This window comes from Bacillus cereus group sp. Sample62 (genome assembly GCF_036851315.1).
GTDB lineage: Bacteria > Bacillota > Bacilli > Bacillales > Bacillaceae_G > Bacillus_A > Bacillus_A wiedmannii.
On the sequence record NZ_JAFLPK010000001.1, the window covers coordinates 1,846,958 to 2,308,330 of the forward strand.

Genomic DNA, 461,373 nt, shown 5'->3' on the forward strand with positions numbered 1-461,373 from the left:
TTGTTGATATAGGAATTGTTATTTTGCCTAATAAAGAGATGGAGATTGTCCCATTAACGAAGGGGAAAATGGTTGCTATCTTAAGAGAGGATCATCCTCTTTGTAAGAAGGATTCTATTGCAATTAGTGATTTAGAGAATGAGCCGATCATATTATGTAAGGGTGGATACGAACCACCCATTATTGATATGTTTAAACAAGCAAACGTACCACTTCGGGCTGAGTATGTAATATCAACCGTTACTACAGCTTTAAACATGATTCAAGAAGGGCTAGGTATTGCAATATTAGCCGAATTATCTTTAACGAATTTACCACAGAATGTGCAAACGAGAGAATTGGAACCACAAGTATGGAGAGAAATTGCTTTAGCTGTTCCTTCATTAAAGGATTCCTCAATCGCTGTGCAGCTATTTATTGAAGAATTTCAAGCGCTATTTGCAGAATAAAAAGAGGTGTCTCATATATCATAATGGGACACTTTTTTTATTTGTTTATAAAAAATCTATGAAAAGGATTGACTTATCTTTTTGTTGTAACTATAATGATTACATCGAGGTGGTGATCACGATGAAAATTAGTAGCCGCTTTTCTATAGCTGTTCATATTTTATCTATTTTGAAAAACAATCCATCTTCACTTTGTACTTCAGACTATATAGCTGAAAGTGTAAACACAAATCCAGTAGTCATTCGTAAAATTATGTCGTACTTGAAACAAGCTGGTTTTGTATATGTAAATCGCGGTCCAGGTGGTGCGGGATTATTAAAGGATTTACATGAAATCACATTGTTAGATGTATACCATGCAGTAAATGTAGTCGAAGAAGACAAACTATTTCATATTCACGAGCAACCAAATCCAGATTGTCCAATCGGAGCAAATATTCAAGCGGTGTTAGAAGTTATATTAATACAAGCGCAATCCGCGATGGAAGAAGTTTTGAGAAATATTACGATGGGGAATTTGTTTGAAACTTTGCAAGAAAAAATGAATGCTTAAATCATATTTTATATTTTTTTATTATTAATGTAACTGATTTGATTACAACTATAAAGGTAAGGTGTAAAAGTATGACTGTAAAAATGAAAGTATACTCAGATTTTATATGTCCATTTTGTTTTTTAGCAAAAGGTCCATTAGATGAAGTAGCGCAAGAGAAAGATGTAGAAATTGAATGGATGCCATTTGAATTACGTCCAAGTCCATATTCAAAAATAGATCCATGGAATGAGCCAGAAAAATTAGGCTCATGGGATGCTTTTATTCTTCCAACTGCGAAGAAGTTAGGAATCGATATGCGTTTGCCACGTGTTTCTCCGCATCCATATACACATTTAGCTTTCGAAGGGTGTCAATTTGCGAAAGAACGTGGACTAGGAAATGAGTATCATCACCGCGTATTCACAGCATTTTTCCAAGAAGAGCAAAACATTGAAGATATTGATGTTTTAACAAAATTAGCGGTAGAAGTAGGTCTTCCTGAAGCTGAATTTAAAGATGCGTTAGTAACTCGTAAATATAAAGAAAAGCATCAAGAAGCAATTCAGCATGCATATGATGAAGCGAATATTATGGCTGTTCCAACTGTCATGATTGGAGATGAAGTCATTCAAGGGCTTGCTAGTAAAGAAACGCTACAAAGAGTCATTGATAAAGAAATTGAAAAGGATAAAACAAATTCATTTGAAGGTATGCAATGTAATACAGATGGATATTGCTAAATCGCTTGTTATGAAATAACAAAATAAATTATAAAACAAATATTTGGAGGAATTAAAATGTCAGCAACTACAACAAACTTAAAAGAAGCAATCGTGAACCGTCGTTCTATCCGTAAAGTAACAAAAAACGATGCAATTACGAAAGAAAGAATTGAAGAAGTATTACAAACAGCTTTACACGCACCAACATCTTTCAATATGCAAAGTGGCCGCATGGTTGTATTAATGGATGGAGAGCATGAAAAGTTTTGGGATATTGTTAAAGAAACACTAAGAGCCCGTGTACCAGCAGAAAACTTTGAAGCGACTGTAGAAAGATTAAAAGGTTTCCATACAGGTGTTGGGACTGTGTTATTCTTTGAAGATCAAGCGACAGTAGAAAAAATGCAAGAAAATGCACCATTATATAAAGATCAGTTCCCATTCTGGTCTCATCAAGGAAATGCAATGTTACAACATACAGTATGGATGTTATTATCAGCTGAAGGAATTGGCGCATCATTACAACATTACAATCCAATCGTAGATGCTGAAGTGAAAGAAACTTGGAACATTCCAGCAGAATGGAGCTTAGTAGGACAAATGCCATTTGGTGAGCCAAATGAACAACCAGGAGAAAGAACATTCTTACCTACTGAAGATGTAGTGAAATTTTATTAAGAAATTTAATATATAAAGAGTTAAATAAAAGGAGAGTACATATTAGCTACATATGTACTCTCCTTTCGTATGTCATGTTAAACTCTTATTGCAAGAACGATTTTCTTCATATGGATTGAAGTTTTCCCTTACAATTAAAAATCTATTATTTTTATGTTTTTGAAATGACAGTAAACATCCCTGTCATATTTGGTGAGTAATCTTTAAAGTCAAATTTTTCATAGAATGATTCTTTACCTTGTGATGCAAATAAACCGACAAACGCCTTATCAGGAGCATTTTCATGTAAATATGCAACTAAACGATGCATGATTTCTTTCCCAATACCATGTTTCTGATAATCCGGATGAACCACTATATCTTGAATATAGAAATAGATAGCTCCATCACCAACAATTCTCCCCATGCCAATCATTTGTTCATTATCTTTCACTATGATGCAGTGAATAGAATTCTTCAGTGAAGTATCCGCTACTTCAAAATTCATATAATTAGTCCATCCAACAGAATCACACAAGTATTTGTACTCTTCTAATGTTGGAATGTTATGTTTAAACTCATATGTTTTCAAAATGTAACCTCCAAGTTCTTAAATACAACAAGTATATACATTCGACATTTTTTTATCTTTTCCTCTTATGTAACTGAATCCCTTTTGGCTATTGAATTTCGTACAGTTTCCTTATTTGTATTAATTTAAAAGAGTTTAGGGGAAAAATATAAGAAATAATGCAATAGAAAGGGAAGTGGAACAATGAATGATGATAAAAAATATACAGTAGTAGGTACTGATGTTGAAGAAGTAAAACGTCTAAATACAAATTCAGGATTAACATATAATCAGGTGAAAGAATTATTAGCGAAGCAAATGCAAAAAAAGAAGTAATGAAATTGAAATTCTTCATTTTTTCATGTAGCATTTCAATTAGAGAGAGTTACAAGGATAACTCTCTTTTTCAATACAATTTAGCAACTTTTAGAGTGGAGGTAACAACATGAAAAAGTGGGTAAAGATAACGTTGTCGATCGCTGGAGGTATTGTCCTATTGTCATGTGCCGGAGGGTATTACTTGTATAAAAATTATTTTCCAAAGGAACCGGAGCGTATCGTATATGATAAAGATAGAGTATTAAAACCGATACATAATCAGTTGAAAGGCATTAATATAGAAAATGTAAAGATAAAAGAAAAAGAAGTCGTAAATGCGACTGTAGATGAGCTTCAAAAAATGATTGATGATGGGAAATTATCATATGAAGAAATAACGAGTATTTATCTTTTTAGAATACAAGAACATGACCAAAATGGAATATCATTAAATGCTGTTACAGAGATTAATCCAAATGCAATGGAAGAAGCGCGAAAGTTAGATAAAGAAAGATCTTTCAATAAGAAGTCGAACTTATACGGCATGCCAGTTATCGTAAAAGATAATGTACAAACGGAAAAGGTGATGCCGACAAGTGCGGGCACGTATGTGTTAAAAGATTGGATTGCAGATGAAGATGCGACGATCGTGAAGAAGTTGAAAGAAGAAGGTGCTTTCGTTTTAGGAAAAGCGAATATGTCTGAGTGGGCAAATTATTTATCCTTTACAATGCCTAGCGGATATAGCGGGAAAAAAGGACAAAATTTGAATCCATACGGTCCAATTACTTTTGATACATCGGGATCAAGTTCAGGATCTGCGACAGTAGTTGCGGCAGATTTTGCACCACTTGCAATCGGGACGGAAACGACTGGATCAATTGTAGCACCCGCGACGCAGCAATCAGTAGTTGGATTACGTCCATCACTAGGTATGGTGAGTAGATCAGGCATTATTCCATTAGCTGAAACACTTGATACAGCAGGGCCGATGGCAAGAACAGTGGGGGATGCGGCAACGTTATTTAACATAATGGTAAGTTATGATGAAAAAGATACTATGACAGAAAAAATGAAAGATAAAGAAAGAATTGATTATACGAAGGATTTATCAATAGACGGATTGAAAGGGAAAAAAGTAGGGGTTCTTTTTTCAATAGATCGACAAGATGATAATAGAAAAGAAGTAGCAGAAAAGATTAGAAAAGACCTTCAAGACGCAGGTGCGATATTGACTGATGATATTCAGTTAAACGATGGGGGAGTAGACAACCTACAAACATTAGAATATGAGTTCAAACATAATGTTAACGATTATCTTGCACAGCAAAAAAATGTACCGGTAAAATCGTTAGAAGAGATTATAGCGTTTAATAAAAATGATGGTAATAGACGAATAAAGTATGGACAAACATTAATCGAGGGATCTGAAAAATCTACTATAACGAAAGATGAGTTTGAAAAAATAGTGCGATCGAGTCAAGAAAATGCAAGAAAAGAGCTAGATAGATATTTAGTAGAAAAAGGTTTGGATGCTTTAGTTATGATTAACAACGAAGAAGTTCTTCTATCAGCTGTAGCTGGCTATCCAGAATTAGCGGTGCCAGCAGGATATGATAACAATGGAGAGCCAATAGGTGCAGTATTTGTCGGGAAGCAATTCGGTGAAAAGGAACTGTTCAATATTGGATATGCGTATGAGCAGCAGTCTAAAAATAGAAAATCACCAAAACTGTAAAAAGGTAAACGAAAAATAGAGCTCCACTGAAATATGTTGGTGGGCTAATATGAAAAGAATCTAACAATATAAAAAGAAAAAAAGGATTCTTCTCAATTAGTAAGAAAGATTGTCTATAGAAGTTCATAAAATGTAATATATTCAATTTCCATCCATTGAAGGGGGAGGTTAAATCTTAATGAATGAAGTGAAAAATTTCTTTCGAAGTAGAGGGTTCCAACGGTTTCTCGTTTTAATAATAGTAGCGCTTGTATTATATGGATTAAAAAGTATGATCAATTTAATATTAATTACGTTCATACTGACATTTTTAATGGATCGGTTTCAACGTTTTATTTCAAAGAAATTGAAAGTGAATCGGAAAATTGTTATCGCATGTTTGTATATAATATTAGTTACTTTTATCGGCACAACATTATATAAATATTTACCTGTGCTAACGATACAAATTTCCCAATTGATTTATCAGTTTAGGTTGTTTTTTCAAAATCCACCTGATAATGAGATCATTAAATATGCGCTTTCAACAATTAATGGGATGGAAGTATCAAAATATATAGAACAAGGTGTAGATGTCATATATCAATCGATTGCAAATATAGGAAAAGTCAGTTTGCAAATACTACTTTCTCTTATTTTAAGTTTATTTTTCTTGTTAGAAAAAGAACGCATCATATCATTTACTTCGAAATTTAAAGATAGTAGTCTGAAGGTTTTTTATGAGGAGATTGCTTATTTTGGTGAAAGGTTTGCAAGATCGTTCGGTAAAGTAATTGAAGCACAGTTTTTAATTGCGGTTGTCAATTGCGTACTCACTGTAATTGCACTTGTGATTTTAGGATTTCCACAGCTTCTTGTATTGGCCGTCATGGTCTTTCTACTCGGTTTGATTCCAGTTGCTGGTGTTATCATTTCCTTGTTTCCACTTTGTATTATTGCTTATAACGTAGGCGGAGTAATGTACGTTGTATACATACTTGTGTTCATTACAGTAATCCATGCTCTTGAAAGCTACTTTTTAAATCCGAAGTTTATGTCTGCGAAAACGAATTTGCCAATCTTTTATACATTTATGATTCTCATCTTTTCAGAGCATTTCCTTGGAATATGGGGGCTTATTATCGGGATACCAATCTTTATCTTTTTATTAGATGTACTTGATGTAAACAATGAGGAACAGTTTAAAAAGTAGGAAATGATAGAAAATAACTCATGTTTTCAAGGAACAATCAAAAAAAGCAATCCAAAATAAATTGGATTGCTTTTTTGAATAAACGATTAAAGAACTGGAGCCATTGTTTCTTTCAATACTTGAACAGAGTGATCGAATTTTAATTCTTCTTCTTCACTTAATTCCACTTCTAAAATTTCACGAACACCGCCGCGATTTAAAACAGCAGGTACGCCGATATAAACATCCTTTTGACCGTATTGACCTTCTAAGTAAGCTGATACTGTTAATACGCTATTTTCGTCGTTTAAAATCGCCTTTGTAACACGTAGAAGTGACATACCGATACCATAGTAAGTTGCACCTTTTCGCTCAATAATATGGTAAGCTGCATCACGAACGTTTATGAAGATTTTGTCTAAATCTTCTTGTGTGTATGTGTTGTCTCTATCAAGAAGCGTTTGTAGTTTTTGAATACCGACTGATACGTGACTCCAAACAGGAAGTTCCGTATCACCATGTTCTCCGATAATATAAGCATGAATGTTGTGTGGACCAATATCGAAATACTCACCTAACATATAGCGGAAACGAGCAGAATCAAGAGTTGTACCAGAACCGATTACGCGTTCTTTTGGTAAACCAGATTCTTTCCAAGTTACGTAAGTTAAAATATCGACAGGGTTAGTTGCGATTAAGAAGATACCATCAAATCCGCTATCCATAATACTACGAACGATTTGTTTAAAGATTTTCGCGTTTTTCTCAACTAAGTCTAAACGTGTTTCGCCTGGTTTTTGTGGTAATCCAGCCGTAATGACTACAAGATCAGCGTCTTTACAATCTTCGTAGCTACCTTTCCATACTCTAGTTGGAGCTGGTGCAAAAGGAACAGCATGACTTAAATCCATCGCTTCTCCTTCAGCTTTTGCCTCGTTTACATCAACTAAAACAAATTCTTCAGCTACAGCTTGGTTAATCATGCAGTAAGCATAACTACATCCAACTGCGCCTGTCCCTACTAATACAACACGGTTAATACCTTTTTTCATTTCAAAATTCCTCGCAATTTCATTAATTTTATTATGTAAGATAATACGTCTTACTTCTATAGAGTCATATCTAGTTTATTACATTTTATAAAAGATATTCAAGTAATTGAAAATGTATCCGTGCAATTCTTTGCACGAAACATAGGAAGTGAGTGAACCGAATATAATGCAATAAAATCCTTTATCGAAGGGGAAAAGGGCATGATGCAGCCATTAACGATGGAAAGAATGCTCCATATTATTAATGTGGGGCTCGTTAAAACGAATAATCCAAAGCAGATTATTATCGCTGGCGCAGGAATTTCAGGATTAGTTGCAGCATCGTTATTGAAAGAAGCAGGGCATAACATAACAATTTTAGAAGCGAATAATCGAATAGGCGGAAGGATATATACAATTCGTGAACCATTTAGTTCTGGTTTATATTTTAATGCAGGACCAATGAGAATTCCTGAAACACACGGGTTAACTTTAGCTTACATTCGTAAATTTAAATTGCCGTTAAATCTTTTTGTAAATAAAACCGCTTCAGATATTATTTATACGAATAATATTAAAACGAGATTGAGCGTGTTTGAAAAAAATCCAAGTATACTTGGATATCCCATTGTAGAGAACGAAAAAGGAAAAACGGCAGAAGAGTTAATGTTAGTAGTATTAGAACCAATACTTAATTTTATAAAAAAAGATCCTAATAAAAACTGGATCATCGTTGAAAAAAAGTATAAAACATATTCGCTCGGATCATTTTTAAGCGAGTATTATTCAGATGGAGCAATAGATATGATTGGGGTACTTCTAGATATGGAAGCATATATGGGAATGTCTTTAATTGAAGTATTACGTGAAATGATCTTTTTTACTTCAACGACAAAATATTATGAGATAACGGGCGGAATGGATACATTACCAAATTCATTTTTACCGGAGTTAAAAGATAATATTTTTATGTCGTATAAAGTAGAAAAAATTATACAGGAAGATAGTAAAGTGATGATGCAAGTAACAAATGAACAAACGTTACATCCATTTATGGTAACAGGCGACATTGCTATTATCACAATTCCATTTTCAGCGTTACGATTTGTAGAAGTTCAGCCATATCATTTATTCTCTTATTTTAAAAGACGGGCAATTCGTGAATTAAACTATATAGCTTCGACTAAAATTGCGATAGAGTTTAAAAGTAGATTTTGGGAAAGAGTGGGGCAGCGTGGCGGTAAATCTATTACAGATTTACCTATACGATTTACATATTATCCGAGTTATGGCATTCATACACCAGGGGCGGCTATCGTTTTAGCGAGTTATACGTGGGCAGATGAGGCGTTAACGTGGGATAGTCTCCCGCAAAGAGATCGTATACGTTACGCATTAAAAAATTTAGCGGAAATATACGGCGACATTGTCTATAGTGAGTTTGTTACTGGAACATCTTTTAGCTGGAGCCAAAATCCGTATTCTTGCGGTGCATTTACGGCTTTCGAACCAGGTCAAGAGTTAGAGTTATTTCCGTATATTACGCCGCCAGCTGGCAAAGTACACTTTGCAGGAGAGCATACGACATTAACACATGGATGGATGCAAGGAGCAATAGAGTCTGGAATTCGAGTTGCTTATGAAGTAAACGAACAGTGAAGATATATTTACAAATCACTATTCTTTTAATAAAATGATTAATATAAATCGTAATTATTACGCTTTGAATACGTTTGAAATAAAGAAATGGATGGTCGATCAAATGAAAAAAGTAGAAATTCATATATTAGGTGGCTTTTTAGGAAGTGGTAAATCAACATTATTACAAAATTTATTGTTAGCGGAGAAAAAGAAGAATAGAAAAGTTGCAGTATTAATGAATGAAATTGGTGAATACTCGGTAGATACAGATATTATTGGAAAAGAGAATGTTTTAAGAGAACTTCTGAAAGGATGTATTTGTTGTACGCTAAAAGAAGAGCTTGAAATACAATTACACTCGTTATATCAGCAAGAAAGACCAGATGTCATTTATATAGAAACGACAGGTGTTGCACATCCAATTGAAGTGTTAGATGCGTGTGTATCACCAATTTTAGCACCTTTTCTAGAAGTGAAATCAATTGTCGTCGTGTTAGATGCAGTAAGGTGGTTAAACCGAAGTGTATTAAGTGCAAACGTTCAGCAATTATTGCATGAGCAACTGAAGTTTGGTAGCCATATTTTAATTAATAAATCAGATTTACTAACAGATGTGGATAAGAACAAAGTAATTGAAGAAGTGAAAGAAATAAATAATCATGCGAAATGGTTTGAAACAAAATATTGTAATATATCTTTAGAGGACATAGAAGAAGCTGAATTTACGAATGATGGGGAACATGAGACACTACATGTCAAACAGCATTTACATATACAAACGATGACATATCAATTTACGAAATCGATTGATCAAGACAAATTATATGAATGGCTTTCGAATGTACCAGATAGTATTTATCGCGTAAAAGGATTTGTGAAATTCCATGGAGATAAATACCCGCACCTATTCCAATATTCATTTGGGGTACCGACTTTACTGGAACAAGATTTCGGTTTCCCGACGAACTTGGTAGTAATAGGAGAAGGGCTAGATAAGAAACAATTGGCTGAAGGGTTAGAGAAAGTAGAACTTAATTCTAATTAAGATGAAAGAGAGCTGCCCATAGGTCGGTGAAACCGACTTATGGGCAGCCTTTTATTTTTTATGAATAAGCATATAGATATTTGTATTCATTTTAAATAGTCACTCTTTTAGTATTTTCGTTTTCCAAGAGAAACACTTATACTAGTACTAGAGTCTCTTCTAAATTCAATTTTGCGACCATCTAATTCTATTGTTCGAGAGCTTGCAGTAGGATTTTTAATTAAACTATACAGATAATCTGCTTTAGTTGGTAGTAGTGTGTTTAGAATTTTTTTCACCGGCTCGTTTAATACAGAATCATCACTATGAATAGACATTCTATATGCGCTGTCATCATAGGGAGAAAAATTAAAATACATAATGCCATCATATGTTTTACCAGTTTTAGTGAATACATAATTATAATCGGTTTTTAAAAATCCAGAATCAATCAGTATATTCTCAATTTCTTTGTACTTATCCTCATCTTTTGCAGGAATAGAATCAGGAACAAAATAAGGGTTTACATTAATTGCTTTATACATAAACGTTGCAAATTGTTCTCTTGTTACATTCATTTCTCCGCCATATTGATAGTTTCCAATTCCTTTTGTAATGCCATTACTATACAATGAACGAACAGAGTCTGTTGCCCAAAAATTATTTGGAACATCATAGAAAAGGTCGTTTGTTTTTACAGGTAGATGAAACGCTTTTTGTAAGATAACAGCCATTTCATATCGAGTTAATGTATCATCAGGTCTAAACTTGTCAGTGCTATTGTCCCCTGTCATGATTCCTTTTTGAGCAACTGCTTTAATATTGTTTTCAAACATATGCCCATGAATATCAGAGAAATGTTTAATTGTAGATCCGGTATTTTCTAGTTTTAAGTATCTTGAAATAATCGCAGCTACTTGCCCACGAGTTACATTGTCCCCAAATCCAAATTTTCCGTTACCATAACCATTCATGACCTTTTGTTCAGTTAAATGGTCAATCGAATCTTCAGACCAATGCCCTTTTGGTACATCGATGAAACGTTCCGTTTGTGCATGAGCATTCGTTGCGCCGAATAATGTGGCGGTAATTAAGCCTGTTGCAAGTACATGTTTAAAATTCATTATGATTCCTCCTAAGTATATAAAACAATATTTTCTCACTCATATCCGTTGCTTTTAAGCAATAATCACTTATCTATTATATTAGCATATTTTGTTTTTGTAAAATATGGATTTACTTTCGTAATATAGCTTAAATATATATGGTGTTATAAGGGGGAGGGCGAGAGTGAAGGAAGTGTAAAAACAATAAGCAGGAAAGTAACTTTCTTTCAAATGTCTACTATAAGGGATCATATCAAAATACAGAAATCATTTTCTTTTTACTTAACGCCCTTTAAAAGGGACTATTTCATTATGAATTTTACTAATTAACTTCTAGTTTTATTTCTTTCCTCGTCATACCACCACGAGTTTTTTAAACGATCCTTCAGCATCTTTTAGCAACCTCTTTTTTGTATGTAGAAAAATACTTGCATATTTAATTTACGACTTAAATGTGCAAAAAGGAGAAAGGATAGCTATTTTATCACAAAATAGCTTGGAATATATTGTACTTTTGTTTGCTATAGCAAAGGTAGAATGTATTGCTGTTCCATTGAATATACGGTTAACAGAAAATGAACTTATATTTCAGTTAAAAGATAGTGGAACTACAGTTTTATTTGTAGAGGAAACATTTTAAAATATGGCACTGTCAATGTATAAGGTATCGTACGTACAAAGAGTAATTACGATTAAAAGTTTAAAAGAAATAGAAGATAGAAAAAGTGAAAATTTTGAAGAAATCAATGAAAGCGCATCTTTTATTATATGTTATACATCAGGGACAACAGGGAAATCGAAAGGAGCCGTACTTACACAAGAAAATATGTTTTGGAATGCGCTTAACAATACATTTGCGATTGACTTAACTATTCACGACCGCTCTATTGTATTATTACCTTTATTTCATATTGGTGGGATTGGTTTATTCGCATTTCAAACTTTATTTGCAGGTGGCGTAATCATTATTCCAAGAAAATTTGAGCCAACTACAGCTCTTTCCATGATAGAAAAACATAAAGTGACTGTAGTGATGGGAGTACCTACAATTCATCAAGCGTTAATTAATTGCGCAAAGTTTGAAACTACAAATTTACAATCAGTTCGCTGGTTTTATAACGGTGGTGCTCCATGTCCAGAAGAGTTGATGAGAGCATTTATAGATAGAGGATTTTTATTTGGGCAAGGCTTTGGCATGACTGAAACATCACCAACCGTATTTATGCTTTCAGAAGAAGATGCAAGACGTAAAGTAGGCTCAATTGGAAAACCAGTTCTGTTTTGTGATTATGTACTTATTGATGAAAACAAAAGTAAAGTTGAGGTTGGTGAAGTTGGAGAGTTACTTATAAGAGGACCGAATGTAATGAAAGAGTATTGGAATCGGCCAGGTGTAACAAAAGAAACGATTCAAGATGGTTGGTTATATACGGGAGATTTAGCTAAAGTTGATGAAGATGGTTTTGTATACATTGTCGGTAGAAAAAAAGAAATGATAATTTCCGGTGGTGAAAATATTTATCCACTTGAAGTAGAGCAAGTCATTAATAAGCTTTCGGACGTATATGAGGTAGCTGTCGTTGGTAGGCAACATGTAAAGTGGGGAGAGATTCCAATTGCCTTTGTTGTGAAAAAGAGTAGGAGTGTATTAACTGAAAAGGAAGTCATAGTATGAAAGAACGTCTAGACCGGGTTTCAATCTCTAATTTTGAGAAGGTTATTCGGGAGGCGTTAAGAAAAAGTGGATTTACTCCTAAAGATATTAAAGTATTGTTACCACTGCATACAAAACGTTCTATGTTAATAAAATTGATACAGGGACTAGGGCTAGCAGAAGAACAAGTTGTATATTTAGATCATTATGGACATATGTCAGCGCTTGATCCTTGCATTGGTCTTCACTTTGCAAATGAACAGGGAAAATTACAGGCCGGAGATATTGCAGTAGTAGTTAGTGCCGGGACTGGGTATACGTGGGCAGCGACTGTAATTAGGTGGTGAAAAATACTAGATGAATATATGGTAAATGGAGGTATTTGGAAAGAGGCGGCGAATGTAAAGGTACTTCATTAAATTTTTCAAACAGATTTGTTTGTATGATTCAAAGGAAAAGTCATAATTACGGATGGGTAACTTTGGCGTGTTTGACTCTATCAGAAAGTAAAGTATGGGGAGGATCACAATGTCGATGAAAAAACGTAAATGGCTAAGAACGGTGGCTACTGGTTGTGTTTTAGGTTCGTTATTAATAACGGCAGCTTGTTCAGGAAAGAAAACAAGTACAGAGGATGAAAAGACGATTAAGGTAGGGGTTCTTGCTTCATTAACAGGTCCATTAGAATCATATGGAAAACAAACAGTGAACGGATTTGAATTAGGGTTAGACTATGCAACGGGTGGAACTGGGAAAGTGGAAGGGAAGAAGATTAAGTTTGTTGTAGAAGATACGGAAACAAAAGCAGAGGTGGCGGTTAAAAAAGCTACGAAGTTATTAGAAGAAGAGAAAGTCGATTTTTTAGTCGGATCGTCTAGTTCAAGTGATACATTAGCGGTATTACCACTAGCTGAAGAATATGAAAAAATAATGGTTGTTGAACCGGCAGTTGCTGATAGTATTACCGGAAAGAACTGGAATAAATATATTTTTAGAACAGGAAGAAGTTCTTCGCAAGATGCGATTGCAGGAGCAGCGGCAATTGCAAAAAAGGATGTAAAGATTGCGACGTTTGCCCCGGATAATGCATTTGGCCGTGAAGGGATTGCAGCGTTTAAAGCTGGAGCGAAGAAATTAGGTGCGAATATTGTAAACGAGCAATATGCTGATATAAATTCGACTGACTTCACTGCAAATATTCAAAATATCATTAGCTCAAAACCGGATTATTTATTTATCGTTTGGGCAGGGGCAAATTCACCTTGGAAACAGTTGAAAGATATGAATGTGGAAGCGCAAGGTATTAAAATTTCTACCGGTGCACCAGATATACCGGCATTAAAAACGATGGATGCGTTAGTAGGAATGCAAGGGTTTTCGGTATATTATCATACACTCCCGAAAAATAAGGTGAATGATTGGTTAGTGGAAGAACATAAAAAACGATTTAATGGTGCGGTGCCAGATTTATTTACAGCAGGTGGAATGTCAGCGGCAATTTCTATTGTAGAAGCTTTAAAGAAATCAAAAGGGGATACAGATGTAGATACACTGATTAAGAAAATGGAAGGAATGGAATTTGATACACCGAAAGGAAAGATGAAGTTTAGAGAAAAGGATCACCAAGCGATGCAAACACTGTATTCTATCACATTGAAAAAGCAAGATGGTGTTGATTATCCGGTGCCAGTATTAGAGCGAGAATTGACGATGAAAGAGACAGAACCACCAGTTCAAAATAAATAGACTGAATTTTCTGTTGTTTTTGTATAAAGAGGGGATACCCTCTTTATACGTATTTCTTTCATACTTAAAGTTTTAAAGGGAGGGATTTCGTGACACATTTGCTTGAAACGAAAAATCTTAGCGTATCTTTTGGCGAGCATCATGTTATTAAGGATGTGAATTTGACAGTACAAAAAGGAAAGCTCATTTCCATTATTGGACCAAATGGTGCAGGAAAGACAACGTTATTTAATTTACTAAGTGGGCAAATTTCTCCAACAAAAGGTGAAGTGTATTTTAAAGGACAAGAGATTACAAATTTATCAATTTCAGATCGAACTCGATTAGGAATTGGTCGTTCTTTTCAACTTACCAATATATTCCCAGAGTTAACGGTACTTGAAAATGTTCGATTAAGTGTTCAATCATTCGTGCAAGATTACTATAGTTTTTTTCCGAGTTCGGCAAAATTTAAGCAACAAGTGGGAGAGGCGAGACGTTTCTTAAAAACAGTCTTACTTCACGAGAAAGAACATGTATTAGCGAAAGATTTAGCGCATGGAGAAAAACGAAAGTTAGAGCTTGCGATGTTACTAGCTTTAAAAACGGATGTGTTATTACTGGATGAGCCGACGGCAGGTATATCAGTTGAGGAAGTACCGGCTATTTTACAAGTGATTGAAAATATTAAGAAACATCCAGAGAGTACAATTGTACTAATTGAACACAAAATGGATATGGTACTAGGTTTGTCAGACCATCTTATCGTTTTATTCCATGGAGAGCTATTGGCTGAAGGTTTGCCCGAAGAGATTATGAAAGATGAGCGTGTACAAAGTGCTTATTTAGGGGGATTATATAGTGGCACTATTACAAGTGAATAATATAGAGACGTATTTAGATCAGTTTCATATTTTACAAGGGGTATCTCTTGCTGTTGAGAAAGGAACGATTACTGTACTGTTTGGAAGAAATGGGGCAGGGAAGACTACGACATTACGTTCGGTTATGGGGTTTCACCATATCGCACATGGTGAAATTTATTATGATCGTACACAAGTAAATGGATTATCTACACATTTAATTTCAAGGAAAGGAATAGGGTATGTACCAGAAAATCAAGGTATTTTTCACGATCTGACAGTAGAAGAAACATTCGCTCTTGCTAGGGGGAAGGGCGAAGAAGCGGAAGAGAAAATCGAGTGGATGCTTGAATTATTTCCGGATTTAAAGCAGTTTTGGCACAAAAAAAGCGGACTATTAAGCGGAGGACAAAAGCAAATGCTAGCAATTTCAAGAGCATTTATTAATAGTGATGGTTTATTACTTATTGATGAGCCGAGTAAAGGCTTGTCCCCTATTATGATAGAAAAATTAATGATAGCCATTTTAAAAATGAAGGAGAAAACAACAGTTTTACTCGTTGAACAAAACTTTATGATGGCTAGTCAAATTGGCGATTACTTTTATATTATGGATAACGGAAGAATTGTTCATAACGGTTTTATGCATGAATTAAAAGAGGATAAGGAAAAGTGTCACAAATATTTAGGAATCTCTTAACATGAATCCGGGGTGAGAAGGATGGATGTGTTAATCAATTTATTTGTAAATGGGATTTCAACAGGGATGCTCATTTTTTTATTAGCATCAGGTCTTTCACTTATTTTCGGTTTAATGAGCGTTCTAAACTTCGCACATGGTGGTTTATTTGCCTGGGGAGCGTTTACAGGTGTTTGGTTATTTAATATGACAGGTAGTTATGCATTAGCTTTAATTGGCGCAATTGCTATGGGGATGTTTCTTGGATTCATTTTAGAAAGATTTCTTATTAGACCGGTATATGGAAATCATGTTCGCCAGCTTCTTGTGACGCTTGGAGGAATGCTTGTACTTAGTGAATGTATTAAAGTATTTTGGGGGCCAAATCCAATTGGTGCTAAATTACCGTTATGGTTACAAGGTAGTTATACATTTGAAGGCGTTATATTAATTAAATATCGTCTATTCGTTATTTTAATTGGGATCATCATTTACATTGCCTTACTATTATTGCTCAAAAAAACAAGGATAGGTCTAATGATCCGCGCAGGTGTAACGGATAAAGAAATGGTTCAAGCGCTCGGTATTAACGTAAAAGCGATATTTTCTTTCGTCTTTTTATTAGGAGCAGGGATGGCAGCGTTGGGAGGCTTCTTATTAGCACCGTATTCAGGCGTTATTTTCGCCGAGATGGGTATGCAGTATGCGATTTTAGCTTTCATAGTAGTAATCATTGGAGGATTAGGAAGCGTACAAGGTTCAGCAATCGCATCTTTAATTGTCGGATTAGCGGGTGCTTTTACAGCGTATTTTATACCGGATTTATCACTTGCAATCAATATGTTAATGTTACTATTTTTCTTAATAGTGAAGCCAAATGGACTTGTTAGTGAAAAGGGGTGAAATGGTGAACAGCACATCAAATCGAATTAAAGTATACTTCGGAGTATGTATGCTCATTTGTTTAAGTGTATTTCCATTCGTAAATGATTCGCGGAGCTTGTTAATTTTGTTCACTCAAATCTTCATCTTTGCTATTTTTGCAATGAGTTTTGATGTATTGCTAGGATATACAGGAATTGTATCATTCGGCCATTGTATGTTCTTTGGAATAGGAGCGTATGGCGTAGCAATTTTATTTGATCGGCAAGGAGTATCCATAACGAACTTTTTAATAGGGATAATAGCTGCAATTATCATTTCAGCAATTGTTAGTTATATAATTGGTTTGCTTTCGTTACGGCTGAAAAGTCATTTTTATGCAATGTTAACACTTGCAATTTCACAGTTGTTTTTCGTACTTGCTGAAAAATGGCGTGGACTCACTCACGGAGGGGACGGTTTTACATTTGGTGTACCAGATATATTCCGTGATCGTCTTACCTTTTATTATGTAACACTTATATGTTTAATTGTCATTTTTATTCTGTTACGTCTTTTCACAAAATCTTCTATTGGAAAAGTATTAAAAGCAATTTCACAAAATGAGCAACGTGTGGAAGCACTAGGATATAAAGTTCTTCATTATAAAATTATTGCTAGTATTGTTGCAGGAGTAGTTGCTACAATTAGCGGTGGTTTATTTGTTATCACACTACGCTTTGTTAATACGACTGTATTTTCAATTGAAATGACATTAAATGCATTATTGATGACGATGATTGGCGGAGTTGGAACGTTAATTGGAGCGATTGCTGGAGCTGGAATTATTGAATCACTGAAATATTATTTATCAGAACTAGCCACAGCGTATCCGATTTTTGAACGATGGACAATTATTCTTGGTTTATTGTACATTATCGTCTTGTTAGTTTTTCCGAAAGGATTAGTTGGCACGATTAAGAGACTGAAGAATGTGAAACAGAGTAAGAAGGAGAACAGTGCAGAAGTGGAGCAAAATGTGTGAAAAATCAATTGCATAGAATATGAAAATCCCTCTTTTAGATTCGTAAAGGAGGGATTTTTATTGGTGAATGTAATTAGTTTATAGCTATTCTATTAATCAAATAGTTCATCAGGGATTTGTTTTAAAGAGTGTTGATTTGTAAAAAAATGAACAGCTAATTTCTCAATTGGAACATTTTCAATTGGTACCAATTTATCATTTCTAATCGGCAAAAAGGCTATTCCTTTTCCGTCCTGAATAAACTCTTCCATAAGCGAATAAGAATCTAATTGTTGAAGCTGACGCTGAGATAAATTATTTTCTTTTAAAAATTGTATTGTCTTATTTCTAAAAGGGCACCTTTTGTCATTACTAACGAAGAAGAGTTCCTTCGAATAGTCAATGGTACGTGTTTCTTTCGTTTTTAATAAGCCTACAGAAATTGAAGTAGTAAATACTTTTTTAAAAGCTGCGTCGGGATCATCCTCATAAGTAATGACCATATCAACTTTTTGTTGATGCAGTAATTTTTGCAAATGACTGCTATTTTCTACGTATATTTGATAATCCCTTAAATTTTCTTTAATACGCTTACTTAAATAATTAGTCAAAATAGATTGTGACGTCGCTATTACATAAGAAGAACTACTCGTTTTAATTTTATCTTTCGCTTCTTCTACTAGAGTTAATATTTGATTCGTGTAGTCTAATAAAATATCACCAGAAGGTAACAAGGATACTCCTTTGTTATCTCTATGTAGTAAGGGCGTTTCTAATTCTTGTTCTAATTTTTTGATTCGCTCAGTTACGTTCGGTTGAACATATCCTAACTCTTTCGCAGCTTTACTAATAGAACCTTCGCTGGCTACAGTTTTGAATATAATAAGGTCATTAATTTCCATGTATCTCAGCTCCTTATACGGTATCATTATAAATGATATCAAACATAATTTATACCTATTTTACGTTAGGCAATCACCGGTTTATCATTGTGTATATAAGATAGAAAGTGAGTGATAAACATGATTGGAATGCAATATAAGGTCATTTTGCCAAAGGATTATGACATGGAGATTATTAGGGAAAGGGTAAAGGATAATGGGCATAAAACGGATGGTTTTCAAGAGTTAAATTTTAAAGCGTATTTAATAAATGAGGCAGGTAAGGACGGGAATTTCTATAACTGTTATGCCCCTTTATATATTTGGAATGGCCATGAAGGAATGAATAAATTTATATTTGAAGGGTATTACGATAATATTTTACAATCTTTTGGATGGCAACAAATAAATATAGGTGTTCCATTAGTTGTTAATTTAAGTGATGATTTTAAAAAAAGTAAATATGTTGTTGAATATGTAGGGAGCATTTCTCAAAGTAATTCATTGAGGGAGACTCAATTAAAAACTATGAATGAATATGTACAAAATATAGAAAAGTGTTTAGGAAATGTAATGATTTATAATCCAGATAAATGGAGGTATAGTCAGTTTAATTTTTATGAAGAAAAGCCTGAAATGGTAACAAATAAAGGTGTTACAGTATATGAGATTTTGCACATTTCACGATGAAAACTTGTTGAAGTTAAATTAGGAAAAAGGAATGAAAATGTATGCCTTTTGTGAACGTTTATTATCATGAAAATATATTAAATAAAGAAGAGTTGAAAAAGATAGGTGAATGTATTCATCTGTCATTAATTGAACATTTTAACATCCTTGAAAATGATTTTTTTCAAATGTTTTTACCTTATCAACAAAATCACTTTTTATATAATCCATATTATTTATTAGAAAGAGGAGAAAAGAGAACAGAGAATATGATTTATGTTTCTATTACATGCGGACCGGGAAGAACGATAAAACAGAAAATGAATCTATATCAGTCGATACCCTTGAAGATTTCTGAATGTTCTGGTATAAAAAGTGCAGATATTTTTACTACGCTAAATGAGACATCTACTGAAAATTGGTCATTTGGTCAAGGATTGGCACAATTGGTAAAAGTGAAGGCTGAGTGAAATGATGATTGAATCCATTGAATATTGTATTCAAAAGAAAATGAGAGAAATGGCACCTGCATTTTCTCATTATAGTGAAGAGATATTGTTCGAGGAAGTGTGGCGGGATGACACTTTAACATTAAGAGAAAGAAGTTTATGTACAGTGTCGGTATTAATCAGTCTTGGTCATACAGAACAATTACCATTTCATTTGCAGTTGGCCAAAAGCGGTAGCAGCTTTAAATATAGCAATGAATGAAATGGAAAGTTAAGAATAAAGATAAGAAAGAATTCATATTTAAGTGAATTCTTTCTTATCTTTATTTATGCAATACTCTAATGAGATTATTTTTCACTTTTTCTCTTGCTTTTTTATCACTTGCGTAGTAAAGTGATAGTAAGATTCACGATAGGAAGTGATCAAACATGCGTGATAATACGATAGGATCATTAATATGGTTACGTTTAATACGATTTACGAACCAAAGTAATCAGATGTCAAATGAGTTTTTAAAACGTTTTGATTTAACGACAGCTCAATTTGATGTGCTTTTGCAAATACGTACGTATCAGCCACTAACACAAATGGAGTTAGCTGAGAAGGTTACTGTTACACAAGGTGGCATTTCTCGAATGTTAACTCGTCTTGAAAAAGAAGGATATATTGTGCGAAAACAAGACTGGAAAACGAAAACAATTAGTCTTACAGAGCAAGGGGAAGCAGCTTTAGAGAGAGCATTGCCAGAGCAACTTGCATTTCAATCATCGTTTTTTGATGATGTATTAAATGAAGAAGAGCAGAAAATATTATACGAGCTAATGACGAAAGTTCATAAGCATAGCGAAAAAAAAGAATTGCCGCAAGAGTAATTTTTTTTACACTATCAATTGACTAATCAAGTGAAAAATAATTGAAGAATATGAATACGACTGAATTAAAGGAGAGAGCAACTATGAAAAAATACCGTATGGATACAAGTAAAGGAATAGAGTTTGGATTATATTCAATTGGGGATCATGTTTTAAATCCACATAACGGAGAGAAAATTAGTGCAGAACAAAGAATTCATGAATTAATTGAAACAGCAAAGTTAGCGGATGAATCTGGACTTGATGTATTTGCTGTCGGTGAAAGTCATCAAACGCATTTTACAACGCAAGCTCATACAGTTATTTTAGGAGCTATTGCACAAGCTACGAAAAATATAAAAATTGCAAGTTCAGCAACGATAGTAAGTACATCTGATCCGGTACGAGTGTATGAGGATTTTGCTACAATTGACTTGATTTCTAATGGACGTGCAGAAATCGTGGCTGGTCGTGGATCTCGTATTGGGGGATATAGTTTACTTGGTTATGACGTGAATGATTATGAAGAGTTATTTGAAGAGAAGATGGATCTTTTATTAAAAATTAATAAAGAGGAACATGTAACATGGAACGGACAGTTCAGAGCGCCTCTTGCACATGCATCGGTTATTCCGAGAGCTAAAAATAATAACTTACCAATTTGGCGTGCTGTTGGTGGCCCGCCAGCTAGTGCGATTAAAGCAGGACGTGCGGGTGTACCAATGATGATAACAACACTAGGTGGTCCAGCTATTAACTTTAAAGGATCAGTAGATGCTTACCGTGAGGCAGCGGCGCAAAGTGGATTTAATCCAGCAAGTTTGCCAGTTGCAACAACGAGTTTATTTTATACAGCAAAAAATTCACAAGATGCGTTTAGTGAATACTATCCTCATATTAATGCTGGTATGCTTACACTGCGTGGTGGTGGGTATCCGAAGCAACAATTTACAAATGCAGTAGATTACCGTGACGCATTAATGGTTGGTAGCCCGCAACAAATTATTGAAAAAATGCTTTACCAATATGAGTTGTTTGGACAACAACGTTTTATGGCACAAATTGATTTTGGTGGTGTACCACTTAATAAAATTGAGAAAAACATCGAATTAATTGCGACTGAAATATTACCGGCTGTTAGAAAACATACAGCAAAATAATTTGAAAAATACCGAGAGTCTAATCGATTCTCGGTATTTTTTTTATGTATGAATTTTGTTTGAAAAAATGACAAAAAAATGAATTTTTAGTCTAGAAAAAGGGAGGGTATTTTCTATTTTTGAATAACATTATTTTGTGTTTGAATTTTAGAAATGTATTTTTCTCTTGACAAAAAAATAACTGATTTCTTCATTGGTAAAGAGGACATTTTTTCGTGAAAAAGTCAAGCGTATGTAGAGAAAAATGATTTTTTTATTGATACGAAAGTAAGTCTTATATTAAAAAAATACATTTTATTAATGAGAAAAATCTAATTCAAAAAAATGACAAAAGACATATTTCAGACAAAATGATGTCAATAATACGTCAAAAATCAGCTGAATTTACTATGCAGGTATATTATACAATTCGATTAACGGATAAAACACTACTGAAATAGTGAAAAGGTAAATTTTATGAGAAAGTTCTTTTGTAATGATCTTGAAAACTGAAAATTTATATTTTCTAAAAGTACATAAACAAATTTATCTTTCTATATTTCTAAGATTTGAGTTGTTTTATACATACAACTCAATTGAAATTACGATATAAAAAATTATGAAGGAAGTGATTGTAGTATGGAAACGCTCGAATTGGCACGAATACAATTCGCATCAACAACGATTTTCCATTACTTTTTTGTTCCGCTGTCTATTGGTTTAGCTTTTATCATTGCGTTAATGCAAACGTTATATGTGGTAAAGGGACAAGAAATTTATAAGAAGATGACGAAGTTTTGGACACAAATATTCCTAGTTAACTTTGCGGTAGGGGTAGTAACTGGTATTTTACAAGAATTCCAGTTTGGCATGAACTGGTCAACATATTCACGTTTCGTAGGTGATGTGTTTGGTCCATCACTTGCAATTGAAGGCTTATTAGCATTTTTCATAGAGTCTACATTCCTAGGTTTATGGGTATTCGGTGAGGATAAATTACCGAAGCGAATTCACTTGTTATGTATTTGGCTCCTTTCAATTGGAACAATGTTATCAGCGTTTTGGATTTTAACTGCAAGTGCATTTATGCAATCGCCAGTAGGATATGAAATGGCAGCAGATGGACGTGCACAAATGAATGATTTCTTAGCGATTATTCAAAACCCACAATTATGGGTACAATTCCCGCATACAATTACAGCGGCGATTGCAACTGGTGCCTTCTTTATTGCAGGTGTGAGTGCATGGAAAATAACGAAAGCTCAAGAAACTGAAGTGTTTAAAAAATCGTTCCGCATTTCTATCATTGTTGGAACACTTACAACTGCGCTAGTATTATTCTTCGGTCATGCGCAAGCACAACAATTAATTAAGACACATCCAATGAAAATGGCAGCAGCTGAAGCGTTATGGAATACGAGTGAGGATCCAGCGCCATTTACAGTATTTGCGAAAATTGATGCAGAGAAGCAAGAAAATTCGTTTGAAATTCAAATCCCTTATATGCTAAGTCTTTTATCATTTGATAAATTTAGCGGTCAAGTAGAAGGGATGAATCAAATTCAAAAACAATATGAAGAAAAATATGGGCCTGGAGATTATATACCGCCAGTACACACTATGTTCTGGAGTTTTAGAGCGATGGTAATGAGTGGAACATTTATGCTTCTTCTAGGAGCGTACGGATGGTTCTTATCAAGAAAAGATCGTTTAGCTGAAAAAACTTGGTATTTAAAATTAATGGTGTATGCAATTGCACTACCGTTTATCGGTAATACAGTAGGATGGATTATGACTGAAATGGGACGTCAGCCTTGGGTAGTTTTCGGTGTTATGAAAACGGAAGATGCTGTATCTCCAAATGTTACGTTCGGAGAAGTATTATTCTCTTTAGTTTCGTTCACATCACTATATTTAATTATAGGTGGAATTACTATTTACTTATTCGTTCGTGTCATTAAAGGACATGAGAATAAGAAAACGAAACAGGATTCTCAAAGCCATGATCCATTTGATAAGGAGGATGAGTATGTTATCTCTTAATGAGTTGTGGTTTATCATTATTGCAATTTTATTCGTAGGCTTCTTTGTACTTGAAGGTTTCGATTTCGGTGTAGGTATAGTTTCAAGGTTTTTAGGGGAAAACGATTTAGAGAAAAGAATATATTTAAATACAATTGGTCCATTTTGGCACGCGAATGAAGTATGGCTTGTTTGTGCTGGTGGAGCTATGTTCGCAGCATTCCCGCACTGGTATGCAACTTTATTTAGCGGGTTTTACATTCCGTTTGTATTTATGCTTCTTGCTTTAATTATAAGAGGAGTTTCCTTTAAATTCCGTGCGAAAATAGATAATCATAAATGGAAAGGTTTTTGGGATTGGGGTATGTTTTTAGGAAGTTTACTACCACCTATCCTTTGGGGAGTTGCAATTGCTAACTTTATGGTAGGTATTCCAATTGATGAAACGAAAAATGCTGTAGGTGGATTCTTACCATTACTTCATCCATTTGCATTACTTGGAGGAGTTATGTTCCTTCTTTTATGTATTGTTCACGGTTTGCAATTCCTTACTATCCGTACAACTGGTAAGTTAAGAGAACGTGCACGTATTGCTGCAATGAAAATTGCACCACTTGCAATTATAGCACTCCTTATTTTTGCCGGTGTAGGGTTATGGAAAACAGATATTTTCACTGGTCATGGTACAGAGTGGATTATGGTTCCGATTGGAGCTTTTGTAGCATTATGTGCGTCAACATTATTAAATAAAAGAAGAAGAGATGGTTGGGCTTTCGTTATGACGAGTTTAACAATCATTTTACTAAGTGCGAGTGTGTTTGCCGGCATGTTCCCACGTGTCTTAATTAGCTCGTTAGGGTCAATATACGATTTAACAATTTATAATGCAGCATCAGGAGATTATGCACTAAAACTGATGACGTATTTTTCAATTGCTATATTGCCATTTGTTTTGGGAAGTCAAATATGGAGTTTCTATGTGTTTAGACAACCTGTTAAGTCAGATAAAGATTTGGAGTACTAATGAAAAGAAAAAGAGGACTTCCGTCGTATCCTGGTAGCCGAGTTTTATATGTAGTGTTAACAATCATTAGCATTTTAGAAGCTATAAGTATTATTGCGCAAACAGTGTTTTTAGCACGGGCTATTACGTTTTTATTTCAAGGAGAAACTGTGCAATCTGTGTTAAATGAAACGGTTTATTTTGGGATCACGTTTGCAGTACGTCATATGCTAGTGCGAATATCGCAAATATTAGTGGAACGTTTCGCTGAAAAAACAGGATCGCTACTGAGAAAACAATTGATAGAGGCGTATTTCACATTAGGTCCACGTTATGTTCAAACTGCTGGAACTGGTCATCTGGTTACCTTATCGATAGAAGGTATTGAGAAGTTTAAAACATATATAGAATTAACAATTCCTAAAATGATTAGAAGTAGTATCGTACCGGGACTAATTGTACTATATGTTTTTACGCTAGATATTGAGTCTGGAATCATTTTAGTTGTAACGATTCCTATCGTGATTATATTTATGATCCTACTAGGATTAGCAGCGCAAAAGATGGCGGATAGTCAGTATGAGTCGTATCGTGTACTTTCTAATCATTTTGTAGATACGTTAAAAGGATTAGAAACATTAAAGTATTTAGGTAAAAGTAAACAGCACGAAGGAAAGATTGAAAAAGTAAGTAAAAGATATAGAAAAGCAACGATGCGTACTTTGCGAGTTGCTTTTCTTTCTTCTTTTGCATTAGATTTCTTTACGAGTTTATCAATCGCATTTGTGGCGGTCGGATTAGGGATACGTTTAATAGATGGGACAATTGTACTATTGCCAGCCCTTACGATTTTAATTTTAGCTCCGGAATATTTCTTGCCGATTAAACAAGTTGGAGCGAATTATCATGCTACGTTAGATGGACAACTTGCAATGGAGCAAATAGAAGAGATTTTACAGCAACAAAAAGAAATAGGAACGAAAGAATCAAATGTAGATCTAATATGGAATTCCTCTAGTAACTTGAAATTACAAGATGTAAAAGTAAAGAATGATGAATCGGAAAAATCTATATTAGAGGGAATTGATTTTACTTGGAAAGGTACCGGTGCTATAGGTGTAATTGGTGAAAGTGGGGCAGGGAAATCGACGTTAATTGACGTATTAGCAGGATTTTTAACTCCTTCGGGTGGAAAGCTGATAGTAAATGGTGTGAAAATTGACGGGTCTACTCGAGAAGATTGGCAAAAGAATATTGCTTACATTCCGCAGCATCCTTACATTTTCCCGCTTTCATTAAAAGATAACATTTGTTTCTATGAAACAAATACAACTGATGCAGAAGTGGAAAGAGTTATTAATGAAGTTGGTCTTCGTTCACTCATTACATCGCTTCCGAACGGGATGTATGAAAGAATTGGAGAAGGTGGACGTATGCTTAGTGGCGGGCAAGAACAACGTGTCGCTATGGCGCGTGCTCTTTTAAGTAAAAAGCCAATTATTCTATTAGACGAGCCTACAGCACATCTTGATATTGAAACTGAATTTGAAATAAAGCAAGCGATGTTACGTCTGTTTGAAGGTAAGTTAGTATTTCTTGCAACACATCGTCTTCACTGGATGAAACAGATGGATCATATTCTTATTTTAAATAAAGGGGAAATGATAGAAAGCGGAACGTATGAAGAACTTTTAAAGAATGAGGCATTACATTTTCACAGGAAAGAGAGGGGATAGAGATGAGTAACTGGATTAAACCTTATATACAGCAAAATAAAGGTAGAATGACTTTAACTATTTTCCTTGGTCTTCTTGGAGTTAGTTCAGGTGCGATGTTACTTTTCATTTCAGGTTATTTAATCTCTAAATCTGCTCTTAGACCAGAAAATGTAATGGCTGTATATGTTCCTATCGTTGCAACACGTGCGTTTAGTATAGGACAAGCGGTATTTCATTATTTAGAGCGTTTAGTTGGACACGATGTCGTACTACGCATATTAGAAAAGATGAGAACGAAACTATACAGAATAGTAGAACCGCAGGCTTTATTTTTCCGTTCACGATTTCAAACGGGCGATATGTTAGGCATATTATCCGAAGATATAGAGCATTTGCAAAACCTATATTTACGTACAATATTTCCTAGTCTATTAGCATTAGTTGTATATAGCATATTCGTACTTGTTATCGGTGCATTTGACGTAGTATTTGCACTTATTGCAGCATGTATGTTGGCTATTATCGTCTTTCTGCTTCCGTTTGTATCATTACTTTTAATGAAGCAACATCATGTCACTTTAAAACAAGGAAGAAGCCGTTTGTATCAACAATTAACAGACGCTGTTTTTGGGTTATCTGATTGGCAAGCAAGTGGTAGAAAAGATGAATTCATTGATAAGTATGTAGAGCAAAATGCTCAGTTGTTAAAAACGGAAAAAAGAATGAAGCGCTGGAATCATATTCGAGACAGTATCATTCAATTAGTAGTGGGGATTGTAGTTATTTCAATGATCATATGGACTGGAAATGAGGCGGCAAGTGAACAGATTGCACCTACCGTTATTGCGGCTTTCGTCTTAATGACGTTATCAGTCACAAACGCGCTTATTCCTCTTTCAGATGCTATCGATCGAATTCCATCATATGTAGAATCTGCTCATCGTCTAAATAAAGTAGAAGCTAATGATGTTTTACAGGATGAAAAGGAATTACATGAGGATAAAGATCATGTTGCATCAAAACATATAGACATTGAATTAAATAATGTATCATATAGTTACCCAGATAGTAATGACTTTGTATTGAAAGAAGTATCACTGCAAATAAAGGCAGGAAAGAAAATCGCCATTTTAGGAAGAAGTGGAACAGGAAAATCTACTTTGTTAAAATTGTTAGCAGGTGCGCTAAGCCCGTTACAGGGTGAAGTTTTATTGAATAGTGAACATGCTCATACGAATCTTTTATCAAAATATATTTCTGTATTGAATCAAAAGCCGCATTTATTTGATACGACAATTGGAAATAATGTGCGAATCGGTAAACCAGAGGCTACGGATGAAGAGATATGGACAGCTTTAGAGAAAGCACAATTAGCTTCGCATATAGCTTCTCTTCCAGATGGATTGCAAACAAAAATGCATGAAATGGGAAAAAGGTTTTCTGGCGGGGAAAGGCAACGAGTTGCTTTTGCTAGAACGCTCATGCAAGAAGCTCCAATTATTGTCCTTGATGAACCTACGATCGGCTTAGATCCAAAGACAGAATTATCTTTAATAGAAACAATGTTTTCTGCAACGGAAGAAAAGACAGTAATTTGGATTACGCACCATCTTGTTGGAATTGAACATGTAGATGAAGTTATATTCCTTGATCGTGGTCAAATTGTGATGCAAGGTAGTCATGAACAACTTCTGAAAGAAAACGAGAAGTATCGTATGCTTTATGAGTTAGATAAAGGAATATAGTTTGAATAAGTAATAATTGTAAAATAGCTACGCCTAATGGTGCAGCTATTTTTGTTTTGAAATGAATATTAATGATGGATTGCAGATGTATATGATCGTTACGAATGAAAAATGAATTTCATATTATACATATAATGGAGGGGGATATACATGAAGGAGCAGTATAAAATTATTGTTTTAAGTGATGAAGTATCAGGGGAAAGGATTCAAAATGCATTAGACAAAAATAAATGTAAAATAATAGTTCATGTTGTAGACGTTTCAACTATTATTCGTATAGAAAATTCTTTTCAATATATAGTCATTTGGAGAGTGGACGCAGAAAAACTTACAAATGAATTGATAAACAAGGGCGTGCAAAGTAAAAAAATTATTAATTTAACAAAATACATGTATGAATGGAGGCATAAATTAATTTCTATATATCAAATAAATCCGGATCTTATGTTTTTATACATGTCTATGAAAAAAGTAAAGAGTGATCCCACGTATGAATTGTTTGCTACCGGTTTGTCTTATCCGTATTGTGGCATAAGTACGGAGCTCCTCTCAAAAAAGTCAATAAAATTAACACTTCCATCGCAAGATCTATACTATGATTATTTAATAGCGTCACAACTTCTATCAAACGATCATTCATTTCAATATTGTTTGATAGGAATAGCCTATTTCTCTTTTTACTTTGACATGTCGTTATCATCTGAAGCATATAGAATTCACAAAGTATATTATCCATTGTTTCAAGACGGTCATCATACTGTAGTTCATTCTCCTCTACCCACTGATGGATTCTCACATCTAGATACTCCGAAACCACTTTTTTCTATTTTTAATTTGCATTTTGAATATATTTTATTAGACGAACTAAAAGATGAATCATTGATACTACCTTGGATAAATGCTGAATGGAATACTACTCCCCTTCATATTCCTTTTGAAGAACATGGGAAAATGAGAGCAGCTTCGCATGCTAAATTGTCATATCCTCATACTTTAGTTGAAAATAAAACGATTTTCAAAAAATATTTAGAACTACTGTTAAAACATGATATAAAACCACTAATTGTTGTATTCCCTGTTACTTCACATTATTTCAATTGTAGTAGTAAGAAATTAAAAGAAGATTTTTATAAAGTTATAAATGATTTTCAAAGTCAATATTCTTTTCGGATTATAGATCTATTTGATTCACCATTATTTTGTGATGATGATTTTTATGATAGTGATCATATGAATAAAAAAGGTGCAAATAAAATGTCCGCGTTATTAAATATGTTTATTTAGGAACGAAAAGTATGATATTTTGTTTCATGTTTGCATAAAAGTATATAGGCTCCATACAGTTAAAATAATGTGATTTTCGTGTCGCGTATATAAATAATATGCGAAGAGGTGAGAGAGTAAAATGAGAACTCGTATTGAAAGAACTGAAGAGGTGGTAGATCAACTTCCATTGGTAAGTGTTTTAATTCCTACGTATAATCGTCCTCGCTACTTTGAAGAGGCATTATGTAGTGTGTTAGAACAAACGTACCCTAATATAGAAATTATAGTTGGAGATGATAGCACGAATGACGAAACAGAAAAGGTGTTACAAAAATACTTATGTGATCATTCAAATATTATTTATATAAAAAACAGGTCAACTCTCGGACAATTTGAAAATGCTCTAATGTTATTTAATGAAGCGAACGGTGAGTATGTAAATTTTTTAATGGATGATGATTTATTTCATGTGAATAAAATTGAAAAAATGATGAAGTATTTTTTCAATGATCTAGATAATGAAATTAAGCTTGTAACATCTCATCGTCAAGTAATTGATGATAAAGGAGAAGAATTACGCCATATTTATTCAACTGTTCGTTTATTTGAAGAGGATATGATTATAGAGGGAACAGAATTAGGGAATAGGGTAATTGTCGATCAAAAAAATTATATTGGAGAACCGACAACAGTTTTATTTCGTAAAAATGATTTACAAGAACCGTATGGGATTTTTGATAAGAGGAGGTATCTATGTAACGTAGATATAGCTTCATGGTTATCTTTATTAAGTAAAGGAAAAGCAGTATATATAGCAGAGACACTTAGTTACTTTCGATTACATCAAGATCAACAGTTAAATGAATCTAATAAAATGATGGATGGATTAGAAGATTTTTCACATAGTATTATAGCAGGAGAAAAATATGGTTTCTTATCCACCGAAAAAGAATTAGACAAAGCGATAACAAATTTTCTAGATTATGCAAGAAGGATAGTTCCATCATCGATATTATATACATTAGACTATTATCAAAAAATTAAAGAAAAGAAAATAAACATAGAAAAGAAAAAACAACATATAAATAATAATTCTCTTTTACCGAAAGTAAGTATACTGATTCCTGCGTATAATAGACCTTATTACTTGGAATTGGCACTCAATAGCGCTCTGAATCAAACATATGAAAATATTGAAATTGTTATTTCTGACGACAGTACAAATAATGAAGTCAATGCTATGATTCAACCGTATTTACGTGAATATGAGTGTATTACATATGTTAAAAATGAAACGCCGCTAGTTGCTGAAAACTTTAATAAGTGTATAGAACTTGCGAACGGAGAGTATATAAATTTTTTATTAGATGATGATTTATTTCATCATGAAAAGATCGAGAAAATGATGGAATACTTTTTGAAGTTAGAAAATATTTCATTTGTGACGTCATATCGTGAACTAATTGATGAGAATGGAGAGATATTACCATCCTCAACATTGAATATGAAAATTGCGAAAGAAACTACACTTTTTGAAGGAAAAGAATTAGGGAATTACATATTAAAAAACTTAAAAAATATAGTTGGTGAGCCGACAACTGTTCTGTTTAATCGAGATTTGTTTGAAGGGAAGTTTGGGTATTTTAAAGGGAAGGCGTATTCTGCTATTAACGATATTGCAACATGGCTAGATATGATGAGGAAAGGAAAAGTAGTTTATATACAAGAACCTCTCAGTTATTTTAGACAACATAGTGGACAAAATCAAAAACAAATGCACTTTATATTAATGACAATTGAAGAATGGATTGAATTAATTATAGATGCGTATAATAGTGGATTTTTAAGTTCTGAAAGAGATTATAAAGAGAGTTTATCTTATTGTTTAGAAAATGCGGGATTTATAGTTAAGGATGCAGTAAGAAATGGTGAACTAGATCAAATTTATAATGAAAAGATAGAAAAAGGGTTAAACAAGCTAGTTGCTCATATGTTTGAGAAAGAATGTTGTTATTGTCAATATTGCAATCAACAATTTGGAAAATTTTCCCCGTGGCCAGCACATTATGATTTTCCGAAATATAAATTTGAGATGTGGAATAAAGATACAGGGATATGTCCAGTTTGTAGTTCGATGGATCGTGAAAGATTGTATCGTGCATACATTGAAACAGAAACGGACTTGTTAAGTAGAAAGTATACTATGCTTCATATTGCACCTGAAGCGAAGTTAAGAGATTGGTTTAACGAGTATGAAAATATTACGTATGTATGTGGGGATTTAGAACCAAAGGATCCACTAATGAAGGAAATTGATGTTACAAGAATTACATATGATAGTAATACTTTTGATGTAATTTTATGTAGCCATGTATTAGAACATGTTCCTGATGATGATAAAGCAATGCGAGAGTTATATAGAGTTTTGAAGCCAAATGGATGGGGGATTATTCAAGTACCTATCGTAATGAATGTAGATTCTATTATAGAGAATGAATTAATTGTAACACCACAATTGCGGAAATTAGCTTTTGGTCAAGAAGATCATGTGAGAATTTATAATCAATCAGGATTCATTCAACGATTAATAAATGCGGGATTTAAGGTGGAATTATATAATGTAGCTGAAAAACAAGGAATGAAAAGTGCTAGGAAATTTGGACTATCTGAAACAGATATGCTCTATATTGTCCGAAAATGATAGGAAGGAATAAATGGATATGGAGAATATTCCTTTTTTACGTGCTTCAACTGTACCTGTAATTGAGTATTTGGAAGAATTAAAGGAAATTGATACATCTCACATATATACGAATTATGGACCTATAAATCAACGTTTTGAGGAAACAATTATGTCGGAATTTTTTCAGAACAGGGGAGCTGTTACAACAGTAGCAAACGCAACGTTAGGGTTAATGGCGGCTATTCAACTTAAGAAAAGAAGAAAAGGAAAGTATGCCCTCATGCCTAGTTTTACATTCCCTGCGACTCCATTAGCGGCTATTTGGTGTGGATTGGAACCTTATTTTATTGATATTTCAATAGAGGATTGGTATATGGATAAAACAGTACTTTTGGATAAAATTGAAGAATTAAAAGAAGAGGTTGCGATTGTTGTCCCGTACGCCACTTTTGGATCATGGATGAACTTAGAAGAATATGAAGAATTAGAGAAGAAGGGTGTTCCGGTTGTCGTAGATGCGGCACCGGGATTCGGATTAATAAATGAAAGTATGCATTACGGTCAGGATTTTAGTGGAATGATTGTATATAGTTTTCATGCAACAAAGCCTTTCGGAATTGGTGAAGGAGGGCTTATATATAGTAAAAACGAAGAAGATATACAACGTATTAAAAGAATGGGGAATTTCGGATTTGATAAAAATCGTGAATGTACGATGATGGGGTTTAATTGTAAAATGTCTGAATATGCAGCCGCTATTGGGATTGCAACTATGAAAAAATGGGATCAAAAATTAAAAGAACGCACCCGTATTTCTGAATGGTATAAACAGTTGTTACAAAATACTGGGTTAATGAAAAAAGGGTGGCAAGTCCAAAAGACAGAAGTAGTTATTCAACAATTTATGCCTATTCTTTGTCCAGAAGAAGTTCACAACATACAAGTAATAGAAGAACTGAAAAAACAGAAAATAGAAGCTAGATTATACTTTTCACCATCTTGCCACCAACAAGTACTTTTTAGAAACTATAAGTCTACAGATTTAACAAAAACGAATAAAATAGCAAAACGAATAGTAAGTTTACCTTTATGGGAAGGAATGACGAAAGAAATAGTAGAACAAATTGTAAGCTGTTTAGGGCAGAAGGTGGTTTGGGCAGATGAATAGTTTTTATAGTCTAGAAGAACTAAAGAAAATTGGGTTTTTGTCTGTTGGGAAAAATGTATTGATTAGTAAAAAAGCAAGTATATATAATCCGGGTGTTATATCGGTTGGTAATAATGTAAGAATTGATGATTTTTGCATTTTAAGTGGTAAAATCACAATTGGAAGTTATTCGCATATATCAGCGTATACAGCGTTATATGGAGGGGAAGTTGGGATTGAAATGCATGACTTTGCAAATATCTCAGCTAAAACAATAGTATATGCAGTAATTGATGATTTCAGTGGAAATACTTTAATGGGGCCAACTGTCCCGAGTCAATATAGGAATGTGAAAACAGAAAAAGTTGTTTTAAAAAAACATGCGATTATTGGTGCTAATTCTATTATTTTTCCAAATGTAACTATTGGAGAAGGCACGGCAGTCGGTGCGATGAGTATGGTAAAAGAGAGTTTAGATGATTGGTATATTTATGCGGGAGTTCCCGTAAGAAAAGTAAAACCTCGTCAAAAAAAGATGCTAGAGTTAGAAATTGATTTTTTAAAAAGCATTCATTCTTAAAAAAAGAATGAATGCTTTTTATTTTTATCCCGCTATTTGCCGGGCAGTAAAACCTCACCTCAAAATTCAGCGAAAGCAAAAAAGTTAGGTTGGGGCCTCGCTGCCAGTAAAAAACCGATTGGTGAGGGCTGATTAAAGTTTCACTTTATGATAAAGCAGAATGTATCTTAATTTATTATGTTTTAAATTTTGCTGACCAAGGCAATACTGAGCCATAGTGAATGTAAAGTTGGAGGGCGAGTGTATATGTTTGAAGAGGATGGAATTGTTTTAATTATGGAGCCTGCTGATGAAAGAAACTTGAGGAGATTTATTTTTTCAGTACCAAAGTCAGTGTATGAAAAGAAGGGGCTTACATTACACTATGGAGCAGCTATCGGACAAGGATATATGGATATAATTGAAGATATTATTAGCGTACATATAGAAATAGATGTTGTAACGATAATAGGGCATGTGAGAGGTTAAATAGATATTTGAAAAAGGTTGTAGGTGATTTAGCTAGAAGTTATGATAAAGAAGATTACAGACAAGTATAATGAAGAAGGGAGTCTAAAATGAAAATCAAATCAATTTTATTAGTATGTATAGTTTCAATTGGTTTAATGGGGTGTTCACTAGTAGAACAAGGAAAGAACTCCATAGATTATGCTCAAAAAGCGACAGACTATGTAAATGAAATAAGTGTATTTGCAAATGATGCACCAGCATTAGCTGAAAAGGCTGTTAATGATAGCGAGGCTCGAAAAGAATTAGAAACGAAGCTTAGTGAAATTAAACAAGATATACCCGCTTTCAATGAATTAGCACCACCTGATGTAGCAAAGGATCTTCATCAGCAAATCGTCGGATATAATGAAAAGTTAAATACATTAATTGATACGGCAATGACGAAGATAGAAGAAGGAAAAGTGGATGTAGAGCAATTTAAAAACTCTGAGCTTATGCAGACGATAGATCAAGTTCGTGATTTGAAAGAGAAGGTTCAAAATTTAGGACAATAATAAAAAAGCTCCGTTTGTGATGAACGGAGCTTTTTTATGTTTTCTAATGGAAAGTTTATAATATTTTCTTCCTATAATATAGGCGTTTTTTATATCTTCCATTTTTCTAAAATATGTATTGTTTTATTGGTTACATCCATGTTCACTTGAACACCTATCGGCATAGTGATCATCGGGTGGGTATGACAACAATCAAAGTCAGCTAATAAAGGAATGCTTTGGTTTTGCAGTACTTCTAATAATATTTCGTACGGTTTGCGCTTTGTACCACAATCATCAAATTGCTCATGTTTTCCAAGAAGTATACCTGAAACTTTATCAAATACACCGTTAATTTTAAGGAATGAAAAGCTTCTTTCAATAGTAGCTGCATCTTTTGAACTATCCTCAATAAATAGAATATCGCCTTCTTGAATACATGGCATATAAGAGCTGCCCCAAATTCCTTGTATTGTATTTAAGTTTCCGCCAATAACACGTCCAGTAGCTTGTCCATTTGTTACAGAAATCCAATTATTTGGTCTAAGTTCTTTTTCTTTCGTTTTCTCTTCCCAATTAATAAATTCATCTGACCAAAATAATGGTTGTTTTATGTTGTAAGGAAGAGGCGGATCGTTTTGTAATGTTTCTGAGAAATATTTGTATGTGTCATCTACAAAAGGCTCAAATTCTCCAAAGGAGGGGACGAGTGCCGGACCGTAAAATGTAGGGATTCCTGTTTTAGCATAAATCCCTAGCAATAAAGCTGTTGCATCTGAATAGCCAATCATTATTTTAGGGTTATTTTGAAAAGCTTCATAATCAATATAAGGTAATAATGAATTAGAATTCATACCGCCAATTGTTGACATAATACAAGATACATTAGGATTCCTTATTAAAGCATTCAGTTCCTCGGCACGCTCTTGTATACTGCCAGAGCGATAATAATCATATCGACCTGTTAGTGAACCTTCTAATATGTGAAATCCTTTCTGTTGTAAATAAGATTTCGCTCGTTCAAATCTTTTAGGAGAAGTGTAGGTTGCTGGTGAAGAGGGCGAATAAATGCCGATTGTGTCTCCGTATTTTAATGTCTTTGGAAGTAGCATCGTAACAATCCTTTCTATTAAGTAGTTAAATTACGACAATATAACATTAAATATTCTTATATTTCGATATTTTAATTGTAACATAAATGTATTATATGAATAAATATGCTTTTTGCCTTGACGATATAAAGTAATTATTGTTATGGTTAAACGTGAGTGTATAAAAGGTTTGCTAAAGGAGTTTTGAAATGAAGCGGTTAAAATGGGGAAGGCTGACGATCCTAGTAGTCATTATTTTAGGGATATGTTGGTTCTTATTCCAAGGAACTCAAAAGAGTACAACAAATATAGAGGGACAACCTTTACAGGTGGCAGAACTACCTAAAACAGAATTAGCTGAAAAAGTAGTGCCACCAAAGTACATACCACCGGAAATTGATGCAAAAGCAGCTATGATTATCGATGCGAGTAATGGAGATATTATTTATCAACATAATGAAAATGAAGCTTTTGCGCCAGCAAGTATGTCTAAGATGATGACAGCGTACCTTCTATTAGAAAATGTACATAATGGGAAAGTTCGCTGGGAAGATCCGGTGAAAATGAGTGCGAAAGCGGCACAAACAGAGGGTGCGAGAATCCCAGTCCAAGTGAATGACACATTAACTGTTAAAGATTTGTACCATGCATTAATGATTGAATCGGCAAATAATTCGGCTGTAGCTTTAGCAGAACATATGGAAAAAACAGAGAAAGATTTCGTTCAACTTATGAATGAAAAAGCAAAGCAGTTAAAAATGTCGGATTATGCTAAATTCGCAAATGCATCAGGACTACAAGAACCTGATGGAAGTGAGACGAAGATGACAGCTGCTGATGTAGCAAACTTGGCGTATCATCTAATAAAAGACTATCCAGAAATATTAGAAGTGACTCACTTACGTCAAAGTCAGTTAGCATTTAATAATATTAATGTTATAAGTACAAATGATATGTTAAACAAAAATAATAAAGCTTTATATATAGAAGGAATAGACGGATTAAAAACAGGATTCACAGATAGCGCAGGGTATTGTTTTACGGGTACAGCAAAACAAGGTGATACTCGTATTATTACAGTTGTAATGGGAACGAAAGGTAAAACGAAGCGTTTTACAGAGACGAATAAGTTAATGTCTTATGCATTTGGTTTAGTTAATTAAGTAAAATACTGAGTTAGATCATCATATAAAAAAGGTAATTTGTTGTTACTCATTATAGGTAACAATAAATTGCCTTTTTATTTTTAATATTAGGAAGTAAAAAGGTGAAAAATGGGAGTGTTATTATTTGAGTTTATTATTGATTGTTGATAGTATAAAGTTAGAAACTTATTAATGATAAGTTTTAAGAGGCAGAACATGATGTATACATATGAAAAAGCCTCAAATGAAAATTGGAGGGAATTATGATGGCAAAAGATTTTTACTCAGCAATTGAAGACAGAAGATCTATTTACGCGATTAGTAAAGAGCAAGTAGTTTCTGATGAAAAAATTCAAGAAGTGATTTATCATGCTGTAAAACATACACCTTCAGCTTTTAACTCTCAGAGCGCCCGCGTTGTCGTCTTGCTAGGAGAACAACATGATAAGTTATGGGATATTACGAAAGAAACGTTACGAAAAATTGTACCTGAAAATAACTTTGCATCTACTGAAGAAAAAATGAATGCATTTAAAAGTGGTTATGGAACGGTTTTATACTTTGAAGACAGTCAAGTAGTGGAAGAATTGCAAGAAAACTTTGCATTATACAAAGAGAACTTTCCAATTTGGTCTCAGCAATCCTCAGGAATGTTACAATTTGCAATTTGGACAGCTTTAGAAATTGAAGGATTTGGTGCTACATTGCAGCATTACAATCCATTAATTGATGAAGAAGTGAGAAAAGAATGGGAAGTTCCAGAAAGCTGGAAACTTACTGCGCAAATGCCGTTTGGTAAACCGGTGGTAACTGCAGGTGAAAAAGAATACCAACCTTTAGAAAATCGTGTGAAAATTTATAAATAATGCGAGATAAAAGGTGAACAGGGATACACCCTGTTCACCTTTTATAAGTAATAAGGATTTTTTTGATAGGAATTTTTCATTTGATCTTTTAATTCGTTTTTACGTGTTTCAATAGTTGATATTTTTTGTACGGTAATAATTGAAACGAATTGAAAAAAAGCATAGTACAATTCTATATTTTTATTTATAGGATCATCTATTATGTTTTTCATAAATATACCTCCTTTTTTAATCCCATTATTTGCGGGCAATAAGACTTCCATCTCAAAATTCAATGTACCGCCCTGTAAAAGTTCGATAGGTTTCAGTGTAGGGTAAATAAAATTTGTATTGGTTAAAATACCACTATATATATGATAATATAAATATCCTATAAATACCATAGTTAGTGAAAAGTGGGTAGTGGTGTGTGTGTTTTCGCCAAATTAGAACAGAATTTTTGAAGTTAAATCTTACAAATCGTCAAATCTTTTATAAGTGATAGATAGTATCAAAAAAAGTTTTCTGAAAATATTATACTATTGATAAAAAAAGCATTTTTTGTCATGATAAGAGTATGCTTTATGTAAGGGACTTTACTAGAAAATACATTCTTTGCATTGGATTAGATGAATAGAGTTTTTCAAAGTGGATAGAAAATGTATATTAAGATAATGAATGAAATGTCGAATTTTCAATGAAATACATAAGAGAATTGAAAAAAGCATTGCAAAAACAATAAGTTTAATGGTAAAGTTCACATGAAGTTCACACGGAATTCACTTCATTCATTTAAAATGAACTCTGTGTGAAAAATAAAACTCTTGTTAAAAAATGGAACTTAATGAATATTTTACTTTAATAATATTGTAAAGTATTAAGTTTATAAGTTTTTTAAAGAGGATAGTAGGGAAAGGAAGTAAAGACAACTTATGAAAAAAGTAATTGCAGGTTTAGCAGCAGCTTCTGTAGTGGGTGTTGCAGTTCCAGGTATGGATTCTGCTCAGGCTCAAGTTTCAAATGAGGCGCTAAAAGAAATTAATGGACAAACTCAAACTCAAACGACTGTAACTGAAACAAAAAAGGTAGAAACAACTTCTGAATTAAAATACACGGTAACAGCTGATGTATTAAATGTACGTTCAGGTGCTGGTACAGGACATAACGTTATTTCTAAAGTGAAATCAGGTCAAGTACTACAAGTAATTGGACAAGAAAACGGTTGGTTCAAAGTAACTGTAAACGGTCAAACTGGTTATGTAAGTGGTGACTTCGTAACGACTGGTGGTAAAACAGGAACTACTGTTCAACAAGGAACTGGTACTTACACAGTAAACGTTTCTTCACTAAACGTACGTACAGGCCCAAGTACATCTCATACAGTATTAGGCTCTGTAAATAAAGGTAAAACAGTACAAGTTGTTGGAGAAGTACAAGATTGGTTTAAAATCAACTTCAATGGTGGAACTGGATACGTAAGCAAAGACTTCGTAACAAAAGGTGGTTCTGCTGTATCTAACGAAACAAAACAACCAACTACAAACAACAATACTACTACAGTTCAAACTGGTGGTTCTTATGTTGTTAACACTGGTGCTTTAAAAGTACGTACAGGCCCAGCTACATACAACGCTGTAATCGGTGGCGTAACAAACGGTAAAGTATTAAACGTTACTGGCGCTGAAAATGGTTGGTACAAAATTAACCATAACGGCCGTACAGGTTACGTAAGTGCAGACTTCGTTAAGTTTGTAAAAGGCGGAGTAAACAACGTTACAAATAACAATAACAATAACGTTCAACAACCAGGTAAAGACGTACAAAAACCAACAACAGGTGGAGATACATCTTCAATCGCTGGATTCGCTAGATCTTTAAATGGTTCACCATACAGAACTGCTGGTACAACACCTGCTGGTTTTGACTGCAGTGGATTCATTCACTACGTATTAAATCAAACTGGTAATAAAGGCGCTCGTCAAACAGTTGCTGGATACTGGAGCTCTAAAACAAAAACTAGCAATCCACAACCAGGTGATTTAGTATACTTCCAAAATACTTATAAATCAGGTCCTTCTCACATGGGCGTTTACTTAGGAAACGGTCAGTTCATTAGTGCAGAAACTGATGCAACTGGTGTACGTATTAGTTCTGTAAGTAACTCTTACTGGAGCAAGCACATGTTAGGTTACACAAAAGCATACTAAGAAAAAGTAGTTTATATACTTTTCGTATAGAGAAAAGGCTTTCCAGGGAAACTTGGGAAGCCTTTTTATAGTTGAATAAATTGGGAATGTAGTAGTTTTTACTGTAACTTCCCATTTAAAAATCGAGCGTATAGGTCATGGAAGTAGTTCGGGCGAAATAAGTTTGCTGCATGTCCTGCAAGCGGTATTTCTTTATATAAAACGTTAGGAAGAATGGATTTCAAATCAAAAAGACAAGATTTATAGAGATGATCATGTTCACCCATTACCCATAGAATAGGGTGGGGAAGTGATTTTAATTTAGATTTTAAATCGAATTCTAAACGATGCCGTAATGATTGGGCAATAATTGATGAATGTAATTGCAATCCGAAACGGTAATAAATATTTCTTGAAATGACTGCGAACGGATTTGCCTTTAGCATGCCACTTGGGAAAATGGTATTTGCGTATTGAGAGAGCCATTTAGAGTAATCGTCTCCTCGCTTCTCCCAGAACTTTTGAAATACGTTATATAAAAGGGATGGATTATTATAATGTCCACCAATGTGACAAATGCTCAATACTTTTTCTGGATGCATTTGTGCAAAAATTGTAGAGATATAACAGCCGTAACTTAGAGCGCAAATATGAGCTTTTTGAATGCCTTCTTTTTCATATAAATTCAATAATTGATCTACGAGGCGCTGTAATGAAAATTCGATATCTGCACCTTTATCATCGCCATGACCTAATAAGTCGTAAGTTATAATGTTATAGGTGGCTGAAAATCGTTTATGCTCTTTTTTGAAGGCACGACGATTGCCGACTAAGCCATGAATAAAAATGATTGTTTCCTTTTCGGAATGTATATTTGTTTGCAAAAAGGATACTCCTTTCAATAACGGGAGATTTATACAGTATTGTAAATTAGTTATCTATAATTCACATAGAGTAATATTAAGTACCAGGTAATAATATCAGATATTTATATCTGTTGTAAAGATGTGTTTGTATGTATATTTTGTAAAAACAGAAAAAGTGTGTTTACATTCAGTTTACATTTGTATTGTATTCTATTTTTAGAAAGAACAGTTTGGTTGAACAAGAGGAGATGAACAAAAATGGAAGTTAGAAATGAGATGGAGAAAAAAGGAAGCTGGAGGCAGTTTTTACGCCTTATTCAAGATACAAATCCTCCAAAGGGGATTCTTGCTTTTGCGTTATTAATGAGTTTACTTTCTACTGGAGCAAGTTTATTTATACCGATGTTAACGAAGGGCTTAGTAGATAATTTTTCAATTTCGTCAATTAGTACAGGACAAATTGTTGGGCTAATTGCATTCTTTATTATGCAAACTATAGCCGCGGGATTGTCTATATATTTACTAAATTATATAGGACAGAAGATTGTAGCTGGACTGAGAGAACGTTTGTGGAAAAAGGTGCTTATTTTACCGGTAACTTATTATGATCAAAATAGAACAGGCGATACAATTAGCCGTATGACAAATGATACAGGAGTTGTGAAAACATTAATTTCTGAGCATTTGTCAAATTTATTAACAGGCGGTATTTCAATTGTTGGATCATTAATTGTATTATTTGTTTTAGATTGGAAAATGACACTTTTACTTTTAACGGTTATTCCGTTATCAGTACTCATCTTAGTTCCACTTGGACGAAAAATGTATAAGATTTCAAAAGCACTTCAAGATGAAACGGCTTCTTTTACTAGTGTATTAACACAAGTATTATCAGAAATTCGTTTAGTGAAATCTTCGAACACAGAAAAAAAGGAATATGAAACTGGAAATAAAGGTATTGAAAAGCTATTACAATTTGGCTTGAAAGAGGGAAAAGTGCAAGCGTTAATTTCACCAGTTATGTCGTTTGTTTTAATGGCATTACTTGTTATTATCGTAGGGTATGGTGGAATGCGAGTTTCTAGCGGTGCATTAACAACAGGAGAACTAGTAGCATTTATTTTATATTTAGTTCAAATTATAATGCCGATGAGTCAATTATCTATGTTCTTTACACAATTCCAAAAGGCAATTGGTGCAACGGAAAGAATTAATACAATTTTAGAATATGAAGTAGAAGATCATGAAACTGGTGTGAAAGTCACAAATGCTAAGCAACCAATCGTTCTTGAAAATGTACATTTCGAGTATAACGAAGAAGAGAAAGTTTTAAAGAATATTGATTTCACAATTGAATCAGGAAAAGTAACAGCAATTGTAGGACCAAGTGGTAGCGGGAAAACGACGTTATTCTCACTATTAGAACGTTTTTACGAGCCAACTAGCGGTGCCATTAAATTAGGAAAAGACTCAATTACGAGTTATTCATTGCAATCATGGCGACGTCAAATTGGTTACGTTTCACAAGATAGTCCGTTAATTGATGGGACAATTCGCGATAATATTTGCTACGGTGTTGAGGGTGAAGTGACAGATGAAGAAATTGAAAAAGTAGCAGCGATGGCATATGTTGATGCATTTATTCATGATTTGCCAAACGGATACGCAACAGAAGTTGGAGAACGTGGTGTGAAGCTTTCAGGAGGGCAAAGACAACGAATTGCGATTGCTCGAGCGTTACTTCGAAATCCACAAATTCTTATGTTAGATGAAGCAACTTCAAGTTTAGATAGTAAATCAGAGTCTGTCGTTCAAAAAGCATTAAATAACTTAATGAAAGGCAGAACAACGTTAGTTATTGCACATAGGCTTTCTACTGTTGTAGATGCAGATAAAATTATCTTTATAGAAAAAGGGAATCTTACAGGAAGCGGTACACATGATGAATTATTACAGACACATGATATGTATCGTGAATTTGCAACGCAACAATTGAAAATTAAAGAGGGCGCATTATAAAATGAATCATCAGTGGGGTTTTTACTCCACTAATGATTCATTTTTAAAAGTTTTATAAAGGATGCGAATTAGAAAGGAATTGGTTTCTTTGATACTTAACATTTTAATAGTGGACGACGATCCGCATATTAGAGAACTTGTTTCTGTATTTTTAGAACGAGAAGGTTTTCAAACATATGAGGCAATTGATGGACTAGATGCACTTCAGAAAATAGATGAAGTAAAAGTTGATATGGTTGTTCTTGATATCATGATGCCAAATATGGATGGATTTGATGTATGTTTTGAATTAAGGAAGTACTATGATATTCCGATTTTGATGCTAACTGCTAAAGGGGAAACGTCTCAAAAAGTAAAAGGATTTCACCTTGGCACGGATGATTATCTTGTAAAACCATTTGATCCTATAGAACTAGTAGTGAGAGTTAAGGCGTTATTGAAACGTTACCAAATTACAGTGTCGCAATCGATTCAAATTGGGAATGTACTGTTAAATCGTAAAACATTTGAAGTTACAGCTGGAGAACAAACAGTCACATTACCGCTAAAAGAATTTGAATTGCTCTTTACTTTAGGTTCTAAAGCAGGAAGAACTTGTTCGAGAGAGCAGTTAATTGAAGATGTATGGGGATATGATTTTGAAGGGAATGAACGTACACTAGACGTTCATATTAATCGACTACGTGAGAAGTTTCAAGAAGAGAAGTCGAAGTTTAGTATTAAAACGATAAGAGGATTAGGGTATCGCTTAGAGGTAAGTAAATGAGGAAAAGAAAACGAATGAGTAAGTTGAAGATGTTGAAAGTAACGGGAGCGGTATTAGCGCTTTTTTCTTTTCTCACTATAATTTGGTCTATCGCATTTTATGTAGCAACTAGTATATTGAATGCTTTTGAAGTAAACGTATCGTCGTTTGTTGCCTTTCTAATTAGTGATATGGTCGGTTTTATATTTATTGTTCTTATCTGGACATTGATTGGGATATTAATGAGACCAAAACGAGAGGCAATGATTTGGACTATTATTGAACCGATACAAAAAATTGCAAAAGGAGACTTCTCCGTAAAAATACGAAATGAAGAAAAGTATGATGGAGAAATTGGTGTACTCGTAAAAAGTATAAATGATATGACAGATGAACTGAATGCGATGGAGAAAATGCGCCAGGAATTTGTATCGAATGTTTCTCATGAAATACAGTCACCTTTAACTTCTATAAAAGGATTTGCTAGAGCACTACAAGATAACAATCTTTCCGAGGAAAAACGAAAGCATTATCTTACTATTATTGAAACGGAAACGACGAGATTATCTAAACTAAGCCAAAATTTACTGAAACTAACTCTTTTAGAGTCGGAAGAGTATACACCAGAAAGAGTGACTTATCGATTAGATCAACAGTTAAAGCAAACTGTGTTAAATAGTGAACCGCTCTGGGCTGAAAAAGAAATTGAATTAGACCTTGATTTAGAAAAAGTGCATATAACTGCGGATCAAGAAAGTATGAGTCAAGTGTGGATTAATTTAATTCATAATAGTATTAAATTTACGCCAAGTCGTGGCACAATTACAATTCAGTTACAAGAATATGAGAAATTCGTAGAAATACGTATTCGTGACACTGGAATTGGTATATCTGAAGAACAGAAACAACATATTTTTGAGCGTTTTTATAAAGCGGACTCTTCACGAAATCGTACTTATGGAGGAAGTGGATTAGGTTTAGCTATCGTAAAAAAGGTACTCGACCTTCATCAAGGAAAAATAAAAGTCGAGAGTGAAGAGGGGAATGGAACAGAATTTATTGTTTGTATTCCTAAATATGAAGAAAAGTAGTGTTAGGAGGAAAATCTTCTAACACTATTTTTCTTTAAAAATACATTCCCCGTTACTGCAACTATATTGATAAGCTTTTCCTTCGTTATTCATACGGTATGAATAATGTGATTTTTTATCTTTCTTAAAGTCAACATATGCTTCTGCACCGTTTTTATCATTATCGATATCAATGAATTGAACGTAGCGTATAGAATAATCTTTCTTTTCACTTAAACCTCTTTTTTGCAAGTTTGTATGAATACCGTCTACTAACTCGTCAAACAATGACCAGTTTAAATTAAGACTTTCAAATGACTCAGTATGTCTTCCTAAAATGCCGTTGTCTTATATTATTTTCTTATTATTATCGTATATATAAGAGTATGTAAAATAAGGTTCGTCTTTATATACGACCTCTGCATAATAGCCGATATTATAAATGGGAGTATATTTTCCGGTTATGCTTTGTATTTCTTTTTGCTTATAGCCTTTTATAGTATAGAGATAGTCGCTAGTATCTTTTTCTATTACTTTATAATGTAGTGGATTACCAAATATAAAGTACATAGCCAAAAATATGATACATAGTCCGACTGCAGTTAGTGATAAGAACCATTTTTTTCTTTTCATACACATACACTCTCCTATGCGGGATTTATTTTTATTTTACTTGAATTATGGCAAAAACATGAGACTTATAAAGTGAAACTTTAATCAGTGGGGGTTTTGTTCATCCCCCACCTAACTTCTTTGCTTCCACTGAATTTTGAGGTGGGGGTCTTACTGCCCGTTAATGCGGGATAAATAAAAACTTTCCATAGTTACCTATAAGTAACCTACGCACATGAAAGTGCATCATTGCCTTTTTACATAAACATAGATACAATTTTAATATAATACATAACTGAGATGATTAAGGAGTGTTATACTTGGCAGAATTATTACAAGGCAAAAATGCTTTAATTACAGGAGCAGGTAGAGGAATTGGTCGCGCTGTAGCGATCGCGTTAGCGAAAGAGGGCGTAAATGTAGGTCTTTTAGCTCGTTCAGAAGAAAACTTAAAAGCTGTAGCGAAAGAAGTGGAAGCAGAAGGCGTAAAAGCTGTTATTGCGACTGCTGATGTATCTTCATACGAAGAAGTGACTACTGCGATTGAGACGTTAAAAAACGGTTTAGGATCTATCGATATTTTAATTAATAACGCTGGTATTTCTAAGTTCGGTAAGTTTTTAGAATTAGACGTTGCTGATTGGGAAAAAATCATTCAAGTAAACTTAATGGGTGTATATTATGCAACTCGTGCAGCTTTACCAAGTATGATTGAACAACAATCTGGTGATATTATTAACATTTCATCTACAGCAGGACAAAAAGGTGCACCTGTGACAAGTGCATACAGTGCTTCTAAATTTGGTGTTCTTGGCTTAACAGAATCGTTAGCGATGGAAGTTCGCAAACATAACATTCGTGTAACAGCTTTAACTCCAAGTACAGTAGCAACGGATATGGCTGTAGATTTAGGATTAACTGACGGAAACCCAGATAAAGTAATGCAAGCAGAAGATATTGCAGAGTTTATCGTAGCGCAGCTGAAATTAAATAAACGTACATTTATTAAATCAGCAGGACTTTGGTCTACTAATCCGTAAGGGATAAATTTATAAATAAAAGAAGGGATATTTATTCTGTAATGGAGTAGATGTCCCTTCTTTATTTTTGTTTACGAGACAGAACTTTCTGTATAATAATATGTGAATAGTAGAAAAGTATTGAAAGGGATGGTATTTACATGAGTACGATTGAGAAATGGATGGCTGTTGATCAATATGTGAGTGATGTATTAATACCAAAAGATTCTACATTAGAAGAAGTACTTCAAGCAAACGCTGCAGCTAATTTACCAGCACATGATGTATCGCCAACGCAAGGGAAGTTTTTGCAACTATTAGTACAAATACAAGGAGCTCGAAACATTTTGGAAATTGGTACTCTAGGCGGATATAGCACGATATGGCTTGCAAGGGGATTGCCATTGGGAGGCAGAGTTGTTACATTGGAGGCAAGTGAAAAGCATGCTGAAATTGCACGTATCAATATTGAGCGCGCTAATTTGAAAGATAGAGTTGAAATACGATTAGGATTAGCGTTAGATTCTTTAAAACAAATAGAAAATGAGAAGTATGAACCATTTGATTTTATTTTCATAGATGCTGATAAACAAAATAACCCTGCTTATTTTGAAGGGGCACTGAAACTATCACGTCCTGGTACTGTAATTATTGGGGATAACGTAGTACGTGAAGGAGAAGTTATTGACAATACGAGTAACGATCCTCGCATACAAGGGATACGTCGCTTCTATGAATTAATAGCTGCAGAGCCACGTGTAAGTGCTACTGCGCTTCAAACTGTCGGAAGTAAAGGGTACGATGGGTTTGTAATGGCAGTCGTAAAAGAGTGATACGGTTCGAAAGTCTATTACACTTATAGTAGAGTTTAGGGGAGTGAGAGATAATGAATGAAGCAGCGCAACAATACTGGACGGAGTATTGGAAAGATGCTGAGATACCAAAATCGGTGAGTGCGTGGAAATTTGGTGATACCCCAAATCGTCTTGCTAAGCAAGTAGTTGACGGAACGAAAACCGCAACTTGTTCTGCATATCTCTTCTATGAATTAAAGAATGTACCGTTACCAACTACAGAGGACTACTCTGTTATTTTGGATCACGATGAAAATCCGGTAGCAATTGTAAAAACGATTGAAGTAACAATAGTACCTATGAATGAAATTACAGAAGAATTTGCAATTGCTGAAGGGGATGAAAGCTATAAAAGTTGGAAGGAGATCCATGAAAGATATTTCAGAAGTAAATTGAATGAAGTGGGTCATGATTTTTCTGATGATATATTGCTTGTATGTGAACGATTTAGAAGAATAGATATAAAAAAATAGGAGGATAGAAAATGAAAAAGATGTTTCAAAAATTATAACATGTATCGTGTACAACACAGCTAGCTCGTGGACCTCCAACACGTATAAAAATATAAGCTTATATAAAAATTGGAGGTTAGGAATAGATGAGAACTGAAAAAGACATGCTAAACTTAATTATGAATACAGCAAAAGAGGATGAAAGAATTCGAGCTGTCATTATGAATGGATCACGTGTAAATCCACATGTGAAAAAAGATTGTTTTCAAGACTATGATATTATGTATGTTGTAAATGATATACAATCTTTTACGTCTAATCATAATTGGATTCATAGATTTGGAGAAATAATGATTGTACAAATGCCGGAAGAAATGTCATTAGTTCCAGCAGATGAAGACGGGAAATTTCCGTATTTAATGCAGTTTATGGATGGGAACCGAATTGATTTAACGTTAGTTCCCGTTGATTTGATACATACATTCGTTGGGCAAGATAGTTTAAGTAAACTGCTTCTTGATAAAGATAATTGTATTGACGAATTTCCACCAGCAAGCGATAGGGACTACTTAATAAAAAAGCCTACAGAAAAAGAGTTTTTAGATTGCTGTAATGAAATTTGGTGGTGTAGTACGAATGTGGCAAAAGGACTATGGAGAGAAGAACTTTCTTATGCGAAAGGAATACTTGATGGCCCGGTGCGAGATATGTTTATCGTAATGTTAGAATGGCATATTGGTATGAGAACAGACTTTACAGTTAATGCAGGGAAGTTTGGAAAGCTTTTCGAGCAATACATTGAAAAAGATATGTGGGAGCAATTTAAACGGACCTATTCGAATGCTGAATATGAAAACATATGGGAGTCATTTTTTGTAATGGGCGATTTATTTAGAAAAGTTGCGAACGAAATTGCTAACACATATGGGTATCAATACCCGCAAGGTGATGATGACAGAGTGACAAGCTATTTAAAACATGTAAAAGCTTTGCCGAAAGATAGTGCATCGATTTATTAATTGTATAAAGCAGTAAGACTGTCCTAATTATGGACAGTCTTATTTTTGTTCATGAATAATAATTTCTCTAACAAAGTGCAGATGAATCACATATGAAATTTTAGGGAGGTTTTTATCATGTGTTATTTTTATTCGTCAGAAATGTTTGCCCCATATCAATGGAGACTAGAACGAGATGTTTCGTACGCCTATATGCCATATCACTCATTTTATTATGGAGACTATATAAGCTCATTGCCATACGCATATATCCCTCAAAACTATACAGTACAAATGAAAACATATGAGCGTGGATCGTGGACACCATTTTCGTGGGTCGAAAAATATGCGTACGCATTTTCAGGACCGTACAATAAAGCGGAAGTAGCCCTTACATTTGATGATGGACCAGATTTAGAATTTACGCCGAAAATTTTAGATAAGTTAAAACAATATAATGTGAAGGCGACTTTCTTCTTGCTTGGTGAAAACGCAGAAAAGTATCCGAATGTAGTAAAACGTATTGCGAATGAAGGGCATGTAATTGGCAATCATACGTATAGCCATCCAAATTTAGCGAAAGTAAATGATGTTGAGTACCGTAATCAAATTATGAAAACGGAAGAAATATTAAATCGTTTAGCTGGTTATGCACCGAAATTTATTCGTCCGCCATACGGTGAAATACTTGAAAATCAATTGAAGTGGGCAACAGAGCAAAATTTTATGATTGTACAATGGAGTGTTGATACGGTTGATTGGAAAGGAGTAAGCGCTGATACGATTACCAATAATGTGTTAGGGAATTCATTTCCTGGCAGTGTTATACTTCAGCATTCAACACCAGGTGGGCATTTGCAAGGATCAGTAGAGGCGCTAGACAAAATTATTCCGCAGTTAAAAAAGAAAGGGGCACGCTTTGTAACGCTGCCAAGTATGTTCCAAACATCGAAAGAGAGAAAATAAACTGGAATTTAAATCAGTCGGGTATTGTCAATCATCCACTATAAAGAATAGGACTCCCAAGTGCTTTAAAATGGGAGTCCTATTTTATTCATAAACTATTATTTTTTAGTAATTCTTTTCCTTGTTCTACAACAAATTCATAGTATGCAAGATCATACGGATAAATATCTTCAAATGTTATTGTTATCGGTGTATTGCTTAAAACAGAAATAGCCGTAAAAGATGAAATCTCTCTTTTTAATAGTTGTAGAAAAGAAGTTGCATGTATTTTCATCACATCGTCTACTTCTTCACCTGGTGCGAATGGAAGTGAATTGATGACATTGTGAAAATACATATGACAAAACTCGCGATCTGTAAGATTTGAAATTTCATAATCTATTTGAAAGATTCCTTTATATGCTAAATCAATCGTTTGGAAAGAAAGCCCTAATTCTTCTTCAATTTCACGAAGGCCACCAATTTGTACATCTTCATCATGCATAATATGTCCGGCTGAAGTAATATCCCATATACCCGGAGCTTCTTTTTTATTTTTAGAGCGTAATTGGAAATATAAGAACATATCTTCATCATCTTTTTCTACAAACCAACAATGAAATGTTTCGTGCCAATCACCGTCACGATGCACTTCATCACGCAATTTCTTCCCAAGTGTATTTCTTTCAGGATCAAATATTGTTAGCCACTCTGTCATTTAAATTCCCCTTTCTGCCAATTATATTATACAATATTTGTATTGAATTTTGGGAAAATAAAGAAAAATGGAGTGGTTAATAGTGGGGATAGAGAGTAAAGAAATAAAATCGATTATTTCAACAGAGGAAGAATTACGGAAAATATTAGGGCAACCAAGTGAGCGAGCGTTAAAGAAAGTTATTTCATCATTAGACCACCATTGCGTAGATTTTCTGTCTAAATCTCCTTTTCTAGTATTGTCTACTGCAAATAAATTAGGAGAGTGTGATGCTTCGCCGAGAGGAGACGCACCTGGATTTGTATTCGTATTAAATAATAATAAAATTATTATTCCAGAAAGACCAGGTAACCGTCGTATAGATTCCATTTTGAACATTATTTCAAATCCATACGTAGGGTTACTCTTTTTTATTCCAGGCCTTGGGGAGACGCTCCGGATAAACGGCCGAGCGTATATTACAAACGACGAAGAGATATTGCAAGAAATGCAGGCGAATGGACGCAATCCGTTACTTGGAATTGTCGTTGAAATAGAAGAGTGTTATATTCATTGTGCAAAAGCTTTTATCCGATCTAAGATGTGGGATCCAGAATCTTGGTTACATAAAAAAGAGTTACCTTCAGCAGCAAAAATGTTGCTGGAGCATGCGAAAGTAAATGCTTCAGAAGAAGATGTTGCACGTTCTTTAGAAGAAAGTTATACGAAAAGATTGTATTGAAAAACTTTAGTAATATATTTTTAAAGGCGGATTTCTAATCGTTTTGGAATGGGATATTTATATATGAACTGTTGATTTACAAACTGGAGAAATAATAAAATAGGTAAATCGAGAGGCAGTTGCATAATGTTATTGTGAAATATAATAAAATAGTATCTTGAAAATAGTTAGTAAAAATAGGCTTGCTTTTTAAAAAGTTGATAACTATAATAAGTTAACAAATAGACATGAACGAAAAGTAACGATAAGGACATGAAATCATTTTTACGGTTTACAGAGAGGGAAGTCAAGGGTGTGAGCTTCCTAACACGAGAAATGGTTTTACCACCTTTGAACTTCAATAGTGAATGAGTAATCTAGTAATTATTGACGGAATCAGCCGTTATCTGAACTTGAGCAATCTAGGGAGAAATACGTCTAGATTGGAACAAGGGTGGAACCACGAAAAAACACATTCGTCCCTTTCCTAGGGATGAGTGTGTTTTTTTATGGAATTAGAGATTGAAGATTAAAAATAATTAAAAAATAGTATTGATTTTGTTGTTTATGCGAGTATAATGAATTAACAAATAAACATGAGCGAAAAAGTAACGATAAGGACACGGAATCATTTTTACGGTTTACAGAGAGGGAAGCCAAGGGTGTGAGCTTCCTAACACGAGAAATGATTTTACCACCTTTGAACTTCAATAGTGAACGAGTAATCTAGTAATTATTGACGGAATCAGCCGTTATCTGAACTTGAGCAATCTAGGGAGAAATACGTCTAGATTGGAACAAGGGTGGAACCACGAAAACACATTCGTCCCTTTCCTAGGGATGGGTGTGTTTTTTTATTACTTTGAAAGGAGGTGCAGTAACATGAAACGATTTGTACGTACGGAAATAACCACCACCTGCATGATTAAAAAACAGAGCAAGGTGATTGATAGAGATAAAAAATAAAATTGTAGGAGGAGATTAGAAAATGAATAACGTTATTAATGTTGGGGTGTTAGGCTTAGGTACGGTCGGTAGTGGTGTTGTCCATATTTTGAAAGAACATTATAAAAAAATTGCACTTGATACAGGGTATGAAGTGAAGGTAAAGACAGTCGTTGTACGTGACTTGAAAAAAGAACGTGATGTTTGCATTGATGGAATCGTAGTAACAAGTCATGTCGATGAAGTTCTAAATGATCCAAATATTGATATTGTAGTAGAGGTAATGGGCGGAATTGAAGAAGCAAAGCAACATATTGTTAAGGCTTTACGAAATAAAAAACATGTCGTAACAGCAAATAAAGATTTAATGGCTGTATACGGTGCGGAACTTCTCCACCTGGCGAACGAAAATGATTGTGATCTATGTTATGAAGCAAGTGTAGCGGGCGGTATTCCGGTGTTAAGGGGATTAACAGATGGATTAGCTTCAGATCAAATTGAAAAAATAATGGGAATTGTAAATGGCACAACAAATTATATGTTAACAAAGATGAGTCAAAAGGGATGGTCGTATGAAGAGGCTTTACAAGAAGCCCAAAAATTAGGTTTTGCAGAATCGGATCCAACAGCGGATGTAGATGGGCTAGATGCGGCGAGAAAGGTAGCCATTCTTGCAAACTTAGGTTTTTCGATGAATGTTTCTTTAGATGATGTACAAGTAAGAGGGATTCGAAAGATCGAAAAAGAAGATCTACAAATGGCTGAAAAGTTAGGGTTTACTATGAAATTAATTGGGAAAGCAGAGAAACAAGGATCAGCCATTCATTTAAGTGTAGAACCGACACTTTTACCAAGCCATCATCCATTATCGAATGTAAATAATGAATTTAATGCAGTATATGTTCACGGTCAAGCGGTAGGAGAAGTAATGTTTTACGGCCCTGGAGCTGGGAAGTTACCGACTGGTTCTGCTGTAGTAAGTGATATTATTTCAATCGTTAAAAGTATGAATCAAGTTCCGAAAAATAAAAGTGCGTTAAAAGAACCAGAACCGTATGAATTACAAGGAGATGAAGAAGTCGTTTCGAAATATTTCTTACGTATTTCATTACGAGATGAACCTGGGATGTTACAAAAAATAACAGAATGTTTCGTTAATTATTCCGTAAGTTTAAAAGAAGTTATTCAATTACCTTTAAATCGTGAACTTGCAGAAGTCGTTGTTGTGACACATCAAACTTCAAAGTATCAATTCGAACGAGTACTAGGAGCGATAGAAAATGTCGCAAGTGAAATAAACAGTTATTACATTATTGAGGAGGAAAAACAATATGTATAAAGGATTATTAAAACAGTATGCTTCTTATTTACCGGTGAATGAAAATACACCTGATGTGAGCTTAATGGAAGGAAACACACCGCTTATTCCGTTATTAAATATATCAAAACAATTAGGAATTCAGTTATACGGTAAGTATGAAGGAGCGAATCCGACAGGTTCTTTTAAAGATCGTGGTATGGTAATGGCTGTTGCGAAGGCGAAAGAAGAAGGTTCGGAGGCAATTATTTGTGCATCAACAGGTAATACTTCGGCATCGGCCGCAGCATACGCGGCACGCCTTGGAATGAAATGTATAATCGTAATCCCTGAAGGAAAGATTGCACATGGAAAATTAGCGCAAGCAGTCGCCTATGGAGCTGAAATCATTTCAATAGAAGGAAATTTTGATGATGCACTTAAGGCTGTAAGAAATATTGCTGCGGAAGAGCCGATTACATTAGTAAACTCAGTGAATCCTTATCGAATTGAAGGGCAAAAGACAGCAGCATTTGAAATTTGTGACCAGTTGCAAAGTGCACCAGATGTTTTAGCGATTCCTGTTGGGAATGCCGGAAATATTACAGCATACTGGAAAGGTTTCTGTGAATATGAGAAAGAAAAAGGCTATAAGAAGCCAAGAATTCACGGATTTGAAGCAGAAGGAGCGGCAGCAATTGTAAAAGGACATGTCATTGAAGAACCTGAAACAATTGCAACAGCGATTCGTATCGGTAACCCCGCAAGTTGGTCATATGCAGTAGAGGCTGCTGAACAGTCTCACGGTGAAATAGATATGGTATCAGATGAAGAAATTTTACATGCGTATAGATTATTAGCAAAAACGGAAGGGGTTTTCGCTGAGCCGGGATCAAATGCTTCATTAGCAGGTGTAATTAAACATGTTCAATCTGGAAAAATCAAAAAAGGAGAGACAGTTGTTGCAGTTTTAACTGGAAACGGCTTGAAAGATCCTGATATCGCAATTTCTTCTAATACATTAGACATTGCAAGTGTTTCAAATAATATAGAACAAATTAAAGAACATATTAAAGGGGTGATTATGTCGTGATACCATTAAGTATTCGTGTTCCTGCTAGTACAGCGAATGTTGGACCTGGATTTGATTCAGTAGGAATAGCTTTATCATTATATTTAGATGTAGTGGTAAAAGAAAAAGCTGATAGATGGCAAGTAATCCATTCCTTTGAAGAATCAATTCCGACAGATGATAAAAATTTAATCGTTAGCACGGCATGTAAAGTATGTCCTTCTTTATCACCTCATATAATAGAAGTTACTAGTAATATCCCGCTTACAAGAGGACTAGGAAGTAGTGCATCAGCAATTGTAGCAGGGATAGAGCTTGCGAATCAACTTGGCAACTTAAACTTAACGACTGATCAAAAAGTTCAAATTGCAACAAATTTTGAAGGGCATCCAGATAATGTTGCGGCTTCTATATTAGGAGGAACTGTAATCGGAGCACTTGATGGAAAGAATGTTTCGGTTGTAAGAATTGAAAGTAAGGAATTAGGTGTAATTTCTCTTATTCCAAATGAAGAGTTAAATACAGAGGAAAGCCGATCTGTATTACCAGATGTGTTTCCGTTTCATGAAGCAGTTAAGGCTAGTGCAATCAGCAACGTATTAGTAGCTGCGTTTTGTCAAAAGAAGTGGGAAGTTGTAGGTGAAATGATGGAAAGAGATCATTTTCACGAGCCGTATCGTTTAGAACTCGTACCGCTATTACCATCAATTCGTAAATGTGCAAAAGAGTTTGGAGCATACGGCACAGCGCTTAGTGGTGCAGGTCCATCCATTTTTATATTGACGCCATATGATAAACGTCAAGAAATTGCTGAGCAATTAGCGAGAGTATTTACGTCTATGAAAGTGTGTGAGCTAGAAATCGATCATAGAGGCATTATTGTAAATAAAGAAGAACATATAGGGATAAAAAAAAGCTAGCATTGCTAGCTTTTTTTGTTGTAAATATCTTTTCAGTGGGCATATAAAAGAAAAGTAATAATGTATAATTTAGTAAAGCGTGTATTCATTTGGAGGCGATCGTATGAGGAAAGAGTCACCAGAAGAAAAAAGAGAACGTATAAGGCAAAGTGAATTGAAAAATAATCCTACCGGTTCTTTACATGATGGATTAAACAGAGCTGAATCAGGTAGTCCAGTTGATATGACAGGTGGTATGAATTGGAAAGGTACAGCGCTCGTAATTTTAGTGCTAGTTTTAGGCTATATTATATACACTTCTTTTTTTAGTTAAGAAATGCACGTTAAAGTTATGAATTATTTGCTTTTATAAGTAGTGAGGATGAAAAAACACGGTTATTGTACTACATATATTTTAAGAAGGTTAAAGTTGTCCATACACACTTATTTATAATACTCAAAATAGAGCTAGTGTTATGCTAGTTCTATTTTTTTGCCACATTCCTGTAACAAAGCCCCTGTATATTCAGTGGTGGAGGTGCAGAAGATGAAAAAAATGATAGCAATATGTCTTCTTACAACGATGTCATTTTCGACTTTAGTCGGGTGTGATGTAAAAGGTAACAAGGCTGTACAAGAGTCTAAAGTTAAGAAAGCGACGTATAAAGAGTTTACTTACGATGTAAATCCAGAGACTTTCATGTTAACTGTAGAACATGATGGTGTAAAGGAACAGGCGTCACAGCCGTTACCGAAAATGAAGGTGTCGAATGTAAAAAAAGACACGGATCGCACATCTTGGGAATATCCAGATCAAAAAGTAAAAGTGAATCTAGAAAAGAAAAAAGATCACTTAAATATTGAAGTGGAATCGACTGGTGCAGAAAGCTTTACGTGGCCGAAAGCACAAGCTGAAAACTATACACTTCCGTTATGGGAAGGTAAGAAAATTCCGAGTAATGATGAAAATTGGAAGAAGTTTTTAAAGGATGATGCATATTCATTTGCTGAATCATTTTCTATGAAGTTTTTTGCGTTAAATGGTTCGAAATATTCCATTGTATATATTGCGAACAATATGTTTAATAATGAATTGAAATTTCATTCGGATCCGAAAATAGGATTTGATTTTATACATGAATTCCCGAGCATAAATAAAAATAAAACATATGGATTTCAATTATATGTGACAAATAATGATGCAGTGAGTATTGCTAAACTGTATAAGGATAATATTGCTGGAAAAGGTGAATTTAAAACATTACAAGAAAAGGCTAGAAAAAATAAAGAGATTGAAAAACTTTATGGTGCGGCTCATTTTTATTTTTGGAATCAAAATGGTTTGTCTGACAGTAACATAAATTGGCCTAAAATAAGAGAGCAAATAAATAGTCCTGTGTTTAGTCATATAAAAGGGCTTATTCAAAAGAATAGTTCGGAGCCTGGAGAACTGAGTGTGTTTGAGCAAGTAAGTAAACAAGATTTCATTGATAAGTACCAAAAAAATGTTATTTTGCGTTATATAAATGAAGTATTATCAATGAAGGAATTGTATAAAAAGGATATTTTCCAAAATGTTGATCAGAACGCTAGTGAGTTATTAAACAAAGGGGTAGATCACTTATCGAAGATGGAGTTATATAACTTAAATAAGCATGTATTAAAGTCGGCGCTCGGTGATGCGGTTGAAGAAGTAAGTAAATGGGGTAACGCAGATGGAACGGATATTATAAAGGAAATGAAAGCAGCAGGAATAGACAATGCATGGATTGGGCTACCGAATTGGGAACAAGGGTATATGCAGCCTGATTTCGTGACAGAAGCTAAGAAAATAGGATATTTAGTTGGTCCGTATGATTCTTATCATTCTATTCACGAAAAAGCAGATAAAAATTGGAATACAGCTTCTTTTCAGGATCCATCGCTATATGAAGAGGCAACTGTGACGAAGAAAAATGGAGAAAAAGTGCAAGGATTTTTAGGTAGAGGGCGAAAGTTAAATCCAACTTTATCTCTTCCTAGTGTAAAAGAGCGAATGAACGATATATTACAAAATGGACCTAAATATAATTCATGGTTTATTGATTGTGATGCAACAGGTGAAATTTATGATGATTATTCGGCCAAACATATAACGACACAAGAACAAGATTTAAAAGCAAGGTTGCAACGAATGGACTATATTGCGCAAGAAAAAGGTATGGTAGTTGGCTCAGAAGGCGGAAATGACTTTGCAAGTAGCACGATTGCATTTGCTCACGGTATTGAAACACCGGTTATTAAATGGGACGATGAAGATATGAGGAAAAATAAAACAAGTCCGTATTATGTAGGGGGATATTGGTCACCGAATCAAAATGTTCCAGAAAAATATGCAAAACAAGTACCGTTAAAAGAAGAATATAAACAAGTATATTTAAATCCAGTATATTCGGTACCGTTATATAAATTAGTATACAACGATTCTGTAATTACAACGCATCACTGGGAATGGGGAAGTTTGAAAGTAAAAGATGAGGTAGGAAACCGTATGTTATACGAATTATTGTATAATGTTCCTCCGTTGTACCATTTAGATGAAGTAGAGTGGAATAAGCATAAACAAGAAATTACGCAGCATCTGAAAGTTTGGAATGAAGTTCATGAAAAGGCAGTAAAAGAAGAAATGACGAACTTTGCATATTTGTCAGATGATAAATTAGTTCAATCTGCTTCTTATGGAAAAGATATTAAAATTATTGTGAATTTCTCGAATGAAGAGATAGAAATAGAAAAGACGAAAATAAAAGCAAAAGCCGCTTTCATTTATAATCATGGGAAGAAAACAATGTATACACCGCTTGAGAAAAAATAATATGAACTATACATTATTATATTCATACAGATTACATTACTAATTTCTCTCTTTGTTATCCACTATTTTCCATGTGGAAATCGAACAATTCGAGATAAATAAATTTATAAAACTATATTTTCGAATGTTACGAAGTGCTAAATATTTGAAGTTGGAAAATAGTGACTTGCCAAAAATAAGCACGAGAGTATAATGTGAAATGGAATACATATTGGATTCATCATGTAACCTTACAAAAATGTAAGGTGTTTGAAAGGAAATTCAATATGAAGAATACTAGACATACATTATACTAGGGAAAGAGAAAGAGAGGCGAATGAAGATGAGCTCTGAATTAGAACAAAATACGAGAAGCAATAAAAAACGTTCTAAAAGAAGGTCAATAAAATGGTTCATTTTAATTCCATTTTTCCTACTTATTTTTGGAGGAGTAGGATATGGATCATTAATATATAATAAAGCAAAAGCTGTTGTAAGTGATGCGTATGCACAAATTGATAAATCATCAAAACGTGATAAAGAAGTTGAGCCTTTAAAGGATAACATCTCTATTTTAATTATGGGTGTAGATGGTAGTGAAATGCGAAAAAGTCAATATGGTGAAGCTGTTCGCACAGATGCACTTTTATTAGCAACAATTAATAAAGATGATAAATCAGTTAAATTAGTAAGTATTCCGCGTGATTCACGTGTATATATTCCATCTAGAAAGAAATTAGATAAAATTACACACGCACATGTATTTGGTGGTGTTGAAAGTACACGAGATACAGTGGAAAGATTTTTAAATGTTCCTGTTGATTATTATGTGAAGTTTAACTTTGAATCATTCGTACAAATTGTCGATTCACTTGGTGGTATTGATATTGATGTACCTGTTACTTTCACAGAGCAAGATAGTAAAGACCAAGCGGGTATGATTCATTTAGAAAAAGGCTTCCAACATTTAAATGGAGAACAAGCACTTGCACTTGCAAGAACGCGTAAAATTGATAGTGACGCAATGCGTGGACAAAGACAACAACTTGTAATAGAAGCAATTGCAAAAAAAGCGATGTCTGTGCAATCAATTAGCAAAATGGGTTCTTTACTTGATGCGGTTGATAAAAATATGAAAACGAACTTAACTTTCGATGATATGCTTGCGATTACAAAAAATATGGCAGGATCTAATTTAGAAATGGAAAAAATGCAAATAGAAGGTACGGATAAACGTATCGGAGGTATTTATTATTACATTCCAAACGAAAAAAATGTAAAAGATATTTCGAAAAAATTAAATGATCATCTAGGTGTAACACCAAAACCAGTTCGAAACGAATAATAAAAAAAGATTGGCTTTCGCCAATCTTTTTTTATCGGAATGGATTTGTAACTTTTCTGTAACGATTTTTTATTTTATAAAAATTATACTCATATGTATGAGAATATTGGAGAAGCAAAAAGTAAAGAAAAATAGTGAAAATCTGTAATAAGGAAAGATATCATATGCAGAAATGGATAGGCATTATGGGAATCATTTTTATGTTGACTGGATGTAAGATGTCTGAAGCTCCAACAAGTTTAATGGGTGCTCCTGCCAATGAAAAATGGATTAATGAACTAAAAGAGCAAATAGATAAAGATTTGCCTGTTAATTATCGATTGCTTACTCCAATGTCTAATAAAGATAAACAAATGATTTGGTCAATGGATTTTAAACAAGATAATAAGAAAGAAGCCATCTTATTTTATAAATTACCGAATGAAGATCATAGCGTATATTTAGCTGTCTATGAAGAAGTTGGAAATGGATGGAAAGTAAAGTCCACGCATAGATTTGATGGTGGAGATGTGGATATCGTTGAAGTCGGTGATTTTACAGGGAACGGGAAGCGAGAGTTATTAATCGGAATTTCTGTAAGTCGTGAATCGTTAGAGCATGTTATGTATGTTTTTTCGGAAGAAAATGAAGATATGAAGGAAATATATAATCGAAGTTATACGAAGTTATTCATAGAGGATCTAAATAAAAATGGACTGAAAGATATAAGCCTTGTTACGTATGAAAAAGATGAGAAGTTGACAGTTGAGTTTATGGAACAATTTAAAACTTTGTCTGAAGCATCATTCGATCCATTTATAAATAGCATTCAAAGAATACAAATGGGGCGTATTTCTAAATCACTAAAGGCTGTTGTAATTGATGCAGGAGTTGGCGCCCATTCAGGGATAACATATGTAGCAAAATTTGATAAGGGTCATTATGAGCCACTACCTATAGATGGGAAAGAAGATTTATTCAATGATTATGTAGTCGAAAGCAAAGATATAAATGAAGACGGCATTATTGAATTTGTTCGTACAGTGCGTCCAAAAGGTTGGGAAGAAGTATCATACGGAGAGAGTACGATGTTTGAACGTTATATTCAGTGGAGTGAAGATGGAATTAAACCGATGGAAGAAAGATATATAAATATAGAGAAAGGTTATTTTGTCAAAATCCCACAAGCGTTAATTGGAAAAATAACTGTTCCAGTTCAGCAAGAGGCATCAGATGTTCAAAAATTTATAGATACTACGACAAATGAACTATGGCTTGAAGTTCATATATTTAAACGGAAAGAATGGTTCAAAATAAAAGGATACGAGGCAGCAGTTAAAACCGCTTCTCACGTATATGCTGTACCGCAACAGCCACATTTTGAAAAAGTGAAAGCATATGTAAAACCGCTAGCGGATTATCAACAAGAGTAGGGAGGTGGAAATTATGCCAACAATTTTAGTTTTAGAAGATGAAATGCCTATTCGTAGTTTTATCGTCTTGAATTTGAAACGTGCTGGATTTTGTGTGTTAGAAGCTAGTACGGGAGAAGAGGCGTTACAGATTTTATGTGAACATACTGTTGATGTAGCATTGCTTGATGTAATGTTACCAGGAATTGATGGTTTTCAAGTTTGTAAATCCATCCGGGAAGAAAATAAAAAAATAGGTATTATTATGTTAACCGCACGCGTACAAAATGAAGATAAAGTACAAGGACTAGGAATTGGTGCAGATGATTACATCGCAAAGCCGTTTAGTCCAGTGGAATTAACTGCACGTATACAATCGTTACTAAGAAGAATAGAAGTACATGATGAAAAAGCGAATACGATCATATCTGGCCCGTTTTCGTTAAATGTCATAGAAGAAAGATTATATAAAAGTGGAAAATTAGTTGATTTAACCCCTACAGAGTATATGATATTACAGTATTTAATGAATCAGGCTTCAAAGCCGGTTTCACGTGATGAAATTTTAAATATGATTTGGGGAACGAATTACGTAGGTGAGACGAAAGTAGTAGATGTAAATATGAGGCGGTTACGTCAAAAGATAGAATGTAATCCATCAGAACCTGAATTTATTCTTACTGTGTGGGGAAAAGGATATGTGTGGAAGGAAAGTATAAGATGAAAAGAAAAGTGACTTTATATTTTATGACGGTCATTATACTTATGCTTGTATTATTTGAAGTCGTATTTTCAGCCTCCATTTATCGATATTATTATAATGGTATTGTGCAATATGTAGAATCTCATGCGAAGACAAGTACACGATTTTTCTCTGAATACAATTCCCTATACTTTATTCGTTTGCAAGAATACAGCGGGGATATAATTGAGAGCTTTCAGTTAGAAGGAACTGAATTACAATTAATTGATCGACATGGTACGATTATACAGTCGTCAAGTGGACAAAAGGTAGAAGGTAAAGTAGTTATTCCGTATTCGTTACTAGAAGGAGAGATGTACCATCAAGTGACTGCTACGAAAGACGATGTGAAACAATTGGAAGTGATTAGTCCACTTATTCATCAAGGACAAACGATCGGTGTTTTGAAATATACAACTGTTTTAACGAATGTAAATGCAAAGATTATTGAAATTATTATGTTTACTATTTCAGTTGGAATTGTCATTTCTGGTATCGTATTCTTAATTAGTAGACGATTAGCGAATTCGTTTGTTAAACCTATCGAATCTATTATTCATGCTTCTTCACAAATTGCAGAAGGTACATTAAAGGAGAAAATTAAAGAGGATTATCCAGGTGAATTAGGTGAGTTAGCATATAGTTTAAATCATATGTCTAATAAAATAGAAAAAGCGGAACAGATGAAAAATGAATTCATTGCTTCTATTTCTCATGAAATACGAACGCCTTTAACTGGAATTAAAGGTTGGAGTGAGACGTTAAAAACGGTAGATTATTTAACAGAAGAAGAGATAAAGCAAGGCATGGGGATTATTTCAGGTGAGACAGACCGTTTGATTCATTTAGTAGAAGAATTGCTAGATTTTTCAAGATTACAATCAAATCATTTTAATTTATATAAACAAAATGTGCAAATGTACGATATACTAGAGGAGACGATTTGGCAATTAACTCCTAACGCTGAAGAGAAACAAATTCAATTTATTAATACGATAGAAAGAATTGAATTGATGGGAGATCGAAATAGGCTAAAGCAAATTTTCTTGAATATCGTTCAAAATGCTATTAAATATTCACATGAAAAAGGTACAATTCACATTGAAGCGACTAAAAATGAAGGACAAGCAGTGATAAAGGTGAAGGACGAAGGGATTGGAATTGCTAAAGAGCATTTATCATATATAGAACAGCCATTTTACCAGATTAATAACAATGCTACAGGTGCAGGTCTTGGTTTAGCTATCGTAAAAAAAATGGTAGAGCTTCATGGAGGTACACTTAGTTTTATAAGTAAAGAAGGAATAGGAACAACGATTTTGATAAAACTCCCATTATAATACATATATAGGTCTGTTTATATAGTGTAATACAATAAATAGATGTATAATTATATTGGGTGATTTATATATAAGATTAATAGGGAGAGGAATTCGATAGAATGGAAAAAGCTTTTAAAATTAAACGAGTAGTAGTCGTTTTAATAGCGATTGCAGCAGTAGCTATTGGGTATTTCATGTTTCAATCCATTACTTCACCAGCAAAGGCTGTTGCAAAACAAGAAAACGTAGTACAGCTTGCAAGTGAACAACCGAAAGTAGAAATGAATAAAACGGCACCAAGTCGTTTTAATGGAAAAGAAAGAAAAGTTGCTTATCTTACATTTGATGATGGCCCAGGGAAATATACGGCTGAATTGTTAAATATGTTAAAACAGCATGATGCGAAGGCGACTTTCTTTTTAATTGGAGCGAATGTAAAAGAATTTCCGGATTTAGTGAAACGTGAAAATGCAGAGGGTCATTATGTAGGTATGCATAGTATGACACATAATTTTGCGAAGTTATATAAAAATGGCGAGTATGTAAATGAAATGAAAGAAGATCAAAGCTTAATCGCAAATATTATTGGAAAATCACCTAAATTAACACGTCCACCATACGGTTCGATGCCTGGATTAAATGAAGGTCTTCGAAATAAAGTGGTAGAGGGCGGTTTTAAAGTATGGGATTGGACAATTGATTCATTAGATTGGAAATATAACAAAATGCAAGTTGATGCAGCGGCAGCACAAATTGCTCAAAACGTAATAACACATGCAACAAAACCACAGGAAGTTATTTTAATGCATGACATTCACCCACAATCAGTTGCTGCTGTGCCAGCAATTTTAAAAGGGTTAAAAGAAAAGGGTTATGAGTTTGAAGCTTATCATGAAGAGAGTCACTTCCCAGTGAATTTCTGGCATGATAACCGTATGTAATGGAGGAATGAACGTTGAAGTATGGAAAAGTAGCAGTAGTTGGAGCACTATCAGTAGGACTATTAACAGGTTGTTTCGGTGAAAAACCAGAAGAAAATCTATATACAGCTTTTGAAACAGCAGCGACACAAGAAAAATCATTAGTTGATGAAGCGAAGAAGTTAGAGAAATTAGAGAATGAAGGTCAAGAACTATATTCTCAAATTTTACAAGAAGGTAAAGATCATAATGACGCTGTTATGAAGAAGATAGAGCAAGCTACTGCGAATGTAGATGACCGTGAAAAAGTATTAAAAACTGAGAAAGAGATGCTAGAAAAAGCTCAGAAAGAAACAAAATCTGTTCAAGGAAATATAGAGAAGCTTGAAGATAAGAAGTTACAAAAACAAGCGAAAGCAGTAGAAGAGTCGTATAAAAAACGTTATGATGCATTCCAAAAAATGAATGAAAATTATACGAAGGCGTTAGCGACTGAAAAAGAACTGTATGAAAAATTAAAAGTAAAAGAAACGAAATTAAAAGAGATTGGTGAAAAAGTTAAGGCTGTTAATGAATTAACTGTGGAAGCACAAAAATCAAAAGAGCAATTTAACAATTTTACAAAAGAGTATAATGACAGTAAATTAGCATTCTACAAAGATGCAGAGATTAAGATTAAAGATCAGAAATAAAGAAGAATCTTAAGCATAATAAAAAGCCGGAGAAACATCGTTACAAATGTTTTTTCGGCTTTTTACGTTAAATGAATAGAAAAGACTGGAATTGATATCATAAAAGAGTTATAGTGAATTATTCCAAGGGAAACATTGTAAAGTAAGGAGAATGGAAATATGTCATATGAATTTTTACTCAAATTAGGTTTAGCACTCTTTTTAGGATTATTCATCGGGATAGATAGGCAGCTAAAGAATAAACCGCTTGGTGTGAAAACAAGTATGGTTATTTCTGTAGCAAGTTGTTTAATTACGATGGTTTCAATTGAAGCCGTACATGTATATTCTGTTCCAGGGCATACAAATATGGATCCAATGCGTCTAGCTGCTCAAATTGTGAGTGGGATTGGTTTTCTTGGGGCAGGTGTTATTTTACGAAGAAGTAATGATGTTATTTCTGGATTAACGACAGCTTCTATGGTGTGGGCTGCTTCAGCTTTAGGTATAGCAATTGGGGCGGGCTTTTATTTACAAGCGACGGTTGCTATGATATTAATTATTTTAGCAATTAACGTACTTCCACAACTTGTGAAAATTGCAGGTCCGTATTCATTAAGACAAAAGGATTTATCTATAAAAATTACTGTAAAAGAGCATCATGAGTTAGATGGTATATTTAAGCAAATTAAAAATTTAGGTATGCATGTGAAACGAGTGAAAATTAAAGATATAGATAGTGGAGCATTTCAACAACTGGAAATGGTTATTTTAGCTCCAGAAGATTTATATACAACAGAGTTGTATAGTTCCCTGAAAGAGATTGATCGTGTTGTTTCAGTTGAAGTGGAAAGTAGATAATTGTGATAAAAAAGAGTGAATTTACTTCACTCTTTTTTATTTGGATTTTTAAGGAAATAAATTGATATAATGATGAATAACAAGGGGGAGAAATGATGGAAATACATATTAGAAGAGCGATAAAAGATGATATACGAGGTATAGCAAAGGTGCATGTTGATAGCTGGAAAACAACGTATAAAGGGATATTTGCTGACGAATTTTTAGAGAATATAACATATGAGCAACGAGAAAAACAATGGGAAAACATTTTTCAACAAGTAGATAAATACCAATATAGATTTGTAGCAGAGACGTCAGATGAAACAATAATCGGATTCATTGACGGGGGAGTGGAAAGAAGTGGTGCATATAATTGTGATGGGGAATTATATGCAATCTACCTTTTACAAGAGTACCAAGGAATGAAAATAGGACAAAAGTTATTTCAAGCTCTATTATCAGAATGTATAAATAATGATATGCAATCACTTTTAGTATGGGTTGTTACGAATAACCCTTCTAAAAACTTTTATGAAAAATTTAATCCAGAAAAAATTGATACAAAATTTTTAGAGCGAGTACAGGTAGAAGAGACAGCCTATTGTTGGAGGGATATAAATAATATTATTATGTAAACTTATTCTTTGAAAGAGGTATGCCAATTAAGGTATATCTCTTTTGTTTAACTATTTTGGATGGATTACTAATGAAAAATAGTAAGTATGTAGTTTGAAATTGAGTATTTTTTTTCGTGAATTTTTAACTAGATTAAAGAAAAGATAGAAAACAAGAAAAATTAAATTAGATAAAAAAATTCTGAAATATACTATTGAATTGAATATTATTATCAATTAGAATCATAATTGATAACGATATTCAATTGTTGTTTATTATATAAAATTTCGATAGCTTTAATATAAAGAGGAGGAACAACATGCAGCATGCGAAACAAATCGCAGAACATGCAACATTACAAAGTTTTTTAAACTGTTATTTAAGGGAAACAGGGAGTGGAGAATGGATTACAGAGGATGAAAAAATGAAAAGTATCTTCAGTAATACGTTGAATAGAGATATAGTCCCCACATATTTATATTGTCGGCTATCGGCGCAGAACGTTACTTTGTATGGAGAAGTTATATATAAATCAGCAACAGATCGCCATTTGTTTGGAGAACAATTTTATTATCAAATGGGAGAAAATAAGAATGTTATAAAAGCAGATTACGTTACAGTTATTACATTCTTAATAAAAGAGATGTCTATCAACTACGGAGAAGGGACGAATCCTGCTGAACTTATGCTTCGAGTTATTCGTAGTTGTCAAAATATTGAAGAATTTACAAAGGAGAGAATAGAAGATACATCTGCATTATACGGTTTCCATACATCCTTTATAGAAGCGGAGCAATCTTTATTATTTGGACATTTAACTCATCCAACCCCAAAGAGTAGACAAGGTATTTTGGAATGGAAAAGCGCGATGTATTCTCCAGAATTAAAAGGAGAATGTCAGCTTCATTATTTTAGGGCACATAAAAGTATAGTAAATGAAAAATCATTATTGTTAGATTCTACAACAGTAATTCTAAAAGAAGAGTTACGTAATGATGAGATGGTTTGTAAAGAATTTATATCGAAGTATTGTAATGAAGATGAATATTCATTACTTCCAATTCATCCGCTTCAGGCAGAATGGCTATTACACCAATCATACGTACAGGATTGGATAGATCAAGGAGTACTTGAATATATTGGTCCTGTCGGTAAGTATTATATGGCAACATCATCACTTAGGACGTTATATCATCCCCAATCAAAATATATGCTTAAGTTTTCATTTCCAGTAAAAGTAACAAATTCAATGCGTATTAATAAATTGAAGGAACTAGAGAGTGGTCTTGAAGGAAAGGAAATGCTAAATACAGCAATTGGTGAAGTGTTAGAGAAGTTTCCAGGTTTTGATTTTATTTGTGATCCAGCATTTATTACATTAAATTACGGGGCAAAAGAATCTGGATTTGAAGTAATTATACGAGAGAATCCTTTTTATGGTGAACATGCCAATAACGCTACTTTAATTGCTGGATTAGTGCAAGATGCTATACCTGGGGAACGTACTCGTTTATCAAATATTATTCATCGACTAGCAGATTTAGAAGGTAGAAGCTGTGAAGAAGTAAGTTTAGATTGGTTTAGACGATATATGAATATTTCTTTAAAGCCGATGGTATGGATGTACTTATGTTATGGTGTTGGATTAGAAGCTCATCAGCAAAATAGCGTTGTTCAGCTAAAGGATGGTTATCCGGTCAAATATTATTTCCGTGATAATCAAGGGTTTTATTTCTGTAATTCAATGAAAGAGATGCTTAATAATGAGTTGGCTGGCATTGGAGAACGTACTGGAAATTTATATGACGATTATATTGTAGATGAGAGATTTCGTTACTACTTAATTTTCAATCATATGTTTGGACTCGTTAATGGATTTGGCACAGCAGGATTAATTAAGGAGGAAATTCTTCTCTCGGAATTAAGATCTGTACTTGAATTGTTCCTTCCGTATAACCGTGAACCTTCTACCTTTTTAAGAGAATTGTTAGAAGAGGATAAGTTGGCATGTAAAGCAAATTTATTAACGAGATTTTTCGATGTCGATGAGTTAAGTAATCCTTTAGAACAAGCAATTTACGTACAGGTACAGAATCCGCTCGTTAGAGAAGTGGCTGTCCGTTCATAAGTAACGTTAAAATTTCACGTAATACAAATAATGGTATTTTTCATAAGGTGGAGGAGTTATGAGAGTGGACATGTATCATACGAGGATATTGAAAGCGCTTGAATCAGAAGATTACATTTCAGTACGAAGAAGAGTGTTACGTCAATTAGTAGAGTCGTTAATTTATGAGGGGATTATTACACCAATTCGCATAGAAAACGAAGAACAAATTCTTTTTCTTATACAAGGACTTGATGAGGACAACAAAAGTGTCACGTATGAATGTTACGGAAGAGAACGAATGACATTTGGACGTATCTCTTTAGATTCATTAGTAATAAGAGTTCAAGAGGAAAAACAAGAAATACAATCAGTTTCGCAATTTTTAGAAGAAGTTTTTCGGATTGTTAACGTGGAAAAAACGAAATTAGATTCTTTTATTCATGAATTAGAACAAACGATATTTAAAGACACGATTGCACAATATGAAAGACATAATAAGGTGAAATATACCCAAAAATCGTACGATGACTTTGAAAGCCATTTAATAGATGGTCATCCATATCATCCTGGCTATAAAGCACGCATTGGATTTCAATATCGTGACAATTTTCAATATGGATATGAATTTATGAGGCCAATAAAACTCATATGGATTGCAGCTCATAAGAAATATGCGATTGTAGGTTATGAAAATGAAATGATCTATGACAATATTTTAAAAGGTGAGATAGGCGCGCATACATTAGAAACGTTTATGGAACGAATTCACAGTGCGGGATGTAATCCAAAACAGTACGTGTTTATACCTGTTCATCCTTGGCAGTGGGAGAATTTCATCATTCCAAATTACGCTGATCATATACAGGATAAAAATATAATTTATTTAGGACAATCAGCGGATGATTATTACGCGCAACAATCGATGAGGACGTTGAGAAATGTTACGAATCCAAAGAGACCATATGTAAAGTTATCGCTGAACATACTTAACACTTCAACACTCCGTACGCTGAAACCATATTCAGTTGTGAGTGCACCAGCTATATCGAATTGGTTAAGTGATGTCGTAAGTCAGGATTCTTATTTAAGGGATGAATCGCGTATTATTTTGTTAAAGGAATTTTCGAGTGTAACGTATGATACGAATAAGAAAGCCACATATGGTTCATTAGGATGCATTTGGCGTGAAAGCGTTCATAAATATTTAGATGAACAAGAGGATGCGGTTCCCTTTAACGGCTTATATGCAAAAGAGAAAGACGGGACACCAGTTATTGATGCATGGTTAAACAAATATGGGATTGAAAATTGGCTACGATTACTGATTCAAAAAGCAATCATACCAGTTATACATCTTGTTGTAGAGCATGGAATCGCATTAGAATCACACGGACAAAATATGATTTTAGTTCATAAAGAAGGGCTACCTGTCCGTATTGCATTAAAGGATTTCCATGAAGGACTTGAGTTTTATCGTCCATTCTTAACAGAAATGAATAAATGTCCAGACTTTACTAAAATGCATAAAACGTATGTGAATGGAAAAATGAATGATTTCTTTGAAATGAATCGTATTGAATGTTTACAAGAGATGGTATTAGATGCACTGTTCTTATTTAATGTAGGAGAATTAGCTTTCGTACTTGCAGACGAATATGATTGGAAAGAAGAAATTTTTTGGGTGATAGTCGTCGAAGAAATTGAAAATCATTTTAGAAAATATCCACACTTGAAAGATAGATTTGAAAGTATTCAGCTATACACTCCTACATTCTATGCTGAGCAATTAACGAAGCGACGATTATATATGGATGTGGAATCGCTTGTTCATGAAGTTCCAAATCCATTGTATAGAGCAAGCCAACTTATGAAACAAAAATCAGTTGTTACAGGGGGAAATTATGCTAATCGTTAATAAACAAGAGTATAGCAAAAGTGATTTTGATTTGAGATTACAAGTTTATGAGGAAATGGAACAATTTCAAAAAGCAGCAGGAAATAGATTCGCGCTTTGTCTGAAAGATCCATTCGATATTATTACGCTTGTGTTTTTCTTAAAAGAAAAGAAATCATCAGTATTGCTTATACATGAAGATACGCCAAAAGAAACGGCTATTGAAATGGCAAAGCGTGCAAATTGTATCGGGATATTATATGGAGAATATCCCGATTTTACGAAATTACAAGTAGTGAACGCTTTACTAGAAGAGCCTTCTTTATTGCAATATAGTTCTGGAACTACGGGAGAACCAAAACTGATTCGTAGAGCATGGACGGAAGTGGATACAGAAATTACTGCTTATAATGAAGCTTTAAACTGTGAAGAGGATGAAGTGCCGATCGTTATGGCTCCTGTTTCACATTCATACGGATTAATATGTGGTACGTTATCTGCAATTACGCGGGGAAGCAAACCTATCATCATTACGAATAAAAATCCTAAATTCGCATTAAATATAGTTCGCAATACAGAAAAACATATCATTTATGCAGTACCGCTTATGTTACATATTATGGGGAGTTTCCCACAAGGAACGTTTCAGTTTCATAAAATTATGACATCCGGAGCACCTTTACCAGAAGTATTATTTTATAAACTAAAAGAAATGACAACATATATGATGCAGCAATACGGTTGTTCTGAAGCAGGTTGTATTAGTATATGTCATGATATGAAAAGCCATTTAGATTTAGGTAATCCACTACCTCATGCGAGTATAAGTATAGGTTCAGATGAAAATATGCCCGAAGAAATCGTAGTGAAAATGAAAGATAAGGAAATTTTCACGAAAGATTTGGGGTATAAATCTGAGCATGGTCTTCATTTTATGGGGCGCATGGATGATGTGATTAACGTTTCAGGATTAAAAGTCTTTCCGATAGAGGTAGAAGAAACAATGCTTCGACTAGAAGGCGTTCAAGAGGCAATTGTATATCGAGGGAAACATCCTGTGATGGGCGAAGTTGTTAAAGCGAAAGTAATCTCTCATGTTGATCCAGTACGAATAAGAGAATGGTGTATGCAGCATTTACCATCTTATAAAGTTCCGCATGAGATTGAAAGTGTAACTGAAATTCCGAAAAATAAAACTGGAAAAGTAAGTAGAAAATTACTAGAGATGGGAGAGGTTACAACATGAGACGTGAAACATTAAAAAATGAAGTGTTGAAAATTATGACAGAAAAAATGGAGCTAAAAAATGTAACGCATTTAGAAGAAACGATGCGTTTAAACCAAGATTTATATATAGATTCGGTAATGATGTTACAACTCATAGTCTACATAGAAATGGATGTAAAGCTATGCGTTCCAGAGGATGAGGTAGACCCAAAAGCATTTCTTACTGTAGGATCTTTGCTTGATTTTATGGAGGAGTTACAGCCGGTATAAGAAGTAAATGTGAATAATTAACCTTTAGGAAAGTGGATGAGAATATGACTTCAATTAAAGTTCACTGTTTAGTGAGTTGTTTTTGTGAAATTATAAAAAGGCGTAGCGATATAGATTTCCGTCCATTTTATTTTGGATTATGGGACGGAGATTTTGATATAACAGAAGGCGGCATTATCTCGTATCACTCCGAAAATATTAATCATGATAATTATTTATTATGGTATGAAAAATTGTACGGTATGAAAGTGAACGAATGGTATGATCATGCAAAAGATAAAGATAGCAATGTAGAAACGTTTTTACAATTAGTAGAAAACAAGCCAGAAAATCGCTATGTCATTGTAATGGTTGATATGTCTCTATTGCCAGAGAGGGAAAATAAATTCCATCAAAAACCGTTTCCGCATTATTTAATGATATCGAAGACAGAGAAAGAAGAAGAATGGTTCATGCTAGATCCTGATTTTCGCTGGGAAGGGAATATGGAAAGAGAAAAAGTGCTTCACTCTGTTCAAGATAACCCATTTGGTGGAGGGTATTTCATTGATGTAGAAGAAGTTCAGGAGCCAACAGAAGAAATGGTAGCGAGTTATTTCATAGAAACTTTCAAAAGAAATGGCAATGAACTGACTATGGAATTGAAAAATTTAATTATAAAAATGGCAAATGAAGAAGAAGGTTATTCGCTTTCGGGTCTTGTAGCGGCAGTGAAGCAAATACCAGTACTTGCAATTCGTAAATATAGTTATGAACATGCCTTTGCATACTTCCGTGAAACGTTGCAATATTCGGAGCAAGAGTTTGATTATTGGTGTGATCGGGTAGAGGATATTGTACAAGGATTTACAAATGTACAGTATCGAGCAATTAAAATGGCAATGACGAATAATAAAGGCATGTTATTATCAATTGTTGAAAAGTTGGATGAAATGAATGCAATTGAACTGCAAATTAAGGCTGAATTAGAGAGACAGTTTTTATCATGGAAAGAAATGAAAACAAACCAGTCTATATTAGCGTTTTAAAAACCTAACTGAATTTAAGATAAGGGAGTTCAAACCTATGAAATATTCATTATGTACTATTTCCTTTCGTCATCAATTAATTTCATTTACTGATATTGTTCAATTTGCATATGAAAACGGTTTTGAAGGAATTGAATTGTGGGGGACTCATGCACAAAATTTGTATATGCAAGAGTATGAAACGACAGAACGAGAATTGAATTGTTTAAAGGATAAAAACTTGGAAATTACGATGATAAGTGATTACTTAGACATATCATTATCGGCAGATTTTGAAAAAACGATAGAGAAATGTGAACAACTTGCAATATTAGCTAATTGGTTTAAAACAAACAAAATTCGTACGTTTGCTGGACAAAAAGGTAGCGAAGATTTCTCGGAACAGGAGAGAAAAGAGTATGTGAATCGTATTCGCATGATTTGTGAAGTATTTGCTCAGCATAATATGTATGTACTTTTAGAAACACATCCAAATACGTTAACGGATACGCTGCCTTCTACTTTGGAATTATTAGGAGAAGTAGATCATCCGAATTTGAAAATAAACCTTGATTTTCTTCATATATGGGAGTCTGGTGCAGATCCAATAGACAGCTTCCATCGACTAAAGCCGTGGATACAACATTACCATTTTAAGAATATATCGTCAGCAGATTATTTGCATGTGTTTGAACCAAATAATGTATATGCAGCAGCGGGAAGTCGAATTGGTATGGTTCCATTATTTGAAGGGGTGGTAAATTATGATGAGATTATTCAGGAAGTGAGAGATACTGACCATTTTGCTTCACTCGAATGGTTTGGACATCATGCGAAAGATATATTAAAAGAAGAAATGAAAGTATTAACAAATAGAAATTTAGAAGTAGTAACTTCTTAATATAAAATGATGTAAGAGTCTCTCATTGTAGAGACTCTTTTTTTAAAAATATAAATAACCAAAAATTACCATGTATTTAAATTAAAATTTAACACAATTTATATATAAATAAGGAGGTGATTGGTAATGGCTAGAAATCGTAATTCTAATCAATTAGCATCACATGGAGCACAAGCAGCTTTAGATCAAATGAAATATGAAATTGCACAAGAATTTGGTGTACAACTTGGAGCTGACACTTCTTCACGTGCAAACGGTTCTGTAGGCGGTGAAATTACAAAACGTCTAGTAGCGATGGCAGAACAACAACTTGGTGGCGGATATACTCGCTAATTGTAGAAGGTTATAGGAGAAAGGAAGGATTCTTCCTTTCTTTTTTTTTTCAATTAATTGGTATGAATATATTGCGAACTGGATTCAAAGAATAGAAATAATACTATATTTTCCCCAATTTCTTTTGTTGTAAATGGGAATTAGTAAAGATGTAATAGCCCTGGTGGAATGAAAAATTACGTTCCAGCGGGGCTATTATATGGTCAGAAATATACGATGAAAGGGTTCCGAAGCCAACATGTTAAAAAAAGAAAACTGTTGTTTAATTGCGCTTGCATCAGTTCCACTTGTTATGACATTAGGGAATTCAATGCTCATTCCAATCCTACCGACTATCGAAAAGAAATTACATATTTCATCGTTTCAAGTATCCATGATTATTACAATTTACTCTATTGTAGCCATTTTACTTATACCGATTGCTGGTTATTTATCAGATAGATGGGGACGAAAGATGATAATGGTTCCGAGTTTGCTGATTGCGGCTATAGGAGGAGCGATAACTGGTTGGGTATCATGGAAAGTTGATAATCCCTACACTTGGATATTGATCGGTAGAGCGATTCAAGGTATTGGTGCTGCTGGTGCAATGCCAGTTGTTATACCGTGTGTTGGTGATTTATACAAAGATGAAAAACAAGTTAGTACAGGTTTAGGAATTATTGAAACATCCAATACATTTGGAAAAGTGCTGAGCCCTATTTTAGGATCTGCTCTTGCTGCCATTGTATGGTTCTTACCATTTTGGGCAATTCCAGTTTTATGCATAGTATCAATTGTTTTATTACTTGTTCTAGTGAAGGCAAAGAAACAAGAAGGAGAAGTGCCACCACTTAAAGAGTTTATAAAATCTATTATCTCTACGTTTCGAGAAAAGGGAAGATGGTTAATTGCCATTTTTGTATTAGGTGCAATTATTATGCTTATTTTATTTGGAATTCTCTTTTATTTGTCGACGATACTGGAATCAAAGTATGACATACATGGTATATGGAAAGGTTGTGTACTTGCTATCCCGTTACTTGTATTGTCACTTAGTTCATATATGGCGGGTAAAAAAATTGGAGATAATCAAAATGTAATGAAGAAGTGTATTTATATTGGTTTTTTAATGGCAGCTGCATCAGTCATCATTCCTTTATTTATAAAAGGGATTTATTTACTACTTCTTTGTCTCATTATTATGGGGATAGGAATTGGTATGGCACTCCCATGTTTAGACGCCCTAATTACACAAGGAATTGAAAAGGAGCAAAGGGGGACAGTTACGTCATTTTATAGTTCCATGCGATTTATTGGTGTAGCAGCTGGACCACCTCTATACTCTTTTTTCATGAAAGGTGCTGACCATGAAGTGTTTTATGTAACAAGTATTTTCGCTGGTATCGGTGCTGTTATAGCAATGATTTGGATTAAACCAGAAAAAGATGCAAAGACGGTAAAACAGAAAACGGAACCTACTTCATAATTTGTAAGAGAATTGCATGGTGTTTTAAGGAACATGCAATTCTCTTTCGTTTATTAAGAATACATAACTTGTTTTAACATATAAAGCGCGACACCCCAAATGATGAGACCCGAAAACTTGTTTAATAATACGATTGTCTTTCCAGTTGAGTCCATTCTTTTTAGAAATTTCCCTGCTAAGGCTAAGCTTATAAACCAAATCCAAGAAACGATAATAGTTGCAAGTGTGAAAGCCCATTTTTCACTTCCTATGTATTGAATAGAATTTGTTCCGATTACACCGATTGTATCTAAAATTGCATGTGGATTTAATAACGAAACCGATGCAGCGAAAAGGATTTGCTTTTTTAATGGCATGCTGTTTTCTTGTTTTATATCGTTGGAAGGGTTACTTCTCCAAATAACAAAGCCCATATATAGGAGAAAGAAAAATCCAATTATATATAACGTGTTAGTTAGCCAAGAAAAAGTAAGGAGTACAAGGGAGACACCCTGCACCGCAATCAATATGAGTAACGTATCACATATAGAGGCAGTTAATACTACAGGGGCTGCCCTCCAAATGTTTGGTTGGCTCGCACCTTGGTTAAAGACGAAAACATTTTGGACACCTAATGGAATGATAAGACCAAATGCAAGAATGATACCATGAATAATCGCTTCACTCATCATATTACCTCCTATTTTAATTCAGTATGATAGTGTATATTGTATAGAAGAAATGAAAATTTGTATCCATCCATATGGTTGGAGAGGTTACCAACCAAAAAGAATATAAGGTGATATGATGGAAAGATTCGTTTGGAAACCAAATATGTCTCTAGCGACTCCTCTGTATAAACAAATAGAAACGTATATAAAAGAAAGAATCGTTAATGGAGAATGGACTGTTGGAACGAAATTACCTTCACAAAGAGATTTGGCACATACATTCGGTGTGAACCGGAGTACAATTGTAATGGCTTTCGATGAACTAGTGGCAAAGGGATACATTGAAGGGAATGGCAGGAAAGGAACAATTGTTGTAAATAATAATGAGAATGCTTCAACGTACGCGCCTCCGCCTAATTGGCAGTCTTATGTAGAAACAGGACTTCATTATCCGAATTTGCCTGCTATTCAAGAGATTAATCAAGCTGAATTTTATCCGCATGTAATTCGTTTAGGAACCGGGGAGCTCGCGCCAAGTCTTTTACCTGAAAAAAAGATGAAAGGGATTATGAATAAGCTTTTATCATCAAAGGTGACACTTGGCTATGAAGAGCCGAAAGGAAGTCTCTCTTTAAGGGAAAAGATTGCGGACTATTTAAAAGGACATGGTATAGATGTAACTCCTGATTCTATACTAATTGTTTCAGGAGCTATTCAAGCGTTGCAACTTATTTCTATGGGGCTTCTTCCAAAAGGGGCATCCATCTTATTAGAAAAACCATCTTATTTATATTCTCTTAATGTTTTTCAATCAGCAGGAATGCGTTTAATTGGTATACCAATGAATGAGCACGGTTTACATGCATCATATATTACAAAATATAAGAAGCAATTTAATGCATCTATTTTATATACAATCCCGTCTTTTCATAATCCGACGAACTTTAGTATGAATGCGAAGAAACGAATAGAAGTGATGGAAATATGTAACGAAATTGGTTTGCCAATTATAGAAGACGCGGTGTACCAAGACTTATGGTTTGATGAGCCTGTTTCAAAGCCTTTAAAAGCATATGATAAAAACGGAATTGTACTACATATTGGGAGTATGTCTAAAGTCATTAGTCCAGGATTAAGAATTGGATGGATTGTTGGATCTGAGCCAGTCATTCAAAGATTGGCAGACATAAAAATGCAAACAGATTATGGTTCAAGTTCTATATCCCAGCAAATTGCAGCGGAATGGTTTGCAGATGGATTGTATGATGAACATTTACAGTTTGTAAGAACTAAGTTGAAAAAACGTAGAGATTTTATGTTGCAAATGTTAGAGAAATATTGTCGTGATATAGCAACATGGTATGAACCGACAGGTGGTTTTTATATTTGGTTACATATGAATGTACCCGTTTCGAACCGTAGCTTATTCGACAAAGCTTTGAAAGAAAAGATTTTATTAAATCCAGGTACTTTGTATGATAGAAGTGCAAACCAATTTTTGCGTCTATCCTATTCATACGCAACGTTAGAAGAAATTGAAATAGGTATCAAAAAACTTGCACAACTAATGAAAAAGTAAGAGGAGAAAATAATGAAACAATACGTAATTTGCCAAATTATCAATGGAAAAAAATATTTAGCTGCTTATGCGGAGTCGAAGCAGGATGCAATTGAAAAAGCAGAATTGTTAGGATTACGAACGGGAAATCGATACACAGTTATTACTGCGGAAGAAGCTGAAGGGTTAACGTATCCTTAAGCAACGAATAATAATGATACAGCAGGAAGTAAATAAGCCTAGTAATCTATGATATTACTAGGCTTATTTTTTTTGAAAGCGTTACGTGTTCTCGTATGAAAAATAATAGTATTATGAGTCAAGTTGACGGAAATACCGATTTGTTTTTCGATCCTGATTTCCGTTTCTATAGTCATCAATATATTGTCTGAAGTTCCAAGATTGTAAAAACTTATTTGCGGCGTTATAACCAGAATTGTAAAGCCACTCTTTTTCTTCCTTTGTTAACTCAAAGTTTGTACTTGTAATGGATCCTGTTGGAATTGTAATCGTTCTTGCTTTTGATTCCTTATCTAAATGACGTAAATCATGGGCTTGCATCATCGTTTTAAAAAGTCCTTTGAACATGGAGATAGGCTCGTTATAATGGGCAGGGTCAGCTTGAATCTCATCTTTTACGAAATGAAATCCAAATGTTGGCCAGCGAGGAGAGGAAGGTGAGTCGAAAATCCAAATAGGGTAATTGCTTAAAATCCCTCCATCAACCATATAACAAGGTTGCTTCCATTTAGGGGTTCTCCATTTTACCGGTTCAAAGAAGAAGGGGATTGTACTACTCATTCTTACAGCTTTAGCAATAGAGAAGCGATAATTTAAAAATCCGTAGTTTGGTAAGTCATCAGGAAAGATAACCATTTTACCATTACTTATATCAGAAGCGATAATTTTAAGCTTATTTAAATCAGGTAAATCTGTAAATAAGTGAACTCCTTTTTTGCGAAGTAATTCTTCAATCCATTCTTCTATAAATATATTAGAGTAAATACCAAGAGTAGTCCATGCGCTTAATCCTTTTCCGATTAAGGGGATTCTGTCAATAAAGGTTCTCTTCGTAAATTTATTATAATCGATATCAGTTATAATCGTTTTTAACTCTGAACAAGAATATCCTGCTGCTAGGAGCGCAGCGATAATGGAACCAGCTGATGTTCCAGCTACACGTTCCCATTCATAGCCTTTTTCAGCTAACGCGCAAATTGCCCCTACATGTGCAATCCCGCGTACACCGCCTCCTTCAAAAACACCATCAATCTTCATCAATCTCATACTTCCTTTCGAATAAAAGATTTGAAAATGGCAAAGAAGCACGTATTGTACGTGCTTCTTTACAATAGTTTTTAAATTTACTAGCAGCCTACAAAGCCGCCCCAACAGCTAGCTCCAATGATGATTAGAAGGATAAATAAAACGATTAATAAAGCGAAACCTCCATAACCACATCCACCACAACTACCGCCGTAACCGTAACCGCTGCAACTATATCCGTAACCCATGTGGAATTCCTCCTTAAATTAAAAATAAAAATGAACGAGGGGAAAATGTACTGGAAGAAATAATGAACTATCGTGTTTGTAGGAACAATGTATACTATGCTTTTTTTAACTTGTTCGCGTATGGAGGAAGAGCCCGTTTTTTTGGAGGCTTGTTGTTTTTACAAAGAATGGAGTATAATTTTTGTGCGATGATACAAATAAGTATGTAAATATAAGGAGAATTTATGAATAAACAAATTGAAGTATTAATTGATAAATATGGGCTGACACATTTAAAAGAAGAACTTATTAATACTGTATTTCCTTGTGTAAAAGTTGTGCCAAAGCAGGAGGAAACAGTTGCGGTAGGTAGTTCGAAAATGGGAGGAGTTCCTGACTTGCCAGCTACATTTGAATACCCGATGCACAAAGGAAATCCATTACAGTTTATCGCTCAATTTAATTTAAATGATTTACAAAATGTTGGTATGGATCACAATCTTCCTAAGACAGGGATGTTATATTTTTTCAGCATTGAAAATTACTTTGAAGAAGATGTGAATCCAACTGAAGCGGGGCGTGTACTTTATTATGAAGTTCCTGTAGAGCAATTACGAAGGGCAGATGAATTGCAAACAAATTATAACCAGTGTGCAACTACTTTTGAACTGACATATAAATTGCCAGAGCTTTTCATTGAAGATGAGACTGATTCAGACCGTTTCTTACAATTACTTGAAGAACTAATCCCAGACAACTACGATAACCATCAAATGTTTGGTGAGCCATTCTCTGTACAAGAGGAAGTATTATATGAGACAGGAGAATATATGGGGATAGACCCGCAGCAAATGACGCTTTTATTCCAAATCGATTCAGATACTAAAAATTGTAATATGATGTGGGGAGATTTAGGAATGCTTTATTTCTGTATTGGAAATGAAGACTTAAAAAATCGACGTTTTGAAAATACGTGTTGTGTATTACAAACTTGTTAATGAAAAAGGTTGTTCTTGTAAAAAGAACAACCTTTTTACAATGTTAAATATGCATAATCTCATATGACCTATACGAAAAAGTATTGTATACTCTGAAACTATACGATACTTTTTCGTATAGTTATAGAATGTAAGGAGTGACGAGATGAGAAAGACAAGTAAGTATGTGACAGCTACCCTACTTTGTTCAACTATAGTAATGGGAGGCTTACACGCGTCAACGGTATCTTATGCAGCTACGAATCCGTCTGTAGCGACAACACAATCAGATGCAAAGCTATTAGATGATTTCCGAAAAGAATTAAAAAAACAGGTTGATAATCGAGAAGAAAATATTACAATCACATATAAAACGAAAGATAGAAATGCTAGAAATGTTATGGACCAATTGTATGGCGAGTTTAATAAAATTGTAGATGCAGATGAGTATGTAAAATATAATGTAGCGTCTACTAAATATTCTATTAAAGGGTTACCAGGAAACTATACGTTTACACTGCAAGTGAAATACCGTGAATCAAAAGAGCAAACACAATATGTAAAATCCCAGGCAAAAGCAATTATCGGTTCAATTGTAAAACCAGGGATGGATGAGCATGAGAAAGTAAAAGCTATTCACGATTATGTTGTGAAACATGTATCTTATGATACGTCTTATAAAGCGTATACAGCATATGAAGCATTAGCGAATCGTTCTGCCGTTTGCCAAGGCTATACGTTATTAACGTATGAGTTGTTAAAAGAAGCAGGTATTCAAAATCATATTGTAACAGGCACAGGGAATGGACAAGCTCATGCATGGAATTTAGTAAACATTGAAAACAAATGGTACCACATTGATACGACATTCGATGATCCAGTACCAGATAAAGCTGGGCGTGTAACATATTCATATTTTAATATGTCTGACGAGCAATTAAGTAAAGATCATGAATGGGATCGCAGTAAATATCCAGCAGCAACTACAAGTTACTTTGGTGAATTAACAAATAAAATAGAAGCGGGTAGTTCAAAAACTGCTGCATATGAACAAATGTTAAAAGAAACAAACTTAAAATACTTATCTGCACAATACGGGGCAGACAATTACAGTGAATTTAAGCAAAAATTACAGCAACAATTCGCTTCTAAGCCAGAAAAGGTAGAAGTACGATATAAGCAATCTATGGATGGAACGATGCAAGATATAAAGAAAGTGTTAAATGAAATAAATTGGCCAAAAGGTGCGAAACGTGTATCTTATGAAGTAGCACCATATAGTGCAATGGCAGATTATTCATTAGCGACAATTACATTTACTTATTAATTAAGAAGAGCATCTTGGAAAGGTGCTCTTTTTCTTATGTATCACTTTAAAAAACAGAATTGTGTGATAAAATATAAAAAAGGAAGGATGTGGAATATGAATGGATTTGTTCGAAAGTAATATTTTTACATTGATATATACTTGTTTAGTAATCGGACTTATCGTTTTGTTTTTCCTATCCTTTACTTTGTTTGTTAGAAGGTTATTACAAAATAGCGCTGCAAAAAAACAACATGTAATTAATATGAATAAGAAGCTAGATCGAATGATTGAATTGCTTGAAAAAGATAAGAAATAGTGATAGAAGATGTATGAAAAGGGGAAGAGGATGGCTAATTATATAAAAGAATTACGTGAAAAAGTAGGGCACGACTGTGTTCTTATAAACTTTGCGGGTGGTTGTGTGTTAAATGAATCTGGCGAAGTATTACTGCAAAAAAGAGGTGATTTTAATGCTTGGGGATTTCCTGGCGGTGCAATGGAAATTGGAGAATCTGCCGCAGAAACCGCGATTCGAGAAATAAAAGAAGAAACAGGTTATGACGTGGAAATAAATGAGCTTATCGGGGTGTATACAAAATATTTTCAAGCATATCCAAATGGAGATAATGCCCAGTCAATTTTAATATTCTTTTCATGCTCAATTGCCGGTGGAGAGCAAAAAGTAGACGGTGATGAAACGTTGGAATTGAAGTTTTTCCCGCTAAACAAAATGCCACCATTGTTTAATCAACAACATGAGGATTGTTTACAGGACTTACTAGAGAAAAGAGTAGGGGTGTATCGTTAACATAAAAAAGAAGCTAATGAGGTTAGCTTCTTTTTTATATAATTTATTTCCACCAATCATCAAACATTGATGCTGGAACTTGTCTTTTATGTTCGCTCACTGTGTAACGTTTTTCAATTTTTTCTGCAACGTCAGTTGGAACTGCTTTACCTTCTAAATAATCATCTAGTTGATCATACGAAATACCTAACTCCGTTTCATCAGCTTGACCTGGTTTTTCATCTAATAAATCAGCTGTTGGCATTTTTAAGTAAAGTCGCTCGTCTGCACCTAATTCTTGTAATAGAGCGCGTCCTTGGCGTTTCGTTAATCCCGTTAATGGTAATAGGTCTGCACCACCATCTCCGAATTTTGTAAAGAATCCTGTAACAGCTTCTGCCGCGTGATCTGTTCCGATAACAAGTAGACCTTTTTGTCCACCAATTGCATATTGTGTAACCATACGGATACGTGCTTTCACGTTACCTTTATTGAAATCTGTTAATGATTCACCTAATAAGTTTTCGTATTGATTTGAGAAAGCATCAACTGTTGAAGCGATATCAAATGCAACAGATTGATCAGCTTGAATAAATTGTAATGCTAATTGTGCATCATCTTCGTCTTTTTGCACTTTATAAGGAAGGCGCACGGCGATAAACGTTGCGTTACCACCTTCATTACGAATTTCCTCCACTGCAAGCTGAGCTAAACGTCCAGCTAATGTAGAGTCTTGTCCGCCACTAATTCCAAGTACAAATCCTTTCGCACCTGTTTTTTTTACATAATCTTTTAAGAAATCGACACGTTTACGGATTTCTGCTTTCGGATCAATTACAGGCTGAACATGTAATGCTTTCATAATCTGTTTTTGTAATGTCATTATGTTTCCTCCTATTCATATTAAAGCAGTAATTAAGTTTATATGTATATTGGTACATACTTCTATCCTTTATTATTTCGCAAAACTAGCGAATATACAATAGGATGCGTGTATGAATATGAATGTAGTCATTATAATGAAACTGCTTCGTTTAAGCAATTTTTTTGAAACCTTTCAATAATGTAAGGTTTTTGTCATTTGAATCGATGGAAGGTATTTCCGTATTTTACTAATATAAAAACATAGTTAGTAGAAGGGCGGAGAAGTAATATGAATATTAGAGAACTCGCATACCGGAATGTAACGCGAAATAGACGAACATACTCAGCATATTTTTTAAGTAGTGCATTTGCTATTATGGCCTTTTTTGTGTATTCATTTTTTGCGTTTCATCCGGCATTAAGTGCTGGAGAACTGGGGCAATACGTGTTCGTAAGTATGTCTTTTGCACAGTCCATTATTTACTTATTTACATTTTTCTTTATTTTATATTCGATGGGAATGTTTTTAAAAACGAGAAAGCGTGAATTAGGAATTTTAATGATGTTAGGTATGACGAAATATCAATTAAAGCGTCTTATCTTCTTTGAAAATATTATGATTGGGATAGGGGCAATTATTTTTGGAATACTTGCAGGAATGCTATTTTCCGGAATGTTAATATTTGTAGCTCCGATGATATTAAAATTAGATATTTCCTTAGCTTATTACATACCAATGAAAGCCATTGTTGTAACGAGTATTATGTTTTTCGTATTATTTATGATCATTTCATTGTTTAGTGCAGGAATGATTCGGAAAAATAAAATTATGAAATTGTTTAGAGGATCAGCAGAAGCGAAGCCGGAACCGAAAGCTTCCATTATTTCTTCTATATTAGCAGTCATATTGCTTAGTGCGGGATATGCAGGAGCGCTTCTGTCACACGGCGCAATGGTATTTGTCATGATGATTCCTGTTACAACGGTAGTCATTATTGGTACGTATTTGCTGTACAAGCAGTTGAGTGTCTTTATTATTAGACTATGTAAAAAAAGTAAACGTTTCTATTGGACACAGACAAATATTGTTACGTTATCAGATTTAGCTTACCGTATGAGAGACAACGCCAGAATGTTCTTTATTGTAACTATTATTTCAACTGTAGCATTTTCAGCAATAGGTACATTAGTTGGTTTCGCATCAATGACGAAAGAAATTATGGAAAGACCAATTGCGTTTCATTACCACTCCAAGCAAGGAAATGGTAATGAATCACAGCATTTGAAGATGATTGATGAAGGCTTAAAGAAGCATAGTATAACAGCGTCTAAAGCTACTATTTCAACGAAAAGGGCAGAGGAGCAGTCTTTAAGAAGTGCTATTTTCATAAAAGAATCAGATTATAAGGAGTATGCGAAGTTAACAGGAGAACCATTTCAAACTGTAGCAAATAAAGAAGCTTTATTTTTATCAGTCGATATACCAGGCCCACCGATGAAAGAAAGAAAAGAAATTACTTTACCACATTTGAATGAATCTTTAAAAGTGAAAAAAGTTAATACTTCTTCATTAAGTAAAATACTTAGAGGTAACGTTTATGTAATCTCTAAAAATCAATATGATGCATTACAAGATGGATTTAAAGAGGAAAAAGATTATGTGTACAAAACAGAGGAAACGAAAGATGAAATTGAAGTTGGTAAAGAACTTACGCATCAGATAAAGACTTACGAAGAACATGCAACGTTTAGTGCAGAAGAGTACGAACAAAACCAAAGTTTACAAATCGCAGGACCAATTTTATTTGTAGGTTTCTTTATTGGTATAGTATTTTTCGTATGTGCAGGAAGCTTCCTTTACTTCCGTTTGTTTTCTGATTTAGAGGATGATACTCGTTTGTTTGAAATGATTAGAAAAGTAGGTTTAACGAGCGGAGAATTATCGAAAGTAGTTACAATTCGATTAGCACTATTATTCTTCGTTCCAATAGGTGTTGCAACATTACACGGGGCAGTAGCGTTAACTGCACTGGGACAGATGTTTGAGTACTCATTATTTAAAGAAAATGCGATTGTATTAAGTGTTTTCGTAGGAATTCAAGTTGTATATTTCTTATTGATACGATCTCGTTATTTAAAACAATTGAAAGAGAGATTACGTATTCTTTAAATGTTTATTTTTAACTTGAGTACAAAATTTTCTAAAAAGATACAAGTATTACCAAAAAGTGATAAAATGGAAAGAGCGAGGTGGAAAAATTAATAGAAAGTAAGGGGGGAGTAATATGAAAGCAACAGGAATTATTCGAAAAGTAGACGAATTAGGACGAATTGTTATTCCTAAAGAGTTACGAGAAGTATTAGGAATACAAATCAAATCACCACTTGAAATTTTCGTAGAAGAAGATAAAGTCATTTTACAAAAATATCAACCTTACAATGCTTGTCAAATAACAGGTGATGTTTCAAATCAAAACATATCATTAGCAAATGGAAACATTACTGTTAGTATAGATGGAGCGAAATATTTAATAAAAGAAATAGAGAAGTTTTTAAATAAGAGTGAGGCTTAGTCTTAATTTATTTTATTTTTAAAATTTCATATCATTCTTTAAAAACTATGAAAGGACCATTAAATTGGTCCTTTTATTTTTGTTATTGGTTGTACCAATTGGATTTTTGGTGAATAAAAATTATGAGATAAATAAAAAGAGTAGTATAAAATTAGTAAGCTATATTGAGAAATATTTTTAAGGAAGGAAAACGAAACGAATAAAACGAATGTTACATTTAAACCTTTTCAAAAGTGGTCTGAAATGAAAATAATTTATTTTCAGGAGGGATTACGATGAATAGTAGTACAGCGAATAAACAAAAAGGTATACAATTGATTCCTTTTACAGTAAATAAGGTGGTTGAACAAGTAAATGAAATTCCACCAGGTGTACAACTCATTCATGCTCCGCAAGTATGGGAAAAGAGTGCGAAAGGAAAAGATATTGTTGTTGCCGTATTAGATACAGGTTGTGATGTGAATCATATAGATTTAAAGGATCGCATTATCGGTGGAAGAAATTTCACGAAAGATTACGAAGGGGATCCAAATATTTATCTTGATAATAACGGACACGGTACTCATGTAGCGGGGACAATTGCAGCGACTGAAAATGGTGTCGGTGTTTTAGGAGTCGCACCACTTGCTAAAATGTTAGTGCTAAAGGTTTTAGCGGGAGATGGTTCTGGAAGTTATGAGCAAATTATTGAGGCGATTCATTATGCTGTAAATTGGAGAGGACCTAATAAAGAAAGAGTTAGGGTCATTTCAATGTCACTTGGTGGCCCGCAAGACGTTCCAGAATTACATGAAGCAATACAAAATGCGGTAAGGCAAGATGTTCTCGTCGTATGTGCTGCTGGAAATAATGGAGATTGTAATGATAACACGGAGGAACTGGACTTCCCAGGTGCGTACTCAGAAGTAATTGAAGTCGGTGCTGTCAATTTAGAACGGAAAATCGCATGTTTTAGTAATTCGAATCAAGAAATTGATTTAGTGGCGCCAGGTGATGAAATATTATCTACGTATCCCGAAGGAAAATATGCAGTATTAAGTGGAACTTCTATGGCGACACCGCATATCGCTGGAGCGCTAGCATTGCTCATTAAGCAGTGTGAGAGAGAATATGGTAGAAAATTATCAGAGCCAGAAATATATGCACAACTTATTAAAAGAACTGTACCTTTAGGATATGAACGTACGTCTGAAGGGAATGGTTTAATAGATTTATTAAAAGAATAGTAAATACTAAAAAACATCTCATAAGAATATGAGATGTTTTTTTAATATGGTTCTATCGCATATACCGGGGAATCTAGTATTTAATTCTACTTCAGAAAAAACAACTATATCTGTTTTTTCTGAAGTAGAAGCTATGCATATAATTAAAAATTAAATTTACGAGACAATTTTGTCCGAAATTAGAAGAAATGCATCCATTACATATTACGAATACGTTGTTCGGTAGCGATATCGAAAAAGTGTGCTTTCGCTAAACTAAAAGCTAATGGAAGTGTATCGTTAGCTTTAATCTCGGAACGAGCATTAATTCGTGCAACAAAGTTTTGATTCGAAAGTTTTCCATGAATCATCGTTTCAGCACCTAATAATTCAGCAACTTCTACTGTAATTTCGACTGTGGATTCAGGCGAAGATTGAAGAACAATTGGTTCATCATGAATGTCTTCAGGACGAATGCCGAGTATGATTTTTTGTCCATTATATCCTTTTTGCTTTAACGTTTTTAGTTGGCCATCTGGTACTTTGAAGCGAATATTTTCTATATAGAAATAGTTCTCTTGTAATGTCCCGGTAAAGAAATTCATAGCGGGAGAACCAATGAATCCACCGACAAATATGTTTTCAGGAGTATCATATACTTCTTTTGGAGTACCAACTTGCTGGATGAGCCCATCTTTCATAACAACAAGGCGTGATGCCATTGTCATAGCTTCTGTTTGATCATGTGTTACATATATAGTGGTCGTATTTAAACGACGATGCAGTTTGGAGATTTCTGAACGCATACTGACGCGTAATTTTGCGTCTAAATTCGATAGAGGCTCGTCCATTAAAAATACTTTTGCGTCACGGACGATAGCTCTTCCTAGCGCAACCCGTTGGCGTTGCCCACCTGATAATGCCTTCGGTTTTCGTTGTAAGTAATCTTCAAGCCCTAATATTTTCGATGCCTCCGTTACTCGGTGATTAATTTCATCTTTTGGAAGTTTGCGTAGTTTTAAGCCAAACGCGATATTATCATAAACAGTCATATGCGGGTATAGTGCGTAATTTTGAAATACCATCGCAATGTTGCGATCTTTTGGAGCGACATCATTCATACGCTCTCCATCAATATAAAACGAACCATCAGAAATGTCTTCTAGACCTGCAATCATACGTAAAGTTGTTGATTTCCCGCATCCAGAAGGACCGACAAATACGATAAACTCTTTATCTTCAATATGTAAATTAAAGTCAGAAACAGCAGTGGTTTTATTATCGTAAACTTTAAAAATATGATCTAATACTAGTTCGGTCATAAATATTCACTCCTTTTTGTAATTGATTGAATTATAAGATTTTTATAACCGTAAGTAAATCGGCATTGTGCACAAAAGAATGAGAGGCTTTTATGCAAGTTTACAGATGTAAGAAACGAGAAAGCACCTGTAGGATGTACTTTCATCTATAGATATGGGATGAAAGTATTACTTTTTCGTAGAAAAATATGTAAAAAGAGTTTCCAAGTCATAAAACAATGATGGTATGAGAAAATGAATGTTTTATCATCTTTCATGAGAGCTTCACGAGATATCTAAAGAAAGAAACGCCATATAAACTGCTACTGCACCTTCAAAAGTTTTTATATTAATTCCTGTTTTTTCAATGAATTTATCAATTCGATACTGCAAAGTATTACGATGTAAATATAATTGTTTCGCTGCAAGAGATACATTTAAGTTACATTGGAAGAATACTTTAACGCTATCTATTAGTTCTTTATCATTCGAAATGTGTGCCAATAATTGACTCGTGTACTTTTTTCTTTCTTCTTTTGATAATGAGATCATTAATTGATAAGGGAGCAGTTGTTCAATGTGTGTAATTTTTTTGGATAAATAGGGAGAAAGAACAGAAAATAATTTTCGCTCCCATTGATACAGATAAGCAAATTCAGTTGTTTGCGTATAGCGTCTGCCAATAAAGAAGGATAGGGATATAAAAAAATCTGTTTCTAGTGTATCAAGGGCTGCTCGCAATATAGAATCAGGTACATTTTCTTCTAATATGAGGACACCGGCTTGCGAAGTTTCCCATATCATTGTAGTAGTAAAAGAAAACATGGACTGTAAAGCATCTTGAAATTCTTCTCTCTCTATTATGGGTTGTGTTGTGAAAAAGTGTAAAAAACGAACTGATAGTATAGAAATGTTATTATTTTTGTATAATGCTTCATGCCATGATTTTTCTTTTTTTGTTTTATAAAATGTATCAGTATGAATGGGCGTTAAGATGGATGAAAGCAATTGATGCTCTCTTTGATGTAATCGGATTTTTCGAATCCCGACTTTGTTTCCTTCAACTAAAAACCAGCTATAATCTTCAGACAACACAGCTGCATTGATTTTGATATCCTCACCATAGTATGTTTTTAATTGTTGAATCATAGGAACATTCTCCTTTCTAAATTAATAGTACCAATATAGTAAAGAAGTATAGATTCATTGTGATTATCTTTAAAATTTCGCGCTAGAATCTGGTTTGTTTTTGCTAGAATTGATAGTGTTTCTGTATTGTGAAGGAGATAGATTCGTTTCTCGTTTAAATGATTGTGCAAAGAATGATTGGGAAGAAAAACCGGTAATGGTTGAAATATTAGAAATCGAATAGTTGGTAGTTTCTAATAAAATTTTGCTTTCTCTAATACGAGTTTGAATTAAGTATTCAATAGGCGAAACACCAACGAATTTCCTGAAGGAATGAGATAAATAATATTTATTAATATGACTGATCCTTGCTAATGTATCCAGACTTATATTTTCGTGAAAATGCTGTTTAATATAGTTTTTAATAAATTCAATATCTTTATTGATTTTTTGAGTAGATGTTTTTTCTACATTAAAAGATTTTTTTCTCATCATTTTAAGTAGTAAAATTTCCAGAATATTTTGTATAATTAAATCGTAATCTTCTTGATGATTTTCCACTTCCTCAATTAATTGCTGAAGGTAGAAGAGGAAGTTCTTTTGATCCTGTTTATAGTTGTGAATAGTGACTTGACTAGGATTTTCTATGGATGAAAAGGACAAACCTTGAATACCAAGTGCGATGTATTCGAGAGGGTGATTCGTATCAGACTTTTCTGTGTGCTCGATATTTGGGTTGATGATAATCAAATTGTGCTCTTGGACGGGGATTTCTTCTTTGTAAAAGATAAAAGTTCCTTTGCCCTTGGTAATATACAATAGCTCTGTAAAGTGATGCGCATGAATGGTACTATGCCAATCTTTATCGTATTTTGATTTTGTTATATAAAGAAGCTTTACTGGAAGATGGTTTCGTTGAATTTGTGGAATCTCATATACTTCATTGGACAAATGAATCCCTCCTTCGTAGACTTTTTATCTATGTTATAAAGATTTTAGTGGGATATTCAGTAAAAAGCAAGATATCTAAAAAACAGAACAAGATGTTTATTGTGAAAGCGTTGTCTATTTTGTATTCTTTAATTATGAAAGACAGATTAGGAGATGGGGGTAAGATAAAGATGAAAAAAAAGTTATTGTTGTCTGGAATGACAGCTTTGTTATCTCTTAGTTTAATAGCATGTCAGAGTAATACTACAAAAGTTGATAATTCTAGTAAAAAACAAGTCCTTCATGTGGCAGCACTTGAATCGGCTTATGGTAAAGAGATGTGGGCCAAAGTGATTGAAGCATATGAAGCTGCTAATCCAAAAGTTGATGTTAAGTTGACGGTGGACAAAAATCTAGAGGATGTCATAGGCTCGAATATGAAAGCGGGAAACTATCCAGATGTTGTGTTGTTGGCAACTGGGAGAAAACAGGCGCTTACAGAAACATTGATTAAAGATAAAGCTTTAGAAGACATTACAGATGTTTTAGATAGGAACGTTTATGGTGAAGAGGTTAAAGTAAAAGATAAGTTGATACCGGGGCTTACTGGTACATTGGCCACTAATCCTTATAACGATGACAAAACTTACATGGCGCCGATGTTCTATAGTCCAACTGGATTATTTTATAATGCTAGTTTATTAAAGGAAAAAGGTTGGGAAGTACCAAAAACTTGGGACGAAATGTGGGTTTTGGGAGATAAGGCGAAAGCAGAAGGGATCTCATTATTTACTTATCCTACTACTGGTTATTTTGATACATTTTTCTATACTTTACTATTAGGGATGGGGGGACCGGAGTTTTACAATAAAGCTATGAAATATGAAAATGGTATTTGGGAAACTCCTGAAGTAACTAAAATTTTTGAAATTTTCGGAAAATTAGCAAAATATACAGAGCCGACAACTGTTGCGAATGCCAATGACAAAGACTATAAGAAAAATCAACAATTGATTCTCGATAATAAGGCGTTGTTCATGCCAAATGGTACATGGGTTGTTGGTGAAATGGGAGAAGCACCTCGATCGAAAGGTTTTGAATGGAGCATGATGACTTTACCAAGCTTTGATGCTAACAGTGACCGTTATGCGTTTACTTATTTTGAACAAATGTGGATTCCTTCTGCAGCTAAAAATAAACAAGCTGCTAAAGATTTCTTGACGTTTGTTTATTCGGATAAAGCCGTTGAAAAATTTGCAGAATCCAGTGCGATACAGCCTATCAAAGGCATTTCTAGTAAACTGACAGGTAGTAATAAATTATTCTATGGTATCTATGATAATGGAGCGAAAGTGGGGACAGGTGGATTTGCCGCAACGAAAGCCGTTGAAGGTGTTAGCATGGCAGATACATTATTCAGAACGATAGACAGTGTTATGTCTGGTGATAAAAAAGTGGAAGATTGGCAAAAATCCGTTGAAAAAACGAGTGACCAATTACGGTCTGCATTAAAATAAAATAGTTTTTTAGTTTTCACTACGTACAATGGTGAATCGCTAGTCTCACCATTGTACTTATTAACTGAGGTGATGGCATGAATAAGACAACCGAAAAAAGAATTTTTATTTTTGTTTGTACTGCACCCGCACTAATCCTGTTAGCCATTTTTATGATTGTTCCTACGATTGAGGTATTCAGGATGTCCTTATATAAATGGGGAGGGTTTTCTAATAATAAAGTATTTGTTGGATTAGAAAACTTCAAGATTTTATGGAATGATATGAATTTCTTTCGATCTCTCCAAAACAGTATCGTATTAATTGTTATTGTTACACTTATCACGATGGTGATGGCAATCTTGTTTGCCACTTTGTTAACGAGAGAAAAAATAAAAGGTAAAAGTTTCTTTCAAATTATTTTTTATCTCCCTAATATTTTATCCGTTGTAGTTATCGCGGGAATATTTTCTGCAGTTTATGATCCGACTACAGGATTGTTAAATAATATACTTGCTTTATTTAACCTTGAAAACCTTCAAAAGATGTGGCTCGGTAATCAAAAGATTGCCATTTACAGCATTGGCGGGGCACTCATTTGGCAAGCGATTGGTTATTATATGGTCATGTATATGGCGGCAATGGCAAGTATTCCGGAAAGTTTTTATGAAGCATCTGCTTTGGAAGGTGCTGGACGGGTCAGACAATTTTTTAGTATTACGTTACCGTTAATTTGGAATAACATTCGGACGACGTTAACTTTCTTCGTTATTAGTACGATTAATTTAAGTTTTCTACTCGTTCAAGCGATGACTGGCGGGGGACCTGACGGATCGACGGAAGTGTTTTTAAGCTACATGTATAAGCAGGCTTACACTAATTCTTCTTACGGTTACGGTATGGCTATTGGGGTGGTCATTTTCCTATTCTCATTCGCATTATCTGCAATTATAAGCGGTGTCACTAAAAGGGAAGTGTTGGAGTATTAAGGAGGTCCAAAATGATGGAAACACAAAAAAAGATGACTACAGAAACAGCTTATCGAGATCCAAAAATGATGGAAACCGAAAAAGAAATGATTGTAGAAGCAGCTTATAAAGCCCCAAAAATAGTTAAGCCCCAAAAAGGTATGACTACAGAAGTAATATATCGTTGTTTTATATATGTAGCACTGATTACGTTAGCAATTTCTATTATTATTCCTGTTGCATGGGTTTTCATAGCATCAGTGAAGCAAAATTCGGAATTTTACGGAAGTCCTTGGGCCATACCGAAAAGTTTCTATTTTCAAAACTTTATCGATGCTTTTCAAAAAGCAAACATGGGTACCTATATGTTGAATTCAGTCATGGTAACTACATTGGCTCTGCTCATTTTATTGATTGTGGCCTTACCGGCAGCCTATGTGTTGGCAAGGTATACCTTTAGAGGAAGCAAGTTAATAAATACTTTTTTTAAAGCTGGATTGTTCATCAATGTGAACTACATTGTTGTTCCAATTTTCTTGATGTTATTGAACGGAGATACCTTTTTAAGAGGCCAACTGGGTGATGGATTTCTACTAGACAATTTATTTGTTTTAGCATTGGTATATGCCGCGACGGCGTTACCATTTACCATTTACTTGCTGTCTAGTTTTTTTCAATCGCTTCCATCTACATATGAGGAAGCGGCATTGGTCGATGGTGCCGGATATTTTAAAACAATGATTTCAGTCATGATTCCGATAGCTCGTCCAAGTATTATTGCCGTCATTTTATTTAATTTTCTTGCCTTTTGGAACGAATACATTATTGCCTTAACGTTAATCCCAGGACCGAATAAAACGTTACCTGTTGGGTTAATGAACTTGATGGCAGCCCAAAAATCTGCTGCGAACTATGGTCAAATGTATGCAGGAATGGTTCTTGTCATGCTACCAACTTTGATTTTATACATTATTGTTCAAAAAAAATTAACACAAGGAATGTCCCTTGGTGGTTTAAAGGATTAAAGGAGGATTTACATGAAAAAGAAAAAAGGCCGTGTTACTTTACCGAGTGAAGAAAATTTTCTTAAGGAAACAAAAGAATTGATGGAACGATGGGGTGCGGATGCGATTCGCGATAGTGATGGAACGAAACTAGATGATGATATTAAACAATTGGATGCAAAAATTTATACGACTTATTTTGTTGCTCGGGCTCATAATGAGTTCGCAGAGAAGCACATGGATGAATGCCAGCAACTTTATTTAATGAGCTTATTCAATACTGCGCTTACTGACACCCTTGAAATTGATTTTATGAAAGGCTACTTTGAGGAACAATTAAAGCCGGATTACGTTCACAATCCTAAAAAATACTGGGAGGTTATTGACCGGACAACCGGAGAAGTTGTTGACGATAATGATTGGGAAGTAAATGAAGAGCAAAATCGTGTTTTGATTACGAAGGCGATTCCTTGGCATGAATATACGGTTTCATTCCTAGTCTATGCGATTTGGGATCCAACCCAAATGTACAATCATATTACTAATAACTGGGGAGATAAGCCGCATGATATTCCTTTTGATGTGAGGCAACCACATTCCAATGAATTTATGAAAACCTATTTAAAACAATGGCTGACAGAAAATCCAGATACAGATGTTGTTAGGTTTACAACGTTTTTCTATCATTTTACCCTTGTGTTTAATAATCTTGGCAAAGAGAAATTTGTTGATTGGTTCGGTTATGGTGCTAGTGTTTCAGTTGCTGCTTTGGATGCTTTTCAAAAAGAAAAGGGCTATCGCTTAAGGCCAGAGGACATTGTTGATCAAGGCTATTATAATACTGCATTTCGAATTCCAACTCCTGCTTTTTTAGATTATATAGATTTTGTTCATAAGTTCGTTGCTGAAGAAGCAAAGAAACTTGTGGATATTGTCCATGAAAGTGGAAAAGAAGCAATGATGTTCCTTGGTGATAACTGGATCGGTACAGAACCATATGGGAAATACTTTGAAAATATCGGATTGGACGCAGTTGTAGGCAGTGTGGGCGGTGGAGCCACATTACGTATGATTGCAGATATACCACATGTTCGTTACACAGAAGGGCGATTCTTACCTTATTTCTTCCCAGATACTTTTTACGAAGGTAATAACCCGACGATTGAAGCGAATGAAAACTGGTTAACGGCGCGAAGAGCTTTACTACGGAACCCTGTTGATCGTATCGGCTATGGCGGTTATTTAAGTCTAGCTTATCAATTCCCAGAATTTATCGCCTACATTGAAAAAGTTACCGAGGAATTTCGTGAAATTCATGACACGATTAAAGGTGTTCAACCATACAACGGTCTTAAAGTTGCAATTTTGAATTCTTGGGGAAAGTTGAGAACTTGGCAAACACATATGGTCGCTCACGCTCTATGGTATAAACAAATTTATTCTTATTTAGGTGTTTTGGAATCATTGAGTGGGGCTGCTGTAGAAGTTTCATTCATTAGTTTTGATGATGTCATTAACGAGGGGATACCTGAGGATATTGACGTTATCATTAATGCTGGTGATGTAGGTACAGCTTTTTCAGGAGGGGCTAATTGGATTAATGAAAAATTAGTCACTACAATTAGGGCCTGGATGTATAACGGCGGAGGTTTCATAGGTATTGGTGAACCGACAGCCTATCAGCATGAAGGACATTATTTTCAATTGGCGAACGTCTTAGGTGTTGACAAAGAATTAGGATTTAGCTTATCAACAGATAAATATTTTATTAACCCTGTTGAAAATCACTTTATTTCTGCTGACAGCACCCAATTTGATTTTGGTGAAGGAATGAAAAATATTTATGCGTTATCAGATAAAACCGAAATAATAGAATATTCAAATGGAGAAGTCCATCTTTCTAGTCATCCGTTCGGAGAAGGCAGAGCTGTCTATATAGCAGGGCTACCATACAGCGAAGAAAATACTCGTCTGCTGATGCGCGCTTTATACTATGCTGCCCATAAAGAAGGAGAGTTTCAAAAGTATCATGCGAGCAACATTTATTGTGAAGTACATGCATATCCATCTATTCAAAAAATGGCGATTGTTAACAACTCGATGATCGAACAAATGACAGTTGTATATGATGGACAAGGAAACAGAAAAGAAGTGACGTTGGCACCTAGTGAAATCAGGTGGGAGGATGCTTCAAATGAAGGCTAGCGCTTTATTCATTATTAAAATTGTTGTGTTTATCGTATGTCTGTCTTTGATTATCATCTACCAAAAGACAGCTGGAAAATTCGAACTAGGTATGATGTTGATTGGATTAGCTGGTCTCTTAGGGCTACTTTATGACTACAATCGGAAATACGTATAAATCAACCAGGGCAAGTGGATTGATCAAGGAATCGCATATATATGTTTAACGATAACAATTATAAAACATTACTCAATACTTCAAATACAAACCTAGGGGTGCGGACAAATGAAAAAGGCAGTCGGCATTGATATTGGGGGAACGAAGATTGCAGCGGGAATCATTTCGGATACAGGCGAACTGCTTGAACGTTCGGAAATAAAAAGTGATCCTTCAGACCGGGAAAAAATGTTTGGTAGAGTTGTAGAAGCCGTGGAACAAGTTCTCAGAAAATCATCGATTTCCATCGCTAATATCGAGGGTATTGGCGTTGGGGTACCGGGAAAAGTGGATTACGAGAAAGGAATTGCCGTTTTTCAAAATAATTTACCTTGGAGACAGTTTCCTATTTCAGTCCGTTTGCAGGAACAATTTGGTATCCAGCGAATCATGATTGACAATGATGTCTATATGGCGGCTTATGCCGAATGGAAAGCAGCGCATGTAAAAAGGAATGAAACCTTTGTCTACGTGACTATAAGTACGGGAATATCTTGTTCTATCATTCATAACGGCTCATTTTTTAGGGGAGCAGGATTTGCTGGAGAACTAGGCTTGATCCCTGTCCTCTCGAAGGGGATCAATGAACGATTAGAAAAAATCGCTGCTGGGCCAGGGATTCAAAGAATAGCCGAAAGGGACTTACAGGTAGATACTATTTTAACAAAGGATGTTTTTGCTGGTTATATAAACGAGGTACCGGAATATCAGTTCATCATCAACGAAGTAACCGACTACTTAACTCAAGGACTTTATACGATTTCCTCCTTATTAGATCCGCACAAAATGGTTTTTGGCGGTAGTGTCATTGTGAAAAATCCATTTCTACTGAAGTTGATTAAAGCGAAGCTGAAAATGTATCAGCTTCCTGAGCAACAACATCTTTTGGAGCAGATGAGTATTAGTACATTGGCACAAAATAATGGAGTTACTGGTGCAGGATTACGAGTGTTTGAAGGTATGTAATGAGGTGGCGCCGATCTTCTTTTATGAAGAGAATGATGGCAAATAGGTAGAGGAGTGGACGAATATGTTTACATTAAGTCAAGAAAACTTAGTTTCGTTAGGTGCATCGATAACAACAGCGGAAATAAAACGGCAGCCTGATTTATGGGCTGAAACCTTTGCTTTGTATATGGAGAAAAGCGAGGGGATTGAAGAGTTTTTACAAAAAATAGTAATGAAACACAATCGGGTTCGAGTTATTTTTACGGGCGCTGGAACGTCTGCCTATGTCGGTGATACAGTCACCCCTTATTTAATAGAAAAAGTCGATGAACAACAGTGGGAAGTAATAAGTATTCCGACAACCACGTTAGTTTCAAATCCTTATCAATTCTTCAAAAAGGATTATCCAACTTTACTCGTTTCATTTGCTAGAAGCGGGAACAGTCCGGAAAGTGTTGCTGCCGTACAATTAGCTGAGCAAATAGTAACGGATTTGTATCAAATAACGATTACTTGTGCGAAAGACGGTAAATTAGCCAAACGGTCCGTGAATAATGAAAAAAATTTATTGCTATTGATGCCTGAAAAATCGAATGACCAAGGATTTGCCATGACAGGAAGTTATACTTGCATGGCGTTAACGGCATTACTTGTTTTTGATTCTATATCGAATGAAGAAAAATCAAAGATAGTGAAAAAAATTCATAAAATGGGTGAAAGTGTCATTCAAAGCGAAGACGTCATCAAAGAGATAGTAGATTTTGATTTTGACCGAATTATTTACTTAGGTTCTGGTAGTTTAGAAGGTTTAGCGAAAGAATCACAATTAAAAATATTAGAACTGACAGCTGGAAAAATTGTTACCGCATTTGATTCACCACTCGGATTCCGACACGGTCCAAAATCATTTGTAAACGAAAAATCATTAGTTTTCGTGTTTGTTTCTAACCATCCTTATACACGTCAATATGATTTAGATATGTTAAAAGAAATGCAGCAAGACGACATTGCCAGTTATATTTGTGCCATCGAGGTTGATGGAGAAATTAATTATGCTGGGAACAGATTTGCATTCGGCAGCGAGGCTCAGTCTGTACCGGATGCTTACTTAGCATTACCTTTTGTCATGATTGGGCAAACAGTCTCACTGTTAGCTTCCGTGAAAGTAGGCAATACACCGGATACACCTTCACCGACAGGAACAGTGAACCGTGTCGTTAAAGGTGTTACCATCTACGAATATGAGTAACTAGGATAGGAGAAATATACATGTCTATTTTTATTTTTGCAGATAAGTTTTTTCTTGATGAGATGGTCACAGGGCCTGGATTTTTAGAAATAAAAGACGGAAAATTCGGTGTTTTTTCAGAAAACAAACCAGAGGAAACGACAGACATTATTGAGTATAGAGGACATTGGATCGCTCCTGGCCTAGTAGACACACATATTCATGGATTTAGAAATCACGACATTATGGACAATAGTTTTGGAGGACTGGACCAAATTTCGGTAGGACTCCTTTCTTGCGGCGTTACATCCTTTTTACCGACAACTTTAACATCCTCAATAGAATCGTTAAATAACGTCGTTGAAATGATTGGTGCCAATTACACGAAAGTGCAAGGTGCAAAAATTAAAGGAATCTTTTTAGAAGGACCGTTTTTTACTGAAAAGCATAAAGGAGCACAAAACACGAAATATTTTTGTGACCCATCAATTCATATGTTGAAAGTTTGGCAGAAATTATCAAATAATGCTATTAAAAAAATCGCGATTGCACCTGAAAGGAAAGGGGCAGCAGAATTTATTGAATATGCTGTAGGAGAAGGGATTGCCGTGGCGTTGGCCCATAGTGACGCAACTTATGAAGAAGCAAAGCAAGCGGTTGAAAAAGGAGCTTCCATTTTTATTCATACTTTCAATGGAATGAGCCCACTACACCATCGTGAGCCGGGGATGGTCGGTGCGGCCATGAATCTAAAAGGTGTTTATGCCGAAATCATATGTGATGGACATCATGTTCATCCTGTTGCCTCAAATATTTTAATGAATGTCCGCGGCAGAGAAAAGGTTGTAATGGTTTCTGATTGTATGATGGCTGGAGGTATGCCGGAAGGAACTTATCAACTAGGTGAGTTTCCGGTGAAAGTAAAAGATGAGATGGCTCGTTTGGAAAGCGGAAGTTTAGCCGGGAGCATTTTGCAATTAAAAGATGCTGTCAAAAATGTCGTCGAGTGGGGAATTGCCTCGCCCGAGGAAGCAATTTACATGGCGAGTACGGCACCAGCAAAAAGTGTTCAGCTTGATGGCGAATGCGGGAAGATTGCCGAGGGATATGCTGCTGACTTTATTGTGATGACGCCAGCGATGGATGTAATTGCTACCTATCTTGATGGAGTATGCCGTTTTCAAGCTTAAACAATTTTCTGAAAGAGGGAGTCCAATGATTTTATCTGTCACCATGAATCCATCGGTCGATATTTCCTATCCGATTCATGAATTAAAGTTAGATGTAGTTAACCGTGTGGAAACGGTTTATAAAACTGCTGGTGGAAAAGGTTTGAATGTTGCACGAGTAATTGCTCAAATGGATGAGGTTGTCCTAGCGACAGGTGTGCTTGGTGGTACGATTGGTGAATACATTATTCAAGAATTAAATAAAGTCAATATTCCAAATGAATTTTTAAAAATCAAAAAAGAATCAAGAAATTGTATTGCTATTCTTCATGAAGGGATGCAAACAGAGATTTTAGAATCTGGGCCAACATTATCTAAAGAAGAGGGAACTGATTTTTTAGAAAAATTCGAATATCTACTTACAACAGCTTCACTTGTGACAATTTCGGGTAGTTTGCCGAAAGGGTTACCAACTAACTTTTATTATCAAATGCTAGAAATCTGTCATAAAAATAGAATTCCAGTAATTATGGATTCGTCAGGGGAATCTTTAAAACAAGCGATGGTGCATAAAGAAAAACCGTTTGTCATTAAACCAAATACAGCGGAATTATCTCAGCTGTTGGGCATAAACATGCGAGCGGGGAGCATAGATCTGAAGCAAGCATTAAATCATGAACTATTTACTGGAATTGAGTGGATTATCGTGTCCATGGGTAGTGAAGGTGCATTTGTTAAGCACGGTGAGGACTATTACAGAGTTACGATTCCGAGAGTAGAAGTGGTCAATCCTGTAGGATCAGGTGATGCAACAGTTGCAGGGTTAGCTGTGGCACTACATCAACATCAAACAGTCGAGACTGTTCTTAAAACGGCGATGACTACAGGAATGTTAAATACGATGGAAGCTGGAACTGGTTATATTAATGTGAATAAGTTTAAACAATACTTTGATCTCGTTAAAGTTGAAAAAATAGATTGATAGAGGAGAATGTTGATGCTAGAACTAACCAAAAATAAATTGGAAGCTCTAAAACGGTTATCTGCTGAAAATGGCATAATTGGTGCATTGGCTATTGATCAACGCGGTTCATTGAAAAAAATGATTGCGTCTGGCGGTGCAAGTCATGTTGGAGATGAGGGTATTATCCGTTTCAAAGAATTAGTTTCTGAGGAGTTAACACCATTTGCTACAGCGATTCTGTTGGACCCTGAATACGGTCTGCCAGCGGCTAAGGTCCGTGATAAAGAATCGGGCTTAATCGTAGCGTATGAAAAAACTGGATACGATGCGTCAGAAGTAGGACGGTTGCCGGATTTATTACCAGAATGGTCAGTGAAACGATTAAGAGAAGCAGGTGCCGACGCTATTAAATTTTTACTCTACTATGATGTCAATGAAGATGAAAGAATTAATAACTATAAACATGTCTATATGGAACGTATCGGATCTGAGTGTGCAGCTGAAGACATACCATTTTTCTTAGAGATTGTTACTTATGATGCTGAAAGTGATAATGTGAAAAATAAAGCATACGCAAAAATAAAGCCGTATAAAGTGATTGAGGCCATGAAGGAGTTCTCGAAACCACAATATAAAGTAGATGTATTAAAAGTAGAAGTTCCAGTAGATATGAACTATGTGGAAGGATATACAGAAGATGAATTTGTTTACAGTAAAGAAAAGGCAGCTTCCTATTTTAAAGCACAAAGTGAAGCAACCGAGTTGCCATTTATATTTCTGAGTGCAGGAGTAAGCGCAAAATTATTTCAAGAAACATTAAAATTTGCTAAAGACTCCGGTTCTACCTTTAACGGAGTGTTATGTGGTCGGGCAACTTGGAAAGACGGTGTTATACCGTTTGCTATAGGCGGTGAACAAGCAGGTCGTGATTGGTTAAAAGATATTGGTAAAAGGAATACTGAAGAACTGAATCTCGTATTGAAAGAGACAGCTAATTCATGGTTTGCTAAAGTAAAAGTAACAGCTGAGCTTCAAAGTTAGTACAATATCTGTTCTTCCATATGTCCTTCATTTCTTGAAGGAAGATTTGCACCAGAACTGCTTTTTAATTGGAATGAAGAAAAATGAGTAGACATTCGTCTGCTCATTTTTTATTTGCGTCCAGTATAGCCACAAATTCTAGAGTGAAAGCTCAGAACAGTTAAGGGAGCAGTGATCATGACTAAAGGGAGGAAGAGCAATCGTTACATGTGAATAAACCGAAGAATATTAATTATCGTATAAAATCCAATCGATTGAATGTAGTAAAATTCAATAAAGAACATACTTAAAAAGGTAACAATACCCTTATTTTGTAAGCGTTTTAAAAAGACAATATAACTAAAAAAAGAAACAATATCTTTATTGAGTCGGCACTTGAAAAAAACTATTCTAAACATAGGTGAAAGCGGTACCTTTCAGGTTTTGGTATATTTTAAAAATGAATGTGCAGGTATTGTTTTTAACTAAAACTTAAATTTCAAAGGGGGAGAAGAATTGGAGAGTAAGCATTTCAAGAGAGCTTTTAATACCCTTCTTGCACTTGTGCTAATTGTGCCGACATTTTTAGTTAGCATGATGGTGCCATTACATGTAGGAGCAAATGTGTCTAATCCATGGGTTACAATTTCATCTGGAGGAAACGAAATCAATGCAATAATAGAACAAAATGGGAAGTCCTATGTAAGGCTTGGAGCAGGTGCCGGAAATGATAATGGGGCTAAAGCTGCAATTTTTCAAGAACAAAATAAAATCGCTAAAGAATCGGGAACGATGGCGTATACCTTTACTCCAGAAACCAGTGGAGAAGATACTAGATTTGGTTTCTATCCTCACTATATTGACAATAATAACTTCGTTTTTGTAGGCTACGACTCACTTGGATGGTTCTATGAATACAAATATCAAGGAAAAGGTGATTGGTTAAAAACGAGACCGAATGTTTCACTTCCAGAGGCTGGGACCTCACATTCCATTAAAATTGATTATAACGCAACCACTTTGAATGTTACATTAGATGGAAAAGATTTATTTGGACCGGTTACTTTACCTAATGATGTAAATAACCTCCTTACAGGTAAGGAAGCAGTTAAACTTGGTGCTTTTGGAGATAAAAAAAGTCAAGTTCTCATTGAATTAGGAGCTGCACCTGGAGATGGAGGCACGGATCCAGGAGATGAAAAACTTGTCGACATTACGGATAATAAACTAGAAGAAGGCGACTTTAAAATTATCTCAGGCGATGGAAAAGTTACTTATAATGAAGATGGTTCAGCAACTTTCGGTGTTACATCTACCCAAAAGAATCGAATTGTCTATAACCAAATGAAAGCGATTAAAAATGGTGTTTTTGAAGCGGATGTTACTACTAATACTGATAAGATGAATCGCTTTGGATTAATCTATCGTGTTCAAAATGCATCTGCATACACTTATGTGGGAACAGGGGATACGAACGACCAGTATTTTGGTGAAACATTTGGGCCTATAAACAATTGGACGTCGATGACTTCAAATGTACCGTTAAAAGCAAAACAAACATACCATTTACGTTTAGTATTCATGGACGATGTTGCAACGTTATACATTGATGGTAAAAAGGTAGATTCTTGGACTTTAACAGGTGGTGTAGATCAAGCGGGGGGACTTGGGTTTGAAAAAAGCCGAGGAGCTGCCGATATTACGATTTCTAATGTCAAAATCAAGGAATATAGTGCACCAAAACCTCCAGATACCACGCCAGTAGAAGATACATTAAAGTCAAAGTATATGGATGTCACTATTGACCAAGTATTCCCGCGGGTTGTGAAATACAAAGTTGGCGATAAAGTAATGAATGGACAAGAATCGCCTGTTTACGGATTGAAAGTAAATGGTGCACTATACTATCCTAAAGTAAGCTTTGAAAAGTTAAGCGATAGTGAAGTGCTATATACATTAAAAGTTGTAGATGAAATTAAAAATCTTGATGCTGTATTTAAAGTATCTTTGAAAGTAAATGATAATAAAGTTATTTATAGTTTCGATGAAATTAAAAATAATGGTAGTGCAAAAATTGAAACAGTTGAGTTTGCTAATATGAACGTTATCTCAGTAAATTCGGAGCAAAAAGGTGCAAAAGCTAAATTAACGAATATTAGTACTGACGTTAGGAAATCAGGAGATGTGGATGTAAGCGTAGATTCTTCCATGGGAGAAATAGGTACATCTACTAAAAATTATACTGCATTTTTGTCAACTGACGAATTGAGTGCGGGTGTATGGTCCAGTTCAGAAGTGGATGGCTATAAAAACTTAGTTGCAAATCGATATGTAAATAAAAATGGTTCTAAGGCAATGGGGATAGGTTCTAGTGCACTATATTACCAAAGAGATTTTATGTCAGAACCACAAAAAAATAAACCAACTATTAAAATAGCTATCGCTAAAGATTTAAATACTGATAATAAGACAGATTGGCAAGATGCGGCGATTGCATACCGTGATATTATGCAAGACATTAAAGGATATCAAGATGTAAACAATAATGTTGGAATGCGTATTGCAATGAATTTCGGATCACAAGCACAACAACCATTCTTAAAAACAGCAGATAATATTAAAAAGGTTGCTCTTGCTACAGATGAATTGGGGCAGGCTGTTTTATTAAAAGGATATGCAAACGAAGGACATGACAGTGGTCATCCGGATTACGGTAATGTAGGTGAGCGTATGGGTGGCGTGCAAGATTTGGATACGCTTATTAAAGAGGGGCATAAGTATAATACCCAATTTGGTGTCCATATCAATGCGCAGGAAGTTTATCCTGAAGCGAAAGCTTTCAACAATGATTTTATTGATCGTCCCAATTCTTTAGGATGGGGATGGCTAGATCAATCTTATACAATTAATAAATTAAAAGATTTGTATACTGGAGCGCGTGCGAAAAGACTAGATGAATTGAAAGCTGCTGTTTCAAATCTTGACTTTATTTATTTAGATGTATGGTATCAAAATCAATGGGAATCAAATAGAATAGCAGATCAATTTAAAGATAGGGGCTGGAGACTAACAACGGAATTTGGTGGTTCTATGGCCAATTATTCAACGTGGCAACACTGGGCTACCGATAAAAACTACGGTGGACCGGAAAGCAAAGGTATCAACTCAGAAGTACTACGCTTTATTAGCAATCACCAAAGAGATTCTTGGGTGTTGAATTGGCCTGAAGTAGGAGGAACTGCTGATCATCCATTGCTTGGTGGATTTGAATTAGCTGGTTTCGAAGGGTGGCAATCTGATAAGAATTTTGATAATTTTATTCGCATGACATTTGATACAAATTTACCTACTAAATTCTTACAAAAATATTATGTAACGAATTGGACAGCTGTAGAAGGAGATAAAAGCAAGACAAACTTAGAAAAGGAAATAAAATTGAAAGACCCAAGTAATGGGGATGTTGTCGATGTAACTAGAAAAGACAATTCTAGGGAACGTGTTATTACACTGAATGGAAACGTTGTACTTGATGGACACACTTATTTAATTCCTTGGGTGAAACAAGATTTTAAAAATCCAACTTCTAATTCTGAAAAACTATATCATTGGAATTTGGAAGGTGGTACAACTACTTGGACACTTCCAGATGAATATAAAGATGCATCTAGTGTATATGTATACAAACTGACAGATCGTGGTAGAGCAGATATGAAAGAAGTCAAGGTCGTAAATAATAAGGTAACTTTGACAGCTAGTGCGGCAACTCCTTATGTTGTTGTACCAAAAAGAGATAAAGGTTTGGAAATTCTTGATTATGATTGGAGCAAAGGTGCTCATATATATGACACGGGATTCAATACAGGAAAAGTAAGTGCATATACAACTATTGAGGGGGATAACAAAGCTGTAAGTGCCGTCAGAACAAATCAAACTGGAAGCAACCGTAATGTAAGTAGTGGAGATTACTACTTGAATATTGATAGTCCATCGAAAGATACAACTGTTTCCCGTGTTCTTACTGGTTTGGAACCAGGTAAAGAATATGTAGCAGAGGTGTATGTTGAAAACAATAGTGATGTAAAGGCCGGAATTACAGTAACAGGTGGGAAAGAAGACGTTAACAATTACACACTTCGCAGCCTGCAAAAGAACTATGTTAAGGCAGATTCACATGCCTCAAATGATGGATACAATAGCAAAATGCAAATCATGCAAGTGAGCTTTACAGCTGTAACTAATAAAGCTAAATTAACTCTCAGTCGTGATTCTGGAAAAGGAAACACAAAATTTGATGATATTCGGATCGTTCAAAAGTCCTTAAAAAATCATGTCTCACCGACGGAATTTAAACAAGATTTTGAAACGGTGGTACAAGGAATTTACCCATTCGTTATTGGTAACACAGAAGGGGTAGAAGACAACAGAATTCATTTGTCTGAATTGCATGCTCCATATACGCAAAAAGGATGGGCAGGCAAAAAATTAGTCGATGATGTATTAGGTGGGAATTGGTCCGTTAAAGTGAACACTGGAAACAAAGGTTTGCTGTACCGTACTATTCCTCAAAATTATCGTTTCGAACCAGGTGTAACTTATAAAGTATCATTTGACTACCAAACAACAGCAAATGCATTCCGCTTTATTTCAGGGGATCAAGAAATTGATGTTCGAGATATTGCGAGTGTAAAGGGATTGAGTGTGAATAACACTCTTACTGCATCTACTGATACAAAAACAGCAGAGTTTACTGTGACAGGTTCTGAGAACGGTCAAACTTATGTTGGAATTTTCAGTGATGGAACGAATTTAAACGGGGATACTGGAGCAGGTACGTTTATTTTAGATAATTTACGTATTGAAAAAAGGTGACTACAGGGGAGAGACACAGAGTTGAAAATCTTGAATTAAGATAAAGGTAGTTTTATAGTTCGTGTAATATCGTGAATGAAAAGAGGTTGACCGAAAGATAGCTGAGTAGCTATATGGTTAACCTCTTTTTGGTATAAGTATGTCACCACAAACAAATTACGGACAGAAAGGAACGATTCTCTTATGTTTATAAAGTATAAAAAAATAAGTTGTCTCCAAAAGCTCTTTTTTAATGACCTTTTGAGACAACCTCTTCAATATAAAGCAACTGATTCTATTTATTTGACTCTACTTCAATAACTAGATTATCAAGCATAATATCTTTATAACCGTTAAAGTTAGCTTGTGATCCGTTCACACCGTTAGTATTAGCTGCCTTATTAGTGGAATAAATGCCAAACCAGCTTTGCCCCGATTTATCTCCTGTTAAAGTAAAGGAATATGTGCCAGCTTTTGCGTTCTTATCACTGCTTGCGGTTGATTTTAATTCCTCCTTAGTTAATACTCCTTTTTCTTCAAATGGAGCATTACCTGTAACCACTGCATACGTTCCATCACTACCTGCTTCATAATCAAAAGTAATTTTATACGTTACTCCTGGTTTAAATGTGAAGTTTTGAGGGATAGTTTGGTACACAAGAGCATCACCTTCCGTTAATCCATTCGTTTTAAGTGACCATTTACCTGCGATAACATCACTTACTATTTTTTGGTTCCAACCTCTTTGTGTATATGGTGCATGTAATTCAGACAGGTGTGTTCTATTATCTTCTACGCCTTCAATATTACCAATTACAAACGGATAGATGCCTTGTACAACATTTTCAAAGTCTTGTACAAATTTATTATTGCTTACTTGGTTTTCGGCATTACTTTCCACGATGCGAATATCATCAAAGTAACTTGCACCATTTCCACCATCTCTAGATAAATCAATAGTTACATCTGATATTTTTTTCCCAGTTTCAAAAAACACATACATATTTTGGAAGTAACTTGTTCCATCCACAGTTGAAGTCATTTGACCATCAGCTTTTGCTTGCTCAGAGCCAAGTGTATTATGTGCGTATGCTCTTACATAGTTTTTAGCGATAGATTTACCAGTACTATTTGTATACTCTTTGTCGTTAGAAGTAATCGTTATGCTTGCTTGTGCTTCACTTCGGTTGTCTATACCAACATATGCAGCATACTTTGTATTAGGTTTTAGGTCTGTTAATTTTTGAGTAACATTTACTTTCTTTTTATTATTGGAGATTGTTAGCATATTATTATTACCTTCACTCTTCGTAATCTTAACTGCTTTTGAGTCTCCTTTGATTTTCCAATCTTTTAGGGAATTGCTGTTAAATCCAGCATCTATAAGATGCATTCCTTCACTCCATTTAACATCTTTATTGGATTTTGGCCCTTTATAAATTACATATGCAGTAGATTTTTTTGCATCTAATGTGATTTTTCCATTTTCAATTTTAACATTTTTCATATTCTCTTTACCTAATTCTGTTAACTCATACACTTTAACGGTACCTTGCCAACCAGTTGGAACAGTCCACGTTGTTTTTCCACCGTTTGTGTTCCAGTGATATAATTTTTCATTCTCTGCTGATAATTTTTTGCCATTTTGATCCCAAGACCATGGAAATAAATACTTTTCGTCACCAGGTTTACCTTCAAATATTTGTTTACCATTTAATGTCATAGTTCTTGTTCGATAGCCATCTTTATCATTTGCAAAATCATTTGATTTTCTTTCAATTGTAAGTGTATTTTCACTAGATTCGTCCTTTAATACTGACCTCATACCTGGTACCCAGTTGTAAGTTTGTTGTTTATCATCTTTCATTTCAACTGCTTTACCATTTTCCCACTGAGTAACTTTATAATGTTGAATGAATTTGGTTGGAATATTTACCGCAAATAAGTTATCAATATACGCTTTGTAGTCACTTCTACCTTGCCAACCTTCAAAGTCTTTCATACTGTACCCACCTAATAATGGAGCATCTGCGTCGCCTCCATATTTAGGATAGTTACCAATCCATGCATCTTTTTGATGGTTTTTAATGAAACGAGTGATGGTACTATTAATACCTTTTAGGGTATATCCACCATAAGTTAAATCGGCTGCCCAGTGTTGGAATGTGGAATCATACTCGTTCGCATATCCCCACTCACTGCCTAAGCGCCAACCTAAACTGTTTATTTCTTTACTTAATTGACGGCTCGGCCATGTACTATTATCACCTGACTGTCCATTACCCCAAACGTCTACATAAATAAAATCTAAATTATTCTTTTTGCCACCAAGAGCATCATATAAATCTTTGAATCGTTGTGCTCTGCCATTTCTTAAATCATAATCAGCATTAATGTTTATTCCTTGATCAATCCAGTTCCAACCATACTTATAAGTTCCATCTGGATTTTTTAATAAACGATCTTCTTGGAAATATTTTGACTCTGGATAAGTTTCACTTGCATTCACATGAACACCAAAGGTTGCCCCATATTCTTTACCCTTTGTTAGCAATGTTTTCATGTCCTTTGCACCGCCAATTCGGGTTCCAATGTCAGCATAATTTAAATGACCAGAATCATGACCTTCACTACCATAACCTTTCAGTAGAATAGATTGTCCTAGTCCATCAGTATTTAAATGAAACTTTTTCACTCCGTCTAAAGCCATTAAGAAAGGATTTTGGGCTTGACTGCCAAAGTTCATGTTAACACGGTAACCAACTAAGTCTGGAACTTTTTCTGCCCCTAGAGGTTCGTTCATAATTTTCCTATAAGCAATTGCTCCGTCTTGCCAGTTTATCTTTTTATCATCATTAGCGTCAGTAGTAATGATCACCTTCACAGACGGCATTTCATCTACCTTATTAACTGTCCCATCCTTTAGCTCTAGAGTGCCATCTTCTTTACGATGTTCTTCTGACTTTTGATACGTCCAGAAGGTACTACTTAGACCGATTGTTTTTTTTCCTGCACTATTAGTCGTAGCATTTGCCATAATTCTTTGAGCATCAGTCTTTGCAGCATAAGAATCTGGAGCCAATTTTTTTACTAAACTATTCTCCGTATTAGACCATATACTTGCACTTAATTCATCAGTAGAAAGAAAAGCATACATATATCCTTTTTGCTCTTCATCTTTCATAATTAAATTTTCATCAACATTTACCTGTCTGTCACCATTAATACGAGTATTTGTTGACATCTGTACGCCATCTAGCACTGCATCCTTTTGACTGTTATTTACAGAAATTAAATTATGATTTGGGATTTCAATAGTTTTTACGATTTTGTTGTCGATGATCTTTGTAATATTGAATTCTAATATATTCTCTTTAACAACCAACTCAGCGGTAATAACCGCAGATATATTGTTATTCGTATCTATTAACGTCATCTCATATACAACTTTATCTGATAAAACTTTTGCTTTTACTTTTGGTTTTACTGCTACGTCATTAATAAGGAGTGTATCTAATGTCTCAGTCTGTCCGTAAAAAGTTTTTCCTGCTCCATTTCCAGATTTTAAATCATATTGAATGACTCTTGGAAAATTCACATCAACGAGAACGTTCATTTGATTAGATGAAATAACCGCATTTGGGCTCCTAGAAATGATTTGATTTTCAGCTTGTTTAGTATCCGTGGTTTCCTCAGCTTGGATTAGGGAACCATTTGTAAAACAAATAGAACCTACGACACAACCCGACACAAGTGTTGCAATTGTCCTCCTGAACTTCTTTTTTGACTTTTTCATATGTACCCCCTCGTTTCCATTTTGGTACTTTTGATATTGATGGTTTTTCACAGGTATAGATCACTTTATGTCCTTTTAAACTTAATATTTTAATAGAATGTGAAGCTTGTATAGTAGTTGAGAATCTATTAAAAACAGAAGTAATTCCCAGTGTCTATCTGTACCCATAGATTACTTTTTATGAAACGCTTACACAAGAGAGATATTGCTCTGTTTTTTAGAAATATTGTTTTTTGTAGTGTTGAAAATAAGATAAATAAAAAATAATCCTGGCTTATCGAGTTAGGGAATCCGTCTTATTTTATTTGAGAAGCTCATTAAAAATTGAACGGCGGCGATACCGGAGCAGATACGTTTATTATTAAAGGGCTAGCTTCAGGGGGAGGGACACAGAGGTAAGGATCAGGGTTTAAGTTAAAGGTAGTTTTATAGCCTATGCCTCATTGTGTTCATTAAATCGTTCTTCAAAAAATGTACCTTTTTATGTTTTTAGTGAGATGTTAAAAGTGAAAAGCAAGATGTCTAAAAAATACGACAAGATGTTGATTGTAGAAGTGTTTTTACGTACGTATAATGTAACAAAATGGCTTACTAAACGGGCGATTCAAGTATGCTAATAGCTTCTTCGGAGAAAGAAAAACGTATATTAGAATGGTGGTTATCCTATACGTCTGTTCATAAAATGATAAAAGGTACATAGAACTAGCATCGTAACAACATAAACCGCTAAAAGGTTAGAGGAGGTATATACTGATGATATATCAAGCTATCCAGCAGTTAATTGATCGTGCTATTGAAGTTCAATTGATTGAAAAAGAAGATGAAATATATACAAGGAATCAAATCCTTTCCTTACTTCGTTTAGATGACTTTGTAGTGGAAGCGTCAGCGCCCGCAAAGAAAGCAATTTCGGAGTTATTGGAAGAGTTAATTGAATATGCTTGTATGCATAAAGCCATTGAGGCAGTAATGGACGAGAAGGAGATTTTAGCAGGTGTAATTATGGATGTATTTATGTCTAAACCGTCCGTTATCAATTCTCTATTTTATGAAAAATACGAACAAAACCCGAAGGCTGCAACAAATTACTTCTATGAATTAAGTAAAAACAGCAACTATATCCAAATGAAGCAAATTGCCAAAAATATAAATTATAAAGTACATACGGAATATGGACCCATTGATATTACAATTAATTTATCAAAACCGGAAAAAGACCCGAAACAAATTGCTAGAGAGAGAGTATTGGAAAGTACAAATTATCCAAAATGTTTACTCTGTATTGAGAATGAAGGATATAGAGGCAGAATCGGACATCCAGCACGCTCGAATCATCGTATGATTCGTATGAATCTTACAGATGAAAGCTGGTTTCTACAGTATTCTCCGTATATTTACTTCAATGAACACTGCATTGTATTGTCTTCAGAACACCGTGATATGAAAATTGACCGTCAAACATTTTTACGTTTGTTAAAATTTGTAGAAAAATTCCCGCATTATTTCCTTGGTTCGAATGCAGATTTGCCAATTGTAGGAGGATCTATTTTAACACATGACCATTATCAAGGTGGAAATTATGAATTTGCTATGGCAAATGCATCAAATGACTTTATTTTTGAACTCACTAACTTTCCAGAAATGCAATGTTCTATTATTAAATGGCCTATGTCAGTTATTCGCTTAAGAAGTAACGACATAGAACAAATAGTAAATGCAGGTGAGTACATATTAGAGAGGTGGAAGGGATATAGTGATCCATCCGTTAATATATTTGCATTTACGAATGATGTTCCACATCATACGATTACGCCGATTGCCCGCTACCGGAATAATATGTACGAATTGGATCTTGTTTTGCGAAACAATCGTACAAGTGAAGAACATCCGCTAGGTATTTTTCACCCTCATGCGGAAATACAACATATTAAAAAAGAAAATATCGGTCTAATTGAAGTAATGGGGTTAGCTGTACTACCTGCGCGTTTAAAAACAGAACTTCAGGAAGTGGAAAAATTCTTACTTAACATTCCAAGTGATATTTCAACGTCGCATATACGATGGGCAGAAAAATTAAAAATCAAATATGACAATCGGATACATGAACAAAATGTACAGGAGATTATAAGAGAAGAAGTGGGACGGAAATTTATACAGGCGCTTGAAGATGCTGGTGTTTTTAAGCGAGATGACGAAGGGATATCGGCATTTAAACGTTTTATTCAGAGGTTAAATAAGGAATGAACTTAGTAGTGATGGTGATTACAAAATGACCTAATTATATGATAAGGGAGGTAATAATATGAAGGAGTGTGAGCATAAGCAACTACAGGAATTGAAACAGATAGGCGGCCCTATATTAATGATGTGTATAAAATGTAATCAAATAATTAAAGCGTCCAAAGGATCCAGTACAAAAATAAAGTGAAAAAGAATGAAGCGTATATATTTCTAGTGTGTGATGAACAAAATCCACACTGAGTAAAGTTTCACTTTATAAAAAGAATAGAAAAAATAAAAAACATCCCATATTCATATGAGATGTTTTTTAGTATGGTTCTGTCGCATGTAATACGACGTCTAATAAACCGGGAAATCTAGCATGTAAGTCATCTTCACGAATTGAAATGAAGCGCTGTGTTCCTTCAAGGCGTGTATACATAACACCGGATTCACGTAAAACTTTGAAATGGTGAGATAAAGTTGATTTCGCAATTGGAATGTTTAACGCACCACAAGATTGTTCGTTTTTCTCTAATAGCATAGTTACAATTTGTAAACGAATTTGATCGCTAAGTGCGTATAAGACAGAAGAGAATTGAATTTCTTCTCGGTTTGGATGATAGAGAGTACGCATTTTTTTCACCTGCTTGTATAAGTTAATATAGTTTGCACTATAACATATAAAGTGGTATATTTCTATTGTTCGAATATATTCGAACAATAGAAATATAGGGGGAGAAAAAATGAAGTATACAAAATTACAAAAGGCAGGACTAAATATTTCGAAGTTGGGGCTAGGAACAAACGCTGTAGGGGGGCATAATTTATATGCTGATGTGAATGAGGAAGAAGGAAAACGATTAATAGAAGAAGCTATCCAGCAAGGGATTACATTTTTTGATACAGCAGATTCATACGGTTTCGGTAGATCAGAGGAATTAGTAGGAGAAGTATTAAAAGAAAAACGCCACGAAGTTGTACTTGCTACAAAAGGTGGAATACAGCCGTTATTAAATGGAGAGGTTTATATTAATAATGAGCCAAGCTATTTAAGAAATGCTGTGGAAAATAGCTTAAGAAGATTACAAACTGATTATATTGATTTATATTATTTACATTTTACAAATCCAGAAACAAGTTACATAGATTCAATTGGTGAGCTTAATCGCCTGAAAGAAGAAGGTAAAATTCGTGCAATTGGAATATCTAACGTAAACGTAGAGCAATTAAAAGAAGCGAATCAGCACGGACAAATAGATGTTGTACAATCACCGTATAATATGTTGGATCGTGCTGTTGGGGAAGAACTTTTGCCATATTGTATAGAATCAGGTATTTCATTTATTCCATACGGACCCCTTGCCTTTGGGATACTAGGAGGAAAATATACAGAAGATTTTAAATTGAGCGAAGGAGATTGGCGTCAAAGTGTAAATCTATTTGAAGAAAATACATATAAGAGTAACTTTAAAAAAGTTGAAAAGTTAAAAGGCTTAGCTAAAGAAAAAAATATTGAAGTATCGCATTTAGCTTTAGCGTGGTTATTAAACAAAAAAGGAATTGATACTGTTATTCCTGGTGGGAAACGAGCGGAGCAAATAAGAGAAAGTGTCAGAGCGGTGGAAGTTTCATTGAATGAAAAGGTGATGAAAGAGATTGAATCTATTTTAGAAGATTAGTTGAGAAGAGGGATAATTCCCTCTTTTTGTATAAAAGGAGAAGATTTAAATGAAAAGAGTACTAGCTGTATTCTTTACGATCATGTTTATGATAGGTACAGATACTTTCTTAATTTCACCACTTTTACCGACATTACAACAGGTGTATCATGTTTCAACTGAGCTATCAGGATGGATGGTGAGTTCATATGCTTTAGGATACGCTGGATTTGCGCTTATCGCTGGTCCTATATCAGATGGCATAAACAGAAAAAAAGTGATGGTAATAGGAATGAGTTTTTTTGCGTTAAGTACGTTTTTATGTGGAATGGCACCGAGTTTTCTATGGATGCTAACATTTAGATTTTTAGCAGGTGTAAGTGCAGCTTTTGTATCTCCACAAGTGTGGGCATCTATTCCGCTCCTTATAGAGAAGGAGGAAATTGTAAAGGCAATTGGAATTGCAACAGCAGGGTTAGCAATCTCTCAAATTTTAGGGTTGCCAGTTGGATCGTATTTGGCAATGATACACTATACAACACCATTCTTCGTCATTGGTATATTATCAACACTACTTGTCATTCTTATCTATGTAGTATTACCAGAAATACAACCGGTTCATATAGGTGGAAGTAAAACAAACATCTTAAAGCGCTATAAACAATTACTTACAGATTCAAAGGTTTCGATTTCTTATTTTGCATATTTTGTTTTTCAAACTGGTAATTTTGCTGCATTTTCATTTTTTGGTGTATGGCTGTCCATTCAATTTGGCTTACAGGTTCATGAAATAGGAACAGCTATGCTCGTATTAGGATTAGGAAATTTAACAGGGAATATTTTTGGCCCTAGAATCGTAAATAAAATTGGTTATAATCTTTCTTTTTATGGTGGAATTGTATTTACAGCAGTGCTATATGTATTACTTCCTCATGTAAAAAACATTATATTGGTGGAGTTATTGTTCTTTGTTTTATTTTTCGTGACAGGAATTTTGTTTGTATTGATGATGAGGCACTTACAAAACATGTCTAGTGTAGCAAGAGGAACAGGAGCCGCGCTTGCAAATGCTTCTATGTATATTGGTCAAATGATTGGAGCGGCAATAGCAGGAATGTTATTTGTAGCATCTCATAATTTTATACTTATAGGTAGTTTTACTGCGTTACTATATGTAGTAGCTTTATTTCTGTTTAGAAGAAGTGAAAAGCTTACTGAGAATAGTGAAACGGGAAGTGCATCATAGAGCTTGTATAAATATTTCGTAAATCAGAATGAATAAGAGTGTGAATACATGAATGTGCTTTTTATTACAGTGGTTACTTAAAGTATAGAAATAGTAGAAGAAATGTATTGTAACAAAGTTATGAGGATTCCAAAAATAAAAAATCCCTATAAAGATAGGGATTTATATATCGGCATATAGTTCCTTGGAAAAGGATATACCTAGTTTAGCATATCGGACTACTTATATTTGTGAAATAGATGTGAAAGTAATGTGAAAAATACTGAAAGAAAAAACTATTTAAATAGAGGATAATTTAGATTAGGATATGGATTTTACATAAATGCGGTGTTATATTTCTACTTATCTGTTAATAATTACATGTTTTAATATTATTGGGGATAAAAGGGAGAGATTTAACGTATTATCCGAAAGAAGTCTCCTTCCTCAGGCGTGTGAAAGACGATAGTCTAGCGGCAGGTGGGAGATGAATTTCGGTTTGGCGTAGCCAAACATTTGGTTTTCCTATTTATTTCGCCTTTGATATAATTATTCTTATAAGAGGTAAAGTTTGGTATAACAATGAAAGTAGATAATAATTTTGTAGTGTTCAGGTTGTGTGATTACCGTCATAGCTTATGGGAAATGAAGCGGAAAATGGGGTGAATGGATATGGAAAAGCAGAATAAGGCTTACAAATTTCGTCTGTATCCAACAGAAGAACAAGCACATCTCATACGTAAAACATTCGGCTGCGTACGATTTGTATATAATAAAATGCTGGCTGAACGAAAAGAAGCATATGAAAAACACAAAGCGAATAAGGAAGAACTGAAGAAACAAAAATTCCCTACTCCTGCGAAATACAAAGTGGAGTATGAATGGTTGAAAGAAGTCGATTCCTTAGCGTTGGCCAACGCGCAATTAAATTTGCAAACTGCGTATAAGAATTTTTTTAGTGGTCAAAATGATTTTCCAACATTCAAAAGCAAAAAGAGTAGAAAATCCTATACAACGAATCGAGTAAATGGAAATATTATGTTATTTCATGGTTATATCAAATTACCGAAATTGAAAATGGTGAAACTGAAGCAACATAGAGAAATACCACCAAACCATATCATCAAATCGTGTACGATTTCGATGACATCAACTGGTAAGTATTACGTGTCTATTTTGACCGAATATGAAAAAGAAATCACGCCAAAAAAAGTAGAACGTGTAGTTGGATTAGACTTCGCAATGGCTGAATTATACGTGAGTAGCGAAGATGAGAAAGCCAATTATCCTCGCTTTTATCGTCAGATGTTAGAGAAATTAGCGAAGGCACAACGAGTATTAGCAAGACGTGTGAAAGGTTCAGAGCGCTGGAAGAAACAACGCATTCGTGTAGCGAAATTGCATGAAAAGGTCGCCAATCAACGTAAAAATTTTCTTCATCATAAGTCTAAAGAATTAGCTACGAGTTTTGACGTTGTAGCAATCGAAGATTTACATATGAAAGGAATGTCACGAGCATTTAGATTTGGTAAGAGTGTAGCGGATAATGGTTGGGGGATGTTCACGACATTTTTAGCATATAAGCTACAAGAACAAGGAAAACAGCTTGTGAAAATAGATAAATGGTTTCCTTCTACAAAGATGTGTAGTAATTGTGGAAATAAAAAAGAAATGCCATTATGTGAACGCATGTATGCGTGTTTGTGTGGACTCACAATTGGCCGTGATTATAATGCAGCGATCAATATCAAAAAGGAAGCCATTCGCTTATTAGTGTTGGCATAAATAGTAACAAAATAACCTTTGGAACAAGGGAGTTAGCTCGGCTGTCCTAGGACAAATTCGTTAGCTATCAAAAGTAGCGATGAACCGAGAAGCCCCCGCTTCAAGTAGGCTCGTAAGAGATACTAAGTGGTGGGTAGTTCACATGCAATGGTATTTGAAAGCTCTAAAGAATTATGGGAATTTTAGTGGTAGAGCTACGCGAAAAGAGTACTGGACTTTTAGTTTATCGAATATCGTAATTTTTTGGTTACTGTTATTTTTATCATCATTTTCAGAGGTGTTAGTTGCTATTATTGCGTTGCTATTTATGTTAGTAATGATTATACCAAGTTTTTCGGTTGGTGCACGACGATTGCATGATATTGGGAAAACAGGATGGTGGCAACTATTAAATTTTGTACCGTTTGGTAGCGTTGTTTTACTTGTATTTTTTATCATTGAAAGTGAAGAAAATGACAATCAATACGGACCAAATCCGCATTCAGATTTAAAAGAAGCGATTTAATAAACTTATATAGATTATTGCATTACAAGTTCAATTATTTTACCTATTATTAGGTGGATCTCTAGGCCTATATGACTTTTGAAACTGTAAAAATGGGAAGAATAAAGGCAGAGAGAATATAGTATGGGAAGAAGATAAATTTCTAAATAAAAAGCACTGTTTTAGCTAATGTAACTAAAACAGTGCTTTTCTCTTTGATTGAACAGTTGCTGCATTTTCATCATGTATGCCTGCATCTTTAATAATTCGTTGTTTTGCTTTATTTAATAGATGGTCTACTGCTTCACCAAAATAATTAGCTTCGCTTTTTGTGCGGGCTTCTCGTAAACATTTATAGTTTTCTAGCAGTTCCTCTTTTTCAGTGTTTGTTAAGAAATCTTCTATTTTCTTTTTTGTCATACGAAACACCCTTTCTTCTGACAAACGACGCAATAGAAAATATTTATTGTTTATTATAGCAATAATTTTTAAAGAAAGTATAGACTAACGTCGTAATAATTTGTCAATTTCTTGAATCTTCTCATCAGCTTTCCCAATTTGTGTATTTTTAGCCTGCTCACCACCAAGCGCTTGGTGCAGTAAGAAAGTCTGACCGGAAATAGCTGTCACAATGGATACTTTTATAATTTCTTTTATTAAGGTGACATCGAATAGAACGAGTCCAAGAAGTGCAGCTAAGCTACCAGTGAAAATATCAGTCAAAAACCCAAAGTGAAAAAAAGTTTTCAAACGGCGTGGAAGCAATAACTTGCCTTGGTTATTGATAAGATGGGAAACGAAACCAGTAATGCCACCAACGAGAACAGCAGTTAGCCATTGATACATTTCCATCGAATCCACTCCTTTTAGTGAATAAGATTCGATTCTTTTATATTGATTCCTTTTAATATTTCATAGAAGCATATTGAGAAAGTTTGTTTAGGTTTATTACGTATTCAATATAATTATAACAGAAAAATCTGATATCTTTCAGTCTATTATATGAAGTGGTTATTCCTTAATATGAATGTAGAAAGGGGTGCGTGATATGAATATAGATTATCGAATAAGAAGTGTAGATGGTTATACAAAAAATATAGGGGAATTAGTAAGCATGCTGGAGCATACGAGGGCTGTAACATTACAGGAAATAAACGATCTATCTGTTGAGCAATTAGATTTCATTATGACGAGTGGAGGGAATTCCATCGGAGCGTTACTAAAGCATATAGCAGCTATAGAAAAAGCCCATCAACTTATTTCATTTCAAGAGCGCGACTTTACAAAAGAAGAATTAGAAATATGGGAAGACGCACTGTATTTAGGGAAAGCGGGGAGAACAATCCGTGGTAATGAAATACAGTATTATGTACAACTTCTACAAAGTGTTCGAGAAGAATCTCTGAAGTATTTGAATGAACAAGATGATGAATGGCTTATGTCAGAAAGAAAGTGGCCTAACGGTGTAGTGTATAACCAACACTATCTGTGGTTTCATGTGCTAGAAGATGAGGTTAGTCACCGTGGACAAATTAGAATGATGAAAAATAAAATATTTGAAAATTGCGTTAAATAAGGTAGCTTTTTAAATGAATATTCCATATAATGAGAGTAATTAAAATGAGAACGGAGTGATGTATTATGGCGAAGATAACGTATATAAATAATAAACCAAATACAAAGGTGGATGGAAAGGGCGAGACTGTATAAGTGAGCGCACGATCCTTCCGCTTAGCTCAAACTAGGGAGGATATCAATTTGAATCAAAATATTTTAAAATCATTCGGCTGGGATTCTTTTTTTGAAGAACAAGCTGTAGAGAACTTTGAAGTAGGGCGTATTATACTTGAGCATAAACATATATATCGAATTATTTGTAATGATGGTGAATATATGGCAGAGCTGTCTGGAAAGTTTCGGCATGAAGCAGTAACGAAGGGAGATTATCCAGCAGTTGGTGATTGGGTGTATATAAAGAAAATAGAGAATGAAAAGAAAGCAATTATTCATCGTATTTTTCAAAGAAGAAGCTCTTTTTCTAGACAAGAGGCTGGTAATCGAACGGAAGAACAAGTAATAGCAGCAAATGTAGATTATCTATTTTTAGTAAATGCGCTTAACCATGATTTTAACGTAAGAAGAATAGAACGTTATTTACTATTAGCGTATGAAAGTGGTGCAATGCCTGTTATTGTTTTAACAAAGAGTAGCTTATGTGAAGACGTGGAACAGAAAATTGTAGAAACGGAAGCTGTGGCAATTGGTGTTCCGATCTTCGTCGTTGATAGTTTAGAGCAAACTGGTATTGAATCGTTGCAGCAATTTGTTTCTTTAGGAAAAACAATTGCTTTAGTCGGGTCATCGGGGGTTGGAAAATCCACTTTGTTAAATGCGCTAATAGGACTTGAAGTAGCAAAAACGGGAGATATTCGTGAGGAAGATAGTAAAGGAAGGCATACGACAACTCATCGTGAATTGTTCCGATTACCGAGTGGTGGTTTAGTTATTGATACTCCGGGTATGAGGGAGCTGCAGCTTTGGGAAGGAAGCGATGCAATTCAAACAACATTTTCTGATATTGAAGAATTAGCAAAAACGTGCCGTTTTAGGGATTGTAAACATGAAAATGAGCCAGGGTGCGCAGTGCATAATGCAATTGATAACGGAATTATTACGATAAATCGTTTGCAAAGCTATAAAAAATTACAAAGAGAACTGGCGTATTTTATGAGAAAACAAGATGCTATTCTTGCGAGAGCTGAGCGTGATAAGTGGAAAAAGATTTCTAAACAGCATAAAAAAATATGAAAAGCCAAAGGGTGGTTCCCTTTGGCTTTTTTTGCATTTGTAAATTTTATAATAATATTATTCAAATATATAGACAAAGGGAATTTAATTGTTTAAACTTTACAAAGTATTCATCGTAATAGATTATGAAAATAATAATTTAGGGATGGGAAATGTTTACAACTCGCTAGATTTAACTTTTGAAATTGAAAAGCAGGAGGTTTGTAATGGGTAGACTATTAAATTGGTTTCGTGATATGAAAGTAGCAAAAAAGTTATTAATTTCATTTTTTGTAATTTTAATTGCGGCTGGCTCTATTATCGGAGGCATGTCTTATCAAACAGCTAAAAAGAATTTTGAATCACAAATTACGAGCAGTGCTCACGACAATATAAAAATACTGGATAATTTAATCAATCAAATGATTGATGCGAAATTTAATGACGTGAATAATTTTGCACGGGTGATTCAAGGTAATATGTATCAAGGGGATAATCAAGATGAATTAAGAAAAATGCTATCTCAATATATCAATTTGAATAAAGATGTTGAACAAGTATATGTTGCTGGGAATGATAAGAAATTTGTGCAAGAACCAAATATACAAATGGCAGCAGACTATAATCCAACAGATCGTTCTTGGTATAAAGATGCAGTGGCAAAACAAGGTGGTATTGTCATTACTGAGCCGTATAAGGCGAAAGGAAATGGACATATTGTCGTAACGATTGCAAAACAAACAGAAGATAAAAATGGTGTTGTAGCAATAGATTTAAGCTTAGATAATTTATTAAAGACAACAAAGTTAATTAATATTGGTAAAAAAGGATATGCTTTCATTTTAGATGAGAAACAAAAAATAATTGCGCACCCTCAAGAAAAATCAGGAGAAAAGGCATCTGATGCTTGGGCGAAGAAAATTTATGAAGATAACCATGGTGCTTTTTCATATATGTATGATGGCAGCGAAAAACAAATGGTATTTGCTACAAATGTAAAAACAGGTTGGAAAATCGGTGGAACGATGTACTCAAATGAAATAATTGAAGCTGCGCAGCCTGTATTTTATAATATGTTAATTGTTATGTTTATTTCATTAGTTATAGGCGGAGCACTTATTTATTTTGTGACACTTTCTATAACGAAGCCATTAAAAAGATTAGTTGCCACTTCTAAAGAAATAAGTGAGGGAGATTTAACGCAAACAATCGAGATTCATTCTAATGATGAAATTGGCCAACTTGCAAAAGGATTCAATGAGATGACAGATGCATTGCGAACGTTAATTGGAAGAATTAATACTTCGGCTGGACATGTTGCAGCAGCATCAGAAGAGCTAACGGCAAGTGTAAGACAAGCGAGTGAAGCGACTGAGCAAATTACAATGGTGATGGATGAAATATCGAGCGGGGCAACAACGCAAACAACGAGCGTAGAAAATGGTGCAATGTTATTATTTGATGTAACAGAAGGAATTCAGCATGTAGCAAATAGTTCATCATCAATTAGTACGGCTTCTGCTCATACTCGTGAAAAAGCAGAAGATGGCGGGAAACTAGTAGGAAAAACAGTAAATCAAATGCAGTCTATTGCAGAATCTGTTTCACAATCAGATGAAGTTATACAGTTGCTAAATAATAAATCAAAACAAATTGGTGACATACTAGAAGTCATTCAAAATATTGCAGATCAAACGAATCTTCTAGCTTTGAATGCGGCAATTGAAGCTGCAAGAGCAGGAGAGCACGGAAGAGGATTTGCAATTGTTGCAGATGAAGTACGTAAATTGGCGGAGAAGTCTAGTGTATCTTCTAGTGAAATTAGTAAATTAATATGTGAAATACAAGATGACATGAGTAAGACGGTAAAATCTATGGGGCATGTAAATGAAGAAGTTCAATCTGGACTTGTTATTGCGAATGAAACGAAGCAAAACTTTACTGAGATTTTACTATCTACAAATGAAATTGCAGATCAGATTAAAACGATGGTTGAAACGGCTAATGGGATGTCAAAAGGTGCAAATGAAGTATCTATTTCAGTAGGTCAAATTGCAATGACAGCACAGAACAATGCGACGAGTACTCAAAACGTTGCAGCATCAGCAGAAGAACAACTAGCGTCCATTGAGGAGATTAGTTCGGCGGCGGGTACATTATCTCAAATGGCTGAAGAGTTACAAGGGTTAATTGAAAGATTTAAAGTGTAACAGTGGACAGACTATCTCCAAAATAGCAGTATGCTATTGGAGTAGTCTGTTTTTATTATGTAAAATGAAATGAGATTGAGAGTATTTTTATAATATTTAAAGGTATATGTTGTATAATATTTGTCGAAAAATAAAGGTATTTGTTTACTTTGTGTATAATTATAATCGTATAAAATGCAAATAAAGGAGATTACTATGGGAGTTTATTGGGGTACCAAAAGACATTCTTGGCTTAGTTATGTCTCATTTTGGTTAAGTATTTCATTTTTTATTGTCTTTTTAATTGAAGTGTTTATTTTAAAAACACTTTCGAATAGCTCGGTGCAAATTGTTAAATATTTTTATTTTATACTTGTACCAGTAAACATCTTTCTTAGTTTAAAGTTAGTCTTTAAGAAGAATGAAAAGAAAGCATTACCTATTTTTAGTTTCATTGTATCATTATTATTTACAATTTTAATACTTGTATTAGCGTTAACAGCTACGGGGAAATTCTTTTAAGGGGAGTGATAAAAGTCACTCTTCTTTTTTTGTTAGTGTAAGGAAATACTAAGCGGAGGATGGACAAAGAGTGCATTTACTTATGTTTGATATGATTGGAAAGCGTTAGAAGCATATTAAGAAATACAATGAGAGACAATTCATATAGTAATGAAGAAAATCAGTTGTTTTATATGCAGTTATGGAGCAAATGAATACGGTAAGAACAGTGATATATGGTACAATACATATGGATAGTGATAGAGATAAAGGGTATATAAAATACTCATCGTTTTTTAGTAAGAGAGGGGTTATCTTATGCTATACGAGGATTTGATGACATTATTTCAAGCAGCTCCGAAAGAAGAAGGTAGAGGCGGCTGGAAATATATAATCCAGGAACGAAATGATAAATATGAAATTGTTGATGAAATGTTGAAAAATCAAATGAGTGTTGAATTGTATTTTAATGAATATGATGAGGTGAAAATCACTTTATATAAAGATGGAATGCCTATTTCTATTATGCAAAGAATTGCGATTGCAAAAGTTGAATTAGACGAAGATGAAGAAGGGATTCAATTCGTTTTAGAACGCATGCCTAGTCGGATGATTCGCTTGCAATTAAAGCCATATTTAGCAATCGAAATGGGGCCGTACTGGGAAGTATGCGATGATTGTGAATGAACATAAAAGAAGCATCCAATAACATGGATGCTTCTTTTATGTTTTTTGAAGTTGTTTAAAAGCAATAATTGGCAGTAAAATGATGCTGAACCATCCAATTATAGGATATAGAATGTGGAGTAATTCACTGTAACCAATGTAACTAAAGCAATAACTAATTAGTAAAATGAAGAAAATAATATTGTTACTTTTCCATCCGGTGATGGATTGCATTTGTTTTGTCATTCCGAACACATTACCAACTAAAGTTGTGAACACTTCACCGAAAATGATAAGAACAAAGAAAAAGTGAAAAGTTGCATTGAATTTTCTTATGACTTCAGCCATTGGAATATTATATTGATAAAATTGATCGACTGATAAAATAGCTAAATGGCTACATAATAAAATTAAAGAAAGTCCTGCGCCGCCTAAAATACCGCCCCATAAAATGGCCTTTCGATCTTTTACTTCACTGGCTAACGGGACGAGAACGCTTTGGGCGAGAGAAAGATTTAAGGCGACATATGTAATAGGACTAGTAATCCACTTCATATTCCAGCTTTCTGCAGGAATAGTGTCACTAATAGGAGTTGTACCGTGAAAAAAAGTTGTAATAGCAAGTCCGATAATAAAAATCATCATAATAGGTACGACAAGTGTATTAACTTCAAAAACCCCTTGTAACCCGCGACTACCTATAATGAGACAGGCGATCAGTATAATGAAAATACCAAGTTGTCTTGGTAAACGAAGTTGCTCTTCAAATACCGCCCCAGCTCCTGATAACATAACGCTCGTTACACCAAATAATACGAGTAATAATAGTGTGTTTACAACATTGCCAAATACATCTCCAAATAAATATTTGTTGAATTCTTGCGCTGAAAATGCACCAATTTGTGATGAAAGTAACATCATCTTTGTGCCAAGCCAAATAAAAAAAAATCCACTTACACATATGCCAATTGTTCCATATAATCCGTTCACTGTAAAAAATTCAACAATTTCTCGTCCAGTAGCAAATCCAGCTCCAACGACTGTTCCAATATAAGTAGCAGCAACTTTCTTTGCTACTTGCCATTGTTGATTGTCCATGTTATCCCTCTTTCTACTACGATGAGCTTGATTTACTATTATGCATATGTATGAGCTTGGACAATTAGACGTATGAAGTGTTTGAAAACATACATGAATTAAAAGATATTAGGGAAGCATTAAAGGTGTTAAAACTTTGTTACATATGAGCCAATCGTTCGAAAGGGTAGGAAATGTATGGTAACATGTAACTAGGTTATTAAAAGATAAACATTATGAAATGATAAGAGGAGTGGATTGTATGAGTACGAAAACAAATGTTGTTGAAGTATTAAACAAGCAGGTAGCAAACTGGAATGTGTTATATGTGAAACTACATAATTATCACTGGTATGTGACAGGACCACACTTCTTTACGTTACATGAGAAATTTGAAGAGTTTTACAATGAAGCTGGAACAAATATTGATGAATTAGCAGAACGTATTTTAGCGTTGGAAGGTAAACCGCTAGCGACAATGAAAGAATATCTTGCAACATCTAGTGTGAGTGAAGGGACAAGCAAGGAATCTGCAGAAGAAATGGTGCAAACATTAGTGAATGATTACTCTGCACTTATTCAAGAATTAAAAGAAGGTATGGAAGTTGCTGGCGAAGCTGGCGATGAAACATCAGCAGACATGTTGTTAGCGATTCATACAACATTAGAACAACATGTATGGATGCTAAGTGCGTTCTTAAAATAAATATAAGTATATTAAGAAAAAAGTCATTGAAAAATTCGTTCAATGGCTTTTTTGTCATTTTTCAGTTTTCTTTTATGCTATAATATAGTAAAAAGGAGGCGATGCAATGTTTCGCTTTTTCAGAACTGGAAAAGAAGAGCGTGAAATTACGAAAGATGAATTAGAACAAGCGATGGCTAAGTTTCTAGAAACGAATGCTAATATTGTTTATACAGTATTAGTAAATGATGATTATACAGTAAATTATGATTTGTTAAAGCCGTATTTACTTGCATTTCCAACAAATAGTTTTCTTATTACGAAGGAAACGCTTGAGGTATTTGAACATACAGAAGAAAATCTAAACCTAGTTAAAGAAATTGATATCGTACAAAAAGCAGTAGATCAGTACGTAACAGAAAAAGAAATGTTTCCACTTGTTGAAGGTAGTGAAGAGCGTCTTATATGCGGGATAAAATTAGGACCATATTTGAAGCGTATATTAAAAAGAGACTTATATATTTCAGAAAAACATTATTTAGTTTCAAGTAAACCGGACAGAAAAAAACAAAAGAGTGGGTAGATGTATTGAGAACAACAATAAATATATTGTTGTCTTTTTTTGCTTTCGAAAATATTGATTTTTCTGTTTATTAAACTTTATAATAAACTTATTGGACGAAGAGAAGTAATGATTAAGTATTGTTAGTGTGAGTTATATACAGTGATTACAGAATGGTATAAAGGTTTGAGAAATAAATATTATAAAAGATTACGGGGGAATGGGTGTATGAAAAATAGTATGACTTACATTCAATTATTAAATGAAACGTTACATCGTTACGCAAATAAAGGGAGTTTAGAAGCGTACGCTTATATAATGAAGCATGCTAAAGGTGTAGTGGGGAATAAAGCGCAAATATATAATTTTAAATATGCGCTAGCGAGTGCAGCGGGGCTTGAAGAAGAAGCGTTACAGTTAATGAAGGAAGCTATTATAGACAATGGATTTTGGTACGGAAATGAGTATTTAATTTCGGACGATGATTTAAAACCACTACATAAATTTGAAGAGTTTCATAAAATGGTTCAATTATGTAAAGAAAGAGAAGAATTAGCAAAGAAAACAGAACGAGCAGACGTGAAATATTTAGACAGCAATAAAGAAGGAAAACTATTTATTGCAATGCACGGGGATCAAGAAAATATAGAAATAATAGAACCATATTGGAAATCTGTTTTGACACAAGATTATACGTTAGCTTTACCACAATCTTCGCAAATTCAGTTTTCAGATGGATTTGTTTGGGACGATATACATAGAGGGAAAGAGGAATTAAAAGAGCATTACGTTACGTTTATAGAAAAGCATACAGTAGAAAGTGTAATAATTGGTGGTTTTTCTGCTGGCGCAAGAGTAGCTCTATATACAATTTTACAAAAAGATATAGCTGTGGATGGGTTTATTTTTATGGCACCGTGGCTTCCAGAGATTGAAGAATGGAATGAGTTATTGGAAGTGCTACAAGATAAAAAGATAAAGGGATATATTGTGTGCGGGGATCAAGATGAAGATTGTTTTGAATGTACGCAGCAATTTGTACAATTATTAAGAGATAAGAATATAGAACATGAGTTTAAAGTTGTACCCAGTTTAAATCATGATTATCCTAAGGATTTTGATGAACTATTAAAAGAAGCTATTGAATATATAGACGACAAAAATAATAAGTAGTAAAAAAGGGAGATGCATCATAATTGATGTATCTCCCTTTTGTCATTATAAATGAAAAGCATTTGCTAGTAAGCGATAAGAATTCAATTTATCTTCAAATCGATGAGTAATTGTAACAATCATAAATTCATCAGTATTGTACGCTTTGCTTAAGTTTACGATTTGTTCTTTCACAGAAGATGGATCACCGACGATCATACGTTGACGATTTTCTTTTATACGGAATAAATCATAAGCGCTGTATGAATAATTTTGTGCAGTTTCGATAGAAGGAGTACCAGTTGTACGCTTTCCGTGTTCTAGTAATAAGATTGATAAATCTAAACTAGAAGCAATTTTTTCCGCCTCTTCATTTGTTTCTCCGCAAATAACAAAAATAGAGACGATTGATTTTGGTTTATCTCCTAAATAAGAAGGTTGGAACTGTTCCTGATAAGCCTTCATTACTTCAGGGCCACCGTATCCGTTAATGAACTGTGCGAATGCAAAAGAAGCACCTTGTTTTGCGGCAATCATTGCGCTCTCTCCGCTAGAACCGAGCATCCACATCTCGGGAGATGTTGGAATGACAGGAGTAGCCTTTAAATTTGCATAATGATGGTTTTCTGGTACTTGATCATGTAAGTACATTGCAACATCTGCAATTTGTTCTGGATATTGATCAAGTGAGACCATTTTTCCTTCTTGTAGTGCGCGAGTTGCAATGGGCATACCACCAGGTGCTCTGCCAACACCAAGGTCAATACGATTTGGATAAAGCGCTTCTAAAACGCGGAAATTCTCAGCAACTTTATAAGGGCTATAGTGCGGTAACATAACACCACCTGAACCAACTCTCATACGATCCGTTTTTGCTGCAATATGAGAAATAAGTATTTCAGGACTTGAACCAGCAAGGCTGATGGAATTATGATGCTCAGATACCCAAAAACGTGTGAATCCTAATTTTTCAACTTCTTGTGCAAGCGTAACTGTATGTGAAAAAGCTTGGGCTGCTGTACTACCTTCTGAAATAGGTGATTGGTCTAATACACTTAATTTGATCATAGAATATACCTCTCAATCTTAATGTACATCCTATTATATATTTACTTACGAAAAATGCGTAATAAAATGCTCAAAATAAAAAGTGGATAAATTCTATATTTACTTTTAACGAGAAAATCCTCGTTCATAATGATTCATTTCGACTAAATTTAATATATATTCGTAGTTATCAATCTCAAGTTGTAGTTGTTCACGCTCTTTTTTAGATAGTTGTTTACTACTAAGTTTGTTGCATAGTTGTTGTTTCTTTCCTTCTAAATACTTCTTTGTAGCGTTGTAGTCGTATGTTTGTTTCATTTTCAACCACTCCTTCTTTACCGTTGCTATATTATACGTAGCGTGATGAGGTGTGAAAGCTAACTCTTATGTACTTTTAGTGAATATTCCACTTGCTATGTTGTTATGTTTATAGGAATTTATGAATAAAATGCACTAAACCACTAATGCCCATTTTATGAAGTAAGGGGTGGAATTGTGCAGAAAAATATAATGTATAACACTGAGATGGATGAAGTGTTGAAAGTTATAAATAAAGGATTAAAGAAGACGACGAACCCGAAGCGAGTTATCGTAGTAGGCGCAGGCATGGCTGGGTTGGTTTCGGCATCTTTATTAAAAGATGCAGGACATGAAGTGAAAATTTTTGAAGCAAACAACCGGGTAGGTGGCCGCATAGAAACAGTTAGAATGGAAGATACCGGATTATATTTAGATGTAGGAGCAATGAGAATTCCGTATTCGCACACATTAACGATGGCATATATAAGAAAATTTGGGCTACAGGTGAGCCCATTTATTAATAGGAATGAGACTGATATCATTTTCGTAAATGGCCGGAAAACGACATTAAAACAATACGAAAAAGATCCAAGTATATTAAAGTATCCTGTAGAAATGAATGAGGTCGGGAAAACGTCTGAGGAGCTATTATTGCTAGCGGTACAGCCCATTATAAATTTTATAAAAAAGAACCCAGAGAAAAATTGGGATGTTGTAGTAAAGGATTTTGGGAGGTACTCTACAGGACAATTTTTAAAGTATCATCCTTATCAATATAATACTTACTTTTCACCAGTAACGATTGAGATGATCGGTGTTCTATTAGATTTAGAAGGTTTTTTAGAAAGGTCATTTGTTGAGACGTTACGCTTTTTATATATTATGCAAGAGGAGAGTGGATTTTGTGAAATTGTAGGAGGAAATGATAGATTACCAAAGTCCTTTTTACCACAATTTGAAGGAAATATTATATATAATCAAAAATTAATGAAGCTACATCAGCATGATAACGGTGTGACAGCTTTTTATCGAAACGAGGAAACTTTTGAATATAGTAGTATTACAGGGGATTTAGTTATTATTACAATTCCATTTTCGACAATGCGCTTTGTCGAAGTAGATCCATTTGATTCTATATCTCATGAAAAATGGAAAGCAATTCGTGAATTGCATTATATGCCAGCAACGAAAATAGGAATTCAATTTAAAAGTCGATTTTGGGAAGAACAAGGACAATTAGGTGGCAGAATTATAACGGATTTGCCAATTCGTTATGCCTATTATCCAAGTCACGGAATTGGAGAGAAAGGATCCGCTATGATGTTAGGCAGCTATACATGGTCTTATGATGCGTTGTTATGGGATGGGTTATCAAAGGGAGATCGTATTTATTACACACTACAAAATTTAGCGACAATATTAGGCGATCAAGTATATGATGAGTTCATGTCTGGCATATCAAAAAGTTGGACATTGGATCCATATGCACTTGGAGGGTTTGCACTATTTCAGGCAGGGCAAGAATCTGAGCTACAACCAGCGATTATAAAACCAGAGGGGAGATTATACTTTGCAGGTGATCATACAACGTTATATCACGGATGGATACAAGGTGCAATTGAATCTGGAGTTCGTGTAGCGGTAGAGGTGAATGAGTAAAATGTGTAAAATTCAGAAATTTCTTTACTGTATGGTTTGAGATGGATATTATTATATATAAAAGAATTAAAAGGAGTGTTGAAAGTGAATCCGTTATTATTCGATTTTCCTTCTGAATTTTATACTGATAGGCTATTTATTCGAATGCCGAAACCGGGTGACGGTAAATCTGTGTACGATGCAATTCAAGCTTCTATGAAAGAATTAAAACCTTGGATGGTTTTTGCACAAAAAGAGCAAACAGAGGAAGAAGTAGAAGTGAGCATTAGAAAATCGCATATTCAATTTTTGCAGCGTGAGGATTTAAGATTACTAGTTTTTTCGAAAGAAACAGGTGAATTTATTGCATCAGCTGGATTGCATCGTATTAATTGGGATATACCTCAATTTGAAATTGGGTATTGGATTGATTCAAGGTTTAGTGGAAAGGGTTATATGCTAGAGGCTGCAAAAGGTATAATGGAGTTTGCTTTTTCTGAGCTGAAAGCAAACCGCGTAGAAATTCGATGCGATTCTTTAAATAAGAAGAGTAGAGCGATACCTGAGAAATTAGGATTTAAGTTAGAAGGTACATTGGAAAGTGCGAGTGTAGCGGTAGATGGAAATGGATTAAGGGATATGTGTGTATTTGCCATGACTAGAAATACATATGAAAAAGAAGAGCTGTAAAGAAACGGCTCTTCTTTTTGTGTATTATGGTACAGGATGTCCATTAGAGCTTTCGAAAATTGTAAACCATTGTTGACGATCTAAATCAACTTTTGTAGCAAGAGCGGCTGTTTTAACACGATCTAATTTACCAGATCCAACGATTGGCATCATGTTAGCTGGATGAGCAAGCAGCCATGCATACATAACTGTATCGATGCTTGTAACACCTAGTTCAGTAGCAACCTTCTGTAAAGTTTCACGTAAACGTACAGCACGTTCTGATTGACCAGTAAAGATTTCTCCGCCAGCAAGAGGTGACCAAATCATAGGATTGATTCGCTTTTCTTGGCATAAATCAATTGTCCCTTTTTCGAAATGTTCAAGCTGCATCGCAGATACTTCAATTTGATTTGTAATGAGCGGAAAATCTAAATAAGAACTTAACATATTAAACTGTGAAGGTAAAAAGTTAGATACACCGAAGTGACGGACTTTTCCTTCTTGCTTTAAGCGTGAGAAAGCTTCTGCTACTTCATTTGGATCCATAAATGGATCAGGGCGATGAATGAGCAGTACATCAATATAATCTGTATGTAAGTTTTGTAATGAGTCTTCCGCGCTTTTTATTATATGTTCAGCACTCGTATTGTAGTGCGCAACATATCGCTCTGGAAATTTTGGTGATGGGGGAGCGATTCCACATTTTGTGATAATTTGCATGTCTTCGCGTAAGGAAGGCTTGAGTTGTAATGCTTCTCCAAATAATCCTTCACACGTATATCCGCCATAAATATCAGCATGATCGAAAGTAGTAATTCCCATATCCATACAAGTTTCCATAAAAGAAAGTAACTCTTGCTTTGGCATATTCCATTCTGCTAAACGCCAAAAACCTTGAATAATACGAGAAAATTCTAGTGTTTCGGCCATTTGAACTCGTTCCATTATAAGTACCTCCTTGATGAATGAATCATTTTTTGAAAAGGCTTTCTTGCTACATATTATTATATAGTTACAGTGTCGTACATACAATAAATATGTTTTGCTACAAAAACGATTTTCTCTATATGCTATAATGTAAAAACATATAGCTATAAGGAGATGTACGAAATGATTCCAGTAACAATATTAACTGGTTTTCTTGGATCAGGGAAAACGACATTATTAAATCGCATTTTATCAGAAAATCACGGTCATAAATTAGCAGTGATTGTAAATGAAATAGGGCAAATTGGTATTGATAATCAGCTGATTATGAATGTCGAAGAAGAGATTATGGAGATGACGAATGGATGTTTATGTTGTACTGTACGTGAAGATTTACTAGTCGCTTTAAAACAATTACTGGACGTAAAAGCGGAAGGTAAAATGGAATTTGATGGATTAGTAATTGAAACGACTGGTCTTGCAAATCCAGGTCCAATTATTCAAACATTCTTTTTAGATCCTGTGATTCAATCTGCATACCAAATTAACGGCGTTGTAACAGTAGTAGATAGTTATCATATACATAAACATTTTGAAAAAGGACTAGAAGCAAAGGAACAAATTGCATTTGCTGATGTCGTTTTAGTAAATAAATTAGATTTAGTGGATGAAAGTGAAAAGGAAAATCTATTGCAGGAACTGCAAGGTATTAATCCAACTGCACAGTTAATCGAGGCGACTAACTGTGATGTAGATATTCCATCGTTACTACAAATTCAAACGTTTAAAACGAAAGATACGTTACAAATTTATCCTCATAAAGAGCATAATCATCTAGAAGGGGTAAAGTCGTTTGTACTACGCGAAGAGCGACCGTTAGATTTACAAAAACTAAATGAGTGGATGTCAGCTGTCGTTCAAGAGCTAGGGGAGTATTTATATCGCTACAAAGGAATTTTATCGATTGATGGAGTAGATAAACGTATCGTTTTCCAAGGTGTGCATACACTGTTTGCTGCATCATATGATAGAGAGTGGCAAGAGGGCGAAGAACGAGTAAGTGAAGTTGTGTTTATCGGAAAAGATATTAATAAAGAATGGTTCCAAGAACATTTCGGGGAGTGTGTGAAATAAGTCTGCATATATTGCAGGCTTATTTTTTTGACTTAACTAAGTATTTTGTAGAAAAATGCTAGATTGCAAAAAACGAAGGATAATAAAAAGCCTGTTTTCACAGGCTTGTATGTTCATCTAATAGTAACTCCATTACAACACCTACAACTGGACCTTCGTCATCAATATCACCATTTAAACGGAAACCAAATGACTCGTATAATCCCATTGCGAGTTTGTTGTCTGGATGTAAACTTAAATAAATTATTTTACATTCAAATTTATCTTGTAAGAATTGAATGAGTATGCGAAGGAAACGTTTTGCATATCCTTTTCCTTGATATTGCTCGTCAATCATAAAGCGATCTAACCACACACTTTTACGTTTTTCCCAATACCATCCATACATTGCGTATCCTACAAGTGTTTCTCCATCATATAAACCTACTGACGTTCCGTTTCCCTCATATAATGATTCTGCTAGAGAAAACGCATTGCTTTCAATAAATTGCTGCTGGTCTTTTGCGACGTTTAAAGCAGCTACCGAACGCCAATTTTTTTCTGTTACTTCACAAATGTGAAGAGTCATAATTCCAACTCACCTTCTAAATTAATATAGCTTAAAAGCTAATATGGATAATTTTACTTGTTATTTTGGTCAAGTCAAGCAGAAACACATAAAAAAGAAGAGGTTGCTCAAAAGTAGCTGAATAGCTACTTTTGAGCAACCTCTTTAATGTTTATGCTTCACTATGCTAATAAGAGCATCTCCATTGGTGAGCTCAATATTTTTATTCACTGCACATTGCGCTCGTTGAAGGGGCACTTGGTTTTGTATCGTCTGTTGTATGTAATATCCTACAGGAGAAATCTTGCCAAGGGGTGTAAAAAAGATGGAGAATGCAAGCTCAATTTTCGTTTACCGACTCTTACTGCATCAGAAGTAGTGGTAGATCAATCTAGATTAGAGAAACTGCAATTTATTCGAGGAAGATATATATGAAGGAAAACGCCACCATACTGCAAGTTCTGTATATTGACGACAAGGTCAAGTGGAAACATCTAAAAGAATATGAGATGGATAAACATGAACATACAGAATCACATGAACATCAACCATTGTGTGGTGATGCTCGCTACGATTAGAAAGCTACAGTTTGCAACAAGAAGACATGTAATTAGTATTCATGATATGGGGAGTATCCGAAATGCAAAACGTATTATGAGAGATTTAAAGCCATATGTGAGCAAAACAATGCCAGGTTGTAATCGGTTCATGGTGTCTTCCAAATGAATTTGTGTATATACCGGTCTCAATTGAGCAGGTTTTGTTTTAAATACCACTGTTTCGAATTCTTTTCTATATATTTTAGTTGGTAATTTAAGACGTGATAAATAATACCCTTCCTTATCTTGGATCGATTTAAAGTCTTGTAAACGAAAATACCCTAAGTCACGAATATATAGTTCATTCTTTTGTGTCATGTCGATTCGAGTTGCCCCATATGCCTGATCACTTCGTTTTCCTGGTTCAATTTTCACATCAGAAAACTCTCCACTTAACAAGTCATACTCTAATTGAATTTTTACACCAGCTGTATGACTACAGCCTCCGGCACCAGGATAAGTAGCTGCGAATCGATCTGGAACTTGAAAGGTTGTAGAATCAAGGATGCGAATCCGCTCAAAGTAAGCAGAAAGAGAATGAGAAATTGTAGATGATCCTCCAATTTTAGCTTGTAGAAGTGTAGTAAATACATTTCGAAAGAAGGCTACAGAAGCCGAGTTAAATCGTCGATTCAGTCCCTCAGGACTTAATAAAATTCCTGTTGAAGTTTCAAATTGACTACAAAGTTGAGTAAGAGAGGTTGTAGCGATTTGTTGATTTAACCATACACACAAAGATAAAAAATGGTGCCCATGGCACTTACGTTTTCGCTTCATTCCACCTGCTTCTATAGCTAATTGATTAAGTGTAGCGGGGGACATATAGCGATATAACTCTTCGGCAAATAAAGACAGCTCTTGTTTTTGATGCATATTCATAAAAGCACGTCACCCTTTTTCATTAACATTGTACAGGGATAATAAAGTTGTTTAATTTACAATAAAGTCGTTTAAAACGACTTTATTATGTTTCGCTAAGACTGTAAAGAAGTGTACTTAAGCCAACGTGGCAATTTAGTCGGGTGTAAGTGTTATAATATTATTAAAATTTAAGAAATGTAGGGTGAAAAATGAGGAGTATTAAAAGATTGATTCAAGTCATCTTAGTAAGTACATCAATCTTAATTCTTAGTGGATGTTTCTCTAATTTCTCTAAAGATGATTTGAATCAACCAATACAAAAATATTTAAAAACAAACTATGGAATACAAGGTGGGTTTTCTGTTGTTGAGACAGATAATTATTGGTTTCAAGGGGTTGACCATCAAACTTACGTAGAAATGAAAAAGCCATATCGTGCTTATCCGTTTCTAATGATTGAAAGAGGTACTTGGAAAATTTTAAATGATGACAGTGACGATATCTATCTTGAACAATTCAAGGGTGCATATATTGAGCAACATCCAGAAGTAGTTCAAGTAATTGAACAAATCATAAAAAAATATGGATTAGTGAAATATCCTAATAAATTTATTTCGGTAGAGAATGGTCCTGTTTATATATTTCCTTACGACAACCTTGAGTTTAATATAATTTATTCTCAAGAACTACTTGATGATTTTAAAAAGACCCAAAAGATAGATACTACTAAACTTTTACCTACATTAATACCAAGTGACCCCCGACGTGAAAATTATAATGTCAGGTATTTAGGTGTAGTAAATTTTCTATTTAAATTTGACATGTCTAAAACTATTCCAAAGGCCCAAGATCTAATTGAGGACTTTCAAAAAAGTGGAGTATTAACAAAAGGGATATACAACATAGATATGTTAGTAGATGATTCAAATGGGGGATCGGAATATAATAATGTAGCTTTGTTTGAAGTTGATGAAAATGGTAAATACACTATAATTGCTTCTCCTAAATACGGTGAGTTAGAGAACACTTACTTTTATGGTGATTATGCAGCAAAAAAAAATATAAAATAGAACTTTAGGTTGAATTACTTAATTGGAATTGATTAAAGATACATATGTAGTTCATTGAAAAAGTACTTACATTTCTTTAAACACTACAGAAACGACTTTATTGTTATATTTTTGAGTGCAGTTAAGTAACTTATATCGAAAATTAAACAAGCATAACCCCGTCCTAAATTTAGAACGGGGTTATGCTTGTTTAGGTTTTAAAATTTAATAGCTTTATTGTCTTTTTACAAACATAAGAGAATAGTAACGTGCTTTTAAGTTTAAGCATAGTCTAAATCCTTAAGTTGATGGATGTGTGGAGGTACCCCATGTATTAAAAAGCTATTCAGTTATTTGAAATATAGTTTCATCAGGCCTAGAAAATCCATACAATTTCCTTGCGAACTTTAAAATACCTTCTTCGCTCCCTGTTAAAGTTTTAATATCGTTTTCATAATAACGTCCTATGATTTCTAATTCAGACAATCTTTTCTTTTCTTTATTTAGTGTAATTTGTTTTTCTTGAATCATTTGTTCTTGCTTATAAATGGAGATTTGAATGGAAATAACCATAGGTAGCATAAAAGCAAGTGCTAATAAAAGACGACGTCTTAGCTTTTTATTTGTTTGTGGATTCTTGTTAGGATTAATTTGTATTTTTGAGATTGATTGTTGTGGTGAATTTGGGATACTCCCCATTTTAATGCCTCCATTACCTATGTATAGAATTTAAATTGCTTAAAAGTATTATATATGCTAAATAGATAATTTTGAACTTATTTGTGAAAAGAGGAGTGCTATAAAATTTAAATAAAATCCTTATTTAGTTGCAAATAAAAAGTGCTCAATGACTACCTCTGAGTTGATCATGATTATTTTAAGTATGTTCCTGATAAATGTGCATTTTGTATAAAAACTTTATTGTATCAATTTGTAGGTTGATACAGTTCCCCAAACGAAAAGAACCAAATAGAAAAGTCTTTGTAGTAGACCTGCACTGCAGGTAAGGGGAAAAGAAAAACAAGTGAGATAAGAATTGTTATTACTATTAAGCTTAGTAAACAGAAATATGTCCATTTTCTAGCTTTTTTAAGATTCTTAGCAAAAATAAATAATCTTGGAAATACAGTAAGCATACCTATCCAAACTAGAATAGAATGTCCAATTAGGTTTACATCTGCAGGAATTAATCCTGAAACTATAGTGGAGATTCCTATTATAAGTATAAAAAATGTTGCTATTCTATTAATTCTTGTTTTTTCTAGATGTTGTGAAATATATAGTACTCCAATACAAAATGTTATTCCATTAATAATAAAGAGTAAATTCATCCAAAAATGATTAGGGGAGCATATTTCATAAGGAGCTATTTCGTAGGTGAATTCTCCACAGGTTGTTACACCTAGATCACTCATTGCATGATGCAAATAGTTATAAGGTGCTGTAGAAGTGAAAATGAAGAAAGGTTCAATTAAAAAGTATAGGCAAGTTGCAATCCAGCTAAATAAGCCAATCCTATTTGATACATACATTAGATTCCTCCTTAGAAAAAAGTATATTTCCATTATAAGTGGTTACATCATCAAAATTAAAAAATTGCAATTTGAGAATCGATAATCCTGTTCAATAATATAGGATTTTCTGGACAAATATGTTTAGCGAAAAGACGTATAAAAAGTGGATGGAGCAAAACGTAAAAAAATAGTTGTTTGAAAATAAATAACCGCAAAAACGTCAGGTAACTAATTAAGTTGCCTGACGTTTTTGCATGGTAAAGGATAGATTCCTCTACAAAAGAGAGAAATAAAGAAAAATGTTTTTAAATGAAATTCATAAAAGATTGATAGGCAATACCGAGGGGAAATACTGTAGCTACCGCATGGGCAGTCCATTTAGGCATATTTAATTTTAATGTGGTGTTGTATAAGATTCCGTATACGATACAAATAATCAATACAAATGCAATTAATTGAAGTGCTAACAAAAATAGTGGTTGTTCTAAAGCACTAAAGTCAAGTTGTTCCATTAATTTATCACACCCTGTATTTAATATATTGATAAAATTAAATTGGAAGTAAAGGTTTTTTCTATAAAATTTCAAATCTGTAGATATTTTATGGGCGGTAAGTGAATGTTAACCAAAACACTATTTTATAAAAAAAGAGAAGCGCTTAATCAAGACGCTCCTCTTAATGCCAATATATAACTATTTCATTATAATGTATAAGCGTAAAATATTTAACAATTAGCTATGTGGTAAAAATTTCATTTTGTATTAGTTTAAAACCAAAAAAGAGCACTTAATAAAGTGCTCTCGTGACGAGATTCATTTTGTAAAGACTATTTTATAAAGAAAGGAACACTGAATATTATATGTGCTTGCAGTTAATTGTGTTCGTTTTTTACAAAAAAAGAGCAGTTAGTAAAAACTAACTGCTCCAATCATGGAATATGGTTCGAAATGGGTTCTTTATATTATTGACGGAATATTGAGTTTTATTCAGGAGTACCAAAAGGTTTTCTTTTTAACTTAATCCATATCCCACAAACAAAATAATGGCTAAAAACACAGATAATGAAAATGTCAGAAAGACTGTTACTATACTCCTGAGCATCGCTTTCCAGTTGTTTACTTTAGTTGTGTTCTGCCATTATGGTGAGATTTTTAATTCTATTAAAAATAGTAACAGCTCGTCCAAACTTATCTAATCTATCTTACATAGTATGTAGTAATAAATTTAAAGGAGGAATCTAGTATGTCTTATTACTACGATGATTATTGGAAGGATTCTAAAAAGAAATATCATGATTGTCATAAAAGCAGTAAGAGTTATGACAAATGTGATAAAAAACATGAGGAAAAGCCTTGGTTTAATGTAAAAGTGAATTGTTGTTCTGATGATAACGGATACAATCTTGTAAGAGCATCTGCTTTTAGAGCTGTGAGTACAGTTAATCAGAATTTGCCAGCAAATACATTTGTTAAAGTTTTATTCCAAAATGAACAATTTGATTTAGCAAATGAATATAACCCTGCAACATCCATTTTTATACCAAAGACAAGAGGTGTTTACTCTGTTATTGGAACAATTGCGTTCATTCCCAATAATCTAAACGTAAACTATAGAGCGCGGGTAGAAATTCGAGTTAATGGAAATCCGGCAATTGCAATAGATAATGATTTTTTTGGTCCAATAAACTTTGCTAATGTTGTAGCTGTTTCATCGATAATTCAATTGAATGCAGGGGATATAGTTGAGGTTTTTGCACAAAGTAGCGTAGCTGGAGTTATTTCAAATGTAGAAAATAGTACGCATTTTGAAGCTGCAAGATTCCCGTCTCCACAAGTATAAGTAGTATGAAATCTCGTCAGTAAATTTATCTAAGTAAAGTCCCTAATTTATATTTGACCTGCATAAATGCAGGTCTTTTTTTTGATCAAAAAGGGGATGAAAAAAGGGACGTTTCCAGGGATTTTTCAAAACAGAATCGATATTACACTATATCTATACAGTTCTTTGAAAGAAAAGTAGTGTGGGGATAACGTATCTATGCGTTGATAAACAGTTAACATAGAACCCTTTATTAAAACGTTACCGGAGAACGGGCATGGACGGTAAGAATCCGCAAAAAGGACGAAAAGGCTAATTACATTTATATATTCAGCTATATTGCGTTAATGTCGTGGATTTTGTGTGAGCCTGTTGTATTTGCTGGGTTGATGGGTGACATAAACGTTTGATATACAGGTGCTTTAATTATATATAGGGGAGTGCTCTTTTTCGTTTGCCTCTTTTGAGGGGGACAAGCATATATTGAAGAGTGTAGGCCAGGCTCATTCGCTTGTATCTATCTTATTTCAATACTCATAAGAAACTCTTTATCATATTAAAAGCATCTACGGGTGCAAGTGCGATCTTTTTATTGAACGAAATGGATATTTGAATGGAAGAATAGTTATAAATGATAGAGCTTAATCCACTCCATGAATGGTGGAAGATGAGTAGTTCCACAAAATGGTATCACTACTTCTGATTAATGCCAATAATTGCAGTGTTTCTTGGAATAAATTGAGTAATTTTAACAATTGTTGATTCTGTTTTATTTAAGAAATAGGATGCCGAATGATAAGACCAATATCAATTATCGTTGACGCTGCCATGATCTGGTTGGCGTCTTGTTTGTTGTTAAGGAAAGATAAGGGGTGAGGTAGACTTGCAAGTTGAAATATTATTAGTCTAAAACAAAAAAACATAGACTAGTGAACAAGCTGTTTTCACTATTTATTCATAGAATATAAAGAATTCTATTTTTAGAGGAGGGAATCATATCTATGGGATGGAATAATAATTTTGGACATTCCCGAGATTGTAATAGATTTTGGGATGATCTAGTATTTTGCGGATGCGGTCGTAGACGCAGAAGAAACGATTTTAACGAATGTCATTGTAAACGTGACTGCGATTGTGATGAGTGTCGTCGCAGACGTAATCATGACCGTGATCGTGATCATGATCATGATGATTGTCGAGATTGGTAGAGTCTTTTAAAAGAGTGCATATCTTTATAGCACTCTTTTTTATTGTGCTTTTTAATATTTAATAATTTAAAAGGAGCAGTTTCAATCGGGTTTAACGTTTAACAAAACAAACGAACACTATGAATGAAAAACAGTGATGTATGAGAGCTGTATTTTATTTGGTGATAAGACAAACTTTAAATTGCTTATAAGCTACGTTTTCATTTTGAACAGAAAAAAAGAACCTGTAGTGGCTCCTTTTTACATTGCTATCTTATACTTATTGATTTTTCGCTTAACATCCATAAAAGCTAGTAATGCTGCAATCGCACAAAGGCCTTTAAACCAAAGGAACTCGGAAGAAAATAGTCCGCCAAAGAAAGCGACCGAGTGTACAAAACAAGTAATACCAAATAACCAAAGCATGAACTTTAATTCTTTTGAGGAATATTTATAGTTTTTAAATTTTTCCCACATATGTATCAACTCCAATTGTTATGAGGTTCTGTAGTTTTTCTTTTTAAAATCGCGCATGTTTAGGATAAAGAATAAAAGGAAGATAACAGCTGTGATGCCATTAATCCAGTAGTATGTACGTCCAGTTGTCAATCCGTTATAGAAGGAATAGAAATTCCAAATTATAAGAAGTACTGAACAGATATTAGAGATTATTAATGAGCTAAAACTTCTCATGATTTTCACCTCGATTCAAAATATTAGAGCTCATTTATAATTTTACATTTAGATAAATAGATTTATGAGGAGAGGAATGAAAAAGAACCCGATGGAGTTCGGGTCCTTTCAGAAGTGATGATGTATTCTCGGCTTGGGAACTGAGAAAATACAAAAATATAATACATCGAGATTTAGAGAATTTCAATACTAAATTAGGGATTACCGCGCGGTGATGAATATGGCTAGGCAAAGAAGCCTAAATTGTGAATTGAATAATTTTTTACTACGCTTGATTTTTTACAAATATAACCATTTTCTTCAGATTTCAAGAAGGTTTTACAAAAAAATACATAGAAGTATAAATATATGGTAATGAAATGAGTCGAATTTTCATCATGACTGATATCCATAATATGTGTATTTCAAATAACATGAAATACACATAGAGGAGAGCGATTATGAAAAGGAGAATTGGTACAGCAGTCGTAGGTTTATCTGTTTTAGGATTTGGAATTTTTGGTTTTACTCATGGAAATGGTGGAGGGGTTGTTCAAGCGGCTTCAGAAGGGGATGGAGGAGGAGCGCCTGCATATGCACATGGAAATCATGGGGGAGCACCAACTTATACTCATGGAGAGGGCTGGTCTCCGAGTTATGAACATGGACATACAGGTGGAGCACCGTCCTATACCCATGGGCATACAGGAGCACCAGCTAATACAGAGCCTGGTGGGGGATTTAACTAATACTAAAATGAAAGTTGTAAATTTATATATAAGAAAAAAGGCTTTGTAATTTACAAGGTCTTTTTTCTTTGTAAAAAGGTTATTCAAAGGGGAAAATAAATGAATTTCTTCGTATTTTATTATTAACAAAATACGGATTTTGTATGGAATTTCCTGCAAAGAATTCACCATGAATAAGGTTGTCTCATATCATGTGAAAATTGCTTTATTAAGATTATAAAAGGATGTGAACGTATTGGAAGATGTTTATGGAAAAATTGACAATTTAAAAGCAGAACAAAAAGAAATTATGCGAGATATTCGTAATTTAGAAACTCGCACAACAATTAATGAGAAAGACATCGCTACAATTAATAAGCAATTAGAAAAGATTAGCATGAATACAACTTGGATTCTACGAATTATTATTAGCTCAATCACTATGTCGGTTTTGGGTTTAATATTAAAAGGGCTGATGTAAAATGTTAAAATAAAAGTACTTATTGAGAGAGAGACAAGTATCTCTCTTTATTTTTATCATTTTAGCCAAGAGGGGTCCTTTAGAATATGGCATAGGTAATCTGTACGATTGAATAGGAGACATTAGTCAGTGGTTATTGATGGTAAAGTAGACGTATATAATTTAAAAGGGAACCCATGAAACAATACAAATAATAATTTGTATGTGAACGTAACCAAGACTACGATTTTTTAAGTAATTTTCACATTCTGTTAACCATACTGATATTAAGTTCTTTAATTCAATCGTTTCAATTTCGCAAGTTTATTTTTCATCTTCCACATATCGGTAGGTAATCTTTGTATAATCTTATCTTATGTTTAAATCACAACTGTTACTCAATCACTATCAAGTTAAAGTTTTATAATACTCCAAAATGAAAAATACGCTATTCTTTTTGTAGAATCATAGGAATGGGTGGCGCATTTTTCATTTTGTTTTGCTAACTTGATTTTGATGTGACGTAACCTTAAGTATTTAAAGAATTAAAAAAGTCCCTCAATAATGTTAAAGGGACCTTGCTCACGCAAATGATCTGTATATCAATTCATCTTTGATATACAGATCATTTGTATGATAATATTTATAAAAAATTGCTAAATAATAAAATTACATAAATGCTTTTAGAAGTTCTTGAATTAATGGGATTGCTCCACCTATAAATTTTAAAACTGCCATTGCGATTTCCATAGTATTCTCTCCTCTGTTTTTATATTAAGATGTGTGAATATTTATAACTCTATTATAGTAAGCGCTTGCATTTATAACAATACATTTTTGTATGCAATTTTGCATATTTATACGTTTAGACAAAAATTATACCTCTATTAGTCATTCTTTAATGGTACCATAGCGAGGTGAGAGTCTTTAAGGGTTCTCCCTAATAGGAGGAAATATGGAAAAAGTGCAAGTAATTTACAGTAATCTAAAAATTAAAAGTTGGGCTAAACAGGTATTAGCTGTAGGAGGAATATTAGGGTTCTGCTACTTGGTGTTATATGTCTTTAGTTTCTTAGTTATCATGTAAATATTATATAACTAAACTAGTAGAGTCTTGCCTAGATAGGTAAGGCTCTTTTGTTGTATCTGAGATGAATAAACTGCATACAAAATCTCTCAAGTTTGTCAGATTACTCTGTATGGTGCCTTATTTCTCTATGTTTTAGAACGGCTAACTCCTATCACTGAAAGTAAATAAACTTCTATTTAAAAGTTTCCATTTATATTGAAAACACAATTGTATTGATAAAAAATGTATTTTTACTAGATATATCTTAAAAAGACAAGTATAAGTTATATTACGTTTTGATAAAATCTTTTTATCTTTGAAAAGGATTTAAATCTTACTAATAGATTTGATCCCTTTCTGTATACCGTAATTTCTATATTACCATATGAATATAATATACTGAAAATAATTTAAAAGCAAGAATAACAGTATCAGTCCGCCACATGCCCATCAACTTAAGATTTTAAAGTAGCTCCTAAATGAAAAAAATTTTAAAAATTCATTGATAGTAAACAAGAAGGGTTGGCAAATCACTAACTAAAGAAATTTCTTCTGGGAAGCTAATCGGTAATATATCAAAAGATCCTTTACAAAATTTTGAGCTATATTTCGTAGGTGTATATCCTCCTATTTGTAGATTGGAAATGCTGATATAATCCTACCAGTTGATTTATCAAGAGATATCTGGATTTGCATTCCGTTCATTGATTTTTTAATATATGTATTTTTAGTTCCTTTGACAAATTGGGCGTTTTGATAAGCATTCATTAATGCACTTCAAAACTTGTATTCTATTCCAGGAAGAGCTCTATATATGAAGGAAAACTCCGTCGTACTGCAAGTGCCGTATATTGACGACAAGGTTATGTGGAAAATATGAGGTGGAAAAACATGAACATTCAGAGTCACATGAAAATCAACAGTCAGATGGCGATACTTGCGACGATTAGAAAGCTGTAGTTTGCAACGAGAAGACATTTGATGAGTGTGCATAATATGGGGGGCATTCGAAATGCAAACAGGATTATGAACGATTTGCAATTATACGTAAGTAAGACGATGCAAGGGAAAGAGTATGTGTACTATCTCAATAAAGAAGGGCATGCCATGTTTGGTGACGACGGTAAAGGTGTTTCGAAAGGAAAGCTTGCGCATGCAATATTACGTAATGATGCATGGTTACATTTATTTTGTCCGGACGATTGGCAAATTGAAATTGATATACGTTATAAAAAGAATGGAGAGAAAAAGAAGATTGTCCCAGATATGAAGTTTCGGGATGAAGAGGGGGGACTTCACGCAGTTGAGGTAGATCGCTCACAAAAAATGAAAATAAATGATGAGAAATTATTAAAGTACGAAGAGTTCATCAAAATATATAAACAGAAATATAACGGGAAGATGCTAATCATTCATTTTTTTCAGTGACAAAATATAGAGAAAAGAAATTAGAAGAGTTAGCGGCTAAATATGATGTTTTTGTAAGGGTGTATGTATTGCAGGGAATATAAAAAAGTGCTAACAAGTTTGCAAACGAACTTGCTAACACTTTTACGATATACTCATTAAATCATTATTAATATCTGGATTTAATAATATGTGTTTCTATGATGCTCCATTTCGGCAGAACAAAGATGTAGCTGGTAGGTGAGGGATTTACAATTTATGGGATGTTAAATAGGAGCGGTTCACTACAATTTAAGGTGCACAAAAGTATAGAGGAAACATATTATATTACGATAAATGAAGTTTATGTATATGTAAGATAACTGTTATAAATACAGCCTAGTACACTCATAAGAGGTAGTAAAGTGTTTAATAAAAATGAAATACAAAAAACAAATGGGATACTTCAAGCTAATGTATTAAACCCAAATTTAATTGGTCCTACACTCCCACCAATCCCACCATTTACTTTACCAACCGGCCCCACAGGTCCAACAGGAGGAGCTGAAGGTTGTCTTTGTGATTGCTGTGTTTTACCAATGCAAAGCGTCTTACAACAACTTATTGGAGAGACTGTGATTCTTGGCAACACCTAACACGCCCCCACTCTTCTTTCTATTTACTATAACTTCCGTAAATGATTTTTTAGTTACAGTTACAGATGGAAGCACAACCTATGTGGTCAATATTTCTGATGTAACAGGGGTAGGTTTTTTACCACCAGGACCAGCTATAACATTACTTCCACCTGCCGATGTAGGATGCGAGTGTGAATGTCGTGAACGACCAATTAGACAATTACTGGATGCGTTTATAGGATCTACAGTAAGTCTTTTAGCAAGTAATGGTTCTATTGCAGCAGATTTTATTGTGGAACAAACAGGTCTTGGTATAGTGTTAGGTACATTACCTATAAATCCAACTACAACCGTTAGGTTTGCTATTTCAACTTGTAAAATTACAGCTGTGAATATAACACCTACTACGATTTAGTCCATACCTTTCAGAAGTATCTGTTGCTACTCGATAAGAAAAGCACAGTAGACAATCTACGTTTCTATGATGCTCCATCTTGAAAGGATAAAGATGGAGCTGGTTCTGTAGATGCAGGAATGGGATTTATGATGGATGCAATATGGAAGTAATTAAGGAAGCATTAAGAGTACTAAAGCCTGGCGGTGAATTTGTCTTCTTAGATTTGTTTATGGATGAAAAAATGTTTGGGGAGAAAAAAGAACTCTTAAATATTTTAAAAGAGTATGATGTATCTGAAGCTAATGGCTACAAGCTTGCTGAAGAAATGAAGCTACCAAGGATTTTATTGAACAAAAAAGTATTAGGAAATGCAATGATTTTGAGTGGGAAGAAATAAAAATGTATTTAATTTAAATCCCGTATACATCTTTTGTACTAGTAGTCCTAAGTCTAAAAGTATGTACAATTACACCATTTGACTAATGGGTAAACTTTACAAACTGATATATACTAGTATTGTGTCTTGCATTTTTAGATGCAGTACACAGCCGGTGATTGGCTAGTGGATGTCCTTCCATTTTGCCAGTGCCGGTTTTTTATTGGATAATAGAGAAAATGAAGTTTTTATAAAGAAAGAAGGGGTTGTTTTGAAAGATGTAAATTCTATCTTTATGAGAGAAAAGATTGCTAGTTTTTATCTTTATTTTATTTCTTTTCTTGGTTTGGTTACTATAACTATATCTTTACTTGAAATTAAAATCCCTTCTCATCCAACAATACTAATATTGTTGTTACTATTTATGGGGATTGCAGAGTATTTTCCTGTAAGATTTTGGAGAGGAACTAGTTCGCTTACCTTTCCGATCATTTACGCTATGAGTTGGCAGTTTGGAATTCATATAACTATTATTGCTATTGTATTCGTAACGCTAATTATTCACCTGCATCGTCGTTCACCGATACAAAGGATGTTATTTAATAGTACTCAGCATGCACTTAGTTTGATCTTGGCCGAATGGTTTTCAAACAAATGTATGTCCTTATTCATTAATAAGTTCGATATGTCAGTTCTGTATGAAAATTTAATATCGTTGTTATTATTTTGCGTGTTTTTTTGTTTTTTCAACAACCGCTTTTACGATTTGTTAATGATACTTCTTCCGCAGCCATATTCAATCTATCAGTGGTATAAAAAAACCGTAACGGTATTTCTTTGCGAAACTTTTGGTTTCTCTTATGCGGCACTGATGCACGTATTAATTAGTACATATAGTGTGGAAGTAAACGAGATTACAGTACTGTTTTTCTTTTTTCCACTTGTTGCAACTTCCGTTATTAGTTCTTTTTCTGTACGGATAAGGATGGAGAAGGAACGATTATATGAGTTATTTCTTATTACGACCGAAATTAGTCGAGGATTAACCGGAGGAAACTTGAAACATATTAAACAAGCACTTAAAGGGTTTTTTGGCATACAAGCATATGTAATATGGACAAAAGATGATGGGAACTGGAATATTCTATTAAAAGATGGAAAAGTCCGCTCTCATATTTCTGATGATTCAGAAAAGTATGGGGCGTTTGAGGAACTTTCTAAAAATCTTGTATTTAATGATTGGAAAATTGGTACGGCTCCTGAAGATGAAATATTTGATAGTGTCATACGCTCACTTGTATATTTTCCTCTTATAGTAAATGATGAATTAGTCGGAATGTTTGTTGCAGGGAAAAGTAGAAATGCGGGTTTCTTTCCGGAAGATGTACAGTCGTTAGCTACATTTTCTAACCAATTAGCTAACGTAGTTAAAACAAGGATATTGATTTCTGAACAGGAAAAAAGAATGATCTTAGAAGAAAGAAATAGAATCGCCCGTGAAATTCACGATGGTATTGCGCAAACATTAGCCGGGGTGATATACCAACTAGAATCCGCGCAGAAAAAATACCGTGATAAACCAATTGATATGCAGCAAGTAGTAGAGAAAAGCATAAAAGATTTAAGAGGAAGCCTAGGAGAAGTTCGCTATTCTATTTATGCTTTAAAACCATATCCGACACAACAATTAGGCCTTAAGCAGGCAATAGCAAGTAAAATAAAATCTTTAAAACAAGAATATGAACTAGACATTACCTATCATGAAAGAGGTCATGCACGTGCGCTTAGTTTTTCAAAAGAAAGAGTTATATTTGATACATTACAAGAGAGTTTGCAAAACATTGTAAAACATGCACAAGCAAATAAGGCAGATGTTTTACTCAGTTATCAAAGTGAACACGTTCTCTTAAGGGTTAAGGATAATGGAGTTGGCTTTTCACTATTTGAGTCTATGGTTAAAACAAAGAATGAGCCACATTATGGTATATTACATATGAATGAACAAGCTGACCAATTAGGGGCTACTTTACAGATTGATAGTTCTGTAGGAAAAGGGACAGAAATTACACTGTTAATTCCAGATTCACAAACAAGGGGTGCGTAAAATGATTAAAATATTAGTAGTAGATGATCATGCTTTTTTACGGGATGCAATTCGGAGCATACTAGAGGATGAATCTGATATGAAAGTGGTTGGAGAAGCTAGCTCTGGGGATGGAGTATTGGGAAAAGTAGAAGAATGCCGACCAGATTGTATTTTGATGGATATTAATCTTCCAGGGAAAAATGGGATTGAAGCTACAGAGTTAGTGAAAAAAAATTATCCGAGTTGCCGAGTACTTGTGTTTACAATGTATGAACATGATGAGTATTTAATGGATGCACTCCAGGCCGGTGCTGATGGTTATTTATTGAAGGATTCCTCATCAGAGCAGGTAGTAGCAGCAATTCGAATGTTATATCGAGGCGATTCAGTTATTCATCCGCGTATGACTAAAAAATTAATTACATATCATCAGCAAAAAATGAAAGTAGAATCAAATGAAAATGAACTGACGGAACGTGAAAAGGAAATTCTCTTTGAACTAGTAAAAGGACTTAGTAATAAAGAAATTGCTGAAGTTTTATATATTAGTGATAAAACAGTTAAAATACACATCAATAAAATTTTTAAAAAGTTAAATGTGAAAAGTCGATCGCAAGCAGTGATTTATGCAGTTCGAAATCAATTGGTTCCGCTAGATTAAATAAGAAATCTATCAAAGAACTATCGTGTCGCTTTATTCTGTAGCACAAAGAATAAAGGACAAGATAGTTCTTTTGTACTATGTAGGCATAGAATCCTTAGAGAAAAGATACTCCTTTTGTTCAATTTTCAGAATAATCTAAATGTGGAATAATGAAAATAGAATTACATTTTAATCTTGTTAATAATTCATTTTGTGAAAATCTTTTATTGAAAATAGATGATGGGGGGCTCCTATAGAAAGAGTAAAGTGAGTGAGTAGCTATATGAGGTATGGGGATGGTAGTAGTGTTGGAAATCTTTCATGATACAAAAGATTAAGATTGATAGAGTTTCCAATGCTAAGTAGGAATGTAAGAATCAATTGGTTTCAAAAAATAATATGAATAATGGGGAGATGCAATATGAAACGAGGGAAATTTGGAAAGATTCTTATTGGAACGTTAACAGTTGGAATGTTATTGTCTCAAGGAATTCCATATAACGTATTAGCAGAAGAGGTAAATACATCTACTTTAACTGGAATTGATGATGCAAATGCTATCTTGAAAGGTCTTACCAAGGAACAACGTAATGCCTTAAAAACGTTAGATACAAAACCAGGTTTTGTTATTTCGCCAGGTATTAATACAGCAAGTCCTAATAATGTGAATGTGATTATAGAATTTAAGCAAGCACCTAGCAAAATTGAGGTATTAAAACAAGCAGCTAAAGGGAAAAAGGTAGCTCTTTCAAATGCGGAACAAAAGGTAGAGGCATCACATAAAGGGTTTAAAGCAGAGCTTGAACAGCTTCAAAAGAATAAAGAGAAAGGGACAAATGTAAAATCTGCAAAAATAACAAGAGAATATAAGAATGCTTTTAATGGTGTAGCGATTTCTTTACCAGCGAATATGATTGAAGACTTAGTTCGTACTGGTATCGTTAAGCGCGTATGGGAAGATCATGAGGTTAAAATTGATTTGCCGAAAGACACAGCTAAGACTGCTGTTGAACCGAAAATGGCAGATAGTGTACCGCAAATTGGTGTGGACAAGCTGCATGATGAAAAAATAACAGGTAAAGGAATTAAGGTAGGTGTACTGGACACAGGTATTGATTACAACCACCCGGATTTGAAAGATGCATATAAGGGATATCGTGCAAAACAAGGTGAGGATCCAAGCAAAATAGATCCGAACTCAATAAAAGGATGGGACTTTGTGAATAATGATGCCGATCCAATGGAGACAACGTATAAGGATTGGCAAAATTCTGGAGGATACCCTGAGATTTATGATGGAAGTGCATATTATACATCCCATGGTACGCATGTAGCTGGGACAATTGCTGCAGACAAGCAGAATAGTGTGGATTATGCAGTGAAGGGTGTTGCTCCAGATGTAGATTTATATTCATATCGCGTATTAGGTCCGTATGGAAGTGGACAAACAAGTGGTATTCTTGCTGCGATTGATAAAGCAGTGAAAGACGATATGGATGTTATCAATTTATCACTAGGAGCATCTATTAATGATCCTTTATATCCTACTTCTGTCGCAGTGAACAATGCAATGTTAGCAGGTGTTGTTACGGTAGTAGCAGCTGGTAATAGTGGTCCGGAAGAAGGTACTATAGGATCACCTAGTGCAGCGGCACTTCCCATTACAGTTGGAGCCAGTGACGCTGCAATGAATATTCCAACGTTTTCCGCCGATGCAGGTGATATACATGTAGATAAGATGATGCTACTTGGAAAAAGCTTTACTGATAAGATTGAAGATTTGAAAGGTCAATCCTTATCGGTTGTATATGCAGGGCTTGGGAAATCAGGTGATTTTACAGGGAAAGATGTGAAAGGGAAGTTAGCTCTTATCCAACGCGGTGAGATTACATTTGATGAAAAAATTAAAAATGCTAAGGGAGCAGGCGCGAAGGCGGTAATTGTATACAACAATGTAGATGGGGAAATTACAAGTTATCTTGGGGAAAGTACTTCATCTATTCCATCGTTCCGCTTAACAAAAGTAGATGGTGAGAAATTACAAGCAAAAGCTGTACAAGGAGATGTGTCGTTAGCGTTTGGAGAACTTAGTAATATAAAAACAGAGGGAGATCACTTAGCAGATTTCAGCTCCCGCGGTCCTGCAACTAAAACAGATGATATTAAGCCGGATATTGTAGCACCAGGTGTGGCTATTTTCTCAACTGTTCCTGAATATATTAATGATCCAAAGGATGGAGAAAATTATCCGGTAGCGTATGGACGTATGTCAGGTACATCTATGGCAACTCCTCATACTGCAGGGGTAGCGGCACTTATTTTACAAGAACATCCAAACTATAGTCCATTTGAAGTAAAAGAAGCACTTATGAATACCGCAGTTGACTTAAAAGAAGAGCGTTCTGTATTTGAGGTGGGCTCTGGACGAATTGATGCATATCGTGCAGTTCATGCAGATACATCTATCGAGGTTATCGATAAAACATCAAACGTTGTAGATGATGAAGAAGTAGAAATTGAAGAAAAAACAGGTTCTATTGCGTTTGGGTATAAAAATCAAATTGAAAATGGGCCTATTAAAGATAGTCGAAAAGTCTTAATTAAGAACAGCAGTAAAACAGAAGGGAAAGAATTTAAATTAGAGGTAGAATTTTCACCTACAAGTGTAGGGGTGCAAGATGCAGCGAAGAATAGTGTGAAGCTAAATGTACCAGATTCTATTAAAGTAGCTCCTGGTACATCAGAGGAAATTAGCCCTGAAATTATCATTCCAGAAAACGCTGAATTTGGTAGATATGAGGGATATATTCATATTTCAAATAAAAACAATGAAAAAGAAGTATATCAAGTACCATTTGCAGTTAAATTCACAGAAAAAGGGATTGCGTCTGTAGATTTACTGAGAGATGCAATGGCAACAGATGCATCTAAATTCCATCCATTTATGGAGAGACCAAGTTCGCCTTTGACATTTAAAGTAAATAGTCCTCTTGAAACTATTGATGCAGTTGTGAAGGACCGAAAAACAGGGAAGGCATTAGGAGTCGTTGGTACACTTGATGCAAGTAGTCTAACACCGAATGTTGAATATATGATGTTTTCTGGTATGGGAGGGTATGTACTTCCATTTACAGGAGATCCAGCTTATCCAATTGGGGATAAACCTGTTATGTTGCCTGATGGAGATTACGAATTGAACTTCGTTGGATATGATAAGGAAGGAAAATCGTATACAAAAGGCGATAGCATTATCATTGATAATGTTATACCGGAAATAAAATTTAAGGATGTACAACCTGGTATACACGAAGTAAATGATTCTATGTTTAAAGAAGAAGACGGCCAACGAGCATTATGGGTGCATGGTAATATTTATGATTCTACAGTAGATACATTAAAAGCAAAAGGCTTGCAGTACGATCAAAAAGCGAATCAAATTGTATATTATCAAAACTCAGCCTTCCCATCAGGTTGGTTGAATACAATTCAAGCAAATGGTGATTTTAAATTTGGAGTACTTCCAGAGGAAATAAATGAGCCGTTAAATTTAAGATTATTTGGATATGACCTTGCCACTGCAGGGAATATGGCAACTGGATATAAAGATTATGTCTTTGTAAAAGAAGGGACAGAATACGCTGTTCCAAGTTATGACAAAGATAAAATCAAATTAGGTGAAAAAATTACGTTAACTTTGAATCTCAATAATGTAAAACAGCTTATGTCAGGTACATTTGAAATTCCTTATTACAAGCAGCTCTTTAAATTTACAGATGTGAAACCAAATCCAGCACTTACGGAATATGTAAAACAACATGGATTGAACCTTAAATTAGAAGATCCGAAGGTAAGTGAAGAAGGAGCTTGGGAAAACAAGGTGAAAGTTGGCGCGTCATTGGAAGGAAAAGAATTTAAAGGATTAGATGGAGATACACCATTTTTAGATGTTACATTCGAGATGACGAGCGATGAATACTTTAATGATTTAACTGCATTTGGAGTAGATAAGTTCTCTTATACAAAAGTTGGTGCAACAGAAGGCAATGAGATTCCTGTGTTTAAAGATAAATCTTTTGCTATTGTTTCGAAACATTCAACGGTTACAGGTTATATTGGCCCGGAAGCTTTCTTGAATGAAGAGGGGTATTTAGGTAAGAAAGACTATACAAAGCTAGGAGCAAAAGTGTACGCAGTTGGCAAGGATGGAAAGAAATATACAGGAACGATTAGTGATAACGGACAATTTGAAATTCATAGTGTTCCAGTAAGCGATAAAGAATATGATATTTTTGTAGAAATGCCAGGTCATTTAAATAGTAAATTAACAACAAAAATAGGAAAAATGCAGGATGGAGAATTAGTGGGACAAAACTTTAGAGCTGACATGGATGATAACCTTGCAGGTGATGTAAACGGCGATAAAATGGTGGATATTCAAGATGCTAGAATAGCAGCTCTGTCATATGGAAAAGGAAAAGTATCTGTAAAAGATGGAGATATAAATCAAGATGGTGTTGTAGATGAAACAGATATTCGTTTTATTGAGAAAAACTTCTTGAAAAAGGGTCCAGATGCCAAAGGAAATCAGAAACCGAAAGAAAATGTAGGGCCAGTGACGTTAGATAAAATCTTACGCTCTATTGGTTTAGAACCAAAAAAATAAGTGGGCAAACTTCTAGAGAAAATAAAGCAATCAGACAATGAATAGTAAATGAAATGAGATTGGCTAACAAATAACCGGTAATGATTTACAGGAACATTACCGGTTATTTAAAAAGTAATAGTCGTTGGGGTACATGAAGTAACTAGTTTAAAGTAAATTCACTTTCGTTATGGGACAAGCTAGTTGCTTAATTAGTATTGTTTGTGGGATGGAAATTAGGTTTGTAGTTTGAACTTTAAAAATAGGGGGACTTGTAAAATGAGTATGAAGAAAAAACTTGGTATGGGTGTTATAACTGCAGCGCTTGGCTTATCTTTAATTGGCGGGGGAACATATGCGTATTTTAGTGATAAGGAAGTATCACAAAACACGTTTGCAGTGGGTACTTTAGATTTGAGTGTAAATCCTGAAGTTGTTATTAATGTCGACAATCTGAAACCAGGTGATGAAATGGAGCGCGGTTTTCAATTAGTTAACAAAGGAACCTTAGCAATAGGAGATGTGAAACTCCTGACAGATTACAGTGTAATCGATGCGAAAGGGGATAATGGAAATGCTGATTTTGGTGATCATATCCGTGTGGATTTCTTGTGGAATTTGGATAAAAATGAAGTTCCAGTATGGTCTACTACATTATCTGAATTAAAGGTAGCTACGCAAAATGGAAGTATTCCTGACCTTGTAAAGAAAGGTATTGTAGATCGAGAAGGAAATGGACTTGCTCCTGGTGATGATGATACATTTTATGTAATGTTCACATTTGTAGATAGCGGTGAAGACCAAAATGTATTTCAAGGAGATGCATTGAAATTAAATTGGACGTTTAATTCCATGCAAACAAGTGGTGAAGACAAGTAAGTGTAACAATTTGTATACTATATGTTTAAACGTATAGTGTACAATTAAAAGAACTGTATTAAAATTGAAGAGTTTATCGCGAATGGTAAGGCTCCTCATAAATATATGGGTGAAAAAACTGATGACGATTTTCTTTTTTTAGATTCTATTCCTTAGTTGATAAAAAGGTTAGATTGCACAATTAATTGGGAGATAAGTATAAGTAACTTTGAACAATATTAAGTTCACCATTTTTATGATGCCGCTTTTTCTATAAAGGTAAGTTCAGATTATGTTTCTATTAATAAAAAATACATCCTTATAGGGATGTATTTTTTATTAATGATAATGTTATAAATTATTCTACATGAACCGATATGCTTTTAGATAATACTTGCATTGAGAAAGGAACTCTAGCTTCAAAAGCTATAGTGTTTGTTGAATTTGGTGTGTTCGAGAAGATGTAAGAATCCTTAATACGTAATCTAAATGTTTTTTCAGATCCGAATGGACCAGTATAAGAACTGACTTCGTCTAAAGAACTCCCCGCATATCTAACACCATTAACAGTCAAAGCCTCAGAATATGAATCTGGTGTACCTACTTCACTAACTTTCACATAAAGGTAATCGCCTTTAAGAACAGGAATAGTTAAGTAAGAACTTGCACTATACATTTTGTTATTATCGCCTACAGCACTAATGCTAACACTTCGTAGTGGAGAAGAATCCGCCTTTGAAATAGTTGGTAAAAATGCTAGTGTAAGTGCAAAACACATAGCTAACATGCCCATAAATTTTTTCATATTAACAACCCCTTAGGTATTTATTTAACATCCTGTATTTTACAGGTTAAAAATGTAAATTTCAATATCGTTATATAAGGAATGATTATGTAATTATACATATCTAATATAAAGCACACCAAAACTCGGATACATAAATCCCTTGGGGTTACATTTGGGATACGAAAATAACTAAAAGAAAAAGGCGTCTACATAAAAAAAATTCTAAATCTTATATTTGTAGGATAGTTTTAGATACAAAAATAAAGAGATTAGTAATATATATATGTCTTAATGTAAAATATATATTTCATTTATTTAATTAATAATTTAATATATAGTATATAAGATTTATAATATGAAGTTATCATTTACTAATGAGACGTATTTAAAGTCTATAAGTAAAGAGAAAATTGCAAGAGTTAAAAAAGTCTAATTCAACTGGAGTTTACCGATATTGTAAACGCTACGCGAAAAAACAGTAGTCATATTGAAAGTAATAAGTTTAACCCTTCTTTAAAACTTTGTATACATATAGCTAAAACATTAGATAAGAGTTTAGATAAATTATTTTGGGAGGAACTCTAAAATGGAAAAACTAAAAAAATGGTTTTCACTCAGTACACACTCAGATGAAAGAATTCAACAAATCGAAATGAAAATTTGGGCTCAATCTGGAATTGTTGTCCTAATTTTAGCTTTTATTGATGTTATTATAAGGGGAGCATATCTACACCGCCCATTCCTAGAATGGATTGCTTCATTAGCCATTATAATTTGTTATATGATTTTCTTCTTTATTAAATCTATTCTAACTGGTGTTTATGAAACAGATATTAATAATAAAGAGCAATTAAAAGAAAAATTAAAAGAAAAAATGAGTGATACCTTTATTTTGTGTTTTGTAGCAATAGGTGCTACCACATACAAATATAATTTACCTGAAGATTTCGTTGGATGGTTAGCAGTAATAGCAAGATTTATTATACTTTTCGCTTTCCTATTTGGTATACAATACCTTATTACAGTAATAGCATGGAAGAGATCCAATAAAATATAAGGAAACGAAACAAAATCTATCAGCGTCTCTGTCAAAAATCAAAAACAGCGAAAAAAAGTATGAGAGCGCTTACGTACAAAAGAAGGTAAAGAATTATATGCAAAACGAAAAATAGAGGTAGAACCCGTATTCGGTCATATTAAATACAATTGCTTCTTCCAACGTTTTTCCTTAAGAGGCCTTTCCAAAAATCGACTGGAATGGGGTTTTATTTGTGTTGCCCATAATTTACGGAAATGGACAACAACAGCTCAATCTAAAGCGAAAATAAAAAACTGTCTCCAAAAGGTCTTGTTTAAAGACCTTTTGAGACAGCCTCTTCTTATAAAAAGTTGATTAGTTAGTAGCTTCTTTCAATGTATTTACGTTTTCTTCCATTAAAGTGAAGTAATCTTTATTGCTCTTCGCATCATCTTCAGAAATAGTAGCAAGATGATTTAAGCGTAAAATTTTTGTACCCGTCTCTTTTTGAATTACGGACGCTACCTTTGGTGTAGAGAATGTTTCAAATAATATATATTGTAGATTATGTTCTTTTACTGTTTTTGTAATGTCAGCAAGCTGTTTTTGAGATGGTTCATCAGAAGCTGAAATACCAGCGATAGCAATTTGTTTCAGGCCATAGCGTTGTTCCCAGTATCCATAAGCCGCATGAGAAACTAAAATGTCTTTCGTTTTTGCATTCGAAACAGCTGCTTTAAATTGATCATCTAAATCAGTAAATTTTGTTTGCAGTGCTGCGAAATTTTTTTCGAACTCTTGTTTATGATCGGGCTGTAATTCTACAAGTGCATTTTTAATTTTTTCTGCCTGTTTCATTGCTAGAGTAGGGTCTAACCAAATGTGTGGGTCTTTATCGTGATGATGTTCATCCTCTTTATGGCCGTCTCCGTGATCATGATGCTCTTCTTCAGTAGAAGTACGCAGTTCAATACCTTTTGATGCATTTACAATTTTAACATTTTCTTTTTGTAATGCTTTTTCCATTTTTTCAGCAAATGGTTCTAATTCAGCGCCGTTATAAACGAATAAATCGGCTTTTGCAACTTGTACTGTTTGTTTTTGACTTGGTTCAAATGTATGTGAATCTGCACCAGGTGGGTAAATTGCTTCAACAGTTACATAGTCGCCACCAATTTTTTTTGCAAAATCTGCAAGAGGAAAAATAGTAGTATAAACAGTTAGCTTTCCGTCTTTCTTGGCATTACCTTCTTTTTTATTTGAGCAGCCAGTAAAAATTAAAGTGAAAATAAGTAAGAATGAAAATATAGTCAATCTTTTAGGCATGAAGTTCTCCTCTTTTCTTTTTTTTACGGATATATTTTCCCCAATTATAGAAGAAAAATATCATTTTAATACAAAACGGAATAATTACGTTTTAGTTTGCGAACTTAGTATAATACATCTTTTATAAAGTTGCAATAAATAATAATCATTCCGATTTGTTTTTGTTATAAAGTTGTCAAATTTAGATGTATTATTTTTAGGAATGCATGCATATGTGACAACGCTACGTTCATATATTTGAAAGGAGGGTGTAGAGGGGGATGAGTGTTTGGGTTACTTAATGGAAGCTATTTTATTGATATTAGCGGTAGTATTACCATTAGCCTTAGTCTTAATTTTTTTAAGAAGATTAATAAGTAATTTAGGAGATGCATCAACAGTAACAAAATTGCGAGAGAAAGATGAGAAAAAAGAGTGAGTAAAGCACTATGCGTACGCATAGTGCTTTACTTGTGGTAAAATGAGAGAAGGAAACTCCTAAAAGTTGTATTTTACTGAAGGAGAGAAAAGTAAAATAAGAGGTATATGCATATATGAATAAGCGAACAGCGTTAGTACTTGGTGCAAGTGGTTTAGTTGGACAAGAAATAACGCGTCTATTACTTGAATCAGATTACTACGATTCGGTTACTATTTTTGTAAGGGAACCAATGCAATGGCAACATGAAAAGTTACAGCAAAAACAAATAGACTTTTCGGTGTTAGAGGAATATAAAGAGTTTTTTGCTGTAGATGACGTATTTAGTTGTCTAGGAACAACAATCAAAAAAGCAAAAACAAAGGCAAATTTCAAAAAGGTAGATTATGAATATACGTTACGAGCTGCTTGTTTAGCTGAAAAACAAGGGGTACAAAATTTCCTTGTTGTGTCCTCAATGGGAGCAAAACCTAAATCGTTCTTCTTTTATTCGCAAGTTAAAGGGAGAATGGAAGAGGAATTACAAAAGTTAGTCATTGGTGGTATTCACATTTTTAGGCCATCGTTATTAGTAGGAAACCGACAAGAATTTCGTTTCGGTGAACGAATGGCTGAAAAGTTATCTCGTATCATTCCTTTTATATTTAAAGGGGCTTTCAAAAAGTATAAACCAATTTCAGCGAAAGATGTGGCGAAAGGGATGTATATCACTGCATTGCGAGAAGAAACGGGTATTTATATTTATAACTCAAATGAAATTACAACGATAGAATAAAAAACGAGAAAAATGGCATGTATTAAAAATCAAGTTTGAATCTTGAATGAATAGTAAATACATGTAGTTTAGCAATTATAAGAAAGTAAAAAAGGAGTGGGGAGCCCACTCCTTTTTTACGATAATTTATTATGCAAATCGCATTTTTATCCCGCTATTTGTGGACAGCAAAATCCCCGCGGATTAAAGTTTCACTTTATACGTCTCCAACACTCTTGATCTTGTACGACAAGTGACCTCGTTTATTGCAATGCTATTTTTAGAGTCGTATTATACTAACGGATGATTTCGTGTTATAAGAATGTTTCACTTCATTTGAAAATATACTACTATCATATATCCATTGTTTGTAATGCCAATAAATCAAATAGAATATACTTTCTATTTGGAAATAATCTGTTTTTTATATCTGTTTGAGTAAAATCTGAAGGGAATTGGGTTCCGAAGATATAAAAGTCCTATAGGTACTACTCCGTATTTTTTTGGGATTTGCAAAAGGAGGCTATACGAATGAGTAAAAAAGAAATGTTGCAAAATGGAATTAAGCAAGTTTTTTACGAAGAAGCATGGTATCCACCTATATCAGACGCGTTAAAGGATCTTACCGCTACACAAGCGTGTTGGCAACCAGAAGGAAAGGCTAGTAATACAATTTGGGAAAATGTAAACCATTTACTTATTTTTAAAGAACGCCTACTTGCCCGCTTACACGAAGATGAAACATTTGTTGCACCACAAAATAATGATGAAACGTTTGTCCAAGGTGGACGTAATGATGAGGGGGCTTGGCAACAAACAGTGTTGCGAACAATTCAAGTGCATGATGCTTTACAATCTGCATTAATATCCCTTCAAGAAGCAGAACTAAATCAATTAACTCCTTCTTTACCAATTTGGCAACAATATATGAACATCCTTTTGCACGATGCTTATCATACAGGACAAATTGTACAACTTCGCAAGCTTCAAGGTTCATGGCCAGCGCATCGTTCTTATTTGTAAATGATACTTAAAATTGTTGGAGTTATAAACGAAACAAACGAATTAATATGTAGAATACTACTATATCAAAAAACAATTTCTCATGTAATCTGAGAAATTGTTTTTTTTCGTAATCACGATTGTGGAATTCGATTTTTGACCCTGTCGCATATTCAGAACGGGAGATAAATACATAAAAAAATAGGTGTATCAAACAAAATGTTGATCCACCTTAAAACGATATTATGAAATAACATACGTTATCTTATAGTATACTTTTTATTCTTCTAGATTCAGTAGTACATATTATTCTCGGTTTTATTTATTCGTATGGATTTTCCCCGGTGCTCGTTTGTATTGATACGGTTCTTCTAACTCAAAGCTAAGTTCATTGGCGGCTATTCTTGGGAAGTAAGGATTGCGAAGTAACTCACGTCCGATAAAAATTAAATCTGCTTCGTTATTATTTAAAATTTGTTCTGCCTGTACTCCAGTCGTAATCAAACCAACAGCTCCAGTTGCAATGTTAGCATGTTCTTTAATATGTTTAGCATATTGCACTTGATACCCGGGATATACATCGATGTGTGCCGGAACAACAGCTCCAGAACTACAATCAATTAAATCTACTCCTTGTTCTTTCATCCAGTTTGTATATGGAACGTAATCTTGAACCGTTAAACCGTCAGGATGAAAATCGTTTGCTGAAATACGAACAAATAACGGTCCGTTCCAAACTTCATTTATTGAGTCAATGATTTCACGTAAGAAACGATAGCGATTTTCAGGTGAACCTCCATATTCATCAGTCCGTTTATTAGAAAGTGGAGAAAGAAATTCATTAATAAGATAACCGTGAGCGCCGTGTATTTCAATAACATCAAATCCAGCTTGTTTGGATCGTATTGCAGCCTCTTGAAAAGCTAATATGGTCTTTTTTATTTGCTGTATACTCATTTCTACTGGGGTTTTCATAGTTTCATTAAACGGAATTGCGGATGGAGCGAGAGCATCCGTTTCTAATTCAGCTTTTCTTCCGGCGTGAGCAAGTTGAATGGCGGCTTTTGCGCCGTTATCATGTATAAAAGTTGTCGTTTTATGTAAGCCTTCAATTAAGCTATCATCCCATATACCTAGGTCTTTATTAGAAATTCTTCCTTCAGGTAACACGGCCGTTGCTTCGATCATAACTAAACCAACTTGACCAGCAGCTCTTGTTCCGTAATGAACGTGATGGAAATTAGTTACTTGGCCATCCTCGTTTTCTGATGAATACATGCACATAGGTGACATAACGATACGGTTTTTTAATGTAACGTCCTTAATTGTATAAGGTGAAAAAAGTTCAGAATTCATCCAATAGCCTCCTAGATTGAATTTTCTTACATTGTATCATTCTTGTTTTTGTTTCCCTAATAAAACGCTTATACGAAAAATTTTGTCTATTCATGTTACAATAATTAATATGAATTGAATTGGAGGATGACATATGTACCAGGCTTATTATGAAAGTGAATTAGGCTTGCTGGAAATTACAGCGAACGATAAAGGAATTACGTCTGTTATATTTGTTGATGAGAGACAAGAAGAACATAAAAATGAAATGATAGATCAATGTATAAATGAGCTAGATGAATATTTTAAGGGGAAAAGAAAAGAGTTTACGGTCCCGCTGTCTGCTGAGGGAACAGCATTTCAAAAAAATGTATGGGATGCGCTCTATACTATACCTTATGGCGTAAGTACTTCATATTTAGATATTGCAGAGAAGGTCGGAAATACGAAAGCTGTACGAGCGATAGGAGGAGCAAATAGTCGTAATCCAATTTCAATTATCGTTCCGTGTCATCGTGTAATAGGAAAGAGCGGGAAGCTTGTTGGGTATGCGGGCGGTTTATGGAGGAAAGAGTGGTTATTAAAACACGAAGGTATTTTGAAATGACGTATGGATGGGAAGAGGGATTGTTTTGAAATGTATAAATTGTGGGCAACTTTGCGAGGGAGATCAGTTGAATTGTGAAAGTTGCCAGCGGACTTTGCATACTGAACAAGGTGAAGGATGCTCGCTAATAGACAAGGAATTAGAAGTATATGTAGGTAGACAATATCGGTATTACAAAAGGAAATGGGAACTTGAGGATAAGCGGATTGCTAGGTGGAGCTGGAATGGTTGGGCTGCTATTTTCAATGTGGGTTGGCTTGGATATCGTAAGTATTATGTACCTGCAGCATTATTTTTACTGTTATTAGTAGCATGTGATGCGTTTTCTTATTATATGGGCTTCAACGTAGCATTACCAATCATTAATATGGTGCCTCTTACGTTTCTATTACTCGTTTTTATTTTATTTGGAATGGCGATTTTTGCGAATGGATTATATTATCAATTTGCAGAAAGGCGTATATATCGAATAAAAGCACGAGAAATTCAAGATGAATCGGTTGAAAATTATCTCATCCGTGATAGTGGTGGAACGAGTAAAATGGGAGCAACAATCGTTACGATTTTAGCGGTTGCTAGTATCTTTTTCAGCCATTTCTTTTTCCCGACTGATCGAGATATTATTCAAAAAGTTCGTACAAGCTCGCTTTATGAATATCCGTTCTTTTCTATTGGTGAATCATTTGAAAGTTACTTTAGAAATCCAGGTTGGGTATATTATCGTGGAACGGAAGGATTAGAATTAGTAGAATTCCAAGGGGTTAGTCCTGATATGCCAAGGAAGAAGGTGGAAATCCAATTTGTTGTTGATTATAAATTGGGTGAAATTGAGCCGTACTCACTTACGATTAACGGCGAATCTAAAAATGAGGAAGAATTTTTAAAGATAATGGACGAAATATTTAAAGTTCAAAACCCATTTGATATAGAGGATGGATTACAAGTAAAAGAAATAGAAAAAGAAGTGGATAGAAGAGTTTTCTATCAGCTTCTTTTTTTACTGTACAAAAATAATATTTGAAATAATCTGAATCTTTTGTATAATAATATATATTATACTGGCTTTCATTTATACATATAGATTGGGGGAAGGAAGAATGAAGAGAAAGGTAATAACGATTGCTGCAGTTGCATTATCGACTAGTGTATTAGTTGCTGGTTGCGGAAATGGGGAGAAGGCATCTACAACGAAGAAAGAAGCAGGTAAGGGGGCAGCAGAGAAGCAAGTATTAAACTTACTAGAAACAGCAGAAATTCCTTCAATGGATACATCAAAATCGACAGACTCTGTATCATTCCGTGCCTTTGTAAATGCAATGGAAGGGTTATATCGTTTAGATAAGGATAATAAACCAACTCCAGGTATGGCAAAAGATGTGAAGGTTAGTGAGGATAAAAAGACATATACATTTGAATTACGAGACGCAAAGTGGTCTAATGGTGATTCGGTTCGAGCACAAGATTTTGTATATGCATGGCAACGTGCATTAGATAAAGCTACGGCTGCTGAGTATGCATTTATTTTATTTGATGTAAAAAATGCACAGAAAGTAAATAAAGGAGAATTACCGTTAGATCAATTAGGAGTGAAAGCGAAGGATGATAAAACGTTAGTAGTAGAATTAGAGCAACCTGCACCATATTTCCTTGAGCTTACTTCATTCCCAACATTTTTCCCTTTAAACGAAAAATATGTGAAAGAACAAGGGGATAAATATGCATTAGAAGCAGATAAACTATTATACAATGGACCATTTACGATGAGTGAATGGAAACATGAAAGAAGTTATCAGTTAAAGAAAAACCCTAATTATTGGGATAAAGATACTGTGAAGTTAGAAGAAATTAATGTAAATATTGTGAAGGAAACGAGCACGGGAGTAAATTTATATGATAGTGATCAAGCGGACCGTGTTATTTTAAGTTCTGAATTTGTTGATAAATATAAAAAGAATAAGCCAGACGAATTTAAAACGAAGTTAGATCCACGTATGTATTTCTTGCGCTTTAACCAGAAAAATGCAACGTTTAAAAATCAAAAAGTTCGTGAAGCGATTGATCTGGCATATGATAAAAAAGGAATTGCAAATGTTATTTTAAATGACGGATCATTACCAGCATATTTCTTAGTACCTGAAAAATTTACGACAGGACCAGATGGGAAAGATTTCCGTTCTGTAAATAAAAATTTCCGTGATAGTAAAGACAATGCAGAAAAAGCAAAAAAATTATGGGAAGAAGCGAAGAAAGAACTTGGCCAAGATACAATTACAGTAGAATTTCTAAATGATGATAACGGTAGCCGTAAAAAAGTGGGCGACTTTATTAAAGAAGAGTTAGAGAAGAATCTACCTGGTATTAAAGTGAATTTGAAACAACAACCATATAAGCAGAAGTTAGAGTTAGAAAAGAAATTTGAATATGAATTCTCATTATCAGCATGGAGTCCGGACTATCCAGATCCAATGACTTATATTGATATGTTTGTTACTGGAAGTTCATTTAATGAAATGGATTATTCTAACCCGAAGTATGATGATTTAGTAGCGAAATCAAAAGGAGAGCTATTAAAAGATGATAAAGCACGCTGGAATGCTCTTGCAGAAGCTGAAAAAATCTTAATTGGTCAAGATGCTGCCATTTCTCCTACGTACCAACAAAGTACGGCTTACTTAGAGAAACCATACGTAAAAGGTATTGCGAATCATACGTTTGGTGGGGACTTCAGTTATAAATGGGCATATATTACAAAGAAATAGTATAATAAAAGATGAGTGAATTTTCGCTCATCTTTTCGTTTGTTTAAGGAGGAGCTACTTTTGTTAAAAGGAATCAATCATCTTTGTTTTTCAGTATCTAATTTAGAACACTCTATTACATTTTACGAAAAAGTGCTAGAAGGAGAATTATTAGTTAAAGGGAGAAAACTTGCATATTTTCATATATGTGGGGTATGGATAGCACTTAATGAAGAAACACATATTCCAAGAAATGAGATTCATCAATCTTATACGCATATTGCGTTTTCTGTTGAACAGAAAGACTTTGAACGTCTACTGCAACGATTAGAAGGAAACGATGTTCATATTTTACAAGGAAGAGAACGGGATGTAAGGGATTGTAAGTCTATATATTTTGTTGATCCTGACGGCCACAAATTTGAGTTTCATTCAGGGACATTGCAAGACCGACTTAATTATTATAGGGAAGATAAACCTCATATGACATTTTACTAAGGGGGGAAGAAGTTGCATGCGCTAGTAATTGGTGGAACAGGAATGCTAAAGAGAGTTTCTATGTGGCTTTGTGAGCAAGGATTTCATGTTTCTATTATTGGCCGAGATGAAGTGAAATTAGAAAATGTTAAGCGAGAGAGTGCTGCGCCAGAAAGTATCACATGTCTTCCGTTAGATTATCATAATGATGACGATGTAAAGCTAGCTATTAAAAGCACAATTGTGCAGAATGGCCCAATAACATTAGTTGTCGCATGGGTCCACGCAAGTGCGAAGGATACGTTGTCATTCATTTGTAGAGAAGTGGATTTGTCGTCTGAAACATACAATGTTTTTCATATTTTAGGTAGTAAAGCGTCGCGTATACCCGCACAAAAAATAGGTGGTACGCGATGTAGCTACCATAGAATAATATTAGGTTTTATATTAGAAGATACATACGGGAGATGGCTTACTCATGAAGAAATATCGGATGGGGTAATAAAAGGAATTGAGAGTAAATGTGATGAATGGATTGTAGGACGAGTAGAACCGTGGGAATTGCGGCCAACATGGTAAGGGGGAATGAGAAATGAAGACAACTGTATATGTAACAAGGCACGGTGAGACGGAATGGAATGTAGCGAAACGAATGCAAGGGCGGAAAAATTCTGCTTTAACTGAAAATGGTATGTTACAAGCAAAGCAATTAGGAGACCGAATGAAAGATTTATCTATCCATGCGATCTATAGTAGTCCAAGTGAAAGAACCCTACATACTGCAGAGTTAATAAAGGGCGATCGTGATATACCGATAATCGCGGATGAGCATTTCTATGAAATCAACATGGGGATATGGGAAGGGCAGACAATTGATGATATAGAAAGGCAATACCCAGAGGAAATACAGTTGTTTTGGTATGAGCCACATCTTTTCCAGTCAACATCGGGAGAAAATTTTGAGGCTGTTCATAAAAGGGTAATGGATGGGATACAGCTTCTTTTAGAAAAGCATAAAGGAGAAAGTATATTAATTGTTTCTCATGCGGCAGCGGCAAAACTACTTGTAGGACATTTTGCGGGTATTGAAATAGAAAATGTATGGGATGATCCATTTATGCATAGTGCTAGTCTAAGTATAATAGAATTTGAAGAAGGGAAAGGTGCAGTGAAGCAATTTGCAGATATAAGTCACTTCAATAAAGTGAAACTCTAATCAGTGGGGGTTTTCTTCATCCCCCACTGATTATTAGTTGAACCAATCGGACTTTTATGGGCAGTTGATCCCCCACCTAACTTCTTTGCTTTCGCTGAATTTTGAGGTGGGGGTCTTACTGCCCATTAAAGCGGGATAAACGTAAAAAAGGCCGCAAAACGGCCTTTTTTTGTAGGCATAAAAACTAGCAATTACGTTTTTTATACCAGAAGTGATCGAATTTTTTATTCTTGCAAGAAGAAGACTTGTGTCTGCTATCTTTGCAATCATTCCATTTGTGTCCGTCATCGTGACAGTCCTTACCATGATCCCACGAATCATCACAAGAACCATGATGGCTATGAGGGAAAAATACACATTTTTTACAGAAACATCGTTTTGTCCAGAAACATTTCTTTTCAAAACGAACGCATTTTGTAACGAAAGTGCATTTTTTCACGCGAGTACGTTTTGTAACTATAACGCATTCTTTTCTACGAGTAACTTTTGTAACAAAAGTCCATTTTTGAACGCGTACACGAGTACATTTTGTAACGAAAGTCCATTTTTTTACATGAGTACATTTTGTAACGAAAGTACAATGTTTCACGCGAGTACATCTTGTTCTTGGACATTTATTCCCTGTTGTACATCTACGCCCTGTTGTACATTTACACCCTGTTGTACATTTATGATGATCATCATCGCACTCAAAAGTACTTGGATCTTGGTGTAAGAAATCCTCCATCCCTGCACTTTTGATTTCTTCAACAGCTTTTCTAATATCACGTTTCATAGAAATCCTCCTTATCATGTATTAAAGTGAAAAGGTATTCTTTTTCCTTAACATGATATGAGAGATGAAGTCTTTCTGAACAGGACAAGAGTGTAATTTTATATAAATAGATGATAGCGGATGTATGGACAAGGCAAGGTGCATACATTGAATGAAGAGAACTGAGAAGGGATGAGAAAATATGCTACCTTCATATGATTTTTTTATTCATCCAATGAACCTAGTGGAATTGAAAAAAGAAATTTGGTCAGACAATCCAGTGCCAGCAAAATTAACTTATGGAAAAAAGAAGTATGACATTGATATCGTATACCGAGGGGCTCATATTCGTGAATTTGAGAAAAAGTCTTATCATGTTATGTTTTATAAACCGAAAAAATTTCAAGGTGCGAAAGAAATTCATTTAAATTCTGAGTTTATGGATCCGTCTCTCATACGAAACAAATTATCTTTAGACTTTTTTCATGATATTGGTGTACTTTCGCCAAAATCACAACATGTATTTATAAAAATTAATGGTCAAATTCAAGGTGTATATTTACAGTTAGAATCAGTTGATGAAAACTTTTTGAAAAATAGAGGATTACCAAGTGGTTCTATTTATTATGCAATAGATGATGATGCGAATTTTTCTTTAATGAGTGAGAGAGATAAAGATGTTAAGACCGAGCTCTTTGCGGGTTATGAATTTAAATACTCGAATAAAAATAGTGAAGAACAACTGAGTGAATTTGTATTTCAAGCGAACGCTTTGTCGAGGGAAGCTTATGAAAAAGAAATTGGGAAGTTTCTAAATGTTGATAAATATTTAAGGTGGTTAGCTGGGGTTATTTTCACACAAAACTTTGATGGTTTCGTTCATAACTATGCACTATATCATAACGATGAAACAAATTTATTTGAAGTGATACCGTGGGATTATGATGCAACTTGGGGTCGAGATGTACAAGGGAGACCACTTAATCATGAGTATATTCGCATTCAAGGCTATAACACGTTAAGTGCAAGATTGTTAGATATACCTGTATTTAGAAAGCAATACCGAAGTATTTTGGAAGAAATACTAGAAGAACAATTTACCGTTTCGTTTATGATGCCGAAAGTTGAAAGTTTGTGTGAATCGATTCGTCCATATTTACTACAAGATCCATATATGAAAGAAAAATTAGAAACATTTGATCAAGAAGCTGATATGATCGATGAATATATAAATAAAAGAAGAAAGTATATACAAGACCACTTACATGAATTGGATTAATTTTGAAAGAGATTGGAACATTATCAATCTCTTTTTTTGTATAATAAAGATGTATCAACAAAACTGACTTACTATTCACTTAAAAGAGTATGGGGGATGTGGAAACATGACGGTAAAATGGATTGATTGGGTAAAACAAATACAAGCTATAGCCCAAGCGGGTTTAACGTATTCTAAAGATGTGTATGATATAGAGCGTTTCCAACAATTACGGGATATTTCCATTTCGATGATGTCACATTACACAAAGACAGATTGGGAAATAGTAGAGAAGTTATTTGCAAATGAGACAGGTTATCAAACACCAAAAGTTGATATAAGAGCAGTCGTTTTTCAAAATGAAAAGTTATTATTTGTGAAAGAAAAAAGTGATGGGAAATGGGCATTGCCAGGTGGATGGGCTGATATCGGCTATACGCCAACAGAAGTAGCAGCGAAAGAAGTTATAGAGGAGACGGGTTATGAAGTAGATGATTTTAAACTACTCGCTATATTTGATAAAGAAAAACATCAACCATCGCTTTCAGCAACACACGTATATAAAATTTTTATTAGCTGTAAGATTATTGGTGGCGAAAAGAAAACTAGTATTGAAACAGAAGATGTGGAGTTTTTTGGTGAGAATGAATTGCCTAATTTATCGATTGCTAGAAATACAGAAGAGCAAATTAAAGAAATGTTTGCCTACATGAAAGAACCTCAAAAAGAAACTTTAATAGATTAATTATGCTTATGCCGATAATATTGTTGAAATGAAGATATTGGCAGAATGCGACCTTTATGTAATAATGGGATGGTATGTGAAGAAAAAAGGAGATAGAAAATAAAATGTTAGCAAGCATAATAGATCAGTTATTACAATTTTTTGCAAGCTTAGGTTACTTTGGAGTAGCGCTAGCTTTAATGATTGAAATTATCCCGAGTGAAATTGTACTTTCGTATGCGGGCTTTTTAGTTGCAGATGGTAAAATTAGCTTTGTCGGTGCAGTTATTGCTGGAACAATCGGTGGTACGTTAGCTCAAATCTTTTTATATTGGCTTGGGTACTATGGAGGTCGTCCAGTTGTAGAGAAATATGGGAAATATCTACTTATTAATAAACACCATTTAGACATAGCGGAAGGTTGGTTTAAGCGTTACGGAGCAGGAGTAATCTTTTCTGCACGTTTTATCCCAGTCGTACGTCATGCAATCTCTATTCCAGCAGGATTAGCTAAAATGCCGTTAAAATTATTTACACTGTATACTGTAGTTGCGATTATTCCATGGTCAATACTATTTATATACTTAGGTGAAAAGCTTGGTGGAAACTGGAGACACATTAAAGAGTATGCATCTGATTACACACATTACATAATTATAGGAGCTGTTCTCTTTGTTGCTCTATACTTCGGTTTAAAGTATTTAAAGAAGAAAAAAGCAGCGCGTTAAAGTCAATGATTTTTCATTGGCTTTTTTTATTTGTTTCGGTTCGGTTCTAAAAAAAAAGAGTTGTCCATAATGTGTAATAATAAAGTGTAGCGGAGGAATGTGATGAAAGGGTCACCATTTATACGTGGAACGATATTTTTAACGATGGCAACGATGATATCTAAAATGTTAGGATTTATATATGTTATACCATTTACAGCAATGGTCGGTACGAGTGGGTACGTTTTATACACGTATGCATATCGTCCGTATACGATTATGCTCAGCATTGCGACGATGGGATTACCACTTGCAGTTTCAAAAATGGTATCAAAATATGATCAACTGAATGATTATCATACAGTTAAGAGAGTACTGAAGAGTGGTATCTTTTTTATGTTAATAATGGGAGTCATCTCATGTTTTGCGCTATATATATTAGCTCCACATTTAGCTAAACTTGTAATCGATGGAAATGATCAAACGGGGAATAGTATAACAGCTGTCACTAATAATATTCAAATTGTAAGTTTTGCGTTAATACTTGTACCAGTAATGAGTTTATTAAGGGGCTTCTTTCAAGGATTTCAATCGATGGGGCCTTCTGCTTTAAGTGTAGTTGTCGAGCAATTTTTTCGGGTCTTAACCATATTAATAGGAAGCTTTGTCGTTTTATATATATTAAAAGCTTCTGTCTCGCTAGCTGTTGGTATTTCAACGTTCGGTGCTTTTATGGGAGCGATAGGTGGATTAACAGTTTTAAGTGCGTATTACATAAGGAGGAGAAAGCACTTAAAGAAAAAAGAGATGGCAAGTATACCGCAAACAACGAAATCTTTCTTCTCACTGTATAAGGAGCTCTTTACATATTCAATACCGTTTGTTGTAGTTGGTTTAGCAATTCCGTTGTATCAGACGATTGATACATTTACAATTAATAAACTACTTATACAAATAGGGTATATGCAAGGAGAAGCGGAGAAGATAAATGCAATAATTGGTCTTGTCCAGATGGTTGTACTTATCCCGGTTTCCGTTGCGACTGCTTTTAGTATGTCTCTCGTACCTGAGATGACAAAAGCCTATACAGCAGGGAATGTGAAGTTACTGTACAAACATTTTACGAGGACGAATGTATTAGTAGTAGGTATTACGGTACCAGCGGCGATTGGAATGATGTTGTTAGCAAAACCAGTATATACTCTTTTATTTGGTGCTGGAAATGATCCGGAGATGGGGAGAGTTATTTTACAGTATTATGCTCCTGCCTGTATACTATTTTCGCTTTTTACAGTAACAGCTGCGATGTTACAAGGAATTAATCAACAACAGAAAACAGTGCTAGGATTAGTAATTGGTATTATTGTGAAGATAGTTTTAAATATCGTATTGCTTCCGTATTTCGATTATGTAAGTTTTATTATTTCAACATACGCTGGTTATACGATTTCAGTTGGCTTTAACTTGTGGATGCTTTCTAAATATGTTATAAAGGCAACATAAGCTTTTTAAGGCAGAGAGCACTCTGTCTTTTTCTTTGTTTAGAATATTTTTCTTATAAAAACGTTTTCAAAATAATTTTTCTATTGAAATTTAAACGTATGTTTCATATGCTGAGAATGGCGGTTCAAAAACTGTTATGTAAGAGAGGTAGATTCCTACATGTAAAAAGAATCGGGGTGATAGTATGTTAAATATTTATTTAACAGACCGAAACGGAAAACTACAAGAGGTTGAGGAAATGCAAAAGGGTTGCTGGATTAATGTACTTCATCCAACGGAAGAAGAAATTCAATATCTAGTACAAACTTTAAATGTAGACTTAGATTTCATTAAAGACCCTTTAGATGATGAAGAACGCTCTCGTATTGAAAAGGAAGACAATAATACTTTAATAATCGTGGATATTCCAACAGTTAGACATGATGAAGAAGGAAATTCGATTTATGACACGATTCCAATAGGTATGATTGTAATGCCAGATTGCTTTGTGACAATTTGTTTAGAAGAGAACCCAATTTTTGAACGTTTTATTAATCAACGAATTAAAGAATTTTATACGTTTAAAAAGACACGCTTTGCACTTCAGCTCTTATATACGATTTCTACTTATTATTTAAGATACTTAAAGCAAATTAACAGAAAAACAATCGATTTAGAGCATCAATTAAATAAGTCGATGAAAAATAAAGAGATTTTCACATTGCTAGGCCTTGAAAAAAGTTTAGTTTACTTTACAACATCATTAAAGGCGAATAAAATTGTAATTCAAAAATTAATGCGTAACAGTACATTTTTAAAAATGTATGAAGACGATCAAGATTTATTAGAAGATGTATTAATTGAAAATAAACAGGCTATTGAAATGGCGGAAATATATAGTCACATTTTAAGTGGAATGATGAATACTTTTAGCTCCGTTATATCAAATAATTTAAATAGTGTTATGAAACTGTTAACGTCTATTACAATCATTTTATCGTTACCAACGATGGTTTCTAGTTTCTTTGGAATGAACGTAAAGGTTCCGTTTGAAGGGGAAGCACATGGTTTTGTAATTGTACTCATAATATGTGTAACACTATCTTTCACATTAGCATTTGTTTTTTGGAAGAAACGTTACTTTTAACGAGAAGAAAGCTGCTCTAGCATAGTTATGTAACTGCGCTAGAGCAGCTTTTTTGCTATGAAATCCCAAATTTTGAATAGAATATAACTTATAAAATGTAATGTATATGAAAGGGTTGAATTCCGTATAAGTCTTGTCCAATTCATAAAATGAGGTTAAAATTACATATTGTTAATGAAAAGTTGGAGGAAATACATCATGGAATTGTTTCAATTACCGAAAGCATTCCTGCAAATGAATACAATTTTTATCTCCATATTGATCGAAGCACTTCCTTTTGTGCTTATTGGTGTATTTATTTCAGGATTCATTCAAATGTTTGTAACAGAAGATATGGTAGCAAAATGGATGCCGAAAAACCGTTTTCTGTCTGTTTTAATGGCTACTTTTTTAGGTATGATGTTTCCAGGTTGTGAATGTGGAATCGTTCCGATTGTAAGACGGTTAATCGGAAAAGGGGTTCCGCCATATGCCGGGATTGCATTTATGTTAACTGGGCCAATTATTAATCCGGTCGTATTATTTGCAACATACGTTGCCTTTGGAAGTAGCATGCACATGGTATGGTATCGTTCTATTGTAGCGATTATCGTAGCAATTATCGTTGGAATTATATTATCATTTATGTTTAAAGAACATCAATTACGAGATGATCACTTCCCAGAAGTGAATCATAAGCGTCCATTACGTAAAAAAATGTGGGATGTATGTACGCATGCTGTTGAGGAATTTTTCTCGATGGGAAAATATTTAGTATTAGGTGCGTTAATTGCAGCGGCAGTTCAAACGTTCGTACAAACTTCAACACTTCTTGCTATAGGACAAGGGCCGTTCTCTTCACCAGCTGTTATGATGGGACTAGCTTACATTTTATCACTTTGTTCAGAAGCGGATGCATTTATTGCTTCGTCATTCCAAAGTACATTTTCAACAGCATCACTTGTCGCGTTCCTCGTATATGGACCGATGGTGGATATTAAAAATATGTTTATGATGCTTGCGACATTTAAAACGAAATTTGTAATTGTCGTTACAGTTACAGTTACACTTGTTGTTTATGCAAGCTCACTACTCATTTATGCGATGGGGTGGTAGGTTATGTTTCGAGCATATATATTATTAGGTTTTACAATCTTAATTGCGCAGCTTCATATTTCAGGTAATATTACGAAGTATATCAATATGAAGTATGCCTATTTATCAAAAACAGCAGCTATTATTTTAGGATTCTTAACGATTGTTCAAATTATTATCGTTTTCCAAAAAGAACATCAAAAAGAAAAAGAAAAAGAACAGCACAATTGTGGTTGCGATCATAGCCATTGTGGGCATGATCATTCAAAAGATGAGAATACATGGTGGAAAAAAGCATTTTCGTACACATTGTTTTGTTTTCCGATAGTCTCAGGATTGTTTTTCCCGATTGCAACGTTAGATTCAGATATTGTTAAGGCGAAAGGATTTCATTTTCCAGTAGCACAAGCAGAAAGTAAAGATCCATTTATGACAAGGCAATTTCTAAGACCTGATACGAGCATTTATTACGGGAAAGAAGGATACCGTGGTGTAATGGAAAAAGGGAAAAAAGAGTTCGTTACGAAAGATAGTATTACTTTAAAAGATGAAGATTTCCTAAAAGGGATGGAAACAATTTATAATTATCCTGGCGAGTTTACTGGGAAAAAATTATCTTTTAAAGGGTTTGTTTTTAAAGATGATTCTTCTAAAAAAGAACAATATTTCTTATTCCGTTTCGGTATTATACATTGTGTAGCGGATTCTGGTGTATATGGTATGTTAGTGAAAAAACCAGAAGGGGTAGAATGGAACAATGATGATTGGATTCAAGTTGAAGGAGAAATATCAACGGAATTTTATCAACCGTTCCATGCGAACATTCCGGTTTTAGAAGTAACGAAATGGAATAAAGTTGAACAGCCGAAAGAACAATATGTATTTAGAGGAGCCGATTGATCACATCGGTTCTTTTTTGTGGACTAAGAGTTCTGAATGTTGTTAATATTAAACGTGTAGTGATAGTAAGTTCATACTGTTCTAATGTTAATGGGAAATGGAACTCTTACCGAACTTCTTTGCTCCAGCCGAATTTTGTGGTGGGAGTTTTAATGTCTGCAAATAGCGGATTAAATAATCAAAGAGGTGATAACAATGACTGAAGTAAAGGGAAAAACAGCTAATGAATCCAGAGTGTTTAAAACGAGCCGAGTATTTCCAACAGATTTAAATGATCATAATACGCTATTTGGTGGAAAAATATTAGCCGAGATGGATATGGTTGCTTCTATCTCAGCTACGAGGCATGCAAGAAAAGAATGTGTCACAGCATCTATGGATTGGGTAGATTTCTTACATCCTGTTCGCTCTTCAGATTGTGTTAGTTATGAATCATTTGTAATTTGGACGGGTAGAACTTCGATGGAAGTATTTGTGAAGGTAGTAGCAGAAGATTTAATTTCAGGTGAGAAGCGTATAGCAGCAACGTCATTTGTTACTTTTGTTGCGCTTAGTAAGGAAAATAATCCAGTTCCAGTGCCGCGAGTAATCCCTGAAACAGAAGAAGAGAAAGAATTACATCGCATTGCTGTGTTACGTGCAGAACAACGCCATATACGTAAGGAAGAGAGTAAGAAAGTAGCTACATTACTAACTTTTTGAGTTGAATATGTAGTCTTTAAAGGTACAATAACAAACGGAAATGTTTTTCATATGAAAAGCGGACGCCTAAAAATAGGTGTCCGCTTTTATAGTTTTTTCATCCACAAATCATATGACGATAGCTACTTAGCAGAAGCAAGCAGCACCGACGATGATTAAGAGGATAAATAATACGACTAATAGCGCGAATCCATTACCATGTGCGAAGCCCATTGTTATTTCCTCCTTTTATTTTAAGATACAACATACAATATGCAAATGAGCTATCGTTTGATATGGACATATATCATGTAATGACATATTTTCTTGAATGATAATGTATTAAAAAAGGGAAGATATAGAAATAACAGTAAGTGGAGAAAGGAAAATATCCATGAAACACTTTTTCGTTGTAATCCTTTTTTTTATAGGTGTATTCATATGGATGAATATCGATGTGGAAATGGGGAAAAAAATGGCTAGTGAATATGAATTAGGCCAAGTTCGATTAGGTGAATTTCAACTTTATACGAACGGTGAAGAGTTATATAAGAAATTATTTGAGGATATACGCAATGCAGAAAAGTACATATATATCCATTTTTATATTGTAGGTAAAGATGAAATAAGCAAAGAATTTTTGCAGTTGCTTGAGAAAAAGGCATCGAGTGGAGTAGAAGTAAAATTGTCAGTTGATCGAATAGGTGGATATAAGCTGAAGAAAAAGATAATTCGTCAACTAAAAAGCAATGGTGTCCAGTTTACGTTTAGTAAAAAACCTAAATTGAAACATTTATTCTATTCGTTGCATCAACGAAACCATAGACGCATTGTTGCGATTGACGGAAAAGTATCATATATCGGCGGCTTTAACATTGGAAAGGAGTACCTTGGACAAGATCCGAAATTTGGCCCGTGGCGTGATTATCATGTACGAGTTAAGGGGAATGGTGCCACGGATATGGAAAGAAAGTTTGCTGCTGACTGGAAAGAAGATACGGGAGAAAAAATGCCTGTACATGAAAGTTTACCTGCAATTGGGCATGTAAAATATCAATATTTATTTTCAGATGGAAAAGGTTTATGGGAAAAATATGGAGCGCTTTTAAAGCAGGCTAAAAAATCTTTAGTTATTGCTACGCCATATTTTGTACCAAGTAAAGAAATGATAAAAGCGTTAAAAGATGCATTAAACCGCGGTGTCAATGTGAAAATTCTCGTGCCATTTAAAAGTGACGCGGTATTGTTAAAACAAGCGGCTTATCCGTATTTGAAAGATATGTACCATGCTGGAGCGGAGATTTATCAATATCGGAATGGTTTTTTTCACGGGAAAATAACAATCATTGATGGAGAAGTTGTTGATATAGGTACAGCGAATTTTGATAATAGAAGTTTTTATTTAAATTGTGAATCTAACTGTATCATATATGATAAAACAGTTGTTGCTGACGTATGGAATCGATTAAAAGAAGACTTTCATAAATCAAAAAGATTTTCAGAAGAAGACTTTGAGAAAATTAGTAAGTGGGATTGGTTTTTAGCAAGAATAGCAAATGTTATAGCATCATATTTATAACATATAGACAAAAGAGAAGGGAGGCATTTTCATGGATTGTATGAAAGAATTAATGAGGTATAGTTATATGCTTATTTATAAGGTTGGGGAGTATACAGGTGAGGTAAGAGACGAAGAATTAAAAGAGCTATTACAGCATCATTTACCATATATGTTGCAAGCGTATAATGAACAAGTGAATTTTCAAGAAGGAGAGAATGTACAGCATATAACTTGTGAACCAATTTCATCTCATTCTCATGAAATGGAAAAGGAAACTGATAGTAAATATACAGGGGATATCCATATTGCAACTTGTTATATTTCGCATTTAAAACGGTTAGCACTAAAGTTCGCTCAAGTGGCAGTTGAAGTTGCAAATCCAGAATTCCGCTCGTTTTTAGAAAATTGCTTCCTGAAAATGAATCGTTATGCCTATAGTGTATGGCAATATGTTGTGAAGAAAGAGTATAAGATTAAACATGTATATGAAAATGAGAAGTTTGCATAAGAAACTAAGGCGGAAAGATAAGCGCCTTAGTTTTTTACTTTTCATGGAGAAAAAAAGACTAGGTGTACATATCTATTATTAGAAAATTTACAAATATTTACCGTTTATTTACTATTTTTCAATCTTTCCTTTAAAAATAGAGAGTAATATGGGGGTTGTACATATTCTATCTAAAGGAGGAAACGCAAATGAACAAATGGGTTAAATCATTAACTGCTATGGCACTTGCAAGTTCTTTATTAATGGTAGGTTGTAGTAAAGGTGAGGACAAGAAGAAAGAAGACGATACGACAACACAACAAGAAGACAAAAAGGATAAAGAAACAAGTGGAACTGAGAAGTCTACAGATTCTAAAGAAAAGAAATAAAATAATAATAGAGCTTCCTCTTATATATGAGGAAGCTTTTTTGTTGAAAATTGATTAAGATTATTGAAAAATAGAGAAAGAACGAAAGAGGGGGGAAAACAAATGAAAGTATGTATATTGGGAGCAACTGGGCGAGTAGGTTCAAACATAATAAAATTAGCATTAAAGGATACAGCTGAAGTGACTGCATTAGCGCGTGATTTAAATAGAATAGAAATAAATCATGAAAGGTTACGAGTTATAGAAGGTAATGTATGGAATGAAAATGATATAAAGAAAGCGATAGAAGGAAGCGATATAGTAATTAGTGCACTTGGAACGGATCAAAATGGGACGTTGGCGAAGAGTATGCCACAAATTATTAAGCAAATGGAAGAAGAAGGAGTTCATAAAATCATTACAATAGGAACAGCTGGTATTTTACAAGCAAGAACAAATCTAAATTTATATCGTTTTCAATCAGCTGAATCAAAAAGGAAAATGACAACAGCAGCAGAAGATCATTTAGCTGCATATAAGATGCTTAGTAGTAGTAATTTATGTTGGACGGTCGTTTGTCCGACGCATTTAATAGACGGTGATGTGACAGGAGTGTATCGAACTGAAAAAGATGTATTACCAGAAGGGGGAGCGAAAATAACAGTTGGTGATACAGCGCAATTTACGTGGAGTCTGTGTAGTGAAAACAAATATGAGAATAGTCGAGTAGGTATTTCATATTAAAAAAACCATCCCGAAATTGGGATGGTTAAAAGATGATATAACATACAAATATGAGAATCATAATGATTTGGAGAATGGCTTTCGCTACTGTACTGCTTAAAAAACCAACTACAGTAGCAACTCCTACTAGAAAGGCGTCTTTTGGCGCTTTTTTATGCATGAGTTCTGTAATAAATACCGATAAGAACGGTATGATAATTAAACCGAATGGTGGGAAGAAGAAAGATCCGACAATGATAGAAATCATACCGACACGTTCTCCCCATTTAGAACTCCCGTATTTCTTTAAGAAATATCCATTTGCAATAAAATCAGCAACGAAAATAAATAGTGTGAAAATGACTTGAATAATCCAAAAGGAAGTTGTTAGTTCTCCACCATTTATACCAAAATGGTAAATTAAATATCCAGCCCAGACAGCAAGGATGCCCGGAATGATAGGATAAATAAAGGCGAGAAATGAAACAATGAAACAGGCAATGATACAGATTGTTAATAATACTGTCACTTTATAACTCCTTCTTCGTGTCTAATTTATGTACCGCAATTTTTTTCACTTGATGTCCATCAAGTTCTAGTGCTTTAAATTGAAAACCGGCAAATTCAATGGAATAACCAGCTTCAATATTTAAATCAACTGCTTGAGAAAGGAGCCAGCCTCCAATTGTATCTAAATCGCTATCATCAATATGTAGGCCAAACATATCATTTACTTCAGAAATGAGCACCTTCCCATCTAAAACAGTAAGCTTCGGCGTACGTTTTTCAATCATAGGCGATTCATCCGCATCAAACTCATCTTGAATTTCTCCAATGATTTCTTCAAGAATATCTTCCATTGTTAAAAGTCCAGCAGTACCACCATATTCATCCATAACGATTGCCATCTGAACGCGATTCTTTTGTAGATGTACTAATGTTTTACGAATTGGAACAGTTTCAAATACAGTTAGTACTGGATGTATGTAAGATTCAAGTGGTTTATGAATGTTTTTCGTTTGATCGTGAAATATTTCTTTCGTATTGATCATACCGATAATATCATCTTTATCTTTTTCGATGATCGGATAGCGTGTATACTTTTCAGTTGCGACGATATCCATATTTTCTTCTAACGTATTTTCAGTAGATAAGCAAATCATTTCTGTACGAGGGACCATAATTTCTTTCGCGACCCGGTCGTCAAATTCAAAAATATTATTTACATATTTATATTCGGTTTGGTTTATTTCGCCGCTTTTGAAACTTTCACCTAAAATGAGTCGTAGTTCCTCTTCAGAATGGGCAAGTTCATTTTCTTTCGCAGGCTCTAAACCGAGTAGTTTTGTGAAAAAGATTGCCGTACTATTAAGTAGCCAAATGAATGGATACATAATTTTATCAAATAAAATAAGTGGCCGTGCAAACTTAAGTGTGATTGCTTCTGCTTTTTGAATGGCGAAAGACTTTGGAACCAACTCACCTAATACAACGTGGAAAAATGTAATAAAACTAAAAGCAATAATAAAGGATAAAGTATTCGCCATTGTTCCAGTAATATTAATCTTTTCAAAGAGCGGTCGTAGTAAATGTTCCACAGTAGGTTCACCGAGCCAACCAAGCCCTAAAGAAGTAATCGTAATCCCGAGCTGACAAGCTGATAAATAAACATCTAAATTAGATAGGACACTTCTTGCAGCTAAAGCTTGTTTATCGCCTTCGTTTGCAAGTTGGTCAATTCGACTTTTTCGTACTTTTACAACAGCGAATTCTGATGCAACGAAAAAGCCGGAAATAAGGATGAGTACAAAGATGAGAAAAATATTTAATATGTCCAAGTGTGTTCTCTATTCCGTAGTTTGGAATAAAGATGTCACCTCCTGCAATTATGTTATACTTTTATAATAAATCCAAACGAAAAGAATAGTCAAAGAAAAAGGGTAAATATTGGTACGTTTCTGCAATAGTTTTTGAATTTGCTGTTATTTTGTCCGCTATACAAAAGGAATAACCCCCTACTTTCAGATTATAGAGGGTTATTTAAAATTAAGGTTTTGGAATACTTCTCGTTAAAGCGTATGATTGTTGTTTAACATGATTTGTCGTCCATAGTGTTTGAAGGAAAGAGAGTATGCAATACGGGATATACAAAAGTAATAAGCTAATTGTAACAATAACAGGTGCATTTCCGCCGAACTGAACGATAAATTGCAATAGTCCGCTTGCATGAAAAACGCATTCCATAATAAGGAATGAAAGAATAATGGAACCTAAAATAGATTTATGATTCGAAGTAAGTGCTAAAAACAATGTATCTACAAGGAAAGAAGATTGTTTTATTTCATATTCATTTGTGTTACTTAAGAAAGGAACCCACTTTTTTATTGCTTGCATAACGATAATCATGGAAGTACTACAAACGATGATAAAAGATGAGTAGTAAGGAAGCTTTATCAATTTTGCGATGTATAGGAGTAGTAATAAGACTGAACATTGTAATAATACAGTACAAAAAGAGTACGGTATCCATTTTAATAAAGAAGTGAACTTCTTAACAGATTGAGGTGCTTTAAAAAATAAATGGCCGATCCCTAAACTGATAAAGAATCCGATCGCGAGAGTAAAAGTAAAACGAACAATCGATAAAAAATATATTTCCCATATGTAAGGGAATAACGGTGTTGAATGATTAGAAGTATGAACCATTTGATTTGCCGAGAAAAAGATAGATTCGTGCATCCAATCAATCTTTGGAATTGTCATAGAAGAAAGCTGTGCGAAGTTATGAAAAATGCTTATAAAGCCAGTTAAGTATGAGTATTTATGTGTAATGAATAATGCAGGAATAGGACTAATGATAAATATAATGAGAACACCAACTATAAATTTATATATATGTGAGCGCAATAAAGACATGTAATCACCTACTCTTAGAATATTCAGAAAATTCTTATTCTTATTTTAGCTTTTTTCGGCGTAAGTTACAATATATTTTCTTAAAGAAGTTTAGAGAGAATGTTTGATATAGTAGCGGGACACAGGTGAATGAAACGTGAATAAATTATGACAATAAAATGAACAATTTTCAGAAAAATAAAATAAATCATTTATTTTTTTCTGAAAATATAATATAGTTATGGCACAGAAAGTATTTTAACATAAGGAGGCTGTTTATGAGGATCAAAGGGAATTATGTGCCGAAAAGGGAAGTTTTATTTTGCTTAAGTTCAATTACAATAGGGGAAGCGCTAGAGCATTTAAATAAAACTGGCTATCGTTGTGTACCAGTTTTAGATGAAAGAAAAGAGAAATATTTAGGGAATATATATAAAGTAGATATTTTAGAATATAAAGGTTCGCTGGAAGAGAGTGTATTACAATTATTAAACGATAAAGAAGGATATGTCAGAGAAGATTCTTCGTTCTTTAAAGTGTTTTTTACAATAAAAAAATTACCTTATTTATCAGTAGTTGATGAAAAAGGAGTCTTTCTTGGAATTTTAACGCATAAAAAAGTTTTTGAGTTATTAGAAGATGCTTGGGGCGTTCATTCTAGTAAATATTCTGTCATGATTGGGACGCAAGATTATAATGGGGCAATTCAAAAATTATCGACAGTATTAAAAAAATATACAGGTATCCAAAGTTTAATGACTTTTGATAATGATGCCTTATTAGTTCGTAGAATTATGTTTACATTAGGAGAAGAGTTTAACGACGGTGAATTAGAGACGTTATTGAAAGATTTAGAAGATCATGGATTTAGAGTTGTGTATGTGGAAGAGATGAAAAATCCACGTGAAGTTGAAACAATAGAATAACATACAAAAGCCATCTAATTATGTTGGATGGCTTTTGCTATGTTACGAGTATAAAATTATTTGAAAATAACGATAGGGTAAAAGTTGAGATTGTAACAATATTTGTGTGAAAGAATAAAAAATGTAGATAATTTTGATTTTCAAAAAAATCAATTTGAAAATATGTTTTTATTTTTCAACTAAATATGTTACTATATGTGTGATAAAAACAAAGAGGTCTGACAACTATACTCCACGCAATACCACTCTAATAAGTTAAAAATTCAAAAAAATCAAAAATTAATAGTTAGAGTAAGAATAAGGGGAATGGAGAAATTATGGAGAAAGACACTGCTTTGTAAGGGGCATATTTTATCATCTTGAGCAGAGAGGAGGATGCATAGCATATTGTGAAAATAGAGAAAAACAATGAAAAAGTGCTATGCAAATGAAAAGTATGAAGGGACGTTTAGGGCCAGGTGATACGGTAGCAATTGGTTTAATGTTATTTGCACTATTTTTAGGAGCAGGAAATTTAATTTTCCCACCAGTTTTAGGACAACAAGCTGGAGAGAATGTTTGGATTGCTACAATTGGATTCCTAGTAACGGGAGTCGGATTACCCCTATTAGCTGTAACAGCTGTCGCGTTTGTAGAGGGGGACTTGAAAGCGCTATCTTCTAGAGTTCACCCTGTATTTGCGTTTATTTTCCCATTGATTAGTTATTTAGCGATTGGACCATTTTTCGCGATTCCGCGTACGGGAGCCGTTTCATTTGAAATGGGTATGAAGCCGTTTTTATCAGAGGCAATGGTTTCAGAATGGTATATGCTATTTCTATTCACAATAGTTTTCTTCGGAATAACGTGGTATTTATCATTAAATCCATCTAAATTAGTGGATTGGTTCGGGAAATTTCTTACACCATTGTTAGTGTTGATTGTTGCTGTTATTGTCGGAAAGGCAATTATTGATCCGATTGGAGAACCAGCTGCACCGCTAGCGGCATACAAAGAAAATGCTTTCTTTGGTGGATTTATTCAAGGATATTTAACGATGGATGCAATTAGTGCGCTTGTATTTGGAATTGTCGTTGTACAAGTTATCCGCTCTAAAGGGATAAAAGAGAGTAGTGAAGTTGCAAAAATAACAGTAGTATCAGGTATTATTGCTGTACTTGGTTTAACGTTAATCTATTTATCACTTGCTTATCTTGGTTCAACAAGTACATCACTTGGTGTATCAGAGAATGGTGGACTTATTTTAACGAATGTTGTAAATGAGTTATATGGAACAAGTGGTAAAATTTTATTAGGACTTGTTATTATACTTGCTTGTTTAACAACTTCTGTTGGATTAACATCAGCTTGTGCTGGCTTCTTTACAAATATATTCCCAAAACTTTCGCATAAAACGATTGTAACGATGGTATGTGTGTTTAGTTTAATTGTATCTAACCTAGGTTTAACACAATTAATTGCAGTCACTTTACCAGTGTTAATGATCATTTATCCAGTTGCAATCGTATTAATCGTACTTTCTTACTTCCATAAATGGATAGGGAAGCGTAATACCATTTATATTGGAGCTATTTTAGGTGCATTGTTAATTAGTTTCTTTAACGGTTTAGAAAGTGCGAACATTCAAATTGACGCGATTTCTAACGTATTACAAATGCTACCATTATATAAAGAAGGAATAGGATGGTTAATCCCATCATGTATTGGCGGGATTCTCGGTTTCTTCTTCTATAAATCAAATGAATCAAGTGAATTACAAAAGAAAGGTGCTTAGGCGCCTTTCTTTTTTTAAAGGTGATTTTTGCATTTTGTCTAAGTAATAATTGGGAGGAATGATAAAATGGCTAATCTTGAAGATTTTTTAACTTTGGATGTAAGAATTGGAACTGTAACACATGCAGAGGAATTTAAAAAAGCTAGAGTTCCAGCAATTAAACTAGAAATTGATTTTGGAGAGCTTGGAATTAAGCAGTCGAGTGCTCAAATTACGAAGAGATATATCCCAGAAGATTTAATCGGTCAGCAAATCGTTGCTGTTGTAAATTTTCCGCCAAAACGTGTAGCTGGATTTAAATCAGAAGTGCTTGTTTTAGGCGGAGTACCTGAAGATGGTGATGTCGTATTACTACAGCCTAATATGGAATTACCAAATGGAACGAAAATTAGTTAGTGTAAAGGCGGGGGAATATGGATATTGGACGAGAATATTTACAATGTGTCATATCAAATTTTGAAGCAACAAAGAAGCAAGGTGAACGGGTGCTTTCTCAATTATCATATGAACAAATCGAATGGTCTTCTCATGAAGCAACAAATAGTATAGCGGTTATTATAAAGCATCTGCATGGTAATATGCGTTCTAGATGGACGGACTTTTTAACGTCTGATGGTGAAAAAATAGATCGTAACCGAGATGCTGAATTTGAAGCTGGTTATCATTCTAAGGAAGAGGTACTCAAATCATGGAATGAAGGATGGGAATATGTTTTTAATACGATGCATGTGCTAACGCCTGAACATTTATTACAGACGATATATATTCGCGGTGAAGCACATACTGTTATGCAAGCAATTGAAAGACAAATTTCTCATTATGCTTTGCATATTGGACAGATTACTTACATTGGTAAAATGTTAAAAGAAAACGAGTGGGAATGTTTAAGTATTCCTAGAGGACAGTCTGCACGTTATGTAGAGAAAAAACGTTCAACATAATAATAGGAAAGAAGCTGGTATAAAATGGGAAATAAGAAAATCACCCAAATAATAGATGGTTCTGTAATCATAAGCATGCTGCCAAAAATAAGTCCATATATAATAAGAAAGAAATTAAAAAGCGTATTCACAGGGATAAACCGTGAGATAAACACTTGCTGTCGTTTAAAACAATCCCCGTGAAATAAGTATAAGCGGAAGTACGATGTGGCAGTAATAAGATCTTTCTTTCGCGCAATTCTTTTTTTGCATGTATGGCAAATGAATGGTGGTTGCATTTCATTACGCTTCATTTTTTATTTTCGTAATAATGTAAGACAAGATTAGGTACAAGGTGTATATTCCTATATACGCTCCTGATATAAGAAAAAATGGATTTAGTAAAATTCCATGAATGCTTGTCATAAAAACTAAATCTTGTATTAAAACGTCATATATATTAATAGAAATAATTGTACCGAGTACATAAAGTGCTAAGTACGCTGAAATATGTAACGCAACACGGATTGTAGGATGCTTAGTAAGCCAATAAAAAATAAATGATAGTACAATGGGTAATGTTCCTATTAGTAGCTTCAATTCATTTCACCTCATTAACAATATAGCCGGAATTTAGACGGTCTATTCTCTAGAGCTTGTACATAACTTGAAATAGAGAGGGTGATAGTATGAATCGAGGCTTTTTTTATGTGAAGTTCACAAGTGTACGTAAGTTAGTTTTATTTATTATTACTACAGTACTAGCGACTTTTTTTCTTATTAGTATGATGGTAACCTCTATGAAAGAAACAAAGTCAACGTATTTATATAATTGGTTAAATGAGTTATCGATGAATGGTTACATGTACGTTCTTGGGAAAGAGAATCATTATTTTACACAGGAGTATCGAAATTTAAATCAAGATTTTTCAATTTCTTCGTTTCTCTTTTCTATGGCTACGAATATTCGGTTTAATGATGTACGCAGTTTTGTCGGCAAAGAGCTACCTGGTTTTGGTAAGTACGATACAGAAATTGTTATTGCGGGTGAAGGGACAAATTATTCTAACTTACCGATAGAGTCGAGCGTTCCGCTTGAAGAAGTAGTAAAAGAACGGACTGGTGAAGGTGGACAGGCTCAAAAGCCAGATACGAACAAAGAGAAAAAGCAACCGGCTCAAACGACAGGAAAAAGACAAGTTGCGCTTATTTATCATTCGCATAGTTGGGAATCTTATTTGCCGTTATTAAATTTAGCAAACGATCCAAATCCGAATAAAGCAACAAGTTCCGTCACTAATATTTCAATAGTGGGCGATCGATTTCGTGAACAATTAGAAAGTGAAGGGATAGGAGCTACTAACGACAAGACTGATGTCGGCCAAAAGTTGATTAGTAAAGGGTTAAATAGTAATAGTTCTTACAAAGTGTCACGGGAAATTGTACAAGAAGCAATGACAGGCAATAAAGAACTGCAGTACTTCTTTGACTTGCATCGTGATAGTGCTCGGAAAAATGTCACGACAAAAGCAATTGGAGATAAATCATATGCAAAGCTTGCTTTCGTAATAGGGAAAGGCAATAAAAATTATGAAAAGAACTTACAATTAGCAACAGCTCTTCATGAGGAAATTAATAAGAAATATCCAGGGGTGAGTCGTGGTGTCATTCAAAAAGGATTCCAAACAGGAAATGGTGTCTACAATCAAGACTTATCAGGGCAAGCGATATTAATTGAAGTTGGTGGCGTAGATAATACAGAGGAAGAACTAAATCGATCAATTGATGTACTTGCTAAAGCGTTTGGTGAATATTTCTGGCAGGCGGAAAAGGTGAATGGATAAAATGAAACATAAATTTATGGGAGAGTCTGAAAAAACGTGAGTGTAAAGCTTGCGTTTTTTCTTTGTAATGATGAGATGTCATAGAATAGACATAATTTATTGTTGTTATGGTAATATCGAAATTTGTCAAATTATACTGGGAAATTTACAAAGGGATTTTCGGGAAAGTAGAGAAAATCTTTTTACAAGGAAAACTTTTTATTATAAAACTGGTAGGGTGATAGAAATGATTAGGGAGATCAAAATAGAAGATGCAGCACCATTTTTGCAATTAAGTAAGCAATTAGATGAAGAAACGAAATTTATGCTATATGAACCAGGAGAAAGAAAATTTACAGCGGAGCAACAAGAACAGATGATTCATCGCTTTATAGAAAATAAGTATGCAACGATATTGGTAGCAGTTGAAGATGAGAGAATAGTAGGGTTTATTTTAGTGAATGGAAATCATATTCAAAGAAAAAGACATGTAGCAGGTATTGTAATTGGTATTTTGCAAGAGTATAGCGGGCGAGGTATTGGGACGAGATTGTTTAAAGAGGCTGAGAAGTGGGCAAGATTACATGATGTATGGCGTTTAGAATTAACGGTAATGGCCCACAATACGAGAGCTCAGGCACTATATACAAAAGCTGGATTTGAGAAAGAAGGTGTCAAAAGAGCTGCTCTTATTATCGATGGAGAGACCATCGATGAGTATGAAATGGCCAAATTATTAAAATAAGAGGTCGTTATATGAAAAAAAGATGGACACTACTTGGTATCGTAGCGATGATACTCATTGTTGGAGTAGCAGGAATCAATTATAAAATGTATAAGGATAAGCAGGCGCGCGAGGTAAATGTAAATAACATATTTCCGAAAGCGAAAGAAACGATTGCGAATATGGATGGTGATATTGCCGTAATTAGTAATCCGAATTCGATGTTTGTGCTTGTGAATAAAAATAGGCGTTTACCAGATGGGTATAGACCGCCAGATTTAGTTATTCCGAAAGTACGTTACTCTAGTGAAGGTGATCAAGAAAAGAAAAAAATGAGAAAAGAGGCAGCAGGGGCGCTTGAGGAAATGTTTCAGCAAGCTGATAAGGAGCGTGTTTTTCTTTTTGCGGTCTCTGGATTTAGATCTTTCGATCGACAAAAAGCATTAAATACGATGTATAAAAAACAAGATGGAGAAGCAAAAACAGCGATGTCGAGTGCAGTTCCTGGAACGAGTGAACATCAAACAGGGCTTGCTATGGATATTACATCTCAATCTGCGAAGTTTCAGCTAGAGACAATTTTTGGTGAAACGAAAGAAGGGCAGTGGCTGTCTGAAAATGCCCATAAATTTGGGTTTGTCATTCGATATACAAAAGAGAAAGAATCGCTTACGGGCTATCGATATGAACCATGGCACGTAAGGTATGTGGGTAACCCACAAGCTACATATTTATATGAAAATCAACTGACGCTTGAAGAAGTAACGCAGTGAGCAATTGAGGGGAGAGAAGGATTATGACGGGGTTATATAAGAAAAAAGTACACGCATATGTGACAAGAGAAAAAGAAGGAGTTATGCAACTGCTTGTTTTTAAACATCGTAATATACCTGAAGCTGGTATACAAGTACCAGGGGGAACAGTTGACGAAGGGGAAACGTTAGAAGCAGCAATTTTACGTGAAGTACAGGAAGAGTCTGGATTACGTCATTTATGCATAGAAAGATTCCTAGCCGATTACATCATACTTGTGAAAGAGAAAAAGGAATATCAAAAGCGTCATTTTTTCCACGTAACGTTATTAACAGATGTAAAAGATGATTGGGAACATATTGTAAGTGCCGGTGAGGAAGATCAAGGAGTAGTATTTTGCTACGAATGGATTGATATTGCAAAATGCCCTGCATTAGCCGGAAAACAAGGGGAGTTTTTACATTTGTTAGATGAGGTATATGCAAAGTAATAAAAGAGTCTGATGCGGAAATTTATTCGTTTCAGATTTTTTTTATTTTTCAGGAAATAAAAGGTTTTTACATTGGTAAGTTGAATTCTTTGAAAGGGATTGTAGTTGTATATGCGAGGAGCGGAGAAAATGAAAAAGTAATAGATACACGTTATCAATAAAAACTTTTAAAGAAGGAGAATGAAGATGGAGATTCAGTTCAATGCACGATTACAAAGAGAATTAACAATTCATGATATACAAGTAGCGATGGAAGCTGGGCAATTAACTTCAAAAGAATTAGTTATGTATTATCTTCATAGAATCGCGAAATATGATCAAGAAGGACCAAAAATCAATTCTATTTTAGAAATCAATCCAGACGCTATTTTTATTGCAGAAGCGTTAGATTATGAAAGAAAGACAAAAGGTGGACGGGGACCATTACATGGTATACCTGTTTTACTTAAGGACAATATTGAAACAAATGACTCTATGCATACAAGTGCAGGTACGATTGCCCTGGAACAAAATATTAGTAGTGAAGATGCATTTCTCGTTACGAAACTGCGAGAAGCAGGAGCGGTGATAATAGGAAAAACAAATATGACAGAATTAGCAAATGGAATGTCTTTTGACATGTGGGCTGGATATAGTGCAAGAGGTGGGCAAACAATAAATCCATACGGTACAGGTGAGGATGATATGTTTGTTGGAGGCTCAAGTACAGGGTCTGCCATAGCAGTTGCCGCTAATTTTACAGTAGTATCTGTTGGAACGGAAACAGATGGTTCTATATTGAGTCCAGCTGTTCAAAACTCTGTAGTAGGTATTAAACCGACTGTTGGTCTAATTAGTCGTAGGGGAATTATTCCGCTTACTTATTCACAGGATACAGCGGGACCATTTGCTAGAACGGTAACAGATGCGGCTATTTTGCTAGGGAGTTTAACTGGGTTAGACGAGAAGGATGTAGCTACTCATAAAAGTGAAGGTAAAGCAGAACATGATTATACAAAGTATCTTGATGACAATGGTTTAAATGGAGCAAAGATTGGTGTATATAGCAATGCTCCAAAAGATTATTATGAAACTGGTGAGTATGATGAAAAATTGTTTAAGAAAACGATTGAAGTATTGCGTAGTGAGGGAGCGACAGTAGTAGAAGATATTGATATTCCATCTTTTCATAGGGAATGGAGTTGGGGAGTATCGCTATATGAACTAAAGCATAGTCTAGATAACTATCTTTCTAAATTACCTTCAACTATTCCGGTACATTCTATTTCGGAATTAATGGAGTTTAATAAAAACATAGCAGAAAGAGCTTTGAAATATGGACAAACTAAATTAGAAATAAGAAAAGATTTTCCTAATACATTAAGAAATCCTGAATACTTAAACGCAAGATTAGAAGATATATATTTTTCTCAAGAACAAGGCATTGATTTTGCGTTGGAAAAATATAATCTTGATGCGATACTGTTCCCTTCTTATATAGGTTCTACTATAAGTGCGAAAGCAGGTTATCCGTCTATAGCAATACCTGCGGGATACATGGAAAGCGGGAGACCATTTGGAATTACTCTTGCAAGCACTGCTTTTTCTGAGGGGACCTTGATTAAACTAGCATACGCTTTTGAACAAGCGACAAAGCATCGGAAAATCCCTAACTTATCATGAATAAAATAAATAGGACAGGAATTCCTGTCCTATTTATTTTGTTAATTAAAGTGAAATATCTTTTTGCGCTGTCTTATCATATTTTAATAAGTTAAAAGATAAACAAGCAGAGCACAATATAAGGATAGAAGCGAGAATATAAATAGTTCGAACACCGAACAGGTCGGTAATAATTCCAACGCTAAGCATAGAAAGACCAGAAGCTGTCGAGAGGAGTGCACCATGAGCTGTATACATTTTTGATAATAAAGTAGGGGGAACACTAGATTGTAACACTGTCGTTTGAGAAATATCTCTAATTTGATAACATGGCCCCATTAGAACGCATAGAAAAAGCGCAATAAACCCGCTACTTGTCATACCATATAAAAATGTAAGAATACTAAACATAAGAGAGCCTATCGCCATGGAGCGTATTAAATTGTTTTGAATGTATGTACTCATTTTCCACGCTAATATCCCGCCAATTAACGTTCCTACATAATAACTTGTGTTAATATATCCCCACCATTCTTCGCCTTTATGAAGGACAGTTGTTACATAAGCCATCGTAATAGCACCGATCCATATTGTCCCTGCGAAAGTTTCAATTAAGTCCATACATGTAACGGTACGGAGAGAAGGGTTCTGAAATAAGAGTTTCCAACCTTCCAGTAAAGCAGCGCCTTTTGAAGAAGAAGGTTCAATTACTCGTTCAGTATGTATGGAACGTAATGAAACGTGTAGTGCAACACACCCAAAAATCATCAAAATGTTATTTATCATGAGTGTAGAAGTAGCGCCGATAAGAAGAACAATAACACTTGTAAATGAATAAGCAGCGGCTTGCGCAATTTGTATGGAAAAGGAAAAAATACTATTTACTTTTACTAATTGTTCTTTTCGTGTAAGGCGAGGAAGGATACCGTATAATAACGGTGCGTTCCAGCCGCTACATAAAGAAATGAAAAAAATGAATAGTGCTACAATGTTTGTGGACAGGGCTGGGAATAATATCATTAATAAAAATAATAGAGCAGTTTTTGTCCATTGTAGTGTAAAAAGTAAGGAATAAGATGAAAAACGATTCATTATAAGTGGTGCAGATGTATTTGCTATAAGATTAGTTATCACTTGGAGTAATGGAAAAAGAGCGGTTAATGTAGCTGATTTCGTTGTGATATATATATGAGTTGTAATAATCATGATGTATACGATGTCAGCGAGAGTAATGCATATTTTAGAGCCTAAATAGTAAATTAGTGAACGATTTTGCAACAAGCACACCACCTTCCTAAAAAATAATATTTTAGTAGTTAAAATAATTATAAATTGAAAAATAAATTTTCGAAAGAATTTCATTTTTTTGTCGATTTTTGAAAGGGATTTTCATGTATAATGAAGAATATATTAATATAGTATTTTATTAATGCTTTTTATAACAGTGAATATGTACAATAGCTTGTAGTAAATGCCCCGGTATAAGAAAGGGCGGATAAACCATTCTTTTCTTCATATACATATAGAAAATGAGAAAGAAAGTGAGGGTTGTATATGGCTGCTTGGGTAATATGGTTTATAATAGCTGGTATTTTATTTATTGCGGAAATGTTGTCGATTACGTTTTATATGCTTTGGCTTGGAATTGGAGCTGTTGTCGGAGGTCTAATTGCTTTGTTTGCTCCTGAAGCACTACTGTTACAAGTTGTTGCTGGTGCGATTGTAAGTTTAACATTGACGTTCTTTACGAAAAGAATTTCAAAAAACTTTCGAGAAGCAAAAGGTTTTACTGATACAGTAGATTTGCTTGTCGGTAAAAAAGGTATTGTTATGCAAGCGATTACAAGTGAATCGAATGGTATTGTGAAGGTGGATGGAGATACTTGGACAGCTATTGCAGATGATCCAATTGATGCTGGAGAAAAAGTTATTGTTATAAAGAGGCATAGTACTATATTACAAGTGAAAAAGGAGAGTGAATAAATATGGCAGTAGCATTAACATTAACGATTATTTTCGCACTAATTGTTGTTACATTTATCGCATTAACAATTAAGATTATTCCACAGCAAAAAGTTGGAGTCGTTGAAAGATTTGGTAAGTTTCAGCGTATTATGGAGCCGGGATTAAATTTATTAATACCAATTGTAGACCGTGTTCGTGTATATCATGACTTACGTATTCAACAAACGAATGTACCACCACAGAAGGTAATTACGAAAGATAATGTACAAGTAGAAATTGATACAATCATTTTCTATCAAATTGTGGAACCAGAACTTGCGACATATGGTATTTCGAACTATGAATATGGTGTTCGTAATATTACTTCTGCAACGATGCGTCAAATCATTGGTAAAATGGAACTGGATGAAACGTTATCTGGTCGTGAAAAAATTTCAACAGAAATTCGCTTAGCACTTGATGAAGCAACAGAAAAATGGGGCGTTCGCATTGAACGTGTTGAAGTTGTTGATATTAATCCGCCAAAAGATGTGCAAGCATCGATGGAAAAACAAATGAAAGCAGAACGTAATAAACGTGCGATCATTTTAGAAGCTGAAGCTGCAAAACAAGATAAAGTCCTTCGTGCTGAAGGTGAAAAGCAAAGTAAAATCTTAATGGCTGAAGGTGATAAAGAAGCACGTATTCGAGAAGCTGAAGGTATAAAGGAAGCAAAAGAACTAGAAGCGCAAGGGGAAGCAAGAGCGATTGAGGAAATTGCAAAAGCAGAACAAAATCGAATTGAATTACTTCGTGCAGCAGATTTAGATGAACGCGTACTTGCTTATAAATCATTTGAATCATTGATTGAGGTTGCAAAAGGTCCAGCAAATAAAGTCTTTATTCCGTCTAATGCAATTGAAACACTTGGTACTCTCGGGGCAATTGGAGAAATCTTTAAAGAAAAACAAGCGAAGAAATTGCCTTCTTCAGATACACCAAAAGAACAATAAGAGTGAAAAAGAGAAATGGGATGCCATTTCTCTTTTTATTTTTGAGTAGGATAAAAAATATTAGTCCTTTGCCATTTTGGATAGGGCTTTTTTGTTTGTCACTTTTCAAAGAATTATAAGTTTAGAGTGTTTGGAATTGTTAAGTGGAATAACACGTTTACTAGACGGGTTAAAAAACTGTCAAAGTAATATATTTTGTTAAAGAAAATTTAAAATATGATATAATGGAATTTTGTGGATATTAAACAAGGGAGTGGGAAACAATTGCAAATATTATTAATACGTCACGGTGAATCCGAAGCAGATATTTTACATGTACATGAAGGACGAGCTGACTTTGAATTAACAGAAAATGGAAGATGGCAAGTGCAAAGGCTTGTACAGAAAGTGAAAGCAGATTTTCCACCAGATTTCATTTGGGCAAGTACATTAAAGCGTGCTCGTGAAACTGGTGAAACGTTAGCTGAAGGAATTGGATGCCCAATTCAACTAGAAGAGGAATTAATGGAGTTTAATAACGGAGTGCAAGCAGGCTTATCTTTTGAAGAAGCAAAGAAATATTCAGAGCCAAAGTTTCTTCATGACCGTTTTGAAAATGGGGAATCATTTATTGAATTTAGAATGAGAATAGAAGGAATCTTTTCTAAAATCGTGACAGAGAATACATATGACCGAATTGCAATCGTTGCACACGGTGGTGTAATAAATAGTCTATTACGTGCGTTTTTCAAAATGCCAATTTCAATGGATTATTATTTTAGAATGGGAGATACGGGAATAAGTTTAATTGAAATTGATGGGGAACAAAAAACGGTACATTTTATTAATGATACGAATCATTTGAACGGGGTGTAAAGACCTATGTACAAAGTAGTGTTCTTTGATGTTGACGGTACTCTTTTAAGTGAGATTGACAGAAGTATGCACGAAAGTACAAAAGAAGCAATACAAAGATTAATAGATAAAGGGATTCACGTAGTTGTTACCACAGGGAGACCATATAGCTTATGTTCGCAATTTAAGGAACTAGGCATACATACGTTTATTTCTGCAAATGGTGCACATATTAAGTGTGAGGAAACAGTTCTACATAAATCAGTACTTTCAAGTGAAATCGTTCATGATATCTCAGAGTTTGCTGCATTACATGGTCACGGTATTTCTTATTTTACAGAGGATTTTGAAATGAACGGAATAGCCTCAGATAATGAGCGTGTAATGCAAGCGCTTAGCGAGACGTTAAATTTAGAGGAGTATCCTGAAAAAAGCAAGGATTTATCTGAAGAAATCTATTGTTTATGTCTGTATGCGGATAAAATAGAAGCTCGAAAATTTCTTAAGAGATATCCTATGCTTACGTTTGAGCGTTTTCATGGTTATGTCATAAATGTATTGGAAGATAATAAAGTATCGAAGCTAACTGCAATTCAAAAAGTATTGGAGCATTTAAACATTTGTAAATCAGAAGCGGTTGCTTTTGGTGACGGTAGAAATGATATAGAGATGTTGCAGTATGTAGGATTAGGAATTGCGATGGGGAATGGCGGAGAAGTACTAAAAACAAAAGCTGATTTCGTTACAAAGAAGGCGAGTGAAGGTGGTATTTCCTTTGCCTTAAAGGAGTTTCGTATTATTGAAAGATAATAGCTAGTCAGTTTGAAAAATCCTGTTTTCATGACAGGATTTTTTGTTTAACAATATTCTTGCAATAAAAGTAAAAATGTGAGTATAATGAAAAAGTAGTTAGGTAAGCTAATTAATTGAAGAGAAAGGAGAGTGAAGATAAATGGGTTCAAAAAATGATTCTCTTCCTTTAGGGATTGGGCCGTATACAGAGTTAATAAAAAAGACAGCATCAGCGGATACGGATCCAATCGCAGCAAAACTTGGTTTGTTAATGTTATGGACGTCTGATAATGTTCTTGATGCTGTTGACCTAGATTTAGCTCCGCTTGGTATATCGGAAAGTAAATTAGATTTTTTACTGTTGTTTATTTTACGTGAAATGGAATCAAATGGGGAAGAAGTGAATATGAGTCCTTCTGATATTGCGAGTCGATTAGGGATAACACGTGCTTCTGTCACTGGCTTGTTAGATTGGATGGAGAAACGAGAGTTAATCGTAAGATTTCATCATTCTGAAGATCGAAGAAGGTTAAAAGTGAAAATTACTTCGAAAGGAAAAGAATTAGTAACGCACTCTTTACCAACTTTTTGGTTATCTTGCGCTTCGTTAGTTGACGACTTTAATCAAGAAGAGCGTCAAGTTTTAGAGAAGCTGTTAAATAAAATGCAAGTAAATATGCAGGTGAAATTAGGAGAAGGTAGGTAAATAAGTTGATTATAAGGGTCAACTTATTTATTTGGAAGTATAATTAGTCTACCTTATTATATGTTTAGCTAACTTTAGATGGAGTCATACTTTTTACGATGTAATTAAAATAAGTAAGCGTACTTTAGAGGTATTAAATAGAAAAAAATCGTAATAAGGGAGAGATATTATGATGGAAATAGGAAAGAAAATAAATAGTGAAAAGAATTATACAATAATGACCGTTGTATTATGTTGGTCGGGTATGGTAGTTATGTCTAGCTTATATGTAACAATCCCTTTAATTGCACTATTTTCAGAACTTTTTAATGTTTCACTAGCACAATCTGCAGCTACAGGCAGTATATTTTCTGTTGGCTTTGCTATAGGTTGCTTGTTATTTGGGGCAATCTCTGATAAATATGGGCGAAAAAAAGTGATCTTCATTGGATTACTTGCTCTGTCGATTATTTCGTTTTCCTTAGGGTTTGTGGATAGTATAATGTGGCTTGTTATTTTTAGAGGCTTACAGGGTATTGCAGCAGCAACATTTTCTCCGGTAGCGTTAGCTTACGTTGTGGAAATGTTTCCAGTAGAAAAAAAGGTTACAACAATAGGATTTGTTAGTACCGGTTTTTTAGTAGCTGGAATTGTAGGTCAGGTAATAAGTACGGTTGTTAGTCAACATTTTGGATGGCATATGGTGTTCTTTCTTCTTAGCGTTGTCTATATGATTACTGCTGTATGGGTTCATTTTTCTCTTCCGAAAGGGGGAATATCTCAATCATATACTGATATTTTGGGACCGATTAAACAGATGGGTAAAGTATTTACACATAAAAGCTTAGTATTGAGCTATATGATTGCGTTTGTTTTATTGATGGCTTTTGTTAATATGTATACTGTTTTAGGGAATTATTTAAGCTCTTCTACTTACAATTTAACTGCAGAACAAATCCTTTATTTTCGCTTAGCGGGGCTATTTGGTATGATGATGTCACCGATTGCGGGTCGTTTAACGAAGAGGTTCGAAGTAAGGAAAGTTCTTCAAGGTGGATTGTTGGTCGCTATTTTTAGTCTAAGTGCAATGGGCTTTGTTTCGTATCTGCCTCTTCTTGTCATAATGAGTGTCTGTTTTGTAATAGGTATTGCTATATCCGTTCCGTCTTTAGTTGCTCTTGTCGGCCAATTGGGAGGGAAAGCAAGGGGAATAGCAGTTTCTATCTATACCTTTGTTTTATTTTTAGGTACTAGTATAGGACCCCTTATTTCTATTTATCTTATGAAAATAGGAAGTTATACTCAAACGTTTATTTTATTAGGAATGTTACTTTTTATTGGATTTATTGCTTCTCAATTTATTAATAATGAACGTGTATTTGATGATATGTAAATTGGATAATGAATGAGTGGAAAATCACTCAAATAAAGGAATGCGAGGATCTTTCATATGCTCGCACATTAAAATATGAACTTGCCCACGATGATGATAAAAATGTGAGAGAATTTCAAGTAACCATTCAAACCGAGAATAAGAAACACCCCAATAGGCAGTCATAACTTCTGCTAATTCTTCTTGGGAATAGGAAAGAAATGTTTTAGAGAGAAGATTGTATCCTTCAATCATTATTTGTTGCATATGGGCAATTGTTTTCGGTGTATATTCTAAATAAAAAGTACGTAACTCTTTATCCGTACTACCATTTAAAATGAGTAAATCCGCATGGCAAATCAGAGAAAGATGTGCACACATTTCAAATAAAGATCGCTTCGAGTGAATTGGTTGTATTTTTAAACTATCTTCATTATATTGGTTAAGCATTTGAATAGAAGTATCAACAGCAACTTGTAGTTGATGCAATGCAGATTGTACAAACATTGTAATTCTCCTCTTCTCCGTATATAATAGTTTCTTAAGGGTATTATATCATACTCAAAATTCCGAAAATTCTAGTAGTTTGACTAGCATATTGAAAAGTATTATATTGTAAAAGGTCATATGAAACGTGAAATAGAATGGAATGCAATTATTGAGTTAGGAGTTAGACCAATGAGTTTGAAATATGGAAGAGATACAATTATTGAAGTTGACTTAAATGCAGTAAAACATAATGTAAAAGAATTTAAAAAGCGTGTGAATGATGAAAATATTGCAATGATGGCTGCTGTAAAAGCAAATGGGTATGGCCACGGGGCGGTTGAAGTTGCGAAAGCTGCTATTGAAGTAGGAATAAATCAGCTTGCAGTTGCATTTGTAGATGAAGCGATAGAGTTAAGAGAAGCAGGAATTAACGTGCCGATTTTAATTTTAGGTTATACATCAGTAGCAGCTGCGGAAGAGGCAATTCAATATGACGTTATGATGACTGTTTATAGAAGTGAAGATTTACAAGGTATAAATGAAATCGCAAACCGTCTTCAAAAGAAAGCGCAAATTCAGGTAAAAATTGATACAGGAATGAGTCGTATCGGTTTACAAGAAGAAGAGGTTAAACCATTTTTAGAAGAATTAAACCGTATGGAGTATGTAGAGGTAGTAGGAATGTTTACACATTACTCTACGGCAGATGAAATTGATAAATCATATACGAATATGCAAACAAGTTTATTTGAGAAAGCTGTCAATGCAGCAAAAGAATTAGGAATTCATATTCCATATATTCATAGTTCAAATAGTGCAGGTTCAATGGAGCTTAGCAATACATTTCAAAATATGGTTCGTGTAGGTATTGGAATATATGGAATGTATCCTTCAAAAGAGGTAGATCATGCAGTCGTTTCTTTACAGCCTGCGTTGTCGTTAAAATCAAAAGTAGCTCATATTAAACATGCGAAGAAGAATCGCGGTGTAAGTTATGGGAATACGTATGTAACGACTGGTGAAGAATGGATTGCAACTGTACCGATTGGTTATGCTGATGGCTATAATCGTCAGTTATCTAATAAAGGGCATGCATTAATAAATGGAGTTCGAGTACCTGTTATTGGCCGTGTTTGTATGGACCAGCTCATGTTAGACGTTTCAAAAGCAATGCCAGTACAAGTTGGGGACGAAGTAGTATTCTACGGTAAACAAGGCGAAGAAGAAATTGCGGTAGAAGAAGTTGCGGATATGTTAGGTACAATTAACTATGAAGTTACATGTATGTTAGACAGAAGAATCCCGCGAGTTTATAAAGAAAATAATGAAACGACTGCTGTCGTAAATATACTAAGAAAAAACTGAATCGATATGATTCAGTTTTTTTATTTTTGACAAATGAAAAACGCTCTATTTGTACCGTGTAGCTGAATATTCTTAAAACCAACGGATTTCAACAAAGATATTATTTCTTCATTGGAATAACAAGCTTCTTCAAAAGTAAAGTCACTTCTTTTCCAATTATTATCTATGTCATGTTGAAATAGTATAAAGTTCATTTCTGCTTTTTTATTTTCGTTATCATATGTAGAATCAATCGTACATACATATTCTTCCGCTGAAATATGAAATGAAGCAATCCATTTTTCAAGAAAACCTTTCTCCATATTCATATCAAATGCAAAAGTACCTCCATCATATAATGCTAAATAAACATGATGAAAAGTATCTTTGAGCTCATCTAATGTCAGTATATGATTTAAACTATCACCTGCTGAGATGACGTAGTGGAAAGGCTCATCTACTTTAAAAAAGCGTGCATCGCCGACGATAAAGGATGCATCTGGCGCATTGTGAAGTGCGTGTTCGATCATTTTTGCAGAACCGTCTATGCCAGTTACTATAAAATTATGATCAAGTAGTTTCCTAGTAAGGTGACCAGTCCCGCAGCAAAGATCTAATATACGGGAGTGGGGAGGAGCGTCTGGTAAAACGAATTTATGATAGGCTGGATAGGAGTGTTCAGCAAAATGTCCCCAATGTTTATTATAGATGTCTGCAAAAATATTATAATTAGAATAAATTGGTTTTTTACACATATGTATTCTCCTCAAAATTCATTACATTATAGTAGTCATGCTTCGTTTTTATTTCAAAACCACATTGTGTATATAGCTTTAAAGCGTGGTTATTTTTCGTTTCGACGTCCAATTCAATTGTTGAAATTCCTTTTGTAATAAGGGTATGTACCATATAACTAAGAATATCTTTTCCATATCCTTTACCTTGATAAGAAGGATGAACGGCGAATCCTGATAGTGTAGTAGATTGCTCTTGTTTAGAAATTGTGATCGTTCCTACTATTTTTTCATCGATAAGAGCATAGTAAACTTGATGGGAAGGTGAATTCATCATCTTTTGTAACCATGTAGCGGTATTTTCTGCTGAATCTCCAAAGGCTTTACTGGAAATTTCAATAAGATCAAGAAGTAATTCTGAAGATGCAAGAGTAAGCTGTATAGTATGCTTTGTTGTTTTTTGCACTTCTTTTGTTTTGAACTCCATACTATATTCACTATATAAATAAGGTAACTTCAAATGTTTTGCAAATTCTTTCCCGGAAATAGAATCCCCATTCATAATAATAAGAGCTTCATCTGCCACTCTTATTCGTATTTCTTTCATTGCGGTTTGTAAAAGAGTAGTACCTATATGTTGCTTCCTATAGTTCGGATGAACAAACCCTATTAACTCCAGTTTTGTCGGTCTTTCAAAGTCATACATACTTAATGCACCGATTAATTGAGTATCGTCATAAAGTAGAAAATCATTTATCTCTTCATTAGTACGAGCGGTTAAAAAGTTTATATGTAAATCTGACGAATAATCAATTTCATCGTGTTGTCCGCAAATATGAGCTAAATCTTTCATTTGCTGAATTTCATTTGCTGTTAAAGATTTCTTTTGTTCAATATTCATTTCATGATCCCTCTCATTCGTATTTAAAAATAGGATGGGTGATGCAACCACTTTTCTAACTCCACGCTACCCTGAACAGATAATAATCGGTACAAATATCGATAGGGATGTCTACATTCTTCAAGACGGGGAATGGGCATAATGGTTTCGTAACCTTGTTTAAAAGCATGAGCCTCTTTTTCAGTAAATATATATTCTAAGCCGATAAAATCAAACTCCCTTGGAGCAACTGCATAGGCTTCTGTATCTACTAAGCCTGTAATAGATGTACCATCTGATAAAAACTGAGTAGGGTCCATATCAATTAAAACGAGCGTTGATTCCTTTGGTGCTGATAAGGAAGAAAGTTGTGATTCAAAAGTAGGAAATGCATTTTGTATGCTTTCATTATCGGAATAAAACATATTTACAAGCTCTTTACTCACATTTAAAATGTGTGATTGGAATTCATCTAGTGTAATTTGGAAGGAACCTGACACATTTCCTATGTAATCGGCTTTAAATGTATGTATTTCTGCAAGCCCTTTTCCTAGACTGAATAAAATAGAATCTGGTTGCCCGATAAAAGATTGAACTGTGTTACCTACTAACTTTTCGGCTACAAGGAATTCACGACCACTTAAAATATGTTTTTCTAATATTGTTGGGATAGGAAGATTAGTATGTTCTTGCAGCAATGTATGTACAGCTTTTAAATGATGTACGTTCCTTGGATCAATTCCAAATAGGTTTTTACATCCCCACCAAAAATCATTATTTGGTTCTTCATTCATTTTAGAAGAACGAACGATGACTTCTGCATCTTCTGTTCGGACGAGAAACACATCGCTTGCATGGTCTTCATAACCTGGGTGTAAAGCTTGAATAGATAAAATAGGTGAAGTGAATAGTTGTTGTAGCATGAAGTTACTCCTTTTTTCTGTAAATTCTATAAATTAATTATATAACAGAATATATTCCAAGTGGATAATGATGAGGACAACATAGAACTTAAATAAATTTATAGTGAGAAATCAGTGTGAAAATTATATTTTTCTATTTTTGTATGAATTATCAAAATAATATTTCTGATGATAAATCTGTAAAAACACCCGAATGTAAATCTCTTATTTTCAGTAAATGAAGAGTTAAGCGTTCTTTTATAAGAATTATAATGTTGGTTATGAAAAATATTTCTCAATAATAAAATGAAGAGAAAAATATAAAGAAGTAGAATAGATTCCTTTATAATAGTTTTCAATTAATTAATATAATTAATTATTAATAATATTAGATAGGAGAGAATATGATGGCAAATGTACTCGTAATAAATTTCCCTGGAGAAGGTCATATAAATCCGACTTTAGCTATTGTAAGTGAGTTAATTCGGCGAGGGGAGACAGTTGTTTCGTATTGTATTGAAGATTATAGAAAGAAGATTGAAGCAACAGGTGTAGAATTCCGAGTGTTTGAGAATTTTCTCTCTCAAATTAATATTATGGAACGAGTAAATGAAGGTGGGAGTCCTTTGACGATGCTATCTCATATGATTGAAGCATCAGAGCGTATTGTGACTCGAATTGTAGAAGAAACAAAAGGGGAAAAGTACGATTATTTGATATACGATAATCATTTTCCCGTAGGACGTATTATAGCCAATGTTTTAAAATTACCTAGCGTTTCTTCTTGTACAACATTTGCTTTTAATCAGTACATTACTTTTAATGATGAACAAGAATCAAGACAAGTAGACGAAACGAATCCATTATATCAATCTTGTTTAGCGGGAATGGAAAAATGGAATAGGCAGTATGGAATGAAATGTAATAGTATGTATGATATTATGAATCATCCTGGTGATATTACTATCGTATATACTTCAAAAGAATACCAGCCCCGTTCAGATGTATTCGATGAATCGTATAAGTTCGTCGGCCCATCAATTGCTACGCGTAAAGAAGTAGGCAGCTTTCCTATGGTAGATTTAAAAGATAAAAAATTGATTTTCATTTCTATGGGAACAGTTTTTAATGAACAACCTGAACTATATGAAAAATGTTTTGAAGCGTTTAAAGATGTAGAAGCGACAGTCGTATTAGTTGTTGGTAAGAAGATAAATATAAATCAATTTGAAAACATTCCGAATAACTTTAAGTTGTATAATTACGTGCCGCAATTAGAAATATTACAGCATGCTGATGTATTCGTGACACACGGTGGTATGAATAGTTCGAGCGAAGCACTATATTACGGTGTCCCGTTAGTTGTAATTCCAGTAACAGGAGATCAGCCTTTAGTTGCGAAACGAGTGAGTGAAGTAGGAGCTGGAATAAGGCTTAATCGTAAAGAATTAACTTCTGAATCGTTACGTGAAGCCGTAGAGAAAGTAACGTATGATGTAACGTTTAAGGAAAATAGTCGTAAAGTTGGAGAGTCACTTCGAAATGCTGGTGGGTATAATAGGGCAGTTGATGAAATATTAAAAATGAAAATGAATTCATACTCAAAACTTAAATAAATGTTTGGAGCACACTTACTGTAATATGTAAGTGTGTTTCTATAAATAAATTACATAAAAAATCACTGTAAAGGTGAAACTTTTGTGTATATAAACTCATATCTTTGAATTAGTAGTAAAATTACGTTAAAATAATACTAAGAAAATACATAAGTTTTGGGGGTAATGAATGAAAAGAGTATTTGAATACGTATTATTAACAATTGGATCGATTATTGTAGCGGGTTCATTAGAGCTTATTTTAGCACCTAATGGATTAGTAGATGGTGGGGTAACGGCCATTGCTATTATGGCAAATAAAGTTGCTGGATTACCGCTTTACGGAGTGTTTTTAGGACTTAATATTCCTATCCTGCTATTTACAGCAAGAGTAATGGGAAAGAAATTCTTCATCCGTACATCTTATGCAAATGTAGTTACAACACTCGGATTAATTTATTTAAAACCATTTCCGGCGATTACAACTTCTGAACTATTAATTGTACTTTATGGCGGAGTACTGTTTGGAATTGGCGTTGGGATTGTTGTTAAAATGGGCGGAGCAATAGACGGATCAGAAATGTTAGCAGTTTGGATGAACAAACACTTTAAAGTACCGATTAGTACATTTTTACTTGCGGTAAATGCAGTTATTTTCACATTTGTAGCGATTTTATTTTCAATCGAACAAGCGATGTTCTCATTAGCAATTTTCTATATTGTTACGAAGATGATTGATTTCATATTAGATGGTATAAATCAAGGAAAGAGCGTTATGATTATTTCTGGTAAAAATAAAGAAGTAGGCGATCTACTTATGAAAGAATTGCAATTATCAGTTACGTATCTACATGGAGAAGGTGGTTTTTTAGGAGAAGAAAAGAGAATCATTTATTGTATTACGAACCGTTTCATTTATCCGAAAATGAAAGATCTCGTTCTCTCTGTAGATCCAACTGCTATCATTGAAGCTTCTTATTCAACAGAAACAACTGGTGTCAAACGACCGGGAAGAACAGCAAAATCAGAAAAATAGTGAATGAAAATAGCTCCACGTAAGTATAACTTGCGTGGAGCTATTCTTATGTAAGGAACCAGGCCTTTTTCAGTAATTGGACAACCATTTCGATGCGATCCTCTGGAATACTGCCAAAACCGAGCAATACATACGACTCCTCGCTTACATTATGAACAGAATTGTATGTGGAGAGAGGGTATAACTTAATACGTTCTTTTGCGGCCGCATGAATAAGTTCTTGTTCATTCATCCCGTTATGAACGTGAAGTACAATATGAAGTCCTGATTGTTCACCAAGTACATGAACGTTATTCCCCATTTCGTTTGTAATAGATTTAATTAAAGAAATATGTTTTCTTTTATATAACGTGCGGCTTCGGTTAATATGACGCTCCCAATCACCATTTTGAATAAAGGTAGCAAAGGTAAGTTGTTGCAGCGTAGAAACTGTTTGTTTAAACATACCACCAAGTTCTTGATAAGCTCCTAATAGATGAGATGGTAAAACGATATATCCCATTCGTAAAGAAGGTAAAAAAGATTTTGAGAAAGTTCCCATATAAATAACACGTTCATTTGAATCTAGCCCTTGTAAAGAAGGAATAGGTTTTCCTATATAGCGAAATTCCCCGTCGTAATCATCTTCAATAATATAGCCCTTACAATCATTTGCCCATTTTAATAACTCGAGTCTTCTAGATAACGGCATAATGATTCCAAGTGGAAATTGGTGAGATGGAGTGACATACGCTACATTGGAAGCCGATTTACGTAAAGCGGAAATATGAATCCCTTTATCGTCTAAAGGAATAGGGTGAACGGGAAGGCCAGAACTTTGAATCATAGCAGGGATACGGTGAAATCCAGGATTTTCGATTCCGTATTCTTTTTTTGGACCAAGTAGTTGAAGTAGTAGCCAAAGAAGAGGTTGCGTACCTGCTCCGATAATAATTTGATCAGGTGAAGAATGTACCCCGCGAGCATGATATAAATACTTTGAAATATGTTCTCGTAGAACGAGCTCCCCTTGTGGATCTTCTTTAGCAAATAATTCATTTTCATACTGAAATAAAGTTTCGTGTATTGCTCTTTTCCAGTTTGTTATCGGAAAAGATTTTTGATCAATAAGTCCTTGACTACAATCATAGTCATATTGTTTGTTTTCTTTATTGTTAGCACTGTTTGACGCAATTTGCTGTTTCTTTTGAATGACATCAATATCAACTTCTGCAACAAAAATCCCACGTTTCGGTTTGCTTTCTACATACCCTTCAGCTAGTAATTGTTGATAAGCGGATTCCACTGTAATACGGCTCACACTAAGTTGTACTGCTAAATTTCTGTGAGAAGGAAGGCGTGTACCGGCACGTAGTGACCCATGAGAGATTTCTCGTTTCATATATTCATAAATTTGTAAGTAAAGGGGTGTTTTACTTTGTAGTACTAATGGGATAGTCAGATCCACTCGTAGACGCTCCTTTTCATACTGTCCTTATAAAAAAGAATAAAACTGTCACTTAAGCTAAGGGCAGTGGCTTTTTATAATGATGATATAACATTTAGAAAATTTTATAAATAGTAAGGGGAGAATCAAAATGAATATTAGAGAAGTAGTAACAGAAGCGGATTTACATGATGTATTTCCCGTATTACAGCAGTTACGAATGAAACTTTCAAGAGAAGAAGCAAGTTCTTTGTTTCAAAAAATGAAAGAAGAGAATTATAAACTATTTTCGCTACGTAATGAAGAGGATGAAGCAGTTAGTCTAGCTGGTGTAGCGATTTGTACGAATTTTTATAATGAGAAACATGTTTTCGTATATGATCTTGTAACTGCGGAAGCACACAGATCAAAAGGATATGGTAAAGTTCTGCTGTCATATGTAGAAAAATGGGGGAAAGAAAAAGGGTGCAGCTCTATTGTTCTTACATCTGCGTTTCCAAGAATGGATGCACATCGTTTTTATGAAAGAGAGGGCTATGGTAAGGTAAGCTATTCTTTTTATAAAGAGCTATAATATTAAGTAGGTTCCATGTTTAAAAACATATGGAACCTATTTTCTTTTCTGGATTTGAGCTAGCAACAGGTCCAGTAATATAATTTGTCGAATATTAGAAAATAACAAGGGAATATTGAATTTGGAGAATGTTAGGAGCGTTTATACTTGGAAAAAATAAAGAAATTATCTATACCAAATGATGGAAGAGTCATTATTATTTCTGATATTCATGGAGAATTAGATCTTTTTAATGAATTACTACATAAAGTTAATTTTAAAGATGAGGATTATTTAATTATTAATGGTGATCTTTGTGAGAAAGGAAGAAATAGCATTGGCGTCGTAAACTATGTGATGGATCTAGTAGTTAGCAAGCCAAACGTTTATGTAATTGAAGGGAATTGTGAAGTTGTAGTTGAAGCACTTGTAAATGAAAATCCCGCGCTAATAAATTATTTATGTACGCGAAAGAATACAATTTTTAATGAGTGGCTAGCGGAATTGAGTGTTACCGTTAATGAAGAAAGTGATATTTGTGAAGTGAAAAACATATTGATGGGTCATTTTTCAAAAGAAATAAAGTGGCTAACAGAATTACCAACAGCGATTGAAACAGAAGATTATATTTTTGTACATGCTGGCCTTGAGGATAAAGAAAATTGGAAAGAAACAGAGCGCAAAAATGCGATAGCAATGCCAGAGTTTTTCAATAAATCACATAGAGCAAATAAGTATGTAGTTGTCGGTCATTGGCCTGTTGTAAATTATTCAGACAAGGCACCGTCTAACAATCCAGTTATTGATGAGGAGAAAAAGATTATTGCAATTGACGGTGGAAATGCGATTAAAGAAGCAGGACAATTAAACGCATTTATCATTCAAAGGACAAGAGCAGGTGATACGTTTTTTTATACATATGTAGACTATTTTCCAGAGTATGAAGTAATAGCTGATTTTAATGCGAACACATCAATGCAGGGCGGGGTGACTTATCCGTACTATTACATAGAGCCTATGGAGAAGATGAAAGATTATACAATATGTAAGCAAAAGGAAACGAATAAATTACTCTCTGTGAAAAATGAATATATTAGGCAACTTGAGACAGGTGAATACACAGTGAAAACCGATATTTCTTGTGCACAAATAAGCGTAAGAAAAGGGGACATTGTTTCTCTCATTGATGGCAGCTGCTCAGGATATGATTTAATTAAAAGAGATGGAGTAGAAGGTTGGATAGAGAAAGGTATTTTAGTTGAGATAGAAAAGATGAAATAGGAGGTATGGAGCCTCCTATTTTTTTATTATCTTTTTAAATGAGTAGATTGCTTACTGTCTTTCATAAGTAAGTAAATCGTACTCGGTAAAATGACAAGCGTCATTCCTAAAAAAATTGTGAGTATAGCATAACCCCTATACGGAGCAGGAATGATAAATGGAAGCCCGGCTAGGAAAATACCTGCTATCATCATTGAAATACTACAAATATTTGAAGCTCTTTTTTCAAGGTGCTTATCATTCCATTCCAATGAAATTGTTGATTTAGTCGTATCAATTTTGGAACTGAAATAGCCTATTAATATAAATAAAACCCCTAATGCTAAAAATATTAAATGATCAAGAGGGAGTGTGAAGCCAAGAGCAATGAGAGCGATGACAATATCGACAAAAAATAAAAATAGTAAAATTGTGTTGCCGATCCAAAGGGGAGATTTCTGGTTACTCGCTGCTTTAGATAAAGCTAAAAATAAAAAGAATAAGAAGGAACATATAATTATATTTACGATAACAAAAGTGCTTTTATCCATTGTTGATGTAGGCGCTCCATTGAAGTCCCATTTCGTAACAATACTTGAAGGTAAGAAGAAATAGAGAATAATATTTGTCGTAATAATAGTGAGAAATAAGGCAATACTACATCGATTATTCATTGAATCACCAGCTTTCTACATGAATAATTGGTATCTTATAACAAAATTATACAATATAATAATTGATATTTGTTTTGATTTTTCTGAAAAAACATTATAATTATATATGAAATAAAGAGGGGTGTAGGAGGAAATTATGCAAAACGTAATAGTAAAAGGGAATAAAGTTATAATTCGTACAATTGAAGAATCAGATATAAAAACATTATGGAATCTCGTATTTAAAGAAGAAAATCCAGAATGGAAGAAATGGGATGCGCCATATTTCCCTTTCTCAATGCAAGAATACCCATCTTATAAAGAGAAGATGCAAAAGCGTTTAAAGGAAGAACCTCTATCCAATTTAATTATAGAACATAACGGTCAAATTATAGGGACGGTCGGGTTTTATTGGGAATATAAACCGACGCGTTGGTTGGAAATGGGTCTTGTTATTTATAATCCAAATTACTGGAATGGTGGCTACGGTACAGAAGCGTTAACGTTATATCGAGATTTACTATTTGAAAAGATGGAAATTGGTAGAGTAGGAATCACGACTTGGTCTGGTAATGAACGGATGATGAAAGTAGCGGAGAAAATAGGAATGACTTTAGAAGGTAGAATGCGAAAATGCCGTTATTATAACGGAACGTACTATGATTCTATCCGAATGGGAATAATTCGTGAAGAATGGGAAGCGCTATATGTAATGAAGGGGTGAGGAAGTATGTACGCTATTATTGCTACATTTGATCGTGTGTTTACTAATAAAATTATAGAATTACAAAATGAAATAACAAATATCATTGGCACAAATCAATTAGCCGGAGTAGAACCTCATATTACATTAGCTGATTACAATGAGTTAGATGTTAACTTATATACTAAGAAACTAGAGGAGTTTGTAGCTGTTCAAGAGAATATGGCTGAGGTAATTTTTCCTTCTATTGGAATTTTTCCTACTAACGGAACAATCTTTCTAGCACCGACCATTACCGGTGAATTGATAAGGTTTCATCATTCTTATCATAATTATTTTAAAACTTTTCATAATAATTTAAATTCATATTATGTGCCTGGAAAATGGGTTCCGCATTGCACGATTGCAAATAGGTTACATACAAATCAGTTTTTAAGTGTAATGGAATATATATATGAAAAATTTGATTATGCAACAGCTTCAATTGAGAAATTAAAATTAATTAGGGTGAATTATGAAAATGGTTCTGCCATTTCTTCTAGTATATTAGCAGAATATAATTTTAAGAGAATGGAGACAACGAGATGACATATGTAATTAGAGAAATGAAGCAGGAAGATATCCATGCGGTACAATCAGTAGCGAAAGTTGCTTGGCATGATACATACGAAAGCATTATTCCGAGAGAGATTCAAGACAGATTTTTAGACGAGGCCTATTCTGATGAAAAAATGAAATATCGTCTTGAAAATACACATTTATTCGTTGCGGAAGAAGAGGGAGAAGTAATTGGCTTTGCGAATTTCTCGCCTGTTAGACTGCAAAACGAAGCAGAATTAGGAGCGATTTATTTGTTACCAAATCAGCAAGGGAAAGGGGTAGGAAGTGCTTTATTACAAAAAGGGTTAACGGAATTAAAAGGAATCCGGAAACTATACATTCATGTAGAAGCAGCGAATGAAAAAGGAAAACGTTTTTATGAAGCGAAAGGTTTTGCGCAATTAGAGGAATTTGAAGAAGATTTTGAAGGACATATGATGCAGACAGTAAGGATGGTTTTATACGTATAGGGAGGACTAGTAATGAAAATTTTTGATTTTAGTGAAAAAGTGGGAAAGAAAATCTCAGCATTTCAATCTAATTTCATAATGTCAAAAATATTAAACCATCAAGGAAATGTACATATCGGTGCTATGCATTTACGAGAGAATGGAATAATTGGATATCATGAAGCAGTTGTATCACAGCTGCTTCTTATTGTGGACGGAGAAGGGTATGTATGCGGAGCAGATAAAGAAAAAGTGAAGGTGGAAGCGGGACAAGCTGTGTTTTGGGAGAAGGGCGAATTTCATGAAACGAGTACGGAAAAGGGATTGATGGCAATTGTAATTGAGTCGGAGGAACTTGAACAAGCGATAGTAATGCCTATTAATGAGTGGAGTTGTGAAAAATGATAGAAAAGGCGAATCGAGAAGAAACGAATGAAATCTTACAGTATGCAGCTCAATCACTTTTTGAAGGGACAAGAGGGAATTGTCGATTAAGTATAGAGAAAGCGGTTGAAATTACTACGCCAATAGTGGAAAAGGGAGCATATTATTTAGTTATTAAAAAAGAAAAGAAAGTAATGGGATGGATATTAATAGGAGAAAATGCAGACTATTTTTCTCGTGAAAAACTTGGATTTATATATGAGCTATACGTTTTTCCAGAATATCGCGGGAAAGGACTGTCGAGAGAACTGATGGAAGCTGGTATTAAGGAGTTGAAGGAGACGTATTCAGAAATTCGTTTGAATGTATTTGCTGGGAATTTTGCGAAAGAGATGTACGAAGAGTTTGGTTTTGTTGAAAGACAGGTAATTATGACTTTGAAGTGAGGACATTAAGTAGGAGAAAAAATAAAAAAGGTCATTTAATGTGAAATGCCCTTGAATTGTTAGAGACATCCATACAATTCAAGGGCATTTTTTTGTTTTTGCTGAGATTATAAAAATATTTTTGAAATCAATATAAAATTTTATGTTTAGTTCACCAACTTTCGGAAAAACTAGGAAAGATATGACAAAGGAGGTTATGAACGGTGGATCATCCAATTCAAGGATTAATGAAAGCGGCAATGGAAAATTTGAAGGAAATGGTCGATGTAAATACGATTGTTGGAGAGCCTGTTCAAACGGCTGACGGTGGTGTAGTGTTAACGGTTTCTAAAGTAGCGTTCGGTTTTGGAGCAGGAGGTTCTGATTTCCAGACGAATGATGGACAAAGAGCGAATGGTAACCCTGCATTTGGTGGCGGTAGCGCGGGTGGTGTTTCTATTACACCAGTAGCATTTCTTGTAGTGAATAAAGATGGAGTAAATATTCTTCACCTACAAAATGCGACACATTTAGCAGAAAAAATGATTGAATTAGCTCCACAAACAATTGATAAAATTCAATCGATGTTCCAAAAAGAAGAAAAGAAAGAGGGAAATCATCATCCTCAAAACCCTGATGAAATCCTTTAAAAACACCTGCTCACGAGCAGGTGTTTTTTCTTGTAATCACTATGTAATAAAACACATGAAATTGTAAATAGTTTTTGAATTTTTTTCTATGTTTCTAAAATTTTTCATGTTAAAATATGCTATAGAATTGAAACATATAAAACGAAGGTGGCTAGGTGCTTTGTCTGGAGGATCTGACCAAGTAAAGAATATGATATATATTAATGGTAATCGTCGGGGTCATTGTTTTATTACATCAGGAATTACGTTTAAAGAGTTTGCAAGTAACATCCCTTCACCGCTTCATCAAGTGTTGCTTTTGAAGCATAACTTTGAATGGACAGATTTTCATTATCATACTTTATTTGAATATGTTGAGGAAGAAAATATACATAAGCTAATTCAAGCAGAGATTGATGAATTTGATGAATTTTGTTGGGTAGATTTTGATGATGCAAGCGATTTAGATGAATTAGAGCCAAAAGAAATTGCAGAGCTTTTATATTTGGCTCACAAAAAAGAACCACTTGCAAGAACATTCTTTCCGCTATTGAAAAATAGGTTTGTTTATTTTTCACATGATGACGGATGGTACAACAAAGTGTATTATCGTAGAATTGCTGACTTTGTAGGAATGTTAAGTAAAGTCATTCCTTATAAACTCGGTGCTTTCGGTAAGAAACGTTTTTCTTTGTTCCAAAAATCAAAAATTTTCCCAGCAATTTCGAAAGAAGTGATCATGGGGCTTCTTCCATTAATGGAAGATGGTCTTTATATTGATCTAGCAGGGAAAATTGAGTCAAGAAGAGGTCTTGAAATTCCGGTATATGTAGTTGGTTCGTATGAAAGTACGGATGAGGTACTAGATAATATTGACGAATTGAAAGAAGAAGCAACAGAGACAGGTTGGCTCATTTTTGATAAGAAAGAACAAGAGTGGCAATGGGTTGTGGACTAAGAAAACTTGGCGCATGTAGTCAAGTTTTCTTGTCATTTGAAAGGAGTACAAATGAAGAAATATTATACAATTGTGGGTATTGTAAGTATTATTCTCGTGGCGATATTACTTATAACTTGTCCGAAAGAATCAGATTTTAAATTGTATCTAGAAGATAAGTATGCATTGAAATGTAATGAGAGTAGTTTTGAATGCACACAAAATGTAGATGGTAAAAAAGAAAAATTACAATTTGAAAGTGCAGATGCACGAAATGGTGTATTCTTTATGACTGTAAAGCAAACATTTAAAACAGAAGCTGGTGTTACGAAAGAATATAGCGGAGTAGGAATGTTTGGTACATTTCTTTTTGTTTCAGAGAAGACTTTCTAGTAATAGAAGGTCTTTTTCTTATGCTTATGTTCATATAGATGAAGTAAGACAAGCATAGGAGGGGTAGTAATGAAGAATACATGTATCGTTTGCGGTGGTGAGGAGTTTTTTTCCTCAACTTTGTATGCACGTACGAAACAAGATTGGGCATATGCACAAAATATGTATCGATTTGAAAAGGTGTTTATTGAGCATAGGGATGAAGAAAATTATCCAGTGTTTCAAGAAATTACAGCGAAACATTGCTGTGGATGCGGTCATATTATGTTGTACCACGAATGAACACACCAAGTATAACTTGGTGTGTTTTTTTTAAAACGCTGACAAAGCAAGCGGATAGAGTAAAGTAAATAAAACAGAAAAACTACCAAAACCAATTGCTGTATATCCAAGTGTTCTTGCGCCGAAATTGACAGCTAATAAGCCGACTAAAATCGCAAGAGAGCCGAGTGTAACCGGATAAAATGCAATTGAGAAAAGCGAAAGAAATAAAGCGACATAGCCTACCATTGCACCGGTATTTGTACCTTCTATTTCATTTGCAATTTCTTTACGCTTATGTCTAATTGGTATGCCAGCTGGTGATATTTCAGCTGCATACTCTTCGTTTTTTTCACCACTTTTAAAATGATGATTTCTCTTTCTTCGCATGTACATCCCTCTCTTTCAATTGGGTGTACCTATAGTATCTTACATAAAGAGAAGAACATGAGTATGAGTTAAACCCAAGTAAAGCAAAAATTGGAGAATAAAGATTCCATTATTAGCTTGTACATCTCCTATTGAAGATAAACAGGAATTTTGGAAAATGATGTAGAATGAAATGAGTGATAAAACGTGAAGGCAGGGGAATGTATGACGAAATTTAATTGGCATGAATCAGCAGAGAAAAAATGGGATAGTAGTGCAGAATTTTGGACTCAAAATAGTCAGGAGATGTGGGATAGCGGGAGTAGGAGTACAATTATTCCATTTTTTGAACAGTATGTGAAGAAAGAAGCTCAGGTGCTCGATGTTGGTTGTGGGGATGGATACGGTACATATAAATTAAGTCGCGCGGGCTATAAAGCAGTTGGAGTAGATTTATCAGAAGTGATGATTCAAAAAGGGAAGGAGCGCGGAGAAGGACCGAATTTATCTTTTATAAAAGGGGATCTTTCTTCCTTACCATTTGAAAATGAGCAATTTGAATCAATTATGGCAATTAATTCTTTAGAATGGACCGAGGAGCCATTACGGGCATTAAATGAGATAAAGCGCGTTTTAAAAAGAGATGGGTATGCATGTATTGCAATTTTAGGACCGACAGCAAAACCTCGAGAGAACAGCTATCCTCGTTTATATGGCAAAGACGTTGTTTGTAATACGATGATGCCTTGGGAATTTGAACAGTTAGCGAAAGAACAAGGTTTTGAAGTCGTAGATGGCATCGGTGTATATAAGCGCGGAGTAAATGAGAAGATGCTAGGTCAACTACCTATCGAGTTACAACAATCGTTAACATTCTTATGGGTATTTATGTTAAAAAACGTATAAAGAAATGAAAGAATTTTTAGGAGGTAAATAAGTGCAGAAAATACAAAAAACTGATACAATATCATCAGAACCAATTAAAGGGGGACTAGGGTATATGACAACTACTACAACAGTTAAATCCGACATTGAAATCGCACAAGAAGCGAGTATGAAGAAGATTCAAGAAATTGCAGCTGAATTAAATATTTTAGAAGATGAATTAGAGCCATACGGACATTATAAAGGTAAGTTATCTCTTGACATTTTTAAGCGCTTACAGGATGAGAAAGACGGTAAAGTTGTTTTAGTAACAGCGATTAACCCAACTCCAGCTGGAGAAGGTAAATCAACAGTAACAGTTGGTTTAGGTCAAGCTTTTAATAAAATTGGTAAGAAAACAGTAATTGCACTTCGCGAACCATCTCTTGGACCAACGATGGGACTAAAAGGTGGAGCGGCAGGTGGCGGTTTTTCACAGGTTGTACCTATGGAAGACATTAACCTTCACTTTACTGGAGATATTCATGCGATCACAACTGCTAATAACGCGTTAGCAGCGTTTATTGATAATCATATCCAACAAGGAAACACACTTGAAATTGATACGCGTAAAATCGTTTGGAAACGCTGTGTTGACTTAAATGATCGTGCCCTTCGTAACGTAGTAATTGGTCTTGGTGGACCAGTTCAAGGTGTACCACGTGAAGATGGTTTCGATATTACAGTGGCATCTGAAATTATGGCCGTATTCTGCCTTGCAACAGATATTCAAGATTTAAAAGCACGTCTATCTCGCATCGTAGTTGCTTATAACTTTGCAAATCAACCTGTAACGGTTAAAGATTTAGGTGTAGAAGGTGCGTTAACATTATTATTAAAAGACGCATTAAAACCAAACTTAGTACAAACGTTAGAAAATACACCAGCTATCATTCACGGCGGACCATTTGCGAATATCGCTCACGGTTGTAACAGTGTTATCGCTACAACAATGGCAGCAAAATTAGGTGATTATGTTATTACAGAAGCTGGATTTGGTGCTGATTTAGGTGCAGAGAAGTTTTTAGACATTAAAGCTCGTGCAGCTGGCATTAAACCAGAAGCAGTTGTTATTGTTGCGACGATCCGTGCGCTTAAAATGCATGGTGGCGTAGCAAAAGATCAATTAAAAGAAGAAAATGTAGACGCATTAGCAAAAGGTATGGAAAACTTACAGAAGCATGTTGAAACAATTCAAAGCTTCGGTGTGCCTTTCGTAATTGCAATTAATAAATTTATTACAGATACAGATGCAGAAGTTGCATACTTACAAGAGTGGTGCAATGAGCGTGGCTATGCAGTATCCTTAACGGAAGTTTGGGAGAAGGGTGGCCAAGGCGGAGTTGACCTTGCTGAAAAAGTGTTAAAAGAAATCGAAAAAGGTGAGAACAACTACGCACCACTTTATGAATTAGAATTACCATTAGAAGAAAAAATCCGTACAATTGCTCAAAAAGTGTACGGCGCAAAAGATATTGAATTTGCTCCGAAAGCACGTAAGCAATTAGCTCAATATGAAGGAGAAGGATGGAGTAACCTACCAATTTGTATGGCGAAAACACAATACTCTCTTTCTGACGATGCAACAAAATTAGGTCGTCCATCTGACTTTATCGTTACAATTCGTGAGCTGAAACCATCAATTGGTGCAGGATTTATCGTTGCGTTAACAGGAACAATGTTAACAATGCCAGGCCTTCCAAAACAGCCAGCAGCACTACAAATGGACGTAAATGAAGATGGAAAAGCAGTAGGTTTATTCTAAAAGGTTGTAATTCATCTCGTTTATCTGTAAACTATATATACATCAAGTGGCGCCTTTCCATCGAAAGGCGCCTGTTTTTTGGAGGAAATTATGTTTGATCCAACTGCTTTTGATAATTTAAAAGTAATCGTAGAAGGTGCTGTTTATGATTTTGATTTACATGGAGATATTCTTGTAACAGATCGAAAAGATATGATGGACCTTGCCTCATTAAGTCGTATATACAATATTTCATTTCAATTAACAGAGCCGTTCGAACAGTTAGTAGAAGCAACATTTTCACTATCTGTAGATGCAAAGAACTTATCTGGTGAAATATTGGAAGTACCACAATTTATACCAGGTTGTGAAATGAAGTTAGCATTTTCATTCCCGATAGAAAAGCCAGAGGTAGTGTGCGAAGAAATTGAAACTTTCATGCATTCTATATGGGGAAAAGAAAGAATGATTACGCAAAAACTTTCATACGAATATAATAAGCAAGCGATTTCATATCATAATAAGGTAGAGGTTCTATTTCAAAAAGCGATTACAGAAGACCATGTTGATGATTTAATAGCTGTTATTTCACACATGATAGAAACGGTGCGAACAATACAACATTTTCTTCAAAAATAGAGATAAAGGAGAAAAACAAATGATAAAAGATATGCAACCATTTTTACAACAAGCTTGGGAGAAGGCTGGTTTTAAAGAATTAACTGAAATTCAAAAACAAGCGATTCCAACTATTTTAGAAGGACAAGACGTTATAGCTGAATCTCCAACTGGAACAGGAAAAACATTAGCGTACTTATTACCCCTTTTACATAAAATTAATCCTGAAGTAAAACAACCACAAGTAGTTGTTTTAGCGCCAACACGTGAGCTTGTCATGCAAATTCACGAAGAGGTTCAAAAGTTTACAGCAGGGACTGAAATTTCAGGGGCATCTTTAATTGGTGGTGCAGATATTAAGCGCCAAGTTGAAAAATTAAAGAAACATCCGAGAGTAATTGTCGGTTCACCAGGACGTATTTTAGAATTAATTCGAATGAAAAAGCTAAAAATGCATGAAGTGAAAACAATTGTATTTGATGAGTTTGATCAAATTGTAAAACAAAAGATGATGGGCGCAGTACAAGATGTAATTAAATCTACAATGCGAGATCGTCAATTAGTATTCTTCTCGGCGACAATTACAAAGGCAGCAGAAGATGCTGCACGTGATTTAGCAGTTGAACCACAATTAGTACGTATAACACGTGCAGAGTCAAAAAGCTTAGTTGAGCATACGTATATCATTTGTGAGCGACGCGAAAAAAATGATTACGTAAGAAGAATTATGCATATGGGCGATGTAAAAGCAGTTGCTTTCTTAAATGACCCATTCCGTTTAGATGAAATTACTCAGAAATTGCAATTCCGTAAAATGAAAGCAGCAGCTCTTCATTCAGAGGCAAGTAAGCAAGAGCGTGAAGCAACGATGCGTGCTTTCCGCAGCGGGAAATTAGAAATTCTACTTGCTACTGATATTGCAGCACGTGGAATAGATATCGATGATTTAACACATGTAATCCACTTGGAGTTACCAGACACAGTAGACCAATATATTCACCGCTCAGGACGTACAGGACGTATGGGTAAAGAAGGAACTGTCGTTTCTCTTGTAACACAACAAGAAGAGCGTAAATTACTTCAATTTGCAAAAAAACTAGGCATCGTATTTACGAAGCAAGAAATGTTCAACGGATCATTTGTAGAAACGAAACCGAAAGCACCAAAGAAAAAGAAACCAGCATTTACTGGGAAGAAAAAGCCTAGATAAATAATTAGGAAGACGTAACTATTTGTAGTTACGTCTTTTTTATTTGCAATTAAATAATACAAGGAGTTTTATTAATGGTTATTAAAATGTATCGATTATCACTTTTTAAATCAACATATGTACAAGGAAGTAATATAAAGAAAGTCGAATATTAAATTGACGCGAAATAATAAAAAGAAGGTACATATATGGATAGGAAATTAGGAATGTTTTTGAATACGAAACATATTGAAGTAAACGAAGGAATACAAAAAGCAAGGGAATGGGATTTAGAATATATTCAATTATATGCTATGAATAAAAACTTCAACTTAGCTAATATTCCAATGGTAGAGTGGAATGCTTTAAAGAAAAGCTTATCTTTTAATGGAATAAAGATTCCATCATTAGCAATTAGTTTTGGAGAAAATGGAATTTTAGGAACAGAAGCTGACAGTGCAATAGATCAGATTAAATATATTACGGACAGAGGTTTGGAGCTGGGAGCAAAGATAATAACAGCTCATATTGGGAAAGTTCCAGATGATGAAAAAAGTGAGTGCTATGATAAAATGGTACGGGTTTGTTATGAGATAGGGGAATTGGCATTCAAATTTGGGGGAGTCTTTGCTATTGAGACGGGATCTGAAAAAACAATAGTATTAAAACAATTTTTAGAAACTGCAAACTCGAAAGGACTAGCTGTTAATTTTGACCCAGCAAATTTAATAAGTGATGTAAATGAAAATCCGGAAGAAAGTTTATTACTATTAAAAGATTATATAGTACAAACTCATATTAAAGATTGTAAAGAAGTGAAAAGCGATCGTTCAAGTAAGTATATAGAAGTAGCAGTAGGAAATGGTGAAGTGGATTTCGATATATTCTTCAAAGTATTAGATGAAATTGGATTCGACGGATATAACATGATTGAAAGAAATGATTATTTTGACGAACTGGATGGGATGAGTCAGTCGATAAATTTTGCAAAGAAGTACATACCAACTTAAAAGGAATAACGATAGCAGCTGTAGAAACCTACATAGAATATAAAAAACATTAGGGGGAAATGTAATGATTCATAAAGTTGGACAAATTATGTTATATGTAAATAATCAAGATGAGGCAGTACATTTTTGGACAGAAAAGGTAGGGTTTCATGTAGTTGCAGAGGAAGATAACAAGCAAGGAATGAGATGGATTGAAATTGCGCCGACTAGCGGTGCAGAAACGAGCATTATATTACATAATAAAGAAGTTATTTCTAAGATGAGCCCAGAATTAAATCTTGGTACACCGTCCTTAATGTTCTTCTCAGAAAATCTTGATCAATTATATACAGATTTAAAAAATAAAAATGTTACTGTTGGTGAAATGGTAACAATGCCTTCTGGTAAAGTATTTAACTTTGCTGATAGTGAAGGCAATTATTTTGCGGTTATGGAAAAGAACAAATAATAATATTGCTATGTGAAAATCCCCCTCGTATATATTGAGGGGGATTACATGTTTGAAGTGGATTTTTCATTAGAGAGTTGTTCAATAAAAAATGTCCCTTTTTCAATAGCTGTTTCAATATAACCAACGATTTGATCGAACGTAAATACTTGCAAGTTTTCATGTAAATGTTGCTCTGGATACAACATATCCTCAAAAAGATACTTTCGAAAAGCTAAAACGTTTTCTTTAGAAACCTCTTCAATATCTATAATGTGAGCCTCTTGATTGAGAAGAGAGAAGAGCTGCTGTTCTTTATCGTAATGATGAAGCAACTTTGCATTCAACAATTTAAAATCGTTATAGTACATAGGTGCGATAGTTTCGTCATTTTCTATTCTATTTTTTAACCATGGTAGAAAAAATCCACTTAGCCAATTGTCATCGGCAATGAGATGGGTGTAATAGCCAAGGAGAAAAGGGGAATCCATATGAGCTTTATATTTTTGAAAAAAAGAATTGAAATCTATCCTTCTCGTATAGTTTTTCGTTGTGCCAGCGTAAAAGTGTGAAGTTCCTTTTTCTTCTGCTGAATGAACTGCATCGGGGGCTACACCTCCAAGTATGAAAGAAGTTTTATCTTGGATATATAGTTTTTCGGCAATCTTGTTAGCGATAATAGCATGCATAATTCGTGATCCCATGAATGACACCTCGATTTCAAGTATTCATTTCAGGAAGAGGACTGAACAGTTAGTATGACTTTCCCTGTACTTTTTCTACTTTCGACCCATTCATGTGCTTTCCCTGCATCCTGAAGTGGAAAAGATTTCGTGGCTTTAATTTGTAAACTTCCGTCACGCAAATAGCGGAAAACTTCATTTGCAGTTTCTTGGAGGAGTTCAGGACGTTTTTTTCGTGTAGTGCCGAAGCTAAAACCGAGTATAGAGCGGCAACTTGCATGTAAATCTTTCGTTTGAAAGTTACCAATTTCACCGCTTGCATTACCGATATGAACGAGGCGACCGTAATAAGCAAGACATTTTAAACTTCTTTCCGAAACCGTTCCAGAAATAGAATCTAAAATTACATCGACCCCTTCGCCATTTGTCAGCTCATTGGCTTTCTCTACAAAATCCTCATCTTGATGACAAATAACATAATCAGCTCCAGCATCTAAAGCTATTTTTCTTTTTACTTCACTCCCGACAGTACCAATAACGGTTCCAGCCCCTAATCGTTTTGCAAGTTGAATTGCTGTCGTACCAATTCCACCAGCCGCTGCATGAATGAGTACAGACTCATCTTGTTGAAGCCTTGCAACATTTGCGAGTAAATTATAGCTTGTAAAAGATACAATCGGACAAGCAGCTGCGGTTTGAAAATCTACTTTATCAGGTAAAACGAAAGTAAGGTTTTCGTTTGCGACAACGTATTCTGCGTAAGATCCATTTTGAGGAAAAGCAATGACACGTTGTCCAGGATAAATATTTTTCACATGAGAACCGACACGTTCTACAATACCAGCGGCATCTATCCCTGGTATAAAAGGTAGTGCTTTATTTCCTTTTTTACCATAACGGGATTTAATATCGGCGAAATTTACACTTGTAGCAACAACGCGAATCAAAACTTGATCTTCTGAAATAGTCGGCATATCCACATCTGTATATTTCATCACTTCAGGACCACCGAACGACGTTACAATGATAGCTTTCATTATATATCCTCCTAAATTTGATTATATAAATCATTTTAAATCGTCATTAGAAATTGGAAAATTATATAATAGTTATGTGTGATTATAAGTGAAGCTTATGAACTTATTGAATCATTATATTAATTTATACAAAAAAACTTTTGAAAAAATCGAACGAAATATCAATTACTTGCCAATATAAAGTGTAAGACAAAGGAGGGATGGAATATGAAGGGTGAAACGGTGTATATAGATTTAATCCAATTAACTTTATCAGGCAATAAAGAAGCGTATAGCGAATTGTATGATAAAACGATTCAAGAAGTATATAAAACAGCACATTTTTTAATAGAAGATAAAACGGATGTAGATGATGTCGTTCAAGAAATATACATACAGCTATATGAATCGCTTCGTAAGTATGATAGCGAGAAGCCATTTCGCCCTTGGCTAATTGGACTTACGATTAAACAAATTCACTCTTATAGAAGAAAGAGGTGGATGCGACTACGAATTATAAAAAAAGCAGAAGAGCAAAGAAAACCAGTACAAATTGATTTTTCTAACGATGTTGTAAGTAAAATATCAAACCAAAAACTAATCGAACTCATTCATAAATTACCGTATAAATTGAAACAAGTTATTATCTTAAGATACTTACACGATTATTCACAAGAAGAAGTAGCAGAAATATTACATATTCCAATTGGTACTGTGAAATCTAGAATTCACGCAGCACTAAAAAAACTACGTCAAAAAGAGCAAATAGAAGAAATCTTTTTAGGAGAGGTAGGGAATGTGAAATGAGTTTAGATTGTAGAGTTAGAGAATCTATACAAGAAGAAGCGAATGGGATTGTTGCCCCGCCCGAGTTAAAAGAAAAAGTAATCGTTCAAATAAAAATGAATCAAGGGGGGCGTAAGAGAAAGAAACGTCTTATCGCAGGAGTGCTTGCAGCGGCTTTTTTAATCCCGACGACTGGTTTTGCGTATCAATCTATTATGGCGGATGGTATATACGGGTCTTTCGAGAATTTAAAAAAACATGCCGGAACGATGACGTTAGAGGCGTACATGCGTTTTAGTGCAAAATTATCAGAAGCGAAAGATGAGATGGGTGCGAAGGAATATGAAGAGTTTACAAAAGAACTAAAAAAATTAACAAATGCAAAGCTTGCGTACGGAGATTCAAACGGTAATATTGATTATGATCAATTATCACTAGGAAAAAGAGAAGAAATGAAAAAGGTAAGTATGAGCCTTCAACCATACTTTGATAAATTAAATGGTCATAAATCGAGTAAAGAAGTATTAACACAAGAAGAGTTTGACCGTTATGTGGAAGCTTTAATGACATATGAAATCGTACGAGTGAAGACAAAATCAACTGGTGGGATGAAAGTAGAAGAAGTACCTGAGGCGTACAAAGAAAGATTTATTAATGCGGAGCAGTTTATGGAGTATGTAGATGAAAAGGTGAGATAAGTAAAAAAGCTCAAAGCTTAAGCTGTGAGCTTTTCTTATTGAAACGTAAATATATTAACCACCTATTCCTTTTGCTAGCAATAAGAAATATACAAATACTAGTATTACTGCATTTAATGTTGTACCAACTATTCCGAATAACCAATTTTTTGATGCGATCGCAAAAATAATGCCGAGTAATGAGAGAATACCTAGTATCGAAATAACTAAAGTTAAATTTGCATTAGGTCCTCTTAGAATAAAGAAAGAACATATGCTTGTGAGAAACATTAGAAACGAGAAAGTCCCTAATTTCATAATAAGTCTCCCTTGTTTGAAATGTATTTTGACTTAGTGCACGACTTTCTTAAGTTTAACATAAATTTCCTATTGTCAATTAAATATATGAACAATAAAAAACGAGTATAAAATCTATGCGATTTCATACTCGTTTTGTTATTACATAAATTTCCTTATCGCATGTATAGCAACTCTTACAAGGAGTATGACACTTATAAATAAACTATCATAACCAACGAAACTTAAAAATTGAACATTAAGTTCTTTTGCATACATGTCAGGGCATAATTATCTTGATTTGCATAATAAAGTGAAAGTGGGAAATCACTTAGTTATATTCCTTACTATTCTCTTTGTCTTTTTGTATAAAACAATCTAAAAGAGAATAGCCAGCTATTAAACTTATTATCGTAACAAAAGTTGTATTTATAAGAATAATATTAGCTAAATAAGGTAGGTACGCACCAACTGGTGAAAAGAGTAGAGCTGGAGAAAAGGAAATGAATAGCGTCGGCAACGTAATCGCGATAAATTTATCCGGTTGAAAGCGCCAGATTTGTTTACTCGTTTCGCGATTAATGGATTGAAGGAATCGTAATAAAATGCCAACTATAAGAGGGAAGAGTGTAAAGTAGAATAATCTTGGATAAACGTTAAAGTTCACCTGCACGTCTGTATCTAAATAAAATTGAATTTTCACTCCGATAAATAATAATAAGACGATAAATAAGGTGAAGCAGAGATATAGCATCACTTTTTGCATTACATTCCACCATCCTTTATTCAAAATATATTCAAAGAAAAAAGAGATATACAATAACTACTGTTGTATATCTCTTCTTTTACGATTATTTAATAGTGGAGTTTGCTTTTTCTTGCTTCGTGAAATAATCTATAATGCCCATCGCACTAATTTCTATATCTAGATGTAAAATGTTATAAACGGAATGATCTGATGGAACGTTTACCTTTGTAAGGTGAGAAGAGATCTTATCCATTAATATAGTTTGTAAAGCTTTAGTCGCTTCATTGAAATCATTATACTGTTCAAAGGCCTCTTTACCAGTATGAACGAAAATAGGTAACCAATGTTCCAGTTGGTTATATACTTCTGTAACATTGGATGATGCACCGTAATGACCGAAATAAATAGTATCTACATTCATACTTTGAATGTGATTTTTAGAAGCAATCATCGCATCTGGTTGGAATTGTGAAGGGGACGTTGATGGTAAATATAGTTCTACACCAAGGTCTGCGAGTTCTCTATAGTAAATTCCGATTGTATCGCCAGTAAAAATGCCATTTGTTAATGAATCGTGAATGCTAATATGGTGTTTAGCATGTCCCGGTGTATCGTAAAATGTAAGTGTACGGTCTTCGGCAATTTTTAACGTATCACCATTTTGTACAATACGAATACGCTCTTCTTCTATAGGAAGAATTGGATCAAATAGTTTATCGAAATCTTCTTTGTATACAGCTTTTGCGCCTAAAATGAGTTTTGTTGGATCAATCATATGACGAGCACCGCGAGAATGCACATATAAAGTAGCATTTGGACACTTTTCCATCATTAAACCAGCAGCCCCGGCGTGATCTAAATGAACATGTGTAACGATAATGTTTTTTACATCGTTTAAATCAATATGTAATTGTTGTAAGCCGTTTAAAATATACGGAAGAGAAGGGGCTGCACAAGTTTCAATTAAAGTAATATCGTCACCTAATAAAACGTACGTACCAGTTCGTTCATTGTGTTGTAAATCAAAATCATCAATAAGATATAGGTGTGAAGATAACTGCTCTACTTTTTTCATCGTTACCACTCCTTAGTTACTGTATGTTTCTATTATACGCTAAAATAGAAAAAGGCAGAAAACGAAAGCTCGTCTTCTGCCTTTTTAAAGTGTTGTTATTTCGTTTGTTCTTTATTGATAGACATAACGAACAGTCCAACTATGCCACCAACGATTGTAAGCATAATCTCTCCTGCTAAATTAAAGTAGGAGCTTAAAAATAAACCATTTACATCGATTACCCAGCCAATCACATACAATAACAGCATATATAGTACGAAATAAAACTCGCGATTTGAAATCGTTTCATGTTGTGCAGTTTTCATAATGAACACCATCCTTTTCTTTTATAATGGAATATAAACTGTCACATTTTGTTCACAATTCAATTGTAAAACTTTCCAACATAAAAGTCTAGTAGTTTGTGTCGAATTTTCGAACGGAAATAAAGCGCTATCATTTGAGGGCGTAAGTACGTAAAAAGAGCTGTATATTCATGAATGTAGTATAGTATAAACATAGAATGATAGTGAAGAGAGGGGCAAGGACAATGACAGTTTATGATTTTTCAGCTAAAACGATAACAGGAGAAGATAAATCGTTAAAAGATTACGAAGGAAAAGCACTTCTTATTGTAAATGTAGCTAGCAAGTGTGGTTTTACACCGCAATATAAAGGATTACAAGAAGTATATGATAAATATAAAGACCAAGGACTAGAAATACTTGGTTTCCCTTGTAACCAATTCGGAGGTCAAGAACCAGGTACAGAAGCAGATATTACTAGTTTTTGTGAGTTAAACTACGGTGTAAATTTCCCGATGTTTGCAAAGGTTGATGTGAAAGGTGATAAGGCTCATCCTCTGTATACATACATGACAGAACAAGCACCAGGTTTACTCGGTATGAAAGCAGTGAAATGGAACTTTACTAAGTTTCTAATCGGAAAAGACGGGAAAGTAGTAGGGCGTTTTGCGCCGCAGACGAAGCCGGTAGAGTTAGAGGCTGAGATTGAGAAGGTACTTGGGGAATAACTAGGAATTTCACTTTATTAAAAAACGCCTCAAAGAACTACATTGTTCTTTGAGGCGTTTTCTTTCAACTCACATGATCAAGATTAAATCACTGAATGGAAGTCATTTGATTTTGGCGGAGAAGCTGCTTTTTTCATAAGAACTTCCCATAAGTGTACAGATTTCTTCCATTCTGCTGCGGCCTGTCCCTTTTGATACATAGCGTTCTCATAACTGAAAGTAAGTTGTTGCATATCGGCCGAGTTGTAAAGTGTGTCGATGTGGAGAGCGTATTCTCGGAATGTTTGACTTTCCCCTCGTGGTATACTAATTCTCGCAAATTGTTTTAAAAGTGCATTGTAAGCTTTTGTATAAACGGCATCGTCTTTTCGATATTTATAGAAAAGAATAATAAAAAATGTAATCCACTTCATTCTAGTGGTGAAGAGAATGTATCCTGTAATACTAATCGGTATCGTAGAGATGAATACGTACCACCAAGAAAATCCATTTTTCGAATTTGGAATCTTTTTAGTAGAAGATTCCTCTGTATCTTCTATTAAACTTTTGAGCTTTGCTTCATTGTTTCTCTGGTGCATTTGCGTGTTTTGAGAATTAGTTTCTTCGCTATTTTGTAAAGTAGGAGCAGGCGTATTATTTGTAAAAGTATAGGGATTAGTAAATCCCTTTGTTGGTTCGAATGGAATCCATCCGTATCCTGGGAAATATACTTCGACCCAAGAGTGTGCGTTATCGTTCGCGATTTTATAAACATCCTCACCTTCTGCACCCACAAGTGTATTATCTAGAGTTCCTTCTGTATAACCTTTTACCCAACGAGCAGGAATCCCAGCAGAACGAAGTAACACAATCATAGATGTCGAAAAATTATTACAGTAGCCGCTTTTTGTATCGAAAAGGAATTGATCAACATAATCTTGGTTTTTGGTAGGGAACGAGACATTCATTGTTTCATATACGAAAGAATGGTCGGTGAAGTAGTTTTCAATAGCCAGTACTTTATCATATCGGTTGTCTTTATCATTTGTTAGATTAACAGCTAAGTTTCTCACTCGCTGCGGTAATGATTCGGGAAGTTGCGTGTACTTTGTCATGAAATAAGGATTTGTTTCTTGGCCTTCATTCGTGTTTACAGCTTTCAAGTTTTCTATGGAAAACTCCGGGATCTCATATGTTACTTTATATGAATGTAAAGTAGTAGAAGAGTCTCCGTCCATCGTATAGATTTTTTCTGAAAATGGGTCAACACTGTATGATACATTAGAAGAAGCCTCGACAGATACTAATCCTGCTGGATAGGTAAGGTGAGGATAACTTTTTTGCATGGTGATTGTTGCCTCAGTTGCCTCCGTTTTTGTATGTTGTTCGTACCAGCTCACGACGTCGTTTTTATTTTTAAAAGAAATCTTTTTTTGATTTTCAGAAACTTCCCAGCCTTTTCCTGTATAAAAATCTTTCGTTTCGACTCTCCAATATTGTTTGTTTTGCGTTTGTGCTGTGAAAACAATTGTAGGATCCGCCTTAAAAGGACCGCCTAATCGCGAGTCATCTAAACCATACCCAATTTTAGAAACTTCTTGCTTTTTACTAGCTTCGGATGTATTGAATTTTAAAAAATCCATTGGGTTTGGCCATTGAGGGCCAAATTTTGGAGCAAAGTATGCAATGGTTGCTGACAATACAATAAATATTGTAAGAGGTCTAAGTAATTTTGAGATTTCTCTAGCAAAATTTTGTAAGTGTTCCATCTCTTTTATTCGTTCTATGCGAAGAAGACTAAGCATAAAAAAGCCGATGACAACAGTACGAATAATAGCGTAGTTTGCATTGTATAAATGTAAGTTATGAAAAATGGTGATATAAATAGTAGTCAATATAAGAAATAACAACCCACGTTTTTTATGAATCATCCAAAACGAGATGAAAGCACTCAAAAACCAAAAGGATAAAAAAAATAAAAGTGTTGGAAAAACTGGAGAGATATCCAGCAAATTCCCCTGAAATAACAAGGAGGAATTTCGAGAAATATCAGTGGAAAATTTCGTTAGCCAAGATGGATTTATAAAAGCATTTTTATAATATAGGAAATGAATGATGAATAAAATCGTGACGATTTTTATTGGAATCTGCCATTTTATTTGAAAAAAAGAGAGAGTGAAGCAAATCCCTATAAAGATTACGAAAACATCTAATCTACCTACGTTTGTAATACCTACGAGGGGCCTTAGCCATTCTAGTAAAAGTAGAAATGCGCATGCATGCATGAAAAATCTAGTCATATCCAATTGTTTTTTTTCCTGTAATGTTATCATTTGCTCACCTCAAAAAACACGTTTGTATACTGGTTTCCATAAACCATATTTACAAATATTTTTCGTTTTTGTAGAGTTTCTAGAATACTTAGTTCTCGATGTGAGAGTTGATTTGCTTTTTCTTTCATGACAAACACCATTAATTTTCTATTTTTTATAGCAGCAAAGTCAGCCGCCTTTTGAATATCGGGAGAAAGATCGCTTGTCACGAGTATAATCGTGACGGGCTCATAAATTTTTCTTAATTCCATTTCTACACTCCGGGAGAGCGGGAATACACTATCTGCTTGTACCTTCGCTAAATGACAAAAGATTTGATGTAACTGACCATCTCCATTGTCTAAAGGGAAAAAAGTTCGTTCTTTTCCGACAGATACGAATGACGCTGGTGAATTTTGCTTCAAGACAGACCTGACAATAGAGGCAGTAAATGTGACGACTGATTCGAATAAAGGGGATGGGGTTCTGTCCATGAATATCATAATATTATGGCTGCGCTGTTGTTCAAACTCTTTCGTCATAATGTTGTTTGTTCGTGCAGTTGCTTTCCAATCAATCCATGAAAAGCGGTCACCAGGTTTATAGTCTCTCACACCGACAGAAATGGTAGAGTCTTTTACTAAATTTATATTTGCTGAAAGTGCTCCTTGTTCGAAATGGTTTTCCATTTGTCGATATGTTATATCTACATACTGAGGGTAGACTAAAAATGTATCTAGAACTGAAAAAGTTACTTCTTTCTCCATCATACCGAATAGATCACCAGTTTTGACACGTACGCTTGAAAAAGTGTGCTCTCCTCTAGGTATTGTGTCAATTGCATATTGAAACGAAATATTTCGTTTCAATCCTGGAAAGAGTATTACCTTATTTACTTTCGTTTGTTTACAATTTGTGAACTGTAATGGAAGTTCATCTTCTATAATTAAATAAAGTAAGGGAAATGGAAAACTTCTTTTTATTGTAATCGTACTTAAAAATGGTTCTCCTGCTACATATTCGTCTTGATTTGTTATTCGTTTTACTTCGGCATTCCGTAAAGCATAGAAGGGGAGCAGTAGTGAATAAAGACCAATAGGAATCATACTGTAAAATAAAAACCAACTTACAAATCCACCTTGAAGCATAGCGTATACAAATGTTAAGACTAGGCATAACGGAATGAGTGATAACTTAGTAACATGATAGAGTGCTCGTAGTATCCGTTTCATTAAAGGTTCATCTTCCTTTGAGTAGGTACGGTAGTTCGCGCAACGATTTTTGTGATAACTTGTTCTCCTGTAATTCCTTCAAATTTTGCTTCCATTTTTAGAATGAGCCTGTGAGCCAATACGTAAGGAGCTAAAAATTTAACATCGTCTGGAATAACATAATTTCTACCATGGATGAATGCATAGGCTTGTGAAGCTTTCATTAAAGCAATTGAGCCACGTGGACTTGCACCAAGCTGTATAGAACTATAAGAACGAGTCTGACTAACAAGCTTTACAATGTAATGCTTGATTGCTTTGTCCATGCTTATTTCCCGTACGCTCTGTTGTAAATAAAGTAATTCTTCTATTGTTGTAATAGCTTGTAAATGGGAGAGGGGATTTGTTTTTTCCATCCTGTTTAAAATTTCAAATTCTTCTTCTGGTGTAGGATATCCCATTTTTAGTTTCAATAAGAAACGATCGAGCTGTGCTTCTGGTAAAGGATATGTTCCCTCATATTCGACCGGATTTTGTGTAGCCATTACAAAGAATGGTTTTGGTAACGGTCTTGTCCTGCCATCTATTGTAATATTGCCTTCTTCCATACTTTCAAGTAAGGCAGACTGTGTTTTTGGAGATGTACGATTAATTTCATCAGCAAGTATAAAATTCCCCATGATTGGTCCAGGTTTGAACTCAAATTGGAGCTCTTTCGGATTATAAATAGAAACACCTGTAACATCTGACGGCAGTAAATCAGGTGTGAATTGAATGCGCTTGTAATCAGCATCAATAGATTTAGAAAGAGCACGTACTAACATTGTTTTCCCAACGCCAGGAACATCTTCTAATAGTACATGACCTTCAGCTAAGAAAGCTGTCAAAGCTAAGATCGTTTCTTTTCGTTTTCCGACCATTAACTTTTCAATATTGTTAATTATTTTTTCTATAATAGGATGTAATGAATCAAGCTGGTGCATCGTAATCCTCCTAATGTTATTATCGTTTTCTAGTCTATTTAGTGGAAAATAGAATGTATCTTTCTATTTGTGCGTAGTAATAAAAGTGTTACCTCTAATTCTGAGAATATTCAGATTATTTATCTTAATTATATCTAGTATAATTGCTTCCGTAACTAAGGGCAATATGGTAAATGATGATTTGTAGTTTTATGTGAAATATGTCTTGATAAAATAGTATTGTTAAAGAAAAAAATCCTTACATGCAATTTTAAAATTTTTTCCCTTATGCCATTTTTGAAATTATATCAAACCTCTTTTTAATATATTTATAAAGAAGAACGTAGGAACTTCGCCTGCGTTTTTTCTTTTGTAAAATAGTCGCTACCCAAAAATATTATTCTCCTAATAATGAAGATTAACCATAATCTTCACAACGGAACAAAAGGTTTTCTCACAAACTTATTTTCTCACTGAATTTTTGACAATCTCTTGAACTGTGCGAAATGTTGGCTTGTACACGATTAAACAAAGTTATTTGAATCATAATAAAATGACTACTGTAAAAGAAGTGGATGCTGCCATGCAAGCTGCTATGAACTATTGGGGCGTGCAATCAAACTCTGTTCAAGCGATTCGTAGAGCCTTATGTGCAGAAATAAAAAGCTTTTTTAAAGCATGGGAACAGTGGAAGAAAAATCCTCATATGTTTAGGACCAGATTCTTTAGTAAGGCTAATAGATATTGTGAAAAAGTACACTTAAACTAAAGAATACAGTTTAGTTCGATAAGGTAAAATTATGAATTTGTATAAATAATCCATAATTTTCTTTATGAGTTATATTTGATATGTTAAAGAAAAAAGAGGGGAGGGAAATGCAATGAGAATTTTTGATGCGCATTTTCATATTATTGATTTTAGTTTTCTTATTATTGAGAACTAAGGGTGTTTTCCGATGAATTATATGTGGCCCATATTTAGTAAAGCGTTTAATCCGACTAAAATATATTTAGAATGAGGTTGAAAATGTTTGCTTTTATTATATTAGACGTAATATTACCGATATTAATATTAATGCTAATTGGTGCAATCTTACAAAGAAAGTTTCAATTTGACTTAAAGCAACTATCTACACTTATTACTTATTGCTTGATGCCAGCGGCTGTATTTGTGAATATATATGATATTCGTATAGAAACAGATGTGTTGCTCCAGATAATATACTATTTAATGCTTTATAGTCTGAGTCTGATCATAGTAAGTCATTTCATTTCAAAAACATTAAAGTTAGAAAAAGGAGAAAGTGCAGCTCTAAAAAATAGCATTTCGTTAATGAATTCCGGTAATTATGGATTACCAGTAAGTCAATTGATTTTCAGTCACAACCCAGTGGGGGTTTCCATTCAGATTTTCATTGTCATTTTCCAGAATCTTTTAACTTATTCATATGGGATATATAACTTACTATCAGCAACAAAAACAATCGGAAGTATTATTCAATCATTTCTAAGACTGCCTGTATTTCATGCGCTCGTATTAGGGGTTCTCTTTCAATCTTTTACAATTCAAATACCTAATTCTATCTTTCTACCTCTTAATCAGCTTGCGAATAGTTTTGTTGCAATAGCACTCATATTGCTAGGAGCGCAATTATCCAACATTAAGCTTAATTTTTTCCATCGAGTCATAACATGGGCTTTAATTGGAAGATTACTGATGGGACCATTATTAGCACTTGCCATGATCTACCTACTAAACATTGATGGTATTGTTGCACAATCATTATTTATTGCAAGTTCTTTTCCTACTTCAAGAAATACATCAACCATTGCTATGGAGTATCAAATAGAGCCTGAATTACATGCACAAATTGTTTTATTTTCAACACTTTTTAGCATTATTACAGTAACTATCGTAATTTATTTGTCATATATTTTGTTTTGAATATACGTGCAAAACGAATAGATTTGAGGCGGTAAATGATGGACGGAAATCCCATCGATATGAGAAGAAAACAGTCTTTCATATATTGGGTGTCGTTTACAAAGGTACCATGTCTGATAATTAAGCGGCTTAATTCAAAAAGGAACCTCATTAGGGGTAGGGGTTATTTTGTATGCAAATCTTTAAATCATCTACATATAGAGTTGCGAAAAAAGACACAATCTCGCTTATAATTGACGTTACATGAGCTTAGGTTGATAGCGATGGGGTGGGAGTGTCAAGTAAGAATTTTATCTTTATTGATTTTATGCGGTTTTTCCGCATAATTGTAACTAAGGGGGATGATTATAAGTTGAGTAAGCAGAATATTAGCACAACTGTTTCAGGAGATTTGATTGTTACCCATCTAATTGGCCAGATTAAAACAGACGATGTGTATGAATGGTTTAATAGCTTTGAGCAGGTTTGTCAGCAATTTATTTCCGAGGGACGGAAATACAAATTATTGGTAGATAGAAAAGGATACACGCCAAATCATTTTTCTGTTCAAAAAGTATGGAAAGATAAGTTCTTCAATGAAACCATTTTGAATCATAGTAAAGCAATTGCATTTCTTCTTGAAGAAGGGGAGATACTGACTTATTTGCAACAGTCTAATACGAAAGAATCCGTAAAATTTTTTGATGAATATGAAGAAGCGTTAATTTGGTTGAATGAATACCCAGTATAAAAATTGAATTGAACGAGTTGCTCGTAATATTGCACTTGTCATAACATTTACTTGTTTACAAGTTGCCGACACCATTCATTTTCTTCGCAGATCGCCTGTGGAATTTCAAAAAAAGGAACCAAAAATAAAAGAACAAACGCTTTTAAAAAACGTTTGTCCAAAGGTAATTACTATTTTTCACATGCAACTCCATCGCCATCTTTATCTAGTTTCCGACTATATCCTGGTTGATCTCTATATAAAGGAGCTTTCCCAGCACTTCTAACTGCGGCACAATTTGCGTAGGTTACATTACTATTGCTACCTGAAGCAGGTTGTGTTTGAGCTTGCTGTGCTTTTTTCTGTTCCTCTTGTTGTTTGCGAGCCTGTTCATCAGCCTGACGTTTTTGCTCTTCTTGTTGTTTACGAGCTTGTTCATCAGCTTGGCGTTTTTGCTCTTCTTGTTGTTTACGAGCCTGTTCATCAGCCTGACGTTTTTGCTCTTCTTGTTGTTTACGAGCTTGTTCATCAGCTAGACGTTTTTGCTCTTCTTGTTGTTTGCGAGCTTGTTCATCGGCTTGGCGTTTTTCATCCTCTTGTTGTTTGCGAGCTTGTTCTTCGGCTTGGCGTTTTTCATCCTCTTGCTTACGAGCTTGTTCCTCGGCTTGACGCTTCTCATCTTCTTGCTTTTGAGTTTTTTCGTCTGCCTCTTTCTTTTCTAGTTCTTTTTTGTCGCTATCTTTTTGTTCTGTAGTGTTAGAAGCAACTTTTTTACTAGTTACTGTCGTTTTTTCAGAAGTAGGGTTTGAAATACTTGATAACGCACCAAAAATAACAAATAAAATAGCAGTGATAATAAATTGTTTTTTTGCTACACCTGTCTTTTTAACTACAGATAAGATTGCTAGAACAAGGAAAAAAATAAATAAAATTAAACTTAAAGTAGCAAAAAAATCGATGACTGGGTGTTCAGATTTTGTAGTGCCCATTCCTGTTAAGAGAATTGAAATCATAAAAAGAATAACGGCAGGACGACCGTATTGTTTTGCTTTTCCATTTTTCTTAAAGAATGAAATGATACATAGTATTAAAAGAATAAAAGCAATAAAAAATAAAGCTGCACCAATATTACTCAAAATCGCCATTTTTATACCTCCATTTGTAAGATTTTCACTATTGATTATATAGGAAATTATTGGATATTACACGATTTATATAAATTTAGAAAATTAGTATTTTTAATAGACTTATAAACATTTATTTTATATATAAGGAAAAATAGATATATTTCCTATTACATTTTTAAAGAGAATTCATAAAGTATAATATACCGATTGAAAGGAGGGGGTTTAAATGGAATTTCAATTATTGGTAACTTGTATATTACAAGAAGGTAATGCTTTCTTTTTAGTAACGAAAGTAGACGATGTTATTACGTTAAAAGTACCGATTACTGCGGGAGTAGCAGGTTTATTCTTAGCTTTAGGTGTACCAAGATGTTCTTAATTTAAATTTCTAGAGTAGAAGGGAAGGGATATACCTTTCTCTTCTACTCTTACATAATATGATTATGTAAACTGAAATATTGTTTTGTAATAGCACGTTTAAAATGGACATGCATATACTATAATGTTTCATTGGATGTTAGTGATGAAAGGTAGTTTTCACACGTGCATGTAATGATGTTCATTAAGTTATGAAATTAAAGAGGTGCTATTATATATGAAAAGAAGAACATTTGATATTCCAGTTACATTACGAAGAGAGTGGTTTTTAATAGAATTAGCCCATTTAACGAAAAAATATGGAATTGAAATTGCAACTAGCAAAATGGAAGCTGCACCGTTTTTAAGAGATCAAGTTACAGAATCAAAAATAGGATCAGGGCTCCAATACGATAAATATGATGATGAGTATATCATTGATTTATAAGAAAGAAGCTGCGTATAAAAGGTTATGAAATAGACCTTTTATACGCAGCTTTTTTAGCTAGAAATATGTTGAGAAATTTTTAATGAGCTGAATAGGAAAAGGAATGAATACATGTTGAGAGAATAACGTTTCATAAGAAAGGACAGTTACTATTTATTTCACATGCAAAAATAACTAGAGTAAAAATAGTGCTTCCTTTCAAAAAAGGGGGAATGTTAATGAGGGTTTTGAAAAGGTGTATGTTATTACTTCTCGCATTTTTTATTATGACTCCGATGGCTGTTAGTACGAAGGTAGAGGCGGAGGAAGTAAAAGAAATTAAAACGGGATTTCCAGATAAAGAAGTATTTACACCTGGAGAATGGTTTTTAGGTCAAAAACCTGCTAATTACGATGAGAATAAGCCTCCGATTCTTTTTGTACAAGGGAGGAATGGGAATGCTGATAGTTGGTATGGAAAGACAGTGTATCACGATATAAATGATATGTATGACTATGCTTTAAAAGCAGGTTATCAAACAGTATTTATACAATTATATGATGCTGCTGGGAAAGGGTCAGCTAGTCAGTGGGATAACGGAAAATTATTAGCACAAAAGTTAGAAGAAATATATAATCATTTCGGTAAAAAAGTTAATATTGTTGCACATAGTAAAGGCGGTATCGATACACAAGCTGCGTTAGTAGGATATGGTGCAAATCGATTTGTCGGAAATGTTATTACGCTTGCGACGCCACATCATGGTTCAAATTTAGCGGATTTATCATATAGTTGGTGGGCAGGATGGTTGGCTTCTATATTAGGTCAAAAAGATGATGGTACGTACTCATTACAAATGGGCGAAATGGCAAAATTTCGTTCAACGATTGATAATAATCCAGCAGCTAAATTAAACCGTTACTATACAGCTACTGGGACTAGCTGGGGACCAGTATTTTCTGCGCTATCTATGGGCGGGTTATATTTGTCATCATACGGTTCAAATGATGGACTAGTAAATGAGTGGAGTGCTAAGCTGCCATATGGAACGCATTTATTTACAGATTCCAGATTTGATCATGATAATATACGAAAAGGATCTGCTGTTTTCTCTCGAATTGAACCATATTTACGTACAGCAAATGTAGCTGTACCAGCTTTAGTAGCATCCAGTACTAGTTCAAATGAAAATATAGAACAATTAAATACAACTTCAAATCAAAACATATTAGGAGGAGAATTGCCACAAAATCAATGGATAGAGCAAACTGTTACGGTTGATAAAAAAACTGAAGGAATCGTTTCAATCTTAACAGCGTCTTCTGATGTAGAAGTACAAATGATGTCTCCAAAAGGAAAAATGTATACAAATAAGGATAGCGTTATTACTACTGGTGAAGGTGAATCTTTCTTTGGTGGTGCGACAATTAGAACATTTAAATTTGATAAAATGGATGTAGGAGAATGGAAAGTTAAAATGATGGCGAAGCAGTCGAAAGATGCATTTTTAATTGTAAGCGATTACAAGGATGGTGCACCATTTGTTCTCCAAATGCCTACAAAAGTTAAAGTGAATAAATCTGAGTATAAACTGAAAAAATCACCTGTGGCACCTGAAATGAAAGGGGATCTTTCTATAACAGTAAGAGTAGTTAATAAAGAAGGGAAACTAGTCTCTGAATACAATGAATTACAAAATGGTAATAATAATACGTTTACTGGCGCTTTGAAGGACATAAAGCAGCCAGGAGTATATAACGTTACGATGGATATAAAAGGGACGAATAAAGAAGGACTACCGTATGATCGTACAATTGTTAAGTCGGTTTATGTGGAGAAGTAAGAAAGAATGAGAAGTTTTTAATATAAAAAGTACCGAACTTTTGTAGAAGAGTTCGGTACTTTTTTCATGTTTATTAGATTAACAGAAACGTACAATGGAATTTATGTTTGATTATAGGAATCAAAAGAACATTATTCAATAAAAAAAGATGCTGAAATAGCATCTGAATGTGAAGAGGATTATTAACTTAGTTTTATAACTGTTAATTCAACTGAATTAATACCATTATCACAAGTTGCAATACTTTGACGATTAAAACCACTATTATTTTTCAGTTGAAGAGTGGAATTAGCTGTCACTGTAACAATCGTTTCACCTGCTAGTTGAAGACATTCGTTATTTGATGAAGTATTCATTTGGAAAGCGAAATCACCTTGACTATTAGCAAGTGGATTATTATTTAAAAATATAGTCATGACTGGAATATGTGGAAATACAGGATTTGAAGTAGTGTTAATCGTTGAAATGAAAGAAACTCTATAATCACCAGCTTGACTAAATTGTATAGTAGTAGGATTTAGTAAGGAAACTCCTCCTGCTATAGGGCCAACGTGATTAAATGGAAAAGGATCTCCGAAAGGAACAGTTATAAACTCAGTTTGCCAAAAAGTGCCATATGCTGGACAGCTTTTTTTATGTGAATGGTCGCATGAACATTTTTTATATGAACTGGAAGAAGAGTTACATGAACATTTTTTATATGAACTGGAAGAAGAGTTACATGAACATTTTTTATTTGAATTTGAAGAATGATAGTATGAACCCAATATATTACCTCCTATTATGAATGAAGTGTATACTCATAGTATTTTATGCTTGTCTTATATAAAAGGTGATAGATTTGGAGTATAAAGTGCGAATACGATGAAATATAGTAATAGAATAGTAGCTGTAACGATTTTGAAGAAGAAAAGGTTGATGTTTTGGTGGAAATATCAGTGGAATATCTTGAAAGATTGAAGTAAAGCGGGCACGCATATTTTACATGTGAAAGTAAAACCATTATCCTCAGTTGCAATGATGTGATCGTTTAAGTGAATGTCTATTTTGAAGTGTTTGTATATTAGAGTTTATGGTTATTATCTTTTATTTACGTAGTGGGGCAGGAAGAAGACGAAAAGTATCGAATGAATGTACATATGTAGCATTGTTTGCTTTTGGTGTGAATAGTAATAAAAGATACGTTGAAATATTTTAAACCGTAACAAAAGAGCGATTAAATAATAGAGGGAGCAACTTACATGGAAAATATATTAAAGGTATCTTCAAAATCAAAACCAAATTCAGTAGCAGGTGCAATAGCTGGTGTACTAAGAACAAGTGGCAATGTGGAAATCCAAGCGATTGGGGCAGGTTCTATAAATCAAGCGATTAAAGCAATTGCAATCGCAAGAGGATTTGTTGCTCCAAGTGGTATTGATTTGGCTTTTGTTCCAGCATTTCAAGAGGTTACTATTAATGATCAAGAAAGAACGGCGATTAAATTAATTGTAGGTCCTAGAAGGAAAAGGTAACTGCAGTAATTCAGTATTGAAATGAAATTCAACATAACAAACAAAAAGTGTCACAAATGCTTATGAAATAGGCATTTGTGACACTTTTATAGTTTTGTGAGAATAAAAACCTCTAAAACTGCTCATTCTTCTCCCAAGATTCCACAATATAATGTGCAATCGTAGGATTGAATCCTTTCCCAACTAAAAACATAATCGCAGCAACTTCTGTTAAAGCGTGTTTGTGTGATGTATGTTTTGCTTCATTTAAACCGTAATCTACCCAAGGTTTTACGAAATCTAGTACAGGTTTCTTTAAAGGTAAAAACTGAGTACCGACAACTTGTTGAATTTGTTGTTGTGTTGGTTCTGTAATTGGTCCAGGGGGTAAGATTTGTGGTTGTGTAATATCAAATGTTGGTCCAGGAGGTAAAATTTGTGGTTGTGTCGGATCAATTGTTGGTGGTTTAGGCGGTGAGACACGTGCATCGTAGTTTGGCTGGTACATTTGTTGTTGGTATTGCGGTTGTTGTGGCTGATTTACGTATGGATTTTGTTGATATTGTTGTTCTTGATTTTGTGGTGCTACATATGGATTTTGCTGAAATTGTTGTTCTTGATTTTGCGGTGTTGCATATGGATTTTGAGGATATTCGTAATTTGGACGTGTGTCGTATGGATTTTGCTGAAATTGTTGTTCTTGATTTTGTGGTGCTGCATATGGGTTTTGAGGATATTCATAATTAGGACGTGTGTCGTATGCGTTTTGTTGATAATTAGCTTCTTGGTTTTGCGGTGTTTCGTATGGATTTTGTTCATATTGTTGCTCTTGTTCTTCATATTGTTCTGTGTATCTTTGGTCCTGTTGCTGAGGGTAAAATGGTTGTTGTGGATAAGGTGGTTGATTATTATAGAACATATTTATTCCTCCTCCATGATGATGCTTACCACTCAGTGTATGGGCGGACAAGAAAATATGTGATGAAAAAATGCGGGCGTGTTACAATAGGTAACTGGGTGAAGATAAAATGACAAAACAAGAAAAGATTCAAAAAACAATTACTTTTGTAAAACATATTTTAGAAAAAGATGCGAGTGGGCATGATTGGTATCATATTGAACGCGTACATAAACTGGCGATTTCTTTATCCGAGCAAGAAGGGGGAAATCGTTTTATAATTGAAATGGCTGCATTACTTCACGATGTGGCAGATGAGAAGTTAAATGAAAGTGAAGAAGCAGGAATGAAAAAAGTTTCTGATTGGTTAGAAGAATTACATGTGGAAGAAGAGGAAAGTAAACATGTTCTTCATATCATTGCCAATATGTCTTATAAAGGTGGTCATGGCGGTAAAGTGGAGTCACTTGAAGGGAAGCTTGTTCAAGATGCGGATCGCTTAGACGCTCTTGGGGCAATTGGAATAGCTCGCACATTTGCGTATGGTGGAGCGAAAGGGAGATTAATGTATGATCCAACTATTCCTCCGCGTGAAGTGATGACGAAAGATGAATATAGAAAAAATAACGATCCATCTTTAAATCATTTTTATGAAAAACTTTTGAAACTAAAAGACTTAATGAACACGAACGCAGCAAAACAAGAGGCTGAAGTTCGTCATCGTTATATGGAACAGTTTATTGAACAATTTATGAAAGAGTGGAATGCACAAATATGAAAATGTTAACTGTGGAAAACTTATCGAAATCATACGGAGAAAAACCGTTATTTGATGGATTATCATGTAGTATTACAGAAGGACAACGTGTCGGGATTATTGGTGTAAACGGTACTGGTAAATCGACATTATTAAAAATTATTGCAGGGTTAGAAACTCCTGATACAGGTGATATGACGCATTCACGTGGTTATACAATTAGTTATTTATCACAGCAACCAGAGTTTGATGAAAAACTAACAGTATTAGAGCAAGTGTTCCATGGTGATACACCTTTAATTCGTCTTCTTCGTGATTATGAACAATCGTTATTAAATATCGAAAAAGATCCAAGTAATGAAAAAGTACAGGAACAATTATTTGCAGTGCAGCAACGTATGGATGCGATGAATGCATGGGAAGCAAATGCGAATGCAAAATCGTTATTAACGAAATTAGGAATTACTGATTTTACAGCAACTGTTGGAAACCTATCTGGTGGACAAAAAAAGCGTATTGCAATGGCGCAATGTTTTATTGAAACACCGGATCTATTAATTTTAGATGAGCCTACGAACCATCTTGACCATGAGACAGTGGAATGGTTAGAGGAATATTTAGCACGATATAATGGTGCCGTATTACTTGTAACCCATGATCGTTATTTCTTAGATCGTGTGACGAATCGTATTTTCGAATTAGACAATGGAAAACTGTATAGTTATGAAGGGAATTACAGTACGTTTTTAGAAGCGAAAGCACTTCGTGAAGAACAAGAAATTGCGCAAGAATCAAAACGTCAAAACCTATATCGCCGCGAACTAGCATGGATCCGCCGCGGTGCAAAAGCTCGTTCGACAAAGCAAAAAGCACGTATTCAACGATTTGATGAGTTAAAAGGTCAAGAAGGACCAGCTGCAAAACAGTCAGTTGATATTGCGCTTAGCGGGAGTCGCCTTGGGAAAAAAGTACTTGAGTTAAAAGATGTAACGAAAAAATTCGGTGATAAAACGGTATTACACAACTTTAATCATATTGTGAAACCAGGAGATCGTATCGGAATCATTGGAGCGAATGGAAGTGGGAAATCTTCTCTTTTAAATATGCTTGCAGGTAAGCTATCTCCTGATAGTGGTGAAGTTGAAGTAGGGCAAACTGTAAAAGTTGCTTATTATACGCAAGAAAACGAAGAGATGAATTTAAATCAACGTATGATTGAATACATTAAAGAGATTGCAGAAGTTATTCATACGACAGATGGAAAAGTAATTGGTGCATCTCAAATGCTAGAACGTTTCTTATTCCCGACGCATTCACATGGTACACCACTTGGTAAACTATCTGGTGGTGAAAGAAGACGTTTATATTTATTACGTATTTTAATGGGAGAACCAAACGTACTATTACTGGATGAACCTACGAATGATCTAGATACACAAACATTAACAGTACTGGAAGATTATTTAGAAGATTTCCCAGGTGTCGTTTTAACTGTATCGCATGACCGTTACTTCTTAGATAAAGTAGTAGATGAATTGTTCATCTTTAGTGGCGGAGGCGAAGTGCGTGAATTCCTAGGTAGTTATACGGACTTTTTAGAAATGGAAAAGACGAAAGAGCTTATTGAGAAGGCGGAAGTTCAAAAAGAGAAAAAAGTGGTAGAAGAAGCTCCGAAACAACAACGTAAACGTAAACTTTCATACAATGAGCAGCGTGAATGGGAAACAATTGAAGATACAATTGCCGAACTAGAAGAGAAAATTGAGTCAATTGGAGAAGAGCTTGCGAAAGTTGGATCTGACTTCACAAAGGCACAAGAATTATCTGAAGCACAGCAGAAAACAGAAGAAGAGCTAGAAAAAACGATGGAAAGATGGAGTGAACTATCAGACATCGTTGAAGGATTAAAATAAAAACAAGCTGCATATATTGAAAAGTAAAGAGAAAAACTTTACACTATTGGTAGAACCTATTTTAGGAGGGAAAAAATGAGAACATCTAATCCAATGTTGAAAAAAGAGGCATTCCGTAAAGAGGGAGCAAGCGCTTCTGCGATGACGATTGGCGGAACAGTAGGCAAAACGTTTATTATGCTTATCTTGCTACTTGCAACGTCTGTCTATTCATACATACAGATGATGCAGGGGACGATGAAGATGCCAGTGTTAATTGGTGCTTTAATCGTTGCGGCAATCATCGCATTTGCGTCAATGTTCTTCCCGCGTATTTCACCTTTTGGTGCACCAATCTATGCGGCGGTAGAAGGGGTTGTATTAGGTAGTATTTCAGCGGTTTATACAATGAAATTTGGCGATTCTATCGTTTTAAATGCTGTATTACTAACAATCTCAATTCTATTTGCAATGTTAGTGTTATATGCAACACGTGTAGTAAAGGTAACGGATAAATTCCGTACAGGTGTGATGGCAGCAACACTTGGAATTATGGTTATGTATTTAGTCGTATTTCTACTAAACATGTTTGGTGTAACTGTTCCTTACATTCACCAAGGCGGTACGATCGGTATTATTATTAGTGCAGTTGTTATCGTAGTTGCTGCATTAAATTTATTACTAGATTTCGATTTAATCGAAAATGGTGTACGTAGTCAAGCTCCGAAATATATGGAGTGGTACACTGCAATGGGACTAATGCTTACATTAGTTTGGTTATACTTAGAAATTCTTCGTTTCGTTTCTTACTTTACGAAAAATGACTAATAAAAAAATCCTGCATGAAAAATGCAGGGTTTTTTTATTTTCAAAGATAAATTGAGAATGTAGTATCATTCATTGGATGCTGTTAATTTGAAATGAAGGGGATGGAATATGATGAAAGAGAAGAAAGGGATTATGAAAAAACTATTTTCTAAAAATTTTTTCATAGAGCTAGATGATGCTTTAACGTATCCATCATCAGAAGTTATTATTTCCGCTATCGAAAGGTATGCGGTTGAATGTCAGGAACAATTGAATTTTGAGAGTAAAGTTAAACCGATTACTTTATACTTAGAAAATGTAATGTACCGCGTTGAAATAAAGATGGCTCGCGGTGGATATTACATATCATGTAGTGAAGTATAAATTTTGAAACCTTACATGTTTTAAATATGTAAGGTTTCTTTTTTGTTTTTATTACATATAAAATAATATTTTTTTACTTTAAATTATATTATTTTACGCTTTTTACCCTTCAAACATTTTTCTTTACAATAAAGAAAAATATGTGAGGTGGTATAACTTATGATGAATCGAGTTGTATTAATCGGTAGATTGACGAAGGAGCCAGAATTATACTACACAAAGCAAGGCGTCGCTTATGCACGAGTATGTGTTGCGGTAAATAGAGGTTTTCGAAATAGTTTAGGTGAGCAACAAGTAGATTTTATTAATTGTCTCGTATGGAGAAAATCGGCTGAGAATGTAACTGAATATTGTACGAAAGGGTCACTTGTTGGAATTACCGGACGTATTCATACGAGTAGTTACGAGGATGATCAGGGGAAGAGAATATATAGAACTGAAGTTGTGATAGAGAGCATTACATTTTTGGAGAGAAGGCGGGAGGGTGCATCACAATAAGAGGGGACTTTAAACAATGGTTTGGGGGAATTAGGTGGAAAGAGAAAGAATGAAAAAGTATGATGATGGAAAGAAATCAGCAAGATAAAGCATCCGAGTAGGTTTAGAGAGGTGGAACATGTTACAATACAGCTAAGAACATGCAATAAAGGAGAGTTTTTTACGTGAAGATTAAAGCAATTGAACCGACGCCAAGTCCAAATACAATGAAAGTTATTTTGAATGAAGTATTACCATCAGGAGCGCGTAATAATTATACAAATGAAAATAAAGAACAAGCACCAATGCAAGTGCAAGAAATTTTGAAAATTGAAGGCATTAAAGGTGTATATCATGTAGCCGACTTTTTAGCAGTGGAGCGAAATGCGAAGTATGATTGGAAAGTTTTATTACAACAAGTTCGTGCTGTTTTCGGCGAAGAGGTAGTAGAAGAGAGTGAAGAACAACAACTTGCTCATTTTGGGGAAGTGAAAGTGTTTGTTCAAATGTTCTTTACAATTCCAATGCAAGTAAAGTTAACAGATGGAACATCGGAAGAACGTGTTGGCTTACCAGATCGTTTTAAAGAATCAATTATGAAAGTACAAATGTCTGCACCAAACGTTGTAAAAGAACGTAAATGGGTGGAACAAAGTACACGTTACGGTAATTTTGAAGAAATCGGGAAAGAAGTAGTAGAAGAGATTGTTGCTGCTTATTCAGAAGAACGTGTAAATGAAACAGTTAAAGAATTATTAAATCAGGCAGGTGCTGTTGAAGTAACGATTCAAAAGCGTGAGCCATATAAAGTAACAGAAGAGATGATGAAAGACTCTGACTGGAAAAACCGTTTTGCAGCATTAGAGCAAATGGATCCTACTGAAGAAGATATGCCAGTGTTGAAGATGGCGTTAGATGATGAAAAAGTTTCAATCCGCCGTTTAGCAACAGCGTATTTAGGTATGGTAAAAGGTGATGGGGTATTGCCGTTATTATATAAAGCGTTATTAGATCGTTCAGTAAGTGTTCGCCGTACAGCGGGCGATTGCTTATCAGACGTAGGTGATCCAGCAGCGATGTTCGTTATGATTAAATCTCTGAAAGATTCAAGTAAATTAGTACGCTGGCGTGCAGCAATGTTCTTATTTGAACTTGGAGATGAAAGTGCGATTCCTGCATTAAAAGCAGCGCAAGATGATCCGGAGTTTGAAGTAGCGATGCAAGCGCGTCTAGCATTAGAGCGTATTGAAGGCGGAGAAGAAGCAAAAGGTTCTGTATGGAAACAAATGACGGAGTCTCGTAAAGGGGAATGATGTATGATTGTTTTCTATGATAGTTGGTGCCCGATGTGTACGGCGGTTGCAGAACGTACGAAAAAATTAGATAAAAAGGGTAAGATGCAATTTGTTTCATTTCGAGATGAAGATGTAGTTGAGAAGTATGAACTTTCTCAAGAACTACAAAGCAAGATGGAACAAAGATTGTATATTTTAAAAAATAATAAGTGGTATGACGGGATTCATAGCATACATGTATTAGCAAAGTCCGTTCCATCTTACTGGTTTGCCGTGCCTTTTATAAAACTATCTATCGTACTTGGATTTGGAAGTAAAGTATACGATTATATCGCTAACAATAGAAAACTTGTCCCAGTTGGACATTGCCGTGAAGGGGTTTGTGAAATCCCTACAAAAAAATGAAATCATCGTAATCTTTCTTTTGCACCTAGTAATAGAGCGTGATATGATGAATTTGGAATGAAAGTTGAAGGAGAGATTACAAGATGTCAAATGCTTATGAAGAATACATGCGTCAAATGGTAATCCCAATGCGTCAAGAATTAGTGCGTTCGGGGTTTGAAGAGTTAACTACAGAAGAAGCTGTAACAGAATTTATGGAAAACACGGCAGGTACAACTTTAGTAGTTGTAAACTCTGTTTGTGGTTGTGCAGCTGGTTTAGCACGCCCATCAGCAGGTCAAGCAGTTGTTCGTGCTGAAAAACAACCTGATCATCTTGTAACTGTATTCGCAGGTCAAGATAAAGATGCTACTGCAAAAATGCGTGAATACTTCGGAGAAATTCCTCCATCTTCACCATCTATGGCATTATTAAAAGGAAAAGAAGTTGTTCACTTCATTCACCGTCATGAAATTGAAGGTGCAACTATGGACGAAATTATTACGAACTTAGAACAAGCTTTTGAAAAGAATTGCTAAAGAAGGGGGAGAGTAAATCTCCCTCTTTTCTTTATATAGAGGTGAAACAATGATCGTAACAACAGCAGGAAGAACGAACAAAGAAATGACAGATTACGCAAATAAAGTAGCAACAGAATTAAATGTTTCATTCGTTAAACGTAATGACATACCAGTACATAAACTACATGAGCAGTATGAACAAGATGTACTTGTTGTAGGGAAAAACCGATTAGCTATTTATCCGAGAGGAACGGAAGAGTCATTTTTCTTTCATCCAAACTCAGCGATGTTTCGTGTAAAAAGGTTAATGCGCGGAGAACACGATCCGTTTGTACAAGCCACGCAATTAGAGAGCGGGATGACAGTATTAGATTGTACGCTCGGTATGGCATCAGATAGTATTGTAGCTAGTTATATTGTTGGTGAAAGCGGAAAAGTAACGGGACTTGAAGGCAATGAGTATATGGCTTATATTATGGAAAATGGTTTGAAAACATGGTCTTCAACTGTTTCTGAAATTGATGAAGCAATGCAACGAATCGATGTGAAGCAAACGGAGCATTACTCATTTTTAAAACAATGTGAAGATAATAGTTATGATGTCGTTTACCTTGATCCAATGTTCGAAGAAACTGTTATAGAATCAGATGGAATAAAAGGATTAAAACACTTCGCTTTGTATCATGATATTACTGACGAAACAATTGCGGAAGCTAAGCGTGTGGCGAGAAAGCGTGTCGTTTTGAAAGATCATTTCCGTAGTTCTAGATTTGAAAAACACAATTTTCATGTATACAAACGAAAAAGTGCTAAGTTTCACTTTGGTGTAATTGCCCCTTGCTAATTGTTTGAAAAGATGTATAATAAGCAATAATTAATTAAATATACTGTCGGTGATGAAGAGAGTAGTCTTTTTTCGAAGGAAAGCGAGCTAGGGATGGTGTGAGCCTAGTGCGGAAGAAAAAGATGAAGCGCACTTCGGAGATGCTTCTTGAACGAATAGTAGAGTAAGCCGAGGCCCCCTGTCCTCGTTATAAACGGGAAAGTGGTTCGTAATGAACAACAAGGGTGGTACCACGGGTTAAAACTCGTCTCTTTTTTAGAGACGAGTTTTTTGTGTTTAAAAAATAAGGAGGTTGTAGTATGGAGTATAAAACGCAGTTTGCGAAAAGTTTATCTAATATTTTCACGAATGAATTAACGCAAAAGCAAATTTTAGGTTTAATTGAAACGCCGAAACAAGATGAATTTGGAGATGCAGCATTTCCATGTTTTTCACTTGCGAAACAATATAAAAAATCACCAGCTATTATCGCAAAGGAAGTTGCGGAGAAATTAAGTGATCCATTCTTTACGAAAGTAGAGGCTATTGGTCCTTATGTAAATGCATTTTTTAATCGTGAAATTGTAAGTGATGCAGTATTAAAAACGGTTTTAGCGGAGAAGGAAGAGTACGGTAAAAATCACTTTGGCTGTGAAAAAACGGTAGTTATTGATTATTCCTCTCCTAATATAGCGAAACCTTTTTCAATGGGGCATTTACGTTCTACGATGATAGGTAATTCATTGAAACATATCGCTGAAAAATGTGGTTATGAAGTTGTAGGAATTAATTATATTGGGGATTGGGGAACACAGTTTGGAAAGTTAATTACGGCTTATAAAAAATGGGGAAATGAAGCAGTAGTTAAAGAAGATCCAATCCGTGAACTATTTAAGTTATATGTTCAATTCCATGAAGAGGTAAAAGACGACGAAGAACTAGAAGAAGAAGGGCGCGCTTGGTTTAAGAAATTAGAAGAAGGTGATGAAGAAGCAGTTGAGCTTTGGAACTGGTTCCGTCACGAATCCTTAAAAGAATTTTCTCGTATTTATGAACTTCTCGGCGTTGAGTTTACTAATTTTCAAGGAGAAGCTTTTTATAATAATCTAATGGAAGATTTCATTGGGATATTAGAGGAGCATGATTTGCTTGAAGAGTCAGAAGGCGCGTTAGTCGTTAATTTAGAAGAAGAGGGAATGCCGCCTTGCTTAATTAGAAAATCAGATGGTGCGACTATTTACGCAACGCGTGACTTAACGGCAGCGCTATATCGTCAAAACACATATGCGTTTGATAAAGCGTTATACGTAGTTGGCCCAGAACAAAGTTTACATTTTAATCAATTTTTCACGGTATTAAAAAAGCTTGGTTACAATTGGGTTGAGGGCATGGAACATGTACCGTTTGGATTCATTTTAAAAGACGGTAAGAAAATGTCGACACGTAAGGGCAGAATTATTTTATTAGAAGAAGTGCTAGAAGAAGCCGTTGCACTTGCGGAACAAAATATTGAAGAGAAAAATCCGAATTTAAAACAAAAAGAAGACGTGGCAAAACAAGTCGGTGTTGGAGCGGTTATCTTCCACGATTTAAAAAATGAGCGTATGCATAATATTGAATTCTCATTAGAAAATATGCTGAAATTTGAAGGTGAAACAGGACCGTACGTACAGTACACACATGCACGTGCGTGCTCTATTTTAAGAAAAGAAAGTGTAGAATTTGAAACGTGTACGTTTGCATTAAAAGATGATCATAGCTGGAGCGTCGTAAAATTACTTAATAAGTTCCCACAAGTAATTGAAGCAGCCTTCAACAAAAATGAGCCATCAATCATTTCGAAATACGTATTAGATGTAGCACAATCGTTCAATAAATATTATGGAAATGTTCGTATATTGGAAGAGAGCGAAGAGAAAGACAGCAGATTGGCATTAGTTTATGCTGTGACAGTGGTATTAAAAGAGGGGTTACGTTTACTTGGGGTAGAGGCTCCTGAGGAGATGTAAATAAATATAGTATTGAGCTGAAAAACTGGGTTTAGGATGAACCTGGTTTTTTTAATTAGTATATAATTATTTTGCAAAATCAATTAAAATCTTTTTAGAGAGGGGGATTCATATTGATTCGAACTATTATTTTACAAATTCCTTGTCATAGAAATTCGGAAAGAAGTTTCCTTAAACTAAAAAAATACATACCTTTATGTGCGCGTTGTACAGGCATGCTTATCGGTATTTTAATGTTTCCAATTTATTTTTATGTAGCGCCTTCATTTCTTTTGGCTATAATACTATCATTTTCTGCTCAAATTCCGTTACTTATTGATGGATTCACCCAAAAGTGGAAATGGAGAAGCAGCACGAATTTGCTAAGAGTAACTACCGGTTTAATAAGTGGTAATGGTATGGGGTTATTTATTTCATCTAGTGTTATTTGGATATTATCTTAAGGCATATAGTAACGGAGGTATTTACATAGATGTTCTGGATCTACTTAATTCTAATTTTTATTTCAGGCGGAAGTGGAATAGGTTTTATTATTCAAAACAAATATACAGAATCAATAATAGCTTTTGTTTTTTGCGTACTACTGATTGGGGTACTGTATTATTATCTTAAAAGAAACAAAAAAAAGAGAAAGTCAGATTGTGGCGATGTAGACTGTACGGAATGTTTAGATTGTGAGTGTACGAATTAAACTTCTAATTATCTACCTTTCTTCCGAATAAAAAGACTAGAGTATCGTTAAAAATACACTAGCTTTTTTGCTTTGAAATTTTAAGAATAGTGTAGGAATACGGCCATTATATAGAGAACTTTAGTTTTGTATATATAAGGAGGCGTTAAACTTGGAAACATACGATTGGAACAGTAAATTAAAATATTTAAAAAACACGAGAGATTTATATTACAATGACGATTATGTAAGCTTTTTAGTAAATACAGTTTGGAGGATTACTAAGCCCGTACATATCGTTGATTACGGCTGTGGATATGGTTATTTAGGCTTAGTATTAATGCCTTTACTTCCAGGAGGATCAAAGTATACAGGCATTGATAGTGGAGAAACATTACTAGCTGAAGCGAGAGAGTTGTTTCGTTTACTTCCGTATGAGTCAGAGTTTCTTGAGGGAGATGCTACAGAAATAGAATTAAACGATACATACGATATAGCAATTTGTCATGCTTTCTTATTACATATGAGTTCGCCAAAAATGATGCTACAAAAAATGATACATTCAATTAAAAAGCGCGGAAAAATAATCTGTTTTGAACCACATTGGATATCAAATATGTCTTCATACTCTTTAGATGGAGAGAATCAATCGGAAATTATTATGCTAGGTGCTTTGCAGAAATTATTTGAAAGTGACATGCAGAGAAGCGGAAACGATGGAAATATTGGTATGAAAATACCAATGTTTTTAAGTGAACTAGGCGTAAAAAATATTGAATGTAGAGTAAGTGATAAAGTGAACTTTTTAGATTCTAATATGCATCATAATGATAAACAAAGGTTGTATCATTCGTTAAAAGAAGAGGGAATTGCAGGTGATCCGGGTGATAAACAGCAATTTATAGAACGTTTAATGTCTAGAGGGTTAATATATGATGATGCGCTAGCACAATATGAAGCTGAAATCCGATTTTTTAAAGCATTTCAAATGCATTCTTCTTTAGTATATGCTCCGAATATGAAAATTACATTTGGTGACATAGAATGTTAAAAGGTAGAGGTATATTGAAGATTGTCATTTTTTGTCGGTAAGTCGATATCCACCGTATAATCGCCGATATAATTTCATGTACGGATTTCAGTTTCCAAAAGATAAGATCCTCATGTTACGTTATTCCATTTAATTAAACAAAATATGGAGAAAAACAATCATTTTTACTATATTTTGTTATAAATTTGAATAATATTAATTAATACCATTCATTATAAGAGATTTTAGTTGAATACCTACAATATGATGTGTAAAATCTAAGCAAGTAGCAGTACAAATAATTATTCGAGGTGAATACATGCTAGATTTTAAGCAGTTAGATGCTTGTTTGAAAGACAAGAGATTTATAGATGGATTACAGGAAATAAATAATGAAATTTCATATATAAAAGAAAAGAATGCTTTATCTTATTTGAAGAGTTGGCTTGCTAATGTTCCTTCGCATAAGGAGTTTGACATATTAATACGCCTTACTGATGAAGGACTTATGCACCAATACAGTTCATTCCTCATTCGCTACGCCTACAAAAAATTCCCAAATATGAGAACGCTCTCTTTATATTGTGATGAGTTAATTGATGAGCGGAAAATACTTGAAGTAGAACAGTTATTAAAAGACTCATTAGAAGAGGTAAATAAAGAAGAGATAGAAGCTGATCTTTTAGCGAAAACATATTTTACATTAGTACGATGTCTGTTGGAAATGAAACGAAATGAAGAAGCCCTAATCTATATGCAAAAGGCAGAGGAGTACAGTTCACGTGCCGTATTTGATAAATGGGGCTACGTCTATATGCATACAGGTGAATGGGAGAAAGCAGAAGAGCAATTTATAGCTGGTATGCAGCATAAAGATTGTGAAGAGCTATCTACTTATTTATTATCACAGTTATACGCGAATCAAGGAGAACAAAAACGTGCATTACAGCTAATTGATGATGCGATTGTGAAGTTCCCGCAAGTACCATATTTTCATTTTGAAAAGGTGAAATATTTATTAGATTTAAGGAAGTATGAAGAGATGTTAGCTGTAATAGATAACATAAATAATCAGCTTCCTTATCATGCGTATAAAACTTACTTTGTACATTTACGTGCAGAAGCGCTTTACAAAATGAATAAACTTGCAGATTTACAACAGGTATTAAAAGAAGAAAAAAGTTTAAAAGAGTCTTTATATCATAATTTAGAAAAAAATCCAGATGGCAAAAAGGTTCATTTACCGATAGTTCCTATTGTACAAAAGGATAATTATTGTGTTCCGACAAGTTTAGAAATGATGTTGCAGTTATGGGGAGAAAAACGTACACAAGATGAAATAGCTGAGTTTATTTTTGATATGACAGGATCGAAGTTTTCAGATACTGTTTCTTATTTAGAAGAATTAGGTTATGAATATCGTTATTTTAAAGGTAATGAGGAAAATTATAAGAGACTGCTGGATGAAGGGATTCCTGTTTTATTAAGTATAGATATTGAGCATGCTTCACATGTACAAGTGCTAGCTGGATATGATGATACGTTACAAGCTTTTTATGTTCAAGATCCGAACTTTATCGAACCAGTTATTGTGGAATATAGTAAGTTGCAAGAAAAATATCGTTACACAGGCTGTTTAGCGATTACGTTTGTTCCGAAAGAAAAGAAGGAGCAATTAGCATTTTTAAGTGAAGAAGAGAATCATTATTTTAAATCTATTTTTTCTCTTACGGATCATTTAGATGAACATGATAAAGAGGGAATTCATAACTTAGTACAATTTTTAAAAGAGACGGGTGAAAATCCGAATACGTGGTTATATACGGTTAAGCATTTAGATGTTGAAGTAGATAATGAGTTTATTACATCTTGTATTGAAAAGTTAATGGAGAAGTTTCCAAACTCAGATTTTGTTAAATTGCATGGTGCGCAGTGCTTTATTCGCCTTCAAGAATTAGAAAAAGCCGGGCAAATGCTCGCGAGTGTTGAGAAGAAAAATAATCGTGCTTTATATCATTTAATAAACGGAAGATATGCTTTTGAACAGGAAAGTTATATAGAAGCGATTTCAAGTTTTCGTTCATCATTACAATTAGACGCAGATCAGCCGATTGCTTGGAGTTTTCTCGCTTTATCATATATGTATATCGACCAATCTGAAAAGGCGTTGCAGTTTTCTCAAGTTGCTTTAGAACGTAGTCCAGAACGATTCACTTTAACGAATCACGGATTAATATTAATAGATTTAGAAAGATATGAAGACGCGTATGAAATTTTTAATGATCTGTTAAGAGAGAATAAAAATGAGGCACATGTATGGTATGAGCGCGCGAGATGTGCGCATCATTTAGGGAAATTACATTTAGCGATAAAAGGGCTTAAAGTAGCGATTTATTTGGATAGTAATGCACCTTACATCTATACGAAACTTTCGGAAATATACGAGTCTGATTTGAAGGATGAGGAAAGTACGAAAGAAATTTTATTAAAAGGTATTGAGAATTGTGATGATAAGGCACCTCTATACGTAAAACTCGGTGACTATCATTTTCAAAATGATAGTCTGGAAGAAGCAGAAACATTGTATAATCGTGCTTTAGAAGAAAATCATGATGATGTTTATTCTCACTTTGGACTTACGCAAGTTTATATGGCGAAAGAACAATACAAGGAAGCGAAACAATATATTCTCGGTATTGAAAAACAAATTGAAAAGAGCCAAGATTTTCTTATGAATGCGGGAATGGTTCTATGGGATGCTGAGGTTGAACTTGGTGGCAATGAAGAAGGGTTTAAAGTAGCTTTGTCTAAGTTAGAGAGTGGTATAAAGCAGAGTGAATATAATGTGGCAAGTGCGTTAGATGAATATGTGAATCGAATTAAAGGAACGGTATTTGTACAAAGAGGTATAGCATTCTTAAGAACGTTACACAAAGAAAGAAATGAAATAAGCGAATACGGTTGTTATACAGGTATTTTATATGAATCTATTGGGCAGTACGGCCAAGCGATGAAAAGGTATAATAAGGCGATAGAACAAAAGGAAACGGCATTACCGTATTACCGAATTGGTGAAACACTTATGGCATTAGGGCAATTGACGGAAGCAAAACAAGCGTATGAAACATGTTTAGAGCTTGATGAGAATTTCGTAGGTGTACATTTACAACTTGCAGAAATATACGAAAAAGAAGAAAATCGTTCTAAAGAACTAAGTCATATGGTTCAGGCTATGAAAGAAGAGCCGATGCATATTAATATGGAATATTTGGCACAGCTTTCAGTAGAAATGAGTCTTCAGGAAGAGTTACTGACAGAACTAGAACAATTAGCGGACGAAGCACCTGAAATATGGCGATTAGATGCGATTGCATATGTGTATGGAGCGATGGATGAAATAGATAAAGAACAAGCACAGATTGAAGAGGCACTTCAATTAGATAGTGAGCATATAGAAGTTCTATATCATTATGCCAAAGTTTTAGTGAAAAAAAGAAATGCAAAAGCAATTGAAATTGCAATGAAAGTTATACAAAAAGATGCAAATAATGAACGAATATTTGATGTGTATGTAAAAGCGATAGAACAACATAAGAAATTGTCTAACATACGAGATTTTCTTCATACATTAAAGGTGAAGAAGGCAGAAAGAAGTATGGCATTTATGTATGCTGCATCTGCGGTGACGGAAAGATGGATTGAACGTCAACAAAATGAACAGCCGAAGAAATCCATAATTACGAGAGCTTTTTATCGTATGAAAAACCGTGCGAAAGAAATTTCGATTATTACTACAATCATTGATTTGTATGAAATTTCGTTAAAGTTAAATCCGGAAAATAGTATGGCAGCCCAGCGATTTGCACTATTTTACGAGAATGTGGCGATGTATAAAGAGGCGATAGATGTATTGCAAACATCGTTAGAAAATAAATGGGATTACGATGTAGCGAAGCAACTTGTAAATCTTTTCATAGAGTGTGAGGAAGAAGATATGTTACGGGATGCTTCGGAAGTAACGAAGCAAATGGTTCGAGAGTTACCAGATGATTATGATACGCTTCTTTTACAAGCACAAGTATTCTTTAAAATAGGGGAAGAAAGAAAAGCAGAAAAGATTACCTTGCAATTAACGGAGCAAACACCGTTTGTAAGTAGAGCGTTTCTTGCTTTAGGAGAAATGTACCAAAGTCAAGAAAGGTTTGAAGAGGCGATTCATATATTAGAAAATGCTTCTATATATCATCCAAATGAAGCAGCAATTCTTCTTTCTTTAGCATCTTCGTATCATGGTGCCGGACAAACACTAAAGGCAGAAAAAATAACAAATGATGTATTAACAATAGATGCGAGTGATTTGTTAGCAAGATACGATCGCGCTTGTTATTTAGCACAGTTAAACAGAATTGAAGAGGCGAAGGAAGAGCTTGAAATTGTTCTTCGTGAGGATGAATCAGGATTCTTTGCTGAGCTTATTGAAGAAGATGAAGATTTAGCTGGAATACAAGAATTTAAGAAATAATTGTATAGGAATAGTGAAAAAAGGATATAAATAAATATATATTTCGAATTAGTTGACAATTTATTGCCCAATGGCATAAAATAGCTGTTAATAAAGTATACAAATCTGAAGACGAGAAAGAGTAAAATAGTGAGCTGTTCTCCAGAGAGCTGGTGTATTGCTGAAAGCCGGTGTGCAGACGTTATTTGAAAATCATCTCTGAGGAGCCGAGGCTGAAAATAAGTAAGCCCGGACGGATGTCTACCGTTACAAAGAACACGTATGATAGTACGTTGCTAAGTGCTATTAGCGAAGAGCTAATAGAATTAGGGTGGTAACGCGGTTAAACCCGTCCCTACTTCATAGGGACGGGTTTTTTGTGTGCTTTAAAACATTCAAAGGAGTGATTGTAGATGAAGAAAGTAGATGTAAAAGAGTCAGCTGTAGGGAGAGAAACACGTATTCGTAAGCAGTGGAACGAGCAAAGTATTTTCGAGCAATCAATTCAGAATCGAGAAGGCGCACAGTCTTTTGTATTTTATGAAGGACCACCAACGGCGAATGGATTACCGCATGTAGGTCATGCGCTTGGACGGACAATTAAAGATGTAGTAGCAAGATATAAAACGATGGCTGGTTATAAAGTGTTAAGAAAAGCGGGATGGGATACACATGGTTTACCTGTAGAATTAGGTGTTGAGAAGCAACTCGGTATTTCTGGTAAACATGAAATCGAAGAGTATGGAATTGAGCCATTTATTCAGAAGTGTAAAGAGAGTGTATTCACATATGAGAAGCAGTGGCGCGAATTCACTGAAAGCATCGGTTATTGGGTAGATATGGATGATCCATACGTTACGCTAAAGAATCCATATATCGAAAGTGTATGGCATATTTTAGGGACGATTCATGAAAAAGGATTATTGTACAAAGGGCATAGAGTCTCACCATACTGCCCAAGCTGTCAAACTTCACTAAGTTCACATGAGGTTGCACAAGGGTATAAAACAATAAAAGACTTGAGTGCAACAGTTAAGTTTAAAGTGAAAGATAGTGAAAATGAATATTTCCTAGGCTGGACAACAACACCTTGGACACTTCCAGCAAATGTTGCGCTCGCTGTACATTTAGATATGGAATACGTGAAAGCGAAACAAGAAGGGCATGTATACATTGTTGCGAAAGAACGTGTACAAGATGTATTAAAAGAAAACTATGAAGTATTATCTGTTCATAAAGGTGAAGAATTAGTAAACACATCTTATATGCCGCCATTTCCAATGAAGGAAGTTACAAATGGCTACCGAGTTATCGCAGCCGATTTTGTCACGGCAGATAGTGGTACAGGACTCGTTCATATCGCTCCAGCATATGGGGAGGATGATTATAGAGTCGTTCAAAGTGAAGGATTGTCATTCTTGCATGTTGTAGATGAGAGAGGTGAATATACAGAAGCAGTACCATTTTTGAAAGGGAAATTTGTTAAAGATTGTGACGTGGATATCGTTCGTTATTTAGCGAAGGAAGGTTTATTGTATCATAAAGAAAAGTATGAACATAGCTACCCACATTGTTGGCGCTGTGATTCACCACTTCTTTATTATGCAGGAGAGAGTTGGTTAATCCGAACAACTGCAATTAAAGATACGTTTTTAAAAAATAACGATTCGGTTACTTGGTATCCAGACCATATGAAACATGGACGCTTTGGTAAGTTTTTAGAAAATATGGTGGACTGGAATATTAGCCGAAATAGATATTGGGGAACACCATTAAACGTATGGGAATGTGAAAGTTGCGATCATCAATTCGCACCGAAAAGCATTGCTGATTTAAGAAAGCATAGTACGAAAGAAACACCTGAAGATTTGGAATTGCATAAGCCGTATGTAGATGAAGTGCAAGTTTGCTGTGAAAAATGCGGAAGTACAATGAATCGTACACCAGAAGTAATTGATGTTTGGTTTGATAGTGGTTCCATGCCATTTGCGCAATATCATTATCCATTTGAAAATAAAGAGTTATTTGAAGAACAGTTTCCAGCGGATGTTATTGCAGAAGGCATTGATCAAACACGTGGCTGGTTTTATAGTTTATTAGCAGTATCAGCACTATATACAGGAAAAGTTCCTTATAAACGAGTGTTATCACTAGGGCATGTATTAGACGAAGAAGGACAGAAAATGTCTAAAAGTAAAGGGAATGCACTAGATCCAGTTGATTTAGTAAATCAGTTTGGTGCAGATGCATTAAGATGGGCGCTACTCGTTGACAGTGCTCCGTGGAATGCGAAGCGTTTTTCTGAAAGAACAGTACTGGAAGCAAAGTCTAAATTTGTAGATACATTGGTCAATGTGTATAGCTTCTACGTTTTATATGCAAGTTTAGATGAGTATAATCCGAAAGAAACGTATGATGTAAAGCGGACGAAATTGGATGAATGGGTATTATCAAGATTGCATAGCACAACGAAAAAAGTGAGAACAGCACTTGATGATTATCAATTTACGAATGCAGCTCGTGAAATCGCGGCGCTTGTAGATGAAGTAAGTAACTGGTACGTAAGACGATCACGTAATCGTTTCTGGGAATCTGGTATGAATGCTGAAAAAGCAGCTGCGTATGAGACACTTCATGAAGTGCTTGTGACAATTAGTAAATTAATCGCACCATTTACACCGTTTGTCGCTGAAGATATTCATTTAAATTTAACTGGAGGTAGCGTTCATTTAGAGGATTATCCAGTTGTAAATGAATCACTACTTCAGCCGAAATTAGAAGCGGAAATGGATGCAGTTTTACAAGTTGTTGAACTTGGAAGAAGTAACCGTAATCAACATTCTTTAAAAGTAAAACAGCCGTTAGCAGAACTTGTATTACTAGCACATAATGAAAATGATATGGATTGGGAATCTTATCGTGATATCGTCATGGATGAGCTAAATGTCAAAGCGTTTCATGTTGAACTCGATGAAACGAAATACATGTCCTATCAATTAAAGCTGAATTTTAAAACGGCTGGGCCGAAGTTTGGTAAAAATGTGAATGCATTAAATGGATGGTTAAAACAATTATCAAAAGAAGAAGTACAACACTTTGTATCTACAGAAAGAGCAGTTTACGAAGCAGCATCAGGAGAAGAAGTAGTTGTAACAGCTGAAGATGTACTGGTAGAGAAAGTCGCGAAATCAGGATTCTCTAATACAACTAACGGACAATACACAGTTATGTTAGATACGAATGTAACGGAAGAATTGTTACAAGAAGGAGTGGCGCGTGAATTTATTCGAGCGGTTCAAGAATATCGTAAGCAGTTGAATTTACCAGTTAATTTACGAGTAGATGTTATTCTTGATACAGAGGAAGAACTAAAGCGAACATTAACGAACCATAAAGATTTATTGGAAGAAAATTTACTCGTTAAGCAATTTACATTTGATCACTTAACGAATGAAGACGATGAACTATCTTTAGGTGAAGCGAAAGTTCGAATTAAATTAAGCGCGGCTCATTAAAGTAAAAAGGAAGTTGGAATCATTCCAACTTCCTTTTTGTATGATAGAAATATATTTCTACAGTATTTTTCTCATTTTACACATAAATATTGAGAAAATTTCATTCACCCTAAATGGAAAGGTAATAGAATTGTTTATATAGAATTACTCGTAGATTCAATTTTTATCCCCCCATTTTGTGGGGAATGATTGCCTAGTGGTAATGGGATAAGGTTGAGCTACTTTATTAGGGGGAGTGGTTCTATGTTTAATAAAAAAATGGTGGCAATGGCAATGACTGTACCGTTAGTAATGGGGACGATTTCTACGGTTTCGGCATTGGAAAAACAACAGCAAGTAAAGCTAGAAGCTTATTCGCCGCAGAAAAAAGCAACTGAATATTTAAAAGAAAATGCTGCACAGTATGGATTGAAAACAGACCTTTCAGACTTGCAATATATTTCTACAACAGAAACGTCAGTAGCTTCATATGTTAGATTCCAACAAGTTGTTAATGGTGCGCCTGTATTTTCAAAACAAATTACAGTTACACTTAACGGAGAGGGAAAGGGCGTACTTGCTGTTTCTGATTATCAATCCGTCAAAGGTGTGAAGGAAGTAACGACAAAAATTAGTGAGAAAGATGCAATACAAAAATCAATGGCGTATGTTGGAGAAGCAAGTGAGCAAAACTTATGGGCTCCTACAGAGAAAGAATTCGGATATATTGTTGAAGAGGGAATTGCTCGTCCAGTATATAAAGTGGTAGTCCATTCTAATAATCCATTTGGTGCATGGGAAACATTTATTGATGCGGAAAATGGGAAGTTAATTAAAAAGGTTGATATAAACCGAAAAGCTGAAGGGACAGGAAAAGTATTTTTACCTAACCCAGTCGTATCTAGCGGTAGTAAAGTAGGCTTGAAAGATAATAACGATGCAGATTCAACAGCGTTAACGAATCAATTGAAGACTGTTACGTTAAAAGGTTTAGATGGGACAGGATTTTTAATTGGAGAGTATGTAACGATTTCTTCAAAAGCAAAAACAAAATCTACAAATTTACAATTTAACTATACACGTGCAAATGATAGCTTTGAAGATGTTATGTCGTATTATCATATCGATACAATACAGCGTTACATTCAAGGGTTAGGTTTTAAAAATATTAATAATCGCTCTATTAAAGTGAATGTGAATGGAACGACGGCGGATAACTCATTTTATTCTCCGACAACGAAAGCTTTAACTTTTGGTACTGGCGGAGTAGATGATGCAGAAGATGCTGGTATTATCGCACATGAATACGGACATTCAATTCAAGATAACCAAGTTCCTGGCTTTGGTAGTTCAGCAGAAGGCGGAGCGATGGGAGAAGGATTTGGTGACTTCTTAGGTGCTACGTATGAAGATGCAGTATCGACAACAGGGTACGGAAAAGCATGTGTTGGAGAATGGGATGCGACTGCTTATTCTAGTTCAGATCCGACGTGCTTGCGCCGATTAGATACGAATAAAGTGTATCCGAAAGATGTTACAAATGAGGTACATGATGATGGGGAAATTTGGGCACAAGGTCAATATGAGATGGCACAAGCTTTTGGACGTGATGTAGCAACGAAAATTATTTTACAATCACACTGGTCATTAACACCAAACTCTAAATTCAGTGATGGAGCAAAAGCGATTAAGCAAGCGGATGCTCTTTTATATGGCGGACAACATGCTGCTGATATCGATCGTATTTGGGCAGCGAGAGGAATTAATACGAATTAATATAAAAAGTCGTGGCTTTTATAAGCCACGACTTTTTAATTTGCTTAAGCACTGGTACTAGTAAAGTAAGCTATAGGAATGTTAATGTGAATTCATCCGCATTCTATTTATTTTTTTCGTCTTTAAAAACAAAATGCTCTTTAAATTTTCTAGACTCAACTTTTTGACCATTTCTCATGGAGCGGAAAGGGTGTTCTTGCCAAGTAATGATTACATCAACTTCATCTGCTTTTGTGGCAACTGGAAAATTAGTATGTTCAAATCCAGTTTTTCCACTTGCTAAACGACTTTCTTTTCGTGAAAAGAGTTCGTATTTTGTTTTCATACTTGGTTCATTACGAAAGACTTCAACTTGTACGTTATATACTTCGTTTTCGCCAACATTCTTTATTGAAAATTGATATGTTTGAAATTCATCTTTTTTAGCTTGAAGCATATTTTTACTTATTTTTTTCGGTTCATCAATATTCACTTGCCATTGATCAGAGTTTTGGGAGATGGGTAAAGATTTTGGGGAATAGGCGTACGTTTCATTCACTACAATTAGGCATAACAAAAGGAGAAAGAAACTAATTGCTTTTTTCATATAAACACCTCGCTACAAAATTTTTATTAATATGCGTAAATAAAACGTAATTTATGTAATAAAATGGAAAAGGTGATAGTTTGATTCAAATCAATTTGAAAAGACTTGAAGAGGTAGTAGATGGAGAAGGGTTACAAGAATCGTTTCATCATCTAGAAATACATGGTGTCTGCATAGATTCCAAAAACATTAAAGTAGGAAATGTATTCATTCCAATCATTAGGGTGAAAGATGGACATGATTATGTGAAAGAAGCAACCGATAATGGAGCTGTTGCTTCCTTATGGAAAAAGTCTTACGGTACTCCGCCAAAAGGAATACCGATTATATTTGTAGAGGACACTTTGTTTGCTTTGCAACAATTGGCACAATTTTATCGAAAAGAGCTAAATGTAAAAGTAATTGGAATTACAGGTAGTAATGGCAAGACAACGGTAAAAGATTTAATAAGCACGATTTTAAGTACAACTCATCGTGTGCATAAAACAAAGGGGAATTTTAATAGTCAAATCGGTTTACCATTAACAATTTTAGAGATGAAACGAGATACAGAGTTTTTAATTCTTGAAATGGGGATGAGTGAAAAAGGACAAATTCGAAACTTATCAATAATGGCACAGCCAGATGTAGTGATCATTACAATGATTGGCCATTCTCACTTAGAGACGCTTGGATCAAAAGAAGAAATTGCGAAGGCTAAATTAGAAATTATTGATGGATTAAAAGATGAAGGATTATGTTTGTATAATGGTGATGAACCATTGCTTTTGAAAAATAAGAATCTATCGAGTATAAATTGTAAGACATTTGGTGAAAAGTATACAAATGATTTGTTTCCAACAAACTTGCAATTAGATGAATATGGTGTTCATTTTAAATTAAATGATTCAAAAATACAGTACGATGTTCCCTTACATGGAAAACATAATATTTTAAATACGATTGTCGGAATCGCCGTAGGTCAATTTTATAATGTCCCTACAGAAAAAATACAGAAAGCATTGCGACAAGTAAATATTACTCATATGCGCTTTCAATTTTTAACTGCCAAAACAGGTTTTACAATTATTAACGATGCATGGAATGCCAGTCCCTCTTCCATGAAGGCTGCAATTGAAACGTTACAGAAATTAAATGCCTATGAGAAAAAAATAATCGTAATTGGGGATATGTTGGAGTTAGGGAAGGAAGCTAAAACATATCATAGAGAAATTGGTAAAATGTTAAATGAAGAGAGCATTCAATATGTATTTACGTATGGAGAGTTAGCTGAAATTGTAGCGGAAGAAGCGAGAAAGAAATATGATATAGGAAAAGTACAGTCATTTAATAATAAAGCCAAGATAGCAGAGGAAGTATTAAAAGTTATAACGAAAAAGGATGTTGTATTACTGAAAGGCTCACGTGGAATGGCTTTAGAGGAGATTGTACAAAATTGGATATGAAAAATCAAAATATATTTAAAAAGACTTGCGTTTTATAAAACAAAGAGATAGAATACTCTGTAAATATAAAAAGTGAGGATCAGGAAAAGTACATGATGCAAAGGTCTACAGAGAGCAATCGGTTGCTGAGAAGATTGCGATACTGCATGATGGAAAGACACCTGTGAGTGTTGCTTTGAACGTGATAATTAGTAAAAGCAAACGGTACCTACCGTTATCAGGGCTAAGATGGTCATTATGACAATTTGGGTGGTACCGCGGAACAATCCGTCCCTATTTATAGGGGCGGATTTTTGTATTCTTTGAAAGGAGGTGAGTGACCGTGGATGATGACGATGACAACAATAACAATAACAATAACGTAAATAAATATAAAATTATTGGAGGGAAAAATAATGGAGTCAATAATGAAGCGTTCACTCACAAAAGAATGTACAAAGCAAAGCGGAAAGGCTGTATTACTTCAAGGATGGGTAAAAAAGATTCGTCATCTAGGTAATGTTAGTTTTTTATTAATAAGGGATCGATCAGGAGTTATGCAATGTGTATTAGAAAATGAGTTAGCTGGATTTAAAGTAGATCTGGAAAGTGTTGTGCAAGTAGTTGGTCAAATAGTAGAGACTGAGAAAACAGAATTAGGGGTTGAAGTGCTTGCTCATGAAGTGAAAATATTAAATGGCGCAGAACCACTTCCATTTGAAATAAATAAAAAGAAATTACAAGTTGGCTTAGATCAACTACTGAATGAGCGGGTATTATCATTAAGACATGAGAGAATCACGGCGATATTTAAAGTGAAATCTACACTCGTTCAGAGCTTTAGTGAATTTCTTATAGAGAACGATTTCACACGTATATTTACTCCGAAAATTGTTTCGCAAGGGGCAGAAGGAGGAGCGAATGTTTTTAAGCTTCCATACTTTCAAAAAGAAGCTTATTTAGCACAATCACCACAGTTTTATAAACAGATGATGGTAGCTGGGGGGTTAGAACGTGTTTTTGAAGTTGCACCTGTTTACAGAGCGGAACATCATAACTCTTCCCGACATTTAAATGAATATATATCGTTAGACGTAGAACTTGGATTTATTCATGATTTTTATGAAGTGATGCAATTAGAAACGGATGTTTTACGATATATGTTTCAACAAGTAGCAAAAAACTGTGAAAAAGAACTACAACTATTACAAATAGAAGTACCTATTATTACAGAAATACCTAAAATCACATTGTTAGAAGCGCAAGAAATTTTGAAAAATAAATACCGGAAAGAGTCGCCAATTGGAGATTTAGATACAGAAGGTGAAAAGCTACTAGGCAAATATGTGAAGGAAACATATAAGAGTGAATTTGTTTTCATTACACATTATCCGAAAGAAGCGCGTCCAATGTATACGATTCCAAATAAAGAGAATCCATCGATTACCGATTCTTTCGACTTATTATATAAAGGATTAGAAATAACATCAGGCGCACAGCGAATTCATGATTATGAAATGTTACTTGCCTCTTTTAAAGAAAAGGGATTACATCCAGATACATTTCAATCTTATTTAAATACATTCCGATACGGTTGTCCCCCGCATGGTGGTTTTGGAATTGGATTAGAGAGAGTTGTATACAAACTATTAGAATTAACAAATGTACGAGAGGCGAGTGCTTTTCCAAGGGACTGTACAAGACTTACCCCTTAATAATAGGGGAAGGAAATGTATCCGTTGTGCTATTTTATAGTACAACGGATTTTTTAGTTTATAAAACTCAGCACTTTCTCACCAAATTTTAATGTAAGCTTAATTGTTCTCTCTTTTTTCACCTTTAGTATAAGCCTTAGAAACGAAAGAGATATACAAGGTGAAGGGAGAAATATTACATGCATATTTTAGTTGTACCATCGGGGTTTAAAGAAAGTTTAGGGGCGAAGGAAGCTGCTGATGTAATGAAAGAAGGGATTTTAAAAGTCATGCCGTTAGCTACTGTAGAGACTTTACCAATGGTGGATGGTGGGGAAGGTTTTACAGAGGCAATTATAAATATTACTGGTGGAAAAATGTATACAGTAGAAGTAACGGGACCTGTTGGAGAAAAGATACAATCTTATTTTGGGGTTTTTGAAACGAGAAATGGTGAGCGTACAGCTGTTATTGAAATGGCAGCTGCTGCGGGGTTACGCCTTGTACCGATAGACTTACGTGATCCTAGAAAAACGACTACTCATGGGGTTGGGCAGTTAATAGAATTAGCTTTAAATAAAGGGGTAGATCGTATATTAATAGGGTGTGGTGATTCAGGAACATCTGATGGAGGAACTGGTATGGCTGAAGCGTTAGGTGTAAAGTTTTTAAATGAAGATGGAAAGGAAATACAAATTCAAGGTGGAACCTCTTTATTACAAGTTTCAAACATAGATACATCACAAGTAGATCCTAGATTAAGGCATGTTCAAATCGATGTTGCCTGTAATTGGTTTAATCAATTATGCGGCGAACAGGGAGTAGCGCGAGTGTTCGGTCCGCAAAAAGGTGCTAACGAAGCACAAGTAATAGAACTAGAAAAAGCACTGGAGCGCTATGCTTCTGTTATAAAAAAAGATATAGGTATAGATGTACATCATACGCCAGGTAGTGGTGCATCTGGCGGACTTGGTGCTGGACTGCAAGCTTTAATTGGTGCAACGCTTCATCCGAGATACGATATTATTATGAAGTATATGGATTTAAATAAACTATTGCTAGCGTGTGATCTTGTATTTACTGCGGAAGGAAGTATAGATTTTCAAACACCACGTGGAAAAATTCCAGCTGAGGTGGCTAAATGTGCAAAAAAATATGGATTACCAGTAATCGCATTAGTTGGGACAGTCGGTAAAGGTGCACGTATTAATTACGATTATGGAATTGATGCATATACAAGTATATTACCAATGCCATCTTCATTAGAAAATGCATTTTCTAATGCGGAGAAATGGCTTCGTGATTGTACAGAGAGTACGATGCGTACAGTTTTAGTCGGTTATCAAATCGCTTCTCGGTTGAATAACAGTGGGTACGTATCATGATTGAAAAAAATGTAGTGGAATTACATGTGAACAGTACTGATCATCCGAAAACTAAGACATCTTGGGTTTTGCCCGTAGCACTTATAGTAATGGTAGAAATAGTTCTTTTGCTTCCATCGTCATTAACGATGGAAGCAAAATGGAGTTTGTTTGGATTTTGCTGTGCAATTATATTATGGACAACAACAACGATAAATTCGGCCTATATCGCACTTGGATCTGTCTTATTTCTAATTATTTCAGGAACAGCAAAGCAAGATCTTTTATTTGATTCGTTAGCTTCAGATGTCATTTGGCTTATGATCGGTTCCTTTATTTTAGGAAGGGCACTTCAAGTTACCGGTTTAGCTGAGAAAATGACGTGCTTTGTTGTAAATCGTGCTCGGAATATTTTGGGCTTGTGCGGGATTTTGACAATGATTATTCAAATACTCGCTTTTTTTATTCCATCAACATCTGGGCGCGCAGCGGTTGTATTACCTGTTTTTCAAGCTATATCAAAAGAAATTGGGAGTAGAAGAATTACGAAAGCATTAGCAATTTTAATGCCTACTGTTATTTTAGTTTCAACAAGTTCTACAATTATTGGTGCAGGTTCCCATTTAATTGCCCTAGATATGTTAAAGGAATTTAATAATAAGGATATTACATTTGTAGAGTGGTTAATATGGGGATTTCCATTTGGATTCATAATGAGCTTTATAAGTTGTCGTGTAATATTATTTTTATTTTTAGACAAAGAGGAAGTAAAAACAAAACTGAAACAGAAAAAAGTTAAGTTTGAATTATCGCGAAATGAAAAGTATACAATCAGTATTTTAATAGCGATGGTAGCTTTTTGGTTAACAGAGTCGTTTCACGGTTTGGAAATTGCAACTGTAACGATAATCGGAGTGTTTTTATTAACTTTACCAAAACTGGGCGTGATGCAGTGGAAAGAAAGTTTAAAAGGTGTCTCATGGAACTTAATTTTATTTGTTGGAGCAGCAATTGCATTAGGGAAATCTTTAATGGAGAGTGGTGCAGCGCAATGGATTATGCAGAAGTTATTTTTAGTAACAGAACTAATTAATAAGCAATCTATTTTCATCGTGTTACTCGTAATTGTTATTCTTTCAGTCACATCACATTTATATATTACATCTCACACAACGAGAGCGGTAATTTTTATTCCGCCATTATTATACTTTGCAAGTAGTCTACAGCTAAACGAAGTCGCTGTACTATTTTTAGGCATTGTTGGCATGAATTATTGTTTAACCTTTCCAGTCAGTTCTAAAGCATTACTTTTATTTCAAGAAAGTGATAGAGAAACTTTTCAGCCGCAAGATTTACTAAAGTTAAGTAGCTATTTAAGTGTTATGTATATGTTTGTAATGGTTGTATTTTACTATGCATATTGGCAGTGGGTTGGATTGTCTCTCTAAAAATCAGGAATATAATTCATTCCTGATTTTTTCATTAAGTCGAAAAGAATATTGGGTATTATTTCTTTTGGAGGAAAGTATTACTTGTTATACTGAGATGGTATGAAAAGATTATATAATGTGGGAGGCTTTTATGGGAGAAAGGATTTTAATTGTTGAGGATGAAGAAAAAATTGCGCGTGTCGTGCAGTTAGAATTAGAGTTTGAAGGATATGAAAGTGAGATTGCTAAAACAGGAACAGAGGCAATGGAAAAGTTTCAAGCTGGTAAATGGGATTTAATTTTACTTGATGTAATGCTTCCAAATATAAGTGGGTTAGAAGTACTTCGAAGGATACGTTTGAAAAATGCTGTAATACCTATTATTTTATTAACCGCTCGTGACTCAGTTGTTGATAAAGTAAGTGGCTTAGATCAAGGAGCAAGTGATTATATTACAAAGCCATTTCAAATAGAAGAACTTTTAGCGAGAATTCGTGCATGTTTAAGAATTTCAAACGTAAGAAAAGAAGAGGAAAATAGTAGTTATCAAATTGCAGATTTATATTTAGACGAGAAAACACGAGAAGTGAAAAGAGGGAATCATGTAGTGGAATTAACACCACGTGAGTTTGATTTATTACTATTTTTAATGAAGCATGAAAATCAAGTGTTAAATCGAGAACAGATCGTAACGAATGTTTGGGGATTTGATTATTATGGTGATACAAATGTTGTCGATGTGTATATTCGATATTTACGTAAAAAAGTAGATTGTAATGTGGACGTACCACTTATTCACACTGTTAGAGGTGTTGGGTATGTCTTAAAGGTGTAGTATATGAAAATTAAAAATAAAATATATTTATTCTCTACAGTATGGTTACTACTTATTTTGTTACTTATTAATAGTTCTATATACTTTTTGTTTTATAAAGTTACAACGAACGGAGAGTTAGAACGATTAAAACGTGAGGCAGTACATATTATAGAAGGAATGAATGCGGAATCAGCAAAAGAAATAGATGCAGCAAATCTGTTGCAACCATACTTACCTTCAAACGGTATGATTAGAGTTATTAATGAAAATTCAAAGGTAATGATTAGACAAGAAGTGGATAGTACAAAACCAATCCCAGTAGTAAATACGAAATTTGAAAGAAAAGAATCGGCGGGAATTTATGAGAAGAATGGTGGGAAATTCGCTTATATAAAAATGCCAATTATTTGGAATGATGGGAAAATCGTTTCGTTAGAAATGACAGAACGTTTAGATAGTTTGCAAGAGAATTTAAATATGTTAAAAAATGTATTAGTTATTGCTTCACTTTTCGTTTTAATTCCGTCTTTTTTTGCGGGAAGAATGTTAAGTAAACTCATTTTAAAACCTGTAAACTCTTTAATACAAACAATGGAGCATATACAAGATAGAGGGATATTCAAAAAGATATCGCTAGAGAAAAAATCAAAAGATGAATTGTACAAAATGGGAACGACATTTAATAAAATGATAGATTTATTACATCAAAACTTTGAAAAACAACAGCAGTTCGTTTCAGATGCTTCACATGAATTGAGAACACCGTTAACAGTTATTGAAAGTTATGCAAAATTATTAAAAAGATGGGGAATGAAAAAACAAGATGTTTTAGAGGAATCTGTAGAAGCGATATACTCCGAGGCAGTAAGAATGAAAGGCATGACAAATCAAATGTTATTGCTTGCCAACAGTAGTGCAGAGTGGAAGTTGGAAACGAAAGAATCAGATGTAGTTCGATTATGCAAGTTGACTGCGGAACAATTAGAAAAAACATATAATCGGGATTTTCGTGTTATTACAGAGGAAGAAAAGATTGTTGTAAATATTGATGAACAAAAAATAAAACAAGTATTAGTAGTATTATTGGATAATGCAATGAAATACAGTAAAGATTCAATCGATTTGATAGTAGGAATACAAAAGGAAAGAGTCTTTTTTTCTATTCAAGATTACGGTATGGGAATTCCTAAGGAGGATATACAGAAAGTGTTTGATCGCTTTTTTCGAGTTGATAAAGCGAGGAGTAGGGAAACAGGAGGAACAGGTCTAGGATTGTCGATTGCGAAACAAATTATTGATGCTCATGAAGGGAATATACAACTGGAAAGTGAAGAGGGAAAATGGACGAAAGTTACCGTATATTTGCCTCGTTTTTTATAAAGAGATAGGAGTTTGAAAATGAAAAAGAAATGGAAGGTTGCATTGTTACTTTGTTTTGTGCTTGTAAGTGTAGCTTTTGTATCACAACGTATTGTTTCTAAGCAAGGAGAAAAAATATTATCCGAAAAACAAATTCAGAATATTGTGTCTGAACAGTATCCTGGAAAAATAAAAAATATGAAATTAGTAAACAAAGGGGAACAAGATGTATATAAGGTAAACCTTTTAAATGAAAAAGGCTCATATGAAATAATAGTAGATGCTCAAAGTGGTAACATAAAACGTGCAAAAGAAATATCATTAAAAAGTAATACAATAACGAAAGAAAAAGCGGAAGAAATGGCACTTCAGAAAGTACAGGGGATCATTAAACAAACTATATTAGAAAAAAGAAATGGGATAGAAGTGTTTGTTATAACGATAGAAACAAATGCTGCTCAAAGTACAATAATTGAGATTGAAAAAACAACTGGCAAAATTCAATTGTTACAGAAACAAACGACAAAAGTTACAGAGCAGCAAGCAAAAGAGATTGCAGTGCAGCAAGTACAAGGGAATGTGAAAGGGATAAGACTAGAGAAAAAGAACGAAAAAAATGTATATGTAATAGAGATAGAGAAAAGTGCAAATGAGAATGTAATGGTAGAAATTGAAGAAGCGACGGGTGCTTTTATTGGTACTTCACAAATACAAAAAGTCGTTACAGAAGAGCAGGCGAAAGAAGTTGCGTTACAAAAAGTACCAGGCGGATTTATCGAGAAGGTAAGTGTAGTCAATATAAATGGTACGTCTACCTACCAAATTATAATAAAAAAACAAACAGAAACGGTTGATGTAAGAGTACATACAATAACAGGTGAAGTCATGTCTACTACAGCGGTAAATAATGCTATTCAGCAAAAGGAGTCACCTCAACAACAAGATGACGATGATCAAGAAGAAGGTACTGATGATCACGGTGATGATGACGAAGGATAATGAAAAATAAAAGAGGTTTCTCATCAAATTTTAATATAGCCCTTGACAGTTATAAATATAACCGATATACTTCATATTAATTTCAAAAGAAAATATATTCTAAATATTAAAATGTGTTGAATAGGAGTAGTAAGGTCGTATATTTGTACAGAGAGCTATGGGTTGGTGTGACATAGTCAAATGACATCCTGAACTCGCCTAGGAGCAGTAAGGTGGAACGGAATCACATTCTTAGTAAATCTTAACGGTTAACCTTCGATATTAGGTTTGTAATCAAACGATTACTACTAAGGTGGATTCATAATGGAATCAATAAGGGTGGTACCGCGTTAAGTAAATGGCTTAGCGTCTCTTTATATAGAGACGTTGAGCCATTTTTTTATTTTATGGAAATAGAAATGGAGGGTTTATTCGGATTGGTTTATAAAATTTAATTATTTATATAAAGTAATTTAAATGGGAGGAAAATAAGATGAAACAGACGGAGCAATGGACTTCGAAATTAGGTTTTATAATGGCTGCAGCAGGATCAGCAATTGGACTTGGCGCAATATGGAAGTTTCCTTATATCGCTGGGAAGAGTGGGGGAGGAGCATTCTTTTTAATCTTTATATTATTTACTGTATTAATTGGACTACCACTACTTATAGCTGAATTTATGATTGGACGCAGTACGCAGAAACAAGCAGTTGGAGCATTTAAAAGTATCGCACCTAATACAGGATGGCACTGGATTGGACGCCTTGGCGTCGGAACATGTTTTATACTACTTTCGTTTTATAGTGTTGTAGGTGGATGGGTGTTAATTTATTTATTCAGAGGAGTAACGGGACAACTTATTACTCCGGGACAAAATTATGGAGCATTATTTACTGAAACAATTGGAAATCCCGCTTGGGTGATTATGGGACATTTCGCTTTTATGTTCATTACGATTTGGGTTGTATCAAAGGGTGTACAAAATGGAATTGAAAAAGCAAGTAAATATATGTTGCCAGCATTGTTCGTTTTATTTGTTGCTCTTATTATTCGTTCATTAACACTTGATAATGCAATACAAGGTGTGAAGTTTTTCTTACAACCAGACTTCTCAAAGATTACTTCAGAAAGTATTTTATTCGCGATGGGACAATCATTTTTTGCGATTAGTATCGGGATTTCGATTATGGTTACCTATAGCTCGTATTTAAATAAAAAAGAAAGTTTACCAAAATCAGCAGTTACAATTGTTGGATTGAATTTATTTGTTTCATTATTTGCAGGTCTTGCTATCTTTCCGGCCGTATTTTCATTAGGAATGGAGCCGACAGAAGGGCCTGGATTACTATTTATCGTATTACCATCTGTATTTAGTCAAATTCCATTCGGTGGGTTGTTCTTAACGGTATTTCTTGCACTATTTACATTTGCAACATTAACATCGGCATTTTCTCTACTAGAGACAGTTGTTTCAGCATTAGCAAATGGTGAACAAGAAAAGAGAACGAAATTATCATGGATAATCGGTTTCGGCATTTTCTTAGTAGGTATACCATCCGCGTTATCATTTGGAATATGGAGTGATATTACGATTTTCGGAAAGAATATTTTTGATGCAGTAGACTTCTTATCTAGTAATATATTAATGCCACTTGGAGCACTATTTATAAGTATTTTCGTTTCATTCAAAATGGAAAAGAAGGTGCTAGAAGCAGAGTTTTTTGTAGGTGGAAATTATGGAAAGAAAGTATTTACTTGTTGGGCGTTTTTACTTCGATTTGTAGCGCCACTTGCAATAATTATCGTCTTTTTAAATGTAATAGGGATTATTTAATTTAAGGTGTTATAATATTCAGTGAAAAATAAGGTGATGATTATAAAGGCGAATTTGATGGGAACAGGGAAATACATGAACATTAGAGGGAAAAAGCTATACGTTGAAACGTATGGAAATCTTAAAAATAAACCAGTCCTATACTTGCATGGTGGACCAGGAGAAAGTTGCTATGATTTTTCATTTCATCAAGCGGAACGTTTAAAAGATTCTTTATATGTAATAATGATAGATCAAAGAGGTGTTTGTCGCTCAGAAGAAATTATTGAGGACGAAGCTTTTGGATTAAATGATTTGATTGAAGACTGTGAGGAACTAAAAAAAGTATTACAAATTGAGAAATGGTCTGTCATTGGACATTCTTTCGGTGGATATGTAGCATTGTTATATGCGTCGATATATCCAAGTTCAATAGAGAAAATCATATTTGAAGCGCCAACTTTCGATTTTGCATTAACAAGTAGAGCTTTGTTACAAAAGACAAGGCATTTATTAAATAAGTATGGAAAAGAAGAAGTAGCAGAAGAGTCCATCGCTTATTCATCTAGCAATGCTAGTTCAGAAGAGTTGTTAGAAGCTTATATAAGATTAAGCGCTGAATTAGAAGAAAAAAGAATGGAGATTTACAATTATAAGGAAGATGAAACAGACTATAGTTTATATAGCGATGAAGAGTGGGAAGTATTTTCAAATCGCTCTCAAATTCATTTTGATAGATTAAAATTAGAGGGTGCATGTCATAAATCATTATTATATAAAATAAAAGAAGTACAGAATCCAATGTTATTAATTGTAGGAAAACATGATGTAGTAACGTGTGAAGAACAAATTAAAACATTTAATAAAGATGCCCGAAACGGCAAGTATATCGTATTTGAAGAGAGCGGTCATTCACCTCATTATGAGGAAGCGGATAGGTTTGCAGAAACAGTCATACATTTTTTGAAATGAAGAAAAGGGTGCTTCTATAAATGAGAGGCACCCTTTCTATATTTCTGGATATGTGATTGTGATGTTAGGCCACTTACTTTGCCAATTCTTTTTTATAACTCTGTTTTTGTACATATGTAATCTTTCTTTCGATTCAAGAAAATGAGCTGTTGGTCTCACTTGTAAGGAAAGGACATCTTCAATACCACATGGGGCTGTTAATATGACGTTGTTTAGTTCATCAAGTGTAACTCCTAAAGCCGTTGCTGTTTCAGGAAATTTAGAAATAGCATCAACAGAAGAAGAATATGGTGGCATATTATTTACTACATGCATACGAGCTTGATTTTTTACAGACCAAGGGATAGTAGCATCAATATTCATTAATTTCGTTTCTAATGATTGTTCGTATATCTCATCTTGATGTAGACTATCATAATAAATTACATCAACATCAGGCATAGCCGTTTTAGCTTCATAGTCATGTAAAGTATCCCAAATTTTAGAACGAACAAAGCCGGCACAAACCCACCAATCAGGTAACTCTAGTGATTTTGCCATTTGTAATACATTCATCATCCATTCGTCGTTTTCTATTAAGCGAATGATATCTTGTTCTGTTTGTATAGTCATTTGTTATCCCACCTACTATTTTTATAGAGGACTAATTCATCAGTTTAATAATCCATGTGATCCAGTAAGCACCTGGTATGAATAACAGTTGTGCTAATAACGTACCAAAAAGTCTAGAAATCATTAGCCAACCATACATTTTACTCATTGCTTCTGCACCTTCTTCTGATTGAAGAGCTCGCTCTGTTAAAAGAGCGATACGTGGATCGAGCAGCACTGTTAATAAAATAGTAGCAAAACCATTAATAAGACCAGAAGCTGTAGTAGCTTTTGTTGCGTAAGCTGGAAGTAAAAAAGAAGCATATAGGGCTGAAAGAACACCAGCTGTATAAATTGCAGTAGCAAACATATTAATAAGCATAATACGTTTTGGAATACCACCGATACGCAGTCTATGAATCATTTCTAGTTTTGGAAAGCGTACATATTTTTTGGTGTACTTTAATTTTTGGATGTTATTCGTTTTCATCATTCGAATGAAAGAACCGTCTGTTTCAAAGTTTTGAATGACGTATCCAAATAATTTGGTCAAAGTTGGATACAGTATAATCGCAAGTAAAGTACCGACAGAGGCGGATAATAGAACGAGCCGTATAGTATGTTCTAAATTAATGGAAGCGTCTCGTTTTGCCTCATCGACAATCCCACCGATTAAAAAGGCTTGTAGCATGTTAGATGTTCTTGATATAAGTAACACCATGCCTACGACAGACAAAGCAACAGCAATTCTCTTTAAACGTACTCCAGCTAATCGAATACTATAAGAGCTTGTTTCAACCGCGTGAATAACAATTGTGAAAATCATTATAACAATTAAGGTAATTGACATTAGATTCACCAGTTTCTATTAAAATAATTGTCACTTTTTTACTTTATCATATGTATTCCATTTTGTAACTGTACGTATGTGACATAGAAGGAATAATTTTTTGAAAAGATAAATAATGGTAATATAGTAAAAGGTAGGCATGAAAAAGTCTTCTATATAATATGTAAAATAAATAGGAGTGGGGGATTAAATTTGTACACAATATTTCTATTTGACTTAGATGGAACATTGACGGATCCGAAAGAAGGAATTATAAATTCAGTATTGTATGCATTAAAAAAGGTTGGAATTGAAGAATTACATGTAAATGAGTTAGACTCATTTATCGGTCCGCCCATCCAACAATCATTCGTAGAGAGGTATAATATGAATGAAGCAGAAGTTGAAAGAGCTGTTTTTTATTTCAGAGAGTACTTAAAACAACGTGGATTGTTAGAAAATAATGTATACGAGGGTATTCCAAGTCTTTTAAAACAATTAAAAGATACCGGAAATCGTTTATTTATAGCAACTTCAAAACCTACTGTATTTGCAAAACAAGTACTAGATCATTTTCAACTAACGAATTATTTCGAAAGTATCATTGGAAGTAATTTAGATGGTACAAGAATAACGAAGGAAGAAATCATTGCTCATATTTTACAAACAAATGAAGAATTTAGTAAAGAAGACATTGTTATGATTGGAGATAGAAAGCACGATATAATCGGTGCGAATCATAATGAGATTGCTTCAATTGGTGTTTTATACGGTTATGGTAGTAAAACAGAATTGACTGAAGTTGGTGCGACTCATATAGTAAATGATGTAAAAGAACTACATCATTTTTGTGTAGACAATAGTTTGATTAAGAAGTAAATATAGAGACTAACAATCCCTTTATAACGTATGATGATGAAATCATTTATGTTTAAAGGGATTTTTCATATGTAATCGAATATGTATAATTAGACATTTTTAGCATGAAAAATTTGTATGAATAAGAGGAGGGATGTCAGAATCAAAAGATTAGTAGAAGTTTATTTATAAAAGTTTGAATTTTCTGTTTAAAGGAGGGGTATAATTGGAGCTAGTTATTATATTATTAGCACTTAGTTTACTAATGTTTGTAGCATATAGAGGGTTTTCTGTTATTTTATTTGCACCGATTTTTGCATTATTTGCGGTATTTTTGACAGAACCTAGTTTTGTATTACCTTTCTTTTCGAATATCTTTATGGAGAAAATGGTAGGTTTTATTAAACTATATTTTCCTGTATTTTTACTTGGGGCAATATTTGGAAAAGTAGTAGAAATGTCAGGAATTGCAGACTCGATTGCAAAGACAATTATAGAGTTAGTTGGTGAAAAACGTACGATTTTAGCGATTGTATTAATGGGTGCTATCTTAACGTATAGTGGCGTTAGTGTGTACGTAGTAGTGTTTGCTGTATATCCGTTCGCAGCTAAGCTATTTCGACAAGCGAATATTCCGAAGCGTTTAATCCCTGGAACGATTGTACTTGGAGCGGTCACATTTACAATGGATGCGCTACCTGGATCACCACAAATTCAAAACGTAATACCTACAACATTTTTTAAAACGGACATTTATGCTGCACCAATACTTGGTATTGTAGGGGCAATTTTTGTACTGACGTTAGGATTACTATATTTAGAGAGTAGACGTAAGAAGGCAAAGGCGGCAGGAGAAGGGTATTTTGGTTTTAACGATGGGGATACTGAAATGGCAGCTTCTTTGCAAGTGCAAGTAGAACAAAAAGATATGCCATTACTGAAAAGCATTGAAATTACAAGAGTTCAGCAAGTGATTGCTTTTATACCACTTATTTTAGTAGGTGTAATGAATAAAGTTTTTACTATTATGATACCGAAGTGGTATCCGGATGGTTTTGATTTTTCTGAAATCGGCATGAAAGCATTTGGAAAAGTAGAATTAAGTGCAGTAGTTGGAATTTGGTCAGTAGAATTAGCACTTATTATAGGTATTGTAACAACGTTATTATTATATTGGAAACGAGTAGTAACAGGATTTCAAGCTGGATTGAATACAAGTATTGGTGGAGCGTTACTTGCAACGATGAATACAGGAGCTGAGTTTGGATTCGGTGGTGTCATTGCAGCACTTCCAGGATTCGCGATTATGAGAGATGGTATTTCTGCCACATTCACAAATCCTCTAGTGAATGGAGCAGTAACGACAAATATTTTAGCCGGTATTACAGGCTCTGCATCAGGAGGAATGGGAATTGTTTTAAGTGCGATGGGAGATAAGTTTATTGCAGCGGCCAATCAATTTGATATTCCATTAGAAGTAATGCACCGTATCGTGTCAATGGCATCGGGAGGAATGGATACATTACCACATAACGGAGCTATTATTACTATTCTTACAGTAACAGGTTTAACACATAAACAGTCATATAAAGATATATTTGCTATTACAATTTTGAAAACGGTTGCTGTATTTTTAGTAATTGCATTCTATACTGCAACAGGAATTTATTAAGTCGATATTTTATAAACGAAAACATTAATTAGGGTAAGAAGGGGTGGGGTACTTGCAAGAAGTTGCTGAGTTTCGTATGCCGAAGTCCGTATTATATGGAAGAAATTCGCTAGAAAAGCTGGGGGAACAATCTAAGAAGTTGGGGAAAAGAGCGTTTATAGTTACGGATACAATTATGGAGAATTTAGGATATGTTGAGAGGTGTATACAACAATTAAATACGAAAGGTATTACTGTTATTACATATAATAAAGTAAATGCTGAGCCTACAAATATACACGTGTTAGAAGCGTTAACTATTTGTAAAGAAGGAAAGTGTGATTTTATTATTGGTATTGGTGGTGGAAGTTGTATTGATGCAGCGAAAGCAGTTGCGGTGTTATATACAAATGGTGGAGAAGTGGAAGATTATGTCCAAAAAGATATGGAAATAGACAAATATCCACTACCACTAATTGCAATCCCAACAACTTCTGGTACTGGATCGGAAGTAACAAGTGTAGCAGTAATTACGAATAAACGAACAGATGTAAAAATGATGATGAAGCATCCAAATTTCACACCGCAAGTAGCGATTATTGACCCAATTTTAACGCGTTCCGTACCACCTCATATTACAGCAGCAACAGGGATAGATGCATTATGTCATGCAGTCGAAGCATATATTTCTAAAGTTTCACAATCACTTACCGATGTGCTTGCACTTTCCGCAATTGAAAGTATTATGAAATATTTACGTATTGCATATGAAGATGGAGAGAATATGGAGGCAAGAGAAGCGATGATGATTGCTTCCTTACAAGCTGGAATTGCATTTTCAAATGCATCTGTTACGTTAGTTCATGGAATGTCTCGGCCAGTAGGGGCAATGTTTCATGTACCACATGGAATATCAAATGCGATACTATTACCTACAGTTTTAGAATATACAAAAATTAGTGCAGTAAAAAGACTAGCGGAAATTGGACGTTGTTTAAATAAAGATTTGTATTCCTATCGTGATGAAGAAGTAGCCGACTACACGCTGGGAGAAATAAAAAAACTTTGTTTTGATCTTCGTATTCCAAATTTAAAAGAATACGGAATTGGTGAGGTTGAATTTGAAAAAGCTATTTCTAAAATGGCATCAGATGCAATTGAAAGTGGAAGTCCAGCAAATAATCCACGTGTGCCATCATATGATGAAATTAAACAGTTGTATCGAGAATGTTTTCATTATCAATATGAAGATTCTATAAAAACATTTGGTAATTAATTTCAGAATATTCTTATAAAATTTCCTTGGAAATAGTTAAAACAAGACTTTATATTATAAACGTAAAGTCTTGTTTTATTATGTATAATATACATAATAAAATGTTATGATTAATTTTAAAAAAGAGTATAAGGTGGGTGTTGTGTGTAATGAAAACAATAGGTTTAATTGGTGGTATGAGTTGGGAATCAACTTCTGAATATTATCGAATCATAAATGAAGAAATAAAAGAGAGATTGGGAGGGTTACATTCAGCAAAATGTATGATTAATAGTGTGGACTTTGAAGAGATTGAGCGATTCCAGTCTAACGGAAATTGGAATGGAGCGGGAGAAATATTAGGGAATGCAGCATATTCGCTACAAAGGGGAGGAGCAGACTTTATAATTATTTGCACCAATACAATGCATAAAGTAGTTGAGAAAATAAAGGAGAATATTCATATTCCAGTTTTACATATTGCAGATGCAACTGCAAAAGAAATTAAAAGGAAAGATATTCAAACGGTTGGTTTGCTTGGAACTAAATATACAATGGAGCAAGATTTCTATAAGTTACGTATTGAAGAGAATGATATAAAAGTCATAGTACCATCAGAAAAAAATAGAGAAAAAATAAACGAAGTAATATATACAGAATTATGCTTAGGAAAGATAACATCTCAATCTAGGGAGTATTATAAAAGAGTTATAGAAGAGCTAGTACAAGAAGGGGCACAAGGAATCATATTAGGTTGTACAGAAATAGGATTATTAATAAAGCAGGAAGACGTAGCAGTTCCGATATTTGATACGACTTATATCCACGCAATTGAAGCGATAAATGTCGCTTTAGAAAGTAGATTATAAATGTATTATGTAAACTTAATTCGTGTATCTGGAAAACATTCAGAAAATATTTTATAATGTAAGTGGTTACATTTAAGGGGGAATGCGTATGTTTTCAGTTCAACCAATCGCATTTGTACATAATGAAAGAAAGGAAATAAAAGATGATGAGTGGGGAGAAGTAAGATCCTATATTAATTTAACTGAAATGTATACAGAGGAAAGTATACAAGGGATTGAAGATTTTTCTCATATTGAAGTTGTTTTTTATTTTCATAAAGTAACGGATGAACAAATTCAATATGTTGCTAGACATCCTAGAAATAATAATGATTATCCTAAAGTAGGCATTTTTGCACAGCGCGGGAAAAATCGCCCGAATCGCATAGGAGCAACAATTGTAAAGGTGATCAAAAGAGAAGGTAAATCAATTATTGTTGAGGGGTTAGATGCTATTGATGGCACACCTATATTGGATATAAAGCCGATAATGAAAGAGTTTATGCCGAACGAAGAAATTCTACAGCCTAAATGGGCAACGGATATAATGAGACAGTATTGGAAGGGGAATGGAGTAAAATGAGAATATATGAGGCAACAATTGCAGATTTAGATGGACTAGCATCAGTATTTAATAACTATCGTATGTTTTATAGACAAGATTCCGATTTAGAAGGAGCAAAAGTATTTTTACGAAATCGAATCGAGAGAAAAGAATCCGTTATTTTTGTGGCAGTTGAAGACGGCGAATATATTGGCTTCACACAATTATATCCATCATTTTCTTCCATTTCGATGAAAGAATTATGGATTTTAAATGATTTATTTGTACAAGCAACTAAGCGAGGGGCAGGAACAGGTAAAAAATTATTAGAAGCTGCTAAAGAATTTGCATTAGAAAATGGTGCAAAAGGTGTAAAATTACAAACGGAGATTGATAATTTATCAGCACAGCGATTATACGCTGAAAATGGTTATTTGAGAGATAATCGTTATTTCCATTATGAATTAACGTTTTAAAAAAATATAAGATTAAAAGAGACGTTTTCATTGTTAAAACGTCTCTTTTAATTTGTATTATAGTTGATTTAAAATCCAATTTGTAGCATCTTCAAAGTTTTCTGCAATGTAGTTTGGTTCAATATGTGCCCATTTTTCTCGGTACGCATGTAAAGCATCATATCCAGCGCCCGTTCGAACTAATATCGTTGTCGCATGTACTGTTGCTCCTGCAACGATATCAGTCCAGCGATCACCAATTACAGCGCATTTTGTTAAATCAAGCCCGTGTTTTTCAGCCGCTTGCAGCAGCATACCTGTACTAGGTTTACGGCATTCACAACCATCACCGTGTTTATGAGGACATACGTAAATATCATCAAAACCGAAGCCTTCTAATTCTTGTACAAAATCAGCTACAGTCGCTATCCCATCTGCGATACCTGGTTGATTTGTGAAAGAGAAAATTTTTATATTTTGAGCTTTTAGTTTTTGCAGAGCTGCTTTTGTGAAAGGAAATAATGTAAAAGAGCCCGGATAATGTATAGTAGTGTCACCACCAATTGTACCGTCACGATCAATAAAAATAGCTTCGATGTTTGTCATAGTTATAGTCCTTTCCATTTATAAGTAGTTTAAAAATGTTTTACAAATCGATATCCATTTACTTCATATCCTAATTTTTTGTAAAAAGGATGTGCTTCTACTCTTTTTGTTCCACTGACTAGCCATGTGCCGATACAATTATGTGTCTTTGCTAATTGTTCTGCATAATCCATTAATACTTGTCCAATGCCTTTCCGTCGTATTGTAGAATCAACGCTAATAATTGAAATTTCCCCATAACGAGTTATATCTTCTAAATTTTCACGTATACGAAACCCAAGTAATCCACATATGGTTTCTTCTTCCTCATAAACATATAAAAAATCAAAGGGACTCATTTGTACGAATTGCAATCGGTTGTTCATATCTTCATAGGAAATAGAGGAGCCCTTTAATTCTTTCGTCAAAGAGCAAAGTGCATCTATATCGTCTATTATCGCTTCACGAATTTGAAAAGACATATTATCCACTCCAATAAAATGTAATCAAACATTTAGTATTCTGTTAAAAAATATTTTTTCCTGCTAGGAAAATAAATATCTTATAATGATATATAGATAGTTATATGTTATTCTTTTCCTTGTTTGTATTGGAAATGGAAAGAAGGGGAATGTATGTTAGAAGTGAATATCCGCTCTGCAGGATATGATTTAGGGGAAAAGACAATTCATGATATTGACTTTTCGATTGAAAAAGGTGAATTAGTTGCACTTATTGGTGCAAATGGTGCTGGGAAGAGTACGACGATTAAAACGATGCTCGGTTTACTAGTAAATATGAATGGTGAAATATCATTTGGTGAAAAGAAAAATCCTTATGCATACGTGCCAGAACACCCGACATATTATGATTATTTGACGCTCTGGGAACATATTGAATTATTAATGGCTGCACGAGAGAACAAAGTAGGAAGCTGGGAAAAGAAAGCTAAAGAGTTATTACATATGTTTCGAATGGATAAGCATAAACATGAGTATTTATCAAAGTTTTCTAAAGGTATGAAACAAAAATCGATGCTTATATTAGCTTTCTTAACAGAACCGGATTTTTATATCATTGATGAACCTTTTATCGGCTTAGATCCAGTAGCTACGAAAGAGTTTTTAAGTTATTTATATAAAGAAAAAGAACGTGGGGCAGGAATACTGCTTTGTACGCACGTATTAGATACTGCTGAAAGAATTTGCGAAAGATTTTTACTCATCTCAAAAGGGACATTAGTCGCAGATGGCCATTTAGAGGCAATTCAAACGTTAGCAGAAATGCCAGGAAGTTCATTATTGGACTGTTTTGATGTAATCGTAAGGCGTGAACAGCATGATTAAACAACAATTTTATAAAAGATTGCGCCATGAACTGGGGCGGAAATGGAAGTCTATACGTTCGGTAACTGATTGGACGGTTGCGCTATATATTATTATTCCAGCACTTATATTTATAGGGATTTATTATCGTTCACTATGGATGGAAGAACTATCGATGGGAGAGACGGTTTATTTCGGATTAGGTCTACTTGCATTTTATGTGATTACATATGCAAGAGGAGTTCGTTCATTTTTTGAACAAGCGGATAGTTTATTTTTAATTTCGTATCCCGCTCATATGCAAAAGTTAATTCAGTATGGCATGGCATATACGTTTATTCGAATAGCAATAACGAATATAGTGGTAGTAGTTGCTATGTTACCAGTGTTGCTGAAAAGTATTGGAGTGACGAAGGTACAAGTCGTATTATTTTGGCTATTCTTTACTGTATTTCGATTTATGTTGTCGTTATTAACGAGATTTATTCATGTACGTATGGGGAAACGATGGCTACTATGGGTTATCAAAAATGTAATATTTTCAATAAGTCTATCCTTTTTTGGAGTGAGTCTGTCTCTTATTTATAAAAATCCATTTTATTCTATACTATGTATCGGTCTAGCAGTTTTTCTAATTATCGTATTGATAAAAGAAAAATTGAATTATAAAAATTGCTTTTTTAAAGAAGTTGAGAAAGAGAAAGAAGAAAGTATGCGCTGGACGAGTGGAATTATGCAAGTTGGTGGTCATGCGGCTAAACCGAGTAGTTCGAATAAAAAACCGTGGATGTTTCCGCGGTCTAAAAAGTTTTTAGGGAAGAAAAAGGAATCTCGTATTGTTGAATCCTTTTTGAAAGAATTTTTCCGTACAAGTAGTGCACGATTATTTTATATTCAGATTGTATGTATAAGCACTGTCAGTATTATTATGAGCCCGAGGTGGATTGCAGCTATTATTCTTGCATTTGCTTTAGTTGGAATTTCTCGATATGCGCGTGATTATTGGAATGAATTTTCGAAAAAAATGTTTCTTCATTTATATTGTGATGAAGGCAAATTACTAATGTTAAGATGGAAGGCAGATCGCTATTTATTACTTCCAGTAATACTTTTGTATGGAATAGTTATACTTTCTCATTTTTATTTATTACCAGCTGTAATTGCCGGGATTATTTTTATAGTCTGGATTGGTTGGATTGTATTCTTACCATAGAAAAAGAGCCGAAAAACGGCTCTTTTTCTAATCTGTAACACATTGATAAAGAAAATATACTAAAACGAGTATGCTTGCGGCGGAATACATGACATCTAAAGTCATCTGATTGCCTCCTCATTGTTGTTGTACTCATATTGTATGAAATCTTACAATTTCATATTCAAGTGAAAAATATGTGAACGTTAACAAAATTGTAAAGTGCAAAAATTACAATCATTTTGTATAATAGAAGAAACAACCGTTATATAAAATATAATGAGTGAAAGGGAGGGAACATAAATGCCAAATTGGTTTAGAAAAACCTTAGTCGCATTAATTACCGTATTTACATTTGGTTTAGTGACGCCTCCTTCCATATTGCTTGATAATGCCAAAGCTGCGGACAAGCCTACCAGTACAGCTGGGCAACAAAATTTGGAGAGTACGTCCTATACATATGAAGAAACGAATGACAGGTTAACCACCGATACTTTTATTACGTATGCAATGCTAGAAGCAGAGAAGCAGTCGATGCAAAAGTTTGGCACTAAAATTGGTCCAGTAATTGAAGATGAGTTTAAAGATGTAATATTACCGAAAATTGAAGAGGCAATTGCTGAGCTTGCAAGTGATGTACCAGAGGAGTCATTGCAATCATTAGCGATTTCTCAAAGACCAGCTGGCGGAAATAATGAAAAGATTTTTCATGTGTATGACACGAAATCAGGAAATGACTTATTACGATTTCATGTAAGAAGAGATCATCCACCGCAAGATGGTTACTATTTTAATTTCCACTATCACCGTTTTGATGATGGGTACTCTGGACACCATGAATTAGGAAATATTTATTGGAATACGAATGTACCGCCAAAATGGCTTTCTTAAAAAGAACAAGAGAAAATCTTGTTCTTTTTTATGCTTATAGAAGGGTAAGACAACTATGTTGTTGAATAAAATAGGTTTAGAAAAAAGAAGCAAAGGGAGTATGGGAATGAAAAAGTATATTGTTTTTGACTTTGATGGCACATTAGTAGATTCACAAAATATATTTGTACCAATTTATAATCAGCTTGCTGAAAAGCATGGATATAAAACCGTAAGGGAAGAAGAAATTGAGTATTTACGTAAATTAACGATGCCGGAGAGATGTAAACAACTCGATGTACCACTGTATAAACTACCGATATTAGCATTAGAGTTTTATAAATTGTATCAACCTGCTATAAAAGATCTCATTTTGTTCCATGGGATGAAGGATGTATTAGATGAACTACATAAGAAAGGCTACGGAATTGCAGTCATATCATCGAACTCAGAAGAGCATATTCGAGCATTTTTACACAATAATGATATAGAAAATATTCAAGAAGTGTATTGTTCAAAAAATTTGTTCGGAAAAGATAAAATGATAAAACGGTTTTTAAAATCCAAAAAGATAACAGAGAAAGATATGTTATATGTCGGTGACGAACAGCGAGACGTAGCAGCGTGTAAAAAGGCTGGGGTGAATGTGATTTGGGTATCTTGGGGATATGATGTCATTGAAACAGTGAAAAAAGATGCACCAGATTATATGGTTCATACGCCGATGGAAATTGTGCAAATAGTACAAGGGACATATTCTTAATATGAATACACTTCGATCAGCTATTCATCATATTGAATTTTGGGTAGCGGATTTAGAGGAGTCCACTTCTTTTTAAAATCCGAATGGGTTTATTATAGAAGTAGCGTATACACCAAATGTAGAAATGTAAGGGGAATAAAAATGAAAACAATTACAACATGGCAAAACAATATACAAATAATAAAAGATGCAGCAAATATTGAAGAAATTTCTAAAGGTTTCTCTCCTGATAAGAAATATGTAATTACGAATGCGAATAAAGAAAAATATTTATTGCGGACAGGCGATATAAAAGAATATGAAAGAAAGAAAATAGAGTTTCAAATTTTAAATGAAATGCAAAACCGTAGTGTGCAAGCGCAAAAGCCAATTGAAATGGGTTTGTTGGCAGAAGAAAGTTTATGTTATGGGATTTTTTCATATTTAGAAGGGGAAGATGCGAAGAAGCTATTGCCTACGTATTCACCAAAAGAACAATATGAAATTGGTATAGAGGCAGGAAAAGATTTAGCAAAAATGCATACATATGAAGCTCCTGAGGATATTCTTCCATGGTATGAAAGAGCAATGAAAAAACATCAAAAATATGTAGAGGCATATAAAACATGTGGAATAAAAATAAAAAATGATGATAAAATCATAAAGTTTATAGATGAAAATGAAAAATATTTAAAGAACCGCCCAAATCGATTTCAACACGATGATTTTCATTTAGAAAATATAATTGTGCGAGATGGGAAATATGTAGGTGTTGTTGATTTTAATGGCTATGACTGGGGCGATCCACTTCATGATTTCGTAAAAATTGCACTATTTGCAAGGGACATTAGTATTCCGTATTCAATCGGACAAATAGAAGGATACTTTAATGGGGGAACACCAGAAGAGTTCTGGAATTTATATGCGGTGTACGTTGGCATGACGGTTTTCTCATCAGTTGTTTGGTCTTTACGAGCAGCACCGCATATGTTAGATGATACGTTAGAGCGTCTTACTAGAGTTTTAGAAGATCATAAAGACTTTGAGTCATTAAAGCCAATTTGGTTTCAACCAGAAAAATTAATATGAAATAGAAAAGGTAGGTGTGATTCACATCTACCTTTATTTTTTACCATTCTTCGTTTTGAAGCAGTTGTAATGCTAACTTTAAATCAACATCTTCTTGTATATGTTCCGGAGTCCACGGGATATGTATATGCGGCTGTATACCGATTCCGGACATTCCTTCGCCTTTATCTATAATAGAGAGCCGTGAAGTAGGGTAGTAAAGTGCGAATGTATCAGCCCATTCCATTACTGCTAAATTAGAATAATCATTTAAACCAGCAGTAGGACGACCTATTACTTTTACTTTCAATGATTTTTTTGCAACTTCTACAAAAGAATCACCAGAACTTCCGCATGTAACATCTGTTAATATGACTACTCTACTAGGTGATTTTCGTCCGTGTATTTTTAAAGATTGAAGTTCTTTTGGTAATTCAGAAGTATCAAATGTAACGAATCCTTTTTTATAATTCTTTTTTAAATCTTGAATAAATATATCTGTGAATAATTTGGAAAGTTCGTCTAAAGAATCGTAATCTTCCATTTCGATGTCTTTCATGCGTAAATGAAAGTTTCGTTCTGTATGATTTAATTGCATTGTATCTGAAGAATCTAAAAGGGAAATTTCTTTGTCTTCAAATAAGTAAGGAAGTAGGTTGAAAAATGCATCATCACTTCCGCCACGATTCAGTCGCACATCTATAATTAAGTTCGGAAAAGAATTAAGTTCATCTTTGTGTGAGTCTAATAGTTTATTAATAGCTTCAGTATTTGCAAAATCCGTCAAAGTAATTAAGAGTGTATCTTTATTATACTGTTTCAATGAATAAATAGGCGTGTATTCGTTTTGTTTATACTTTTGCAAAGTAATTGTTTGAGTCAATCCATCTTCATCTATAAGTGTACAATTTGACGATTTTAATAAAACATAATCCCATTTTTCACGTTCATATGTATTCTCATTTAAATACTTCTTATATTTTATTAATAGCTCAGGAACTTTCATATTATCTAATGCTAGAATAGACTGTCCCTTTTTCACTCTTATTTCCTGTAAAGTGGATGTAATATATAGGCGGTCTTCATATCTTTTTATTTGAAAGCCAACACTGTTAAGGGGTTGATTGTTAGAGATCATTTTGAAAAACATATGATTATCTTTAAAGTCTAATAAGTAATCACGTACAATTTCGGTAAATTGTACTGGTGTTAGTTCTCCTTGTTTCTCTAGTTTCTCGATTGTCTGTAAATAAGTAGTAGGATCGTCCCATCCTTTTTTATCTATACAACCTGAATAATCGTGATGAGTAATCGAAACAATTTCTTTAAAAATTTCTATGTACACAGCTTTTCCTCCTGATAATTTGATTAGTTGAATAATAGAATTCTGTGCCTGTTACGTATTATCCTTTTTTTGATGGGGGATTTAAAAGGAAATAGAGGGAAGTGTTATCATCCCTCTATTTAAAATTTATTTAATTTTCTTAAATGCAAGCGGCTGAGTACTTAGCATGGCTGGTACATGTAACTGAAGGGATGGGAATTCACCATTCACATTCATTTCATATGCAAATAATAGATTCATTTTCATTTGGAATAAGTCAACTTTTGCAGAAAAGATGTCGTAATGATGGTGCCCTAATTGAATGTCCATTTCCATGAATTGTACAAATAATGAATCATCTCGTTTATATACTTGTAATGTTCCGTATGCCGGATGTTCGAAAGTACCAGTATAATCTTCTAATTTATGAGAAGGTGTAGTTCCTTTTATTTGTTCTGGAATGGATTCAGTTGCTTCTTTCATCATTTCCTTCATTTTTTCAGTATCTTCTACAGCACGTTTATGCCAATCAATGGATTCTAACTCAAGTAGCTCGTCATAAATTTGATTAGCAAGATAAGTAGGCAGTAATGTGCCTCCAGCATTCGTTAAAATGACAAGGCCGATGTTTTCTGTTGGTATGAAAGAAACAAGCGCTGAAAATCCATCAATATTACCGCCATGATGAATTACCTTATTACCACGATAAGCGCTAATAAACCAACCAAGACCGTAACTATTTAATGGAGATTCAGGAAGTGATAAAATTGGTTGATCTGGAATGGAATTATGTGGTGTATACATTTGTTGTAATAATTCAGAGGAGATTAATTCATGATCTCCAAATTTCCCTTTGTTTAAGTGAAGAAGGACCCAATTTGCCATATCTTCAATTGTAGAATTAATACACCCAGCAGCGCCAACTGTATCAATGTTACGGAATGGAACTTCTTTTATTTCACCGTTATTTTCAACGTAAGGTAAAGCGTAATTATCTGTATTTTGTGAGTCTGTAACAGAGAAGTTTGTTTGATCCATATTTAAAGGCTCTAAAATATGTTCTGTAACATATTGTTCCCATGTTTGATTCGTAATGTTTTCTACAATATAACTAATTGTCGCATACATTAAGTTGTTATAAAGAAATGCTGTACGGAATGGAGCATCAAGTGATAAATGTTTTATTTTTTCTACTATATCTTTTCGAGTTAAAGAAGAACTGTACCAAAGAGCATCATGACGACTTACCCCAGTACGATGGGAAGCCAAATCTCGTCCTGTAACTTGTGAGCTAGCAAGTAGTTCAGATAAAGAGAAGTTAGGTATATAAGTCTGGACAGGAGTATCCCAAGTAAACTTTTTTTGCTGTGCTAATAAGCTTAATGAAAGTGTACCAAAAGCTTTCGTTGAGGAACCGATTGCGAATCGAGTACTCGGTGTAACAGCCTCTTTTGTCTCTATATTTCGATAGCCAAATCCTTCTGAAATAATAACTTCACCGTCTTTTATAACAGCTACAGCAGTTCCAGGAACATTTAAATCCTTCATCATTTTTTCAACCGTTGTTTGTAAAGAAGTCATAACAGGAGTTTCAATTTTAGACATACTTCTAACCTCCAAATATAAATTTTATCCTACCGCACTATACTTTCGGTAATAGAAAATGAAAACCTTTGTAATTATGGAAAGTTAATAATTTTGTAAGAATTATTGAAATGAAATTTTATTAATCAAGATTATTAAATTCACTGTTTTTCATGTTATGATAAATTTCATATAAGATTGAAAGAAGGTTTTACTACATATGAAACATGCTGAATATGAATACTTAAATTTATGCCGCCATGTAATGGAGCATGGTACGAAGAAAGAAGATCGTACAGGGACAGGCACTGTATCTGTATTTGGATATCAAATGCGTTTTGATTTAAGTAAAGGTTTTCCTTTATTAACGACAAAGAGAGTGCCGTTTCGCCTTGTAGCAAGTGAACTGCTTTGGTTTATGAAAGGTGATACAAATATTCGTTATTTATTGCAGCATAATAATAATATTTGGAATGAATGGGCATTTAAGAGCTGGGTAGAAAGCGATGAGTATACTGGTCCTGATATGACTGATTTCGGTCTTCGCTCACAACAAGATGAGGAATTTAAAGTGCAGTACGATGAGCAAATGGAATTGTTTAAAAAGAACGTTTTAGAAGATGATGATTTCTCGAATAAATATGGTTATTTAGGAGATGTATATGGAAAGCAGTGGCGTGCCTGGAAAACGACAGCTGGTGAGACGCTTGATCAATTAAAAGATGTAATTGAAATGATTAAAAAAACGCCAGACTCCCGTCGTCTAATTGTTTCTGCCTGGAATCCTGAAGATGTACCAAGTATGGCATTACCACCTTGTCATACGCTATTCCAGTTTTATGTAGCAGATGGCAAACTTTCTTGTCAGTTATATCAAAGAAGTGGTGACATATTCCTTGGAATTCCATTTAACATTGCAAGTTACTCCTTACTAACACATTTAATCGCACATGAATGTGGTCTTGAAGTGGGAGAATTTGTTCATACAATTGGAGATGCACACATTTATACGAATCATTTTGAACAAGTAGAGAAGCAATTGGCACGTGAACCACGTCCATTCCCGAAACTTACATTAAATCCAGATGTGAAATCTGTGTTTGATTTTGAAATGGAAGATTTAACGATTGAAGGATATGATCCACACCCAGCAATTAAAGCACCGGTTGCAGTATAATTGTAGAGGAGATGAAAAAATGATTGTTTCATTTATGGTCGCAATGGACGAGAATAGAGTAATTGGCAAAGATAATAATTTACCTTGGCGTTTACCAAGTGAATTGCAGTATGTAAAGAAAACAACGATGGGCCATTCACTTATTATGGGCAGAAAGAACTACGAAGCGATTGGTAGACCACTGCCTGGAAGACGTAATATTATTGTAACTCGTAATGAAGGGTATCATGTTGAAGGTTGCGAAGTAGCACATTCTGTAGAAGAAGTGTTTGAACTATGCAAAAATGAAGAGGAAATCTTTATTTTCGGCGGAGCACAAATTTATGATCTCTTTTTACCTTACGTAGACAAGTTATATATAACAAAAATCCATCATGCATTCGAAGGAGATACATTCTTCCCAGAAATGGATATGACAAATTGGAAAGAAGTTTTTGTTGAAAAAGGTTTAACGGATGAAAAGAATCCGTATACGTACTATTATCATGTATATGAGAAGCAACAATAATAAGAAGGATTGATGTGAAATTCACATCAATCTTTTTATTTGTATTCATTAATATAAGTTTATAGATGATATTCAATAGTGCTATAATGAAATCTAGCATGTGAAAATGCTAAAATTTTCAAAAGTATTCACATAGAAAGAGGAGGAGAATCGATTGAAAAAGATATGGGGGATTCTTTTTCTTTGCTTAACGTTCATGTTAGTTGGATGCGGTAAAGAAGAAAAACCACAAGAAGCGTTTGATACATATACAAAAGCATGGAATAAACAAAAATTTGCAGAAATGTATGATCAATTATCAGAAAAGGCAAAAAAAGATATTTCAAAGAAAGAGTTCACTGAGAAATATGAAAAAATTTATTCTGGCATTGAAGTGAAAAGCTTAAAAGTAGAAGCAGGAGAAGTAAAAGAAGATAAAAAAGATGAAGGTCCTGTTCCTTTTAAAGTAAGTATGGATACAGTTGGTGGTAAAATCACTTTTGGCCATGAAGCAAAAATGGTGAAAGAAAAAGATGGAGATAAAGAATCTTGGAAAATAGATTGGACTCCTGATTTTATATTCCCAGGTATGACAAAAGATAGTAAAGTACGCATGCAAACGACGCAACCAAAACGTGGAGAAATATATGACCGTAACGGTAAATATCTTGCGGTAAATGGTAAAGCCTCTGAAATCGGAATGATTCCTGAACAGTTAGGGGATGCTGCTCCGCAAACGAAAGAAACGGTAGCGAAGTTGCTAAATATGACTGTAGAAGAAATTGATCAAAAACTAGCAGCTAAATGGGTAAAACCAAATTACCTTGTACCAATGGGGATATTGCCTGAAGGAGCAACACAAAATACGTACATAGATTTACCGGGTGTTGCAACAAAACCAGTAAATGTTCGTTCATATCCATTAGGAGAAGCAGCGGCACATCTTACTGGTTATATCGGAAAGGTAAATGCTGAAGATTTAAAAACGCTACAAAAGAAAGGCTATCAAGCTGATGATCCAGTAGGTAAAGCTGGTTTAGAGCAAGTACTAGAAGAAAAGCTACGTGGTAAAAAAGGTGGCCGTGTCTTTGTAGAAGATGCGCAAGGAAAAGAAATTAAAAATTTAGCAAAAACAGATGCTGTTGATGGAGAAAATGTAACTTTAACGATTGATAGTGCTGTTCAAGAAAAAACGTATAATGAAATGAAGGGCGAAGCTGGTTCAAGTGCAGCAATTAATCCGAAAAGTGGAGAAACAATTGCACTAGTAAGTAGTCCAGCATATGATCCTAATATAATTGCACGAGGGACATCGAAGGCACAACGCGAAGCATGGAATAATGATCCAAAGAAACCAATGACAAATCGATTTACGCAATTATCAGTTCCGGGGTCTGTATTTAAGCCTATTACAGGTGCAATCGGTCTTGAAACGAAAACAATTGATCCAAAAGAAGAATTGAAAATTGAAGGATTGAAATGGACAAAAGATTCTTCTTGGGGTAATTATTATGTAACACGTGTAAAAGATGCAAATCCGATTGATTTTGATAAAGCGATGAAATACTCGGATAATATTTATTTCGCACAAGAAGCTTTGAAAATCGGAAAAGATAAATTTATGAGTGAAGCGAAAAAATTCGGATTCGATGAGAAATTACCAATTGAATATGCATTCCCAGCTTCTAAAATCGCAAATGATGGGATTAAAAATGATATTCAAATGGCAGACACAGGTTATGGACAAGGGCAAGTATTAATGACGCCACTCCATTTAGCATTAACGTATGCACCAATTGTTAATGATGGAAACATACCTTCTCCATATATTATTAAAACAGATAAGCAACCAAAAGTTTGGAAAGAGAATGTCATTTCAAAAGGCAATCAGGATATATTAAAAACTGCTATGACGAAAGTAATTAATGATCCAGATGGTACAGGGAAAATTGCTAAAATTGATGGCATGACTCTTGCCGGAAAAACAGGTACAGCGGAATTAAAAGTATCAAAAGAGGCCGAAGGAAAAGAACTAGGCTGGTTCGCTGCATTTGATTTAAATTCACCAGATATGGTCATTACAATGATGATTGAAGATGTAAAAGGTAGAGGTGGAAGTAATATTCCAGCTGAAAAAGTGAAACATGTTTTTCAAAAATAATATGTAATAAGGGGCTATCTCTATAATTTGTAGAGGTAGCCTTTTTGTATGAAGAATTCTCAATATCTATATACTGAATTTTAAGGAAACAAAATAAATCATTAACTTACGAAAAAAAAGTAGCTATTTTTTATTGACATTGAACATAACTTTTTGTATTATACTTACATAAGGTAAGTTGTTTACTTTCGAAATATAAATCTCAAATTAAAGATAAAATGTGTAAAAGGGAGAGAATACAATGACAAAAGTACTATTTATTACAGCAAATCCAAATTCAGCAGAAGGTTCTTTCGGAGTGGCAGTAGGGGAAGCGTTCATCGAGGCTTATAAAAACGAACATCCACAAGACGAAGTTGTAACAATTGATTTATTCAACACTACAGTACCAGCAATCGATGCAGATGTATTCGCTGCTTGGGGTAAATTTGCAGCAGGTGAAGGCTTTGAAACTTTAACTGAAGTTCAACAACAAAAAGTTGCAGCAATGAACACAAACTTAGAAACATTTATGCATGCGGATCGTTATGTATTCGTAACTCCAATGTGGAACTTTAGCTATCCACCAGTAGTAAAAGCATACTTAGATAACTTAGCAATCGCAGGTAAAACATTCAAGTATACTGAAAATGGTCCAGTTGGCTTATTAGAAGGCAAAAAAGCACTTCACATTCAAGCAACAGGTGGCGTTTATTCTGAAGGAGCATACGCAGCTGTAGACTTCGGCCGCAATCACTTAAAAACAGTATTAGGATTCATTGGTGTAAATGAAACTGAATACATTGCAGTTGAAGGTATGAATGCAAACCCTGAAAAAGCACCAGAAATTAAAGAAGCAGCAATTGCTAATGCTCGTGAATTAGCAAAACGTTTCTAATATAGAATACTTAAAAATGTCCAAGCACTTGTTGTTTGGACATTTTTTCTTCTTTTTCCTTCGTTTGTCTAGTATAATGAAGGTCGGAATGATAATAGGTGGGGGTTCTGTATGATTCAAACGTTTTTTAAAATCTTTTATTTAATTTTAATCGTAATTGCGATTACACCGAGAATGTGGCGTCTGAAAAGACAAGTAAATACGATGTCACCACAAGAAAAAGATAATGTTGTGTATAAAACGACAAATTGGTTTGGTAAGAAAATGGTACGTGTAGCTGGTGGGGCAATTGAAGTAAATGGTCTGGAAAATGTTCCAAAAGATAAGCCGGTACTAGTTGTAAGTAATCATCAGAGTAATATGGATATTCCTGTTTTATTAGGTTACTTAAATAAACCAATTGGATTTGTTTCAAAAGCAGAGATTAAGAAGTTTCCAGTTGTACCAACTTGGATGGAACTTATGAATTGTGTATTTATGGTTCGTAATGATCGTCGTCAATCTCTTCAAGCGATTAAAGATGGAATTGAGCTGTTAAAGAATGGGCATTCTATCGTAATCTTCCCAGAAGGGACGAGAAGTAAGGGTGGCGAAATTGGAGAGTTTAAGGCTGGGAGTTTTCACCTTGCAGTAAAATCTGGTGTAGCAATCTTACCTGTAACATTAGATGGGACATATAAAATGTTTGAAGCGAATGGAAACCGTATGAAACCGGCTCATGCAACAGTAATAATTTCGAAGCCGATTACACCTGAAGAGTATGCGAATATGGATATTAAAGAATTAACGAAGCATACACAGGATGTTATCGCATCACAATTACATAAGTAATAAAAAAGGTTTCAGCTTAATATAAGCTGAAACCTTTTTTTATGCTGTAGGTAAGACATAAAAGAGTACGCAGAAGAACATCATCGCACTACCACCTAAAACGAAAAGATGCCAAATGGCATGATTGAAAGGTAACTTTTCCCAAAGGAAGAATATAGCCCCTACAGAATATAAAATTCCGCCTGCTAAAAGTAGTGAAAAACCATGTCCAGTTAGATTTTCATAAAGTGGTTTAATAGCAACGATTATGAGCCATCCCATTATGATATAGCATAATGTTGATGCCTTAATAAAGCGACGTACAAAGAAAATTTTGAAGATGATACCTCCGAGTGCTAGTGTCCATATAATAGCGAGTAACGTCCAGCCTAATGGTCCACGAAGCGTAATAAGTAAAAAAGGAGTATATGTGCCAGCGATTAATAAATAAATGGCTGAGTGATCTAGTATAGTAAATAATTTTTCTACTTTTGGATGATGAATGCTATGTAACAAGGTCGAAAACAAGTACAGTAAAAACATGCTTACACCATAAACCGTAAATGCAACTACAGCAGATGCGGTACCATGCTTAGAGGCATGAATAATTAATATAATTAAGGCAGGGATGCTTAAAATGGCACCGATACCATGTGTAATTGCATTTGCAATTTCTTCTTTCACAAAATGTGTCATTCGTGTCATTTTTTCAGTCATAATGCAAATCCTTTCTACTATCATAAAATAATATGTCGTTTCCCTTACCATATCATACACAAGGGCAATAGAAAATGAAATTTGTATAATTGATTATATTTTTGAATTTTTTTGACAAAAGGCAATGGATTTGTTGACGTTTTCAAACTTTTTTGACAAAATAAAATTATGCAATAGTAGGACAAGGAATCTACTAATAAAGGGGATGGAGAAATGTTTTCAAATATTGGCTTTCCAGGATTAATTTTAATTTTAGTAGCTGTACTCATTTTGTTTGGGCCGAAAAAATTGCCGGAAATCGGAAAGGCTTTAGGGGAAACGTTAAAAGAATTCAAAAAATCAACGAAAGAATTGACTGATGATGCATTTCAAGAGAAGGAAAAGAAAGAAAAAATGTAATGAATTTTCCTCGAAATGGATAAATAAAGTGTGGTGAACGAGATGGAAGATCGGGAAATGAGCGTAGTAGAACATATTGTTGAGCTTCGCAAACGAGTAATATATACAGTGCTATCCTTTGTCCTATTTTTAATTATCGGATTTACTTTTACGAAGGATATTTATTTTTGGCTTGTAAAAGATTTACCAATGAAATTAACTGTTCTCGGTCCAAGTGATGTATTATGGATTTTTTTCTCGATTGCTACAGTATTTGCTATCGTTTGTACAATTCCTTTTGCTGCTATACAAATGTGGTTATTTGTAAAACCGGGTTTACATCCAAATGAACAAAAAATGACAGTAATGTATATACCGGTATTGTCTATATTATTTATTGCAGGTTTATGTTTTGGATATTTCGTTGTAATGCCGTTTTTATTTCATTTTTTAACTACGATAGGTAATGAAATGTTTAATACGATGTTTACGACAGAAAAGTATTTTCATTTTGTTCTTAATTTAACAGTCCCATTTGCTGTGATTTTTGAATTACCTGTAGTTGTCATGTTTTTAACGAGTATTGGACTGTTAACGGCGGAATTTCTAATAAAAATAAGAAGGTATGCTTACGTAGCATTGATTATCATTGCATCGTGTATATCACCGCCTGATTTTTTATCTCATAGTTTAGTAGCGGTACCGCTTATTTGTATTTATGAAATTAGTATCGCTTTATCAAAGATTGTTAATAAGCGAAAAAAGAAAAGAGAAGAAGAAATTCAGTCGAAAAGTGCCTCGTTATAAAGGCACTTTTTTTATTTATTTGTTATACTTTAGACATAAACGTATACAATATATAGAAGAAAAAAATTATAGAATCTCCAAAATTTAGACAAACTTTGCGCTTTGCTAAGTTTATACTAAAATTATTAAGCAATATACGGATAACGGGATTCCTGTCTTATCGGATATTTAGGACGGAGGATGAATAGAGTATAAATCTTCTAACCAAAAGGACTACAGGGATTGACTAAGGATACTTTTGTATTCATAGAAGTCTCCACTTTAAACAACGTGTTACAGCGTAAAGTAGAGGAAGTTCAAAAATCCAATGAAAAAGAGGATTGATATTGTGATTACGAAAAGTTTTTATTTCACTCATTCAACAGGGGATTGTATTAAAATATTCGAAATCCCTGTCCTACAGGCACAGCATCCATTATCGTTTCTAATTCAGTCTCGTCTTCAATTATTTATTGCAAAAATTCAAAAACAAAAGCACCCAAGATTTTCGTATTCTTTCCGTGAATATTTGCAAAATTGTTTGAAGTGGAATGATTATTTAAATGTATATAAAACAAATACCCTTGAAAAAAATGCATGATACAGAGTATGGACAGGGTTAGTAAACTCTGTCTTTTTCATTTTAGGTATAAAAATATAATTAATTTGGTGAAATTTGTTCGAAATTGTTGAAAGCACAGGGAATGCTAGTATAATAACAAGGAGAGCGTATTGGAAAGGGAAGAATATAATATGCAAAAAATTAAAATTGTAACAGATTCAACTGCAGATTTAGCGCAGGATGTAATCGAAAAGTATGGCATTCATGTGCTACCATTATCAATCTCTGTAAATGGACAAACATATTTAGATCGCGTTGATTTACAACCTGATGAATTTATTGAAGAAATGATCAAATCAGAGGAATTACCAAAAACATCACAACCGGCAATGGGTACATTTGTAGAAATGTATGACAAGTTAGGTGAAGATGGAAGTGAAGTACTTTCCATTCATATGACAAGTGGAATGAGTGGTACTGTGGCAACTGCCAATAGTGCTGCATCAATGACCGACACAAAAGTAACAGTTGTTGATTCTCAATTTATTACACATGCTTTAGCATATCAAGTAATAGAAGCTGCAAAAATGGCAAATGAAGGACGCTCACTAGAAGAAATTTTAAAACGTGTAGATGAAGTGAGAAAAAATACTCGTTTATATGTAGTAGTAGATACATTAGAAAATTTAGTGAAGGGTGGGCGTATCGGTAAAGGAAAAGCGTTTATCGGTTCGCTACTTAATATAAAGCCAATTGCTAGCCTTGAAGATGGTGTTTATAACCCTGTTACGAAAGTGCGTAGCCAAGGTCAAATTGTAAAAACGTTAGCTAAGTTATTTGAGGAAGATACAGCTGGAAAAGTTGTAAAAGCTGTTGCAATTCCGCATGCGAAAGCAATTCCTTTAGCTGAAAATGTAAAAGCGGCTGTTGAAAAAGTGAGTGGATTTGCTCAATCAGAAATTTTCTTTACAACGCCTATTATTAGTACTCATACAGGTCCGGGTGCGATCGGATTTATGTATTTAGCAGAGTAATAAAAAAGCTACTTGAAATGAATTTTCAAGTAGCTTTTTTATGTGAATAGAAAGTAAGAAATAAGAAGGGTTATACAGGCACTCCCGCTAATGATATAGCGAGTCTGTAAATATTTATTCATAGAAAACACCCACTGATTAAAGTTTTACTTTATGATTTTCTATAGTATATGTTGGATATAGAAAATAAGTAGTTACGTTATACGTGTAATGTTTCAATTTTTTCATTTACTTGCTTATCGTTTGTTGCGCTATTATAAGTAAAAGTTTGGCCTAAAAAGAGTACATGCAGTTGTTCCCACGGTAACATACGTAAATTCCAATTATTTCGAAGCCTTGTTACTGCCTCGCGGGGTGTTTCATCGGCGAGGGCAAAAGCTCCGTAATGCATCGGTATAAAGTGTGTAGCGTTTAAATCTAAATAAGCTTGCACTGCCTCTTCAGGTGAAACATGAGATACTTTCATAAACCATTCTGGTTCATAAGCGCCAATTGGCATAAGGGCAATATCAATTGAAAAGCGATTGCCAATTTCTTTGAAACCTTGGAAATATCCACTGTCACCACAAAAATAAATGGTTTCTTTCGTTGTTTCATTATTTATAATCCATCCCCCCCAGTGAGATGTATTCATATCAAATAAGGATCTTCTCGTCCAGTGCTGGGCCGGTACGAAGTGAAAGGAAACATCATTAATGATCGTATTTCCCCACCAATTATACTCTTCTACACGAGTAAATTTTTTGCGAGTAAATAGTTTTTTCAGTCCAATAGGTACAAGGTATAAAACATCATCATTTAGCTGGCGAAGCGTTGAAAAATCTAAATGATCATAATGACCGTGTGAAATGAGGACAATATCAATTTTAGGTAGTTCTTGTATAGAAAGACCAGGTTCAGTAAGTCTTGGAACTAATTTTAATTTAGTAGCCCATACTGGATCTGTTAATATATTCAGCCCATTCGTTTGGATAAGGAATGTGGAATGACCAATCCAAGTTACAGACGTCTTTTCAAAGTTGTTTTGTAGGAATTTACTTTGTTTAACAGGTGATTGTTCTACTAAAAAAGAAAAATCCTTTTTATTTTGTTTTCGTTCTTTTCGCCAACGTATAAAGGAACGAATTGATTTTTTTGTACTCACATTATCCATGTTTTCATAACGTTTTGTCATGAACATCACCTCATTTAAAATCGTTGTAATTGTATTGTACCGAAATGTTGTTAAGGAATACAGTGTATAACATGGATGAATGTTTAAGGAATTGTTAAAAAATAGGGGGATGCGTTTACAAAAGTAACAATAAAATTAGTTTTGCAACTTCTATTTAGAGAAATAATAGTAAAAAAATAAATTTTGTCTAGTAATTGGCTTGAAATAAAGAAGTAACATACGTAAATTCGTACGATTTCGTGAACAAATGTAGTAAACAATTTTCTCGTAGTGTTAACTTTTGTTATGATAAACATAACCTATTTAAATTTAGGATAGAGAAAAGAGGTTTATAAATGAAGCGTTATCAAAAAATAATTGGTCTTATGGTTGTATTTTGTCTCTTTGTACTTGCTGGATGTAGTGGATCAGGTTCAAAGCTTCGTAAACCATTGAATTGGGATTTAGAAACTTTCCAATTTACAAATCAAGATGGAAAGTCATTTGGTACAAAAGATTTAAAAGGGAAAGTTTGGGTTGCTGATTTTATGTTCACAAATTGCCAAACAGTTTGTCCGCCAATGACTGCTAATATGGCAAAACTGCAAAAGATGGCAAAAGAAGAGAAATTAGACGTTCAGTTTGTTTCGTTTAGTGTAGATCCAGACCTTGATAAGCCGGAGAATTTGAAGGCTTTCATTCAAAAGTTTACAGAGGATACTAGTAACTGGAATTTATTAACGGGTTATTCATTAGAGGATATTACAAAGTTTTCAAAAGATAATTTCCAATCACTTGTAGATAAACCTGAGGATGGTCAAGTTATACATGGTACATCATTTTATTTAATTGATCAAAACGGAAAAGTAATGAAAAAGTATAGTGGTATTAGTAATACACCGTACGAAGACATTATACGTGATATGAAGAGATTAGTGGATTAAAAAGAAGGGTGCACAGCACCCTTCTTTTTTTACATTAGTCTATGGATAAAATGTCATGCTGTTGTGGAAGTTTTGGTGCCCGAATTTCTAACACACCGTTTTGATACGAAGCTTTCGCTGCTTTTTTATTAATTGAGTACGGTAATTTAATCAATCTTGATGCTTCTGAAATGGAACGTTCTCGGCGATAATAGTTATGAGATGTTTCTTCCTCGACCTCTTCAAGTATCTCTTCTTTTACAGAGACTTTTAAGTATTCACTTTGTATTTCAATTTGAATTTGTTCTTTTTGTATACCTGGTAGTTCAGCTGTAACAACGAGTTCTTCACCAACTTCATATAAATCTACGGGGAATGTTAATAAACGATTTCCTTTTTGGAAAAAATGATTTAAATCAGCGATTACATTGCGAAGAGGAGTTTGCTCGAAGAAATCATCAATTTGTTTTAAATAATTGCGAACCGGTGGGCGAGAAGAGTCTTTTTTTTCTTCACTCATGGTATTCCCTCCTAGAAATCAATTTGCAATATCATATGACAAAAGCGGAGAAAGGTGATTGCCTAGTTTTCATGTTTTCATAAAAAATTGTTAAAAATGTGAAATGGAGTGATTTTTTTATAGTTTTTGGTCGCCATATTCAATTGATTATGCTAGTATAAATAGGGTTGATATAGTAGTATATAGACAGAATGAAAACTGAAAGAGGGTAAGAAGTATGTGTGGTTTTGTAGGATGTTTATGTGAAAACCCTAGAGAGTTTTCAGAAACAGAAAAACATCAATTTGAAAATATGAACACGATGATTTTCCACCGCGGTCCAGATGACGAAGGATATTTTCGTGATGAACATGTACAATTTGGCTTCCGCCGTTTAAGCATCATTGACTTAGAGGCAGGACATCAGCCGCTAACTTATGAAAATGATCGATATGTAATTATTTTTAATGGTGAAATTTACAACTATGTAGAATTACGTGAAATGTTACTTGAAAAAGGTGCAACATTTGCAACACAATCTGATACAGAAGTTATCATTGCATTGTATGCACATATGAAAGAAAAATGTGTAGACTATCTTCGTGGTATGTTCGCATTTATGATTTGGGATCGTGAAGAGAAGAAACTTTTCGGTGCACGTGACCACTTCGGTATTAAACCTTTATACGTCGCACAACAAGGTGATACTACATTCTTCGCATCTGAGAAGAAAAGTATTATGCATGTGATGGAAGATAAAGGCGTTAATCCAACGTCACTACAACATTACTTTACGTACCAATATGGTCCAGAGCCAGAAACATTAACAATTGATGTTAATAAAATCGAGCCTGGTCATTATTTCGTAAAAGAAATCGGTAAAGAGATGGAAATCCATCGCTATTGGAAACCTTATTTCAATGCTTCAAGCGCAACGAAAGAGGAGCATATCCAAGCAATTCGTGATGTGTTATATGATTCAGTAAAAGTGCATATGCGCAGTGATGTACCAGTAGGCTCATTCTTATCTGGTGGTATCGATTCATCTATTATCGCTTCTATCGCAAGAGAAATGAATCCAAATCTTTTAACATTCTCTATTGGTTTTGAACAACGTGGTTTCAGTGAAGTTGATGTTGCAAAAGAAACTGCTGAGAAATTAGGGGTTAAAAACCATAACGTATTCATTTCAGCGAAAGAGTTTATGGATGAGTTCCCAAAAATCATTTGGCATATGGATGATCCTTTAGCAGATCCAGCAGCTGTACCATTGTACTTCGTTGCAAAAGAAGCACGTAAACATGTAACAGTTGTTCTTTCAGGTGAAGGTGCAGACGAGCTATTTGGTGGTTATAACATTTATCGTGAGCCAAACTCACTAAAAATGTTCTCTTACATTCCTAGCCCAGGTAAGAGCGTTCTAAAAGCATTAAGTGGTGCTCTTAAAGAAGGCTTTAAAGGAAAGAGCTTCCTAGAGCGTGGATGTACGCCAATTGAAGAGCGTTACTATGGAAACGCGAAAATCTTCCGTGAAGAAGAGAAAGCGGAATTAATGAAGTATTACGATGAAAGTGTTAACTATATGGATATCACGAAACCATTGTATAACGAAATTAAAGATTATGATGATGTAAGCAAAATGCAGTACATTGACATGTTTACATGGTTACGTGGTGACATTTTATTAAAAGCTGATAAAATGACAATGGCAAACTCATTAGAACTTCGTGTACCGTTCTTAGATAAAGAAGTATTCGATGTTGCATCTAAAATTCCAACTGAATTAAAGATTGCTAACGGAACTACGAAAGCTATTTTACGTGAAGCGGCACGCGGAATCGTTCCAGATCACGTATTAGATCGTAAAAAACTTGGATTCCCAGTACCAATTCGTCACTGGTTAAAAGACGAAATGCATGATTGGGCTATCAATATTATAAACGAGAGTAAAACAGAGCATTTAATCGACAAACAGTATGTATTAAACTTACTGGAAGCACATTGTGCAGATAAAGGCGATTATAGCCGTAAAATTTGGACTGTACTTGCGTTTATGGTATGGCATCAAATTTATGTTGAGCATAAATACGATACGAATAAGTTCCACGAAGAAACGAAACGTGCGTATAGCTTAGTTTAATTAGAAAAACCTTAAGATCGGATATGATCTTAAGGTTTTTTTCATAAATGGAACGCATTATTGATACAATAATAGTAAAAGGATGGACAACATATGATTATGTTTGAAAAAGTAAATGTTGAAAATGAAAACGTTGTTAAAGAAATGTTTCGCTCACATAGTTTAAGTGAGGATCATGTACAGTATTGTGTGAAAGTTGATGATACATATATTGGTGTAATAGATTATCGTGTTCAAGAGGAGAGTGCGATTTTATCTCAGCTCATTATTCACTTTGATTATCAAAGTTACGGTTATGGAACAAATACGTATTTTACATTTGAAACGATGATGAAAGAAAGAAATGTGAAAGAGATAAAGGTATTACAAACGGAATTAACAGAACAAGCAAAATCTTTCATAGAGAGCTTTGGTTTTAATGAGGAAGATGGAATATATGTGAAGAAAATATAATGATGAGTATTTATGCGGGATAAATATAAGGCAGGTGGATGTATGACGATGACTTCTGGTCTTGTATTAATTGGAGGGTGTTTTATAGTAGCAGAGCTAAGCCATATGTTCATTCGAAAAAGAATGAATAAGAAGAGAAAGCCGTATGAATTGCAATATGCCCCTGTGTTTTTCCTTTTATTTTGTATGCTTATTACATTACAAAACATAACGAACTTTCCACCGCTTTTAAATATGTTTTTAAAGTTCAGTTTGCTGTATAGTAGCACTGGAATAGCCCTTCTATTTCTTTTATTTTGCATACGTTATATTCACTATCAATCGTATATATTTATTTTAAATTGGTTAAAGCAAAATGATAGAAACCGCCTTACATAAGGCGGTTTTTTTATTTGTAATTGTAATGGCTAGGTGCCGTTTTAATTAGTGTCATAGTTGTTTATTTATATACGAAAGAAATAGGCGAATTAAGTGATAGGAAATTTATATTGTTACAACGAATTGTATTGGCAGTTTCACTTATTATGTATTTTATAACAGACAAAATAGATAACATATTATCCGAAAGAACTCTCCTTCCTCAGGCGTGTGAAAGACGATAGTCTAGCGGCAGGTGGGAGATGAATTTTGGTTTGGCGTAGCCAAACATTTGGTTTTCCTATTTATTTTGCCTCTGATATAATCAGTCTTATAAGAGGGGGATTTTGGTATAACAATGAAAGTAGATAATAATCTTGTAGTGTTCAGGTTGTGTGATCACCGTCATAGCTTATGGAAAATGAAGCGGAAAATGAGGTGAATGGATATGTCAAAGCAGAATAAGGCGTATAAATTTCGTCTGTATCCAACAGAAGAACAAGCACATCTCATACGAAAAACATTCGGGTGTGTACGTTTTGTGTATAACAAAATGCTGGCTGAACGAATAGAAGTATATGAAAAATATAAAGAGGACAAGGAAGAACTAAAGAAAGAAAAATTCCCTACTCCTGCAAAATATAAGACAGAGTATGAATGGTTGAAAGAAGTTGATTCATTGGCATTGGCCAACGCGCAATTAAACTTGCAAACTGCGTATAAGAATTTTTTTAGTGGTCAAAGTGATTTTCCTACATTCAAAAGTAAAAAGAGTAGAAAATCCTATACAACGAATCGAGTAAACGGAAATATTATGTTATTTCATGGTTATATCAAATTACCAAAGTTGAAAATGGTGAAACTGAAGCAACATAGAGAAATCCCGCCAAAACATATCATCAAATCGTGTACGATTTCGATGACACCTACTGGTAAATACTATGTCTCCATCTTGACTGAATATGAAAAAGAGATTGTACAAAAAGAAGTACAAAGTGTAGTTGGATTAGACTTCGCAATGGCTGAATTGTACGTGAGTAGCGAAGATGAGAAAGCCAATTATCCTCGCTTTTATCGTCAGATGTTAGAGAAATTAGCGAAGGCACAACGAGTATTAGCAAGACGTGTGAAAGGTTCAGAGCGCTGGAAGAAACAACGCATTCGTGTATCGAAATTGCATGAAAAGGTCGCCAATCAACGTAAAAATTTTCTTCATCATAAGTCTAAAGAATTAGCTACGAGTTTTGACGTTGTAGCAATCGAAGACTTACATATGAAAGGAATGTCACGAGCATTTAGATTTGGTAAGAGTGTAGCGGATAATGGTTGGGGGATGTTCACGACATTTTTAGCATATAAGCTACAAGAACAAGGAAAACAGTTTGTAAAAATAGATAAATGGTTTCCTTCTACAAAGATGTGTAGTAATTGTGGAAATAAAAAAGAAATGCCATTATGTGAACGCACGTATGCGTGTTCGTGTGGACTCACAATCAGTCGTGACTATAACGCAGCGATCAATATCAAAAAAGAAGCCATCCGCTTATTAGTGTTGGCATAAATAGTAACAAAATAACCTTTGGAACAAGGGAGTGAGCTCGGCTGTCCTAGGACAAATTCGTTAGCTATCAAAAGTAGCGATGAACCGAGAAGCCCCCCACTCGGGGTAAGCTCGTAAGAGGTACTAAGTGGAGGGTAGTTCACAATTGCTTGGAGTTTTGACAGATTCTACTATTAGTTTTATGTTAATGATGCAGCTTATACTAAAAAAAGTAATACCTGATATGTATTATGTACGTTATGCATTGACTGGAATGACAATTACTTTCTTATGTCCGTTTATGTTTCACATGTTACGGTTAAAAAGTGAATAGCAAATAAGTACAAAAATATTTTGAATAAAAATGAGATCTAAAATATATATATTGAAAAAGTTTTCTGATATATCTATTGACAATGTATGAGATATACATTAGTCTTGTGAAAGTAATTGAAAATCATTTTCAACTAGGAGGATTTATGACACGCACTAAAAATATTTTTACACTTTGCATTATGTTATTAATGGTCATAATCGCAGGGTGCGGTAAAGCAGAAGAGAAGAAAGATAAAGATACATCAGTAAAGGCAAAGGATTCATATAGTATAAAGCATGCAATGGGTGAAACGACAGTAAATGGTACACCAAAAAGAGTTGTTGTTTTAACGAATGAGGGTGCTGAGGCACTTTTAACTGTTGGAGTAACGCCAGTTGGAACGACAAAACCACGAGCTGGGGATGAATGGTATCCTCATTTAGCGAAAGAGTTAAAAGATACGAAAGTAGTAGGAACTGAACGTGACATTAATTTAGAGGCAGTAATGAAGCTTCAGCCGGATTTAATTATTGGAAATAAAATGCGTCACGAAAAAATATATGAGCAGTTAAAAGAAATTGCGCCAACAGTATATGCTGAAACATTGCGCGGTGATTGGAAAGAAAACTTTACGCTTTATACAAAAGCTGTAAATAAAGAAAAAGAAGGGCAAAATGCTCTTAATGATTATAAAAAGCGTATTGCAGGAATAAAAGAACAATTAGGTGATAAAATTAACTCTAAAGTTTCAATTATTCGCTTCGTCCCAGGTGATGTTCGTATTTATCAAAAAAATTCATTCTCAGGCGTTGTATTAAATGATATTGGATTTAAACGACCACCACTACAAGATAAAGATGAATTTGCGATAAAAGGAATTACAAAAGAACAAATTCCAAATATGGACGGGGACTACTTATTCTATTTCACATCTGATAAAGATGCGGATAAGAATAATGAAGGAAACACGTTAGCGAAAGAATGGACAGAAGATCCGCTCTTTAAGCAGTTACAGGCTTCTAAAGATAATAAAGTATTCGAAGTAGATGAAGTGATTTGGAATACAGCAGGTGGTATTGTAGCTGCAAATCTTATGTTAGATGATATTGAAAAATATTTTTTAAAGTAAATGAATGGTCGAGTACATCACTGTAAATGGGTGATGTGCTTTTTTATTTATAAAATACAGAAAATTCCTTCTTTTGAGTGTGGATAAGTTGTACAATTAAACCAATCATGGAATAAAGGAGTGGGAATGAATGAAAGCTACTCATAAAGATTGGATTTTGTTTAACGGAAGAATTGTAAATACGAAGGAAGAACAGCCGATGATTCCATTAGAGGAGAGAGGCTTTCAATTTGGTGATGGTATATACGAGGTATTTAGACTATATGATGGGAAGCCACATTTATTAGATTTACATTTGGAACGATTCTTTAATTCTATGGAAGAAATAAAACTAATTCCACCTTTTACTAAGGAGGAGTTAGTGGAAGAGTTGCATCAAATGATTGAAAAAAATCAATTTCAAGAGGATGGGAATGTATATTTGCAAATATCAAGAGGTGCTCAAGCACGTAATCATGTATATGAGTCAAATATGCAACCAACATATTTTGCAAATGTTGTTTCGTTTCCAAGACCAATTGCTGCTATGGAACGAGGAATAAAAGTTACTGTAGAAGAGGATATACGGTGGAAGTTCTGTCATATAAAATCTTTAAATCTGCTACCTAATATTATGATTAAAAATAAAATAAACGAACAAGGCTATCAAGAAGCGATATTACTACGAGATGGAATTGTAACTGAAGGCTGTCATTCAAATTTCTTTATGGTGAAGAATAATAAATTGATTACACATCCGGCTGACAATTTCATTCTCCACGGCATTACACGTCACTTCGTTATTACATTAGCGAAAGAGTTACATATTGAAGTAGAAGAACGAGAATTTTCACTACAAGAAGTATATGAGGCTGATGAGTGCTTCTTTACAGCAACACCACTTGAAATATTCCCAGTCGTTCAAATAGGTGATGAACAGTTTAGAACCGGCGAAAGAGGACCAATTACAAAGAAACTCCAAGTTGCATATGAAGAAAGTATTCGTTTGTTTAAAGTTACGAACTAATATTGAAGAAAAAAGCTGGTATTCCTCCAGCTTTTTTTCATGATATAATTCAAGCATAGGACAAGATTTGAAAACGCTGTAAAAAGGGGATTTAAAGTATGAATTATGAAGATTTTAAAGAAGTAATTCACGGTAGACGAAGTGTTAGGAAGTTCACAGAACAAGAAGTATCCACTAGTGATATAAAAGAAATTATTGATTGTGCTCGTTATGCACCGAGTGATACAAACTCACAAACTTGGGAGTTCTTGGTCATTATGAACCGAGAGAAAATTAAAGAAATTGAACAAATGACATGGGATGCATTACATAAACTTGCGGCAAAAGCGGCAGAAAACGGAGAAGAGAAAGCAGGGAAATTACTTACACGTTCTTTCGGACCATATGCAACAGCTTTCTCGGAGGCGCCAGTATTAATCGTATGTTTGGCAACACCATATGAATCAAAGTTTCGTGAAAAGATATTTGATCCAATTGCTTTTGTTCCAGATTCAGTTTGGGAAGAAGAAGGAATTAAGAGTAGCTGTTTAGCGGCACAAAATTTAATGCTGGCTGCACATGCGAAGGGGCTTGGTACTTGCCCGATGACAGGACCGGTATTGTTAGCTCAAGATGAACTACGACAATATTTACAAGTTGAGCCTGAAAAACAAATAAATATGGTTATTTCACTCGGTTTTCCGAAAGATAAGCCGAAGAAACTTCCAAGAAAAGAAGTAGATGAGATTACAACATTTGTTTTTTAAAGCCCAAAATAAAAAGACATTGAATGAACAATGTCTTTTTATTTTGGACAGGTATGTAATTAATTTGTTGGGCTAAAATGATAGATAAGAGGGAATTACTATTTATTTCATAAAAAAAATTAATGTTCTATTAAGGAAAATATGATACATTAATCGTGAGCAATATTCTATTTGTTCATGAAAGTGTTGAAAGTAGTTTTAAAATTTAAAAGTTATTTTTGTATAATAAATTATAATGAAATGACAGGGGGGATGAATTTTGAAAAAATTCATAATCACTGGATTGTCTGTATTGTTACTAGTTGGTTGCGGTACTCCACAGGAAAAAGAGGGTACACAATCAAAGCAGGAAGAAAAAGTTGTAAACGCAAGTAATGAGAATATAGTTGTATTTCCTGAAGGAGCGGTGCCAATTGGAGAAGGAAAAGTGAAAGTTATTACTCCAGATGGCACCTCTGAAAATGGCAATATACCGGCTGTGTTCATCAAAAAGGATACTTTAATTCAGCAAGTTGAATTAGAGCTTTCTAATTTTCAAAACGATAAAGAAACATTTATATTTGTAGATCAAGTATATGCAGATAAACATCAAGTTACTAGTACAACACAGACAACAGTACAATTAAAAGAAAAGACGCTTGAGACAGGTAATCATACGGTTACTGCAGTACAGTATGAAAACAATGACCCGAAAGGAAAGGTTATTAGTTTTAATCAAGCAACATTTGAAACAAAACCTGCGTCTTAATAAGAATAAAAAGTACATTACTCAAAAAGTAGTGTATTTTTTTGTTTATACTAGAGGATGTCATAGTAAATCACTTGTTTCTACTATGAAAAAGAAAGAGGCTTAAGATGTGAATCGGTGTATTCGTATCGTCTTTATTCGTATAACGAAGTCATTAATTTGGTTTACGATACAAGAAGTAATTCAAATTACGCTCAATTAACAAATTCATGATTTGTTAATAGGAGCTATTTGTTTTACCATTGTTTATCTATCATATGATAAACTCAGATTAAGGTAAGTTTCACATGAAAAATGTAGGTATTTCATTTGAAATGTCGAATAGTACATACGATGTCGTAATAACAAATTTTCTATTGTTTACTGTGAAACAGAAGAAGGGGAGATAGTAGTTATGAAACGAGCGCTTATTAATATTGATTATACATATGATTTTGTAGCTGAAAAAGGTGCTTTAACATGCGGGAAACCAGGACAAGAAATTGAGAAGGAAATTGTCCATATAACGAAGCAATATATTGAAAATGGAGATTATGTTGTCTTTGCGATCGATAAACACGAAGAAAACGATGTATATCATCCAGAATCAAAGTTATTCCCGCCTCATAATATAGCTGGTACAAATGGAAGAGATTTGTTTGGTGAATTACAAGATGTGTACGAAATATATAAAAATGCAGAGAATGTATATTATATGGATAAAACACGATATAGTGCATTTGCAGGAACAAACTTAGAGATGAAGTTAAGAGAAAGAGGAATAGAAGAAGTTCATCTTGTAGGTGTTTGTACGGATATTTGTGTTCTTCACACAGCGGTAGATGCTTATAATAAAGGATTTAAAATTGTAGTTTATGAAAAGGCAGTTGCATCTTTTAATGCGCAAGGACATGAATTTGCACTTGGACATTTTAAGTCATGCTTACATGCAGAAGTGAAGTAAAAAAAAGAGGCCTTTAAAAAGGTCTCTTTTTACGTTATAGCCCATTGTAAGTAACCTCAGCGAGTCCAAAATATTTTCAAATGAACTATTTGGCGTTGTGTTAATATTCCCCTTTTTGTTTAGGTAAGTATTGAGGTCTTAACATAAAGTCATTTATAAAAAATTCTATTGTTATCTCCCTTTAAATAATAAAAAAGGGTATATTTATAGAAGATAGTGTAACAAGTTTTTAAGGAAATCAAAAGGTATGACAATAAATTAGTTTTTCATGAAATTTTCATTAGTTAAGGGTGTGGATGGATGAGTTTATTAACGTATACTGAAGAATTTTTTAATTATGTAAGAGAGTTTTTACTTTTAAGATTTTTACTATTTGCTTTAGTTCTAATCATTATCTCTTTTGTAATTAACCGCATTATTGATTGGTTTTTTAGGAAATCAAGCTTTTTTGATGAAGAGGTAGAGCAAACAATTCAAAGTGTGATTCGATCAATTTTTAGATATATCATCATCATCAGTCTAATCATTTATTTAATTAGCCAATTTGTAGATATAAAAAGTATCATTGCAGGTGCAGGGATAGCGGGTGTTGTTATCGGTTTTGCTGCACAACAGATGTTAAAAGATGTTATATTAGGCTTTGCGAGATTAGCGGACAAAGAGTTTCGTGTTGGCGATTTTGTTACTTTTAACGGAACAAATTCAGGAACGATTGAGGAAATTAGTATTCGTTTTATGCAAATTCGTGAATGGTCAGGAAAACTTCTAACTATACCACATGGAGAGATTAGAACGATACAAAATTTTAATAAAGGATGGATGCGCGTAATTGAACGGATTACGGTAAGTTATCAGGAAGATCCTACAAGAGTTAAGGAATTGTTAGAAGAAGTTTGTGTAAATTGTAATGAAAAATTGGCTCCGAGTCTTTATAAAGTAGAGGATGAAGCTGTTGAGCCGTTTAAATATGTTGGTGTCACAGATTTAAACCCGAATCTTAAATATGTTGGATATGAATTTTGTATTACAGGTTTAATAAAGCCAGAAGATTATTTTGAAACTTCTAGACAAGTAAGGTTTGAACTAATGTCTATGTTCCATAAGAATCAAGTGCAAATGCCAGCAGCAAATATGGTCGTTACTGCTGAAAGTTTACAGCATGCCCGTGCTGGACAATCTTTATCGGACAGCTAAAGAAGAATAAGAACAGTTTGTTAACAAAATTCTGTTTTTAATATTGGATAGAAAAACAATATTAAAATGATTAATTTAAAGAAAGAACTGAAGGAATTCGGTTCTTTCTTTATTTGTAGAATTTAGAAATTTCTTAATGTTATAATGGTAGTTGGTGATGAGAATGAACTTTGAAGAAAAAGAGATGCATCGTTTAGAAGCATTAAAAGCAATTGCTGAATTATTAAATGAAGCAACAGACTTACAGGACATGTTAGAAAAAGTGTTACATACATTGTTACAAGTTATGAATTTACAAACAGGGTGGATATTCTTTATCGATGAAAGTGGAAAGCACCGTATGCTTGTAGATGAAAACTTACCACCGGCTCTTACGTGGCAAGAGAAGAAGCCGATGTGTGAAGGAGACTGCTGGTGTGTAGAGCGTTTTGTGAATGGGAGATTAGAAAAAGCGACAAATATTATTGAATGTAAGCGGATAGAGGATGCGATTGAATGTAATTGGGGAGAGACCGAAGATGTTACGCATCATGCGACAATTCCCCTTAGGTCTGGATCGGAGAAGTTTGGTCTATTAAATGTGGCCTCACCTCAAAAAACACATTTTTCAGAGGAAGAATTAGCATTACTAGAATCAATTGCATTTCAAATAGGAACGACAATACAACGTATTCAGTTAGTAGAGAAAGAACGTAAATATGTAGTGGTAGCTGAAAGAAATCGACTTGCACGTGATTTACATGATTCAGTAAAACAATTGTTATTTTCTATTATGCTAACAGCAAAAGGTACTTTAAATATGACGCAAGATAGAGACTTGCAAGAGATGTTGAGTTATATTGGAGAATTATCACAGGAAGCATTACAAGAAATGACACTTTTAATTTGGCAATTAAGACCGGAAGGATTAGAGAAAGGTTTAGCAGAAGCAATTAAAAATTACGGAAAGTTGTTAGGGATCCACGTGGAAGTTCGAATTGATGGTATGGTTTCAATTGGAGATGAAATAGAAGAAGTTTTATGGCGTATTAGTCAAGAAGCAATACATAATTGTAAAAAACATGCTTCATGTGAAAAGGTAAATGTTCTTTTAAAAATAGAAAATAACCAGTTGTATTTTTACATAGAGGATAACGGAATAGGATTTATACAAGATCATGTAAGAGAGTCAGCGCTCGGTTTAAAAAGTATGAAGGAACGTATTCAGTTAATGAGGGGATCATTTCAAATAAAAACTGAGCTGAAAAAGGGAACAAAAATTGAAATTCAATTGCCGGTTTAAAGGGGAGAAGAAGATTGAAGATTAAATTACTACTAGTTGAGGATCATCATATCGTTCGAAGAGGACTTGTATTCTTTTTAAAAACGAGAGAAGAATTTGAAATAGTTGGGGAAGCAGAAAATGGTGAAGAGGCATTAACATTCATTCAAACGGAAAGACCAGATGTAGTATTAATGGATCTATCAATGCCGAAGATGGATGGTATAGAAGCAACAAAACGGATAAAACAATATGATGAAACAATAAAGATACTTATATTAAGCAGTTTTTCAGAGCAAGATTATGTTTTACCAGCACTGGAAGCTGGAGCAGATGGTTATCAATTAAAAGAAGTACAACCTGAGCAACTTGTTGCTTCTATCATTGCAGTACATGAAGGAAATGCGAATTTTCATCCGAAAGTAACACCAGCACTATTCGGACAGTCAGCAGTCAAGAAAGAAAAAGAGAACCCTTTTTCTATGTTAACGAAAAGAGAGCAAGAAGTACTTCGTGAAATTGCGAAAGGGCGAAGTAATAAGGAAATTGCAGCAGAGCTTCATATTACGGAACAAACTGTAAAAACACATGTTTCAAATGTTTTAGCTAAATTGGAAGTAGATGATCGCACGCAAGCTGCGTTATATGCGGTGAAACACGGGGGAAATAATAAGTATGAATAATTATGTATCATGTTACGACAGAATACATAGGAGTATTTAAAATTTATCCCACTATTTGCAGGCTATAATTAGTGGTAGATGTACAATACTATCACTGATTAAAGTTTCAATTTATAGTAGTGCTAAATAAAGGTTTTTCTTCTTTCTATAATTAGGTACAATAAAACTACGATGGAAGGGGAAGATATGCTATGCCAGGTACAAGAAGTGGGATTGGAAAAATTCAAGCTTCGTTAAACGGTTTATCACCGAAATTGCGAAGTATTGCCGAACATATATTGAAACATCCACAAGATGTTGTACATAAATCTATTACAGAATTAGCTGAAGTTACGAATAGTTCTGAAGCCACGATATTCCGCTTATGTAAGCACCTCGGTTTTCAAGGGTTTCAAGATTTAAAGATTACACTAGCTCGTGAAATTGTACATACTCCTATGCAAAATATTCATGAAGAAGTATCGGCAGAAGATAGTATGGTAACTGTTGCTAAAAAAGTTTTTCATTCGCATATTACAGGACTGCAAGATACATTGCATTTGTTAAATGATACAGCGCTAGAGCAAGCCGTAAAGGTATTGCAAGATGCAAGTCGTATTGAGTTTTATGGAAATGGTGGTTCTGGTATTATTGCGATGGATGCATATCATAAATTTATGAGAACGGGTATTTCTTGTATTGCTCATACAGATTCACATTTTCAAATTATGGGTGCGGGTTTACTTACTAAAGAAGCGGTGGTAATTGCAATTTCACATTCTGGTAGCAATAAAGGGTTACTGGAAGCGTTAGAAGTAGCAAAAGCAAGGGGAGCTCACATTATTGCAATTACGAGCTATCAGAAATCAGCATTAAGTCAACTTGCTGATATTACTTTGTATACTTCAACACGTGAGACGGAATTCCGTACAGAAGCAAGTTCATCAAGATTAGCACAGTTAAGTTTGTTAGATACTTTATACGTTGGGTTATCGTTACAACGCCAAGAAGAGACGTTGCAAAATTTACAAAGTATACGTGAAACAATTTCGATGAAACGAATATAAAAAGTCCTTCAATTGAAGGGCTTTTTATATTGGTCAATAGTTTGATGATATATAATCTAGGTTTACTCGGTATAATTTTTTTTGAAAATATGATGATAATACTTTCCTATATTAAAAAATCTTTATTTATTACTCCACATCTTGAATTCTAATAAACGATACATAGATGAAATCTCAGTTTTCCCTTCAAATATAGTAAGAAAACATTTGGTTAATAATTCAAATATTGTTCAATATTTAACAATAAGCTTTTAAAATTACATGTTATGATGAACGTGTAATGATGATTGAACATTTAAATTTGGCATAATGATTAGCCAAATCAGTGAAGACAGAAGTTTTGAGATGTACTCATTAAAATTCTAAAACACTAAAGGGGAGATCACATATGAAAGCAGTAGTAGTTAATAAAAATAGTAAAGCAAACATTGAAGTTATTGAAAAGGAATTACGTCCGTTACACTCAGGTGAAGCGTTAGTAGATGTAGAGTATTGTGGGGTTTGTCATACTGATTTACACGTTGCAAATCATGATTTTGGAAACACAGATGGCCGTATTCTTGGTCATGAGGGTGTAGGTATTGTGACGAAAATTGCTGATGATGTTACTTCACTAAAGATAGGTGATCGTGTAAGTATTGCATGGATGTTCCAATCTTGTGGACGTTGTGAATATTGCGTAACTGGTAGAGAAACATTTTGCCGTGAAGTTAAAAATGCTGGTTATTCAGTAGATGGTGGTATGGCTGAACAATGTATTGTTACAGCTGACTATGCGGTGAAAGTACCAGAAGGATTAGATCCTGCTCAAGCATCATCAATTACATGTGCGGGCGTAACTACATATAAAGCAATAAAAGTATCAGATATTAAACCTGGCCAACCTATCGTAATCTATGGTTGTGGTGGATTAGGTAACCTAGCTATCCAATATGCTAAAAATGTATTTGGTGCAAAGGTAATTGCAGTAGATATTAATGATGATAAATTAGCCTTAGCAAAAGAGGTTGGTGCTCATATGACTATCAATCCAATTTCTCAAGGTCCTGCTGATAAGATTGTGCAAGATGAGTTTGGTGGTGCTTATGCTGCTGTAGTAACAGCTGTTTCAAAAGTAGCATTCAATTCAGCAGTTGACGCAGTACGTGCTTGTGGTAAAGTCGTTGCAGTAGGTTTACCAGTAGAAACTATGGATTTAAACATTCCGCGCCTTGTACTAGATGGAATTGAAGTAGTTGGTTCTCTAGTTGGTACTCGTAAGGATCTAGAAGAGGCATTTATGTTCGGTGCAGAAGGAAAAGTAGTGCCGGTTGTTCAAACTTGTTCTCTAGATAAAGTACAAAATGTATTCGAAGAAATGGAACAAGGTAGAATTCAAGGACGTATGGTAATCAATTTTAAACAGCATAATTGTGATTGCAAATAATTCATTTTAAATATAAAAAGCATGAGTCTAGCAAAGGACATGTAAAAAAGTTAGACGGCATAAAGAAGCTGATCCCTGTATTCAACAGGGATCAGCTTCTTTTATATCAATGCCGATTAATGAGAAATGATTAAAGGTTTAATTTATTTGCAAACGAAAAAGAATCTTTACTTTTAACAAATTTTTTATGATCTGGAATGGTTTGAATTGCTACAACTTGCGAATCTCTTGCTTTCAGTGCATCTTGAATCCCGATCGTCATAAGTTTAATAAATAGAATTGTAATAAAGAATGAAACGAGAGTATAAAAAATAATCCACCATGAAAGATTCATTTCATTACGATTTAACCCAATAAGGCCTGCCCAATCGTTAGATAGAGAAACAGGTTTGAGCACTCCATCATAGAGTTCCCGCATTTGTATCCCGCCAATTACAATATCAAGCAACGCTAAATGGATAACGAGTATGAGAGTTTGGACGATATGTTCCATAAATAAAACAAATAAGCGGTCAAGTAATAAGACTCGTAAGTGTTTTTTGATAATATGAAAACGGCTAGCACCCAGTAACTGTGAACTTAAAATGTAATCTTGTTTCATAAATTCATCAACCTCTGAGGATATATATAAAGAAAGTGTAGGCAGAGCGACGAAAATAAGTACGAGTACTTGATAAAACGCAAATGAAATATTTGGATCTAATCTATCAGCATTTGATACGATTACAATATTAACAGGTGTGATGAGTATAAATGCGATAAATAAAGTAGGAATATAGTAAAAAACTTCTGAGCATGCCTGGAAAAATCTCTTGAATTTTGGCGCATATAAACTTAAGAGGATTCCTATACATGTTCCGAATAATATGCGAAAGAAGCTAATTGCCACAGCTAATAAGATAGTGAATTTTGCTCCTTCTATAATTTGTAAGAAAACAGACTCTCCAAAACGATCCGATCCAAAAGGCGGTATTAACGATGGTGGAAAGGGAGCCTTTCCAAGCAATTCGTTATTGTCATTGTAAAGTAACTGGGGAGCTTTTGGGATGTTATCTTTAAAGAACCAACTATAAATAAAACTAGCTGAAACAAGTATGAATAAATAAGTAAAGCCGATTAAAAAGCGTTTTGATTTCCAAATAGATTTCATAAAGCTGCTCCTTTCAATTGCTTTTGCCATCTATTCATCATGAAAGAGATTATTTGAAAAATGGCGTAAAACGGTAAGATAATCATGACAAGTATGATAAATGCAGCGGGAGGTGAAATAAACGCCTTTTTAAATAAAAATTGAATAATGCCTTGCATATTAAAAACAAATTCTAAAATGAATAAGTTAGACAGTAAGAAAACAAAAATCGTTTTTAAATGGTGGAAGAAGTGGATAGATATATTTTTGAATAAATGAATACAAAGTATATAACTTGATGAAAGGCCTTTGCCATATGCAACCTCTACGTAATGTTTTCCATGTTCTTCTTTTATGTATAACACCATCATTCGAAACATTTGTAATGTAGGTAAAACAGATAAAGATAAAATAGGGAGTAAATAAGCTCGATTTTCATTAAAAGAAATAATGGTGAAAGGAGCTTCCCCGAATTTCTGAAGTACCCATATGAAAAATATTTGCAAACAAATCATCATCATCATATCGGGGACAGCTTCTAATATGAACACAATTCGGTTTATCCATTTTTTTATATAATCTTTTGCCAAAAAATAAAAAAATGCCATGCTAGATGAGATAAAGAGCGCAAGCAAAAAGGCCACAAATAATATAGTAAATGAATATAGATAAGGTTCTAAAACAGTTGGAAATAATGGTGTTGTTTTTAAATGACCAAACTTTGGGTCTGATCCTATAACCAACAATGATTCAGGGGAGAAAACCTGTTTAAACATAGTAACGATCTGGTCAAAAAAATAAATTGGTTGAAAGGTAAATCCATTTTGAGTGATAAACAAATAAGGTAAATTTAATAATAATAAGAGTGATAAGAGAATTGATGAAAGCTTTATTGTGAATTGAGATATTTTATTTAACATTAAATCCCTCCGACATCTTTTTACAACATTATACAATAAATTCAGTGTTATTGTTTCTTATTTTTCTGAAAAATAAGAAATTAATTAAGTTTTATAATTATAATACGTAATATGTAATTATATGGTTAAAAGGTTATAGTGAGGAGCCGATTCCTATGTCTATTAAGAAAAATGCGCAGTATTTCCATTTTCGAGGCATTTACTTTTCTTCAGTTGATTGGCATTTGGTGCTATTCCATTGCTATTAAGTTAATAGAACTAAGTTTTCTTAAAATAAAAACCACCGAAATATAGAAGTAGTTTTGAACGTAAGGAATTTGTAAGAAAGGAGTAAGAAAAAAGAGATTTTCAATGTGTATGATCAAAATATAGAGAAGAACGAGAGGGGGGAATAGTTACTATATATTTTTATAAAAACAAATTAATAAAACCTATGGAAGAAAAGAAGAAATTATAGATGTTAACAGACATCTGAAGAAGAGGGATTAATCATTTATTAGGTCAGAGAGTTGTTTGTAGAAATAATTGGTGTATAGATGATTGCAAATTCAGTGTTGACTTTTCTCATTGGGAAAGTTTATAGCTATGTGGTTAGCATATGACATACCTATCAACCATCAATACAATTTAAATAGAGGAGAGGAATGCTTTATGAAAACACGCAGTAAAATTACATGTGCAAGTCTAGCACTTTTAATAGCGGGAAGTTCCCTGTTATATATAACACCAAACTCAATTGTAAAAGCAGAACCCACGCAAAATGTATCTAGTTCGTTACAAACAAGTACGCAAAGCGATCGTAATTCCGTTAAGAAAGCAATACGGGATGCACTACAACTTGGATACCCGGGAATACTCGCTAACATTTCTAAGGGTGGTAAAACTTGGAGTTATACCGCTGGGGTAGCAGATGTGAGAACCAAGAAACCAATGAAAGCAGATTTTCGCTTTCGTATTGGCAGTGTAACGAAAACGTTCATTGCAACAGTTCTACTTCAATTATCTGGAGAGAATCGTTTGAATCTAGACGACTCCATTGAAAAATGGTTGCCTGGTGTCATTCAAGGAAACGGATATGATGGTAACCAGATTACGATCCGGCAAATATTGAATCATACAAGTGGTATTGCTGACTATATAAATTCAAAAGACTTCGATATTATGGATACAAAAAAATCGTATACGGCTGAAGAATTTGTAAAGATGGGGATTTCACTTCCCCCAGACTTTGCCCCAGGAAAGGGTTGGTCTTATTCAAACACAGGATATGTATTACTGGGGATCCTTATTGAAAAAGTAACTGGCAACAGCTACGCGGAAGAGGTTGAAAATCGGATTATTGAACCGCTTGATTTGTCAAATACATTTCTACCTGGTAATTCAAGCGTGATTCCAGGAACCAAGCATGCCCGTGGCTATATCCAACTAGACGGAGCAAGTGAGCTAAAAGACGTTACGTATATTAACCCAGGTAGCTCGGATGGAGATATAATTTCTACTGCTGACGATTTAAATAAATTCTTCTCATACTTACTCAGTGGTAAATTGCTGAAGGAACAGCAGCTAAATCAAATGCTTACTACAGTTCCTACAGATAGAGAAGGAACGGGGTATGGTCTTGGAATCGTTGAATTTAAGCTTCCGAACGGTGTCTCGGTATGGGGACATAGAGGTAGCGTTCTAGGGTTTTCCACTTTTGTTGGTGGAACACTTGGAGGCAAGCATACATTGGCCGTCAATTTGAACAGCTTTAACTTTAGTAATCCTGATCCTTTTAAAAGTATTTTACTTGCTGAATTTAGGAAGTAGGCAAAAAGGAGAAATGGATAAGTTTTGTCATAGTTTTATAGTCTAAAATATACCATTTTGGTGCAAAAAACAACTTACTCTAAAAAAATTAATACTCGTAATTCAGTATAAAAGTACGCTATCGTTTTAAGTAAATATTTCAGGAGGGTTTTATGAAAAAGAAAATGATTACTGCACTTGGTGTTTCTGCTATAATACTGACTAATTTTGTAGGAAGTACTTATGCAGACTCGAAAACAGGAGTTTCTGTTACAGCTCCCTACAATAAAAATCAAATAGCGGAATGGTTAGAAATGCACGCGAAGCCTTTAAAAACAACGAATCCAAATGCATCTTTTAATGATTTAAAACCACTTAAGAATATGGTAGGTTCCGCTTCAATTGTAGGTTTAGGTGAAGCTACGCATGGGGCTCATGAAGTTTTTACGATGAAAAACCGTATTGTGAATTATTTAGTATCTGAAAAGGGCTTTACCAACCTAGTTTTAGAAGAGGGGTGGGACAGAGCTTTAGAACTTGATCGATATGTTCTTACTGGTAAGGGAAATCCAAGCCAACATCTATCACCTGTATTTAAGACGAAAGAAATGTTAGATTTACTTGATTGGATTCGGCAATATAATGCGAATCCAAAACATAAATCTAAAGTGCGTATCATCGGGATGGACATTCAATCAGTAAACGAGAATGTTTATAATAATATAATAGAATATGTTAAAAGAACCAATTCAAAACTTCTGCCGAGGGTAGAAGAAAAGATAAAAGGTCTTATTCCTGTAACAAAGGATATGAGTACTTTTGAAAGCCTTACGAAAGAAGAAAAAGAAAAGTATATTTCAGATGCTAAACAAATTAGTGCTATATTAGAGGAAAATAAAAGTTATTTAAATGGGAAATCTAAAGAGTTCGCATGGATAAAACAAAATGCTCGTATTATTGAACAATTTACTACAATGTTAACTTCACCTCCTGATAAACCATCGGATTTTTATTTGAAACATGATATTGCAATGTATGAAAATGCGAAGTGGACTGAAGAACATTTAGGAAAAACCATTGTATGGGGACATAATGGACACGTTTCGAAAACAAATATGCTTCCTTTTATATACCCTAAAGTAGCTGGGCAACATTTAGCGGAATATTATGGAAAACGTTACATATCTATTGGAACATCAGTTTATGAAGGACAATATAATGTCAATAACAGCCATGGTGAATTTGGCCCATATGGAATATTAAAATCGGATGATCCAAACAGTTATAACTACATCTTTGGACAAGTTAAAAAAGATCAATTTTTTATTGATTTACGTAAGGCAAACGGCGTGACAAAAACTTGGTTAAACGAACAACATCCAATTTTCGCTGGAATAACTACCGAAGGGCCTGATATACCAAGAACTGTTGATATATCATTAGGTAAAGCGTTTGATATACTTGTTCAAATTCAAAAAGTGAGTCCATCTCAACTACATCAATAAATTTAGAATAATGTGCCTTAATGAAAAAATACGCTATTCTTTCTATAGGATCATAGGAAAGGATGGCGTTTTTGTATCTAATCTATTACTACAGTTTGCTCAAGGAATTTAAATTTTTTTATCTCCTAATCCACTAATACCTTACGAAATTTTACTAAAACTGTTGGTTTTGTACAATGAACCACATACCCATCAAGCTAAAGAACTAGTTATCCAAAAACTAGAAAAAGAGTGTGTTTCGAAACGGATATTATGTAACTGTACCGAACGGAAAAGCTAAATATAGTATGTAAATGAAAGGGAATGAGGGGTTTTATTTTTTGTAATGAAAAAAATTTTCTTTTTAAAACTTGATTAATGAAAAAAATATTTTATATACTAATTCATGTAAACGGTTTACTAAATCGTATTTCGCTAGAAACGAAGGGAAGATTTGCATGGAAACAAGGGGGAGAGTAATCGGGATTGATATCGGTACCACAAGTACAAAAACGGTTGTGTTTACAGAAAAAGGAAAAGTCGTTGCATCACATGCAGTTGATTATCCAATTATTCAACCGAACGTCGGATGGGCTGAGCAAGATCCTGATGTAATATGTGCTGCTGTATACAAAACTGTAAGCGTTGCCATCGAAGAGGGTAATGTATTACCGGAAGATATTTCTTCAATCGGTATTAGTACAGCAATGCACGCATTAATTGCAGTAGATAAAAACGGTGCGCCATTAACCCGTTCTATTATTTGGGCAGATAATAGAAGTACGAAACAATCAGAAAAATTATTACAACATATGAATGGGCATGACATTTATAGACGAACGGGTACACCAATTCATCCGATGTCGCCACTTTCTAAATTATTGTGGATGAAAGAGGAAGAGCCAGAATTATATGCAAGTGCTTATAAATTTATTTCCATTAAAGAATATGTTATTTATCAATTGTTTTCACGTTACGTAGTGGATTATTCAATAGCATCAGCTACTGGGTTATTTAATTTAGAAACATTAAACTGGGATGAAGATGTTTTAACGATGTTACATATGTCACCAGAACAATTATCAAAACCTGTGCCAACTACATATATTTTATCGGGTATGAAGTCAGAATTAGCACAAAAGATGGGTATTCGTGAAGATACGCCAGTTGTAATTGGTGCAAGTGATGGTGTTCTTGCGAATGTAGGCGTTGGTGCAATATCGCCTGGCTCAGCTGCAATTACAATTGGTACAAGTGGTGCGGTTCGAACAATTTCATCAAGTGTTCATACAGATGAAAAAGGAAGAACGTTTTGTTATGCATTAACAGATGAGCACTGGGTGATCGGCGGACCAACGAATAACGGCGGAATATTACTGAGATGGTTACGTGATGAATTTGGTAGCCCGGAACAAGAAGTTGCAAGAAAGCTTGGCATTGATCCATATGATTTATTAATTAAATATGCGGAAAGTGTACCAGCTGGAGCGGGTGGATTGCTATTTTTACCGTTTCTATCTGGAGAACGTGCACCTTACTGGAATGCAAATGCTCGAGGTACATTCTTCGGAATAAACTTGCAGCATAAACGAGAACATTTTATACGTGCAGTTATGGAAGGTGTTTGTATGAGCGTATATTCTGTTGCACTCGCAATCAGGGATTGTACAGGGCCACTTACTGAAATACGCGTTTCAGGAGGTTTTGCGAAATCTGCATTTTGGAGACAAATGTTATCCGATATGATGGGAAAAGAATTGCTTGTTCCTGAAAGTCATGAAGCATCTGCGCTTGGGGCAGCGGCAGTTGCTTTATATGCTGTAGGAAAAATTGATTCTCTTGAAGAGGTAAAGGATTGGATTGATATTGTTCATCATCATGTACCGAATAAAGAAAATACGGCTATATATTTAGAAATGTTTTATATGTATGAACGACTTTACAATCGCTTGAAAGAAGAATTTGATTGTATAGCTGCTTTCCAACGTAAACAATAGGGGGATTGGGAGAAATGGTAGTTGGAATCGTACTAGCGGCAGTTGTCATACTACTTTTACTTATTACGGTAGTAAAATGGCATCCGTTTGTCGCGTTAATATTAACAGCAATTGGTGTAGGGCTAGCAATGGGAATGCCATTGATTGGAACTTCACCAAAAGATCCAGGGATTATCGATTCTATTAAACTAGGGCTTGGTAATACGTTAGGGTTTTTAGCGATAGTTTTAGCATTAGGAACGATGCTTGGAAAAATGATGGCCGAATCTGGTGGTGCTGAACGAATTGCTACCACATTAATAGATCGTTTTGGGAAGAAACGTGTTCACTGGGCGATGATGTTCGTTGCATTTCTAGTAGGGATTCCAGTATTTTTCCAAGTTGGATTTGTACTACTAATTCCATTAGTATTTACAATTGCGTTAGAAACAGGGGTATCACTTATTACAATCGGTATTCCACTAGTAGCAGGACTATCTGTTGTACACGGACTCGTTCCGCCACATCCAGCAGCGATGGCAGCGGTAGGTATTTTTAAAGCAGATGTAGGGAAGACAATTTTATATGCATTAATTGTCGGACTTCCAACTGCAATCATTTCAGGTCCGCTTTACGGGAAATGGATCGGTGCTCGTATACATAAAGAAGTACCATTAGATATAGCGGAGCAATTTATTGAAAGAGATAAGAAGAAGGAACTTCCTAGTTTCGGAAATACATTGTTTACTATTTTACTTCCAGTATTTCTTATGCTAGGTGCATCGATTGCGGAAGTAGGGCTAAGCAAAACAAGTCAACTTGCACAAGTATTGCACTTCATTGGAGATCCAATAGTCGCGTTATTAATTGCAACGATATATTCTTTCTTTAGTCTTGGTTATGCAAAAGGTTTCTCAAAAGATAAAGTATTACAATTTACAAATGATTGTTTAGGACCAATTGCGAACATACTGTTAGTTATCGGTGCAGGCGGTGCGTTTAATAAAGTATTATTAGATTCTGGAATTGGAACGACAATCGCAGAAATGGCGAAAGAATCTCATATTTCACCGATATTATTAGGTTGGGGAATTGCGGCACTTATCCGAATTGCGACTGGATCTGCTACCGTTTCTATGATGACAGCAGCTGGAATTGTAGCACCGATTGCAGCAAGTACACCAGGTGTAAATGTTGAACTACTAGCACTTGCAACAGGTGCAGGGTCATTAATTTTATCACATGTAAATGATTCTGGATTTTGGATGATTAAAGAGTATTTTGGAATGACTGTGAAAGAAACATTATTAACATGGACTGCAATGGAGACGATATTATCTGTTGTAGCACTTGGACTAATTTCGTTATTAAATATATTTGTATAGAATGGGAGATTGATGAATATGAAACTAGGTTTAATTGGATTAGGAAAAATGGGATTCCCATTAGCAGAACATTTATATGAAGACAAGCATGAAATAGTTGTATATGACGTTAATAAAGAACTTGTTGAAAAAGCAGGGGCTTTAGGGATTACTGCTCGTTATACATTAAAAGAAATGATTGCTGAACTAGAAGCTCCTCGTACAATTTGGGTAATGGTACCTGCGGGAGAAGTTGTAGAGTCAGTATTAAAAGATGTATATCCATTATTAGAGGAAGGCGATATCGTTATTGAAGGCGGAAATTCATTCTATAAAGATACGTTACGCCGTGCGGAAGAAGCGAAAAGATTTGGTTTACATTACGTAGATATCGGAACATCAGGCGGTGTAGAAGGAGCTAGATACGGTGCTTGCTTAATGGTTGGTGGAGAAAAAGAAATTTACGATCAATTAGAACCTTTATTTAAAGATTTAGCAGTAGAAAATGGGTATTCTTATGCAGGCCGCGTCGGAAGTGGTCATTTCTTAAAAATGGTTCATAACGGTATTGAATACGGTATGATGCAAGCAATTGCTGAAGGATTTGAAGTATTAGATAAAAGTGATTTTGATTTCAATTATGAAGATGTTGCAAAAGTATGGGCAAACGGATCGGTTATCCGAGGTTGGTTAATGGACTTAACTGAAAAGGCATTTGCAGATGATCCAAAACTAGATGGCATTAAAGGTGTGATGAATTCTTCAGGAGAAGGGAAATGGACTGTGGAAACGGCACTTGAACTTCAAGCGGCAGCACCGGTAATCGCGATGTCATTATTTATGCGTTACCGTTCTCAAGAAGATGATACATTCCACGGAAAAGTAGTTTCAGCTCTTCGTAATCAGTTCGGTGGACATGAAGTTGTGAAAAAATAAGGCTGTTTTTAAAAAGAAACTTGTGCATAGGCGCAAGTTTCTTTTTTTATAGTGTAAGAAATCTCTAATTTAAAAATACCATTCAATCATTGTGTATTTGTACTAATTGTATCAAATATAAAGGGAAGCATGAAAGATGTCCCAACATAAAAATAAGAATAAATAAAATGAATTTTTCATAAATAGTAAAAGGATGATTATGTCATCAGTGTAGCTATGAAGTGGTGTTACATATGAAAAGAGCGTGTTAATAAAATATGAGGTGGTTAAATGGGAAATGAGCAAGTGAAGAATGCAGGGAAAGAAAAAAAGTTATGTCTTTGTATGATTGTTAAGAACGAGTCTAGAATTATGGAAAGATGTTTAAATGCTACAAAATCAATTGTAGACTTTGTTTCTATTTGTGATACGGGATCAACTGATCATACACCTGAAATTATTGAAAATTGGTGTAAAGAAAATGAAATCCCAGGAACAGTTCATCATGAACCATTTAAAAACTTTGGTTATAACAGAAGTTTAGCTGTTTCATTGGCACAAAAAACATATCCAGAAGCAGATTATTTATTAATATTAGATGCAGATATGATATTAGAAGTTGATCCTGAGTTTGATAAGACTAGTTTAACGGAAGACCATTATCTTACATTGCAATATGATATTCATATTAAGTATTGGCTTACACGCCTTTTGAAAGCTTCTTTACCATGGAAATCTGTCGGTGTTACTCATGAGTATTGGGATATAGATCGTTCCAAAGTTGGTGCGAATTACAATACGAGAGTAGCAAGGTTAGAGACGCTTGTCGTTAACGACCCTGGGGACGGTGGGAGTAAAGCTGATAAATTCGAGAGAGATGAGAGGTTGTTGTTAGAAGGGATTAATGATCCAGAAACAACGCCTGATTTGCATATAAGATATTTATTTTATTTAGCCCAAACTTATTTTCATTTAAGTCAGTTTGAAGATTCGATTAAATGGTACAAAAAAAGAGTGGAAGCAGGGGGATGGGTTGAAGAAGTCTTCTATTCGTTATTACGAATAGGATTTTGTTATGAACAATTAGCAAACCGTTCAGCAAATAAACAACATGAAGTAACAGAAGCGGATGAAAAAGAAAATGCTAAGACGCAAGAAGAGCAATATACAGCATTAGCAATTCTTTATTTTCAAAAAGCGTGGGAATATAGACCAACTAGGGCTGAGCCATTATACCAACTTGCAAGAATGTATCGATTAAAATCTCAAAATAATATTGCTTTAATGTATGCTTTGCAAGGGAAGGAAGTCCCTTTTCCGAATAATGATCTTCTATTTGTAGATTATCATGTGTACGATTACTTATTTGACTATGAGATTTCTATAAGTGCTTTTTATATACCGCATAAAAAACATTTAGGTGCAGTGTCACAAAAATTTTTGGAATCGAAAAAAGAAGAGTTACCGTTGCATATAGCAAATATAGTAGAAAGTAATGCGAAATTTTATTAAATACAATTTCGGTTAAAGGAGTAGTGGAGTAATAATGGAATTAATACGATGGGCGCTAGAACTAGGGGAATCTGTACATGGAAATACGTATGAAGAATTGATGCCACTACTAGATTATTATTATGATCGTGATCATTTAAAAGCGTATTGTATCGCAAATATTCTTTTAGACATGGACGTAGCAGATGAGCATCGGCAAAGAATTGAATTAAGAAGGTGCATTGCTGCTTATTATGCTGGATTATATAAAGTAGCAAAAAAACATGCAAATGAGCTTTTACTTAAATATCCGGATGTGGATTTGTATAAAAATAATTTAAGGCTAATGGAAGCTTATTTAAATAAAGAATATGATTATTGTCTTTTTATATGCCCAAAGACGTATGGTAGTTTCATAGATGTCGCACGAGCTTTGAAATGGCGATTAGAGCAGGAGGGAAATACAGCAATTATTTCAGAAACAATACTAGAAAATGTGAAAAATACAATTGTTTTTGGAGCGCATACATATGCGCATAACCCGAATCTACTTCCGAAAAATGCAATTATTTATAATTTAGAACAGCTATATGAAGGAAGCCCTTATGCGCACCCCCTTTATTTAATGTTATTAAAAGATAAGGAAATTTGGGATTATAGTAAACAAAATATAGCATGGTTAAAACAAAAAGGTGTAGGAAAAGAAATAAGGCATATAGGAATGAACTATGCCCCAACTTTGCAAATAAAAAAAGATGCATTTGAAGATGAGATTACTGAAGACATCGATATACTGTTTATAGGTGCTCTTAATCCGAGGCGGCAAGCTATTTTGGATCAATTAAAAGCAGTTGCCCCGAATTTAAATATTGTTTTTAAAAATAATGCGTGGGGAATTGTTAGAAATGAGTTGATCGCTAGGTCTAAAATTATATTAAATATTCATTTTTACTTATCAGGAATTCTTGAAACACCTCGAGTTTCTTATGCAGTGGCAAATAAGAAATTTATTATTTCGGAAAATAGTAATCGAGAGGACGAGATAGAGTGGCCAGGAATTGTGTTTACTCCGTACGAAAAAATAATAGAAAATATTATGAAATATGTAGCCTTACCAGAAGAGCGTATTAAATTAGCAGAAAAAGCGTATAACCATTTTGAAGCAAAAGGAAACATAGGCATACTGTGTCATAAAGAGGAGGAAAAGTAATTGTGAATAACTCATACTTTCGTATGAGTTATTTTTTTCGTCTATCATACTATTTTATCAAGCTAGTTCCCTCTTTATATTGTGTTTTGTATAGAAATTTCTGATAATATAAAAGTATAACTGAAAAACAAAGGAGAGAAATAATTATGAAACTAGTCGTTATTAACGGTACGCCAAGAAAATTCGGTAGAACTCGTGTGGTGGCAAAATATATTGCTGATCAATTTGAAGGGGAGTTATACGATTTATCAGTAGAGGAACTGCCTTTATATAACGGGGAAGAATCACAACGTGAATTAGAAGCGGTAAAAAAATTAAAGGCATTAGTGAAAACTGCAGACGGTGTAGTACTATGTACACCTGAATATCATAATGCAATGAGTGGGGCGCTGAAAAATTCATTAGATTACTTAAGCAGTAGTGAATTTGTTCATAAACCTGTCGCATTACTTGCAGTTGCTGGAGGCGGCAAAGGTGGCATTAACGCATTAAACAATATGCGTATTGTTGCTAGAGGGGTGTACGCAAATGCAATCCCAAAACAAGTTGTGCTTGATGGACTTCATGTACAAGACGGTGAACTGGGAGAAGATGCAAAACCATTAATTCATGATTTAGTTAAAGAATTAAAAGCATATATGAGCGTATATAAAGAGGTGAAAAAACAACTAGGAGTTGAGTGATATGTCATCTCTGTATAAAGATTCACGCTTGTATTTCATTCTAGGGGCCAATAGTCTATCAGCTATTGGTTCCGGTATTGTTATGATAACGATTCCGTGGTTGTTAATTAAAGAGAATGGAGGAGAGACAACGTTTGGTTATGTCTCCATCATCGCAACTCTTATTATGTTTTTATTAACACCGTTTATCGGGCAGAGTATTGATCGTTTTTCAAGAAAATCTTTATTATTATGTAATGAAGGTATTGGGATAGTCATTATAGGGATGATGGCTATATGGGGATTTACTGGGCAACCTTATCATTCTATTCACTATATTCTTATATATATAGCAGGGTCATTTTACTATTTATTATTTTATCCTACAATATTTGCGTTTAACCAAGAGATATTTCAAGCAGAACATTATAAAAATTTAAGTGGAACAATGGAAATACAAGGACAGTTAACTCAAGTTATTTCAGGAGCGGCTGCTAGCTTCCTTATTGAAATCATTTCTTTAAAATGGATTTTGTTAGTAGATATGTTAACTTTTGCAGGAGCATTTTTCCTTTTCTTATGTATACCGTACGTAAAGAAAAAGGAAGTAAAAAGGAAAGTAACATTTAAGAAGCAATTGTTCGAAGGGATTCACTTTATGCAAAAGCGTCCGAAGTTCTTTTGGTTTTTACTGGCGACTTATATGCCGTTTATCGGTGTCATGATGGCAAATTATTTAATCCCGGTATATATTTCAGATCTATTAAAAGCCAGTGCCTCTGTATACGCAATAGAAGGTATGATGTACGGTGTCGGAGCGGTTCTTGCGGGAATAAGTATTCCAATTATGATGAAATATGTAAAGACAGAAGTTTCAATCGTCATGACGATGCTCATATATGTAATTTCAATTACCGTAATGATTATTGAACCTTCCGTAATGTTGTTATATGGACTTGCAGTTTTTCATGCAATTGGAAATGCAGGTACAAGAGTAGCAAGAAATGTATTGATGATGGAGGAAATTCCAAATGAAGTAATGGGACGTGTAGACAGCTTATTTCGATTAATTGGTACAGGAATACGAATTGTATTATTAATGCTGTTTACAGCTGGTGTTTCTAAAGTTGGGGTAATGCTCCCATTTTACCTATTAAGCTGTATATTGATCCTATCATTAGGAATCGCTCTTTATTATGTGATATCACAACGTAAACTCGGAGCGGATGTTCCGAATAAATCACTCGTTTAAAAAATACTTCTGCCTCCCTTTCTTTTTCTATATAATAAAAAGAAAGGGAGTGTTAACTTATTTATGAACAAATGGATATTACTTATAATCTTATTACTACCGCCACTATACATTCTTTATATGACGTTTCGAATGAAGAATGTTGCTCGTGAAAAATTGAGTAATCACTCTCCGTACGTTCTTATATTAGGTGCAAAGTTATTTGGAGATAGACCGTCATTATCTCTGCAAAACCGTTTGGATGTAGCGTTGGAATATTTATTTTCCCATCCTGAAGCGAAAGTAATTGTTTCAGGTGGTCAAGGAGAAGATGAAGATATACCAGAAGCTCACAGTATGAGAAACTATTTAATGGTACATGGTATAGATGAGAATCGTATTTTAATAGAAGATCAATCTACAAATACGTATGAAAATGTAAAGTTTAGTATGGATTTATATGATGTGAAACATGCGGTAGTTGTAAGTAATACGTATCATTTATATAGAACGAAAATAATCGCAAAGCGTTTAGGCATGAAGATGGAGGCACTAGCTGCTGAAACACCAATGCGCTCTAAGAAAAAAATGTATGTACGTGAATATGCTGCAATAATGAAAACAATATTGTTCGACCGTTAGAGCTCAAATTTGAGCTCTTTTTTTATTATAAAGCGTATCATTTGAAATGAATGCCGTATTCCATCAAAATAAAGGAAACAACATTAAAGGAGTTGTATTTGTGATTCAATTTAATCATGTGTCAAAAGCGTATGAAGATGGCACGAAAGCAGTGGATTCATTGCATTTAGAAATTAAAAAGGGAGAATTTTTTGTTCTCATTGGTCCGAGTGGCTGCGGGAAAACAACGACAATGAAAATGATTAACCGTTTAATTGAAACGACTGAAGGATCTATTTTAATCGATGGAAAAGATATTCAACAATATAATATTAATGAATTGCGTTGGAATATAGGATACGTATTGCAGCAAATCGCTTTGTTTCCGCATATGACAATTGCAGAAAATATTGCAGTTGTTCCTGAAATGAGAAAATGGAGCAAAGAAAAAATAAAAGCTCGTGTCGATGAGTTGCTACAGATGGTCGGGCTAGATCCAGACGTATATCGCGATCGTATGCCTGATGAATTGTCAGGAGGGCAAAAGCAGCGCGTTGGTGTCGTAAGAGCATTAGCCGCAAACCCGAAAATCGTTCTTATGGATGAACCGTTTAGTGCGTTAGACCCATTAAGTAGGGAACAGCTTCAGAAGGATATCGTACAATTGCAAAAAAAGATTCAAAAAACAATTGTGTTCGTAACGCATGATATGCAAGAAGCGTTATCGCTTGGAGATCGTATTTGTATTATGAAAGAAGGAAAAGTTGTTCAATTAGATACACCAGAAGGTATTATACATAATCCGAAAAATGAGTTTGTAGAGGAGTTCATTGGAAATCGTGGGCGACCTTGGTATGAGGGGAAAAGTATAGAAGATGTATTACCACTTGATAAAAGTATGCGGATAGAAGGGGATACACTATCATTGCATTCTTCTTTACAAGAAGCTTTAGTTCGTGTACGAGCTGACGAAGTCGTTCCAGTTGAAGAAAATGGTCAATATGTTGGAGCTTTAACAAGTCGTCATATTGTTAATTACATTGTTGAACAAATGAAGGAAAGAGGCTAAACAGTGACTGATTTTATACAAACGTTTCAAGAGCGAAAAATAGAATTACTAACTGCATTAAGTGAGCATTTACAAATATCGCTTATTTCACTATTTTTTGCAGTAATTATTGCGGTGCCACTTGGCATTTTATTAACGAGAAAACAACGAATGGCTGAATTTATAATAGGAACTTCTGCGGTTATGCAGACAGTGCCATCACTTGCGTTACTCGGACTTTTAATTCCGTTAGTAGGAATTGGAAAACTTCCGGCTATTATTGCATTAGTTGTGTATGCACTATTACCTATTTTACGAAACACATATACAGGAATAAGGGAGTTAGATGAATCTTTAATCGAAGCAGCGAGAGCTATGGGGATGAATAGCTGGAGAAGACTGTGGAAGGTAGAGCTTCCTCTTGCATTACCAATTATTATGGCCGGTATTCGTACGGCGATGGTATTAATTGTTGGAACGGCTACATTAGCAGCTCTTATAGGTGCTGGTGGGCTCGGAAAACTCATATTACTTGGTATCGATCGAAATGATCATGCGCTTATCATTTTAGGGGCCGTACCAGCCGCGTTACTAGCTTTATTCTTTGATGTAGTACTTCGGGTGCTTGAGAGTCCGAAACGCTCTTCTAAGCGTGTTATATTGACGATATGTATTACTTGTATAATGATTGCTTCTCCATTTCTTTGGAATACACAAAAGAAAGATATTGTTATTGCCGGCAAACTTGGATCAGAGCCTGAAATTTTAATTCAAATGTATAAGCAACTTATTGAACAAGATACCGATTTACACGTAGAATTAAAACCAGGTCTTGGAAAAACAGCATTTGTATTTGAAGCATTGAAATCAGGAGAAGTAGATATATACCCTGAATTTTCAGGAACAGCTTTATCTACTTTCGTGAAAGAAGAGCCAAAAAGTACAAATCGGGATGAAGTATATGAGCAGGCTCGCATTGGAATGGAAAAGAAATATAATATGGTTATGTTGAAGCCGATGGAGTATAACAATACATATGCACTAGCTATGCCGAAAAAAATAGCAAATCAAAATAATATAAATACAATTTCTGATTTAGGAAAAATGGCACAGGATGCTAAAGTAGGATTCACATTAGAATTTGCTGATCGTGAAGACGGTTATAAAGGAATGCAAAAATTATATAACTATAAGTTTTTAAATGTGAAAACGATGGAACCGAAACTACGTTATAGTGCAATTCAATCAGGGGATGTTAACGTAATCGATGCCTATTCAACTGATAGTGAACTTGAGCAGTATGGACTTAAAGTGCTACAAGATGATAAAGGGTTATTCCCACCGTACCAAGGTGCACCATTATTAAGAAAAGAGACGTTACAGAAATATCCTGAACTTGAAAAAGTATTAAATACATTATCTGGGAAGATTACAGATGAAGAAATGCGAAAAATGAATTATGAAGTAAATGTAAATGGAAAAAGTAGTGAAGAAGTTGCGAAACAATTTTTACAAAAAGAGAATTTACTTCGTTAATTTTACAAGAAATATACAAATTTATATGTATGAAATGACCGTTCATTACAAAATGAACGGTTTTTTTGTGCATACTTATACATTTTTTCAAAAAAGTATTCCATTTTTCTTCATTTTCTTTTAGAATAAGTAATGTTTTCCTGAAAAAATATAAGAGAAACGTCTATTAGAGAAAAAGGTGACTTTAATAGTTGAACGAACATAACACCTAGAATGACAGATGGGGTGGTACAAATAGAAAAGAAGTTAGGGTTTTTTCCATTAATTGCATTAGTAGTCGGAACGATGGTTGGTGGTGGTGTTTTTAGTTTACCACATGATTTAGCAGTAGGAGCAAATAGCGGCTCTATAATAATAGGTTGGTGTATTACAGCGATGGGAATGATTCCACTCGCGCTCGTATATCAAACGTTAGCAAGACAAAAACCGGAGCTTGAGGGCGGAATTTATAGTTATGCACGTGCTGGTTTCGGAGAATATATCGGATTTAACAGTGCTTGGGGATATTGGCTAGCAGGAATTTTAGGAAACGTTGCAACAATCATGTTACTGTTTAGTACATTAGGTTATTTCTTCCCCATTTTTAAAGGTGGAAATAATGTTGCGTCTATCGTTGGTGCATCACTTTTATTATGGACACTTCATTTTCTAATTTTATTTGGAATTCGTGAAGCATCTATTATGAATGTTATCGCAACGATAGGGAAATTAGTTCCAATCGTATTATTTATTGTTGTAATGGTAACAGCGTTTCGCTGGGATACATTTACACATGATTTTTGGGGAGAAGGAACTATATCAGTTTCCTCTATACTTGGTCAAGTGAAAAATACAATGCTTGTAACTCTTTGGGTTTTCATTGGGGTTGAAGGAGCGGTTGTATTATCTGGTAGAGCGAAAAATAGCCGAGATGTTGGTAAAGCGACAGTACTTGGACTTATTTTAGTAATGTCTATTTATATTTTAATTTCTGTCTTGTCTATGGGAGCGATGACAAGAGGAGAGCTTTCCGTGTTAGAAACCCCGTCAATGGGACATGTATTAGAACATGTTGTTGGGACATGGGGCGCCGTTGCGATTAACATTGGGTTAGTTGCTTCACTTGTAGGTACATTAATAGGCTGGTTTTTACTTGTTTCTGAAATTTCCCACGTAGCAGGAAAAGATGGCGTGTTTCCGAAAGTCTTTACGAAAACAAATAAAAAACAAACGCCACATATGGCATTATGGATCTCAAATGGCGTTGCCCAAATTATATTTATAATTGTTCTGTTTTCAGAATCAACATATCAAATTATGTATTTCATAGCTTCAACATCAATTTTAGTACCATATTTATTATCAGCGTTATTCCAATTTAAATTAGTTATTACAAACGAACTAAAAGATGCAAAAGTAAAAAACGGCTCGTTAGCTTTAATTGCTTCTACTTATTCTGTATGGCTTCTATATGCAGCAGGTTTGAAAAATTTATTACTTGTTTCAATCGTGTATGGAATTGGGATTATTGTTTACATGTATGCAAGAAAAGAAAAAGGAAATCGTTGTTTTAAAGGTATTGAGAGATATGTAATGTGGGCAATTGTTATCGCAGCTATCACATCACTTTATATGTTATTAACTGGAAATATAAAAATGTAAAAGTCCTTTTAAATAAAGGGCTTTTTTCTTTGTCTAGAGAATATTTAATACATAAGATATTCAGGAGGGATGAAAATGGAAGAAAAAGAACAGTTAACCAGAATTGTTGATTTAGCGAGTGAAGTAAGGAAAGTATTAGTGCAAGAATCCTTTTTTAATCATCATCCTGAACTACGAGGAGTGATTGAAAATTTAGCGAGTGCTGTAGAGAATTTGGCGGAATTACAGAAAAATACAGATGAAAACGCTGAAGATCGATTGCGATATGTACTTGCTAAAATGAAAATTGCTCATAATGCCATTTTACAAGAGAAAAAAGCATTTCCATCTCATTAATATACGTTTTAATTTTGAACCTGGCGGATAACGTCAGGTTTTTTGTTTCTAGTTTTTCGTTTCTTTCATACACTAAGAATAGTATGAAAAAAAGAAGGTGACGAAGGTGAGATTACATAAAGCTCTTCAGCCAAGTTTTATAAAAAGAATGTACTATATGAGGTTTATCGGAAAGTTTACAAAAGCAGAGAGAGAGAAGAATGGAGAGAACTTCTTTGTACAATGCCTATCGCCAATACCATTCACGTTACAAGAGCAATTAAAAAATGAACCATACGTATTTGAAGGTTTATGTAGCAATAAAAAGAATGAAAAAGTCTTTTCGGAATTAAAGAAAAGAAAATTAGAAAAGCAACTGGTTATGTTTCGTCTCTATTATGAAAGAGGACATATATACGTGGAGTTAATTTGTGCAGAAGAACCACGAGAAATGGCCAATGGCTATAAAATGATTCCAGTACCTAAAGTTTCCGAATACAAAAAAGGAGAGTCTTTAGAAAGAAAACTTGGAAATGGCTATTTGTCATTTCTAATGCCAAAATATCCGAAAGACTTTGAGCCTCCCGAATTATTGTGGCACGATGGAAGGTTATATGGAAATATATCTTTAAAGTCATCATCAATTAGTTCAATCGCATATTTTGAACAGCAGCGGGAATGTAAGTATATAGACTTAAATGACTGGATGAAGTATGTGGAAATAGCGGTAGAAGATCAATTGTATTTTGTAAGCAATCACATGTATGAGCAATTAAAAAAACGAATGACTGAAGAAGGTAAGCATGTAGAAGTAGAGGAAATAAAAGTGCACAAGGATGAATGGGAATGGGATGAGCGTGAATCCGTCTTTTTACAGTATGTAAAAAGTTTTGTACGTAATAAAGGGCTATATTTGGATGAAACGGACATTTATAATTTCCATATAAGTGCGAAAACAAATATGTTGACGATTCTAGGTGGTATACCAGGCGCTGGGAAATCCCGATTTGTGCAAGCTTATGCAGAAGCACTTGGATTACAGTATGGGGAAGAATTGGTTTGGATTCCGATTTCACCATCGTATCAAGAACCACATGATTTACTTGGTTACCTTCACCCAAATGGTACTTTTATTGAAAGTGAAACAAAATTAGTTAGGGCGTTAATGAAGGCAAAAGAAAATCAAAATCAACTATATATAATCGTTTTTGATGAAATGAATATGTCACATATTGAGCATTGGTTTACTCCATTTCTATCTGTTCTTCAACTTGAAAAGCAAAACCGTATTCTAAATTTGTATGAAGGTGTACAAGGAAAAGAAAATCCAATTCCTTCAACAATTGAAATTGGTGAAAATATTATATTTGTAGGTACAGTAAATTTTGATGAAACAACGAAAGAACTCTCAGATCGATTATTAGATCGGACGAATTTAATAACGTTACAAAAGATTCCGTTTTGTGAGATGTGTATGGAACAAGAGAAAATTGTATTACAACCACCTCTGAAAGTAACTGCAGGAGAATTTCGTATAAGCTGGGTCAGGAATAAAGCGATGATTGAGGTGTTTTCTGAAGAAGAGTTAGAACTATTAGATAAGTTACATGTTGTATTGTCATCACATGATATGTCAAAGGGAATTTCATTTCGATGTGCAAACGCAATCGCTACTTACTTGCAAAATATACCGTTCCAAAATAATCATTCCTATATGATCAGTAGAGAAGAGGGATTTGATTTACAAATCAAGCAACGTGTATTGACGAAAATAAGAGGTACTGAAATGATGGTTGGGTCTTTACTTTCTGAAGACGTAAAAAGGGGGGCGACATTACTACCTCTTTTGCAATCGCCACTTGCAAACAGAGTATCTACATTTGAACACTCTTTAGCATATATAAGAGAAAAGCGTAGAGAACTGGAGCTGTATGGCTATGCAAAATGAAGGGCGATATGAAACAGAAATCGTTGATACGAAAGAAACACTCCCTTTTGTATTAAAGTTAATCATTGGAACTGAGGCAAAGGGGGAATATATTTTATTAAATCGTCTTTGTACATCTACTACAGCATTAGTTCAATGTATTTATAAAGTACAAGAATTAAAACCAATTAGATTGCATTACCATTATGAAAGTCCAATGAATATTACTTTTATATGGAATAAAGTATATGAGGGACAGAAAAATATAAAAGAGTCAAAATATGAAATAAATGAAAAAAAACAAAAGGTATTAATATATGAACATGGAAAAACGGAATTCTTTTATCCATGGCGTTGTGGATTATATCATTTTGAAGTGAATATAGAAGATAGAACGTATTATGGCGCATTTCAAATCGTTCCCAAAAATTTTTTTGATGATCAATTTGAAATGATTCAAAACTATGTAAAGTCAATTTTGAATGAGTTGATTTTAGATAGAGGTTATTATAAAAAGACTTTCTCTGCACTTAGTGATATTGAAGATTCTTCTTATTTAGTGTTACTTAGAAAGTTGCCGCAAAAAATGAAAAAGATAAAGCAAATTTTTAAGAAAATAGAATCGAGTTCAAAATTTATACATGAATATAAATGGGAAGAAAAAGAGCGGAAAGCAACGAGAAAAGGAGCGATAGTGGCGGAAAGAAAACCGTATGCCAAATATTATAATCGCAAGTTTATAGAACAAAAAAATAGTAAGGAAAATGCATTTCTTAAATTTAAAGCGATGCAATTTTATTTCTATTTACTTGAAGCTGAAAGTTTTTTGAGCCAAACAATTGAAATATTAGAAAGAGCAAAAAGGAAGAAATCAGAAGAATTTCAAGCTGTAAAAACGATTATACAAACAATTGAGCGTAATGGATCAGTGACCGATAGAGAGAAACAAAAGTATAAAAATATTCATTTACTAAAAGAGGCGGATTTGCGAAAAAGCTCTATGAAGATACAAGAATATAAAATATTAGCGCACTTTGTACATGAAAGTGTACAATACTTTCAAACTTTAATGCATTCTCCATTTTGGAGAGAAGTTTCCGAAACAGGTAACATGTACTCACATAATTTACCGATACCACATCAACAACTACTACAGCATTTAGATGTACTTCCACAATATACAGAACAATCTCCATCTTTATTATTTGTTTATAAACCAACATTTTTAGTGTATGAATATTACGCTTTTTTTATCGTTATTTCCATGTTAGAGCAAATTGGTTTTGAGGCTAGAAATTCCATTCGTGAACAAATTCAAGAACATTTTTATGTAGATGGATTACAGGATGGAACGACAGTAGTTTTACACCGAGATGATATTAGAGTACATGTCGCATTTAATGATTTAATTGAAACTCATCCCCTTATTGCATTAAGTAAAGGGAGTAATTTTTATAATGGAGAAGATACGAAGAAGCCAGACATTCGCTTAGACTGTTATGTAAAGGAAGAAGGGAAATACGTATATCAATCTTCTATTATTATTGAAGTGAAGTATAGCCCAATGTACAACATTTTTCAGCACGTTGGAAATACGAAGGCAACTGAGCAAATGTATAAGTACTGGTCTATAAAATATGTAGAAGAACAGGATGGAAAGAGAGTCTATTATCGAAGGGCCATTTATGAAGTTATTTGTGTATATCCAGGAAGTCATATGCATAGTAAAAAAATTGAGTCTGGATGTGGTGTGTTTTTGCAATTATATCCATATAAAACGAAACAAGGGGAAGAGAAATTAGCCGGAAAACATGGAATGGTACAAATTTTTGAGAAGTGGTTAAAAAGCATGAAGAAGTAAAAAAATCCTTTTTTATAAAGGATTTTTTTTGATTAAGAAGAAATATATGCTGTATGGAAGACAACTTTATACGATTTGAATTTGAAAGTAATATAAGTATGTTGTTAGAAGAACGGTACATGAGGGATAAAAGACGATTAAGATGGAATTTAATTCGTTTTACAGAATATAATAAGTCATAAATATTTTTAGTTGCATACGAAGATTTGTTCTTATATGATAGATAGTGAAAGCGTTATCAAAAACAGAGCGGCGATGGGAAAGGCGGGTAAATATGTTCCAGCGTGTTCAAACAAAAGAAGAACATTTTTGGTTCGAGCAACTATGGGGAGATTTTTGTGAAGAAAGAAACTTAATGTTCGTAGAACGTAATTTAAATCCATCACGATTTTTATTAATAGAAGATGAACATCATATTGGTACAGTAGAATGTATTAAGTATACGGAACCAGAGCAATCGAATTCTGAGTTTTTCTATCCGTTTTCTAAAAATGATTTAGTGAAAGATTTGAAAAATGTGTATGAAATAGGCAAGTTGAGTATTGCGAAAACGTCTCGTGGGAGAGGACACTTCAAAAGACTAACAGCTATTTTATTTATGCATGCATTAGAAACGAAAGCAGAATGGTATATTGCAGCAGTGACAAAAAGAATGTATATGTATTTATTAACACTCGGTTTCCCAATTGAACCGGTAGATAAGCCATTTCAGTTTCATGATACTTTACAAGGTGTACCAGTGCGAATTCATGCTCGAAAAGGGGCTACGCATTTGTATTCTTTAAAAGAATTTCGAGATGTGATTCAAGGGAATGCTCATGCACAGGCATTAATCGCAGAATACAGTAAAAATATTATGTTGACAAAATAAAGCGAAATGAATATATATAATAAAGAGAATGCTATTTTAATATGAAGTCATTCTTCATGAAAAAAGACCCTTATTATTTTAATAAGGGTCTAAAAATTATAATCCAAATATACTAAAAATCATTTTGCGGCGCTTCGGCTTCTTTTCTCGTTCATATGTTGGTTTTGAATCGGGAGTAATATATATTGGTTCTTCTTTCTTCAGGGAAGCTTCTAGCTTTTGAATTCGCTCTAACATTTCCTCCATTTCACGGCGATGTTGTAAAAGTTGGTACGTAACAACATCATTTGCCTTATCTTGCATTTGTTCTTCCATTCGATCTAGCCTTCTCGTAATAGTGTTTAATTGAGCTGCTAATTGCTCAAATTCATGTGATGATTTGTCTTGAACAATTGTATTTACTTGAGTTTTTAATTCTTCAACATCATTTGATGATGTTTTTTGAGTAGGGTGAGAGTTTTGAGACTGCTCTATTTGTGAAAGATGGAATTCTAACATTTGATCTAAATCTTCTTGTGTGAAAATAAAGTGACCATATTTATTTTTTTCTATCGTAAGATTTAATTGTTGTGCAATCCGGACAACAGCCTTTGGGCTAACACCTAATTTTTTTGCGATAAATGGTGTTTTATATTCCAAAATAATCCCTCCTATATATATCCTGTTGAATGATTTCGATCTATGAAGGAAGTTCCCTTCTAGTGTGACAAAAGAAGTGTGGAATCGGCAAAGAAAGTGTTTTTTCACGAAATGAAGCTGTGAAGAATATATCGTGTATATAAAAACGTTTTATCTTAAGATTTAGAACTATTTGACTGATGGAAATGAATTAGATTATCATAATGATAAATATCTTTTTTATGTATGCATATAATATATAAAAAGGTGGTTGCTAATGTAGAATTTTGTTAGAGTATTAGAATGCTTACTTCACTTGAATAAAATTAAGTAGGAGGTGGCTTCCTTGCTTACAACGTAAGTAAGGAAAAGTATTTGGACATATATAGTATAAGTATAGTGATTGTTTTAATTGCCTTAACGGCATTTTTCGTTGCAGCAGAATTTGCAATTGTTAAAGTGCGAAGTTCACGAATTGACTATTTAATTGCAGAAGGAAATAATCGCGCAATATCTGTCAAAACAGTCATTACAAACTTAGACGAATATTTATCTGCTTGTCAGTTAGGAATAACAGTTACAGCTCTGGGGATTGGGTGGTTTGGTAAACCGGCGTTAAAGCAAATGTTTGACACGCTTTTTGTAAATTTGAACATTTCTACTCAACTAGCAGACATGTTTGCTGTAATTTTAGTGTTTTTGTTTATTACATTTTTACATGTTGTAATAGGGGAATTGGCCCCAAAAACATTCGCGATTCAAAAAGCTGAACAAGTGAGTTTGTTTGTTGCTAAACCGTTAATTTTCTTTTACCATATGGCGTTCCCATTTATTTGGATCCTAAATGGATCAGCCCGAATTATTACGAAGTTTTTAGGGCTGAAACCACCGAAAGGGCACGATGAGGTTCATTCAGAAGAAGAATTACGGTTGTTAGTTTCAGAAAGTTACAAAAATGGAGAGATTAATCAGTCTGAATATAAATATGTAAATAAAATTTTTGAATTTGATGATCGTATAGCGAAAGAAATAATGGTACCTCGAACTGAGATGCATATTATAAGTAAAGAAATGCCTGCTGAAGAAGCTTTGCAAAAAATGTCTCGGGAAAAATATACGAGATATCCAGTTGTAGATGGGGACAAAGATCACGTAATAGGCTTTGTAAACTTTAAAGATATTTTCACAGATTTTGTGCAGCATAATGCAGTAAGTAATAAGAAAGTAGAGCAATATATTAGGCCAATCATTTTAGTTATCGACTCTATCCCAATACACGACTTATTTTTAAAAATGCAAAAAGAAAGAACGCATATTGCTATATTGATAGATGAATATGGTGGTACGTCTGGACTTGTTACAGTTGAAGACATTTTAGAAGAAATAGTGGGAGATATTCAAGATGAGTTTGATACGGATGAACAGCCAGAAATTCAACAAGTTAGTGAAACGAAAACAATACTAGAGGGAAAAGTGCTTGTTAGTGAAGTGAATACGTTATTAGGTTTAACGATTGACGATAATGATGTTGATACAATCGGTGGTTGGATTTTAACGAAGAATATAGAAATTGCTGAAGAGGATTTCATTGAAATTGAAAATTATAAGTTTTGCGTGAAAGAATTAGATGGGCACTATATAAAGAGACTAGAAGTTACAAAAACTGTAGAATCAATTGTTATTTTAGAAGATGAAAAACAAATTCCATTTCAAGAACAAATTAGTTCGTAGACTCTGCTATATGGCAGGGTTTTTTTGAGCATAATGTTTTTGGCAGAATAAGGGCTATGATACAATGGCATAAGTCAGACCTTTCACTAGGTGAAATATTGTTGTATACATATATTTGGAAGGGGAAGAATTATGAAAAAGCATTTATATATAAATGGAGATTGGAAGTCTGTAAACACGTACAAACCATTATACGCACCATATTCTGAAGAAACGTTAGCGGAAATTGCACAAGGAACGGAAGAAGATGTACAAGAGGCTGTTACTGCTGCAAAAAATGCAATGAAAAAAATGAATACATTATCTGCATATGATCGTGCGACTATTTTAGAGAAGGTTGCACAAAAAATGGATGAAAGAAGAGAAGAATTTGCAGAGATTATTGCAAAAGAGGCTGCAAAACCAATTCGTGCTGCGAGGGGAGAAGTAGATCGTACCGTTCAGACATACAAATTTGCAGCGGAAGAAGCGAAGCGTATATACGGCGAGACACTGCCACTTGATGCAGCACCTGGTGCAGATGGGCGTATTGCATACACAATACGAAAACCGATAGGGGTTATAGGAGCTATTACACCATTTAATTTCCCATTAAATTTAGTGGCACATAAAGTCGGCCCTGCAATTGCTGCCGGAAATACAGTTGTGTTAAAACCAGCTGATCAAACGCCATTATCGTCTTACGCATTAGTTGAATTATTTGAAGAGGCAGGATTGCCAAAAGGAGCTTTAAATATTATTTCTGGTCCCGGTTCAACTGTAGGTGAGGCGATAGTTACAAATGATGATGTTGCTTCCATTACTTTTACGGGAAGTCCGAAAGTTGGAATTGGAATTAAGGAAAAGGCTGGATTAAAGCGAGTTACGTTGGAACTGGGATCAAATGCTGCTGTTATTATTGATGAAGATGTAGAATTAACAGATGAATTAATTGAACGTGTAAAATGGGGAGCATTTGTCAACAATGGACAAGTTTGTATTTCGGTACAACGTGTTTTTGTACATGAAAAGAGAATGGATGAATTTCTTTCAAAGCTAAAGAAAGCGATGGAAACAGTTGTTGTTGGGGATCCATTGCTGGAAGACACGGACGTATCGGCTTTAATTTCGAAAAAAGATGTAGAGCGAATTGAAATATGGGTGCAAGAAGCTATTAAAGAAGGTGCTACTCTTTTATACGGTGGTAAGAAACGTGATGCAAGGATTTTTGAACCAACTGTATTAACAAATGTTCCAGAGTATGTATCTGTTCAGTGCCAAGAAGTATTTGGTCCACTTATGACAGTAAATACATTTAAAGAATTTGATGAGGCAATTGAGCAAGTAAATCATTCACGTTACGGTCTACAAGCAGGTGTGTTTACAAATAATTTGTTTAAAGCAATGCGTGCAATTGATGAGCTAGAGGTTGGTGGTGTCATGATTAATGATATTCCAACGTTTAGGGTAGATCATATGCCTTACGGTGGTGTTAAGGAAAGTGGTACGGGGCGTGAAGGAATTAAATATGCAATAGAAGAAATGACAGAAATGAAATTAGTGTGTATTAAAAAATAAAGTGGATCGAGCTTAAGCATCCTAATAAAAAACGAGCAGGAAATGTTTACGATTCCATACTCGTTTTTTTATTGTTTGTTTTACGTTTCTCGGAACGATTTAATTTAACCAAGTGTACCTTTTACTTCATTTCTTGTTTGAAAATAGCATCTTCTACATAAATTTGTTCTTTGTCAATAGCAGTGCTATGAGATAATACTAAACCGATTGGTGTTTCTATGCCTTTATTTTGAACAATTGTAAAAGGAACATTTTTTTCATTTGCTAATTTAATGTATTTTGATAAATGTGGGTAAGCAATGCCACCATTTAGGAATATTTGTAATGATTGAGAAGAGCGCATGCTACTAGCTACTTCAGAATATACATTACTTTGCATTACTTGACCGATAGTTAAAGCGATTTCTACACGCTCACGTAATGTAGTTAAATACATATTACGTTCTTCTGGTTTGTTCTGCTTTTGGCCGTAAATGCCTTCTTGGAGATAATCTTCCACATTTTTATTTACCATATTTTTCACACCTTTCATTTTCTATTGTACGAAAGAATGAAGCAGGATGCAAAAAAAAGTCGCATTGAATGTAAAAAACTTTGAATGAAAGGAAGGAAAATGGAATGTATCAATCCAAACAATTAATAAAGACATTAAAAATTTTATCAACACATATTAACAAAATGTGACAATAATCTATTAACGAATCGCATTTTTTGTGTTAATATTCAAAATATAAAGGGTATTCGTCGCATGGAAATGGAGGGAATGGGGGTTTTTCCAATCGATAAGGATATTAAAGAAGTATTTTGTTCGCACTTGAAAAACAACAGGCACCAATTCGTTGAGAACTGGAAAAACAAAATGATAATTTCCAATAAAGATCCATTTAAACTAGAAGCAGTTCAAAATGGAGAGGATTTATTAGAGTTAATTATCGAACTTACTATGGAAGAAAAAGATATAGATTATCTTCAGCCATTATGCGAGAAAATTGCTATTGAACGTGCAGGGGCAGATGCGAATATTGGAGACTTTGTTTATAATGCAAATGTGGGAAGAAATGAACTTTTCGAAGCGATGTGTGAATTAGATGTTAGCGCACGTGAATTGAAACCGATTATGGCCCAAATACATACTTGTTTTGATAAATTAATTTATTATACTGTTTTAAAATACTCGGAAATTATATCAAAAAATTTAGAGGAAAAACAGCAATATATTAACGAAACACATAAAGAAAGGCTGACGATTTTAGGGCAAATGTCAGCAAGTTTTGTACATGAATTCCGTAACCCACTCACTTCAATTATGGGATTTGTTAAATTATTAAAGGCAGATCATCCAAGTTTATCTTATTTAGATATTATTTCGCATGAATTAGACCAATTAAATTTTCGTATTTCGCAATTTTTACTCGTATCGAAAAAAGAAATGTGGAATGAATCAGAACAATTTTGGCTTAATGATTTGTTTCAAGATATTATACAGTTCTTATATCCGAGTTTGGTCAATGCAAATGTTTCGATTGAAAAGAATTTACCGTATCCAATTCCACTTGTTGGCTATCGGAGTGAAGTGAGACAAGTATTTTTAAATATATTAATGAACTCAATTGACGCTCTAGAATCAATGAAAGAAGAGCGGAAAATTATCATTGATGTATTTGAAGAAGATCAATCGATTCGAATTGTGATAAAAAATAATGGGCCAATGATTCCAGCTGAAAGTGTAGAAACGATTTTCGAACCATTTGTAACTACTAAAAAGTTAGGAACTGGTATTGGATTATTTGTATGTAAACAAATTGTAGAAAAACATAATGGGTCCATCATGTGCCGTTCAGATAACGAATGGACAGAATTTCAAATTGTATTTCAAAAATAAACAGTCTACACCAAATGAATGGTGTAGACTGTTTTAATTCGTAAGTATAACGGCTTCTAATTTAGGATCTTTAGTTGAATAACCTAAAAGTGAAATTGTATATACGATGTTCGGTTCGACTTTGAAATTCGGTATAGTTAGTAAGACGCTGGGATTATCGGCGAGTGAAACTTCAATATCTGCTGTACCAGGACTAACTTCCAAAAAATCTGTTATTTGTTTAAAGAGTACATTTTCAAATAAATGATCTCCACCTTTTAAATCTATATTTACAACAGGGGTATCTGGAGAAAAATGTGCAAAGCGTATTTTTGCTTGACCAGCTGGTAAATGTGTATTATCAAGCATAGGTTGTAATTGTAGATGATTGTCACTATTTATTGCGGCAAAAGTATAAGTGTGATTCCCCATTATTGGTACTAAAGCTGAAAAGATGGGAGTTTCATTTCCAACAGGGACGATATCTATACGGTATTTACCTTGCACTAATGTTAAATAGGGACTAAATTGTTTAAATGAAATATTTTTAATAACCTTTTGCCCGTTTACTAAAATGTCAACCGCAGGTGTATTTGAAGCAGAGTGAAAAAAACGTATGTGTGACGGTAAAGCAGCTTCTTGTGAATCTCTTTTTTCATACGCCTGTACAAGTTTCGTAATCGCATCGTAATATTCCATATATAGTTCTACATATTTTTTCGGATTTTTAAATTGATAGTAACGAGCGAGCTGTTCGTAACGTGCAGCTTCTTGTCCATATTTTTCGATTTCAGATTGAGACATGAATATTCCTCCTTTGTCATCATTAAAACTATATGCTTAACAAGAAAGAGGTTATGCGAAAAAATTGTTTTTTGAAGGAGAAAAGTTGAAAATTAATAAAGAGTATTGCTTATGGATAAGTGTTTTTTAGGCGAAAGAGCCTTATAATTTTCTAGAGTATACAGCAATATATCATCTATGTTGGATGATGATGTACCGATTACAATGTATATTTCGAAATAAAAAACCTTAAGAGCGTATGAAGTAACATATCGAAAACATGTCCAAAAATCCTTAGGAAACTAGGGATTTTTTTAATAATGGGCAAATACACATACAAAGTGATAATTGTCCTACATAAATTATAAAGGAAAGGTAGTTTAAATATAAGGAAAGGAATGAAATATTGGGATGGGGATATCCCAAAAGGAATTGTGAGTGGAGTTATGGACGATTTTGTACTTTAGGATGTAGGATGACTTTTGAATTTGTAACATTATTTTTTCTATTTACGTTAGCAAGTGGCAGTATTAACCGATAAAAGAGCGTCGTGCCGAACTGATTAATGTGGTTAATCGGTTCTTTTTTTATTGTATAAAACGGAGGAGAATGTATGTGAAACATTGGTTTATATAAAAATAATTGCTATGCATTTAGTGGGATTAATTGTCGATATTTGTTTGAAAATATGCAATATAAAGTAGGAGAATAGGAAGGAGTTTAAAGGGAGTTTCGTCGAAGTTTACACAATGTCGGCAATTGAAGGAAGCTGATATTATGTTGAGAAAGTATGTAGTGAAGCGTTTATTTTATATAAAGGAGGGTTATTCGAGCGTATAGATAAGGGTTGGTCTTTAATTTAAGTTCTGAATTTTCTGTTTTTGAAATTAATATTTAGCACTCATTTGTATATTTTATAATAGTTTTTTGATAAAATCACTGCTTTCGCAGAGGGTTCTTTTTTATGAAAGAAACGTCAATTTTCTTCATATATATATACAAATTGGAGAAATGGGGGAGCGCTATGCGCGATTACTTAATTAAACCACTTGTTGGTCAGCCGTATCCAATGATTTCACATGGAAAAGGTGTGTATTTGTATGATCAAAACGGAAATAAATATTTTGATGGCTCATCAGGGGCAATTACGGCAGGTATTGGGCATGGCGTAAAGGAGATTGCAGATGTTATAAAAAAGCAAGCAGAGGAGATTGCTTTCGTTTATAGATCACAGTTTACGAGTGAACCAGCTGAAAAATTAGCGAAGAAATTAAGCGATTTAAGTGTAGGAGATTTGAACTGGAGCTTTTTTGTGAATAGTGGTACGGAAGCAAATGAAACAGCTATGAAAATTGCAATCCAGCATTTTCAAGAGCGAGGTATTCAAGGGAAGCATAAAATTTTGTCACGATGGATGAGTTATCACGGTATTACGATGGGGGCCTTATCAATGTCTGGGCATCCACTGCGCAGACAACGTTTCGTGTCAATTTTAGAAGATTATCCAACTATTCCAGCTCCATATTGTTTTAGATGTCCGGTGCAAAAGGTATATCCAACTTGTCAGCTTGCTTGTGCGACTGAACTAGAAAGATCTATTGAAAGAATTGGTGCAGAACATATCGCAGCTTTTATCGCTGAACCGATTATCGGAGCAGCTGGAGGCGCAGTCGTTCCGCCGAAAGAATATTATAAAGTCATTAAAGATATTTGTAGTCATTACGATATTTTATTTATTGCTGATGAAGTAATGACAGGGCTTGGTCGTACTGGCGCATGGTTTGCGATGGAGCATTGGGGTGTAGAACCGGATATTATGACTCTTGGTAAAGGTTTAGGAGCTGGATATACACCGATGGCAGCGACGATTGTAAGTGACCGTGTTATGGAGCCAATTTTACGTGGGTCGCGTTCTGTAATGAGTGGGCATACGTTAAGTGCAAATCCATTATCTGCAGCAACAGCTCTAGCTGTTATTGAATATATGGAGAAACATAATCTACCTGAAAAAACAGCAGAAAAGGGAGAGTATTTAATAAAAGGACTACAGAAAGTTCAGCAACAATCGACAATCATTGCTGATGTGCGCGGAAAAGGGTTGCTGATCGGAGTAGAATTGCAACCGTTTACAAAAGCGTCGGAACTTATCTCGGTTGCAGCTAAAAATGGTCTTCTTTTATACCAAGCTGTTTCAGGGCAAGCAGGAAAAGAAGATAGTGCACTGCTTGTAGCACCGCCGATGACAACTACATATTCCGAGTTAGATGAATTACTTTCAATTTTTGCAAAAAGTGTAGAAGAAATGATGCAAAAAGGAGGGCATAGTATCGCATGACAACTATTACGAATACATTCGATAAATTAAAAGAGATAGAGGAAGTACTTTCTTTGTTCCACGATGATATGACATTAATGTTTGGGGGATTTGGGGGGATTGGATCCCCTCCATCTTTAATACAGGCGATTTTAGAAAAAGGAGTTACAAATTTAAATTTAATAGGAAATGACACGGGATTTCCTGATGTAGGAATTGGTCGTCTTGTTACGAATGAAAGAGTGAAATCATTAATTACTTCACATATTGGTTCAAATCCAAATGCAGGAAGACAGCTAAATGAAGGGCGGTTACAAATCGAGTTTTCTCCTCAAGGAACATTAGCAGAGCGTATTCGCGCTGGTGGTGTAGGACTTGGAGGCGTATTAGTTGATGTAGGTGTTGATACGATTGTAGAAGAGGGAAAACGTACAGTTGAAATGAATGGCAAGACATATTTAGTTGAAACAGCATTAACTGCTGAGGTTGCAATTGTATATGCGAAAAAAGCGGATCCGTTTGGTAATCTTGTGTTTGATAAAAGCGCGCGTAATATGAATCCTCACGTAGCTATGGCAGGTGATATAACGATTGTAGAAGCAGAAGAAATCGTTCCACTTGGAAGTTTAGATCCAGAAGAAATTGTTGTCCCAGGAGCATTTGTAAATTATATCGTACCGTCGGAAGGAGTGAATTGGAAATGGGTATGGGCGTAGAAGTGAGAGATAAGATTGCTAGACGCGCGGCGAAAGAAATACAAAATGGTATGATTGTAAATTTAGGTATTGGTATACCATCGCTTGTACCGAATCATCTTCCTGACGATATAAACGTTATGTTTCATGCGGAAAATGGAATTGTAGGTATGGGACCTACGCCAAGCAAAGGGAATGAAGACGAAAATTTATGTAATGCAGCAGGTTTACCGACTTCTCTTATTACAGGAGCAAGTTATTTTGATAGTTGTACAGCTTTTGGGATGATTCGAAAAGGTTTACTAGACATAACAATTCTTGGATCATTACAAGTAAGTGAGAATGGTGATTTAGCGAACTGGATTGTACCAGGAAAACGCGTTCCAGGTATTGGGGGAGCGATGGATTTGGCACAAAAAGCGAAGCGGGTCGTTGTTGTGATGAATCATGTTGATAAATATGGAAATGCAAAAATTGTTTCGGAGTGTACATTACCATTAACTTCAAAGAAATGTGTAGATTTAATTATTACGGATATGGCAGTTATGGAAGTGACACAGGGTGGACTCGTTTTACAAGAATTAATGAGCCCATACACAGTGGAAGATATAAAACAACATACAGAAGCTGATTTTAAAATTGGCTCTAACTTACTAGTAATCGAATGAGGGGAGATGTAATATATGGAGCAATTAAAAAAGAAAATTTGTAATTATATCGAGAATCATGAAGAGGAAAGCGTAAAATTTTTAAAACGATTAATTCAAGAAAAAAGCGTATCTGGTGATGAAAGTGGTGCGCAGGCAATTGTGATTGAAAAATTACGTGAGCTAGGTTTAGATCTTGATATTTGGGAACCTTCATTTTCTAAAATGAAAGATCATCCTTATTTTGTATCACCGCGTACAAGTTTTTCAGATAGCCCGAACATAGTGGCAACTTTAAAAGGAAGTGGCGACGGGAAATCTATGATATTAAATGGACATATTGATGTCGTACCAGAAGGAGATGTGAATCAGTGGGATCATCACCCTTATAGTGGTGAGCAAATAGGGAATCGTATATATGGTCGTGGAACAACGGATATGAAAGGTGGTAATGTCGCACTGATGCTTGCGATGGAAGCCATTATTGAATCTGGTATTGACTTAAAAGGAGATATTTATTTTCAAAGTGTAATTGAAGAAGAAAGCGGCGGGGCAGGAACATTAGCGACTATATTACGAGGATATAAAGCAGATGGTGTCATTATTCCAGAACCAACAAATATGAAGTTTTTCCCGAAACAACAAGGGTCCATGTGGTTTCGTCTACATGTGAAAGGCAAAGCAGCGCACGGTGGAACGCGTTATGAAGGAGTAAGTGCAATTGAAAAAAGTATGTTTGTTGTAGATCATTTGAGAAAATTGGAAGTGAAGAGAAATGACCGAATTACAGACCCGTTATTTAAAGGAATCCCGATTCCAATTCCAATTAATATTGGGAAAATTGAAGGTGGGAGCTGGCCAAGTTCTGTTCCTGATTCATTAAATTTAGAAGGAAGATGTGGTATTGCGCCGAATGAGACTATAGAGGCAGCAAAAGAAGAGTTCGAGAATTGGATTGCTGAATTAAATAATGTGGACAATTGGTTTGTTGAAAATCCTGTAGAAGTAGAATGGTTTGGAGCAAGATGGGTTCCTGGCGAACTAGAAGAAAATCATGAGTTAATTACGACACTCGAGCATAATTTTGTTGAAATCGAAGGGAATGAACCGGTTATTGAAGCATCTCCATGGGGGACTGATGGAGGTTTATTTACACAAATCGCTAACGTACCAACGATAGTATTTGGTCCAGGAGAGACGAAAGTAGCACATTATCCAAACGAATATATAGAAGTTGATAAAATGATAGCTGCCGCAAAAATTATTGCATGTACATTACTAGATTGGTGTGAGGTGAAAAAATGAAATACTATGAATCTTTTAGAGAACAGACGAATGGCTATACAGTAGAAGGCGTTTTAGACTATTTTAATAAACGTATTCGAGTAGACCACTACACAGGAAATATTGAGAGGATTATCCAAACAATTGACGAATTAGCAGAGAAGCATTCTTTCACTAAATGTATTATTAAAGGAAAGGGAGAGCATGTTTCTACATGGCTCTCTTTCGGTTTTTTATTGGAAGCAACAATACCGCATTATTTTCAAGGTCACGATGCATACTTCTTCGTGAAATTTATTAATGATGAAAGGCGAAATAGTATTCATTGGGCTGAGGAAGATACCATTTTAAGTGGTGTTAAAGCAAAAGAAGTAAAGGAAAAAATAGTCCCAGAGAAATTTTTATTAAGAAAAGCGACAGAAGAGGATGCGGAAGAATTAGCAGCTGTCTTTGGAGAAGTATTTGAAGTTTATCCGACGCCTTTAAACGAAGCGAGTTATGTAAAACAAACGATGAAAGAAGACGATACAATATACTATGTGTATGAATTCGAGGGGAAAATAATTAGTACAGCATCTGCAGAAATGAATATAAAAGAAGGAAATGCAGAATTAACGAATTGTGCTACTTTACCCGAATATCGTAAACATGGGTTTATGAAAAGTTTACTAATTAAGTTAGAAGAAGAACTGCAAGAAAAATCGATTTTCTGCTCCTATACAATTGCTCGATCGCTTTCTTTCGGAATGAATGCGGCCTTTCATCAGTTAGGTTATACGTATACAGGAAGACTGGCGAACAATTGCTACATTTTCGATAAGCTGGAAGATATGAATATATGGGTGAAAGATTTGTCTAAATAGTACGGTATAAAAAATAGAACGGAATCGTCATGCTTATAATCGCATATAGGTATGCCGGAAATTCGGCATGTTATTGCTGGATTTTCGGCAAAAGGGGGGATGACATTGCTAGCAGTTTCGACACAAGAAGTCATTGAAGCGATTTTGGGCAGTATTGATGAGGCTATACACGCAGTAGATGAAAATGGTATTACAATTTTCTATAATACTGTAGCTGCAAAACACGATGGGTCAAAAATTGAAAAAGTGTTAGGAAAACATTTGTTAGAAGCGTTTCCTTCTTTATCTAGGGAAACAAGTACGTTAATGAAAGTGTTAGATACAAAAAAACCAATCGTTCATCAAGTTCAGCATTATCAAAATTTAAATGGGGAAGACATTTGTACAGTAAATACGACGTTACCTATTTTTATAGATGGAAATATTGCTGGAGCTGTTGAAATTGCTAAGGATTATTCCACAGTTCAAAAACTTACGGATACAATTGTAGATTTGCAGTCAAAAATAAAGCGGTCATCTAGAAAAAAAGCAATTAAAAAGCATGTTGCATTTGAGACGATCGTGACGGATGATGCTCGATTTAAACAGACGAAAGAATTAGCACAAAAAGTAGCGCCAACTGATGCAAATGTTTTAATATATGGGGAAACAGGAACAGGGAAAGAGTTATTTGTACAAGCGATTCATGAAGATTCTAAACGGAAGAACAAGCCATTTATTGCACAAAACTGCGCAGCTTTGCCAGAGTCGCTATTAGAAAGTTTATTGTTCGGAACGACGAAAGGTAGCTATACCGGGGCAATTGAACGAGCGGGGTTATTTGAACTTGTAGATGGTGGGACATTGTTTTTAGACGAACTGAATTCAATGCCTCTCGATTTACAAGCGAAAATGCTACGTGTGTTAGAAGATGGTGTAATTCGTCGAATTGGTGATAATAAGACGAGAAAAGTAGATGTTCGCGTTATTACCGCAATGAATCAGCCACCAGAAGTATGTTTAAGAGAGAATAAAATTCGTACTGATTTATATTATCGATTAAATGTCTTTTCATTATATATTCCGCCGCTACGTGAAAGAACTGAGGATGTATTATTATTAGCGTCTTATTTTTTGAACGAATATAATAAAAGTTATAAAAAAGGTGTACTTCAAATGGATAAGGAAGCGAAAGAAAGACTACAAGCTTATCAATGGCCTGGCAATGTTCGTGAGCTAAAACATACGATTGAACATGCTGTCATTATTGCAGAAGGGGATACATTAACAGCCAATTGTTTACCGCGTACATTTCGGAAAGAGGATCTGCCAAAGAAGAAGAGCATATTGCCACTTAGAGAAGCACTTCATCAAACGGAAAAGGAATTAATAGATCAAGCGTTAATTGAAACGGAAGGGAATATATTACAAGCTGCAAAAATGTTAGGTATCCCTCGCCAAACGCTTCAATATAAATTGAGTAAGTACGACAAAACCGCCGAATAATTGGCGGTTTTTGTGTGTTTGCACCAATAAAAGCGTGTTTACATATATAAAAAGTAATGAATATGATAGTATGTATGGATTTCATACAGTGCTTACAAATATTTTTTTGTTTATGTAATAGCGTTCTCCATACATTTACTTATCAATAATGTAAAGTTGGCATAACTATTGCTTATATAAAGGATGAGCGTATAAAAAGGGGGAATAGCAATGTTACATGATGTATACAAACCAAATCGTCACTGGAAGGATATCGAGTTGTGGAAGGATGTTACTGAAGAGCAATGGAATGACTGGGTTTGGCAATTAACGAATACGATCAAAACTTTGGATGACTTAAAGAAAGTGATTAATTTAATACCTGAAGAAGAAGAAGGCGTTAAAATTTCAACAAAAACGATCCCGTTAAATATTACACCGTACTATGCTTGGCTAATGAATCCTGATGACCCACGCTGTCCGATTCGGATGCAATCTGTACCGATCTCGGAAGAGTTATATAAAACAAAATATGATTTAGAAGATCCGCTTCATGAAGATGAAGATTCACCAGTTCCAGGGCTAACACATCGTTATCCAGACCGCGTATTGTTCTTAGTAACGAATCAATGTTCTATGTATTGTCGTTACTGTACACGACGTCGTTTTAGTGGACAAATTGGAATGGGTGTGCCGAAGAAACAATTAGATGATGCAATTGGTTACATTCGTGATACACCACAAGTACGAGATGTTTTAATTTCTGGTGGTGACGGTCTTCTTATTAACGATAAAATTTTAGAATATGTATTAAAAAATTTACGAGAGATTCCGCATGTCGAGATTATTCGTATCGGAACGAGAGCGCCGGTAGTATTCCCACAACGTATTACAGAAAACTTATGTAACATTATTAAAAAATACCATCCAGTATGGTTAAATACACATTTCAATACTTCTATTGAAATTACAGAGGAATCGAAAAAAGCATGTGAAATGCTAGCGAATGCTGGTGTTCCAATTGGAAACCAAGCAGTAATTTTAGCTGGTATTAACGACAGCGTTCCAATTATGAAAAAACTTATGCATGACTTAGTAAAAATTCGTGTACGCCCATACTACATTTATCAATGTGACTTATCTGAAGGTATTGGTCATTTCCGTGCACCAGTATCTAAAGGTCTTGAAATTATTGAAGGTTTACGTGGTCATACATCTGGTTATGCGGTTCCAACATTCGTTGTAGATGCACCAGGAGGCGGCGGAAAAATTGCGCTTCAACCAAACTATTTAATTTCGCAAAGTGCAGATAAAGTTGTGCTTCGTAACTTTGAAGGTGTTATTACAACGTATCCAGAGCCAGAGAGCTATATCCCAGGAAGAGCAGAAGGGTACTTTAAAGAAATCTATCCAAACTACGAAGAAAAACGTTCAGATGTTGGTATCGCAGGTCTTATGAGTGATAAGAAATTTAACCTTGTTCCAGACGATTTACAGCGTATGAGCCGTCGTAAAGACTATGAAGGTAATGACACTCATGCATCACTAAAAGATAAACGTGATAAGCGTGATCAACTTAAAGATAAAAAGTATCAATCTCAAATGGCTAAATTAGAAGAAAACGACAAAAAAAATGAGGGTGATGCAGTATGAATTGTATGTGGTGTGACAGTACAGAAGCGAAAGAAAGCTTGAATACTGTATATTGGGAATTACCAGATGGTACGAAAGCCATTGAAATCCAAGAGACACCATGCATTTCTTGTTCCTCATGTGGTATGGACTATCAAGCAGATCAAACAGTGAAAGAAATAGAAGATCAATTGTTTCTAATTTATACGAAAGATTTACCAAAGCAACTAACATATGAAGAATTAATGGGAAGACCACGTCTATTAAAAAGAAATTATTTCGACTTTTAACCAGCTTTTATGCTGGTTTTTTTCTTTTTTGCCTTGTATAATGTATCCAAGTTAGAAAGGTAGGGAATATTTTTGAAAAAGCCATTTTACCACTATATGATGAAGTATCGTGCAGCTTTATTTAGTAATGAAGTATCGAATTTAGCAGAAGCAATGTATGATGATTTAAGCTTTCCAAAGCAATCTGAAGATTATGATGAAATTAGTTCATACTTAGAGTTAAGTGGATTGCTAGAAAGTATGTCTATATTTGATGAAGCTTGGGATTTATACATACAAGAGAGATAAGAACTATATGAAATTTTTGACGTGAAGCTAGTCTATTTGCTAGCTTTTTTTACGTTGTAAATAATTTTTTTATACGGTGATATTTTTTATTGAAAAAATTTATGAATATACGCTTCTGTGATAAGCGTTTTTATGTAGGTTGCATATACTGTTATCAAAATCACGACGTTAAAAAAAGGAGAGATATAGATGGCGAGAAAAAAGCAACCTAAATATAACGTAGGGGACATAGTCGTGATTACGCTATATGGAACCGTTGGTAAAATCACAAATATGAAGGTTTTAGATGGAGTTTACGTTTACGAAGTCAATAATCACGATGGGTTTTACGTAGAGCAAACGTTGCAGCACGTTTCAGAGCAAGATATGAAAAAAGGTGAAACTGAGTGGATTGAATTAAATTATAATTTCACATTTGGTGATCTCGTGCAAGTAACAGGATACGATAAAGATGTGTTTCGAATTGTTGGTTTTCGTACAGAAGTATGGAGATATAAAAATGACGCATGGGAAGATACTATATACGAATTGTCACGAATTACGGATGGTGAATGGTTAGAAGCGGATGAATCAGATTTAACGTTACTTGCTAATGCTCAAACGGCAAATGCAATTTTGAAGAAAATGAAACAAGATAAAGCTGGTATGAATAAATTAGATTTAGGAAAATTAAAGTCAATTAACAACTCAAAAAAAGTGAGTGTTAAGACAAATCGTCAAGAGATCATTGATGGATTACTTGATATTTATAACGATTATCAATTGTTATTCGATACATTTAAAGATGAAGAATACAAAATTGTTATGGATGTTGTTCATAATTATTTAGTTAAATTGACAGAGAAAAAATAGTTAACTAGAAAGAGAGAATGAATTGAACAACAACATATGCAGTATAAGGTATGCCTACAATTATTAAAAAAATAAAAAGCCATTTAATAAGAGAGTCTGCCCATTGATCTTCATGCATGAACTCTTCTTTTGTTTGCCCTACTTCTTGTTCTACCTCATATTGGTATTCCATAATTAAATCCCCCTTTTTGATAGCTTGTACTACCATCGTATGCATCTCGTCCAAAGGATATGACCTATAAAAAAAGAAAAACTATTTTTCTAATCTCATATACATAATTTTGAGATTTTTTCATAAAACAGAAATAAAGGAGTGATGCTCATGAAGGAAATTGAGGTCGTAATTGATACGGAAGAGATTGCGGAGTTTTTTTATGAGCAACTAATTGAAAGAGGGTACGTCCCAAAACGAGAAGAAATTGAAGATCTCGCAGATATTACATTTGAGTATTTATTAGAGAAATGTATGATTGATGAAGTTTTTGATGAAGAGGATGAGTGAAAGTAACGGCGGGCTTAACTCGTCGTTTTTTACTCTTTACAAACTTGTCACAAATATAGTCGGAAATTATTGGTATAATTAAAAGAAAATTTTACTCAAGAGGTGAAGGGATGTTCAAAAAAATTATTGATTCTTTATTAGGTAGGAAAAAAAATCGTTCGTATTCTAGTAGTGATTATCGCCATAGAGGTCGCTCTTATTCAAGTAGCGATTATAAACGACGTTCATCTGGTTATGGGCATCAGCATTATAAAAGAAAACGTAAAAGTCGTAGCTTCTTTTCAAGTAGTTGATGAAATGGCGTCGTATACTAGCTTTATTTGATAGACCACTGCGAAAAAATACAATCGTTGCAGAACGTTATAAAATTGAATCAGTAATTGGAATGGGCAGTTATGGGGTTACATATGTCGTTAATGACTTACAAATAAATAGATATAAAGTCTTAAAACAATTAAGACAGAGTAAACAAAGATATGAGTCTGGTAGAAAATCATTTGAACAAGAGAAAATGATTTTACAAACATTAAATCATCATGCAATTCCTAGTTTATATGATCATTTCGTATGGGAGAAAAAAAGCTTTTTCGTGATGGAATATATGCCTGGTAAAAATTTCGAAGATTATATTTTCTTAGATGGGCATGCATATACAGAACGTGAAGTTTTAAAAATTTTATATGAAATATTAGAAATTGTATCGGTGTTTCATAGTAAAGGTATTATTCACCGAGATTTACGCATTCCAAACATATTAATGAAAGAAAACCAAATTAGTATTATTGATTTTGGATTAGCTAAATTGAAGGGTGAGGGTGATGAACGAGCTACAACTTATGAAGGTGAACAAGCTTTGATGCGAGAAGTTCAGTTTCGTAGCGATTTTTATGCGCTTGGTCATTTCTCGTTATTTTTATTATATGCAGGCTATGAATCTAATGAAAAACATGAAAAACCATGGTATGACGAATTAACTTTGGAAAATTATAACCGTGAGATGCTTATGCGAATGTTACAAATAAAAACGCCGTACTATGAGAATGTACAAGATTTAAAAAAAGATATAGCTTTTGCTTTAGAAAGGATGGAGGTTCCGTGTTTCAAAAGTTTTTAGCAAGTGTTGGTATTGGTAATGCAAAAGTAGATACAGTTCTTGAAAAAGATGAGTATATTGTTGGAGAAGAAATGCTAGGGAAGGTTCATATAACTGGTGGTTCAGTTAGCCAACAAATTGAAAGCATTTACTTAACGTTATCGACGTCGTATGTACGAGAAGTGGATGATAAAAAAGTAACAGCAACATATGATTTAGAGCGAGTTCGTTTAACAGAACCTTTTTCTGTTGAGCCGAATGAAAAAAAAGAAATTCCATTTTCATTTATAATGCCAGTTGAAACGCCGCTTACACTTGGAATGAAAACCGTTTGGGTACATACAGGTCTTGATATTAAACGCAGTATAGATCCAAGTGATCGTGATTACATTCAAGTGTTGCCTAATGCACTATTAAATAGTGTGTTAGAGAGTGTAAATCAATTAGGTTTTAAAGCGCGTCATATAGAATGTGAAGAATTACCGTATCGATTACGTAAGCAAGTTCCGTTTGCACAAGAATTTGAGTTTGTTCCTGTTTCCGGAGAGTATTATGGGAAATTAGATGAACTAGAATTATTAATCTTACCAAGCGCTTACGATCGCTTAGAAATTATTATGGAAGTAGACAGAAAATCTCGCGGATTAGCAGGTTTATTTGCGGAAGCGCTTGATCTTGACGAGAAAGTGGTTCGCTTTACAGTAACGAACGAAGATATTCCAACAATGCAAGAAAAAATTAACAATTATATTTTTTAATAAACTATGCATAAAAAAGAGATGGAGAGGAAAACTAAAACAACCGCTCCATTTTTTTGCATAGTGAGGTTATGTATGTGAAACGATATCGACATTTATACTTGTTAAGTTTTACGCTACTCATTTGTTTTGTCGTATTATCACTTTCGTATCATACCGCTTGTATTGAGAAATTTGACAATATAGTCGCGCATTTTATTCAAAGCTTTCGAAACGATTACTTGACAGCCTACTTTACTTGGGTGTCTTTTATCGGTTCCAAAAGAATATATTTTCCGTTACTCATCATTCTTGTAATGTATTTTCTCGTTAGAAAAAAGTTACTTAGTGCATTACTTCTAACAATTAATTATTATGGATCTCGTTATTTAAACAGTATGCTTAAACTATGGTACGAACGAGCAAGACCTGATGTAACGCAGCTTGTTACTGCAACTGGATATAGTTTTCCGAGCGGTCATACGATGAATGCTACTGCTTTTTTAGGATTTATTGCATACGTCACAATTACAGAAGAACGTATTACATTGCATAAAAAATTGTTGATTATTTTTATAGCGAGCTTTGTTGTATTATCTATTTCAGTTAGCCGAATATATCTTGGCGTTCACTATCCATCTGACATATTAGCAGGATGGGCAGCTGGCGGTAGCTGGCTCGTTTTATGTGTTATATTTCATAAAGCGTTCATTAAAAAAGAACCTATGTCATAATAGGTTCTTTTTCCATTGGTTCAACATGAATGTGTGCATGGTAAATGCCAAACTTTTTCCGGAGCATAGCCTCGATGTTATCAGTAATACAATGACTTTCACCAACATCTATACGAGCATCTACTTCAATTGTAATATCAACGTACGTTTGATTACCGTACATACGAGCGCGAATATCTACGATGTTTTCCACGCCACCAATATGTTCAATAGCACCAGCGTATTCTTCCATCTTATCTGGATCGATTCCATCCGTTAACATATGAGAAGCTTCTACGAAAATCTCCCATGCAGTTTTACAAATAATAAGGCCGACAATTAAAGCGGCAATAGGATCTAAAATAGGCATTTGGAACTGCGAACCGACAATACCTACTACTGTACCGATACTTACGAGTGCATCTGATAAATTATCCTTTGCAGCGGCTTCTAATGATTTGCTTTTTGTGCGCGCTGCAATCTTTTTCGTATACAAATACACAAAGTACATAACGACAGCAGAAAATAAGGCTACCCATGCAGCAAGTACATTAGGCGCTGCTTGTTTCGGATTAAAAAAAGATTGAATGGCACTAATAACAACTTCTAAACCGACCGTTGCCATAATAAAAGAAGCAACAAGTGATGCAATTTGTTCTGCGCGTGAATGCCCATAAGGATGATCTGGATCACGAGGTTTACGAGAGATTTTTAGACCAATTAATATCGCTAAAGAAGCACCGATATCCGTTAAGTTATTTAAACCGTCAGCACGTAATGCGCTAGAGAGGGTAATATAACTGATGATGATTTTCATAGAGGATAAAAATATGTAGGCCATAATGCTGACAATAGCACCTTTATCAGCTTCTTTATGAGAAAGAGTATCCATTTTAATCACTCACCTTTCTACAAGGAATTTCTTTCTATAAATAGAGTACCAAACGAAACTCGTGTGGGTCTATACAAACATTGTTGACGTTTTTTAGGTTTTTAAGAAGGGGATAACAAAGTTTCGTGAAGGAAAAATATGTTGTAAAGTGCAAAGTTAGGGTGTGAAATCAATTGGAATTTATTTACAATTAAAAGGTAGGAGGGTAAGAGGATGAAAAAACTATTATTTTTCTTACTATGTATTGTTCTTATAATGACTGGGTGTAATTCATCATATATCGAAAATGTGAAGGAACATAATATTTCTAAAGTATCCATATCTACTTTTAATGGCTACGGTGGATTAAATGAAAATTATTTTCTAAACATAGAAGACAAACAAATAATCAATGGAATTAATAATATGGTTAATGGCATGAAAAAACAAAAGAGAAGAGGTGAAATACCACAATACGATTTACTAATTACATATGAAAATAGTGATACGAAAGGTATACATTTATACCTCGGAGATGAAGGGGAAAGGAGTGTAATTATGTACATTGGCCATGAAGACACTGTTTATTACACTTCTGAAGAAATGACGAAACAACTTCGAAAGATAATTGTGAAAAAAGATTAAAACCCTCTAGAAATTATTTTTCAGAGGGTTTTAATCTTAGTATGCTTCTAAAAACTCAGTAACTTGCTCTTCAGTTTTTGCATTAGCACTATGTAAGTGGCCTAGCTTCTCACCATTTTGATATACAAGTAAACTTGGAATACCCATTACTTGATACTCTTCAGCGATACTAGGGAACTCATCTTTATTAATAGAATACCATTCAAACTTATTGAACTCTTCCATTACATCTCCGATAAAGTTGTCCATACGAACGCAATCTGGGCACCATGTAGTAAAGAACTTAACAACTACTGGCTCCTCGCTTGCGATGATGTCTTTGAATTCCTGTTCAGATTTGATTTCTTTCATGTTTTTTCTCCTTTTTCACTATCAATATTTTGGGTTATTTAGTTGGTGTATTTGCTGTGAACTGAAAACTTCTAACGAAATTCTAACGAGAGTTTTCTTTCTGAATAATTCGTTTGCAAATTGATCCACCGCAGTTTCTTGAAGTCCTGGTACAACATGGAAGTAATTGTCCAATGTGATACCTACTCTGTTAAGTCCTAAACGTTCGCTAATGATCTTCGGATGTATACCTTAGAAACTAGAAACGAATATTAGGAACCTCACTTTTCTTTATAAGCTTTTTCTAGGGTTGTGTCAAACTTCTGAATTGTAAGGTTACTATTATAAGTAGGGTAGATCAAATTGTATTCATGATAGCCATCGCTATAACGTTCTTTTCCTCAGATGTTTATGAAGCGCCTGTAATGTCGGATAAAACAACCAATCTCTTTCCGATACTTAGAGAAGATAAATGGTGGATGATCATTACTCATAAATTTTATGAGTGAATTAAATAACAAGTAGGAAATTCAAAAAAAGATGTAGGGGATTAATATATGAATTTAGAGGAATCGTTATAAGAACTTATTCGTGAAGTTGTGAGAGAAGAGGTTAGGGCGGCGTTAGCTGAGTTCCAGCAATAATCACAACCAAATAAAGTAATGTTGGTGAAAGAAGCGTGACTAACAAGAGAGGAAATTAGGGTGTTGAAATGGGTAAAGAAATAAAAACGCCCACCTTGCATTGTTTGTGAGAAACAAGAAGGTGAGCGTCACTTAAAAGAAACGAATTGGATTTGTGAAAATTGTGCCCAAATTACGCATGAACAAGGTATTGAAATAGATACATATACCCATTTACACCTTATTCCATAAATAACAAAGCTGGTGGGCTTCTGATTCAAGAGCTATTAAATGATCATTATTAATAGAGTTATTCGTATACATTCTGTTCTTTTGGATGTTAAGGACCGTATAATTCACATCGTTATATTCATTTGAAAATGTTGATTCATTTAATAATGTCAGTGTTGAGTTGATGTTATATTTATCAATTCGCTCTTTTTTTCCTTTGAAAAACAGTTTAATAAGATGCGGCTCATCATTAATGAGCAAACCGAGTTCAGGTGATGAGCGGACGATTAAATTATCTGATAACCAATGTGATTTACCTGGATCGAACCAAGAGACATTTTTGTTTTTAATAAATTTTTTGTATTGCTTTATAACATCAATGTAGTTTTGCTTTTTCTTCTGGTCAACAGTTTGTACTAATGTTTCAAAACATTCAAAAGGTAGTTCGTTTTTATGAAATTTAATAACAGTTTCTCGTAATTGTTTCCAGTAATCAAAAACCGGGTGATATTCAGGTTGAGATTTTAGATTCTTTACAAAATTTGTTTTTGCTGCACTACTTTTCAGTGTGAAGTCTAAAAATTGTGTAAGTCCCACTTTAATTTCCGCCATGTTACACCCCCTTTCCAAACATTACTAATTCGATATTGGAAAGGGAAATCCTGCATTTTTAAGGCGGTGAACTAGATGTTAGAAAAACCGATGTTCATACACAATGGCAATTGTAAAGCTGATTCGCAAAAAAGACGAAAATACCAATTCATTTTATATATTCAGCCACGGTGCGTGAGTGCTGTGGCTTTTGTATTTCTTATTGAGCTTGGTATGCATGGAATACTTTCTAAGAGGAGGAAACTGGAATGGATCTACACCGACTAAATGATAATAATACGAAAAAAGCATTGGAAGGGTTTTTAAAAGCAGTGCAGAAAGCCCAGAAAGAAGAGAATGAAAAATTAAAGAAAGCAAATAAAGAAGATGAGTGAAGCGCGCTATCGTTAAAATGACGAATAATGTACTTTTTTATTTTCTTTATAAAGCGCCTGCATATTTATTGATTTACAGATGTGTGTTACGTGAGCATAGTGTTTTTGATAAATAATAAAATGGTTATAAGTCGGAAATAAACGAAAATGCAATTATACGAAAAAAGGTCCTGTTGTTTCCAACAGGACCTTTCCTAAAATGGCAAAGAGTAACTCTTACCTTACTCTTCTCGTATATAATACATGAAAAAGATAGATGTGTATACAACAATAAATTCCAATATAATTATTTGAATATAGTGTTTAAAAATAATAAGGTGGAATTTTAAATAAGGAATTAAATTACAAATGCTGATTTGTCAGGTGATTCAAATGAAGTTCTATCAAATTTTAGTTAATAAAGTGATATTGAGATAATAAGATATGCAATTTTGCATACCAAATTTTTAAAGTGAACAAGGGTATGGAATATTTAAATAATACGGAAGTTGAGGGAGAGTAATACTAAAATTTCATTTGTTTTTTACTGTAATAAATAAATTCATTTGAATAGAAGCGAAAAATAGAGGTTTGCCTTAGTCATTTATGAAAGTCAAGAATATTTATAACCAAAGGGGTAAATACACAGGTCCGATTTTTGTAATGATGGAGGGAATTGATGTGGACATAACTCAAAGCATGGCAAGAATAGTGGTTAATGGGAAGGATATTCCGTTTATTTCAGTTAGAACTTCTGTATGGAATCAAGGACCTGTAAATGATTTAATTGTTTCGACAAACTTGAGAGTCGAGGAGCTTTATCAGTTTATGTGGTCACAAGTGCCAGTAATGCTTGCGATGTATTTTCTTCAAGGGGCGGACTTAATGAGGTTTGCTAGAATTAATGGGATTAATCAAAGGGTAACGGGAGAATATATATATCATTTCACTTGGGGATAAAACGAATGTAAAGTAGCTTAACAGCTGCTTTTTTATTTTGTAAAAGAATTTTAGAAGATTAGAAAATATGATTAGAGAGTGATATCGATAATTTGTGACTGTTTTTCAAGTTCGTAAAGTTAATCGGTTACTTCATTTCATACAAGGGGGGCTATGAATATGAAGTTTTTAAGGAACGCAAAAAAACAGAGAGACATATATTTTTGGCTCTCTGTTTTTTTTATTCACAAATAGTTCCAGTTGCTATACCAGTTGGAGCAACACCTACTGGAACCGTATCTATTACCGTATTTGTAGCAGTATTGATAACAGAAACAGTATTGCTACCTTGGTTTGTAACGTAGGCGAGAGTGCCATCTGGTATGATGGTTACTTGATCCGGGGATAAGGCAACAGGAATTGTATTAATTACAGTATTTGTCGCCACGCTTATTACTGATACATTATTACTAACTTTATTTACAACGTAAATACGTGTGCCATCAGGTGTAATATCTATACCAACCGGTTCAGTACCTACGTTAATTGTATTAATTACGGAATTAGTAGCGGTGTCAATAACAGAAACAGTATTGCTGTTTTGATTTGTGACATACGCACGAGTACCATCTAGTGTAAAGACGATTATTCTAGGACGAATGCCAACAGAAATGGTAGCACTAACTGTATTAGTAGCAGTATTAATAACAGAAATATTGTTGCTTAATTCGTTTGCAACATATGCAAAGGTTCCATTTGGAGAAACAGTGATTCCTTGCGGAGCGTTGCCAACGGGAATGGTAGCAACAACTGTGTTAGTAGCAGCATTTATAACAGAAACCGTATTATTACCGTGATTTCCAACATAAACAGTTGTGTTATTTGGAGTAACAGCTACACCGATTGGATTAGATCCAACAGGGATGGTAGCGACAACTATATTAGTGGCAGTATTAATAACAGAAACGGTATTAGAAAAAATATTAGTAACATAAGCGCGAGTTCCATTTGGTGAGACTGTTACTTCAAGTGGTGCATTATCTACAGTAATTGTAGCAACAACTGTATTTGTTCCGGTGTTGATTACAGATACTGTATCATCTGTGGGATCGTCTATGGCTCCTGCGTTTGTAACATAAACAAGGAAATTACATGCAGGTCCAGTGGGGCCGGTTGGCCCAGTCGGTCCCGTAGGTCCTGTTGGACACTCACAATCACCAGTCGGCCCTGGTGGTCCTTCCGGTCCTTGCATACCTTGCACACCTTGAGGTCCAGTCGGCCCTGGTGGTCCTTCCGGTCCTTGCATACCTTGCACACCTTGAGGTCCAGTCGGCCCTTCGAGTCCTTCCGGCCCTTGAATGCCTTGCACACCTTGAGGTCCAGTAGCTCCTTCTGGTCCTTCCGGCCCTTGAATGCCTTGTACTCCCTGAGGTCCCGTAGGTCCTGGTGGTCCAGGAACTCCCATTCCAGTCCCAGAACCAGTGGGTCCTGGTGGTCCAGGCGGTCCTTGAATGCCTTGCACACCTTGAGGTCCCGTAGGTCCTTCTGGTCCTTCCACGCCTTGAATACCTTCTACGCCTTGAGGTCCAGTAGCTCCTGCAAGTCCTTCCGGTCCTTGAAGCCCTTGCACACCTTGAGGTCCAGTAGCTCCTTCTGGTCCTTCTGGCCCTTGAATACCTTGCACACCTTGAGGACCAGTTGTTCCTTTAGGTCCTGGAAATCCTCTAGGTCCTGTCGCTCCAGTAGGACCGGGTATTCCGATAATATTTAATAGAGAACTATTCAATATTCCTTGCAAAATTAAGTTGAATGTTTGTTGTAACAATGGGTCCGATATATTGGAACAACTAATGAGCGAAGATAAATTTTGGAATAGAAATTGGAATAATGCAGAGATTTGAGTAAGAGATGCAGTAGGCAAAGAATTGATTAATTGAGTGATAGTTCGTATAACTAAATTTTTATTTGGAGTATTTGGTTGTACTGCAATGATTAAATCATTTAACGCTTGTAATGATGATTGGAGTATTTGTATAGTTGTCGGATTTGGCGTGGTAAAGAAAGAAAGGATAGCTTGATTTAATTGGTTAATGAGGGACAATAATTCTTGTTGCTGAGAAAATGAGAAAAAAACAGGTGTACAACAATTACTTTGATCACAAGAGGATATAGAAATAAAACAGGGGAATTGGAATTTTTTGCACGGATCGTTTGAGTTTTGATTATTTTTCATAATTACCTCCTTTTTAAAATTTTATCATCGTTAAGTATGCTTTAAGAGTTTATATTTTCTTCTGCATTTAAAGGATTTGTAAGTATTTGTGTGATGTTCAGGAATATTTTTCTTCTAAGTATATGTTTAGAAAATCGAGACGTTCTTATGGGACGTATAATCAATACTTGGTTATTAACAGGAAGTGTAAGTAAGGCTAGAAAACAAAATGGAAATATATTTTTATTAACTTAAAACATAAAAGAGTAATTTATTAAGTGTTCTAGTGAAGAAATCATCTATTTGCAAAAACTACTTTGTTTTATAGGAAAAGTAATATAAATGGAAAAAATTTAAACACTCAAGTAAATAGCGAACCGAATGAAAAAATAAAGGAAGACAGCTGATAGAAATAGCAGGAAGTTGGATACAAAACGTAGGTTCCGTAATTTCATTAATTGGACAAACACGTGAAGAAAATGAGGAGTTGGAAGGGAGCGATTGATAGACTAGTTTAAAAAATTAAAATGTAACTATTTTCTAAAATGACAATGAGTAATTTTCACCTTGTTTTTTGATGAACCATTTTTATATAAAAATCATATAATATATTGTAGGACAAGCAACCAGTTTATAATCTATTAAATACTCCAAGAGTTTACCTTTTATATATCTTCGCATCTACTGATCTAGATGCTCTTTTTTATTGAACAAAACACCCATTTGGAAAGGAGATTAATAATGGGAATGACATTAGAAGAATTAGAAAAGTGTTATAATAAAGCCTTTATTGAGGGAGCAGAGTACGTAGCTGTTCAGATTGAAATGGATGGATTTCATAGCGATGAAGTAATTATTGACGACAAATATAGTATAGATTCTAAATTAAAGTATTATAAGAAAACATACAATGAAAATTTAGAACATAGATGGATTCCAGGGATTCGTATTGTAGGTTTTGCATATGGCTACTCGTTCTCAGAAATTCTACATGAATTAGGATTGCTAGTGAAGAACTGATTAAACAAATAGCAGTTATTGTACGTGATGCCGTGATTTTAGTGGCGTCTTTTTTTGTTGTGAAGGAAAGATAAAAATAAAAAAGAGAGCTTAAGCCCTCTTTTTAATAAATACCTAACTTTTATGCACAGATTGGAATCCCTAATGCTATTAAAGTCAATGCTACTTGAAGTGAAAGTTCTAATCTCGCAATTTCGATTCCAGCAACTGATACCACTAAAAGAGGTTGTCCATTAACGAACAAAACACAACTTTCCATGCTTACACCTCCTTTCTAGTAATCTACTACAGTATATGAATAAAATTAAAAAACGTTATAGATTAATTTATAAATTTAATATAATTGATAAATTAATCTATTATATAAAGTGAATTTCAATAGTCTAACAGCTGCCTTTTTGTCACCTTATAAAAAGGATATGAATATATTGGTAGTATACAAAAGCATAGGAGTGATAGATATGTTTTTTGCAAAGTTACGTGGTAGAAATGAAGTTCCACCAGTAGAAACAGACGCTCGAGGAGAGGCTTTCTTTAAATTAAGTCGGGATGAACTTATCCTAAAATTCAAGTTGGATCTATTCAATATAGAGGATGTAACAGCTGCCCATCTGCATCTTGGAGCAAAAGGAACGAACGGTCCTGTGATAGCTTTTTTATTTGGACCAATAACAAATCCGGTTTCAATAGAGTGTGCAACGCTTACGGGAATGATTACTCAAGAAGATTTGGTCGGGCCGTTAGCGGGTCAAACATTAGGTACTCTTGTAAATGAAATCATATCTGGAAACATATATATTAATGTTCATACAGTACAACATTCTAATGGTGAAATACGAGGACAATTGAATTATTGTTAATCAATAAAAGTAGTGAAAAATAAAGCATCCGTTTAGGGTGTTTTTATTTTGTGGAGGATGTATAGATAGATAATTTACCTTTAATAATCTTGAAAATTCATTTGTATAGTTCCGAAAGTAATCGAATTGAATTAGAAATAGTGAATTCTTTACCTGTTTAGTTTGTAAAGTAATTATCGAAAACTTGTAAATGAAATGCCCCTCCGAAAATTAAATTAGTATTAGTAGATAAACTTTGTAAATGAAATATGAAAGTGTAAGAGATAATAGAAATTTTTAAACTTAATAAAAGCTAATAGATTAATTCTCCACACCCACTGAAATAAAAAATCATAACATAAATTGTAATTACTTATACGGAAGTGAGATGAAAATAATGTTTTATTCATATTTTACTACCCAAGCAGGTATGCGACCAGCGTATGGTACATCAATAACGTTTAGCGGAGCACAAAGTACAGTTCAAGCTGTTCAACAAGCGTTACAAATGCAACAACAAATGCAAATGCAGCAACAAGGTATCCAGCCGTATTATTCATCTATGGAGTATTTTTACCCAGTGCATCAAATCACACCGTATGGAAGTTCTTTTCTTACTATCCCATATGGAACTGTATTTAATCTATAAATTGAAAGTTTAATTAGTAGGGGGCAGGTATCCCAAACCGATTATTAGTCCTCATCAATTGGACATATACGGACGATCCGGCTCCTACCTACCTTTCTTGCATGTTCCGAAATTTTTTTTGGAGTCTTATTACCCGCAAATGGAGAGGGATATATGTAAGCGTCAAATAGTTCTCAACTACAATTTGTAAATAGCCGATGAGATAATCTCCGTACATATTACAAGTGTTTTTTTGATGAGATGATACCAATTAAAGAAAAAGTGGGAATTATTTTATCATGACAAATGATGGTTAGTGGCTCCGTATGAAAGGATACATAAGTATTTATTTACGCGAACCTGGTCGAGATGTAAAAACGAAGTCCTATCTGTGGTTATTTTGTACAGGCAGATTGTCCTAAGACTATCAAGTTACAAGAGTAGGAGAACATCTGAATCGTTTTTTGACTGTTTTTGAAAGATATTTACAGTTAGAACATCACATATTTGTTTATAATTGTAAATAGTAATTGAAATGTATAAATATTTTTTATTAAAAAAAAGAAATAAAGGAAAAATAATGCAACTTTTTAATTTGCTTATTCGTGTTATATATGAAAGGAGGAGGGGGATGGAGATTGAAGAAATATATAAGGTTTATATAAACGATGTGTACCGGTATTTATTTTCCCTTTCTCGTAGCCATCACGTAGCGGAGGACTTGATGCAGGAGACTTTTTATCGGGCGTATCTTTATTTAGAAGACTATGAAAACCAAAAGGTAAAATCATGGCTATTTAAAGTGGCATATCATACGTTTATTGATTTCGTTAGGAAAGAGAAAAAAGTAACCTTTGTAGGAACGGAGGAATTAGAGACAATACAAGCAGGTGAATCTACAGAAGAGTATGTAGTCGCAAAAAATAGTTATGAAAAGTTAATTCAGAGTATTCATACTTTACCCGTGGTAGAGGCACAATCTATTTTATTATGTGACGTACATCAATTAACGTACGAAGAGGGTGCTTCTGTACTAGATTTAAAATTAAATACGTATAAAAGTCACATATTTCGCGGGAGAAAGAGATTAAAAGAATTGTTAAAGGAGGAAAAGAGTCAAAATGACAAATGATAAACCTCATTCTGAACAAGATGATTATAAAGAATTGTTACAAGAAGCTCTTCATGAAAGACCGGCTTCACTTCCAGATGGAAAACAGGAGCAAGTGTTGAAAATAGGTAAAAAAAGAGCGCGTATTACGAATGTTTTGATTGTATTTACTTTTTTACTACTTATTCAACCTATTTTATATTTATCTACACTCTTATATTATACAGTGGCACCTATAAGCGCAATGGAGATACGGAATGTAGTAAATCAAACGTTAAGTGTAACAGAACCAAATGTATTTTTGAAAGATAGGGACATGGAGCAAACATTGCTACCGCTTAGTTTGCAATTGCATTTTGATTTGTATAAAAGGGTAGGAAAGAAAGATATTCGAATAGGAGAAGAGAAAACAGATTATGTATTAAGTAGAGCAACGAAAGTAAGCCGTGAATATACAACAGATGAGAAAATTCCAGAAATCCCGTATATAGATAACGAAGTATTGTCTCATCCTAATAATTATAATGCGTCCTATAATAGTAGCGAAGAAGCGCAGGTATTAAAGGGTCTTCCGCAAGAATCTGTTGTAGAAGCATTTGTATCTTTTAGAGAATTATTAAGTGTACAAGAGGTAACGGATATGTTTCCTACTATTGATATCGTTTGGTATGCCGTTAATACAGGATTAGAGGAGAAGCAAATGAATGATGAGGGTATGTATGTAGCCCCGATTGGCTTCCCAGCAGATATGATTTCAAGGCCAAGTGGTGCTTTTGAAAGTGATTCACCTCATGAGGAACAATTTATTGATGTTTTAAAGTCATTACAGAAGCATGAAAGTTTAGCAGTGAAGCTATCTAGAGCGAAAGTATTAGAGTTGTCAAAGCGTATTTCTTTCCTTGAAAAAAATGGGGTAAAAACATACGGGGCAGTTGTAACTGGGCCTAAAGTAGAAGTTGAAAAATTGATGAGCCACGAAAAAGTTAGAAAATTGAAAGTAGGTGAAGCGAGGTTATGGAATTGGCATTCTTAAAAAAAAGAAAGAATCATATTTATAAACAGGAAACATGGATGGGGACTATTTCATTAATTATTGCCTTTCTAGCGTTATTGTATTTGAACATTATATTGCTTATTCAAGAAACATTTATAGGTAAAGGTTTTCTGCAAATAGTTGGTATTGGAGTGGTGTGCTCAGTCGTAGGGATGATCACAAAAAGCAAAAGTCGAAAATATGCATTGTGGGCATGTAGTTTATTTGTTTTTATGCTGCTATTTTCTGTATTTGGGTTTATGTTAGGTTGGATGATAAGCTTTGGGCCATAAAAAAAGAGCGAATGTAGATTCGCTCTTTTTTGTATTGAAAGTAAAATAGCTAAGAGAAGAATCCATTAAATTTGAATGGATTGCACTATACATCTAGGTTGTGTTTTTATTAATATATTTTCCTCTCAAGTGTATATAAATAGGCGATAAGTATAGTGCTAAAACAATAGCTCGTCCAAACAGTGCGAATCCTCCTTACATAATATGTAGTAATACGCATGAAAGGGGAACTAGTATGTCTTGCTATTACTACTGTAAGTATTGTAAAGAATATAAAAAGAAACAGCATGATTGTTGTAAGAGCACGAGTAAGTGTAATGCCAACGAGGAGAAGCTTGTTAGGGCATCTGCATTTAGAGCTAGAAATACGGTGAATCAAACGGTTCCTGCCAATACTTTTGTAAAGGTATTGTTCCAAAATGAACAATTTGATTTAGCAAATGAGTATAATCCAGTAACGTCTATTTTTATTCCGAAGACTAGAGGAGTTTACTCTATTATTGGAACGATTGGTTTCTTTCCAAACGATCCTAGCTTAAATTATAGAGCTCGTGTAGAAATTCGTGTAAATGGAAACGCAGCAATAGCTATAGATAATGACTTTTTCGGTCCAATAGGTTTTGGAAATGTAGTAAGTGTTTCGACGATTATTCAATTGAATGAAGGAGATCAAGTTGAGGTTTATGCACAAAGTAGCATAGACGGAGTTTTAAGTCCTTCGGAAGACGGCTCACATTTTGAAGCTGCAAGATTCCCTTCTCCAATTAAATAAAGTCGAGTAAACAAAAGAGAAAGAATAATCCTCACCAAAATGGTGGGGATATTTTATTCTATTGAAAATAGTAACAGTTTGTCCAAGCTATTCTAATCTATATTGCATAGTATGTAATAATAAATTTAAAGGGGGACTTACTACGTCTTATTATTACTGCAAGTATTGTAAAGATTACAAAGAGAAAAGTCATGATTGCTTCAGAAAAAATAGTCTATGTGATAGAAAGTATGTAAAAGTGAATTGTTGTGATGATAAAAAAGAAAAGCTTGTAAGAGCTTCTGCATTTAGAGCTGTTAATACAATGAATCAACCTGTTCCTGAAAATACTTCAGTTAAAGTATTATTTCAAAATGAACAGTTTGATCTAGCAAATGAATATAACCCAGCAACATCTATTTTTAGTCCGAAGACAAAAGGTGTATATAGTGTATTAGGAAATATAACATTCTCTCCAAATGATTTTAATGTAAATTACAGAGCTAGAGTTGAAATTCGTGTGAATGGAAATCCAGCAATAGCAATAGATAATGATTTCTTTGGGACCGGGGTGTTTTTTAATAATGATGTTTCAGTAACGTCTATTCTACAATTAGAAGCAGGAGATTCAGTTGAAATTTTTGCTGAGAGTAGTGTTGCCGGAGTAATTGTTCAAAATGTTAATGGTTTGAATACGGTTCATTTTGAAGCTGCAAGATTTCCTTCTCCAATTAAATAACGAATAGAATAAAATACTTTTCAGTAGGTTTAGTTAATCCCCTGCATCAAATGGTGGGGGATTAATATTGTTTTTCTAAAATATATAAGTAAATAGGCTAAATGTAGTTTGTTTCAGGAGAATTTCACATGCTAGGATGTATGTAAGGTTGAAAGCGCTAGCTTATTATGAGGATTAGATATTCTACAGGTAATAAAAAGAGTACAACGAAACAAGTAACATGGTTGTGAAAGTTTTTAGGCATTACATTTGCTAGTCGTCTTATGGAATAGAAAAGACATCTAAATTTACTAATACATAAAAGGTCGTATAATTACGGGCTTTTTCTTTACTATATAGAAATTACATATTTAACATAGGTTTGTGTAGGTATTGCTATTGTATGGAAAGGAAAAACATTAAGGTAATTACACTATATAAAAATAAAATAAATCCTAAGATGAGTAGTATGGGATTCAACTTGAACATATTTGACCTCCTTGGGTATATAAAGAATTTTAATACATATTTGGTCAATTTAGAAGGGGAATATATTAGATGAATACACTAATTTAACAGAGGTCAGTTAAAACGAAAAAGAGCATGACATGGCTATCAAGCTTTTTTCTCAATGGCGAAGAATAAGTCTTTATATTGTCTTGTTATCTGTTAAAAACCATAGCGGACTTTATAGGGGAGTGTCAAACTCTATTAAACTAATTTATGATCTGAGTTCACGCCCATTCATAGTTCTGAGTAGTTATTTTTTTATCAATTAATCCTCTTTGTCCAAAGCTGATAACTTCTAAGTTTTCTCTTCCTATATAGTAATTCGTACATTGGGTGTTTTCTATTGGAGTATGCCAAGAAATTAAAAGTGCTTCTACATCTGATAATTTTTGCTCAGAATATTTGCCTCCATTAGGAAATTCTAAAATCTCTAGTCTCACATGGATGTCTCTTGTTCCATGAATCCAATCTTTGTAATGCTCATTTAATCGTTTCGGAAAACTTCTTTTTGTTTTTCCGATATATAGTAATTTTTCCGTCCCACGATACACTCTATAAATTGCATATATACCTTTTGAAAAAGCTTCTTCATAATGATTGATTTCAGATAAATTATAAAGTTTAGATCACCTAATATGTACAGCAGTCATATATATCAATCTTTTATCAATATATTAAAATGTAATGGTTATAGTGAGTGTATAATAAATAAAGGAGTATTGTTGATTACACATTGATTAAATTGTTTATAAGTAGCAGGTGGGTTTACCACTCATGAAATATAAAAGTAAACAGGTTTATGTGTACAGAATGAGAGATAAATAAAAAAAGAGCATACATAAACAGTAAGCTCTAAAGAAAGATAGGTTTTATGAGTGGATAATCTCCATACGATAATATATGCTCGGTTAATAAAAACGTGTGAAAAATCAATAGATTATCAAAGGAATATCACGAAATGAGTAATTTTAGTCTTTTACCCAATTCGTTTAGCTAACCGAATTGTAGATTGAATGGATTAGCAATTTGATAAAGATCGCACTTCAGTTTCGTATTTCTTATAGTTTGGATATTGCGTAATAGCTTGGCACTTAGGTGTGGAAAGTTGATTAATTATAGAAACATTTGTAATTACCTCGTTACAAGGACCGAAAAATATAACTTTTAGTTTTGAATTTGGTGGAACTTTGAACACGATAGGCTTTTTTTCCATGAAATCAGCTCCTCATATACAGTATCGTATACTGCGCTTTTTCGTTCAGATTATAAAGGCGTATTAATATAATATGAAATTTTAGTTGAGTTGATAATAATATAGAATTTTATGGCGTGGTAAGAATGTGAAAAATGTTTTATAAAATGTTTAATCGATATAATAGGTAAAAGTAAAAATAAGTAATTTATCTAATACACTTTTTTCCTTGATACATATTATAATAGTAAGAATTGTATTAGGAGGTAATGAAAGAGTGCAAGAAAATGTACAAGCTCAGCTTTCACCACCGTGGATCACATATTTCAATGAGTTGAAAAATTCAATTGGTGCTGATCCAACTATTTCAGTTGGTCCGCTAATTCCAGTTGGCGGGAATTATATTATTTTAGTGCACGCGCTAAGTAATGAAAAAGCGATAGCGTTAGCAACGCTTCTAAAATCTTTTGTAGAATTTGGGAATGTAAGTGTAACAGTTATTGTAACTAATAATGAAAATGACATTGTAAATCCACTTCCATGTCCACTAGATGCATTTGAAATTGCTCATTTATTTCAAGTGGCGTTAGAAAATAATCCTTATTTTGAACAAGTTGTTGTACAGCCGCAGCTTCCTGGTGGATCAAATGTTGTCTTTCCGGTTTTTGCTGCGCAAGTGATTCAATTTTTCAATGATGATATTTCAAATTTATGTCAAACATTTACTGGTGTTGCTGCAAATGTATTTCATGATGTAATGAACGATGACGTTTGTGATATCCCAATTCTATTCTCCACAAGCTGTGTTCCGAGCGGTGAGAGTGCACAATTACAAAATACAGATTTAACACCAAAACTGTTTTACTAGATTGTAAGTAGACATTTTCTTTAATAGAAAATGTCTTTTTGTATGCAGTAACGTTACATTGTCTAAGTAATTGCGGATGGTGACTGAAATTTCTACTGATAAATATATATCGTATAAAGATAGTATGTTTGATGTGAAAATATATAAGAAATGAAAGATAAATCATTTTCGTTAATATAGAGTTACCGTAAGAAATACAGAAAGTTAGCTGTCATATATATGTTTATTAGCCTAAAGAAGTAGTAATATTGAAAACGTTTCTAATAATAGCGCTAATGAAAGGTTAATTAACTGATATTATTTACTAATGGATGATAGTGCACATTTCGAATTTGTGAATGAACGCTATGAAATATAAATAAAATTAGTGGAAGTCTAATTAAAAGAGTATATGTTTTGAAAAATAATATAGATTCTCCTTATTTATATTATAGAAAGCTAGTATTAGGCATAAAGGGCTTTCAATAAGACAAGCTTTGAATATGATAATAAAAAGGAGATGAGTGGTATTGGGGTATATTATCGATATTTCAAAATGGAATGGAACTATTTATTGGGATATTGCAGCATCTCAGCTAGATTTAGTTATTGCTAGAGTTCAAGATGGCTCGAATACGGTAGATTTTATGTATCAAAATTATGTGAATGAAATGAAGAAGCGCAGTATTCCATTTGGTAATTATGCATTTTGTCGCTTTATATCTATTGCTGATGCAAGGAAAGAGGCACAAGATTTTTGGAGTCGTGGCGATAAATCTGCTAAGTTTTGGGTGGTGGACGTAGAAATTCAAACGATGATGGATATGCAAGGGGGGACACAAGCGTTTATAGATGAATTACGCCGTTTAGGTGCGAAAAAAGTAGGGCTATACGTAGGGCATCACACGTATGTATCATTTGGAGCACGTAATATTGAAGTTGATTTTGTATGGATTCCTCGTTATGGAGGAAATAAGCCAGCATATCCATGTGATATTTGGCAATATACTGATGCGGGAAATGTTCCTGGTATTGGGAAATGTGATTTAAATCAATTAATAGGAAATAAATCGCTTTCTTGGTTTATAGGTTTGGATCAAGTAAATCAACCTATTCAATTTAACAAAGAGAATACACAGCAATCAAATGGTATTGGTATTGCAGTTTCAAAATATCCTGATGGATATGGCATAAACGTATATGAAAATCCTGCGAATCCTCAGTTTATATGTAGAATCACTCAAAAAAATCCATATTTAGTCTTACATGGTTATTGGGAAGACGCAGATAAAGATATGATTTGCTTAGGCAATGATAAACAGTGGGTATATGTAAAACATTTTGATGTGAAATGGTTTTATGCAGTTTCAAAATATCCTGTTGGGTATGGAATAAATTATTATGCAGAGCCTGAATGTACAAATTATAAAGGAAATATTGATGGATCAAAATCTTTTCGTGTGTGGGGCAGAGCCAAAAATGCGGTAGATATCGGGCAAAATAATTGGATACTGGAAGAACATGTAACTATTAAGAATCTATAGGAATACGTAAAGGGTCATTTTACTGATACATAGTAAGATGACCTTTAATATTTGAACAAAAAAGAACAAGATACAGAGTTTATTCAAATGAAATGAATTACATGTGGAAAACACATTGTTAACACAAGTACATTGTATAGTTATTCTTATATAATAATAAAAGTGAGGTATTTTGAATTGAAAAAGAAAAAGCTATTTTTAGGAACAATTATTTCATGCGTAGTACTGGCATTATCGGCATGTGGTTCCTCAGACAATGTAGTAACATCAAAAGTAGGAAATGTTACAGAGAAAGAGTTAAGTAAAGAATTAAGACAAAAATATGGGGAAAGTACTTTATACCAAATGGTGTTAAGTAAGGCGTTGCTAGAAAAATATAAAGTTTCAGATGAGGAAGCAAAAAAACAAGTAGAAGAAGCAAAAGATAAAATGGGTGACAACTTCAAATCGACTTTAGAGCAAGTTGGATTGAAAAATGAAGATGAATTAAAAGAAAAAATGAAGCCAGAAATCGCATTTGAGAAAGCGATTAAAGCGACTGTCACAGAAAAAGATGTAAAAGATAACTATAAACCAGAAATGAAGGTAAGTCACATTTTAGTGAAAGATGAAAAGACTGCTAAAGAAGTGAAAGAGAAAGTAAATAATGGAGAAGATTTTGCAGCTTTAGCGAAGCAATATTCAGAGGATACTGGTTCAAAAGAACAAGGCGGAGAAATAACTGGTTTTGCTCCAGGGCAAACGGTGAAAGAATTTGAGGAAGCTGCATATAAATTAGATGCAGGACAAGTAAGTGATCCGGTAAAAACAACTTACGGGTACCATATTATTAAAGTGACAGATAAAAAAGAATTGAAGCCATTTGATGAAGTAAAAGATCAAATTCGTAAAGATTTAGAACAGCAAAGACTACAAGATACAACAGGTAAATGGAAACAGCAAGTAGTTAATGATTTATTGAAAGATGCTGATATTAAAGTGAAGGATAAAGAATTTAAAAATACATTTGAATTTCTAGAAAAGAAATAATGATTGTAATTAGAAAAAGGAACCTATATAGGTTCCTTTTTCTAGTTAGTGTGTGTGTTATAAATAGATAGTAAGACAATATAATATTACATTTAAATATTAAGAATTACAATGGGAATTTATGTAATTATTTTGAATTGGAATGATCAATGCTTCATAGAATGTTGATATAATAATGTTTCGTTTGCTTAATTTCATTAAATATAAAGTGAATTTATTAAATTCCTCCCACTATTTGCAGGTAATCTGATTGGTGTAGGCAAATTATTAGTCGAGAATGGACAAAATCTTAATCGATTTAAATTTTACTTTATTGAAGTGGATAAACATAATTTGCAGAATGAAACATACAATATTATTGGGAAAATATTGATGCTAAATGAAATGGAAAGCAGAACATTCTACTAGAAAAGAATGTTCTTTTTAGTATGAAATTTTCAGGGTAAAGAAATTATTTAATAGATAAATATATTACGTAGGAGGAGAAAATATGAAAGTAATTTTTCAAAGAGAAGGTGGAGGGAAGGTTTTTGAATCGTATGATGAAGATATAAGCAACTTATTAGCTATTTTAAAAGAAACGAAAGGGATAAAGATTGGGATGGTTGAGTATGAAGTATTAAAATACGAATTAGAGTATTTTCGTAACCCCAAAAAAGCAGTAACAGAGAGGGAGTTACATATAATAGTACAACCAAAATATATGTAATAATAAGGGACAATTATTTATAAATAGTTTTATACATTATGTACGAAAAGAGAGTGTTTAAATTGCTCTCTTTTCATAGAAATTCATAAGGAATGAATTGTGGTTCGTTATAAATTCCTTAAATTTTGTGAGTTCGTTCTTTATAATATATGCTTTCATTTATAGTTGGTTAATAAACTTGAAAAATTAAAACTTTTTAGTTTAGGCAGGGATTTTATATTCGAGTAGATAAATGTTCATATAAAGTATTTTTTATACGAATATTGGAGGAGTAAAAATGAGTTTAGCAAGTTATATAGGGTGCAATGTAGAAATTCCGTTAACGGATCCAGATTCTAATGATGTAATTGTTTTTGGATCGTGCTTTTCAGATGAAAGTATGCTTGAAATTGTACAAGAGTTTCAATTTCAAACAAGTTACACGTATGAAGTTTCAACGAGCTGGGGCATTGAACTTGTTGAGTGGCAAAGTGAAAAGGAGAAGAAAGAAGCTAAAAAAAAGCTATTAGCTTTATGCTCGATTATGGAAGGTTATTTAAATGAGGGGGACTATTTTGAATTATTTAGTTGTTGGGTTGGTGATGAAGATCAGGAACGAGTGGGAGAATTAAAATTAAAAATAAATCATTTTAATATAGATGAGATTTGTATCCCGGAAAGAACGCTTGTCAGGATAGAAAAGTAAATATAGAAATATACGTTATTAGAAAAAAGCGACTTCACTTTGTATGAAGTCGCTTTTTTCTGTTGATATGTGGACGGCCTATTATATAAGAAGTGAAAAGCTCACTTGATGAAGAAAAAATAAATGATGGATAAAAATATAATTTAAATCATTCCAAAAGAACGTAGGTTCGTGTATAATTAGAACGAATGTTCTTGTATGTGCAGATAGTATACGAATAAGAAATAAAATGAAACTTTAATAAGCAGGGTGTTCATCGTCCGTTATTTATTAGCTTTCACCAATTAAGCGTTTACGGGCAGTTGATTTTCGTCTTGCCTCCTCGCATATAGCGGATTTTGAGGTAGGAGCTTCATTACCTGTTAATGCGGGGTAAATATGAGCCTAGCAATTATGAAAGAATAATGGAGTAACATTATGTGTGAAATTGAATGGATAAATGATCAAGGAGATAAAGAAATGAATGATGTAAAGGTGCAGAAAATAGAAAGAGTATGGGTTCCATTTACAGTAATGTCGGAACAGTTGTTAAGTATGCGAAAGGTTGTTGTAGAAAAGTTTAAAGTACAAAAACCGCTCTTGACAAACGAAGCAAAAGAGAGAATTTCTGATAAATTATTAACGTCATTATTGTCTGAGAAAGAAATATTGGTTACATATTTTGAAGATGGATACATCCTTACAAGTTATATGACAGTTGTGCATATAAACCCGCTAAAGCACAGTGTAATATGTACTGACGCATTTTATAAAACTTACGTATTTAATACTTCTGATATTATTGAAATAACGTAAAGGAAGCTGAAATTTAAATTTTAGCTTCCTTTACGTTATGTTAGATGAGGGATATAAATAATGAAACGAAAAAGCAGCTAGCTTCATACTAGCTGCTGAGCCCCAGGGAAAGGGAGAAAAAGATAGGGTACTCCAAAAATCAATAATAGCTGTGTAACAGCCTGATTATAGTATAGACAAATTTAAAATTCCTAAACAGAACGATGAAAAAATAGGATTAGGCTGTACCCACTTGGTTTTGATCTGCAAGGTCAGAATCAAACGTATTAGTCGCGCTCACGCCATTAAAAGTATTAACAACAAAACCAACGTTTGAAGCGCCAGATCCATTATAAGCCTTCGTATTTTCTTTCGGAGAAACGTTGTAGAAATCACCTAAGTTAAATGAACCGTTACTATTTTGTACAACTAAATTCCCTACAACTGAGGGCATAGTTTTCACCCGCTTTACAATCATTTGTTAATACTACTATATGGTCTTATAGTCCAAATGGTTCATGTAACAAAAATTGTGGAATAGTAAAAGGTTTGAAGTGTAGTTTAATCCCGCAATAAAAGTATGCTAAAATTAATGTAAGGTTGAGTAATTAATAATAACAATTGTATAATTAATATATGCGAAATCAAAGGAGGCAAAATGTAATGAATAATGTTATAAAAAAAGTAGATTTAACAGATGCAAAATCAAGTAATCTTGTTGCACTTATTTATAGCAATGAAGTTATTTTGGTTGAAGAAGCATTTTGTCCAAATGAAATAAAATTAAAGTTTAATGAAATTGCAATTTTATCGGCTATTAAAACAGCACATATAATGAAAGTAACCATCAGAAAAGAATTGGAAGCAATTTTTCATGACACTGGTGTTTTATTTGTGAAGCATAGTGTTGATTATGGTAACAGTCAATCTATCACTATGCATTTTGAACAATTCAAAAAGTTGCAAAATGAGATTGAGAATTTAAATAAAAGTATGTAATAAGAATAGATGAAGATTCATTCATAGAGGTGAACTGTTCTATGTTGAAAAAATGGTTTGAAATTTTTGGGGATGAATCCCGTTGTAAACATAAATATAGTTTTATTAAGATGCAGGATAATGAAGATTTTAAAAATGGTAAGTTAGGTGTAGCTTATATGTATCGATGTGAGAAGTGCGGGAAAGAGAAGCTGAAATATAAAAGCAATAACGAAATAAATAATGATTTTTTTGATATATAAGAAAGAGTAACTGTTATGGTTACTCTTTTTACTTACATAAAAACTCCTACTAAAGTATGAAATGAGTTGATACTTTAGTAAATGGCTGAATGAAAAAAGAGAGTGTAACATTTTATTAAGGAGGAGAGGTACATGCAGCGAAACGAAACTGGAAAAATTGTAATGATTACAGGAGTGACGCAAGGATTAGGTCGTGCAATGGTTGATCGATTTCATGAATTGGGATGGAATATATATGGCTGTGGACGTTCAAAAGATAAAATTGAAGAATTGAAAAAATATTACGGTAATATACATGATTTTCAAATAATTGATGTTTCAGACTCCCAGCAAGTAAGTAATTGGGCGAATCATATACTTCATAGATATAGAGCACCTGATTTGTTAATAAATAATGCATCGATTGTTAATAAAAATGCGCCACTGTGGAAAGTAACAGCTCAAGAATTCGAAAATGTAATGAATGTAAACGTAAATGGTGTAGTAAATGTAATTAGGGCATTTGTCCCAGCGATGGTAGCTAGGAAAGAAGGAATGATTATTAATATGAGTTCTAGTTGGGGCCGAGAGGGAGAAGCTGAGCTGGCGCCATATTGTGCCTCAAAGTTTGCGATTGAAGGTATCACGAAATCTATGGCACTTGAATTGCCCTATGGCATGGCTGTTGTCGCTTTAGATCCAGGCGGCAGCATTAGCACTCCAATGCTGTATTCATGTGCACCACAGTATGTAAATGAATCACCCACACCTGAAATGTGGTCACGTAATGCGATTAAATATATATTAAATATAACAATAGATAAAAATGGAGCTTCATTGACATGCCCAGAATGTATATAAATATATTTTGAATTGTATCAGTATCTTTTAATTAGCATATTTTCAGTGATACACACTTTGTCTAAAAAAGTACCTTAAAGGTGCTTTTTTGTATTTTTAACATATTATTGAATGCACAAAATTACATATAGAAAATAAATATAAGAAAGAGGATGCCATTTATGTATTTCGAAAGCGGTAGAAAATTTCTAAATAGGTGATAAGAATGAATCCAAGCGGTTTAAAAGTGACGGGAGCATGGTTTCAAGTAGGAGGAAATCTTACGGCGGCAATTGGGACGACAAGAGGATTTATTGGAGAAGAGAAAGTTGAATCGAAGATTGTAATTGTAGGAAGCTCATTACAAGCCCTCGGTTATATATTACAAATAATAGCGAGTAATGATACCGGAGATGAAGCTGAAAGAGAAAAACAAAATATGTGTTTGGAGAATAAAAGTGAAATGCTTGATAAAATGGGCATTGAATTATTAGCATTAGGGAATATATCAAATGTAATAGGAACATATTTTAATATAAATAAACAATTGAAAGAGAATGATTATCTTATAATTGTCGGGAACAGTTTACAATCGATTGGTGCTTTTTTAGGAGTAGAAGCAGCTTTGCTTCAGATGAAAGCAATACAGAGAATTATAATACTAGGTAATTCTTTGCAAAGTTTAGGTGCGGGACTTCAAGCGTATCAAGGTATTATTAATGTATCAAAGAATGAAATAGAAAATGAAGGCAGTATGGTTGATAAGAAGAATGAGAAGATAATAGCACTCATTGGTATTTGGATACAAGCAATAGGAACTATTATTTCTGCAATTGGATTAACTATAATAGAGGAAGAAGAAAAATTAGAAAAAATAAATATATGAAAATACACATTTGATAAAGGTAGGGAAATTTCAATTTTACATATGTGGTAAGATTGAAGTAGTAGGTTTTTAGGCATATGAATAGAATATATAAGAGTAGAAAAGTTTTTCATGCTTAATTGGAATGTATGAAATATAAAAATAATTGGTTTTGTGAGCGTTTGAAAAGAAGAGAGATAAAAATACAAAATGAGGAGTTTTCAAGAGATGATGTATTTATTGGCAATTCTTCTGCCACCTGTAGCCGTATTATTTTGCGGCAAACCATTTCAAGCGATAATTAACTTCCTATTAACATTAATATTTTGGGTTCCAGGAGTTATACATGCGATATTAGTTGTACATGATAAAAAAGCAGATCGGCGTTTAAAAAAACAAATTCGAGCATATGATGAAATGAATAAGAGGGATAGAAGGTAGCTAAGTCTTGAAATGATTGTAAAAAGAAAGGGGGACTACCTCCTTTCTTTTTTTCATTCTGTTTAAGTTTAAATTTTAGTATAGCGGTAAGAATTTTTAATATAAGTATTGTGATAATTAGTTTTAGACTGTGCGCTTAATAAACCGGTGTAAATGTTTTCAGGCACGTTAAAGAAATCATACGTTCCATTCTTTAATTGAATGCGTAAAATCATAGAAAAAGGATTATAGCCAACAGCAACAATATTTTTGGAACTCACGGGAGATAACTTCATCATTATGCAACTCCTCACTTTTCATTTTTAATAATTTCTTGTAGATGTTGAGGTTGTAGTGTTGAAATCCTTATAATTAAAGCGGTATTATACTTATATACAATATAATAAATGTTCGTTATACGTAATGATAAGGAAGTTCACACGAAGTACATATCATTGTGCTATTTTTATTTCACCTTTGATTTATAAATAAGAAAATATTGACCATTTGAAAAAAAGGTATATTATTTATACGAGGTATGAAAAATTCACTTTTTACATTCTATGCTTCAAGGGGCAGCATTATTAGGAAAATAGAAGTGAAAATAGTTTGTATAAGAAGAATTTTAAAATTTATAATCTGTGAATTAGGAAAATATTGAATGCTCCAGGTCAATATACTTTCTTAATTAAATTCATTTTAGAAAGTGACCTCAATATTTTTAAGTAAATCAACGGGAGAATTGAAAGGCAGGAGAAAGTAACATGTCAGAAAATTATCGTTCTCGAGAGGAGCGACGACAAGTTAAAAAGAAAAAACAGCCAGCGTCTAAAACACAAAAACCAAAAGGTAAAACATCATTCTTTCGTAAGTTTTTGATTACTTGTTTATTACTTGGTATTGTTGGTTTAGTGGCGGGGGTTGCTACCTTCTTCGTAATGATTAAGGATGCACCAAAACTTGAGAAAGCAAAACTTGTTAATCCGTTATCCTCAAAAATTTATGATAAAAATGGCGATTTGGTATATGAATACGGGAAAGAAAAACGGACGAATGTTACGTATGATCAAATTCCTAAGTTAGTAGAAAATGCATTTTTAGCAACTGAAGATGCACGTTTTTATGAGCATAGTGGAGTAGACTTTAAAGGTACTGCCCGTGCTGTTTTGGTGAGTCTTAAAGGAGATTACGGTTCACAAGGTGGAAGTACGATAACACAGCAGGTTATTAAAAACTACTTCTTATCGATGGAAAAAACATCAAAACGTAAGGTTCAAGAAATATATTTAGCGTATAAGCTAGAACAACAATATTCAAAACATGAAATTTTAGAAATGTATTTAAATAAAATTAATTTAGGAAATCGTTCATATGGAATCGCAACAGCAGCACAAAACTACTATGGTAAAGAATTGAAAGATTTAACATTACCAGAAGTTGCGATGCTTGCAGGGTTACCGAAAGCACCAAATAACTATGATCCATCGAAACCAGAAAATGTTCAAAGAGCAACAGAAAGAAGAGATGTTGTACTAAAATTAATGAATCGACATGGTTATATTACAAAAGCAGAAATGGAAGAAGCATCGAAAGTTTCAGTAACGGATGGTCTTAAACCTGCAACTGAACTTCAAGCAATGCCATATCCTGCATTTATGGATGCAGTTGTGAAAGAAGTAGAAAAAGAATTGCCCGATGCTAATATTGGCTCAGATGGTTTAGAAATTCATACAACTTTGGATCCAAAAGCACAGAAATTAGCTGATAATATTTTAAATACAAATATTATTAATTATCCAAATGATAAATTCCAAGGTGCTTTCACATTTATGGATACGAAAACAGGTGAGGTTCGTGCTATAGGTAGTGGACGCGGTGAAAATAAAGCAGTATTTAAAGGGCATAATATGGCAATTGAATTAGATCGTGCAGCTGGTTCGACGATGAAGCCAATCTTTGATTACGGTCCTGCAATTGAATACTTAAAATGGGCTACGTATCATCAAATTGATGATTCTCCATTTAAATATTCAACTGGACAAGAACTTCGAAATGCGGACAGAAGTCATTTAGGCCCAATTACTATGCGTGAAGCGTTAAAAATGTCACGTAACGTTCCAGCAGTTAAAACTGCAAAAGAAGTAGGACTTAATAAATCAAAGGAATTCTCTGAGAAATTAGGTATTACATTTAATAAACCGCTGGCAGAATCTACAGCTATTGGTACAAACGAAGTATCACCAACTGAAATGGCGGGTGCTTATGCGACATTTGGAAATGGTGGAAAGTATGCAAAACCGCATTTTGTTAAGAAAATAGTTTATCCAGACGGCAAGTCACAAAGTTTTGAGCAAAAACCAAAACAAGTTATAGCTGACTCTACAGCATATATGATTACTGATATGCTTCGTTCAGTAGTGACATCAGGTACTGGTACAGCGGCAAATATAAGTTCTTTAGATGTAGCTGGAAAAACAGGTACAACAAACTATGCTTCAAAACAATTAGCTCAATATAAAATTCCAGAAAGTGCAACTCGTGATAGTTGGTTTGCAGGTTATACGCCGCAATATACGATGGCAGTATGGACTGGGTATATGAAAGATGGTAAAGACGAGTATATTAGTAGTAAAAATACGAAAATTGCACAGTTGATCTTTAAAGAAATGATGAGCGAGATGGCTACAGATAAATCAAGATTTAAAATGCCAAGTAGTGTAATTCAAGAAGGTAGTGAGCTACGTATAAAAGGGGAAAAACGTGATTCTTCTCCAAATACGAGCGTACCGGATACAACGGAACAACCAAAACAAGATCAACAGCAAAAAACTGAAGAAGAGAAAAAGCAAGAAGAATTAAAGAAACAAGAAGAATTAAAGAAACAAGAAGAAGAAAAGAAACAAGAGGATCTTAAGAAGCAAGAAGAACAAAAGAAACTAGAAGAGCAAAAGAAACAAGAAGAGCAAAAGAAACAAGAAGAAGAAAAGAAACAAAATGAACAAAATAATGGAAATGGCCAAGGGACGACACCTCCAGCAAATAACGGAGGAGGCCAAGGAAATACAACACCTCCAGCGAATAATGGAGGAGGCCAAGGAAATACGACACCTCCAGCGAATAACGGAGGAGGCCAAGGAAATACGACACCTCCAGCGAATAATGGAGGAGGCCAAGGAAATACAACACCTCCAGCAAATAATGGAGGTGGTCAAGGAAATACAACACCTCCAGCGACCACACAACCAGATACTGGCGGGAATACAGGAGAAGCCCCTGTCAATAATGGACAATAAGAAGATTTTATAAAAAATATAAAAAAGCACTTAAGGTTTGTAAAATATTGCAATCTTAAGTGCTTTTTTCGTTTAAATTAGAAAGTCAAAATATTTATTAGTACTTTACTACAGAAAATTCTATAGTAAATCCTTTATGGGGGATAAGGAACAAATAGTTGTTATGTGATTACATAAAAAGTCGAATTCCGAGTTATTAGGAATTCGACTTTTTGTATATTGAAAATAAATTGACATATTATTTTCGTTAAAATTAAGCAATGCAATGATGCACTTAGATGTTAAACGTACCATAGAAATTTTGAAAATAAATGGAAGGAAAATGATAAAAAACTTGAGCCTGGGGTAGTGGAGGATAAATGTGACTTTGAAAGGTAGTACTACTTGGATGTGCGCCATGATGCCAAAATGATGGAGTAACTTGACCTGGAATTTGATATTGTTGCCAAGTTGCAGGAAGTTCAATTCCTACATCGGAACTAGCTGTATGAACGGCTGGAACGTGTATCCCAGGAGTCGAAGGAACGACGGCTGTTACTCTTGAAGATACCCACATAACATAATCACTCCTAAGTTGTGATAATAAAGTAGTATATTCTTTTCACGCGTATAAAGGTACATATAGATAGGACTTTAGGCTAATGTATACGTATAAAGTTGTAAGACCAATTTATATTGATGGTGGACCATTTATTATAAAAAGTTACGTCTATTTACGGAGGGAAAAGGGACTAAGAAAATGTAAAATGGAGGTGTTAATTGCAAGAACATACGTGTTTATGGAGGAATTTTAATGGAACGATTATGGACGAAATCATTTATTCAAATGACTTTCGCAATGTTATTTTTATTTACAGGATTTTATTTACTAGTTCCAACGCTCCCGCTCTTTATTAAAGAGATTGGTGGCAATGAATCACAAGTTGGACTTATGATGGGAATGTTTACAATAGCAGCAGTTGTAATACGACCGATTATCGGAGGAATGTTAGATCAATATGGGAGAAGATCTTTTATTATTTTCGGACTCGTCTTTTTTGGGATAACGATGTATTCTTATAATTTAGCATCGACTATTGTTCTTTTAGCTGTTTTACGTGTTATTCACGGGGTGACATGGGCTGTTTCTACAACAGCTGTTGGAACAGCGATAACTGATATGATTCCAGATTCACGCCGTGGTGAAGGTATGGGTTGGTACGGGATGGCTATGACAATTGCAATGGCGATCGGCCCAATGATTGGATTATGGGTTGTACAAAATTATTCATTTCACGGTCTATTCTTGTTGGCAACTCTTTTATCCTTTATGGCAGTCCTATTATCGTTCATGACGAAAATGCCATTCACACCACAAAAAGAAAAAGGGAAAATGCAGTTGTTTGAAAAATCGGTTCTATCCATTACAATTGTAGTTTTCTTTTTATCATTTGCATATGGAGGCATTACGACGTTTTTACCGCTATTTGCATCGTCAATTGATGTGAATCCTGGTACATTCTTTCTTGTATATGCAGTTGCCTTAACAATTGTACGACCAATTTCAGGAAAACTATTAGATAAGTATGGAGAAGTATTTATTATACTCCCGGCACTATGTATTACGATTATCGCGATAGTTGTATTAACGATTTCAAATAGTTTAATAGGGGTAGTTATCGCAGCTGCATTATACGGTGTTGGATTCGGTTCAGCACAGCCCGCATTACAAGCGGCGATGCTTACAATTGTTGATCCGAGTAAAAGAGGAGTTGCTAACGCTTCATTCTTTACCGCATTTGATTTAGGGATTGGACTTGGTGCGATTTTACTTGGAGTTGTTTCGCAAATGTTTGGTTACCGTGTTTTATTTGCAGGTAGTGCAATTTCAGGACTAATCGCTTTCATTATTTTTGTCATTTTTGTAAAACAGCGATTAGGTAAAAAAGAATTTGCGTAAACGGGAGTAACAAAGATGAAAATTTCAATTGAACTTAACGATTTACAATGGTTAAAGGATAACATAATAATAGTTCAATTCAGCCGGACTATTCTTTAGGGATAGTTTCTGAGAAATCAGATGGGGAAATCGTGTCAGTTGAGAAAGAAGTCATTCTATTTTGGGAGATGTTTATAATCTTTGGTACTTTAAAAACTATCATTTAGTTAAATGTTACTATGAGGAAACGGAAGAAATTCAATTTAATTATGTGAAATAATAACTTTTTTTAAAATAAATAAGTTTTATATAAGAATTATATTGATGAGATAGTGAAATAAATATCATGTAGAAACGAGTTGTATATGTGTACAACTCGTTTTTTTTATTTTCTTAAAAAAATTGGTTGAATGATATATTCTGTAGGATTTTCTGAGTCATCCTTATATTTTGTTTTAATAAGACGCATAAAGAAGTCAGTCCTTTCTTTATAAAATGTGAAAATTATTTTTGAAAAATTGTATTGTTACATCAGTAAAAGTATAGGAAACTTATCATTATAAAATAAATTGAAATCTTCTAAAAACTCTGATACATTGAAATAGAAATGTAGTTTCACAGTATTGTAAAGGCTTACAGTTATGTGCACGAAGATCTATTAGGATTGGAGGAAATAATGATGAAAGCTGAAGAAAAATTTTCCCCGGGATTAGATGGTATAGTGGCAGCGGAGACGAAAATTTCGTTTCTTGACACAGTGAAAGGTGAAATTGTAATTCAAGGGTATGATTTAATCGAACTCTCAAAAACAAAAGAGTATTTAGATATTGTGCACCTTTTATTGGAAGAACATCTACCGAATGAGGATGAAAAAGCACAAATTGAAAAGAAATTAAAAGAAGAATACGCGGTACCAGAAGGTGTATTCAACGTATTAAAGGCATTACCGAAAGAAACGCACCCGATGGATGGATTGCGTACAGGTGTGTCCGCATTAGCTGGTTATGATAATGATATCGAAAACCGCTCGTTAGAAGTAAACAAAAGCCGCGGGTACAAATTATTGAGCAAAGTACCAAACATTGTAGCGAATAGCTATCATATTTTAAATAATGAAGAGCCAATCCAGCCTCTTCAAGAATTATCATATAGCGCGAATTTCTTCTATATGTTAACAGGTAAAAAACCAACTGAACTTGAGGAGAAGATCTTTGATCGTTCCCTTGTTTTATATAGTGAACATGAAATGCCAAACTCTACATTTACAGCGCGCGTTATTGCATCAACGCAATCGGACTTATATGGTGCTTTAACAGGTGCAGTTGCATCTTTAAAAGGTAGCTTACACGGTGGTGCGAACGAAGCGGTTATGTACATGCTGTTAGAAGCTGGTAATGTTGAGAAGTTTGAAGAGTTGTTACAGAAGAAATTATATAACAAAGAAAAAATTATGGGCTTTGGACATCGTGTGTACATGAAGAAGATGGATCCAAGAGCACTGATGATGAAGGAAGCTTTAAAGCAGTTATGTGATGTAAAAGGTGATTATACACTATATGAAATGTGTGAAGCTGGAGAAAAAATTATGGAGAAGGAAAAAGGAATTTATCCGAACCTTGATTATTATGCAGCTCCAGTATATTGGATGCTTGGTATTCCAATTCAACTTTACACACCAATCTTCTTTAGCTCTAGAACAGTGGGACTATGTGCGCACGTAATTGAGCAACATGCGAACAATCGATTGTTCCGTCCACGTGTAAATTATGTTGGCGAGCGACATGTACTTAGTAAATAAGAACAACTGGGGAGTTGTTAGCGCCGCCCGCTAGATGGGTGTTTGACCGACACCCATCATTAATAATAACGAATTTTCGACAGAAAGGGAAGAATAGTATGATTAAAACAAATGAAATTAAACAAAAAGATGCATTATTAGAAGAAATTGCGGATTATGTATTAAATAAAGAGGTAACTAGCGTAGAAGCATTCAGTACTGCTCGCTACGTATTACTTGATACACTTGGATGCGGAATTTTAGCACTACAATATCCAGAGTGTACGAAATTACTAGGACCAGTTGTACCAGGAACAATCGTGCCAAATGGTACACGTGTACCAGGTACGTCATATGTGCTTGATCCAGTGAAAGGTGCATTTAATATCGGATGTATGATCCGTTGGTTAGACTATAACGATACTTGGCTTGCAGCAGAGTGGGGACATCCATCTGATAACTTAGGCGGAATTTTAGCAGTTGCAGATTATATTAGCCGTGTTCGTATTTCAGAAGGAAAAGAACCATTAAAAGTACGTGAAGTATTAGAAATGATGATTAAAGCACATGAAATTCAAGGTGTACTTGCTTTAGAAAATAGCTTAAACCGCGTCGGTCTTGACCACGTATTATACGTAAAAGTAGCAACAACTGCTGTAGTTGCAAAAATGCTCGGCGGAACACGTGAAGAGATCTTTAATGCATTATCACATGCATGGATTGATAATTCTAGTCTTCGTACATATCGTCATGCACCAAATACAGGCTCACGTAAATCATGGGCAGCAGGTGATGCAACAAGCCGCGGTGTTCATCTTGCAATGACTGCTCTAAAAGGTGAAATGGGATATCCAACAGCATTATCTGCACCAGGCTGGGGATTCCAAGATGTATTATTCAATAAACAAGAATTAAAGTTAGCAAGACCATTAGAGTCTTATGTAATGGAAAATGTATTATTTAAAGTTTCATATCCAGCAGAGTTCCATGCACAAACGGCTGCAGAGTGTGCTGTGAAATTACATCCAGAAATTAAAGAAAGATTAGATGAAATTGATCGTATTACAATTACAACTCATGAATCAGCAATTCGTATTATCGATAAAGAAGGTCCATTAAATAACCCAGCTGATCGTGATCATTGCTTACAATACATTACGGCAATCGGTTTATTAAAAGGAGATATCGTTGCGGATGATTATGAGGATGTAGTAGCAAATGATCCACGTGTAGATGAATTACGTAATAAGATGGTTGTTGTTGAAAACAAACAGTACAGTTTAGATTACCTTGACCCGAACAAGCGCTCAATCGCCAACGCTGTTCAAGTTCATTTCAAGGATGGCACTGTAACAGAAAATGTGGAATGTGAATATCCACTTGGTCACCGTTTCCGTAGAGACGAAGCAATTCCAAAAGTTGTTCAAAAATTCACTGCAAATATGGCAGGTCATTATTCTAGTAAGCAACAAGAACAAATTCATGAAGTTTGTCTAAATGAAGAAAAACTAGAAAATATGAATGTAAACGAATTTGTAGATCTATTCTTAAATTAATAATAGGGGGAATTTAGAATGGCTTGGGTTGTGAATAAACAGTCAACACAAGAGGAGCTTGCGAATCGCTTCCGAGCTTTAGTAGAAGCAAATGGGATTTTGCAAATTCCAGGTGCTCATGATGCAATGGCTGCTCTTGTTGCGAAAAATACAGGTTTTTCAGCTTTATATTTATCGGGAGCTGCTTATACTGCAAGTAAAGGTCTACCAGATTTAGGAATCGTGACGTCTACTGAAGTAGCAGAAAGAGCAAGAGATCTAGTAAGAGCTACAGATTTACCAGTTCTTGTTGATATTGATACAGGATTTGGCGGTGTATTAAACGTAGCGAGAACAGCTGTAGAAATGGTGGAAGCAAAAGTTGCCGCTGTTCAAATTGAAGATCAACAATTACCGAAGAAATGTGGACATTTAAATGGTAAGAAACTCGTTACTACAGAAGAATTAGTTCAAAAGATTAAAGCGATTAAAGAAGTTGCACCAAGTTTATATATTGTGGCACGTACAGATGCTCGCGGTGTAGAAGGCTTAGATGAAGCGATTGAAAGAGCGAACGCCTATGTAAAAGCAGGTGCAGATGCGATATTCCCTGAAGCGCTTCAATCAGAAGAAGAGTTCCGTCTATTTAATAGTAAAGTAAATGCGCCTTTACTTGCGAATATGACTGAGTTCGGGAAAACGCCGTATTATAGTGCAGAGGAATTTGCAAATATGGGCTTCCAAATGGTTATTTATCCTGTAACTTCACTTCGTGTTGCAGCGAAAGCATATGAGAATATGTTTACTTTAATTAAGGAAACAGGTTCTCAAAAAGATGCACTTTCAAGTATGCAAACGAGAAGTGAGTTATATGAAACAATTTCATATCATGACTTTGAAGAATTAGATACTGGAATTGCAAAAACAGTATTATCAGAAGATCAATAGATAAAACAACTAAGGCGATGAGAATACATCTTTGGCAAAACGAACTGCTTGATGTGAAAATTCATCGCCTTCTGTTTTCAAAAATAAGAAATTCCACTCATCGTAGACGAGCATACGTAGTAGCAAGTAAGGCCGAAATGATAGGGGGATTCAGATGGAGAAAACGAAATTACCGTGGGATGAATTTTTTTCAATTAATAAAGATGTGAATCATGCTTTCTTTACGCCAGAAGATTTTTCAGGAGATGAAGATTTAATTGCAAAAACGACAGAACAATTTGTTAAACAAGAAATTGTTCCACAAATGGAGAATATTGAACAACATAATTATAAAGTTTCTCGTCAATTATTTGAGAAAGCTGGAGAACTTGGATTATTAAGTATCGAAGTCCCAGAAGAGTACGGCGGATTTGAGTTAGGAAAGGCAGTTTCAGGGCTTGTAGCAGAAAAAATGGGATATGCTGGTGCATTTAGCGTTTCCTTTAATATACACGCTGGTGTAGGTACGTTGCCTTACATATATTACGGAACGAAAGAACAAAAAGAAAAATATTTGCCGAAAATTGCGTCTGGAGAATGGATTGGGGCTTATGCTTTAACTGAGCCAAATGCTGGTTCTGATGCTTTAAGTGCAAAAACGAGTGCAGTATTAAATGAAGATGGTACTGCTTGGAAATTAAATGGTGAGAAGCAGTGGATTACAAATGCTCATATGGCAGATGTATACGTTGTTTTTGCGAAGACAAATAAAGGAATGACAGCGTTTATTGTCGAAAGAACATGTGAAGGTGTATCCATTGGACTAGAAGAAAAGAAAATGGGGATTAAAGGTTCTTCAACGGCTACCCTAATTTTAGAAGATGTTGTAATCCCTGCTGAAAATGTTTTAGGGGAAGTTGGAAAAGGGCATCACGTAGCTCTTAATATTCTTAACTTCGCTAGACTAAAGCTGGCTTTTGGAAATATTGGAACAGCGAAACAAGCAATTGGTCTGTCGGTACAATATGGAAAAGAGCGAAAGCAGTTCCAAACGGAATTAGTAGATTTTACGATGATTCAAGAGAAAATTGCAAATATGATCATTGCTACATATGGAGCAGAAAGTGCAGCCTACCGTACAGCAGGTGTAATTGATGAAGCAATCCATGAGAGTGATGAGGATCTTATGAAGAAAATGTCTCAATTTGCAATTGAATGTGCACTTAATAAAATAAATGCTTCTGAAACACTTGGTCATATCGTAGATGAAGCTGTACAAATTCATGGTGGTTACGGTTATATGCAAGAGTACGAGGTAGAACGATTATATCGTGATGCTAGAATTAGTCGTATTTTCGAAGGAACGAATGAAATTAATAGATTAACAGTTGCTAAAATGTTAATGAAGCAAATGGAACAAATTGAAGATACTAAAGTAGAGATTGATGTAGCAAACGTTGAAAGAAACCATCGTTACATTTTATTAGCGAAACAATTGTTGAAACAATCTTTGAAAACGCTCTCTAAAACTCCAGGGTTAAAAATTGACCAAGAACAAGAATATTCACGTGTATTATCAAATATGTTAACGGACGTGTACGTCATGGAATCAGCATTTTTACGTACGAGTAAAGCAATTAGTAAAAATGGTGAAGAGAAAGAGCGTACGAAACAAATGATAACTGATGTTATTTGTGAAGAAGGCTATCGTAAAGTAGAAGAAGCAGCGATTTCTATACTTTCAGCGGCTGTCACAGAAGAACAAGATAGACACGTAATTTTAGCTGAAATTCGTCAATTATTAGTGCCTTTATACACGAACGTGTTTACGAAAAAGAGAGAAATTGCGAAAGCTATTATAAATCGCGGAAAGTATATTGTGTAAATAGGAGGAAAGCGATATGAAAAAGATTGGCTTTATCGGTTTAGGTAACATGGGTCTTCCGATGTCTAAAAATTTAGTTAAATCAAGTTACACAGTATACGGTGTGGATTTAAATAAAGAGGCTGAAGCTTCCTTTGAAAATGAAGGAGGAATTATTGGCTTATCAATCTCAAAACTAGCAGAAACATGCGATGTGATTTTTACAAGTTTACCTTCACCTCGCGCTGTTGAAGCGGTTTATTTTGGGGAAGAAGGATTGTTTGAAAATAGCCACTCGAATGTAGTTTTAATTGATACAAGTACTGTATCTCCACAATTAAACAAACAGTTAGAGGAAGCTGCAAAGGAAAAGAAAGTAGACTTTTTAGCAGCACCAGTTAGCGGTGGGGTAATTGGAGCAGAAAACCGTACATTAACGTTTATGGTTGGTGGATCGAAAGAAGTATATGAGAAAACGGAATCTATCATGGGCGTACTAGGCGCGAATGTTTTCCATGTTAGTGAGCAGATTGATAGTGGCACAACAGTTAAATTAATTAATAACCTATTAATTGGTTTTTATACAGCTGGTGTGAGTGAAGCTTTAACATTAGCGAAAAAGAATAATATGGATTTAGATAAAATGTTTGATATTTTAAATGTGAGTTACGGTCAAAGTAGAATTTATGAGCGTAATTATAAAAGTTTCATTGCAACTGAAAACTACGATCCAGGCTTTACTGTGAATTTATTAAAGAAAGATTTAGGATTTGCAGTAGATTTAGCGAAAGAAAGCGAACTTCACTTACCAGTAAGCGAAATGCTATTAAACGTATATGAAGAAGCAAGTGAAGCAGGGTATGGTGAAAACGATATGGCTGCTTTATATAAGAAAGTTAGTGAACAATTAATTTCTAATCAAAAATAATAGACTTATATACATCATAAAAAAGGAGAGAATATAATGATTACAACTGAAATTAAACGAGTAAAAAATCATATTAATGGTGAGTGGGTAGAATCTACTGGTACAGAAGTAGAAGCAGTTCCGAATCCGGCGACTGGAAAAATTATCGCTTACGTTCCGCTATCTCCGAAAGAAGATGTTGAAAAAGCTGTTGAAGCGGCAAAAGTAGCATACGAAACATGGTCTAAAGTACCAGTTCCGAATCGTTCAAGACAATTGTATAAATATTTACAGCTTTTACAAGAAAACAAAGAAGAGCTTGCTAAAATCATTACGCTAGAAAATGGTAAAACTTTAACGGATGCAACTGGTGAGGTGCAGCGCGGGATTGAAGCGGTAGAACTTGCAACATCAGCACCAAATTTAATGATGGGACAAGCTCTTCCGAATATTGCTAGCGGCATTGATGGATCGATTTGGCGCTACCCAATTGGAGTTGTTGCTGGTATTACACCGTTTAACTTCCCAATGATGATTCCATTATGGATGTTCCCACTTGCAATTGCTTGCGGTAATACGTTCGTATTAAAAACATCGGAAAGAACGCCACTTTTAGCAGAGCGACTTGTAGAGTTATTCTATGAAGCTGGTTTTCCAAAAGGGGTATTAAATTTAGTACAAGGCGGAAAAGATGTTGTAAATAGCATTTTAGAAAGTAAAGATATTCAAGCTGTTTCGTTCGTTGGCTCTGAGCCGGTAGCTCGTTACGTGTATGAAACAGGTACGAAACACGGGAAACGTGTACAAGCGTTAGCTGGTGCAAAAAACCATGCGATTGTAATGCCAGATTGCAATCTTGAGAAAACAGTGCAAGGTGTAATTGGATCTGCATTTGCAAGTAGTGGAGAGCGCTGCATGGCATGTTCAGTAGTAGCAGTAGTGGATGAAATTGCTGATGAATTCATTGACGTACTAGTAGCAGAGACGAAGAAGTTAAAAGTAGGTGACGGTTTCCACGAAGATAATTATGTTGGACCATTAATTCGTGAATCTCATAAAGAGCGCGTACTAGGCTATATTAATAGCGGTGTAGCAGATGGAGCAACTTTATTAGTTGATGGCCGCAAAATTAAGGAAGAAGTTGGAGAAGGTTACTTTGTAGGTGCGACAATCTTTGATGGTGTAAATCAAGAAATGAAAATTTGGCAAGATGAGATTTTTGCTCCAGTATTAAGCATTGTAAGAGTTAAAGATTTAGAAGAAGGTATTAAACTGACAAATCAATCTAAATTTGCAAATGGTGCAGTTATTTATACGTCAAATGGTAAACATGCACAAACGTTCCGTGATAATATCGATGCTGGTATGATCGGTGTAAACGTAAACGTTCCAGCGCCAATGGCATTCTTCGCATTTGCAGGAAATAAAGCCTCCTTCTTTGGTGATTTAGGTACAAATGGTACAGATGGCGTTCAATTCTATACACGTAAAAAAGTTGTAACTGAGCGCTGGTTTTAATAGAGAGTAAACAGCCAAAACAGTTATTAAATGAAAACCACCACTATTAATAGTGGTGGTTTTCGTCTTGTTAATTATTTTTTTCAAAAGCTAGTTTAATACCAAAACCAATTAAGACGATTCCTGTTAAGCCTTGAATATAACGTTGCGTCCTCGGTTTTTTCATAAAAGCACTAATTTTATCAATTAAAAATATATAAAAAGCGAACCAAATAACTGTTAAAACGAGGTAAGTAAGACCCATTACAAGAAGTTGGATAAACGTATTATGATTTGGATTTAAAAATTGCGGTAAAAAGGTTAAAAAGAAGACTGCAACTTTAGGGTTTAATAAATTCGTAAGAAACCCTTGGCGAAAGCAAGAAGTGTGTTCATCTTCATTATTTAAAGATATATCGTTCGTATCAAAGCCTTCTTTGTTTCTTACCGCTAAAAGGGCTTTAATGCCAATATAAATTAAATATAGAGCTCCAACGTACTTGAAAATAGAAAATAAAAGCGCTGACTTTACAATAATTGTGGAAAGTCCGATTACTGCTGCTAAAGTATGAATTAAAAGTGCAACACATGTACCGAACACTGTTTTCACCCCACCGACCTTACCGGCAACCAATGTATTTTTCGTCGCCATTGCAGTATCAGGACCGGGTAAAATAATAAGACAAATAGACATAATGATGAAAAGAAAATAATTTTCAATCATAGTTGCGCCTCCTTTTTTTATTTTTAGAATATTTGATTAAAAATAGTGTAGCACACATTTTGATTTAATAAAATTAAATTTTATTAAAAAATATTAAATGAGAAAGAGGCTATATAGTAGTGGAATTCCACTACTATATAGCCTCAATTTTATCCCGTATGACCGGCCGATCGGTGAGGGCTAATAATAAGCGGGGAATGAACCCCCTCTTATTAATGTTTCACCTTATTATGCATTAAGTAAGTTAAAGAATCGATTTACATCTTCTTCTGAAACATCACTTAACTGCTTATATTTATAATTCGGATTTTGATCCTTATCAACGACAACAGAACGTACTCCTTCGAAGAAATCCGCATGTCTCATGAAATTTTTAGCAAGTACAAGGTCGGTAGCAAAACATTCTTCAACGGACTTATCTTGTCCATCAATAAACTGTTTTAATGTTACTTTTAACGAAATAGGAGATTTTGATAATAGCGTTTCTTTCGTTTTTAAAGCAAAGGAACTTTGATCTTTCTCCAATGAATGGATGATCTCTTCAATTGTATCGAATGCAAAATGTGAATTTATTTCTTCTAATGAAGGAGCAAGTTCGCTTTCTAAGCTTGGAGCAGTTGCAAATGTACGAATGACTTCTTTTAAATTAGTATGTACATCATCTTCTTTATGCCAATTTACACTTTCAAGTTCAGTAAGGAAATTTGGTAATGAATCAGATGTTATAAAGTAATCAGCAGCGTTTATAAATAATACGTCAGAAGCTTTTAAAACAGATGCTGTTAAAGCAACATATCGGCCAGCAAATCCTGGAGCTTTATTTAAGAAATAAGCAGCACCGACGTCTGGGAAGAAGCCGATATTCATCTCTGGCATTGCCCATTTCGTACGCTCAGTTACAATTCGATATTTCGCACCATTTGTAAGACCGACACCACCGCCCATTACAATTCCATCTAAACAAGCGATGATTGGTTTTTTATATTGATAAATATATGTATCAATTTCATACTCTTCTTCAAAGAAACGTTCCGCATGCTGTAATGCAGCTTCATTTGAACGTGCTTCATAAAGAGTTTTAATGTCACCGCCTGCACAAAAACCTTTTGTGCCAGCTCCTTTTAATACGATCAGCATAATTCGCTCATCATGTTCCCATTCTTTCAGTTTTTTCCCAATTGGTTGTAACATGTCATAAGATAAAGAATTAAGTGCTTTTGGGCGGTTTAAAGTAATTGATGCAACGCCGTTTTCACTAACAGAAAATAAAACGTGTTCAGTCATAATTCATCCTCCCTTACATATCTTCTTATTCTTAATTCTTGATACGTACTGAAATGTCCTTTATAAATTTTGTCTAAAGTTGACGGTACGTGTTAATTTGTATACCGCATATTTTGACGAGATATATTTGCAGGATTTCTGAGGTTGAAAATGAATATTACAACATTACTGTAATTGTAATTATTTGAAATTATCATGATAAACACGCTATTATATATGTGTAAATTATGCATAATCACTTCAAAAAGAGTATTTGAAGTGATTATGATGAAAGAAAAATTGCTTTTCATTAGAAATAGAGAAAGGAGAAATCGGAATGCCAGGACCTTTACTATTGTCGGTGATTATTTTGTCTTCTTTAATGATAGGGATAACGCAGTATTTTCATCATACAGATACGACAGAGGAAGTGAAGGATAAAGTACGACTTGTATTTCCGATTTTTATCATATCTATTTCTTTTTGCATTTTATTAAATAAGGATGGGTACATTATCGCAGTATTTTCATTTTTTGTAGCGATCGTTTTCATTACAGTTTTATATTATGTAATGAAAGACTTTATACAAAAATAAAGATGTCACATTATACATTTTTATTTTTACAATAAATAAAATTTCACATACCGTATTATATGTAAAAATAAAAAACATATAACAGTAGAAAAGTGTGTGTTTTGCCGTGTATTTACTTGTCAATCTTGCATAGCCAATATACTATTAATAGTGTAGAGATTAGAAAAAGGGGTTGTATCTGTCATGAAATTTGAGATGCACACAAAAATTATTTCAAATGAAAAAGAAGTAAGATTACATATAGAAGAAAACATATTTCAATTAAAATTGGATGGTTATCACTTATTTACAGTTCAAGAAATATTGCCTTTATATAAATCAAATGAAGAAAGAATTGGTAGTGCAATGATACAAAAGTTAGAGTGGGAAAACGGAAAAACTACAATAAACTATCAACTCGTATCACTAAAATCAGTAAATTAAAAGGAGCAGGAAACTATGAAGTTATTTCATACAGCGGATTGGCATTTAGGAAAGCTCGTTCATGGCGTGTATATGACTGAAGATCAAAAGATTGTATTAGATCAGTTTGTACAAGCTGTTGAAGAAGAAAAACCAGATGCCGTAATTATTGCAGGGGATTTATATGACCGAGCAATTCCACCCACGGAAGCAGTAGACTTATTAAATGATGTTTTACAAAAAATAGTGATTGATTTACAAACACCAGTTATTGCGGTTGCAGGAAACCATGATAGTCCAGATCGTATTCATTTTGGAAGTAGTTTAATGAAGAAACAAGGATTATTTATTGTGGGACAATTTCAATTTCCATATGAGCCAATTATATTAAATGATGAATATGGCGAAGTTCACTTCCATCTCGTTCCATATGCGGATCCAAGCATAGTTAGACATGTTTTGAAAAACGAAGATGTACGTTCTCATGATGATGCGATGCGTATTTTTATGAATGAGCTTTCTGGAATGATGGATAAAGAAGCAAGACATGTATTTGTTGGTCATGCATTTGTAACTTCTGCGGGAGAAGCGGAAGAGAATACAAGTGATGCAGAACGACCACTTTCAATTGGTGGTGCTGAATACGTAAATAGTCATTATTTTGATAAGTTTCATTACACAGCGCTTGGACATTTACATCAAGCGCATTTCGTACGTAATGAGACAATTCGATATTCAGGTTCACCACTTGCATATTCTATTTCTGAAGAAAAGCATAAAAAAGGATATTATATTGTGGAACTGGATGAAAAAGGTGAAACAACAATTGAAAAACGTTTACTTACACCACGTCGTAAAATGCGTTCAGTAGAAGCGAAAATAGATGAATTATTACAACATCCAGTAAGTGAAGATTACGTGTTTGTAAAATTATTAGATGAAAACCCTGTCCTGCAGCCAATGGAAAAAATACGTTCTGTATATCCAAATGCAATGCATGTTGAAAGATCTATGCAAAGACGAGAGTTCACAGATGAAAATGAAGTAACTGTTTCAAGACATAAAACGGATGATTTATCTCTTTTAAAAGCATTTTATAAAGAAATGAAAGGCTTAGATTTATCAGAAGAGAAAGAACGTCTATTTTTAGATGTTTTGCAAACAGTGCAAGAACGGGAAGGTGAACGAGGATGAGACCAATTCAGCTAATTATGACAGCATTTGGGCCATATAAACAGAAAGAAGTAATCGATTTTAACGATCTTGGAGATCATCGTATTTTCGCCATTTCTGGGAATACAGGAGCTGGAAAGACAACGATTTTTGATGCGATTTGTTATGTGTTATATGGTGAGGCAAGCGGAGAAGAACGTAGTGATACGAGCATGCTTCGCAGTCAATTTGCTGATGATAATATGTATACAAGTGTAGAACTAACCTTTCAGTTAAAAGGGAAACGTTATGAAATAAAACGACAACTTGGACATAAAAAACAAGGGAACAAGACAATTACTGGACATGCAGTAGAACTATATGAAGTGATTGATGAAGAGAAGGTTCCAGCTGTTGATCGTTTCCATGTAACGGATGTAAATAAAAAAGTGGAAGATTTAATCGGTTTAAGTAAACATCAATTTAGCCAAATTGTTATGTTACCACAAGGGGAATTTCGAAAACTATTAACATCTGAGACAGAAAACAAAGAAGAAATTTTACGTCGTATTTTTAAAACGGATCGTTATAAGTTAATGCGTGAGTTACTTGATCAAAAACGAAAACAATGGAAAGACGTTTTACAAGAAAAGCAGAAAGAGCGAGAGTTATACTTCCGTAATGTTTTTAAATTACCAATCCGCGATGGAGCACTATTAGAGACATTAGTGGAACAAGAACATGTAAATACGCATCAAGTAGTAGAAGCGTTAGAACAAGAAACAGATGTGTATAAGGCAGAAGTTGAGCAATTACAAGTAGAACAAGAAGTTCAAACGAAGCAATTAAAGGATGCTGAAACACGTTTTCATGCAGCGAAATCCATAAATGAGAAATTTATAGATTTACAACAAAAGAATGAGAAATATAATACTTTGCAAGAAAATCGTACCGTTATTGAAATGAAAGAAAAATCTTTTAGACGTGCGGAACAAGCGAAGCGCTTATTACCATTTGAACAATGGTATGAAGAAGCAATGCAAAATGAGCAGAAGGCTGAAAGTTTATTAAAACAAATAATCGCTAAAAAAGAAAATGTAACGAAAAGCTTTGAACTTGCTCAGGAGAAATATGAAGTAGTAAAGAATAAAGAACCTGAGAGAGAAAATGCAAAAAAACTTGTTCAAAGATTAGAAGAGTTACAACCGATTATTGCATCATTAGCTGAGAAACAGTTGAATTTACAAAATGCAGAAATTCAAATAGGGAAATTAAAAGAAAGTATGCAAAACTTAGATCGACAATTAGATGAGCATACAAATCAAAAACAGCTAATGTCTAGTGAATTACAGCAATTAGAAAGAGCGCTTGAGCAATATGTAGATAAAGTAGAAGAACTAACGAATATGCGAGAAGATGCAAAAGTTTTAAAGCAAGCATTTGATGTTTGGCAAGAAAAGCAAAAATTCGAGAAAGAAAAAGAAGCGGCATATAATAAGATGCAATTGGCAGTTAACGCATATGAAAATATGGAACGACGCTGGTTAAGTGAACAAGCTGGTATATTAGCGCTTCATCTACATGATGGTGAATCTTGTCCAGTATGTGGTAGTACGAACCATCCGAAAAAAGCTACAGAGCAAAGTGATGCAATCGATGAAAAAGAGTTAAATGATTTAAGAGAAAAGAAAAATGTTGCTGAAAAATTACATATTCAATTAGAAGAGAAATGGAATTTCTATCACCTTCAATATGAGCAAGTAATAGAAGAGGTTAAGAAGCGAGGCTATCGCTCGGAAGAATTAGCTGAAACATATAGTGCGCTTGTTCAAAAGGGAAAACAATTAGTAACTGAAGTGAATACGTTAAAAGCAAGCGAAGAAACGCGTAAGCAAATTGCTGTGAATATAAAAAGCGTAGAAGAAAAAGTAGATGCACTTCAGAAGCAAAAGCGTGAGGTAGAAACAGAGCAGCACCGTATAGAAATGGAGTGTATGCAGCTTCGTACGTCATATGAACATGATAAGAAAAATATTCCTGAAAACTTACAAACAGTCCAAGCTTGGAAAGTACAGTTTGACCAAGCTGAGCATGAACTCAGATTAATGGAAGACGAATGGAAGAAAGTGCAGGAAGCGTATCAACATTGGCAAAATGAAAATATACGTATTCAAGCAGAACAGGAAAGTGCTTCTAATCAATTTGAAAGTGCAAAATTGAAGAAAGAAGAGACTTTCACGCGCTTTATGAAAGAGCTTGAGCAGAGCGGATTTACAGATCAATTCACGTATAAAGAGGCTAAATTAAGTGATATTGAGATGGAGATGTTACAAAAAGAAATTCAAAGTTATTATTCATCTCTTGAAGTGCTTGCAAAACAAATTGAAGAGTTACATGCTGAATTAAAAGATAAAGAGTACATGGATATTACGGCGTTAGGTGAACACATAACAGAATTACAAATTAATCTCGATATAATAAAAGAAAAACGCCAACGTGCGCAAACTGCGGTAACATATATTTCTGATTTACATGAAAATATTAGACGTATTGATGAACAAATTCATGAGGAAGAAAAAGCTTTCCAAGAACTTGTTGATTTATATGAAGTAATGAAAGGTGATAACGAAAGCCGTATATCATTTGAACGTTACATCTTAATTGAGTATTTAGAACAAATTGTTCAAATTGCAAACGAACGATTACGTAAATTATCAAATGGACAATTTTATTTAAAACGAAGTGAACGAGTTGAGAAGAGAAATCGTCAAAGTGGATTAGGCTTAGATGTATACGACGCATATACAGGTCAAACACGCGATGTAAAAACATTATCTGGCGGCGAGAAATTTAATGCATCACTTTGCTTAGCGCTTGGAATGGCAGACGTCATTCAAGCATATGAAGGCGGTATTTCCATCGAAACGATGTTTATTGACGAAGGTTTTGGTTCATTAGATGAGGAGTCATTAACAAAAGCAGTTGACGCCTTAATTGACTTACAAAAATCAGGCCGATTTATCGGTGTTATTTCACACGTTCAAGAGCTGAAAAACGCAATGCCGGCTGTGTTAGAAGTAACGAAGCAGAAGGATGGGTGTAGTCAGACTAGGTTTGTGGTGAAGTAAGTTCAATTGTAATTCATACTTAAAGCATTGTTTGCGAGTTTTTAGTATAAAAATTATGATAAAACAAATGCCGCCTCTTTATAGAGGTGGCATTTGTTTGTTATTCAGAATTAGACAATGCACCTACGAGTTATCTGGAGAAGGAGGTGTATTTTCCAAACGATTATAAGCTTTAAAAGCCGAAATTGCCGATATAACACCACCTACTAAAAATAAAGCTGATCCACTGACTAATATGATACGACTGACATATGTTTCACGAGCTTCTTCAACTTCTTCTTGTAACATTGTTGGCATTTGAAATCCCCCTAAACAACATTTATTTTGTAGATAGTATATACAAACGCCTAAAATATGTTAAAATCACTGGATAGTGTTATGAGGAAGTATATAGTTAGATGTGAATTGTTTGAAAAATCTTCATTATAAATATATGCTAACTTCACATAGAGCACATATTAACATTGTATTATGTATATGTACCAAATAAATAAAGTGAATTGTATTTCGTTCTGTTTTTAAAAATTTAAAATTCTATTATTTTTATATAAAGGTTTCACATCGGAGTTTTAAATATTTTGGAAATAGATCTAAATAAGAGGAATTCATATAAAAGGGGAATGTCTTATGACAACATATACGAGTGAAATGAGAAAAAGTTTAGTTTCAGAAGAAGATGTAGATATTTTGAAAATTATGGCGCACCCAATCCGATTACAAATTGTAAATGAATTAAGTACGAGAAAAACTTGTAACGTAACACAATTAACAGAATTACTAAATATTCCACAATCGACTGTTTCGCAACATTTATCAAAAATGAAAGGTAAAGTGTTACGAGCTGAGAGAAGAGGTTTAGAAATTTATTATCACATTAATAATCTAAAAGCGAGTAAGATTGTAAGTGTTTTAGGATATATAAACTAATGAAGTATTTTCATATAAAATAGCCGCTGCTGGTGAGCAGGGGCTATTTTTTGTTGTTTTATGTATTCGTATTTAAAATTTTATAGTTTTTATGATTTACAATTGTTCGATCAAATTCAAAAGTACCACCGCTTACATCTGTAATTTCAACTAAGACCGATTCAGTATAAAGTTTTAATACAGATCCTGTAATCTTTAAATTATTTCGTTGAAAAAGTATAGTATCCCCTACGTTTGCTTTCATAGTACCTCCTTATTAAAGACAGAATTATTTTTTTATTATATATATTAAACCACGTATAGATATATTAGTGAATATTTAGTTTCATTTATCAATAAAATATTTTTTATTTAATAAAAAATAAAGTGTATCGTAGTATAAAAATATTTTTTTTGGTTGTATAGGAAAATCAAAATTTTGTAATCTAGCCATGATAAAACTTGAGACATAATTTTTATAAAGAGAGATGATAAAACAGCTGTAAGTCGTATGGATGCAAAACATTATAATAGCTACTTACGTATTTAATAATTCGTTTTTTGTATTTCGACCTTCGTTTTCTGTAACTGATTCCATATTTTTGACGCTCTATCTTGTAAGTGCTTACATAAACAGGAACATCTTATACAATGAAGGTGTTAAATCAAATGAGGTGGTCAATATGAACTTAAAAAAAGAAAACTTAGCGAAAAGCATTGAAATAGAAAGAGGAGGCGGAATGATATGAAAAAATCAAATGTTAATCCATGGCTTGTTGTCCTTGGCACAGTCATCGTACAAATGGGACTTGGGACGATATATACATGGAGTTTATTCAATCAGCCTTTAGTTAGTAAATATGGTTGGAGTTTAAACGCTGTTGCTATAACTTTCTCAATTACTAGTCTTTCCTTAGCGTTTTCAACTTTATTTGCGAGTAAATTGCAAGAAAAATGGGGACTTCGTAAACTTATTATGATAGCTGGACTAGCATTAGGACTAGGATTAATACTTAGTTCACAAGCTTCCTCATTAATATTGCTTTATGTACTAGCAGGGGTTGTTGTAGGTTATGCAGATGGTACAGCATATATCACTTCATTATCCAATTTAATAAAGTGGTTTCCAAAGCGTAAAGGTCTAATTGCTGGTATTTCTGTCTCTGCATATGGTTCAGGTAGCTTAATCTTTAAATACGTTAACGCACAGTTAATTGAATCAGTTGGTGTATCACAAGCGTTTATATACTGGGGTTTAATTGTTACAGCTATGATTGTCCTTGGCGCTTGTTTAATCCATCAAGCTGCTGATCAAGGTGCAGTTCATGAAACAAAAACTCAGGAATATACAACGAAAGAAATGTTAGGCACAAAACAAGTATACTTATTATTTATTATGTTATTTACATCATGTATGAGTGGCTTATACTTAATTGGTATGGTAAAAGATATTGGTGTTCAACTTGTAGGACTTAGCGCAGCGACAGCAGCTAATGCGGTGGCTATGGTTGCAATCTTCAATACATTAGGTCGTATTATTTTAGGACCGTTATCAGATAAAATCGGCCGTTTAAAAATCGTTACTGGTACATTTGTTGTTATGGCAGCTTCAGTCTTGGCTTTAAGTTTCGTAGATTTAAATTATGGTATCTACTTCGTATGTGTAGCAAGCGTAGCGTTTTGCTTTGGTGGAAATATCACTATTTTCCCAGCTATCGTTGGTGATTTCTACGGTATGAAAAACCATAGTAAGAACTACGGAATTGTGTATCAAGGATTTGGATTTGGAGCACTTGCAGGTTCCTTTATCGGTGCACTTCTAGGTGGATTTAAACCAACTTTCATGGTGATCGGTGTATTATGTGTCGTATCATTTGTTATCGCAATTTTAATTCAAGCACCTAAGCATAAAAAAGAACAAGAAGAAGAGTATCGCAGCGTAGCATAAGTATATAAATCTTCTATAACACTATAAATACGAAAAAGCATCCTATTAAATAGGGTGTTTTTTTTATGAATGATTGTAACGAGGTTATATAGTCTTTGGAATTTTTTGAGACAAAAAAGTAAGTGAAATACCTATTTGGATTATATTGGAATATTAAAAGATGGTACATTATATTCTAAATACGTATTAAATCTTAAATAATAAACACGACATGCATCAATAATTGCAAGATATACTTTCTCGATATTTTCAGAAAAATGTTGAGAAAATATATAATCGATTTTTTGGTAAGGCTTTGAAAATGAAGGTATCTACAGTTTATCTTCTTCAATTTTAAAAAGAGGAGTATGAATTATATTTTTAATGTAAGTACGTACTAATGCTTTTAAATGTAATTGTATTGAGAAGTATTAAAATATTTTATCTGAAAAATAAAAATAGGTTGACAAGTTTATTGAGAAACATTATCATTGCGATGTAAGATTATTAAATGAAAAACATTATCAATAAATATTAATTTGATGAAAAGTACACTTGACCAATTAGTTTAGTAAGTGTATTATTTTTTACATCATCAGTGATAATGAAAATCGTTATCATTTATATTATTAAACTTGATTTATTTTTATATGAAAGGATAGAGGAAATGAGCCTAGGGGAATTTGATGGAAAAACCGTTTTAGTAACAGGTGCAGCGCAAGGTATAGGTAGTATTGTAGCAAAAATGTTTTTAGAAAGAGGAGCTACAGTTATTGCGGTTGATCAAACTGAAGAGGGGTTAAACGTACTCTTAAATCAAAATGAATTAAATGAAACACGTGTGAAAACCTTTCGTTTAGATGTGAGTGATAGTGCCGCTGTTGAAGAAGTAGTAGAACGGATTGAAAATGATATAGCACCGATAGATATATTAGTAAATGTTGCAGGGGTTTTACGTATGGGAGCGATTCACTCTTTAAGTGATGAAGAATGGAATAAAACATTCTCTGTAAATTCTACAGGAGTTTTCTATATGTGCCGAGCAGTAAGTAAATATATGATGCAAAGAAAGTCAGGGGCAATTGTTACAGTTGGTTCAAATGCGGCAAATACGCCGAGAATGGAGATGGCTGCGTATGCTGCATCAAAAGCTGCAACGACGATGTTTATGAAATGTTTAGGGTTAGAACTTGCAGCATACAATATTCGCTGTAACTTAGTTTCTCCAGGTTCTACTGAAACTGAAATGCAAAGATTATTATGGGCTGATGAGAATGGAGCTGAAAATATAATTGCTGGTTCTCAAAATACATATAGACTCGGTATTCCGTTACAAAAAATTGCACAACCTTCAGAAATTGCTGAAGCAGTATTGTTTTTAGCCTCTGATAAAGCGAGTCATATTACAATGCACAATTTATGTGTCGATGGCGGAGCTACATTGGGAGTTTAATAAAAAATTCAGGAGGTTTTAATACTATGAATGAACTTATAGCCGTAAAGGAACTGTCAGAAAAATTATTAGAAGATTATAAAACTGAATCTTCGTTCTTTTTCGCTTCACCAACTCGAACGATATTGACAGAAGGAGAGTTTACTACAGTAAAACATCATGAAATTGAAAGTTTTACAGAACTTGTACAAGCGGTATTAAGTAATGCAAAACAAGCTGGAAATCCGAATCCTATCGTTGTTGGTGCTTTGCCTTTTGATCGTAGAAAAGAAGTTCAACTTATCGTACCAGAACATAGTAGAATTACTGAGCGTTTACAGTTAGAGACAACAAATGAGATAAAACGAAATGAGAAACTGACATTCGAAATGACACCGGTTCCAGCTCCTGAAGTTTATATGAATGGTGTGAAGCAAGGGATTGAAAAAATACAGGACGGCGATTTAAAGAAAATCGTTCTATCTAGATCGTTAGATGTTGAATCTTCCGAAAAGATTGATAAGCAAAAACTTCTTCGAGAATTAGCAGAGCATAATAAGCATGGTTATACATTTGCTGTTAATTTACCGAAAGATGAAAATGAAGACTTTAAAACGTTAATTGGAGCAAGTCCTGAATTACTCGTTTCACGTAATGGTATGCAAGTTATTTCTAATCCGTTAGCTGGTTCAAGACCACGTAGTGATGATCCAGTGGAAGATAAAAGAAGAGCAGAGGAATTACTTTCTTCTCCAAAAGATTTACATGAACATGCGGTAGTAGTGGAAGCGGTTGCTACTGCACTTCGTCCATACTGTCATACATTACACGTTCCAGAAAAACCATCCGTTATTCATAGTGAAGCGATGTGGCATTTGTCTACTGAAGTGAAAGGTGAACTAAAGGATCCAAATACTACTTCTTTGGAATTAGCAATTGGTCTTCATCCTACGCCAGCAGTTTGCGGAACGCCTATGGAAGAAGCAAGAGAGGCGATTCAAAAAATTGAGCCATTTGACCGTGAATTCTTTACAGGAATGCTAGGATGGAGCGATTTAAATGGTGATGGTGAATGGATTGTTACAATTCGCTGTGCTGAAGTGCAAGAGAATACACTTCGATTATTTGCAGGAGCAGGAGTGGTTGCTGAGTCAAAACCAGAAGATGAGTTAGCAGAAACATCAGCTAAGTTCCAAACAATGCTGAAGGCTTTAGGGTTAAGAGATAATTCGCTGAATGAAAAATAGGGGGAAGAAAGAATGTTAACAGGTTATACGGAATGGCCAAAAGAATTTGCAAATCGTTATCGAGAAGTAGGATGTTGGCCTGGAGAAACTTTTGGTTCGTTGTTAAGAAAACGTGCTGAAAAGCATGGAGATGAAATTGCGGTTGTAAGTGGTGATACGCAAATAACATATAGTGAGCTTGATAAAAAAGTAGATCGCTTAGCTGCAGGCTTACTGAATTTAGGAATAAAGCAAGAGGATCGAGTTGTAATCCAATTACCTAACATTATCGAGTTTTTTGAAATATGCTTTGCGCTATTTCGAATTGGAGCACTTCCTGTTTTTGCACTACCTTCACATCGAAGCAGTGAAATTAGTTATTTTTGTGAGTTTGGTGAGGCGAGTGCTTACGTTATTTCAGATAAGGCTCTTGGCTTTGATTATCGAAAACTAGCAAGAGAAGTGAAAGAGAAAGTACCAACTTTACAACATGTAATTGTAGTCGGAGAAGAAGAAGAGTTTGTGAACATAAGTAATCTGTATATAGATTCCATTCCATTACCAGAAGTTCAGCCAAGTGATGTTGCGTTTCTCCAATTATCAGGAGGGACAACAGGACTTTCTAAATTAATTCCTAGAACACATGATGACTATATTTATAGTTTACGTGTTAGCGCTGAAATTTGTAATTTAAATGCAGAAAGTGTCTATATGGCAGTTCTTCCAGTAGCACACAATTACCCGATGAGTTCTCCAGGGACATTTGGAACTTTGTATGCAGGGGGAAAGGTAGTGTTGGCAACTGGAGGGAGTCCAGATGAGGCATTTGCTCTTATAGAAAAAGAAAAAGTAACGATTACAGCGCTCGTTCCACCATTAGCAATGATTTGGCTTGATGCTGCCTCTTCCCGTAATAACGATTTATCGAGCTTGCAAGTGATTCAAGTAGGTGGTGCGAAATTTAGTGCCGAAGTTGCGAAGCGTATTCGCCCTACATTTGGATGTACGTTACAGCAAGTGTTTGGTATGGCAGAAGGGTTAGTAAATTACACGAGATTAAATGATCCAGAAGAAATCATTATTCATACACAAGGGAGACCGATGTCTACATTCGATGAAGTACGGGTTGTTGATGAAAATGATAACGATGTAAAACCTGGTGAAGTGGGTAGTTTATTAACAAGAGGGCCCTATACAATTCGTGGCTATTATAAAGCAGAAGAGCATAATGCACGATCATTTACAAAGGATGGATTTTATCGCACAGGTGATCTTGTAAAAGTAAATGAACAAGGTTACATCATTGTAGAAGGCAGGGATAAAGATCAAATTAACCGTGGTGGTGAGAAAGTTGCTGCGGAAGAAGTTGAAAATCATCTATTAGCACATGATGCAGTACATGATGTAGCCGTTGTATCAATGCCTGATGATTATTTAGGAGAACGTACTTGTGCCTTTGTTATAGCTCGAGGACAAGCTCCAACAATAAGCGAATTAAAAATGTTTTTAAGAGAACGAGGTATAGCAGCTTATAAGATTCCAGATCGAATTGAATTTATTGAATCATTCCCGCAAACAGGTGTTGGAAAGGTAAGCAAAAAAGAGTTACGTAAAGTCATTACTGAAAAACTTATTACGGTAAAACAATAAAAAATATAAAAATTGGAAGGAAGTGATTAGATGGCTATCCCATCTATTTCAGTATACAAAATGCCAGTTGAATCAGAACTACCAAAAAATAAAGTGAACTGGACACCAGATCCGAAACGTGCGGTTCTTCTAATCCATGACATGCAAGAATATTTTCTTGATGCATATAGCGATAAAGAATCACCAAAAGTAGAACTTATTTCAAATATTAAGGTGATAAGAGAAAAATGTAAGGAACTTGGTATACCAGTTGTTTATACAGCACAACCAGGTGGACAAACGTTAGAACAACGAGGGTTATTACAAGATTTCTGGGGGGACGGTATTCCTGCTGGACCAGATAAAAAGAAAATTGTCGGTGAACTTACTCCTGATGAGGATGATATATTCTTAACAAAATGGAGATATAGTGCATTTAAAAAGACAAATCTATTAGAAATTTTAAATGAACAGGGAAGAGATCAACTTATTATTTGCGGTATTTATGCGCATATCGGCTGCCTTTTAACAGCTTGCGAAGCATTTATGGATGGTATAGAGCCGTTCTTTGTAGCAGATGCAGTTGCTGATTTTTCATTAGAGCATCATAAACAAGCATTGGAGTATGCATCTAATAGATGTGCAGTAACGACATCAACAAACATACTGTTAAAAGATTTACAAAGTGTAAAAAGTGATGAGAGTGAAGGAATCACTATACAGGAAGTGCATGAACTAGTTGCACAACTACTTCGTGAGCCAGTAGAGAGTATTGATATTGATGAGGACTTACTAAATAGAGGACTTGATTCGGTCAGAATTATGAGTTTAGTAGAGAAGTGGCGTCGCGAAGGGAAAGAAATAACTTTTGCAGATTTAGCAGAACGTCCAACTGTTTCCGATTGGTACAGTTTACTATCTTCACAGACAGCACAGGTACTGTAACAAATAGACTACATAATAAAGGGGTAGTAAAGAATGCCTAATAGTCAAAAGGTTCGCCATTCGTTATCATCTGCGCAGACTGGTATGTGGTTTGCACAGCAATTAGATCCGCTTAATCCAATTTATAATACTGGGGAATATGTTGAAATAAACGGAAATATTAATCAAGAAATTTTCGAATTAGCAGTACGTAAAGTTGTAACAGAAGCAGAAGCACTACATGTTCGTTTCGAAGAGGATGAAATTGGCCCGTGGCAAGTTATTGAGAAATCGTCAAATTTTCATATACATTTTATTGACGTTCGTAAAGAAGAAGATTCTGAAGAGGCTGCTAAAATATGGATGAAAAATGATTTATCTATGCCAGTCGATTTGAAAACAGATAAATTATTTACTGAAGCACTTATTCAAGTTGAAAATAATCGTTTCTTTTGGTATCAGCGTATCCATCACATTGTGATGGATGGCTATGGATTTTCACTTCTTAGCCAAAAGGTAGCGAAAGAGTATACATCACTTATAGAAGAAACAAGAAAGAATGAAAAGCCATTTGGTTCTCTTGCAAAAATTGTACAAGAAGATATGGAGTATCGTGAGTCTAAACAATTTCAGGAAGATCGTATTTTTTGGTTAGAAAAGTTTACAGATGAACCGGATGTCATAAGTTTAGCAGAACGAGCGCCGAGAACATCAAATGGATTTTCACGAGAAACAGCTTATTTATCCAGTTCTAGCACGAAAACTTTACTAGAAGATATCAATGTTTCGTTAACAAATTGGCCGGAATTTATTGTCGCTGTAACAAGTATTTATATGCATAAATTAACAGGTGCAAATGATATTGTTTTAGGTTTACCGATGATGGGGCGACTAGGTTCTGCATCTATTTATACACCGAGCATGGTAATGAATTTAGTACCACTTCGTATTACAGTAACTCCAAATATAACTCTTGCGGAATTATTACAGCAAGTTTCTAAAGAGATTCGAGAAGTACGTCGTCATCATAAATACCGTCATGAGGAATTAAGAAGAGACTTAAAGTTACTAGGTGAAAATCAAAGGTTATTCGGGCCGTTAGTGAATGTGATGCCTTTTGATTATGGGCTTAATTTTGCTGGGAATCGTGGTATTACACATAATTTATCAGCAGGACCTGTCGATGATTTATCGATAAATGTTTATAAACGTTTCGATGAAAATGAGTTAATGATTCATTTTGATGCGAACCCGGAGGTATATAGTGACTCGGAACTAGCATTGCATAAAGAGAGATTTATGAATGTATTAGAATTAGTGATAAATGATTATGAAAGAGACATGTCGATTGGAAATATAAACATTACTCTTCCAGAAGAAAATCATAAAGTTTTATTCGAATGGAATGAAACTAAGGAAGCTAAGGATTTAATCACTCTACCTTCATTATTTGAAAAACAAGTACAAAAAAATCCAAATAAAATAGCGGTTACGTGTAACGGAGTATACCTTACGTATAAAGAGCTAAATGAACGGGCGAATGAACTAGCGCACTATTTAGTAGAAGAAGGAATAGGGCCAAATCATTTTGTAGCTTTAGTATTTCCAAGGTCAATAGAGATGGTAGTTAGTATGCTAGCAGTTTTAAAGGCTGGTGCAGCGTATTTACCGATAGATCCAGAATATCCAGCTGAGCGGATAAATTATATAGTAAATGATGCAAAACCAATTTATATCATCACACATTCATCTGTTTCATCTACTTTAGTTATAGAAAATGATATAAAAAAAATCGAATTAGATCGAGAAGAAACAGAACTAGCATTAAAAGCATATTCTCATAGGAATCTACCATTTAGAAATGAAGAATCACTTTTAAAGCCTGCGTATACAATTTATACTTCAGGCTCAACCGGAAATCCAAAAGGTGTAATTGTTCCTATGAAAGCTTTAAGTAACTTTTTATTGGCCATGGATGATATGTTTTCGTTACATGAAAACGATCATTTATTAGCAGTTACAACATTTGCGTTTGATATTTCTGCACTAGAAATTTATTTACCTCTTATTAGTGGTGCAAGTATAACAATCGCACAAAAAGAGGTAATCCAAGAACCTTCTGCGTTTACGGCATTGTTACAAGAAGAAAGAGTAACAATTATGCAAGCTACACCGACGTTATGGCAGGCGTTAGTAACTGAATATCCAGAAAGGCTACAAGGGCTAAATGTGCTCGTTGGTGGTGAAGCGCTTCCGGCCCATTTAGCAAATACATTAAAAGAATTAGGTTGCTCTATTACAAACTTATATGGACCTACTGAAACGACTATTTGGTCTACTTTCATGAACATCGATGAAAGGGAAAGTGGTATACCTCCTATTGGAAAGCCAATTTGGAGTACAGATGTGTATGTATTAGATGCAGGTTTACAACCAGTACCACCTGGAGTAATTGGTGAATTATATATTGCAGGGGAAGGGCTTGCGAACGGATATTTAGGAAAACCAGAGTTAACGGCTGAACGGTTTGTTGCAGATCCTTATGGAAAACCAGGGAAGCGCATGTACCGCACAGGTGATCTTGTGAAATGGCGTAACGATGGTGTGTTAGAGTACATGAGCCGCGCAGATCATCAAATTAAAATTCGTGGTTTCCGAATTGAATTAGCTGAAATTGAAACGGTATTACAACGACATGAATATATTCAACAAGCGGTAGTAATGGTACGAGAAGATCGGCCAAATGATAAACGAATCATTGCGTATATCGTTGCCGAAGGGAGTGAAGGGATTAACCTTTCAGAAATTCGTTCTTATGTTTCAGAAAGTTTAGCGAATTATATGGTGCCATCGGCATTTGTTGTGCTAGAAGAATTACCATTAACGCCAAATGGTAAGGTTGATAGAAAGAAATTACCTGCTCCTGATTTTAATGAAATGAACAAGGAGAGAGTTGCTAGAAATCCGAAAGAAGAAATATTATGTGATTTATTTGCAGAAGTACTTGGTGTTTCTCGCATTAGCATTGATGATAATTTCTTTGAAATGGGTGGCCATTCGCTTCTTGCATCTCGTCTAATGGCAAGAATTCGTGAAACGTTAAGTGTTGAATTAGGAATAGGAAAACTATTTGAATCGCCAACTGTTGCTGAACTTGCGAAGCAATTGGATCAAGCAAAAACTGCAAGACCAGCTATTAAGAAAGTAAGTAGACCAAATGAAGTTCCACTTTCATTTGCACAGCGCAGGTTATGGTTCTTAAATTGTTTAGAAGGTCCAAGTCCTACTTATAATATTCCATTAGTCGTTCGTATTTCTGGAAAGTTGAACGAGGAAGCATTGCAAGGTGCCTTTTATGATGTAGTTGAGAAACATGAAACGCTTAGAACGATTTTCCCTAACGTATTAGGTAGTTCCTATCAGAAAATTTTAGATATGGAAAATTTAAATCTAGAAATGATAATAACAAAAACATGTAAAGATGAATTAGAAAGTGTGCTTGTAGAGGCAGTAAGATATAGTTTTAACCTTGATGTTGAACCAGCAGTTCGTCTGCAACTATTTACAGTGAATGAAAACGAACATGTATTACTAATTCTATTGCACCATATTGTAGGGGATGGCTGGTCATTACAACCGTTAACGAGAGATTTTACAGCGGCATATAAAGCACGATGTCAAGGTAACAGAGTTCAGCTAGAGACACTTCCAGTTCAATACGCAGATTATGCACTTTGGCAACAACAGTTGCTTGGTGATGAAACTACAGAAGAGAGTCTTATTTCAACACAATTAGAGTTTTGGAAGAAAGAGCTAGAAGGTTTACCAGATCAGCTGGAGTTACCTACAGATTACCAGCGTCCAATTGAAACGAGTTATCGCGGAGAAACAATTCATTTTCAAATAGATGCGGGTATGCATAGTAGGTTAGTAGAGCTTGCACGGAAAAACGGAGTTAGTTTGTTTATGGTGTTGCAAGCAGGACTTAGTGCGCTATTTACAAGATTAGGTGCAGGTACTGATATACCAATCGGTAGTCCGATTGCTGGAAGAAACGATGATGCACTCTCTGACATAGTTGGTTTATTTGTAAATACATTAGTGTTACGCACAAATACATCAGGAGATCCAAGTTTTAAAGAATTATTGAATAGAGTGAAGCAGTCAAATCTTGCAGCTTATGAAAATCAAGATGTTCCATTTGAACGACTCGTTGAAGTGTTAAACCCAGTACGTACTCGAAATAGTCATCCGCTGTTTCAAGTTATGTTAGCTTTCCAAAATACGCCAGAAGCAAACTTTGATGCTCCAGATATTAAAGCAGATCTTGAAATCCAAAGTGTTGGCTCTGCGAAATTTGATCTAACATTTGAAATTAGCGAGAGTAACGGAGTTGATGGTACACCAGACGGCTTACAGGGGTTACTAGAGTTTAGTACCGATTTGTATAAACGTGAAACGGTTCAACAATTAGTAGAACGATTCATTCTGTTATTGGATGATGCAGCGAAACATCCGGATCAATCAATTGGCACATTAGAAATTTTAACATTAGCAGAGAGAAATACAGTGTTAGAAAAGTGGAATGGTGGTTTTCAAATTGTACCAGAAATGACAATATCACAATTATTTGAAAAGCAGGTTTATATAAATCCGAATTCTATTGCTGTCGTCTTTAAAGATGAAAAGTTAACTTATGAAGAGTTGAATAAAAAAGCGAATAAAATAGCTCGATTGCTAGTAGCAAAAGGAGTTGGTCCGGATCAACTTGTTGCTTTAGCGATGCCGAGATCTTTAAATATGGTTGTAAGCTTACTAGCTGTTCTGAAAGCGGGAGCAGGTTATCTTCCATTAGATCCGGATTATCCGTCAGATCGTATTTCATTTATGCTCCACGATGCGAAACCATCATGTGTGTTAACAAATTCAGATGTGGAAATTGAATGTGATGAGGAACTGAAAATTTTAGTTGATGATGTGCAGGTAATAGAAGAAATTGAGAAGTATAGTGAAGATAATATTGATGAAATGGAGCGCATGAAGCCATTATCTCCTTCACATATTGCTTACGTTATTTATACGTCAGGCTCAACAGGTAGACCGAAAGGCGTTATGATACCTCATCAAAACGTAGTAAGACTTTTAGGAGCAACTGATCATTGGTTCCAATTTGATGCAGACGATGTGTGGACGATGTTCCATTCATACGCTTTTGATTTCTCGGTTTGGGAAATTTGGGGACCTTTATTATATGGAGGGCGTCTAGTCGTAGTACCACATACTGTAAGTCGCTCGCCGAAAGAATTTTTACAACTTCTTGTTAAAGAAAAGGTTACTGTTTTAAACCAAACTCCATCAGCATTCTATCAATTGATACAAATAGATCGTGAAAATGAAGAGATTGGTCAAAAGTTATCATTACGATATGTCGTTTTTGGAGGAGAAGCACTTGAGCTAAGTCGATTAGAAGATTGGTATAGTCGACATCTTCATAACGCACCAAAGCTTATTAATATGTACGGTATAACGGAGACGACAGTACATGTTAGTTATATTGAGTTAGATGAGAATATCGTTTCGTTACGAGCGAATAGTTTAATTGGGTGCAGTATACCTGACCTTAAAGTATACGTATTAGACAACTATTTACAACCAGTGCCACCTGGAGTAGTTGGAGAAATGTATGTTGCAGGTGCAGGGCTTGCTCGTGGTTATTTAGGAAGAGCGGGCTTAACTGCAGAACGCTTTATCGCGGATCCATTTGGTAAGCCAGGTACAAGAATGTATCGTACAGGAGACTTAGCTCGTTGGTGTAAAGATGGGACGCTAGATTATATAGGGCGTGCAGATCACCAAATAAAAATTCGAGGATTCCGAATTGAATTAGGGGAAATAGAAGCGGTAATAATGAAACACCCTAAAGTTGAGCAAGTAGCCGTTATTGTACGGGAAGATCAACCAGGGGATAAACGGTTAGTTTCTTATATCGTCGCATCAAATAATGAAATGATTGATACGAATGAAATGCGTAAGTATGCTGGAGGTAGTTTACCAGATTACATGGTTCCATACGCTTTTGTAGTAGTAAATGAGTTGCCTTTAACTCCAAATGGTAAATTAGATAGAAAGGCATTGCCGGCTCCAAAATTTATCGCATCATCTTCTAGTCGTGGACCAAGAACACCGCAAGAAGAAATGTTATGTGACTTGTTTACAGAAGTTTTAAGTGTGCCGCAAGTTGGAATTGATGACGGATTCTTTGATCTAGGTGGCCATTCACTTCTTGCAGTGCAGCTTATGAGTCGTATTAAAGAAGCACTTGGGGTTGAACTAAATATCGGAACTTTATTTGCAGCACCTACTGTTGCGGGTCTTGCTGAAAGACTTGAGGTGGGAAATGGACAAAGTGCACTTGATGTGTTGCTTCCATTACGAGCAAGCGGAGACCAATTACCACTATTTTGTGTACACCCAGCAGGTGGATTAAGTTGGTGTTATGCAGGACTTATGAAATCTTTAGGAACAGATTATCCAATCTACGGTGTCCAAGCACGTGGTATCGCTAAAAATGAAGAACTTCCAAAAAGTTTAGAGGAGATGGCGGCGGATTATTTAAAACACGTTCGTGAAGTACAGCCTCACGGACCATATCGGTTACTCGGTTGGTCGCTCGGAGGAAATGTTGTTCATGCAATGGCGGCGCAACTACAAAGTGAAGGGGAAGAAGTAGAATTACTCGTTATGCTAGATTCTTACCCTGGTCACTTCTTACCGAATACGGAAGCACCTACTGAAGAAGAAGCGTTAATCGCATTACTTGCTTTAGGCGGATACGATCCAGATAACATGAATGGTAAACCACTTACGATGGAAAGTGCAGTAGAAATACTTCGTAAAGATGGGAGTGCATTAGCAAGTCTTGAAGAAGAGACTATTTTGAACTTGAAAGAAACATATGTAAATTCGGTAGGATTGTTAGGGAAATATGTACCGAAAGTTTATAACGGAGATATTTTATTCTTTAGATCTACTGTTATACCAGACTGGTTTGATCCTATTTCTCCAAATACGTGGCTAAATTATTTAGATGGGCAAATTGTGCAACACGATATTGATTGTCGACATAAAGATTTATGTCAACCAGGACCACTTACAGAAATTGGACAAGTATTAGCGAAATATTTGCAGAATAAGAAAGGGGTAAGTACAGTATGACGAATCCATTTGAAAATGATAATTACACATACAAAGTATTAAAAAATGAGGAGGGCCAGTATTCTCTCTGGCCTGTCTTTCTTGATGTACCTATTGGTTGGAATGTCGTACATGAAGAGGCTAGTAGGAATGATTGTTTACAATATGTTGAAAATAACTGGAAAGATTTGAATCCAAAAAGTAATCAAGTTGGTGAAAAAATATTAGTAGGAAAACGATAATGAAGGCAAAAATAAATCCAAAAGTAGTTGTAAGTATCGTATATATAACAGCGATGTTTATGGCTGCGATGGATGCAACGATTGTGAATGTAGCACTCCAAACGATAAGTAAAGAATTACAAGTGCCTCCATCTGCAATGGGGACGGTTAATGTTGGGTATTTAGTTAGCTTAGCTGTTTTCCTGCCGATTTCTGGTTGGTTAGGAGATCGCTTCGGTACGAAAAGGGTATTTCTAACCGCTCTTTTCGTATTTACAGCTGCGTCTGTATTATGTGGAATAGCGAACGATATTACTTCATTGAATATTTTTCGTATCATGCAAGGTGCTGGTGGGGGGCTTTTAACACCAGTTGGGATGGCGATGTTATTCCGAACATTTTCACCAGAGGAAAGGCCGAAAATTTCACGGTTTATTGTATTACCAATTGCTGTGGCACCAGCTATCGGACCAATTATTGGCGGTTTCTTTGTAGATCAAATGTCTTGGCGCTGGGCATTTTATATTAATTTACCGTTTGGAATCGTAGCGTTACTATTCGGTCTACTATTTTTAAAAGAGCATATTGAAAAATCAGCTGGTCGCTTTGATTCTCTCGGTTTTGTTCTTTCAGCACCAGGATTCGCGATGCTTATCTATGCACTTAGTCAAGGGCCGTCAAAAGGCTGGGGTTCTTCAGAGATTATAAGTACTGGAATAGCTGGGATTGTATTCATTATATTGTTCATCATTGTAGAACTTAGAGTAAAGCAACCGATGTTAGATTTACGCTTATTAAAAGAACCAGTCTTTAGAAAAATGAGTCTTATTTCATTGTTTTCATCCGCTGGTTTACTAGGAATGTTATTTGTTTTTCCACTTATGTATCAAAATGTAATAGGAGTTTCCGCATTGGAATCAGGCCTTACGACATTCCCAGAGGCAATCGGGTTAATGATATCGTCACAGATTGTGCCATGGTCATATAAGAAATTAGGAGCTCGAAAGGTAATTTCTATTGGATTAATTTGTACAGCAATTATCTTTGTTTTATTAAGTTTTGTAAATCACGATACGAACCCATGGCAAATTCGGGCATTATTGTTTGGTATCGGTATTTTCTTAGGTCAGTCTGTTGGAGCAGTTCAATTTTCGGCATTTAATAATATCACGCCACCTTCTATGGGGAGAGCGACTACTATATTCAATGTGCAAAACCGTATAGGTTCAGCGATAGGAGTTGCAGTTTTAGCTAGTATACTAGCCGGTTTTGGAAATAATAGTGTACAAAATAATGCTCAGTCAGATTTCTTACCATATCAAGCTGCATTAATTGGATCAGCAATATTTTTACTCGTAGCATTACTATTTTCTTTACGTATTTCTGATAAAGAAGTAATGTCAAAGAAGAAAGAAAAAATGTTATCTGTATCAAAAAAAGAGAAAGTACTTGTCAATGAATAACAATTTACGTAAGCTTTTTTAATGAAAATTGATATTTATTGTATAAAGGAGAGTTTACATGATAGAAAGTAAAGTTGTAGATTCTATTCCAACTTTGACTGAGAATGATTGTCAAATATGGTGGGCAAGAATTTCAGATTTACAATCATGGCATTACAATTTACTAAACGATGTTGAACGAGAGAAAGCAAATTCATATCATCAATCGGCAGATCGTGCACGATTTATAATAGGTTGTGTAATTAGTAGATTAGTTCTTGGAAAGATCCTTTCTATGTCACCAGTTCAAGTACCAATCGATCGAATGTGCCCTGTATGTAAGTTACAACATGGCAGACCGCAATTACCAAAAGGAATGCCACAAATATCTGTTTCACATTCGGGTGAGTGGGTTGTTGTTACATTTACAAAGTCTGCACTTGTTGGCGTTGATGTTGAACAAATGAATCCAAATGTAGATGTTATGAAAATGGCAGAGGGCGTATTAACAGACATTGAAATAGCACAAGTTATGAAATTATCTAATGAACAGAAAATAGAAGGTTTTTTAACATATTGGACTCGAAAAGAAGCAGTACTCAAAGCGACAGGTGAAGGACTAATGATTCCGCCAGTACATATTACTGTATCGGCTCCAAATGATCCTCCAAATTTGTTAGTTTTTAAGGATAGGCAGGAATTAGTAGAAAATACAATGATGGCAGATATAAGGCCGAGTGTAGATTATATGGCTTCAATTGCAATATTTAGTAAAGAAGTAACTGAAATTACACAGTTAGACGCAGTAGCGCTTTTAAATTATAAATAAGTTAAATAAAAAATCTTATAGAAGAGGTGTTCCTCATGTTAGTAGCGGAAAATAGAACAAATGAATTCACTTATAATGTACAAGCAATTAAAAATATTTTATTTTCTGGAGATACATCATCTATCCATGCCTTAGAAAAGCTTTTGAATGATACAGTTCAGTTTGATGTTCTCGAACAAGAGGTACTTGATAGACAGTACATCCCGAAAGAAGCAAAGAATTTCTTTGATAAAAACGGAACATTTCTATACCGTGTATCCAATGTTAGTTATAAAGGAAAAGTGTTATCTGAAAATCTAATTTTTGCGGACACTTCGTTTTTACCAAATACAATTAAGAGTGAATTAGAGAGTGGAAATATTCCAGTTGAAAAACTTATAGAAAAGATGGAAGTAAGAAGAAACGTATTATACGAAGGATATCAGCCATCTGGGAATATTATTGAATTGTTTGATGGATGCTCTGTTACGGCGAATGTGTATCCAACTAGAAAATATCAAATTGTAAGTAACTGCAAATGTATATTTTATATTTGTGAAGTATATCATGCTGAGAATATAAAGGAATTACTTAAATAAAACAAGAAACCAGCCTATAAAATGGCTGGTTTCTTGTTTATTTCACAGCTTCTTTTAACTCTTTACCTGCTTTAAATGCTGGAACTTTACCAGCAGCGATTTGAATTTCTTCGCCAGTTTGCGGGTTACGTCCTGTACGAGCAGATCTTTCGCGCACTTCAAAAGTTCCAAAGCCGATTAATTGAACTTTATCGCCAGATTGTAATGCAGTAGCAATTGTGTCAAATACGGATTGTACCGCTGCAGAAGCTTCCTTTTGAGAAATATCAGCGGATTGTGCCACGTTTTTAACTAATTCTGTTTTGTTCATGTTTTCACCTCATAAAAAGTTTTTTAGAATGAATGTTTTAGTATAATGGATAGTATAGAGAAAGCTATTTATACAGTTAGAAAGAATACTATATAGTTATGTTAATTTCGTTGTAAGAGACTGAATCCCTGCTAATAATTAGGGATTAATTAAGAATTGATGTATAGAAAACGCTGTAATATGAGGATGAGGGGGAGTATATGAATGATTTTTCGTGAAAAGAATGAGAATGAAAGTATATTAATTCGTCAACATGATCATGGTTTTTTAGCTGGAGAGATTGCAAGGCACATAAAAGAAGATTTTTTTGAAAATAAAACATACTTAAAAGAGGCACTAGATGCAATATATGAGCATGATAGAGGATGGATAGAGCTTGATAAAGTACCGATTTTAAATAATTCTAAAAATATCCCATATACATTTATGGATTGTCCAAGTTCATTGCGCTTTGTCTTTTATACGATTGGTTTGAATGAAATTGAAGAGTCTAATCCATATGGGGCGTTACTGTGTAGTAAACACTTTTTATCATTTCCATTAAATGATAAAGATGAAGAGATGATGTTTTTTTATAAACATGAATTGGAACGACAAAAAAGAGTTTTGAAAACGTTAACAAAAGAACAGTTTTCGATGTTCGATAAACATTATAGATTACTAAAGTTTTGTGATGAACTTTCTTTATATGTATGTATGAATAAACCTGGTGTAGAAAAGGAAGATGAAATTGATTTGTTTAAAGATGGGTTTGAAGGAACAGAAATGTTTAATAACAAGGATGATAAACTTATACAAGCTGAATGGGTGGACGAGGAAACAATTCGGATTACACCGTTTCCATTTCAAACTGAATTTCATACGTATGTAAATTATAAAGCTATAAATAAATATGTAGTTGAGGAAAAAGGGATTGCAAAAGCTGATAGAGAATCGAAAATGGAGAAACAAAGCATTCGTTTCATACAATAAGGAGGCGATTTAGATTGAAAGATTACATGTTAAAACAGGTGGATTACCATGCTTGGGCTAATATACGATTATTCAATCGACTAAAAGAATTACCAAACTATGAGACTATTTTTAATGAACAGATACAGAGTGTATTTCCATCAATCAAGGATACTTTTGCGCATATTTATATTACAGATCAAGTGTGGTTACACATATTGCATGGTAAAAGTATGAATGAAGCAATACAAGACCGAGAAAAATTACGAAAACATATCGAAACTAAATCGTTACATGAATTAGAAAAAATGTTTGAAAACATGGCAAATCAATATGAAGAATTTTTAAGTGCAATACAAGACGTGAATGCTGTATTTGTTATCGAGAATCCATATGCAGGGAAATTAGAAACTTCAATTTTAGAGTTAGTACAACATGTCGTAAATCATGGTACATATCATAGAGGAAATATAACAGCGATGATCCGTCAACTTGGTCATTCGTCGACAATGATGGATTTTGTACTGTATTTACATATGGTGCAGAAGGAAGTGAAATAGGTGAAAAAAAGAATGGCTTATTATAGATAAGCCATTCTTGTTATAGTGACTAACTTGCCTGTTTTTTATGACTTTCTTTCAATTTCTCTGCTTGTAAAAAGCGGTTCGTTTCAGCAACAACAATACCACTTAACCCAATAAGGCCAATTAAGTTTGGAATCGCCATTAGTCCATTTGCAATATCAGCAAATGTCCATACGATGCCTAGCTTTAAATTAGCACCTATAGCAATCATGACGATAAAGATTGCTTTATAATATTTAACAGCACCTTCTCCAAATAAATAAGCCACACACTTCTCGCCGTAATACGACCATCCTAAAATAGTAGAGTAGGCAAATAATATAATTGCGATACCAAGAATCATACTACCAGCAGTGCCAAATACAGATTGGAACGCAAGTGTTGTCGCTTCAACGCCAGTTTTACCTGATTTCCATGCACCTGTAGTAATTAATACTAGCCCTGTAATTGTACATACAATAAACGTATCTAGAAAAGTACCAGTCATAGAAACTAAAGCTTGCTTTGCAGGTGAATCAGTTTTTGCGGCAGCTGCGGCAATAGGGGCACTCCCTAAACCAGCTTCGTTCGCAAATACACCGCGCGCCATTCCGATTTGAATTGCAGATGCAATTGTTGCGCCAATAAAACCACCAGCAGCTGCAGTCCCATTGAATGCGCCAGAAAAAATAAGTGAGAATGCTTCTGGAATTTGATCGTAGTGATAGAAAATAATAATAAGCCCAGCAATGATATAAAAGAAAGCTTTAATAGGAACGATGTATCCTGTCACTTTCCCGATTTTTTTCACACCGCCTAAAATAACAATGGCGATTAAAAACGACATAAATATACCAGTTAAAGCAGGGGGGAAAGAGAAATTAATTCGCATTGCCTCTGCTACTGAGTTAGATTGCACCATATTACCGATACCGAAAGAAGCAGTTGTGCCGAATATAGCAAATAAAACAGCAAGCCATTTCTTACCTAAACCACGTTCTAAATAGTACATTGGTCCACCTGAATATTCACCATTTTCATTACTAACACGGTATTTCACCGCAAGAATTGCTTCGGCATATTTTGTTGCCATACCGAACAAAGCAGTAATCCACATCCAAAAAATTGCACCGGGTCCACCGATCGTTACAGCAGTTGCAACACCGGCTATATTCCCCATACCAATCGTTGCCGCCATAGCTGTCATAAGTGCTTGGAAGTGGCTAATATCTCCAGAGGAAGATGTATCTTCTGATTTTTTAAAAGCTAGTTTGTGAGCGTATAATAGTTTACTAAACTGTAACCCTTTTAAACGCACTGTGAGAATGATACCAGTACCAACGAGTAGCAACAACGTTGGTAATCCCCACACATAGTGATTGATTTGTTCTAATACTGTACTTACTGTCTCCATCTGTATTCTCCTTTTTATGAAAAAATAAAAACCACTTCAAGTAAATGAAATGGTCTCTGGAGAAACAAGGGATAGAAAAATAAACCGATACAAATCGGCTTTTTCTTTCGCTTGTCTCTGTCCTTTTACCTGAGAGATTATCCGCTATAGTAGCGGATTTGCTCCTTCGGTGCTCGTTTTCCTCTGCGCTATATAAAGCGAGAGGGAGTCTCTCCAGAGATTCGTCCCCATGCAGTTCTACTTGTAACCAAGACCTGAGAGTTTCAAAGTTGCTTCAGCAACTTTTTGCCCCGTCGGTAGATCAATAGACCTTCTCCTGAATGGTTCATCCGAATTATAAAATTTATAAAAACATTGATTGTAAATCAATAAAAATATTATAGACAGACAAAATGTGAATTGCAATCTTTTTTTATTTTAAAATAGTAACCAGTTTTATTTTTTTGCAAGTCCTAATTTAACTTCAACTTCATTTAACGTAGATAAAGCGAGGACAATATGTTGGTCCGCAAGTCCTAAAGCATGTTTAGTATTTTCAATTGTTTCATTGGAAGGAGTAGAGTTATTTGCTCCGTCTATAATTAAATCTGCTGCGTTTTTCATAAATTTAGAAGCAGTCTTAAATTCAGTTGTGAAATAAACTAGTTGTTTTTGTATTTGTACTTCCGATATATTTTCATTAATTTTCACAGTGTCTATTTCGTTCATAATTTTTTCGTATTGCTTGGAAATAGCAGTCATTGTGACTAATAGTTTATCTCTGTCTACTGAATCTCCGTTCGTGTTAATCTCTTCCCAGGCAGGCAACCAATCTTTTTCGATGATGTCATTATAATTTGTAGTTAATTCATCAATTTTTGGTTGTAATTTAGTTTTAAAACTTTTTGTATCAATTGTTTCTACGGTAGTTTTTTCGTTATTATTTTTATCTTTAGTTGTGTAGAAAATCGTACAGGTAATAATAAAAATAGAAATAACTATTGTCCATTTATTAAAAAATAATTTCTTCAATGGGTAATACCTCCAAAAATAAACATTCTTTAATTATAATATATAACAATAATATTGTTAATAATAGAGAATATAGTCTGGAATTGATTTTAATTATATTTTTTATATACACAAATAATCAATATTAGTAAAATAATGAAAGTAATATGTGAGAAAAGAGGGTTTTTAGTGAAAATGAATAGAAGAAAACTAGTTTCAAATATTTCAACGGTTGTGTTATTAGTTGGTTTATTTACACTTATATATTTAGACAAAGAATCTAAAGTTGAAGATTTTCCAGTACCAATGTCAGCAATTCATATTAACGATGATAAGGAAGAGCATTATAAATATATAAGTGTAATGCCTATTACAAAGGCAAGTGGATGGGAGAACTTAGGGGAAAACGGGCATACTGTTAGTTTTAAAAAAGGAGAGCGGAAGGTAACTGTATTACATTATCCGGGAGAACTTACGTATTATTTATTTGAACAAAAGGTGAATAAGGGAGATAAGATAAAGTTGTAATTCGTTAAGGGTTACATCTTTTCTTTTGATTCTGAATTATTTGAAATAAAATCAGATAGATGGTTTGATAGATGTAGTGATAAATATGATTAGTTCTATATGCACATAAAGAGTAATGAGGAGATTATAAAAATATTATGTAAACTAAAAATTGTAAGTAGAAGATAAATTATATCCTAAGGGGGAGTTAAAAATGTTACTAAAAACAATCTACTGTAAGGTAGAAGAAGAGAAAAAGGACTTATTTTCAAAAGCACAAGAAAAATGGCGTGATATACAGCATCTAGATGGATTTCACGGGCAATTTGGTGGATGGTATGAGGATGAGGCATGTGTATTTACTTTATGGGAAGATAGAAGTGCGTATCAATCATTTATGAATGGTGCTCACGATACCATTTATTTAAATAGTAATCAAGAGGATACGTTTCTTTCATGTGAAATTGAATTGTTTCAAACGTTGTATGATATAACTGATATGCCTATGAAAGACGTTGTTACAGATGAGTCATTTGTAAGAGTTGCAATTTGTGATGTAATGGCGGGAATGGAAAAGCAGTTTTTACATAAACAAGAAACAATTTGGAATAAAGGGATGGAAAATGCAAAAGGGATGTTAGGTGGAGTTGTTGGGAAGTCTTTAAAAACTGAAAATCGTTACATAGTGTTAACTTATTGGAAAGATGAAATGGCGCATCAAAATTATGTAGATGAGATTTTTCCAGAGTTGTATAAACTAGCTAATATTTATGAGGATTTAGAAGATATAAGAGGTAAACAAGCTGTATGTAAGGAAGAGTGGCTTGTATATTAAGTGTTCAAAACGTGCATAAATGAATGTATAATAAAGATATTTTCTTATAAAACGAGTAATTAATAGAAGACGTTATATACCCTTTCATGTTAATATATTTAAGTTATAATAGAAGGCTTACCCTTTTGTATTGTACGGTAGAAGCAGTGTGAGCTTGAAATTTTGTTTAGAAAAGGATGTGCCTAATTTGCGTATCAATAAATTTATTAGTGAAGCTGGAAAAGCGTCTCGACGTGGAGCAGATAAATTAATTAATGAGAGAAGAGTAATTATTAACGGTAAGGTTGCAAAAATTGGTGACCAAGTCAATCCAGGTGATGATGTACGCGTAAATGGAGAGCAACTTCGTATTGCTCGAGATCACGTATATATTGCTTTAAATAAACCAGTAGGTATTACATGTACAAGTGAAAAAGCTGTAAAAGGTAACATTATCGATTTAGTGAATCATCCTTTACGAATTAGTCACATTGGACGTCTTGATAAAGACTCAGACGGTTTAATTTTGTTAACGAATGATGGTGATATCGTTAATGAAATTTTACGTGCTGAAAACAAACATGAGAAAGAATATATCGTTTCTGTAGATAAGCCAATTACACCTGATTTCTTAGAAAAAATGGCAGCTGGTGTGAAGATTTTAGGAACGAAAACACTTCCTTGTGAGATCACACAGTTATCAAAATATGAGTTCAACATTATTTTAACACAAGGGTTGAATCGTCAAATTCGTCGTATGTGTGAAGCTTTAGGTTATCAAGTATACACGTTAAAGCGTACAAGAATTATGAATATAGAATTAAATAATTTACCTGTTGGACAGTGGAGAGATTTATCGAAGAAAGAGAAACGACGTCTATTTTCAGACTTAAATTACGAACCACAAGATTGGTAAAATTGAGAAGGGGAAACCAAAAATCTATTTTTGGTTTCTTTTTTTATTTAATAAAAAATCATTTTTAAACACTTGCAATAATAAAATGAATAAGATATAGTAAATAACAATTAATGGATGTACTTTTAAAAGCAAAGAAAAGGACACGAGTTATTTTATCCGGTTATACAGAGAAGGAAGGAAAGCTGAGAACTTCCTAACGCAGAAAAATAACTTACCACCTTAGAGCTGCACTAGGGAAATTAAGTATCTAGTGCCGTGTAAGCGACGTTATCGCAATAGAAGCCATTATGTTTTTTGTGATGGGAATCTGGGTGGAACCACGGATATAAGCATATTCGTCCCTATTTTAGGGATGAATATGCTTTTTTGTATTCAATTTCATAATAAGCGAAGAAAAGGGCACGAGTTATTTTACCCGGTTATACAGAGAAGGAAGGAAAGCTGAGAACTTCCTAACGCAGAAAAATAACTTACCACCTTAGAGCTGCACTGGGGAAATACAGTATCTAGTGCCGTGTAAACGACGTTACCGTAAAAGAAGCCATTGTATGTTTACGATGGGAATCTGGGTGGAACCACGGGTATAAGCACACTCGTCCCTATTTTAGGGATGAGTGTGCTTTTTATTATGAAATGGAGAGATGAAAAATGAAAGAACAGATGATTGAAATTAAATTTCCAGATGGTAGCGTTAAAGAATATGTAAAAGGAATTACTTTAGAAGAAATTGCTGGATCCATTAGCAGTAGTTTAAAAAAGAAAGCAGTCGCAGGGAAAGTAAATGATCAGTTATTTGATTTACGCCGAAATATTGAAGAAAATGCGGAAGTAGAAATCATTACTATAGATTCAAATGAAGGTGTAGAAATTGCAAGACATTCTGCGGCACATATTTTAGCGCAAGCTGTAAAGAGAATGCAAGGTAATGTAAACCTTGGTGTAGGGCCTGTTATTGAAAATGGGTTTTATTATGATATGGATCTACCTAGTAGTGTAAACGTGGAAGATTTACCGGAAATCGAAAAAGAAATGAAAAAGATTATAAATGAAAATGTAAAAATAGAACGAGTGGAGGTCTCACGAGAAGAGGCAAAAAAACTGTTTCAAGAAATGAATGATCACCTGAAATTAGAATTGTTAGAAGCAATTCCTAATGGGGAAAGTGTAACACTATATAAACAAGGTGAATTTGTAGACTTATGTAGAGGACCACATTTACCATCAACAGGCTATTTGAAAGCCTTCCAATTAACTCACGTTTCTGGTGCATATTGGCGAGGGGATAGTAACAATCAAGTGCTTCAGCGTATATATGGTGTTGCGTTCGCTTCCCAAAAAGAATTAGAAGAGTATTTACATTTCGTTGAAGAAGCAGCAAAAAGAAATCATCGTAAATTAGGTAGTGAGCTGGAGTTATTTATGTTTTCTGAAGAGGCTCCGGGAATGCCATTTTATTTACCGAAAGGACAAATTATTCGTAATGAATTAGAAGCATTTTTAAGAGAAATTCAAAAAGAGTATAAGTATCAAGAAGTACGTACTCCGTTTATGATGAACCAAGAATTATGGGAGAAATCAGGACACTGGGGACATTATAAAGACAACATGTATTTCTCTGAAGTAGACAATAAAAGTTTCGCATTAAAGCCAATGAACTGCCCAGGACATATGTTAATGTTCAAAAATAAATTACATTCTTATCGCGAATTGCCAATTCGTATGTGTGAGTTCGGTCAAGTACACCGACACGAATTTAGCGGGGCATTAAATGGATTATTAAGAGTACGTACTTTCTGCCAAGATGATGCTCATTTATTTGTAACTCCAGAACAAATTGAAGATGAAATTAAATCCGTAATGGCGCAAATTGATTACGTTTATAAAACTTTTGGATTCGAATATGAAGTAGAGCTTTCTACTCGTCCAGAAGATTCAATGGGTGATGATAAGTTGTGGGAGCAAGCAGAAGAGGCATTAGAAAATGTATTACATTCATTGAATTATAAATATAGACTAAATGAAGGTGACGGTGCATTTTACGGACCGAAAATCGACTTCCATATTAAAGACGCTCTAAATAGAAGTCATCAGTGCGGGACAATCCAACTAGATTTCCAAATGCCAGAGAAGTTTGATTTAAATTATATAGATGAGATGAATGAAAAGAGAAGACCAGTTGTCATTCACAGAGCAGTTTTAGGATCTTTAGACCGTTTCTTAGCGATATTAATTGAGCACTTTGGAGGCGCGTTCCCGGCATGGGTGGCACCAGTTCAAGTGAAAGTTATTCCAGTTTCGAATGCAGTCCATGTACAATATGCAGAAGAGGTTGTAGATAAATTAGCGCAAGTTGGCGTTCGTGTGGAACGAGATGTCCGAGATGAAAAGTTAGGATATAAAATAAGAGAAGCACAAATGCAAAAAGTTCCTTATGTTCTTGTTATTGGGGATAAGGAAATGGAGAACGGATCTGTAAATGTACGTAAATACGGTGAAGACCAGTCAGAAGTTATTGAACTAAATGGGTTTGTGGAGAGTATAAAAGAGGAAATAAAAAATAAGAAATAGAGATTGATAATAAAAGACACCATTAACATGTATTACTGAATTTAAACTCATTAAAGAACCATAATAAATGATGAAGGGATAGCGATTAAGCTATCCCTTCATCATTTATTGCCACATACTTCACTTCATACTGTTAAATCATTTTCTGATTTTATATGAATGGCTTCTTGTAAGAGCTTTTGGAGAACTGCAGCAAAAACAGCAATCACGATAGAGGAGAAAATAATGATCAATCCAATCGGTATAAAACTTGGAGGATCAATTTTTTTTGCCATAAGATAGTAAAGTGGCATACCTAGTATGTATATGGTACCGATAGTGAGGGCACAGTATTTTATATTTTTTAAAGCCTTTACTGATAATACCGAGAACGCTTTGTTCTCATCAATATAACTTAAAAGTTTTAAAACTTGATATAGAGCGAAGTAAAAAGGCATCGTCGCTACGTACATATCGATTAAAACGAGAGATTTCATATAAGCAATAGCTGGATACAATTCTCCAGCGAAATTCCCGATTTTAGGAACTAAAAATATGCACAATGCAAGTACTACTATACCTATAAAAACAATAGCTAGTTTTAAAAAGAGTGTTGAAACTTGTTTCATAAAAAACACCTCGTTTATTTAATGACAACATGATTTTATCATATAATTTATCGTTTTAAAATAAAATTATATTGTTTTTTAACTTATTATTATTGTTATTTATGTATCATATTAATTTTGGTGAAAATAAAAAGCCTTTTTCATTACAAAGAAAATTCCCTTATAAAGTGGTCTGTAACATTTTTACCTTACAAAAATGTAAGGTAAATGTAAGCGAAATCGAAGGAATGAGTTTTAGAAAAGTGAGAATATGAAATAGGAAAAAGGTTTACGTAACTCGTGTAACCCTTACTAATTGAAAAATTAAAAAATTATTAAGAATTTACATGAGAAAAAGATAAGAAATATGTGAGAAATTAATTTTATACAAAAGGGATGGAGTGAAAGAGATGTCAACAAATGTAGTTACTGTAGAAAGTGTAGAAAAAACGTATGGGAAAAGAAATGAGAATCAGTCAAAAGCGTTAAGGGGTGTGTCATTAAGTATTAAAGAAGGGGAATTCGTCGGGATTATGGGGCCTTCTGGATCTGGAAAAACGACTTTACTTAATGTGATTAGTACATTGGATCAAGCGACGGGTGGCAGTGTGACAATAGCTGGTACAAATATTACTTCTATGAAGGGGAATGCATTATCTGATTTTCGATCTCAAAAATTAGGATTCATTTTTCAAGATTTTAACTTACTTGAAAACTTATCAATTTATGAAAATATCGCTTTACCACTTTCATTACAAGGCGTACCTTCAAGTGAGATTACTGGAAAGGTGAATGAGGTTGCGAAGAAATTAGGGATTACTGAAATTTTAACGAAATATCCAACTGCTGTTTCTGGGGGACAAAAACAAAGAACAGCGGCAGCGCGAGCTTTAGTACATAATCCAGCAATCGTATTAGCAGATGAACCGACAGGAGCGCTTGATAGTAAAAATGCAAAAAGCCTATTAGAAGCGATGCAAGATTTACATGAAAATCACAATGTAAGTATTTTAATGGTAACGCATGATGCATTTAGTGCGAGTTATTGTGAACGTATTTTATTTATTCAAGACGGTCTTCTTTATAAAGAGTTAAAGCGACAAGGAACGCGGGAAAGTTTCTATCAAGATATTTTAGGTGTGCTCGCTCATATGGGCTCAGCTGCTGAGTCTAAGTAGGAGGGCGAGACTATGTTATTCAAATTATCACGTCATAGTATGAAAAAGATGTTAAAAGATTATATGGTTTTACTTATTGGTCTCGTTATTAGTATTAGTATCTTCTACATGTTCCAAACGATGGCGATGAATAGTGAATTTACGAAGGATAATAGTCTTATTAGTAGTATTAGGCTCGTTTTCTGGGTAGGGGCCATACTATTATCTTTCATTACTGTATTTTATATTATATATGCCAATTCATTCTTACTCACATTAAGAAGAAAAGAACTCGGTATGTATATGATGCTCGGTGCGAAAAAGAAAAAAGTAGCACAATTATTATTTATTGAAACATTCGGTATGGGTATTGTCAGTATTATTATCGGGATTTTAGTAGGGATGTTACTTGCAAGTGTAGCAGGAAACTTTTTAATGAATGGTATGGAAATTTCAGCGAAAGGTAGTTACTTATCTGTATATACACCAGCAATCTTAGTTACAGCTATTTTCTTCTTAATACTATTTTTTATTACTGGTTTAATGAATAGCATCCGTTTATTACGTAAAACAGAATTAGAATTAATACGTGAAGATGAAACATTAGATGAAGTGAAGAAAAGTAAAACTCGTATTATTATAATGACTGTACTTGGTGTATTACTAGTAAGTACAGGATACTATTTTATGGTAAATATAAAAATGTTTGCTGAAATCGGTTTTATAATAGCGACAATCGTTACAACACTTGGAACATATTTTATCTTTAGTTCATTGCTCCCATTTTTTGTGATGAAAATTAAAGGGAATAAAAAACGAAATGAAACGGGCTTAAATAGTTTTACATATGCACAGTTACGCTTTCGCGTAAATAGCTTATCGAGAGTACTAGGTACAGTAGCGATGTTAATTGCATTAGGTGCAGGGGCAATGACGGCAGGTATGGCGTTTCAAAAAAATGTCGGCATTATGACAGACTTTTCTCGTGTATATGATGTTGTAATTCATGATCCAAATGATCAAGATAATGCGGCCTTGAAAGAAATGAAAATTGTTGAAGAAAGTAAGTACAAGTATAAAGTAGATGGAGAAGCGGTTTATTATTTACGTAACGACTTAACTGCGAAACCACCACTTGTTTCTGATCACTTTGATACAAAAACTTTAAAAGAGCCAGCTCGAAAACGTGTGGCTGAACCTTTAACTGAACCTGTTTATTCTGCTTTGGAAGCTCCCGAAGCAGCGAATAAACTTCCTCGTATGCCAAGGGATTGGGAAGATGCGGTTGTAAGAGAAATACAAATTACACATAATCAATTTAACGGAAAACCTGTAAGAATTGCTGATGAAGAACACTACAAAGCAGTTCAAGGAACGGAACATAGTGTAACATTAGCAAAAGTAGACGATATGAAAAAATATAAACCGTTGTTGCTGGATATAGATAAGAGGCAAAAAGAGTTAATTGAAACATCAACAGGTACAAAAGTAGAACTATATACGAAAATGACAATTTATCAGTTTATGAACAGTTTCATGAGTGGAACAATGTTTATGGGATTCTTCCTCGGAATTGCCTTTTTAGCAATGATGGCAAGTTCGCTAATGTTCAAAATATTAACAGGTGCTTCTCGTGACGTACGCCGTTATGAAATGTTACGAAAAATCGGTGTGAGACGTAGTATGTTAACAAAAAGTATATATAAAGAAATTTCATATTTATTTATCTTCCCAGCAATTATTGGAATTTCCCACGTGTTAGTAGGGCTTAACTTATTCAGCTTTATATTAGTTGACCCGTTTGTGAAAGTGTGGGTGCCAATAGGGATTTTCTTAGTCATTTATTTCATCTATTACTGGATTACTGTCCAACTTTATAAAGGTATGGTAATGCCGAAAGAAGAAGTAGCGGAATAGTTTAATAAAAAAGTCCTTGTTTAGAAAACAAGGACTTTTTAATTTATAATACATTGTGACTAAACCTTCCTATTATTAATGTATTGAAAATTAAGAAAATATTAAGAGTTTATATAGCTGAAAGTTAAGAAGTGTGTGGGATATTAAGAATGTACAAAAGATCAAGGTGAAATTGGAAATTGTGATTGTTGTACATTCATATTTTTTGAGGTAGTTTTACAGAACTAAATTGATGTTTTTATAAATTTAAAAGAAAGGAGACTACTTATGAAGAAGATAAGAAAATTAATAAAACTTATTGGTGTCATCACCACACTATTATTAATCGTAGCACTAATATTTCCTACATGGACTTCGCAAATAAAGGGAAAAAACAGTATAAGTACATTAGAGAAAGTAGAGATAAATGGAAGTGATCATGAAATTATGATACGCGGCAAAGATAAGAACAATCCGATTATTATTTTTGTACATGGTGGACCAGGTACTTCAGAAATACCATATGCTCAAAAATACCAAGACTTATTGGAAGAGAAATTCACAGTTGTTAATTACGATCAAAGAGCGAGCGGGAAGTCGTATCATTTCTTTGAAGACTATTCGAATCTTACATCAGATCTTCTTGTAGAAGACTTATTAGCTATGACAGATTATATTTCAAAACGTCTAGGTAAAGAAAAAGTAATATTGGTTGGTCATTCTTACGGTACATATATCGGAATGCAAGCTGCCAATAAAGCTCCTGAAAAATATGAAGCATATGTTGGCATAGGGCAGATGAGTGATACAGTTGAAAGTGAAATGGATAGTTTAAATTATGTGATTGAACAGGCACAAAATGCTGGTAATACAGATGAGGTTACCTATTTAAATGGGTTGACTGAAAAAATTAAAAATGGCGATACATACACTCCGAGAAAGTATGTTGCGAAATATGGTGGAACATCAAGAGGCATTGAAAATCCAGATGATGATAACATTGGAATGTTACTCAGTAATGAATATAACTTGTTGGACGTAATTCGTTATAACGTTGGATTATCACATTCTCAAACTGTCTTATTAGAAAAGGATTTAAAGAATCCATTGCCTACTAAGGTGACTAAAATGAAATTACCGCTTTATATCCTTATGGGGAAATATGACTATAACACTTCATTTCATGCAGCAAAAACATATTTTGATACGATTGAAGCAGATCAAAAAGAATTTATTACTTTTGAGAAATCAGCTCATTATCCACAATTTGAAGAGAAAGAAAAATTTTATAAGTGGATGTGCGATACATTCGTAAAATAAATAAAGTGTATCCTAACTTTAGAGAATTAAAAAAGGTAGCGAGACGTAAAAAGAGCTTAGCTATATATCATTACGTGAAGCGAAGTTAAATAAAAAGACTCTTGTATAAAAGACAAGAGTCTTTTTATAATGTTCTCTATATAGAAGGAAAAGATTGGATAATGGTCGAAAAAATATAATATAACTTCCAAGAAATGACTGAAAAAATAAAATTTTGTCGCGGGAAAGGGTTAGAAGTATGAAAGAAATGCTACAGTTATTTCGTAACAAAGTGTATGCACGTTTTTTTCTAGCAAATATTTTAGAGCGACTCGGTTCTATGATTGCTGGAGTTTCTTTAATGTTTTATTTGCTAGATCAATACGGAAAACAACCAGTTTACGCAACGATGACACAAATTATGGTGGCATTACCTGCATTAATCTTTTTTCTATTAGTAGGGACAGTAGTGGATCGTTTTGATAGACAGCGTATTTGTACGGTAAGTAATATATGTTGTTCGCTCTGTAATATCGGAATTCTAATTTCGCTTTATTACGGAATGATTATACTCGTCTTTATATTTTTATTTTTGGAAAATGCATGTATACAATTTTTCTCTCCATCAGAACAGTCGATGATACAGGGAGTAGTTGAATCCGACCAATACGGTGCAGCAGCGGGCATGAATCAAATGGTAAATAGTTTGTATGCTTTGTTTGGTGTAGGCATTGCAACGATGGTGTACTGGACTTTTGGAATTTACGGGAGCGTTTTAGTAAATACGCTCACTTTTATTATGAGTGGTATTTTGATCCAAACGATTTCCATTCCAGAAAAAGTGCGTTTGCCAAACGGTAGAACAAAATGGAAAGAAGTTAATTTGAAAATGTTAATAACAGAGTTTCAAGAAGGGATCAAGTATATATATCAAAATGACACTTTAAAAAAATTACTTTTAGGATTTATCGTATTTGGATTATTGAATGGTATTTTAAGCGTATCCACAACTTACATATTAAAATATAAATTAGCACCAGCAACGTATGAAAGTTTAACGATGGTGGGCGGTGTAGTTGGAGGAATTTCATTATTAATTGGAAGTATAGTAGCAACAAGTATAGGTAAGAAATATGCACCTAAGCCTATTATTGTATTTGGTATGGCGGGCTCAGCGGTCTTTTTCGGTATGTGTTACTTTGTAAATCACGTATGGTCTTTTTATGTATGTATCGCTTTTGCGACTTTCTTTTTACCATTTATTAATGTTGCAATAATGGGATGGATGTATGAAATTGTAGAAGAATCATTTATGGGACGCGTTCAAAGTTTACTTAGTCCATTAACGACAGGATTCCAGTTGTTATCTCTCGGTGCGATAGCAATGTTGTTCCCGCAATGGATTCGTGCAGATACTTTGTATATTATTTTATTTGGTTTATTATTTTTTGTTACGTGTTTATATCAAGCCGTTTTACCTAGTGGGAAGAAACACGTGCAAGGTATAGCTGAAGAGATTTAATATCTGGTTTTTTATTTCTGAATATTCTATCTGGTGATAAGGGGAACTCGTTATGTTGATGCGAATTGTTAAATGGTGTGGGGTTACTTGTTTACAACTAGTAGCTGCAATTTTATGTATAATTTGTCTAGGTGCGCTGCCGCGTTTATTTAAGGGATTGCAAATCGATTTAATCGGTTTTTGGAACACGATTGTTTTTCTTGGAGGGAAGTTACTACAACCGGGTGAAATTACATATGGATTTCGGGACTCAAGAAAATTATTTCCGCAAATTTGGATTCATTATATTGAAACGATGATTGTATTTCTCTCAGCGTTTTTACTATCTTTGCTTATCGCATATATACTTGTCGTTTGGGTATTGCAGCGTTCTCATATGAAACAAAAAATGTGGAACGGGTTTTTTCTTACGCTTGAGAGTATACCAGATATATTACTTATTTTATTATCACAACTTCTTGTCGTAATTCTTTTTCAAAAAACAGGATTTATGCCGGTCAAACTGGCTGGATTAGGGGAAGAAAGGATACGTTTGTTACCAATTATATGTCTTACAATACCAACAACATTATTGTTTATTAAACTGTTGTTATTACGGTTTAAAGAAGAATTAGAGAAAGAATATAGTTTGTTTGCCAAGAGTAAAGGATTAAGCTTACGGCATATTTTGACACATCATATTTCAAGAAATGTTTTATTGACGACAATTTATTATGCGAAAACAAATATTTTATTTATGCTTTCAAATTTATATATTATCGAATGGATTTTCAATACATATGGAATGTTTGTTTTTGTAAAAGAAAATTCTAAATTAGAAATATTTACAGTGAGTCTAGTTATATTATACGTGCCGCTTTTTATACTATTTCGCATATTACATACGCTTTTACAAAATGTTATAAAGGAGCGTGTGTAATATGTGGCAAGTTGTAAAAAGAGATGTGAGATTTTGGATAGGTATTACTTTTTTGAGTGTACTAATGATTGTTAGTATTGGATATACGGTGTTTTTTGATGGTAATATTCGTGAACTTACGATGATGTATAACGAAAAAGGGGAACTAGAGGCAGCTCCATTTTCACCATCAAGTAAATTTTGGTTTGGAAGTGATGTGAAAGGTCGTGACCTTGTTCAATTAATAATAGAAGGCGCGAAATGGACAGTTGGAGCGAGTATAATTATAGCGATTTTACGAGTTATAGTTGGAGGGGGAATTGGTTTACTTCTTGGTATGTATGGTAAACGTTCTTTTCCAGTTATTTCATCCTTTTTTAATCCTTTTAGTATTGTACCGATGGTTATGATTTCTTATTTTATGTTAAATGAAGTTTTAACGTTTGACAGTGGAGCGGAAGTTGTGCCGTTATATTTGCGTGTGACATTTCAAATTATAGTACTTGTATGCCTTGCTGTACCAACGGTTATGTTGTATGTAGCGCAAGAAGTCAAGCGTATTAAGAAGGAAGAATTTATGTTGGCAGCTACTGTGCTCGGCGGAAGTAAGTGGCATAGGTTGAAGCGCCATATATGGCCGCATATGTTACCGTCATTTCTTTTATTAGTAGCCCAACAATTTGTAAGTACTTTATTACTACTTTTACACCTTGGTTTGTTGCAATTATTTTTTGGTGGAACAATAACCTTCAGTGGAATGGATCCAGATAGTGTAACAAAAGAATGGACTGGCCTAATTGGTCAAAACTTCCGCCATTTAACTACACATACATGGATTGTACTTATACCAATTGCTTTTTATAGTATGACAATTTTAGCGGGAAATCTAGTTAGTAATAGTATGCAAGATGCGATTAAACTAGGAAATGTAAGAACACCAAGGAGCAAGGATAAAGAGGTAAAGGAAGAGAAGCGAGTACAAACTAATATGAATGATTTTTCCTTTTATAGAGAGATACAAAAACAAAAAAGATAGCTGAAGACAAATCGTTTTCAGCTATCTTTTTTGTTTATAGTGGTGGTAAATCAATCTTACCTTCTTCAAATAATTCTTTTATCATATGCTTCGTATAACCAGCTGCCTGACCAAAGGTGATTTTTGCTGGCATTGGTGCTTCATTTGCATCTACAACTACATCAATAATACACGGTCTATTTTGTTTTATCGCATTTTCGAAAGCTGGAAGTAGTTCATCTACATTCTCAACACGGTATCCAATACCTCCGCACGCCTCTGCGTATTTTGCAAAATCAGGGTTTGTTAAGTCTGTGCCAAATTCGATGTTCCCCATAACTTCTTGTTCGAATTTAATCATGGCGATCTTATTATTGTTTAAAACAACGACCACGATCGGCAGTTTATATTTAACAGCTGTTACGAAGTCGTTCATTGTCATTCCAAAACCACCGTCACCACAAACTGCAAATACTTGTTTATTCGGGTAAGCAATTTTTCCAGCAAGTGCACCAGGTAAACCGCAGCCAAGTGTTGCGAGCCAACTAGAAATGATAAATTGTTGATTTGTCATACGGAAGTGTCTTGCTGTCCATACTGTTACATTTCCGACATCGACTGATAATATTGCATCATCATGAGCTACTTGTTGCAGTGCATGCATAACACGTTGTGGCTTAATTGGAGTAGAAGTATCGTCTTCTTGATCGTGTAATTTTTCTTCCCACTTTTTCATCATTTCTTGATGATGCTCTAAGAAGGAATGGTCCTCCTGTTTTTCTACATTTTCAATTAACCATTTTAATGTTTTATCAGCGTCACCAGCTAAGCCGATATCTGTTACGTAACGTTTCCCGATTTGGGCAGGATCAGTATCGATATGAATTGTTTTTGCTTTTTCGGGTAAGAAGCCAGTAAACGGATAAGAAGTACCAACCATAATTAAAGTATCTGCATGTTTCATTGCATCATAAGAAGGTTTCGTTCCAATTAATCCTAATCCACCGATACAAAGTGGATGATCATCAGGGATAATTCCTTTAGCTGGTAATGTAAGTACAATTGGAGCACCGATGTGTTCTGCGAAAGTAAGTAAAGATTCTCTCGCATGTTTCGTACCTTTTCCAGCTAAAATAACTGGCTTTTTCGCTTCATTTATTGCGAGTTTTGCAGCGTGTAAATCTTCTTCTTGCGGAAATAACTCAGGTAATGTAAAAGAAGTATTTGTAACACGAGCACCACTTTTTACTTCGAATTTCGGAACATCATCTGGAATTGTAAGAACAGATACACCTTTTTTCGTATACGCCATTCGAATCGCTTGATTCACGACAGCTGGTAGCTGTTCTGCTGACATAATGCGCTGGTTATATACCGCAACATCATCGAATAATCTTTCTAAGTTTACTTCTTGGAAAAAATCCGTCCCGAGTAAATCGGTTTCAACTTGACCTGAAATTGCTAGAACAGGGGCTTTATCGAGTTTAGCATCATATAAACCATTTAATAAATGAATAGCACCCGGCCCTGCGATTGCCATACAAACGCCGAGTTTTCCTGTTAACTTAGCATAGGAAGCTGCTGCTAGTGCACCAGCTTCTTCATGGCGAACTTGAATGAATTTGATTTTATCTTGTTTTTTTCTTAAAGCTTCAATTATAGAATTGATAGAATCTCCAGGCATTCCGTAAATGTGTTCTACTCCCCAGTCAATTAATAGGTCAACTAATGCTTCACCGGCTGTTTTCCCAAACATAATTTTTCCTCCTTATAATAGGTAGATACTATTATGTTTTGGAGAAAAAGGAAAAATATACAAATGATTATATTATTATCTTTAATGATGACCAGTAACTAGTGTAAATACTGTTATTAGTAAAAATCCACTAGTTTCCCACATTAAAAATGTAAGGAAGGAGAGCTGTTTTTTAGCCTTCCAAAGCATTTCGTGAATTGTGACATAGCCAAGTGAACCGATAGCGCTCCCCATAATGAGCCCTTGTAAATGTAGAGCTTTTCCTTCCATCAAAATGCCAAAAACAGTACCAATTCCGAGAATAAGTGAAAGTAATAAAGTCGTTAATAAAAATGAAATGTATTTATGCTTTGTAAAGAGGAAGGGGATGATTAATGCTAAGCCTTCAGGAATATGGTGAATTACAATTGCAAGTAAAAAAGGAATGGCAGAGTCGTTATGATTTATAAATGCTGTACCTAATGCAAAGCCACTCGGCAAATTATGAATAAATATAGCAAAAGAAAGAAAAAGGAAAGTTTGCCACGCTTGTTGATCTTTTTTATGTATCATTGGATGATGACAATAGTTATCTAATAAACTCATAACCAAAATACCGATAGCTATACCGAGTATAGGGCCGATTATTTCATAGCTTGCAAATGTTTCAGGAATAATTTCAAGGGATAAAAGGCCAAGCAAAATTCCGCCACATAATGCATATAAACGATGCATTTTTTCTTCAATTAGCTGGCGCGTAGCAATGCCAACAGCACCGCCTAATAATAAGCCACCGAATGAAAAAAATGTAACTATCATAGGAATCCATAATCGTTCCATCGTATCACACTCCGATTCTTCCACTTATTTTTAGCTTACGAAAAGGAAAGTTAGATTAGTCCAAGTAATTGTGTTTGATTATAGAGAAAAAACTAATAATTCGTTATAATTTATATATTAAATTTAAGTGGAAACATGAAATGGGGAATACGTTTGCAAACAAAATGGAGTTTATCTGAATACGAAAATCCAAAACGATATGATATAGAAAATAAAAGTCTGTCAGATTTTCCGTTCTTACTATCATGGGCACAAAAACTAAATATACAAAATGAATGGATTCTAGATATTGCCTGCGGTACAGGAAGGGTTACAATTCCATTTATAGAAAACGGATATCAAATGATGGGTGTAGATATACATGAAGGTATGCTTGCTGAAGCGAAGAGAAAATCTATGGAGTGTAAAAAAGTAAAATGGCTACAACAAGACTGCTTACAATTAAAGATTGAAGAAACGATTCCGTTAGCATTTATGGTTGGCCATGGATTTCAGCATTTTCTTACGAATACTGATCAAAATAAGTTATTAACATCTATTCATCATGTGTTAGCTGATAATGGTATATTTATATTCGATACACGTTTTCCTTCAAAAGAAGAATTAATACAACCATCTACAGAAGAATATTGGACAACTATTCGTGATGAAAAGGGAAGAAAATGCGATCTATATACTGAAATGACATACGATTCAATTCAGCAAATACAGCATTACATAACAACAAGAAGGTTTTATGAGGGGGAGGTGAAAATAGAAGAACTGAAAACAACGATTGATCTTCGCTATACGTATCCGCAAGAGTTAGAAAGATTATTAGTAGCGAATGGGTTTGAATTATTACATATATATAATGATTGGGAAGGAAATGAGTTAGGGGAAGATTGTTATTCAATGGTGGTTGTTTGTCAGAAGAAATAGTAGGATAGTTTAAAAATATGAATGTAAAGTAATAAGCATATTAGATGAAAAGAATTTTTTTACATAAGATAATTGAAGAGAGTAATAGTAAATGGAGGAACTAATTATGCAACAAATTAAAAAAATAGGAAACTCATTTTGGTATATGACACCAGTTTCTGAAACAGATAGACCTATATTAGGGATGGTCGTTGGAAAAGAAAAAACTTTAATGATTGATGCAGGGAATTCAGAAGAACATGCACAATTATTTTTAGAAATGCTAAAAGAACAAAATGTATCAAGTCCTGATTTCGTAGCATTAACGCATTGGCACTGGGATCATATTTTTGGATTGCCTGTACTACAAGATGCATTAACTATTGCACATGCTGAAACGAAAGAAGAAATGCAGACACTAGTATCTTATGAATGGACAGATGAAGCGTTGGACGCACGCGTAAAAGAGGGAACTGAAATTGAATTTTGTACGGATTGCATCAAGAAAGAGTTTGAAGAAAAAGCGAGAAATATTAAAATTATTCCTCCAACCTTAACGTTCCAGGATCAAATTGAATTAGACCTTGGTGAAGTTACATGCGTGTTAAAACATGTCGGCGGAGATCATGCACATGATTCAGTTGTTATTTACGTGAAAGAAGAAAAGATATTATTTTTAGGAGACTGTATATATGCAGATATCTTCTCTTCAAAGTGGAACTATACGACGAAACGAACATTGAAATTAATAGAAGAGTTGGAGGCATTTGATGCTGAAACTTATATTCTTTCTCATGGGACAGCTATAAGTCGGGATGAGTTTTTACAAGAAATGCATTTGTTAAAAACAGTAGGAACTTATACAGAAATTCATAAAGGCGATGAAGAAAACATAAAGACAGCGTATAAACGAGGCGTAAATAGAGAATTAAATGAAGATGAATTAGAAACAATTACGTTTTTTGTAAATGGTTATGAAATGAATAATTAGTAAGACACTACACTAATCAAATGTAATTAAACTGCATAAAAAGAGTATTGAAAGTTAATTCAATACTCTTTTCAATAGTTAAATATGTAGTTTCAAACAAATTCTAAATATGGGGTTTATCGTCTGAAATAATGCCATTCTATTTATTTTTCATATAGATAGTGGTTCAAGTGGAAGCTTTCTTCGCTAATTCAGTTATATAGTTAAAAAATCCATTGTGGTTTACATCATATACTACATTTACAGGTCGTCCAGCAACAGTTTCCACCGTACGCCCCTGGCTAGGTCCATATGTATGAACAATACTATTAATTGTTTGTAATTTTGCAAGGTCAGATTTCCCTACAAAGGCAGCAGTTAATACATCCCACAAATAGTAAGTAGAGTTCGTTGAGAAATGAACGAGGGGAGGAACCATTGCATAGCATTGACCAAGGAAATCAATACCAATATATTTTCGCTCTTTTGCCCAACGTTCACGTATGTCTATAGTTAATGGAACCTGGTTTGTACTTTCTAGCGTTACTAAGTCGATTTTAATTTTTGATTCCCATACACGAGCTACTGCTTCAGGATCCCAAAATGCATTCCACTCAGCTGTTCCATCATGTTCTGGTTCATGTACATTGCCGGCAGTACGAAATGTTCCTCCCATCCAAACAAGGCGCTCAATTTTCCCCTCGATTATAGGTGCTTCATATAGTGCACGGGCTAAATCGGTAAGAGGCCCTGTAAATAATAAAGTTGTTTTCTCTTCAGATTGTAGTAGGGTTTCAATTAAATGATGATGTGCAGGTTTTTCTGCTACGGGTGTTACAACTTTTCCAGACTCATTTAAAATGGGTAAAGCATCTACATAAAATGCATGCATCCGCCAGTCTTTTGGAAATGGATTTTTCGCACGGGAATTTGATGCGGCAACTTCAATATTTTCTTTGCTGAAGCGATCAATAATTTTGCGACTTGCTGAGATTGCTGGTTCCAAATAGCAGTCTGCAGGGATAACTGAAACACCTGTAAGTTTGACATTATCCATTTGGAGTAATAAAAATAGTGAAATTAAATCATCTACACCACCATCATGATTGAAGTACACTTTTTTCATCATTGTAATCTCCATCCTATATAATTTAGTTAGGAATTAAATATGAATTGTGGAAAAATCATCAATGATTTCCACCACTTCAATCTTTCCATTGATCAGTAACTCAGGAAGTTCATTATTTACATTTCCTTTCCAATACCCTCTAGCTTGTTCAATTTTTTGAGAAAAAGGAATACCATCTTCTTTCGGTAAAAGATTTCCGTCACCTTCAAAACAATGTCCAATTACTCGTAGTTTAACAATCTGCAAAACTTCTCGATTGTAAGAATTAAATAATGTTTTCCATTTTAAAGCATCGTCATAGCTCTTTGCAGCATATAAACAAGATAATCTTGAAGGGTATTCAGGGAATTCTTGTAGTCTTACCATTTCTACAATCGTTTCTCTAACGGCTCTAATTGTTTGATCCATATAATTCATAACTACTTTAGCATTTTCATTATTTATATGTAATTCTTCATTTGTATAATGTTCTTTTAAAATTTGCATGGAATCTTCACCGTTAGAATTTAAATGTTCCCTTTCAAAAAAGAAATGAAAGAGGGTATTCGTTTGATTTTTATCGAAATGAATGATTTGTCCAATATTCATTTTTTTCCTTGTTACGATGTGATATGCGCAAAACGCTTGTTTATCCATGATTATCCTCCTAGTAGTAACTATCAGGTATTACAAAGTTAAATTTAATAATTCAACATTGAGATATATAAAACCTTTATAAATGAAAGTAAGGATTTGAGCAGAAAGTAAAGAAAATATATGATAGCGCTTTAAATTTGTTCACAAAATGTTCACTTACGAAGAGGTTTCCACAATCGATATAATGACAAAGACTCAAAGAGAAAGGATGATAAAACTTGCCAACAACAAGAAAGGAAAACCTCCAATTTGGTATGATGATGTGCCTTGGGATGGTTATTGTAATGACGTTTTATAATGTATTACTGAATGGAGCAGGGGGACCAATTCATATTAAGGAGATCGCATTAGAACTAATAATTGGATTCATTATTGCATTATTAATTGAAATATGTATTGTTGGACCTTGTGCGAAAAAACTTGTATTCATGTTATCGTTTGATAAATCAAAGAAAATAAATATTATAGTTGCGATGGCGACAGCTATGGTAATCGGAATGGTTTTCTTTATGTCTTTTTACGGAATGGCTATGATGTATTTACATGGTGGACTACAAGGAGACTCATTTGTATCGATGTATTTTTCAATTTTTATTAAAAATTTCATTTTGGCGTATCCATTACAATTAATTATTATGGGGCCACTTGTGCGTTTTTTATTTGGAAAGTTTGTTATGAAGAATAAACCTGTTAATATAGGGTAGTTATAATTATTAAAATATTATATAAAAATAAAGCGATAAAACACTTCTCAAATATTTTGAGTTGTGTTTTTTATTATTCATTTGTAGCTATTTTCATACTGATGTGACATTTGTCCTTTTGCCTTTATAGGATTATAGCTTTTAATTAAGTCAGAAATAGAAGATTAGGAGATGATTTTTTGAAAGGCGTTGTATTTGCTATTTTAGCTGGCGTATTTATTACACTTCAAGGTACATTTAATGCAAAACTTAGTTCACATATCGGTATATGGTCAACGAGTATTATAACGCATTTAATTGGAGTCCTTATTGCAACAACTGTATTTTTGTTAAAGAAAGAAGAGAAAGTAGCAGATTTAAAGGATGTGAAAAAAATATATTTAGTAGCTGGTGCACTTGGTGGGTTAATTATTTGCGCAGAAACAATAGCAATACATTCAATGGGAGTTACGTTAACAGCTGGAACACTCATGGTTGCTCAATTATTAACAGCAACTCTAATTGAAATGAAGGGATTATTCCAAATAAAAAAGATACAGATGGAGAGATATCATATTGTGGGAACAATAGTAATGATTATAGGTATTGTAGTATTTAATATGTAAATGAAAGGAGGAAATGAAGATGGAGAATAAATCAGATTTAATTATCCATTATTTGAAAACTAATAAAATGCTTGAAATTTTTTCAGAGATAGATACAGCTTATTTTCAAGTAAATCATTTTGATAAAGGTAAGTATATATGTAATATAGATGACGCAATGGATCGTTTATATTTTGTTGTTAAAGGTAAAGTAAAAGTTTATACGATTACACCAGAGGGGAAGAAACTGATCCTTCGTTTTATCAATCCATTGGCGGTTGTTGGTGATATTGAATTAATACAAAATAGCAAAGCGCATAATGTTGTTGAAGCTTGTTCAGATGTTATAGCCATCTCTATTTCTCATGCTGTAATTAGAAATAAGTTATTACATGATCCTATATTTATGAACTTCTTGCTTGAAAACATTGCAAACACATTAAAAATATCGACTCGTTTTACAGCACTTAATTTACTTTATCCGGTAGAAGTACGTGTAGCTAGTTATTTACTTTCTATTTCTACTGATAGTAACGGGAATATGTATAAAAAAGATTTGGATGCAACTTCGATATCAAGTATTGCGGATTTTATAGGAGTAAGTTATCGGCACGTAATCCGGGTGTTACAAAAATTTTATAAAGAAAAATTAATTGAAAAGAGAAATGGAGTTATTGTAATTAAAGACTTTTTTAAAATGAAGGAAGTTGCTAAAGATAATATTTATGAGTAATGAAAGGGAGAGGAAGATTTTGATTGGATTTAGTTTAGCTATATTAGCAGGAATATTAATTAGCTTACAATCTGTTTTTAATACGAAAGTGAATGAAAATGTAGGGCAGTGGTTAACAACTACATGTGTTCTTGGAATAGGTCTTATAAGTTCAGTGCTATTTTATATCATTACAGAGAAAAGTATAAGCGTTAATTTTCACACTACAAATTATTTGTTTTATGTAAGTGGGTTGTTTGGTATCGGATTAATTATTTGTATAATGGGTGCAATAAAGAGCTTAGGTCCAGCATATACGGTGCTCATTAGTCTCATAACTCAATTAGTAGTTGCGTTATGTATTGATACATTCGGATTATTTGGAATGGAGAGCATTCCATTACAAATAAATAAATTAGTTGGTATAGGTCTATTAATTATAGGGATAGGAATTTTTAAAAATTTATTTTCGAGTAAGAAAGCTATTCTTATAAATCAGGATATGAAGTAGTGAATATATTCTTGTGAAGAGCTTACATCTATTAGATACAATACAATTATAAGTCAGTAACTAACGCAGTTGAAAAATAGGAAAAGAAGAAGACCTTGTAAACTTTAGGTCTTCTTCTTTTCCTATTTTCTATTGAACCGCAAATGAACAAACTTCAACATCTTTATTAAGTTTACAATTCGCATCATAATACGTGTACTACCATCCCAATCTCTATTTGTAGGTATATTTTTAAAGAAAGGAGAGCAGCTTAAGACTTTTATGTTTGAAGACCATTTTTCTAGTGTTTTTGGATTATTTATATAAAAATACATTAGAGCGCCATTATTACCAGATTTTCTTACTGTAGCATTTGAAAGGTTCAGTGCAAATTTTGATTCAGCGTCAAAGTATAATTCGCCTCCAGGGAAACGTTTTGACATAGCGACTATGACTTTCTTCAAATCCTCTTCTTTAAAGTAATAAAACACGCCAGCTGATATAAAAAGAATACCATCGTCTGGAACATATTTTATATCGTCAAACCAAGAAGTATCAAAAAATGATTTAGCGATGCTCATGTTTCTTGGTGTATCTTCAATTAATGTTTTTCGAAATGAAATAGCATCGGGTAAATCAAGATTATACCAATGTATCGTACCGTTATCAATTCTAGAAAAAGTAGTGTCTAGTCCAGAACCTATATTTACAATAGTAGCATTTGGATGTTTTATAATGAATTTTTTTATCGTATCATCAATTTTTCGTGCCCGAGTAATGTATGTGATACATCCGTATTCACCAAATGTATTTGCTATTGAGGAGAAGTCAAAATCACATTCTTTAATAATACGAATAGCCTCTGTATCATCTAAAATATCTTTATTGTTCTCACTGCCATACGCACGTCCCCATAGCGGAATAAGCATCGTACCTTGTACTGAATGTATATCTATTTCTTTAACCATGAAATATCCTCCGGGTAATAAAAAATCATTTGTATTTTTAATCGTTATTTAACATTTTTGAGAGCATTTTATTTGTTTTAAACAATCCGTAAGTTAAATCACGTTGATCTTCTTCACTTAGTTTCTCAAGATTATGAGTGAAATTATTATATATTTGTTTCCATCTATCATAATGTACCTTTTCAGCTTTTTCTGTCAGAGAAATGAGTACAGCTCTTTTGTCTACAGTATCTTGTTTTTTTATAATGTATCCGTTTAGTTCTAAATTGCGAACTGTTACGCTTAATTGTTGCTTAGGGATGTTTAAATAACTAGCAATCATTTTTAAATTTACAGGCACCTTTTGTTGTGCGATATATTCCACTACATGTTGCTCTATATGTGTAAATTCAGATGATTTTTCCGATAATAATTTGAAAGTACCTGACATATTTAATAACAAATTCATGTATTCGTTTAATAATTCGTTTTGGGACATCATTTTCGCTTCCTTTATGCATTTAGTAATTATTTTATTACTATTTTAATGATAAATCAAACGATTTAATCTATCATGGTAAATTAATGTTTACTATATTTTTTTAAGAAATCATATGAATTGAAATAGAAGAGTATGAGAGATGCTTTTAGGGTAGGAGGATATGACCGAAAATAAAATATTACTAAATACATATAACTAATGCGCGCAATGTCTTTTTCAGTTATTATGTTGTAAATAATTTTATGATAAAATCTTTTACATAATGAAATAAAGGGGTAGTATTCTATGGGTTATTTCTCAAATGGTTTATTAGTTTTGTTTGTTCTTATCGTCTGCAGTTGTATGATTTTTGGTTGATAAAATAATGATAGATTTATATAAAAGAAGTTAACTGATGTGAGGTTAACTTCTTTTTATTTTATGCTGAGAAGGAGTTATTTTGTTCTTATGGAAGTTTGTTAAAGGTAATTTCATATTAGGGTGATTTTATGAAATACAAACAAGAGAATAAGGAGTATTCACATGAATAATAGTATAAATTACAAAATGGTACACCCGACAGATTTCAATGGATTATTAGTCTTATATGAATCTTTAGGATGGAATTCTCTTCAATTAACGGTTAACGAGTTAGAACAAATGTGTAAACAAAGTTGGTATGCAATTTATGCTTTTGATGATAAGAAGTTAGTAGGGATGGGGCGTATTATATCAGATGGCGTAATAACAGGCGTTATTTGTGGTGTTTGTGTATTGCCAGAGTATCAGTCCATTGGTATTGGAAAAGAAATAGTAGAAAGATTAATCCAACACTGTGAACAAAACAAGGTTATTCCCCAACTTATGTGTGTAGAAACATTGCAATCTTATTATGAATCTATAGGATTTGAGGCATTCTCTATTGGGATGACAAAAACTATTAAAAGATAGTGTGGCTTTATATTTTCGGTACAGTTGTGCATATTTTCAAACTTCATCATAAAGGAGACGGACTATATGGAGATTGCTAAAGGGGTAGAAATGTTACAACTTGAGTTTCAAGAATTTATTATTCACCCAATTCTTTTATGGGATGATGAAATGGCAGTGTTAATAGATACTGGTTTTCCTGGACAATTTGAAGATATACAAATAGAGATGGAGAGAGTTGGGGTATCTTTTGATAAGCTAAAAGTTGTGATTTTGACACATCAGGATATAGATCATATAGGTAGCCTTCCTGATTTATTGGAGAATGGTGTAAGTGATATTAAAGTTTATGCGCACGAGCTAGATAAACCTTATATTGAAGGGGAGTTTCCTTTACTGAAGGATGGACAAGTAAAGAATCCACCAAAAGGAAAAGTGAGTGATACTGTGATTGATGGGCAAGAAATTCCGTATTGCGGTGGGATACTAATTCTACATACTCCAGGACACACTCCAGGTCATATTAGTTTATATTTGAAACAAAGTAAAACCCTTATTGCAGGAGACACGATGTATAGTGTGAATGGAAAGTTAGAAGGAATTCACGCCCCAACAACTTTAAATGTTAAGGAAGCACAGCAGTCTTTGAAGAGGTATTCAAATCTAGATATTGAATCGGTAGTTTGTTATCATGGGGGATTAAGTAAGGAGAATATAAAGATTCAAATTCAAAATTTGTAAAAGTTGAAGAGGAATTTTTTGTTAAACTGTGCTGAAGTATAATCAAATTAATAGTAAATAAATAATAAAAGAGCATGTTTGAATTTTTTTCAAACATGCTCTTTTATTAAATGAAATCTATTTAAGATTAACGGCCTAACCCGTTCCAATAAAAAGAAACAATTTCTTGGGCTAATTCATCTATATTTGTAAGAATAGGATTGTGATTTTCATCTTTAAAATTCCCAATTGATAATAAAGATACGAATGCATGAGCCGCAAATGTAGCGTTTCCTCTTGGGATTTCTCCAATTTGCATTGCATTATCAAGTGCTTTTTCTAATACTTCATACATGTTGTCTTCAGCATTTTTTAATTGTTTCAATTGTTCTTCAGATAATGATAGTTTTGCATCTTTCATAAAATTCTTCATATCAATATCCATCGTTGCGTGTAAGTAAACTTTAGCGAAGTCCAATAACCTTTCTTTTAAAGTCTTATTTGTAGAAAGGATTTGAGACATATTTTCGCGTATACGTACCATCATTTGAATCATAGTAGCGGTAAACAAATCTGCTTTTGTTGAATAGTAATAGTAGACGGTTGCTTTCGTAACACCACAAACTTTTGCAACTTCATCCATGGAAACGACTTGATAATTTTGAGTAAGAAATAGTCGAGTTGCAACTTCCAAAATGGTTTCTTTTGTAGATTTTGTATTTTTATTTTGACGAGGCCTTCCGAGAGGACGTTGTTTTTGTTCCAAATCCATTCGCTCCTGACATGTATTGTTGAGATAATTATAACACAAAGTTTTATTCATTCTTGATTAATTAACCGACCAGTATATATAATTAATGTTAGAGGAAAAAAGGAAGGTGGGTTTTTATGAAAAAGCACCCGTTACATATGTTAGGGAGGCTTGTAGCAGGGAAGCATACGCAGTGGATAACTTTATCGATTTGGATTCTTATTACTTTATTACTTTCATTTACATTGCCACAAGTAAACAGTACGAAAGAACCGAATCCGAAAAATTTACCTGAAACAGCTATGTCGCAGCAAGCGGAAGCACTTATGAAAAAAGAGTTTCCGAATAATGCAGGGAATCCTTTATTAGTAGTATGGTATAAGGATGGTGGATTACAGTCGCAGGATTATAAACTCATACAAGACGTTTATAAAGAGTTAAAAGCTAGTCCTTTAAAGGAGCAATCCACGTTACCGCCATTTGATACATTACCAGAACAAGTATTATCAAAAAGTGCATCAAAAGATGGTACATCATTTGTTACACCAGTATTCTTTAACAAGGCTGCTGGAACAGATATATTAAAAGGAAATCTTGATGATTTAAGAAACATAGTGAATAGTAAGGTCGCTGAGGATCCATTTAAACAAAAAATAAGTGATTCTGGTTTACATGTTCGATTATCTGGACCTGTAGGCATTCAAACAGATGCAGTTAGTTTGTTTAGTCAAGCAGATGTGAAATTATTAATTGCCACTGTACTACTCGTATTAGTCCTATTAATTTTACTGTACCGTTCACCGATTTTAGCAATTTTACCTTTACTTGTTGTTGGCTTTGCATACGGTATTATTAGTCCTACACTTGGTTTTTTAGCTGATCACGGATGGATTAAAGTAGATGCTCAGGCAATATCAATCATGACAGTATTATTGTTTGGTGCTGGAACGGACTATTGTTTATTTTTAATTTCAAGATATCGAGAGTACTTGCTAGAAGAAGAAAGTAAATATAAGGCGCTGCAACTTGCAATTAAAGCTTCTGGTGGAGCAATTATAATGAGTGCGTTAACTGTTGTACTTGGATTAGGAACATTATTACTTGCTCATTATGGTGCCTTTCATCGATTTGCAGTACCATTTAGTGTTGCGGTATTCTTAATGGGAATTGCTGCTTTAACAATTTTACCAGCGTTATTATTAATTTTCGGTAGAACTGCATTCTTCCCTTTTATACCGCGAACAACTTCAATGAATGAAGAATTTGCAAGAAAGAAAAAGAAAATAGCAAAAGTAAAAGAATCAAAAGGTACCTTTAGTAAAAAGCTTGGAGACGTTGTAGTACGAAGACCGTGGACAATAATTATGCTCACTGTATTTGTATTAGGTGGATTGGCTTCATTTGTACCACGTATTCAATACACATATGACTTATTAGAATCGTTTCCAAAAGATATGCCTTCCCGCGAAGGGTTTACGTTAATTAGTGATCATTTCTCAGCTGGTGAACTAGCGCCAGTAAAAGTTGTTGTTGATACGAAAGGAAAAGAGCTTCCTATTAAAGAAGAACTAGAGAAGTTTTCTTTCGTAAAAACTGTGAAAGATCCAAAAGTGGGCACAGAAAATAAGCAAATACAAATGTATGAGGTTTCTTTAGCTGAAAATCCATACTCAATTGAAGCGTTAGATCAAATCCCTAAATTGAAAAACAGTGTAGAAAAAGTATTAAAAGATGCTGGGGTTAGTAATGCAGAAAATCAACTATGGATTGGCGGAGAAACAGCGTCATTATATGATACAAAGCAAATTACGGAACGTGATGAAGCAGTTATCATTCCAGTAATGATTAGTATTATAGCTTTATTATTACTAGTGTACTTACGATCTATTGTCGCGATGATTTATTTAATTGTAACGGTTGTATTATCGTTCTTCTCGGCACTAGGAGCAGGGTGGCTATTACTTCATTATGGTATGGGAGCACCGGCCATTCAAGGTGCGATACCGTTATACGCATTCGTATTTTTAGTTGCTTTAGGTGAAGATTATAATATCTTTATGGTTTCAGAAATATGGAAAAACAGAAAGACACAAAATCACTTGGATGCAGTAAAAAATGGCGTTATTCAAACAGGTAGTGTCATTACATCCGCAGGTTTAATTTTAGCAGGAACTTTTGCTGTATTAGGTACACTTCCAATTCAAGTTCTTGTTCAATTTGGTATTGTAACTGCAATTGGTGTATTATTAGATACATTTATTGTTAGACCATTACTTGTACCAGCAATTACAGTTGTTCTAGGTCGCTTTGCTTTTTGGCCAGGAAAGCTTTCAAGAAAGAGTGAAGAAGTACAAAAGGTGGATGCATAGTTAAGAAAGCCAAGGATATTTTCCTTGGCTTTCTTCTATGTAGTTTATTAATTTTTTGAAGTCAAATCATCAGTTACAGCATGATCAGCATCTTCAATAGCAGTTTCTGGCATTCCATATAAGCCATTCATTGCTTGTTCTTCTACATTAAGGTTTACAGTATTATTATTTTGAATAGGTGTATTGTTTGCGATAGCATTATCTTTTTTATTTACATTTTTGTCATTCATATTTGAATCCTCCAAACGTCAGTTGATTTATTAATAGTATGTGGTTGGATTTCAATAAATATGTGAATGAATTTTTGTAGATGTTATATAATTAAATAAAACTTTAACTATTAGGAGTGAACAGGTATGGTGAAAGCAAGAAAGTTAGCCTTCTAAAATAAAATTTTAGGAGGCTATTAAAATGAGGTTTCATATAATTGACAGAGAAAATTGGAATAGAGAGCAGTATTTTGAACATTATTTAAAATTGAAATGTACGTTTAGTATAACTGTAAATGTTGATATCACGAGGTTATTAAAGAAATTACATCAAAAGGGAATAAAATTTTATCCCGTTTTTATATATTTAATTTCTAAAGTAGTAAATATTCATAAAGAATTTCGAACATGTTTTAATGATGAAGGAGTTTTAGGTTATTGGGAGGAAATGACACCAAGTTATACAATATTCCATAAAGATGATAAATCTTTTTCAAGTATATGGACGGATTATTCTAGTGATTGCTACATTTTCTATAAAAATTATGAAGAAGATATGAGATGCTATGCTAATGTTCATGGTCTCTTCACGAAAGAGAATATTCCGCCAAATGCTTTTCCTATTTCTAGTATACCTTGGGCTAGTTTTACTGGATTTAATCTTAATATTAATAATGATGGTGATTTTCTATTACCGATAATAACTTTTGGGAAATATTTTAATGAAGAGAATAAGATTATACTACCAGTTTCATTGCAAGTCCATCATTCGGTTTGTGATGGGTATCATGCGAGTCGATTCCTAGAGGATTTACAGGAGTTAAGTAATAGTTGCAACGAGTGGCTAAAGTAATATCTAATTTTTAATAATATACAATTAAAAATAAATAAAGAAGAGAACATGTTTATATTGCATGTTCTCTTCTTTATTCATTAATATTGAGTTGTGGTGGAAAATATAGGTTGATTTGTAGTTTAATAGTAAATAAGATGATTAATTTTAATTTTCTTTATTTTATAACTATAAAGTTCATAAAACTTATTATATTGTAACAATGAAGGGGAAAACAAAAATGACGATAATTTGTATAGAAAAAGCTACAATTTTAGATACTGAAAAGTTAACAGAAATAATGACAAGAACATTTGATGAAGAAGCAAAACGATGGCTATGCGGTCAAGGTGATGTAATTGACTATAACATTCAACCGCCAGGTTATTCTTCAGTTGAAATGATGAAATATTCGATTGAAGAATTGGATTGTTACAAAGTGATAATGGATGGAAAAATAATCGGAGGAATTATAGTTACGATCTCAGGTAAGTCATATGGCCGAATTGATCGTATTTTTGTAGAGCCTGTTTATCAAGGAAAAGGAATTGGATCACATGTTATTAAATTAATAGAAGAGGAATATCCAAGCATAAGGATTTGGGATCTCGAAACATCCAGTAGACAAATTAATAATCATCATTTTTATAAAAAAATGGGCTATGAAATAATTTTTAAATCTGAAGATGAGTATTGTTATGTAAAAAGAATAACTGTAGAGTCAGCTAAAGAGAAACTGATTAAAAATAATGATATGAAAAATAGCCAATATGAAAACTGTAATCTAGCAAATACAGAGTATTATCAAGTGAATTTAAAAAATAGTTCCTTTGTTGGTAGTAATATAATGCATATGAATATGAGTAATTGTAATGTAAGTCAATCAAAGTTTAGAAATATAAATTTAAAAAGTTCTTTATATGCAGATTTAAATCTTTCCGGTAGTAAATTTTCTTTTGTGACTTTAGGTGGAGTTCATTTTAAAGATACAAGCCTTGGAGAAGATAAGCTTCCTATTTCATTTAATAGATGTGATTTGGAAGGTAGTACGATAAGTAATAGTAATCTAAAAAATATGGAAATAGAAAATTGTGATATAACTGGTATGAAAATAAATGGTATTCTAATTGAAAATCTGCTTGAGTTATATAATAAAGTGAAAAGTTAACCCGCAATTATTATGTAGATATGCTGGTCTTAATTTGGAAATTATACCGAAATAATTGTGTAAAAATAACATAAAGAAATATAGAAGGGAAGGGGTTTCAACCAGGGATCTAGAATGGATATGTATTGTTATGAATATGGAGGGGAGAAAATATGGAGATTAAACTAAGAGCGGTAGAAATACAAGATGCTAGAGCAATTCATCGTATATGCATACAAGATGATGTGTTACCTTATATGGTTTTCTTACCTAGTATGCGTGTAGATGCGATGGAAAATAGAATTCGTAATTTAGCGCCAAATCAATTTGAATTTGTTGCAGAGTATGATGGAGAAGTTGTTGGATTTGTTGGGTTAACCCAAAGCCCAGGACGTAGATCTCATTCGGGTGATTTGTTTATGGGGGTAGATAGTGAATATCATAATAAAGGCATTGGGAAAGCGCTTCTTACAAAAATGCTTGATTTAGCTGATAATTGGTTAATGTTAGAGCGAGTAGAGCTTGGTGTTTTAGCAACGAATCCTAAGGCGAAATCGCTATATGAAAAATTTGGATTTGTAGAAGAGGGAATAAAAGTAGGGAATTTGAAGGCTCACGGAAAGTTCATTAATGAAATTATGATGAGTCGTTTTAGACCTGATGGTTTAATCATACATAATGGATAGTGAAAAGCATGACATTATACTGTCATGCTTTTTATTTGTTAGTTGTTGTTAGGCAGTTTTGGTTGCACTAAAAATAATGCTAAGCCAATAAAAATAACTGTAATGCCTAGTCCTTGTTGAAAAGAAATAGTCTCATTTAATATAAAGTACGCTAGTATACAAGTCCCAATCGTTTCTCCTAAAATACTCATAGAAATAACAGTAGCGCTCATCCATTTTAGTAACCAATTGAATATCGTTTGGCCTAAAATCGTTGCAATGAAAGCTAAGCCAATAAAGCACAACCAAGTTTGTGTAGAGTAATGGATGAAAAATTCTTGCTGTATGTAGGCAAATATACCGAGAAAACAGGCGCTACTTCCATAACTAATTACCGAATACGGTATAAGTGATAAATCTTTACGAACATGTTGGCTAATGAAAAAATAAGCGGTAATAATTCCGGCCGCAATAAATGCTAAAATATCTCCGTAGAATGCTTCTCCGCTAATTTGGAAGTCTTGCCATCCGATGATGATACTTCCAGAAATAGCGATGAGGCAACCAATAACCGCTCCTTTCGTAAATCTCTCTTTAAATAGAAAGTAACCACCAATCATTGAAAATAAAGGTTGTAACGTTACGATAACTGTAGAACTCGCTACAGAAGTATATTGTAATGATTTAAACCATAGTACATAATGTGCAGCTAAAAGTAGCCCGGATATGAATCCGAATCCCCATTGTCTTCTTGTTACTGTTTTTAGCTCGTTTCGATTATTTTTATTAAATAGTAATAACGGTAATAGAATCAGTGCAGCAAAGAATAAACGATAAAAAGCAATGATAGCCGCAGGAGCATCTGCCAATTTTACGAAAATTGCTGAAGTTGATAGGGCGAATACGCCGAAAAATAAGATGCAATATGAAAGAATAGGTGATTTCACAGTTTGTCCCTCCGATAGGTTGTTTATTATAATGAACTAAATACGATATAATGTACAAAGGTAAGTATATAAGTCCCAGATACGATAGGAAAGGATTATTTGCCTTTGTTTAGTATGTCAGCACAAAGACAATGAAACATGCAATATGATGGACGAAAGGAAGTTTTTATTATGATCCATGATAGGCTCGGACAAACTGTATTAAGTTATCGTAAGAAAAATAATATGACAATTCGGGAATTTGCTGATTATGCAGGGATTAGTACTTCACTAATTAGTCAAATTGAACGAGGATATGCGAATCCTTCCTTAAGTGTATTGGAATTAATTGCGAAAGCATTAAATGTACCGCTATTTACACTTTTTATTAATGAGATTGATACAGATTCACTCATTTCTAAGAAAAAAGATCGAAAAAAAGTATATCGGGAAAACAATGATCACATTGTATATGATGTATTAACACCTGATTTTATGAAAGCACGTATTGAAATGTTAATAATGGATTTAAATAAACAAGCAAACACAACGGAAAGTCATTACTCACATGAAGATAAGGAAGAGCTTGCTGTTGTTATGAAAGGAGAAGTGTATGTGGAGTTAGAAGGAAAAGAATATTTTTTAGAAGAAGGAGATGTTGTACGTATTCCGCCAAATGTGAAACATCGCTTTTTGAATAAAAGTGATGAATCCAATCATATCTTATTTGTATTGACGCCATCGTTAGGATGAGTATTAAGTGATTTTTATTACGGGGGAAAAATAGATGGAAAATAAAACTGTTTTAAGAGATGGCCTTTCAATTATTTCTCAATGTAAAAAACAAACAAATGATATTTGGCATGCGCATTTCGGAGCAGCTGCAATTGCTAGTTATTTTTTCATGAAAGATAACAATATGGAAGAAGAGATAACTCGTAGTATGTATTCTCAAACAAAAATGATGTTGAACAATCAAAAACTAGTTGGAATAATTGATAGTAAAGAAGAAATTGATTTTCAAAGTGCTGAAAAAATGATTATAAAATCATTGGAACATACAATTGATGAACTTCATTGGGTCGGGCATAATGTCATTTATGCTGCATTAAGTTTATTAGCTATGAAAGAGTTACAAAAATGGGGTGATAATCAAGCAATTGAAGGGATTACTAACCTTATATTATCGTTTCGAAAAACAATTCCTGGTAGATCGTGGATTGGTTTTACGACGAAAGAAGTAAAACAATTAAGTATAAAAGATGAGATAGAAAGTGAATTCAAAAATCCGAAACAATTATCTAAGTTTATTTTAAACGAGCTCTCGCAATTTAATATTATTTATAGAGCGGAATCGCATCATGATTTAATTGGTCATTTACTTACTTTTTCTCATGCAATTAATATTATGTATGACTTAGGGCATATAGATATATTCCATCGAGCGATACGGCCACTGTTAAAACTAGTATACGTGTTACGTGCTAGCCAAAATCTTATGCCGAATACTGAAATTAACTTGCACACACCTATAGATTGTTTACCTTTAATCGAATCAAAACGTGCTCATGTATTACCAACAGAAAATCAATTTTGGCTAAAAGACTATAGTGCGTTTGATTGGGATTTTGGGCATGTTTTTAAATTCTCATATAGTTATTTTGACCATATAAAGAGAGCTCCAGAATATAAAGATATTACATTAGAGAAATTCCGATTTGTTATTCATACGTAATGAAGTCTAATGATCTGTATAAAAGGTTAAATTTTAAATTTTTTGTTGATAGTATATTATTTTTATATTTGTAAGATTTTACATGCTTATTTTACTTTTACTAATTATGTAAATAGGCTATACTAAAATACATATATTTTAGTATTGGAGAGAGAAGTAAAACGACATGGAATTAGTAAAATTGGAAAAAGCAATTGAAATAAAGAAAGAAGAACTTCTATATTTAGTATCGGATTACGGAATTCAACATGAAAAAGTATTGGCATTAAGTCAAGAAATAGACAAATTGATTAATTACTTTATGTTTTTAAAATAAAAAGAACTATGGCATGATTTGAAAATGTTATAGTTCTTTTTTATTTGGAAATTAAGATATATATTCTATATACTAATAATGGATAGAATATTCTGTTTTGTAGGAGGGGGATATATGATATTACATACGCACATTTCAGGCGAAGGGGAACCAATTATGCTTTTACACTCTGGTGGTATGACAGGTTTAGTAGAGTATGAAGAGCAGGTAGCATTTTTTCGAGAAAAAAACTATCAAGTCATTCGTCCAGATTTAAGAGGACATGGAAGATCAAGGGGGACATTGGAGAATTATTTCCTACGTTCTGTAAAGGATTTACATGATACGTTAGTACATTTACAAATTGATAGATGTCATATAGCTGGTGTTTCACTAGGAGGATTAGTCGCTTTATTATTTGCAAAAAAATATCCAGATAAAGTGAGAACATTAACTTTTTCAGGTATTTTTCCGATTAAGAGAGAAAATTGGGAAGAGTCTCAAGAGTATGAAGCAAAGTGTCATCAGCAATTGATGGAAAATAAAGAAGTTGTAACGTATATGAATGAAATTCATGAGAAAAGTGACTGGAAAGCATTGCTTGAATCGTGGCAAGTTAAAGATTGGTACCCCTTTGATGAAACTGGCAATGTAGCTAATCTTCAAGTACCTACACTTTGTATTGCTGGGGGAGATTCAGAAGATGAAGTTACAGCTGCTACAACGTTTAAACAATTAAACGACAATATACATATTGCTGTTATTCCGTTTGCTGGTCATTTAGTACACAATGATCAACCGGAAATATATTCGAATATATTGTCTAATTTCTTACAGAATGCACAAGCTGCTAGTCGAATATAAGGACTTTTGGGTATAATAGTAAAGGAATTATTAATTGTATCGGTTAGGAGCGCAGCACATATGAAAACAGTTGTTGTTATCGGTGGAGGTATAACGGGACTTTCTACTATGTTTTATTTAGAAAAATTAAAAAAGGATAATAATATCGATTTAAATTTAATCCTTGTAGAAAAAGAAGAGTACTTAGGTGGTAAAATCCATAGTGTAGAAGAAAAGGATTTTATTATGGAATCAGGAGCGGATTCCATCGTTGCTCGTAATGAACATGTTATACCGCTTGTAAAAGATTTGAATTTAGAAGAACAAATGGTATATAACGAAACGGGTATTTCTTACATATATTCTAATAATACTTTACACCCAATTCCTTCTGACACTATATTTGGGATACCGATGAGTGTGGAGTCGTTGTTTAGCAGTACGCTAGTATCAACGAAAGGGAAAATTGTTGCTTTAAAAGATTTTATAACGAAAAATAAAGAGTTTACAAAAGATACTTCGCTTGCTGTATTTTTAGAAAGTTTTTTAGGGAAAGAGTTAGTGGAAAAACAAATTGCCCCGGTGCTTTCAGGAGTATATTCCGGTAAATTAAATGAGCTTACTATGGCATCGACATTACCGTATTTACTGGATTATAAAAATAAATATGGAAGTATTATTAAAGGTTTTGAAGAGAATAAAAAACAGTTTCAATCAGCAGGAAACAAAAAGTTCGTATCATTTAAAGGTGGACTATCTACGATTATTGATCGTTTAGAAGAAGTGCTGACTGAGACAGTTGTTAAGAAAGGTGCTATAACGACAGCTGTAAAAAAACAAGGTGATCTCTATGAAATCTCCTTTGCAAATCATGAATTAATCCAAGCTGATTATGTTGTTTTAGCAGCTCCGCATGATATCGCACAAACTTTATTACAGTCTAATGAGTTAAACGAGCAGTTTCATACATTTAAAAACTCATCTCTTATAAGTATTTACTTAGGATTTGATATACTTGATGAACAATTACCGGCGGACGGCACAGGATTTATCGTAACGGAAAACAGTGATTTACATTGTGATGCGTGTACATGGACAAGCCGGAAGTGGAAGCATACATCGGGAAAACAAAAGCTTTTAGTAAGAATGTTTTATAAGAGTACAAATCCGGTGTATGAAACGATTAAAAATTATTGTGAAGAAGAGTTAGTACGAGTCGCTTTATATGATATTGAAAAGAGTCTCGGAATTAAAGGGAAACCAGAAGTAGTTGAAGTTACAAATTGGAAAGATTTAATGCCGAAATATCATTTAGAACATAATCAAGCGGTTCAAACGTTACAAGGAAAAATGACAGATCTTTATCCTAATGTATACTTAGCTGGCGCTTCATATTATGGTGTCGGAATTGGTGCGTGTATTGGAAATGGAAAGAACATTGCAAATGAAATAATTGCAACTTTAAAGGAACCATCAAAATAGAATACATATAAATAAAACGTCCCTCCAGTATATTGGAGGGACGTTTTATTTATTTCACTTGAATTGAGATTTTTTTATTAGTTGTATTATTCTCAGTAATCGTTAATGTTATGTTCCCGGATTCTTTAAATGAATAGGATGAGAGTTGATAAAGCTCTTTTATGCCATGTTTCTCTTTTAATTTATTGGCTGGAAGTGATGTTATGTTCGCTTTCCATAATTCTTGTTTACCTGAAGGGTATTTTACTATTATTTCTGGATTATTTAATTGCATTGTTTCCCAAGAGGCAAAATGTAGTTCAACTTCTGTATCTTTCTTTAGTAACTCTTCTGAGAAATATCCAAGCTCCCCAACATTACCGAAAACAGTAAAGTTTTGATTTTGTAACGTAATATCTAAATGTTTAGGTTGATATGTGGCTGCGTGATAAATTCCATATGAAAGCGAAAGAGTCGCAGCGATTAAAATACCGATTGAAAATGTTTTAAAGCTATTGCCTTTAAAATTAGTCATCATGAATGAATTTGGGGCGAACTTTTTTGCAAATAAAAATATGAGTAATATGAGTAAGAGGGATAAGCCGATGAATATATAC

444 protein-coding genes, 19 pseudogenes, 1 riboswitch and 8 other annotated features (2 of these 472 only partly in view) are annotated in these 461,373 nt (G+C 34.2%); of the genes and pseudogenes, 356 read left to right on the forward strand and 107 right to left on the reverse strand.

Annotated features, from left to right (window positions below):
* From J0835_RS09365 to J0835_RS09380, 4 genes are all read left to right on the forward strand, one after another.
* Positions 1-449: the 3' portion of a LysR family transcriptional regulator gene (locus tag J0835_RS09365; RefSeq protein WP_048561109.1), read on the forward strand. It extends 421 nt beyond the left edge of the window; only the last 449 of its 870 coding nucleotides appear in the window; its start codon lies beyond the left edge, outside the window; its stop codon occupies positions 447-449.
* A gap of 121 nt (positions 450-570) precedes the next feature.
* Positions 571-1,002 (forward strand): Rrf2 family transcriptional regulator, encoded by a 432-nt coding sequence (locus tag J0835_RS09370; protein WP_087980212.1) that lies wholly within the window; start codon positions 571-573, stop codon positions 1,000-1,002.
* A gap of 71 nt (positions 1,003-1,073) precedes the next feature.
* Positions 1,074-1,724 carry a DsbA family oxidoreductase gene (locus tag J0835_RS09375; RefSeq protein ID WP_087980213.1) on the forward strand — a complete coding sequence of 217 codons (651 nt, stop codon included), beginning with the start codon at positions 1,074-1,076 and terminating at the stop codon, positions 1,722-1,724.
* Positions 1,725-1,781: 57 nt separating this feature from the next.
* A complete protein-coding gene (locus J0835_RS09380; protein WP_076536822.1) occupies positions 1,782-2,384 on the forward strand; it encodes a nitroreductase family protein in 603 nt (200 codons plus the stop codon).
* A gap of 151 nt (positions 2,385-2,535) precedes the next feature.
* On the opposite strand, the gene J0835_RS09385 is transcribed toward J0835_RS09380, so the two are convergent.
* Positions 2,536-2,955, reverse strand: coding sequence for a GNAT family N-acetyltransferase (locus J0835_RS09385; RefSeq protein WP_087980214.1), 420 nt, complete (start codon positions 2,953-2,955; stop codon positions 2,536-2,538).
* 183 nt (positions 2,956-3,138) lie between these two features.
* On the opposite strand from J0835_RS09385, the gene J0835_RS09390 reads away from it, so the two are divergent.
* The 3 genes from J0835_RS09390 to J0835_RS09400 all read left to right on the forward strand — a co-directional run bounded on the left by J0835_RS09390 (position 3,139) and on the right by J0835_RS09400 (position 6,182).
* Positions 3,139-3,270 carry a hypothetical protein gene (locus J0835_RS09390; RefSeq protein WP_087980215.1) on the forward strand — a complete coding sequence of 44 codons (132 nt, stop codon included), beginning with the start codon at positions 3,139-3,141 and terminating at the stop codon, positions 3,268-3,270.
* Positions 3,271-3,379: 109 nt separating this feature from the next.
* A complete protein-coding gene (locus J0835_RS09395) occupies positions 3,380-4,990 on the forward strand; it encodes an amidase family protein (protein WP_087980216.1) in 1,611 nt (536 codons plus the stop codon).
* Between the two features lie 178 nt (positions 4,991-5,168).
* On the forward strand, positions 5,169-6,182 hold the full coding sequence (locus J0835_RS09400) for an AI-2E family transporter (RefSeq protein ID WP_087980217.1): 1,014 nt from the start codon (positions 5,169-5,171) through the stop codon (positions 6,180-6,182).
* An 86-nt stretch (positions 6,183-6,268) separates the two neighbouring features.
* On the opposite strand, the gene J0835_RS09405 is transcribed toward J0835_RS09400, so the two are convergent.
* The gene (locus J0835_RS09405) at positions 6,269-7,213 is read right to left on the reverse strand and encodes an L-lactate dehydrogenase (RefSeq protein WP_087980218.1); all 945 of its coding nucleotides are present in this window, start codon (positions 7,211-7,213) and stop codon (positions 6,269-6,271) included.
* 201 nt (positions 7,214-7,414) lie between these two features.
* Here J0835_RS09405 and J0835_RS09410 point away from each other — a divergent pair, with 201 nt between their 5' ends.
* Both J0835_RS09410 and J0835_RS09415 read left to right on the forward strand, forming a co-directional pair.
* Complete coding sequence (locus tag J0835_RS09410; RefSeq protein ID WP_048561104.1) at positions 7,415-8,851, forward strand: flavin monoamine oxidase family protein; 1,437 nt, start codon at positions 7,415-7,417, stop codon at positions 8,849-8,851.
* Positions 8,852-8,954: 103 nt separating this feature from the next.
* A complete protein-coding gene (locus J0835_RS09415) occupies positions 8,955-9,878 on the forward strand; it encodes a CobW family GTP-binding protein (protein ID WP_087980219.1) in 924 nt (307 codons plus the stop codon).
* Between the two features lie 107 nt (positions 9,879-9,985).
* Here the strand turns inward: J0835_RS09415 and J0835_RS09420 are convergent, their stop codons facing one another.
* Positions 9,986-10,981 carry an S-layer homology domain-containing protein gene (locus J0835_RS09420; protein ID WP_087980220.1) on the reverse strand — a complete coding sequence of 332 codons (996 nt, stop codon included), beginning with the start codon at positions 10,979-10,981 and terminating at the stop codon, positions 9,986-9,988.
* A 403-nt stretch (positions 10,982-11,384) separates the two neighbouring features.
* Between J0835_RS09420 and J0835_RS09425 the strand changes: the two are divergent.
* From J0835_RS09425 to J0835_RS09455, 7 genes and pseudogenes are all read left to right on the forward strand, one after another.
* A pseudogene (locus J0835_RS09425) lies at positions 11,385-12,632 on the forward strand (o-succinylbenzoate--CoA ligase); the annotation flags it as partial.
* Positions 12,629-12,964 (forward strand): annotated as a pseudogene (locus J0835_RS09430) (3-oxoacyl-[acyl-carrier-protein] synthase III C-terminal domain-containing protein); the annotation flags it as partial. The pseudogenes J0835_RS09425 and J0835_RS09430, both read left to right, overlap by 4 nt.
* 181 nt (positions 12,965-13,145) lie before the next feature.
* A complete protein-coding gene (locus tag J0835_RS09435; RefSeq protein WP_087980221.1) occupies positions 13,146-14,363 on the forward strand; it encodes a substrate-binding domain-containing protein in 1,218 nt (405 codons plus the stop codon).
* 89 nt (positions 14,364-14,452) lie between these two features.
* Entirely contained in the window at positions 14,453-15,226 is a 774-nt protein-coding gene (locus J0835_RS09440) for an ABC transporter ATP-binding protein (RefSeq protein ID WP_087980222.1), read from the forward strand.
* The gene (locus J0835_RS09445; RefSeq protein WP_087980223.1) at positions 15,204-15,905 is read left to right on the forward strand and encodes a branched-chain amino acid ABC transporter ATP-binding protein; all 702 of its coding nucleotides are present in this window, start codon (positions 15,204-15,206) and stop codon (positions 15,903-15,905) included. Before J0835_RS09440 ends, J0835_RS09445 begins: the two co-directional genes overlap by 23 nt.
* Positions 15,906-15,926: 21 nt before the next feature.
* Positions 15,927-16,787 (forward strand): branched-chain amino acid ABC transporter permease, encoded by an 861-nt coding sequence (locus J0835_RS09450; protein WP_087980224.1) that lies wholly within the window; start codon positions 15,927-15,929, stop codon positions 16,785-16,787.
* 49 nt (positions 16,788-16,836) lie between these two features.
* The gene (locus J0835_RS09455) at positions 16,837-17,790 is read left to right on the forward strand and encodes a branched-chain amino acid ABC transporter permease (protein ID WP_140386788.1); all 954 of its coding nucleotides are present in this window, start codon (positions 16,837-16,839) and stop codon (positions 17,788-17,790) included.
* Between the two features lie 92 nt (positions 17,791-17,882).
* Here the strand turns inward: J0835_RS09455 and J0835_RS09460 are convergent, their stop codons facing one another.
* Positions 17,883-18,671, reverse strand: coding sequence for a LysR family transcriptional regulator (locus tag J0835_RS09460; protein ID WP_087980226.1), 789 nt, complete (start codon positions 18,669-18,671; stop codon positions 17,883-17,885).
* A gap of 120 nt (positions 18,672-18,791) precedes the next feature.
* Between J0835_RS09460 and J0835_RS09465 the strand changes: the two genes are divergently transcribed.
* From J0835_RS09465 to J0835_RS09535, 15 genes and pseudogenes are all read left to right on the forward strand, one after another.
* A complete protein-coding gene (locus J0835_RS09465; RefSeq protein WP_087980227.1) occupies positions 18,792-19,340 on the forward strand; it encodes a DUF4865 family protein in 549 nt (182 codons plus the stop codon).
* A 41-nt stretch (positions 19,341-19,381) separates the two neighbouring features.
* A complete protein-coding gene (locus tag J0835_RS09470; protein WP_087980228.1) occupies positions 19,382-19,789 on the forward strand; it encodes a tautomerase family protein in 408 nt (135 codons plus the stop codon).
* Position 19,790: 1 nt separating this feature from the next.
* A pseudogene (locus J0835_RS09475) lies at positions 19,791-19,985 on the forward strand (carboxymuconolactone decarboxylase family protein); the annotation flags it as partial.
* Positions 19,986-20,197: 212 nt separating this feature from the next.
* A complete protein-coding gene (locus J0835_RS09480; protein WP_001205523.1) occupies positions 20,198-20,641 on the forward strand; it encodes a MarR family winged helix-turn-helix transcriptional regulator in 444 nt (147 codons plus the stop codon).
* A gap of 83 nt (positions 20,642-20,724) precedes the next feature.
* Positions 20,725-21,780 carry an LLM class flavin-dependent oxidoreductase gene (locus J0835_RS09485; protein WP_087980230.1) on the forward strand — a complete coding sequence of 352 codons (1,056 nt, stop codon included), beginning with the start codon at positions 20,725-20,727 and terminating at the stop codon, positions 21,778-21,780.
* 618 nt (positions 21,781-22,398) lie between these two features.
* Positions 22,399-23,802, forward strand: coding sequence for a cytochrome ubiquinol oxidase subunit I (gene cydA, locus J0835_RS09490; protein ID WP_087980231.1), 1,404 nt, complete (start codon positions 22,399-22,401; stop codon positions 23,800-23,802).
* Complete coding sequence (gene cydB / locus J0835_RS09495; RefSeq protein ID WP_087980232.1) at positions 23,789-24,805, forward strand: cytochrome d ubiquinol oxidase subunit II; 1,017 nt, start codon at positions 23,789-23,791, stop codon at positions 24,803-24,805. The genes cydA and cydB overlap by 14 nt, the downstream gene beginning before the upstream one ends.
* Positions 24,805-26,520, forward strand: coding sequence for a thiol reductant ABC exporter subunit CydD (cydD, locus tag J0835_RS09500; protein WP_333728119.1), 1,716 nt, complete (start codon positions 24,805-24,807; stop codon positions 26,518-26,520). The genes cydB and cydD overlap by 1 nt, the downstream gene beginning before the upstream one ends.
* Positions 26,521-26,522: 2 nt before the next feature.
* Positions 26,523-28,247 (forward strand): thiol reductant ABC exporter subunit CydC, encoded by a 1,725-nt coding sequence (gene cydC / locus J0835_RS09505; RefSeq protein WP_087980234.1) that lies wholly within the window; start codon positions 26,523-26,525, stop codon positions 28,245-28,247.
* A gap of 150 nt (positions 28,248-28,397) precedes the next feature.
* Positions 28,398-29,531 carry a hypothetical protein gene (locus J0835_RS09510; RefSeq protein WP_087980235.1) on the forward strand — a complete coding sequence of 378 codons (1,134 nt, stop codon included), beginning with the start codon at positions 28,398-28,400 and terminating at the stop codon, positions 29,529-29,531.
* 121 nt (positions 29,532-29,652) lie between these two features.
* Positions 29,653-32,214 (forward strand): glycosyltransferase, encoded by a 2,562-nt coding sequence (locus J0835_RS09515; protein ID WP_087980236.1) that lies wholly within the window; start codon positions 29,653-29,655, stop codon positions 32,212-32,214.
* A gap of 19 nt (positions 32,215-32,233) precedes the next feature.
* The gene (locus J0835_RS09520; RefSeq protein ID WP_087980809.1) at positions 32,234-33,364 is read left to right on the forward strand and encodes an aminotransferase class I/II-fold pyridoxal phosphate-dependent enzyme; all 1,131 of its coding nucleotides are present in this window, start codon (positions 32,234-32,236) and stop codon (positions 33,362-33,364) included.
* The gene (locus tag J0835_RS09525) at positions 33,357-33,923 is read left to right on the forward strand and encodes an acyltransferase (RefSeq protein WP_087980237.1); all 567 of its coding nucleotides are present in this window, start codon (positions 33,357-33,359) and stop codon (positions 33,921-33,923) included. Before J0835_RS09520 ends, J0835_RS09525 begins: the two co-directional genes overlap by 8 nt.
* Positions 33,924-34,169: 246 nt before the next feature.
* Positions 34,170-34,391: a hypothetical protein gene (locus J0835_RS09530; protein ID WP_140386735.1), complete on the forward strand. Its 222-nt coding sequence runs from the start codon at positions 34,170-34,172 to the stop codon at positions 34,389-34,391.
* Positions 34,392-34,480: 89 nt separating this feature from the next.
* Entirely contained in the window at positions 34,481-34,927 is a 447-nt protein-coding gene (locus J0835_RS09535) for a DUF6376 family protein (RefSeq protein ID WP_087980239.1), read from the forward strand.
* Positions 34,928-35,016: 89 nt separating this feature from the next.
* Here J0835_RS09535 and J0835_RS09540 read toward each other — a convergent pair whose 3' ends face one another.
* On the reverse strand, positions 35,017-36,018 hold the full coding sequence (locus J0835_RS09540; RefSeq protein ID WP_087980240.1) for a S66 family peptidase: 1,002 nt from the start codon (positions 36,016-36,018) through the stop codon (positions 35,017-35,019).
* A gap of 188 nt (positions 36,019-36,206) precedes the next feature.
* Here J0835_RS09540 and J0835_RS09545 point away from each other — a divergent pair, with 188 nt between their 5' ends.
* Positions 36,207-37,160 carry a D-alanyl-D-alanine carboxypeptidase family protein gene (locus J0835_RS09545; RefSeq protein WP_087980241.1) on the forward strand — a complete coding sequence of 318 codons (954 nt, stop codon included), beginning with the start codon at positions 36,207-36,209 and terminating at the stop codon, positions 37,158-37,160.
* A gap of 245 nt (positions 37,161-37,405) precedes the next feature.
* On the forward strand, positions 37,406-38,008 hold the full coding sequence (locus tag J0835_RS09550) for a nitroreductase family protein (protein ID WP_176373331.1): 603 nt from the start codon (positions 37,406-37,408) through the stop codon (positions 38,006-38,008).
* Positions 38,009-38,049: 41 nt separating this feature from the next.
* Here J0835_RS09550 and J0835_RS09555 read toward each other — a convergent pair whose 3' ends face one another.
* Positions 38,050-38,220 (reverse strand): DNA mismatch repair protein MutT, encoded by a 171-nt coding sequence (locus J0835_RS09555; protein WP_140386736.1) that lies wholly within the window; start codon positions 38,218-38,220, stop codon positions 38,050-38,052.
* A 699-nt stretch (positions 38,221-38,919) separates the two neighbouring features.
* Between J0835_RS09555 and entFM the strand changes: the two genes are divergently transcribed.
* On the forward strand, positions 38,920-40,194 hold the full coding sequence (entFM, locus tag J0835_RS09560; protein WP_087980243.1) for an enterotoxin EntFM: 1,275 nt from the start codon (positions 38,920-38,922) through the stop codon (positions 40,192-40,194).
* Positions 40,195-40,292: 98 nt separating this feature from the next.
* On the opposite strand, the gene J0835_RS09565 is transcribed toward entFM, so the two are convergent.
* Positions 40,293-41,057, reverse strand: coding sequence for an alpha/beta fold hydrolase (locus J0835_RS09565; protein WP_087980244.1), 765 nt, complete (start codon positions 41,055-41,057; stop codon positions 40,293-40,295).
* A 240-nt stretch (positions 41,058-41,297) separates the two neighbouring features.
* Here J0835_RS09565 and J0835_RS09570 point away from each other — a divergent pair, with 240 nt between their 5' ends.
* The 3 genes from J0835_RS09570 (at position 41,298) to hitS (ending at position 44,894) form a co-directional block, all read left to right on the forward strand.
* Positions 41,298-43,058: an ABC transporter ATP-binding protein gene (locus tag J0835_RS09570; RefSeq protein ID WP_144536308.1), complete on the forward strand. Its 1,761-nt coding sequence runs from the start codon at positions 41,298-41,300 to the stop codon at positions 43,056-43,058.
* Positions 43,059-43,146: 88 nt separating this feature from the next.
* Positions 43,147-43,824: a response regulator transcription factor gene (gene hitR / locus J0835_RS09575; protein ID WP_217894813.1), complete on the forward strand. Its 678-nt coding sequence runs from the start codon at positions 43,147-43,149 to the stop codon at positions 43,822-43,824.
* Positions 43,821-44,894 carry an envelope stress sensor histidine kinase HitS gene (hitS, locus tag J0835_RS09580; RefSeq protein ID WP_140386737.1) on the forward strand — a complete coding sequence of 358 codons (1,074 nt, stop codon included), beginning with the start codon at positions 43,821-43,823 and terminating at the stop codon, positions 44,892-44,894. Before hitR ends, hitS begins: the two co-directional genes overlap by 4 nt.
* Before the next feature lie 24 nt (positions 44,895-44,918).
* Here hitS and J0835_RS09585 read toward each other — a convergent pair.
* Positions 44,919-45,506 (reverse strand): annotated as a pseudogene (locus tag J0835_RS09585) (DUF3139 domain-containing protein).
* A gap of 299 nt (positions 45,507-45,805) precedes the next feature.
* Between J0835_RS09585 and J0835_RS09590 the strand changes: the two are divergent.
* The 5 genes from J0835_RS09590 to J0835_RS09610 all read left to right on the forward strand — a co-directional run bounded on the left by J0835_RS09590 (position 45,806) and on the right by J0835_RS09610 (position 49,774).
* Complete coding sequence (locus J0835_RS09590; protein WP_000818985.1) at positions 45,806-46,525, forward strand: 3-ketoacyl-ACP reductase; 720 nt, start codon at positions 45,806-45,808, stop codon at positions 46,523-46,525.
* 140 nt (positions 46,526-46,665) lie between these two features.
* Entirely contained in the window at positions 46,666-47,337 is a 672-nt protein-coding gene (locus tag J0835_RS09595) for an O-methyltransferase (RefSeq protein ID WP_087980246.1), read from the forward strand.
* 53 nt (positions 47,338-47,390) lie between these two features.
* Positions 47,391-47,831: an ASCH domain-containing protein gene (locus J0835_RS09600; RefSeq protein ID WP_087980247.1), complete on the forward strand. Its 441-nt coding sequence runs from the start codon at positions 47,391-47,393 to the stop codon at positions 47,829-47,831.
* Positions 47,832-47,956: 125 nt separating this feature from the next.
* The gene (locus J0835_RS09605; protein ID WP_087980248.1) at positions 47,957-48,829 is read left to right on the forward strand and encodes an aminoglycoside 6-adenylyltransferase; all 873 of its coding nucleotides are present in this window, start codon (positions 47,957-47,959) and stop codon (positions 48,827-48,829) included.
* Between the two features lie 117 nt (positions 48,830-48,946).
* Positions 48,947-49,774: a peptidoglycan-N-acetylglucosamine deacetylase gene (locus J0835_RS09610; RefSeq protein ID WP_087980249.1), complete on the forward strand. Its 828-nt coding sequence runs from the start codon at positions 48,947-48,949 to the stop codon at positions 49,772-49,774.
* 88 nt (positions 49,775-49,862) lie between these two features.
* Here J0835_RS09610 and J0835_RS09615 read toward each other — a convergent pair whose 3' ends face one another.
* The gene (locus tag J0835_RS09615; RefSeq protein ID WP_087980250.1) at positions 49,863-50,471 is read right to left on the reverse strand and encodes an NUDIX hydrolase; all 609 of its coding nucleotides are present in this window, start codon (positions 50,469-50,471) and stop codon (positions 49,863-49,865) included.
* Positions 50,472-50,553: 82 nt separating this feature from the next.
* On the opposite strand from J0835_RS09615, the gene J0835_RS09620 reads away from it, so the two are divergent.
* The 22 genes from J0835_RS09620 to J0835_RS09725 all read left to right on the forward strand — a co-directional run bounded on the left by J0835_RS09620 (position 50,554) and on the right by J0835_RS09725 (position 75,276).
* Positions 50,554-51,192: a pyridoxamine 5'-phosphate oxidase family protein gene (locus tag J0835_RS09620; RefSeq protein ID WP_087980251.1), complete on the forward strand. Its 639-nt coding sequence runs from the start codon at positions 50,554-50,556 to the stop codon at positions 51,190-51,192.
* A gap of 232 nt (positions 51,193-51,424) precedes the next feature.
* Positions 51,425-51,658: a binding site (T-box leader), on the forward strand.
* 115 nt (positions 51,659-51,773) lie between these two features.
* Positions 51,774-52,005: a binding site (T-box leader), on the forward strand.
* Between the two features lie 154 nt (positions 52,006-52,159).
* Positions 52,160-53,455 carry a homoserine dehydrogenase gene (locus J0835_RS09625; RefSeq protein WP_087980253.1) on the forward strand — a complete coding sequence of 432 codons (1,296 nt, stop codon included), beginning with the start codon at positions 52,160-52,162 and terminating at the stop codon, positions 53,453-53,455.
* Entirely contained in the window at positions 53,448-54,506 is a 1,059-nt protein-coding gene (gene thrC, locus J0835_RS09630) for a threonine synthase (protein WP_000276442.1), read from the forward strand. The genes J0835_RS09625 and thrC overlap by 8 nt, the downstream gene beginning before the upstream one ends.
* The gene (gene thrB, locus J0835_RS09635; protein ID WP_087980254.1) at positions 54,503-55,405 is read left to right on the forward strand and encodes a homoserine kinase; all 903 of its coding nucleotides are present in this window, start codon (positions 54,503-54,505) and stop codon (positions 55,403-55,405) included. The genes thrC and thrB overlap by 4 nt, the downstream gene beginning before the upstream one ends.
* 103 nt (positions 55,406-55,508) lie before the next feature.
* On the forward strand, positions 55,509-55,718 hold the full coding sequence (locus J0835_RS09640) for a DUF6366 family protein (RefSeq protein ID WP_087980255.1): 210 nt from the start codon (positions 55,509-55,511) through the stop codon (positions 55,716-55,718).
* 213 nt (positions 55,719-55,931) lie between these two features.
* Entirely contained in the window at positions 55,932-58,238 is a 2,307-nt protein-coding gene (locus J0835_RS09645; RefSeq protein WP_333728120.1) for a glycoside hydrolase, read from the forward strand.
* Positions 58,239-58,560: 322 nt separating this feature from the next.
* A complete protein-coding gene (locus tag J0835_RS09650; protein ID WP_046959173.1) occupies positions 58,561-59,562 on the forward strand; it encodes an LCP family protein in 1,002 nt (333 codons plus the stop codon).
* Between the two features lie 164 nt (positions 59,563-59,726).
* Positions 59,727-60,974 (forward strand): hypothetical protein, encoded by a 1,248-nt coding sequence (locus J0835_RS09655; protein WP_087980257.1) that lies wholly within the window; start codon positions 59,727-59,729, stop codon positions 60,972-60,974.
* A 13-nt stretch (positions 60,975-60,987) separates the two neighbouring features.
* Entirely contained in the window at positions 60,988-61,677 is a 690-nt protein-coding gene (locus J0835_RS09660) for a response regulator transcription factor (RefSeq protein WP_087980258.1), read from the forward strand.
* Positions 61,674-63,035, forward strand: coding sequence for a sensor histidine kinase (locus J0835_RS09665; protein WP_087980259.1), 1,362 nt, complete (start codon positions 61,674-61,676; stop codon positions 63,033-63,035). Before J0835_RS09660 ends, J0835_RS09665 begins: the two co-directional genes overlap by 4 nt.
* A gap of 101 nt (positions 63,036-63,136) precedes the next feature.
* On the forward strand, positions 63,137-63,958 hold the full coding sequence (locus J0835_RS09670; protein WP_000409390.1) for a peptidoglycan-N-acetylglucosamine deacetylase: 822 nt from the start codon (positions 63,137-63,139) through the stop codon (positions 63,956-63,958).
* Between the two features lie 14 nt (positions 63,959-63,972).
* Positions 63,973-64,629 carry a YkyA family protein gene (locus J0835_RS09675; protein WP_087980260.1) on the forward strand — a complete coding sequence of 219 codons (657 nt, stop codon included), beginning with the start codon at positions 63,973-63,975 and terminating at the stop codon, positions 64,627-64,629.
* 159 nt (positions 64,630-64,788) lie between these two features.
* Positions 64,789-65,469, forward strand: a complete 681-nt coding sequence (locus J0835_RS09680) for an MgtC/SapB family protein (RefSeq protein WP_000119503.1) — start codon at positions 64,789-64,791, stop codon at positions 65,467-65,469.
* Positions 65,470-65,564: 95 nt separating this feature from the next.
* On the forward strand, positions 65,565-66,086 hold the full coding sequence (locus J0835_RS09685) for a GNAT family N-acetyltransferase (RefSeq protein WP_140386738.1): 522 nt from the start codon (positions 65,565-65,567) through the stop codon (positions 66,084-66,086).
* Positions 66,087-66,385: 299 nt separating this feature from the next.
* Positions 66,386-68,194, forward strand: coding sequence for an IucA/IucC family protein (locus J0835_RS09690; protein ID WP_087980262.1), 1,809 nt, complete (start codon positions 66,386-66,388; stop codon positions 68,192-68,194).
* A 58-nt stretch (positions 68,195-68,252) separates the two neighbouring features.
* Positions 68,253-70,091: an IucA/IucC family protein gene (locus J0835_RS09695; RefSeq protein WP_140386739.1), complete on the forward strand. Its 1,839-nt coding sequence runs from the start codon at positions 68,253-68,255 to the stop codon at positions 70,089-70,091.
* A complete protein-coding gene (gene asbC, locus J0835_RS09700) occupies positions 70,078-71,316 on the forward strand; it encodes a 3,4-dihydroxybenzoic acid-AMP ligase AsbC (protein WP_087980263.1) in 1,239 nt (412 codons plus the stop codon). The genes J0835_RS09695 and asbC overlap by 14 nt, the downstream gene beginning before the upstream one ends.
* Positions 71,313-71,567, forward strand: coding sequence for a petrobactin biosynthesis protein AsbD (gene asbD / locus J0835_RS09705; RefSeq protein ID WP_001250756.1), 255 nt, complete (start codon positions 71,313-71,315; stop codon positions 71,565-71,567). The genes asbC and asbD overlap by 4 nt, the downstream gene beginning before the upstream one ends.
* A gap of 44 nt (positions 71,568-71,611) precedes the next feature.
* Positions 71,612-72,595, forward strand: coding sequence for a petrobactin biosynthesis protein AsbE (asbE, locus tag J0835_RS09710; RefSeq protein WP_140386740.1), 984 nt, complete (start codon positions 71,612-71,614; stop codon positions 72,593-72,595).
* Between the two features lie 37 nt (positions 72,596-72,632).
* A complete protein-coding gene (gene asbF / locus J0835_RS09715; RefSeq protein ID WP_087980265.1) occupies positions 72,633-73,475 on the forward strand; it encodes a petrobactin biosynthesis 3-dehydroshikimate dehydratase AsbF in 843 nt (280 codons plus the stop codon).
* 126 nt (positions 73,476-73,601) lie between these two features.
* Positions 73,602-73,808: an alpha/beta-type small acid-soluble spore protein gene (locus J0835_RS09720; RefSeq protein ID WP_000113545.1), complete on the forward strand. Its 207-nt coding sequence runs from the start codon at positions 73,602-73,604 to the stop codon at positions 73,806-73,808.
* Between the two features lie 238 nt (positions 73,809-74,046).
* Positions 74,047-75,276: an MFS transporter gene (locus tag J0835_RS09725; RefSeq protein ID WP_087980266.1), complete on the forward strand. Its 1,230-nt coding sequence runs from the start codon at positions 74,047-74,049 to the stop codon at positions 75,274-75,276.
* 53 nt (positions 75,277-75,329) lie between these two features.
* On the opposite strand, the gene J0835_RS09730 is transcribed toward J0835_RS09725, so the two are convergent.
* On the reverse strand, positions 75,330-75,944 hold the full coding sequence (locus tag J0835_RS09730) for a LysE/ArgO family amino acid transporter (protein WP_001287309.1): 615 nt from the start codon (positions 75,942-75,944) through the stop codon (positions 75,330-75,332).
* A 118-nt stretch (positions 75,945-76,062) separates the two neighbouring features.
* On the opposite strand from J0835_RS09730, the gene J0835_RS09735 reads away from it, so the two are divergent.
* Positions 76,063-77,505 carry an aminotransferase-like domain-containing protein gene (locus J0835_RS09735; protein ID WP_087980267.1) on the forward strand — a complete coding sequence of 481 codons (1,443 nt, stop codon included), beginning with the start codon at positions 76,063-76,065 and terminating at the stop codon, positions 77,503-77,505.
* A 12-nt stretch (positions 77,506-77,517) separates the two neighbouring features.
* Positions 77,518-77,685 carry a DUF3933 family protein gene (locus tag J0835_RS09740; protein WP_087980268.1) on the forward strand — a complete coding sequence of 56 codons (168 nt, stop codon included), beginning with the start codon at positions 77,518-77,520 and terminating at the stop codon, positions 77,683-77,685.
* 111 nt (positions 77,686-77,796) lie between these two features.
* Here J0835_RS09740 and J0835_RS09745 read toward each other — a convergent pair whose 3' ends face one another.
* Together J0835_RS09745 and J0835_RS09750 are read right to left on the reverse strand one after the other, a co-directional pair.
* Complete coding sequence (locus tag J0835_RS09745) at positions 77,797-78,762, reverse strand: patatin-like phospholipase family protein (protein WP_000686811.1); 966 nt, start codon at positions 78,760-78,762, stop codon at positions 77,797-77,799.
* Between the two features lie 89 nt (positions 78,763-78,851).
* Positions 78,852-78,998 carry a YjcZ family sporulation protein gene (locus J0835_RS09750; protein ID WP_000540427.1) on the reverse strand — a complete coding sequence of 49 codons (147 nt, stop codon included), beginning with the start codon at positions 78,996-78,998 and terminating at the stop codon, positions 78,852-78,854.
* Between the two features lie 224 nt (positions 78,999-79,222).
* Between J0835_RS09750 and J0835_RS09755 the strand changes: the two genes are divergently transcribed.
* From J0835_RS09755 to J0835_RS09770, 4 genes are all read left to right on the forward strand, one after another.
* Positions 79,223-79,975 (forward strand): YwqG family protein, encoded by a 753-nt coding sequence (locus J0835_RS09755; protein ID WP_087980269.1) that lies wholly within the window; start codon positions 79,223-79,225, stop codon positions 79,973-79,975.
* Between the two features lie 145 nt (positions 79,976-80,120).
* Positions 80,121-81,281, forward strand: a complete 1,161-nt coding sequence (locus J0835_RS09760; RefSeq protein ID WP_087980270.1) for a transglutaminase domain-containing protein — start codon at positions 80,121-80,123, stop codon at positions 81,279-81,281.
* A 100-nt stretch (positions 81,282-81,381) separates the two neighbouring features.
* Positions 81,382-81,579, forward strand: a complete 198-nt coding sequence (locus J0835_RS09765; protein ID WP_087980271.1) for a DUF4083 domain-containing protein — start codon at positions 81,382-81,384, stop codon at positions 81,577-81,579.
* Between the two features lie 30 nt (positions 81,580-81,609).
* The gene (locus J0835_RS09770; protein ID WP_087980272.1) at positions 81,610-82,071 is read left to right on the forward strand and encodes an NUDIX hydrolase; all 462 of its coding nucleotides are present in this window, start codon (positions 81,610-81,612) and stop codon (positions 82,069-82,071) included.
* Positions 82,072-82,114: 43 nt separating this feature from the next.
* On the opposite strand, the gene nadE is transcribed toward J0835_RS09770, so the two are convergent.
* Positions 82,115-82,933, reverse strand: a complete 819-nt coding sequence (gene nadE / locus J0835_RS09775; RefSeq protein ID WP_087980273.1) for an ammonia-dependent NAD(+) synthetase — start codon at positions 82,931-82,933, stop codon at positions 82,115-82,117.
* A 270-nt stretch (positions 82,934-83,203) separates the two neighbouring features.
* Here nadE and J0835_RS09780 point away from each other — a divergent pair, with 270 nt between their 5' ends.
* The 3 genes from J0835_RS09780 to J0835_RS09790 all read left to right on the forward strand — a co-directional run bounded on the left by J0835_RS09780 (position 83,204) and on the right by J0835_RS09790 (position 86,713).
* Complete coding sequence (locus J0835_RS09780; RefSeq protein WP_087980274.1) at positions 83,204-85,084, forward strand: ABC transporter permease; 1,881 nt, start codon at positions 83,204-83,206, stop codon at positions 85,082-85,084.
* Positions 85,085-85,199: 115 nt separating this feature from the next.
* A complete protein-coding gene (locus J0835_RS09785; protein WP_061671834.1) occupies positions 85,200-85,487 on the forward strand; it encodes an AbrB/MazE/SpoVT family DNA-binding domain-containing protein in 288 nt (95 codons plus the stop codon).
* A 275-nt stretch (positions 85,488-85,762) separates the two neighbouring features.
* Positions 85,763-86,713, forward strand: a complete 951-nt coding sequence (locus J0835_RS09790; RefSeq protein WP_087980275.1) for a serine protease — start codon at positions 85,763-85,765, stop codon at positions 86,711-86,713.
* Between the two features lie 197 nt (positions 86,714-86,910).
* Here the strand turns inward: J0835_RS09790 and J0835_RS09795 are convergent, their stop codons facing one another.
* The 3 genes from J0835_RS09795 to J0835_RS09805 form a co-directional block, all read right to left on the reverse strand.
* Positions 86,911-88,014 carry an ABC transporter ATP-binding protein gene (locus J0835_RS09795; protein ID WP_087980276.1) on the reverse strand — a complete coding sequence of 368 codons (1,104 nt, stop codon included), beginning with the start codon at positions 88,012-88,014 and terminating at the stop codon, positions 86,911-86,913.
* 264 nt (positions 88,015-88,278) lie between these two features.
* Positions 88,279-89,142 (reverse strand): PucR family transcriptional regulator, encoded by an 864-nt coding sequence (locus J0835_RS09800; RefSeq protein ID WP_087980277.1) that lies wholly within the window; start codon positions 89,140-89,142, stop codon positions 88,279-88,281.
* 69 nt (positions 89,143-89,211) lie between these two features.
* Complete coding sequence (locus tag J0835_RS09805) at positions 89,212-90,072, reverse strand: AraC family transcriptional regulator (protein ID WP_087980278.1); 861 nt, start codon at positions 90,070-90,072, stop codon at positions 89,212-89,214.
* Positions 90,073-90,242: 170 nt separating this feature from the next.
* Between J0835_RS09805 and J0835_RS09810 the strand changes: the two genes are divergently transcribed.
* The 11 genes from J0835_RS09810 to J0835_RS09860 all read left to right on the forward strand — a co-directional run bounded on the left by J0835_RS09810 (position 90,243) and on the right by J0835_RS09860 (position 106,118).
* Positions 90,243-91,568, forward strand: coding sequence for a carbohydrate ABC transporter substrate-binding protein (locus J0835_RS09810; protein WP_242250079.1), 1,326 nt, complete (start codon positions 90,243-90,245; stop codon positions 91,566-91,568).
* Between the two features lie 77 nt (positions 91,569-91,645).
* On the forward strand, positions 91,646-92,536 hold the full coding sequence (locus J0835_RS09815; protein WP_087980279.1) for a carbohydrate ABC transporter permease: 891 nt from the start codon (positions 91,646-91,648) through the stop codon (positions 92,534-92,536).
* Between the two features lie 14 nt (positions 92,537-92,550).
* Positions 92,551-93,540 carry a carbohydrate ABC transporter permease gene (locus J0835_RS09820; protein ID WP_087980814.1) on the forward strand — a complete coding sequence of 330 codons (990 nt, stop codon included), beginning with the start codon at positions 92,551-92,553 and terminating at the stop codon, positions 93,538-93,540.
* 12 nt (positions 93,541-93,552) lie between these two features.
* Entirely contained in the window at positions 93,553-95,724 is a 2,172-nt protein-coding gene (gene gnpA / locus J0835_RS09825) for a 1,3-beta-galactosyl-N-acetylhexosamine phosphorylase (protein WP_087980280.1), read from the forward strand.
* Positions 95,714-95,881, forward strand: a complete 168-nt coding sequence (locus J0835_RS09830) for a DUF6903 family protein (protein WP_016129204.1) — start codon at positions 95,714-95,716, stop codon at positions 95,879-95,881. Before gnpA ends, J0835_RS09830 begins: the two co-directional genes overlap by 11 nt.
* A gap of 108 nt (positions 95,882-95,989) precedes the next feature.
* On the forward strand, positions 95,990-96,886 hold the full coding sequence (locus J0835_RS09835; protein ID WP_087980281.1) for an ROK family protein: 897 nt from the start codon (positions 95,990-95,992) through the stop codon (positions 96,884-96,886).
* A gap of 64 nt (positions 96,887-96,950) precedes the next feature.
* Positions 96,951-98,117, forward strand: coding sequence for an SIS domain-containing protein (locus J0835_RS09840; protein ID WP_087980282.1), 1,167 nt, complete (start codon positions 96,951-96,953; stop codon positions 98,115-98,117).
* Between the two features lie 20 nt (positions 98,118-98,137).
* Positions 98,138-99,286, forward strand: a complete 1,149-nt coding sequence (gene nagA / locus J0835_RS09845) for an N-acetylglucosamine-6-phosphate deacetylase (protein WP_087980283.1) — start codon at positions 98,138-98,140, stop codon at positions 99,284-99,286.
* Positions 99,287-99,311: 25 nt separating this feature from the next.
* Positions 99,312-100,247: a tagatose-6-phosphate kinase gene (lacC, locus tag J0835_RS09850; protein ID WP_087980284.1), complete on the forward strand. Its 936-nt coding sequence runs from the start codon at positions 99,312-99,314 to the stop codon at positions 100,245-100,247.
* A gap of 15 nt (positions 100,248-100,262) precedes the next feature.
* Positions 100,263-101,270 (forward strand): tagatose-bisphosphate aldolase, encoded by a 1,008-nt coding sequence (lacD, locus tag J0835_RS09855; RefSeq protein ID WP_087980285.1) that lies wholly within the window; start codon positions 100,263-100,265, stop codon positions 101,268-101,270.
* Positions 101,271-101,765: 495 nt separating this feature from the next.
* Positions 101,766-106,118, forward strand: coding sequence for an endo-alpha-N-acetylgalactosaminidase family protein (locus J0835_RS09860; RefSeq protein WP_087980286.1), 4,353 nt, complete (start codon positions 101,766-101,768; stop codon positions 106,116-106,118).
* A 274-nt stretch (positions 106,119-106,392) separates the two neighbouring features.
* On the opposite strand, the gene J0835_RS09865 is transcribed toward J0835_RS09860, so the two are convergent.
* The gene (locus J0835_RS09865) at positions 106,393-109,893 is read right to left on the reverse strand and encodes an endo-alpha-N-acetylgalactosaminidase family protein (protein WP_087980287.1); all 3,501 of its coding nucleotides are present in this window, start codon (positions 109,891-109,893) and stop codon (positions 106,393-106,395) included.
* A gap of 753 nt (positions 109,894-110,646) precedes the next feature.
* Between J0835_RS09865 and galT the strand changes: the two genes are divergently transcribed.
* On the forward strand, positions 110,647-112,137 hold the full coding sequence (gene galT / locus J0835_RS09870) for a UDP-glucose--hexose-1-phosphate uridylyltransferase (RefSeq protein WP_087980288.1): 1,491 nt from the start codon (positions 110,647-110,649) through the stop codon (positions 112,135-112,137).
* Between the two features lie 304 nt (positions 112,138-112,441).
* On the opposite strand, the gene J0835_RS09875 is transcribed toward galT, so the two are convergent.
* Positions 112,442-112,750: an ArsR/SmtB family transcription factor gene (locus tag J0835_RS09875; RefSeq protein ID WP_061676468.1), complete on the reverse strand. Its 309-nt coding sequence runs from the start codon at positions 112,748-112,750 to the stop codon at positions 112,442-112,444.
* Between the two features lie 109 nt (positions 112,751-112,859).
* On the opposite strand from J0835_RS09875, the gene J0835_RS09880 reads away from it, so the two are divergent.
* The 4 genes from J0835_RS09880 to J0835_RS09895 all read left to right on the forward strand — a co-directional run bounded on the left by J0835_RS09880 (position 112,860) and on the right by J0835_RS09895 (position 117,289).
* Complete coding sequence (locus J0835_RS09880; RefSeq protein ID WP_087980289.1) at positions 112,860-113,795, forward strand: aldo/keto reductase; 936 nt, start codon at positions 112,860-112,862, stop codon at positions 113,793-113,795.
* 49 nt (positions 113,796-113,844) lie between these two features.
* Complete coding sequence (locus tag J0835_RS09885) at positions 113,845-115,020, forward strand: MFS transporter (protein WP_087980290.1); 1,176 nt, start codon at positions 113,845-113,847, stop codon at positions 115,018-115,020.
* A 651-nt stretch (positions 115,021-115,671) separates the two neighbouring features.
* Positions 115,672-116,784 (forward strand): RNA-guided endonuclease TnpB family protein, encoded by a 1,113-nt coding sequence (locus tag J0835_RS09890; protein WP_144536306.1) that lies wholly within the window; start codon positions 115,672-115,674, stop codon positions 116,782-116,784.
* A 142-nt stretch (positions 116,785-116,926) separates the two neighbouring features.
* Positions 116,927-117,289: a DUF805 domain-containing protein gene (locus J0835_RS09895; RefSeq protein WP_001198797.1), complete on the forward strand. Its 363-nt coding sequence runs from the start codon at positions 116,927-116,929 to the stop codon at positions 117,287-117,289.
* A 174-nt stretch (positions 117,290-117,463) separates the two neighbouring features.
* On the opposite strand, the gene J0835_RS09900 is transcribed toward J0835_RS09895, so the two are convergent.
* Both J0835_RS09900 and J0835_RS09905 read right to left on the reverse strand, forming a co-directional pair.
* Positions 117,464-117,688 (reverse strand): hypothetical protein, encoded by a 225-nt coding sequence (locus J0835_RS09900; RefSeq protein ID WP_000162604.1) that lies wholly within the window; start codon positions 117,686-117,688, stop codon positions 117,464-117,466.
* Between the two features lie 84 nt (positions 117,689-117,772).
* Positions 117,773-118,120 carry a DUF4257 domain-containing protein gene (locus tag J0835_RS09905; RefSeq protein WP_000426320.1) on the reverse strand — a complete coding sequence of 116 codons (348 nt, stop codon included), beginning with the start codon at positions 118,118-118,120 and terminating at the stop codon, positions 117,773-117,775.
* Between the two features lie 196 nt (positions 118,121-118,316).
* On the opposite strand from J0835_RS09905, the gene J0835_RS09910 reads away from it, so the two are divergent.
* From J0835_RS09910 to J0835_RS09930, 6 genes and pseudogenes are all read left to right on the forward strand, one after another.
* Positions 118,317-118,844 (forward strand): DinB family protein, encoded by a 528-nt coding sequence (locus tag J0835_RS09910; RefSeq protein WP_087980849.1) that lies wholly within the window; start codon positions 118,317-118,319, stop codon positions 118,842-118,844.
* A gap of 182 nt (positions 118,845-119,026) precedes the next feature.
* Positions 119,027-120,076 (forward strand): ribosome small subunit-dependent GTPase A, encoded by a 1,050-nt coding sequence (gene rsgA / locus J0835_RS09915; RefSeq protein WP_140386799.1) that lies wholly within the window; start codon positions 119,027-119,029, stop codon positions 120,074-120,076.
* Positions 120,077-120,477: 401 nt separating this feature from the next.
* A pseudogene (locus tag J0835_RS29185) lies at positions 120,478-121,323 on the forward strand (cache domain-containing protein); the annotation flags it as partial.
* Positions 121,324-121,446: 123 nt separating this feature from the next.
* Positions 121,447-122,265 carry a methyl-accepting chemotaxis protein gene (locus tag J0835_RS29190; RefSeq protein ID WP_413782704.1) on the forward strand — a complete coding sequence of 273 codons (819 nt, stop codon included), beginning with the start codon at positions 121,447-121,449 and terminating at the stop codon, positions 122,263-122,265.
* Between the two features lie 195 nt (positions 122,266-122,460).
* The gene (locus tag J0835_RS09925) at positions 122,461-122,766 is read left to right on the forward strand and encodes a hypothetical protein (protein WP_087980852.1); all 306 of its coding nucleotides are present in this window, start codon (positions 122,461-122,463) and stop codon (positions 122,764-122,766) included.
* 297 nt (positions 122,767-123,063) lie between these two features.
* Positions 123,064-123,432 carry a DUF3979 family protein gene (locus J0835_RS09930; protein ID WP_087980853.1) on the forward strand — a complete coding sequence of 123 codons (369 nt, stop codon included), beginning with the start codon at positions 123,064-123,066 and terminating at the stop codon, positions 123,430-123,432.
* A gap of 36 nt (positions 123,433-123,468) precedes the next feature.
* Here the strand turns inward: J0835_RS09930 and J0835_RS09935 are convergent, their stop codons facing one another.
* Positions 123,469-124,509, reverse strand: coding sequence for a YkvI family membrane protein (locus J0835_RS09935; protein ID WP_087980854.1), 1,041 nt, complete (start codon positions 124,507-124,509; stop codon positions 123,469-123,471).
* Between the two features lie 241 nt (positions 124,510-124,750).
* Between J0835_RS09935 and J0835_RS09940 the strand changes: the two genes are divergently transcribed.
* The 3 genes from J0835_RS09940 to J0835_RS09950 all read left to right on the forward strand — a co-directional run bounded on the left by J0835_RS09940 (position 124,751) and on the right by J0835_RS09950 (position 126,908).
* Entirely contained in the window at positions 124,751-125,194 is a 444-nt protein-coding gene (locus J0835_RS09940) for a Dps family protein (RefSeq protein ID WP_000105195.1), read from the forward strand.
* A gap of 106 nt (positions 125,195-125,300) precedes the next feature.
* A complete protein-coding gene (locus J0835_RS09945) occupies positions 125,301-125,756 on the forward strand; it encodes a DUF3939 domain-containing protein (protein WP_000488201.1) in 456 nt (151 codons plus the stop codon).
* 207 nt (positions 125,757-125,963) lie between these two features.
* Positions 125,964-126,908 carry an alpha/beta hydrolase gene (locus J0835_RS09950; protein WP_087980855.1) on the forward strand — a complete coding sequence of 315 codons (945 nt, stop codon included), beginning with the start codon at positions 125,964-125,966 and terminating at the stop codon, positions 126,906-126,908.
* Between the two features lie 45 nt (positions 126,909-126,953).
* Here J0835_RS09950 and J0835_RS09955 read toward each other — a convergent pair whose 3' ends face one another.
* Both J0835_RS09955 and J0835_RS09960 read right to left on the reverse strand, forming a co-directional pair.
* Complete coding sequence (locus J0835_RS09955) at positions 126,954-127,955, reverse strand: LLM class flavin-dependent oxidoreductase (RefSeq protein WP_087980856.1); 1,002 nt, start codon at positions 127,953-127,955, stop codon at positions 126,954-126,956.
* Positions 127,956-128,060: 105 nt separating this feature from the next.
* Positions 128,061-128,252, reverse strand: a complete 192-nt coding sequence (locus J0835_RS09960; RefSeq protein WP_087980857.1) for a DUF3896 family protein — start codon at positions 128,250-128,252, stop codon at positions 128,061-128,063.
* A gap of 177 nt (positions 128,253-128,429) precedes the next feature.
* Between J0835_RS09960 and J0835_RS09965 the strand changes: the two genes are divergently transcribed.
* Both J0835_RS09965 and J0835_RS09970 read left to right on the forward strand, forming a co-directional pair.
* Positions 128,430-129,893: a flavin monoamine oxidase family protein gene (locus J0835_RS09965; RefSeq protein WP_140386800.1), complete on the forward strand. Its 1,464-nt coding sequence runs from the start codon at positions 128,430-128,432 to the stop codon at positions 129,891-129,893.
* Positions 129,894-129,977: 84 nt separating this feature from the next.
* Positions 129,978-130,562 carry a GNAT family N-acetyltransferase gene (locus tag J0835_RS09970; protein WP_087980858.1) on the forward strand — a complete coding sequence of 195 codons (585 nt, stop codon included), beginning with the start codon at positions 129,978-129,980 and terminating at the stop codon, positions 130,560-130,562.
* A gap of 24 nt (positions 130,563-130,586) precedes the next feature.
* Here the strand turns inward: J0835_RS09970 and J0835_RS09975 are convergent, their stop codons facing one another.
* Positions 130,587-131,489 (reverse strand): aldo/keto reductase, encoded by a 903-nt coding sequence (locus J0835_RS09975; protein ID WP_087980859.1) that lies wholly within the window; start codon positions 131,487-131,489, stop codon positions 130,587-130,589.
* A gap of 165 nt (positions 131,490-131,654) precedes the next feature.
* On the opposite strand from J0835_RS09975, the gene J0835_RS09980 reads away from it, so the two are divergent.
* A complete protein-coding gene (locus J0835_RS09980; RefSeq protein WP_087980860.1) occupies positions 131,655-132,605 on the forward strand; it encodes a CobW family GTP-binding protein in 951 nt (316 codons plus the stop codon).
* 97 nt (positions 132,606-132,702) lie between these two features.
* Here the strand turns inward: J0835_RS09980 and J0835_RS09985 are convergent, their stop codons facing one another.
* Positions 132,703-133,173: a GNAT family N-acetyltransferase gene (locus tag J0835_RS09985; protein WP_087980861.1), complete on the reverse strand. Its 471-nt coding sequence runs from the start codon at positions 133,171-133,173 to the stop codon at positions 132,703-132,705.
* A 662-nt stretch (positions 133,174-133,835) separates the two neighbouring features.
* Positions 133,836-134,630: pseudogene (locus tag J0835_RS09990) on the reverse strand (IS4 family transposase); the annotation flags it as partial.
* 191 nt (positions 134,631-134,821) lie between these two features.
* On the opposite strand from J0835_RS09990, the gene J0835_RS09995 reads away from it, so the two are divergent.
* Entirely contained in the window at positions 134,822-135,682 is an 861-nt protein-coding gene (locus tag J0835_RS09995) for a hypothetical protein (protein ID WP_087980865.1), read from the forward strand.
* Positions 135,683-136,003: 321 nt separating this feature from the next.
* Here J0835_RS09995 and J0835_RS10000 read toward each other — a convergent pair whose 3' ends face one another.
* The 3 genes and pseudogenes from J0835_RS10000 to J0835_RS10010 all read right to left on the reverse strand — a co-directional run bounded on the left by J0835_RS10000 (position 136,004) and on the right by J0835_RS10010 (position 137,687).
* Positions 136,004-136,360, reverse strand: a complete 357-nt coding sequence (locus J0835_RS10000) for an FtsB family cell division protein (protein WP_087980866.1) — start codon at positions 136,358-136,360, stop codon at positions 136,004-136,006.
* Positions 136,361-136,579: 219 nt separating this feature from the next.
* Positions 136,580-137,193: pseudogene (locus J0835_RS10005) on the reverse strand (DUF998 domain-containing protein).
* A gap of 287 nt (positions 137,194-137,480) precedes the next feature.
* A complete protein-coding gene (locus J0835_RS10010) occupies positions 137,481-137,687 on the reverse strand; it encodes a hypothetical protein (protein WP_087980867.1) in 207 nt (68 codons plus the stop codon).
* Between the two features lie 730 nt (positions 137,688-138,417).
* Between J0835_RS10010 and J0835_RS10015 the strand changes: the two genes are divergently transcribed.
* Both J0835_RS10015 and J0835_RS10020 read left to right on the forward strand, forming a co-directional pair.
* The gene (locus tag J0835_RS10015; RefSeq protein WP_087980868.1) at positions 138,418-139,014 is read left to right on the forward strand and encodes an ABC transporter permease; all 597 of its coding nucleotides are present in this window, start codon (positions 138,418-138,420) and stop codon (positions 139,012-139,014) included.
* Between the two features lie 980 nt (positions 139,015-139,994).
* Positions 139,995-140,201, forward strand: coding sequence for a hypothetical protein (locus J0835_RS10020; protein ID WP_087980869.1), 207 nt, complete (start codon positions 139,995-139,997; stop codon positions 140,199-140,201).
* A 240-nt stretch (positions 140,202-140,441) separates the two neighbouring features.
* Here the strand turns inward: J0835_RS10020 and J0835_RS10025 are convergent, their stop codons facing one another.
* Together J0835_RS10025 and J0835_RS10030 are read right to left on the reverse strand one after the other, a co-directional pair.
* Positions 140,442-140,657: a hypothetical protein gene (locus J0835_RS10025; protein WP_087980870.1), complete on the reverse strand. Its 216-nt coding sequence runs from the start codon at positions 140,655-140,657 to the stop codon at positions 140,442-140,444.
* 18 nt (positions 140,658-140,675) lie between these two features.
* Positions 140,676-140,873 carry a hypothetical protein gene (locus J0835_RS10030; protein ID WP_087980871.1) on the reverse strand — a complete coding sequence of 66 codons (198 nt, stop codon included), beginning with the start codon at positions 140,871-140,873 and terminating at the stop codon, positions 140,676-140,678.
* 440 nt (positions 140,874-141,313) lie between these two features.
* Between J0835_RS10030 and J0835_RS10035 the strand changes: the two genes are divergently transcribed.
* Both J0835_RS10035 and J0835_RS10040 read left to right on the forward strand, forming a co-directional pair.
* Complete coding sequence (locus tag J0835_RS10035; RefSeq protein ID WP_087980872.1) at positions 141,314-141,601, forward strand: hypothetical protein; 288 nt, start codon at positions 141,314-141,316, stop codon at positions 141,599-141,601.
* Positions 141,602-141,836: 235 nt separating this feature from the next.
* Positions 141,837-142,061, forward strand: a complete 225-nt coding sequence (locus J0835_RS10040) for a hypothetical protein (protein WP_087980873.1) — start codon at positions 141,837-141,839, stop codon at positions 142,059-142,061.
* A 648-nt stretch (positions 142,062-142,709) separates the two neighbouring features.
* Here J0835_RS10040 and J0835_RS10045 read toward each other — a convergent pair.
* Positions 142,710-142,895 (reverse strand): annotated as a pseudogene (locus J0835_RS10045) (hypothetical protein).
* A 100-nt stretch (positions 142,896-142,995) separates the two neighbouring features.
* Between J0835_RS10045 and J0835_RS10050 the strand changes: the two are divergent.
* From J0835_RS10050 to J0835_RS10095, 8 genes and pseudogenes are all read left to right on the forward strand, one after another.
* Positions 142,996-143,127, forward strand: a complete 132-nt coding sequence (locus J0835_RS10050) for a hypothetical protein (protein ID WP_254913075.1) — start codon at positions 142,996-142,998, stop codon at positions 143,125-143,127.
* A gap of 963 nt (positions 143,128-144,090) precedes the next feature.
* Positions 144,091-144,620 (forward strand): annotated as a pseudogene (locus J0835_RS10065) (replication-relaxation family protein).
* A 300-nt stretch (positions 144,621-144,920) separates the two neighbouring features.
* Positions 144,921-145,548: pseudogene (locus J0835_RS10070) on the forward strand (exosporium leader peptide-containing protein).
* 145 nt (positions 145,549-145,693) lie between these two features.
* A pseudogene (locus J0835_RS10075) lies at positions 145,694-145,927 on the forward strand (class I SAM-dependent methyltransferase); the annotation flags it as partial.
* A 250-nt stretch (positions 145,928-146,177) separates the two neighbouring features.
* Positions 146,178-148,010 carry a GAF domain-containing sensor histidine kinase gene (locus J0835_RS10080; protein ID WP_087980986.1) on the forward strand — a complete coding sequence of 611 codons (1,833 nt, stop codon included), beginning with the start codon at positions 146,178-146,180 and terminating at the stop codon, positions 148,008-148,010.
* 1 nt (position 148,011) lies between these two features.
* Positions 148,012-148,653, forward strand: a complete 642-nt coding sequence (locus J0835_RS10085) for a response regulator (protein ID WP_048527415.1) — start codon at positions 148,012-148,014, stop codon at positions 148,651-148,653.
* A 403-nt stretch (positions 148,654-149,056) separates the two neighbouring features.
* A complete protein-coding gene (locus tag J0835_RS10090; RefSeq protein ID WP_087980874.1) occupies positions 149,057-153,298 on the forward strand; it encodes a S8 family serine peptidase in 4,242 nt (1,413 codons plus the stop codon).
* A gap of 258 nt (positions 153,299-153,556) precedes the next feature.
* Positions 153,557-154,156 carry a TasA family protein gene (locus tag J0835_RS10095; protein WP_087980875.1) on the forward strand — a complete coding sequence of 200 codons (600 nt, stop codon included), beginning with the start codon at positions 153,557-153,559 and terminating at the stop codon, positions 154,154-154,156.
* 337 nt (positions 154,157-154,493) lie between these two features.
* Here the strand turns inward: J0835_RS10095 and J0835_RS10100 are convergent, their stop codons facing one another.
* Positions 154,494-154,940 carry a hypothetical protein gene (locus tag J0835_RS10100; protein ID WP_064475128.1) on the reverse strand — a complete coding sequence of 149 codons (447 nt, stop codon included), beginning with the start codon at positions 154,938-154,940 and terminating at the stop codon, positions 154,494-154,496.
* 337 nt (positions 154,941-155,277) lie between these two features.
* On the opposite strand from J0835_RS10100, the pseudogene J0835_RS10105 reads away from it, so the two are divergent.
* The 3 genes and pseudogenes from J0835_RS10105 to J0835_RS10115 all read left to right on the forward strand — a co-directional run.
* Positions 155,278-155,507, forward strand: a pseudogene (locus tag J0835_RS10105) (helix-turn-helix transcriptional regulator).
* Position 155,508: 1 nt separating this feature from the next.
* A complete protein-coding gene (locus J0835_RS10110) occupies positions 155,509-155,979 on the forward strand; it encodes a DUF6773 family protein (protein ID WP_000413136.1) in 471 nt (156 codons plus the stop codon).
* Positions 155,980-156,315, forward strand: a pseudogene (locus J0835_RS10115) (transposase); the annotation flags it as partial.
* Here the strand turns inward: J0835_RS10115 and J0835_RS10120 are convergent.
* Positions 156,316-157,266 carry a metal ABC transporter substrate-binding protein gene (locus J0835_RS10120; protein ID WP_087980876.1) on the reverse strand — a complete coding sequence of 317 codons (951 nt, stop codon included), beginning with the start codon at positions 157,264-157,266 and terminating at the stop codon, positions 156,316-156,318. It lies immediately after the preceding pseudogene.
* Between the two features lie 268 nt (positions 157,267-157,534).
* Between J0835_RS10120 and J0835_RS10125 the strand changes: the two genes are divergently transcribed.
* The 3 genes from J0835_RS10125 (at position 157,535) to J0835_RS10135 (ending at position 159,461) form a co-directional block, all read left to right on the forward strand.
* The gene (locus J0835_RS10125; RefSeq protein ID WP_000540925.1) at positions 157,535-157,684 is read left to right on the forward strand and encodes a hypothetical protein; all 150 of its coding nucleotides are present in this window, start codon (positions 157,535-157,537) and stop codon (positions 157,682-157,684) included.
* Positions 157,685-157,799: 115 nt separating this feature from the next.
* On the forward strand, positions 157,800-158,459 hold the full coding sequence (locus J0835_RS10130) for an oxidoreductase (RefSeq protein ID WP_001042750.1): 660 nt from the start codon (positions 157,800-157,802) through the stop codon (positions 158,457-158,459).
* A 510-nt stretch (positions 158,460-158,969) separates the two neighbouring features.
* Complete coding sequence (locus J0835_RS10135) at positions 158,970-159,461, forward strand: DinB family protein (protein ID WP_087980877.1); 492 nt, start codon at positions 158,970-158,972, stop codon at positions 159,459-159,461.
* Positions 159,462-159,758: 297 nt separating this feature from the next.
* On the opposite strand, the gene namA is transcribed toward J0835_RS10135, so the two are convergent.
* Positions 159,759-160,796 (reverse strand): NADPH dehydrogenase NamA, encoded by a 1,038-nt coding sequence (gene namA, locus J0835_RS10140; RefSeq protein ID WP_087980878.1) that lies wholly within the window; start codon positions 160,794-160,796, stop codon positions 159,759-159,761.
* Positions 160,797-160,929: 133 nt separating this feature from the next.
* Between namA and J0835_RS10145 the strand changes: the two genes are divergently transcribed.
* The 6 genes from J0835_RS10145 (at position 160,930) to J0835_RS10170 (ending at position 165,813) form a co-directional block, all read left to right on the forward strand.
* Complete coding sequence (locus J0835_RS10145) at positions 160,930-161,382, forward strand: methylated-DNA--[protein]-cysteine S-methyltransferase (RefSeq protein WP_087980879.1); 453 nt, start codon at positions 160,930-160,932, stop codon at positions 161,380-161,382.
* Between the two features lie 7 nt (positions 161,383-161,389).
* Positions 161,390-162,403, forward strand: a complete 1,014-nt coding sequence (locus J0835_RS10150) for a DUF2628 domain-containing protein (protein ID WP_087980880.1) — start codon at positions 161,390-161,392, stop codon at positions 162,401-162,403.
* A gap of 76 nt (positions 162,404-162,479) precedes the next feature.
* A complete protein-coding gene (locus J0835_RS10155; protein ID WP_087980881.1) occupies positions 162,480-164,141 on the forward strand; it encodes a peptide ABC transporter substrate-binding protein in 1,662 nt (553 codons plus the stop codon).
* Between the two features lie 60 nt (positions 164,142-164,201).
* The gene (fosB, locus tag J0835_RS10160; RefSeq protein ID WP_087980882.1) at positions 164,202-164,618 is read left to right on the forward strand and encodes a FosBx1 family fosfomycin resistance bacillithiol transferase; all 417 of its coding nucleotides are present in this window, start codon (positions 164,202-164,204) and stop codon (positions 164,616-164,618) included.
* 12 nt (positions 164,619-164,630) lie between these two features.
* Complete coding sequence (locus tag J0835_RS10165) at positions 164,631-165,176, forward strand: short-chain dehydrogenase (protein WP_087980883.1); 546 nt, start codon at positions 164,631-164,633, stop codon at positions 165,174-165,176.
* A 13-nt stretch (positions 165,177-165,189) separates the two neighbouring features.
* Positions 165,190-165,813, forward strand: a complete 624-nt coding sequence (locus tag J0835_RS10170; RefSeq protein ID WP_087980884.1) for a phosphoserine phosphatase 1 — start codon at positions 165,190-165,192, stop codon at positions 165,811-165,813.
* A gap of 184 nt (positions 165,814-165,997) precedes the next feature.
* Here the strand turns inward: J0835_RS10170 and exsB are convergent, their stop codons facing one another.
* A complete protein-coding gene (gene exsB / locus J0835_RS10175; protein WP_000817489.1) occupies positions 165,998-166,588 on the reverse strand; it encodes an exosporium protein ExsB in 591 nt (196 codons plus the stop codon).
* A 181-nt stretch (positions 166,589-166,769) separates the two neighbouring features.
* Between exsB and cotH the strand changes: the two genes are divergently transcribed.
* The 8 genes from cotH (at position 166,770) to J0835_RS10215 (ending at position 174,561) form a co-directional block, all read left to right on the forward strand.
* Positions 166,770-167,846 (forward strand): spore coat protein CotH, encoded by a 1,077-nt coding sequence (cotH, locus tag J0835_RS10180; protein WP_087980885.1) that lies wholly within the window; start codon positions 166,770-166,772, stop codon positions 167,844-167,846.
* A gap of 106 nt (positions 167,847-167,952) precedes the next feature.
* On the forward strand, positions 167,953-168,570 hold the full coding sequence (locus tag J0835_RS10185; protein WP_087980886.1) for an NUDIX hydrolase N-terminal domain-containing protein: 618 nt from the start codon (positions 167,953-167,955) through the stop codon (positions 168,568-168,570).
* 104 nt (positions 168,571-168,674) lie between these two features.
* Positions 168,675-169,277, forward strand: coding sequence for a DedA family protein (locus J0835_RS10190; RefSeq protein ID WP_000881203.1), 603 nt, complete (start codon positions 168,675-168,677; stop codon positions 169,275-169,277).
* A 102-nt stretch (positions 169,278-169,379) separates the two neighbouring features.
* Complete coding sequence (locus tag J0835_RS10195) at positions 169,380-170,759, forward strand: putative polysaccharide biosynthesis protein (protein ID WP_087980887.1); 1,380 nt, start codon at positions 169,380-169,382, stop codon at positions 170,757-170,759.
* A 184-nt stretch (positions 170,760-170,943) separates the two neighbouring features.
* Complete coding sequence (locus tag J0835_RS10200) at positions 170,944-171,885, forward strand: magnesium transporter CorA family protein (RefSeq protein ID WP_000932392.1); 942 nt, start codon at positions 170,944-170,946, stop codon at positions 171,883-171,885.
* 198 nt (positions 171,886-172,083) lie between these two features.
* Positions 172,084-172,980, forward strand: a complete 897-nt coding sequence (locus J0835_RS10205) for a permease (protein ID WP_000418724.1) — start codon at positions 172,084-172,086, stop codon at positions 172,978-172,980.
* 3 nt (positions 172,981-172,983) lie between these two features.
* A complete protein-coding gene (locus J0835_RS10210; protein WP_087980888.1) occupies positions 172,984-173,859 on the forward strand; it encodes a TIGR03943 family putative permease subunit in 876 nt (291 codons plus the stop codon).
* 195 nt (positions 173,860-174,054) lie between these two features.
* Positions 174,055-174,561: an acyl-CoA thioesterase gene (locus J0835_RS10215; RefSeq protein ID WP_140386802.1), complete on the forward strand. Its 507-nt coding sequence runs from the start codon at positions 174,055-174,057 to the stop codon at positions 174,559-174,561.
* A 126-nt stretch (positions 174,562-174,687) separates the two neighbouring features.
* Here the strand turns inward: J0835_RS10215 and J0835_RS10220 are convergent, their stop codons facing one another.
* Positions 174,688-174,774 (reverse strand): YjcZ family sporulation protein, encoded by an 87-nt coding sequence (locus J0835_RS10220; protein ID WP_000505094.1) that lies wholly within the window; start codon positions 174,772-174,774, stop codon positions 174,688-174,690.
* 160 nt (positions 174,775-174,934) lie between these two features.
* Between J0835_RS10220 and cls the strand changes: the two genes are divergently transcribed.
* The 4 genes from cls to J0835_RS10240 all read left to right on the forward strand — a co-directional run bounded on the left by cls (position 174,935) and on the right by J0835_RS10240 (position 177,700).
* Positions 174,935-176,119, forward strand: a complete 1,185-nt coding sequence (cls, locus tag J0835_RS10225) for a cardiolipin synthase (RefSeq protein ID WP_140386803.1) — start codon at positions 174,935-174,937, stop codon at positions 176,117-176,119.
* Between the two features lie 31 nt (positions 176,120-176,150).
* Entirely contained in the window at positions 176,151-176,609 is a 459-nt protein-coding gene (locus J0835_RS10230; protein ID WP_087980890.1) for a spore coat protein, read from the forward strand.
* A 188-nt stretch (positions 176,610-176,797) separates the two neighbouring features.
* Positions 176,798-176,977, forward strand: coding sequence for a hypothetical protein (locus J0835_RS10235; protein ID WP_001045960.1), 180 nt, complete (start codon positions 176,798-176,800; stop codon positions 176,975-176,977).
* 102 nt (positions 176,978-177,079) lie between these two features.
* Positions 177,080-177,700 (forward strand): NAD(P)-dependent oxidoreductase, encoded by a 621-nt coding sequence (locus J0835_RS10240; RefSeq protein WP_087980891.1) that lies wholly within the window; start codon positions 177,080-177,082, stop codon positions 177,698-177,700.
* Positions 177,701-177,725: 25 nt separating this feature from the next.
* On the opposite strand, the gene J0835_RS10245 is transcribed toward J0835_RS10240, so the two are convergent.
* From J0835_RS10245 to J0835_RS10255, 3 genes are all read right to left on the reverse strand, one after another.
* A complete protein-coding gene (locus J0835_RS10245; RefSeq protein WP_076537057.1) occupies positions 177,726-178,208 on the reverse strand; it encodes a DUF456 domain-containing protein in 483 nt (160 codons plus the stop codon).
* A 1-nt stretch (position 178,209) separates the two neighbouring features.
* Entirely contained in the window at positions 178,210-179,517 is a 1,308-nt protein-coding gene (locus tag J0835_RS10250; protein WP_087980892.1) for a hemolysin family protein, read from the reverse strand.
* 208 nt (positions 179,518-179,725) lie between these two features.
* Complete coding sequence (locus J0835_RS10255; RefSeq protein ID WP_087980893.1) at positions 179,726-180,595, reverse strand: hypothetical protein; 870 nt, start codon at positions 180,593-180,595, stop codon at positions 179,726-179,728.
* A 257-nt stretch (positions 180,596-180,852) separates the two neighbouring features.
* On the opposite strand from J0835_RS10255, the gene cbpA reads away from it, so the two are divergent.
* The 4 genes from cbpA to J0835_RS10275 all read left to right on the forward strand — a co-directional run bounded on the left by cbpA (position 180,853) and on the right by J0835_RS10275 (position 184,215).
* A complete protein-coding gene (gene cbpA, locus J0835_RS10260; RefSeq protein ID WP_087980894.1) occupies positions 180,853-181,500 on the forward strand; it encodes a cyclic di-AMP binding protein CbpA in 648 nt (215 codons plus the stop codon).
* Between the two features lie 436 nt (positions 181,501-181,936).
* Positions 181,937-183,274, forward strand: a complete 1,338-nt coding sequence (brnQ4, locus tag J0835_RS10265; protein WP_395940783.1) for a branched-chain amino acid transport system II carrier protein BrnQ4 — start codon at positions 181,937-181,939, stop codon at positions 183,272-183,274.
* A gap of 66 nt (positions 183,275-183,340) precedes the next feature.
* Positions 183,341-183,670 carry a chaperone CsaA gene (csaA, locus tag J0835_RS10270; RefSeq protein ID WP_087980896.1) on the forward strand — a complete coding sequence of 110 codons (330 nt, stop codon included), beginning with the start codon at positions 183,341-183,343 and terminating at the stop codon, positions 183,668-183,670.
* A 17-nt stretch (positions 183,671-183,687) separates the two neighbouring features.
* On the forward strand, positions 183,688-184,215 hold the full coding sequence (locus tag J0835_RS10275; protein WP_087980897.1) for a DUF1572 domain-containing protein: 528 nt from the start codon (positions 183,688-183,690) through the stop codon (positions 184,213-184,215).
* Here the strand turns inward: J0835_RS10275 and J0835_RS10280 are convergent.
* Positions 184,188-184,493, reverse strand: coding sequence for a permease (locus J0835_RS10280; protein ID WP_140386809.1), 306 nt, complete (start codon positions 184,491-184,493; stop codon positions 184,188-184,190). The genes J0835_RS10275 and J0835_RS10280 overlap by 28 nt on opposite strands.
* 4 nt (positions 184,494-184,497) lie before the next feature.
* Positions 184,498-184,794 carry a hypothetical protein gene (locus J0835_RS10285; RefSeq protein WP_087980899.1) on the reverse strand — a complete coding sequence of 99 codons (297 nt, stop codon included), beginning with the start codon at positions 184,792-184,794 and terminating at the stop codon, positions 184,498-184,500.
* An 89-nt stretch (positions 184,795-184,883) separates the two neighbouring features.
* Between J0835_RS10285 and spoIIP the strand changes: the two genes are divergently transcribed.
* From spoIIP to J0835_RS10310, 5 genes are all read left to right on the forward strand, one after another.
* Positions 184,884-186,038 (forward strand): stage II sporulation protein SpoIIP, encoded by a 1,155-nt coding sequence (gene spoIIP / locus J0835_RS10290; RefSeq protein WP_087980900.1) that lies wholly within the window; start codon positions 184,884-184,886, stop codon positions 186,036-186,038.
* A gap of 226 nt (positions 186,039-186,264) precedes the next feature.
* Positions 186,265-186,762 carry a GNAT family N-acetyltransferase gene (locus J0835_RS10295; protein ID WP_087980901.1) on the forward strand — a complete coding sequence of 166 codons (498 nt, stop codon included), beginning with the start codon at positions 186,265-186,267 and terminating at the stop codon, positions 186,760-186,762.
* Positions 186,763-186,773: 11 nt separating this feature from the next.
* A complete protein-coding gene (locus tag J0835_RS10300) occupies positions 186,774-187,514 on the forward strand; it encodes a M15 family metallopeptidase (protein WP_087980902.1) in 741 nt (246 codons plus the stop codon).
* 23 nt (positions 187,515-187,537) lie between these two features.
* Positions 187,538-187,984: an NUDIX hydrolase gene (locus J0835_RS10305; protein ID WP_087980903.1), complete on the forward strand. Its 447-nt coding sequence runs from the start codon at positions 187,538-187,540 to the stop codon at positions 187,982-187,984.
* A 186-nt stretch (positions 187,985-188,170) separates the two neighbouring features.
* Positions 188,171-189,646 (forward strand): amidase family protein, encoded by a 1,476-nt coding sequence (locus J0835_RS10310; RefSeq protein WP_087980904.1) that lies wholly within the window; start codon positions 188,171-188,173, stop codon positions 189,644-189,646.
* Between the two features lie 45 nt (positions 189,647-189,691).
* Here the strand turns inward: J0835_RS10310 and J0835_RS10315 are convergent, their stop codons facing one another.
* Positions 189,692-190,903 (reverse strand): MFS transporter, encoded by a 1,212-nt coding sequence (locus tag J0835_RS10315; protein WP_140386804.1) that lies wholly within the window; start codon positions 190,901-190,903, stop codon positions 189,692-189,694.
* Positions 190,904-191,179: 276 nt separating this feature from the next.
* On the opposite strand from J0835_RS10315, the gene J0835_RS10320 reads away from it, so the two are divergent.
* The 6 genes from J0835_RS10320 to J0835_RS10345 all read left to right on the forward strand — a co-directional run bounded on the left by J0835_RS10320 (position 191,180) and on the right by J0835_RS10345 (position 196,286).
* Complete coding sequence (locus tag J0835_RS10320) at positions 191,180-191,608, forward strand: NfeD family protein (RefSeq protein ID WP_087980906.1); 429 nt, start codon at positions 191,180-191,182, stop codon at positions 191,606-191,608.
* Between the two features lie 2 nt (positions 191,609-191,610).
* The gene (locus J0835_RS10325; protein WP_000257391.1) at positions 191,611-192,582 is read left to right on the forward strand and encodes an SPFH domain-containing protein; all 972 of its coding nucleotides are present in this window, start codon (positions 191,611-191,613) and stop codon (positions 192,580-192,582) included.
* Between the two features lie 264 nt (positions 192,583-192,846).
* Positions 192,847-193,437, forward strand: a complete 591-nt coding sequence (locus tag J0835_RS10330; RefSeq protein ID WP_087980907.1) for a histidine phosphatase family protein — start codon at positions 192,847-192,849, stop codon at positions 193,435-193,437.
* Positions 193,438-193,443: 6 nt separating this feature from the next.
* Positions 193,444-194,226, forward strand: coding sequence for a Cof-type HAD-IIB family hydrolase (locus J0835_RS10335; protein WP_087980908.1), 783 nt, complete (start codon positions 193,444-193,446; stop codon positions 194,224-194,226).
* Between the two features lie 142 nt (positions 194,227-194,368).
* Positions 194,369-194,914, forward strand: a complete 546-nt coding sequence (locus tag J0835_RS10340; RefSeq protein WP_000534966.1) for a MarR family winged helix-turn-helix transcriptional regulator — start codon at positions 194,369-194,371, stop codon at positions 194,912-194,914.
* 172 nt (positions 194,915-195,086) lie between these two features.
* Positions 195,087-196,286: an MFS transporter gene (locus J0835_RS10345; RefSeq protein WP_140386810.1), complete on the forward strand. Its 1,200-nt coding sequence runs from the start codon at positions 195,087-195,089 to the stop codon at positions 196,284-196,286.
* Positions 196,287-196,310: 24 nt separating this feature from the next.
* Here the strand turns inward: J0835_RS10345 and J0835_RS10350 are convergent, their stop codons facing one another.
* Positions 196,311-196,772, reverse strand: coding sequence for a DinB family protein (locus J0835_RS10350; protein ID WP_087980909.1), 462 nt, complete (start codon positions 196,770-196,772; stop codon positions 196,311-196,313).
* 171 nt (positions 196,773-196,943) lie between these two features.
* Here J0835_RS10350 and alr point away from each other — a divergent pair, with 171 nt between their 5' ends.
* Entirely contained in the window at positions 196,944-198,119 is a 1,176-nt protein-coding gene (gene alr, locus J0835_RS10355) for an alanine racemase (protein ID WP_048559722.1), read from the forward strand.
* A 20-nt stretch (positions 198,120-198,139) separates the two neighbouring features.
* Here the strand turns inward: alr and J0835_RS10360 are convergent, their stop codons facing one another.
* From J0835_RS10360 to J0835_RS10370, 3 genes are read right to left on the reverse strand one after another with little or no spacing between them, the layout of a single operon-like run.
* On the reverse strand, positions 198,140-198,853 hold the full coding sequence (locus tag J0835_RS10360; protein ID WP_087980910.1) for a class I SAM-dependent methyltransferase: 714 nt from the start codon (positions 198,851-198,853) through the stop codon (positions 198,140-198,142).
* Positions 198,846-199,733: a GNAT family N-acetyltransferase gene (locus J0835_RS10365; RefSeq protein WP_087980911.1), complete on the reverse strand. Its 888-nt coding sequence runs from the start codon at positions 199,731-199,733 to the stop codon at positions 198,846-198,848. The genes J0835_RS10360 and J0835_RS10365 overlap by 8 nt, the downstream gene beginning before the upstream one ends.
* Before the next feature lie 23 nt (positions 199,734-199,756).
* Entirely contained in the window at positions 199,757-200,635 is an 879-nt protein-coding gene (locus J0835_RS10370; RefSeq protein WP_087980912.1) for a nitrate reductase, read from the reverse strand.
* Between the two features lie 386 nt (positions 200,636-201,021).
* Between J0835_RS10370 and J0835_RS10375 the strand changes: the two genes are divergently transcribed.
* The gene (locus J0835_RS10375; protein ID WP_087980913.1) at positions 201,022-202,230 is read left to right on the forward strand and encodes a macrolide family glycosyltransferase; all 1,209 of its coding nucleotides are present in this window, start codon (positions 201,022-201,024) and stop codon (positions 202,228-202,230) included.
* A 169-nt stretch (positions 202,231-202,399) separates the two neighbouring features.
* Positions 202,400-203,245 (forward strand): YitT family protein, encoded by an 846-nt coding sequence (locus J0835_RS10380; protein WP_087980914.1) that lies wholly within the window; start codon positions 202,400-202,402, stop codon positions 203,243-203,245.
* 46 nt (positions 203,246-203,291) lie between these two features.
* Here J0835_RS10380 and pdxR read toward each other — a convergent pair whose 3' ends face one another.
* Positions 203,292-204,692: a MocR-like pyridoxine biosynthesis transcription factor PdxR gene (gene pdxR / locus J0835_RS10385; protein WP_087980915.1), complete on the reverse strand. Its 1,401-nt coding sequence runs from the start codon at positions 204,690-204,692 to the stop codon at positions 203,292-203,294.
* A 130-nt stretch (positions 204,693-204,822) separates the two neighbouring features.
* Between pdxR and J0835_RS10390 the strand changes: the two genes are divergently transcribed.
* Positions 204,823-205,245, forward strand: a complete 423-nt coding sequence (locus tag J0835_RS10390; RefSeq protein ID WP_087980916.1) for a GNAT family N-acetyltransferase — start codon at positions 204,823-204,825, stop codon at positions 205,243-205,245.
* A gap of 147 nt (positions 205,246-205,392) precedes the next feature.
* The gene (locus tag J0835_RS10395; RefSeq protein ID WP_087980917.1) at positions 205,393-206,505 is read left to right on the forward strand and encodes a metallophosphoesterase; all 1,113 of its coding nucleotides are present in this window, start codon (positions 205,393-205,395) and stop codon (positions 206,503-206,505) included.
* Positions 206,506-206,531: 26 nt separating this feature from the next.
* Here J0835_RS10395 and J0835_RS10400 read toward each other — a convergent pair whose 3' ends face one another.
* A complete protein-coding gene (locus J0835_RS10400) occupies positions 206,532-207,158 on the reverse strand; it encodes a DUF1648 domain-containing protein (protein ID WP_087980918.1) in 627 nt (208 codons plus the stop codon).
* 136 nt (positions 207,159-207,294) lie between these two features.
* On the opposite strand from J0835_RS10400, the gene J0835_RS10405 reads away from it, so the two are divergent.
* The 9 genes from J0835_RS10405 to J0835_RS10445 all read left to right on the forward strand — a co-directional run bounded on the left by J0835_RS10405 (position 207,295) and on the right by J0835_RS10445 (position 211,939).
* Entirely contained in the window at positions 207,295-207,861 is a 567-nt protein-coding gene (locus J0835_RS10405) for a GNAT family N-acetyltransferase (RefSeq protein ID WP_087980919.1), read from the forward strand.
* 6 nt (positions 207,862-207,867) lie between these two features.
* On the forward strand, positions 207,868-208,428 hold the full coding sequence (locus tag J0835_RS10410; RefSeq protein ID WP_087980920.1) for a 2'-5' RNA ligase family protein: 561 nt from the start codon (positions 207,868-207,870) through the stop codon (positions 208,426-208,428).
* Positions 208,425-208,910: a GNAT family N-acetyltransferase gene (locus tag J0835_RS10415; RefSeq protein WP_087980921.1), complete on the forward strand. Its 486-nt coding sequence runs from the start codon at positions 208,425-208,427 to the stop codon at positions 208,908-208,910. The genes J0835_RS10410 and J0835_RS10415 overlap by 4 nt, the downstream gene beginning before the upstream one ends.
* 12 nt (positions 208,911-208,922) lie before the next feature.
* A complete protein-coding gene (locus tag J0835_RS10420) occupies positions 208,923-209,294 on the forward strand; it encodes a cupin (protein WP_087980922.1) in 372 nt (123 codons plus the stop codon).
* Complete coding sequence (locus J0835_RS10425; protein WP_087980923.1) at positions 209,291-209,719, forward strand: GNAT family N-acetyltransferase; 429 nt, start codon at positions 209,291-209,293, stop codon at positions 209,717-209,719. Before J0835_RS10420 ends, J0835_RS10425 begins: the two co-directional genes overlap by 4 nt.
* A gap of 203 nt (positions 209,720-209,922) precedes the next feature.
* Positions 209,923-210,348: a GerW family sporulation protein gene (gene ytfJ / locus J0835_RS10430; protein ID WP_000349991.1), complete on the forward strand. Its 426-nt coding sequence runs from the start codon at positions 209,923-209,925 to the stop codon at positions 210,346-210,348.
* A 160-nt stretch (positions 210,349-210,508) separates the two neighbouring features.
* Positions 210,509-211,285, forward strand: coding sequence for an oxalate:formate antiporter (locus tag J0835_RS10435; protein ID WP_000014094.1), 777 nt, complete (start codon positions 210,509-210,511; stop codon positions 211,283-211,285).
* Positions 211,286-211,336: 51 nt separating this feature from the next.
* Positions 211,337-211,657, forward strand: coding sequence for a hypothetical protein (locus J0835_RS10440; protein WP_000761182.1), 321 nt, complete (start codon positions 211,337-211,339; stop codon positions 211,655-211,657).
* Between the two features lie 69 nt (positions 211,658-211,726).
* Positions 211,727-211,939, forward strand: coding sequence for a hypothetical protein (locus J0835_RS10445; protein ID WP_000798748.1), 213 nt, complete (start codon positions 211,727-211,729; stop codon positions 211,937-211,939).
* A 30-nt stretch (positions 211,940-211,969) separates the two neighbouring features.
* Here J0835_RS10445 and J0835_RS10450 read toward each other — a convergent pair whose 3' ends face one another.
* Entirely contained in the window at positions 211,970-212,308 is a 339-nt protein-coding gene (locus J0835_RS10450; protein ID WP_001253201.1) for a hypothetical protein, read from the reverse strand.
* Positions 212,309-212,512: 204 nt separating this feature from the next.
* Here J0835_RS10450 and J0835_RS10455 point away from each other — a divergent pair, with 204 nt between their 5' ends.
* From J0835_RS10455 to J0835_RS10480, 6 genes are all read left to right on the forward strand, one after another.
* Positions 212,513-213,193: a class I SAM-dependent methyltransferase gene (locus J0835_RS10455; protein WP_087980924.1), complete on the forward strand. Its 681-nt coding sequence runs from the start codon at positions 212,513-212,515 to the stop codon at positions 213,191-213,193.
* Positions 213,194-213,287: 94 nt separating this feature from the next.
* Complete coding sequence (locus J0835_RS10460; protein ID WP_087980989.1) at positions 213,288-214,976, forward strand: formate--tetrahydrofolate ligase; 1,689 nt, start codon at positions 213,288-213,290, stop codon at positions 214,974-214,976.
* 90 nt (positions 214,977-215,066) lie between these two features.
* On the forward strand, positions 215,067-215,594 hold the full coding sequence (locus tag J0835_RS10465; protein ID WP_000460229.1) for a hypothetical protein: 528 nt from the start codon (positions 215,067-215,069) through the stop codon (positions 215,592-215,594).
* 19 nt (positions 215,595-215,613) lie between these two features.
* On the forward strand, positions 215,614-216,783 hold the full coding sequence (locus J0835_RS10470) for a DEAD/DEAH box helicase (protein WP_000588609.1): 1,170 nt from the start codon (positions 215,614-215,616) through the stop codon (positions 216,781-216,783).
* 188 nt (positions 216,784-216,971) lie between these two features.
* Positions 216,972-217,772: a sugar phosphate isomerase/epimerase family protein gene (locus J0835_RS10475; RefSeq protein ID WP_140386805.1), complete on the forward strand. Its 801-nt coding sequence runs from the start codon at positions 216,972-216,974 to the stop codon at positions 217,770-217,772.
* Positions 217,773-217,836: 64 nt separating this feature from the next.
* On the forward strand, positions 217,837-218,220 hold the full coding sequence (locus J0835_RS10480; RefSeq protein ID WP_000581456.1) for a VOC family protein: 384 nt from the start codon (positions 217,837-217,839) through the stop codon (positions 218,218-218,220).
* A gap of 44 nt (positions 218,221-218,264) precedes the next feature.
* Here the strand turns inward: J0835_RS10480 and J0835_RS10485 are convergent, their stop codons facing one another.
* Both J0835_RS10485 and J0835_RS10490 read right to left on the reverse strand, forming a co-directional pair.
* A complete protein-coding gene (locus J0835_RS10485; RefSeq protein ID WP_087980925.1) occupies positions 218,265-218,903 on the reverse strand; it encodes a zinc dependent phospholipase C family protein in 639 nt (212 codons plus the stop codon).
* A 29-nt stretch (positions 218,904-218,932) separates the two neighbouring features.
* Positions 218,933-219,919 (reverse strand): quinone oxidoreductase family protein, encoded by a 987-nt coding sequence (locus tag J0835_RS10490; RefSeq protein ID WP_087980926.1) that lies wholly within the window; start codon positions 219,917-219,919, stop codon positions 218,933-218,935.
* 207 nt (positions 219,920-220,126) lie between these two features.
* Between J0835_RS10490 and J0835_RS10495 the strand changes: the two genes are divergently transcribed.
* Together J0835_RS10495 and J0835_RS10500 are read left to right on the forward strand one after the other, a co-directional pair.
* Positions 220,127-220,705: a sigma-70 family RNA polymerase sigma factor gene (locus J0835_RS10495; RefSeq protein ID WP_087980927.1), complete on the forward strand. Its 579-nt coding sequence runs from the start codon at positions 220,127-220,129 to the stop codon at positions 220,703-220,705.
* On the forward strand, positions 220,702-221,382 hold the full coding sequence (locus tag J0835_RS10500; RefSeq protein ID WP_087980928.1) for a DUF3600 domain-containing protein: 681 nt from the start codon (positions 220,702-220,704) through the stop codon (positions 221,380-221,382). The genes J0835_RS10495 and J0835_RS10500 overlap by 4 nt, the downstream gene beginning before the upstream one ends.
* 54 nt (positions 221,383-221,436) lie before the next feature.
* Here the strand turns inward: J0835_RS10500 and J0835_RS10505 are convergent, their stop codons facing one another.
* From J0835_RS10505 to J0835_RS10520, 4 genes are all read right to left on the reverse strand, one after another.
* A complete protein-coding gene (locus J0835_RS10505; protein ID WP_087980929.1) occupies positions 221,437-221,679 on the reverse strand; it encodes a hypothetical protein in 243 nt (80 codons plus the stop codon).
* A gap of 310 nt (positions 221,680-221,989) precedes the next feature.
* Positions 221,990-222,424, reverse strand: coding sequence for a hypothetical protein (locus tag J0835_RS10510; protein WP_087980930.1), 435 nt, complete (start codon positions 222,422-222,424; stop codon positions 221,990-221,992).
* 85 nt (positions 222,425-222,509) lie between these two features.
* Positions 222,510-223,490 (reverse strand): MBL fold metallo-hydrolase, encoded by a 981-nt coding sequence (locus tag J0835_RS10515; RefSeq protein ID WP_087980931.1) that lies wholly within the window; start codon positions 223,488-223,490, stop codon positions 222,510-222,512.
* Between the two features lie 86 nt (positions 223,491-223,576).
* Positions 223,577-223,786 (reverse strand): DUF3925 family protein, encoded by a 210-nt coding sequence (locus J0835_RS10520; protein WP_087980932.1) that lies wholly within the window; start codon positions 223,784-223,786, stop codon positions 223,577-223,579.
* A gap of 224 nt (positions 223,787-224,010) precedes the next feature.
* On the opposite strand from J0835_RS10520, the gene bsaA reads away from it, so the two are divergent.
* Positions 224,011-224,493, forward strand: coding sequence for a glutathione peroxidase (gene bsaA / locus J0835_RS10525; protein ID WP_087980933.1), 483 nt, complete (start codon positions 224,011-224,013; stop codon positions 224,491-224,493).
* Between the two features lie 83 nt (positions 224,494-224,576).
* On the opposite strand, the gene J0835_RS10530 is transcribed toward bsaA, so the two are convergent.
* Genes J0835_RS10530 through J0835_RS10540 form a run of 3 tightly spaced genes read right to left on the reverse strand, consistent with a single transcriptional unit; the run spans position 224,577 to position 228,978 of the window.
* The gene (locus J0835_RS10530; protein WP_087980934.1) at positions 224,577-226,805 is read right to left on the reverse strand and encodes a transglutaminase TgpA family protein; all 2,229 of its coding nucleotides are present in this window, start codon (positions 226,803-226,805) and stop codon (positions 224,577-224,579) included.
* A complete protein-coding gene (locus J0835_RS10535; protein WP_087980935.1) occupies positions 226,802-228,016 on the reverse strand; it encodes a DUF58 domain-containing protein in 1,215 nt (404 codons plus the stop codon). Before J0835_RS10535 ends, J0835_RS10530 begins: the two co-directional genes overlap by 4 nt.
* Positions 228,016-228,978, reverse strand: coding sequence for an AAA family ATPase (locus J0835_RS10540; protein WP_087980936.1), 963 nt, complete (start codon positions 228,976-228,978; stop codon positions 228,016-228,018). Before J0835_RS10540 ends, J0835_RS10535 begins: the two co-directional genes overlap by 1 nt.
* Positions 228,979-229,456: 478 nt before the next feature.
* On the opposite strand from J0835_RS10540, the pseudogene J0835_RS10545 reads away from it, so the two are divergent.
* The 3 genes and pseudogenes from J0835_RS10545 to J0835_RS10555 all read left to right on the forward strand — a co-directional run.
* Positions 229,457-229,678: pseudogene (locus J0835_RS10545) on the forward strand (RNA-guided endonuclease TnpB family protein); the annotation flags it as partial.
* Positions 229,679-229,984: 306 nt separating this feature from the next.
* Positions 229,985-230,902 (forward strand): AEC family transporter, encoded by a 918-nt coding sequence (locus J0835_RS10550; protein ID WP_087980937.1) that lies wholly within the window; start codon positions 229,985-229,987, stop codon positions 230,900-230,902.
* Between the two features lie 307 nt (positions 230,903-231,209).
* Positions 231,210-231,632 carry an STAS/SEC14 domain-containing protein gene (locus J0835_RS10555; protein WP_087980991.1) on the forward strand — a complete coding sequence of 141 codons (423 nt, stop codon included), beginning with the start codon at positions 231,210-231,212 and terminating at the stop codon, positions 231,630-231,632.
* A 170-nt stretch (positions 231,633-231,802) separates the two neighbouring features.
* Here the strand turns inward: J0835_RS10555 and J0835_RS10560 are convergent, their stop codons facing one another.
* Positions 231,803-232,756: an excalibur calcium-binding domain-containing protein gene (locus J0835_RS10560; protein WP_087980939.1), complete on the reverse strand. Its 954-nt coding sequence runs from the start codon at positions 232,754-232,756 to the stop codon at positions 231,803-231,805.
* A 208-nt stretch (positions 232,757-232,964) separates the two neighbouring features.
* Between J0835_RS10560 and exsG the strand changes: the two genes are divergently transcribed.
* From exsG to J0835_RS10575, 3 genes are all read left to right on the forward strand, one after another.
* On the forward strand, positions 232,965-233,117 hold the full coding sequence (gene exsG / locus J0835_RS10565; protein ID WP_000395678.1) for an exosporium protein ExsG: 153 nt from the start codon (positions 232,965-232,967) through the stop codon (positions 233,115-233,117).
* Between the two features lie 216 nt (positions 233,118-233,333).
* Positions 233,334-233,543, forward strand: a complete 210-nt coding sequence (locus tag J0835_RS10570; RefSeq protein ID WP_046959276.1) for a hypothetical protein — start codon at positions 233,334-233,336, stop codon at positions 233,541-233,543.
* Positions 233,544-233,782: 239 nt separating this feature from the next.
* Complete coding sequence (locus J0835_RS10575) at positions 233,783-235,366, forward strand: esterase/lipase family protein (RefSeq protein WP_395940782.1); 1,584 nt, start codon at positions 233,783-233,785, stop codon at positions 235,364-235,366.
* A 182-nt stretch (positions 235,367-235,548) separates the two neighbouring features.
* Here the strand turns inward: J0835_RS10575 and J0835_RS10580 are convergent, their stop codons facing one another.
* Positions 235,549-236,133 carry a hypothetical protein gene (locus tag J0835_RS10580; protein WP_002085940.1) on the reverse strand — a complete coding sequence of 195 codons (585 nt, stop codon included), beginning with the start codon at positions 236,131-236,133 and terminating at the stop codon, positions 235,549-235,551.
* Positions 236,134-236,607: 474 nt separating this feature from the next.
* Between J0835_RS10580 and spoVS the strand changes: the two genes are divergently transcribed.
* Positions 236,608-236,880: a stage V sporulation protein SpoVS gene (gene spoVS, locus J0835_RS10585; protein ID WP_000427790.1), complete on the forward strand. Its 273-nt coding sequence runs from the start codon at positions 236,608-236,610 to the stop codon at positions 236,878-236,880.
* A gap of 112 nt (positions 236,881-236,992) precedes the next feature.
* On the opposite strand, the gene J0835_RS10590 is transcribed toward spoVS, so the two are convergent.
* Complete coding sequence (locus J0835_RS10590; RefSeq protein ID WP_087980941.1) at positions 236,993-237,778, reverse strand: hypothetical protein; 786 nt, start codon at positions 237,776-237,778, stop codon at positions 236,993-236,995.
* A gap of 109 nt (positions 237,779-237,887) precedes the next feature.
* Here J0835_RS10590 and J0835_RS10595 point away from each other — a divergent pair, with 109 nt between their 5' ends.
* The 16 genes from J0835_RS10595 (at position 237,888) to J0835_RS10670 (ending at position 258,577) form a co-directional block, all read left to right on the forward strand.
* Entirely contained in the window at positions 237,888-238,535 is a 648-nt protein-coding gene (locus J0835_RS10595) for an HD domain-containing protein (RefSeq protein ID WP_087980942.1), read from the forward strand.
* Positions 238,532-240,427 (forward strand): ABC-F family ATP-binding cassette domain-containing protein, encoded by a 1,896-nt coding sequence (locus J0835_RS10600; RefSeq protein ID WP_087980943.1) that lies wholly within the window; start codon positions 238,532-238,534, stop codon positions 240,425-240,427. Before J0835_RS10595 ends, J0835_RS10600 begins: the two co-directional genes overlap by 4 nt.
* A gap of 75 nt (positions 240,428-240,502) precedes the next feature.
* Positions 240,503-241,234 carry a Bax inhibitor-1/YccA family protein gene (locus J0835_RS10605; RefSeq protein WP_001260655.1) on the forward strand — a complete coding sequence of 244 codons (732 nt, stop codon included), beginning with the start codon at positions 240,503-240,505 and terminating at the stop codon, positions 241,232-241,234.
* A gap of 108 nt (positions 241,235-241,342) precedes the next feature.
* Positions 241,343-241,597: a DUF4318 domain-containing protein gene (locus tag J0835_RS10610; protein WP_087980944.1), complete on the forward strand. Its 255-nt coding sequence runs from the start codon at positions 241,343-241,345 to the stop codon at positions 241,595-241,597.
* A 159-nt stretch (positions 241,598-241,756) separates the two neighbouring features.
* Positions 241,757-242,095, forward strand: coding sequence for a single-stranded DNA-binding protein (locus J0835_RS10615; protein ID WP_087980945.1), 339 nt, complete (start codon positions 241,757-241,759; stop codon positions 242,093-242,095).
* Between the two features lie 164 nt (positions 242,096-242,259).
* Positions 242,260-243,387: a conserved virulence factor C family protein gene (locus J0835_RS10620; protein ID WP_000692568.1), complete on the forward strand. Its 1,128-nt coding sequence runs from the start codon at positions 242,260-242,262 to the stop codon at positions 243,385-243,387.
* A gap of 3 nt (positions 243,388-243,390) precedes the next feature.
* Positions 243,391-243,774, forward strand: a complete 384-nt coding sequence (locus J0835_RS10625; protein WP_064469583.1) for a thiol-disulfide oxidoreductase DCC family protein — start codon at positions 243,391-243,393, stop codon at positions 243,772-243,774.
* A gap of 83 nt (positions 243,775-243,857) precedes the next feature.
* Complete coding sequence (locus J0835_RS10630; protein WP_000063705.1) at positions 243,858-244,292, forward strand: BrxA/BrxB family bacilliredoxin; 435 nt, start codon at positions 243,858-243,860, stop codon at positions 244,290-244,292.
* Between the two features lie 49 nt (positions 244,293-244,341).
* Positions 244,342-245,118 carry a class I SAM-dependent methyltransferase gene (locus tag J0835_RS10635; RefSeq protein ID WP_087980946.1) on the forward strand — a complete coding sequence of 259 codons (777 nt, stop codon included), beginning with the start codon at positions 244,342-244,344 and terminating at the stop codon, positions 245,116-245,118.
* 40 nt (positions 245,119-245,158) lie between these two features.
* Positions 245,159-245,373: a binding site (T-box leader), on the forward strand.
* 44 nt (positions 245,374-245,417) lie between these two features.
* Positions 245,418-247,106 carry an arginine--tRNA ligase gene (gene argS, locus J0835_RS10640; RefSeq protein WP_087980947.1) on the forward strand — a complete coding sequence of 563 codons (1,689 nt, stop codon included), beginning with the start codon at positions 245,418-245,420 and terminating at the stop codon, positions 247,104-247,106.
* 113 nt (positions 247,107-247,219) lie between these two features.
* Positions 247,220-247,549, forward strand: a complete 330-nt coding sequence (locus tag J0835_RS10645; protein WP_087980948.1) for a DUF2085 domain-containing protein — start codon at positions 247,220-247,222, stop codon at positions 247,547-247,549.
* A gap of 29 nt (positions 247,550-247,578) precedes the next feature.
* Positions 247,579-247,797 carry a hypothetical protein gene (locus J0835_RS10650; RefSeq protein WP_333728121.1) on the forward strand — a complete coding sequence of 73 codons (219 nt, stop codon included), beginning with the start codon at positions 247,579-247,581 and terminating at the stop codon, positions 247,795-247,797.
* A 151-nt stretch (positions 247,798-247,948) separates the two neighbouring features.
* Positions 247,949-248,827: a class I SAM-dependent methyltransferase gene (locus J0835_RS10655; protein ID WP_087980950.1), complete on the forward strand. Its 879-nt coding sequence runs from the start codon at positions 247,949-247,951 to the stop codon at positions 248,825-248,827.
* Positions 248,828-249,125: 298 nt separating this feature from the next.
* Entirely contained in the window at positions 249,126-253,328 is a 4,203-nt protein-coding gene (locus J0835_RS10660) for a bacteriocin-processing peptidase family protein (RefSeq protein WP_087980951.1), read from the forward strand.
* A 99-nt stretch (positions 253,329-253,427) separates the two neighbouring features.
* Positions 253,428-253,667, forward strand: a binding site (T-box leader).
* A 53-nt stretch (positions 253,668-253,720) separates the two neighbouring features.
* Positions 253,721-256,822: an isoleucine--tRNA ligase gene (gene ileS / locus J0835_RS10665; protein ID WP_087980952.1), complete on the forward strand. Its 3,102-nt coding sequence runs from the start codon at positions 253,721-253,723 to the stop codon at positions 256,820-256,822.
* 243 nt (positions 256,823-257,065) lie between these two features.
* Positions 257,066-258,577: a M36 family metallopeptidase gene (locus tag J0835_RS10670; protein ID WP_087980953.1), complete on the forward strand. Its 1,512-nt coding sequence runs from the start codon at positions 257,066-257,068 to the stop codon at positions 258,575-258,577.
* A 103-nt stretch (positions 258,578-258,680) separates the two neighbouring features.
* On the opposite strand, the gene J0835_RS10675 is transcribed toward J0835_RS10670, so the two are convergent.
* The gene (locus tag J0835_RS10675; RefSeq protein ID WP_087980954.1) at positions 258,681-259,163 is read right to left on the reverse strand and encodes a hypothetical protein; all 483 of its coding nucleotides are present in this window, start codon (positions 259,161-259,163) and stop codon (positions 258,681-258,683) included.
* Positions 259,164-259,243: 80 nt separating this feature from the next.
* On the opposite strand from J0835_RS10675, the gene J0835_RS10680 reads away from it, so the two are divergent.
* The 9 genes from J0835_RS10680 to J0835_RS10720 all read left to right on the forward strand — a co-directional run bounded on the left by J0835_RS10680 (position 259,244) and on the right by J0835_RS10720 (position 271,014).
* Positions 259,244-260,608 (forward strand): UDP-N-acetylmuramoyl-tripeptide--D-alanyl-D-alanine ligase, encoded by a 1,365-nt coding sequence (locus J0835_RS10680; protein ID WP_087980955.1) that lies wholly within the window; start codon positions 259,244-259,246, stop codon positions 260,606-260,608.
* Positions 260,609-260,674: 66 nt separating this feature from the next.
* Positions 260,675-260,886 (forward strand) — a binding site (T-box leader).
* 117 nt (positions 260,887-261,003) lie between these two features.
* Positions 261,004-262,302 (forward strand): aspartate--tRNA(Asn) ligase, encoded by a 1,299-nt coding sequence (gene aspS, locus J0835_RS10685; RefSeq protein WP_087980956.1) that lies wholly within the window; start codon positions 261,004-261,006, stop codon positions 262,300-262,302.
* A gap of 179 nt (positions 262,303-262,481) precedes the next feature.
* The gene (locus tag J0835_RS10690; RefSeq protein WP_087980957.1) at positions 262,482-263,666 is read left to right on the forward strand and encodes a glycerate kinase family protein; all 1,185 of its coding nucleotides are present in this window, start codon (positions 262,482-262,484) and stop codon (positions 263,664-263,666) included.
* Positions 263,663-265,093: an SLC13 family permease gene (locus J0835_RS10695; protein ID WP_087980958.1), complete on the forward strand. Its 1,431-nt coding sequence runs from the start codon at positions 263,663-263,665 to the stop codon at positions 265,091-265,093. Before J0835_RS10690 ends, J0835_RS10695 begins: the two co-directional genes overlap by 4 nt.
* A gap of 133 nt (positions 265,094-265,226) precedes the next feature.
* The gene (locus tag J0835_RS10700) at positions 265,227-265,910 is read left to right on the forward strand and encodes a response regulator transcription factor (protein WP_087980959.1); all 684 of its coding nucleotides are present in this window, start codon (positions 265,227-265,229) and stop codon (positions 265,908-265,910) included.
* Positions 265,911-265,913: 3 nt separating this feature from the next.
* Positions 265,914-267,272 (forward strand): HAMP domain-containing sensor histidine kinase, encoded by a 1,359-nt coding sequence (locus tag J0835_RS10705; protein WP_087980960.1) that lies wholly within the window; start codon positions 265,914-265,916, stop codon positions 267,270-267,272.
* An 18-nt stretch (positions 267,273-267,290) separates the two neighbouring features.
* A complete protein-coding gene (locus J0835_RS10710) occupies positions 267,291-268,250 on the forward strand; it encodes a PepSY domain-containing protein (RefSeq protein ID WP_087980961.1) in 960 nt (319 codons plus the stop codon).
* 107 nt (positions 268,251-268,357) lie between these two features.
* Positions 268,358-268,606, forward strand: a binding site (T-box leader).
* A 116-nt stretch (positions 268,607-268,722) separates the two neighbouring features.
* A complete protein-coding gene (locus tag J0835_RS10715) occupies positions 268,723-270,063 on the forward strand; it encodes a sodium-dependent transporter (protein ID WP_087980962.1) in 1,341 nt (446 codons plus the stop codon).
* Between the two features lie 36 nt (positions 270,064-270,099).
* Positions 270,100-271,014 carry an alpha/beta fold hydrolase gene (locus J0835_RS10720; RefSeq protein WP_087980992.1) on the forward strand — a complete coding sequence of 305 codons (915 nt, stop codon included), beginning with the start codon at positions 270,100-270,102 and terminating at the stop codon, positions 271,012-271,014.
* Positions 271,015-271,050: 36 nt separating this feature from the next.
* Here J0835_RS10720 and J0835_RS10725 read toward each other — a convergent pair whose 3' ends face one another.
* Both J0835_RS10725 and J0835_RS10730 read right to left on the reverse strand, forming a co-directional pair.
* Entirely contained in the window at positions 271,051-271,626 is a 576-nt protein-coding gene (locus tag J0835_RS10725; RefSeq protein ID WP_087980963.1) for a nucleotidyltransferase family protein, read from the reverse strand.
* Positions 271,627-271,657: 31 nt separating this feature from the next.
* The gene (locus J0835_RS10730; RefSeq protein WP_087980964.1) at positions 271,658-272,455 is read right to left on the reverse strand and encodes a lipid II flippase Amj family protein; all 798 of its coding nucleotides are present in this window, start codon (positions 272,453-272,455) and stop codon (positions 271,658-271,660) included.
* Between the two features lie 192 nt (positions 272,456-272,647).
* Here J0835_RS10730 and J0835_RS10735 point away from each other — a divergent pair, with 192 nt between their 5' ends.
* The 6 genes from J0835_RS10735 to J0835_RS10760 all read left to right on the forward strand — a co-directional run bounded on the left by J0835_RS10735 (position 272,648) and on the right by J0835_RS10760 (position 278,066).
* Positions 272,648-273,313 carry an HAD family hydrolase gene (locus J0835_RS10735; RefSeq protein ID WP_087980965.1) on the forward strand — a complete coding sequence of 222 codons (666 nt, stop codon included), beginning with the start codon at positions 272,648-272,650 and terminating at the stop codon, positions 273,311-273,313.
* A 205-nt stretch (positions 273,314-273,518) separates the two neighbouring features.
* The gene (locus tag J0835_RS10740) at positions 273,519-274,964 is read left to right on the forward strand and encodes a GntP family permease (protein WP_087980966.1); all 1,446 of its coding nucleotides are present in this window, start codon (positions 273,519-273,521) and stop codon (positions 274,962-274,964) included.
* A 52-nt stretch (positions 274,965-275,016) separates the two neighbouring features.
* On the forward strand, positions 275,017-276,219 hold the full coding sequence (eutG, locus tag J0835_RS10745) for an alcohol dehydrogenase EutG (protein ID WP_087980967.1): 1,203 nt from the start codon (positions 275,017-275,019) through the stop codon (positions 276,217-276,219).
* 149 nt (positions 276,220-276,368) lie between these two features.
* Positions 276,369-277,067 (forward strand): aspartate/glutamate racemase family protein, encoded by a 699-nt coding sequence (locus tag J0835_RS10750; protein ID WP_087980968.1) that lies wholly within the window; start codon positions 276,369-276,371, stop codon positions 277,065-277,067.
* Between the two features lie 88 nt (positions 277,068-277,155).
* Entirely contained in the window at positions 277,156-277,629 is a 474-nt protein-coding gene (gene tsaA, locus J0835_RS10755; protein WP_087980969.1) for a tRNA (N6-threonylcarbamoyladenosine(37)-N6)-methyltransferase TrmO, read from the forward strand.
* Entirely contained in the window at positions 277,626-278,066 is a 441-nt protein-coding gene (locus J0835_RS10760; protein WP_061679521.1) for a GNAT family N-acetyltransferase, read from the forward strand. The genes tsaA and J0835_RS10760 overlap by 4 nt, the downstream gene beginning before the upstream one ends.
* Before the next feature lie 57 nt (positions 278,067-278,123).
* Here the strand turns inward: J0835_RS10760 and J0835_RS10765 are convergent, their stop codons facing one another.
* Together J0835_RS10765 and J0835_RS10770 are read right to left on the reverse strand one after the other, a co-directional pair.
* The gene (locus J0835_RS10765) at positions 278,124-278,651 is read right to left on the reverse strand and encodes an HAD-IIIA family hydrolase (protein ID WP_087980970.1); all 528 of its coding nucleotides are present in this window, start codon (positions 278,649-278,651) and stop codon (positions 278,124-278,126) included.
* A gap of 29 nt (positions 278,652-278,680) precedes the next feature.
* Positions 278,681-279,112, reverse strand: a complete 432-nt coding sequence (locus J0835_RS10770) for a GNAT family N-acetyltransferase (protein ID WP_087980971.1) — start codon at positions 279,110-279,112, stop codon at positions 278,681-278,683.
* 153 nt (positions 279,113-279,265) lie between these two features.
* Here J0835_RS10770 and J0835_RS10775 point away from each other — a divergent pair, with 153 nt between their 5' ends.
* The 5 genes from J0835_RS10775 to J0835_RS10800 all read left to right on the forward strand — a co-directional run bounded on the left by J0835_RS10775 (position 279,266) and on the right by J0835_RS10800 (position 283,848).
* Entirely contained in the window at positions 279,266-279,976 is a 711-nt protein-coding gene (locus J0835_RS10775) for an ABC transporter ATP-binding protein (RefSeq protein ID WP_046959302.1), read from the forward strand.
* The gene (locus tag J0835_RS10780; protein ID WP_087980972.1) at positions 279,969-281,168 is read left to right on the forward strand and encodes an ABC transporter permease; all 1,200 of its coding nucleotides are present in this window, start codon (positions 279,969-279,971) and stop codon (positions 281,166-281,168) included. Before J0835_RS10775 ends, J0835_RS10780 begins: the two co-directional genes overlap by 8 nt.
* A gap of 282 nt (positions 281,169-281,450) precedes the next feature.
* Positions 281,451-282,038 (forward strand): YpjP family protein, encoded by a 588-nt coding sequence (locus tag J0835_RS10785; RefSeq protein ID WP_098095935.1) that lies wholly within the window; start codon positions 281,451-281,453, stop codon positions 282,036-282,038.
* Between the two features lie 106 nt (positions 282,039-282,144).
* Entirely contained in the window at positions 282,145-282,780 is a 636-nt protein-coding gene (locus J0835_RS10790) for an HAD family hydrolase (RefSeq protein WP_140386808.1), read from the forward strand.
* Between the two features lie 141 nt (positions 282,781-282,921).
* On the forward strand, positions 282,922-283,848 hold the full coding sequence (locus J0835_RS10800) for an aminoglycoside phosphotransferase family protein (protein WP_087980974.1): 927 nt from the start codon (positions 282,922-282,924) through the stop codon (positions 283,846-283,848).
* A 40-nt stretch (positions 283,849-283,888) separates the two neighbouring features.
* On the opposite strand, the gene J0835_RS10805 is transcribed toward J0835_RS10800, so the two are convergent.
* Entirely contained in the window at positions 283,889-285,172 is a 1,284-nt protein-coding gene (locus J0835_RS10805; RefSeq protein WP_087980975.1) for a S41 family peptidase, read from the reverse strand.
* 126 nt (positions 285,173-285,298) lie between these two features.
* Positions 285,299-286,756 (reverse strand): serine hydrolase, encoded by a 1,458-nt coding sequence (locus tag J0835_RS10810; protein ID WP_087980976.1) that lies wholly within the window; start codon positions 286,754-286,756, stop codon positions 285,299-285,301.
* A 199-nt stretch (positions 286,757-286,955) separates the two neighbouring features.
* Here J0835_RS10810 and J0835_RS10815 point away from each other — a divergent pair, with 199 nt between their 5' ends.
* The 5 genes from J0835_RS10815 (at position 286,956) to J0835_RS10835 (ending at position 292,268) form a co-directional block, all read left to right on the forward strand.
* Positions 286,956-287,912 carry a thymidylate synthase gene (locus tag J0835_RS10815; RefSeq protein WP_002085878.1) on the forward strand — a complete coding sequence of 319 codons (957 nt, stop codon included), beginning with the start codon at positions 286,956-286,958 and terminating at the stop codon, positions 287,910-287,912.
* 19 nt (positions 287,913-287,931) lie between these two features.
* On the forward strand, positions 287,932-288,420 hold the full coding sequence (locus J0835_RS10820) for a dihydrofolate reductase (protein WP_000637214.1): 489 nt from the start codon (positions 287,932-287,934) through the stop codon (positions 288,418-288,420).
* Between the two features lie 154 nt (positions 288,421-288,574).
* Positions 288,575-290,560 (forward strand): penicillin-binding protein 3, encoded by a 1,986-nt coding sequence (pbpC, locus tag J0835_RS10825; protein WP_087980977.1) that lies wholly within the window; start codon positions 288,575-288,577, stop codon positions 290,558-290,560.
* Between the two features lie 241 nt (positions 290,561-290,801).
* The gene (locus tag J0835_RS10830) at positions 290,802-291,437 is read left to right on the forward strand and encodes an FMN-dependent NADH-azoreductase (RefSeq protein ID WP_000170043.1); all 636 of its coding nucleotides are present in this window, start codon (positions 290,802-290,804) and stop codon (positions 291,435-291,437) included.
* Positions 291,438-291,548: 111 nt separating this feature from the next.
* Positions 291,549-292,268 carry a lysophospholipid acyltransferase family protein gene (locus J0835_RS10835; protein ID WP_087980978.1) on the forward strand — a complete coding sequence of 240 codons (720 nt, stop codon included), beginning with the start codon at positions 291,549-291,551 and terminating at the stop codon, positions 292,266-292,268.
* Between the two features lie 39 nt (positions 292,269-292,307).
* Here the strand turns inward: J0835_RS10835 and trhA are convergent, their stop codons facing one another.
* On the reverse strand, positions 292,308-292,964 hold the full coding sequence (gene trhA / locus J0835_RS10840) for a PAQR family membrane homeostasis protein TrhA (RefSeq protein ID WP_000136880.1): 657 nt from the start codon (positions 292,962-292,964) through the stop codon (positions 292,308-292,310).
* Between the two features lie 213 nt (positions 292,965-293,177).
* Between trhA and J0835_RS10845 the strand changes: the two genes are divergently transcribed.
* The 4 genes from J0835_RS10845 (at position 293,178) to J0835_RS10860 (ending at position 295,724) form a co-directional block, all read left to right on the forward strand.
* A complete protein-coding gene (locus tag J0835_RS10845; protein ID WP_000492443.1) occupies positions 293,178-293,363 on the forward strand; it encodes a twin-arginine translocase TatA/TatE family subunit in 186 nt (61 codons plus the stop codon).
* Positions 293,364-293,405: 42 nt separating this feature from the next.
* On the forward strand, positions 293,406-294,149 hold the full coding sequence (gene tatC, locus J0835_RS10850; protein ID WP_087980979.1) for a twin-arginine translocase subunit TatC: 744 nt from the start codon (positions 293,406-293,408) through the stop codon (positions 294,147-294,149).
* Between the two features lie 328 nt (positions 294,150-294,477).
* Positions 294,478-294,729, forward strand: coding sequence for a DUF2535 family protein (locus J0835_RS10855; protein WP_000629012.1), 252 nt, complete (start codon positions 294,478-294,480; stop codon positions 294,727-294,729).
* A 152-nt stretch (positions 294,730-294,881) separates the two neighbouring features.
* Positions 294,882-295,724, forward strand: coding sequence for a DegV family protein (locus J0835_RS10860; RefSeq protein ID WP_076539187.1), 843 nt, complete (start codon positions 294,882-294,884; stop codon positions 295,722-295,724).
* Positions 295,725-295,923: 199 nt separating this feature from the next.
* Here J0835_RS10860 and J0835_RS10865 read toward each other — a convergent pair whose 3' ends face one another.
* On the reverse strand, positions 295,924-296,898 hold the full coding sequence (locus J0835_RS10865) for an MBL fold metallo-hydrolase (protein ID WP_087980980.1): 975 nt from the start codon (positions 296,896-296,898) through the stop codon (positions 295,924-295,926).
* Positions 296,899-297,233: 335 nt separating this feature from the next.
* Between J0835_RS10865 and J0835_RS10870 the strand changes: the two genes are divergently transcribed.
* Positions 297,234-297,821 carry an SCO family protein gene (locus tag J0835_RS10870; protein ID WP_046959312.1) on the forward strand — a complete coding sequence of 196 codons (588 nt, stop codon included), beginning with the start codon at positions 297,234-297,236 and terminating at the stop codon, positions 297,819-297,821.
* A gap of 34 nt (positions 297,822-297,855) precedes the next feature.
* Here the strand turns inward: J0835_RS10870 and J0835_RS10875 are convergent, their stop codons facing one another.
* The gene (locus J0835_RS10875) at positions 297,856-298,320 is read right to left on the reverse strand and encodes an Hsp20/alpha crystallin family protein (protein ID WP_001288088.1); all 465 of its coding nucleotides are present in this window, start codon (positions 298,318-298,320) and stop codon (positions 297,856-297,858) included.
* Positions 298,321-298,537: 217 nt separating this feature from the next.
* Between J0835_RS10875 and asnB the strand changes: the two genes are divergently transcribed.
* The 16 genes and pseudogenes from asnB to adhP all read left to right on the forward strand — a co-directional run bounded on the left by asnB (position 298,538) and on the right by adhP (position 313,287).
* A complete protein-coding gene (gene asnB, locus J0835_RS10880; protein ID WP_087980981.1) occupies positions 298,538-300,439 on the forward strand; it encodes an asparagine synthase (glutamine-hydrolyzing) in 1,902 nt (633 codons plus the stop codon).
* A 93-nt stretch (positions 300,440-300,532) separates the two neighbouring features.
* Positions 300,533-300,892: a GNAT family N-acetyltransferase gene (locus J0835_RS10885; protein WP_087980982.1), complete on the forward strand. Its 360-nt coding sequence runs from the start codon at positions 300,533-300,535 to the stop codon at positions 300,890-300,892.
* A 48-nt stretch (positions 300,893-300,940) separates the two neighbouring features.
* Entirely contained in the window at positions 300,941-301,270 is a 330-nt protein-coding gene (locus J0835_RS10890) for a hypothetical protein (protein WP_087980983.1), read from the forward strand.
* Positions 301,271-301,299: 29 nt separating this feature from the next.
* Positions 301,300-301,446 (forward strand): annotated as a pseudogene (locus tag J0835_RS10895) (phosphatase PAP2 family protein); the annotation flags it as partial.
* A gap of 251 nt (positions 301,447-301,697) precedes the next feature.
* Entirely contained in the window at positions 301,698-302,810 is a 1,113-nt protein-coding gene (locus J0835_RS10900) for an RNA-guided endonuclease TnpB family protein (protein WP_144536302.1), read from the forward strand.
* A 172-nt stretch (positions 302,811-302,982) separates the two neighbouring features.
* A pseudogene (locus tag J0835_RS10905) lies at positions 302,983-303,123 on the forward strand (phosphatase PAP2 family protein); the annotation flags it as partial.
* Between the two features lie 145 nt (positions 303,124-303,268).
* Complete coding sequence (locus J0835_RS10910; protein ID WP_087980293.1) at positions 303,269-304,234, forward strand: ABC transporter substrate-binding protein; 966 nt, start codon at positions 303,269-303,271, stop codon at positions 304,232-304,234.
* Between the two features lie 130 nt (positions 304,235-304,364).
* Positions 304,365-305,240, forward strand: a complete 876-nt coding sequence (dat, locus tag J0835_RS10915) for a D-amino-acid transaminase (RefSeq protein ID WP_087980294.1) — start codon at positions 304,365-304,367, stop codon at positions 305,238-305,240.
* 98 nt (positions 305,241-305,338) lie between these two features.
* The gene (locus tag J0835_RS10920; RefSeq protein ID WP_001105302.1) at positions 305,339-305,986 is read left to right on the forward strand and encodes a nitroreductase family protein; all 648 of its coding nucleotides are present in this window, start codon (positions 305,339-305,341) and stop codon (positions 305,984-305,986) included.
* 259 nt (positions 305,987-306,245) lie between these two features.
* A complete protein-coding gene (locus J0835_RS10925; RefSeq protein ID WP_087980295.1) occupies positions 306,246-306,734 on the forward strand; it encodes a hypothetical protein in 489 nt (162 codons plus the stop codon).
* A gap of 394 nt (positions 306,735-307,128) precedes the next feature.
* Entirely contained in the window at positions 307,129-307,677 is a 549-nt protein-coding gene (locus J0835_RS10930; RefSeq protein ID WP_087980296.1) for a cysteine hydrolase family protein, read from the forward strand.
* Positions 307,678-307,977: 300 nt separating this feature from the next.
* Positions 307,978-308,871 carry a mechanosensitive ion channel family protein gene (locus tag J0835_RS10935; RefSeq protein ID WP_087980297.1) on the forward strand — a complete coding sequence of 298 codons (894 nt, stop codon included), beginning with the start codon at positions 307,978-307,980 and terminating at the stop codon, positions 308,869-308,871.
* Positions 308,872-309,055: 184 nt separating this feature from the next.
* Complete coding sequence (locus tag J0835_RS10940) at positions 309,056-310,153, forward strand: sensor histidine kinase (RefSeq protein WP_176373351.1); 1,098 nt, start codon at positions 309,056-309,058, stop codon at positions 310,151-310,153.
* 14 nt (positions 310,154-310,167) lie between these two features.
* Positions 310,168-310,815, forward strand: a complete 648-nt coding sequence (locus J0835_RS10945) for a response regulator (RefSeq protein WP_087980299.1) — start codon at positions 310,168-310,170, stop codon at positions 310,813-310,815.
* Between the two features lie 191 nt (positions 310,816-311,006).
* On the forward strand, positions 311,007-311,861 hold the full coding sequence (locus J0835_RS10950) for a MurR/RpiR family transcriptional regulator (RefSeq protein WP_001119633.1): 855 nt from the start codon (positions 311,007-311,009) through the stop codon (positions 311,859-311,861).
* Between the two features lie 388 nt (positions 311,862-312,249).
* A complete protein-coding gene (gene adhP, locus J0835_RS10955; protein ID WP_087980300.1) occupies positions 312,250-313,287 on the forward strand; it encodes an alcohol dehydrogenase AdhP in 1,038 nt (345 codons plus the stop codon).
* 130 nt (positions 313,288-313,417) lie between these two features.
* Here adhP and J0835_RS10960 read toward each other — a convergent pair whose 3' ends face one another.
* Positions 313,418-314,437: an ABC transporter permease gene (locus tag J0835_RS10960; RefSeq protein WP_140386741.1), complete on the reverse strand. Its 1,020-nt coding sequence runs from the start codon at positions 314,435-314,437 to the stop codon at positions 313,418-313,420.
* Positions 314,434-315,336, reverse strand: coding sequence for an ABC transporter permease subunit (locus J0835_RS10965; protein WP_087980302.1), 903 nt, complete (start codon positions 315,334-315,336; stop codon positions 314,434-314,436). The genes J0835_RS10960 and J0835_RS10965 overlap by 4 nt, the downstream gene beginning before the upstream one ends.
* Before the next feature lie 651 nt (positions 315,337-315,987).
* Here J0835_RS10965 and J0835_RS10970 point away from each other — a divergent pair.
* The 17 genes from J0835_RS10970 to J0835_RS11050 all read left to right on the forward strand — a co-directional run bounded on the left by J0835_RS10970 (position 315,988) and on the right by J0835_RS11050 (position 337,277).
* Positions 315,988-317,145, forward strand: a complete 1,158-nt coding sequence (locus J0835_RS10970; protein WP_087980303.1) for a serine hydrolase domain-containing protein — start codon at positions 315,988-315,990, stop codon at positions 317,143-317,145.
* 152 nt (positions 317,146-317,297) lie between these two features.
* Entirely contained in the window at positions 317,298-318,629 is a 1,332-nt protein-coding gene (locus tag J0835_RS10975) for an erythromycin esterase family protein (RefSeq protein ID WP_087980304.1), read from the forward strand.
* A gap of 437 nt (positions 318,630-319,066) precedes the next feature.
* On the forward strand, positions 319,067-320,605 hold the full coding sequence (gntK, locus tag J0835_RS10980) for a gluconokinase (protein WP_087980305.1): 1,539 nt from the start codon (positions 319,067-319,069) through the stop codon (positions 320,603-320,605).
* 14 nt (positions 320,606-320,619) lie between these two features.
* A complete protein-coding gene (locus J0835_RS10985; RefSeq protein ID WP_064477346.1) occupies positions 320,620-321,969 on the forward strand; it encodes a GntP family permease in 1,350 nt (449 codons plus the stop codon).
* A gap of 18 nt (positions 321,970-321,987) precedes the next feature.
* The gene (gnd, locus tag J0835_RS10990; RefSeq protein ID WP_087980306.1) at positions 321,988-322,884 is read left to right on the forward strand and encodes a phosphogluconate dehydrogenase (NAD(+)-dependent, decarboxylating); all 897 of its coding nucleotides are present in this window, start codon (positions 321,988-321,990) and stop codon (positions 322,882-322,884) included.
* Between the two features lie 270 nt (positions 322,885-323,154).
* Positions 323,155-324,375: a tetratricopeptide repeat-containing glycosyltransferase gene (locus J0835_RS10995; RefSeq protein ID WP_087980307.1), complete on the forward strand. Its 1,221-nt coding sequence runs from the start codon at positions 323,155-323,157 to the stop codon at positions 324,373-324,375.
* A 34-nt stretch (positions 324,376-324,409) separates the two neighbouring features.
* Positions 324,410-325,564 (forward strand): DNA-binding protein, encoded by a 1,155-nt coding sequence (locus J0835_RS11000; RefSeq protein WP_087980308.1) that lies wholly within the window; start codon positions 324,410-324,412, stop codon positions 325,562-325,564.
* 146 nt (positions 325,565-325,710) lie between these two features.
* Positions 325,711-326,247, forward strand: a complete 537-nt coding sequence (locus J0835_RS11005; protein ID WP_046955699.1) for an NADPH-dependent FMN reductase — start codon at positions 325,711-325,713, stop codon at positions 326,245-326,247.
* A gap of 1 nt (position 326,248) precedes the next feature.
* Positions 326,249-327,478 carry an MFS transporter gene (locus J0835_RS11010; protein ID WP_087980309.1) on the forward strand — a complete coding sequence of 410 codons (1,230 nt, stop codon included), beginning with the start codon at positions 326,249-326,251 and terminating at the stop codon, positions 327,476-327,478.
* 63 nt (positions 327,479-327,541) lie between these two features.
* Positions 327,542-328,099: a YdcF family protein gene (locus J0835_RS11015; RefSeq protein ID WP_087980310.1), complete on the forward strand. Its 558-nt coding sequence runs from the start codon at positions 327,542-327,544 to the stop codon at positions 328,097-328,099.
* 100 nt (positions 328,100-328,199) lie between these two features.
* Entirely contained in the window at positions 328,200-329,147 is a 948-nt protein-coding gene (locus tag J0835_RS11020; RefSeq protein ID WP_087980311.1) for an ABC transporter ATP-binding protein, read from the forward strand.
* Positions 329,148-329,150: 3 nt separating this feature from the next.
* Positions 329,151-330,662, forward strand: coding sequence for an ABC transporter permease/substrate-binding protein (locus J0835_RS11025; RefSeq protein WP_087980312.1), 1,512 nt, complete (start codon positions 329,151-329,153; stop codon positions 330,660-330,662).
* Positions 330,663-330,875: 213 nt separating this feature from the next.
* Positions 330,876-332,303 (forward strand): basic amino acid/polyamine antiporter, encoded by a 1,428-nt coding sequence (locus tag J0835_RS11030; protein WP_000129474.1) that lies wholly within the window; start codon positions 330,876-330,878, stop codon positions 332,301-332,303.
* A 75-nt stretch (positions 332,304-332,378) separates the two neighbouring features.
* Entirely contained in the window at positions 332,379-332,639 is a 261-nt protein-coding gene (locus J0835_RS11035) for a LemA domain protein (RefSeq protein WP_087980313.1), read from the forward strand.
* A gap of 106 nt (positions 332,640-332,745) precedes the next feature.
* Positions 332,746-334,566 carry an AAA family ATPase gene (locus J0835_RS11040; protein WP_046959329.1) on the forward strand — a complete coding sequence of 607 codons (1,821 nt, stop codon included), beginning with the start codon at positions 332,746-332,748 and terminating at the stop codon, positions 334,564-334,566.
* On the forward strand, positions 334,556-336,406 hold the full coding sequence (locus J0835_RS11045) for a hypothetical protein (protein ID WP_087980314.1): 1,851 nt from the start codon (positions 334,556-334,558) through the stop codon (positions 336,404-336,406). Before J0835_RS11040 ends, J0835_RS11045 begins: the two co-directional genes overlap by 11 nt.
* Positions 336,407-336,680: 274 nt before the next feature.
* Positions 336,681-337,277 (forward strand): hypothetical protein, encoded by a 597-nt coding sequence (locus J0835_RS11050; RefSeq protein ID WP_000487799.1) that lies wholly within the window; start codon positions 336,681-336,683, stop codon positions 337,275-337,277.
* Between the two features lie 96 nt (positions 337,278-337,373).
* Here the strand turns inward: J0835_RS11050 and racA are convergent, their stop codons facing one another.
* Positions 337,374-337,916 carry a chromosome-anchoring protein RacA gene (gene racA, locus J0835_RS11055; protein ID WP_000456016.1) on the reverse strand — a complete coding sequence of 181 codons (543 nt, stop codon included), beginning with the start codon at positions 337,914-337,916 and terminating at the stop codon, positions 337,374-337,376.
* Positions 337,917-338,270: 354 nt separating this feature from the next.
* On the opposite strand from racA, the gene J0835_RS11060 reads away from it, so the two are divergent.
* Positions 338,271-339,626, forward strand: coding sequence for a hemolysin family protein (locus J0835_RS11060; protein WP_087980315.1), 1,356 nt, complete (start codon positions 338,271-338,273; stop codon positions 339,624-339,626).
* 132 nt (positions 339,627-339,758) lie between these two features.
* Positions 339,759-341,183 (forward strand): aldehyde dehydrogenase family protein, encoded by a 1,425-nt coding sequence (locus tag J0835_RS11065; RefSeq protein WP_087980316.1) that lies wholly within the window; start codon positions 339,759-339,761, stop codon positions 341,181-341,183.
* A 121-nt stretch (positions 341,184-341,304) separates the two neighbouring features.
* Here the strand turns inward: J0835_RS11065 and J0835_RS11070 are convergent, their stop codons facing one another.
* Positions 341,305-341,697 (reverse strand): YueI family protein, encoded by a 393-nt coding sequence (locus J0835_RS11070; protein WP_064477333.1) that lies wholly within the window; start codon positions 341,695-341,697, stop codon positions 341,305-341,307.
* 234 nt (positions 341,698-341,931) lie between these two features.
* Here J0835_RS11070 and J0835_RS11075 point away from each other — a divergent pair, with 234 nt between their 5' ends.
* The gene (locus tag J0835_RS11075; RefSeq protein ID WP_087980317.1) at positions 341,932-343,065 is read left to right on the forward strand and encodes a BA2291 family sporulation histidine kinase; all 1,134 of its coding nucleotides are present in this window, start codon (positions 341,932-341,934) and stop codon (positions 343,063-343,065) included.
* A gap of 33 nt (positions 343,066-343,098) precedes the next feature.
* On the opposite strand, the gene J0835_RS11080 is transcribed toward J0835_RS11075, so the two are convergent.
* Complete coding sequence (locus J0835_RS11080; RefSeq protein WP_087980318.1) at positions 343,099-343,848, reverse strand: DUF4397 domain-containing protein; 750 nt, start codon at positions 343,846-343,848, stop codon at positions 343,099-343,101.
* 1,003 nt (positions 343,849-344,851) lie between these two features.
* Between J0835_RS11080 and J0835_RS11085 the strand changes: the two genes are divergently transcribed.
* From J0835_RS11085 to J0835_RS11130, 10 genes are all read left to right on the forward strand, one after another.
* Positions 344,852-346,162 (forward strand): aspartate aminotransferase family protein, encoded by a 1,311-nt coding sequence (locus J0835_RS11085; protein ID WP_001205889.1) that lies wholly within the window; start codon positions 344,852-344,854, stop codon positions 346,160-346,162.
* Positions 346,159-346,857: an acetate CoA-transferase subunit alpha gene (gene atoD, locus J0835_RS11090; protein WP_087980319.1), complete on the forward strand. Its 699-nt coding sequence runs from the start codon at positions 346,159-346,161 to the stop codon at positions 346,855-346,857. The genes J0835_RS11085 and atoD overlap by 4 nt, the downstream gene beginning before the upstream one ends.
* Positions 346,842-347,504 (forward strand): CoA transferase subunit B, encoded by a 663-nt coding sequence (locus J0835_RS11095; RefSeq protein ID WP_087980320.1) that lies wholly within the window; start codon positions 346,842-346,844, stop codon positions 347,502-347,504. The genes atoD and J0835_RS11095 overlap by 16 nt, the downstream gene beginning before the upstream one ends.
* 15 nt (positions 347,505-347,519) lie before the next feature.
* On the forward strand, positions 347,520-348,788 hold the full coding sequence (locus J0835_RS11100) for a peptidase (RefSeq protein ID WP_087980321.1): 1,269 nt from the start codon (positions 347,520-347,522) through the stop codon (positions 348,786-348,788).
* Entirely contained in the window at positions 348,785-349,630 is an 846-nt protein-coding gene (gene ablB / locus J0835_RS11105) for a putative beta-lysine N-acetyltransferase (protein WP_064477329.1), read from the forward strand. The genes J0835_RS11100 and ablB overlap by 4 nt, the downstream gene beginning before the upstream one ends.
* A 99-nt stretch (positions 349,631-349,729) precedes the next feature.
* A complete protein-coding gene (gene rocR / locus J0835_RS11110; protein ID WP_087980322.1) occupies positions 349,730-351,115 on the forward strand; it encodes an arginine utilization transcriptional regulator RocR in 1,386 nt (461 codons plus the stop codon).
* 210 nt (positions 351,116-351,325) lie between these two features.
* Entirely contained in the window at positions 351,326-352,747 is a 1,422-nt protein-coding gene (gene ablA, locus J0835_RS11115; RefSeq protein WP_076537487.1) for a lysine 2,3-aminomutase, read from the forward strand.
* Positions 352,744-353,016 (forward strand): YokU family protein, encoded by a 273-nt coding sequence (locus tag J0835_RS11120; protein WP_000995761.1) that lies wholly within the window; start codon positions 352,744-352,746, stop codon positions 353,014-353,016. Before ablA ends, J0835_RS11120 begins: the two co-directional genes overlap by 4 nt.
* A 72-nt stretch (positions 353,017-353,088) precedes the next feature.
* Positions 353,089-353,304 (forward strand): YozE family protein, encoded by a 216-nt coding sequence (locus J0835_RS11125; protein ID WP_087980323.1) that lies wholly within the window; start codon positions 353,089-353,091, stop codon positions 353,302-353,304.
* Positions 353,305-353,493: 189 nt separating this feature from the next.
* Complete coding sequence (locus J0835_RS11130) at positions 353,494-354,156, forward strand: hypothetical protein (protein ID WP_000101496.1); 663 nt, start codon at positions 353,494-353,496, stop codon at positions 354,154-354,156.
* Positions 354,157-354,160: 4 nt separating this feature from the next.
* Here J0835_RS11130 and J0835_RS11135 read toward each other — a convergent pair whose 3' ends face one another.
* On the reverse strand, positions 354,161-354,328 hold the full coding sequence (locus tag J0835_RS11135; protein ID WP_000456535.1) for a DUF3930 family protein: 168 nt from the start codon (positions 354,326-354,328) through the stop codon (positions 354,161-354,163).
* Positions 354,329-354,478: 150 nt separating this feature from the next.
* Between J0835_RS11135 and J0835_RS11140 the strand changes: the two genes are divergently transcribed.
* The 5 genes from J0835_RS11140 to J0835_RS11160 all read left to right on the forward strand — a co-directional run bounded on the left by J0835_RS11140 (position 354,479) and on the right by J0835_RS11160 (position 357,222).
* The gene (locus J0835_RS11140; RefSeq protein WP_000658451.1) at positions 354,479-354,658 is read left to right on the forward strand and encodes a YozD family protein; all 180 of its coding nucleotides are present in this window, start codon (positions 354,479-354,481) and stop codon (positions 354,656-354,658) included.
* A 110-nt stretch (positions 354,659-354,768) separates the two neighbouring features.
* On the forward strand, positions 354,769-354,951 hold the full coding sequence (locus tag J0835_RS11145) for a hypothetical protein (RefSeq protein ID WP_000473373.1): 183 nt from the start codon (positions 354,769-354,771) through the stop codon (positions 354,949-354,951).
* Positions 354,951-355,772 carry a serine/threonine protein kinase gene (locus tag J0835_RS11150; RefSeq protein ID WP_087980324.1) on the forward strand — a complete coding sequence of 274 codons (822 nt, stop codon included), beginning with the start codon at positions 354,951-354,953 and terminating at the stop codon, positions 355,770-355,772. The genes J0835_RS11145 and J0835_RS11150 overlap by 1 nt, the downstream gene beginning before the upstream one ends.
* Positions 355,754-356,509: a sporulation protein gene (locus tag J0835_RS11155; RefSeq protein WP_087980325.1), complete on the forward strand. Its 756-nt coding sequence runs from the start codon at positions 355,754-355,756 to the stop codon at positions 356,507-356,509. The genes J0835_RS11150 and J0835_RS11155 overlap by 19 nt, the downstream gene beginning before the upstream one ends.
* Positions 356,510-356,586: 77 nt before the next feature.
* Complete coding sequence (locus J0835_RS11160) at positions 356,587-357,222, forward strand: phosphatase PAP2 family protein (RefSeq protein WP_000833364.1); 636 nt, start codon at positions 356,587-356,589, stop codon at positions 357,220-357,222.
* On the opposite strand, the gene J0835_RS11165 is transcribed toward J0835_RS11160, so the two are convergent.
* A complete protein-coding gene (locus J0835_RS11165) occupies positions 357,212-358,093 on the reverse strand; it encodes a cation diffusion facilitator family transporter (protein WP_140386742.1) in 882 nt (293 codons plus the stop codon). The two genes, J0835_RS11160 and J0835_RS11165, sit on opposite strands and share 11 nt — an antisense overlap.
* 213 nt (positions 358,094-358,306) lie before the next feature.
* Between J0835_RS11165 and J0835_RS11170 the strand changes: the two genes are divergently transcribed.
* Complete coding sequence (locus J0835_RS11170; RefSeq protein WP_087980327.1) at positions 358,307-358,717, forward strand: hypothetical protein; 411 nt, start codon at positions 358,307-358,309, stop codon at positions 358,715-358,717.
* A gap of 36 nt (positions 358,718-358,753) precedes the next feature.
* Here J0835_RS11170 and J0835_RS11175 read toward each other — a convergent pair whose 3' ends face one another.
* The 3 genes and pseudogenes from J0835_RS11175 to J0835_RS11190 all read right to left on the reverse strand — a co-directional run bounded on the left by J0835_RS11175 (position 358,754) and on the right by J0835_RS11190 (position 360,513).
* Positions 358,754-359,068, reverse strand: coding sequence for a thioredoxin family protein (locus J0835_RS11175; protein ID WP_000658777.1), 315 nt, complete (start codon positions 359,066-359,068; stop codon positions 358,754-358,756).
* Positions 359,069-359,164: 96 nt separating this feature from the next.
* Positions 359,165-359,445 (reverse strand): annotated as a pseudogene (locus tag J0835_RS11180) (site-specific integrase); the annotation flags it as partial.
* A 459-nt stretch (positions 359,446-359,904) separates the two neighbouring features.
* The gene (locus J0835_RS11190) at positions 359,905-360,513 is read right to left on the reverse strand and encodes a hypothetical protein (protein WP_087980329.1); all 609 of its coding nucleotides are present in this window, start codon (positions 360,511-360,513) and stop codon (positions 359,905-359,907) included.
* Between the two features lie 248 nt (positions 360,514-360,761).
* Between J0835_RS11190 and J0835_RS11195 the strand changes: the two genes are divergently transcribed.
* Positions 360,762-360,887, forward strand: coding sequence for a hypothetical protein (locus tag J0835_RS11195; RefSeq protein ID WP_254913034.1), 126 nt, complete (start codon positions 360,762-360,764; stop codon positions 360,885-360,887).
* A gap of 585 nt (positions 360,888-361,472) precedes the next feature.
* A complete protein-coding gene (locus J0835_RS11200; protein ID WP_087980331.1) occupies positions 361,473-361,826 on the forward strand; it encodes a hypothetical protein in 354 nt (117 codons plus the stop codon).
* 220 nt (positions 361,827-362,046) lie between these two features.
* Here J0835_RS11200 and J0835_RS11205 read toward each other — a convergent pair whose 3' ends face one another.
* Positions 362,047-364,038, reverse strand: coding sequence for a collagen-like repeat preface domain-containing protein (locus tag J0835_RS11205; protein WP_087980332.1), 1,992 nt, complete (start codon positions 364,036-364,038; stop codon positions 362,047-362,049).
* Between the two features lie 332 nt (positions 364,039-364,370).
* On the opposite strand from J0835_RS11205, the pseudogene J0835_RS29195 reads away from it, so the two are divergent.
* Positions 364,371-364,522, forward strand: a pseudogene (locus J0835_RS29195) (DUF6944 family repetitive protein); the annotation flags it as partial.
* A gap of 236 nt (positions 364,523-364,758) precedes the next feature.
* The gene (locus J0835_RS11210) at positions 364,759-365,037 is read left to right on the forward strand and encodes a hypothetical protein (protein WP_087980333.1); all 279 of its coding nucleotides are present in this window, start codon (positions 364,759-364,761) and stop codon (positions 365,035-365,037) included.
* Between the two features lie 121 nt (positions 365,038-365,158).
* Here J0835_RS11210 and J0835_RS11215 read toward each other — a convergent pair whose 3' ends face one another.
* Entirely contained in the window at positions 365,159-365,296 is a 138-nt protein-coding gene (locus J0835_RS11215; RefSeq protein ID WP_000443219.1) for a DUF3956 family protein, read from the reverse strand.
* A 202-nt stretch (positions 365,297-365,498) separates the two neighbouring features.
* Between J0835_RS11215 and J0835_RS11220 the strand changes: the two genes are divergently transcribed.
* The 7 genes from J0835_RS11220 to J0835_RS11250 all read left to right on the forward strand — a co-directional run bounded on the left by J0835_RS11220 (position 365,499) and on the right by J0835_RS11250 (position 370,431).
* Positions 365,499-365,897 (forward strand): CHRD domain-containing protein, encoded by a 399-nt coding sequence (locus J0835_RS11220; RefSeq protein WP_087980334.1) that lies wholly within the window; start codon positions 365,499-365,501, stop codon positions 365,895-365,897.
* A gap of 376 nt (positions 365,898-366,273) precedes the next feature.
* Positions 366,274-366,525 carry a DUF3947 family protein gene (locus J0835_RS11225; RefSeq protein ID WP_000500107.1) on the forward strand — a complete coding sequence of 84 codons (252 nt, stop codon included), beginning with the start codon at positions 366,274-366,276 and terminating at the stop codon, positions 366,523-366,525.
* Positions 366,526-367,135: 610 nt separating this feature from the next.
* Positions 367,136-367,636, forward strand: coding sequence for a sigma-70 family RNA polymerase sigma factor (locus J0835_RS11230; RefSeq protein WP_087980335.1), 501 nt, complete (start codon positions 367,136-367,138; stop codon positions 367,634-367,636).
* Complete coding sequence (locus J0835_RS11235; protein ID WP_087980336.1) at positions 367,626-368,648, forward strand: anti-sigma factor; 1,023 nt, start codon at positions 367,626-367,628, stop codon at positions 368,646-368,648. The genes J0835_RS11230 and J0835_RS11235 overlap by 11 nt, the downstream gene beginning before the upstream one ends.
* On the forward strand, positions 368,630-368,941 hold the full coding sequence (locus tag J0835_RS11240; protein ID WP_060488664.1) for a hypothetical protein: 312 nt from the start codon (positions 368,630-368,632) through the stop codon (positions 368,939-368,941). The genes J0835_RS11235 and J0835_RS11240 overlap by 19 nt, the downstream gene beginning before the upstream one ends.
* A 235-nt stretch (positions 368,942-369,176) precedes the next feature.
* The gene (locus tag J0835_RS11245) at positions 369,177-369,713 is read left to right on the forward strand and encodes a C1q-like domain-containing protein (protein WP_087980338.1); all 537 of its coding nucleotides are present in this window, start codon (positions 369,177-369,179) and stop codon (positions 369,711-369,713) included.
* Between the two features lie 106 nt (positions 369,714-369,819).
* A complete protein-coding gene (locus tag J0835_RS11250; protein WP_087980815.1) occupies positions 369,820-370,431 on the forward strand; it encodes a hypothetical protein in 612 nt (203 codons plus the stop codon).
* Positions 370,432-371,144: 713 nt separating this feature from the next.
* Here J0835_RS11250 and J0835_RS11255 read toward each other — a convergent pair.
* Entirely contained in the window at positions 371,145-371,522 is a 378-nt protein-coding gene (locus tag J0835_RS11255) for a GIY-YIG nuclease family protein (RefSeq protein ID WP_333728185.1), read from the reverse strand.
* Between the two features lie 416 nt (positions 371,523-371,938).
* A complete protein-coding gene (locus tag J0835_RS11260) occupies positions 371,939-372,133 on the reverse strand; it encodes a hypothetical protein (protein WP_087980339.1) in 195 nt (64 codons plus the stop codon).
* Positions 372,134-372,389: 256 nt separating this feature from the next.
* Here J0835_RS11260 and J0835_RS11265 point away from each other — a divergent pair, with 256 nt between their 5' ends.
* The 6 genes from J0835_RS11265 (at position 372,390) to J0835_RS11290 (ending at position 377,721) form a co-directional block, all read left to right on the forward strand.
* Entirely contained in the window at positions 372,390-372,980 is a 591-nt protein-coding gene (locus J0835_RS11265; protein ID WP_087980340.1) for a hypothetical protein, read from the forward strand.
* A gap of 509 nt (positions 372,981-373,489) precedes the next feature.
* Positions 373,490-374,503 (forward strand): glycoside hydrolase family 25 protein, encoded by a 1,014-nt coding sequence (locus J0835_RS11270; RefSeq protein ID WP_087980341.1) that lies wholly within the window; start codon positions 373,490-373,492, stop codon positions 374,501-374,503.
* A 177-nt stretch (positions 374,504-374,680) separates the two neighbouring features.
* Positions 374,681-375,532 (forward strand): peptidylprolyl isomerase PrsA, encoded by an 852-nt coding sequence (locus tag J0835_RS11275; protein ID WP_087980342.1) that lies wholly within the window; start codon positions 374,681-374,683, stop codon positions 375,530-375,532.
* A 490-nt stretch (positions 375,533-376,022) separates the two neighbouring features.
* Positions 376,023-376,241, forward strand: coding sequence for a hypothetical protein (locus J0835_RS11280; RefSeq protein ID WP_087980343.1), 219 nt, complete (start codon positions 376,023-376,025; stop codon positions 376,239-376,241).
* A 277-nt stretch (positions 376,242-376,518) separates the two neighbouring features.
* Positions 376,519-376,926, forward strand: coding sequence for a hypothetical protein (locus J0835_RS11285; protein ID WP_087980344.1), 408 nt, complete (start codon positions 376,519-376,521; stop codon positions 376,924-376,926).
* Between the two features lie 459 nt (positions 376,927-377,385).
* A complete protein-coding gene (locus tag J0835_RS11290) occupies positions 377,386-377,721 on the forward strand; it encodes a YolD-like family protein (RefSeq protein ID WP_087980816.1) in 336 nt (111 codons plus the stop codon).
* A 217-nt stretch (positions 377,722-377,938) separates the two neighbouring features.
* Here the strand turns inward: J0835_RS11290 and gerPF are convergent, their stop codons facing one another.
* Entirely contained in the window at positions 377,939-378,154 is a 216-nt protein-coding gene (gerPF, locus tag J0835_RS11295) for a spore germination protein GerPF (RefSeq protein ID WP_001141565.1), read from the reverse strand.
* Between the two features lie 209 nt (positions 378,155-378,363).
* On the opposite strand from gerPF, the gene J0835_RS11300 reads away from it, so the two are divergent.
* The 5 genes from J0835_RS11300 (at position 378,364) to J0835_RS11320 (ending at position 381,066) form a co-directional block, all read left to right on the forward strand.
* Positions 378,364-378,699, forward strand: coding sequence for a hypothetical protein (locus J0835_RS11300; RefSeq protein WP_087980345.1), 336 nt, complete (start codon positions 378,364-378,366; stop codon positions 378,697-378,699).
* 41 nt (positions 378,700-378,740) lie between these two features.
* Positions 378,741-378,941, forward strand: coding sequence for a hypothetical protein (locus J0835_RS11305; RefSeq protein WP_087980346.1), 201 nt, complete (start codon positions 378,741-378,743; stop codon positions 378,939-378,941).
* Between the two features lie 132 nt (positions 378,942-379,073).
* Complete coding sequence (locus tag J0835_RS11310; protein ID WP_087980347.1) at positions 379,074-379,781, forward strand: SDR family oxidoreductase; 708 nt, start codon at positions 379,074-379,076, stop codon at positions 379,779-379,781.
* 205 nt (positions 379,782-379,986) lie between these two features.
* Positions 379,987-380,646, forward strand: coding sequence for a DUF6944 family repetitive protein (locus J0835_RS11315; RefSeq protein ID WP_087980348.1), 660 nt, complete (start codon positions 379,987-379,989; stop codon positions 380,644-380,646).
* 207 nt (positions 380,647-380,853) lie between these two features.
* Positions 380,854-381,066 carry a YqaE/Pmp3 family membrane protein gene (locus tag J0835_RS11320; RefSeq protein ID WP_046955724.1) on the forward strand — a complete coding sequence of 71 codons (213 nt, stop codon included), beginning with the start codon at positions 380,854-380,856 and terminating at the stop codon, positions 381,064-381,066.
* A gap of 68 nt (positions 381,067-381,134) precedes the next feature.
* On the opposite strand, the gene J0835_RS11325 is transcribed toward J0835_RS11320, so the two are convergent.
* Positions 381,135-381,344, reverse strand: a complete 210-nt coding sequence (locus J0835_RS11325; protein ID WP_046955725.1) for a KTSC domain-containing protein — start codon at positions 381,342-381,344, stop codon at positions 381,135-381,137.
* Positions 381,345-381,809: 465 nt separating this feature from the next.
* Between J0835_RS11325 and J0835_RS11330 the strand changes: the two genes are divergently transcribed.
* Complete coding sequence (locus J0835_RS11330) at positions 381,810-384,338, forward strand: PBP1A family penicillin-binding protein (RefSeq protein ID WP_087980349.1); 2,529 nt, start codon at positions 381,810-381,812, stop codon at positions 384,336-384,338.
* A 274-nt stretch (positions 384,339-384,612) separates the two neighbouring features.
* Here the strand turns inward: J0835_RS11330 and J0835_RS11335 are convergent, their stop codons facing one another.
* Positions 384,613-384,894 (reverse strand): hypothetical protein, encoded by a 282-nt coding sequence (locus J0835_RS11335; RefSeq protein ID WP_087980350.1) that lies wholly within the window; start codon positions 384,892-384,894, stop codon positions 384,613-384,615.
* A gap of 237 nt (positions 384,895-385,131) precedes the next feature.
* Between J0835_RS11335 and J0835_RS11340 the strand changes: the two genes are divergently transcribed.
* From J0835_RS11340 to J0835_RS11375, 8 genes and pseudogenes are all read left to right on the forward strand, one after another.
* Positions 385,132-386,277 (forward strand): MFS transporter, encoded by a 1,146-nt coding sequence (locus J0835_RS11340; RefSeq protein ID WP_087980351.1) that lies wholly within the window; start codon positions 385,132-385,134, stop codon positions 386,275-386,277.
* A 68-nt stretch (positions 386,278-386,345) separates the two neighbouring features.
* Positions 386,346-386,536, forward strand: a pseudogene (locus tag J0835_RS11345) (hypothetical protein); the annotation flags it as partial.
* Positions 386,537-386,932: 396 nt separating this feature from the next.
* On the forward strand, positions 386,933-388,054 hold the full coding sequence (mmgD, locus tag J0835_RS11350) for a citrate synthase (RefSeq protein ID WP_140386743.1): 1,122 nt from the start codon (positions 386,933-386,935) through the stop codon (positions 388,052-388,054).
* Positions 388,055-388,152: 98 nt separating this feature from the next.
* Positions 388,153-389,589, forward strand: coding sequence for a 2-methylcitrate dehydratase (gene prpD, locus J0835_RS11355; RefSeq protein WP_087980353.1), 1,437 nt, complete (start codon positions 388,153-388,155; stop codon positions 389,587-389,589).
* An 18-nt stretch (positions 389,590-389,607) separates the two neighbouring features.
* A complete protein-coding gene (prpB, locus tag J0835_RS11360) occupies positions 389,608-390,516 on the forward strand; it encodes a methylisocitrate lyase (RefSeq protein ID WP_087980354.1) in 909 nt (302 codons plus the stop codon).
* A gap of 154 nt (positions 390,517-390,670) precedes the next feature.
* Positions 390,671-392,380, forward strand: a complete 1,710-nt coding sequence (locus J0835_RS11365; RefSeq protein WP_087980355.1) for an acyl-CoA dehydrogenase family protein — start codon at positions 390,671-390,673, stop codon at positions 392,378-392,380.
* 16 nt (positions 392,381-392,396) lie between these two features.
* Positions 392,397-393,287, forward strand: coding sequence for an NAD(P)-dependent oxidoreductase (locus J0835_RS11370; RefSeq protein WP_000719430.1), 891 nt, complete (start codon positions 392,397-392,399; stop codon positions 393,285-393,287).
* 36 nt (positions 393,288-393,323) lie between these two features.
* Complete coding sequence (locus J0835_RS11375) at positions 393,324-394,784, forward strand: CoA-acylating methylmalonate-semialdehyde dehydrogenase (RefSeq protein ID WP_087980356.1); 1,461 nt, start codon at positions 393,324-393,326, stop codon at positions 394,782-394,784.
* A 70-nt stretch (positions 394,785-394,854) separates the two neighbouring features.
* Here J0835_RS11375 and J0835_RS11380 read toward each other — a convergent pair whose 3' ends face one another.
* Positions 394,855-395,487, reverse strand: a complete 633-nt coding sequence (locus J0835_RS11380) for a LysE family translocator (RefSeq protein WP_087980357.1) — start codon at positions 395,485-395,487, stop codon at positions 394,855-394,857.
* Positions 395,488-395,715: 228 nt separating this feature from the next.
* Positions 395,716-396,771, reverse strand: a complete 1,056-nt coding sequence (locus tag J0835_RS11385; RefSeq protein WP_087980358.1) for an enoyl-CoA hydratase/isomerase family protein — start codon at positions 396,769-396,771, stop codon at positions 395,716-395,718.
* A 316-nt stretch (positions 396,772-397,087) separates the two neighbouring features.
* Between J0835_RS11385 and J0835_RS11390 the strand changes: the two genes are divergently transcribed.
* The 4 genes from J0835_RS11390 to J0835_RS11405 all read left to right on the forward strand — a co-directional run bounded on the left by J0835_RS11390 (position 397,088) and on the right by J0835_RS11405 (position 402,027).
* Positions 397,088-397,345 (forward strand): hypothetical protein, encoded by a 258-nt coding sequence (locus J0835_RS11390; protein ID WP_046955733.1) that lies wholly within the window; start codon positions 397,088-397,090, stop codon positions 397,343-397,345.
* A 183-nt stretch (positions 397,346-397,528) separates the two neighbouring features.
* On the forward strand, positions 397,529-397,768 hold the full coding sequence (locus J0835_RS11395; protein WP_000667347.1) for a DUF2584 family protein: 240 nt from the start codon (positions 397,529-397,531) through the stop codon (positions 397,766-397,768).
* Between the two features lie 15 nt (positions 397,769-397,783).
* Positions 397,784-398,941: an exonuclease SbcCD subunit D gene (locus tag J0835_RS11400; protein WP_087980359.1), complete on the forward strand. Its 1,158-nt coding sequence runs from the start codon at positions 397,784-397,786 to the stop codon at positions 398,939-398,941.
* Entirely contained in the window at positions 398,938-402,027 is a 3,090-nt protein-coding gene (locus J0835_RS11405) for an AAA family ATPase (RefSeq protein WP_087980360.1), read from the forward strand. The genes J0835_RS11400 and J0835_RS11405 overlap by 4 nt, the downstream gene beginning before the upstream one ends.
* A gap of 123 nt (positions 402,028-402,150) precedes the next feature.
* On the opposite strand, the gene J0835_RS11410 is transcribed toward J0835_RS11405, so the two are convergent.
* Complete coding sequence (locus J0835_RS11410; RefSeq protein ID WP_001142749.1) at positions 402,151-402,324, reverse strand: hypothetical protein; 174 nt, start codon at positions 402,322-402,324, stop codon at positions 402,151-402,153.
* 330 nt (positions 402,325-402,654) lie between these two features.
* Between J0835_RS11410 and J0835_RS11415 the strand changes: the two genes are divergently transcribed.
* Positions 402,655-402,954 (forward strand): ArsR/SmtB family transcription factor, encoded by a 300-nt coding sequence (locus J0835_RS11415; protein WP_000214798.1) that lies wholly within the window; start codon positions 402,655-402,657, stop codon positions 402,952-402,954.
* A 58-nt stretch (positions 402,955-403,012) separates the two neighbouring features.
* Here J0835_RS11415 and J0835_RS11420 read toward each other — a convergent pair whose 3' ends face one another.
* Positions 403,013-403,198: a YkvS family protein gene (locus J0835_RS11420; RefSeq protein ID WP_000646788.1), complete on the reverse strand. Its 186-nt coding sequence runs from the start codon at positions 403,196-403,198 to the stop codon at positions 403,013-403,015.
* A gap of 480 nt (positions 403,199-403,678) precedes the next feature.
* On the opposite strand from J0835_RS11420, the gene J0835_RS11425 reads away from it, so the two are divergent.
* The 10 genes from J0835_RS11425 to J0835_RS11470 all read left to right on the forward strand — a co-directional run bounded on the left by J0835_RS11425 (position 403,679) and on the right by J0835_RS11470 (position 420,335).
* Complete coding sequence (locus J0835_RS11425; protein ID WP_087980361.1) at positions 403,679-404,881, forward strand: L-lactate MFS transporter; 1,203 nt, start codon at positions 403,679-403,681, stop codon at positions 404,879-404,881.
* Between the two features lie 646 nt (positions 404,882-405,527).
* The gene (gene dhbA, locus J0835_RS11430) at positions 405,528-406,313 is read left to right on the forward strand and encodes a 2,3-dihydro-2,3-dihydroxybenzoate dehydrogenase (RefSeq protein WP_087980818.1); all 786 of its coding nucleotides are present in this window, start codon (positions 405,528-405,530) and stop codon (positions 406,311-406,313) included.
* 26 nt (positions 406,314-406,339) lie between these two features.
* Positions 406,340-407,539 carry an isochorismate synthase DhbC gene (dhbC, locus tag J0835_RS11435; RefSeq protein ID WP_087980362.1) on the forward strand — a complete coding sequence of 400 codons (1,200 nt, stop codon included), beginning with the start codon at positions 406,340-406,342 and terminating at the stop codon, positions 407,537-407,539.
* 12 nt (positions 407,540-407,551) lie between these two features.
* A complete protein-coding gene (locus J0835_RS11440; RefSeq protein WP_087980363.1) occupies positions 407,552-409,168 on the forward strand; it encodes a (2,3-dihydroxybenzoyl)adenylate synthase in 1,617 nt (538 codons plus the stop codon).
* A 30-nt stretch (positions 409,169-409,198) separates the two neighbouring features.
* Positions 409,199-410,092 carry an isochorismatase family protein gene (locus tag J0835_RS11445; RefSeq protein WP_087980364.1) on the forward strand — a complete coding sequence of 298 codons (894 nt, stop codon included), beginning with the start codon at positions 409,199-409,201 and terminating at the stop codon, positions 410,090-410,092.
* Positions 410,093-410,125: 33 nt separating this feature from the next.
* Positions 410,126-417,286 (forward strand): amino acid adenylation domain-containing protein, encoded by a 7,161-nt coding sequence (locus J0835_RS11450; RefSeq protein WP_087980365.1) that lies wholly within the window; start codon positions 410,126-410,128, stop codon positions 417,284-417,286.
* The gene (locus J0835_RS11455; protein ID WP_000184070.1) at positions 417,283-417,507 is read left to right on the forward strand and encodes an MbtH family protein; all 225 of its coding nucleotides are present in this window, start codon (positions 417,283-417,285) and stop codon (positions 417,505-417,507) included. Before J0835_RS11450 ends, J0835_RS11455 begins: the two co-directional genes overlap by 4 nt.
* Positions 417,507-418,949 (forward strand): MDR family MFS transporter, encoded by a 1,443-nt coding sequence (locus J0835_RS11460; protein ID WP_087980366.1) that lies wholly within the window; start codon positions 417,507-417,509, stop codon positions 418,947-418,949. Before J0835_RS11455 ends, J0835_RS11460 begins: the two co-directional genes overlap by 1 nt.
* Positions 418,950-419,007: 58 nt before the next feature.
* Complete coding sequence (gene sfp / locus J0835_RS11465) at positions 419,008-419,757, forward strand: 4'-phosphopantetheinyl transferase Sfp (RefSeq protein ID WP_144536299.1); 750 nt, start codon at positions 419,008-419,010, stop codon at positions 419,755-419,757.
* Between the two features lie 35 nt (positions 419,758-419,792).
* Positions 419,793-420,335: a hypothetical protein gene (locus J0835_RS11470; RefSeq protein ID WP_000959141.1), complete on the forward strand. Its 543-nt coding sequence runs from the start codon at positions 419,793-419,795 to the stop codon at positions 420,333-420,335.
* Positions 420,336-420,372: 37 nt separating this feature from the next.
* Here J0835_RS11470 and J0835_RS11475 read toward each other — a convergent pair whose 3' ends face one another.
* On the reverse strand, positions 420,373-420,645 hold the full coding sequence (locus J0835_RS11475; protein WP_001043960.1) for an HU family DNA-binding protein: 273 nt from the start codon (positions 420,643-420,645) through the stop codon (positions 420,373-420,375).
* Between the two features lie 204 nt (positions 420,646-420,849).
* On the opposite strand from J0835_RS11475, the gene J0835_RS11480 reads away from it, so the two are divergent.
* Both J0835_RS11480 and J0835_RS11485 read left to right on the forward strand, forming a co-directional pair.
* The gene (locus J0835_RS11480) at positions 420,850-421,617 is read left to right on the forward strand and encodes a DUF3891 family protein (RefSeq protein WP_087980368.1); all 768 of its coding nucleotides are present in this window, start codon (positions 420,850-420,852) and stop codon (positions 421,615-421,617) included.
* Between the two features lie 14 nt (positions 421,618-421,631).
* Complete coding sequence (locus J0835_RS11485) at positions 421,632-422,156, forward strand: DinB family protein (protein WP_087980369.1); 525 nt, start codon at positions 421,632-421,634, stop codon at positions 422,154-422,156.
* A gap of 49 nt (positions 422,157-422,205) precedes the next feature.
* Here J0835_RS11485 and J0835_RS11490 read toward each other — a convergent pair whose 3' ends face one another.
* Together J0835_RS11490 and J0835_RS11495 are read right to left on the reverse strand one after the other, a co-directional pair.
* Positions 422,206-423,573 (reverse strand): alanine/glycine:cation symporter family protein, encoded by a 1,368-nt coding sequence (locus J0835_RS11490; protein WP_000451054.1) that lies wholly within the window; start codon positions 423,571-423,573, stop codon positions 422,206-422,208.
* 107 nt (positions 423,574-423,680) lie between these two features.
* A riboswitch (glycine riboswitch) is annotated at positions 423,681-423,800 on the reverse strand.
* Between the two features lie 208 nt (positions 423,801-424,008).
* Entirely contained in the window at positions 424,009-424,584 is a 576-nt protein-coding gene (locus J0835_RS11495; protein WP_087980370.1) for a hypothetical protein, read from the reverse strand.
* 132 nt (positions 424,585-424,716) lie between these two features.
* Here J0835_RS11495 and J0835_RS11500 point away from each other — a divergent pair, with 132 nt between their 5' ends.
* The 4 genes from J0835_RS11500 to thrS all read left to right on the forward strand — a co-directional run bounded on the left by J0835_RS11500 (position 424,717) and on the right by thrS (position 429,371).
* Positions 424,717-425,091, forward strand: coding sequence for a hypothetical protein (locus J0835_RS11500; RefSeq protein WP_140386745.1), 375 nt, complete (start codon positions 424,717-424,719; stop codon positions 425,089-425,091).
* Between the two features lie 193 nt (positions 425,092-425,284).
* Positions 425,285-425,905 carry a YdbC family protein gene (locus tag J0835_RS11505; RefSeq protein WP_087980372.1) on the forward strand — a complete coding sequence of 207 codons (621 nt, stop codon included), beginning with the start codon at positions 425,285-425,287 and terminating at the stop codon, positions 425,903-425,905.
* A gap of 187 nt (positions 425,906-426,092) precedes the next feature.
* Positions 426,093-426,800, forward strand: coding sequence for a pseudouridine synthase (locus J0835_RS11510; RefSeq protein ID WP_001222159.1), 708 nt, complete (start codon positions 426,093-426,095; stop codon positions 426,798-426,800).
* A gap of 125 nt (positions 426,801-426,925) precedes the next feature.
* Positions 426,926-427,149, forward strand: a binding site (T-box leader).
* 35 nt (positions 427,150-427,184) lie between these two features.
* Positions 427,185-427,407 (forward strand) — a binding site (T-box leader).
* A 44-nt stretch (positions 427,408-427,451) separates the two neighbouring features.
* Complete coding sequence (gene thrS / locus J0835_RS11515) at positions 427,452-429,371, forward strand: threonine--tRNA ligase (protein ID WP_087980373.1); 1,920 nt, start codon at positions 427,452-427,454, stop codon at positions 429,369-429,371.
* A gap of 125 nt (positions 429,372-429,496) precedes the next feature.
* Here thrS and J0835_RS11520 read toward each other — a convergent pair whose 3' ends face one another.
* Positions 429,497-429,979 (reverse strand): DUF2975 domain-containing protein, encoded by a 483-nt coding sequence (locus J0835_RS11520; protein ID WP_087980374.1) that lies wholly within the window; start codon positions 429,977-429,979, stop codon positions 429,497-429,499.
* A gap of 389 nt (positions 429,980-430,368) precedes the next feature.
* On the opposite strand from J0835_RS11520, the gene J0835_RS11525 reads away from it, so the two are divergent.
* The 6 genes from J0835_RS11525 (at position 430,369) to J0835_RS11550 (ending at position 437,766) form a co-directional block, all read left to right on the forward strand.
* Positions 430,369-431,136 carry an ABC transporter ATP-binding protein gene (locus tag J0835_RS11525; protein WP_000106430.1) on the forward strand — a complete coding sequence of 256 codons (768 nt, stop codon included), beginning with the start codon at positions 430,369-430,371 and terminating at the stop codon, positions 431,134-431,136.
* A gap of 12 nt (positions 431,137-431,148) precedes the next feature.
* Positions 431,149-433,032 (forward strand): FtsX-like permease family protein, encoded by a 1,884-nt coding sequence (locus J0835_RS11530; protein ID WP_087980375.1) that lies wholly within the window; start codon positions 431,149-431,151, stop codon positions 433,030-433,032.
* Positions 433,033-433,299: 267 nt separating this feature from the next.
* Entirely contained in the window at positions 433,300-434,331 is a 1,032-nt protein-coding gene (locus J0835_RS11535) for an alpha/beta hydrolase (protein WP_087980377.1), read from the forward strand.
* A 214-nt stretch (positions 434,332-434,545) separates the two neighbouring features.
* Positions 434,546-435,832 (forward strand): MFS transporter, encoded by a 1,287-nt coding sequence (locus tag J0835_RS11540; RefSeq protein ID WP_087980378.1) that lies wholly within the window; start codon positions 434,546-434,548, stop codon positions 435,830-435,832.
* A gap of 52 nt (positions 435,833-435,884) precedes the next feature.
* The gene (locus tag J0835_RS11545; RefSeq protein WP_140386746.1) at positions 435,885-436,751 is read left to right on the forward strand and encodes an ABC transporter permease subunit; all 867 of its coding nucleotides are present in this window, start codon (positions 435,885-435,887) and stop codon (positions 436,749-436,751) included.
* A 1-nt stretch (position 436,752) separates the two neighbouring features.
* Complete coding sequence (locus J0835_RS11550; RefSeq protein ID WP_087980379.1) at positions 436,753-437,766, forward strand: ABC transporter permease subunit; 1,014 nt, start codon at positions 436,753-436,755, stop codon at positions 437,764-437,766.
* 34 nt (positions 437,767-437,800) lie between these two features.
* Here the strand turns inward: J0835_RS11550 and J0835_RS11555 are convergent, their stop codons facing one another.
* Positions 437,801-439,501, reverse strand: a complete 1,701-nt coding sequence (locus tag J0835_RS11555; protein ID WP_087980380.1) for a pyruvate oxidase — start codon at positions 439,499-439,501, stop codon at positions 437,801-437,803.
* A gap of 81 nt (positions 439,502-439,582) precedes the next feature.
* A complete protein-coding gene (locus tag J0835_RS11560; RefSeq protein ID WP_087980381.1) occupies positions 439,583-440,320 on the reverse strand; it encodes a ZIP family metal transporter in 738 nt (245 codons plus the stop codon).
* Between the two features lie 135 nt (positions 440,321-440,455).
* Between J0835_RS11560 and J0835_RS11565 the strand changes: the two genes are divergently transcribed.
* Both J0835_RS11565 and J0835_RS11570 read left to right on the forward strand, forming a co-directional pair.
* Positions 440,456-441,241, forward strand: coding sequence for a class I SAM-dependent methyltransferase (locus J0835_RS11565; protein WP_087980382.1), 786 nt, complete (start codon positions 440,456-440,458; stop codon positions 441,239-441,241).
* A gap of 106 nt (positions 441,242-441,347) precedes the next feature.
* The gene (locus J0835_RS11570) at positions 441,348-442,211 is read left to right on the forward strand and encodes an MBL fold metallo-hydrolase (protein ID WP_087980383.1); all 864 of its coding nucleotides are present in this window, start codon (positions 441,348-441,350) and stop codon (positions 442,209-442,211) included.
* A gap of 166 nt (positions 442,212-442,377) precedes the next feature.
* Here J0835_RS11570 and J0835_RS11575 read toward each other — a convergent pair whose 3' ends face one another.
* Both J0835_RS11575 and J0835_RS11580 read right to left on the reverse strand, forming a co-directional pair.
* On the reverse strand, positions 442,378-443,319 hold the full coding sequence (locus tag J0835_RS11575) for a nucleoside hydrolase (RefSeq protein WP_140386747.1): 942 nt from the start codon (positions 443,317-443,319) through the stop codon (positions 442,378-442,380).
* 33 nt (positions 443,320-443,352) lie between these two features.
* Complete coding sequence (locus J0835_RS11580) at positions 443,353-443,955, reverse strand: DUF2441 domain-containing protein (protein ID WP_087980385.1); 603 nt, start codon at positions 443,953-443,955, stop codon at positions 443,353-443,355.
* Between the two features lie 218 nt (positions 443,956-444,173).
* Here J0835_RS11580 and J0835_RS11585 point away from each other — a divergent pair, with 218 nt between their 5' ends.
* The 4 genes from J0835_RS11585 to J0835_RS11600 all read left to right on the forward strand — a co-directional run bounded on the left by J0835_RS11585 (position 444,174) and on the right by J0835_RS11600 (position 446,466).
* Positions 444,174-444,659 (forward strand): DUF2798 domain-containing protein, encoded by a 486-nt coding sequence (locus J0835_RS11585; RefSeq protein WP_087980386.1) that lies wholly within the window; start codon positions 444,174-444,176, stop codon positions 444,657-444,659.
* Positions 444,660-444,838: 179 nt separating this feature from the next.
* Positions 444,839-445,264 carry a DMT family transporter gene (locus tag J0835_RS11590; RefSeq protein ID WP_087980387.1) on the forward strand — a complete coding sequence of 142 codons (426 nt, stop codon included), beginning with the start codon at positions 444,839-444,841 and terminating at the stop codon, positions 445,262-445,264.
* Positions 445,265-445,283: 19 nt separating this feature from the next.
* Complete coding sequence (locus J0835_RS11595; protein ID WP_140386748.1) at positions 445,284-445,976, forward strand: Crp/Fnr family transcriptional regulator; 693 nt, start codon at positions 445,284-445,286, stop codon at positions 445,974-445,976.
* Positions 445,977-445,995: 19 nt separating this feature from the next.
* A complete protein-coding gene (locus J0835_RS11600) occupies positions 445,996-446,466 on the forward strand; it encodes a DMT family transporter (RefSeq protein ID WP_087980820.1) in 471 nt (156 codons plus the stop codon).
* A 122-nt stretch (positions 446,467-446,588) separates the two neighbouring features.
* Here J0835_RS11600 and J0835_RS11605 read toward each other — a convergent pair whose 3' ends face one another.
* Together J0835_RS11605 and J0835_RS11610 are read right to left on the reverse strand one after the other, a co-directional pair.
* The gene (locus J0835_RS11605; RefSeq protein WP_087980389.1) at positions 446,589-447,413 is read right to left on the reverse strand and encodes a class I SAM-dependent methyltransferase; all 825 of its coding nucleotides are present in this window, start codon (positions 447,411-447,413) and stop codon (positions 446,589-446,591) included.
* 37 nt (positions 447,414-447,450) lie between these two features.
* Positions 447,451-447,891 carry a MarR family winged helix-turn-helix transcriptional regulator gene (locus J0835_RS11610; protein WP_087980390.1) on the reverse strand — a complete coding sequence of 147 codons (441 nt, stop codon included), beginning with the start codon at positions 447,889-447,891 and terminating at the stop codon, positions 447,451-447,453.
* Positions 447,892-448,416: 525 nt separating this feature from the next.
* Between J0835_RS11610 and J0835_RS11615 the strand changes: the two genes are divergently transcribed.
* Positions 448,417-448,824, forward strand: coding sequence for a GNAT family N-acetyltransferase (locus J0835_RS11615; RefSeq protein WP_087980391.1), 408 nt, complete (start codon positions 448,417-448,419; stop codon positions 448,822-448,824).
* A 66-nt stretch (positions 448,825-448,890) separates the two neighbouring features.
* A complete protein-coding gene (locus J0835_RS11620) occupies positions 448,891-449,544 on the forward strand; it encodes an MBL fold metallo-hydrolase (RefSeq protein ID WP_087980392.1) in 654 nt (217 codons plus the stop codon).
* A 127-nt stretch (positions 449,545-449,671) separates the two neighbouring features.
* Here J0835_RS11620 and J0835_RS11625 read toward each other — a convergent pair whose 3' ends face one another.
* Complete coding sequence (locus tag J0835_RS11625) at positions 449,672-450,295, reverse strand: TetR/AcrR family transcriptional regulator (protein ID WP_074651059.1); 624 nt, start codon at positions 450,293-450,295, stop codon at positions 449,672-449,674.
* A gap of 116 nt (positions 450,296-450,411) precedes the next feature.
* Between J0835_RS11625 and J0835_RS11630 the strand changes: the two genes are divergently transcribed.
* Positions 450,412-452,643, forward strand: coding sequence for an MMPL family transporter (locus J0835_RS11630; RefSeq protein WP_087980393.1), 2,232 nt, complete (start codon positions 450,412-450,414; stop codon positions 452,641-452,643).
* A gap of 47 nt (positions 452,644-452,690) precedes the next feature.
* Here J0835_RS11630 and J0835_RS11635 read toward each other — a convergent pair whose 3' ends face one another.
* Positions 452,691-452,873 (reverse strand): DUF4021 domain-containing protein, encoded by a 183-nt coding sequence (locus tag J0835_RS11635; protein WP_000998381.1) that lies wholly within the window; start codon positions 452,871-452,873, stop codon positions 452,691-452,693.
* A 181-nt stretch (positions 452,874-453,054) separates the two neighbouring features.
* On the opposite strand from J0835_RS11635, the gene catA reads away from it, so the two are divergent.
* From catA to J0835_RS11650, 3 genes are all read left to right on the forward strand, one after another.
* Positions 453,055-453,705, forward strand: coding sequence for a type A chloramphenicol O-acetyltransferase (gene catA / locus J0835_RS11640; protein ID WP_087980394.1), 651 nt, complete (start codon positions 453,055-453,057; stop codon positions 453,703-453,705).
* Between the two features lie 220 nt (positions 453,706-453,925).
* Positions 453,926-454,852: a GNAT family N-acetyltransferase gene (locus tag J0835_RS11645; RefSeq protein WP_087980395.1), complete on the forward strand. Its 927-nt coding sequence runs from the start codon at positions 453,926-453,928 to the stop codon at positions 454,850-454,852.
* 152 nt (positions 454,853-455,004) lie between these two features.
* The gene (locus tag J0835_RS11650) at positions 455,005-455,517 is read left to right on the forward strand and encodes a GNAT family N-acetyltransferase (RefSeq protein ID WP_048529052.1); all 513 of its coding nucleotides are present in this window, start codon (positions 455,005-455,007) and stop codon (positions 455,515-455,517) included.
* A 38-nt stretch (positions 455,518-455,555) separates the two neighbouring features.
* On the opposite strand, the gene J0835_RS11655 is transcribed toward J0835_RS11650, so the two are convergent.
* Positions 455,556-456,443: a DMT family transporter gene (locus J0835_RS11655; protein WP_087980396.1), complete on the reverse strand. Its 888-nt coding sequence runs from the start codon at positions 456,441-456,443 to the stop codon at positions 455,556-455,558.
* 138 nt (positions 456,444-456,581) lie between these two features.
* On the opposite strand from J0835_RS11655, the gene J0835_RS11660 reads away from it, so the two are divergent.
* The 5 genes from J0835_RS11660 (at position 456,582) to J0835_RS11680 (ending at position 460,777) form a co-directional block, all read left to right on the forward strand.
* A complete protein-coding gene (locus tag J0835_RS11660; protein WP_313897873.1) occupies positions 456,582-457,175 on the forward strand; it encodes a helix-turn-helix domain-containing protein in 594 nt (197 codons plus the stop codon).
* Between the two features lie 34 nt (positions 457,176-457,209).
* Positions 457,210-458,157, forward strand: coding sequence for a hypothetical protein (locus J0835_RS11665; RefSeq protein WP_087980398.1), 948 nt, complete (start codon positions 457,210-457,212; stop codon positions 458,155-458,157).
* Between the two features lie 166 nt (positions 458,158-458,323).
* Positions 458,324-458,473 carry an aspartyl-phosphate phosphatase Spo0E family protein gene (locus tag J0835_RS11670; protein WP_000424360.1) on the forward strand — a complete coding sequence of 50 codons (150 nt, stop codon included), beginning with the start codon at positions 458,324-458,326 and terminating at the stop codon, positions 458,471-458,473.
* A gap of 114 nt (positions 458,474-458,587) precedes the next feature.
* Entirely contained in the window at positions 458,588-459,316 is a 729-nt protein-coding gene (locus tag J0835_RS11675) for an alpha/beta fold hydrolase (protein WP_087980399.1), read from the forward strand.
* 60 nt (positions 459,317-459,376) lie between these two features.
* Positions 459,377-460,777, forward strand: coding sequence for a protoporphyrinogen oxidase (locus J0835_RS11680; RefSeq protein WP_087980400.1), 1,401 nt, complete (start codon positions 459,377-459,379; stop codon positions 460,775-460,777).
* A 49-nt stretch (positions 460,778-460,826) separates the two neighbouring features.
* On the opposite strand, the gene J0835_RS11685 is transcribed toward J0835_RS11680, so the two are convergent.
* A protein-coding gene (locus J0835_RS11685; protein WP_087980401.1) for a hypothetical protein crosses the window boundary here: on the reverse strand, positions 460,827-461,373 show its 3' portion. 2 nt of this gene lie beyond the right edge of the window; 547 of the gene's 549 nt are visible here — the last part of the coding sequence; only part of the start codon is in view: it crosses the right edge, with 1 base visible at position 461,373; its stop codon occupies positions 460,827-460,829.

What these genes read in the sequence shown, in the direction of transcription:
- J0835_RS09370 (WP_087980212.1), top strand. Translation starts at nt 571, where the DNA reads ATGAAAATTAGTAGCCGCTTTTCTATAGCTGTTCATATTTTATCTATT.
- J0835_RS09375 (WP_087980213.1), top strand. Translation starts at nt 1,074, where the DNA reads ATGACTGTAAAAATGAAAGTATACTCAGATTTTATATGTCCATTTTGT.
- J0835_RS09380 (WP_076536822.1), top strand. Translation starts at nt 1,782, where the DNA reads ATGTCAGCAACTACAACAAACTTAAAAGAAGCAATCGTGAACCGTCGT.
- J0835_RS09390 (WP_087980215.1), top strand. Translation starts at nt 3,139, where the DNA reads ATGAATGATGATAAAAAATATACAGTAGTAGGTACTGATGTTGAAGAA.
- J0835_RS09395 (WP_087980216.1), top strand. Translation starts at nt 3,380, where the DNA reads ATGAAAAAGTGGGTAAAGATAACGTTGTCGATCGCTGGAGGTATTGTC.
- J0835_RS09400 (WP_087980217.1), top strand. Translation starts at nt 5,169, where the DNA reads ATGAATGAAGTGAAAAATTTCTTTCGAAGTAGAGGGTTCCAACGGTTT.
- J0835_RS09405 (WP_087980218.1), bottom strand. Translation starts at nt 7,213, where the DNA reads ATGAAAAAAGGTATTAACCGTGTTGTATTAGTAGGGACAGGCGCAGTT.
- J0835_RS09410 (WP_048561104.1), top strand. Translation starts at nt 7,415, where the DNA reads ATGATGCAGCCATTAACGATGGAAAGAATGCTCCATATTATTAATGTG.
- J0835_RS09415 (WP_087980219.1), top strand. Translation starts at nt 8,955, where the DNA reads ATGAAAAAAGTAGAAATTCATATATTAGGTGGCTTTTTAGGAAGTGGT.
- J0835_RS09420 (WP_087980220.1), bottom strand. Translation starts at nt 10,981, where the DNA reads ATGAATTTTAAACATGTACTTGCAACAGGCTTAATTACCGCCACATTA.
- J0835_RS09435 (WP_087980221.1), top strand. Translation starts at nt 13,146, where the DNA reads ATGTCGATGAAAAAACGTAAATGGCTAAGAACGGTGGCTACTGGTTGT.
- J0835_RS09450 (WP_087980224.1), top strand. Translation starts at nt 15,927, where the DNA reads ATGGATGTGTTAATCAATTTATTTGTAAATGGGATTTCAACAGGGATG.
- J0835_RS09455 (WP_140386788.1), top strand. Translation starts at nt 16,837, where the DNA reads ATGCTCATTTGTTTAAGTGTATTTCCATTCGTAAATGATTCGCGGAGC.
- J0835_RS09460 (WP_087980226.1), bottom strand. Translation starts at nt 18,671, where the DNA reads ATGGAAATTAATGACCTTATTATATTCAAAACTGTAGCCAGCGAAGGT.
- J0835_RS09465 (WP_087980227.1), top strand. Translation starts at nt 18,792, where the DNA reads ATGATTGGAATGCAATATAAGGTCATTTTGCCAAAGGATTATGACATG.
- J0835_RS09470 (WP_087980228.1), top strand. Translation starts at nt 19,382, where the DNA reads ATGCCTTTTGTGAACGTTTATTATCATGAAAATATATTAAATAAAGAA.
- J0835_RS09480 (WP_001205523.1), top strand. Translation starts at nt 20,198, where the DNA reads ATGCGTGATAATACGATAGGATCATTAATATGGTTACGTTTAATACGA.
- J0835_RS09485 (WP_087980230.1), top strand. Translation starts at nt 20,725, where the DNA reads ATGAAAAAATACCGTATGGATACAAGTAAAGGAATAGAGTTTGGATTA.
- cydA (WP_087980231.1), top strand. Translation starts at nt 22,399, where the DNA reads ATGGAAACGCTCGAATTGGCACGAATACAATTCGCATCAACAACGATT.
- cydB (WP_087980232.1), top strand. Translation starts at nt 23,789, where the DNA reads ATGTTATCTCTTAATGAGTTGTGGTTTATCATTATTGCAATTTTATTC.
- cydD (WP_333728119.1), top strand. Translation starts at nt 24,805, where the DNA reads ATGAAAAGAAAAAGAGGACTTCCGTCGTATCCTGGTAGCCGAGTTTTA.
- cydC (WP_087980234.1), top strand. Translation starts at nt 26,523, where the DNA reads ATGAGTAACTGGATTAAACCTTATATACAGCAAAATAAAGGTAGAATG.
- J0835_RS09510 (WP_087980235.1), top strand. Translation starts at nt 28,398, where the DNA reads ATGAAGGAGCAGTATAAAATTATTGTTTTAAGTGATGAAGTATCAGGG.
- J0835_RS09515 (WP_087980236.1), top strand. Translation starts at nt 29,653, where the DNA reads ATGAGAACTCGTATTGAAAGAACTGAAGAGGTGGTAGATCAACTTCCA.
- J0835_RS09520 (WP_087980809.1), top strand. Translation starts at nt 32,234, where the DNA reads ATGGAGAATATTCCTTTTTTACGTGCTTCAACTGTACCTGTAATTGAG.
- J0835_RS09525 (WP_087980237.1), top strand. Translation starts at nt 33,357, where the DNA reads ATGAATAGTTTTTATAGTCTAGAAGAACTAAAGAAAATTGGGTTTTTG.
- J0835_RS09530 (WP_140386735.1), top strand. Translation starts at nt 34,170, where the DNA reads ATGTTTGAAGAGGATGGAATTGTTTTAATTATGGAGCCTGCTGATGAA.
- J0835_RS09535 (WP_087980239.1), top strand. Translation starts at nt 34,481, where the DNA reads ATGAAAATCAAATCAATTTTATTAGTATGTATAGTTTCAATTGGTTTA.
- J0835_RS09540 (WP_087980240.1), bottom strand. Translation starts at nt 36,018, where the DNA reads ATGCTACTTCCAAAGACATTAAAATACGGAGACACAATCGGCATTTAT.
- J0835_RS09545 (WP_087980241.1), top strand. Translation starts at nt 36,207, where the DNA reads ATGAAGCGGTTAAAATGGGGAAGGCTGACGATCCTAGTAGTCATTATT.
- J0835_RS09550 (WP_176373331.1), top strand. Translation starts at nt 37,406, where the DNA reads ATGATGGCAAAAGATTTTTACTCAGCAATTGAAGACAGAAGATCTATT.
- J0835_RS09555 (WP_140386736.1), bottom strand. Translation starts at nt 38,220, where the DNA reads ATGAAAAACATAATAGATGATCCTATAAATAAAAATATAGAATTGTAC.
- entFM (WP_087980243.1), top strand. Translation starts at nt 38,920, where the DNA reads ATGAAAAAAGTAATTGCAGGTTTAGCAGCAGCTTCTGTAGTGGGTGTT.
- J0835_RS09570 (WP_144536308.1), top strand. Translation starts at nt 41,298, where the DNA reads ATGGAAGTTAGAAATGAGATGGAGAAAAAAGGAAGCTGGAGGCAGTTT.
- hitS (WP_140386737.1), top strand. Translation starts at nt 43,821, where the DNA reads ATGAGGAAAAGAAAACGAATGAGTAAGTTGAAGATGTTGAAAGTAACG.
- J0835_RS09595 (WP_087980246.1), top strand. Translation starts at nt 46,666, where the DNA reads ATGAGTACGATTGAGAAATGGATGGCTGTTGATCAATATGTGAGTGAT.
- J0835_RS09600 (WP_087980247.1), top strand. Translation starts at nt 47,391, where the DNA reads ATGAATGAAGCAGCGCAACAATACTGGACGGAGTATTGGAAAGATGCT.
- J0835_RS09605 (WP_087980248.1), top strand. Translation starts at nt 47,957, where the DNA reads ATGAGAACTGAAAAAGACATGCTAAACTTAATTATGAATACAGCAAAA.
- J0835_RS09610 (WP_087980249.1), top strand. Translation starts at nt 48,947, where the DNA reads ATGTGTTATTTTTATTCGTCAGAAATGTTTGCCCCATATCAATGGAGA.
- J0835_RS09615 (WP_087980250.1), bottom strand. Translation starts at nt 50,471, where the DNA reads ATGACAGAGTGGCTAACAATATTTGATCCTGAAAGAAATACACTTGGG.
- J0835_RS09625 (WP_087980253.1), top strand. Translation starts at nt 52,160, where the DNA reads ATGAATAACGTTATTAATGTTGGGGTGTTAGGCTTAGGTACGGTCGGT.
- thrC (WP_000276442.1), top strand. Translation starts at nt 53,448, where the DNA reads ATGTATAAAGGATTATTAAAACAGTATGCTTCTTATTTACCGGTGAAT.
- J0835_RS09640 (WP_087980255.1), top strand. Translation starts at nt 55,509, where the DNA reads ATGAGGAAAGAGTCACCAGAAGAAAAAAGAGAACGTATAAGGCAAAGT.
- J0835_RS09645 (WP_333728120.1), top strand. Translation starts at nt 55,932, where the DNA reads ATGAAAAAAATGATAGCAATATGTCTTCTTACAACGATGTCATTTTCG.
- J0835_RS09650 (WP_046959173.1), top strand. Translation starts at nt 58,561, where the DNA reads ATGAGCTCTGAATTAGAACAAAATACGAGAAGCAATAAAAAACGTTCT.
- J0835_RS09655 (WP_087980257.1), top strand. Translation starts at nt 59,727, where the DNA reads ATGCAGAAATGGATAGGCATTATGGGAATCATTTTTATGTTGACTGGA.
- J0835_RS09660 (WP_087980258.1), top strand. Translation starts at nt 60,988, where the DNA reads ATGCCAACAATTTTAGTTTTAGAAGATGAAATGCCTATTCGTAGTTTT.
- J0835_RS09665 (WP_087980259.1), top strand. Translation starts at nt 61,674, where the DNA reads ATGAAAAGAAAAGTGACTTTATATTTTATGACGGTCATTATACTTATG.
- J0835_RS09670 (WP_000409390.1), top strand. Translation starts at nt 63,137, where the DNA reads ATGGAAAAAGCTTTTAAAATTAAACGAGTAGTAGTCGTTTTAATAGCG.
- J0835_RS09680 (WP_000119503.1), top strand. Translation starts at nt 64,789, where the DNA reads ATGTCATATGAATTTTTACTCAAATTAGGTTTAGCACTCTTTTTAGGA.
- J0835_RS09685 (WP_140386738.1), top strand. Translation starts at nt 65,565, where the DNA reads ATGGAAATACATATTAGAAGAGCGATAAAAGATGATATACGAGGTATA.
- J0835_RS09690 (WP_087980262.1), top strand. Translation starts at nt 66,386, where the DNA reads ATGCAGCATGCGAAACAAATCGCAGAACATGCAACATTACAAAGTTTT.
- J0835_RS09695 (WP_140386739.1), top strand. Translation starts at nt 68,253, where the DNA reads ATGAGAGTGGACATGTATCATACGAGGATATTGAAAGCGCTTGAATCA.
- asbC (WP_087980263.1), top strand. Translation starts at nt 70,078, where the DNA reads ATGCTAATCGTTAATAAACAAGAGTATAGCAAAAGTGATTTTGATTTG.
- asbD (WP_001250756.1), top strand. Translation starts at nt 71,313, where the DNA reads ATGAGACGTGAAACATTAAAAAATGAAGTGTTGAAAATTATGACAGAA.
- asbE (WP_140386740.1), top strand. Translation starts at nt 71,612, where the DNA reads ATGACTTCAATTAAAGTTCACTGTTTAGTGAGTTGTTTTTGTGAAATT.
- asbF (WP_087980265.1), top strand. Translation starts at nt 72,633, where the DNA reads ATGAAATATTCATTATGTACTATTTCCTTTCGTCATCAATTAATTTCA.
- J0835_RS09720 (WP_000113545.1), top strand. Translation starts at nt 73,602, where the DNA reads ATGGCTAGAAATCGTAATTCTAATCAATTAGCATCACATGGAGCACAA.
- J0835_RS09725 (WP_087980266.1), top strand. Translation starts at nt 74,047, where the DNA reads ATGTTAAAAAAAGAAAACTGTTGTTTAATTGCGCTTGCATCAGTTCCA.
- J0835_RS09730 (WP_001287309.1), bottom strand. Translation starts at nt 75,944, where the DNA reads ATGAGTGAAGCGATTATTCATGGTATCATTCTTGCATTTGGTCTTATC.
- J0835_RS09735 (WP_087980267.1), top strand. Translation starts at nt 76,063, where the DNA reads ATGGAAAGATTCGTTTGGAAACCAAATATGTCTCTAGCGACTCCTCTG.
- J0835_RS09740 (WP_087980268.1), top strand. Translation starts at nt 77,518, where the DNA reads ATGAAACAATACGTAATTTGCCAAATTATCAATGGAAAAAAATATTTA.
- J0835_RS09745 (WP_000686811.1), bottom strand. Translation starts at nt 78,762, where the DNA reads ATGAAGATTGATGGTGTTTTTGAAGGAGGCGGTGTACGCGGGATTGCA.
- J0835_RS09750 (WP_000540427.1), bottom strand. Translation starts at nt 78,998, where the DNA reads ATGGGTTACGGATATAGTTGCAGCGGTTACGGTTACGGCGGTAGTTGT.
- J0835_RS09755 (WP_087980269.1), top strand. Translation starts at nt 79,223, where the DNA reads ATGAATAAACAAATTGAAGTATTAATTGATAAATATGGGCTGACACAT.
- J0835_RS09760 (WP_087980270.1), top strand. Translation starts at nt 80,121, where the DNA reads ATGAGAAAGACAAGTAAGTATGTGACAGCTACCCTACTTTGTTCAACT.
- J0835_RS09765 (WP_087980271.1), top strand. Translation starts at nt 81,382, where the DNA reads ATGGATTTGTTCGAAAGTAATATTTTTACATTGATATATACTTGTTTA.
- J0835_RS09770 (WP_087980272.1), top strand. Translation starts at nt 81,610, where the DNA reads ATGGCTAATTATATAAAAGAATTACGTGAAAAAGTAGGGCACGACTGT.
- nadE (WP_087980273.1), bottom strand. Translation starts at nt 82,933, where the DNA reads ATGACATTACAAAAACAGATTATGAAAGCATTACATGTTCAGCCTGTA.
- J0835_RS09780 (WP_087980274.1), top strand. Translation starts at nt 83,204, where the DNA reads ATGAATATTAGAGAACTCGCATACCGGAATGTAACGCGAAATAGACGA.
- J0835_RS09785 (WP_061671834.1), top strand. Translation starts at nt 85,200, where the DNA reads ATGAAAGCAACAGGAATTATTCGAAAAGTAGACGAATTAGGACGAATT.
- J0835_RS09790 (WP_087980275.1), top strand. Translation starts at nt 85,763, where the DNA reads ATGAATAGTAGTACAGCGAATAAACAAAAAGGTATACAATTGATTCCT.
- J0835_RS09795 (WP_087980276.1), bottom strand. Translation starts at nt 88,014, where the DNA reads ATGACCGAACTAGTATTAGATCATATTTTTAAAGTTTACGATAATAAA.
- J0835_RS09800 (WP_087980277.1), bottom strand. Translation starts at nt 89,142, where the DNA reads ATGATTCAACAATTAAAAACATACTATGGTGAGGATATCAAAATCAAT.
- J0835_RS09810 (WP_242250079.1), top strand. Translation starts at nt 90,243, where the DNA reads ATGAAAAAAAAGTTATTGTTGTCTGGAATGACAGCTTTGTTATCTCTT.
- J0835_RS09815 (WP_087980279.1), top strand. Translation starts at nt 91,646, where the DNA reads ATGAATAAGACAACCGAAAAAAGAATTTTTATTTTTGTTTGTACTGCA.
- J0835_RS09820 (WP_087980814.1), top strand. Translation starts at nt 92,551, where the DNA reads ATGGAAACACAAAAAAAGATGACTACAGAAACAGCTTATCGAGATCCA.
- gnpA (WP_087980280.1), top strand. Translation starts at nt 93,553, where the DNA reads ATGAAAAAGAAAAAAGGCCGTGTTACTTTACCGAGTGAAGAAAATTTT.
- J0835_RS09830 (WP_016129204.1), top strand. Translation starts at nt 95,714, where the DNA reads ATGAAGGCTAGCGCTTTATTCATTATTAAAATTGTTGTGTTTATCGTA.
- J0835_RS09835 (WP_087980281.1), top strand. Translation starts at nt 95,990, where the DNA reads ATGAAAAAGGCAGTCGGCATTGATATTGGGGGAACGAAGATTGCAGCG.
- J0835_RS09840 (WP_087980282.1), top strand. Translation starts at nt 96,951, where the DNA reads ATGTTTACATTAAGTCAAGAAAACTTAGTTTCGTTAGGTGCATCGATA.
- nagA (WP_087980283.1), top strand. Translation starts at nt 98,138, where the DNA reads ATGTCTATTTTTATTTTTGCAGATAAGTTTTTTCTTGATGAGATGGTC.
- lacC (WP_087980284.1), top strand. Translation starts at nt 99,312, where the DNA reads ATGATTTTATCTGTCACCATGAATCCATCGGTCGATATTTCCTATCCG.
- lacD (WP_087980285.1), top strand. Translation starts at nt 100,263, where the DNA reads ATGCTAGAACTAACCAAAAATAAATTGGAAGCTCTAAAACGGTTATCT.
- J0835_RS09865 (WP_087980287.1), bottom strand. Translation starts at nt 109,893, where the DNA reads ATGAAAAAGTCAAAAAAGAAGTTCAGGAGGACAATTGCAACACTTGTG.
- galT (WP_087980288.1), top strand. Translation starts at nt 110,647, where the DNA reads ATGATATATCAAGCTATCCAGCAGTTAATTGATCGTGCTATTGAAGTT.
- J0835_RS09875 (WP_061676468.1), bottom strand. Translation starts at nt 112,750, where the DNA reads ATGCGTACTCTCTATCATCCAAACCGAGAAGAAATTCAATTCTCTTCT.
- J0835_RS09880 (WP_087980289.1), top strand. Translation starts at nt 112,860, where the DNA reads ATGAAGTATACAAAATTACAAAAGGCAGGACTAAATATTTCGAAGTTG.
- J0835_RS09885 (WP_087980290.1), top strand. Translation starts at nt 113,845, where the DNA reads ATGAAAAGAGTACTAGCTGTATTCTTTACGATCATGTTTATGATAGGT.
- J0835_RS09890 (WP_144536306.1), top strand. Translation starts at nt 115,672, where the DNA reads ATGGAAAAGCAGAATAAGGCTTACAAATTTCGTCTGTATCCAACAGAA.
- J0835_RS09895 (WP_001198797.1), top strand. Translation starts at nt 116,927, where the DNA reads ATGCAATGGTATTTGAAAGCTCTAAAGAATTATGGGAATTTTAGTGGT.
- J0835_RS09900 (WP_000162604.1), bottom strand. Translation starts at nt 117,688, where the DNA reads ATGACAAAAAAGAAAATAGAAGATTTCTTAACAAACACTGAAAAAGAG.
- J0835_RS09905 (WP_000426320.1), bottom strand. Translation starts at nt 118,120, where the DNA reads ATGGAAATGTATCAATGGCTAACTGCTGTTCTCGTTGGTGGCATTACT.
- J0835_RS09910 (WP_087980849.1), top strand. Translation starts at nt 118,317, where the DNA reads ATGAATATAGATTATCGAATAAGAAGTGTAGATGGTTATACAAAAAAT.
- J0835_RS29190 (WP_413782704.1), top strand. Translation starts at nt 121,447, where the DNA reads ATGGATGAAATATCGAGCGGGGCAACAACGCAAACAACGAGCGTAGAA.
- J0835_RS09925 (WP_087980852.1), top strand. Translation starts at nt 122,461, where the DNA reads ATGGGAGTTTATTGGGGTACCAAAAGACATTCTTGGCTTAGTTATGTC.
- J0835_RS09930 (WP_087980853.1), top strand. Translation starts at nt 123,064, where the DNA reads ATGCTATACGAGGATTTGATGACATTATTTCAAGCAGCTCCGAAAGAA.
- J0835_RS09935 (WP_087980854.1), bottom strand. Translation starts at nt 124,509, where the DNA reads ATGGACAATCAACAATGGCAAGTAGCAAAGAAAGTTGCTGCTACTTAT.
- J0835_RS09940 (WP_000105195.1), top strand. Translation starts at nt 124,751, where the DNA reads ATGAGTACGAAAACAAATGTTGTTGAAGTATTAAACAAGCAGGTAGCA.
- J0835_RS09945 (WP_000488201.1), top strand. Translation starts at nt 125,301, where the DNA reads ATGTTTCGCTTTTTCAGAACTGGAAAAGAAGAGCGTGAAATTACGAAA.
- J0835_RS09950 (WP_087980855.1), top strand. Translation starts at nt 125,964, where the DNA reads ATGAAAAATAGTATGACTTACATTCAATTATTAAATGAAACGTTACAT.
- J0835_RS09955 (WP_087980856.1), bottom strand. Translation starts at nt 127,955, where the DNA reads ATGATCAAATTAAGTGTATTAGACCAATCACCTATTTCAGAAGGTAGT.
- J0835_RS09960 (WP_087980857.1), bottom strand. Translation starts at nt 128,252, where the DNA reads ATGAAACAAACATACGACTACAACGCTACAAAGAAGTATTTAGAAGGA.
- J0835_RS09975 (WP_087980859.1), bottom strand. Translation starts at nt 131,489, where the DNA reads ATGGAACGAGTTCAAATGGCCGAAACACTAGAATTTTCTCGTATTATT.
- J0835_RS09980 (WP_087980860.1), top strand. Translation starts at nt 131,655, where the DNA reads ATGATTCCAGTAACAATATTAACTGGTTTTCTTGGATCAGGGAAAACG.
- J0835_RS09985 (WP_087980861.1), bottom strand. Translation starts at nt 133,173, where the DNA reads ATGACTCTTCACATTTGTGAAGTAACAGAAAAAAATTGGCGTTCGGTA.
- J0835_RS09995 (WP_087980865.1), top strand. Translation starts at nt 134,822, where the DNA reads ATGAGGAGTATTAAAAGATTGATTCAAGTCATCTTAGTAAGTACATCA.
- J0835_RS10000 (WP_087980866.1), bottom strand. Translation starts at nt 136,360, where the DNA reads ATGGGGAGTATCCCAAATTCACCACAACAATCAATCTCAAAAATACAA.
- J0835_RS10010 (WP_087980867.1), bottom strand. Translation starts at nt 137,687, where the DNA reads ATGGAACAACTTGACTTTAGTGCTTTAGAACAACCACTATTTTTGTTA.
- J0835_RS10015 (WP_087980868.1), top strand. Translation starts at nt 138,418, where the DNA reads ATGTCTTATTACTACGATGATTATTGGAAGGATTCTAAAAAGAAATAT.
- J0835_RS10020 (WP_087980869.1), top strand. Translation starts at nt 139,995, where the DNA reads ATGGGATGGAATAATAATTTTGGACATTCCCGAGATTGTAATAGATTT.
- J0835_RS10025 (WP_087980870.1), bottom strand. Translation starts at nt 140,657, where the DNA reads ATGTGGGAAAAATTTAAAAACTATAAATATTCCTCAAAAGAATTAAAG.
- J0835_RS10030 (WP_087980871.1), bottom strand. Translation starts at nt 140,873, where the DNA reads ATGAGAAGTTTTAGCTCATTAATAATCTCTAATATCTGTTCAGTACTT.
- J0835_RS10035 (WP_087980872.1), top strand. Translation starts at nt 141,314, where the DNA reads ATGAAAAGGAGAATTGGTACAGCAGTCGTAGGTTTATCTGTTTTAGGA.
- J0835_RS10050 (WP_254913075.1), top strand. Translation starts at nt 142,996, where the DNA reads ATGGAAAAAGTGCAAGTAATTTACAGTAATCTAAAAATTAAAAGTTGG.
- J0835_RS10085 (WP_048527415.1), top strand. Translation starts at nt 148,012, where the DNA reads ATGATTAAAATATTAGTAGTAGATGATCATGCTTTTTTACGGGATGCA.
- J0835_RS10090 (WP_087980874.1), top strand. Translation starts at nt 149,057, where the DNA reads ATGAAACGAGGGAAATTTGGAAAGATTCTTATTGGAACGTTAACAGTT.
- J0835_RS10095 (WP_087980875.1), top strand. Translation starts at nt 153,557, where the DNA reads ATGAGTATGAAGAAAAAACTTGGTATGGGTGTTATAACTGCAGCGCTT.
- J0835_RS10100 (WP_064475128.1), bottom strand. Translation starts at nt 154,940, where the DNA reads ATGAAAAAATTTATGGGCATGTTAGCTATGTGTTTTGCACTTACACTA.
- J0835_RS10110 (WP_000413136.1), top strand. Translation starts at nt 155,509, where the DNA reads ATGGAAAAACTAAAAAAATGGTTTTCACTCAGTACACACTCAGATGAA.
- J0835_RS10120 (WP_087980876.1), bottom strand. Translation starts at nt 157,266, where the DNA reads ATGCCTAAAAGATTGACTATATTTTCATTCTTACTTATTTTCACTTTA.
- J0835_RS10130 (WP_001042750.1), top strand. Translation starts at nt 157,800, where the DNA reads ATGAATAAGCGAACAGCGTTAGTACTTGGTGCAAGTGGTTTAGTTGGA.
- J0835_RS10135 (WP_087980877.1), top strand. Translation starts at nt 158,970, where the DNA reads ATGAGTAAAAAAGAAATGTTGCAAAATGGAATTAAGCAAGTTTTTTAC.
- namA (WP_087980878.1), bottom strand. Translation starts at nt 160,796, where the DNA reads ATGAATTCTGAACTTTTTTCACCTTATACAATTAAGGACGTTACATTA.
- J0835_RS10145 (WP_087980879.1), top strand. Translation starts at nt 160,930, where the DNA reads ATGTACCAGGCTTATTATGAAAGTGAATTAGGCTTGCTGGAAATTACA.
- J0835_RS10150 (WP_087980880.1), top strand. Translation starts at nt 161,390, where the DNA reads ATGGGAAGAGGGATTGTTTTGAAATGTATAAATTGTGGGCAACTTTGC.
- J0835_RS10155 (WP_087980881.1), top strand. Translation starts at nt 162,480, where the DNA reads ATGAAGAGAAAGGTAATAACGATTGCTGCAGTTGCATTATCGACTAGT.
- J0835_RS10170 (WP_087980884.1), top strand. Translation starts at nt 165,190, where the DNA reads ATGAAGACAACTGTATATGTAACAAGGCACGGTGAGACGGAATGGAAT.
- exsB (WP_000817489.1), bottom strand. Translation starts at nt 166,588, where the DNA reads ATGAAACGTGATATTAGAAAAGCTGTTGAAGAAATCAAAAGTGCAGGG.
- cotH (WP_087980885.1), top strand. Translation starts at nt 166,770, where the DNA reads ATGCTACCTTCATATGATTTTTTTATTCATCCAATGAACCTAGTGGAA.
- J0835_RS10185 (WP_087980886.1), top strand. Translation starts at nt 167,953, where the DNA reads ATGACGGTAAAATGGATTGATTGGGTAAAACAAATACAAGCTATAGCC.
- J0835_RS10190 (WP_000881203.1), top strand. Translation starts at nt 168,675, where the DNA reads ATGTTAGCAAGCATAATAGATCAGTTATTACAATTTTTTGCAAGCTTA.
- J0835_RS10195 (WP_087980887.1), top strand. Translation starts at nt 169,380, where the DNA reads ATGAAAGGGTCACCATTTATACGTGGAACGATATTTTTAACGATGGCA.
- J0835_RS10200 (WP_000932392.1), top strand. Translation starts at nt 170,944, where the DNA reads ATGTTAAATATTTATTTAACAGACCGAAACGGAAAACTACAAGAGGTT.
- J0835_RS10205 (WP_000418724.1), top strand. Translation starts at nt 172,084, where the DNA reads ATGGAATTGTTTCAATTACCGAAAGCATTCCTGCAAATGAATACAATT.
- J0835_RS10210 (WP_087980888.1), top strand. Translation starts at nt 172,984, where the DNA reads ATGTTTCGAGCATATATATTATTAGGTTTTACAATCTTAATTGCGCAG.
- J0835_RS10215 (WP_140386802.1), top strand. Translation starts at nt 174,055, where the DNA reads ATGACTGAAGTAAAGGGAAAAACAGCTAATGAATCCAGAGTGTTTAAA.
- J0835_RS10220 (WP_000505094.1), bottom strand. Translation starts at nt 174,774, where the DNA reads ATGGGCTTCGCACATGGTAATGGATTCGCGCTATTAGTCGTATTATTT.
- cls (WP_140386803.1), top strand. Translation starts at nt 174,935, where the DNA reads ATGAAACACTTTTTCGTTGTAATCCTTTTTTTTATAGGTGTATTCATA.
- J0835_RS10230 (WP_087980890.1), top strand. Translation starts at nt 176,151, where the DNA reads ATGGATTGTATGAAAGAATTAATGAGGTATAGTTATATGCTTATTTAT.
- J0835_RS10235 (WP_001045960.1), top strand. Translation starts at nt 176,798, where the DNA reads ATGAACAAATGGGTTAAATCATTAACTGCTATGGCACTTGCAAGTTCT.
- J0835_RS10240 (WP_087980891.1), top strand. Translation starts at nt 177,080, where the DNA reads ATGAAAGTATGTATATTGGGAGCAACTGGGCGAGTAGGTTCAAACATA.
- J0835_RS10255 (WP_087980893.1), bottom strand. Translation starts at nt 180,595, where the DNA reads ATGTCTTTATTGCGCTCACATATATATAAATTTATAGTTGGTGTTCTC.
- cbpA (WP_087980894.1), top strand. Translation starts at nt 180,853, where the DNA reads ATGAGGATCAAAGGGAATTATGTGCCGAAAAGGGAAGTTTTATTTTGC.
- brnQ4 (WP_395940783.1), top strand. Translation starts at nt 181,937, where the DNA reads ATGAAGGGACGTTTAGGGCCAGGTGATACGGTAGCAATTGGTTTAATG.
- csaA (WP_087980896.1), top strand. Translation starts at nt 183,341, where the DNA reads ATGGCTAATCTTGAAGATTTTTTAACTTTGGATGTAAGAATTGGAACT.
- J0835_RS10275 (WP_087980897.1), top strand. Translation starts at nt 183,688, where the DNA reads ATGGATATTGGACGAGAATATTTACAATGTGTCATATCAAATTTTGAA.
- J0835_RS10280 (WP_140386809.1), bottom strand. Translation starts at nt 184,493, where the DNA reads ATGCAACCACCATTCATTTGCCATACATGCAAAAAAAGAATTGCGCGA.
- spoIIP (WP_087980900.1), top strand. Translation starts at nt 184,884, where the DNA reads ATGAATCGAGGCTTTTTTTATGTGAAGTTCACAAGTGTACGTAAGTTA.
- J0835_RS10295 (WP_087980901.1), top strand. Translation starts at nt 186,265, where the DNA reads ATGATTAGGGAGATCAAAATAGAAGATGCAGCACCATTTTTGCAATTA.
- J0835_RS10300 (WP_087980902.1), top strand. Translation starts at nt 186,774, where the DNA reads ATGAAAAAAAGATGGACACTACTTGGTATCGTAGCGATGATACTCATT.
- J0835_RS10305 (WP_087980903.1), top strand. Translation starts at nt 187,538, where the DNA reads ATGACGGGGTTATATAAGAAAAAAGTACACGCATATGTGACAAGAGAA.
- J0835_RS10310 (WP_087980904.1), top strand. Translation starts at nt 188,171, where the DNA reads ATGGAGATTCAGTTCAATGCACGATTACAAAGAGAATTAACAATTCAT.
- J0835_RS10320 (WP_087980906.1), top strand. Translation starts at nt 191,180, where the DNA reads ATGGCTGCTTGGGTAATATGGTTTATAATAGCTGGTATTTTATTTATT.
- J0835_RS10325 (WP_000257391.1), top strand. Translation starts at nt 191,611, where the DNA reads ATGGCAGTAGCATTAACATTAACGATTATTTTCGCACTAATTGTTGTT.
- J0835_RS10335 (WP_087980908.1), top strand. Translation starts at nt 193,444, where the DNA reads ATGTACAAAGTAGTGTTCTTTGATGTTGACGGTACTCTTTTAAGTGAG.
- J0835_RS10340 (WP_000534966.1), top strand. Translation starts at nt 194,369, where the DNA reads ATGGGTTCAAAAAATGATTCTCTTCCTTTAGGGATTGGGCCGTATACA.
- J0835_RS10345 (WP_140386810.1), top strand. Translation starts at nt 195,087, where the DNA reads ATGGAAATAGGAAAGAAAATAAATAGTGAAAAGAATTATACAATAATG.
- J0835_RS10350 (WP_087980909.1), bottom strand. Translation starts at nt 196,772, where the DNA reads ATGTTTGTACAATCTGCATTGCATCAACTACAAGTTGCTGTTGATACT.
- alr (WP_048559722.1), top strand. Translation starts at nt 196,944, where the DNA reads ATGAGTTTGAAATATGGAAGAGATACAATTATTGAAGTTGACTTAAAT.
- J0835_RS10360 (WP_087980910.1), bottom strand. Translation starts at nt 198,853, where the DNA reads ATGTGTAAAAAACCAATTTATTCTAATTATAATATTTTTGCAGACATC.
- J0835_RS10365 (WP_087980911.1), bottom strand. Translation starts at nt 199,733, where the DNA reads ATGAATATTGAACAAAAGAAATCTTTAACAGCAAATGAAATTCAGCAA.
- J0835_RS10370 (WP_087980912.1), bottom strand. Translation starts at nt 200,635, where the DNA reads ATGCTACAACAACTATTCACTTCACCTATTTTATCTATTCAAGCTTTA.
- J0835_RS10375 (WP_087980913.1), top strand. Translation starts at nt 201,022, where the DNA reads ATGGCAAATGTACTCGTAATAAATTTCCCTGGAGAAGGTCATATAAAT.
- J0835_RS10380 (WP_087980914.1), top strand. Translation starts at nt 202,400, where the DNA reads ATGAAAAGAGTATTTGAATACGTATTATTAACAATTGGATCGATTATT.
- J0835_RS10390 (WP_087980916.1), top strand. Translation starts at nt 204,823, where the DNA reads ATGAATATTAGAGAAGTAGTAACAGAAGCGGATTTACATGATGTATTT.
- J0835_RS10400 (WP_087980918.1), bottom strand. Translation starts at nt 207,158, where the DNA reads ATGAATAATCGATGTAGTATTGCCTTATTTCTCACTATTATTACGACA.
- J0835_RS10405 (WP_087980919.1), top strand. Translation starts at nt 207,295, where the DNA reads ATGCAAAACGTAATAGTAAAAGGGAATAAAGTTATAATTCGTACAATT.
- J0835_RS10410 (WP_087980920.1), top strand. Translation starts at nt 207,868, where the DNA reads ATGTACGCTATTATTGCTACATTTGATCGTGTGTTTACTAATAAAATT.
- J0835_RS10415 (WP_087980921.1), top strand. Translation starts at nt 208,425, where the DNA reads ATGACATATGTAATTAGAGAAATGAAGCAGGAAGATATCCATGCGGTA.
- J0835_RS10420 (WP_087980922.1), top strand. Translation starts at nt 208,923, where the DNA reads ATGAAAATTTTTGATTTTAGTGAAAAAGTGGGAAAGAAAATCTCAGCA.
- J0835_RS10425 (WP_087980923.1), top strand. Translation starts at nt 209,291, where the DNA reads ATGATAGAAAAGGCGAATCGAGAAGAAACGAATGAAATCTTACAGTAT.
- J0835_RS10440 (WP_000761182.1), top strand. Translation starts at nt 211,337, where the DNA reads ATGAAGAAATATTATACAATTGTGGGTATTGTAAGTATTATTCTCGTG.
- J0835_RS10445 (WP_000798748.1), top strand. Translation starts at nt 211,727, where the DNA reads ATGAAGAATACATGTATCGTTTGCGGTGGTGAGGAGTTTTTTTCCTCA.
- J0835_RS10450 (WP_001253201.1), bottom strand. Translation starts at nt 212,308, where the DNA reads ATGCGAAGAAAGAGAAATCATCATTTTAAAAGTGGTGAAAAAAACGAA.
- J0835_RS10455 (WP_087980924.1), top strand. Translation starts at nt 212,513, where the DNA reads ATGACGAAATTTAATTGGCATGAATCAGCAGAGAAAAAATGGGATAGT.
- J0835_RS10460 (WP_087980989.1), top strand. Translation starts at nt 213,288, where the DNA reads ATGACAACTACTACAACAGTTAAATCCGACATTGAAATCGCACAAGAA.
- J0835_RS10465 (WP_000460229.1), top strand. Translation starts at nt 215,067, where the DNA reads ATGTTTGATCCAACTGCTTTTGATAATTTAAAAGTAATCGTAGAAGGT.
- J0835_RS10470 (WP_000588609.1), top strand. Translation starts at nt 215,614, where the DNA reads ATGATAAAAGATATGCAACCATTTTTACAACAAGCTTGGGAGAAGGCT.
- J0835_RS10475 (WP_140386805.1), top strand. Translation starts at nt 216,972, where the DNA reads ATGGATAGGAAATTAGGAATGTTTTTGAATACGAAACATATTGAAGTA.
- J0835_RS10480 (WP_000581456.1), top strand. Translation starts at nt 217,837, where the DNA reads ATGATTCATAAAGTTGGACAAATTATGTTATATGTAAATAATCAAGAT.
- J0835_RS10485 (WP_087980925.1), bottom strand. Translation starts at nt 218,903, where the DNA reads ATGGGATCACGAATTATGCATGCTATTATCGCTAACAAGATTGCCGAA.
- J0835_RS10490 (WP_087980926.1), bottom strand. Translation starts at nt 219,919, where the DNA reads ATGAAAGCTATCATTGTAACGTCGTTCGGTGGTCCTGAAGTGATGAAA.
- J0835_RS10495 (WP_087980927.1), top strand. Translation starts at nt 220,127, where the DNA reads ATGAAGGGTGAAACGGTGTATATAGATTTAATCCAATTAACTTTATCA.
- J0835_RS10500 (WP_087980928.1), top strand. Translation starts at nt 220,702, where the DNA reads ATGAGTTTAGATTGTAGAGTTAGAGAATCTATACAAGAAGAAGCGAAT.
- J0835_RS10505 (WP_087980929.1), bottom strand. Translation starts at nt 221,679, where the DNA reads ATGAAATTAGGGACTTTCTCGTTTCTAATGTTTCTCACAAGCATATGT.
- J0835_RS10510 (WP_087980930.1), bottom strand. Translation starts at nt 222,424, where the DNA reads ATGCAAAAAGTGATGCTATATCTCTGCTTCACCTTATTTATCGTCTTA.
- J0835_RS10520 (WP_087980932.1), bottom strand. Translation starts at nt 223,786, where the DNA reads ATGAAAACTGCACAACATGAAACGATTTCAAATCGCGAGTTTTATTTC.
- bsaA (WP_087980933.1), top strand. Translation starts at nt 224,011, where the DNA reads ATGACAGTTTATGATTTTTCAGCTAAAACGATAACAGGAGAAGATAAA.
- J0835_RS10530 (WP_087980934.1), bottom strand. Translation starts at nt 226,805, where the DNA reads ATGATAACATTACAGGAAAAAAAACAATTGGATATGACTAGATTTTTC.
- J0835_RS10535 (WP_087980935.1), bottom strand. Translation starts at nt 228,016, where the DNA reads ATGAAACGGATACTACGAGCACTCTATCATGTTACTAAGTTATCACTC.
- J0835_RS10540 (WP_087980936.1), bottom strand. Translation starts at nt 228,978, where the DNA reads ATGCACCAGCTTGATTCATTACATCCTATTATAGAAAAAATAATTAAC.
- J0835_RS10550 (WP_087980937.1), top strand. Translation starts at nt 229,985, where the DNA reads ATGTTTGCTTTTATTATATTAGACGTAATATTACCGATATTAATATTA.
- J0835_RS10555 (WP_087980991.1), top strand. Translation starts at nt 231,210, where the DNA reads ATGCGGTTTTTCCGCATAATTGTAACTAAGGGGGATGATTATAAGTTG.
- J0835_RS10560 (WP_087980939.1), bottom strand. Translation starts at nt 232,756, where the DNA reads ATGGCGATTTTGAGTAATATTGGTGCAGCTTTATTTTTTATTGCTTTT.
- exsG (WP_000395678.1), top strand. Translation starts at nt 232,965, where the DNA reads ATGGAATTTCAATTATTGGTAACTTGTATATTACAAGAAGGTAATGCT.
- J0835_RS10570 (WP_046959276.1), top strand. Translation starts at nt 233,334, where the DNA reads ATGAAAAGAAGAACATTTGATATTCCAGTTACATTACGAAGAGAGTGG.
- J0835_RS10575 (WP_395940782.1), top strand. Translation starts at nt 233,783, where the DNA reads ATGTTATTACTTCTCGCATTTTTTATTATGACTCCGATGGCTGTTAGT.
- spoVS (WP_000427790.1), top strand. Translation starts at nt 236,608, where the DNA reads ATGGAAAATATATTAAAGGTATCTTCAAAATCAAAACCAAATTCAGTA.
- J0835_RS10590 (WP_087980941.1), bottom strand. Translation starts at nt 237,778, where the DNA reads ATGTTCTATAATAATCAACCACCTTATCCACAACAACCATTTTACCCT.
- J0835_RS10595 (WP_087980942.1), top strand. Translation starts at nt 237,888, where the DNA reads ATGACAAAACAAGAAAAGATTCAAAAAACAATTACTTTTGTAAAACAT.
- J0835_RS10600 (WP_087980943.1), top strand. Translation starts at nt 238,532, where the DNA reads ATGAAAATGTTAACTGTGGAAAACTTATCGAAATCATACGGAGAAAAA.
- J0835_RS10605 (WP_001260655.1), top strand. Translation starts at nt 240,503, where the DNA reads ATGAGAACATCTAATCCAATGTTGAAAAAAGAGGCATTCCGTAAAGAG.
- J0835_RS10610 (WP_087980944.1), top strand. Translation starts at nt 241,343, where the DNA reads ATGATGAAAGAGAAGAAAGGGATTATGAAAAAACTATTTTCTAAAAAT.
- J0835_RS10615 (WP_087980945.1), top strand. Translation starts at nt 241,757, where the DNA reads ATGATGAATCGAGTTGTATTAATCGGTAGATTGACGAAGGAGCCAGAA.
- J0835_RS10625 (WP_064469583.1), top strand. Translation starts at nt 243,391, where the DNA reads ATGATTGTTTTCTATGATAGTTGGTGCCCGATGTGTACGGCGGTTGCA.
- J0835_RS10630 (WP_000063705.1), top strand. Translation starts at nt 243,858, where the DNA reads ATGTCAAATGCTTATGAAGAATACATGCGTCAAATGGTAATCCCAATG.
- J0835_RS10635 (WP_087980946.1), top strand. Translation starts at nt 244,342, where the DNA reads ATGATCGTAACAACAGCAGGAAGAACGAACAAAGAAATGACAGATTAC.
- argS (WP_087980947.1), top strand. Translation starts at nt 245,418, where the DNA reads ATGGAGTATAAAACGCAGTTTGCGAAAAGTTTATCTAATATTTTCACG.
- J0835_RS10650 (WP_333728121.1), top strand. Translation starts at nt 247,579, where the DNA reads ATGTTCTGGATCTACTTAATTCTAATTTTTATTTCAGGCGGAAGTGGA.
- J0835_RS10660 (WP_087980951.1), top strand. Translation starts at nt 249,126, where the DNA reads ATGCTAGATTTTAAGCAGTTAGATGCTTGTTTGAAAGACAAGAGATTT.
- ileS (WP_087980952.1), top strand. Translation starts at nt 253,721, where the DNA reads ATGAAGAAAGTAGATGTAAAAGAGTCAGCTGTAGGGAGAGAAACACGT.
- J0835_RS10670 (WP_087980953.1), top strand. Translation starts at nt 257,066, where the DNA reads ATGTTTAATAAAAAAATGGTGGCAATGGCAATGACTGTACCGTTAGTA.
- J0835_RS10675 (WP_087980954.1), bottom strand. Translation starts at nt 259,163, where the DNA reads ATGAAAAAAGCAATTAGTTTCTTTCTCCTTTTGTTATGCCTAATTGTA.
- aspS (WP_087980956.1), top strand. Translation starts at nt 261,004, where the DNA reads ATGGAGTCAATAATGAAGCGTTCACTCACAAAAGAATGTACAAAGCAA.
- J0835_RS10690 (WP_087980957.1), top strand. Translation starts at nt 262,482, where the DNA reads ATGCATATTTTAGTTGTACCATCGGGGTTTAAAGAAAGTTTAGGGGCG.
- J0835_RS10695 (WP_087980958.1), top strand. Translation starts at nt 263,663, where the DNA reads ATGATTGAAAAAAATGTAGTGGAATTACATGTGAACAGTACTGATCAT.
- J0835_RS10700 (WP_087980959.1), top strand. Translation starts at nt 265,227, where the DNA reads ATGGGAGAAAGGATTTTAATTGTTGAGGATGAAGAAAAAATTGCGCGT.
- J0835_RS10705 (WP_087980960.1), top strand. Translation starts at nt 265,914, where the DNA reads ATGAAAATTAAAAATAAAATATATTTATTCTCTACAGTATGGTTACTA.
- J0835_RS10710 (WP_087980961.1), top strand. Translation starts at nt 267,291, where the DNA reads ATGAAAAAGAAATGGAAGGTTGCATTGTTACTTTGTTTTGTGCTTGTA.
- J0835_RS10715 (WP_087980962.1), top strand. Translation starts at nt 268,723, where the DNA reads ATGAAACAGACGGAGCAATGGACTTCGAAATTAGGTTTTATAATGGCT.
- J0835_RS10720 (WP_087980992.1), top strand. Translation starts at nt 270,100, where the DNA reads ATGATTATAAAGGCGAATTTGATGGGAACAGGGAAATACATGAACATT.
- J0835_RS10725 (WP_087980963.1), bottom strand. Translation starts at nt 271,626, where the DNA reads ATGACTATACAAACAGAACAAGATATCATTCGCTTAATAGAAAACGAC.
- J0835_RS10730 (WP_087980964.1), bottom strand. Translation starts at nt 272,455, where the DNA reads ATGTCAATTACCTTAATTGTTATAATGATTTTCACAATTGTTATTCAC.
- J0835_RS10750 (WP_087980968.1), top strand. Translation starts at nt 276,369, where the DNA reads ATGAAAACAATAGGTTTAATTGGTGGTATGAGTTGGGAATCAACTTCT.
- tsaA (WP_087980969.1), top strand. Translation starts at nt 277,156, where the DNA reads ATGTTTTCAGTTCAACCAATCGCATTTGTACATAATGAAAGAAAGGAA.
- J0835_RS10760 (WP_061679521.1), top strand. Translation starts at nt 277,626, where the DNA reads ATGAGAATATATGAGGCAACAATTGCAGATTTAGATGGACTAGCATCA.
- J0835_RS10765 (WP_087980970.1), bottom strand. Translation starts at nt 278,651, where the DNA reads ATGACAAACATCGAAGCTATTTTTATTGATCGTGACGGTACAATTGGT.
- J0835_RS10770 (WP_087980971.1), bottom strand. Translation starts at nt 279,112, where the DNA reads ATGTCTTTTCAAATTCGTGAAGCGATAATAGACGATATAGATGCACTT.
- J0835_RS10775 (WP_046959302.1), top strand. Translation starts at nt 279,266, where the DNA reads ATGTTAGAAGTGAATATCCGCTCTGCAGGATATGATTTAGGGGAAAAG.
- J0835_RS10780 (WP_087980972.1), top strand. Translation starts at nt 279,969, where the DNA reads ATGATTAAACAACAATTTTATAAAAGATTGCGCCATGAACTGGGGCGG.
- J0835_RS10785 (WP_098095935.1), top strand. Translation starts at nt 281,451, where the DNA reads ATGCCAAATTGGTTTAGAAAAACCTTAGTCGCATTAATTACCGTATTT.
- J0835_RS10790 (WP_140386808.1), top strand. Translation starts at nt 282,145, where the DNA reads ATGAAAAAGTATATTGTTTTTGACTTTGATGGCACATTAGTAGATTCA.
- J0835_RS10800 (WP_087980974.1), top strand. Translation starts at nt 282,922, where the DNA reads ATGAAAACAATTACAACATGGCAAAACAATATACAAATAATAAAAGAT.
- J0835_RS10810 (WP_087980976.1), bottom strand. Translation starts at nt 286,756, where the DNA reads ATGTCTAAAATTGAAACTCCTGTTATGACTTCTTTACAAACAACGGTT.
- J0835_RS10815 (WP_002085878.1), top strand. Translation starts at nt 286,956, where the DNA reads ATGAAACATGCTGAATATGAATACTTAAATTTATGCCGCCATGTAATG.
- J0835_RS10820 (WP_000637214.1), top strand. Translation starts at nt 287,932, where the DNA reads ATGATTGTTTCATTTATGGTCGCAATGGACGAGAATAGAGTAATTGGC.
- J0835_RS10830 (WP_000170043.1), top strand. Translation starts at nt 290,802, where the DNA reads ATGACAAAAGTACTATTTATTACAGCAAATCCAAATTCAGCAGAAGGT.
- J0835_RS10835 (WP_087980978.1), top strand. Translation starts at nt 291,549, where the DNA reads ATGATTCAAACGTTTTTTAAAATCTTTTATTTAATTTTAATCGTAATT.
- trhA (WP_000136880.1), bottom strand. Translation starts at nt 292,964, where the DNA reads ATGACTGAAAAAATGACACGAATGACACATTTTGTGAAAGAAGAAATT.
- J0835_RS10845 (WP_000492443.1), top strand. Translation starts at nt 293,178, where the DNA reads ATGTTTTCAAATATTGGCTTTCCAGGATTAATTTTAATTTTAGTAGCT.
- tatC (WP_087980979.1), top strand. Translation starts at nt 293,406, where the DNA reads ATGGAAGATCGGGAAATGAGCGTAGTAGAACATATTGTTGAGCTTCGC.
- J0835_RS10860 (WP_076539187.1), top strand. Translation starts at nt 294,882, where the DNA reads ATGCAAAAAATTAAAATTGTAACAGATTCAACTGCAGATTTAGCGCAG.
- J0835_RS10865 (WP_087980980.1), bottom strand. Translation starts at nt 296,898, where the DNA reads ATGACAAAACGTTATGAAAACATGGATAATGTGAGTACAAAAAAATCA.
- J0835_RS10870 (WP_046959312.1), top strand. Translation starts at nt 297,234, where the DNA reads ATGAAGCGTTATCAAAAAATAATTGGTCTTATGGTTGTATTTTGTCTC.
- J0835_RS10875 (WP_001288088.1), bottom strand. Translation starts at nt 298,320, where the DNA reads ATGAGTGAAGAAAAAAAAGACTCTTCTCGCCCACCGGTTCGCAATTAT.
- asnB (WP_087980981.1), top strand. Translation starts at nt 298,538, where the DNA reads ATGTGTGGTTTTGTAGGATGTTTATGTGAAAACCCTAGAGAGTTTTCA.
- J0835_RS10885 (WP_087980982.1), top strand. Translation starts at nt 300,533, where the DNA reads ATGATTATGTTTGAAAAAGTAAATGTTGAAAATGAAAACGTTGTTAAA.
- J0835_RS10890 (WP_087980983.1), top strand. Translation starts at nt 300,941, where the DNA reads ATGACTTCTGGTCTTGTATTAATTGGAGGGTGTTTTATAGTAGCAGAG.
- J0835_RS10900 (WP_144536302.1), top strand. Translation starts at nt 301,698, where the DNA reads ATGTCAAAGCAGAATAAGGCGTATAAATTTCGTCTGTATCCAACAGAA.
- J0835_RS10910 (WP_087980293.1), top strand. Translation starts at nt 303,269, where the DNA reads ATGACACGCACTAAAAATATTTTTACACTTTGCATTATGTTATTAATG.
- dat (WP_087980294.1), top strand. Translation starts at nt 304,365, where the DNA reads ATGAAAGCTACTCATAAAGATTGGATTTTGTTTAACGGAAGAATTGTA.
- J0835_RS10920 (WP_001105302.1), top strand. Translation starts at nt 305,339, where the DNA reads ATGAATTATGAAGATTTTAAAGAAGTAATTCACGGTAGACGAAGTGTT.
- J0835_RS10930 (WP_087980296.1), top strand. Translation starts at nt 307,129, where the DNA reads ATGAAACGAGCGCTTATTAATATTGATTATACATATGATTTTGTAGCT.
- J0835_RS10935 (WP_087980297.1), top strand. Translation starts at nt 307,978, where the DNA reads ATGAGTTTATTAACGTATACTGAAGAATTTTTTAATTATGTAAGAGAG.
- J0835_RS10940 (WP_176373351.1), top strand. Translation starts at nt 309,056, where the DNA reads ATGCATCGTTTAGAAGCATTAAAAGCAATTGCTGAATTATTAAATGAA.
- J0835_RS10950 (WP_001119633.1), top strand. Translation starts at nt 311,007, where the DNA reads ATGCCAGGTACAAGAAGTGGGATTGGAAAAATTCAAGCTTCGTTAAAC.
- adhP (WP_087980300.1), top strand. Translation starts at nt 312,250, where the DNA reads ATGAAAGCAGTAGTAGTTAATAAAAATAGTAAAGCAAACATTGAAGTT.
- J0835_RS10960 (WP_140386741.1), bottom strand. Translation starts at nt 314,437, where the DNA reads ATGAAATCTATTTGGAAATCAAAACGCTTTTTAATCGGCTTTACTTAT.
- J0835_RS10965 (WP_087980302.1), bottom strand. Translation starts at nt 315,336, where the DNA reads ATGTTAAATAAAATATCTCAATTCACAATAAAGCTTTCATCAATTCTC.
- J0835_RS10970 (WP_087980303.1), top strand. Translation starts at nt 315,988, where the DNA reads ATGAAAACACGCAGTAAAATTACATGTGCAAGTCTAGCACTTTTAATA.
- J0835_RS10975 (WP_087980304.1), top strand. Translation starts at nt 317,298, where the DNA reads ATGAAAAAGAAAATGATTACTGCACTTGGTGTTTCTGCTATAATACTG.
- gntK (WP_087980305.1), top strand. Translation starts at nt 319,067, where the DNA reads ATGGAAACAAGGGGGAGAGTAATCGGGATTGATATCGGTACCACAAGT.
- J0835_RS10985 (WP_064477346.1), top strand. Translation starts at nt 320,620, where the DNA reads ATGGTAGTTGGAATCGTACTAGCGGCAGTTGTCATACTACTTTTACTT.
- gnd (WP_087980306.1), top strand. Translation starts at nt 321,988, where the DNA reads ATGAAACTAGGTTTAATTGGATTAGGAAAAATGGGATTCCCATTAGCA.
- J0835_RS10995 (WP_087980307.1), top strand. Translation starts at nt 323,155, where the DNA reads ATGGGAAATGAGCAAGTGAAGAATGCAGGGAAAGAAAAAAAGTTATGT.
- J0835_RS11000 (WP_087980308.1), top strand. Translation starts at nt 324,410, where the DNA reads ATGGAATTAATACGATGGGCGCTAGAACTAGGGGAATCTGTACATGGA.
- J0835_RS11005 (WP_046955699.1), top strand. Translation starts at nt 325,711, where the DNA reads ATGAAACTAGTCGTTATTAACGGTACGCCAAGAAAATTCGGTAGAACT.
- J0835_RS11010 (WP_087980309.1), top strand. Translation starts at nt 326,249, where the DNA reads ATGTCATCTCTGTATAAAGATTCACGCTTGTATTTCATTCTAGGGGCC.
- J0835_RS11015 (WP_087980310.1), top strand. Translation starts at nt 327,542, where the DNA reads ATGAACAAATGGATATTACTTATAATCTTATTACTACCGCCACTATAC.
- J0835_RS11030 (WP_000129474.1), top strand. Translation starts at nt 330,876, where the DNA reads ATGACAGATGGGGTGGTACAAATAGAAAAGAAGTTAGGGTTTTTTCCA.
- J0835_RS11035 (WP_087980313.1), top strand. Translation starts at nt 332,379, where the DNA reads ATGGAAGAAAAAGAACAGTTAACCAGAATTGTTGATTTAGCGAGTGAA.
- J0835_RS11045 (WP_087980314.1), top strand. Translation starts at nt 334,556, where the DNA reads ATGCAAAATGAAGGGCGATATGAAACAGAAATCGTTGATACGAAAGAA.
- J0835_RS11050 (WP_000487799.1), top strand. Translation starts at nt 336,681, where the DNA reads ATGTTCCAGCGTGTTCAAACAAAAGAAGAACATTTTTGGTTCGAGCAA.
- J0835_RS11065 (WP_087980316.1), top strand. Translation starts at nt 339,759, where the DNA reads ATGAAAAAGCATTTATATATAAATGGAGATTGGAAGTCTGTAAACACG.
- J0835_RS11070 (WP_064477333.1), bottom strand. Translation starts at nt 341,697, where the DNA reads ATGGTAAATAAAAATGTGGAAGATTATCTCCAAGAAGGCATTTACGGC.
- J0835_RS11075 (WP_087980317.1), top strand. Translation starts at nt 341,932, where the DNA reads ATGGAAATGGAGGGAATGGGGGTTTTTCCAATCGATAAGGATATTAAA.
- J0835_RS11080 (WP_087980318.1), bottom strand. Translation starts at nt 343,848, where the DNA reads ATGTCTCAATCTGAAATCGAAAAATATGGACAAGAAGCTGCACGTTAC.
- J0835_RS11085 (WP_001205889.1), top strand. Translation starts at nt 344,852, where the DNA reads ATGCGCGATTACTTAATTAAACCACTTGTTGGTCAGCCGTATCCAATG.
- atoD (WP_087980319.1), top strand. Translation starts at nt 346,159, where the DNA reads ATGACAACTATTACGAATACATTCGATAAATTAAAAGAGATAGAGGAA.
- J0835_RS11095 (WP_087980320.1), top strand. Translation starts at nt 346,842, where the DNA reads ATGGGTATGGGCGTAGAAGTGAGAGATAAGATTGCTAGACGCGCGGCG.
- J0835_RS11100 (WP_087980321.1), top strand. Translation starts at nt 347,520, where the DNA reads ATGGAGCAATTAAAAAAGAAAATTTGTAATTATATCGAGAATCATGAA.
- ablB (WP_064477329.1), top strand. Translation starts at nt 348,785, where the DNA reads ATGAAATACTATGAATCTTTTAGAGAACAGACGAATGGCTATACAGTA.
- rocR (WP_087980322.1), top strand. Translation starts at nt 349,730, where the DNA reads ATGACATTGCTAGCAGTTTCGACACAAGAAGTCATTGAAGCGATTTTG.
- ablA (WP_076537487.1), top strand. Translation starts at nt 351,326, where the DNA reads ATGTTACATGATGTATACAAACCAAATCGTCACTGGAAGGATATCGAG.
- J0835_RS11120 (WP_000995761.1), top strand. Translation starts at nt 352,744, where the DNA reads ATGAATTGTATGTGGTGTGACAGTACAGAAGCGAAAGAAAGCTTGAAT.
- J0835_RS11130 (WP_000101496.1), top strand. Translation starts at nt 353,494, where the DNA reads ATGGCGAGAAAAAAGCAACCTAAATATAACGTAGGGGACATAGTCGTG.
- J0835_RS11135 (WP_000456535.1), bottom strand. Translation starts at nt 354,328, where the DNA reads ATGGAATACCAATATGAGGTAGAACAAGAAGTAGGGCAAACAAAAGAA.
- J0835_RS11140 (WP_000658451.1), top strand. Translation starts at nt 354,479, where the DNA reads ATGAAGGAAATTGAGGTCGTAATTGATACGGAAGAGATTGCGGAGTTT.
- J0835_RS11145 (WP_000473373.1), top strand. Translation starts at nt 354,769, where the DNA reads ATGTTCAAAAAAATTATTGATTCTTTATTAGGTAGGAAAAAAAATCGT.
- J0835_RS11150 (WP_087980324.1), top strand. Translation starts at nt 354,951, where the DNA reads ATGAAATGGCGTCGTATACTAGCTTTATTTGATAGACCACTGCGAAAA.
- J0835_RS11165 (WP_140386742.1), bottom strand. Translation starts at nt 358,093, where the DNA reads ATGGATACTCTTTCTCATAAAGAAGCTGATAAAGGTGCTATTGTCAGC.
- J0835_RS11170 (WP_087980327.1), top strand. Translation starts at nt 358,307, where the DNA reads ATGAAAAAACTATTATTTTTCTTACTATGTATTGTTCTTATAATGACT.
- J0835_RS11175 (WP_000658777.1), bottom strand. Translation starts at nt 359,068, where the DNA reads ATGAAAGAAATCAAATCTGAACAGGAATTCAAAGACATCATCGCAAGC.
- J0835_RS11190 (WP_087980329.1), bottom strand. Translation starts at nt 360,513, where the DNA reads ATGGCGGAAATTAAAGTGGGACTTACACAATTTTTAGACTTCACACTG.
- J0835_RS11195 (WP_254913034.1), top strand. Translation starts at nt 360,762, where the DNA reads ATGGATCTACACCGACTAAATGATAATAATACGAAAAAAGCATTGGAA.
- J0835_RS11200 (WP_087980331.1), top strand. Translation starts at nt 361,473, where the DNA reads ATGAAAGTCAAGAATATTTATAACCAAAGGGGTAAATACACAGGTCCG.
- J0835_RS11205 (WP_087980332.1), bottom strand. Translation starts at nt 364,038, where the DNA reads ATGAAAAATAATCAAAACTCAAACGATCCGTGCAAAAAATTCCAATTC.
- J0835_RS11210 (WP_087980333.1), top strand. Translation starts at nt 364,759, where the DNA reads ATGGGAATGACATTAGAAGAATTAGAAAAGTGTTATAATAAAGCCTTT.
- J0835_RS11215 (WP_000443219.1), bottom strand. Translation starts at nt 365,296, where the DNA reads ATGGAAAGTTGTGTTTTGTTCGTTAATGGACAACCTCTTTTAGTGGTA.
- J0835_RS11220 (WP_087980334.1), top strand. Translation starts at nt 365,499, where the DNA reads ATGTTTTTTGCAAAGTTACGTGGTAGAAATGAAGTTCCACCAGTAGAA.
- J0835_RS11225 (WP_000500107.1), top strand. Translation starts at nt 366,274, where the DNA reads ATGTTTTATTCATATTTTACTACCCAAGCAGGTATGCGACCAGCGTAT.
- J0835_RS11230 (WP_087980335.1), top strand. Translation starts at nt 367,136, where the DNA reads ATGGAGATTGAAGAAATATATAAGGTTTATATAAACGATGTGTACCGG.
- J0835_RS11235 (WP_087980336.1), top strand. Translation starts at nt 367,626, where the DNA reads ATGACAAATGATAAACCTCATTCTGAACAAGATGATTATAAAGAATTG.
- J0835_RS11240 (WP_060488664.1), top strand. Translation starts at nt 368,630, where the DNA reads ATGGAATTGGCATTCTTAAAAAAAAGAAAGAATCATATTTATAAACAG.
- J0835_RS11245 (WP_087980338.1), top strand. Translation starts at nt 369,177, where the DNA reads ATGTCTTGCTATTACTACTGTAAGTATTGTAAAGAATATAAAAAGAAA.
- J0835_RS11260 (WP_087980339.1), bottom strand. Translation starts at nt 372,133, where the DNA reads ATGGAAAAAAAGCCTATCGTGTTCAAAGTTCCACCAAATTCAAAACTA.
- J0835_RS11280 (WP_087980343.1), top strand. Translation starts at nt 376,023, where the DNA reads ATGAAAGTAATTTTTCAAAGAGAAGGTGGAGGGAAGGTTTTTGAATCG.
- J0835_RS11285 (WP_087980344.1), top strand. Translation starts at nt 376,519, where the DNA reads ATGAGTTTAGCAAGTTATATAGGGTGCAATGTAGAAATTCCGTTAACG.
- J0835_RS11290 (WP_087980816.1), top strand. Translation starts at nt 377,386, where the DNA reads ATGAATGATGTAAAGGTGCAGAAAATAGAAAGAGTATGGGTTCCATTT.
- gerPF (WP_001141565.1), bottom strand. Translation starts at nt 378,154, where the DNA reads ATGCCCTCAGTTGTAGGGAATTTAGTTGTACAAAATAGTAACGGTTCA.
- J0835_RS11300 (WP_087980345.1), top strand. Translation starts at nt 378,364, where the DNA reads ATGAATAATGTTATAAAAAAAGTAGATTTAACAGATGCAAAATCAAGT.
- J0835_RS11305 (WP_087980346.1), top strand. Translation starts at nt 378,741, where the DNA reads ATGTTGAAAAAATGGTTTGAAATTTTTGGGGATGAATCCCGTTGTAAA.
- J0835_RS11310 (WP_087980347.1), top strand. Translation starts at nt 379,074, where the DNA reads ATGCAGCGAAACGAAACTGGAAAAATTGTAATGATTACAGGAGTGACG.
- J0835_RS11315 (WP_087980348.1), top strand. Translation starts at nt 379,987, where the DNA reads ATGAATCCAAGCGGTTTAAAAGTGACGGGAGCATGGTTTCAAGTAGGA.
- J0835_RS11320 (WP_046955724.1), top strand. Translation starts at nt 380,854, where the DNA reads ATGATGTATTTATTGGCAATTCTTCTGCCACCTGTAGCCGTATTATTT.
- J0835_RS11325 (WP_046955725.1), bottom strand. Translation starts at nt 381,344, where the DNA reads ATGATGAAGTTATCTCCCGTGAGTTCCAAAAATATTGTTGCTGTTGGC.
- J0835_RS11330 (WP_087980349.1), top strand. Translation starts at nt 381,810, where the DNA reads ATGTCAGAAAATTATCGTTCTCGAGAGGAGCGACGACAAGTTAAAAAG.
- J0835_RS11335 (WP_087980350.1), bottom strand. Translation starts at nt 384,894, where the DNA reads ATGTGGGTATCTTCAAGAGTAACAGCCGTCGTTCCTTCGACTCCTGGG.
- J0835_RS11340 (WP_087980351.1), top strand. Translation starts at nt 385,132, where the DNA reads ATGGAACGATTATGGACGAAATCATTTATTCAAATGACTTTCGCAATG.
- mmgD (WP_140386743.1), top strand. Translation starts at nt 386,933, where the DNA reads ATGATGAAAGCTGAAGAAAAATTTTCCCCGGGATTAGATGGTATAGTG.
- prpD (WP_087980353.1), top strand. Translation starts at nt 388,153, where the DNA reads ATGATTAAAACAAATGAAATTAAACAAAAAGATGCATTATTAGAAGAA.
- prpB (WP_087980354.1), top strand. Translation starts at nt 389,608, where the DNA reads ATGGCTTGGGTTGTGAATAAACAGTCAACACAAGAGGAGCTTGCGAAT.
- J0835_RS11365 (WP_087980355.1), top strand. Translation starts at nt 390,671, where the DNA reads ATGGAGAAAACGAAATTACCGTGGGATGAATTTTTTTCAATTAATAAA.
- J0835_RS11370 (WP_000719430.1), top strand. Translation starts at nt 392,397, where the DNA reads ATGAAAAAGATTGGCTTTATCGGTTTAGGTAACATGGGTCTTCCGATG.
- J0835_RS11375 (WP_087980356.1), top strand. Translation starts at nt 393,324, where the DNA reads ATGATTACAACTGAAATTAAACGAGTAAAAAATCATATTAATGGTGAG.
- J0835_RS11380 (WP_087980357.1), bottom strand. Translation starts at nt 395,487, where the DNA reads ATGATTGAAAATTATTTTCTTTTCATCATTATGTCTATTTGTCTTATT.
- J0835_RS11385 (WP_087980358.1), bottom strand. Translation starts at nt 396,771, where the DNA reads ATGACTGAACACGTTTTATTTTCTGTTAGTGAAAACGGCGTTGCATCA.
- J0835_RS11390 (WP_046955733.1), top strand. Translation starts at nt 397,088, where the DNA reads ATGCCAGGACCTTTACTATTGTCGGTGATTATTTTGTCTTCTTTAATG.
- J0835_RS11395 (WP_000667347.1), top strand. Translation starts at nt 397,529, where the DNA reads ATGAAATTTGAGATGCACACAAAAATTATTTCAAATGAAAAAGAAGTA.
- J0835_RS11400 (WP_087980359.1), top strand. Translation starts at nt 397,784, where the DNA reads ATGAAGTTATTTCATACAGCGGATTGGCATTTAGGAAAGCTCGTTCAT.
- J0835_RS11405 (WP_087980360.1), top strand. Translation starts at nt 398,938, where the DNA reads ATGAGACCAATTCAGCTAATTATGACAGCATTTGGGCCATATAAACAG.
- J0835_RS11410 (WP_001142749.1), bottom strand. Translation starts at nt 402,324, where the DNA reads ATGCCAACAATGTTACAAGAAGAAGTTGAAGAAGCTCGTGAAACATAT.
- J0835_RS11415 (WP_000214798.1), top strand. Translation starts at nt 402,655, where the DNA reads ATGACAACATATACGAGTGAAATGAGAAAAAGTTTAGTTTCAGAAGAA.
- J0835_RS11420 (WP_000646788.1), bottom strand. Translation starts at nt 403,198, where the DNA reads ATGAAAGCAAACGTAGGGGATACTATACTTTTTCAACGAAATAATTTA.
- J0835_RS11425 (WP_087980361.1), top strand. Translation starts at nt 403,679, where the DNA reads ATGAAAAAATCAAATGTTAATCCATGGCTTGTTGTCCTTGGCACAGTC.
- dhbA (WP_087980818.1), top strand. Translation starts at nt 405,528, where the DNA reads ATGAGCCTAGGGGAATTTGATGGAAAAACCGTTTTAGTAACAGGTGCA.
- dhbC (WP_087980362.1), top strand. Translation starts at nt 406,340, where the DNA reads ATGAATGAACTTATAGCCGTAAAGGAACTGTCAGAAAAATTATTAGAA.
- J0835_RS11440 (WP_087980363.1), top strand. Translation starts at nt 407,552, where the DNA reads ATGTTAACAGGTTATACGGAATGGCCAAAAGAATTTGCAAATCGTTAT.
- J0835_RS11445 (WP_087980364.1), top strand. Translation starts at nt 409,199, where the DNA reads ATGGCTATCCCATCTATTTCAGTATACAAAATGCCAGTTGAATCAGAA.
- J0835_RS11450 (WP_087980365.1), top strand. Translation starts at nt 410,126, where the DNA reads ATGCCTAATAGTCAAAAGGTTCGCCATTCGTTATCATCTGCGCAGACT.
- J0835_RS11455 (WP_000184070.1), top strand. Translation starts at nt 417,283, where the DNA reads ATGACGAATCCATTTGAAAATGATAATTACACATACAAAGTATTAAAA.
- J0835_RS11460 (WP_087980366.1), top strand. Translation starts at nt 417,507, where the DNA reads ATGAAGGCAAAAATAAATCCAAAAGTAGTTGTAAGTATCGTATATATA.
- sfp (WP_144536299.1), top strand. Translation starts at nt 419,008, where the DNA reads ATGATAGAAAGTAAAGTTGTAGATTCTATTCCAACTTTGACTGAGAAT.
- J0835_RS11470 (WP_000959141.1), top strand. Translation starts at nt 419,793, where the DNA reads ATGTTAGTAGCGGAAAATAGAACAAATGAATTCACTTATAATGTACAA.
- J0835_RS11475 (WP_001043960.1), bottom strand. Translation starts at nt 420,645, where the DNA reads ATGAACAAAACAGAATTAGTTAAAAACGTGGCACAATCCGCTGATATT.
- J0835_RS11480 (WP_087980368.1), top strand. Translation starts at nt 420,850, where the DNA reads ATGATTTTTCGTGAAAAGAATGAGAATGAAAGTATATTAATTCGTCAA.
- J0835_RS11490 (WP_000451054.1), bottom strand. Translation starts at nt 423,573, where the DNA reads ATGGAGACAGTAAGTACAGTATTAGAACAAATCAATCACTATGTGTGG.
- J0835_RS11505 (WP_087980372.1), top strand. Translation starts at nt 425,285, where the DNA reads ATGTTACTAAAAACAATCTACTGTAAGGTAGAAGAAGAGAAAAAGGAC.
- thrS (WP_087980373.1), top strand. Translation starts at nt 427,452, where the DNA reads ATGAAAGAACAGATGATTGAAATTAAATTTCCAGATGGTAGCGTTAAA.
- J0835_RS11520 (WP_087980374.1), bottom strand. Translation starts at nt 429,979, where the DNA reads ATGAAACAAGTTTCAACACTCTTTTTAAAACTAGCTATTGTTTTTATA.
- J0835_RS11525 (WP_000106430.1), top strand. Translation starts at nt 430,369, where the DNA reads ATGTCAACAAATGTAGTTACTGTAGAAAGTGTAGAAAAAACGTATGGG.
- J0835_RS11530 (WP_087980375.1), top strand. Translation starts at nt 431,149, where the DNA reads ATGTTATTCAAATTATCACGTCATAGTATGAAAAAGATGTTAAAAGAT.
- J0835_RS11535 (WP_087980377.1), top strand. Translation starts at nt 433,300, where the DNA reads ATGAAGAAGATAAGAAAATTAATAAAACTTATTGGTGTCATCACCACA.
- J0835_RS11545 (WP_140386746.1), top strand. Translation starts at nt 435,885, where the DNA reads ATGTTGATGCGAATTGTTAAATGGTGTGGGGTTACTTGTTTACAACTA.
- J0835_RS11550 (WP_087980379.1), top strand. Translation starts at nt 436,753, where the DNA reads ATGTGGCAAGTTGTAAAAAGAGATGTGAGATTTTGGATAGGTATTACT.
- J0835_RS11555 (WP_087980380.1), bottom strand. Translation starts at nt 439,501, where the DNA reads ATGTTTGGGAAAACAGCCGGTGAAGCATTAGTTGACCTATTAATTGAC.
- J0835_RS11560 (WP_087980381.1), bottom strand. Translation starts at nt 440,320, where the DNA reads ATGGAACGATTATGGATTCCTATGATAGTTACATTTTTTTCATTCGGT.
- J0835_RS11565 (WP_087980382.1), top strand. Translation starts at nt 440,456, where the DNA reads ATGAAATGGGGAATACGTTTGCAAACAAAATGGAGTTTATCTGAATAC.
- J0835_RS11570 (WP_087980383.1), top strand. Translation starts at nt 441,348, where the DNA reads ATGCAACAAATTAAAAAAATAGGAAACTCATTTTGGTATATGACACCA.
- J0835_RS11575 (WP_140386747.1), bottom strand. Translation starts at nt 443,319, where the DNA reads ATGATGAAAAAAGTGTACTTCAATCATGATGGTGGTGTAGATGATTTA.
- J0835_RS11580 (WP_087980385.1), bottom strand. Translation starts at nt 443,955, where the DNA reads ATGGATAAACAAGCGTTTTGCGCATATCACATCGTAACAAGGAAAAAA.
- J0835_RS11595 (WP_140386748.1), top strand. Translation starts at nt 445,284, where the DNA reads ATGGAGAATAAATCAGATTTAATTATCCATTATTTGAAAACTAATAAA.
- J0835_RS11605 (WP_087980389.1), bottom strand. Translation starts at nt 447,413, where the DNA reads ATGGTTAAAGAAATAGATATACATTCAGTACAAGGTACGATGCTTATT.
- J0835_RS11610 (WP_087980390.1), bottom strand. Translation starts at nt 447,891, where the DNA reads ATGTCCCAAAACGAATTATTAAACGAATACATGAATTTGTTATTAAAT.
- J0835_RS11615 (WP_087980391.1), top strand. Translation starts at nt 448,417, where the DNA reads ATGAATAATAGTATAAATTACAAAATGGTACACCCGACAGATTTCAAT.
- J0835_RS11620 (WP_087980392.1), top strand. Translation starts at nt 448,891, where the DNA reads ATGGAGATTGCTAAAGGGGTAGAAATGTTACAACTTGAGTTTCAAGAA.
- J0835_RS11625 (WP_074651059.1), bottom strand. Translation starts at nt 450,295, where the DNA reads ATGGATTTGGAACAAAAACAACGTCCTCTCGGAAGGCCTCGTCAAAAT.
- J0835_RS11630 (WP_087980393.1), top strand. Translation starts at nt 450,412, where the DNA reads ATGAAAAAGCACCCGTTACATATGTTAGGGAGGCTTGTAGCAGGGAAG.
- J0835_RS11635 (WP_000998381.1), bottom strand. Translation starts at nt 452,873, where the DNA reads ATGAATGACAAAAATGTAAATAAAAAAGATAATGCTATCGCAAACAAT.
- catA (WP_087980394.1), top strand. Translation starts at nt 453,055, where the DNA reads ATGAGGTTTCATATAATTGACAGAGAAAATTGGAATAGAGAGCAGTAT.
- J0835_RS11645 (WP_087980395.1), top strand. Translation starts at nt 453,926, where the DNA reads ATGACGATAATTTGTATAGAAAAAGCTACAATTTTAGATACTGAAAAG.
- J0835_RS11650 (WP_048529052.1), top strand. Translation starts at nt 455,005, where the DNA reads ATGGAGATTAAACTAAGAGCGGTAGAAATACAAGATGCTAGAGCAATT.
- J0835_RS11660 (WP_313897873.1), top strand. Translation starts at nt 456,582, where the DNA reads ATGCAATATGATGGACGAAAGGAAGTTTTTATTATGATCCATGATAGG.
- J0835_RS11665 (WP_087980398.1), top strand. Translation starts at nt 457,210, where the DNA reads ATGGAAAATAAAACTGTTTTAAGAGATGGCCTTTCAATTATTTCTCAA.
- J0835_RS11670 (WP_000424360.1), top strand. Translation starts at nt 458,324, where the DNA reads ATGGAATTAGTAAAATTGGAAAAAGCAATTGAAATAAAGAAAGAAGAA.
- J0835_RS11675 (WP_087980399.1), top strand. Translation starts at nt 458,588, where the DNA reads ATGATATTACATACGCACATTTCAGGCGAAGGGGAACCAATTATGCTT.
- J0835_RS11680 (WP_087980400.1), top strand. Translation starts at nt 459,377, where the DNA reads ATGAAAACAGTTGTTGTTATCGGTGGAGGTATAACGGGACTTTCTACT.